We start from the raw sequence: 461,373 nt of genomic DNA on the forward strand, positions 1-461,373 counted from the left end.
AGCGTGATTCGAGCATCAGCAGTTAACAAGTGCAGGCAAGGGACGCTCCTTACGTCGCGCCCCTGCTGCAAGCGTTAGCCGCTTTCGGGGTGTTTAGGGCGGTAAAAGTTTAATACTCTGGCATTGCTCGCGTTTCGTTTTCTTAGCGGCAAAGCCAAATAGTTAAAGGTCGCCAGTTTGTGGGTTAGGTGCAATCTTTGATGGTGCGGTAGCGTTGTTCCTTTTGGTTCATTGGCTCCGCTGGTTTTAAGTTTTAAAGCTCCAGCTATTTCGTTGTATCGTACTTGGCAGGTTACGTTGTTTAAATTTGCACATGGGTGCCGTTGTTCGGCATCGCTTGGCGGCAGTGCCGCGAGGGTAGGTTGTTTGTCGCTTGCTAACAAGGCGCAGCACTCGCTCCCTTCGGTCGCTGGGACGCCAACCCGCGTGGCGGTTTGTCGCCCGTGTGCTTAGCGTTAGTTTTTGCAAAGGATCTTTCTAAGTCCAACCGTTCTACAAACCCAGGATAGATAACTGTTATAAAAGGAAATAATAAAATGCGAATTCAATGCTCAGTTTTATTAACTCTATCGCTATTTGCTACCTGCGGCGCTGCGCTGGCAGCTGATGTAAACATGCAACCAACCCTGGCCGATTATAAAGATGGAGAAAAATGGGTTTGGAAGTACAAAGGGGTAACCAAGGCTGGTGAAGTACGTGCAGATGGGAAAGACACCAAAAAGATAATAAGTAAAGATGGTGAGTTATTTATGGTAACTGCATCCCGCGCTTTTCCTCTGAGCAATATTGTTAAACCAGATACCAGCAAAACCTCCCGTTACAATTGGCCATTGCAGGTTGGCAAGAAGTGGACTTATGAAGATCACTGGCAAAGTGATGACGGCACTACGGGTTCAACCATTCAGGATGCTGAGGTTATTTCGTATAAGGCAGAAACTGTCGAGGCTGGCACCTTTATGGCTTACACCATTCAATACAAAGGCAAAATGACAAATACTCGTGGATACAGTGCTAATACAGATGACATTCATGTCTATGCTCCTGAATTAAAAGCCTTTATTAAGCTCACGCAGGTACAAGATGACTATCTGTATATCGAAGAGCTGATTGAGTATTCGAAATAATAAAAGCTAACAAGGCGCTATTGTCGCCACTATCGTGGCTGGGACGGCTTACGCTGCGCTTCAGCCGCCCCAAAGCTTTGCGTTAGTTGCCATTAAACATGAAGGCCAGATTATGAATAAAATTTATAGGTTCTTAATTCTTGTTGCACTCGTCATTGCTGCTCTTAGTTCATATAGCTATGGAAATTCAACAGGTGTATTTCTATTTGTAATTTTAGGCTTTATTTTTGAAGGTTTATTTTGGCTTGGCTTATTTCGCAAAAGCCGAAAAAGCTCCACTTAATTAAAATTAACAACTAACAAGACGCAACACTCGCGGCCTACGGCCGCTGGGACGCCAACCCGCTGCGCGGCTCGTCGCCCGTGTGCTTTGCGTTATGTGCTTGGAGGCATCTATGCGCAACAAGTTTAGTTATTTTGCTTTTGTATTATTTGTTTTATCTGCATTATTTCAATCCACAGCACACGGCAAGGAAAAGCACATGTCAGGGCCAGCGCAAAATGGTGTTCTTATCTACTCTGGCGATTTGAGCAACTTATCAGAGTTTTATGAAAAACTTTTCGGGATGCGAGTTGTTCGTAAGACCAATGATTTTATTAGTTTGGAAACGAATGGTTTCAATTTAATCATTCATGTTCCACCATTCGATATGCCGACCAAAGCGTTCAGTCCTATTAAACTTTTCCTTACGGTAGAAGATATGGCCATGTCGAGAGAAGAAGCTGTTAAATTAGGTGGCCAATCATTCGAGGGTGAGTGGAGTAATCCAATATTTAAAGTGTCAAACATCGCTGATCGTGATGGTAACCATATCCAACTCCGTCAATTCAGCAAGTAAAGGCATATTAAATTACGACAATGGTTAAGGCACATAACAATACGCTGTTGTCGCCACTATCATGGCTGGGACGGCTTACGCTGCGCTCCAGCCGCCCCAAAGCTTTGCGTTAGGCAATAAGGATAGTAGATGGATTTTCTCAATCGTCACGTTTGGTTAAAAAGAGCATTGATGCTTTTGGCAATTTTAGTAGCAACACCATTTGCCGGTTACCTGCTGCTGTTCGTTGAGGTGGCAGGCTTAGAGGTGGCATTTGCTTGTTTGCTCATCATGCTCAAGCCTTTTCTTACCTGGGCGCAGTTTCAAATGGACATAATTAGGGCCACATTTAAGGCCATAGCAAACAATTTTCATAAGCACCTTGCCAGCCGCCCAACAGTATATTTTTCTCATGCTGCGGGTAGTGCAGCATTTTTTGCAATTACCGGTGTTATGTTTGTGTCGGTTGCTGTTTGGCTGCCTTTATTCATGGTTGGTGCGCAGTATGCCTAACAATACGCATCACTCGCTCCGTTGGTCGCTGGGACGCCAACCCGCTGCGCGGCTCGTCGCCCGTGTGCTTTGCGTTAGCAGGCATTCAAAGTTTTAAGGGGTTTAGTCAGTAGTTTTGTTCGGGCATCGCTCGTGTTCGGCTTTCCAAGCAGCACTGGCAAATAGTCAAAGCTCGCCCGTTTGTGGGTTTGCTGCAAACGGTTAGTTAATTGGCGTTGTTCTTCGTAGCTTCGCTTAACAGTTTTTCAGGTTCCGGTTGGCTCGCCGTATCGCAGTTGGCTGGTGTAGTTTTTAATAAATGCAGCTTGCCGTTGTTCAGGTTTGCCAGTGCGGCAAGCCGCGCAAGTTTGGTGCAGGCTGCTAACAAACAAAGGCACGGCGACGCGTACCGCGCGCATGCTTTGGGCGTTATGTTCACCTCAAATCATAATTACGGAGTTACACATGAGTAAAAATTTAAGAAAAACAGCTGCATACACTGCTTTGGTTTTAGTGCTTGGGTGTGTTGCATTTTACGCATCAATGGAAGATTACCAGAAAGAGAATTTTTCAAAGTTAGTCAGCCAAACCTTTTCAGGATAGGCTTTTGCTGGATTAACTAATTGTATTTTTTTAAAGCTTTTTGCATGGGTGCATTTAAAATAGCAAGTGAACATAACAAAAAAATCTTATCGCCAGCAAAAAGCGCTGGCTGCGACGTCAACCCGCTGCGCGGCTTTCCGCGCTAAATTTGGGCGTTAGCTGGAATTGCCTTACCCGTAAAGTGATACTATAGTGTCACTTGAAATTTAGAACAGGGTGAACCCATGAAAGTTGAGCTAGTTACGAACCTCAAGCGCCAAGCTACAAAGATTCTGGCAGATCTGCACTTGTCGAAAGAGCCCGTATTGATTACGGAGCATGGCCAGCCATCTGCATACCTTGTTGATGTGCAAGATTATGAATTCATGCAGCGTCGGCTTGAGCTGCTTGAGGGGCTCTCTCGGGGAGAGCGTGCTGTACTTGAGGGAAGAACGTATAGCCAAAGTGAGGCCAGAGAGAAAATGAGTAAATGGCTGAAGTAATCTGGACAGAGCCAGCCCTCCAAGAACTTGATGCTATTGCTGAGTATATTGCTTTGGACAATCCTGCTGCCGCAAGCGATCTCGTTAAGGAAGTTTTCGGTAAGGCAGAGCGTTTGGAAAATTTCCCCAAATCGGGGCGAATTCCTCCAGAGCTCCCGGATTCGGTATACAGGGAGGTAGTGGTTCCACCGTGTCGCATTTTTTGTCGTGAGGATGAGCAGCGGGTTCTCGTCCTCTATGTCATGCGAGAGGAGCGGCAACTTCGTGCGTTCATGCTTGGAAACAGCTAACAATCCGCGTCATTCGGGGTCTTCGACCCCTGCGACGCTCACAAGTTCGCGCGCATGCGCGGGGCGTTAGCTTTAAGGAGATAACTACATGGAAGATTCTTTACTCGTGGCTGCTATTGTTGGTTTGTTTTGCGGTATACCGCTCATGGTATTGGGCTACCTTGTAGGAATAAAGCAGAAGCGTAATTTGCTTTCAAGCTGGGATGACATGTCCTATAGCGATCCAAAATTAGTTGGATTCATAATGGGCACTAGCGTTTTTATTACGGGATTGCTAATTTTGCTCGCAAGCGTTGCATTTATTCTGAATATTTTATCTATGTTGCAAGCCTTATTGGTTATGAGTTCATCAGTGGTTATCCCGCTGTTTGCAGCATTGTACGTAAACGTAAAACATACTAGACCAAGCTAAGTGGCTAACAAACGCCTAAAACAACGCGGCCTTTGGCCGCTGGACTCGCAACAAGTTGCTCGCCGTTTAGGCGCGCGTTATAGATTAAGAGCGCAGGGAAAAATATATGCTTTTATGGTTAATCATAGGTTGTGAAATTGGCTTCTGGCTATTTCTCTTTTTGGGTTTATTCGTTCGCTATATCCTTGGCTCGCCTAAAACTGGAAAAGTAGTTCTATTGTGTGTTCCTTTGCTTGATCTTACTCTTCTACTCGCAACTGCAATTGATCTTCATAATGGAGCTGTAGCTGAATTTGCACATGGACTCGCTGCCGTGTATTTGGGTTTCACCGTTGTTTATGGCCCAGAAGTAATTAAATGGCTAGACCGTTTAGCAGCTCAAAGATTTAACAATACGGAAAGGGTTGTGGACGTCGAACGTTATGGCTGGGATCACGCCTTTTACGAGTGGCGCCAATGGTTAAAGGCTGTTTTGGCTGGTGTCATATCATCTTTTTTGCTTTATGCAGCCATACTATACGTTGGAAACTCAGTGAGAACCGCTCAGCTTAGTGAGTGGTTAAGCTATATTTTTTGGGTTCTTTTAATTTGGCTGGCATGCTGGCCGTTGTGGCATACGGTATTTCCAAAGAAACAAGCAAAACTATAACAAGGCGCTGCTGTCGGACAAATTTTCCGCTGCGCTCCAAATTTGCCGCAGAGCGCGGCGTTAAATTGCATAGGGAAGTCATGCGTATATTTCTGTTCATTTCATTAATAACTTTAAGTTTATCGGCTTCAGCAATTGTTATTCGCCATGATGTTGATGACAAAAAGTATCTTGCTTACCCTGCAGATTTTGCAGCATTAGCAACGCTTTATGTTGATGGAGCTCATGGCACACTAATTAAGCCCGATTGGATTGTTACTGCCGCTCACGCAACTTTCTGCATTAATTCTGGTAGCTACATCGGCCTAAATAATGGCTACCACAAAGTGGAAAGTGTCTTTGTTCATAAAGATTATCAGCCAGGTAAGAGTCACGACATTGCTTTGATAAAATTAGTAAATCCAATAAAGGATGTAAAACCTGCAAGTTTGTATGAAAAAACAGATGAGCTTGGAAAGATAATGTGGTTTATCGGTGCAGGTGGTACTGGAAATGGGCTAACCGGACAAACGGTTGATAATTATGAAAATGGCGGAGTTTTACGAAAAGCCGAGAATAGGATCGAACAAGCTGAAGGGCCGCTATTAAAGTTTAAATTTGACAGAGATGATGCAGCTTTACCATATGAAGGTATTTCGGGTGGGGGCGATAGTGGCGGTCCAGCTTATTCCACTATTGACGGTACGAATTACTTACTTGGCATTAGCTCCAGAGTTGAAGGTGGGAATATCGGGATGTACGGTGTGGTGGAAGTGTATTCCAGAGTGTCATTCTTTAAGCCTTGGATTGAAAAAATCACTACTGGTGAAGAAACTTTGCAACGGCAATTGGCATTTCCCAAATTAGAACTCCTTCCTGCAGGCCTCACAAAACAGATTTTACCCGAAGTGTGTTCTGATATCGGATTGAAACCAGATGCAATTTAACAAATTGCTTAATTTCGTTCCGGCCACAAAAAGCGTGGCCTCCTCTGGACTGCCTACGCTTCGCTGCGGCAGCCAATTAGCAAAGCGTTAAATTGCTTTGCGAGCCCTTGTTAACTACAATGTATTACATTGTTTTTGTTTGAGAGGGGTGTCATCATGAGTGTTACCACAGTTCGCTTACAGGCAGAGGTTGAGCAACAGTTAGAAGCTATTGCGAGCAGGCTTGAACGGAGCAAAGGATGGGTGATCAATCAAGCCTTATCGGAATATATTGAAAAACAGCATTTACAGCAAGAGCGCTGGAAACAAACCTTGGATGCGATGGAGTCAGCTGCTCAAGGAAAAGTGGTTGACGCTAGTGAAGTGCACAACTGGTTAAACAGTTGGGGTGCAGAAAAAGAGCAGGATGCTCCGAGGTCTGGTAAGTGAAGCTAGTGTATACCAATGATGCAATCGAAGATTTAAAGCGTTTGCGAGAGTTTATTGCAGTTCATAATCCAACCGCAGCTAGAAGAATAGCAGCAGAATTGATCGCAAAAATGGAGTTGTTGCCAGAATTTCCAAGGCTGGGCACGCCGGTTCAGATGGCTCCTGTTCCAGATGTCATCCGTGATATGGTTTTTGGAAAATACGTTGTTCGCTACTCTATTCACACCAGTGCAGTCATTGTTCTTCGAGTATGGCATGAGCTTGAAAGTGCGCGATAGCTGTGCCAGTTACCTGTTAGGGGATGATCAACATTTTTGGATGGTAGAGTTTCACCGCGTTATTCAGGGCCTGTGTTATCCATATTAGGCGAGTAGCATGAACATAAAAAATAAAATTCCCCCACCTGCTGTCGCGTTATTTTTTGGCGTGGTGATGTGGCTTATATCCGCTGGCATACCAGATTCAGTTAGTACGACGAGAATTTTTGGCGTTGCTGTGTGTTTGCTTGTAGGCGCATTTTTTTCATTGGCTGGCATTGCTTCATTTCGCAAAGCCAAGACAACGGTTAATCCCTTAAAACCTAATCTTGCTACAACATTGGTAGTGTCCGGGATATTCAGCGTGTCACGCAACCCTATGTATGTAGGTATAACCTTTATTTTGTTAGCATGGTCTATATATTTAGGGGTAGTGTGGGCGCTGTTGGGTGTTATTGGTTTTGTTATTTTTATTAACCAATTTCAAGTGATCCCAGAAGAAAAGGTAATGTTGGCTTTGTTCGGTGAAGAATACGTCAGCTATTCAAAGAGAGTGAGACGTTGGCTATGACGCGCAGCTTGTGCTGCAAATTGTTGTTATTTAGGATGCTTTTATGAAGGCAACATGCAGGCCTATAATTAGAAAGATGAGAATTTCGTTTCTACCCATGGTTTCACTACTTTTTATGAATACTCTTATGGCATGTGCGCACCACCAGCGTACCAAAATTGGGGATCCTGAAAGTTTCTTCAGAAAATGATTTAAAAGATTCAAAACAAGATAATATCGTGCGCACCCTAGGCCGATAGCCGGCATGCACGAATTGTTCGCTCGGTTGCTAAGCGTTAGGCAGATATAATGGATCAGAAAGGTTTAAGGCCAATCGCAATATTTGAGGCATTAAAAGGCGTGCTGGCACTATTGGTTGGCCTGGGCATGCATGAGATGTCGAACGACAGCATTCAGCAAGGTGCTGAATATTTGGTTTCACACTTACATTTAAATCCTGCAAGTCACTATCCCAGTATATTCATCAGCTCAGTTGGTAAGCTTGACAGCTCAAATATTGAAGTTAAGTTTTCAGAAAATAATGCTGGTTATGTCGCGGTATTTGACGATGTGAAAAGTGCCTAACCAAGAGATACAAGCTGAGGGTAGCTTGGCTTAATTTATTGGTGAGATGTTTCGCTGGTAATATGGCGTTGTTACCCTAGTATAAGAATTTAATGCGAAAAATAGGAATAATAATGAATTTCAGAACAGTTTTTGTGCTGTTAAGTTTGGCGTTTCTGGCGTCGTGTAGCGCGTTAATCAGTGATAATACCGGCAAGAGAACGCAATCTAGTAGCCTTATCGATTTTCTCTACCCTAATTCACAAAGCCGTGCTGAGCATAAGCCTGAAATACCGCTATTAACCTTGCCGGTTAAAGTTGGCGTGGCCTTTGTGCCGAATAATAATAAATATAACACCGGCATTAACAACAAAGATCAGCTTGAATTGCTGGAAAAGGTGAAGAAAGCATTTGTTAAGTACGATTATATTGATCGTATTGAAATAATACCCAGCACTTATTTAGCTGGTGGCGATGGTTTTGCAACGTTAGAGCAAGTAGGGCGGTTGTATGATGTTGATATTATGGCGTTGGTGTCGTATGACCAAGTAAGCCAATCGCTGGAAAATAATGCCGCGTTACTTTATTGGACCATCGTGGGCATGTATCTTATTCCGGGTAACGACAACTCGGTGCAAACCTTTGTTGATACAGCGGTGTTTGATATAAAAAGTAAAAAGCTGCTGTTTAGGGCTCCGGGTATTAGTAAGCTTGAAAAAAGAACAACCGCAGTAAGTATTGATAGTGTGTTGTCGGAAAAGTCGCTTGAGGGCTTTAGTTTGGCTGTTGCTGATATGACCACAAATTTAGATGCTGAACTGGCGCAATTTAAGCGAAGAGTAAAAGAAGAAAATATTGCCAAAGTAGAGCAACGTGACGGTTATAGTGGTGGTTCAAGTGGCCAATACTTTTTAACGTTGCTACTAATTATGTTTTTTGCCAAGTTAGGCTTAGGCAATAGTCGCCGAGAATAGCCAGTAGGTTGCAGGTTTTATTTCACTTTAAAAGGACGTTTTAGTGTCGGCATTGCATGATGATTATTTGGTTTATGTGAAAGAACATGAATTAAGCGCATTTTCAAAAATTAAAAAACTGGTTTGGCTGTTAACTAAAACGACATTTCCAATTGTACTGTTTTATCGGCTTGCGCATCATAACGTAAGCCTAGTCAGATATTTATCTATTCCTGTGTATAAAATTGTGCGAATTATATCGGGTGTACAAATTCCTCGCGGCACGATTATTGGTAAGGGCCTGTTTTTACCTCATTTCGGTATGATAGTGCTAAATAAAAAAGCCGTGTATGGTGAATTTTTAACGATTTATCACGGCGTAACCGTTGGTGCCAAAGGCGGTGCTAGCGGCGATGTTAAAAGCCCGGTTATTGGCAATAACGTGCGGCTATCAACGGGGTCTATAATCTTAGGTGATGTTATCATTGGCGACAATGCAACAATAGGCGCTGGCGCTGTTGTGGTTAAAAGTATTCCGGCCAATTGCATTGCTGTGGGTAACCCCGCAAAACCGTTGGCGGTAACATTGTAATTGAGCGGCTAATCGCGTTGGTCTAGTTATATAGCGTGCGCTTTGCTTAACACACCGATAAAAACTAGGCTTAGCATGTTATTAATACTCACTTTTTTTACGCTGTTTCTTCTTCTCGCTACCTTGTTGCCGTTATCGCGGCAAACACATTGGTTTATTCGCGGTTTCGATTTTCCGCGCTTGCAGTTTGCGCTGTTAGCTATTGTGGTGTTAATTAGCTCGGTTATTGTTCTTGATCTGCACATGTTGCTTAGCCAAGCCCTGATTGTAACGTGCGCGCTATGCTTAGCCTGGCAGCTTTGGTGGATTTTACCTTATACGTTGTTATGGCCAAAAGAGGTGAAAGCGGCTGGTCATACTGATGTCAGCAAACAGCTGACTATTCTTACATCAAATGTGCTGACACCGAATCGTAATGCTGGCGCATTGATTGCCTTAGTTAAACAATACCAGCCTGATGTTTTAGTTACCCTAGAGTCAGATCAGTGGTGGGAAGATGAATTGACGGTATTAGAATCTGAGATGCCCTACAGCGTGAAATGTCCACTGGACAACCTTTATGGTATGCATGTTTTTTCGCGCTTACCTTTAACGGAGCGAGAGGTTTGTTATTTTATTGAAGACGATGTGCCGTCGATAGATGTTTTAGTTGAGCTGCGCTGCAAAGAGACAGTTCGCATGCATTGTTTACACCCTGCACCGCCTAGCCCAACTGAAAACGCGGAATCTGCAGAACGTGATGCAGAATTGGTTATTGTGGCTCAAAGTATTGCGGATACGGAGCAGCCGGTAATTGTAACGGGTGATCTTAATGACGTGGCGTGGTCGGCCACAACTCGGTTATTTCGCAAAATAAGTGGCTTGTTAGACCCCCGCGTTGGCCGTGGTATGTTTAATACATTTCACGCTGACTATCCCTTTGTGCGTTGGCCTTTAGACCACTTATTTCACAGTCGACATTTTACCTTGCAGGCAATTCAACGGTTACCGTCAATAGGTTCAGATCATTTTCCGTTGCTAACAACGCTTTGCTTTACGCCGAAAAAAGGCGCTAGCCAGCAAGCGATACAAGCTGACCGGTCTGAGCACGAGTGGGCAAAACAAATATCTGGCAGCAAGCAGGTAAATAAACACGATGTGCCCAAACCGGGGGCGTAGCACGAGATCACGAGGTGTTAATTAAATGGACAAGCTGCAACAACAGCCAGAGCCTTTAACCTTACTAAGCCAGGTGTCGGGGTTATCGCCAGCTTACTTTGGTATGGTAATGGCTACCGGCATTGTGTCGCTAGCCGCACACCTGCTGGACATGCAGGGCGTGGCTAACGGCCTATTTCAATTAAATATTGTCGTTTATAGCGTACTTTGGTTATTAACCTTGTTACGGGCGTTTCGATACCCACAGCGGTTTTTCAGCGATATGGTTGATCATCTGCGTGGCCCCGGCTTTTTTACTATGGTGGCGGCGACCGGCATTCTTGGTGGCCAGTTTGTGCTGCTAACGGCAAATTACACTATGGCCACCGCGCTATGGATAGTGGCACTGCTGTTATGGGTTAGCTTAACCTATACCGTTTTTACCGGTTTTACCGTAAAAGAACATAAGCCTACGCTTGATAAGGGCATAAGTGGTGCATGGTTACTTGCTGTAGTGGCAACACAATCTATCGCCGTGGTCAGTGCGTTGTTGGCCGCTCATGTTAGTCAACCGGGGAAGCTAGAAATGAATTTTCTGGCGTTATCGATGTGGCTATGGGGTGGCATGTTGTATATCTGGATGATGTCGCTGATTTTTTATCGATATACGTTTTTTACGTTATCGCCCAGTGACTTGTCACCGCCGTATTGGATTAATATGGGCGCAATGGCAATTTCAACTTTGGCTGGCTCGTTGCTTATTCTTAATGTTTCTGATGCGCCGTACTTGGCCTCGTTATTACCTTTTATCAAAGGCTTTACTATTTTTTATTGGGCCACCGGCACCTGGTGGATCCCGATGTTGCTTATTTTGGGCTTTTGGCGCCACGTTTATAAACGTTTTCCGTTAAAATATGACCCGCTATATTGGGGCGCAGTATTCCCGCTAGGCATGTATGCGGTAAGCACAGATAGAATGAGCGAGGCTATGGGGTTTAGTTTTCTTGCTTTCCTACCGGTTAGCTTTGTCTATATTGCGCTGGCCGCATGGTTAATAACATTTTTGGGCTTTGTTTTAGACCTAGTGCGGCGCTTGGCTGCGGCTTGGTTGAAATAATACGGCTGGCGTATACCAGACAATGATAACGAGGCGTACTGATGCACCCCATTTTAATTTCTATCGGGTTACTTATTATCAGCAATGTATTTATGACGTTTGCTTGGTATGCGCATTTAAAAGAGCTGAATAATAAACCCTGGATTATTGCTGCCTTTGTTAGCTGGGGTATTGCGCTGTTGGAATACCTGTTCCAAGTGCCGGCCAATCGTATTGGCTTTACCGTACTATCGGTTGGACAATTAAAGATTATTCAAGAGGTTATTACACTATCGGTGTTTATCCCATTTTCGGTTATGTACCTTAAAGAACCATTAAAACTCGATTATTTGTGGGCAGGTATTTGCTTGTGTGGCGCAGTGTATTTTATGTTTCGTGGCAATTAATGCTAGGTAGCAATGTTTTCGCCGTGTTTGGTACGGCTGCTAGTATTAGCACTGAACAACATCAGTTAAATAGAGGGCACGATGACGCAGGCTACTAAGTTACTTAGCGAGGTACGCGATTGCACACTATGCGCCAAATTTTTACCGCTTGAGCCAAAACCTATTTTACAGTGGCAGCCACAAGCGCGTATTTTAATTGCTGGGCAAGCGCCAGGGCGTAAAGCGCATGATGCTGGCGTGCCATTTCATGATGCAAGCGGTGCTAGGTTACGAGCTTGGTTAGGTATATCGGCAGAGGTGTTTTATAACCCCCAATGCGTGGCTATTTTACCTATGGGTTTTTGCTTCCCAGGCACGGGAAAATCGGGTGACTTACCGCCACGACCAGAGTGCGCGCCGGCATGGCGTGAACAGTTATTACAGCCACTAACGCAATTAAAGTTAACCTTAGTCATTGGTGGGTATGCACAGGCCTATCATTTACCTGATGCGGCAAAAACGGTGACTGAACGGGTAAAAGCGTGGCAAGAATATTGGCCAGAAATAGTACCTTTACCACATCCCAGCCCACGGAATAATATGTGGCTACGGCGTAACCCTTGGTTTGAACAAGAGTTACTGCCGAAGCTGCAAGCGAGGGTTGCAGCAGTCTTGAGTAGCAAAAACTAAAAACTGCCTAAAGCTTATAACGAACCAATTAGTTCGTTAGTTTGCTTTAAGTTGTAAGTTAGCAAATTCAATAAAGGCTTCTGGTGAGCTTAATTGTAATAACAACTCACCACTTTGTACTTTGGCAAACTCCAATGGTTCGGCAAAATTAAAGCTTAATTTTAGTTTTTCTGGTTTGGTGACAAACTCCGCCAGTGCGTCTTTCATTTGCTGTGGCAAGGGTTCTAACATCGAAATGTTCAGTAGTGCCATGCCTTTTATTGCATCCAAATCAGGCGTTTGGCCTTGCTCTGCGGTCATGGCTAAGGTGCGTTCTATAAAACCGTTGTTTTCAATAGACAGCTCGCCATTACTTAGTGCAGCAGTAATTAGTTTAGCCATAATTTGTTCGGCGTAACCTTCGTCGTTTACTATTGCCTGCTGTTGTTCTGGCGACAATGCAGAGAACTCTCGCATATACTGCCAAAACTGCTGCATTTGGGCAAAAGTGAAGTCGTAGCCAAGGCTAAACTCATCGTTAATACGGGTTTGTTGCTTAAACAGCAACGTGCCATTATCTTTGTATTCGTAGCTGTAGTCGCCATGCAACGCTAAACTTTTTACAAAGTCACTCGCATCTGGTGGTAACATTTGCAGTGCTGCGTCTGTCGCTTTTGCGCCACTAAAGTGCATACTGCCTTTGTCAGACAGTTTGCGCGGGTTAACATCTTTGGCGGTTATAAGCTCGATCGTAGCAACACTGCCTAGTTCTGCTACTGAGACATCTAAACCGCTAATGCTATAGGTGGACGTAAGCACGTTAGCTGAAACAGCTTGATAAGACATAGAAATTAATGGCATTTCGCCATTAGCAGCCATATTGCGATAGCTTTGATTTGCTTGTTCTAATTGTTGTTTAATGGCATTTTCGGCCTGAGTATTGGCATAATATACGCCACCCGCGGCAACTGCGGCTATTACCACCAATGCTATCACTGACTTATTCATACTAATCCTTTATCGGTAACTGTTAAAAAAAACGCTAAATGTTAACATAAGCGGCCTAAAGGTAACAGTAAACTACGCTGATTTTTAACCGCTGTTGTAAGTGTGGGTGCACATAATATGGAACTGTATTTTCATTGGTTTGATTTACTAGGTATTGCGGTGTTTGCCGTTTCAGGCACCCTCGCGGCATGGCGTAATCAAATGGACGGGTTTGGCGTTATTGTACTGGCCAGTGTAACTGCCATTGGTGGCGGCACTTTGCGCGATGTTATTTTAGACCTACCGGTTATCTGGATAAATGATAACTCGTATTTTTATGCCATTGTGGTGGCCGCAGTTGCAACTATTTTATTGGTGCGCAACCGCTTAACTATTCCGCATAATACCTTGCAGTTTTTTGATGCACTGGGCTTAGCCTTTTTTGTCATAATGGGCACACAAAAGGCATTAGATCACGGCACATCCACTATGGTAGCGATATTGTTAGGTACAATGAGTGGTGTGTGCGGTGGTATGATCCGTGACGTGCTGTGCCGAGAAATACCGATGGTGTTTCGTGGTGAATTGTACGCGGTAACCTGCATTGTTGGTGGTGTAGTGTATACCAGTTTATTAGCGTTTGGCGTTAGCCAGCTGGTGGCTATGCTTTGTGGCATGGTGTCGTTGCTACTGATGCGCCTTGCGGCACTTAAATGGCAAATTACCGTGCCGGTATTTGTAAAACACCATAATGAATTAAATGAGCCTTAAGACAGGACACGCTATGTCACAACTTCTTCGTATTGTGTTAATACATACTCATTTGCCGGGTGTGGTAGAGCTACAGTTAGATCAGCATACTAATATTTGTGGCACCAATGCTTCAGGCAAAACTACATTGCAGCGTTTAGTGCCAGTATTCTTTGGTGAGCAGCCCAATCGTGTAGTACCTAAAACCCGTAAAAAGTTTGATGAGTTTTACCTACCGTTTTCTAATAGTTATATTATTTATGAATATCAGCGTGACAGCGGTGAGCTGTGCCAAGTCGTGTTAACTCGCAAAAGAGAGGGCGGGGTAGATTACCGTTTTATTAGCGCACCCTATGTCAGCGAGCACTATTTACAGCATACCGAAGAGGGCGTTAAAGCCTATAGCTACCATGACTGGGCCGCTGCTATGCGTAGCATACCCGAAGTGCAGGTATCAGCTAAAATTGGTGCCACTAGCGAGTATCGCAGTATTATTCAAAACGATGCTGGCGCACTGCGCGGTAACAGCGCGGACAACGTTAAGCTACGTCGGTTAGCGGCTGGTTTTAGCTTGGTAGGCAGTGGCCATAAATTACGACATATAGAAAAGCTGGTTAGTGCCGTGCATGCCAAAGAAGGCAAAATGGATACGCTAAAGGCTATGCTGGCAGCTATTTTTGAAGAAGACGGCGTTACTTTACCTACCACCAAAGTTAAAAATACCAAAGCGCGCGAATGGATCCAGCAAATGCGCCAGTCAATGCGCTTAGATAAACTGCAACAAGATTTTGACCGTCTAAAACAATTGGCAGTGCAGCTTGATGGCAGCGAAGCAATATTAGCCGCGCTGTTACCTTTGTTACAACAAGATGAGCAGCAGCAAAGCCAGAAAAAGGCCGATAGCGAACAGCAAGTGCATGCGCTACGCGGCCAGTTGCAACAGCTTAAGCAGCAGTTTGAACAGCAACAAATGCAGCACAATAGTACGTTAAGTAAAACTGAAGCCGATTTAAACGAAACCAGCGCTAGGCTAGATCAGTTACAGCAACAATACGATAGCTTTGAAAGCCGTGATTTAAGCAAGCTACAGCGCGATTCAGATGCTTTGCCATTATGGCGCGATACGCTACAAGACGTGGTTGAGCAGTACCAGTTAATGGTAGAACAGCATGGCGACATGGAGCGCCAACTTGAACAGCGCAAAATTAAACTGGCCGAAGCCTTTAACCGCTTAAGCGAGCAGCAGCGGGTTAAGGCTAAGCAACTACAGCAGCAAAAAGACAGCACCCGCGAGCAGCAAGATAACAAACTGGCTGCGTTAGAAACTGCGTTTCAGCAGCGTTTGCAGCAACAACAGCAGCGATTTGCCGAGCAGCTAACCTTAGGCAGCAGCACTATTGCAGTATTACAAAGCCAAATTAATGCGTCGGCGTTAACCGATGGTGAGCATGATGAAATGCGCGAAGCTACGCTTAGGTTAGAGCAAGCGCAGCAACAGGCGCAACAACAAGCAAAACAAGTTCAGCAAGTGCAGCAGCAATGGCAACAAGCTAGGCAGCAACGCGAGCAAGCCGATAGCCAGCTAGAACAGGCACGTAAAGCACAGCACCAAGCCGAACAGCATTTGCAACAACTACACCGCCAACTTACGCCAGAACAAGGCAGCCTGCGCCATTATTTACGCTTGCATTACAGCGGTTGGGAGCAAAAGCTAGGCAAGGTACTAGATGAACGCTTGTTAGAGCGCCATGATTTACAGCCGCATATTAGCGATTTAACGCAGAATTTATATGGCCTACAGCTAGATCTCGCGGCGATAGACACGCCTTATTACGCGCAAGACGAAGCCGCTATTCGCCATAATATTCACAGTAGTGAGCAGCAGTTAGAGCAAGCAACACAGCATAAGCTGCAGGCAGAGAGGCAGCTGCAAGATGCGCATCAGCAAGCTGAACTAGTGCGTGCGCGGCTAGAGCAAGCACAGTGGCAATATACCCAACTAGAACAAAATATTGATTACGCCCGTGATGCAAGTAGCCGTTTAGAGGCTGCGCAGCGCGAACTAACGCAACAGCGCCAAGCCAGTGCGCGTGCTGAGCTTAGTTTGCAACAGCAGCAGTTAGAGTTATTAAATCAGCAACAAACGCAAGATGTACAGGCGTTAACCGCCGATCATCAAGCGCAGAAACTAGAGCTAAAAGCTGACTGGCAAGCTGAGCTACAAATATTTGATGAGCAAATAGATGAGCTAGACCGGCAACTTGAACACAAACGCGACGATAATAAAAATCAGATTAAAGAATTACAGCAAGCGTTTAATGACGAGCTATCAGCCAAGGGCATTGATCCACGGCGTTTAACCGATTTAAAACAGCGCCAAGAGCAGCTGAAAACTGAAATTAAAGCAGTAGAAAATCGTCAAGATGAATTAACGCAATGGCAGCGTTTTATGCAGCTCGATTGGCAACAGCGCCGTCCGCAGTTGCTTGAGCAAGAAACCGCACTAAAGCAGCAACAGCGTGAATTGACGCAACAGCTTAGCCAATTAAAAACCGACTTTAATAGCAAACAAAAACAGCTAGATGAGCAAAGGCGACAGTGGCAAGACAGTATGCAGCAAGCCGAGCTGGCGCTAAGTCAGTTAAAACAGGCGTTAAGTAAACTGGCTGATATACATTTAGCCACAGTAACGCCGACAGTGCTAAGTGGCTCGGCAGATTTAACCGAACGTTTAGCGCGTAGCCATGAAGCACTAGAGCAGCGCAGTAAGCTAGATCAGCAATTAAAACAGCAGTTAGAGCAGTTTGAAGCCAGCTTAAGTAAAGATGCTGGCACGGAGTTTCTGGATCGCTTAGAACATGAAAAGCGTAAGTTGCCAGACTATGCAGGCAAACGGCAGCAACTGCCTATTTTAGTAGATTTACTGCATATTTTGCATGACCAGCAACAACAGTTATTGGAAATGGGCGAAAATATCGGCGGCGATTTAAAGAAATTCTTTACCGTGTTTAGCGATATAAACCGCCGTATTGCCGCGCAAAGCAAACGTTTAAGCGAAGCGGTGGCAGATGATCTGGTGCTAGATGGCATTAGTAAATCAGAAGTGCGTATTTTATCAACCATTGATGAGCTAGGCTTTTGGTTGCCGTTAAAGCAATTTGCCAAGTTATACGATGATTGGCGCGCATCGGGTAAGGCGTTGCCATCAGAGCACTATCTTAATGCGTTAGCTGATGTGGTAGAGCTGCTGCGTGCTGATGAACAATACAGTATTGAATCATTGCTGCGTTTAGAGCTGCATTTAAGTGAAGGCGGCTCGGAGCTAGTGATTAAAAATGACCGTCAGTTATTAGAGTCATCAAGCCACGGTATGGCTTACCTTATTTTATGTAAATACTTACTGGCGTTCACCCGATTATTGCGCGGCGATGCTAAGGTAGCTATACACTGGCCAATAGATGAAATTGGCACTTTAGCCTATCACAACGTTGAAAAACTGTTTGCTGCCTGTAGTGCCAATAATATTATTGTTGTTGGTGCCTTTCCTAACCCAGAATCTGATGTATTAATGCTGTTTAAACATCGTTATTTAATTGAAGCCAGCCAACAACACCCGAACCAGCGCCAGTTAAAACGCATTCAACCTAAAGTAAGCCGACTCGCCGAACGGCTAGCACAACGTCAGCAGGAGGTAAGCTAATGTTGCAACACGGCGCCTTACTAGAACGGCTATTAGCCGGCAGCTTTATTTGCCAAATTACCGATGAAGACGGTTTTCGGCATTTAAGTAATGAACAAACCCAGCAAGATATTAACCATTACTTACGGCCGTTAAACCGGCGTTTGGTGTGTAATGATGATAACAGCGTGTATTTCTTGGCGTATCACGAGCTAAACAAAACTGCGCGCGAGCACTTAAGCAGTCAGTTTACGCTAACGGCACAGTCGTTATTGCCGCTACTAGAATGGTTGCAATTAGTGCAAGAAACGCTGGGTCGTGACAGTGCGCTAACTGCGGGTGACACCATTAAGTTACAAGAATTTGTACTGCGCACTGAAGATAACCAAAGCCTACGTCAGCGTTTAAACCAACTAGCGGCAGACAGGTTTTTTAATAGCCAAAGCGATGCGTTAGATAATCAGGTAAAGCTGATTTTTCGCCGTTTAAAAGAGCATGGTTATTTACTGCAACCACACACCGATCGGCAGTACTATATTGTTACTGGCAAAATTGACCACCTAATTGACGTGATCCGCTTTATTCGTGATGAAGAACACTTGCCAGTAGAAGATACGCCAATGCAGGATGAGCTAATTTAATGGCGGCGTTTGATAGCAAAACTGGGTCTAACTTATTTAGTATTGGTAGCGAGCGGCTTGCCTTACTCGGTAAGCACCATAAAGCGCTAATGCAAGGCTACCTGGATGGCTTTGTTGATGAAACTGCGTTCAGTGATATTGCGTTAAAAAAACTGATTAACGCGCGCATTTTATGGCGACCAGACGAGCAGCAACCATTAGCACTAAGGCCGCTAGTCAGCGAATTAATTGCTAGTATGGTTGCCGATGAAAATCGTCGGCAAATTAATGCTGACGTAGCCGAAAAGCTCGAGCAAATTCGTAATCGCGTACAGGCCTACCGTGATTCACAGTTTAAAGGTGATTACAGCGTAGCTGAACTGCAATTGCAGCGCCTTACTGAGCATGTGCATGATTTAAGCGGCCAGTTTGAAGAGGCGATTGATAGCCTGTGGCATCGATTAAATAGCGATTTTGGTTTTGTTAGCAGCTTAGACGATAAAATTCGTGAAAATGAGCGCGCACAAAAGCAATTACGGCGCTTACTTGATGGCTTAGATTTACTCGATTTTACCGAGCTAATTGAACTAGCCGAGGGTAATAGCCATTTACGCAAGCTTTTGGTTAGCCAGTTGCAAAGCCAACTTAGCTCGCACCATAGCAGCTTGCTAGAAGTGCAAAAGCGTTTAATTGAGTTATTAGCTAAGTTTCGTCAGCAGCAATCACGCTCAATGTTAATTGCCAATATGGCGGCTTTTTTACGTCAGCACCCAAAGTATCACCCAGCAGATTATGCCAACCGCTCTGAGGTGCCAAACTTACTTAACCAAGCTGTGGCTATAGTGCCGCAAGCGGCTATAGCGCTAGATCGCAGCAGCGAACGGCAGCTATTAGCGGAATTAGTGCTAAGTTTGCCGCGATCGGTAAATAGTAGTTTGCCTGATCAGCACAGCGCTAGCTTTGCGGTGCTAATTGAAGATGAAGCCATAGCTGCGCGGCAACAAGCATTAAAACTGGACGTAGAAAATTTCTACTTGCGCGTAATTGATCACGGCAGCAGCCTAAGCGCACTTGATTATTTAGCGCAGCAGCAACTCGCGTGGAATGGGGAAATTTGGCTGTATCAAATTATCGCGGAATACCAAGCGCTGCCGGTAGATGAAAAGCAGATGTTTGTTATGCTACGCGACGAAGCCCCAGCTAGTGCAATGAATAGCTTACTGCTAATACAGGATATTAGTATTAGCTTGCAGGCAGCTTAATGTTACATTTATTAGCTAAATTGCTTTTGCCAGTTAATTACGTAACACTTGATATTCAAATAATATAAGCCATAGGTTTATTTTTCATATAACAGTTTTCATAGGCGAATCAGTATGAGTAATCAATTTAAAGAGTACAAAGTTTTGCATATTGTTGAAGGTGGTTGTGGCACTATTTTTCTTGGTTCATCAGGGTTGCCATTGAAAAAAATAGAAGCAGAGCTTAACAGCCAAGCTGCGCAAGGGTGGCAAGTAGTTTTTCAGGTTATTGAACAAAAACGTTTCTTTTTATTTTGGCAGCGTGAAGCGATGATTGTCACTTTAGGGCGTTAATATGCAGCGTTTTCTGCTGTATATGATTGAATTATATCGTGCAGCTGGTGGCAGTAAACGTTGGTTTGGTATTGAATGCAATTTTGAACCAACGTGCTCGATGTATACGGCAGAAGCAATTCGCCAATATGGTGTAACTAAAGGCTGTGGGATGGGTTGGAAACGGATTCGAGCTTGTAATCAGCCGGATGCTATTTGTAAGTGCATTGATCCCGTGTTAGCTCGGAGTGAGAATGTTAAAACAAGAACACGTTGATGCTGAAGAGGAACGCATACGGGCATGTGTCGCCGAGCTACCTGATGCGGCTAGAGTAATTTTTTACCAGAAATTAACCCGAGAGTTGAAAGATCCCGACACTTATGCCGTATTGAACTGGTGCTTTCTAATCGGCTTTCATCACTTCTATTTAAAACAGTGGTTACGTGGCTTGCTAAATATTGCCGTGGCTATAGTTGGCATTAGTATACTATTTACATCGAGCTGGTTGCTTGGTGTAATCTTGTTAGTGATCATTGCGATATTTGAAATGGCCGGTTTATTTCGTTCACAAATTATTATTCAAGATTATAATAACCAATTAATGCAAGCGCTGTTAAATGAGAATTTGGGTCTACTTTAAAACTTTCTGCTGATATTCACCATTTGCTAAGCTATCAAAATAGCGTTTATAACGACCGCTTCGTTTAAACCGTAACAAGTGCTTATTAAATGCCGCCATTAATTGCGCGCTGTTTGCGCTGTGTTTTGGTAGCATTAAAAAACTTTTATTAATTAATAATGGTGTGGGGTGATGAGTTACTTTGTCGGTAAGCTCAGGTAGATGTTGCCGTAACGTATAATAGCCAACGCTTATTTCTTCAGCGAACACGTCAATACGCCCAGCCGCCAGCAAGCGGAAGTTATCCTCGGTGGTAACGGCGCGCGATACTTTAAATAGGCCGCTTTTTAGCGCGTTGTCAAATGCTGGGCCGTAGCTATAACCAACACCAGCGCCTATAACTAGGCCGCGTAAATCACTGAGTTGTTGCCAGTTAAATGTGCGCTTTTTTTGATGAAAAAATACAAACTTCTCATCTAGCACTGGCTCGCTAAATATGAAATCAGCAATTCTATCGTCGCTGAACATCCAAACCGCGGTAGCGTCATATTTGCCATGTGCGGTGTCTCTGTACGCTCGGCCCCAAGGTAAAAAAGTAAAGTTAACTTTGTAACCTGCCTCAAGAAAAATATCATGAATAAGATGCGCTATTACGCCTTGCTTGGGTAGCTCGGCACTGAGAAAGGGTGGCCATTCGCCAGCGCTAATTTTCAGCTCGGTTAATGGCTCGTTTTGAGTGGTTGGCGTTGCATGGGCGAAGCTATAGCTATTCAGTAGTAATGCAAAGCTAGTTAGCAATATATGACGTAATAACTGAGCTACTAACATAATGTATCTCCAATATTGCCGCCATCAAAGGCAGGCAACGCCTCTCAAGCATTTGTTAAGGTTAGCTTAGTTTTACCGCAACGTCCGCTGAGAATCCAGCAGTTTAATTAACCAACAATGGTTAGGCTTGCGTGATTTCTGGATAACAATTTTCTGTACCAACAAACTAAGTCGTTTGTTTTACTATTGACGGGCTTTAATCGTCTTGTTCTGCCGCGCGCTCTTTTCGTGCTTCAGCTTCAGCAAATGCGGCTTTAATCTGCTCTAATACTGAATCTACGTCGGCTTCATGGGTATCGGCAATAAACTCGCCGGTTAATTCTGAATCTGGGGTTAACTCGCCAGCTTCGTAGAGTGCCCATATTTCGGCGGCGTATTGTGTGCTGAGCAATTCTGGCGCGTATTGGCCGTAGTAATCACGCATATTATTTACATCGCGTTCAAACATCCATTTGGCATTATTGTTCGCCGCAGCGTCTACGGCTTGTGGTAAATCAATAATTACCGGGCCGTGATCGTCGACTAAAACATTAAACTCTGATAAATCGCCATGCACCAAACCCTCACATAGCATAAGCACAATGTAGTGCAGCATAGTAGAGTGATCGGCTATGGCAAGCTCGGCGTCCATTGCTACATCGGCTAAACGTGGCGCAACCATGCCCTCGTCGTCGCAAATAAGCTCCATCAGTAATACGCCTTCGTAACAACCAAAAGGTTGTGGTACGCGCACACCAGCTTTGGCCAACTTAAATAAGGCGTCTACTTCCGCATTTTGCCAACTTTCTTCTTGTTGTTTACGGCCGAATTTAGAGCCTTTTTCCATAGCGCGCGCACGTCGAGTACTGCGCACTTTTCTGCCTTCTTGGTATAGCACCGCTTGCTTAAAGCTGCGTTTATCGGCTTCTTTATATACTTTGGCGCAGCGAATGTCCTCGCCGCAGCGCACGATATAAACAGAGGCTTCTTTACCGCTCATTAGCGAGCGCATGACTTCATCCACTAAGCCCTCATCGACCAGTGGCTGAATACGTTTTGGTGTTTTCATTGCGCCGTTATACCTTAGTTGGCGGCGGTTATAAATAGCTGTAAGTTCGTACAGAATGAAAATAATCTGCAAATGCAGCCGTAAGACAAGAAATACTGTGTTTTGCCGAAAAAGTGTGCAATATCGGTACTTGTCAGGTATGTTGGTAAAAAAATATTAAATGCAAAATTAGGTATAACGCTACATGGCTTATTTTCGTCTAGCTTGGTTCTATAGCGTCATTTTTACCAGTATTTTACTGTGCTTGCCCGTAACTGCGACTGACGTTGATACTAAGCTAGAACAAGCACTGGATCGTTATATTCAACTTACTGATAAAGATGATGAAAAAGCTGCACATACCTTATTACAGCAGTTAGCTGAAACTAATAGTGATACCCCGGCAATAAAAAGCCGTGTAAGACTATTAAGCTATTTACTTACTGAGGCCTTTGATCTTAATGACAATACAAAGATAAACGTATTGTTGCAACAGTTGTTACAGCTGAGTGAAGTAACCGAAAACGCAAACGCTTTAGCAGAAATTTATGCTACGGAGCTGGAGTTATTATTACTGCAGAATAAGCTTGATGATGCCATTATTAAAGCGGATTTGCTTGAGCGCGTACTGCTAAGTGCAACAGATTTGCGCCAGCGTTACTACGGCCATAATGTATTAGGTCGGTTATACAAAGCTGATAGTCAATATGAACAAGCCTTGCAGCATTTTATTAGTGCTATGGATATTGTGGCACAAACTGACGATAGTTTTACGCTGCGTCGCCGTGCCTTTCTTAATTTCAACATCGCACACGTACACGCCGAGCTAAAAAACTGGCCGCAGGCTGCGCAGTTAGCTGAAGAGTTAGTAAATGATGCGATTAAATATAAAAACGTTAACTTTCTTCCAGAACTCTATTTATTACAGGGTTATATTGCTGGTTCAGCGGGCAAATATGACGATGCCATTAGCATTAACAAAAGAGGCTTAGCCGCTGCGTTAGAAATTGGCCGTGAAGGAACGGCTCTAACATTTGAAAATAATATGGGCGTCGGTTATATCGAGCTTAAGAGATACGACGAAGCGAATGTGGTTTTACTGCAAGCACAACAACGCGCGGTTAAGTTAAAGGATGAATCTAGCCAACAGCTTATTAAATTAAATTTGGGCTTTATTCTTGTCATGGAAGGACAGCATAAGTTGGGATTAGAGCAGATGCAGGCTAGCATGCTTTATTTTAGTAAGCATGCAGCAAAAGTAGAATACGAGCCCTATTATACGGTATTGGCCAGAGCTTACGCTGCCGCGGGCTTATATCAACAGCAAGCTGAAACACTGGTTGAGCAAATGGCGTTGCGTGAAGAGATCCGTTCAACCGATAGAGAAGCTCGCCTGAACGAACTGCAAAATCGTTATGATACTAAAGCCAAAAGCCAGCAAATAACCATTTTAGAACAAGAAAATAGCTTAAAAGCGCAACTGATTGAAAATAAGCAGTTACAGCAAAAACTCATGTTTCTATTGGTGCTGCTAATTCTCTTTGCTGCGGTTGCGCTATTGATGTTGTATCGCAAGGTGCGCCGGTCAAATCAAAAATTATATGAAACCAATAAGCAGTTGGCATTTCAGTCACAGCGCGATCCACTAACTGGGCTATATAATCGGCGTGCGTTGCAGCAGCACATGCAGCTGCGCAGCCAAAAGCGGCGAGACCAAGATGCTAGCTTAACAGGCTTGCTGTTACTGGATATCGATTTTTTTAAGCGTATCAATGACCATTATGGTCATAGTGTTGGCGATGCAGTGTTAATTGAGTTAAGCCAGCGCTTGCTAAAAACATGCCGAGAGCATGATCTCGTTGTGCGCTGGGGTGGTGAAGAGATTTTACTGGTATTAGAACACTTAGTACCTGATCAATTATCGAGTTTTATTGAGCGTATCTTACAAATAATCACAGCGCAGCCAGTAATATTTGAACAGCACAGTATTAGTGTGACCGCTAGTGGTGGTTTTATTCATTTACCCTTTGCTGGGGTAAGTGAAGAACTGCTTGGTTGGGAAAAGGTAATGCAGATTGTTGATATGGCACTTTACTTGAGCAAGGCGAATGGCCGTAATCAGGTGTGCATGATAAATGGTTTAAAGGTGAGCTTTAGCCAAGCCGAAGCCTTGTTAAGTAGCGATTTAGGCGGAGCTATTCGAGCCGATATGTTAGATATAACTAGAGTTTCAGGCCCTGGCGGTGCGGTAAATTAGTTATGCCATTGTTTTATATCTATTATATTAATTTCTTATTTGCAATTTGGAGTGGCGAAGGTGTTTTTAGCAAATAAAGCCATATTAACTGCGGCAATACTGAGCCTGCTACTTGCTGGATGTGGTGGCGGTGGTGGGCTCAATAATGATATTAACAACGGTTCTGGTAGTACGGGTAAAGTTACTTATGTCCCCGGAGTGTATGGCCCAGAAGCTGATTTTAAGAATTTTTGTGCGATACCAAGAAAAGGTATAGATCCCTATACCAATGCGGCATACCCAGATAAAGCCGGCTCTAAGTTACACGAGCAGTTATGGCTGCGCTCATGGAGTAATCGCACCTATTTGTGGTACCGAGAGTTGAGCGATGTTAACCCTGCGGGTTATGGCGTTATTGACTACTTTGCTCAATTAAAAACCAGCGGTTTAACCGACTCTGGCGCACAAAAAGATAAATTTCACTTTGCAGAAAATACGGCTGACTACTTACAACAAACTGAAAGCGGGGTGGAATCAGGTTATGGTATTAGTTGGTCTTTAACCAGTAACGTACCGCCACGTAAACTGACAGTCGCCTATATTGAGCCTAATTCGCCAGCAGCGGTTGCAGGCGTAAGCCGTGGTGATGAAGTGCGCTTTATTGATGGCGTGAGCTTTGTTAATGAAAATTCGACAGACGCACTCAATAAGTTGATTGCGGGCTTATACCCTATGTCTGCCGGTGAGCCACATCAATTCGTCATGGAAAAAGTTAATGGTGCCAATGTTACGTACAATATGGTGTCGGCTGATGTTGAAATTATGCCGGTACGAAATGTTTCTGTATTAAATACCGATATAGGTAAGGTGGGCTATTTGGTATTTAATAGCCATATTGCCTTAGCCCAACAACAATTGATTAGTGCGGTTAAGCAATTTAGTGAAGAGAACATTGCCGAGTTAGTTATAGATTTACGCTACAACGGCGGAGGTTTGTTAGCGCTCGCCTCGCAGCTTGGCTATATGGTTGCCGGTGATAACGTTATTCAAAACCGGTTTTTTGAAACAATGCAATTTAATGATAAATACCCAAATACTGATCCTATTACGGGGGCAAGATTACAGCCAGTACCATTTTACGACGTAGTTATTGACTATGACAGAGGTGTAACTACGCCTCAAGCACTGCCAACGTTAGGTTTAAGTCGAGTATTTGTTATTACTGGTGACGGCACCTGTTCTGCCAGCGAAGCCTTTATGAATGCGTTACGCGGCGTCGATGTAGAGGTTATTCAAATTGGTGAAAATACCTGTGGTAAACCCTATGGCTTTTACCCAGTAGATAACTGCGGCACAACATTTTTTACCGTACAGTTTTCTGGTATTAATGCCAAAGGCTTTGGTGACTACGCTGATGGCTTTACACCAACTGAAACTCCCTTGTACGAGTCGGATATTAAAGGCTGCGCGGTAGCTGATGATTTTAGCCATGACTTAGGCTCGCAAAGCGAAGCGCGTTTAAATACAGCGCTGTATTATGCTAAACATGAAAAGTGTCCCGTCGTTGCGTCAGTTACCCAGCTGAACCGCAGTGGCGCTAATCGTCTGTTAGCCACATCAAGTGCAGAGCCTGTGGTCGAATTTAAATTAAAGCCGCGTAATCAATTATTAGATAATCGTATTAACATGCCAATTAAGCCTTTGGAGTAATGATGAAAAAAATCGCATTAGTCAGTGGTGCTATGGTAATACTAGGTTGTCAGCATCTGAGCTTACAGGCAGAGCCTGCGGTGCTAAGTGCGGTGAATGCTGATGTGAAATTGCAATTACAGCAACGCATTATTGAGCTAATTGGCGGCGCACCGGTTAAGTTGTCTGATACCGTACTAACGCGTAATAACATATTAATTATTGAGCAAGCCGTACTGCGCGATAATGCTGGTTTGCCCATTATGGGACGGCATCACCAGCTGTCTAACCGCTTTAGCTTGTGGTTAGATGCTGACGGCTGTTGGTTGCAACACGATAGCAGTGAAAAAAGGGTAGTATTAACTGGTGTAAGCTGCACGGCGCTGCAGAGTAAATCTTAATACTAGTCATTGCCGATGTTAATCGGCAATGACTACACCATAACCGCTATTTTGATAACCTAGATACCATTCTTTTTCGCCGCTAACAAAGGGATTGTTATGCTGCATATCTTTAGCAATGCGTTGGTTTAATTGGGATTCTTCAGCAGTTACTGGGTCTAGTTTATGCCAGGCTAACATTAGTTTTTGCTGGCTATGTGATAACGATAAGTTATATTTATCGGCCATATAAAAATAGATGCGGGCAATATCACCGCGAATATTGGCACTGGGCTCAAACACTTTTTGCTTAAAATCAACTTTAATAGCGCAAGCGCCGTGCTGTGCCGCCGCGCTAGGTAACATGCTAAAGCGGTAGTTGCTGCGGTCGCCATTTACTTCGCCAATTGCTGGTTTTAGGTTATATAAGTCGGCTTCCATCGCGCGAAATACGCTATCCGTTTTCACGCAATTTTTACGGCCACCATTTTGCCAGCATTGGCGCTGGTGGCCAAAGTGGTAAGCGGGCATCACATGCTCCCATTCAACCCGATTTGCACGGTCAGTATTTTTACGTACTTGATAACCACAACTGGTTAAATCGAGCACCGCCTTTTTACTCTGCCAGCTAATATCGCAGCCGCAATAAAAGCTTTTGGTGGTAGGGGAGTAAATTAATGAGGCTAATTTCTTGGCCTGAGCAAAATTTATTGGCGCACCAATGCTGGCGCTAACAAAAAACAGCATTAAGCTGCTAAATAACAACGATAATAATTTCATTCACTACCACTTACTTCAGTGAAAATACCTTTCGATAATGTACAGGCTAACGCTGAACAAACGCTGATTTAATGCATTTTTCCGGCTATGTTTTCAATATCTTGCTGCAATGCTTTACGTAAACCGAGTTCGAAGCCTAGCTCTGCTACGATAAATAATGGGCCAACAATAAGGCCAACGGCGTCATCTACAAAAGCAGGCTTTTTGCCTTCATAGTAATGACCAATAAATTGCAATATCCAGCCAATGGCAAACAGGCTAATGGCACTGATAAGCCAACTATTAAACGGCTGAGCTGAAATATAATACGCGATGGCTAAACAGAGGCTATTAAATAGCAACATGGCGAGGCCAAAGCGCAAATCGAGGCGAAAATAAAATAAACTAGTGGCTAGATATAAAAGTAATGCCGGTGTAATAACAACGCTAGCGAGAGTTAGTAACGGGATACTAATAAAGCTGTAAATCGCCACCACAATTAAGGGAATGCCAATATAGTGGGTAAGTAGGTTACGCTTATCACGATGATAACGCGCATATTGGCCTAAATGTTCAGTTAAATTTTTCATCAATTACCACCTGCAACGTTAGCCCAATTAAGCATAATATAGAGCCTAAGGTGTGTGTGGCTGGCGGTCAATGAGACACTTTGTTGCTGGTGTATATAAAATGTAGCTCATTCTGCGCTAAATAATGCCAGTAGATCTTCTGCTTTACCCTGCCATGGTTGGCCTTGGCCTCCAGCAAACAGCTGATCGGCCAGTTGTTGCTTATGTTGCTGTAGTAATTGCACTTTTTGTTCTACAGTATTGCTGGCAATTAATTTGTAAACAAACACATTTTTCTGTTGGCCAATACGATGTGCGCGGTCGGTAGCTTGCGCTTCTGCTGCTGGGTTCCACCACGGATCATAATGAATAACCGTGTCGGCGGCGGTGAGGTTTAAACCTGTTCCACCGGCTTTTAAGCTAATTAAAAATACCCGAGTCTCACCATTTTGAAAGGCATCAATCTGCTGCTGGCGGTGTTTAGTTTGGCCGGTTAGTTTGCTGTAGGAAATACCCAGTGCGTTTAACTCGTCTTCTATTAACGTTAGCATGCTAGCAAACTGGCTAAATAATAGTATGTTGCGACCTTCTTCTAGCATTTCTGGCAAGGTGTCGCGTAGCCATTGCAGCTTGGCATTGCTGCGTACTGAACGTGCATGTTCAACTGGCACTAGGCGGGCATCGCAGCACGCTTGGCGTAGCTTTAATAAGGCGTCAAGAAACAGAATTTGGCTAGCGGCAACACCTTTTTGAATAAATAATTCGCGTACTTTAGTTTCCATAACTAAGCGGATGCTTTCATACAGGTTACGCTGATCGCTTTCTAGTTCTAATAGCTGAATAATTTCGGTTTTATCTGGTAATTCAGCTGCAACTTGGGCTTTAGTGCGGCGAAGCATGAACGGCGCTATTCTTGCTTTTAGCGCGTTTGCTCGTTCGGTGTCGCCGTGTTTTTCTATCGGTTTGCGATATACCTGATTAAAGTGGGTATCGTTGCCGAGCAAACCTGGTAATACGAAATCAAAAATCGATTTTAGTTCGCCTAAATGGTTTTCTAGTGGTGTGCCTGATAACGCCAGTTTAAATTGGGCTTTTAATTGGCGCACCGCTTTGGCCGCTAAGCTACCGGCATTTTTAATATGCTGAGCTTCATCAAGAATAATCGCGCTAAGTGGCTGACTTTGATAATACTTTTGATCGCGGACTACTAGTGGATAACTGGTAACAATAACGTCGTAATCACCAAGTTGATTAAACAGCGGCTGGCGTTTATTGCCATGTACTTGCAATACTCGTAGCTGTGGCGTAAAGCGTGCCGCTTCTACTAACCAGTTACCTAGTACACTGGTTGGGCAAATAATTAAGGCGGGTTGCGTGAGCTCGCCGCGTTGCTTTAATGACAACAATAAACTTAATGTTTGTAGCGTTTTGCCCAGCCCCATATCGTCGGCCAGAATGCCTCCAAGACCAAATTCACGCAAAAAGCTAAGCCAACTTAAACCTTGTAGCTGATAATCACGTAACGATGCTTGTAAACCATCGGGCACATTACATGGCGTAATGCCGTTAAAGTTATGTAATGAAGCACTTAAACGCTGCACCCGTTGAGCATTTAAATATTGAATATCTTTTGCTGATTCTGGCGGTAATAAAGCGGCTTTAAATGCCGGCAAATCTAAACTGAATTGTGGTTTGTTCGGGTTTAATAGCTCAACAATGGTATCAATAAACGGTTGAATAAGTTTTAGCGGTAACGCAAGTTTGCCCTGTGGCAAAGATAGCCAAATAGGCTTGTTTGCATCCGGTAGGCCATGCTGGCGCAGCCATTGGCTGATCAGTGGCAACAACGGTACCTGAGTGCCATCAATATCTACTTGTATTGCTAGGGCAAAGCCACCAACCGCGTTGTCTTGTACTTGCAAGTACGGGTTATGGCTAAGAATATCGAGGTTAAAGTTGTCATCTTTCGCAATATGCCAGCCTTGCTGCTCTAAAGTTGGTAAAGCGTCTAGCAGCGGCTGCCACAGGGTTGGGTTATCTGGGCCTTCTCCTACGCCAAAACCACTATGCTCGCTATAAGGTGGGGCTAATTGCGGCAACTGTATTAGCTGCAATGCTAATAGGTGCTCTAATGCCGTTACTTCAGTGGTGCGGTTACGTTTTACAAATACCGTAATACCGTCTTGCTGCAGTTCGGTTTGTGCTGCGGTTAAATTTAGCGGCAGCAAATAACTTTCATATTGAAACTGCAAGATAGCGGTGGGCTCGCTGCGCCCACGCACTTTATGCGGGAGCATTTTTAACTGTAGAACTGGTCTCGGCTTGGTTTTAACTTGCTTTAAGCCAGCGGCTGCTGGCAATGGCAGACTAGTTTGGTTAAACAGCTGTTGTAAACGGCTAATACTTGGCATTAATGCTTGTTGTGGTATTGGCGGCATTTTATTCAATAGCTTAAGCTGTTTGCTGCTAAGGTTGGTGTCTAGCTCGCCGAGTTCGTAATAACTGGTATCTAGATAATATGGCGGGTCGGTATACACCAGCTCAAACTCGCGCTCGCTATCATCTAGTTGCCAAATTAACTGTTGGCCTGCTTTGCTTTCTTGCCAAGCAAATTGCAGGGCTCGTTTGGGCCCCTGCTTTACCGGATAGCGCGCTTCAGAAAAAAAGCAGCGCCCGCTAGCGAGTAATTGTTGCAGTAATTGATGGCCCCAATCACCCTCTAATAGTGGCAAATCGCGTAAGCTTTGTGCGCGAAAATAGCTGAGTAAGCGGTAGTCTTGTTGTTCTATCCAGTGCGGAATAACCGGCGATACTAAGTCGTATTTGCCGATACTAACGCCCTTGGTGTAGCCGCCTTTTTTGCTATTTCGTACTCGGCGAGGGCTAAGTTGTAAGCCTGCCTGACCATAAGACAGCAGATAGAGTACGACATCTTTTTCGTCCTGTTCTGGTGTCATGGCTTGCTGAACTTGATCAAACCATTGGTTTAACTGCCGCACGGGTTGTTGTTCTAGTTGTAGTTTATTTTGCTGATAGTCGCGCTGCAGGCGCAATAATACGGCGAGTACGTGTTTACATAGCGCGCCAACTGGGCAGGTGCAGCGATTTTGTAGCTGCCAACCATCATTGCTGGGTTTAAGGCTAATAAACTGGCGGTATGGCGTAAAAGCAGCGCCCCAAACTTGAGCACTGATCTCAGATAAATCACTGTTATATTCTAACTTAACCACTTTGCCGGCTTGTAAATAAGCCTGTGCACGATGAAAGGTTACAGCGTCAAACCAATGTTCAAGCTGTTGCTGGCTAAGTGGAAACGCAGTATCGATAGTCATAACGCCTAGATGCTAAACACAAAGGCGTAATGCTACCGTAGTTTTGCCTTAAGCTATATGCACAGCGCTAAAATAAGCTGATTTTCTGTAATTAATTGACGGATCGACTCTTACTCGCGGTAATTAAAAATAATAGTCGATACTAAGCTGCAGGTAGTCGTCGTGCCGAATAAAGTAAAGTGCCTCTGTGGGCTGTTGGCTTTGAAATAGCCAAGCATCAAACCTTAGTCTAAGGTTGCTAGTTAGACGCATTGCAGCTTCAATTTTCGCACTTCTACTGTCGCTATTATCTAAGTCTTGTACTAAGCCAAGTAGAATTTCGCTACCCGCTGCGTCGTTTGCAGCAAGGCGGGCACCTAAAAATAGATCGTTTTGTCCCAATACCGGTGACAGTGTATTTCGGCTGTCATATTGGTATTCAGCTATCCAGCCAACATCCCAGCTACTCTCAAATAAACCAACTTGTGTGTATTCAAAGCCAAGCGTACTGGCGATAAAATCTTGCTGTCGTGTTTTACGGTATATAGCTTCAAGCTTCCAAATCCAGCTACCGCTAATCAGCTGAGTTTCCAGCCCTAACTGTTGCATTTGCAAGTATAAAGGCTGCAGCTGGCCTTGCGCTGTGGGTGTAAATAAGGGCTCGCGGTTATTGCCTTCAAAATAACTTAGCGCAATATCTAACTCGTCAAATTGTCTGCTCCAACGCAGGGCAAAATCGAGATTTTTCTCGGCTTGCGCTGACTCGTATTCTGTATGCTCAGTAGCAAAAGGCAACGGCGGCCTTAGGCGACCGTCAACACCGGCTAAGGTGCGCTCACGAAAATACGGCAATAGGTAAAACGACAGCGTGCCGGCGTCACCATATAGGTTCCAATTTAGCATCGGCTGACCTAGCTTGGTTTCGCCATCAATAGTCGCGACTAGGTCAGTTTGGTTAATAACATCAACTAGATGCTGAGATTCCGTGACACCCCAAAACACAATATCGACACCGGCTTTAACATCGAAACCGTCGCCAGCGTACTGCCAATAAGCTTGGCGTACATCAATTAAATTGCGCTTATTGTCGGTTTGATCCCAGCGCAAAAAAGGTTCTAGTGCTAGCTGATGTGTACGGTCATTACTTTGCCAAACCCATTCTGCACTTAGGGCCACGCTGCTATTCGTGTTACGTTGCCCTTGTTCGCCTGATGTGGGGTAAAAGCGCTGTTCTAGGCTTAGCGTGTAAGCTTGGTTTAATGCGCTAAGCCAATGCTCTGGTGCAGGTATAGTCTCTGGTGTGTTTAAGACTGGCGAGATAGGGTATATCTTGTTAGCTAAGCTTTCAGTTTGGGGTTTTGTTGATGAAGTCGCGGCTGTAGCGGTTGTTTGCTCGTGAGCTAGCGCCGGTGTAATAGCCGCAGCTTCAGGTTTTTTTACAGTGTCACTATTTACTTTAGCGAGAGTTTTACCGCTTCGGCTTGGTTTTGCCGCAATGGCCTGATGGTACCACTGTCTAGCTTTAGCCTCAGATATTGCCAGCATTTGGCTGCGTTCTGGCACGGTTAGCTGACTACCAAGGCGCAGCGCATTAATATTTGCATCAGTAAAAGCGTCGGGATTGGCCTGCCACAGGGCGTAAACTACCTGCACCATTGCCACTTGCTCATCGGGCCTAGCTTGAGTGGCAAGCTTCCACAACGTGTCTGCAGGTTGCACTGGTGCTAACGGTTGCGGTGCGGCATGAGTTAGCGTGGTGATAAAAGCTAGGCTAGAAATGAGTAAACGCATAAGTTAATCGTCCTGAAACTAGCGTATGCGCTGCAGTGCGTTAGTATCAAAATCTGCAGCAGTGCGACCGGTGTTAAAGCTGATTTTATGAATGATTAAATCAGTACTTTTAGCAGTTTGATGATTAACCATATTCAGCTTATGCGGCCGCCAGTATTTATCTAAATAGAGTTGGTAATCTTGCAGCGTTAGGGTTTTTAGCAGGCTGTGCTTTTTATCATAAAACTCAATTTTTTCTGGCTGATAGTATTGTTGATTAAGCCATACCACGCTTTTGCTATAGCCTGAGTATTCATCTGCGGGCGTTTGTTCGATGACAAAGCAGGTACTATCGCCGCAGGCTTCGTCACGCAAATAGTTAAAATGAAACTTAGCTATTTCAAACGAGCTTAAATCTTCATAAGCAAATTCGCTACCCATAAAGGGGCCGGATTTATTGCGTGACGCAATGCGTTTTACGCGTTTTAATGCAGGTAAGTACAACCATTGATCATCTTCGCTTGACGGATGAGAGTGGTTTAAAAATGCTGTGCCACGCACGTCGCGCGGCTCATCAAAAATAGTTAAGCCTTTATCGCCATCGTCTGGCATTTCTAATGCTGCGGTGCGCATTTCTCGCTTGCTTTCTGCGCCGGCGGCATTGCGTAACACCATAGTCGTTAGACTTTCGCTGTCGCCCCAACCGGCGTCGCGGCTTTTACGCTCTTTGGCAATAGCCAGCCCTTTACCTTCATCGGCGCTAGCCAGCGGTGTGAGTAAACTTAGCGCTAAACTCAGTAGCACCAGAGGGGTAATAATGGCATTACGCATAGTTTTTACTTTCCTTAGTATCAAATTTGAGTAAAAAGGCCGGTAGAAATAAGAAGTCGACTACCAGCGCAGCAAAAATAATAATGGCCGTTAATAAGCCCATGTCGGAATTGAGATGAAAGCTAGATAACATTAGCACACTAAAGCCGATTACCAGCACCGCGGTGGTGATCCACAATGCGCGGCCGACGGTGTTGAACGCATAACGCACCGCTTGCTCAGCGTTTTGGCCTTCTTTGCGCGCATATTGGTATTTGGCCAAAAAGTGCACAGTATCGTCGACCACAATACCTAAGCTTAAGCTGGCAACGATAGATAAGCCTAAGTTAACCTCGCCGGAATACCAACCCCAAATACCAAAACCAATAGCGGCAGGCGCAATATTTGGCAGTAAGCTAATAAAGCCCATACGCCAAGAGCGCATGCTAAATACCAGTAACAACGAAATAAGCACTAATGCCAGCGGCAGGGTTTGCAGCATTGACGCCATATTGCGCTCGCCAATATGACCAAATATCAGTGCGGTACTGGCGGCGCTAGCTGAATATGCTGGATAATGCTCGGCTAGGTAGGTGAGTGCATGCTGCTCAAAGGCAGTAATTTCTTTACTACCGATATTTTTTAACGCCACCGTAATGCGAGTGGCGCTTTTATCCACATTCAGCTGGTTGTTTAAATCGAGCCCATAGGGTAGCGACATTTCATACATCAGCAGGTATTGCGCGGCTTCGTCTTGGGCTGTCGGCACTCGATAATAGGCCGGATCGCCGCCATGCATATTTTGATTTAAGCGTTTAAAAGTATCGCTAATACTATTAACGTGCGCCACTTCCGGTTGTTGCATTAACCACTGGCCAAATTGGTCTATTGCGTTAATAAATTCGGGCTGATTAACACCGCTGCTTTGCCCGCTATTGATCACAAAATCGATTGGCATTGATGCCGCGAGGTGCTGATCAAGAAAGTCGATGGACTGACGAAATTCAGTCCGTGTTGAAAAGTACTTTACGGCTTCGTCATTTACGGTATTTAGGCTAATTAGGCTGGCAAAACCGACCATTATTAGCAACATGCCGGGAAACAGCGCATTTTTACGATGAATAACGAAGCTTGCTAAAGCGTTCATAACGGTGTCTTGTTGTTCTTCTGTTTTGTTGGCTTGAATTGGCAGTACGTATAGCAGTGCCGGTAATGTCACAATACTAAATAAGCACGCCAGCATCACACCAACCGCGGTCATGTTGCCAAGGTCGGCCAGTATTGGCACTTCAGAAAAATTTAGCGTTAAAAAACCAATAGCGGTAGTCGCGCTAGTAATAAACACCGGCCCTAAATTACGCTGCATGCTAAAGCTAATGGCGTCTTTTTTACTGTCACCACGACCAAGTGCAAACTGCATTGAGGCAATAACGTGTACACAATCGGCCACCGCCAAGGTCATTAAAATAGTAGGTACGTTAACGGTTGCCGTACTTAAAAATATACCCGCCCAACCGGCTAAGCCCAAGGTGCTGGTAATGGCGATAACAATAACAATAACGGTAGCCAGCGCGCCTAACGCCGAACGCAGTAACGCTGCCAGCATAATAACAATAACAATAAACATAATGGGAATTAGCGTTTTGGCATCATGCTCAGCTTCATGGGCAAAGGCATAATTCATGGCAATAACGCCAGATAAGTGAAAGTTTATCTGTGGATAGCGCGCACTAAAGTCAGCCTTTAGCTGCTCGGCAAACTTATAGGTATCAAATACTTCTTTATTTTTGTCTAACTCTGGTAGCTGCACGGTAATGTTAATTGCCGCAAGCTGGCCATCTTTGGCAATTAGGCGGTTAACTAAAGTAATTTCGTTTAAGGCAACGTGGCGAATAGTGGCGATTTTAGCAGCATCGAGCTGGTTGGTGTTTAGTAGCAAATCTTCTACTAGTAAGTCGTCTTCATCTGCTTGGGTGTGTTGAAAATTAGTTATGGAGTCAACACGAATAGAATAGGGGGTTTGCCATGCTGCATCGGTCATTTGTTTGATGAGAGTTAACACCTCTTTATTAAACACCGAACCTTCAGCAGGTGCGATGCCTATTAGGATGTTGTCAGTTTTATTAAACTCGTCTTGCATCCGCTCAAAAGCCAACAGCTGCGGGTTATCGTCGGCAAAAAATATGCGAAAGTCACCGCGAAAATACAGTTGGCTTATACCGCTGCTCATTAGCACGACGAGTAATAGCGTGCTAAGTAATACCCACCACGGGTGCTTTAGCACCAAGCCTAACCAACGTTCTCGCATAGGTTACTCCAAAACTTATTTTCATTAGCCAGACCAGTAGCTTAGCTTAAGCTAACGGCAACCATATACTGTGTTATCCAGTGTAGTCTATCTATTTAATAGTCGATAAAACAATTATCTAACCTTGCCAATAATTAACATTATGCTAAACATTAGTTATCATTTCCTAGCTTTAGCGGAGACAGGATGTCATTAGCTGTTGTGTTTAGCCGTGCTCGGCATGGTTTAGAAGCACCGTTAGTTACTGTTGAAGTGCATATTAGCAATGGTTTACCGGCGTTTCAGTTAGTGGGCTTACCAGAAACTTCGGTTAAAGAATCGCGTGACCGTGTGCGTAGTGCGATGGTTAACAGCGGCTTTGCTTTTCCCGATCGAAAAATAACCGTAAATTTAGCGCCTGCCGATTTACCTAAAGAAGGTGGCCGGTTTGATTTACCCATAGCACTGGGCATTATTGTCGCATCCGGGCAGTTGGCGGAAAAAAGCCTGCAGGGTTATGAGTTTTGTGGCGAGCTAGCACTGTCGGGTGAAATACGGGTAATTGTCGGCGAAATACCGGTTGCTATTGCTTGTCGTGACGCCGGCCGCGAGATGGTACTACCTATGCTCAATGCGCAGCAGGCCCAGCAAGTACCTAATGTAGCGGTGCATGGCGCTGATCATTTATTGCAAGTGCACAGTTTTTTGCTGGCGCAACAAGCGTTACCCGCTATACCGCCTTTACCGCAACGCGAAGTTAAACAACAACCTGATTTAGCTGATGTAAAAGGCCAAGCCCATGCCAAGCGGGTATTAGAAATTGCCGCGGCCGGCGAGCATAATTTATTAATGCTGGGCCCTGCCGGCACCGGGAAGTCGATGTTAGCGCAACGCTTGCAAGGTATTATGCCACCATTAACTGAGCAAGAGGCCTTAGCTACTGCTGCTATTTATTCTATCGCCGGTTTACAACGTAATTTAACCGATTGGCAGCAACGACCATTTCGTAGCCCGCACCATACTAGCTCCGCCGTGGCATTAGTGGGTGGCGGATCGGTGCCACGGCCGGGTGAAATTTCGCTATCACATCACGGCATTTTATTCTTGGACGAGTTGCCAGAGTTTCCGCGAAAAGTGCTAGACGTGTTAAGAGAGCCTTTAGAAACTGGTGTGGTGCATATTTCTCGTGCCGCCAGGCAAGCCGAATTTCCAGCGCAATTTCAGCTGGTGGCGGCATTGAACCCCAGCCCGACGGGGCACCATCAAGATGGCCGTGCCACACCAGAGCAAGTTATGCGTTATTTAAACCGCTTATCAGGGCCGTTTATTGACCGTATAGAACTGCAAATTGAAGTGCCGTTGCTGCCAAAAGGTATGTTAAGTCAGCATACGCAAGAGGAAACCAGTGCCAGTGTGCGCGAGCGAGTGCTGGCAGCAAGGCAGTTGCAATTAGCGCGACAAGGCAAAGCTAATGCCCGTTTAACCGGTTCAGAGCTAGCTGAGTTTTGCCCCTTGCAGCAGGCGGATGCGCAGTTTTTAGAGGATACCATCCATCGCTTTAAATTGTCGGCGCGAACCTATCATAAAATTATTAAGGTGGCACGCAGCATTGCTGATCTACAACAACAAAGGCAGATCAGCCGCGCACATTTAATGGAAGCCCTCAGTTACCGCGCATTAGAACGGCTGCTGAGTTATTTGAAAAACTAAACGAGTTTCCAGTTTAAGGTTTCGCCAGCATAAAACGGCACTATTGGTTTACCGTTAGGTAGCGTAATGTCAGTTGGTACCTGCCATTGTTGTTTTTGCAGCGTGATAGTGCCTGTGTTGCGTGGTAAACCGTAAAAGTCAGCGCCGTAGTGGCTGGCAAAGCCTTCTAGCTTATCTAGGCAACCTAAGTCATCGAAAACCTGCGCGTACAACTCAATTGCACTATGGGCACTGTAACAACCAGCACAGCCACAGGCTGACTCTTTACGATGTTGCTCATGTGGTGCAGAGTCAGTGCCCAAGAAAAACTTAGCTGAGCCAGAGGCGACAGCAGCGCGCAAGGCTTCTTGATGGCTGCGACGCTTTAATACCGGTAAGCAATAGTTGTGTGGCCTAACGCCGCCCACTAGTAAGTCGTTACGATTAAGCAATAAATGCTGTGGCGTAATGGTAGCGGCTACATTGGCTGAACTACTGGCAACAAAACTAGCGGCATCAGCGGTAGTAATATGTTCAAACACGACCTTTAGTGTAGGTAAGCGCGAGACGATATGCTGTAAATAACGGTCGATAAATATTTTTTCGCGATCAAATATATCGATATCGTGATCGGTTACTTCGCCGTGCACTAACAGCAACATGCCGTGTTCTGCCATTGCTTCAAATACCGGATACAGGCTTTCTAGCGCACTTACTGCGTCGTTAGAATTGGTAGTAGCACCTGCAGGATACAACTTAGCGGCAACGACGCCGGCGGCTTTTGCGGCAACAATGTCGGCTTCACTGGTTTTATCGGTTAAAAATAGCGTAATTAATGGCTGAAATTGGCTGTTGGCGGGGCGCGCAGCTAAAATTCGCTCGCGATAAGCCACGGCCATGGCGGCATTGGTTACTGGCGGTACTAAATTGGGCATAACAATAGCCCGAGCAAACTGGCGAGCAGTGGCTGGCACGGTTTCTAACAGCATATCGCCATCACGAAAATGTAAGTGCCAATCGTCTGGAGTCTGAAGGGTTAGGGTAGTCATGCATAGGCTCCTGCGGGCTATTAAAAATAAAGTTAATAAACAAACGTATTGTAGCAATTAACTGCAGCGGGCGAAATTGGCGCGTGATGTATTCGTGAGTTTTGCTACACTGTGTAGCGACTAATTAAAAGCATACAACTTAGGAGTGTAAGATGAGCGATTTCGATTTTGACCTTGAGCATTTAGATTTTGCCGCCGCCGAGCAAAATGTAGAACGCCAACAACAAGCCGAATTTGAACGCGTCGACGCACCACAGTTTGGTGACGAAGACGACGAGTGTAGTGGCGGTGCTTGTAAAATTTAGCTCGCGGCGTTGGCTTGTGCTTTTACGATAGCTTTTTGCCAGAACTGACTTACCGCAATGCATAGCACGCCTACTAGCATAAGTAGTGAAAAGGGGAGTGCTGTACCATTGTCAAATAACGCCAACAGTGGTCCTGCTAAAGCGCCAATACCAAAGCGCAAAGTGCCAATAACTGCAGTAGCCGTGCCGCTATTTTGCGGAAATTTCATGATGATCATCGCATCAGCATTAGTGGCAATTAAGCTTAAGCTTGCCATCAGCGGCGCGATCGATAGCACAGTATAGACCAGCGAGAATTGCCAAAAATTAAACAAGGTTAAAGCGCTTGCACTAATAATGGCTATCACTAGGCCAATGCGCAGCATATGTTGTGGCCCGCGCCGAGTAACTAGCCTGCTGTTAATGAAATTAGCTAACATTAGCATGGCCACGTTAAAGCCAAACAGTAGGCTAAACTCTTGTTCGTTTACGCCAAAAAACTTGATATAAACAAAAGGCACTGCGGTCAGAAAGCAAAAAAATGAGAATGACGCAAACATAGAGGTAGCAATGTCTGGCCGCGCAGATTTATTGGAAAATACTACTTTATAACCAGACAAAAAGGTCGGCTTTGCCACCGTTTTGTCGCGCGGAATTTCTGGCAAATAACGCCAGCTCATTAGCAATACTATTACGCCATAACCGGCCAGTGTGACAAAAATCATCTGCCAGTTTGCCACCCATAGTATACCGCTACCTATGGCCGGTGCTAATAGTGGTGCTAACATCATAATCATCGACACATAGGACATACCTTTGGCGGTATGTTCTTGGTAGATATGCCGAACTATGCCGGGCACAACCACGGTTGCTGCTGCGCCGCATAAAGCTTGCACCGCACGTAAGGCTAAAAACCATTCGATAGAATTGACTAAACTTAGTGCGATACTGGCTAATACAAAGCCGGTTAGGCCGAATATAGCCAGAGGCCGACGGCCTAAGCTATCTGCCAGCGGGCCGCACACCAGCATGCTAACACCAAAAAACGCGAGAAAAATGCTGAGCGACTGCTGCACCATACCGATGTTGGTATTTAACTGTTCGGCCATAATTGGCATAGCAGGTAGGTACATGTCTATTGCTAGCGGCGTGGTAGCAACAACGGCGGCTAATAATATAATAATCCAGCCAGCGGGTTTGTTGGGCATTGTCATAGTCTCTTGAGTTGCTGGCGCGTCATGATACGCGGTTTTATCTATCGCTGCTAACTAGTAGCGGTAAAATGTAGGCAAAATAGCGTTAACATGCGGATTGCGCGTATACTAAGCTTAATCAGGAAGTTGGAAACCGATCATGAAAAAAACCAAAGTTATAACCACCGACGAAATATTGCTTACGCTGTGTCAGTCGGTAAGTAGGGTGCTGTCTGGAGCCGGTAATAGTAACGTTGCTTACTCGCCAATGGTTCAGAAAATACAAAAAACTTGTTTACGGCCTGATCTGGGTTGCTTCGTATTATTTGATGGCGGCTTTTCAGGCTTAGTCATTATCAATTTTACGGCACAAGCCGCGATGGAAATTTATAAAAAATACCTAATGAGCATGGGTATGCCAGAACATGAGTTAGCTCAGTTTCATACATCGGACGAAGTTGGCAACGTGATGGGTGAGTTGATGAACCAGATTGTTGGTGATTTTACTAATACCGTTCGTTACGAATTGCAAACGTCTATTAATCAAAGTCAGCCCAAAATGATGGCGATTAATAAGCAGGTACAAATTTTAATTAATACGCAGCTCGATCAGCCACAGGCAAGACGAGTAACCTTTAGTACGCCCGAGCACAATATTTTTTATTTAGAACTCGCTATGGATAAAACTGAGTTTATTCAGTTACATGAATTCGACAAAGTTGAACAAGAAGATCCCGATGATATTTTGGCGAATGCGCAGCAATATACCCCAGCAAATACGGTGACGGCGGATGCTGAAGTGGATGATGATTTTCTTAAAACCTTAGGTTTATAGTTAATGATTAACATGGCGCTGAGGCAGCAGTAACACAAAACGTGCGCCGCCCAGTGTCGAGTTGGTAATGCTAATTTTACCCAGATGCCACTGCGTTACTCGCGCAACTATGGCTAAGCCTAAACCAAAACCACCCGCTTGTTTATTACGACTAGCATCAATACGAAAAAATGGTTTAAGAATATATTGGCGCAGTTGCTCGGGTATTCCTGGGCCGTCGTCTTCTACTTCAATTTGCCAATACTGCTTATGCTGGCTTAGTGTTAAACTAATGTGCTGCACAGCATATTTTTTGGCATTAACTAGCAGATTTTGCAACGCGCGTTCAATATAATGACCATCACCATGCAACATAGCTTGGGCTGGCAGCGTTAAATAAATGGGTGCGCCGGGTAATGGGGTGAGCTTTTCTTGCACGTTAGTAATTAATTCGGTTAAATTAATTTGTTGCATCTGTAGCGGTAACTGTCCGGTTTCTAAACGCGCATAGTCTAAGATCTCATCGACTAAGTGTTGTAACTCTTTAACATCTTGCAGCATTAGCTGCTTTTCTTGTGCGGGTAATTGCTGCGCCATTTCTAGCGCAAAGCTTAACCGTGCAATAGGTGTTCGAAGCTCATGTGACACCGCTTGTGTCATTTCTCGTTGTAGTTTTAATAAGTCGCGAATTTGCCCACTCATATACTGAAAACTATCGGCAATGGGCGCAATAAAAGACCGTGCCGGTAAATATAAGTTGGTATCAGTGTTAGTGCTAAATTGCTGTAGGCTATGCTGTAAGCGCCGAATATCGCGTGCTACCGGCCATAGCCACAGTGCTATAGCGACGGCAAGTAGTATAAAAAATAGTAGAGTAAACCAGGTAGCACCATCGTTTTGTATCAGCGGCAATGGGCCAAGCCGCCATAACTGATTATTAGCAAGATAATAAAAATACACTTGTTCTTCTTCAAACAAGCTCACTACTTTACCCTGTTGTAATAGGCTTAACTCTGCTGGTAGCCAGCTAATACTGTCAGTTGGCAATGCGATGATATTTAGCGAAACTGTGCTTGGCCAAGTAGCAACCGGTTGCTGTAACTGCTGCTGCAATAGCGAGGTATAGCTTGTTAACCAAGGCGGCTCGGCTGCAGGTTGCCATTGTTGCCACAGTTGTTCTACGGCCCAACCCGCTGCCAGCAGCACGATAAAAATAAATAGATAAAAATGCCAGAATAGGCGCTGCATAATTAGCTGATCTTACCAAGCATCAGCGACAAACAAGTAGCCTTTGCCCCACACGGTTTTAATGCGAAACGGTGTTTCTGCATTATCATTTAACTTACGGCGTAAATGTGAAATGCGTACATCTACCGTACGGTCGAGACCATCGTATTCCCGACCAATTATTTGTTGGTGAATAGCTTCGCGTTTTACCGTTTGCCCAGCGTGCTTGGCTAGCATCCAAATTAAGTCAAATTCGTAGCTCGTTAAATCTACCCGCTCATGATCTAACCACGCCTCACGTGAGCGTTGCTTTAGTAGTAAGCGATTAAACTGTAGTTCTTGTTGGTCGGTTTTAGTGTTGCTTTGGGTGCGGCGTAATAGCGCATTAATGCGGGCAACTAGCACTCTTGGCTCTACTGGTTTTACTACGTAGTCATCGGCACCCAGTTCAAGCCCTAATACTTGGTCAATATCGCTTTGTTTGGCCGTTAATATTAACACTGGGCCTTTGTACCAAGGGCGAATTTGCCGACAGACGCCAAAGCCATCTAAGCCCGGTAGCATTAAATCGAGTACAATAAGGTCGGGTTGAAACTGCCGACAATGCTCAGCTACAGCATCACCTTGGCTTTGCAGTTGGACAGTAAAGCCGTGTTGCGCGAGATAACTCTGCACCAGAGTCGCTAGACGAAGATCATCTTCGACCAGTAATATTTTAGCCATCAGAATATACTCCATGCACTGTTTAAACGGCGTCTGGCCGGTTTTCGGCTTTGCACCTGTAACTCGGTCTGCAATAAAATAGTGTTATCGCTGCTGCGCAACGTCAGCTCGGTATTTTGCCAACTAAGTTGTTGTTGCCAATGGCCCTGATTGGCATCTTGCCAACAATATAGCTTTTCTTCAGCAATAAATAAGCAGGTATTTTGCGTGGTGTTACTGTGCCAGTGTAATTTTAGCTTGGCTTGGCAATGTTGGTTTTGCTGCTCGGTAACACAAATTTTTGGGCTGACGTCCCAACACAGCTGCGCTGCGCAGTGTTCGGGCACGTTTGGTTGTGCGGCTAGGGTATTTAAAGCCAGTAATAGCCAGAGCTCATGCATTAAAATAGCCGATAACTTACGCCAAAGAACCAGGTTACAATATTGTCGGTTCGCACCAGAGGGCTGTTAGTCATTGCATCATCCAGATGTAAGTAACGCAAGAATGCTAATAACGCGAAGTCTTCCGACAACGGCTGCTGCCAGCCTAGGCGCAGTTCCGGTTGCCAACTTGCTTTACCATTATAACGGCTTATATAAAACGGCTCATTATTATCAATACCGTAATAAGTATCAATAAGTTTGGCGCTTTTCCAATACAAAGTGGTATTTAGTTGCCAATTACCAAAGGACGTTTGCCAATGGCGACCTGCGCTGATGCTAGCATGCTGGCCGTTATAGGCGTTACTAATGTCTTGCCAGAGTAGCGTTTGCAGGTGCCAGTCGTTACCAAACCAATCTAGTTGTAAACCCAGATCAACTGCGGTGGGGCGTTTGCTAACTTCGCCAAGTGATAATTGCCGTGGTGAGTTAAGGTCGGCAAGTATAGAGTTATTACTATAACTTTGGCTAAGCTGAAAAATATTGCCGCTAAACCATTTTTGAAAATAGCCTTTTTCGGGGTTTAGCTTACTAATGAGACTCAGCTGCCACTGATCATTTAGCTGCCAGCTACTGCCAAGTTTACCGTTATCAAAAAACCAATGTTCGCCGTAATAATAAATGTCGGGTAGCACGACTAACGGCAGTTTTTCACCGTCATATAATGGATTACTGCGCTGCCCGAAACCTACGGCAAGGCTTAAATGTAATTTTTGCTCGGTAATGCAGGACGTTTCATCGGCGCAGGATAACGCGGCTTCAGCATTCGCTACTATGTTAAGCAAAAAAATTAGCAGTAGGCCGTATCGCAAGTTGCACCTTTATTTTTGATAGAGTCAGACTACATTAGTCTACCAAGTTGCTGTGCTACGCATAAGGTGGCATAACAATGTTTCACAATTTACTGCGATTAATAACAGTAAGCCTTGAACGCTGCCGCTAGACTATCAAAAATAGCGTGGGGTAGCTTATGAAGTTTAGCGCCAAAATAATCATAGTCACATCGCTCTGCTTGTTAATTGGTTGTGTAGAAAACCTGACCGCCGATGATGCGGCAGCATATCGATACCTTGCTCGGGGCGATACTGCGCAGAATGATGATAAATTAATTCGAATTATTAGTAATCAGAGTAGTTTTGATCAGGTGTTTTACCAGCTGCTTAATCGTAGCAGCACACCAGAAACTATTAACTTTGCGGAATACCAAGTACTGCTAGTAATGGCTGGTGCACAACAGAACACACTAAAGCTGGAAATAGAAAGGTTTAGCGGCCAGTCAGATCAAGTACAGATTATTCTTAATAGTGAGTACGCTGGCGCGAATTGCCCAGCACCTGCCGTAGTGCGTCAACCATGGATGCTGGTGGTGTTTCCGCGCGTTACACAACCCTTAGCCATTCAAGAGCAAATAAAGGTTACTACGTGTTAGCCATTATTAGTAATGGGTTGCTGTTGCAATAGTTCTAACGCTTCACGCAACGTTGGGTAAAAACTCAGTTGGCCTTCTATCGGTTGCACGCCAGCTCTGGCTAGCGTTCTTAGTGGCTGAAACTGTAATTCGGCAATCATTAAGCTGGTTTTGCTTTTGGCGCATTTACTAATGAGTTTATTAAGCGCCGATAAACCACCGGCATCGAGCAGTGGCACACCATCCATATATAAAATAATGCCTTTGCTATGCTCGCTTAAGCGGGCAATATCGGAAAAAATACGATCGGCTGCAGCAAAAAATAATGGCCCACTAATTTTTAATACTTGCCAGCCGCTAGGTACGGGGTGCTCAACTTGCTTACGGTTATTGCTGATGTCCGTTACCTTACTCATTGCGGCAATTTCTTTAACAAACAACAACGCGGCTAATAAAATACCGGCCGTGATGGCAATCACCATATCGAACAGCACGGTAAGCGAAAAACAGGTAATAAATACCCATATATCACTGCGCGGTGCAGTTTTTAACAGCAGTACTGCTTTGTGTGCTTCGCTCATGTTCCAAGCGACAATAATCAGTAATGATGCTAAAGCCGCCATTGGTACATAAGATAGCAGGGGGGCCAGCAGGACCAAGCCGAGTAGTAACACTATAGCGTGAATAATAGAGGCAATAGGCGATTGCGCGCCGGCTTTAAAGTTCGCCGCAGAGCGTGCCAGAGCGGCCGTTGCGGTAATGCCACCAAAAAAAGGTGTAATAATGTTACCAATACCCTGACCCATCAGCTCGCTGTTTGCACTGTGGCGCCGGCCAGACATACCATCTAGCACCACTGCACAAAGTAACGACTCTATTGCTCCTAGCATGGCCATAGCGAAGGCTGCTGTTAGCAAGTCTTTAACTAATTGCCAGCTAAAATTGAGTAATTCACCATCGGGGCCAGGGCGCAGCCATGGCCAGTCAAAGTAGGGCAAATAGGGCGGAATACCTTTGCCTAAGCTGCCATCGTGTTCGATATAACTAAAACGTGAACCGATAGTGTCAATCTCAATACCTTGCTGCAGCAGTATTAAGGCTAATGCGGTGCCGACAAACAGTGCCGGTAAATGCGCCGGAATAATGGTTTTAAACTTCGGCCAAACCAGCATTACCGCTAAGGTAACTGAAGCAACCAATACACTTGGCCACGTTAATTGCGGCAGATGTTGTGCCAGAACCGCAATTTTATCGATGTAATGCTCGGGTAGATCATTAATGGGTAGGCCAAAAAAATCTTTTAGTTGCAAGGTAGCAATAACTACGGCAATGCCACCAGTAAAACCTAGGGTTACTGACTCAGGAATATACTCAATTAATCGACCAAGGCGCATTATTGCCATGAATATTAGCAGTACACCAGATAGTGCAGTGGCAATAAGCAAGCCGCTTAAACCATATTTAATGGCAACTGGATATAAGATAACGACAAAGGCTGCGGTGGGGCCAGAAATGCTATAACGAGAGCCGCCAGTAAGCGCAATAACAAAACCAGCAATAATGGCGGTATAAAGCCCATATTGCGGCGCGACACCACTGGCAATGGCCAGCGCCATAGCTAGCGGTATAGCAATAATACCTACGGTAAGACCGGCCAGTATATCTTTACCAAATTTTTTCCGGTTGTAGCCTTCGGCTAATACTTCGCGCAGGGCGTGGCCAAGGCGTAAAGAAAACAGATGAGCACGGTCTGGCACGTTAACCTCACTTTGGCAAAATACAGCCGTTAGTTTAGCAAACTGAGCATACTATTGCTTTATAAGCTTTTGGTTGGTGGTAAAGCCACGTTAGCAAAAATAAGCCCAGCAATTAACGACATAAAAATTAAAAAAGTTTGTTGACCAATACCGGTAGACACGACAAATTCTTGACCCGAGATTAGCGAATTTAAGCCAATATAGGTTTTACTGCCGGGCACCAATACAATAAGCCCATGCATAGCAACAATAACCGCTGGTGCCTTAGCTAGCCGAGTAAATAGGTTGCTGTATATGCCCACAGCAAAGGCACCAAGAAAAGCGCCTAACGTATAATCAAAAAGGTTTGCACCAGCAATACTGACGCCATAAGCAATAAAGCCTGACGCCAGTGACCACAAAGTGTATTTACCTCGGCTATTAAAGAGAATAATTAACGACACACCTAAAATGCCGACGGCAAGCCAAGCGAAACTTTGAGGAATAGGTGGAGGTTTAATGAAATCAACAGTGCCGAATAAACGAAACCCTATTGCGATACCTAAAAAGGCACCAAAATACAGCTTAAACAATAGCATCATGGCATCCATAATACGGGCGTTACCCGATACTAAATGGCGCGCAGCTAGCTCGGCTAGGCCTAGCGTTAATGCTAAGCCAGGTATAAAGGCAATAATGGCAGATAACACGGCTAGGCGAATGTTAATGCCTGGGTCTATATAGCGACTAATGGCACAGGCAGCCACGGCAGCCACTAACGCGACTAAGGGCTCTAGCATATAAGCGATACGGGCAGAGTGTGCGGCCCATAACATAAACAGGTATACCAATAACGATAGTAAGCACGACCAAAGCACATCGTTCCAGCTGGTTGCCATTAACATGGCGAAGGCGCCGCCCGATAGCATCATGGCAACACCACAAGCTAACTTGCTATAGGAGCTAGGCCGCATATCGATAGCGTCTAATAAGGCATCGGCTTCATTTAGACTAACTTGGCCTTGCAGTACTTGATCTGCCAACTCATCGGTACGCGATAACGCACCTAAATCCATACCGCCTGGATCAACGCGGGCGGCGTGGGTGTATTCTTGTTCATGCCCTTCGCTCCAAATAACAAAGGTCATTGCTGTCGGCGAAATAATAAACGAGGCGTTTAACCCCAGATGCCGCGATAATTGATTCAGATGCGCTTCTAAACGCGAAGCTGGCGTGCCGTATTTATGTAGCATTTTGCCAAGCTTAACAATAAATCTTCTTTTTTGGGTAAAGTCGCCGCTGTACACGCTAAGTTTCCACTATGTCGGTTTAACCTACTCATTGTAATGGAAAACGCACTATTCGCGTAAAATACTATTGCGGCTATTACTAGGTAGAGCGTTGTTGCTCAGAGCCCAACATGCAGAGGGTTTCTTGCTGAATACTATGTTGTTATAACGCTTTCTTTTCTTACTAGCTGCACTATGATGTAACTGAATCAACATGGTTAATGTTGTTATGTGGAGTTTGGTTATGTTCAAATTGTCGCTGAAAAATAAAATGTTACTGCTGGCTGTATTACCTATGATAGCGATAGTGTTGGCACTAATGCTGCTGATTTATAGCCAGATGCGTGACATGGGTACAGAACAAATTAACCAGTTTCGTATCGATATGCTGCAAGAAAAACAAGACGCGTTAAAAAATCACGTTGCTATCGCTGCCAGTGCAGTCGCGCCTTATTTTACAACGAATAACCCGAGTGCTGAGCAGTTAAATGCCGCAAAAGCCATGATTCGCGCCATGCGCTTTGGTGATGATGGTTACATGTTTGTTTATGATTTAGACGGCGTAAATATAGTACATGGCTCTAATTCTAGCTTAGAAGGCCGTAACCTAATTGATTTAAAAGACCCTAACGGTGTGCCACTGATCCGTGAGTTAATTGACGCCGCAAAAAAAGGCAGCGGTTTTGTTACCTATATGTGGGATGAAAAAACCCGTGGCGGTTTAACACCCAAGCTAAGCTATGCCGCAGCGATGAACAGCAACCGCTGGGTTATTGGCTCTGGCTTTTATATTGATGACATTGACCGCCGTGTAGCAGAAAAAGAGCAACAAATTAACGGTCTTATTCTTAATACACTATTGCTGGTCGTTGGCGGTGCAGTGCTAATGTTAGTGATCGTGGTTCTACTGGCATTGTTTGTTGCTAACTTGGTAGTTCAGCCATTACAGAAAGCCTCTGCCGCACTTATTAACATTGGCCAAGGAGAGGGTGATTTAACCCAGCGCTTACAGATAGAAACCGCCGACGAGGTCGGTGAAGTTGCGCGTGGTTTTAATGAGTTTGCGCAAAAAATACAGCAGCTGGTAACTGAGGTAAAACAAGCCGTACAAGCACTTAGCCAAAGTGCTGCCAGTATGCAGAAAATTGTTAACCTAACCGACCAAGATGCCAACACGCAAAAAGCGGAAACTACGCAAGTTGCCGCGGCGGTATATCAAATGTCGGCTGCGGTGCAAGAAGTAGCCAGCAGTGCGGGCTTAGCCGCCAGCGCAGCGCAAGAGGCCGATAAAGAAGCCATAGGCGGGCAGAAAAGTGTGGCACAAACGATAAACTCAATTAATAAACTGGCAGAAGAAGTAAACACCGCTGGCGATACTATTGAAAAGCTGGGCGCTGACGCTGACCAAATTGGCTTAGTAGTAAACGTAATTCGCGGTATTGCTGAACAAACCAACTTGCTGGCGCTAAACGCCGCAATAGAAGCGGCACGAGCCGGTGAGCAAGGCCGCGGCTTTGCGGTGGTAGCCGATGAAGTGCGTACACTCGCTACTCGTACCCAACAAAGTACTAATGAAATTCAGCAAATGATTAACCTGTTTCAACAAGGTACTAATGATGCGGTGCAGGTAATGCAGCGTGGTCGTCAGCAATCAATACAAACGGTTGCGCAGGCCGATAAAGCCAGCGAGTCACTCCAAACCATTACTAAATCAGTTAGTACTATTACTCAAATGAATATTCAAATAGCAACCGCCGCCGAGCAACAAACGGCAGTAGCCGCCGATATTAGTCGCAGTATTCATGAAATAGCGCATTTGGCAGATCAAGCCGCAAATAATGCGGCTGAATTAGCATCTTCTACTAACGGCTTAACCGAGCTAGAACGCCGGCTTAGTGCATTAGTGCAACGCTTTAGAGTTTAGGACGCAGCTATAGGCGTATTGGGTAAAACCGACAATGGTCGACGGACAAACCAACGGCCTAAGTGCCACAGTAACCAGAGTGATAATAGTGGAAAGATTAATGTTTGTAGGCTGTATACCACAATAAGTTGGATTAGCTTTTCTACCATGGTATCAGAGAAGCTTTTTACCGCAGCAAACATATCGTTAGCTTTTCCAGCCAACTGACGCAGCCATGCAAAAGAGCCTTCATCGGCACTTTGCAGTGGCTGATCTACAAGCTGCAGCGCTTGAGTTTCGCCACTTAACGCGGCTTCGGCTGCTATGCGTTGCGGTTCTAGTACCCAGTCAGATAGCTCGGCAACACCAAAGGCGGCAAGCGGCACACCAATACGGATTACCAATAACAACGCAACAAAACCGCGCAATACATAGGTGCTATTAGCACGCCAACTGACAGGGCCGATTAGCAGTATAATAGCGGATAGCACAATACCTGTACCGAATAGAGGTAGTGCAGCCAGTTTTCCAAATTCAAGTAAAAACAGCTGTAAGCCGATAGATGTCATGGCAATAACCATTAAGTCTGAATAGCGCACCGCCATATCTTGTAGTGGCTTGAGTAATTGCCCCGGTTTAACACTCGCCACGCCAACCCCGACTTCAGCTTCGGAAACAAAGGCAATGCCACGGTCAATTAAGCGTGCGGTTGCAAAAGACGCACTGCTTAGCAGTAAGCTATGTTGCAGGGCGGAATGCGCTTTATTGTCTAGTGGTGCGAGAGCTGGGTTAACTATGCGCTGCTGTAATAATCCGCTGTATATGCCGGTTGCTAGTGCAATAACACAAAGTAATAGTATTAGCAGACGTTTTGCTGGGCTAAGTTTAGTAAGTTGTAGCTTGGTACGTTGTTTCATTGCGGCCTCCACTGAACAGCATCGCTTGTTTAGCTGAAGCCAGTATTAATGATAAATCGTGTATTGTCAGTCTTTTAGCAAGATTAATATCGTTCCTAACAGCGTGAGTAATGCGCCAAGCCACGCGCCTAGAGCTGGGCTGCGCTTATAGACCAACCATAATAACGGCAAGATCATTACCGGGCTTACCGATGACAAAATAGCCACCATGCCGGCATCGCCGTATTTTAACGCCTGCAGTATTAATGTCATACCTAACACCATGGATAGCGCCGCATTAACTAACACCAGCATAAATACGTTAACTGTTAATGGCAGATAGGCTTTAGCCACTTTAAAGCCAAGCATAAAAATAATTTGATGTAGCACAAAGGCGCTAGTCATACGCACTGCAGAAGCAGCAATGGGATCAATATCGGTTGTCATCACCGGCTTTAGCATCAAGGTGGCTATTGCCTGACAGAGTGCCGCTAACAAACCTAAAGCAATGCCACTGCGTAATTCCGTTTGGTTACTTTCCCAGGCGTGTAGTTCAGTTTTGCGTTTACCAAATAAGATGGCAACCATTACGCCGCTTATCAGTAAACTACTGCCGATTAAGGTCCAGCCCCACTGGGTTTCGTCGAGAAAAAAATACGCTAGCACTACTGAAAACACTGAGTGGGTGGCAAAGAGCACCCCAGCACGGCGTGGGCCAAGCCGGTTCATCGCGGCAAATAATGCAGTATCGCCAATAAAGATGCCAATAACACCCGATAGTACTAAAACAGTGCTGCTCGCTAGTGCCAAACTATGCCAGCCACCGGTTATAAACACTATGAGCCAAAGCATTACAGCGGCACACAGCATGCGCCAACGGGTAAAGCTAAAGGCACCTAAGTGAGTAGAGGCTTGAGCCGATAATAAACTGCCAATAGCCCAGCATGCGGCTGCGGCCAGGGCGAGATATTCGTATGACAAGGTACGTTCTGCAAGGACGAAAACAGGCAGTATATACTGTGCCGGAGTAACAGCAAGCTAGCGGTTAATCCAATTAGCTATTACTTAACCGCAGTAAATTATCACAAATTATGGCTGCGGCTATGCCAACGTTTAATGATTCGGCGTTGCCAAAGGCGGGTATGGTAATTTTGCGGTTGATATATGCACTAAGCTCTGCGCTAATGCCATTGGCTTCATTACCTAGCACAATAAAACCGCCTGGCTGTTTAAGCTGCAGTTGATGCACCGACTCACCACCAAGATAAGCGCCGTACACCGGAAGCGGGCTGTGCTTAAATAGCTCGGGTAAGCTTTGGTAATGTAAATTAACGCGTAAAAAGGAACCTTTAGCGGCGGCAATAACTTTGGGGTTAAAGCAATCAGCAGTATCTGGCGAGCAAACAATATCAGTAATACCGTACCAGTCGGCGATACGAATAATAGTGCCAAGATTGCCTGGGTCGTTAATTTGGTCCAGCACTAATACCCAAGGCGCAGGCAGTTGCTGCGAAGCCAAACCTAGTGAAAATGGCTGTTGCTCCGGTATTTTCACTACGGCTAATGCAGCATCGTTACTGGCAAAAGTACCTACTTTTACCAGCTCGTCGCTGCTGCATTGCTGTATTAAAGCGGCCTTTTTTACATCATTAACATAACGCTGTAAAAAAGGCTCGGTAGCAAATACGGCTGTTACCTGCCAGTTAGAGGCTAATACTTCTAGTACGGCTTTTTCGCCTTCAACAATAAATAGTTGTTCGACTTTGCGATATTTTTTTTGCTGGAGAGAGCGAATTAGCTTACCCCATTTTTGGCTAATCATTTACTAAAGGCCTGTTTACCATTTACAAAGGTTTTTTCTACCGTAACTTGCCATAACTGCTCTGGTGGAATTTGATAAATGTCGCGGTCTACCAGAATAAAGTCGGCCCAGCTACCCGGCGCTAATGTACCCATGCTGTTTTCTTGAAAGGCACCATAAGCCGCATCTATTGTAAACGAGCGCAGGGCTTCGGTTAGTGTTAAACGTTGCTCCGGTAGCCACCCGCCTTTAGGTTGATTCTCATGATCTTGTCGAGTAACTGACGCGTGAATACCATGAAACGGCTCGGCCAGTTCTACCGGAAAGTCAGAGCCGCCAACAATAATGCTGCCTTGGTCAATAAAGCTGCGCCAAGCATAAGCACCACGCAATCTAGCAACGCCTAAGCGATCGCCGGCCATATTTTTATCTGAAGTAGCATGCACCGCTTGCATGGCGGGTATAACATGCAAACTAGCAAAACGTGGAATATCTTTTGGTGAAACAATTTGCGCATGTTCAATACGATGGCGGCTTGATTCACGTTTATCTTTGGGAACAAATTTCTCAAACCGATCAAGCACTAAGCGATTAGCGAGATCACCAATAGCATGCACGTTGGTTTGAAAACCCGCATCAATGGTCATTTTCATAATTTGGCTTAATTGATCCGGTTGCGTAACCAATAAGCCGCTTTGGCTTGGGTGGTCGCTATAGGGGTCTATTAACGCTGCGCCACGGCTACCCAAGGCACCATCGCCATATATTTTTACCGAACGAATATCTAAATAATCAGTTGGGTCATCAATAATGCCCGCTGCCAGCCATTTCGGTAATTGTGAATCATCGGCCGATAACATCGGGTACACACGCATGGGCAGTTTGTGCTCTGCGGCCAATTGTTGGTAAAGCTTAACTGTGCTTGTGTCCACGCCAGCGTCATGCACGCTGGTAATGCCTAGCGCTAATAAGTGCTCAAAAGCAGCATTTAGTGCATGTAGTTGGTCGGCATAGGTGGCGGATGGAATATGTTGCTGCACCAACCCCATCGCGTTATCAACTAAAACGCCAGTAGGATTGCCTTTGGCATCGCGAATAATTTCGCCGCCTGCTGGGTCTAGAGTTTCACGGGTAATGCCAGCCAAAGCGAGGGCTTTACTGTTTGCCCAGCCAGCATGGCCGTCTACCCGAGTTAACCATACCGGCTTATTATTAACGGCTTCATCTAAAAGCGCCGTCGTGGGGAAGTTTTTTTCTGGCCATAACACTTGGTTCCAGCCGCGGCCGCGTAGCCATGGTAAATCGGGGTGATGTTTTGAAAACTCAGCGACACGCTGCACGGCGTCTAGCTCGCTACTGCTACCACGCAGTTCTATTAGCGATAAATTTTGGCCTAAGCCTAGTACATGGCCGTGGCCGTCAATTAAACCTGGTAATAAGGTTTTACCTTTACCGTCTAGTTTGCTGGCTTCTGGATATTGTGTGCTAACTGAAGCGTCGCCACGAGCCAGTACTTTGCCACTGCTGTCGTCAAACACTAGAACGTTAAATTGTTGCAACTGACGATTGTTGTCAAAACCATAACCTTGCACATTAGATAAAACCACTGGTGCGGCACTGAGGCTGGTTACGAATAAAGCCGAAACAAGGCTGGTTAAACGAAACATAGAGTAGGGTCCTAGTGTGATGTTGTCGGCCACTATAACAACAAAATAGTGCCAGAGGAATCTGGCGCTCTAATGTAATTAGTCGCTAATATTACCGCCCTTACACAAGCGGGCAGGGTTTAGCAGTTGTTCAAGTTCGGCTTGGCTGTAGTTAGTTTGCTCTAATGCAATGTCGAGTATTGGTCGCTTTTCGTGATACGCCTGTTTGGCTATTTCAGCTGCTTTAGTGTAGCCAATTAGTGGATTAAGCGCTGTCACCAGTATTGGGTTTAATGCTAAGGCTTTACTAATATTGTCTTCGCGCACAGTAAAACCGGTAATAGCGTTTTGAGCCAAGGTGTTGCAAGCATTGCTTAGTAGGCTAATGCTTTGTAGTAAGTTATGCGCTATTAACGGCAGCATTACATTAAGTTCGAAGTTACCTGACTGCCCAGCTAGGGTAATACTGGCATCGTTACCTATTACCTGAGCGCAGATCATGGCAACAGCTTCTGGGATCACCGGATTAACCTTGCCTGGCATAATAGATGAACCGGGTTGTAATGCGGGTAATTCAATTTCACCTAAACCCGCTAGCGGGCCTGAGTTCATCCAGCGTAGGTCATTGCTGATTTTCATTAAGCTAACGGCTAACATTTTCAAGGCGCCCGATGCGGCAACCGCAGTATCTTGCGAGCCTATAACACTAAAAAAGTTAGCGGCGGGGCGAAACACCAAACCGGTATTTTGATTTAACTGTTGGCAAAACTTGTGTGCAAAGGCGGGGGCGGCATTAATGCCAGTGCCAACTGCTGTACCGCCTTGAGCTAGCGCTTGTAAATGATGCAGCTGCATCTGTAGTTGCTGTTCAGCTAAATTAAGCTGAGCTTGCCAACCGCCTAATACTTGGCCAAAACTCACTGGCATGGCGTCCATTAAATGAGTGCGCCCGGTTTTGACCAAGTGACCGATTTGTTCTGCTTTGGTGGCTAGCTGTTGTTGCAATTGTTGTAGTGCCGGTAGTAGTTGCTGTTGTAAAGCTAGGGCGGCACTAACATGAATAGCGCTGGGAATAGTGTCATTACTGCTTTGGCCTAAATTAACATGGTCGTTAGGGTTAACGCTTTGCTTTAGTGTACGACTTGCTAAAGTCGCCAGCACTTCATTTACATTCATATTGGTGCTAGTGCCTGAGCCGGTTTGAAAAATATCAAGCGGATATTGCTGCATATCGGTATTGGCAAGTTGGCTATCTGCGGCCTGACAAATAGCTTGGCTAATACTTGCATCAAGCAAGTTTAGCTGCTGATTAGTTTGTGCAGCGGCTTTTTTAATCTGTAACAACGCACGTATAAAATTAGCGGGTAAGGTGAGACCGCTTAGCTGAAAATTTTGCACGGCACGCTGTGTTTGTGCTTGATATAGCGCTTTAAGGGGTACTTGTAATTCGCCCATACTGTCGCGTTCGGTACGTGTTACCATGTGCTCTCCAATAAATTGTTGGTAGTCGCTTGCTGTGTTTAGTTTAGACGCTAAACGCGGTGGCTAAAAAATTAGTCTAATATCTTGCGATAGAACTTGGTTTTCCTGCGGCAAAAACGCAATGTAATCACAGCATTACCGATTGTCATTTATAGACTTTTCGCCCATATAACGGTATAAACAATGCCATTAATAGCGAAAATACGGTTCACTTTATGAAGGACGCGTGCCAGCCATGACACTACTGTGGATCTTACTTCTGCCGCTGTTAGGAAGCTTAATACCAATAATAACAGCTAAACGGCAGCGTAGTGCCTGTGCGTTAGCAACAGCGGTAGCACCAGCGGTAGCTTTGGTGTTGTTGGTGCTGAATGCAAAGCCAATATTTGCTGGTGAAACGCTGCGTTTCTTTTATGCCTGGGTGCCGTTGTTGGGGCTGGATATTACTATTCACTTAGATGGTTTGGCGTTTTTATTCTCGTTATTGATTTTAGGCATTGGTTTACTCATTATTTTATATGCGCGGTATTATTTGTCCGAGCGCGATTCAATGCCACGTTTTTATGCCTACCTAATGCTATTTATGACTGCGATGTTAGGGATAGTGCTATCGGGCAATCTATTACAACTTTGGTTGTTTTGGGAGCTAACCAGTATAAGTTCGTTTTTACTGATTAGTTTTTGGTGGCATAAACCCGAAGCGCGGCGTGGTGCGCGCATGGCGCTAACGGTAACTGCAGCAGGTGGTTTGGCGTTATTGGCGGCATTTTTACTGATAGGCGAAATAGTTGGTAGTTACGATTTACAACAGGTGCTATTGAGTGCTGATTTGATTAAGCAGCATAGTTGGTACCCAATATTGTTAGTGTTGTTTTTATTAGGTTGTTTTACGAAATCTGCACAGTTTCCGTTTCACTTTTGGCTGCCTAATGCCATGGCAGCACCAACACCGGTAAGTGCTTACTTACACTCGGCTACTATGGTAAAGGCCGGTATCTTTTTATTAGCACGGTTTTATCCAGTGCTGTCGGGTAGCGAATTATGGTTTGTATTGGTAAGTGTTACCGGCTTAATAACCTTACTCGTTGGCGCATACCTAGCATTATTTAAGCATGATTTAAAAGGCTTACTTGCTTATTCTACTATTAGCCATTTGGGCTTAATTACCCTGCTATTTGGCATGGGTACCGACCTAGCTGCGGTTGCAGGTATCTTTCACATTATTAACCACGCCACGTTTAAAGCCTCGTTGTTTATGGCCGCGGGTATCATTGACCACGAGTCTGGCTCGCGAGATATGCGTAAATTAAATGGTTTATGGCAATTTATGCCGATTACCGCCACCTTAGCGATGGTAGCTGCTGCGGCAATGGCGGGTGTGCCTTTACTCAATGGTTTTCTATCCAAAGAAATGTTTTTTGGTGAAACACTAAATCAACAGTTATTAGGGTCGTTATCCTGGGTTATTCCGGTGTTGGCAACCGTAGCGGGCGTGTTTTCAGTGGCCTACTCGTTGCGCTTTATTCATGATGTGTTTTTTAATGGTCAACCCAAAGGTTTAAGCAAAACGCCGAAAGAGCCACCACGTTATATGCGCGTGCCAGTAGAGTTTTTAGTGGCGCTCTGTATTTTAGTGGGTATTTTTCCAGTATACCTAATTGGTGATTTACTCGACGCGGCCGCTTTAGCTGTGCTTGCCGGTGACGTGCCCGAGTACAGTTTAGCTATTTGGCATGGCTTTAATTTACCGTTACTGATGAGTGCACTGGCGCTATTGGGCGGTACACTGATTTATGTATACCGTAAGCATTTGTTTGAATTTCAAAACACGCTGCCAGATGTGGACGCACTAAATAGCTTTGAACGAGGTGTAAAACAATTTGCAGCGCGCTGCCATCGGTTTTATCAATGGCTAGATAATGGCTCGTTACAACGTTATATGACCTTGGTATTACTTAGTTTTGTGGTATTAGCTGGTTTGCCGCTACTTGATTTGGCAACCCTATGGGGGGGGCGACAAGAATTACCGATAGATGCGGTAAACGCTACTGGCGCCGCTATGCTGTTAATTGCCGCTTTTGCTACCGTATTGTGGCATCGTAAACGGTTAATTGCGCTGTTGATGATTTCGGTAGTGGGGCTAATGGTATCTATTGCCTTTACTCGGTTTTCAGCCCCGGATTTAGCACTTACTCAGTTATCCGTAGAGGTTGTGACTATTATTCTGCTTATGCTGGCGCTATTCTTTCTGCCGCATAAAACACCTAAACAGTCAGAATCGTCGAGGGTGGTGCGTGATCTGAGTATAGCTAGCATGGTCGGCGTCGTTGTTGGTAGTTTAAGTTATGCGTTAATGACGCGACCATTTACCAGCATTTCAGATTTCTTTATTGCTAATGCCAAAACGGGCGGTGGTGGTACTAACGTCGTTAACGTTATTTTGGTCGATTTTCGTGGTTTTGATACCTTAGGCGAAATTACGGTGTTGGGTATAGCATCATTGGGGATCTTTAAGTTGTTAACTCGCATTCCGTTATTTAAACCCAGTAGTGACGGTGAAGGCCGGCCTTGGGCGCTGCAGCGTAATTCATTATTGCTGTCAACGGTTGCACAGAGTTTGCTGCCACTAGCTATTATGGTGTCAATTTATATTTTCTTCCGTGGCCATAATATGCCTGGCGGTGGCTTTATTGCCGGCTTGATAACTGCGGTGGCCATTATTCTGCAATACATTGCTCAGGGTGTAGATTGGGTAAAAGAACGGATGAACGTTGAATATCAGCGTGTTGTTGCCATTGGTTTAATGATTGCGCTACTTACCGGGGCCGGTAGTTGGCTGTTTAATCGGCCGTTTTTAACCTCGTGGTTTGCACATTTTAATGTGCCTTTACTGGGTGACATTGAGTTAGCCAGTGCTATAGCCTTTGATTTGGGGGTTTATATTACGGTTGTTGGCTCAACACTGCTTATCTTGGCTAATTTAGGCAAGATGACCACATCGCATCGTCCGGTGCATAAGGAAGCTATTTAATGGAAACCCTGTTCGCCAGTTGTATTGGTTTTCTTACTTTTTGTGGCGTTTTTTTAATGCTACGCGGCCGGACTTTCCCAGTAATGTTGGGATTAACCATGCTGTCTTACGCAGTAAATCTGTTTATTTTTGCTTCTGGCCGTTTAACACTGCGCGGTGCTGTGGTGCTTGGCACTACAGAGCACTATGCTGACCCGCTACCACAAGCGCTGGTATTAACCGCGATTGTAATAGGTTTTGCTATGACCGCGTTTTTAGTGATCCTCGCGATTCGCGCCCGAGCTGATTTAGGCAACGACCACGTAGATGGTAAATTACCCGATGCAGATGGTATGAAAAGGGAGAGTCGTTGATGTGGCATTTAATTACGGCGCCTATACTGCTGCCAATGCTTACGGCTTTGCTTATTATGCTGCCGCCAATACATTACTCACCGGTACGGCGACGTTGGCTAAGTATTATTTCCAGTGCAATACAGCTGGTTTTGGTAGCAACTTTATTACTAAAAGTACAACAAGATGGCGCAGTACATTACGCTGTTGGTAACTGGCAGGCGCCGTTTGGTATTATTTTAGTAGCTGATACCTTGTCTATGGTAATGGTGTGCTTAACGTCATTTTTGGCGTTCGGGGCTATTTGCTATGGTAGCGCTGGCGATGACGAAAAAGGTTCGTTTTTTCATCCGTTATTTCAGTTTCAAGTAATGGGTATTAATGGCGCGTTTTTAACCGGCGACCTCTTCAATATGTTTGTGTTTTTTGAGGTATTGCTTATTGCTTCCTATGCCTTACTTATTCACGCCGGTGGTAAAAATAAAACTAAAGCAGCGCTGCACTACGTCATATTAAATTTAACCGGCTCAGCAATATTTTTATTTGCCTTAGCAGTATTGTACGGCACGCTGGGTACGCTAAATATTGTTGATATGGCCGCTAAGGTGGCGTTATTGCCAGCAGCAGATGTGATGCTGGTCAAGTCAGGCGGCTTAATGTTAATTATTGTTTTTGCGCTTAAAGCCGCGGTGTTGCCGCTACAATTTTGGCTGCCTGCAACCTATTCATCAGCTTCTGCGCCAGTGGCTGCATTATTTGCGGTAATGACCAAGATAGGGGTATATGCACTGTTGCGAGTTTATACCACTATATTTGGTGCTGAGGCTGGTGCCTTAAGTGGTATGGCCGGTAGTTGGTTGTTGCCAGTCGGCTTGGCTACCATAGTTCTGGGGTCGATAGGTGTGATCGCCAGTAACGATTTTCGTAAACTCGTGGCCAACTTAGTGTTGGTATCGGTTGGTACTTTGGTAAGTTTAGTGGCGCTACAAACTGAGCTGACCGCCGCCGCCGCAATTTATTACACAGTGCATTCAACCTTAGTTGCAGCGGCACTGTTTTTAATTGCCGATTTAATTGCCAATCAACGCGGTAAGGCGGGCGACCGTTTGGTATCTGGGCGTCGAGTTTCTCAGCCGGTGTTATTGGGTATTATGTTTATGGTGGGCGCGATGACCGTTGCCGGCTTGCCACCATTTTCGGGTTTTATTGGCAAGCTAATGTTGTTACAAGCGGTGGTTGAACCAAGCAGTAAATTGCTGCTCTGGAGCATAGTACTAGTATGTAGTTTACTGGTTATTGTTGGCTTGTCGCGCGCAGGAAGCACCTTATTTTGGCGAGTAAGTGGCAGTGATGCTGGTGAGGGTAAGGCGGCGCCGTTACAAGTGTTTGCCGTGTGTTGGTTGCTAATAGCCAGCCCATTGTTAGTGATATTTGCGGGGCCTTTTACTGAGCTATCACAGCACGCTGCGGCACAGTTATACCCTAGCGGTGCCAACGCGGTGTCTAGGCACGCGCTTGCTCCTGAGTTGGAGGTAGTGCCATGAGATTTAAACCCAAATATCGCTGGCTGCCAGCACCTTATCGTAGCGTAACCTTATTTATTGTTTGGTTGCTATTAAACCAAAGTGTGGAAGTTGCGCAACTCTGTTTCGCTTTGGTGTTAGCAATACTACTGCCATTATTAACGTCACGGTTTCGTGAACCGCAGCCATTAATTTTAAAACCGGTATTAGCGATACGTTATATGTTGTTAGTACTAGCCGATATTATTACCGCTAACGCGCAAGTTGCAGTACTTATTTTGGGACCGAAACGGCGTTTAAATCCGGCATTTGTAAGAGTACCGCTAGACTTGAAACATGATTTGCCGATTACTATTTTGGCAAGCACGGTGTCGATGACGCCCGGTACGGTAAGTGCGGAGATTTATCCAGATATTACGCTAATTGAGTCGGGAGCGCCGATGCAGCAGCGCTGGCTGCTAATCCATGTGCTGAACATGACTGATGAAGCTGAGCTTATAGCATCAATAAAACAACGCTATGAAGCACCGCTAAAGGAGATTTTTCAATGCTAGATAACGTGATTATGCTGGTGTTTGTTATGATCAGTATCGCGCTACTATTAAACGTGTGGAGTTTACTACGAGGACCAAGCTTACCCGACCGCATTCTAGCGTTAGACACCATGTATATTAATAGCATTGCGCTAATCATTTTATATGGTTTGCTGATGGCGTCGCCGTTATATTTTGAGGCGGCGTTGTTAATTGCCATGCTAGGTTTTGTTAGCACGGTTGCTGTGTGTAAGTTTTTATTGCGCGGCGATATTATAGAGTAGGGGCAACTATGCAGCATTGGCTTGAGTGGGTTATTGCGTTTTTTTTATTATTAGGTGGTAGCTTTGTTTTAATTGGCTCTATTGGTTTAGCGCGGATGCCTGATTTTTTTATGCGCCTGCATGGGCCTACTAAAGCCACAACTTTGGGGATGGGGGGGATTTTACTTGGCTCGATATTGTTTTTTAGCTTAACTGGCGTAGTAAGCTTGCACGAGCTATTAATAACAATATTTTTGCTAATTACGGCGCCTATTAGCGCACACATGCTCATTAAGGCAGCATTACATCACAAGTTAGCGGCGATTGAAAAAACTCAAGGAATGAACAATATTCCACCGGCGCAAACTAAAACTCACGACCGTAATTCTCAGTAATAGCTTAGTTTTCGTCAAAACCGTTGTTAATCAGATCAACCACCGCGCAAAGTGCTTGCTCGGCATCTTTACCTTCTGTGTGTACTTCTAGGGTTTTACCTTTGCTGCTTGCCAGCATTAGCAATGCCAGCACACTGCTGGCATTGGCAGTTTTATCGTCTTGCACCAACTCAATACTTGATACAAATTGCTGGCAAAGCTGTACTAGCTTTGTCGCAGCTCGAGCGTGTAAGCCTAACTGATTAACAATGGTAACGGTTTGGCTGCATTTCATGTATTACCGTTTTTGTTATGGTGCCGCACTAATTCACGGTGCCGCAGTTGTACATCGTCACGCGAACTACGGAAGCTTTCGGCTAAACATTCAACCATATACACAGAGCGGTGTTGCCCGCCGGTGCAGCCAATAGCAATAGTAAGGTAGCTGCGATTATTGCGCTCTAGGTGCGGTAACCAGGTGCTAATAAAGCTATTAATTTGCCAGATATATTTACCAACGATAGGTTGAGCAGCAAGGTAATCTTTTACTGGCTGATCTTGTCCGGTTAAGGGTTTTAAATTGGGTTCCCAGTGTGGGTTAGGTAAAAACCGAGCATCAAACATAAAATCTGCGTCTTTGGGTATGCCGTATTTAAAACCAAAAGATTCAAACAAAATAACTAATCTACCGGTTTTTTGGCCTAAAATTCGCTCTCGCAGCTGCTCCGCCAACTGATGAATATTCAGCTCGGTGGTATCTATATATAAATCAGCACGGCTAGAAATAGGGTCAAGTAAATGCTGTTCACGAGAAATGGCTTCATCTAACGACATTGCTTGATGTGACAAAGGATGTAAGCGACGTGTTTCGCTAAAGCGCTTAATTAGGCTGGAATGATCGGCGTCTAAATATAAAATGGTTAGATCAAGTTTGCGTGGTAAATATGACAGTATTTCGGCTAATTCGTCTGGATCTTCTGGCAGGTTGCGTACGTCAATACTTACCGCAACGCGTTCATACTGCCCCATCACTGTGGTGGCTAATGTTGGTAATAAATTCACAGGAATATTATCAACACAGTAGTAGCCTAAATCTTCCATTACGCGCAGTGCAACTGACTTCCCTGAACCGGAACGACCGCTGACAACTAGTAATTTCATTTTGCTATTTCCGTTGCACTATAATCGAGTAACAATTGATACAGCTGCTGATTGGTCTCTGCGTGCCGTATTTTTCGGGTAAAGTCTTTTTGGCTAAACATTTTTGCCATGCTAGCTAATGTACTTAGGTGCGCTTGACATTGATCTTCGGGAATTAGCATGGCACAGAATATATCTACTGGTTGATTATCAATAGCATCAAACGCTATGGCTTCTTTGCTTACTACGAACACTAAAATAGGCTTAGTGACTACTTTTAGTTTTCCGTGTGGAATTGCAATGCCGCCGCCTATACCCGTAGAGCCGAGCTTTTCTCGTGTCATTAGCGCTTCAAGAATGCTGTATTCTGATATATCAGGTAACTGCTGATGTGCCAGCTCGGCGATGTATTCAAGAATACGTTTTTTGCTGTTAAAAAGAACTGCACTTTTAGTGCAGTTCTCGGTAAGCATTGAAGTTAAGTTCATCATCTTCTAATTAATGTCGTGCAGTCTTTTCTTTATGCTTAATTACCTGGCGATCTAATTTGTCGATCAACAGGTCAATTGCAGCATACATATTCTCGTCTTCTGCTACTGCAAATACTTCAGCGCCATTTAGCAGTAACTTAGATTCGGCGATATGTTTCAATTTTTCCACGTTTAGAGTCACGTGTACATTGTTTATCTGGTCAAAATGCCGTTCTAGCTTTGCAAATTTAGTATCAACGTATTGTTTTATAGCTGTTGTAATTTCAACATGACGACCAGTTAACGTGATTTGCATAGACATGTTCCTTCTTTTGGGCTTAATTTACAGCAACGTTTTGCGTTGATTTGAGGGAGGTATATACAGTGATTCGCGGTACTTTGCAATTGTACGGCGGGCCACATTAATACCCTGTTCTAACAGAATGTCCGCCATTTTGCTATCGCTAAGTGGCTTAGTTGGGTTTTCTGCAGCGACTAACTTTTTGATAAAGGCTCGAATGGCTGTAGATGAACATTCACCTCCCGTTTCTGTGCTTACATGGCTAGAAAAAAAGAATTTTAGTTCAAAAATGCCCCTAGGTGTGTGCATATACTTTTGGGTGGTTACGCGCGAAATTGTTGATTCATGCATACCTACCATTTCAGCAACATCATTTAACACCATAGGTTTCATTGCCTCTTCGCCGTGCTCAAAAAACGCTTGTTGCTGCTGTACAATACAGTTTGATACCTTTAATAAGGTTTCGTTACGACTTTCTAAACTTTTTAAAAACCACTTGGCTTCTTGTAAATGCGAGCGAATAAATTGAGTATCGGCGCTATTTTTTGCAGTACGCGACATTGACGCATATTGTTGATTGATACGTACTTTGGGCATTGCATCTGGATTAAGTTCAACTTGCCAGCGGCCTTTAACCTTAGTTACGCTAACATCAGGAATAACATACTGTTGTTCTTCACGAATGACATCAGCACCCGGCCGAGGGTTTAAACTTTGTATCAGCTGCATAACCTCTTTTAATTCGTCCTCTTTGAGTTTAGTCACTCGCATTAAAGAACGAAAGTCGCGATTGGCTAAAAACTCAGTATGCTCTCGAATCATACTTTGCGCTTCGGCTAAATAGGGCGTGTCTGCTGAAAATTGGCGCAGTTGCACCAGTAAACATTCTTGCACTGAGCGTGCGCCAACACCGATAGGGTCAAATAACTGAATACGTTTTATCACCGCTTCAACTTCGTCAGCTTCAACGTAGTCTAAGCCAAGCGACTCAAGAATGTCGTCACAACTAATGGTTAATAAGCCATTGCCATCGATAGCTTCAATAATAACTTCGGCAATAATGCGATCGGTCGCGGAAAATGGGGTTAACTGCATTTGCCAGCGCAGATAGTCTTGCAGTGTTTCAGTGGTTTCGCCTTGATATACTAGATCTTCTTCACCACTGCTATTACCTGCCGTAACTGGCGCTGCGCTTACTAGGTCATCCCAATTATTGTCGAGCGGCAAATCTTCCTGAATATTTTGCTCAGTCATGGATTCGCTGCTGTCGGGCTCTGATGGCTCATAGTTTTCATCAGACGCGTACTCAGCCTCGTAGTTACTGTGTTCTGAGGTGTCTGATGCGTCTTTGGGATCGGCAGAAAAACTGTCGTACTCGTCTTCTGCTTCTAGCAGTGGGTTAGCATCCAGCGCTTCCTGAATTTCTTGTTGCAACTCAATGGTCGACAACTGTAACAAGCGTATAGCTTGCTGTAGCTGCGGTGTCATGGTGAGTTGCTGTCCTAAGCGAAGTTGCAAAGAGGGCTTCATCTACTTCTACCGTTATCCTGAATGATCCGCTGCAATGGTTTTTTATTTACTATAGCCTGAATTGCTCGCCGAGGTATACATCGCGTACCTTCTGATTTGCTAGTACGTCTTGTGGTGAGCCTGACGCTATCAGTTCTCCATGACTAACAATATAGGCAATTTCACAGACATCAAGGGTTTCGCGCACATTATGGTCGGTGATAAGTACTCCGATACCGCGTTGGCCAAGATGCTGAATTATCTTTTTGATATCTAACACGGATATTGGGTCAACGCCAGCAAAGGGCTCGTCAAGTAAAATAAATGCTGGGTTAGCGGCGAGTGCTCTGGCAATTTCTACGCGTCGGCGTTCACCGCCAGACAAGCTCATACCTAGGCTATGTTTAATATGGCCAATGTGAAATTCTTCTAATAAATCGTCTGCGATTTCCGCTCTTTTGGCATTATTTAGCTCTTTTCGGGTTTGTAGAATTGCCAGTAAGTTGTCATACACCGATAGTTTGCGAAAAATAGAACTTTCTTGGGGTAAATAACCAATACCTTGGCGAGCACGAGCATGCATAGGGTCAAAGGTTATGTCCTTATCGTTTAGGATAATATGACCTTTATCTGATGGCACCAGACCAACAATCATATAAAATGTTGTGGTTTTACCTGCACCATTTGGGCCTAACAGCCCAACAATTTGGCCCGCGCTTACTTCTAAGCTAACATCTTTTACGACCTGTCGACCCTTGTAGCTTTTGGCTAGATGTGATGCAACTAACTTCATGGGTTGTTTTTTTCCTCAGGGGTAAAAATAGTGGTAACACGCTTAGTCTTGTCACTTTCGGCGCTTAATTGCTGTTTTTCGACGTTATATTTAATGCTAGAGGCTTTAACAACGCTGCCGCTTTGTGTCAGTTCGGCGTCTCCGGTTAGCGTTAATGTACGGCTTAAGGGTTCATAGCGCATTTCAAGAGCTTGTGCTGTTACCGTTTTCCCATCTGCTTGCATCTGCGAATAAGTTACCGGCTTACCTGTGGCCAGATAAATTTCCTTACCTTTACCGGCTCGGGCATTAATTTCTAGCTGGTCGGCCTTCATCTGCATCGAACCTTGAGTAATAACAACGTTGCTACGGTAGGTAAGTACGTTTTCTTCAACTGATACCAGGTTATCTGCGTCTATTTGAATTTTTTGTGTGTAATCGGGTGCCGCGGCCATTAAGCTTGAGCTGCATAGCAGTAAAACAAACATAAAATTAGTCTTCATTGTCATATACCGTTTGCTCATGTTGTACCAATTGGAATGTTTTTGTTGTTAAGTCAGCTTTAATGCCGCTGCCTTTGATATAGAAACCCTTGCCACTAATTAATACTGGCTGATTATTTTGTAATCGATTATCAGGAAACAGCATTTCTAAGCTCTCGGTTTCGATATGCTCGATTAATTCATCGTGCTGTAGGCTGTCAATTTTTACTTGTTGTTCTAAAATGATTTTATCCTGAGGGAACCACACCGCATACTGGCTACTGCCTTGCCATATTGGCTGATGTTGTTCGTTATACAGGGTATATACTGGCTTTTCAAATTGGGTGAAACCTAGTAGCTCAAAATGCTCTAAGCGCTTTGCGCTAATACTATCAACCAAATAACCGTCGCTGTTAAAAATACGCCGAGTAACATTTTGTGCTACGTAATCGGGTAGTAATTCCTGATCCGTTTGTAACGCATTGTTGTTGTCAGCAGGCTCAAACCATAAATAGGCTGCGGTACCTGTGAGTATAATAATTAGTAAAGTAAATAACTTTCTCATGCGCTGCTACCATCAAACAAGCCAAATTTGTGCTGACTAATAAGTAATAGATCGCATAACTCACGCACTGCACCGTAACCACCATTAAGACTGGTAACAAAATGTGATTGTTGCACTAAGTACGGGTGTGCATCTTTTACTGATACCGCTAAGCCACAGTGTTGCATTACCATCCAATCTGCTAAGTCGTCTCCGATGTAGGCAATTTGCGTTGGTATAAGTTGCAGTTGTTGTTGTAATTGAGTAAACGCGGCGAGTTTATTTTCTTGGCCTTGATAAATGTAGGGCACAGTTAATGAGGTCATACGCTGTTGCACTATGATTGAATTACGGCCAGTAATAACGGCCACTTCAATACCTGCTTGGCGCAGTGCTTTAATGCCATAACCGTCGCGGGTATGAAACGCTTTTAGCTCTTCGCCGTTATTGCCAAGGTAAATGCGACCATCAGAGAAAACCCCGTCGACGTCACAAATAAGCAGTTTAATTGCGCTTGCCTTGGTTAATATATCTGCGGAAACAGGCTGGTAGAGCTGGCTAAATAAACTCATTTATAGCACTCCGGCACGCAGTAAGTCGTGCATATTCATGGCGCCAACCGGTTTGCCATCGGCATCAACAATAATTAAGCCGTTCACTTTCTTTTGTTGCATAATTTGTAGTGCTTCAGCAGCAAGCTGCTGCGCGGTGGCGGTAATGCAACGAGCTGTCATGACTTCTGCTATTAAGCTGCTGTGAATGTCGTAGCGCTGGTCTAGAATGCGACGTAAATCACCATCCGTAAACACCCCAGCCATTTTTCCGCGCTCGTCAACAATGGCGGTCATGCCCAAACCTTTTTTCGATATTTCAAGTAATGCGTCTTTTATAGTTGCCGTTTTAGCTACTACCGGCATCAACTCGCCGCTATGCATAATGTCTTCTAAACGCAGTAGCAACTTGCGGCCCAAACTACCGCCGGGATGCGATAGCGCAAAATCGTCAGCGGAAAAGCCTCTGGCATCAAGTAGGGCAACAGCAAGCGCATCGCCCATAACTAAGGTTGCGGTAGTGCTCGCGGTAGGCGCTAAGCCCAATGGGCAAGCCTCTTGCTCTACTTTTACACAAAGATGCGCATCAGCTAGTTTTGCTAAAGTTGAACTGGGGTTGCCGGTCATGGCAATAAGCTTAATGCCAAGACGTTTGATTACGGGGGTAATGGTTAATACTTCGCCAGTTTCGCCAGAGTTTGAAATAGCAATGACGATATCGTCTTTTGACAACATACCTAAGTCACCATGGCTGGCTTCACCGGGATGAACAAAAAAAGCGGGTGTTCCTGTAGAGGCCAAGGTCGCCGCAATTTTACTGCCAATATGGCCAGATTTTCCCATACCTGTAACAATGATTTTACCCTTGCTGTCGAAAATAAGCTGACATGCCAAGTTAAAGTTAGTGTCTAAGTATTGGCTTAGCTGCTCTATTGCTGCGGCTTCAATTCTAATTACTTCGGCTGCGCGCTTACGAAAATCAATGCTCATATCTATATCCTAGCGATCAGAGTGTGGGAGAGGTAAAAAGCATATATTGATAGGCAATAAACCCGCACAGTAACAATACACCTTCAATTCGGTTAATACGTTGCACTTTTCCTAATCGTAACGACATTAACAGCATTACAACCGTAGCACCGATCATGACGTAGCTGTCTCGGCTGCCGGCCATTGGATCTAAGGTGCCTGGGCCAATTACGGCACCAAGCCCCAATACGGCTAGAATATTAAAGATATTTGAACCAATAATATTACCCAGTGCTAAATCATCTTCACCTTTTAAAATAGCAATTACACTAGCCGCAAGCTCAGGCAAGCTGGTGCCCACTGCGATAATAGTTAAACCAATAACTAAATCGCTTAAACCAGCATAGCGGGCAATAGTCACTGCCCCGTGTACTAATAGCTGTGAGCTAGCGAGTAACAGTATCAGGCCAACGCCAACCCACACTAACGCCCGAACTAATGAAACGGGTTCATGTTCAGCTGCGTCATTATTAATTTCTGCAATAAGAGGGTCGTCAGTTTTTGCATTTTTACCCCAATAAACTAATAAAGCTAAAAATCCGATAAAAGCGACGAGTAAAATTACACCTTCGGTGCGCGTTAAGTCGCTATCGCTAATAAAGTAATAGCCCAATAACAGGCATGCTAATAACAGTGGGTATTCGCGTTTTAATGTGGTTGATGATACGGCAATAGGTTTTAACAATGCGGCGACACCAATAACAAGCAAAATATTAGTAATATTAGAGCCAAGCGCATTGCCTACGGAGGTATCAAGCATACCCTGCCAAGCTGCGCTGGCTGAAACGAGCATTTCTGGCGCCGACGAGCCCATTGCAACAATAGTTAGGCCAATAATCATTGGCGAAATGCCAGCGGAACGTGCGACGGACGACGCGCCGAAAACAAAACGGTCTGCGCTCCAGATTAATAACACGAGGCCAACCAGAACGAAAATTATGGCTAATAACAACGGTGACAAAATTTTTCCTTAGCAGAAAATAGATAACAGCAATTATTTTCCAGCTTATTGGCAACAAATGCAAAAAAAAGCTGCCACTTTGGCAAAGTATCTATTTTTTCGCATAGTTAGTTACGGTTTTTGGTAACGACTTTAGTGGCAAAGCCGTTTACAATAATACAACTTTGTCGGCAGTATAATTGAAAACATACAAATATGTATGTATATTGCGAAGCGGTTTCAGTAAAGCCTTTAGGTGGGCAAAGAGAGCTAATTTGTCAGAGATATTAATAGACATACAGCAGCTGAGTTTCAGTCGCGGTGAACGTGTTATTTATCATGATATGAATATGCAGTTTGCCCGCGGCAAGGTTACCGCCATTATGGGGCCAAGCGGCATTGGTAAAACTACGCTATTGCGCTTAATTGGTGGCCAGTTAAAACCCGATAGCGGTAAGATATTATTTGATGGCGCTAATATACCTACACTATCTCGCAGCGCGCTGTACCAAGAGCGTAAACGCATGAGTATGCTGTTTCAAAGTGGTGCACTGTTCACTGATATGACGGTATTTGATAATATTGCCTTTCCAATCCGAGAGCACACGCGCCTACCGGAATCTCTTATTCGACTTATTGTTTTAATGAAATTAGAAGCCGTTGGTTTGCGTGGTGCACGAGATATGATGCCAGCCGAATTGTCTGGCGGTATGGCACGACGAGCCGCATTAGCCAGAGCCATTGCGTTAGACCCAGAATTAATTCTGTACGACGAGCCGTTTGCTGGCCAAGACCCCATATCAATGGGGGTAATTGTAAGGCTAATACGCTCTTTAAATGATGCGCTTGGCTTAACCTCGATTGTGGTATCACACGATGTTAATGAAATAATGAGCATTGCTGATTACGTTTATGTGATCGCCGAAAAAACCGTAATTGGCCATGGAACACCGCAGCAATTACGTGAAAGCGCGTCGGCATTAGTGCAGCAGTTTTTAAAAGGCGAGGCAGATGGTCCGGTACCGTTTCATTATAAAGCTGCACCTTATGAGCAAGAGTTATTGGAGTTGGCCCGGTGATAGCAGATAAATTACAGCAACTAGGGGCGGCAACATTTAAAAGCATTACGGGGTTTGGTCGGGCCGGCATTATGTTGTTTGGTGCTTTGGTTGGTAAACCTAATTTTCGTAAAGGTTTTCCGCTACTGATTAAACAACTATATGTTATTGGTGTTTTGTCATTGTTAATTATTTTGGTATCAGGGCTGTTTATCGGCATGGTGCTATCGTTGCAAGGCTACACGGTATTAATTAAATTTGGCGCTGAACAAATGCTTGGCCCTTTAGTGGCTTTAAGCTTGTTACGCGAACTTGGGCCAGTAGTTGCGGCGCTGTTGTTTGCCGGTAGAGCCGGTAGTGCGCTTACTGCTGAAATTGGCTTGATGAAAGCGACTGAGCAGTTGTCTAGCTTAGAGATGATGGCGGTTGACCCTTTACGCCGCATTATCGCACCGCGCTTTTGGGCTGGTGTAATTAGCTTGCCCTTACTGGCACTTATTTTTACTGCGGTGGGTATTTTAGGTGGTCACTTAGTAGGTGTTGATTGGCTAGGTGTCGATGGCGGTGGTTTTTGGGCGGCAATGCAAGCCAACGTTGATTTATATGAAGATGTATTTAACGGTATGATTAAAAGTGTGGTATTTGCTTTTATTGTGATTTGGATTGCTTTACACAAAGGCTATGACGCCGTGCCAACCTCTGAGGGTATTAGCACAGCAACAACACAAACTGTAGTAACTGCATCTTTAGCTGTACTAGGGTTTGACTTTATTTTAACTGCAATAATGTTTGGTGGATAGCATGCCAGGGCGCAAAATTGAAATTCTAGTTGGTGGTTTTATCGTATTAGCCTTAGCAGCATTTTTAATGTTGGCGTTAAAGGTAGCGAATAGTGGCGTTGGGGTAAGTAGTGAAACCTATACTCTAAAAGCTAAATTTGAAAACGTTGGTGGTTTAAAAGTGCGATCGCCAGTGAAGGTAGGTGGTGTGGTTGTTGGTCGGGTTACTGCGATTGAATTAGACACAACGTATTACACGCCAGTTGTCAGCTTGGCCATTAACGCTAGCTACAATAATTTTCCAGAAACCAGCAGCTTGGCAATTCTGACCTCAGGTTTGTTAGGTGAGCAATACTTAGGGTTACAGCCAGGTTTTATTGATGAAACTGTTGAAATTTTAGGTAACGGCGACTATATCGAAGATACCAAATCAGCTTTGGTGTTAGAAGAATTGATTGGTCAGTTTTTATTTAACCGCGGGAATTAATTATGAAATTATCTACTTTTCTTCTAGCCGCCTTATTAATGTTCAGTTTTTCGCTAAAAGCGGCTACTGAAACTGCAACCTATACTGACCCGTATAAAATGATGGAAGTACTGGCTGATAATACGTTTAGCCGTATTGCCAAAGAGCAGAGCAATATTGCTGCAGACCCAGAGGTGTTGCGAGTTATTGTTAACGATGAATTAGTGCCTTACATTGACAGTCGTTATGCCGCGCTGCGCGTTATTGGTAATAGCGCCGATCTGAAAAAAGTTCCTCGTGAAGATATACTCGCCTTTGTTGACGCATTCCAAAATTACATGGTGGCCACCTACGCTGGTGTTTTTACGCAGTATCGTGACCAAAAAGTGATTATAGAGCCTGGCGCTGGCGGTTTAGAAGAACAGAAAATTATTACGGTCAGAACGCGAGTCATAGACCCTGGCAAGCCAGATATAAAAATTGATTTTAAATTACGTCGAGGCAAAGATTCAGAGACTTGGTTGGTGTTTGATATGGTAGCTGAAGGCATTTCTCTACTTGATAGTAAAAGGGCAGAGTTAGGTAACCTGATCCGCCAGCAGGGCTTAGTTAGTGTAACTAATCTGTTGCGAGAAAAAGCCAAGGCGCCAATCACCTTGCCGGAGGCGAAGTGATACTAAGTATCGAACTACGCGGTGACACTTTACATTTTACCGGTATGTTAAATCGTGATACGTTAATGCTGCATTCACCGTTTAAGCTATTAAATAACGTTTCTGGTGCGGTAAATTTTGATTTTACAGCACTGGAGAATATAGATACTGCGGGTTTAGCGTGGTTACTACAGCAGTTAACTAGGGCTAAAGAGCGCGGGTTGTCGATAGCATTATGTAATGTGCCAAAGCAACTGTTATCATTAGCCGAAGTTACGGCGGTGCGACCGCTATTGCCAATTAGTAATTAAGGTTTCATTTTGGATATCAAGCAAATAGAGCAGCTGCTGTTAGAGCAATTGCAATTAACAGAAGTTAGAGTTGGTATGGACGGTACGCACTACGCTGTTACAGCGGTTGGTGACTGTTTTGCCGGCGTTAGCCGAGTTAAGCAACAACAAATGATTTATGCGCCACTTATGAGCGCTATTGCCGATGGCTCAATTCATGCCGTCAGCATTAAGACCTTTACGCCTGAACAATGGCGTAGAGAAAAACTTTTTAATCCTCCGATGTAGTATTTTATGCAGCAATTTCTTGTTACAGGTGGCAAGCCGTTACATGGTGATGTAATTATCTCCGGGGCTAAAAATGCTGCTCTTCCTATATTATTTGCTAGTTTGCTGTCGGAAAAGCCGACTGTAATTAGCAATGTTCCGCAATTAAAAGACATAGAAACCACGCTTAAGCTATTAGAGCTGTTTGGTGCGCAAGTAAGTTTTACGGATAACGTAGTGCAGGTGGATGCAGGTAAGGTATCTAACCAGTTTGCGCCCTACGAACTAGTAAAAACTATGCGCGCTTCTATTTTGGCGTTAGGCCCGTTATTAAGCCGGTTTGGTCAGGCTGAGGTATCGTTGCCTGGTGGTTGTGCTATTGGCGCCCGGCCAGTTAATTTACATATTGATGGTTTGCGCAAAATGGGCGCAGAAATAGTTGTCGAAAATGGCTACATTAAAGCCAAAGCCTCACGGCTTAAAGGCGCACATATCATTATGGATATGGTAAGTGTAACCGGCACAGAAAATTTGATGATGGCGGCAGTGCTAGCCGATGGCATTACCACTATCGACAATGCTGCTCGTGAACCTGAAGTGGTCGACTTAGCTATTTATCTTAATACCATGGGCGCGAACATTACTGGTGCTGGTACCGACAGTATTGTTATTGAAGGTGTATTGGCGCTGAAAGGTGGTAATCATAACGTTCTACCCGACAGAATAGAAACGGGTACGTTTTTAGTAGCCGCAGCAGTGAGTGGCGGTGATGTAACTTGCCGTAATACGGATCCGGCTGAGCTTGAAGCTGTGCTAGAAAAGTTACGTGAAGCAGGTGTTGATGTTACTACTGGTCCAGATTGGATCCGAGCGAATATGGTAGGCCGCCAGCTAAAAGCGGTAAAAGTAAAAACAGTGCCACATCCGGGTTTTCCAACGGACATGCAAGCTCAGTTCACGGTATTAAACGTGGTAGCTGAAGGTGTGGGTTTTGTTACTGAAACCATTTTCGAAAACCGTTTTATGCACGTACCAGAGCTACAGCGTATGGGGGCAAAAATAAGTTTAGAAGGCAACACCGCCGTATGCCAACACACTGAACAGCTTATGGCTGCACAGGTAATGGCTACAGATTTGCGCGCATCGGCAAGTTTGGTTATTGCTGGGCTTGTGGCAACAGGTGTTACAGTAGTAGACCGTATATACCATATTGATCGTGGTTATGAACGTATAGAAGATAAGCTGAAACGGCTTGGTGCAAATATAGAACGTATTGACGCGGTGTAAGCCGCGTTTTTTATCGTCTTAGTTCTTTAGTTATTGCATCTACGATTAGCTGTTGCCCATTGCGGTTAATCGTAAGAGCTAACGTACTATTGGGTTCTGTTTCTGCAATCATATTTAGTGCTTGTTGTATGCTATCAAAATGCTTACCGTTTATTTCAAGTAAGATATCACCTACTTTTAAGCCTGCATCTGCGGCTGGGCCATTAGCATTTACTGCACTTATGCTTAGGCCATACAGTGGTTGGCCCGTTGAGATTAATCGCTCACCAGCCGCATTAACTACTGCATCTCCAGCAACACCAAGATGACTGCGGGTAACCTTGCCATGCTTAATGAGTTTTTGCATTACGTTAAGCGCTAGCTGATAAGGTATGGCAAAAAATATCCCTTGAATATCTTGGTTCTCTAGTTGGAATGCTGCGGCGTTAATGCCAACCAGTGTGCCATTACTGTTAACCAGTGCACCGCCAGAATTACCTTGGTTTATAGCAGCGTCCATCCGCATAAAATCAATATAGCCCCGTGAACTTAGCCCAGTGTTACCGTTAGCGCTAATAATACCTTGAGTGATAGTTTGGCCTAAGTTAAGAGGGTTACCTATGGCAAGTACAACATCACCCACTTGAGGTTCTAACTGCGGATCTTGTGGGATCACCGGTAAATTGTCGGCTTGCACATACAATACCGCAAGATCAGTTAGTTCATCTTGGCCGATTAACAGCGCTTCTAAGGTACGACCATCTTGCAGAGCGACTTCGATATAGTCAGCACCATACACAACATGAAAATTAGTTAAAATGTAGCCGTGTGCGCTCATAATAACGCCGGAGCCGAGCTCTTGTCTTTCAATAGTGCGCGGGCGAAGTGAACGCGGGTCAACCAAGGTACTGCGTGTATACACATTGACTACTGCTGGTGCTGCACGTCGCACGGCTTTGGCGTAACTTACAGGTTGATGCTCATTACCTGCTTCAGCACTACTAAACAGCGGAGCAGATAGATGACTTATCGAAGGAAAAAAGAACATTAGCATAAAAGCTAATGCCAAGCCGTAGATAATACTTTTAAGTAGGAAATACAGAAATTTAGCCACGGGTTTTGAAAGGTCTACAAAATACGGATTGTGCAAGCATAGCACTAATATAAGCTAAGCAGTAGCGCTAGGGCACTGCTTAGCTTAGTGTTATTAACGAATTAGTACGTATAAACTTGCATTACCGCGGCGGATATTTAATGCAGCAACACCCTCGCGGTTTTCCAGCATTTTGCGCAGCTCTGCCAAATTGGTTACCCGCTGCCGATTAATGCCGATAATAATATCGTCAGGCATTAAGCCAATTTGCGCTGCAGCAGAATTGTTAGCAACAGACTCAATTTTAACCCCACCGCCCTCGGCGTTAGACAGCTCTGCACCATCAAGCATTGGATGCATTTGGCTGGCAGCAACCTGAGTTGTTGATAGCTCTTTAAGTTTGATGGTTAGCGTACGTTCCTTGCCGTCACGTAATATACCAAACTTAGCTTCTCGGCCTGCGCCTAGTGTACCAACCTTTGCACGAAGCTCTTGAAACGAGCTGATTTTATTACCATTCATACTGATAATAACGTCACCCGACTCTAAGCCTCCTTCAGCCGCCGCGCTGTCGGCAATAACTTCGTTAACAAAGGCACCACGACTCACATTTAAGTGCATAGCTTCGGTTAGGTCGGAAGTAACATCTTGGCCGCGAATACCCAAACTGCCACGGCGAACTTCACCATGCTCAATAATTTGGTCAACTAGGTTTTTCATCATATTGGCTGGAATAGCAAAGCCAATACCGATATTGCCGCCATTTGGGCCCAAAATGGCCGTGTTAATACCTATCAGCTCGCCGTGAAGATTGACCAAAGCACCACCAGAGTTACCACTGTTAATGGCTGCGTCGGTTTGAATAAAGTCTTCAAAGCCTTCGATACCAAGGCCGCCACGACCTAAAGCGCTTATAATGCCTGAGGTAACGGTTTGCTCCAAGCCAAAGGGGTTACCAATTGCTACGGCAAAGTCGCCAACACGAGTTTTATCTGAGTCGGCAAGTTGGATCTGGGTTAGTTTTTTCGCTTCAATTCTTAGTAATGCAATATCAGTTTCTGGATCGGCACCAAGCTTGGTCGCTTTAAACGTGCGGCCATCTTTTAAGCGAACTTCAATGTCGGTTGCATCCTGGATAACGTGGTTATTGGTGACAATGTAGCCTTTATCAGCGTCAATTATTACGCCCGAGCCTAAACCTTTAAACGGCCGTTCTTCACGATATTCAGGCTGACCGCGTTGGCCAAAAAACTGACGAAATGCGTCAGGTAGGCGCTGGCGAACCTCGCGGCTACCTGCTACTGAAATGTGCACTACCGCTGGTGTGGTTTGCTCCAGCATAGGTGCTAGAGTTGGTATTTCTTGGGTATTGGAAAAGAATGGGATTCGAGCCTCTGCTGGAGCGGGTTGAGCTAGCAATAAACCCGCAGCAACAGCAGTAGCAAGCAATGATAACCTTTTGTTCATAGCATCTAAGTCTCCTGTTACAAGTTGCGCTTAAGAGTCGTAGATTAAAAAAAAAGTTCAGTACTTTTGTTCGGTTAATTAAACAAATTATTCAGTTTCTTTTATTGGCTTACTGGCTTTGATTAGGCCGCTAGCCCCGTCTGAGTAATCACGAGGCTGTTGTTCTGTTGCCGAGTGCACTCGACGTTTTTCATCTATTTGGTGAATAGACTGTCGAATATAAGCCGCAGCATCGCCAGTTAAATAGTTAATGTCAGGCCGAACTGATTCTGTTGGTCGCTCGACTAGTTGCATTTTAGAATCAGAAATATGGCGAGCAATACGGGCATAGTTATCTTGTAACTGCGTCATAAGGTGGTTTGTTGTTTCAAGATGGCTAGAAACGTCTTGCCGATACTGAACCAACTGCGCTTTGCTTTCGTTTAACTCAAGCTGCAGCTTGTGCTGGTTTAGCTGCTTTAAGGTTATTAGGCGAGCAACAACAGCACCAATAACTAAACCAGCGCCCAGCCAGGCGGCGGCATACATATAGTCCATAACAACTCCTGAGGGTAATATCTGTTGATAGTGTAACCTAACTTCTTATCCAGAGTGGTAAGGCATGTTACTATTATTACCGATATTAAAGCTTTAATTAACCCCCTTTCAAGTAAGATGCAAATGACGCCATTACAAAAGTATCAACAAGATTTAACCAGAGATGATTTTCAGTACGACGTTGCACAAGAATTTGCCGTTAAGCAGTTACAGCGTTTGTTTGACGATTTTGTTGCAAACCAACCTAGTAAACCAACTCTGTGGCAGAAATTGCTCGGTAATGCTGATACTTCGCGACCATTAACGGGGCTATATTTTTGGGGTGGGGTAGGCAGAGGTAAAACCTATTTGGTTGACACTTTTTATGATTGCTTGCCTACAACAAGAAAATTAAGAATTCACTTTCATCGTTTTATGCATCGGGTGCATGAAGAGCTAAAGCAATTAAAGGGAATCAGTGATCCGTTAGAAAAAGTGGCCGACTCTTTTAAACAAGAGGCCGACATTCTGTGTTTTGATGAGTTTTTTGTCTCAGATATTACTGATGCAATGATCTTAGGCACTTTGATGCAGGCTTTGTTTGCTCGTGGTATTACGTTGGTAGCAACCTCAAACATTGAACCTGATGGCTTATATCGTAATGGCTTACAGCGCGCTCGATTTTTACCGGCAATAGCCTTAATTAAAAAACATACGCAGGTCGTTAACGTCGACAGCGGTATTGACTATCGGTTACGAACATTAGAAAAAGCCGAGATTTATCATTTCCCGCTAGATGCACAAGCAGAAACTAATTTAAGCCAATACTTTAATGCATTATCGGCCGAGCCGCGCCGACAAGATGTGCAGATAGATGTTGCCAACAGAAAGCTAAACGCACGTTATGATGCCGATGGTATTGTTTGGTTTAACTTTGCTGAGCTTTGTGAGACGGCACGTAGCCAATATGATTACATGGAGCTAAGTCGCTGTTACCACACGGTTTTGCTATCGGGAGTTAAAGTAATGGGCCGCACTAACGACGACGTCGCTAGGCGTTTTATTGCGTTGGTTGATGAGTTTTATGAGCGTAATGTAACACTGATTATTTCTGCGCAAGTTGCGTTAGAAGCTTTATACACAGATGGCATTTTGAGTTTTGAATTTAAGCGTTGTATCAGTAGGTTACAAGAAATGCAGTCGCGTGAATATTTGGCGAAAGCACATTTGCCATAATTATTTGCTAAATAAGACAAATTTTATGCGTAGGGTGCTGATTTTTAAAGTTGGTTAATATATAATCCGCGCCCGGCCTACGTTACAGCCTAATACTGCCGTTAGCCCGGTGGTTTTTGTACTCGAAGGGGTACGCTAACGACACAAGTTGCAACAGCCCTGCACTGTGTCAGGTGTAACTAAGTTATTTTTGGATAAATGAATGAAAACTTTTACCGCTAAGCCAGAAAGCGTAACACGCGACTGGTACGTTGTTGATGCGACAGACAAAACACTGGGCCGTATCGCAACAGAAATCGCTTCCCGTTTACGTGGCAAGCACAAGCCAGAGTACACTCCGCATGTTGATACCGGTGATTACATCATCGTTGTAAACGCAGAGAAAGTAGCTGTTACCGGTGCTAAAGCGCAGAACAAAATGTATTACTCTCATACTGGCTTCCCAGGCGGCATCAAGGAAATCAGCTTTGAGAAATTGATCGCGAAGAAACCAGAAATGGTTCTGGAACTTGCTGTTAAAGGCATGTTACCAAAAGGCCCACTGGGCCGCGCTATGTTCCGTAAGTTGAAAGTTTACGCAGGCGCCGAGCATCAGCATGCTGCTCAGCAACCGCAAGTATTAGATATTTAATCGGAGCATATCATGGCACAGAATCAATATTACGGAACTGGTCGTCGTAAAAGCTCAACGGCCCGTGTATTCATTAAAGCTGGTACTGGTAAGATTACTATTAACCAACGCGAATTAGCCGAGTATTTCGGTCGCGAGACAGCTTGTATGATTGTTAAACAGCCATTAGAGCTAGTTGAAATGGTTGAAAAGTTTGACTTATACATCACTGTTAAAGGTGGTGGTATCAGCGGTCAAGCTGGCGCTATCCGTCACGGTATTACTCGTGCACTGATGGAGTTTGACGAATCATTGCGTCCGGCACTGCGTAAAGCAGGCTTTGTAACGCGTGATGCACGTAAAGTTGAACGTAAGAAAGTGGGTCTGCGTAAAGCACGTAAGCGTCCACAGTACTCAAAACGTTAATCGTTTTATTACAGTACAGAAACCCGGCACATGTTGCCGGGTTTTTTATTTGCAGCACCAGAGCTAAACAGCGAGTAAACTAACGTTATACCCTGTTATACAACGCAAACAGTTAAGATAATAGCTATTCACATTGCCTTAATCCTTGTCTAAAGCAAGGCTTTTCATTATGATCTACCTCATTTTACAGTTATAATAATTGCTGAAATTCAGCCGCTTAAATTTTGTTTAAGTGTTAACGTGGAGACGAGTGGATGAGCAACGCGCCCGTAGATCAAGGTCGCCGCCGCTTCCTTACCATTGCAACCTCGGTCGTAGGGGGTGTAGGTGCTGTCGGAGCTGCTGTACCTTTTATAGCTTCGTGGAACCCAAGTGAGAGAGCTAAGCAAGCTGGTGCAGCAGTAACTGCTGATATCAGCAAATTAGAAGAAGGCCAGCTAATACGTGTTGAATGGCGCGGTAAGCCAGTTTGGTTAGTAAAACGCAGCCAAGCATCACTAGATCAATTACCTCAGCTAAATAGCATGTTACGTGATCCTGAATCAGCAGATGAGCAACAACCCGCTTACGCGCAAAATATCTATCGTTCGAAAAAACCGGAGATTTTTGTTGCTGTAGGTATTTGTACTCACCTTGGTTGTTCACCAACCTATATCCCTACCGACTTTGACGCCCACGTTGAAGGTGTACACTCTGGTTTCTTCTGTCCATGTCATGGTTCTACTTATGACTTAGCGGGCCGCGTGTTCTCTGGTGTACCAGCGCCAAAAAATCTACAAATTCCACCTTATATGTTTATTGACGACAATACTTTAGTAATTGGCGAAGATGAGGGGACAGTCTGATGTTTAAAAATCTGATGAACTGGATTGAATACCGTCTGCCATTTATGGAAAAGATGAACCTGCATGTTATGCAGTATCCAGCACCAAAAAACTTTAACTTCTGGTACTTCTTTGGCTCATTAGCCATGCTGGTATTAGTTAACCAAATTCTGACCGGTGTTTGGTTAACCATGAACTATGAACCCAGTGCTGAAGGCGCTTTTGCATCCGTTGAGTACATTATGCGTGATGTAGATTACGGCTGGTTGTTACGCTATATGCATTCTACTGGCGCGTCAGCGTTCTTTGTTGTGGTTTATCTGCACATGTTGCGCGGTATGATGTACGGCTCTTACCAGAAACCACGCGAACTGCTGTGGATTTTCGGTATGCTAATTTTCTTAGTATTAATGGCTGAAGCCTTTATGGGTTACTTGCTACCATGGGGACAAATGTCTTTCTGGGGCGCTCAGGTTATTATCTCCATATTCGGTGTAATACCGGGTATAGGTGACGATCTGACATTATGGATCCGCGGCGATTATGTTATCTCTGGCGCAACCCTAAACCGTTTCTTCGCCTTACACGTTATTGCGTTACCATTGGTGTTGGTTATATTGGTGTTTTTACACATTATGGCATTACACGAAGTGGGCTCGAATAACCCAGACGGTATAGACGTAAAACGTGATAACGATGGTTCAGTTGAACAAACTGAAGCAGACAAGAAGTTTACTTTCCACGAGTACTTCACCAAAGGTGGCAAGAAAATCATTGTTGATGCTATTCCATTCCACCCATATTACACGGTTAAAGATTTAGTCGGTGTAGCTGGCTTCTTATTAATATTTGCTTGGATAATTTTCTTTATGCCAGAAGGCGGCGGTTTCTTCCTTGAACCACCAAACTTTGAAGCAGCAAACCCAATGAAAACACCAGAGCATATTGCACCAGTTTGGTATTTCACTCCATTTTATGCAATTTTGCGTGCGGTGCCTGATCAATTGTTTGGCGCAATTTTTATGTTCTTAGCCATTATTGCATTGGCGTTATTACCGTGGATAGACCGTGGTTCGGTGCGCTCAGTGCGCTATCGTAGCGGTTTACATAAAGCTAACTTAATCTTGTTTTGTATTAGCTTTATCGCACTAATGGTATTAGGTGTGCTACCGGCAACACCGACGTACACCATATTGGCCCGCATCTTCTCGTTTACATATTTTGCTTACTTTATTTTACTGTGGATATACAGTAAAAATGAGACAACCAAACCGTTACCAGTGAGGTTAAGTTAATGATTAAGCATATTTTCTCAGCAGCCTTACTATGCATATCAGCTAGCGTGTTTGCCTCTGGTGGCGGCGTACATTTAGATAAAGCACCGATTGACCTGACCGATAAAGCGTCGCTGCAAAACGGCGCTCGTATGTTCCAAAACTATTGCTTGGGTTGTCACCAGATGCAATATCAGCGCTATGCCAGAACCTTCCGCGATTTGGATATTCCAGAAGACGTTGGTATGGAAAACCTGATGTTTACTGGTAAAAAAGTGGGTGACCATATAAAAAACAATATGGCAACTAAGGACGCAGAAAAATGGTTTGGTGCAGCGCCACCTGACCTAACTAACGTTGCTAGGGTACGTGGGCCAGATTGGCTATATACCTACTTACGCAGTTTTTATGCTGACCCATCACGTCCGTTTGGCGTGAATAATGAAGTATTTCCATTGGTAGGTATGCCGCACGTACTGCAAGAGTTACAAGGCACACCTTATAAAGCATACGAAACACGCTTAGTTGATGGTGAGTCAAAGGACGTTTATGCTGGCATTAAAACTGACGGCAAAGGCGAACTTACTACTGAAGAGTATGATAGAGCCGTCGCAGATCTGGTAAACTACTTAGAATATGTGGGCGAGCCGTCAAAATTAGAAGCAAAAGCACTTGGAATTAAAGTAATGGTATTTCTGCTTATCTTCTTTGTCGTTGCTTACCTACTGAAGAAAGAATATTGGAAAGATGTACATTAACTAGTTAAATCAACTAGATATGTTTATGGGGGCCTTAGCGCCCCTTTGCTGTTTTTTATTTTACTGGAGGAAGACATGGCTATCACTGCCAATAAACGCCCTGTAATGACGTTGTTCTCAGCAGCTGATGATATGTTCAGCCATCAAGTACGTATTGTACTTGCTGAAAAAGGCGTAACTGTCGATATTCTTCAGGTCGCACAAGATAATTTGCCGGAAGATTTATATGAAGTAAATCCTTACGGCAGCCTGCCGACATTGCTTGACCGTGAATTGGCCTTGTATCAAGCCAATATCATTATGGAATATCTGGACGAGCGTTTTCCTCATCCTCCGTTGATGCCTGTGTATCCAGTTGCACGTGGCCAAGCACGGTTAATGATGTACCGTATTGAAAAAGATTGGTATCGTTTAGCCGCTTCAGTTTTAAATGGCGATGAGAACGCAGCAACTGCCAGACAAGAACTAAAAGAAGGTTTATTGTCTATTGCTCCGTTGTTTAATGAAACGCCGTATTTTATGAGTGAAGAATTTGGTTTAGTTGACTGTTATATGTCAGCTCTACTTTGGCGCTTACCAGCATTAGGTATTGAGCTAATTGGCCCAGGTAGCAAAGAACTGAAAAACTATATGACACGTATTTTTGAACGTGACGCATTTCAGGCATCTTTAACTGATGTTGAGCGCGAGATGCGCAGAGGAACGAAGCTGTAATGAAGATGACACCAAACCGTCCCTATTTGCTTAGGGCGTTTTACGAGTGGATTGTAGATAACAACTGTACGCCGTATTTAGTGGTAGACGCGACCGTAGATGACGTGAAAGTACCAACCCAATTTATCCAGAACGGACAAATTGTGCTAAACACCGCACCGTCAGCCGTGGGTAATCTGCAGTTAGGTAACGATGCTGTTACCTTTAGCGCTCGGTTTGGTGGACAACCATTTGCGTTGTATATTCCGGTAACCGCCGTTTTAGCTATTTATGCTCGCGAAAATGGCGCTGGCACCGTATTTACACTGGAAGAAGAGGAAGATGAAGCAGAGATTTTTGATGAAGATCTGAATCATGAACCAGAACCGCCAGAACCAACCAAACCTAAACGCGCTTCGCACCTGAAAGTAGTTAAGTAACACTTGCTACCGCTAACTTAATTTTTAGCGGTAGCAACTTGCCAAAATGCTTGAATAAGTGGCTCATGCAGTCGCTTGTTTAGCATACAAACGCCAAGATCAAATGGCTCAAACCGATAATCCAATTCTATATTCCGTACTCTATCTTTTACCGGGCTGTTAACTACTACCGCATCTGCAACTAAAGCAATGCCCGTTCCCAACGCTACCATTGATACCATAGCTTCGTGGCCATCTACTTTCGCAACAACTTGAGGTACAACCGCCATTTGCTGTAGCCAGTTGTCAAAGCGACTACGTGCAGGGCCATGCTCAGGCAAAATCATTGGGATTTTCTGCCAAGGAACGGGCGTTTGTTGTAGTAAATCATTCACTTTGCAGGGAATGTTAGGTGCGATTAGCTGCACCGGAAGGCTAGCAATACTGCGAAAGGCTAAATTAGTGGGTAACTGCAATGGGTGAGCAGCTAGCGCAATATCAACTTCGCCTAAGCGCACTTTTTCAATAGCCGATGCTGCATCACCTGTTGTTAGTTTTAGTTCTGCCTTTGGGCATATTAACCTGAAACGATCTAAGATCGTTGGTAAGTGACTATAACTTGCGGTAACTGTGCAAAATAGCCGAATTTCACCAGTAAGCTCGGCACTGGCCAGTTGTAAATCTACCTGTAACTGATGCCATTCATCTAACCATAATCTTACGAACTGTTGAAAACGCAGGCCAGCAGCCGTCAATTTTACCGAGCGTTTATCACGAAAAAATAATTCGGTTACTAACTCTGCCTCTAACCGTTGGATCACGCGAGTTAATGTCGGTGGGCTAACATACATTTGTTCGCTGGTTTTACTAAAATTTAAACTGCTAGCAAGGTGCAGAAATAGCTGAGCGCTGCGTGTATCCATAATAAGTGTATTGCAAAAAGTGAAATATAGACTTGTTAATATATCACTTCACGCAATTAAAACCAGTAGGTAGTATCAACCTATTCAAGCAAGCCTTAGCTGGCAGCTGTTAATACCCATTTTAGGATAAGTTGTATGGCTAATTACTTTAATACACTGAATTTACGCCAACAGTTGGCTCAACTGGGCCAATGCCGTTTTATGGATAAAGCTGAGTTTATAGAAGGCTGCGAACTAATAAAAGGTTGGAATATCGTCATTGTTGGTTGCGGTGCTCAAGGCTTAAACCAAGGTTTAAATATGCGTGATTCCGGCTTAACAATTCGCTATGCGCTGCGGGCTGAAGCGATTACCGAACAGCGTGCATCCTTTATTAAAGCGACGAGCAATAATTTTGCTGTGGGTACCTACGTGCAGTTAATTCCTAGCGCAGATTTAGTCCTGAACTTAACACCAGATAAGCAACATAGCGCAGTAGTTGAAGCCATTATGCCATTAATGAAGCAGGGCGCGACGCTAGCCTATTCACATGGTTTTAATATAGTGGAGGAGGGTAAGCAAATTCGACCGGATATCACGGTAATAATGGTAGCACCTAAGTGCCCAGGTACCGAAGTGCGCGAAGAATATAAACGCGGCTTTGGCGTACCAACATTAATAGCCGTGCATCCAGAAAATGACCCCAATGGGCAGGGATTGGCTATTGCTAAGGCTTATGCTTCTGCTACAGGCGGCGACCGTGCCGGTGTATTACAGTCGTCATTTATCGCTGAAGTTAAGTCAGACTTAATGGGCGAGCAAACGATTTTATGCGGCATGTTGCAAACGGGGGCAATTTTAGCCTTTGATAAAATGATTGCTGATGGCATTGAAGCCGGTTACGCGGCCAAACTTATACAATACGGTTGGGAAACAGTAACCGAAGCATTAAAGCACGGCGGTATTACTAACATGATGGACCGTTTAAGTAACCCCGAAAAAATTAAAGCCTTTGAGTTAGCAGAACAACTTAAGCAGACATTGCGGCCGTTATTTGAAAAACATATGGACGATATTATTAGCGGCGAATTTTCGCGTACCATGATGATCGATTGGGCTAATGACGATAAAAACCTATTAACATGGCGAGAGCAAACCCGAAGTAGCGGTTTTGAGCAAGCGCCGGTGTCTGCAGAAACTATTGCTGAGCAAGAATATTTTGATCATGGCACCTTGCTTGTTGCCATGGTGAAAGCCGGCGTTGAGTTGGCATTTGAAATTATGGTTGATGCCGGTATTGTAGCTGAATCCGCCTACTACGAATCGTTGCATGAAACACCTTTGATTGCTAATACCATTGCGCGTAAGCGGTTGTATGAGATGAATGTTGTTATTTCGGATACCGCAGAATATGGTAACTACTTATTTTCGCATGCGGCAGTGCCATTATTAAAAGATACGATTAATAACTTAACTAGCGACTACATAGGCCAAGGTTTAGTCGGCCGATACGGTGTTGATAACCTAAAGCTGATTGCCGTAAATGAGGCAATTAGGCAGCATCCTGTTGAAGTTGTAGGTAAAAAATTGCGAGGTTATATGACTGCTATGAAGCGTATCGTCGAGCTGCAGCAATAGAGTGATGAATGAAGTGGTTAGTTGCCTAGCAAGTATAGCAAAGCTGCTATGCCAATAACGGTGTTACACGTGGACCTTGGTTGTTTTGCCCTGCTATGCGGGGCTTTTTTTAGCAAGTAACTTAAACCGAGCATAAAATATAACTCGTACAAGTTAAGTTAGTTATTGACGTGAATTACCGAAAAATATTGAAGTTAGTGTGCAGAAGGAGTTGGCCGCAAACTGCGCGGCCTCTCTAATATTCTTTCGTCATCCTGACGATACTGTCCGTAGTAGCTCTTCCTTGGCCCCATCCTAGGGTGTTCCTAAAGCGTCTTGCTTGTCCTGCTATCCTTAAGCATCGTCATCCTGACAATGCGCTCTCATCCTAAGAGTTCCTTTATCTTTCTCGCTACTTCCAGCGCCAGTGATGAAACTGAAAAAAGCATACTCTTCCTGAGCGTGTCCTGTTATTCATCCTTGTGCTATCCTAGCAATCTACTGCATCCTGCAGCTGTACCCTACATCCTGTTGGGTCTATCCGTTGACAAAGCTATTATCAACTTTTCAGCTTTGTTAAAGCAGTGGTTTTTTTGAATTAACTTGCTGTAAGAATAATGTAATTTGTGAAATTTAATTTTTAATTGTTTAATTTCATTATGTTACGGTGTTTACTGCTATTTCATCTTAATGTGAATAGCGCTTAAACCCAGTCATTTGTGAGATATATCTCACAAAGTGGCAGGCTTAAAGGTTGTTTTATCTTACAGAAGAATTGGACTTAGTGATTTAAAGGAATAGATGTGGCAAGAGAACAGTTGGGAATATGTGCTGAAGCAAATTTACATGGTACTTATCTGCTATTAAATGCTTTTGAGGGCCATGAAAAGGTATTGCGTTATAAGTTAGCACGTATCTCGCAGTTGTTTGATCGTTTGGCGGGTCATTTTTCTGAGGCGATGTTAACGGGCATGGTTGCTGTAGGCAGTAACTATTGGGATGTGCTTTATCCTGATGCCAGGCCAGCAGCCTTAAAAACCTTTCCAGAGATAGATGCGAATGATATTGGTATGGCGCCAGTACCTATAGATCTATTGATCCAAATTCGTTCAGACCGGCTTGATGTTAATATTATTGCTTGTCAGCAAGTATTACAGCTATTGCAAAGCCACGTTGAAGTGCAAGAACAGTTGCAAGGTTTTCGTTATTTAGATGGCCGTAACCTTACTGGTTTTATTGATGCACCTTATAATCCCGGAACACGAACTAGACGGCCGGTTGCGTTAATAAATACTGAGCAACAACCTGTTTTTGCTGCAGGTAGTTATTTATACCTACAATATTTATGTTTTGATCAGCAAGCATGGCAACAATTAGCGGTAGTAGACCAAGAAGAAATTATGGGCTGTTATAAAGTATCTGGTAAGCCCTTACCGGCAGAATTGTTGCTTGCAGATAGCCATTTTGCCGTTATGCAAAAACACGGCGAACAAAATACCATGGTACTACAACAAAATATGCCGTTTTATCAGCTAAAACGTCAGGGCTTAATTCAAATGAGTTTTGCCGCTAGTCCTGAAGCATTGAATGAGCAACTATATCAACGTTTAGGTATAGCAGAGCATGCGGTGGGGGCAGACTTACTGCTGGCTTATCATCATATTGAATTGAGTGCAGCGTTCTTCGCACCCTCTATCAGTTTTCTTGAGTTATCAGCCACAGATTAAATTTAAGCTTTAATTACACTTTCTCAAATAATTCAGTAACCTTAGTAAGCGTAAAATCTATATTTTTTACGCTTATAGGAGCAATGAAAATCGTATCATCACCCGCGATAGTTCCCAGTACGCCTTCCGCTTTGCCTACCGAGTCAAGTAATCGTGCAATAAGCTGTGCTGCACCAGGGCTAGTACGAATAATGATCATCACGTCGTTATGCTCAATATCTAATACTAGCTGTCGCAATGGGCTTTTAGTGGTTGGTACGCCTAATTCTGATGGCAGGGTGTAAACCATATCTTGTCTGGCGTTACGCGTGCGAACGGCACCGTATTTACTTAACATGCGTGATACTTTTGACTGGCTAATATTGTCAAAGCCATCGTTTTTTAACGCGTCAACAATTTCACCTTGAGAACCAAAGCTTTCAGTTTTTAATATTGATTTAAAAGCCTGAATTAACGCTTCTTGCTTAGCTTGTTTAGTCATACCGTGCTCATTTTTGTAATTTATTGCCACTATCTTAACAAAGTTCGTCGCTGGCGACACTTTGTGAAGTAAACTAGATTAAAATTCGCTAAAATGCCTAAACTTTAAGCTTAAGCTATTTGTGTTTTTTACGCGGTTTCAGTATTGTTGGCGCGTTTTTCATTCAATCGTTATCGAGGGAAATAATCATGAAAGTAGCCGTTTTAGGTGCCGCCGGTGGTATTGGTCAGGCATTATCATTATTACTGAAGCTAGACTTGCCAGCAGGTACAGATCTCGCATTGTACGATCTAGCGCCAGTAACACCGGGTGTTGCGGTTGATTTAAGTCATATCCCTACCGCGGTTAAAGTAACTGGTTATGGTAAAGAAGATTTAAACACGGCGTTAGCCGGTGCAGATATTGTTATGATCCCTGCTGGTATGCCACGTAAGCCTGGCATGGACCGTTCAGATTTATTTAATATTAACGCCGGTGTAGTAAAAACGCTTGCTGAAGCTATTGTACAGCAATGCCCTAAAGCACTAGTGGGTGTAATTACCAACCCAGTAAATACTACGGTAGCAATTGCTGCTGATGTATTTAAAAAAGCGGGTACTTATGATGCGCGTCGCTTATTTGGTGTAACCACGCTTGATGTTATTCGTGCTGAAACCTTTGTTGGTGAGTTAAAAGCTAAAAACCCAACTGAAATAACTGTGCCAGTAATTGGTGGCCATAGCGGTACTACTATTTTACCTCTGTTATCTCAGGTTGCAGGCGTAAGCTTTAGCGATGACGAAGTTGCGTCATTAACGCATCGTATTCAAAATGCCGGTACTGAAGTGGTAGAAGCTAAAGCGGGTGGCGGTTCAGCGACGTTATCAATGGGCCAAGCTGCAGCGCGTTTTTGTCTATCTTTAGTGAAAGGTTTACAAGGCGAAAAAGTAACTGAGTATGCTTATGTTGAAGGCAACGGCGAACACGCTCGTTTCTTTGCTCAGCCAATAACCTTAGGTAAAAATGGTGTGGAAGCGTTGTTGCCGATAGGTACATTAAGTGCTTTTGAGCAAAAAGCGATGAACGATATGCTAGGTACCTTGCAAGCAGATATTACGCTTGGCGAAGAATATGTAAAAAATAATTAAGTTAGTTTTTGCTTAAAAAAAGGCGCTGATGCGCCTTTTCTATTATATACACTTAACTGCGATTAATGCGTTCTGGATACGGCAATATCGGCTAGTGCCAGTAGAGCTTGTTTGTAAGCAGATTCCGGCAGCGTTGCCAGCGCTTGACGCGCTTTCTCTGCTTCTTGTTCAGCAAGGTTGCGCGTGTAGTGAAACGCTTTGGTGTCGTGCAGTGCTGTCATAATTGCATCAAGATGCAGCATGCCATTACCTTGCTCTATCGCTTCACTAATTAGCGCTTTTTGCTGTGCCGTGCCGTGTTTTAGTGCATGAATAAGCGGTAAGGTAGGTTTGCCTTCAGCTAGATCATCACCGATATTTTTACCTAGCTCTAAGGCGTCAGCTTGATAATCTAAAACGTCATCAATTAACTGAAAAGCAGTACCAAGATGCATACCGTATAATTTCATACTGTTCACTACAGCTTCAGGTTGCTGTGTAATAATGGCGGCTAATTGCGTAGCAGCTTCAAACAGTTTTGCTGTTTTGCAGTAAATAACCTGCATATAGCTTTGTTCAGTGGTATCTGGATCGTTAACGTTCATCAGCTGTAGCACTTCGCCTTCAGCGATGATGTTAGTTGCGTCAGCTAGCACATGCATAATACGCATGTCATTTAATGACACCATCATTTGGAATGAACGGCTATACAGAAAGTCACCAACTAGTACGCTAGCTTGGTTACCAAACACTGCGTTAGCTGTTTGTTTACCTCTTCGCAGCGTAGATTCATCTACGACATCGTCATGCAGTAAAGTTGAGGTATGAATAAACTCAATAATGGCCGCAACGGTAATGTGGGCGCTGCCTTCATAGCCAAGAGCTCTAGCCGCTAATACCGCAAGTAATGGCCGTAAGCGTTTACCACCACTATTAACGATGTAGATGCCTAATTGATTGATCAAGGCAACATCGGAGTTTAGTTGTGAAAAAATATGTTTATTAACCGCAGCCATATCGGCAGATGATAACTGCTGGATCTGTTCGAGCGTCATGAAAAACAACTGCTTAAGCCAAAGAATGGCTGCAATTCTACACCATCAGGCACAGAGTCCCAACTCAAAACTAGATCCTTTTCTAACATCAGTGATCTTTTTTATATTACTACTTGCGGGGGTATAGGAAATTGCGTACAATTCGCGCCCTGTGAATTGAATTAACACGCCCCTTAAAAAAGCGATGGCGTGCTTTGTACGGAGTTAACTATGTACGCGGTTTTCCAAAGTGGTGGCAAACAGCACCGTGTGACGGAAGGTCAGACTCTACGTCTTGAAAAATTAGACTTAGAAACCGGCGCAACAATCGAATTTACACCAATGATGGTCGCTAATGGCGAACAAATCAGCATCGGTGCACCTTTAGTTGAAGGTGGTAAAGTAGTAGCGGAAGTGGTCACTCATGGCCGTGGCGATAAAATTAAAATCGTTAAATTCCGTCGTCGTAAGCATTCACGTAATCAGATGGGCCACCGTCAGTGGTTTACTGAAGTGAAAATTACCAGTATCAGCGCGTAACAGGAGTATCGACACATGGCAAGTAAAAAAGGTGTAGGTAGCACTCGTAACGGTCGTGATTCAGAAGCTAAACGCTTAGGTGTTAAACGTTTTGGCGGTGAGTCTGTATTAGCTGGTAGCATCATCGTGCGTCAACGTGGTACTAAATTCCACGCTGGCACTAACGTTGGTATCGGTAAAGACCATACTTTATTCGCTTTAACCGAAGGTAAAGTGAAATTTGAAGTTAAAGGTGAACACAATCGTAAGTTTGTGAGCATCGTCAGCGAATAAGCTGAAAATCTTCAAAGAAACCCCGCCTCGTGCGGGGTTTTTTATTAAATAAACTGTGATATAGGTGTCGAAATGTGTTTTTCGGCATGTTTTAATAACCTAAGTTATACTTGTTCTAGTTAGCAATTGGCTAGAATTAAACTGATTAATCAGGACGCACCCAATGAAGTTTGTAGATGAAGCGATAATTCGAGTTGAAGCCGGTGATGGTGGCAATGGCATTATCAGTTTTTTACGTGAAAAATTTGTATCAAAGGGTGGTCCTAACGGCGGCGACGGCGGCGACGGCGGCGATGTCTATCTGGTTGCAGACGAGAACCTGAATACCCTAGTTGATTTTCAATTTGAAAAATTTCATCGCGCCGAGCGCGGTGAAAATGGCGCTAGTGTTAACTGTACGGGGAAGCGCGGCAAAGATTTAACCTTACGTGTACCTGTAGGTACTCGCGCAGTAGACGTTGATACCGACGAAATATTAGGTGATTTAACCCATATTGGTCAACGCCTGTTGGTGGCAAAAGGTGGTTGGCATGGTTTGGGTAATACCCGTTTTGCTAGCAGTACTAACCGAGCGCCGCGGAAAAAAACCAATGGTACGCCCGGTGAAATTCGTAATTTACGTTTAGAATTATTGTTATTAGCTGATGTAGGCTTGCTCGGTTTACCTAATGCTGGTAAATCGACACTTATTCGCGCTGTCTCATCGGCAAAACCCAAAGTTGCTGATTACCCGTTTACTACTTTGGTGCCTAATTTGGGTGTGGTTCGTGTTGAAGCGCACCGTTCTTTCGTTATCGCTGACATACCTGGTTTAATTGAAGGTGCGGCTGAGGGCGCAGGTTTAGGTATACAGTTTTTAAAACATCTCGAAAGATGCCGTTTATTGTTACATGTAGTTGACGTACTACCTGCGGATGGTTCAGATCCTGCAGAAAACGCAGTTACAATAGTGCATGAGTTGGCAAAATATAGTCAAAAGTTAGCCGGAAAACCGCGTTGGTTAGTTTTTAATAAACTTGATCTCGTGATGGCTGATGAGCTAGAAGAAATTATTGCCAAGGTGACGTCTGCGCTTGAGTGGGACGGGCCAGTATTTAAAATTGCTGCCGCAGGGCGGACAAACACCGATAGGCTAGCTGCAGATATTCTTAATTATATAGAACTATTACCTGTAGAAGAGCCAGCAGACCCAATAGCTGATCCTGTAACATTTAAATGGGATGATAGTCCAGTTGATATTCAGCCTGTTGCCGAAGATGAAGACGACGACGATGATGACTTTGATGAAGACGACTACGATGTAGAAGTAATTTATCAACGTTAAGGTATCTGTAAATGATAATTTCGATGATAGCAGCTATGGCAGACAACCGGGTAATTGGTAAAGATAACCAAATGCCGTGGCATCTGCCCGCAGATTTAAAGCATTTTAAGCGCCTTACTCTGGGTAAACCTGTAGTAATGGGGCGGAAAACTTTTGAATCTATAGGTAAGCCCTTGCCAGGTCGACGAAATGTTGTCATCAGCCGCACTGCACCACTGGATAGTTGTGGCGCTGAGTGGGTAACCAGTTTGGCGCAAGCATTCGAATTATTAGAAGGGCAAGCTGAGGTAGTAGTTATCGGTGGTGCCGAAATTTATAAACAGTGCTTACCATTAGCACAGGTTTTATACCTGACTAAGATTGATTTAAATGTAAGCGGCGATGCATTTTTTCCGGATTATCAATCGAGTAGTGCAGGGGCTTGGCAAGTGATAGACGAATATGTGCAGCCTGCTGATTCTGCTAACCCTTATGCATGCCGTTTTATTACCTTAGAACGAGCAATTTGATTTCGGCATAATTTGCACCATTACAAACATGTTGTTAATATAATTCATGTGATGTTCAGCAAGGAGTAGTGAATGAGATTATTGCCAACTATATTTTGTGGTGCTGCGGTAACACTGTCGTTGTTAATTGCACCGGTTGCAGTAGCCGATGATCAGTTAGCTGCGTCAATGTGTGATTATGTAACTGCAGATGATAAAAACCGTTTACGTAAGGTACTGAGTGATTATCGACTGCGGCTACGCAATATTTATGATGGTGTGGTGTGCAATGGCGATAGTTTGCTGCGTCATGCGTTTAAAAGTAACGCAGTAGACGTTGGTGAGTTTATTGCTAAGCAGTTACCTGGTACGGCTATCGCAAACGCTGGAGATATAGCTTGGGCCGAAGCCAATGGGTATTCTGCGTCGCCATTGTTAGCGGTATTAAAAGCTCGTGCCGGTGAAGGTGATTAGTTAGACGTTTATATTACTGACAAGCTCATTTTAACTGAGCAATAAAAAAACCGCGTATTCGCGGTTTTTTTATTGCTGTTACAAATTACATTATACTTTAAATTGCTCAACTGATACGCGCAGCTCTTCTGCTAAACGTGCTACTTCATGACTAGATTCAGAGGTTTGTTCTGCGCCTGATGCAGTTTCTTCAGCGATAGATACAATAGATTCCAATAGTTTACTGATCTCATGCGATACATGGTTTTGCTCTTTAGCAGCATCAGATATTTGCTCACTCATATCGTGGGCTAAATGTACCGCTTGAGTAATTGAGTCAAGTGCCAACGTTGCTACTTCAGTTTTATCTACACACTCTTCTGCTTGCTTTTTACCTTTATTCATTGCTTCTACTGCCGCCTGAGCGCCACTTTGCAATACTTGGATCATTGCTTGAATTTCTTGGGTAGAGGCCTGAGTTTTACTGGCTAATGAACGGACTTCATCTGCAACTACCGCAAAGCCTCGGCCTTGTTCGCCTGCGCGCGCGGCTTCAATTGCTGCGTTTAATGCCAGTAAGTTGGTTTGCTCTGCTATGCCACGAATAACGTCTAAAATGCTACCAATTGATGCACTATCTTTATGCAGCTTATTGATCACCACTGAGGCTTGGTCAACTTCGCGTGATAGTTGAATAATAATTGCTTTGTTCTCAAGAGAAATACCTCTAACACGTTCAGCTTCGTTGTCGGCATTTTTAATTTCAGCCAATGCGTCGTTAGAACTTTGCAGCACGCCTTGAGAGGTACTGCTCATTTCGGTGGTTGCAGTTGCCGCTTGGGTAACCTGAGATTTCTGTTCGCGAATGGCTTGAGTTGTTTGCACGGTAATAGCTGATGTCTGCTCTGATGCTGCAGCAAGCTGAGTCGAGCGAGAAATAATACCTTGTATTAGCTGTTGCAAATTGCCAATTACGGTATTGCAGTTACGTGCTAAGTCACCAAACTCGTCTTGAGCGCTATCATCGAGTTTTTGTGTCATATCGCCCGATGCCACCACGCTTAAAATCTGGTTAACTTTGGTCAGCGGTATTGAAATGCTGCGCACCGTTAATGTAGCAATAATAATAGAAAATATAATTGAAAGTAGTACCACTATGAATATAGTAGTAATGGCATTTGATACGCCAGTGGCAGAATCGTTTTGAATCATTTCTGCAGCTTTACTGGCTTGATTTAATAGCCGAGCAAGGCTTGCCATACCATTGGTGGCTTGCTCTTCAGCAGAGGCCAGTAAAGCGGTTGCATCGGCAGTGCTTTGCAAACGCTTAAGCTTAATATTGGGGATGCCATTATTTTCATTTAATAATGTGTTTATTTGGCTTATTTTTTCTTGTAATTCATTTACTAGATTAACCTTACCGCTAGTCTCGGTTTGTATTACTGCAAATTGCTCATTTAATTCTTTTAAACGAAAAGCAATTTCATTGTTGATGGTATTCGCGGTGGCATCAGATGCCGTACGGTTTAAATCAACTACGTTACTGATCAGGGTATTAATACCGGTTTCAATACTGGTAGCGGCTTGATAAGAGCGAGGAAAACGTTTTTGTACATCCCGGGTGTCGGTGAAATCTAGAATAAGTGAAGCCATATCATCGGCGTGTGTTTCTAAGTCTACCAACTTATTATCAATGTCATCACGTAAGCGAAGGCTATTATTTAGTTGCTCAAATAAACGTGTTGCTGCTGGCGTAAAGTTGCTATATGACTCATTGACTGCAGCTGCGGCTGATTTCAGTGTTGCTTCATCTTGCACTGCTATTGCTAGTCGTTTAGCCGCTTGCTGATAGCGTTCTTGTTCGGCATCAAATTGGCGCCGTAGCTGCTCAATTTCAGATAGTGTAGTGGCGTTAAAGGCTTGTAAGTTAAGTTTGCTCATTACTACAAACTCACTTTGCATTGCGGCACTGTTCTCTAATGCAGGGATAGATACTTTATTTACTTCAGCGGTTGAGGTACTGATACTGCTTAAACTGCCGTAAGCAGTTATACCAATAAGTAATAGCAGTAGCGAGATAATACCAAATCCGCCTTTAACTTTTAATGCAACGGTTAACTTCATAACAACTCCCACTTTTTGCATTAGTAATGCACCTTAATTTAAGATGCTAAGCTGAACAAGTTTGCACAACGCAATTAGTTATACTGTGTCGGTTTAAAACCTACGACACTATAACGTTGTTGGGTTTCAATACAATATGCGGTGAGAGTATTTCCCCAAACACAGCCAGTATCCAGTGCATGTATATTAGTAACGGGACTATAACCATTTAACGACGCCCAGTGGCCAAAAAATAGCTCAGGTTGCAGTTTACTGCGCCAGAATTCATACCAAGGTATTAACTTTAACTGATTTCGCGGATGGCCCTTTTCTTTTAACTGTAACGAACCGTTGGGTCGGCAAAAACGCATTCGGGTGCAGCTATTAATAGTGAATCGCCAACGCTCTTGCTCCGTTGTGATATCTGCAAGGCTATTAGGTTTATTTCCATACATATGCTGCAATAGAAGCAAAGGTGCAGTACGAAGTTGATGCTGTACTTCCTGTGTCATTTCAATGGCTTGTTTAACTGACCATTGCGGTGATAAACCGGCATGCACTAGCATATAACGCTGGTCTTCACTGATGTGAAGCAGCGGCTGTTGGCATAGCCAGTGAATCAGATCGTCCAGTTCTGGGCTAGCAAATACTGGCTGGAGTAAGTCCTGTGCTTTTACTTCACCGACACCATAGTAACAAGCAATTAGATGGAGATCATGATTGCCTAATACAGTAACAGCAGAGCTGCCGAGACTTTTAACAAACTGTAGACATTCTAAGGATTGCGGACCTCTTGCTACTAAATCACCACAAAACCAAAGTTTATCTTGCTGTGGCTGGTAATTAATATGCTGTAGCAACCGTTGAAGGGCATCATAGCAACCTTGCAAATCGCCAATGACGTAGGTAGCCATTAATTAAGAATATTAGGCATGGCTAGTCTAAACAAGGGTATGGCGGCATGAAACCGCTCCATTTGTTCGGTGGCCATTTCATAATGCCCTTGCATGGTGCCAACCGGTGTTTCTAGTATTGCGCCGCTGGTATAACGGTAGCTGCTACCTGGTGCTAAGTTAGGTTGTTCACCAACAACGCCGTCGCCTTCTACTTCAGTTTGCTTGCCATTGGCATCGGTAATAAGCCAGTAGCGGCGCAACAGCTGAAGAGGCTGGTCGCTATGATTACGAATGGTAATTGTGTAGGCAAAAACAAAACGCCCTGCTGCCGGATCAGATTGCGCAGCAATATATAATGTTTCTACTTCTACTGGCACATTAAAATGAGATGTCATAAACCAGACTCTTGTTGCTGCAGCCATTGTGCAATGTGTATAAAATCATCCACGCTTAGTTGTTCAGGTCGTAATCCGGGGTTTAAGCCAAGCTGCTCTATCTGCTCCGCCGTCGCAAAGTTGCTAAAACAATTGCGCAGTGTTTTACGGCGTTGATTAAACGCTTCTAGGCAAACACGGTTTAATACTTCTGCCGCCACTGGAGCTCGGCTTGCAATGGCCCTAGGAATTAAGCGTACGACTGCAGAATCTACTTTTGGCGCAGGTTTAAAGGCGCCGGGGCCGACTTGAACTACCGGAATAGCCTCACAGTAGTACTGTGTCATTACACTTAAGCGCCCAAAAGCTTTACTACCATGAGTGGCGGTCATGCGCTGCACAACTTCCTTTTGTAACATAAAATGCATATTTTCAATTAAATCAGCATATTGAAAAAGGTGGAACAATAAAGGAGTGGAGATATTGTAAGGCAGATTGCCAAACACTTTCATTTTTTGGCCATTTTTTACCAAGCTGGTGAAATCAAACTTCATTGCGTCAGCTTGGTAAATCGTCAGTTTGTCTGCTAATTGTGGGTGTTGTTGTAACCGCTCGGCTAAATCTCTATCCAGTTCAACTACAGTTAAGTGCCTAGCTATTTCGGCGACAGGCTCTGTTAGCGCGCCAAGGCCTGGGCCAATTTCAACTAAAACATCGTTAGGTTTAGGCGCTATGGCTTTAACAATACGGCCTATAACCTGAGGGTCATGTAAAAAGTTTTGGCCAAAGCGCTTACGGGCGCGGTGCCCTTGGTGTACGTTATCAGTCATTTATCGTCATCGTTTTAGTGGCCATTATAATTGCTTGGTTCACAGCATGAAATAAGCTACCGGCGTCGGCTTTGCCTGTCCCCGCTAAGTCCAGAGCAGTACCATGATCTACAGACGTTCTTAGTAAGGGCAGGCCTAAACTAATATTTACTGAACGACCAAAACCCATGTGTTTTAGTACGGGTAAGCCTTGATCATGGTACATAGCAAGTACGGCGTCGGCGTCGTTCAAGTATTTGGGTTGAAACAAGGTATCGGCGGGTAGAGGACCAATTAAATTCATACCTGTCGCGCGCAGCTTATCTAGGGTGGGAATAATAATATCGAGTTCTTCACGGCCAAGATGGCCATCTTCACCCGCATGTGGGTTTAAACCGCAAACATAAATTTTTGGTTGCGCTATAGCAAATTTCTGTTGTAAATCATGATGCAAAATACCAATAACCTTGGTTAGGCGTTCAGCGGTAATAGCTTTGGCCACATAAGCTAGAGGAATATGGGTTGTTGCCAAAGCTACTCGTAGTCCTTCTGTAGCCAACATCATTACAACATAGGGGGTATTAGACTGTAACGCGAAGAATTCAGTATGGCCGCTAAAGGGAATTCCCGCCTTATTGATAATACCTTTGTGTACTGGGCCAGTGACAATAGCGTCAAATTCACCACTTATAGCTTTTTCGCCGGCAAAGGTTAGGGTTTGTATGACGTAGCCACCGTTGGCCGCATTAAGCTGCCCAGTGATCACTGGTTCTTCTAGTGCGAAATCAACTATCGTTAGGCTACCTGCTTGCTGTGCTTTAGGGCTGATTGTTGCATTGTAAGGTAGCAACCGTAACGGCAGTTGTAGCTGCGCAGCGCGCTCAATTAAAAGTTCGGCATTGGCACAAACCACCAGTTCAACCGGCCAATCTTGCTGCGCCAGTTTTATTACCAGATCAGGGCCTATGCCTGCAGGTTCTCCCGGAGTAATGCCAATGCGTAGTGTCATTTATTTCTCCGACATGACTTCAATATGCGCTTCAGCACGTAATTCGCGTAAAAAGTTACTGGCTTCTTCGTTGTAGCGGCGATTAAAAATCATTCGGTACACTTGTTCGCGCTTTTTATCAGCTGTAGCGTCTACGGTGCGTTTATCTAATACTTGGGCGATATGCCAACCATGTTCAGTGCGAAATGGCTCACTAATCTCATTTATTGCTAATCTGTTTAGAGTGTCTCGAAATGCTGGTACAAAAATACTGGGCTCACTCCAGCCTAAATCACCGCCGTTTAATTTAGAACCCGGGTCTTCAGAGTGCTGCTTTGCTAACTCTGCAAAATCTGCCTCGCCAGAGCGAACTTTTGCGGCAAACTCTGCCAACATGCTGCGGGCACGGTCTTCGCTAACGATAATTGACGGCTTAATAAGTATATGACGAGATTTTATTTCGTTGATGTCGGCTACGTTTTCACCGCGAATATCAAAAATTGTGAGGATGTGAAAACCAGCACCAGAACGCAGTGGCCCAATAATATCAGTTTTTTTACGGCCGCGAATAGCTTCAGAGAACAAGGTTGGCATTTCGTTAATATTCATCCAACCAAGGTCACCACCTTCGAGGGCGTTAGAACCTGAAGACGATGCTATTGCAATGCGCTTAAAGTCACTGCCGTCGCGTAAAAGTTGCATAACTTTATCTGCACGATCTTTGGTCTCAGTAATATCTTCTGCGGTTGCTTGGCTTGGAATAGCAATAAGAATATGACCGATATTGTACTGCTCGTTACTCGCGCCCTGATCTTCCATCAGCTTTATTAAGCTATCGATTTCTTGAGGGCTAATATAAATACGCCGTTGCACGTTAGCACGCACCACTTCGCCGGTAATCATTTCATCGCGAAGCCGCTCACGAAACCGCTCGTAATTACCTTCTTCGTTAATAACTTGTTGACGAAAAGCATCTAACGATAACTTTTCATTTTGGGCGATATTACGGATAGTATCGTCCAACTGTGCATCACTTATTTGCATGCCCATACGCTGAGCCATTTGCAATTGTAAGCTGGTAAGAATTAAACGTTCGGTTGCCTGAGTGCGCAGAGCAGCGTCAGACGGTAACGTTTGGTTTTGTGCGGCGGCATTGCGTTTAACCCGCTCAACAATGTCTGCAATATCACTTTCTAACACCACACTGTTATCCACTATGGCGGCAACGCTGTCTATTTCACGTTCAGTAGCGAAACTGCTAATACTGACACAACACAGCAGTGTTGCAGTGATAAGTCGAAATAACTTCATAAATTCCTACATCAATTAGTTAGTAAGTACGGTCGGCGATAATTAAAAATGCCGTTTGAAAGCATATCTGTCACACCAAAACCGGCGCTGTCGCCAAAACCTTTGAGAACAAACTGTATGCCTACACTACTGTCCAGTTGGCTTGCTTGGGCAAAATTACCAACTGGCAGATTAAGATCGGTCATAACCTGCCGCTTTGCAACCAGTCGCACGGCCCAGCAACAGGATTCATACTGCATACCAAAGCTCAGATCTATCATACGACGATTTGTCAGATCACGATAGTAACTACCGACCAGCTGCCAGTTATCGGTTACTGGCATCGTGCCAAGCACACCGAGTTGTCGAATTTCCACTCCTGAGACTGCACGGCTGAACCTATGGTTCAACTGGAAAAGACTTTTATCACTTGCTCGGTAGTCTAGCGACGCACTGCTTTTCATCACTTCGTTGCTATCAACATCATACTGTACTGCTGAGCTAAAGTACCATTTACGATACCAATGCCAAATAAGCTCTGCTGCCAGCATAGATTCAGATGAGCTAAAATCTTCCAGCAGGTCTGCGGACATGCTCGGTTGTTTTAAAAAGAAGATTTGGCCTAAACTAAAGCGAAATAACTCGTTATCAACATTATCATAAAACCGGCTGGTCCAGCCAACAGTTAGCTGGTTGGCTTCGTTAATTCGATCTAAACCAGAATACCGGTTGATACGAAACAGGCCATAATAATCGTCTTGCAAGCGGGTGGTATCGTACAAGCCAATCGGGCTTTGTTCACGATACGGAATATATAGATATTGAATTTGTGGCTCGAATGTTTGTAAGGCCGGTGCACCAAACCAATCATATTCACGCTCAAAATTTAATCGAGAGTGTAAACGAATTTTAGGTACTGTACGTGTCACTGATGGATCAATCTCTAAGCTATTGTCGCTAGTATGCTGCTGATAATAGGTATAAAGCAGACTCGCTTCGGCAGTAAACTCGAATGCCGGAGTCACAAAGGGTAGGCTGATACTAGGTTCAAGGTGCAGACGATTAGCACGATCTATGGCAGCTTCGTCATTGTAAAAATGCGCATACTGCGCTTGCCAAGCAAAATTAATACCAGGAAACAGGGCTACTGGTTTTGCCGAGGTGAGACTTAGCTCTGGTAATGAGCTGTAAGCCTTGTTGTAATTACCCAAGATCTCGAAGCTTTGTACTCTAAGCTGCGAATGTACTTGTTCGCCGTAATAGTTTAATGCTGCTTCGCGTAAAAGTTGTGTGTCACTTTGGTTGCTATAATCTGAGCCCAGCTCACTAATATAAGCATCATCACTTACGTCGGTAACATCAATAAAAGCCCGGAGCCTTGGCGTTAGATCACTTAAGTGGCTAAAGTGGCTAAGATAACGCGCGCCAAAATCACTATCTTTCTCGTTGTCAGAGTTCAAGTACTCAAGTTGCAAACTGCCTTGATGGGCTTCAGTTAGGTAACGAAACTCAGATTTTAGCTGTGCGCCGCGTTTACTCATGTAGCGCGGCGTTAACGTTAGGTCATAATTAGGTGCCAAATTTAGATAATATGGCAGTTCAAAATCAACGCCTAATTTTTGTGAGCTGCCAATCTTCGGCAATAATAGGCCGCTACGTCGCTGTTCGTTTACTGGAAATGTAATATAGGGCAGATATAAAACAGGAATATCTTTAATTCTAAATATGGCGTGGTGAGCTTCCCCCCAGCCTTCATCAGCTTCAATGTTAATTTCTTTGGCGTGTAGTGCCCAACTATTATCGTTGCTGGGACAAGTAGTAAATAAAGCCTGCTCAAGTACTAGCTGGTCTTCAGATGCGGTTAATTGTTTTGCATAACCTCGGCCAGCCTGGGCGGCAAATTGATAATTTGCGTCGTCTAAACTAGCTTGGTTGTGCGCTAAGTCGGCAGTAAAACGGCTGGCACTGACCTGCAGTACTTTATTGAAATAAGTTAAACCGCCATCAGCAGTCATATTCTGTGCGGTGCTACTAAAATTAGCTCGAGGAGCTAACAACAAAGTATCACGATAGGTTATTTCAACATTGCCAATAAAATGCGCCTGCTGATTATCTGTAAGGGTAACGTTATCTGATGAAATACTGATCGTTGGGTCGGCGGCATTTAACTGGGCAAGAATTTTCGGTTGCTCAACTGGCAGATAACATACCTCAGAAGAAACGGTGTCAGCATGCGCTACAGATAAGGTTTTGAAAACCAATAGAAAAAAAACCACCGCTAACCCATGTTTCATGCAGTTACTCTTGCCTTACTTGTATTTAAATAGCGTCATTGTATTGCGAGCTTGCTATGATAAATCAATTTTAGAAATCCTGCTAATCCGATATAGTATTAGCGGCATGTAGCGGCGTTATTATTGCGTTTGTATTGGTTGTTGGTTTAACAATAAGGGTGTGATGTGTGGGGTAAAATTCTTGGTGCATTATTCGGTTTGGCGTTACTGAGGCTACCAGGATTAATTATTGGTCTTTTGCTCGGGCACTGGTTTGATAAGGCGTTTCGGCAGCAGTTTGAGCAAGGTGGCGGCTTTAGCGGTTTATTTAAAGACAGTGCTGATGAACAAGGGTTATTTCATTACACTACATTTTCTACAATGGGACACATTGCTAAGGCCACAGGTACGGTAACCTCGGTGCATATTCAACATGCAACCGCCTATATGAACCAGTTAGGTTTAAATAACCTTCAACAAAAAGAGGCTCAAGCTGCGTTTCGTGATGGTAAAGCGGCAAGTTTTCCGCTAAGGCAACAGCTACAGCAGTTTTATTATGCTTATCGACGACATAAGGATGTGCTGCAGTTATTTCTTGAAATTCAATTAAGTATTGCTTGTATTGACGGTAATATGACGGCCAGCCAATATGGCTTACTGCAACAGGTTGCGGGTTACCTTAACTACAGTGTTGCGCAGTTAGAGCGATTATTGCAGGCACATCAGGCACAAAGCCGTTTTTCTTCACGTACTAATTTTAGCCGTGGCCAAACCGCGAAAGATACGTTGGCAGATGCCTATCAGCTATTGGGTGTATCCGCGGATGTTAGCGATAACGTATTAAAGAAAGCATACCGTAAATTGATGATACAGCATCATCCTGATAAGTTGATGGCCAAAGGGGTGCCTGCAGAAATGTTAGATGTTGCTAAACGCAAAACTCAGGACATTCAGTCTGCCTATGAACTTATTAAACAGCAGCGACATAATAGATAAACTATAAACCGACTGAGCCAAGCCAGCCGTATATTTCTTGAAACACCCATTGTTGCACATCCGCATTATAGCCAGAGCCATTAACTAAACGCTGTCGGTATAATGCTTTTAAATGTTTATTTGCTAACTGACGCCTAAGCTTTAATTGGCTTGTTACCATAGCGTTATCTTGTTGACTGCTAATATCTAGTGTGGGCACCTGATGTGTTGCTAGTGCTTTAGCGATGTTACGATTTAATGTTGCCTCAGGAAGAAAAGCGCCAAGCATAATAAAGGCGGCGGGTTCAGCTAGCTGATTTGTGGAAAAAAGTTGGTTGAGTAGCGCTGCGCTAGTGCCTTGGGCAATAATAATGGTAACACCACTATGCAATTGAGCTTGTTTTTGAGCTGCATTCAATCGTTGTAATAGCGCTTGTTGGTAGCTATCTAGGCTTTTTTCATTTAATTCAACGGGTAATGTAGGCGGCATTATTGCTAGCGTGTACCAGCCGTAACTGTTTAGCTGCTGGCGCAGTAGATCTATGTGCTTGGAGCTTGCTGCATGCTCATTACCATCAGGTAATAAAATTGCAGTACCCTTAGTATAGCTGGTTAAGGTTTCACGCTGCAGCGACATAAAGGTTTGTTGCTCATCTATGTTTAATGCTACAACTTCATCTGCTGGCAACTGACGTATTATGTCTGCAGCATAGTTTTGTTCAGTAGACGGCACCGCTAAAATGATTGATGACATTGTCAAACAATACATTATGAGTAAATAGCTAATAACGTTTTGTCGCATACTGATGATCCATAGCTCGGCTTAACAGGCTATCGGCAGCGCAGCGGTTTACTTTAACTGTTATTAGCAGCTACGGTTGTTGTGATAATGTATTTTCGAAAGGTGTATAGAACTTGGGATTTATAGTCAAATTTAATATAGTTTGGCTGCTGCTCGAGAATTGTTACATCAGCTGAGTCGGGCAGAATAAAACAAAATTTGGTAGGTTTAAATTCAACTAGTGCTTTAGCCATTTCCTGTAAATGTTCATTTTCAGCTAAACGCGCTACTTCTGATTCGGCATTGCAAACATGAGAGTTTGCGCTCAACGACACCAGTGGTGTTTGCTCAGCTGATACCGAAAAAAGCGCAAATAAACTTGCTACATTTAGCAGATAATGGCATTTAGACATTGTAAACTCCAAGCACGCTATTAGATCAAACTACATTATTGTAATACTACATAAGGTTAGCGGCGAGCGATGATGCTAGCATAATTAGATTATGCAGAGTTAGCAAAAATATTAATTACCATTAATTTAGGCTAAAAAAAAGCCGCTGTTTGACAGCGGCTTTGAGTTAAAACAATTGCTTAGCGTAATACTGGCTCTTTAATTTTAGCCGTTACTTTAGCTTCAATGCGCTGGTTAGCTGCGTGTGCTGCACGAGTCGAACCTTCAACGCGAGGACGTGTAACACCGTAGCCTACTGCGCTGATACGTGATGAGTCGATGTTGAAGTTTTTCTTCAGCATGTCTGCAACTGCATTAGCACGACGCTCTGATAAACGCATGTTATATGCTGGATTACCAATGTTTGACGCGTGACCTTCAATTTTTACTGTTGATTCAGGGAAGCGCTGCATAAACGCACCTAAGTTTTCAACATCAACGCGCTGGCTTTGTGGTACTACTGCTGAGTCGAATGGGAAACGAACTTCAATATCAATATCGCCTACTGATGCCATCTTCTCTTGGTAAATAGTACAGCCTGTTGCGTCTACTTTATGGTTCGCCGGTGTATTAGCACATTTATCTACGTTGTCTAATACGCCGTCAGCGTCTGAATCTAGTTGTGCAACTGGTGCTGGAGCAACTGGAGTAGGCGCTGGTGCTGGTGCTGGAGCAGCTGCTGCCGTACCAAACACATAAGTCATACCCAATTTTATTCCCGCGTCAGCATAAGACTTATCGATACCTTGGAAACGATTAGCTTCAGCAAACAGTGCGAAGTTTTGATTAAAGAAATGCTTGTAACCAACACCTAGGTTTAATGCCGTTGTGTTTCTTACTGCATCAATGCGATTTAAACCACCTACGATATAAACTGACGGCAGTTGAGCTAAATGGTACATTGCGGCGATACCAAGACGTTTACCATCAGCATCTGAACCATCTAACTTTGAGCTTAAGTCTAACTTGGCATACTCTGCACGTAATGCCCACTGTTCCGTTAGGTAGTAACCTAACTCTAAACCGTAGCCCCAGTCTTTTTCCATGTAATTCCACGCAGCAGATTCAGTTTTATCTGTATCTGGCATGTAGTATTCTGCGAAAATTGAACCAAATACGCGTTCTTTTAAATCTGCAGAACTTACAGCGTCGGCCATTACTGCACTACTAAATAATGGCACTGCTGCCGCTACTGCTAAAAACGTTTTATTAAGTTTCATCCATTTCTCCTTAGGCTCATCTTGCACTAAAGTGCATTATCAAATGCGCTTCGTACATATCATTTAAATAATTTAAAAACATTATTGAACTTATTATACATCGATTATATGAACGGTGGGTTAATGTTGTAGTACTTTTTTAAATTAAAAAGGGCAAGCAGCAAAACATATTAAGGGCTGTCCCGTATCTGGGTGGTAAAATGTCAACTTTTCAGCATGCAACAATAAGCGACTGGCGGCTTGATAAGAGATGTCATCGGCGTAAAATTTATCACCGAGGATTGCGTGACCTAACCACTGCAAATGCACTCTTAGTTGATGTGAGCGCCCAGTAACTGGCGTTAATTTAAGTCGTGTTGAACTTTGATCACGCTGCAGTACCTGATAATGCGTTAATGAAGGCTTGCCATATTGATAGCATATTTTTTGTTTTGGTCTATTTGGCCAATCACAAATTAATGGCAAATCAATACTGCCTGTATCTGCTTCTACGCTACCTTTTACTCGAGCTATATAATGCTTTTCGGTTTCGCGTTGCTGAAATTGGCGATTAAGTTCGCGCTGGCTAGCAGCGGTTAACGCCATTAATACTACGCCTGAGGTGGCCATATCTAACCGATGAACAATACGAATGCCAGGCCAAACTAACCGAGCACGATATTCTAGACTGTCTTTATGTTCGGGCGCTTTGCCAGGCACAGTAAGTAAGCCACTGGGTTTATTAAACACCACCAGCGCATCATCCTGATATAAAATATCTAAATAAGGCGACATTGGTGGTGCATAATGCAGCAACATAATTAATCGTGGCTTACAACAATTAGCCGAATAGCATCTAGCTTTAACCGTGCTTTGCTAATGTAATCGGCTATTTGTAGTTGTTGATTGTGTAATGCGTTAATTTCATCTTGGCGCACTGATGGATTAAATTTTTTTAGCGTAACTAAACGCTGTTGTTGCTCATACAATGTTTGCTGCGCGTGTTGTTGTGCTTTACCGACAATAGTATCTAACTTGGTTTGCGCTAAGCTGGTTGCCTTGGCAATTAAGGGGTGCACTGTAGTTTGTAATGCGCTGGCTAGCTTGCTCGCATTTTGTCGGCCAATTGGCTTTAGCTGCTTATTTAATTGCTCAAAGCTAACGTTTTCAGAAAGATTATTGCCATTTTTATCTAGCAGTAAGCGTAGTGGGGTTGCAGGTAAGTAACGATTCAGTTGTAACGTAGCTGGAGCACTGGCTTCAACAATAAAGTTTAATTCTAATAAATAACTGCCAACGGGTAGCGCTTTGTTTACTAGAATAGCAACAGAGCTACTGCCATGGGGTTCGGTGGTCAAAATATCTAACGTACCGCGAACCATTGGATGGTCCCAGCTTAATAATTGAATATCTTCTTCTGCTAGTGCGGTTGCTCTATCAAAAGTAACAGTTACACCATCATCACCTAACCCAGGATAGCTGGTGCAGTGCATGTGTTCAGAGTGTGAAAGAATGATGCTAGTATCATTGCGGTCATCTTGATTAATACCCAGCATATCCCAGGCTTTAAACATTAACATAGGCAGAGCGGTGTCATTATCTTGTGTTGCCAGCCGTTCTGCCAATGCTTTTGCAGCGGCGCCACCACCAGAGTTTATTTCCAGCAGTTGATCTCGGCCTTGCTCTAATTTTTGTTTTAATGCAGCGTTGAGTTGCTGAGTTTGCTCAATAATATTGGCAAGTAGTTGTGTGTCGATATTTGGTTGAGTTAATAGCGACAATAATTGGGGGGAAAAATGTTCAAATACGACACGGCCAGTTTGGCACGTATGTTCTATGGCATTTAACCCGTGCTGATACCATTCCAACAATACCTGCTGACTATGATTAGTAAAATACGGTAAATGAATTTGAATATCTTCACGTTGGCCAATTCGGTCAAGACGGCCAATTCGCTGCTCTAATAAATCTGGATTGAGCGGCAAATCAAATAATACTAAATGATGCGCAAACTGGAAATTACGGCCTTCACTACCTATTTCCGAGCAGACTAATAACTGTGCACTATATTCTTCTTGAGCAAAATAAGCGGCGGCTTTATCGCGTTCCAGTATTGTCATCCCTTCGTGAAACACAGCGGCACGAATACCTTCACGCACGCGCACGGCTTCTTCTAACGCAATTGCGGTTTCGGCATGAGCGCAGATAAGTAAAAACTTATCATGCTTGTGTTGTTTCAATAGGTTTAATAAGTAGTCAACACGTGGGTCGAATTGCCACCAATTACTGTTGGTATCAAGCTGTTGTAATACTTGCTCAGGAAATAAGTTGGCCCGAATTCGCTGGGCTTCTGTCAGTGACGGATTAAGGCTAAAGTGCACTTTTAATGCGTTTTGATATTGTTCTGGTAATACAAGCGGGGTCAGATGAGCATGACGCTGAGGAAAACCTTTCACACTGGCACGACTATTACGAAATAGTATACGGCCAGTGCCGTGATGATCTAACAGCTGAGACAATAATCGTTGACGAGCTTGAGCTTGCAGTTCTGCGCTAGCATCCACATCGTTTATTTGTTTAAGCTCACTACTAATATCGCTTTCAGTTAACGCTTGACGCAGTGCGGCAGCTTCTGCAGTAGTTAAAATACGCTGCTCTAATAGCGGAATAGCTACAGTAGCAATATGCTGGTAGCGCTGCTCCTCCTGCAAAAATGCGTCGTAGCTATGAAAACGAGCAGGGTCTAGCAGCTTTAATCTGGCAAAATGGCTTTCATGGCCTAACTGATCGGGTGTGGCCGTTAACAGAATAAGCCCTGCCGTATTTTGCGCTAAGTCGCTAATGCGTTGATATTCTTCACTTGGGTTATCCTCGCTCCACTGTAAGTGGTGCGCTTCATCCACAACCAATAAGTCCCACTGGCTTTGTGTTGCTAATTGGTGCCAACGAGGTTGGTTTTTTAAGAATGATAAACTACATAATACCAGCTGTTCAGTATCAAACGGATTGGGGTTATCCAAGGCTGACTGTTCACAGCGTTCTTGATCAAATACCGAAAAGTGCAAGTTAAAACGGCGTAGCATTTCTACTAGCCACTGATGTTGCAATGAATCGGGTACCACAATCATTACTCGGCTAGCAAGGCCGCTAATCAGTTGCTGATGTATAATAAAACCAGCTTCAATAGTCTTGCCTAAGCCTACTTCATCGGCAAGCAATACACGCGGCGCATGGCGCTGTGCCACTTCGTTAGCAATATGCAACTGATGTGGAATTAAGCTAACACGAGGCCCAGATAAACCCCGTAGTGGGTTTTGTTGTTGTTGATGCACATGCTGCCAAGCTTGATAACGTAAGCTAAACCAATCAAAGCGGTCTATTTGGCCGGCAAATAAACGATCTTGTGGCTGATTAAAGCTAATAAAGTGATCAAGAAATGTTTCTCTTAGCTCAACATAGCTGCCATCGTCTAAACGCGTACCGCAATATACTAAAGTGTCGTGTTGTTCTTTAATGGCACTGACGAGTATTTTAAAATCATCAGCGCTTGCCACTTCGTCGCCAACGTTAAATTGTACCCGAGTTAATGGGGCTTCTGCTTGGGCGTAAAGGCGGGTTTCGCCACTGGCTGGAAATAAAAGTGTTAAATGACGGCCTTCCAGCGCAACTATAGTGCCTAAACCTAAATCGGATTCTGTATCGCTAATCCAGCGTTGTCCCAGAGCAAACTTCATTCTGTACTCAATCAGTTAAAATGGCGCGCTATGGTACTAGGAATCAGGTTGGGCTGCATCTGAATTTGCAATTAATAACACTGCTGATTTTTAGTTTTTTATGAAAAATGTTTAATAGTGCTATGAGTGTATGAAATTACGTTAGATTTTGCTTTTGCTCAGGCAAAAAAACGCGTGTTGCACTATGCTTGTTTTATGGCACAACTCATAAACTTGTTTCAGTTAAGGGGATAGCCGTATGGCGCGAAAAAAAGATAATGAAAAAAAAATCTACGTTCTCGACACTAATATTCTGCTACATGAACCCTTTGCCTTCCTAAACTTTCAAGAGCATGACGTTATCATTCCAATGACCGTATTAGAGGAATTGGATCATATTAAAGATCGTAACAAAGACGTTAGCCGCGATGCCAGAGTAGCAATACGCGCACTAGAAGATGTGTTAAAAGATGCTTCGCCCGATCAAATGCTACAAGGTGTCGCCATACCTAGGCAAAGTGAACAAAACCAAGGTGGTCACTTGTTTATTATTAATGACCATCATATTTCTGATGAAATACCCGGTCTGCCCGGTGGAGAAAATGATCATCTCATCATTAATACTGCACTTTATCTGCAGCGGGAGAAAAGCCCAACTAAAGTTATTCTTGTAACCAAAGATATTAATATGCGGCTAAAAGCCAAGGGCGCTGGGCTTAAGCTGGTTGAAGATTATCGCACTGACCAGTTAATTGACGATGTTCGTTTTTTGTATAAAGGTTATTACGTTTTTTCTGGCGAATTTTGGCGCCAGGTTGGTGAGTGTCGCAGTGAAAATGCCGGCAGAAGCACCTATCATTATGTGAGTTGCAGCTTGTTACCCAATGCTTATGTAAATGAATACCTAATTGATGAGGCTGAAAGCTTTGCCGGCAAAGTGGTATCAATTACTGAGACAGAAATTTGTATTCAGGATTTTGGCTACGAACAGTTAATGCATCGTCAAGCTTGGGGTATCAGGCCGAAAAATATTTATCAGGCAATGGCGATGCAGGCTTTGTTAGATCCTCACTTAGACTTAGTTATTCTAACTGGCCCTGCAGGTTGTGGTAAAACACTTATTGCGTTGGCAGCTGCGCTTGAACTGGTAATTGAAAAAGGCATGTACGACAAAGTAATTGTTACTAGAAATACGCCAGAAATTGCTGAATCTATTGGCTTTTTACCTGGTACAGAAGCAGAAAAAATGGCGCCTTGGTTGGCGGCGATTACCGACTCATTAGAGGTACTTCATAAAACTGATGAGCATCCGCACGCTAGCGTGAATTACATTATGGAAAAAGCGAACATTCAATTTAAATCGGTTAATTTTATGCGTGGTAGAAGTATTCAAAATGCGATTGTAATTTTAGATGAGTGCCAAAATTTAAGCGCCGCACAGTTGAAAACTATTATTACGCGCTGCGGCGAGGGCACTAAACTCATTTGCTCGGGTAATTTGTCGCAGATTGATAGTAACTATTTAACTGCGGTTACGTCAGGGTTAACCTATATTGTAGAGCGATTTAAAAACTTTGAAGGCAGTGCAACTATTAATTTAAATGGCGTGGTGCGTAGCCGCTTAGCGTCTTTTGCGGAAGTAAATTTATAAGCAAATAAGTTGAAATGCTAGCCTAGTTAACTAATGATGCCGTTCAACTGAGCTGGTTATGGTTATAATAGCCGCGAAATTAGGTCTAACAATGCAAGGAAGCTGCATGAAAAACCCTGTCTACATCGAATATCGTCGTAGCACTAAGCTCGGCATCATACTATTACTGCTATTGTCCACTTTTGGTGCTTTAGTGCATTACTTTCGCAGTGTTGACGATAAGGTATTACAAACCAAGTTACGTTTAGCTGCAGCTAGTAATCAGGTTGATAGCGAATTTGTACCTATACTGGCGTTTATGGAAGCGGTACGGCGGGCTTCATTATTAAAGCTATCTATACCTGCAGAGCCAACAGAGGATATGTTGCCTTTGCTGCAACTAGACAGTGGTGTAACTGAGCAAGCGTCGCTGATGCAACTGGATGGCACTGTAAACGCTGAATTAATGATGTTACAGCGGTTACAACCTTACTTTGAATTAGCGAAAGAAACTCAACCCTATCTGGTTGGTATGTACTACTTATCAGAGCAAGGCTTTGCTTACAATGGCCAGCTTAAATGGTCCGATTATATTGCCGATTATTTGGTGCAATGGCAAAAAGATAGTAAACCTGAGCCGAACTATGAACGTGGGCAGATATTTTTTTCTAGTTTTTTGCAGCAACAGGCCGCAGTTATGTTGCCACTTTACGCTGACGATAAAAAACTTGGTCGATTTGTATTTGCCATTAAATTGGCGCCGCTATTAGCGCCAATTTATCAGCAGCACAAGGACGCTGAGTTTATGCTGTTAGATCAGTTTGGCCAGTTAATAAGTAATTCAATGACGATGCCTGCGCAGAATATTGATCAACATATGTTGCAAGTGCAGCGTCTAAGTTCTATGCCATGGTCATTAGGTTTGTTAGAACATAAAGCTAATGTATTTGCCGCCGGAGTTAAAGAGTTTGTCTGGCATTGGTTGAGCTATGCGGTGTTATTCGGCGTTTTCTTATACGCACTACAGTATCGTTATCGGCTGCGTATTTTATCGCCATCTAAGCGTTTGCTGGTGCATATAGAGCGTCTATCTAAAGGCAGCAGCCAAGGCGTGCAGCGTATACCTTATGGTTGGCATGACATATTTGAACGTATTAGTCGGTTAAGGCAAAATCCGCCGTCATAATAGCTGGTATCCGAAATGGTCATTTCGGGTATATATTTCATACTGTGGTGCAATCTGTCCGGGCGCTAATTGCGCCGGGCCAGTTGCATCGACTAGCAGGTAATCTCGTCCTTCGATACTCACACTCATATCATCGTTAGTGGGGGTTAACTGCACAGCTAGAAGTGCGTGTTCAGGCAAATAAACCATGGCCAGACGCACATCAGGCAAAAGCATCCGTAGTAATGCCGCCAATAAAACGGCTTTACTGTCACAATCGCCACGGTTTTCTTTTAGTAACTTTAAGGGTGGGTTAAAGCTCTCGCCAGACGACTGTGCTCTATTAGATAAATCCTGATAGGGAATTTGCTGTATCCAGCTGGTTAGCATAGCTAAGGATTGGCGAGTGGGCATGTTAACTAAGGTATCGTGCCACACCGTAGCTAACGGCAGTAAGTCTTGCAGGCTATCCTGCATAAATCGTTGATGATCCGGAATAATAACCAGCTCGCCCCACGGCAGTTCTAGTTGGTGATAGTATTGTTGATGCAAATAAAATGCGGTGCGTTCCTTTGTCAGTTGCGCCAGTTCGGCATTCAACTGCTGCCGTAATGTGGTGTCAGCAGTTTGTAGCTGGTAATTCAATAGGTCGGCAGGGGGGAGTTTACGCAGCTTTGCGCCCGGATATTGCGCAACATGGGCGCGTAAATCGCGCCAGAGATAGTGCTGCAGCATAACCGGTTTAAACGCGCGAAACTGCCGAAAGTGATTAGTTAGATTCTTGTTTTCAATAGCAAAACGTAACTGCTGTGCTTGCCCCATGCTGGCATAGCGGTAAGTAAACTGCGTGTGTTCAGGCAATTGTTGCATATTCAATTGCATTGGCGCCGCTATAGTTAATGGCGCCGCAAGCAACATGCACAGTAAAAGTTGTTTCATTTAACGCTGACACCTCTTAAAGCCTACTCTCGAATAGAACATTAAGCATAATACTAGCAGTGAAAAGATACCAGTTGTGCCGCCAGATACTACAACTGTGGTGTCAGTTATATAGCTGTCGCGGTCGTAATCTTCTAACGGAAGATAATCGAGGTTGCTATCGTCAAAGCCTGAAATTTCGGCTAGCAGATAGCCGGTGTTCGCATCGAACAAGCGAATGGTTAGTAGATATTCATCGGCTGGAAAACGACGTTCTAAAACCGTATCTACGGCTAACCAATCATTATTGCTTTGGCGAAATAGCTCAAAAACGCTACTGGTATAATATATTTTTTCACCACCGTAGGTCGGCAGTAACGAAAATTCGGCAAATACTTGTTGATAAGGCAACGAGGTATCCGCATCAAACTCCACTTCTAGCTGATGAAAATAGCCGTTGTTATTAATATCGCCGCTGATAAATATATCAACACTATTAAACCAAACATGGCTTTGATAAGACTGCGTGGTAATGGCAAGTTTTTTTGGTGACGAGCTTGATTTTGCCGTGCTGTGACGTTCGCTGCTGCTACTCAACGTTTCAGTCGCATTAACCGGTAGAGCTAAAGCTAGCAGCAAACAACTTAATAACTGTAGGTTGATATTTTTCATAACCAAATCTCCTTTTGCTTTGTTACTATTACAGGCTGCGCCGATGAATTTTGGCTGAACTTCAACGTAAAGGATGTGTAAAGCAATGAAACTGATACGCACTGTTGTTGCACCAAGCAGCGTTAATGCAATTGATTTACTCGTACAGCAAGTGCCTGAGCTGTCTAAAGGGCGGTTGAAGGATGCGATGGCTAAAGGTGCGGTGTTATTAAATAGCAAGCCGCAAAAGCGCTTACGCCGAGCCCAAACTAACCTGCAAGCCGGACAGCAGTTACACATTCATTATGATGACGATATTTTGCAGCGTAGTTGCACCGCACCAACACTGATAAGTGATCAGCAACAGTATAGTGTGTGGTTTAAACCTGCTGGCATGTTGTCGCAGGGCAATGAGTGGGGCGATCATGTATCGCTATTACGTAGTGTTGAGCAACATTTCTCCGCTAAGCGGCCGGTGTTTTTATTACATCGACTGGACCGTGAAGCCAGTGGTTTGGTGTTAATTGCGCATAGTAAACCTTCAGCTGCAGCGTTTAGTAAATTAATTGCCGAGCATAAAATAAGTAAGCGCTACTTAATAAAAGTAAAAGGTGTGTTGGCAGATAATGTATTGCAGCCGGGCAAAATAGAATTAGCGCTAGATGGAAAAGCTTGTTTAACCCAGTTTTCTTTATACCAGGTTGACTTTGAAGCTCAGCAAAGCTGGTTAGAAGTAGATTTAATCAGTGGGCGTAAACACCAAATTCGTCGTCATTTTGCCGCACTGGGTCACCCGGTTATGGGCGATCCAGAGTACGGTGAAAATAATAAAAATAGCACAGGATTGGCATTGCAAGCGGTTAGTTTAAGCTTTGTTTGCCCGAAAGCTCGTCACAGCGTCAGCTACACTTTACCTGAGCGTCTTCGTCTTTTAGCCGTTAGTGCTTAGTTAGTTTAAGTTATCGGCGCTAGTCGCCGGTAATACCCTGTTATTGTATCGCAGCACCATACTACCTAAGCGTATTGCATTTAATAGATCCTGCCGAACCATATTACCGCGCCATTCACAGGCTCTTGGTTGTGTACTGCTTATGGACATTACATATTCGCTGGCGTCGTTATGATTGTTAGTACACAGTGCCCAGCTTGACCATAGAGCCTCACGTAGTGCAGTAATTTCTAGCGTACGCCACGGTTTTTCAAGCAGCTGCGCTAAAGGAAGATGCAAGCTAAGTAAAGATTGTTCAGCAGAGATCTCTTTTAATCTAGGTTTGAGTTGCTGTAGTAAACTAGTTTGTAAGGTACTAACTGATGCTTCGTCACCGCTTGCGGCTAACCATAACACGTCGTCATAAATACAGCTTGCGAGCAGTGTATTACTTGGTTGTTGGTGTAAAAAGTTTTGCCATAAATGCTGTAGCTGCTGTTCGCCATGCTGGCGCTTTAACTCTGGGCTATTGGTTAAGGCGTAAGCTAGTATGCTGACATCACTTGTTACTGAATGAAGCTGTATACGCTGACAAAAATTTGTCCAATTAGGTGTAGACAGTGTTAGCGTTTTTTTTGCTAATACCTTACGTCGCCATACCCAAATAAAAACCACTGCTAATATTAAGACTAATAATGCTATAGCAACGATATATAGCTTAATTCTTTGTTTTTGTTCAATATTTATTTGTTTTGTTTGCTTTAATTCGGCTTGTAGTGTTTTACTTGCCGTTACTTGGTATAGCCCCTGATTAATTAAGTCTAACTGCAGTTTGCTTTGTTCAGAAAGTTGTTCAAAACGTAGTGCGCTGGCTTGTATGCTATGGTTGTAAGCGTTAGCCCACTGGCGATCATGTGCTGCCATTTTGGCTGAAACATCATGGAAACGGTACCTTAAATAAGAAGCAGCTTGCGGCATTTGTGGGGCAAGCTCTTGCAGGTGGTGATTAGCTTGCTGGTATTGCTGCTGTTTTAGTAATAGCTCTATTAATGCTAGTAAGGTTTCGTGCGAGTACGATGATATTTGTTGTTGGCTAAACAACTGTAATGCATGATTAAAGTGCGTTAATGCTAAGTCTGCATTATTTTGCAATGCCGCTAACCGGCCTAAAGATAATGTAACAACGCCAATGCGCAGTACGTCGTCCATCTTACGTGCATGCTCTAGAGCTTCATTTAAATAACTCATCGCTTGGTCTGCGGTAGTTATGTCCTCTAAATAGGTATCAGCAATATAAATTAAGCTGTAAGTGTAGTTGGCAGTGCGCTTGAGTTGCTTGTACAAGGCGCTAGCTTGCTGTAAATGGTCGAGTGCTTGTGTGTGATATTGAATTTTTCGATAGGCCATGCCAAGCCGAAGATGAATAGACGCAAGTGCGTCGGTATCTTGCAAGCGGGTTGCTAATTCTAACGCTTCGTTTAAGTGCTGGTATGCTTGGCTATAGGCGTTGTTTTGCAGCATTAACCTGCCCAGCGTAATATGCGCCTTAAGCTCAGCATCAGGTTGCAATTGTTTTAATGCTAGCTCTAGGCTGCGTTGGGCGTAAGGGATTGCCAGTGGAATATTGCCTAATTGGTTATATGCTTGGGCAAAGCTTTGCAACACATCACTGTATAACGCCATGCTGTCGTTATCGTCAGTATGTTGTAATAACTGTTCAGCGCTTTCTAATTGGGTAATGGCAATAGTAGTATCGCGGTATAAAATGCCATAAACCTGCGCTTTTAATAAGTAACCGTAGGCTTTAAGGTAGGCAGACTGTGCAGATTCTATTGCGCGATTTACCGCGTCCATCGCTGAGTCTTTATTAAGCAGTCGCATTTGAGTTTCGGTTAACACTAGCCAGTCTTCAGTGCTTCTGCTGGCTACTGGCATTGCTAATAGCTGCTCACTCACTTGCTCAGAATTGGTTTTTGCTTCGGCTAAACGAACTAATAGCGGTTCTGCAGCGTATGTTGCAGGCAATAGTATTAATAAAAACGATAAGATAATTAATCGCATAGTCAGCACTGTAATTTTTTCAGCAGTTTAGCCTGAATTGATGATAGCAACCATAGCTAGCGCCGCACTTCACTTATTAAAGTTAACTATGCTTTAGCAGGTTTAATTATGAAACGGCTTAGCGGTAACTAATATCTTTATACATTGGCGCCAACAGTGCCAATAATTGATTCTGGGCACTGATGCTAATGTTCTGGCGCTGCATTACCTTAATTAAATTTTCAACTAACGCATCGTAGTTAGCTAGCGTAATATTAAAGCCTTTATGACTATCTTGCATGGTGCCGCCGCTATAAATACAAGGGCCACCAGTTAGCTGGCACAATTGCTCGGCTAATAAACGTCTAAAACGTTCAATGTCAGTGTCCGCAAAGTGGTGCACGATACGTTCGTCATTAGCAATTTCGTTTAATAATGCGTCGGTTATTAAACTAATTCCGGCGTCACCGCCTAACTGCTGGTATAGGCTTGGTCTTGTATGTTGGCTGCATGCGCTGAGAAATAATAGCGTTGTAATTAGTATCCATTTCATTTACCACGCTCCTTCAATAGACAAATAATAACCTTGCTGATTGTTAAAACCGGCGATACTGCCAAGGTCTACGTAGCCTGCGGTTACAGAAACATGTTTATTAATAAACCAAGCAATAAACACATCGCGCCAATGTTGTTCATCGGCAAAGCTTAATTTGTTAGGCTTTTGTTTAAATTCTACGCCTATGGCAACATTATAATTTAACAGTAGAGCAGCTGAACCTTCGAGCATTAGTTGGTAGTTGCTATTGGTTTCGCTACCAAACCCCAGTAAACCCGTTTGATTTGCTTTAGTCGCCCGCGCTGTTGCATTAAGCAGTAAATTACGACCGGCAATCTGGTTAAAGAGTAGCTTGGTTGCAGATAAGTAGAAATCGACGCCGCTATCATCACGTGCGCCAACCGCTTGTGGCAGCGTGAAATCGCGATGCTTTTTGTATTGAAGACCCAAGCTTATTTGTGGCAGAGCGGTATATAGCAGTTCGCCAGCAATATGGTATTTTACGCTAAAGATATCTTGGCCCAGCTCACCGCCTAAGCTATCAAGCTTTAAGGTTTGCCTAGCGATGGACCATTCCCAATTGTTATCATACGTTAGGCTAGCGCCAAAGGTGTTAAGCGTAAAATCATCGACGCCAACCACACTCATAAAAGCTGTCGCTGCCCATTCGTCACTACTGGCATAACCGTTAATAACTGCCCAAGGTACGATACCGCCGCCGGCGTTACCCTCAATTGAGCTGGTGCCGCCGGTGGCAATAATTTTACTGTTAGCCATGCTTTTCGGGCTGAACACTAAGATAATTGTCGCCAGTAATAGAATTGTTTTCATTTAGAGCCTTCTGTCTCTGTGCTGCGCTGTTGTTGCATGAATTGCATTAACCATGCTGAAAACTGCTCGGCAACTAGCGGCTTAGCAAAGTAATATCCTTGAACTTTGTCACAACCACACTGTATTAGATGTTCTAACCCAGCTTTATTTTCTAAGCCTTCGGCCGTTACTGTAAAGCCTAAGCTATGCGCTAGTTTGGTGGTTGCCGCCACAATAAGCGCGTCGTTTGTGTTGTGTTCAATGTCTTTAATAAAGGCGCGATCAATTTTAACTTCGTGTACGGGCAGTTGTTTTAAATAAGCTAGAGATGACTGGCCGGTGCCAAAGTCATCGATTGACAGTGTAATACCAAGCCCCCGTAAGCGCTGTAATTGTTGTATAACTGTGCTGGCATCTGCCATGACCGCGCTTTCGGTTACTTCTAGCGCTAGTGCTGCTGCGGGTAAGTTATGTGTCGTTAGCAGGGCGTAAATGTCATCAGCTAACTTTGGGTTTAGTAAATCGGATACCGATAGGTTTACAGCCAATTGCACCGGCATAGCATGCTGCCACCAGTAAGCGGCTTGTTTTATTACTTCAGCTAGCATCCAATTACTAATCAGGCCAATATTACCTGAATGCTCAGCTAGCTTAATAAACTGATCCGGTGGGATGAAACCAAATTCGGGGTGTTGCCAACGAATTAGGGCTTCGGCGCTACTGCATGTTTGCTGTGGAATATCGACTTTAGGTTGATACACAGCAAAAAACTGGCCGTTTTTTAATGCATTAGGTAAATCACGAATTAGCGTTAGTTCGCGCTGATGGCTTTCGTCTTGGCCTGGTGTATAAAACGCAATATTGTTTGCTGCGCCTCGTGCATTGCCCAGGGCAATGTCGACACGGCGTAATACGTCATTTATACCCGTCTCGCTGACACTAAAATGATAAATACCGACTGTTAGCTTTAAGTTAATGGTTGAACGTTGCAGCATATAACCATCCAGTAATGGCTTGAGCAAAAGCTGTACTTGTTCAATTGATACATGACTATCGTAGAGCAGTAAAAACTCATCACCACCTAGTCGTGCTAATAGTTTTGGTGTTGGTGCAATTTGCTTTAAGCGTTCAGCAAGTTGCTGCAAAAGTAAGTCGCCGTTACTAAAGCCCAATATATCGTTAATATGTTTAAACCGCTGAATATTAAGCTGTAACAGGCAGCTGTTTGGCTTGTTTAACCAAGGTTGCAGCAAGCGCTCGGTTGCTAAACGGTTATAGCAGCCGGTTAAGCTGTCATGCTCCGTACTAAAAATAAGCTGCTGTTCTCGTTGGCGAATATCTTGCTGCATAGTGACCAGTGTACGGCTAAGCAAACCTACTTCGTCGTTGCCTTCTGCAGGTGGTGTAGCGTCAAAGCCTTGGCCGATCCGCTTAGCAAAAAGGCTTAGCGCATTTAGTGGCCCGGTAATACTTCGAGCAAAAATAATGGCAACCAGCAAAGCCAACGCAAGCGATGCACTAAAAATAAGTAACAGCTGTTGGCGAAACTGTTGATAGCTATCTAACCAACGCGCATTAGGTAAGTGCTGCACTGCCCAGAGTTGCTGCTGTGCATCAAGCGCCGTTGCCAAAGAGGTGTAGTCTTGTTCGGTGTTATTTTGTGCCGTACCAGCTTGTGCAATAAGCACTGGCATAATGCGAGGCAAGCGTTGCTGGTTATCCAGATCTAGAGTTGAGGTAAATAACGTGAAATTATTATTCTTGGCGGCAATAAAGCTAATATCTAAACCAGTAATACCGGATATTTGTTCTGCCAGTGTGCTGTCTAAAGGAAACCCCATGCCCACCCAAGCAATAAGATTGGGTGCTTTAACTGGCGCGAGTACTAATTGATATGCTTGACCTGCTAAATGAATAATATCGGTAACAGGTATGCTATTTTCAGTTTGGGTTTGGCTAAATAAAGGCGTTATATCTACTGCCGTAATGCTTGGCTCTGAACTAACCAGTAAATCGCCGCTGGTATCAATTAATAGCATTAGGCTGGCATTAACGCGGCTGCCATGGTTAGCCAGTGCTGATGCTATGGTTTCTTGCTCTTTTGTTGCCACTGCGCGACGAAAACCAAAATCGGTAGCAAGGATCTGCACACTGTTGCTCAATTGGCTGGCGCGGTTATTTAGTGCTTGTTTTAGTACTTTACTTGCAACGTTAAGTATTTGGCGAGCTTGAGTTTCGCTATTACGCTTTATCGTATTTAGCGTTGCTAAGCCGGTTGCTGTAGCTAGTAAGCTAAGTAACAGCAACATAACTAAGATGAATTTGGTGCGCAAAGATCGGAATATCATTAACTTAGCGCAACTAATGGCCAAAGCCGCGTTTGGGCGCGGTTGGTAAGGCTTTTTGTTCTACCGGCAGTGTCAGCTGCTGTTCGGTGTTCGTTGTCAGTGTGATGCTGGTAATCTGTTGTGGTTGCTTTTGCCAAGGATGCCACAGTTTAAGTTGATAATTACCTGCTGGTAGATCAGAAAAAGCAGCGGTTCCTGCTCCATCAGTTACCGCAAGCAAAGGGCTTGCGCCAATATAAATATACGCTTGCATATAGTCATGAATATTACAGCCTAATACCACGATACCTTGTCGATCAAAGATGACAGGTTGTTCAGGCGTATCTGCATATAATTGTATTTCAAAGGTTTTGGCGTCTGAAAATGAATAAATATGATGCCGAGTTTTGTCTTTATTTGGAAATTCAATGGCGCTATTTATTGGTGCAGCAGTAACAAAGGGTACAAACATTAAACCTTGTTGCGCAATGCTGATCTGAGGTTGGTTCAGCTGCGGTATCGGCTGCTCTGCTATCAGCTCAATAACCGCATTAGCTAACGGGCTTGCAGCCTGATCTTGCACCTTAATTTGCAGCGTATTGGCAGCGGCATTGCAGCAGAAGAGTGTGGTGGCAAGAATTAGAGTTTTATATAAGTCCGAATTCATAATAATGCCGACAGCATAAAAATTTCCTTAACTTTAGTGATAGCGCAGAATAAGCTCAGATCCACTTTATGTTATATCGTACTAAGCATTAAAACCCTACAACCTTATCGGTTTTATTGCTGTTGTTACATATTTACTAACAAATTGCTATTGGTCGCAGTGTGTTCGGTAGTGGTAAGCTTACATTATTAGTACATAAATACAGGTTAGCCATGGTTAACCTGCTAATAGGGTTTTTTATGCAACTTATTGTTACGGCTATTAGTAAAGCGTACGCCTCGGTGCAGGCGGTAAAGCAAGTAAGTTTTCAGATTGACAGTGGCGAAATATTCGCACTGCTTGGGCCAAATGGCGCTGGAAAATCCTCTATTATTCGTATGTTAGTGGGCATGACTAAGCCTGATAGCGGCAGCATTATGATTAGTTATCAAGATCAGCAGTTTGATCATGTACCGCGCCGGTTATTAGGATACTTGCCTGAAGACCGCGGTTTATATCCAGATAAAAGTATTGAAAAAAATCTGCTGTATTTAGCGCAATTACACGGCTTAAGTAAAAGCGTTGCGTTACAAGAAATGGACTATTGGCTTGGCGAGTTTGAACTTCTTGAGCGGCGCCACGATGAGCTTAAGCAGCTATCAAAAGGTAATCAACAAAAGGTACAGTTAATAGCGGCAGTGTTGCACAAGCCGGCGCTGGTAATTCTTGATGAACCATTTTCAGGCTTAGACCCGATTAATCAAGAAAAGGTAGTGTTGTTTCTGCAGCAATTAAAACAACGCGGTATGACAGTGATCCTTAGTGCGCATCAAATGGCGATGGTAGAAAAGCTCGCCGATCACATGCTGTTAATGGCGCAAGGTCAGGTGGTTTTAGCCGGTACCTTGCAACAAATACAGCAACAGGGGCAAGGGCCGCGCGAGATGAAAGTAGGTTTTAATAGTGCTGTAAGTTTAGAGCAGTTACAGCAGCTGCCGGCATTGTTATTAGCACAACCGTTGCAGGCTAATCACTATATGCTTACCTTGGTTAACGATGTTGGTGTATCCGAATGCTTAAAGCAATTGTTAGCCTTGGCTGAGTTAACTCAGGTAGAAATGCAAACCGCGGACTTACACCAGCTCTATTTGGCGGCAATGACAAAACATAATTTGCAGGTGACAGTATGATTTCGCGTCAAAGTTTAATTGTTGCCCGCTGGGAGTTTTTGCGGTTTTTCAAGTGGAAGCAGCAGTTGGTATCTTATTTAATGATGTTAGCCGTGGTCGCAGCCATTTCATTGTGGGGCTTTTTTAATGATGAAACTAAAAAGCAATATAATATTGCGGTACCGGCTAACTTTAGCATTGAAAATACTAAACTATTTCAGTTTCAGCGGCCCAGTATCGACTTAAATACACAGCTTGAGCAAATGAAAAGTGATCAGTCTTGGCAGGCCGTTGTTACCGAACAAGAGGGTGAGATTAGCTTATATACGCTTACCGGTAAAAAATGGTTACAACAGTTAGAGAAGGTGTTGCAGCAACATTACCGACAGCAAGCTGCGCTGAATATAGGGTTGTCAGCAGAGCAATTAGCAACACTAGAGCAGCCCAAAGTTATAGCTATGCGTTATTTAGACCAAGCTTACAAGGGTAAAGATACACCGGAAAAAATGATTGCCATGGGCACGTTAATCTTGCTGCTGGTGGGGTTAAGTACCGCGTTTGGTCAGGTGCTAATGAGTATTACTGGCGAAAAGCAACAACGGGTTACCGAACAATTATATGCCATAGTTACACCGCAACAATGGATGGATGGTAAGGTATTAGGCCATAGCTTTAGTGCAATGAAAGCTATGCTAACGTCGGCATTGGTTATGCTAATAGGTTTGGCGGTAGTCAGTTTGTTTTCGTCAAAACCGGTAGATTTAAGCTGGCTAAATGTTGGTGTAATACTCTGGTTGATACCGTTTGCGCTGGCGGGAGTGTTGCTTTGTGCTAGCTTTATGGGCGCTATTGCCGCGTCTATTGATGACCCCAATAATAGCGGGAAAAGTGCAGTAATGTTGCTTACTTGGTTGCCAATGGTATTTACCTTTATGGTAATAGATAGCCCGTCAGGCCTTGGCATGACACTGCTTAGTTTTATACCTTTTACCTCGTTTGCAGCCATGCCAGTGAAAATGGCCATGATGACCGTGCCTTGGTGGCAGCCAGTGTTATCATTAGCGCTGCTGGTCGCAACTGTTTACTGGATGCGTCGTGTTGCCGGGCGGGTGTTTTTGCGTGGCATGCAAATGTACGGTAAAGAGCCATCTTGGGCTGATATAGTGCGCTGGGCGCTGAGCAATAAAACCGAGTAGACTGTCGCGTTTATGGCGAGCGTCTATTGAACTTATAGTCGTTCGCCCAAACTAACGCGGTAGAGCTTGGTGAATTGAGGTAAATATGTTTTCTTCGTTTAAACAACAAAGCGGCCAATGGCAGCAAATGTTTGCCCGTCGCCAAAGTGCAGGGCCGCTGCAGCGGTTGCTAGCTTGGTTTATTTTAGGTGTTATGTTACTCGCTGGCGCAGCTATTTTAATCTTTATGCTGTTATTAAGCTGGATTTTAATTCCTATTTTTCTGTTTCGTCAGCGGGCCAAGATTAATGCTTGGCAAAAACAGCAACAGGCCGCAGCTGAGCAAGCGTCAGCGCAGCAGGGCCATACTGTGATTGAAGGCGAAGTGATTAACAAGCGTGAAGATTAAATTAGGCTACTGGCTGTTGTCACAAACAGCCAGTTTGGCTTGAATGTAATCGCTATGGCGAATAAACAATAAATCGGCAATTTTACGTAACATCGCTTCTTCATTTGGGTCTAGAACCTTATCAGCGTAAGCCTGCTGCCATAGGTTATCTAACAAAGCTAAGCGCGAGTCATAACTTAATTGTTTTAATTGGCTAGTAAACTGATGCAGTGAAATTGCGTCTTTAGCTTGTTGCTTGGCTAAAGTAACTGCGGCGTTAGCATCGGTATCTGACAGAGCAAATTCTTGCTTAACATAATGCTGCGCTAAGGCAAGTTCGGTTTCGTCGCTATTAAAGTCGGCGTAGGCAACCATCAACATTAATGAAACACAGGCTAATTGCGCATCAGTTAAACCATAAGTTAGGTTGCCGCTACTGGTCGTTAGGTTGTCGTTAACTTTATCAAATAGCGTTTTAAACAGTTGAAACATCGTTAGTCCTAATTTGTAATAAATGCGCGAATTAGAGCCAAAAATTAGGCTAAAGTTCGAGTGTTAGGTCAATCTGCGCGCGCTTCATTATACACAACTTGAAAAGCCGTAAACTACCCCGCATTAAGCTTACAGCATATTGCAGTATTAATTTGAGGTGTTCTGTGGCTGTATTTATTACCCTGTTGTTAGGTGCAGCAATAGTCGCGTCAATATTATTGATACCAAGCTGGCGCCATTATCAGCGTAGCCAGCTAATGGCAAAACCTTTTCCTGCGCCGTGGCGCGAGATATTAAAACGTCACTTCCCCTATTTTCGGGCATTACCGGCAGATTTACAGTTGCAGTTAAAAAAGCATATTCAGGTGTTTGTGGCAGAAAAACAGTTTATTGGTTGTGAAGGCTTAACAGTTACTGACGACATGAAAGTGGTTATTGCCGCACAGGCTTGCTTGCTATTGCTTAATCGCCCTGATTATTACTATCCCAAGTTACGGCAAATTTTAATTTATCCTGCGGCGTTTATCGTTAACGCTAAGCAAGCGGATCATGCCGGCGTAATGCATGATCAGCGTCGGGTATTATCGGGCGAATCCTGGGGCTTAGGTAAAGTAATTTTAAGTTGGGCTGCAACATTAGATGGCGCGGCTAACCCTACCGATGGTCGTAATGTGGTTATTCATGAGTTTGCGCATCAGTTAGATCAAGAAAAAGGTGTCGCCAATGGCGCACCGCTATTGCAGCGTAGCGGCGATTATCAGCAATGGTCAGGTGTCATGGCAACAGAGTTTAGCCAGTTACAGCAACAAGCCCAAACAGGGCAGCAAAGCTTATTTGATCACTATGGTGCAACTAACCCCGCGGAGTTTTTTGCGGTAATAAGCGAAGTGTTTTTTGAACAACCGCAGCAACTATCTGCGCTTCACCCACAGCTATATCAGCTATTAAGCCAATTTTATCGGCTTAATCCATTAAGTTGGTGTTAAAAGCTATCACGAAAAAACACGTATTTAATGATCTGAGCACCCACCAAAATAACCATTAACGGAATAATATAACGGCTTAGCTTGGCATTTTTTTCTTCGTCGCGGCTGCCGTATTTCTCTGTCAAAGTAACCACAATAAATAACGCGGCAAAGAGTAATGCTAAAATAATAATTAAGGTGGTCATGATTTGCTCCAAAGTAAACTATGGCAAAGCTTAACTGGTTTAAACTCGAGTTTCAAAAAAACATATAGGCCATCTGTGCGGCGATCTAGGCGGCATGTTATGCTGTGCGTAATACATTAATGTTAAGGAAATGAGTGATGTTACTGGCAGTGGTGGCGTTAATTGCAGGGCTAGTTTTGTTAGTGTGGAGTGCTGATCGGTTTGTTGGTGGCGCTGCTGCAACCGCGCGTTATGCCGGTATGCCGCCATTATTAATTGGTATGTTAATTGTTGGCTTTGGCACCTCGGCACCCGAAATGGTGGTATCGGCTATGGCCTCCGCTGACGGGAACCCAGCCTTAGCGCTAGGTAACGCGTATGGTTCTAACATTACTAATATTGCGCTTATTTTGGGCTTAGTTGCACTGCTGAGTCCTATTGCGGTGAACTCACAGGTATTGCGCAAAGAATTGCCGATACTGATGCTGGTAACATTATTTGCCGGTTGGCAACTGTTCGACCATCAGCTTAGTCGTCTTGATGCTTGGTGTTTATTAGCGGTGTTTTTTGCGTTAGTTAGCTGGTCGATATGGCAGGGTATGCGAAACCCTCAAGATACCATGGCTATCGATATGCAAGGTGAGCTTGCGCAGAGCAGCAGTATGACGTTAAAACAAGCCATTATGTGGTTAGTTGTTGGCTTGGTACTGTTAATTGCTGCGTCACGCTTGTTGGTTTACGGCGCCGTATTTATTGCGCAAAGCCTAGGCGTTAGTGATTTAATTATTGGTTTAACCGTGGTCGCAGTAGGTACGTCGTTACCTGAATTAGCGTCGTCACTTATTGCGATTAAAAAGGGCGAGCACGATATTGCGCTGGGCAATATTATTGGCTCTAACTTATTTAATACCCTAGCCGTGGTGGGCATAGCTGCAGCAATTAATCCGATGGCAGTAGATGCCGTAGTATTAACCCGTGACTGGACTTTAATGGCCGTGCTAACCGCAGCCGTATTTGTGATGGGTTACGGTTATAAGAAGCAGGGCCGAATAAACCGGCTTGAGGGCGCAATTTTATTAACGATATTTGTTGGTTACACCGGTTATTTAATCAGCACAATTATTGTCTAGCACTGTCAAAATGGCGGTGTAACCACCTAAATAGCGCTATTATTTAGCGCTATTTAGGGCATGAATGGCAAAACTGCCTAGCCAATGGCCACCTTCGTAGCTGTCGCCAATTAGGTTTGGATAAGAGTACGCGACATGTTTATCGGCTAGTTTCCGTAAATGCGCATATTGTGGGTATTGTTTTGCTAAGGCGTATAAATTCCAAGCACGGCTAAAATTCAACCCATCTAGATGTACTAACTTGCCATCGGTTCTGTCACTTACTTCACCTACTGCCAGTTGATAATCTTTGTCAGCCAGCTGCGGCATAAAATTATTTAGCCAAGTTAAAAACTGCGCTGCTGGCAGTACGCGCTGCATTAAGCCCATTTCCTCTAAACAAGGTGAGATAAAATCGTAGCCACTTGGCTCCCAACTTATTGGGCAGTTTTTATCCTGCATAAAGTAGTGTTTAGCGCGCTCGGCGATAAGTTGTTGTAGTTGGATGTGTTTATTAATAACAGCATAGTCGTAAGCGAAACTTAAACCAAAAGCGGTATTTGGGTGCTCACCTACGCGAACTGGGTATAAAAGCCGCGGCAAAAAAGCTTGGTAGCGAGTGACAATAAGATCGGCCAGCGGTTGTAAGTTTTCCGCTAATTCAACGGCCAGAGGGTCTTGCCATGTCCGCAGTTCCGCCGATAGCTTTAATAACCACGCCCAACCATAAGTGCGCTCGAACGAGGCATTAATATCTTTACCGAAAAACTCAACTTCTTGCGCTACTTTTTCAACAGTTAAATTGCGTTTTAGCACGGCTTTTACTTGTTCTGCTTCTGCTAATTCTGGAAATTGCCGCAGTAAGCTAACCATAGACCAGTAACCATGAGCTGCGCTGTGCCAGTCAAAACAGCCATAAAATATCGGGTGTAGCACTGACGGTTCTTTTAAGTCGGCCGCACTAGATAATACCTGCCCTGTTTTATACGGGTAGGGCGTTTCTACACAGTGTAGTGGCAGTGCTATAAGTTTATTAGCTTCGGCTAAGGTTAGGTGGTGGCTAGTATTAGGTTCGACAGCGCTGGCTTGGCTACACCAGTTAACGCCAACAAATATGACACTGCAAATTATGGTGCGAATTTTCATAACATTACCTTATTGGGCTAAAAGTCGATTAAGTTTATACCTAACGTCTTAGCAAATAATTATTTAAGCCTAAATTTTCCCTGCTGAGCCGATCTGGGTTGCACCCTAACCTTTAACGTGGATAATTTAGCCAGCATTACAAATACAACTAAAATCTTGAGAGCATTATGAAAGCAATTTATTTATTAAGCGCTGTCGCCTTAGGCGCAAGCTTATGCGTTTCTGCCGATGAAGGTCAGTGGCAGCCACATCAATTAGCTGAGTTACAAGCAGAGTTAACCGCTAAGGGCATTGCCATTCCGGGTAAGCAGCTGGCAGATTTAAGCCAATATCCAATGAGCGCTATTGTTAGTATGGGCTATTGCTCGGCTTCTTTTGTCTCACCTAACGGCTTAGTGGTAACTAACCATCACTGCGCTTACAACGCTATTCAAAATAACTCGAGTAAAGAAAACAACCTAATTGAAAAAGGCTTTTTAGCCAAAACAATGGCTGAAGAGTTATCAGCTGGCCCGCAAGAGCGGTTATATATTACTGAAGCGGTAACCGATGTTACCGCACAGGTTTCGGGCAGCTTGGCGGCCGGTTTATCGGGTGAGGCGCGTTATAACGCTATTGAAGCAAACCGCAAAGCATTGATAAAAAGCTGTGAAGCCGATCCTAACTATCGCTGCTCGGTAGTAAGCTTTCATCATGGTTTAGAATATTTTCAAATTAAACAGTTAATGTTACAAGATGTGCGCTTAGTGTATGCACCGTCTGATGCGGTCGGTGGCTTTGGTGGTGATATCGATAACTTTGAATATCCGCGCCATAGCGGTGATTACACCTTTATTCGCGCCTATGTTGGTAAAGACGGTAAACCAGCGCCTTATTCGGTTGATAACGTACCCTATCAAAGTAAGCATTTCTTAAAAGTAAGTGCCAGTGGCGTGCGCCAAGGCGATGGTATTTTATTAGCGGGTTACCCGGGTAGCACCAGTCGCTATCGCTTAGCCGACGAAATAGCCTTTGCTGCAAACTGGCAATACCCAGCGCAGGTGAAAACCTATCAGCAAATTATTGATACCATTGACCGTTTAAGTGCGTCAGATGCCGATATTCAAGTGAAATATGCGTCCACGGTTAAAAGCTTAAACAACCGCATGAAGAAACTGCGTGGTTTACTTGATGGTTTTAAAGTTACCGATATTCATGCCATTAAACAGCAGCAAGAGCAGGCGTTAACGGGGTGGATTAATGCCGATAAAGCCCGTAGTCAATATCAGCAAAGCATTACTGCGTTACAGCAGGTTATTGATGCTGACCAAGCTTTTACTCAACAAACCTATTATTTTGAAACCGCTAAGCGCAGCGATCTACTGCAAACTGCCATACTGTTATATCGTCTGGCCCAAGAAAGCCAAAAACCTGATGCCGAACGTGAAATGGGCTTTCAGCAGCGCGATTTAAGCATGATTGAAGGGCGTTTAGCGCGGATGGAAAAAAGCTTTCACCCGACGATGGATTTAGCCATTTGGTCAGAGCAATTAGCTGAGTATTTAGCGCAGCCTGATAGCGTGCGTGTAACCGAGCTAGATACGGTATTAGGCCTAAATGCAGGTATGAGCCAAGCAGAAGTCAGTGCCAAGTTAATAACTTTATATAGCCAAAGTAAATTAGGTAGTATCGCAGGCCGCACCAGCTGGCTAGGTAAAGCGCCAGCTGACTTTGTGCAAAGCGATGACCCTTTTATTCGTATTGCAGTGGCTATTTATGACAAAAATAAAGCTTTGCAACAGCAAGAAAAAGAATTAAATGGTCAGCTATCGGCAGTTCGTCCAGCGTATATGCAAGCGCTTATTGCTTACAATAAAACTCAAGGTAAGCCAGTCTATCCTGATGCTAACAGCACCTTGCGCATTTCTTATGGCTCGGTAGATGGTTACCCAGCACAAGATGGCGTATATAAAACGCCATTTACCTCGGTACAGGGGCTAATTGCTAAACGTAAAGCAGCAGCCCCGTTTATCGTGCCAGAAAACCTCGTTACAGCTTATCAGGCAGGTAACACCGAAGGGTATTTTTATGCTGATTTAGCTGCTAAGCAATCTCAGCCTTGGTTGTGCCGTATCTTTAGTTGCCCACAGCCAGAGATAAAAGCCTTTAACTCAGTGCCCGTTAACTTTTTAACCAGTGCTGATACTACCGGCGGTAACTCGGGTTCAGCGGTAATGAACGGCAAAGGTGAACTAGTAGGCTTAAACTTTGATTCGACGTATGAGTCGATCACTAAAGACTGGTATTTCAACCCAGAAATTACCCGCGCTATTCACGTCGATATTCGCTATGTATTGTGGCTTATGCAATATGTTGATGGCGCACAAAATCTGCTAGATGAAATGCAAATAGTCAGATAAATTGAGGCGGGGTTATCCCGCCTTTTCTTTTATGAGAAACCTATGGTTAATTTTGCGTTGCTTGGCGCTTTCATTCCTACTTTTTTGTTTGTTTCTGTCACTCCTGGCATGTGTATGACATTAGCCATGACCTTAGGCATGAGCCAAGGCGTGCGGCGCACTTTTTGGATGATGTGGGGCGAAATGCTGGGTGTGGCATTGGTGGCAATTTTGGCCGTGTGTGGTGTTGCTGCCATGATGCTGCAATTTCCAGAAGTGTTTCAGGGTTTTAAAGTAGTGGGTGCGGCCTATCTTAGCTACATTGGCGTACAAATGTGGCGAGCAAAAGGCAAGCTTGCTTTGCCTAAGGCTGATCAGACGGCGCAATTAATGCCGCGGCGTACGTTATTTAATCAAGGTTTTATTACTGCTGTATCTAACCCAAAAGGGTGGGCTTTTCATATGGCATTGTTACCGCCGTTTATTGATAGCCAGCTTACCTTTTGGCCGCAATTATTGGTACTGGTGGCCATTATTCTACTGCTTGAGTTTTTATCCATGCTGGCTTACGCCAGTGGTGGTAAAGCGTTGGGCGCATTTTTCCAGCAACAAAACAAAGTACAGTGGTTAAACCGTATTGCTGCTAGTTTAATGTTTGCCGTCGCGCTGTGGATGTTATTAGGCTAGTTTTGCTCTGCCTACCTTGTCTTATTTAAACCCTTAGCTTATTTGTTAGTGCTAATAGCGCTGTTATATCCTGCTATACTTTAATTTAGAATCTGCTAATATAATGCTTGTACATTGCCTTTTACTAATATTCAGCTAACTTAACCGAGGTTAATTATGTCGCAATCAACAGCAACAACTAATATTGAAACATTAGTATTTCGCTTTGCCGGTACTTTTATCCTGCTAAGCGTATTATTAGCGCACTTTCATTCGGCCAATTGGCTATGGTTTACCGCTTTTGTTGGAGCAAATTTATTACAGGCGTCGTTTACTGGTTTTTGTCCGTTAGTCATTATGTTGCGTAAGTTAGGTGTTAAATCAGGTTGTGCATTCCCGCTTAAAACGGTAGAAAAATAAGACAAGGCTAATCATGAATAAACTGATTATTGCAGCAATTATCACCCTGCCACTAGTGCTTAGTGGTTGCGGTGAGGCGCCGGCACCACGACAAAAGACAGCAGCTGCGGGTATTGAGAATTTGCAGCGAGTTAATGCCGAGCAAGCACAGATTAACGATGAAATTGAATTAGACGGTATTATTGAAGCGATTAATCGTGCTGTGGTATCGGCCCAAACCAGTGGTCGGGTGTTGGCTTTGCCGTATGATGTTGGTGACGTTGTACCTGAAGGCGAAGTTATTGCTCGCATTACCGATAACGAACAGCAGGCTGCTTTAAGTAATGCCAAAGCCCAACTTGCTGAAGCGCAAGCGCGCTTTATGGAAGCTGATCAGCAGCTAAACCGTATTAAAGATGTATTTGAGCGCGGAGTGGTATCAAAAGCCGAGTTTGATCAGGCTAAAGCCGCGCAAAAAACTGCGGCGGCCAGAGTTGAGTCGGGTAAGGCAGCGATTAACAATGCCGAGCAAGGCTTGGTTTATACGCAAATTCGCGCACCTTATAGCGGCATTTTAGTGCAGCGTTTAGTTGATGTTGGCGCTACGGTGGCACCGGGCACACCATTGCTTGAAGGGGTGTCGCTGAAAGATTTAAGGGTTGAAGTAGATATTCCCGAGCACTACATAGTCGCGCTACGTCAGCATAATAAAGCGCGTATTATTCTGAATAACGGCGCCTCTATTACTGCGAAAAGCTTGCGGATCCCGCCATCAGCAAATGCCGCAACTCACAGTTTTCGCACCTTGCTTGAACTACCTGAAGCTGAGCATGAACAACCATTATTTCCGGGCACTCTAGTCAAGGTGGCATTTGCCATTGGCAACAGCGAGCAAATTCTATTACCGAATAGCGCTATCGCAAAGCGGGCTGAAATTAGTGCAGTGTACGTGTTTAACGGTGCGCAACAGCTTGAGTTTCGCTATGTACGAACAGGTAAAATCTTAGCAGACGACAAGGTTGTTATTTTGTCGGGCTTACAGCATGGCGAGCAAGTTGCTTTAGACACCGTTGCCGCGGCCAGCGTATATAAAACGCAACGTTTTGCTGCGCAAGATAAATAGGGGAAATTATGTCGACTAAACCCCTTGGTATTGCTGGGCGCATAGCTAACGTTTTTTTGCTGTCTGAAATTACCCCACTGTTAGCCTTAGTGGGCTTATTACTAGGACTATTTGCCTTAGCAATAACCCCGCGCGAAGAAGAGCCACAAATTAACGTCACTTTTGCCAACGTTATTATTGCCTTTCCCGGCGCTAGCGCCAAAGAGGTTGAGTCTCTGGTAACCGTGCCGGCAGAAAAAATAGTGTCTGAAATTGCCGGTGTGCAGCATGTTTATTCTATGTCGTCACCTGGCATGGTGGTGCTTACCGTACGTTTTGAAGTGGGTGAGCCACGCACCGATGCCATTGTGCGTTTGTATAATGCGTTTTACTCTAATAAAAATGCTTTGCCCTATAACCTTGGCGTATCGCAACCGTTAATTCAGCCGAAGGGTATTGATGATGTGCCCATTGTTACTGCCACCTTGTGGAGCCATAACCCTGAGATCGGCAGTGCCGAATTACTTAATATTGCCCATGGTATGGAAGCGGAGTTGCAGCGAGTGCCTGGCACCCGAGAAATTAAAACTATTGGTGGCGCACCTGCGGTTGCACTGGTGCATTTTGAACCAGCACGTTTGGCATCGTATCAGTTATCACTTACCGACATACGCAACGCGTTATTCGCGGCGAATACGTCTGCCGCTGCCGGTAATCTTGTTAGTCAAAACACCGACATTCAGCTACAAGTAGGCACGTTTTTAACGTCAATAGAGGATATTGGTCAGTTAGTAGTGGGGGTATTTAATAACGCGCCAATATTTTTGCGTGATGTCGCTAGCGTATCCTTGGGTGCAGACACACCTAGTAGCTATGTGGCCTTTGGTGTTGGCGCTGCCAGTAATATTGATGCCGCAGGTAATTATTCCGCTGTTACCATAACGGTAGCAAAAAAGCCGGGTGAAAATGCAGTCGAAGTTGCTAATGGTGTACTGACACGCTTTGAGCAAATGCAGGGCATTTATTTACCAGATAGTGTTGAGGTTACTTTTACCCGCAACTACGGCGTTACTGCAGAAGAAAAAGCCCAAGCGCTAATTAAAAAACTGATTTTTGCTACCTTATCGGTCATTGTCTTAATATTTTTTGTACTGGGCCGGCGTGAAGCGGTTGTAGTGGGTGTGGCGGTAATTGTTACGCTGGCTATTACCTTATTCGCTTCTTGGGCGTGGGGCTTTACGCTAAATCGTGTGTCACTGTTTGCACTGATCTTCTCCATTGGTATTTTGGTCGATGACGCCATCGTGGTAGTAGAAAATATTCATCGCCATATGACGCTTGGCGGTATGTCGTTAAAACAGTCTATTCCACTAGCAGTAGATGAAGTGGGCGGGCCAACTATTTTGGCTACCTTTACCGTTATTGCTGCATTGTTACCAATGGCTTTTGTTACCGGTTTAATGGGCCCGTATATGCGGCCTATTCCAATTAATGCGTCTATAGGCATGCTAATAAGCCTAGCAGTGGCCTTTATTCTTACACCTTGGTTATTTTTAAAGTTATTTAACAAAGACGCTATAACGGCACACGCACCAGAGCAACAAGCTAGCCGATTACATAATTTCTTTGCACAATTACTTACGCCCTTTCTTAATGCACGAAGTGGCCGCGGTAAGCGGGTAATGCTGTTGGCTGGTATTGTGTTATTAATCGCTGTTTCTATGGCGTTAGTAGCTAGTCAGCATGTGGTGATGAAAATGCTGCCGTTTGATAATAAAAGTGAATTTGAGCTAGTAGTCGATATGCCAGAAGGCACTAGCCTAGAACAAACTTATGCCACCTTGCAGGCATTAGCTAACGATTTACAAGCCTTGCCTGAACTGGATAACTATCAGCTGTATGCAGGCACCGCGGCGCCTATTAGCTTTAATGGCTTGGTACGGCAATATTATTTGCGTAATCAGCCATTTATGGGTGAAATTCAGGTAAATCTTAGCCATAAAGATAAGCGTACTCGTAAAAGCCACGCTATTGCTTTAGAGGCACGGCAGCTTATCGCACAAACTGCCCAGCAATATAATGCTAATGTGAAAATTGTTGAATTACCGCCGGGCCCTCCTGTGCTGGCGCCATTAGTCGCAGAAATATATGGCTTAGATTATCAGCGCCAACTAGAGGTTGCGGCTAATGTAAAAGCCGTATTTATGGCCACAGAAAACGTGGTTGATGTTGACGATACGGTAGAAGCATCGCAGCAAAAGTGGATATTAGTGGTCGACCTCGCCAAAGCAGCAAAGCTAGGTGTTAATCAAGCGACTATTGTTGCCGATATTAATGCCGCAGTAGCCGGTGAAGATGCGTCGTTTTTACACGATGATTATACGGCAGTGGCTATTCCTATCCGCTTAACTTTGCCTAGTGGCGCGAAAAGTGATTTGCTAACAATACAAAATTTACGTGTACGCTCTACGTCGGGTGAATTAATAGCGTTATCTGAATTAACCCAACTGGTTAAGCAGCAGCGCGAGCAAACTATTCATCGTAAAAACTTATTACCGGTTGTGTATGTTACTGGCGATGCCGCGGGTGACACCGACAGTCCGCTATATGGTTTAGCCGCCATGTCGGCAATGCTTGAACGCACACCAGTATCCGCAGAGGGCGAAATAATTGAACAATACTTTACTACTCAGCCAGCAAATCCGTATCAGTGGAGCATAAAATGGGATGGCGAGTGGCAGGTTACTTATGAAACCTTCCGCGATATGGGCATCGCTTATTCTGTAGGGCTAATTATGATTTACCTACTGGTAGTCGCGCAGTTTAAATCGTACTTGATACCGCTAATCATCATGGCGCCTATTCCGTTAACCATTATTGGCATTATGCCAGGCCATGCGTTATTGGGGCAGCAGTTCACCGCACCATCAATGATCGGCATGATCGCGCTAGCGGGCATAATAGTTAGAAACTCCATATTGCTGGTCGACTTTATTCAGCAACAGGTGGCGGCGGGTAAAGACTTACAGCAAGCCACTATAGAAGCGGCAGCAGTGCGCTCAGTGCCGATTGCCTTAACTGCAGTAGCGGCCATGATGGGCGGCTTCTTTATACTCGACGATCCGATCTTTGGTGGCTTAGCCGTATCGCTTATTTTTGGTTTGCTCATATCAACAGTGCTAACACTGCTAGTAATACCCGTGGTGTACTACGCGTACCACTACAAAACCGAAGCTAGTTAAGCAAACCTAGCCAATAAAAAAGCCCCTGTACATTGCTGTCAGGGGCTTTTCGCTTAGCTAATTAAGCTTACTTTTTAAAGCGACGTAACATCAACAAGCCTAAACCTAACAAGGCAATGCTAGCTGGTGCTGGCACTTTAGCTGGCTCATCAGCCACTGGCTGTGATGCTGAGCCGTGTATTGTTAAATTAGCGCTATATAAGTTGAAGTTATTTGCACCGAAAGCTTCTTCAGAAAACCAAAGACTGAATTTTTTGCTATCGACAATATCGTTAAATAACGATGATAACGTGTTCGCATCAAACACAAACGTTTGCTGAGTGATACCGCTTGCGCGAGTCAGTTTTGTTTGCTCGGCTAAGGTAGCACGTTGGCCATTGCTTGCAGGCAATATCCGCCAATCTTCATTAGCGCAGAAAATAAACATTACACAATTACGGTTATTAGTACCTGAGAACGTTAAATCAAGCTCAAAGCGGTCAATGGTATCAAAATCTAATGCTGAAAAATCGAATACATCAGAAAAGCGCTGGCAGCCGGTTGAGGTATCTTTAATCGTTACGCTACCCGTATTTTTGCTATCACATGAGTTTGTGCCCATTGAATTTGGAATATAATTATCGGTGCCATAGGTGTGATTAACATTACCAATAATGCCTGCAAAGCTGCTGCTGCTAAAAAGTAAAGCAGCAGAAAGTAACAATTTATTCATGAAAACTCCATATGTATTAACTTTAAGGTGTTGTTTTTATTTGCTATTTATATTTAAGCAATATTTGGGCCAAGTTTTATTTCGCGCTGCAGCCCTTGTTCTGCTTGTAGGTAAAAAAGTTAACCAAAAACTAGATGAGAATATTTCTTTGAAACGTAAAAAAAACTGACGATCGACAATTAAAAATTTAGCCGGTAAGCAGTAACACCGCTTAGACAAAAAATTACAATTTAATGTAATAAAGCTGTGAACGTAACATGGGTGGATATGCTATTATAATGTGCCATATAGATGGCTGAAAAGTTCTGAGCAAAGCGTAATCTTATGTCTAATATTTATATTATCTATCGTGCTATGTTTTCCTCCGATGGCGCAATGCACACCATAGGTGGTATTGAGAATTATCTATTAAGTTTGTGCGAAGTGTTTACTCAGCAAGGTTGGCAGTGCCATGTTGTTCAGCCAGCAAAGCGAGCGTTTTCTCTTGCGCAGCCAAACTATGTCATTCATGGCGTAAACACCGGTATATATCGCGGTAACTTTAAAAAGTATGCATTAGCCAATTGGGTGCGTAAACAGGCAGATAAACAGAATGATATTGTAATTTTTGCTACGGACTCTTATGCGGTAACCATGCAAGGGTTTAAAACCCTTGCCATTCAACACGGGATCTCGTGGGATAAGCCAAGAGCAAGCAAACAGTCAATAATACAGTTTTTTTCATCGCTGCTAAATCAGTATAAATATTTGTCTTATATTAAACCTAAGTGCAGCTTAGTTTGTGTAGACCATAATTTTGTTAATTGGTATCGCACTTGGTTTAATATCGATAAACAGCATATAAAGGTTATTTATAATTTTTATAATGAAAAGATTGGCGAAAAAGAGTTTGCTGAAAAGTGGTCGTCTGAAAATTCAAAACTAAATATTATTATAGCCCGCCGCTTTGTCGATTATCGCGGCATTAAACTTATCGCCCCCATTATTAAACAACTTTTGCCACAATATAATGTGCAAGTAAGCTTTGCTGGTGATGGCCCGCTAAAACCTTATTTAGAAGCGTTATTTGCTAATGAAGCAAAAGTAACGTTGATGCAATATGGGCCAAACGAAAGCTTTAACGTGCATAAAAACCAGCATATTGCGATTATTCCTACCTTAGGCTCAGAAGGCACATCTTTGTCTATGATTGAAGCTATGGCCGCTGGCTGCATGGTTATTAGTAGTGACGTTGGTGGCTTATCTAATATTATTATTAACGGTTTTAACGGTCGGCTTGTTATACCTAATACACTAGAATTTACTCAAGCGTTAACCGCCAGCTTAAGTAATTATCAGCAAAGTAAAACTATGGCGTTGAATGGTCTGAAATCGATTGAACACGCATGCTCAAAGGCAACCTGGGCCAAAGGTTGGCTAGATACTGTTAATACATTACGCTTGGCCTAGGAAATTGTCTGTAGTGATTGTTTTTCAGACAGCTTGAGCACTTTGCTAGTAACTACGCCAGATACCATTGCACCTGATACATTCAATGCCGTGCGAGCCATATCAATTAACGGCTCTATAGAAATGAGTAAAGCGACTATTTCTATAGGCAACCCCATAGTAGGTAATACCACTAACGCGGCAAAAGTTGCACCACCGCCGACTCCAGCAATACCAAAAGAGCTAATAACAACAATACCCACTAATGACGCGATAAATTCGAATGTCATAGGATCAATACCGACGCTTGGTGCTACCATCATCGCCAGCATGGCAGGGTAAATACCGGCACAACCATTTTGGCCAATTGTCGCACCAAAAGAGGCAGATAAATTAGCAATAGCGGGTGGCACGTTAAGCTGGTTAACTTGAACATCAATATTCATTGGTATTGAGGCAGCTGAGCTGCGTGAGCTAAAAGCGAAGGTTAATACTGGCCAAATCTTTATAAAATATTGCTTAGGGCTAACGCCAACTAAACCGATTAAGAAACCGTGTATAACAAACATTATTAAAATGGCGATATAAGAAGCAATAATAAACGCCAACAAGTTAAGAATATCGTTACTACTTGAGTTGGCAACAACACTCGCCATAAGCCCAGCAACACCATAGGGCGTTAAGGCAATAACCATCTTAACTAAACTCATAACAATGGCTTGCAAGACGTTAACACCGCTGCGAATAGGAACCGCAAGTTCAGTTCGCTCTAGCATTACCTTACGGGCAGCAATACCTACTAATACGCCAAAAATAACCACCGCTATAATTGAGCTAGAGCGCAGGTTACTTAAATCGGCAAACGGGTTTTGTGGAATAAAATTTAACAGCATTTGCGGTACTGTTAAATCAGCTATATTCGCTGCTTTGCTCTGCAAAGCTGTCATTTGCGTCGCCTCGCGGCTACCTGCTACTAAGCCTTCGATACTAATATCAAAGCCAAAGCTAACGGCAATACCCACCAGCGCTGCAATGGCAGTCGTAAATAATAAGATAGAGATGCTAATAAAAGAAATTTTACCTAACGAGCCTTGGTCTTCAAGCTTAACTACCGCAGCAATCATAAAGATCAGCACTAAAGGCATAATGAGCATTTTTAATAGCCCAACATAACCTTGGCCCACTATGGCAACCCAACCTAATACATCTTTTATAACCTGCGGCTGCTCGGCAAATAGAAACTGCAAAACTAAACCAAATACACTACCCAGAATTAAGCCTAATAAAACGCTGCGTGATAAATTTTTATTTTTTTGCGAGAAAAGATAGATCGCGAACAATAAGCCAACAAATAACGCCAGCATTAAAAATGCAGTAAGCGACATAACATCCTCTTAAGAAACAGTAGTATAAGGGAGTACTGTAACGCTTTGCACAAAGTTAATAAAATGCCGTTTCGCTATGAGTTAGATGAAATAATTCTGCCTTAGGACTGATCCAATTTTTGAGCACTATGACGTCTTGAAAAGGTTATAGTCGTTTAAAATGGGTAGTAAAATTAATAATAAAGCATAAGTGCCTGAAAAGGATGGTGGCAACGTAAACGACAAAATGTGAAAGACAAGTGTTGGAGTGGATGCGCTATTTTACCCCGATAGTTATTTGATACTGTGTTTCAGTGCGCTGGACATCAATTGACCAACCCAATTCTGCAGCGATTCGCCTAATAAGGCTATTGCCATGACCAAACCCCTGGTAGCGAGTACTAGTGGCGGCAGTGCCATCAGTTTGCCATTGAATTTGATTCATAAATTGAACTTTTTGACGCGTTGAGCAGATATGTAAAACAGTACCACCGCTATGGTAGCAGGCGTTACTGACAATATTAAGCAGTAACAATTGAATAAGCTGTGGATTACCATTCACTGTCATCTGTTCTGGCAAGTCAACTTTTATTTGACTGATAAATTCTGGCTCAGTTTGGTACAGAGTAAACATGGCTTGCTCGAGTTGTTGCAATAATGGCAACTGCAGCGTCGGTGTTTGCTGTTTTCTGGCTAGCGCCAGCAGTACGTTTAGTTGCTGTGTCATGGCTGCAGTTGCCGTTTTAGCCAAATATATCGCTTGTACGGTTAATAGCCTACCGTCGTTAACAGCCAGTGCATTATGTACAATCGCAAGCGGTGTGCGAAGTTCGTGGCTGATGTCGTTAACAAAGTTCTGTTCGCGCTGCAAGGCTGATGCTAAGTGTCTTTGTGCTAGGTGAAGCCGGTACACTAACCATAAACATGCGCCGCCAAGCAGCACAATTAGGGCGGTGCAAACCACCTGTAGCAGCTGTAAAAAATTAGCCAGCGGCAATGCCTCAGATAAATTGAGCTCCAACCAGAGTGTTGCTGTTGTTGCTGTGGCCGGTTGCAACACCCGTGCATAACGTAATGCCTGGTCATCACCAGTGAGCAGCTCAGCCACAGCCGTATCGTGTGCGAAGCCAGACGCAGCGTCAGGTAAGGTCGCAGCATGTAATTTGAAATAGGACCTAGATGGCTGAACAGCGTCGTATTGCTGTACAAAAGGTTGTGTTTTACTCTTTGCGATGGGATCTAAAACCATACCTGCTTTAGCTGCCGCTTGTGTTTGTAAGTATGTCAGCTCTTGTTCTAACAACTGGCTGGCGCTTATCTGCAACAACGTGGTGGAAAATTGTTGCCCCAGCCATAAACACAGCGCAGCTGTTAGGATGATAAAGGTTGCCAGTGCAAGATGAATATTCAGTGCCGGAGGGCTAAACATCATCCACCACCGTTAGTTGATAACCAACAGAACTTATCGTGTGAATAAGCGGGCGGCCTATCACCGCATCAAGACTTTTGCGCAGCGTATAGATGTGTACTTTTAGTGTGTTACTTTCTGGTTGATCCGTTGGCCATACCGCAGCAATAAGATCGCGGCGCGAGCTGGGATAAGGGTGATCTTCCATCAGCTTTTGTAAAATATGAAAACCTGTGGCAGTTAATGTTATAGGTTGCTGGTGCCACCAGACCTGATGTTGGCGGCGGCACAATGCCAACGGACCAATTTTGATGCTGTGCTGCACAAACAATTGACGCCGCCGAGATAACGCTTCACAGCGCAATGCTAATTCCCGCAAATCAAATGGTTTGGTTAAGTAATCATCTGCTCCCGCAGCAAAGCCGCTGGCTTTATCTTTAAAAGCATCGCGGGCGGTAAGCATCAGAATAGGGGGTCTAACGTCAGTGCTGGCTAACAAATTCTGACAAACCTGCAAACCATCCAGATCTGGCAAGTTCAAATCTAGCAATATCACATCAAACTCATGCTGTAGCGCCAACTGTAGCCCGAGCTGGCCCGTGCCTGCATAGTCAACCAGCCAACCTAAACCCTGCATAAAGTTAACCAGCTGATTTGCCAAGGCAACATTATCTTCAATCAGTAAAATTTTCATTGGTTTTAGCACAGCTCTGGTTATGGCTTACAATAGGGTTTTTAATGCGTTTAATACTGTGTCTGGCTCATCCTGCATAATATTATGACCAACCGTGTTTAGCCGCATATGGCTGCCGTTTCGTACCCCAGCAAACAATGCTTGATGTAATTTCAGCCATAAGGCTTTGCCTGCAGTTGTTTCAACAAAAACCATAGGCTCAGATTCGACGCGGGTTGATGTTAGCAAAATAGTTTTCAAATCAGAAGGTAAAGGCGAAACTTCATGGCCGGCCAACTCTAGCTCTTGATTAAGTTGCTGCAATTGCCGTTGCAGTTTCGCCGGCAGCATGTTTTGTAGTAAGGCATCTTCAGCGGAAACCGCCTTGGCATCAGCTGCTTTAAACCAGACTCTTTGCTGGGCGACTGTAGGGTCGATTAACAATAAACCTGTGACGTGCTCACTATAACGTCGGGCAAATTCACTTGTTACTAAGCCACCGTATGAGTGCCCAACTAAAACCAGCTTTTTACCCTGACTAAATAGCTGAGTAAGTGAGGAGAGATCTTGTATGTGCTGTTCTATGCCTGACGGTTGCGTACGATCTTCCGATTGGCCAGTGCCCGCCCGAGCATAACGTATCGCAATAATATCAGTAGGTAGTTGCGCCACTATGCTGTCCCATGCACTGGGACCGCGACCAAAACCAGACTCAAATAATACAACGGTATCGCCTTGTCCTGAAACAACCACGTGTAGCTCTAACCCGTTAATGCTTGCAGCGTTAGACGGTATGCTAAAGCAGCTAATAACAGCGATAAGAGAAACTTGTAAAGCGGTGAATAATTTATGCATAGTTTGGCTCCTGACTTTGCTAAAAACTTAGATTCCCATTGATACTAACCAATGTGCGGTAAAGAAATGGTAAAGAAAAATACATTTTGTGCAGAGTAGGTAGGTAAGCGTGAATATGCATCATTTTGCTTGAATAGTGTAAAGCAGTGCTTTACACTATTCGTCATTGGGGAAGGAATACTTATGGCGATAAAAAGTTTTACTCATAAGGGATTAAAGAACTTATTTTATAAGGGCGATAGTAGTGGTGTACAGCCAATACATGCTGCAAAACTTGAGATAATGCTTGATACCATTCAGGCATCACATCATCCAAAGGATCTAAGGGCCATTTATGGCTCTAAGTTTTCAGAAAAGAATGGATCAGGAACAGGTGTTTATGCAATCGACGTAAGCGGCAATTGGCGTGTTACTTTTGAAATTGAAGATAATGGTGCCGTGCTGCTAAATTACCGTGATTATCACGGAAAGCAAATTAAGGCTAAAAAATAAAAATAATAGCCAAGTAATGACTAAGGAAAAGAATATGGAAAAAATGACCAGATGCCCAACACATCCGGGAATTGTTTTTCGGATGAATATTTTAGAAGAGCATGGAATATCTATTACCAAAGCAGCGAAAGCATTGGGTGTGTCTCGTACTACCATGAGTAATTTTTGCCATGGGCATACTCCTTGTACTCCAGAGATTGCCCAAAGAATAGCTCTCTCTATCGATAGTAATGTTGCAGTATGGATTAATTTGCAAGCTAACTATGATGCTTGGTTTGCCGAGAATGGCGAAAAGCCTAAAGTTGAAAAATTATTGCCGTCTGCTGCTTAAATGAAGTTCAGGAACCCGCGAAAGCGGGTTTCTTTTTTGTCCCAGTGAAAGCAGGGAAGTCCAATCGTCCTGTAAGGTGTTAAGGGGATAGCCTCTTTTCTATTTATCGGGAGTTAGAGCTTAACATGCGCATAAAGCCGAAGAAGCGCCTAAAAAGGGATAAACCCGATGTACTGGCAGTGCCTGACGCGATGAACGAATGTTGGTCTATGGATTTTATGCATGACTCGCTTAAAGATGGCCGCAGCATAAGGCTGCTGAATATCATTGACGATTTTAACCGTGAAGGTTTTACAATTGAGGCAGACCGCTCGTTGCCTGCTGAGCGGGCTATCCGCACACTAAACCAATATTTATTCAGCAGTATTACCCTACGCTCAATCTAGAGCAATTATTGACATGCCGCTTCAAACAAATCGCGCGCATAATTTTGCTATAAACATACGAAATAAAAATTAAAGGCTATGCTAACAGCATGTATTAAGTGCTATTTTAGCCATAAGTAAATAATATTGGATACCGAACATGGATCAGGATAGCGAAAAATTATCCGAGACAGAAAAAAGTATTAACTCCAATGCGGCGCCGGTGAAAACACAAGACACAAATAGTGCGATGCGCATCAGTGTGTTGGTATTTAGTTTATTGTTATTACTGGTGATGTTGTACGCATTGACCGACCGCATTGCACCGAGCAGTTCGCGTGGCATTGTCTCTGCTCATATTGTGCAAATTGCCCCTCGCGTAGCGGGTGAAATAATAAAAGTGCATGTTGCAGACGATGCGGTAGTTGAAGCGGGCAGCGCACTATTTTCACTGAACCCATATCCATTTGAATTGGCAGTACGCCAAGCCGAAGCTAACTTTAAAAGTACGCTGCAAAGTATTGATGCTTCTGGCGCTGCTATTGTAGCTGCGCAGGCTTTAGTGACACAGGCCAGAGTGGCGCGAGATAACGCTCGCACTGAAGCTGACCGCACGTTGCGTTTGGCACAGCGTGGTTTAGTTTCTCGTGCTCAGGCAGATACAGCCAAAGCCAGTGTTGATGATGCTAATGCGCGCTTACTTAGTGCAGAAGCTAATCTTGATAGTGCTAGGGTTGAGTTAGGCTCTGTAGGTCGAGATAATCCCGTCATTGCTGCCGCAGCAGTTCAGTTAGAACGCGCTCAATACGATTTATCATCCGCTACTGTTACTGCACCACATCGGGGCGTGGTGACCAATGTTTTACTTTCCACTGGCCAATATATAACTGCCGGTAGCCCATCATTAACCTTTATCGATGCAGAAGCCGCATGGATTACCGTAGATTTACGCGAAAACCAACTACAGCTGGTTAATGCTGGCGATGTGGTGCACCTATTATTTGATGCCGTGCCCGGAGAGATTTTTACCGGCAAGGTACAAAGTATCGCCTGGGGTATAGACCCGGGCCGCAGTATGCAAGGTGGTTTAGTGGTAAATCAGCAAAGTAATCGCTGGTTTGAGCCAGCACGACATATTCCTGTGCGCATAGAGCTTGACGGCGGCATGGCCGCTTGGCCAAGAGCAGTTCGCGCCGGTGGTAAAGTGCATGTTGTCGTATTCGCGGGTAGTGAAGACAACCCTATCAGCTGGCTAGCAAATGGTTTGCAGCGAGCGCGCTCTATTACCAGCTTTTTACACTAGGCTAAACAAATGTATATCACTCCAGCACCTAGTGCCCAAGATGATCCTTTATACGGATTGCGTTTAGGCTTAACCGGTATGCTGGCTTATGCCATGATCCCCATTATTGATCCCGCCTTACCATCTGTTATTGCTGCTTTACCCATAGGGTTAATTGCCTCACAACGTAAGGCATTTCAGCCAATAAAAGCTGTTGCCGGACCTATTACTATGATGGTGGTAGTGATCTTAATGAGTTGGCTAGTAGAGCAATTACGGCCTATGCCATTAGTTTATGTTGGTAGTATGTGGCTAATCTATTTTACCGGCTTTCATATGATTTTAAAAAGCGGCTCACCAGCCGGCATGTTGTTGTTAATTATCTCGGTGCTAATGTCTGTTATGGGCATGAACGGTAACGCCACCTTAGAAACAATGCGTGACAGTTTTCTTCAAGCATCATTTGTTGCACTGCTATTAGCACCTATTGTGTATATGGTTTTTCCGGCGCGTACCACCGAACGGCATATCGCAGCGCCTGTGCCAAGTGAGGGTAATATTGTACTAGGTGCAGCCATTCGAGCTTCAGTATTACTAATGCTAAGTTTTTGGTTGTACTTAGTAATGCAACCTTCAGACATGATGATGGCCATTATAGCCGCAATGGTGTTGGTGTTTCCTACTCGCCACGCCGTATTTTTTGAAGCCAAGCAACGCGTACGGGCGACACTGCTTGGTGGTGTAACTGCGTTAGTTATTTTGGTGCTATTTACGTTTTCGCAGCATTTATTGATATTGCTTGGCCTAATTTTTCTCGCCGGAACCTGGTTTGGCAGTAAAATGCTTAACTCAACCCAGCCTAGCATGGTGTATCAATATGCCTTCTCGGTAGCATTAGCGCTAATAGCTGGCGCACTTTCAAGCCAAGATGCTGGCTACGCTACCTTCACTCGCATTGTATTAACCATCACCGGCGCCTTTACCGCCGCGTTTTTAGTTGCTGCCTTAGATGCGTTAACGCGCTGGCAAAAAGCGGAAAAAAGCCAAGCTTAATAAAGTGAAAAGTGCGTCTTATCGCAGTTTTTAGAGCTGGGAAGTTCAAACAAGCTTGTCAGGGAGGTAATAAATTCAAACATTAGTACCACCGCCCCAAAATAGCCTTGGCTAGTTTGTCAGTTTCCCTTGCGAAGGATAGACAACGCCGAAGCGCCATTAACAAGCGCAAGCACTTGCCGATTTCTTACTTGCAGTGTCACAACAACTCATTGCTTTGCTTGCGTTGTCTTTGGCATCTTCCGGCTTACCATTATCATGGCAAGACGCCGCTTTACTGTGGTGTTCTGCACATGCCCGGTGTTCATCGGCTGCTGCTTTATGGGCGTTACTGGCTACTGTGTTAGTGTTTGACATAATAATCACCTTCATTGAGTTTGAATTAGCTGATTAACGCGGCAGCAATAGCTACCGGCCAGCATTAATTAGTATGTACTGAAGATTCTAAGGCGTCTGTATGATAGCGAACATCGCGCAATGGCTGCGTGGCCGCAACTATGGCAAATTGGGCATTTATTGCTTCGAATTGCGACAGTTTTTGTTTCCGGAATAGATTTAAAGCAGCCTCTCAAAAAATAGCAGTGGGCTTCCCAGCTTTTACTAGCCCTAGCTGTTCAACTACAGTTAGTCGATTTTGTTCATAAGAGTAATGGGTTTTGGTACTGAGTGCAGCTTGAAAGTGTGTATTTAGTGAAATGGTGGCCCCAGCTGGACTCGAACCAGCGACCGATCGATTATGAGTCGAGCGCTCTAACCAACTGAGCTATGGGGCCATGTGCAACTTTTATATTGAGAGCTCAATAAGTAGCGGCAGGCAGTATAAAAACTTTTGGCTGCTTTGTCATCCAGCTTGTGACATTAAGTGTGGCAACTGCTGTTTTTTTAAGCTTATAGCGTTAAAAGTAACAAAGGCGCTAAAATAGCGCCTTTGTATTAGGAGTACATCGGCCTTATTTACTCGTCAAGAAAGCTCTTTAATACTTCTGAACGTGATGGATGACGTAGCTTACGCAGTGCTTTTGCTTCAATTTGACGAATACGCTCACGAGTTACGTCAAATTGTTTACCTACTTCTTCTAACGTGTGGTCGGTATTCATATCGATACCAAAACGCATACGAAGAACTTTTGCTTCACGCGCGGTTAAACCGGCTAACACTTCATTGGTAGCGTTTTTCAGGCTTTCTATGGTCGCAGAATCGAGCGGTGATTCACCGGTCGCATCTTCGATAAAGTCACCTAAGTGCGAATCTTCATCGTCGCCAATAGGCGTTTCCATTGAAATAGGTTCTTTAGCAATTTTTAACACTTTGCGAATTTTGTCTTCTGGCATTAGCATGCGTTCTGACAATTCTTCTGGTGTTGGTTCACGCCCCATCTCTTGTAGCATTTGCCGTGAAATACGGTTTAGCTTGTTGATGGTTTCAATCATGTGTACTGGAATACGGATAGTACGGGCTTGGTCAGCGATTGAGCGTGTAATAGCTTGACGGATCCACCAAGTAGCGTAAGTTGAAAACTTATAACCACGGCGATATTCAAACTTATCTACTGCTTTCATCAAGCCGATATTACCTTCCTGAATTAAATCAAGGAACTGTAAACCGCGGTTGGTGTATTTTTTCGCGATAGAGATAACCAGACGTAAGTTAGCTTCAACCATTTCTTTTTTCGCACGGCGGGCTTTTGCTTCACCGATTGACATGCGGCGGTTGATATCTTTAATTTTAAAGATACTTAAGCCGGTTTCTTCTTCTACCTTTTTCAGTTTTTCGATACTGCGCACTAGCTCTTCTTGCATATCCTGCAATTTAGCTGAGTAAGGTTTGTTTGCTGCAATTTCTACACTAACCCATGCAGTTGATGTTTCAAAACCGGTAAAGGTTTTCACAAAGTGCTTTTTCGGCATTTTTGCGTAATCAACACAATGTTTCATGATGATGCGCTCTTGAATGCGCACGCGATCCATCATTTCACGCATGTTTTTAACTAAGCGATCGAATTGCTTTGGCACTAAACGGAAACAACGGAACACTTCACTTAGCTTTTCAATTTCAGCTTTGGTGGTGGCATGTTCACGGCCATTTTTGACAATAGAATTACGGGTAACATCGTACTGAGTACGTAGCTCACCGAATTTTTCACGTGCCATTTCTGGATCTGGGCCGGTGTCGCCGTCATCCGCATCACTGTCTGCGTCGTCGTCGTCTTCTGAGTCGTTATCGTCCATTTTGTCTTCAGGCACTTCAGAACCGATATTACTACCAATTACAGGCGCTTCTTCAACTTCGTTCGGATCGATAAATGCGGTAACAATGTCGCTTAAACGAATTTCTTCAGCTTCATACTTGTCCCACTGCTCTAGCAGGTAAGTAATGGCTTCTGGATATTCAGCTACCGAGCTTTGAACGGTATTAATACCTTCTTCGATACGTTTGGCGATAACAATTTCGCCCTCACGAGTTAGTAGCTCTACTGTGCCCATTTCGCGCATGTACATACGCACAGGGTCAGTAGTACGGCCTAGTTCTTTATCTACGCTAACTAATGCCTGAGCTGCTTCTTCAACGGCATCTTCATCCGTGGTAGCATCAGCCATGATTAGATCATCGGCATCCGGGGCACTTTCAAATACCTGGATCCCCATGTCATTGATCATGCGGACAATGTCTTCTATCTGATCAGAATCGATAATATCTTGCGGTAGGTGGTCATTCACCTCGGCGAAGGTTAGATAACCTTGCTCTTTACCTTTGATGATCAAGAGTTTTAACTGCGACTGAGGATTTTGCTCCATAGAGACTGATCTTCCACCAATGTTGATTAATGTAAAATTGCGAACTAGTGATTATAACAAAGCGCGGCTTTTCTAGCCAGCCGCATTAGTTCGCAAGCCTCGGTTTTTTGCTTTTCAGGGCCTGTAATAACAATTTGTATTCATGCCATTCGGCTTTACTTAACTGTTGTAGCTTATCTTTTCGTTCAAGCGCCTCTAAGCGTTGCTGTAAATACTGATCTTCAATTGAGTGAAAAGTATCAACAAACTCTTGGCATAGTTGCTCTGGGTCAATTTGGTGATCCCAAGCAGCGAGTGTCATTAAGATGCTGTGCTCTGGTAAATCACGCCATTGCTCCAATAGCTGTGCAGTAGTTAAACTAGGTTCTTGTTGCAGTCGTTGCTGCAGCGTTAATAGTAGGCCGATACCGGGAATATTTGCATCAGCAAGTTCTGGGGCATTAGGCATTACTTTCACTATATTGGGGTTCTGCAGCAATAAACCAATAGCGCGACGCATTGGTGTTATTTTCATTGCGCTTGACTTAACGCGATTACTGGCTCGACTAACCGTGGCTTTAGTGCGTTCACGCGGCTTACCAAGCAAGTTTGCTAGTTTGTCGGTTAAACTTTCACGGTAAAACTCACTAGGAATTTGTTTAATAAGCTCGCTAGCCTTTACCGATAATGCAGATTTCCCGCCATCAGTGCTGGGATCAAACTCTTGAATTAAATGCTCAAAAAAATACTGATTTAATGGTGTTGCAGCACTGATTCGTTGTAAAAATGCGGCTTTACCTTCTTTTTGCACTAAAGAGTCGGGATCTTCACCATCGGGTAAAAATACAAAGTTTAACTCAACGCCATCTTTTAATTGGGGCAGGGCGCTTTGTAGTGCACGCCAAGCGGCATCGCGGCCTGCTCGGTCACCGTCGTAACAGCACACCACTTTAGGGGTAAAGCGAAATAGTGCGTGCATATGGTCAGAGGTGGTGGCAGTGCCTAGGCAAGCTACGGCAAAACGAATATCTTGCTCGGCTAAGGCAACAACGTCCATATAGCCTTCAACCACTAAAACCTGCTCTAAATGGCCAGGCTGTTGGCGAGCTTCATATAAGCCATATAACTCTCTGCCTTTTTGAAACAGGCGACTTTCTGGTGAATTTAAGTACTTTGGTGTGCCATCGCCTAATACTCGACCGCCAAATGCGATAACCCGGCCGCGTTTATCGCGGATAGGGAACATTAAGCGTTCGCGGAAAAAATCGTATTCACGGCCATTATCATTACGGTTTATTAAGCGCAGCTCTACGAGCTGATCACGTAATTGCCGATTATTGGTTGGGCTTAAGCGTTTTAGTAAGTTATCCCAGCCATCGGGCGCATAACCAATACCAAAGTCGTTTAGCGTTTTTGCACTTAATCCACGCTGGCTAACGTATTGTTGCACTGAACCGGCGTTAGGGTGCTGTTGCAACTGCTGTTGATAAAACTCACTAGCTTGCTGCATTAAGTTGTAATCGTCAGCCTGCACTGCTGGTCTCGCGCGGCCAACGCCTTGCTCACGAGGTACTTCTACATGATGCTGTTGTGCAAGTTCTTCAATAGCTTCAACAAATTCAAGCTGCTCAAATTCCATCATAAAACTGATGGCATTGCCGTGCGCACCACAGCCAAAACAATGATAAAACTGCTTATCTGGGCTTACGGTAAAAGATGGCGATTTTTCACTGTGGAAAGGGCAGCAGGCAGCGTAATTTCTACCTGCCTTTTTTAGCGGTACACGTTGGTCGATAAGCTCAACGATGTCGGTGCGAGCCAACAAGTCGTCGATAAACTGTCTTGGAATTTGTCCTGACACCTTTTTCCTTTTGGCTTTTTGCAGAAAAAGACAAACCGTGCCTTGCGAGCACGGTATGCAGATGTCGACTTGCGATGTTGTATTGGTGGCTTAAAACGGACGTTAAACTATGTCAGTAACCGGCACCAATATCGCGAAGCGGGTACTCTTAGTACAGCTTGATGCGACGTGCGTTTTCGCGAGACAGCTTCTTAGCATGACGCTTAACAGCTGCTGCTTTCTTACGCTTACGGATCCAAGTTGGTTTTTCGTAGAATTCTTTAGCGCGTACGTCAGCTAAAATACCAGCTTTTTCGCATGAGCGCTTGAAACGACGTAATGCTACGTCAAACGGTTCGTTTTCTTTTACTTTAACAACAGGCATTAAATTCTCACCTCAGGGCCAAATTGGTTATCTGTGAACCAATACGATTAAAAATGGTGCGGCATTTTACGCAAAAAGCTAAGACGATGTAAAGCTATTCCGCGATCTAAATCCGATCCTCTAGCTCTGACAGTGCTGAGCCGTTACAATAGCCGCCATTTTAGCTGAATTGAGACGCGGATGCGAGTTTTAGGTATCGAAACTTCTTGTGATGAAACCGGTATTGCTATTTATGATAGCGAGCAGGGTTTGTTAAGCCATGTGCTATATAGTCAAATTCCAATCCATGCTGATTACGGCGGCGTAGTGCCAGAATTGGCGTCGCGCGATCATATTCGCAAAACTATTCCACTGATCAAGCAAGCCTTAGCTGATGCTGGTATTACTGCTGCTGAAATTGATGGCGTAGCCTATACCGCAGGTCCCGGGTTAGCGGGCGCCTTGTTAGTTGGTGCATCGATTGGTCGCTCACTGGCAATGGCATGGCAAAAGCCGGCGTTGGCCGTGCACCATATGGAAGGCCATTTATTGGCACCAATGCTGGAAGAGCATTCGCCAGAGTTTCCGTTTTTAGCTTTATTAGTATCGGGCGGGCATACGCAGTTGGTAGCGGTAGAAGGCATTGGCCAGTATCAACTGTTGGGCGAGTCGATAGACGATGCTGCTGGCGAAGCCTTCGATAAAACAGCTAAATTAATGGGCTTAGACTACCCTGGTGGGCCGTTACTGGCCAAACTTGCACTGCAAGGTAATGCGAAAAAATATAAATTTCCGCGGCCAATGACCGATCGGCCCGGTTTAGATTTTAGTTTTAGTGGTTTAAAAACCTCTGCAGCAAATGTTATTGCTAAAGAAGGCAATAGCCCACAGGTGCAAGCTGATATTGCCGCGTCATTTCAGCAAGCGGTGGTTGATACGCTAGTAATTAAAAGCGAGCGCGCTTTGCTACAAACTGGTTATAAGCGTTTAGTTATTGCTGGTGGTGTTAGTGCCAATACGTCGTTACGTGAGCAACTTGCCGTATTATTAAAACGTTATGGCGGTGAGGTGTTTTATCCACGTAAAGAGTTTTGTACTGACAATGGCGCAATGATTGCGCTAGCCGGTTATTTTCGTTTAGCAGCGGGGCAACAGCAAGACTTAACTATTGGCGTAACACCACGTTGGCCAATGCAAGATTTGCCGGCAGTTTAAAATTTACTATGTGTTTGAGTTAAAGGTTGAAGGTTGGAATCCCGATTTGGGCGTCACAGAGTGTTTGAACGGACGCGTTAGCGGTAGTGAGTTGCTGTGGCGAGCCAAAGCGGGAGTTGCAACCGAAAACGCAGTAACCACACTCTAGTCATGATTGAACTAGTCTTCATTCTCGAATGCGTTTGGTTTTATCCCAAATTTTACTTTCTTTGCCCTGCCACAATCGTAAGATGTTTTCACGATGACGCACAATAATCAGGATGCTTAGCATCAGTACCGGCAACGTATAGAGCGGCTTAATAAACCAAGTAAATAACGGCGCTAGGCTAACGGTTAAAATAGCCGCTAGTGAAGAGTAGCCAGTAAAAATGACTATTATTAACCAGCTTACAATTAATAAACCGGCTAAATCTAGGCCAATGGGCATCATGGCGCCAAATGCGGTAGCAACCGCTTTGCCGCCTTTAAAGCCAAAAAATAATGGAAAAATATGACCAACACAGGCTGAAATTGCAATTAGGCCAAGGAAGAGCGGTTCTATTTTTAAAAAATAGGAACCCCAGACCGGAATAGTGCCCTTAAGAATGTCGAATAGCAGTACTAATACTGCGGGGAATTTTCCACCGAGACGTAAAACGTTGGTGGCACCTGGGTTGCCAGAGCCGTGTGAACGGGGATCAGGTAAGCGAAACAGCTTGCTGACCAGCACTGCTGATGAAATGGAGCCTAAAAGATAGGCTGCTAGCATCATAATTCCAATCAGCGGGGTCATTAAGGCGGTTCCTCAGCACCAGTTTTTACGGTAATATTACTGCCTAATTTAGGGGAAGCAGATTATAGGCTTTTTGCCGTTTTACCTATCCGACCAGCCTACCTGAAACCAGAAATAACGCAATGCGGATGTAACTGAATGGACATAGTTTTTATAAAACAGCTACAAGTAGACACTGTAATAGGGGTTTACGACTGGGAAAAGACCATTCAGCAACCTTTGTTTCTGGATCTGTCATTAACAAATGATCAGCGTAGCGCTGCAGCAGCCGATGATATTAAATTAACGCTTGATTATGCGGTAATAGCAGAAAAAGTGACCCAGCTTATTACTGCGCAACCGATAGAGCTAATAGAAACGGTAGCCGAGCGCGTAGCACAAATGCTGCTTGCTGAATTTGCCACTAATAAAGTTGAAGTTACGGTAACTAAACCCGGGGCCGTACCTAAAGCGCAGACGGTGGGCGTGCACATTGTGCGGAGCCGAAATTAATGGCGCGTATTTATATTAGCATTGGCACTAATACTAACCGCAGCTACCATATTCAGGCTGCAGTCAGTGCATTAGGCCAACATTTCGGCCAGTTAACGTTGTCATCGGTATATGAAAGCGAAGCGGTTGGCTTTAAAGGCAAAGCGTTTTATAACATGGTGGTAGCAGCCGATACGAGCTTATCTGTTGCGCAATGCGTGGCGTTATTTAAGCAAATAGAAGACGCTTATGGCCGCGATCGCAGTGCGGCAAAGTTTAGCGGTCGTACTCTAGATCTAGATTTGCTAACCTATGACGATGCTGTGTGCCAGCAACCTGTAGAATTACCCCGAGCTGAAATTACTGAAAATGCCTTTGTATTATGGCCTTTATCTGAGATCGCGCCCGAGGTTATACACCCAATAACAGGGCAAAGTTATGCTAGCCTATGGCTGCAGTATACAAAACAACAAAAATTATGGCCGGTGCCATTTCAATGGAGTTGATGACTTTTGTTAAGCAGCTAAAACACAAGCTGGTTTAACTTAAGATGTTTTTTAATATTAATTAAATAAGTTGCTATGGATATAATTTTATTATTAAAGGCCCTACTGCTAGGCATTGTAGAAGGCATTACAGAGTTTTTACCCATTTCAAGTACTGGCCATTTAATTGTTAGTGCTGATCTGCTTAATTTTCACAGTACGGAAAAGGTTTTTGAAATAGCGATTCAATTAGGCGCTGTCTTAGCGGTGGTTTACGAATATCGCCAGCGTTTTAGTCATATCCTAACGCATGTCGGTAGGGATGCTAAGGTTAACCGTTTTGTCATAAATATAGCGATTGCCTTTATGCCAGCGGCAGTAGTTGGGCTTTTGTTTGCCGCTAAAATTAAAGAGTTTTTGTTTAATCCTATTACCGTAGCCACTGCTTTGGTGGTTGGTGGATTAATTATGTTTTGGGCAGAGCATAGACAAAAATCAGTACAACCTAGAGTGTTAAATGTCGATGATATGACAGCAAAAGATGCGTTAGTGGTGGGCTGTGCGCAAATATTAGCACTTATTCCTGGTACATCGCGTTCAGGTAGCACCATTATTGGCGGTATGTTTGGTGGTTTAGAACGTAAAGTAGCGACTGAGTTCTCGTTCTTTTTAGCCGTGCCTATTATGTTTGCCGCAACCGGCTATCAAATACTGAAATATCGTGATCATTTCAGTATTGATGATATAGCAACTATTGCTGTAGGTTTTATCGCGGCTTTTATTAGTGGTTTATTTGCAGTACGTGCGTTATTAAAATTTTTAGCCAGCCATAACTACGTGCCTTTTGCATGGTACCGTGTAATTTTTGGCGGTATTATTCTACTAACATGGGCAACCGGAATGGTTGAGTGGACCGTCCCTTAACGTTCTAATTTAATACCTATATCAGTTAACATAAGCAGCCGGTTAGGGCTGCTTATTTTTAACTAACTTTTATCTATAGCCGCGCTCTGATGTTGCTTAGCCTTTTGAATTGCTTCTAATCTAGCTTGTTGTATCGCCTGCTTAATAGCTTCACCTTTTAGCCCTTGGCTAACAAAATCTTTCGCATTCACCTGCAATGCGGCTTTAGCCAAGGTCTGTAAATAACTCGCTTGTGTATATTCATCTTGTTCAAAGCCGGTACGACCGCGTAAATCGGCAGTGCAGCATAGCAATATTGCCTCTAGGCGCTCGGGCTTGCGCCACAGGTCTATGGCATTAAATAGTTTTAAGATGGTGCTACTTTTCAGTTCATAGGCACGATGCACCAACTGATGATATTCACACACTAACAGTGCTAAATCGCGACAATCGTTAGGCACACGCATGCGCAAACATAACTGATTAATTAACGCTAAGCCGCTATGTTCGTGGCCGTGGTGCGCTGGCCAAAGTTCCGGCTTGGTAATGCCTTTACCTAAATCATGTACTAAGGCGGCAAAGCGCACGTCTAAACGCGATGACAACTTGGTTGCTTGCTCTAGTACCAGCAGCGTGTGCACGCCGGTATCTATTTCGGGATGCCATTTTTCTGGCTGCGGCACACCCCATAACGCGTTTAACTCCGGCATTAGCGCCTCTAACGCACCGGTAGTGCGCAATAACTGAATAAATGCTTGTGGTGTGCGCTCAGTTATGGCTTTAGCTGTTTCTTGCCATACCCGTTCGGGCGTTAAACTTTGCAATTCGCCACTGAGGCTTAGCTTACGCATTAAAGCCTGAGTTTCGGGTGCAACCGTAAAACCTAAATGGGCGTAGCGGGCATAAAAACGTGCTACGCGTAATACGCGTAATGGATCTTCAGCAAAGGCATCAGAAACATGGCGTAGCACCTTATGTTTAATGTCGTTAATGCCACCAAAAGGGTCAGTTAAACTGCCATCATCAGCCTGTGCTATGGCGTTAATTGTTAAATCACGACGCAATAAATCTTGCTCTAGAGTGACATCGGGGGCGGCATAAACACTAAAACCGGTATAGCCGGTACCGCTTTTACGCTCGGTACGCGCCAGTGCATGTTCTTCTTTGGTCTTTGGATGTAAAAAAACGGGAAAATCTTTACCTACTTGCTGGTAACCTAGATCGAGCATTTGCTGTGGCGTAGCACCAACAACTACCCAATCACGTTCATGAAATGGGTAATTTAAAAGACTATCGCGAACTGCGCCACCTACTAGATATCGTTGCACCGGCTTTCCTGTTAGCTGTTTTTTTGCCATTATACCCGTCGTCTTTGTAAATGCACGGCCGCAACCAATTGCAGCGTCATAACCAGCAGGAAGCAGAATGTATAGCGGATTTTTCGGCCTAACCAGTGCACCTTTTTCAATTGCGCCCAATCCGGAATTTATGTATTTAAGCCCACGGCATGCCGAGGCATTAGCACACTTACGCTTTGGTTTAGGTGATGCTGGCGGTTTTGTACTGTTAACCGGCGAAGTAGGTACGGGTAAAACCACGGTGTCGCGCTGTCTATTACAAGAGCTTGATGCTAACGTCGAAGTGGCTTTTATTTTAAACCCGACTTTGTCAGAGCTAGAATTACTGGCTGCTATTTGTGACGAATTAAAGATCCGTTATAAAAAAGCCGATGCGAGCTTAAAGTTGCTCGGTGATAAAATTAAAGCCAGATTGTTAAAAAATCACGCTAGTGGCAAGCAAACGCTATTAATTATTGATGAAGCACAGCATTTGCAACCAGCGGTACTTGAACAACTGCGGTTACTAACTAATTTAGAAACCAATACTCGTAAGTTGTTACAGGTTATTTTAATTGGCCAACCAGAATTGCAGCAGCTATTAAAACGCAACGACTTACGCCAGTTAGCGCAGCGCATTACCGCAAGGTATCATTTATTGCCGTTAGATTTAGCTGAGGTAAAACAATATCTGCAGTATCGTTTACAGGTAGCAGGTTGTAGCCGCCCGGTATTTAGCGATAGCGCAATAAAACGTTTATATCAGTTGAGCGGCGGCATACCGAGGTTGCTAAACCTAATGGCAGATCGCGCATTGTTGGCGGCTTATAGTCAGCAGCAAGCGATGGTAAATGAAAAGTTAGTTAAGCAAGCCGCAGCTGAAATTTTACCACTTTCTGTACAGGTAAATAGTCCTAGATTACCGCGTTGGCTGTGGCCTGTGTTGGGGCTTTGCGCTATAGTGCTAGGCTTTAGTTTAGCGATATTATTAATGCCTTGGCTGCAAAATCGTTAGCTCAAAGGTTCTTTTTACCTTAACAGTTTCGTCGTGCGTTTTTTATTGAGCATCTTTTTTTCGAGCATTTTGTATAGAGAGTATCATGTCAATTTTAATGGCTGCACTAAAGCAACAAAATAAAACACCGATGCAAGCAGCTGATGGCACTACATATTGGCGTGGCGTTGCTGTAGTACTCGCATTGCTATTGGCTTTATTAATAGGTGCTGCAGCAGCTTACGTATTTATGCAAACAACGCAGTTTGAGCGGTCTGGAGCAACAATAGAGCCGGTTACACCCGCAGCGCCTGAAACCATAATGGCGGCATTAAATACTGAGCAAAAACCCTTAGATCCAGTATCACCAAACAATATTGATGTGGCACTGAATAAGTTGATATCACCCGCACCAGAGCCGATAACTGAACCATTTACTTCATCGCCGCCAGTAAAAACTGTTACTGCCGGTAGCTTAGCGGCAGAACCGCAAGCAGAGATACAGGTTGCGGAAAAACCGACAGCAGAACCAGAAACAGCGGTATCGTCTGAGTTGCGAGATAAGTTTGCGTCGGCATTAAAAGCGACAGAACGAGGTAATAACAATACAACAGAGCGCAATAGTATTAGTGCCCCAGCAACGGATATTAATAGCCTTGATACGCAGTTGCAGCGGCAAATTCCAGAGTTACGCTTTGAAGCCCACGTGTACGCAACCGCTGCTAATCAACGCTGGGTAAAGGTAAATGGTAAAACCTTACAAGAAGGGCAGTGGGTTACTGCTGATATTCGTATTAAAGAAATTACCCCGCAGTACGTGTTAATGACATTAGGTAATCAGCTATTTAGTATGGCAGCTTTGTCTGCTTGGCCTAATTAAGTTAAGGTTGCCCGTTATGCAGGCATAATAAACTGATTAAAAAACTTTTTAATATCAATGCCGTAATCTTCGGCATTTACGGCTGATTTAATCGCGTCATCACATTTAGCATCAGCAAGGTTTACAGTAATAGCGGGTAAATAATGACGTTGTTTCGCGTTATAAAACACTTTAACTATTGGGCAGGTTAAGCGCGTGGGATTATTTTCTAGCACCATCGCTAATTTTTCGCTTTCCATTAATACTAAGGTGCCTGGCGGGTACATACCAATAGCAGTAATAAATTGTTTTACCAATTCAAGATCAAAGTGTGCGGGGCTGTCGGCGCGTAAAATCTTTAGTGCTTTTATGCAAGTTTGGCCACTTTTATACACTCTTTGCGCGGTAATAGCGTCATAAGTATCAACAATGGCGATCATACGAGCGTGCATCGAAATTTGCGCTTGCGTTAGTCCAGCAGGGTAACCTCTACCGTCTAAGCGCTCATGGTGGTTTGCCGCTACATCTAAGCTAATTGCTGAAATGCCCTCAGTTTGCATTAGAATATCGCGACTATATTCAACGTGCTTACGCATAATCACAAATTCGTCGTCAGTTAGTCGGCCCGGCTTATTTAATATTTCGTTTGGTACCTGAATTTTGCCAATATCATGTAGCAGCGCGCCGGTAGCTAATTCCACAATAATGTTTTCATCTAACTTCAAATATTTGGCAAATATACTCATTAGAATAGACACGTTTACCGAGTGTTCTAATAAGTACGCGTCTTTGTCACGCATACGGCTAATGCACAGTAGTGCATCTTGATTACGAAATACCGAATCAATAAAGCCTTCAGCACAACGTTTAAAATCGGCCACGCTAATGGCCTTGCCGTTAGTGATATCGGCAAAAGCACGTTTTTGTAGCGATTTTGCTTGTGAATAAAGAGACTGCGCCTGTTTAATTTCCTGCGCTACGCTATGTTTCTTAAGGCTTTGCCTAGGTGAAAGTGCTACAGCGTCAGGTGTGATTGATGCCATATTAAATGCGCTGTCATCAGGGGCAGCTAATTCAGTTACTTGTTGCTTGCTAGAGTCGATAGTTAACTGCACTACGTTTTTGCTACGCAGTAGTTCAATTTGTGCTGTGCTAGAGATTAAGCCCTGAACCCGAAGCGATTTAGCGTCAGAGGTTTTGGCACTAACCACGTACATGCCACATATTAGTTGTTCTATGGAAATTGTTTTCAAATACGGCTCATTTAATGAAGGCAATTTTAGCAATATTAGTTGTCGCACATAACTTAAACAAGTCTATCTATTCGTGTTTATGCTGGCTAAATATAGTTGCGTACATCGAGCCCATATTTTTTTAAATCGACACAACTTTCAATTAGTTCTTCTTGTTGGCGCGACAAATCGAGTATTTTTGGCGGCAGATGGTGCTGATGTACGCTGTGATAAAACACCTTCACTTTAGGCAGAAGCGGTTTTTTTGCATTGTTTTCTAGCACTAATGCTAACTTTCCACTAACGAGCTTTACTACTGAACCGGGAGGATAGATACCGATGCATTTGATAAATAATTGCAGTAATTCGGCATCAAGTTTGTGTGGTGTGCGCTCTAGTAATAAACGCGAGGCTGCCAGCGGACCAAGTTTGCTGGTTAATGGCGAGGTTAGTTTTTCATAGCTATTGACTATCGCCAACATACGGCTGCCTTTAGCTATCTGTGGTGCACTAATTTTCGGCGAACCGCTGCCATCAAGATGAGCGCAGTGTTGGCTGATCCATAATGAGATCTCACCGGCCAGATCGTTCGTTTTTTGTAGTGCGTTTAAACTAGCCGGAATAGCAACGTAATCTTCAGCGGTTAAATTGGTGGTATTTATTGCTTTGCCTATATCGTGCAATAAAGCGGCAGTAATCAGTGACTGTATTTTATGAGTTGGTTTATTAAGATATCGAGCAAAAGCGGCCATATAGACAGCACAGCTAATACTATGTTGCAGTAAGTTATCACTTTGTTCTGCAATACGATTTAAACACAATAATACGTCTTGGTTGCGGCTAATAGAGTCGGCTAGGCCAGCGCTAACTTCGTGTACTAAAGTAAGATCGATATTGCTGTCGTGACGCACGGCGTCGAGTAACTGACGTTGTACTTTTTGCGTTTGCAACAATGCGCGTTCAGCTTTTGGCCATTCGTTACTAAAGGCTACTTTTGTTGTTGGGTCTTCAGGTGTATCAAACGTGGTTAGCGGAGTGTCTATTGGTGCTGTTGGTAGTTTTTTATCTGGGTCGATCAGGAGTATTTGCACGCCTTTATTACGCAGCATAGCTATAGCATCGCTGGTGCGAACCCAGCCGGCATGCTTGACGATAACTTCACCGGTTTGCTTTAACACTTGGACTACATAACTTCCAGGTTGCAAATCAGTAATACTAACTTCCTGATACGCCATTTTGCACCTTACTTTCTCCATATATAACCAAGCAACGTAACATAACAGATTTTGTTTAACTATAAGTTAACAATGAGTTGATTTGTGACAACTTTGCGATAGAGAGAAGTATATACCAAAAAAAGCCCGCTATTGCGGGCTTGAGTATTGAAGCGTAGTTGTAAAGTGTTAGCTTAATTGTCAGCCATCGTCATTAGCGACGCATTGCCGCCCGCGGCAGTAGTATTAATAGTAACGGTCTTTTCCGTAACTAACCGCTGTAATAAGCGCGGGCCAGCTGGCGAGGTAATCAGCGGCAGTATTGCGCCTTCGCGTGCAGCCAGTAACTCGGCGCATAGCGGTTTTACTGCACTGCTTACTTCGACCATTGCGCCCGCTAAATCTTGATGGGCCAACAGCGTTGTTAAACAGTCTAAACGCACTACGGCTAGCAAATTTTGTGGCATACCGGCAAGTTGCAAAGCTTTAATACAGGCTTCTGCTTCTACTATATCGGTTTCTTCTACTGCAGTTATTACCGCATTACCTGCCGCTAATGCGGTAATAATGGCCACTAACCAGTATTGGAACGAACTAGACTCATCACGTACCAGCGCCAAAATACCGCGCGGATCGAGTACTAAAGTATTACTCTCACCGGTAGGGCCTGGCAACGTGGTTGGTTTTTGCAGCTCTCGCTCTACCCGTTGTAATTTTTGTTGCGCCAGTGTTAGCACTTGCTCTAAGTCAGGTTCTTGCTTATTAACTACCGTGCTTGATGCCAGCGACGCAAGAAATTGCCGTAGTACTGATATACGCTGGCTTATGCTCTGTTGCGCCCACTGCTGTTGCGCTAGCAAAGCGGTTGGCATGGCATAAGCAACCGCATTGCTGGTTGTCTCGCTTAGTAAACTATTGCGCTTTTGTTCACTAAGTTCAGCGCAGCTAACGTCCAGATTATCTTTTACTAAACGGGTTAAATATAACGGGCCGCCGGCTTTAGGGCCAGTACCCGATAACCCACGACCACCAAATGGCTGCACACCAACCACGGCACCAATCATATTGCGGTTTACATAAATATTGCCGGCTTTAATTTCGCGAGCAATACGGTTAGTAAACTGCTCAATACGGCTATGCACACCCATAGTTAAGCCATAACCGGTGGCGTTAATTTGGTTAATAATGTTATCTAGCTCATCAGCTTTAAAGCGAATAATGTGTACTACTGGGCCAAATACTTCGCGCTCTAATACCGTCAGATCACTAATTTCATATAACCGTGGCGCAAAAAAGTAATGCTTGTCGCCAGCAGGTATTTTGCATTCGTAATGTAACGTGGCTTTATCACTTAAATACTGTACGTGGCTGGTTAAGCGCTCATGCGCTTTGGCGTCAATAACTGGGCCTAAATCGGTGCTTAACCACATTGGATCGCCAACATGCAGTTCTGCCATGGCGCCTTTTAACATAGTGATAATTTTGTCAGCAACGTCTTCTTGTAAAAATAAAACCCGCAGCGCAGAGCAGCGCTGACCAGCACTTTGAAAACCGGATGAAATAACATCGTCTACTACTTGCTCAGGCAAGGCGGTAGAGTCAACAATCATGCAGTTTTGACCGCCGGTTTCAGCAATAAGCGGCACTGGTTCGCCGCCGCGTTCAGCAAGTTTACGGGCAATCCAACAACCGGTTTCGGTAGAGCCGGTAAACATAACGCCTTGAATACGGCTGTCGGGTACTATGTGCTCGCCCACTTTGCTACCTGGGGCAATAACTAACTGCACGACGTTTTCTGGCATGCCACATTCGCGCATAATTTCTAGCGTACGCACTGCAATTAAGCTGGTTTGTTCAGCTGGTTTTGCTACTACGGTATTACCTACTACTATGGCGGCCGCAACTTGGCCTAAGAATATCGCCAGTGGGAAGTTCCATGGGCTAATACATAAAAATACGCCCCGCGCTTGCTGTGGTTGGGCATACAGTGCTTCAGCACGGGCGGCATAGTAACGACAGAAGTCTATTGCTTCACGCACTTCGGCTACGCTATCACCTAAGGTTTTACCTGCTTCTTTTACACACAGTGCAAGTAGTTCGTTACGGTGTGTTTCTAAGGCATCCCCGACACGACGCAGCAGTGCTGCACGTTCAGCAACGTCAGTCATTGACCAACTGGTAAAGGCCGTTTCTGCTTGGCCTAATATCAGTTGCATCTGTGCTTTATCGGCAAACTTTAGGTAACCGACAACTTCATCAAGATTGGCTGGGTTGGTTACGGCTTTGGTGTCAACTGGCGCTTGCGCTTGTTGCACAAGCTGAAACCAGCTATCCATTGCTGCTTTTACTGGCTCGATTAAATCGATATCGGTTAAATCTAGGCCATTAGAGTTTTTCCGCTCGGTGCCATATAAGTTAGCCGGCAGTGGAATATGTTGATTGCGCTTTTTGCTCCAACCACGGACAATTTCAACCGGATCGGCTAGTAATGATTCTACCGGTATAGTTTCATCAACAATGTTATTTACAAATGAACTATTAGCACCATTTTCTAATAACCGGCGGACTAAATACGCTAATAAATCGGAATGTTCGCCTACTGGCGCATAGATACGACATGGAATTTTGTCCTTAATAACAATTTCATCGTATAAGGCATCACCCATCCCGTGCAGACGCTGAAATTCAAAGCCGGTATAGTCTTTGGTCATTTCCATAATCGTAGCAACGGTGTACGCGTTGTGCGTCGCAAACTGGGGATAAATGCTGTCGCGGTAACTCAGCATTTTTTTCGCACAAGCTTGATATGACACATCGGTAGCAGGCTTGCGACTAAACACGGGAAAGTCAGTGAAGCCTTCAACTTGGCTAAGCTTAATTTCGGTATCCCAATAGGCGCCTTTTACTAAACGTACCATCATTTTACGGCCAACTTTAACCGTTAAATCGCGAAGCCATTCAATAACATGCAGGCCGCGCTTTTGGTAGGCTTGCACCGCTAAACCAAAGCCTTCCCAGCCATCTAGTTCAGGATCGCTAAATACAGCAGCAATAATATCAAGCGAAATATCCAAGCGGTCCGCTTCTTCGGCATCAATAGTAAAACCAATGTCGTGAACCTTTGCCGCTAATGCCAGTTGTTTAACTCGAGGCACTAATTCTGTTATCACCCGATCGCGATGGCTAAATTCATAGCGCGGATGAATAGCCGATAATTTCACCGAAATACCCGGGCTATTATAAGGGCCTCGGCCTTTAGCTGCCTTGCCGATGGTGTCAATTGCGCGCATATAGCTATCAAAATAGCGATCGGCATCGGCCATGGTGCGAGCACCTTCGCCCAGCATATCGTAAGAGTATCTAAAGCCTTTACTTTCCATCTCATTAGCACGGTCAAGCGCTGCGCCAATGGTCGTACCCATTACAAACTGCGCGCCCATAATTTGCATGGCATAACGCACGGCTTGACGAATTACAGGTTCACCTAAACGACCACAGGTGCGTTTTAATAAACCGAATTGGTGTTTTTTCTGATCATCAGAATAGTTAACTAACTTGCCGGTAAGTAATAAGCCCCAGGCTGACGCGTTAACAAAAAGAGAGCTGCTATTACCAAGGTGTGAGCTCCAATCGCCTTGCGATAATTTATCGCGGATCAGGCGGTCGGCCGTCGTTTTATCTGGTACACGCAATAAAGCTTCAGCTAGGCACATCAGCACCAAGCCTTCTTCAGTAGATAAAGAGAATTCATTCAGCAGTGCATCAACACCACCTTTACCCACCTGCGCTTGGCGAATGGTCAGCACTAACTGGCGCGCACGCTCCCAAGCTCGGCTGCGGGCGTTGACACCGATATCAGCCAGTGGTAATAGGTATTCCAATACCTGTTCTTCATCAGCACGATAGAAATCACGAATAGTTTGACGCAGCGGTTGGGTGGCAACCAGGGAACCGTTATACAACATGGCAGTTAGCTTCCTGACAAAGATAAGAATGCGGCATTTTAGTGAAAACTCCGCAGCATAGGGTGGTTATTTTTGTCATTTAACCCTATATAATTCTGACAAAACCATAAGAAACCGGAAAAATTACTGTTATGAATATTCCTGTGAAAAATAAAACGCTGGACCGAATTGATCTCAGTATTCTGGATACCTTGCAGCGCGATGGCCGTATAGCTAATGTCGATTTAGCTAAAAAGGTTAATTTAAGTGCAAGCCCCTGTATTGACAGAGTAAAACGCTTAGAAAAAGAAGGCTATATCGACGGTTTTGGTGCCCGTTTAAATGCAGCCAAACTGGGTTATGGCACTGCGGCCTTTATTCAGGTTACCTTAGACAGAACTACCAGCGAAGTATTTGATAAGTTTCGTGATGCGGTAGTAAATATTCCACAGGTAGCAGAATGTCATATGGTGGCCGGTGGTTTTGACTACTTGCTAAAATTAAGGCTGCCTAATATGGATGCTTATCGCAGTATTTTAGCGGTGATTGTTGATTTGCCAGGGGTAGCGCAAACACACACTTATGTGGTGATTGAGCAAGTGAAAAACGATCGAGGTTTACCACTTAAAGCAACAGATAGCCCGCAGGTAGCGGGCTAATCTATATTACATCCAACGCTCGCTATCACGGTTTTTCGGTAACAATAGTGGTAAAATAAGGCCAAAAATAAGGCCAGCTAACAAGATAAGTGAGCCAAGTACCATCGGTTTTTCCCAAATAGAACCTTGGGTATTTTCCAATTGTACCTTTAGCTGTTCATAAGCACGGTTAGCTTGCTCTAGTTGTTCTTGCGCAGTTTGGCGCTCGGCAACCGCTTTATTTAATTGGCTATTTAACTCATCACGCTGTTGTTCCAATGCCAATGTTGCTTCATTATGATTGGCATATTTGGCTTTTAACTGTTCAAGCTGTGATGCCAAACCTGGTGTGTAGGTAACATGCTCTTTTGGCAGCCAGCCAGTTTTATCATCCACCTGAATTTGTACATAACCGGTATCGGCATCTTGCGCCAAGTAAGTCACACTTTGCCCAGCATTAACGGTACCAACAATACGGAATTGATTGCTTGGGCCTGAATGCAAATAAACAAACAGGGCATCACTAATATAGGCCGGTTTGCTTTGTGCTTGAGCGTCATTGATAAAGGAGAAAGTTAAACAGCATGCTGAAAACAATACGAGCATGGAGCTTTTAATTAATTTGAACATAGTGATCCTAAGCTTATTTTTCTAAAAACCGCCTTGCAGCCAACACCTTGGATGATAGGGAGTTGCATAGCAATTGACAAGGTTTAAAACGGTTAACACTGTTGCACACCCACTTTAATAAACAGAGTAGCAGATGAGTAATGAACTTGAACTGAAGTTTTTAATGTCACCATCACACTTAGCGCAGCTAGTGACGACATTACCACAGTTGGCGCAAATACAAAGCAGTGATACTACAACACTGCTTAATGCCTACTTTGATACCGCAGAGCATTGGTTTCGCGGCCATGATATGGGGCTGCGTAGCCGACTAAAGCGCGGCAGTTACGAGCAAACAATTAAACTATCCGGTGCGCAACATGGTGCAATGCAAATGCGCCCAGAATATAACGTAGCCTGCAGTACAGTGTTACCGCAATTGTTAAATTTTCCAGCGCATATTTGGCCGCAAAAAACCGATATTAGTGTATTACAAGCTCAGCTTATCGAGTTATTTCGCACCGATTTTAACCGACAAAGCTGGCTGCTTAAATGTACTGATGGCACCGTTATTGAATTGGCCTATGACCAAGGCCAGGTTATTGCTAACCAGCAACAACAAGCTATTGCAGAGCTGGAGTTAGAGCTAATAAGTGGTAATGCCGAGCAGCTGTTTATACTCGCTCGCCAGTTGCTACAGCTAATACCGCTGCGTACCGGCTGGCAAAGTAAAGCCGCGCGCGGTTATAGGTTAGCGGCAACACAAGATGTAGCGCTGCCGTTAGTGGGAGCAAATACATTGCTAGCACAAATATCTACTTTGCAGCAGGCAGAAGCTTGTTACATGCAGCAAGGCGGCAGAGTTGCGCTAACTATGTCGGCAAATGCACTATTTGCGTTGGCAAACTTAATGCAAAATATTCCGGTATTGCAGTCTTTTAGCGTATCAGCCATTCGGCTTGCACAGGCGTTGCCTAACAACGCTGAACTATTTGCTGGGCAAGAATATAATTTACTCTTGCTTACGCTTTCTGAATACTTATTTAAAAATGCCTAAGCGGGAGTTGCCGATGAGCAAAACTGATAATAAATGCACATCAAGTAATGCACTAGCCAACTATCTTACTCAGCAGCTAAGCAGCTTTGAGCTAACCTTATTGTCAGTTGCGCAGCAACAACAGCTGGCTAGCTTAATCAGCGCTAGTAGTTTTATCGGTCGCACTTTGCAGCAACAACCGCATTTATTGCCTGAGTTTTATGATCCGCATACTTTAATAACCGCGCTGCAATATAATACCGACTTACACGATAACCTTAATACGCAAGATGAAGCTGGCGTGTTTGCGCTGTTACGCCGTTTTCGCAATGCTCAACTATGCCGTATCTTTGCGGCTGATATTTTGCAGTTGCTAACCATTACCGATAGCCTGCAACGGGTTTCGCAACTGGCTGATCTGACCATTAACGCTGCGTATAATTGGGTATATCAGCAGCTTATAGAGCAGTGGGGCACGCCAGTAGACGACCAAGGCAATGCAATGCCATTGCTTATTTTGGGAATGGGTAAGCTAGGCGGTGGCGAACTAAACTTTTCATCTGACATCGATCTTATTTTTACCTATCCAGCTAATGGCGATACACAAGGTGGGCGGCGTAGCATTGAACATCAGCAGTTTTTTACCAAACTAGGGCAAAAACTTATTGCTGCGCTGCATCAGGTAACCGCGGACGGTTTTGTTTATCGAGTAGATATGCGCTTGCGTCCGTTTGGCGACAGCGGCCCGTTGGTACTGAGCTTTGCCGCAATGGAAGATTACTATCAAGAACAAGGCCGTGAGTGGGAACGTTACGCGATGCTAAAAGCCCGCATACTTAACCCTGATGGGGTGCACAGTACTGAGTTAACCCAGCTGCTTAAACCCTTTATTTACCGGCGCTATATCGACTTTTCAGCAATTGAATCATTGCGCCGCATGAAGCAGCAAATCGAGCAAGAAAACCGCCGTTTAAACCGTAGAGATAATATTAAATTAGGTGAGGGTGGTATTCGTGAAGTTGAATTTATCGTGCAAACCTTACAACTTATTCGTGGCGGGCGTATTCCCGCAATGCAGCAGCCGTCGTTGCTTAAAGCGTTACAGGTGCTTGCAGCAGAAGATATATTAAGCGCCGAACATGCCGCCCAATTACGCGAAGACTACCTATTTTTACGCCAAGTTGAACAAGCGCTGCAGGGGATAGATGATCAGCAAACTCAAACCTTACCTCAGGATGCGCTGTTACAACAGCAATTATTAGTGGCACTAAAGTTTGCACATTGGTCGCAACTACAGCAGCAAGTGGATGCTGTTATGGCAAGAGTACATCAGCAGTTTAAATTAGTTATTGATACCGGCGACGAAGCCGAGCCGCAAGAACTAACCTTAGGCAAGCTGATATGGGATAGCGAACAACCGCCACAAGAGTTAGCTAGCCAGATAGATTGGCTAGGCCCAGAGCAAGCAATAGAGCTTATTGAACAATTACAACAATTTAAGCACGACTGTCAAAAGCGCAGTGTTGGCCCGCGCGGCCGAGACTTGTTAGCCAAGCTTATGCCGCTATTGCTATATATGTTACAACAGCAGCAAGCACAACCTAGTGTGCTGGCGCGGGTATTAGGCGTGTTTCGACAAATAGTTACCCGTACCGCTTATTTAGAATTACTGTTTGAAAATAGCCCAGCACTGCAACAATTAGTGCTGTTGTGTAATCAAAGTGGTTGGCTAGCTGAACAGCTAGCGCGTTACCCCATGTTGTTAGACGAATTAATCGATCCAGCCCAGCTATATCAGGTAGCCACTGCTGCCGATTTTCGTGATCGGTTGCGCCAGTATTTACTGCGAGTGCCCTCAGATGACTTAGAGTTACTGATGGAAACGCTGCGTCAGTACAAACAAGCACAACAACTACGGATTGCGGCAGCGGATATCAGTGGCGCTTTACCATTAATGAAAGTAAGTGATCACCTTACCTGGTTGGCTGAAGTCATTATGGAACAAGTAGTAGAACTAGCTTGGCAGCAAATGGTGACGCGCTACGGCATGCCGGCTAATGCAAGTATAGAGGACAAAGGGCTGGCGGTGTTGGCTTACGGCAAACTAGGCGGGCTTGAACTGGGTTATGGTTCAGATCTCGATTTAGTTTTTGTGCATAATTGCGCGAGTGAACAACCTACTAACGGCGACCGAGCTATTGATTCCAAACAGTTTTATTTAAAGTTGGTGCAGCGAGTGGTACATCTATGCACGACTCGTACGAACAGTGGGGTGTTATACGATATAGATACACGACTTCGGCCATCGGGTAACTCTGGCTTATTAGCTGTGCATATCGACACTTACGGTCAGTATTTACAACAAGAAGCTTGGACGTGGGAGCATCAAGCTTTAGTGCGCGCTAGAGCCATTTACGGTAGTAGAGAATTGCAGTATCGCTTTGGCCAAATTCGTCAGCAAATTTTAAGCTTACCGCGAGATTTATCTAAATTGCGCCAAGACGTGATCGATATGCGTGATAAGTTGCGTCAGCATCATGGCGCTAATTTAGACGACCCCAAACACAGTGTTGGTGGCATTATTGATTTAGAATTTATCAGCCAGTACTTAGTGCTGGGGTATGGCGCAAGCTATAGTAATCTTTATCAGTATAGCGACAATATCCGCATTTTAGACGCTGCGGCTGTCGATGGTTTATTAAACCTAACGCAGGTTGAACAGTTACAGCAGGCTTATCAATTACTGCGCGGTGCTGGGCATCGGCAAACGCTGGCGCCGGTAACCTTGCCATCATTAGATAGTTTGTTAGACGCAAGACAGCAGGTAGAGCAAGTATGGCAGCAGCTATTTAATCCCGCATAGGTGGTGTGTTGGCTGGCATACAATATTGTTGTAAGTGTGCATTAATTTTGTCGGTAATTACTGCTGCACGTTCACGCGGGCAATAAAATGCTAGCACTGGAGACTGAAAGTCGGGTGCTATAGCAACAGCAATTTCGTGGATAGTTTCTATTAACGTGGTTTCAGTTTGAAAATATTGTTTTACCACGTAGTCTCTTGGCAAGGTCCAAAACAGTGCAATGCCTTCTGCCTGAGCAAATTCAGTAAGCTTATTTTTTACCGTTTCACCATCGCGAAAACGACGATCAACTACGGTACCTCGCCAATTCACATCGCCAGGCACCACGACTCTACTGCGTTGTTGCAATAGCTGCGTCAGTTTGTCGCTGGTATCGGGCAGGGCTATTTTAAACTTGGACAGCTCTTTTACACCAACGCTAATAGAGCTGCGAACTTTACTATAAAAATCACTAAAACCTTCAGCAGCAACGTTGGCTGAATTTTTACGGATTAAAAAGTCGGGCTTAGTGAAAATACCATAAGCTAGCGTAGCCAATATAATGAACAAGGTTAAGTTGCGGATCCAGAACCACATAGTTACTTTCCTTTATATAAAGAGGGCGCACTAACATCGGGACGAGTTTTAAACCGACGATGTAACCACATGTACTGTTCTGGGTAACGCAACACAGCTTGTTCTACCCATTGGTTTACTCTGGTCACGTCGGCTTTATCATCGCCAGTAGGAAACGGGCTTAGCGGTTCAAGTATATCTATCTGGTAGCCCTTGTTGCCAGCTAACCGACCAGTAATAACCGGAATAACCACACAATTAGCCGCGTTAGCAAATAATAGAGTACCCGTGGTAGTAGCGGTATCTTTTACAGCAAAAAATGGCACAAATTCTGCTCTATTACGACCATAATCTTGATCTGGCAAGTAAAAGCAGACTTCTTGCTGGTTTAATGCGGTAATTAAGCCTTTAACATCACGCTTGCCAACCATATATTTATTAGCTTTGTTACGGCCATGGTATTGCAGGTAATCCATTAACGCATTGTTATGTGGCCGATAAAAGCCGACGCTAGGGTGAGTTAAACCAAACACGCGACACGCCGCTTCTAAATGTAAAAAATGTGCAGCGAGTAATAATACGCCTTTGCCTTGTGCTGTTGCAGCTTGAATATGCTCGTAGCCGTTAACTATGCCTAAATTTTTAAAGCGCCAATTTGGCCACCACCAACCAATTACCGTATCAAATAACGCACGGCCGGTTTCTTCGAAGTTACGTTTTACTAGTGCCTGTTGCTCTGCTTTAGGCATATCCGGAAAGCACAATTCAATATTGCGCAGCGCAACTTTACGCCGCGAGGTTAGTGTTTTAAATAGTAAACGGCCAAAACCCGTGCCTAAGGCCATTAATGCTGAATACGGTAGCCAGCTAACTAACCCAAGTAGTGCGACACCTAACCATAACAACCAATACTTGGGCAGCAAAAAACGCCAACTAAACTGCGGAGCTTTAACCACACGATATCCTCAGCAAAAAAATATGTACTATTGTAACGAAAAATATCGGCGGGAACAGTGAAAAGAGTTAACAGGTTCACCGCTGGCGCGGTGAACCTAAATTAAGGCTAGCTGGTCAGTGCTTGATTAATGCTTTGTAAGTCTTGCTCAGACAAGTTACCTGCAGCCTGCTTTAATTGCAGCATAGTGACAATATAGCTGTAACGGGCGCTAGATAAATTACGACGCGCTTCAAACAGGTTACGAGTACTTAGCAATACGTCTACTATGGTACGTGTACCTACTTCAAAACCGGCTTCAGTAGCATTTAACGCGCTTTCTGCTGAAATAACCGCTTGCTCTAAGGCGCGAATAGACGATATTTGTGCATTTACGCCGTTAAATGAGCTACGTACTTGGCGAATAACCGCGCGGTGGTTTAGCTCTAAAGTTTGGCTAACTTCAACGTAATTAGCTTTAGCCACTTCTACGCCCGCAGATACACCACCACCACTGTATATTGGTACGTTAAGACCAATACCGATTGAACTGCTATCTTTGCGATCAATACCTGACGCTTTATTTACACCTAGAGTGGCTTCAAGGCCTAACGTTGGATAATGGCCTGCTTGCGCAAGATCGATGTCTTTATCGGAAATATCTAATAATACACGCTGGCTTTTTAAGGTTAAATTATATTCTTGCGCTAAACTTACCCAATCTTGCACTGTGGTTGGGCTTGGCTTGCCTGGTGAAAATTTATCGGTGTTTAACAGCGCCAGATCTTCATGATACTGGCCGGTAATTTCACGTAAAAACTCACGGGCATTTTCGAGTTTGTTTTCCGCAGCAATTTCACGTGCTACCGCACTGTCATACTGAGCCTGAGCTTCATGTACGTCGGTAATAGCGGTTAAACCTACAGCAAAACGCTGTTTAGTTTGTTCTAGTTGGCGCTCAATAGAGCGCTTCTCTGCTTGAGCAAAGCCCAAATCGTCAGAGGCGCCTAAAACATTAAAGTATGACTCAGTAACTCTAACAATTAAATTTTGCATTTCACTGTCATAGACAGTTTGAACCTGCAGTGCTACTTGCTCCGCACGAGATAAACGCTTCCAATCACCCCAGTTAAACAAGCTTTGATTTAGCGTTACACCTGCTGATGTGGCATTTTTTCCACCAAAACTATGGCTGGTTTCGTCAGAGCGTCCAACTTTTGCGCTTGCAGTAATACTAGGCAGCAAAGAAGCGCGAGATACGTCAATACGTAACGCTGCCGCATCACGTGTTGCAGCCGCGCGTAATACCGTTGGATCTTTTTGCACTGCCAACTGATAAATATCTTGTAAATCTGCGGCAAAAGCTTGCTGGCTGAACAAGCCAAACGAAGAAATTAATAGGGTGCTTAATAAGGTTTTTTTCATTTCTACCAATCCTGGCCATATAAAAGGAAACTGCACAAATAATACTCTGTTACAGTAAACTACGTAATCTTTAAACCGTAAAGTTATGCGCAATAGTGTAACAGAATGTGAGTGCCGTTATGTCTAAATTCAACTTTGCCCAGTATCCCTCATTTGGCCAGCAAGATCTGGAAATTATCGACAAAAGCACTGTTTTTCAGGGTTTCTTTCGCTTAGAGCGCTATACCTTGCGACATAAATTATTTAATGGCGGCTGGAGCACGCCAATGCAGCGTGAGGTGTTTGAGCGAGGCCATGCGGTGGTGGTGCTGCCATATAATCCACAAACTGATGAATTAGTGTTAATTGAGCAGTTTCGCATTGGCGCCGCAGCCACTAGCGCCAGCCCATGGTTGTTAGAAGCGATTGCCGGTATGGTTGAAGCGGGTGAAAGTGCCGAGCAGGTGGCGGCACGCGAGGCAGAAGAGGAAGCCGGGATAACAATTACTGAGCTATGGCCTATGCTTAGCTACCTATCCAGCCCCGGTGGCACTACCGAGCGTATTCAACTGTATTTAGGCCGTTTAACACAACCGGTACAGCAAGGAATTTTTGGTTTGGCTGAAGAGCATGAAGATATTAAAGTGCATTTGGTGTCACTTGCCGATGCCATACAATTATTGGCAGAGCAAAAAATAGATAATGCCGCGACAGTTATTGCCTTACAATGGTTAGCGTTAAATGTAGCTAAAGTAAAACGTAGTTGGGGAGCAGGAAGTGTGGTTTAAGCGCCAGAAGTATGTACCAAAATTACCCGATTTTTTGGCACTGTGCGAACGTAATTATGCTCAGCTAAACCGCTATTTAGCCAACGATGCTGAAGATGGCCAGTCAACGCTTATTCAGGTGTCTGAGCAGCATCAATACCGTATTAGCGTTACTGACGTAGCGCGCTTTACCACCACGTTGCAAATTGAGCTTGTCGATAATCAGCAGCAGTTTTTTCGCCCGCATTTTGTCGTGCGCTTGTATCATGATGCCAAGTTAGCTGAAGTGTTAGCGTGTCAGCAGATTAGTCAGTTTAAAGCCCGTTATGACTATCCTAATGTTGATATGCTATTACCCGATGAAAAACGACAAATAAACTTGTTGCTGCGCGACTGGCTAAAGCTTTGTGCGCAGCAGGGTTATATTAATCGCGAGTTGGCGTTCGGCTAATGCAGTATGTTTTCGCAACTAAAGCCCAGTATCGACTAGCGCAAATTACTGATTGCCATTTAATGGCCACGGCGCAGGATTTTTATAAACAGGTGCAGCCCGCCCAGCATCTTGCCGCTATTGTGGCACAGCTTATTATTGAACAGCCCGATGCCGTATTGCTAACGGGCGATGTTACTCAAGACCATAGCCGTGCGTCGTATCAGCTATTAAGTGATATAATGGCACCGCTGAACTGCCCAGTGTTTTGCCTGCCAGGTAATCATGACGATATTGCCGAGCTAGAGTGGTTATGCCAGCACGCGCCATTTCGGCCTGAACGCAGTGTGCAACTGGCTGGTTGGCAATTATTGCTGCTTAATACCAAAGGCGACACCCCAGCCGGTGTGTTTGGCGTGACACAGCAGCACTGGTTAGCTAGTCAATGTCAGCGCAGTACAGCTAAAGCGCTGTGGTTATTTTGTCATCACCATCCAATACCGCTTAACCAATTTATAGATAAGCACGGCCAACAACAGCAAGCTGAGCTTTGGCAGCTAATCAATGCCGAACCGCGTATTCGTGGTATTGCGCATGGCCATGCCCATTATGCGCATCAGCAATACGTGCAAGGGGTAAATGTGGTAGGCTGTCCGGCCAGTTCGGTGCAGTTTTTACCTACTTCTGATTGGCAAACCGTTGATAACGGGCCGCAGTGGTGTGACTGGACATTTAACGCTGATGCCAGCGTAAACTGGCAATTTCGCCGCTTAGCTTTAACTGAAAAGATCGATTAATGAATAACAAAGTAGTGTATTTACATGGTTTTGGTAGCTCTTCTGGTTCAGATAAAGCCAGATTAACCGCTGAGTATTTTGCTAAACATTATCCACACATTGAATTTACTGCCTTAGATTACCCTTATGATCCGGCTGCAGCCTTGGCATTAATTCAGCAGAATATAGGTAATCGACGTGACGTAGCCTTAATTGGCAGTTCGTTAGGCGGCTTTTTAGCAACCTGTATTGCCGAGCAAATACAGTGTCGTGCTTGTTTAATTAACCCTGCCGTTATGCCGCATCAGGTGCTAAGTCAGCATCTTGGCCGCTATTATCATCCGGTGTTACAGCAGCATTTTGATGTTACGGCTGAACATATGCAGGTGTTACAACAAATAATGCCATTACAGCTGCACCAGCCAGAGAATTATTTGGTGCTGTTGCAAAGCGGTGATGAAGTGTTAAATTACCGACTTGCGCTAGATTACTATAAAGGCGCACAGATAAAACTGACTGAAGGGGGCGATCACAGCTATGTCGGCTATGCCGCAGAGCTAGACGCTATTGCCCACTTTTGCCAACTTGCGTAAAACGCGCTTAATCCTATCCGCCAGTGACCGAGACTATGACATCACAACAGTATAATGCCGATTCGATTGAAGTGCTGACCGGGCTTGAACCCGTGCAGCGACGCCCCGGAATGTATACCGATACCACAAGGCCTAACCATATGGGTCAAGAGGTTATTGATAACAGCGTGGATGAAGCCTTAGCCGGCCATGCTGATACGGTACAGGTTATTTTGCATGACGATCAGTCGCTCGAAGTTATTGATAACGGCCGTGGTATGCCGGTAGATATTCACCCAGAAGAGGGTGTAAGTGGCGTTGAGCTTATTTTTTGTCGCTTGCATGCTGGTGGTAAGTTTTCCAACAAAAGCTATCAGTTCTCTGGTGGTTTGCATGGTGTGGGCATATCGGTCGTTAACGCCTTGTCTAATCGAGTAGACGTTACCATACGTCGCGATGGCAATATTTACGAAATGGCGTTTGAACACGGACAAAAAGTGTCTGAGTTAAGTATTACCGGCACTGTAGGTAAACGTAACACCGGCACCCGCGTGCGGTTTTGGCCTACCGCGTCTTATTTTGACTCACCAAAATTTTCTGTCAGCCGCTTATTGCATGTATTAAAAGCCAAAGCCGTATTATGCCCAGGTTTAACGGTTAGCTTTGATGACAAAATAAACCAACAGCAATACCAATGGTGCTATCAGGCAGGTATTAAAGATTATTTGGCCGAGTCGGTAAAAGACTATATTTGCTTACCTGAACAGCCGTTTGTTGGCAGCTATAGTGCGGTTACTGAAACAGTAGAATGGGCGCTGTTATGGCTACCTGAAGGCGGCGAGTTAGTAACGGAAAGCTATGTTAACCTGATACCCACCGCGCAAGGTGGTACGCATGTTAATGGTTTACGCCAAGGCTTGTTAGATGCACTACGCGAATTTTGTGAATTTAGAAATTTACTACCACGCGGCATTAAATTGTCGGCGGAAGACATTTGGGATCGCTGCGCGTATATCCTGTCGTTAAAAATGCAAGACCCGCAGTTTGCTGGGCAAACTAAAGAGCGTTTGTCGTCACGTCAGTCTGCAGCCTTTGTTTCCGGCACAGTAAAAGATGCCTTTAGCTTGTGGTTAAACGAACATACCGATATTGCCGAAACGCTGGCTGATTTTTGTATTAATAATGCCACTAAACGGCTTAAAGCAGCGAAAAAAGTTATTCGCAAAAAAATCACCTCGGGCCCAGCGTTACCCGGCAAATTAGCCGACTGTTCAATGCAAGATCTTAATCAAACAGAACTGTTTTTAGTCGAAGGTGACTCGGCAGGTGGCAGTGCTAAACAAGCACGTGACCGGCAATTTCAAGCGGTTATGCCGCTGCGCGGAAAAATACTCAATACCTGGGAGGTAGATTCAGGGCAAATTCTGGCCTCACAAGAAGTGCACGATATTTCTGTCGCTATTGGTATTGACCCAGATAGCGCCGATTTAACCACGCTGCGTTACGGTAAAGTCTGTATTTTAGCCGATGCCGACTCTGACGGTTTGCATATAGCTACCTTATTATGCGCGCTGTTTATGCGCCATTTTCGCAGCCTAGTTGAAGCCGGACACGTTTATGTCGCCATGCCGCCATTGTACCGGATTGATATTGGTAAAGAGGTGTATTACGCACTGGATGAAAGCGAGAAAAACGGCATTATCGACCGAATTGAAGCCGAGAAAAAACGCGGTAAAGTAAACGTACAGCGCTTTAAAGGCTTGGGTGAAATGAACCCATTACAACTACGTGAAACTACGATGGACCCTAATACCCGACGTTTAGTGCAGCTAACTATAGATGATGTGGCGCAAACCATCGAACTAATGGACATGCTGCTAGCGAAAAAACGCGCTACTGATCGGCGCGAATGGCTAGAACAAAAAGGCGATAAAGCCGCAATTACGGTGTAATAATAGTGAATTTAGGGTGCTAATGCCGTGATTAAGTATTTTGCTGTACTGGTGCTCAGCTATGCTCTGTGGTTAAGCCCCGCAGCGGCGAGCTCGTCTGAATTACCTGATTGGTTAGCGCAGGTAGCGGCGCAAAAGCGTCAGCAGCCTGAAGCTATGCTGGCGCTATTGCAACAGCATCAGGCCGATATTGCTAACTTGCCACTACAACAGCAAGCAAATTGGTATTATCAACAAGCCGAGTTATTTAATGTGTTAGCGCGGCATCAAGATCAGCAGCAAGCGGCGGAACAAGGGCTAAAGATACTTGGTGATCAGCAATCCGTGCTTAAAGTGCAGCTGTGGTATCAGCTTGGTTTCGCTTTTGAAATGCAAGCTAATTATCAAGCTGCGCAGCAGTATTATCAGCAAGGTATTAGCCTAGCCACCTTATTAGATGACGAAGTTCAAGTGTTGTATGGGCAAGTGAATTTAGCGGCCACGTTTAATAATCAAAACCAAGAGCAACGCGCGCTAGCGCTGTTACAAGCCACTTATCAGCAAGCGCAGCGGTTAAATGATGTTCCGTTATTGGCTGAAGTGAATGCTGAGCTTGGGCTGCTGTATGCGTCACTGGCTTACGATAACGAAGCGATAGACTTACTAAATAAAGGCCTAGAGCTATTTGAACAGCTAGGCTGGCATGCCAAACAAATAACCGTACTATTTAATTTGGCCCGTACTTATGGTTATCAGGGCCAACATCAAAAAGCGCTAAACACATATAATAAAATGCTCCAAAAATGTTTGCAGATAAACGATAGCGTAAATTTATACCATGCGTACTTAGGCCTAGCTATTACCAGTAGCAATATGGGTAGCAGCGAGGCGGCGTTAGCTTATGTTGATAAAGCCGAGCAATATTTAGCCTTACAGCAATCAACCGCCCATGTTTTTACACATCATTATGAGAAAGCGTTAATTTTAAACACATTAAAGCAAACCTCGTTGGCATTGCAGCAAGTTATGCTGGCAGAGCAAAATATGACCGCAGAGGGTGTGGCTGAAGATAGCCCAGCACGGCTTAACGTGTGGTATCTAAAAGCGGAGCTACTGGCACAACAAGGCGAATATCAACAGGCCTATCAGCAGCTAATACCCTATATCAGCGTAGTTAAAAGCGTACAAAACCATGAAAGTGACTTAGCATTACAGCAGCTTAAAACCGAGTTTGATATTGAACATCAGCTCGAAAAAAAACGCTTGCTACAACAAGAAAATGAACAACAAGCCAAACAATTAACACAAGTAGAGCGCAGTAGTCAGTTGCAACTCATCTGGCTAGCCATTTTAAGTTGTAGCTGCGTAATATTAATGCTGTTATTACTGTGGCAAATACGCATTAGCAAAACAAAAAATACGGCCATTAGCGACAATGCACCCAGACAGACAGGATAAGTTATGACAGAAACCGTAATCTCATATGATGGCGTAGAGCAGTTACCGCTGCGTCGTTTTACTGAAGAAGCTTACTTAAACTACTCCATGTACGTCATTATGGACCGAGCATTGCCGCATATTGGCGATGGGTTAAAACCGGTACAGCGACGCATTATTTACGCCATGTCTGAGTTGGGTTTATCGCATTTAGCCAAATTTAAAAAATCTGCCCGTACTGTCGGTGACGTGCTAGGTAAGTTTCACCCGCATGGTGACTTCGCCTGTTACGAAGCTATGGTATTAATGGCCCAGCCGTTTTCTTATCGTTATCCGCTGGTTGACGGGCAAGGTAACTGGGGTGCGCCGGATGATCCAAAATCGTTTGCCGCTATGCGTTATACCGAGGCCAAATTATCGCGTTTTGCCGAGGTGCTATTATCTGAACTTGGCGCAGGCACTACCGATTGGCTACCTAATTTTGACGGTACCTTAGAAGAGCCCAAAGTACTGCCGGCGCGGTTGCCGCATATTATGCTTAACGGCATTACTGGTATTGCTGTGGGTATGGCGACGGATATTCCGCCACATAACGCCCGCGAAGTTGCCTATGCCTGTGCGGCACTACTTGATAACCCGCAAAGCAGCGTTAGCGATTTAATGCAGTATGTAAAAGGGCCAGATTACCCCACCGATGCCGAAATTATTAGCCCAGCACACGAGCTAGCGGCTATTTATGAAACTGGCCGTGGTAGCGTAAAAATGCGCGCTCTTTATCAGCAAGAAGACGGCGACATTGTTATTACCGCGCTACCGCATCAAACGTCTGGGGCAAAAATATTAGAACAAATTGCTGGCCAAATGCAGGCAAAAAAACTGCCAATGGTTAGCGATTTACGCGACGAGTCTGATCACGAAAACCCCACACGTATTGTTATAGTGCCGCGTTCAAACCGCATTGATGTTGAGCAATTAATGCAGCACTTATTTGCCACTACTGACTTAGAACGCAGCTATCGGGTTAATATTAATATTCTCGGTTTAGACAATCGACCACGGGTTAAAAACCTATTAGAAATACTTAGCGAATGGCTGGTGTTTCGCCGTGACACCGTGCGCCGTCGTTTGCAGCACCGCTTAGATAAAGTACTCGATCGCTTGCATGTGTTAGAAGGTTTATTAATCGCCTTCTTAAATATCGACGATGTGATCCGTATTATTCGTACCTTTGACGAACCCAAAGCTGAATTAATTGCCTTTTTTGGTGTTACCGAACGCCAAGCTGAATCTATTTTAGAGCTAAAGCTACGCCACTTAGCCAAATTAGAAGAGATGAAAATTCGTGGCGAGCAAGATGCGCTAGCCAAAGAGCGAGACAAGCTTCAAGGCATTTTAGGCTCAGAGAAAAAGCTAACCAAACTTATTCGTGACGAGTTAATGGCCGACGCAGAAAAATACGGCGATGAGCGCAGAAGCCCAATTGTCGTGCGTGGTGAAGCCAAAGCCTTAAGTGAAAAAGAGCTATTACCTAGCGAGCCGGTAACAATAGTGTTATCCGAAAAAGGCTGGGTGCGCTGTGCCAAAGGCCATGATGTGGATGGTAACGCACTAAGTTATAAAGCCGGTGATGCCTATAAAGCCATGGCTAGTGGCCGTTCTAACCAACTTGCGGTATTTATTGACTCGTCAGGTCGCAGTTTTGCTACCGAAGCACACGAGTTACCCTCAGCGCGTGGCCAAGGCGAGCCGCTAAGTGGTCGTTTTGCTGTAGTCGCAGGCGAGAGTTTTGAGCACGTATTATTAGGTGATGAAAAACAAGCGCTGTTGCTAGCTAGTGATGCAGGCTATGGCTTTGTCGCTGAATACAGCGATTTATTAAGCCGCAATAAAGCTGGTAAAGCACTATTAAGCTTACCGGTAGGCGCTAAAGTGCTGGCGCCGATGGTGGTTAAACAGCCTGATACTGACTTAGTTTTATGTATTTCTAACGAAGGCCGCATGCTGGTGTTTCCGGTGGCCGATTTACCTAAGTTAAGCAAAGGTAAGGGTAATAAGCTGATGTCGATACCCTCAGCGCGTGCCGCTAGCCGAGAGGAATTTGTTACGCAGTTAGCTATAGTGCCAGTAACAGGCAGCGTAACGTTGGTGGCGGGTAAACGTAAACTAGGGCTAAAAGCTGACGATTTGGCGCATTACCATGGCGAACGTGGTCGCCGCGGTAATAAACTACCGCGCGGTTTACAGCGCATAGATGATGTTATTGTTAATCAGCAAGCTGAAACGAGCAACGATCAACCTAGCGACCCAGAGTAAAATCAGTATAATAACGCGCTACCGAATTACTTACACCAACACGTCGTAAACCCATCCATGGGGACTCGTTTCCGCCCGTCCGGGGCTACAACGGTTGGTTTAAGTAATGCGGTTCTGCATAAGTTATTATCGAAAAATTATTTTTAAAATATTTCAATGTCTTGGCGAATAAAGCGGTAAATTGGAGAGTTTGGTGATAGCGGTCGTACGATTAATTTTATTGGTATTGTTTTTTATTTTTAGCACCATTGCTGGGTTATTAATTTGTTTGGTTCGGCCATTTCACCCTAATAACGTCGCTATATTTTCTAAGTGGTACGGTAAGGTATCGTGGATTTTTGGCCTTGAAGTAGAAGTGCGCCGCCATAACGGCGAGTTTATTGGTCAGCCTTGTGTGTTTATTGCTAATCACCAAAATAATCTCGACCTATTTACCATTAGCGGCGCTGTTGAACCACGCACGGTAACTATTGGTAAAAAAAGCCTAAAATTTATTCCGTTTTTTGGTCAGCTATATTGGCTAAGTGGTAATATTTTGATTGACCGGCAAAACAAAAACCGTGCTTTAGGTACTATGCTAGGCGCCGCAGAGCGCATTGGCCGTGATAATATTTCAGTGTGGATGTTCCCTGAAGGCACCCGCAGTTATGGCCGTGGTTTATTACCCTTTAAAATGGGTGCCTTTCATATTGCGCTAGAAGCCAACGTGCCAGTAGTGCCAGTATGTATGAGCAGCACGCACGAGAAAATTAAGTTAAACCGCTGGAATAATGGCAAGGTTATTGTGCAAATACTGCCGCCGCAAACTTTCATTCGCGAACAGCAAAATATTCGTGAGTTTGCGCAAAATATTCACCAGCAAATGCAAAGCCAAATTCAACAGCTTGATGCGGAGCTTGGCAACGATTACACTGCCGATAATATTAAAGCTAAAGAGTAATTTTATGGAAAACTGGCAAGATTTTACTAATGACACTATTGCTGCCTTGCTAGAAGATGGTAGCGATCCAGATGCGCTGTATACCATAGAGCACCATTTTTATGATAAAGATTTTGCTAAGCTGGAAAAGCTGGCGGTCGAATTATTTAAACTCGGTTATGAAGTTACTGACGCTGAAGAAGTTGAATTTGAAGATGGTGATAGTGCTTGGGTATTTGATGCTATACGTGAGCAACCGTTAGACGCGGCTAGCATAATTGCCGATGCCATCAAACTAGAAGCTTTAGCGCATAAAAACAAAGTAGAGTACGACGGCTGGGGCACCTATTTTGAAGGCGATGAAGACGACGAAGAATATGAAGATGATGACGAAGACGGCGACGAAGCCTAGTTATTATTTCACTGTATTTCTAAATTAAAAAAACCGCTAATTTAGCGGTTTTTTCTGTTATGCAGCCTAATTTTAGTTATCGTCAGACTTTTTCATCAACTTATCTTTTAGTCGGTCTTTAACCTGATCTTTGGCGTCAGCTAGCTTGGCGCTGAGCATTTCTTCAATGCGGCTGCTTACCTCACTTAAATCGCTATCTTGCTGTGTTAGCAATGCAGCCCAATCTTGCTGGCCGGCTAAGCCAGTTTGTAATTGGCTATTTAACTTAGTTTGCAGCTCGCTTTGATAGGCGGCAATTTTTTGTTTGGCTTCACCCAATAAGGCGTCACCTAACAGCTGATCTAACGACGAGCGAATGCTTATCTCTGGCTGGCTAATCAGCCCAGTGGTGGCAATATTAAGTGGAATTTGTTGCTGCTGATTTAGCAAGCCTGTTAGCTGTTGCAGGTACTTATTACCGCTGCTGCTAAAGTCGGCTGCTTTTAAAATTACGCTAGCTTGTTGGGCAATTTGGTTATTGGTTAGGTTTAATTTACCGCTTGAGTTAATTAAACCGGTAGCTAAATCTAATGCGTTGTCACCCTTGCCTAAGTGCATCGGTTGTAAATTTAAACCATCTAGTTGCCAGTTAACGTTAGTAACCATTTTTTGCAAAATGGCAAAGTCGCCATCTAATTTAAACGCGGCTAGCTGCGGTAGTTGTTTTACGTCAAGTGAAAACTTAGTTGCAGCATTAATTAGTGCATGCTGCGCGGTAATATCTTGTAGCGCAATAGTGGCTTGGCCACCGCCAATTAGCCAATTAACCTTCGCGTTTTTGATCCAAAAGTCGGGATAGGGCGCGTGGGGTAACGGTAATATCCGGTTAGGTAATACCGGCTCTGGTTCAGTCGCCTCGCCAGAGGGCAAATTAAGCTGCTCTGGTATATAAGGTTTAACCAGTAGGTATAAACTTTCTAATTGCGCAATACGTTCGCCCCAAACATCACCTAACAAAATTTGGCTAATACCAGCAAGGCCACCATCTTTTATGTTGGCTAATTGCTGTACTTTAGCGTAGTCAGCTTTGCTGGCTGCTTTTAATTCGTCAACCGCTTGGCTTAGGGCTGTTTTACTCTGTTCAAGTTGCTGTTTGGCACTGGCTAGTTTGTCTTGCTCTGCTTTTAACTGATCTTTTAACTGTTGTAATTGCCCAGCTTTAGTTGCTAAATCGGCAGCGTTACTAATTTTGCTGTCAGTTAAGGCTTTTATCTCGGTTTGATACTGCGCTAAATGCTCTTTAGTTGGCAGGTTATCTTTTAGCGCTTTTAACTGCTGTTGCTCCGCTGTAGCCAGTTGTTTTAACGCTTCGGCTTTGGCTGGCGTTTGCAAGTTGGCACGGGCAATGAGTTCATTAGCATCGGGTAAGTCTACTTGTAGTAGCTTGGCAATATCGACCTTTTCGCCATCTTCACCCGGTATGCGGTATACCTTACCAAGGTTTTTTCGCTCAGCGCCGTATTCTAGGCCGTCAACGCTAAGATCGTTCACCACATAATAACCAAGTAGCGCTGGCCATACTTCTAGCGCTGCGTGGGCATGGCCAAAGCTTAAACTGTTATGGCTGGGGTTGGCGGCATCGGTAATTTGTAAATGGTTTATTCTAATGGCTAACGGCGCTAGCTCTAGCGCTACCTTATCAATATTGACTTCGGCACCTACGGCTTTTTCTAAGCTGTAAATCATACCAAGACGAATGGCGGGGCCAGCAAAAACATACACTAATGCTAGTAACGCGGCGATAAAAACAATAAACACTAACCAGCCGGATTTACGGATCATGCGGCGCTCCTTAATTCAGTTTTTCGTACAGTGCAAATAGCTTACTGGCTTTAAGCATCTGGGTAAGTTTCCATTTCTCAACGCTGGTCATAATATGGCTACGATATTGTTGTACCAGTGTTTTACCTAGCCACGCCACAGGCAGCAATAACACGACACCAAGCACAAAGGCACCTAAGGTTAGTGTGTGGTGTAAGTGCAGTAATTGCAGGCTTTCAGTATTGGCCAGGAAGTTGAGTAGCCCATCATTTTGCGCGTATTGCCAAGTAAGGCGCTCTAACGGCGAGGCAAATAACAACATTAAGCCGCTGCTTAAACCCCAGGTAACAATAAATGTAGTTAAGTTAATCGTTAGTAGACAAACCACTAATATTATAATTAAGGTAAGTAGGCCAAACGGCAAAATACCGGCAAATAGCCCTAATGCGATGGCAAAACCAATTTGCCACGGTGAGGCTTGTGAGTTGAGCACTTTTAAAACTTTAGCGAGTAAGGTCAGCATAAACACTCCGCTGTAGCTGCTACATAATAATGCTATATAAGGTAACAGCTTAGCGTAGTTTTGTCAGGAACAAAAAAGGCGCATAGCGCGCCTTTTTATGATGGTATAGTTTTAGGCTAATGCCAAGAAGCCGAAGAAGGCAATTACCGCTGCGGCAAACGCATAAGGAAACTGCGTTAACGCATGGCTCATTAAATTACATCCTGAACCCTGGGCCGCTAATACGGTAGAGTCACTGTAAAAACAGGCCTGACTACCGAATGAACTAGCAGACAGTAGTGCGCCTATTACCAGCGGTATATTCGCTTCTACAGCAAAGGCTAACGGCATAACAATGGGGATAGATACAGCAAAAATACCCCAAGATGAACCGGTAGCAAAAGCTAGTATCGCCATTGACAAAAACACCAAGGCTGGCAGTAATTGCGCGCTCATATAAGGTGCTAGGTTATCAATAATAAACTGCGGTAAGCCAAGCTGATCGCAAACGTCTTTAAAGATAAACGCAGCAATAACGGTACAAATGGCCGGTAGCATGGTTTTAAAGCCGTGGATCATCACATCCATCATTTCAGAAATGGTCATTAACCGCTGTACCATATACAACGGCAAGGTTAGCAATAACGTAACCAGTAAACCTTTCCACACGTCGATGTCGAACCACACGGTAAAACCCACTAGCATGATCATCGGTAATAAGAAGTTATACAGCTTGCCGCCTTTACGATCGGCTTGCTCAAACTCTTGATCAAAGGATTGCACAGCAAAATCGTCGGCAGAATGCGTATCTTGTGCTGCAGTGGACGAATTAGGCGCATCTTGTGGTGCTAGCGTGGCATTTTGTGCGGCTAATTCAGCTTTTTTCATCGGACCGACTAAAGGCACTACACCTAGGATAACCAAAATAACCATGATCATGGCTAACCAGGCATACAGCATATAAGGTATAGCCGATATATAGGTGGCAATGCCGGTAGTGTCACCCACGGGTGCTACGCCGTTTGACACCAGCAAGCCACCAAAAAATACCGCCCAAGTAGAAATAGGAATAAGCACACAAATAGGGGCAGCGGTAGAGTCAACTACATAGGCCAGCATTTCGCGCGATACTTTGTACTTATCGGTAATACGCTTCATGGTTTCGCCCACGGTTAGCGCATTTAGGTAGTCGTCGACAAAAATAACTACACCAAGAAAACAGGTCATCATTAATGATGATTTACGGCCCGTTGCCACGCGCTGAGCTACACGGCCAAAGGCAAAAGCACCACCGGTATGCACAAGTAGGGCAATAACAGCACCGAAGCCACCACAAACTAAAATTAACCAGCCGATGGTTTCGTCTTGCATTACGCGCAACGAGGTTTCAGCAAAGTTATCTAACGCGCCGCTAGGTGAAAGTAATAATAGGCCAGCAATAGCGCCTGCTACTAACGCCAATATTGGCCGTTTCAACCAAATAGCGATCGCCAGTACAACAACTGGCGGAATTAAACTGATGGCACTGGGTACAATAGCGGCCGCTTCGGCCGCAGCTACAACAGGATCGACGAGGCTTTCAACCAGGGTATCTGCTGACATCATTTATTATTCTCAAAGTTAGTCCGGCGGGCCGGATAAAAGTTAAGTGAACCGTTGCAGCAGATAATCAGAGTCAACGGAGCGGTTCCTTGCATTTATCAGCCGTTGCTGCGCTTAAAAGTGAAGCACTAAACACCAGACTTTACTGCGTAAATACGCAGTGCAAGCGTATAGTCAGCCAGTTGCCGAAATACCGCGCAATCATAGCAAAAATTATTTTTTCTACAACTGACATCTTTTGCCACTTTGCAGTAGGTAGTGCCTGGCAAGTGAGTAAACCGAAAGGTAATTTATTGGCAAAACTTAAGCGCTGGCGCTGAATGAATCGTTAAAAACTAAATAATTAGTTGTAAGTTTGATAAAGAACAGCTAACTTAAAACTAATTGTTTAGTAGGTGATGGGCATGGCCAGAGAAAAATCAACAGAGTTAACCGGAGCAGAGCAAAAAATTATGCAGGTGTTATGGCTGCATGGGCCTTGCTCTGTTAAAGCTATTGCTGCTGAGCTAAACAAGCAATCGGCAGTGGCTTATACTACAGTGCAGACTTTGTGCCGTATTTTGCTCGACAAAGGCCATGTGCAATGCGAAAAACAAGGCAAAGCTTTTGTATATCAGGCGATAACAGTACAACAAGAAGCTCGTAGTCAGGCGTTAAGCACATTGTTACAGCGTTTTTTTGCTGGTTCCCCAGAGTTACTGGCGCAGCACTTATTAGAACAACAAGCATTACCTGAAGCGTTGCAGCAAGATCTTCAGGCACAAATTGATGCAAAAGCTCTTTTAGCTTCCGACAAGAACCAACAGGAATCCTGAGCATGGTTGAATTCAGCTGGTTATTGTTTTACCTGTTGATTCATCTGGGGTTAGCGGCCGTTACTATACCCTGGCTGTACTGGCTTAGCCAAAGTAAATGGCAGAGCGCACCACAATTTATGCTGCGCCTGTGGACAGCGTTAACGGTTATGCTGTTTATATTGCCTTTACTGATATTAATGCCAACCTCGGATAACAAAACAGAGCCACGCCTGTTCGATACAGATCTTGCAACAATGCAGCCAGAGTCCGCACAAACAACACAATTGCTGTCTGGCGAAGTGTATCCAGTAGAACGAACCACAGAAATAACTCAGCGCTGGGCGTTAACCCCGCAATTGCTGTACTTATTGTCACCGCCAGTATGGCTTTTGTTACTATTACCTTTAGGTTGTTTGCTGCAGGGTTATCGTTTTTATCAGAGTTACCGGCTTAGCCGCACTTTATGGCGCCAGGCCGAGCCGTTGTTTTTACCGGGTTATGAAGCTACTTCGCCTGCGTTATATCAGCACACGGGCATTGCTAGCGCTATGTTGCTGGGCTTACGCCATCCACGTATTGTGTTACCGGCCAGTTGGCTTGGTAGCCTATCTGCAGAGCAGTTGCAACATGTAATTGTGCACGAACAGATGCACTGGCGGCGGCGGGATTTGCTGACGTTTTATCTGCAGCAACTGGCCGGCACGCTATGCTGTTGGAGCCCATGCTGGCGGCTATTATGCAGACAGTTAAATCGCTATCGTGAGCTAAGCTGTGATGCTGCTGTAGTTGCCGGGTTAAAGCAGCCCCACCGGTATGCTCAGACATTACTTGATTGCAATAAGAAAATAGCAAGCCCTGCCACGGCAGTACTGGCCATGTCATGGCAGCAACAGCCGCTGCTAGCCCAGCGCATTAACAATGTATTGCAAGGCACTAGCAAGCACGTAACCCCTTTGGCTGTCGTGATGATTACCGCGATATCTATGACACTGCTAATCACTTTTGCTATGGCGCAGCAATGGCAGGTTGCCCAACTACCAAAGCAGTTCGGCCAGGTTAAGCTAAGCCAGCTGGGGCAATTAGATGAATTACTCGACAGTATTAAGCGGCAGGATGTAGCCAAAGTGCAGCAGTTGATTGCAAAAGGTTATCAACTGAATCACCCCATGCCCGGCGAAGGAACCGCACTGATGGTGGCGGTACGCCATGAAAACACCGAATTGGTAGATATTTTACTGCGCGGCGGAGCCGATGTTAATGTCAGTAGCAGAGGTGATGGCAATGCGTTGATTATTGCGGTGCAGCGGCGCAACCTTAAGCTGGCGCAACAGTTAGTCCAGGCTGGTGCTGATGTTAATGCTGTGGTGCTGGCAGATGAAACGCCGTTGATTAACGCCAGCTACCTTGGCGACCTGCAGATGGTGCAATACCTGGTGGCTGTAGGTGCCATTGTTAATCTTAAAGTCGAGGCCACGCTGATGGATGGCCGGGAGCTCAGATCGGCGCTTAATCGGGCTGCTACCGAAGAGGTTAGAGGCTACTTACTTCAGCAGGGAGCTCTTCTCTGATGATTCGACGATAACTCTAGCAACCTTTCCAAAATATTAATTGATAACACGGGCCGTTTAAGCCTGCAGGCGAAGCTTTGCCTTGAACCCAGAATCAAAACATAATTTAGGAGCATAATTGATGAAAAAAATACTGTTAAGCCTGCTTGGTATTATATTTGTTGCCGCATTAGTGCTTGCGGGTTACTGGTTTTCAGGCTGGCTAGCATTACCTGAAAAAGTGCCGCAGCAAAGTGAGGTGTATCAGCAAGACTTTGGTAATGCCGCTGAGCAGGCTATGGCTGAACTGGTGCTGGCCCAGCAACAGCAGCAGTTACCAGCAGTAACGGCAGCAGTTGCCTGGCGCGGGCAATTAGTTTGGGTAGGGGCTGCAGGCTATGCTGATCTCGCCAACCAAACCGCGGCTACCGTACACAGCCAGTTTCGTATCGGCAGTACGTCAAAAGCAGTTACAGCAACAGCATTAGCCAGAGCAGTCGCAGCCGGCGAAATCGACCTTGATAGTCCAATTAGCCAGTATATGCCGCAGTTGCCTAATCCGGCATGGCAAAACTTTACTTTACGGCAATTGATGTCTCATACCGCTGGTTTACCAGGTTATAGCGAAAATACCGACAGAATGGGGGCTATTAGAACCCTACTAAAGCAACGTAATTTTCCGGATGTGATAGATGCTCTGGCACTGTTTGATGACAGTGAGCTGTTGTTTAGTCCGGGTACAGATTTTCATTACAGCTCTTTTGATGTAAATCTGGCCAGTGCAGTACTGCAAAGTGCTATGCAACAACCCTTTTTGCAGTATCTGCAACAAGAAGTTAGTGAGCCACTGCAACTGGGTTCGTTGTCTGCTGACTATGCTGACCGGCTTTTACCGAACCGGGTAAGTTTTTATTTTAACCACGATGGTTATGCCAAACTACATTGGCCGGTAAACTTAAGCCAAAAATGGGCTGGTGGCGGCTTAATCGCCAGCTCTGCTGATCTGGCTCGATTGGGATCTGCCTGGTTTGATGCGGATTTTATCCCTGCAGCGATACAACAAGAATTCTGGACACCGCAAAAACTCAGCAATGGCGAAGTTAATGAACAATTTTATGCCTTAGGTTGGCGACACTTTTCACAGAATTACTTATTTTGTAACAAGCAGGATCCACTGAGCAGAACCATTAGTTTTGTCCATCATGGGGGCGTATCTGATGGGGCTCAAAGCTGGCTGGTACTGTATCCGGAACTACAACTGGTGGTTGCGATGAACGCTAACACAGTAAAAGAAAACTACTGTGATTTTGCCGGGCAGGCAGCACGTATCACCCGGCCGTTTTTACAGCAGATAGCGCCAGACTGGCTAGTTCCCGAATAAACTGGATAGCATATGTGAAGGCAGGTACTAAAAACGTATACTGCCTTAAATCAGATCAGCAAACTAAAGCCAAACTAACTTTGTGGCAATCTGCTTCATTGCTGCAGCCGCTTTGTCGTCTACACCCCGGTTCATCAGAATAATAAAACCGTCTTTGCTACTGCGGTCAAAATAAAGCGCGGTAAAGACACCTAAGTCTGAACCCATATGGCCTGTTAAGCCCATTTCATTGTCTCGCCAGAAAAAACGTTGATTAGCAGAAACTGACTCTGGCAGTTGTAAGCTAAACATTTCGTTATACGTAGCGTTTGATAATAAAGGACGACCAGCACTGTCCTGATTGTTCAGTATGGCAACCAGAAACTGACTCAATTCGTTGATGCTACTGCGAACACCTCCGTCCGGGTATTGTGGGTTACCGAAATGCGGGTAAGGTTTAAAGCTTTTGTATTTTGCAGGCGGATCAATATAACGGCTAATCAGGTAGTTTAGGCGTGGCGACTCCGTATCCGCGCAAAGGAACAAATAAGGCACACATTGTTCTATTTCATAAGGTACTGCGACAGTTTCCAGGGCTACATCATGCAGCAACCAGCTGGTATGGGGCATCGCCAAAGCCGGAAACAAATTAGCTTTACTATACTGCGCCAGCGACATGCCTGTCGTCGCTTCGACCAGATAGCCGGCAAGCCCTGCGGCTAAATTACTGTACTGGCGTTTTTCACCGGGTAACTGCAGCAAAAAATGTTCACCTTGCCGGTAATTATTGCCATCAGCTAACAGCAGGCTGGTTAGATGTTGCTCTAAGGAGATAGCTGAGTCCTGGTTTTCTGCATAACTGTTGATGTCATAAAAATCGGCAATGCCAGATGAGTGGCTGGCCAAATGGCGCAAGGTTATTTTTTCCTCTGTAGTATGGGGATTATCGACCTTGAATGGCAGGTAGTTATTAATATTTTGCTCCAAATCGAGCTTACCCTGATCCACCAGTTGCAGCAGCACAAGGCCCATGATGGGTTTACTGATCGATGCCAGATTAAATAAGGTGTCTTTGGTTACCGGCGCGCCGGTTTCAATATTGGCTTTGCCATAAGTTTGCAGCAATACCGTCTGACCATTTTTAATCCGCGCAATCGCAAGGCCGGGTATAGCGGCCTCTTCCATCAGGGCGGGTAAGTACAGCTCCAGCTCGGCTATATTCTGGCTGACGTTTTGCTGCTTAGGCAGTACAAACCATAGTGCGGCTATGGCAGAGAACAGCACGATGACAAATCCACAGAATTTTTTCATTCACATCAATCCTTTAGTTATAGAAATTAGGGATTTGCAAATAATACGCCATAGCGATAATTCATATAACGCTTTGAAATTAATCTGGTTTATGTTTTCATCTTCGTAAGATAAACCGTGGCTTTGACTATTAGTTAGTGAAAATGCATACCGTTAAGGCAGGTTCACCTGCTGGCAATACAACGCGGATAAAAAAGGCGGCCATCAGGCCGCCTTAGTAGTCGTGTAGAAACTCGCTTGGCTTACAGCGCGGCGATTTCGGCTTGCTGGGCTTGCAGCTTCGCTACTGCCTGTTCCAGTTCAGCCTGTTTGGCGCGTTCTTTTTCCAATACCGCTTCCGGCGCTTTGGCCACAAAGCCTTCGTTGGCCAGTTTACCGGCGACGCGGGATAGCTCTTGCTGGGTTTTCTCCAGCTGCTTGGCGATACGGCTCAGCTCGGCATCTTTATCAATTAAACCCGCCATCGGGATTAACAGATCCATGCTGCCGATAAGCTGGGCGGCGCTGGCTGGTGCTTGCTCACCGGTTTGCAGCACGGTGATGTTTTCCAGCTTAGCCAGGTTCATCAGAAAGCTTTGGTTTTCGTTTAAGCGGCGCTGCTCTTCGCTGCTGACGTTACGCAGCAAAATGCTCAGCGGTTTACTGGGCGCGATATTCATCTCACCACGTACGTTACGGATAGCCGTGATCACTGCTTTTAACCATTCCAGATCGTTAGTTGCGGTGGCATCAATCAGGCTTTCATCTGCTGTAGGATACGCCTGCAGCATAATGCTGTCTGCGGTAATAGCACACAGCGGCTTCACCGCTTGCCAGATGGTTTCGGTGATAAACGGCATTATCGGGTGCATTAAACGCAGCAGGCTTTCCAGTACTGTTACCAGCGTATGGCGGGTAGCACGTTGCTGAGCTTCGTTGCCTTTAAATAATACCGGTTTAGTTAGCTCTAAATACCAGTCGCAGAATTGGTTCCAGGTAAACTCGTACAAAGCGGTTGCAGCCAAATCAAAGCGGTAGCTGTCAATATATTGCCTTACTTGCGTCACCGTGCCTTGGTACTGGGCTAATATCCATTTATCGGCAAGGGATAACTGCATGTCGCCACCGGCAAAACCACAATCTTGCTGTTCGGTATTCATTAATACATAGCGACTGGCATTCCATAATTTATTGCAGAAATTACGGTAACCATCTAAGCGTTTCATATCCCAGTTAATGTCGCGACCGGTAGAGGCTAATGCGGCTAAAGTAAAACGCAAAGCGTCAGTGCCACAGGCGGTAATACCGTCTGGAAATTGCTTTTCTGTTGCCTTAGCAATTTTTTCCGCTAAGTGTGGCTGCATCATATTGCTGGTACGTTTTTCCAGTAGGTCTGGCAGCGTAATACCGTCAATCATGTCTAATGGATCAACCACGTTACCCTTAGATTTTGACATTTTATCGCCATTTTCATCGCGAATAAGGCCAGTGACATACACGGTTTTAAACGGAACTTGCGGTTTACCGTTTTCGTCTTTAACAAAGTGCATGGTCATCATAATCATCCGGGCTACCCAGAAGAAAATAATGTCAAAACCGGTTACTAGTACGTTAGTCGGGTGGAAAGTGCGCAGAGCATCGGTGTTTTCTGGCCAGCCTAAGGTAGAAAAGGTCCATAGCGCCGAGCTAAACCAAGTGTCTAGTACGTCGTTGTCTTGCTGTAAGTTAACGCTATCAGCCAGTTGATGCTTGGCACGAACTTCGGCTTCGCTGCGACCAACGTAGACTTTACCTGTTTCGTCATACCAAGCGGGAATGCGATGGCCCCACCACAGCTGGCGAGAAATACACCAATCTTGAATATCGCGCATCCAACTGTAATACATGTTTTCGTATTGCTTGGGTACAAATTCAATTTGACCAGTTTCAACCGCTTCAGTGGCAGTTTTAGCCAATGGTGCAACTCGTACATACCATTGGTCGGTTAATAGCGGTTCAATCACCACTCCGCTTCTGTCGCCATACGGCAGCGTATTGTTATGATCCTCTACTTTTTCTAACAAACCGGCTGCGTCAAATGCCGCAACAATGGCTTTACGCGCAGCGTAACGGTCTAAGCCTTGGTATTCGGCAGGGATAGCCGCTGTTAATGCTGGATTAGCTTCACCATTAGGGTGAAAACACTCGCCTTCGCTGCGAATAGTGGCGTCGGGCGTTAAAATGTTAATCATTGGCAGTTGGTTACGTTTACCGACTTCATAATCGTTAAAATCATGAGCTGGGGTAATTTTTACGCAGCCAGTGCCTTTTTCCATATCGGCGTGTTCGTCAGCCACAATAGGAATACGGCGATTTACTAACGGTAGCAGTATTTCTTTGCCAATTAAGGCTTTATAGCGCTCGTCTTCTGAATTTACCGCCACGCCGGTGTCACCAAGCATGGTTTCTGGGCGCGTGGTGGCGACCACTAAATAATCTTTGCCATCTGCGGTTGTTGCGCCATCTGCCAATGGGTAGCGTAAGTGCCACATCTGGCCTTTTTGTTCTTTGTTTTCTACTTCTAAATCGGAAATAGCGGTATGCAGTTTAGGGTCCCAGTTTACTAAGCGCTTACCACGGTAAATAAGGTCGTCATCAAATAAGCGTACAAACACTTCTTGTACGGCATTAGATAAGCCGTCGTCCATGGTAAAACGTTCGCGTTCCCAGTCTACCGAGTTACCTAAACGGCGCATTTGCGAGGTAATAGTGCCGCCAGATTCGGCCTTCCAATCCCAGACTTTTTCAATAAAGGCGGCGCGGCCTAATTGGTGCCGCCCAGGTAATCCTTCAGCTGCTAGCTTACGCTCAACTACCATTTGCGTGGCAATGCCAGCGTGGTCGGTGCCTACTTGCCATAGCGTATTTTTGCCCTGCATGCGCTGGTAACGGGTTAGGGCATCCATAATGGTTTGCTGAAAAGCGTGGCCCATGTGTAAGCTGCCGGTTACGTTTGGCGGCGGGATCATAATGCAGTAGTTGCCGTGGCTTTCATCGCCGCTTGGCTTAAAGTAGCCTTTGGCTTCCCATGCGTTGTACATGGCTTGTTCTATTTCACTGGGGTTAAACGTCTTTTCCATGATTATACCTGTACTCAGCGCTGGGTAATGGTTTGCGGATTAATACCAAGCTGCCGATATTGCTTAAAACGCTCTCGCGCTTGCACTTTTAGGTGCTCAGCGGCGGGAACAAATTCGATAATGTGTGAAAAACGGTTAGCAAAGGCCGGAACAGTGTCGGCTAAATTGATTAGCACATTGCGGTTTTGCCTCGGGGCTTGCCAGCTAATTTCTACTGGTGCGCCGTACTTTGGGCCTTCACCGCTTAGGTTATGCGGCACAAAACGCTCGGCATCAAATTGCCAGAGTAATTCGTCAAATGCTTCGGCCTGTTGTTGGTCGGCAGTATAAACGAAAATGCGTTGCTTAGCGCGGTACAAGTCAGCACAAAGCTGGCAGGCTAAAGCAAAATGAGCTGGCGTTGGGCTCAGCTCATTTTGCTCGGCGCTGTTGTCTAAGACATAAAAGCTAACCTGCATTAATTATCCTGTTGCTGCGCAACCCGATTAATTAAAAACTGGGTAAGCATTGGCACCGGGCGGCCAGTAGCGCCCTTATCTTTGCCACTACGCCATGCTGTACCAGCAATGTCTAAGTGTGCCCAGTTATATTTACGGGTGAAGCGGGATAAAAAGCACGCTGCAGTGATAGTACCGGCAGCACGGCCGCCTAAGTTACTAAAGTCGGCGAATGGGCTTTCTAATTGATCTTGATAGTCATCCCACAATGGCAAGCGCCACGCGCGGTCGCCACTTTGTTCTGACGCATTTAAAATTTCATGCGCCAATGGATTATGGTTACTTAGCAAGCCAGTAGCATGTTTGCCTAAGGCCACCACGCAAGCACCAGTTAAGGTAGCAACGTCAATCACCAGTTCGGGGTCAAAGCGTTCAACATAGGTTAGTGCGTCGCACAGCACTAAGCGACCTTCTGCGTCAGTGTTTAGCACTTCTACTGTTTGGCCTGACATAGTAGTTAAAATGTCACCTGGGCGATAAGCATTAGCATCGGGCATATTTTCTGCTGCGGCTAATACGGCAACAATATTAAGCGGTAAATTTAAGTTAACCACCGCGTGCATAGTGCCAAATACTGAGGCTGCCCCGCACATATCGTATTTCATTTCGTCCATGGCTTCGCCGGGCTTTAAACTAATGCCGCCGGAGTCGAAGGTTAGGCCTTTGCCAACCAGTACTATAGGTGCGCTGTCGTTATCGGCGCCGCTATATTTGATGACTGCCATACGAGGGCCGTTGATAGAACCACGACCTACGGCCAAGTAAGAATTCATGCCATGTGCAGCTAGCTCTTCTGGGCCAAGAATTTCAACGCTAACTTTGCTTGAGTGCTCCGCCAGCAGCTGTGCTTGCTCGGCCAGATACTGCGGAGTGCAGATGTTGGGTGGCATATTGCTAACGTCTTTACACTGTTTGATGCCTGCAGCAATGGCTAAACCGTGCTCTACGGCTTTTTCGCCAATGCTTAGGTCGCGCCTAGTGGGTACGTTAAATACCATTTTGCGCAGTGGGCGCCGGGCTTCGTCTTTTTTACTTTTTAAGCGGTCAAATACATACAGGCAATCTAGTGTGGTTTCTACGGCGTGACGTACTTTCCAGTAGGTATCGCGGCCTTTTACGTGTAGCTCAGATAAAAAGCATACCGCTTCCATCGAACCTGTGTCGTTTAGCGTGCTGATGGTTTTACTAAGAATTTGCCGATATTGACGTTCGTCTAGTTCACGCTCTTTGCCACAGCCAACTAATAGTACGCGTTCGCTTAATACGTTAGGTACATGGTGTAACAGTAAGGTTTGCCCCGATTTTCCTTCTAAATCGCCTCGGCGCAGTAAATTACTAATATAACCTTCACTGATTTTATCCAGTTGTTCTGCCACGGCGGAAAGACGGCGCGGTTCATATACGCCCACCACAATGCATGCACTGCGTTGTTTTTCCGGACTTCCGCTTTTTACGCTGAACTCCATACCAACTCCTGATTCTAATAGACTGTGCTAGCATAGCCTGCACATTAATAGCCAAATTCTACCGCGAATTTATAAAAAAGCTCGGTTTTCTATGCTATTTGGACGATAATAATCGTTATAAATATCAAGTTTACTGCAAAATCGCCAGGGTTCCAGCAAAAAGGCCAGTTATTAGGGGGCGTTTTGATCATTTTTCGTTACTTGTTGGCCGAGGTGTTTAAGTCTCAGCTAGCGGTATTTATCATTTTAATGACCATTATCATTAGTCAGCGGTTTGTGAAAATTCTGGCCGATGCATCTGAAGGTGAAATACCTGGGCAATTGGTTGTTAGCATTGTGGCGCTTAAATTGCCGCAATTAGCGGTAATTATTCTACCCTTAAGTGCTTTTGTCGGCATTTTGGTGGCTTATGGTCGTGTGTATGCCGATAGTGAAATGACGATACTGCATGCTACGGGTGTTAGCGAGTGGTACGTTACACGGCTTACGTTATTGTTGTCAGTAGTGATTGCGCTAATGGCGGGTTATGTCACCTTATACCTTAGCCCTTGGGCAACCGAGCAAGAGTACCGCCTGTTAGAAAAGGCCGACGCTAACGCCGGTTTGTTGTCAGTAGTGCCGGGACGATTTCAGCATACCTCAAATGAAAAAGCCGTTATTTTTGTCCACGATGTTGGCCAAGGTAGCAATAGCGGTGAGTTATCTCGGGTGTTTGTGGCACAAAATAATGCTCGCGATGAGCGCGGTAGTGAGTCGATAGTGTATGCGCAAAGTGGCCGCGTAAAAGAAGATGCTCAAGGTGGCCAAACGCTGCAGCTAGAGCAAGGTCGGCGTTACGCCGGTGACGTGGCATCGCCAGCCTTTGAAATTACCGAGTTTGAAAGTTATCAAATTCAAATTCGCGAACAAGAGGTAGAGCAGCGCCGGCGCAAGCTAGGCAGCGTAGCAACCACTGAATTACTTACTATGGACAGCAACGAAGCGATAGCCGAGTGGCACTGGCGTATTGCTATACCTCTGACTATTCCTCTACTTACTTTAATTGCCGTGCCATTAAGCAGGGTTAATCCGCGTCAAGGCAAGTTTGGCCGGTTGTTGCCAGCGTTGCTATTATATCTTGGCTATTACTCGTTACTTATTATCGCCCGCTCAGCGCTTGAAGATGGCAAAATACCTGCGGCTTGGGGTATGTGGTGGTTGCATGGCTCTGCGCTAATTATGGGTAGTATATTGCTGCTGCGGAACAGGCGTAGCGCGCTGCGTTTTCAAGCTTGGCTGGTAAGAAGAAGTTAAGATGCTGAAAATTTTAGATGTTTATATTGGCCGAACTATCATTACGACCTCCGCGTTGACGCTAAGCGTGTTGCTAGCTATTTCAGCCATGTTTAAGTTTATCGACCAGATGCGTTCAGTAGGTCGTGGTTATTACGATATTGTGCATGCTGCTTTGTATACGCTGTACAGTGTGCCGGGCGATCTGGTGCTGTTCTTCCCAATGGCGGCACTAATTGGCGGCTTAATTGGTTTAGGTTTATTAGCCAGCGGTAGTGAGCTAGTGGTAATGCAAGCCGCTGGTTTATCAAGATTTAATATTATTAGTTCGGTAATGAAAACCGCAGTACTAATGATGTTAGTGGTTATGGCAGTAGCCGAGTGGGGCGCACCATTAAGTGATAGAGCGGCAATGGAGCTGCGCACTAAAGCGGTATCTGACGGCAATTTGTTTGCTGCGCAGCAAGGCGTTTGGGCTAAAGATGGCGATAGCTTTGTTAATATTCAAAAAGTAGACGACTTTGGTAACTTGCAGCAGGTGGTGGTGTATCAGTTTGATGAGCAACTGCAGCTTACGTCCATTGTTAGTGCCGACAAAGCAGTATATAAAAGCGATGCGTGGCAATTGCAGCAAGTCAATCAGCTACAATTTACTGCCGATCGGGTAATAAAACAGCAAGTGGCAACACAAAGTTGGCGCTCGTCGTTAACGCCAGATAAGTTAGGTGTTGTTACTATAAAGCCTGAAATGCTGTCACTAACGGGGCTTAATGATTACGTTGATTATTTACAACAAAACTCGCAAGACTCACGCCGTTATGAATTGGCGTTTTGGCGCAAGGCGCTGCAACCGCTGACTATAATTGCCATGCTACTCATGGCATTGTCGTTTATCTTTGGCCCACTACGCAGCGTTACTATGGCAGCTCGGGTATTAATGGGCATATTAACGGGTTTTGCTTTTCATATGGCAAACGAAGTATTTGGCCCAGTAGCCTTGGTATATCAATTGCCGCCGCTATTAGGGGCAATAATACCCAGTACCATTTTTATTATGTTGTCAGTATATTTTATGCGCAAAAAAGCCTAACCGAGTTTTAGCGTGCGGCCTTATGTAAATTGCGCAAATTACTTTGCTCTTTAGTAAGTGTCACCATCTGCGTGTTAGTTAGCTGATCTTGTAAGGCTAAGCCTTTTCCCCAACGTAACCACAGCCATAAATTACCTAAGCCGAACAATGCTGTTAGTGCACGAAATGCAGCTTGCTTTAGCGTAAGCGGCTGGCCATTTTGCTGCACCAGTATTAAACGCCAAGCGCGCATACCTAAGGTTTGGCCGCCATGACACCAAAAGTATAAATAAAACCAAATTAAACAGAGCGCAGAATAAAGCTGAAACCAGATTTTATGCTGGGTAATAAAATCGGCGTGGTCGGTATAATTCGCTAACGAAATAATATCTAGGCTGTTTAATAGCGCCACCAACAGCAAAGCTAATACCATAGCCGCCATCCATAGCGCCACTAACACTAACCAATCGTAAATCATCGCCGCTAAACGACGTATCAGGCCCGCGCGGGGTGCATTAGCAAACATAGCAATATCCGGTAATAAAAACCGCGCAAGTGTAGCATGCAGTATGGTTTTTTCGAAGCTGCTGTAATTTTGTGCAACTGCACGTCATAGCGATAAATTCGCTTGCGCTGTCAGATTGGCACCGTATAATGCAGGCGTTTACTTCAAAATACCTCTCAATGCCTGGGTGGCGAAATCGGTAGACGCAGCGGATTCAAAATGCAATGCGTCTTCGAATGTGGTAGACATAACTTGTTGAATAGTCTACGATTCAACTGTTATTAAAAGCTCCAAAGCCTTGCAAAGTTTTGCAAAGGTCTGTAACTAGACTAGTTACAGGAAAAAAGACCTCTCAATGCCTGGGTGGCGAAATTGGTAGACGCAGTGGATTCAAAATGCAATGCGTTTATTAATGTAGTAGACATAACTTGTTGAATAGTCTACGATTCAACAGTTATTAAAAGTGCAAACCTTTTGCAAAGTTTTGCTAAGTTTTACAAGACCTCTCAAATGCCTGGGTGGCGAAATCGGTAGACGCAGCGGATTCAAAATCCGCCGGGGGAAACTCCGTGTCGGTTCGAGTCCGACCCTAGGCACCATATTTTCTAGAATTTGCTTTATATCAAACCAACCTTGAATCCTGTTTTATTTTTGAAATTCAAATATGAAAATCATCTCCTAGCTACTTAAATACTTTTTACCTTCTGATGTAAAATGATTAGATGTTCAATTGATAAGTCAAGAATCGGTTCATACATAAATGAATTAAGATGAATATTAGAGCTTACTGTTACTCCAACTTGTTCGAGAATCCTTGTTGTATCAGAAACCCCTACAGTTTTTATGTACTTGTTAATCAGATTTCCGAATTGAGATTTTCCTTGAAACCAATAGTTAGGATCTCCAATAGAACTTCTGATTTGCTGAACCATTGCTTTTTCAGCAATTAGACGAATCGCAATCGACAGTACAACTTTATCTTCAAGGCATATTCCATCATGAGAATCTTGGGCAATAAGTTGCTCGGCCGTATTCAGAATTAAAGAGAACATACCTCTTTGACTATCTTCAGTATAATTAGTATCGAAAATCTTATTCCATATGCGATAAAAGTCACCTTCAGATATCTGATCTGAACCCTCTTTATAGTGAAGGATTTTAGTTAACTTCAAGAAGTCTTCATTCTCTTCACCACGAGTATATTCAATAAGGTTTCTAATAAATGGTACCGATGCACATAAGGTTTTTTCACATTTAGAAACCTGTGGCTTCCATTTTTTTATAAATACGTTATTTACCCCATCAGCTTTCAAAAGCGTAATCCCATGACTGCTTTTACTTGTCATTAAACTTCGCTCTCTGTGTACAAACAAGTTTGTCACTGCACGATAAAAATCGAAATTATGAGTCAGTATTATCTGGTGAAAAAAATCACTGTGGGTTAGGTCGTTCAAATACTGAACAATCGCATGTTTGTTTTTATAATCGAAAGAGTCCGCAACATCGTCAATAATAAAAAGCGTTTCTTGCTGTAACTCTCGCCTTTCCTCAACATCAAAAATAAAGTTAAGTAAATACAGTGCTCGTTTTTCTCCTTGACTCAGAGTTTTCAAATCAGCTCTATTCAGTGCTACTTCTTCACCTTGACCATCATTAAATATGTAGACTAATTTAGCAGGCTGTCGCCCTAAAACAGCATCAGAGGGGTTATCTAGTCTCAGACTAAAAGGCATATCTACAAAACGATCATTAAATAAACTAATCGCATTTTCCCAACGAAGGATAGACTTAGAAGCTCTATGCTCTATAGCCTGTATATTTGCCTCAGTCGATTCATGTAAAGTCAAGAAGTCAGCAACTTCGCTCGTATTGGAAACGTAATGCGCCCAAAGAAGTTGTTTGAGATAAGCTCTTTTTGATGATTTTACATTCTCAATTAAAAACTCTATTTGTTCATTTGAAAGATGCTCTAGGAAATTTGAAATAGCTTGAGTTTGAATATTTTGTGATATTGCAGACCGTAATTTTTTTAATTCTACATCCTCATCTAACTTACGGTTTATATCCGCAAGACGCTGCTTAAACTCATCTTCTGATAGCGACGATGCATCCCCTTCAAAGTGGACTCGATGACCACCATCAAAGTATCCTTGACCTTGAAGAGCTTTTAAACTTGCATCGGCTTTTGCGGGGCTAAATATTCCTTTTCGGTAGATCGTACTAGCATCAGTGAATAGTTCTTCATAACGCTCAGAGAAATCTTTTGCGCGTAAAGAAAACTCTTTGGATTCAAATATTGAAATGGCTTTTTCATGAAATATTTCTTCGTAGATTAAACCTTCAATCAATGGTTGATGATTCATTTTTGATGCTTCGATCAACGCTTTAGTTAGAGAATCACTCTTGAAATCATTAGTGATGGTTGACTCTATTAAATCTTTTTTATGTTTCGATAGTTTATTAAGTTTATTTAAAACTTTTGATTTACATTTTTCAAGTTCAACGACAAGTTCATCATATTCAATTTTGTCCTCAGGATTTACTAATATATTAGTAACCGATTGAGCATCTTTGCTAATATCAATGTCAGCTTTAAGAACATAAATCATACTTTGATCAATCATCGTTCCGTCAGCTAACACACTCCATATAGGTTGCCTAAAATATACCTCCTCCTTTGGAATCATCCTATTCTGTAAATCAAAAAATGACTTAGAAAACGAAGACTTCATGGTGCCATTTGGGGCGTAAATAGCGTATGCTCTAGTTCTATTTTTACCCTTAACAATTGCTCGAAAATCAAACTCGTATTCTTCAAGATCTGTTATTCCATAACAATTCTGAAATTTTACTCTCAACGTATCCATACTGTAATCCATCTTTTAGATATTAATGTTTACTTTTTGCTAATATTTTTCTGGAGCGTCTTCAATTGGGTCTTCAGGTAAAGCAACACGCCATCTTGAACCATCTAATATAAGCATGCCTGTTAAATTTCTTGCGATTCTAACTGCAATCACTTGACCTTTATTTGGCACTGGCAAGCCTAAAATTTTGCATATTTTAGGATGTTCATTTTGATGGCCTAAAATCAGAATACCTTCTTTCCCCAAATAAGTCCTTGCACCGCCGTTTGCTCTGACCCTTTTCATTGGATCATCCTTTGCTTGAGCGACGGTTGCAATCGTTTGACGTTCAATAAGCTCTCGCTGTTTAAGGCGAAACAACTCATTAAGCCTTTGTTGCCCAGAGTCTTTGGACCATATCTGCGCTATAATTTCTTTTGGCCAAACATGTAACTGATTTATTGGCATTTTAGACTGAAGTAAAAGCCAAACAATAGATTCTCTACCTATTTTACTAATCGTACCCTTTTGATCTTGATTTTTTCCAGGGTTCAAAATTGCTTCAGAGATTCTTATTAAACCAACACTTGCTGTTCCAGCTTCATCATCTGCGCGAATCAAAAGGCATATATGGCCCATGGCCTCTTTAGGTATGTTCCAACCCCACATGCTTCCAGTGTATTTACAGTCAACTTCAATGTTACCGACCGTATAATCCATGACATTACCTTTATTTAACCCAAACTCTGATCTAATAAGAATTTCGATCTTAGTACCTAAGTACGTTTTTTCTGTTTTCTCTAATGTGCTGTAGATGAATCTGCCGGTTCTTGGTCCATCAATAACTTCATCTAAGGCATTTCTAATTGTATTTATAAAACGATTATCAAAGTTGGTTTGGTTTTTAAACCATTGACTGACAAGTTGTAATTCCTTGTCTTGAGAAGTGTTGTGATCGGATTCCATTAATGATCTCAATTATAAAAATTGAGATCAGTTTCAGGCTTTATTTATGTAAAGTCAAAGCTTTGCAGATGAAAGTTGACCAAAGAAATTTTAATACAATAACACTATAAATTTGCCAGTTCAGAGTGCTTTGGCTTTTTCGCTGATTTATTTATCTTACTCGTTTTAATCTTATAAGTTATAGCCTTGGCAATTTCCTTGCCAACTGCTTCAGCAACAGGTGGGGGAAAAGCGTTTCCTATTTGTCTGTAAGCGTGGGTTTTCTTACCATAAAATTCCCATGAGTCCGGAAAACCTTGAATTCTTGCTGCCATTCTAAGTGATAAGTATGGCATTTTTTCATAGCCATCTTTTCCGATGAAGTCTTCTGCTGGTGAATCATATTGAACCAAGTGAGCATTCACAAAAAGCTCTTTCCATGATTTTTTAGCTCTAGTTGGTCCTAGATCGGGGCCTCCATGCTTTTTTGATCCACCTACCAGTGTAGGTGCAATTTTATTAGCTTTTAGCATCCATTCTTTAGCAAATGGCCAACCGTTTTTTGCTACTAGATCGTAAAGAGACTCACCAACAGTTGGAGCTAAATCAGGATCTTCTTTTGGCCAGCTAAAGTATTTGAAATATTCTTTTTTCAAAGCTACCAAAATTACTCTTGGTCTTAATTGAGGTACGCCAAAGTCGGATGCGTTTAAAAGCCGCCATTCAGAAGAGTATCCCATCTCTTCAAGACGTTGAGTGATAGATTTTCGGTAATCAGAAAATTTTTCATTAAGAAGGCCACGTACATTCTCTAACATTACAGCTTTTGGTGACGATTCTTCTACTATTCTTAAAGCCTCGTCAAAAAGATTCCTTTCATCATCTGCGCCTAATTGTTTGCCAGCAGCAGAAAATGGGGGGCAAGGTACTCCACCAGCAACTAAATCTACGCCTTTGTAATCACGTCCATTAAAATTGCGGAGATCTTCTTCCAGCACATTCCAATTTTTTCTATTTAATCGTAATGTTTCACAAGCATGATGATCATTTTCTACTAGACAGAGGTGTTCGAAACCCGCATTTTCCAAGCCTAGAGCTTGGCCACCAGCACCAGCGCAGAGTTCAATTGATGTAAACATGTATGTAGCCTCCAATTCCTGATCAAATATACAGCATTTCATGGATTTCATAAAGAGTCAGCATCGGAGAGTTTCCTGTGAAGCCTTATTGAAGGTACTGCCAATAGAACTTCATGACATTAAACGGTATTGAGAGTTTTACTAATTAAAATAGGAAATAGGTTTATCACGGATAATAATTGACTAGCTTGAGTTGTCTTTTTTGAAGTACTCCATAAATATAACGAGTTCTCTCAGCTGTTCAGATTCAAATAAACAATTACTTTTATCTGATAAACCTATCTCTGGATGTTCCTCACAGCTAAAGTTTTTAGCAGTCGTTATAGTATAACGCTTGCTTTCAGATTCACGTTTATCTGGGCTATCGAAATCAACCCATAGCACAAAATATTGTCTGTCTCGTTTAAACCAAAAGCTTGGACAAACATCGTTGTGCCAACTTTTATCAGTCAACTGTGGGTAGTCCGATAGGTTAAAACCTAAATCAAAGTCGGGCCCAAATTCCGTTTTATAAGACATATAAATATCTCCAATGTTTGTCCAGCCTAAGTATAAGCTGGACAGCTATTATAATGCGGCTATTTTAATAATTGATATATGAGGTTCTACCTCTAACCACTCACACAGCTCTATAAACTCCAACACATCTAATCCACGTTGTGCCTGTTCTATTTTACCAAAGTAACTATGCGGCTTGCCGCTTATGGCTTGAAGGTCACGCATAGTTAACCCTTTAGCTTCGCGCTGCTCACGTAGCCAGTTGCCAAGTGCTACCCGTTTTGGGCTACCGTTTAAATCTGACTTGCTGCGTTGAGTTATGTACTTTGTCATTAGCTTACCTCCACGTCAAACACTTGCATGTCTTGCCAGTAGCTTAAGAAATTGTCTTCCCATATCGGGTATATCTGTGTTGCTGTTTCTATAGGGTAGTAACCACTGATGTCTTGAAACATACCTGATTGAAAATCAAAGTCTAAACACTTAGCCAGCTCTACATCTTGGCCTTGGCCAACATAGCCAAAGTCGGTGATGTAGCATATTACCCAGTTATGACCGTATCGTTCGAGGCGTATCTCTACTGGATGATAGCCACCACGCTCGGCATTGTAACTCGGGTCTCTAAAGTTAATGGTCGCTTCACGGGACTCTTTGTCGTCTCGGTTAATAAGCAGTAGCGATAGCTTATCGCATAGGCGTTTTGATACAGGCAATACTAATTCTTCATATAAAATACGCATAGGGGCACTCTCCTTGAATGGGGGTTGGTAATAACTGAAAAAGCTAACTAGTTAAAAACGTGCGGGTGGGTTTGTTGCAAACTGCTGTAGTTGTTTAAACCAATAATGATGTGGTCAAGCACGGTGATATCCATTACTTTGGCCGCATCGCAAATACTCTTAGTGAACCGAATATCGGCATCGCTGGGCGCTGACTTACCTGATGGATGGTTATGAATAAGCACCACCACCTTTAGGTTAAGTATTACGGCAGTGCGCAGTACTTCAGCCGGTCGAACGCTAACGGCATCAACACTGCCGGTTGCCACGACTTCAAAGCAGCTAATGTCGTGTTGCTTGGTCAGGTTAACGACAATAAACACTTCTTTGGTTTCATACTTTAGATAGTCAAACAGTGCCGCTATTGTTTCGGGTGCGGTAATAGACTGCCCGATGATGGCGCAATCAATATCTTTAAAGCGATACTTCACTTCAATTTCACGCAGGGTTGCCATACATTACCTCCATAACCCTATAAACCTTATGGCCGGTAGGTTCCGGCCATGTCGTGATAGTGTGCTTAAGCCTTATCTGCTTTCGCGCCTTTAGCGGGTTTAGGTGGTTTTGCCGGTGATAGCTGCAATATCTGCGTATCTAATTCACCGGCTTCCACTGCTTTAATCAGGGTTTCGATAATGGTGGGTAATGCCTCTTTATTACCGATATCAATCGCGGCCTTACCCTTATCTATTTCCAGTGTTTTTAAGCCAACTTTAATTTCAAAGTAATAGTGGTCGTTATCATCAAAGTACCAAGGGCGAACAGCCTTGCGCTTACGTACCGTTTTACGCTCGCCGGTCTCGGGGTCTTTGATGGTTTTCTCTTTAAATGCTTCATAGGACTGGCCGTCTATCATGGCCTGAGCCATGGCTAACTGCTCATCCAGCTTTTCAATCAGCTTTAAACGTTTACCTAGGATAGGTGGCTTGGGCTCAATTTTTGGCCGAGCGATAACCTTGAGAGAACTCAATAATGTTGTCATGGGTATGTCCTTTATTGTTACAGTGGCAAAGCCGTTAGCAAGTGCTAGCGTACAAAGCCGATGGTGGGTGTGGGTTGTTTTCTGGTGTTTTCGTCAATCAGCACATTAAGCGCCAGCTGACGGTGTTCTTTGGTGTCACTAAAGCGTAAACGACGCGCTAACAGAGCGAAATCGCCTGGGGTTAATCGACGTAAAGCACTAAGCTCTGACATCTCATCTTTACTCAGCTGTGGCACGCTCACAGTGCGCTTGTAAAGCGTTATGACTTGCGATGCAGTTAGATAGTCACATTGCAGCTTGAAGTCAAAGCGGCGCAGGACAGCGCTGTCCAATGCTGTTTCGAAATTAGTCGCAGCAAACAGCGGTTGAGTAAAGCACTCAAGTTGCGCCAGCAGTTCGTTAACGACTTGCCGTTCATGCTGCATATTTAAGCGCTCGCGGCTGGTCAATAAGCTATCGACCTCATCTAGCAGCAATAGATGGTTATCCCTATGCGCTTGCTGAAATAAGGCGGCTATCTGCTTTTCTGAATCGCCAACATATTTACTTAATACATCCGAGCTTAGTACTCGTTTGATATGGCGGTTATGCTGCTCGGCCATGTAGTGGGCTAAGGCGGTTTTACCTGTACCCGATGGACCACTGATTAATACCCGTATAGGGGCATTGTTAGCCACCGCATGGTTAATCTGTTTTAACACCGAACTAGGCTGCTTAATGTTCAGCATCGTAATATCAAAACTTAACTCGCTTTGATACCGCATACTGTCATCCCATAAGTTACAGGCGCTCAGTGTGCCCTCGATGACATCCTCAATAACGCTTTGTGCCAATGTTCGTTTAAAACCAAGGGTTCGTGAAACATGGCCTGCATTGGCTATTAAGGCGGGTGTCAGGTTAGGTGTTTTACTTAGCCGCTCGTGAAACTCAGCCGATACCGCTAACCCCTTGAATTCGGCCTTACTGATAGTTTGTAATATCTGCTCTTGAGGCGAGTTAACTGACATCACGAGTTTAAAGCGCCGGATATAACTATGTTCAAGTTGCTGTACGTGGTTCGTTATCCAGATAGCAGGTACGGTATTTCGTTCAAGTATCCGATGCACGGATTCTTTGGAGTAATGCATATCGGCATTGAAAAATAAGCTTTCACACTCATCGACTAATAGCATCATATCGCTACCGGCCATTAAGCTTTGTACCATGGTGATATACTGTAATCGCTGCGTATCAGCACTTTTAGCGCCAAACTCGCCTGATAAGTAACCCTCATCAATACGCATATTACGAGCTTCATACAGTGGTAAAGCTAATGTACTGGCAAGCACCTTAGCCAGCTCGGTTTTGCCACTACCAGCTTCACCATAAAGCAGAATATTAATACCCGTTTGTTTCTGCTCAATGGCCTGACTGAGATAGCCTAGCAATAGCTCGGTATCAACATAGCTAAAGTTAGTGGCGTTAAGCTTGGTTGGCAGACACGGGCAGAGCGCATGCTTTAATAGCTGCTCTTTACTTTTCACCTCCTCAGTTGTGATGACATACAGTAGGCTTGGCGTAATGGTGATGTCTTGTGGCTCATCAAGATAACGGTCCATGCTGATTAAGCCACTTTGCTGTAATTGCATTACGCTATTGCCTACCTCGTCACTGCTCATGCCGGATAAATCACACAGTAGCCATTCCAGTGCTTTCTCTTCGATATAACCACCCAGTAGCTCAACCATACGATTTAAGCCTTGGTTGATATTTATCAGCGCTATAAGCCCCAATGCGGGCGCAAAGTTCGGGTTAACATCAAATAGCTGGCACAGCGCCACCATGTTGTTACGAATGCGCTCGCTAAGGGCAGGGGTATCATCGTTAAAGTCGAAAAACGGCAATACCTGTTTACTGTTTAGCTCGCTATTATCACTAAAGGCACGGCCAGTAATACCTCGAAGCGTACTGCGATTAATGCCAGTATGGCTAATATCAACATCAACCAATGCCAGCACCCGTTTAGCATAAAATGCTGCAAGATAGTGACAAGGCAGTGGTTGCTTAGGGAGTGCGGTCATTGTTCCTCCCTGCTGATCGATAACACAGCGTTAGCGCTGCTTGCTTCATAAACTGATGGTCACGCTTGTCATAGACAGTAGTGGTGCTGATATCCGCATGTCCTGCCATTTGACGTACGGTATTGATATCGACGTTTTGCTCCAAAAGGCGGGTGATAAACGTGCGCCGCATGTCGTGTGGCGACACATTTGGCACACCTATGGCGGCTAGTTTACTTTTTATGAGTCTATATACAGCTGAAACGGTTAACCCGACATCGGTGACTATTTTGCCGTTGGTGTAGGTTTTACACAGTAAATAGCCATCCTCTAGCCTACGCAAGCGTAGCCACTCGGCCATGTGCTCTTGACACCATTTAGGCATAAATAAAAGCCGACTTTTATTGCCCTTACCGTGACGTACGAGCAGGGTATGGTTACGTCGGTCATAGTCACTTAATATCAGCGAAACCAGCTCACTGCGACGAAGGCCAGTGCCAAGCAGTAATGCGAATATCGTTACATTTCGTTTAGACACAGCTGAGTTGCCATTGACCAACATATCGAAAAGCTGATTAACCTGACTAGCACTAAGCGGCGTACCTTGATGCTCAGGGTGCTTAAGCCTATTGATGGTCGCGATGTGTGCAGCATCTTTCTGATCTGCAATACCTGTCATCACTGCGACTTTAACGATACCGCGTATCGCAATCATAGCGCGATTAATAGAGCGCGGCTGCCAGCCAGCATTAGTCAGCACAGCGCGTATAACCAATGCTTGTTGATAATCAATCTTAGCGAAGTAAGGGGCATAATCGTCCGGCCAGTTCATTAGCCTTGCTATGCTTTTAAGCTGTGAACCAATAGAGCTACGACTGGTAGGCGATAGTCTGCCTAAATACAGCGCGCAGGGGCATACTGTACTCATAAGAGCACCTCTGTTTTTGTGAGTTATTTTATGATTAAAAGGAAGAGTTAGCGGCAGGAGTAAAGCGCTACACTATGGTAGCGCTGGATAGTCTGGAGTTGCAACCAGTGTTTATGACACGGTAAAATCTTTGTCAGATTTAACGTGGTAGGATTGAAAAATTGCATCGAACTTGTGTTGCACATGATTTGCAATATGAGAGCAGTCATAGTCCGAAAACAGACCACGCATGCGTTTAAATTCTTTTTTCAGCTCCTTATCAATTAAGTCGTGGTCAAAGTACTGTACTTTGTGTTTCGCGAGCTTCAGACGAAAGCTACGACGATGGTTCTTATCCATCGCCTGAAGGGCTGCTTTAATACCAAATAAAGCAATGTAATTTTTTTCAAGTGTTGAAATCTTTTCATCTTCAAATAAGCTGAGATCAAAAAACTCAATGCGATCAATATAGCTGTGCGCAGTTACCTTTTCAGGTAATTCACTGAGGAAACATTTTGGCTGGAGTCGTAATTCAGCACGTGTATCATACTCGTCGATGTCAGGCTTGCCATCGCGTTTACGTTTGGCTTTAAGGCTGTAAACAATAAGCTTTTTCTGTACGCTATCAATAGCGAAATATAAAGTTTCCGGTTTACCATCTTTACCAAAAAAACACGCGCTCTTCATGGCGTGAGTGAAGTTCACATTGATTTCATCCATGTGCATTTTAAAATCATGCGCGATGTCTATACGAGTAACTTTAACTTTGTTTGGATGAAGGTACAGAGTTGCCATGCGGCCGATAATACTCTCAAGCCAGCGGCGTGCTATGAAATAGTCGCCACGAAGCAATGGGAAGCCTGTTAACTCAAAACGAATAAAAGGACGTGTGTGCGCATTAGGCTTCACCTGCACAATCAGTTTGGGAAGGCCCTGATTATTATACTTGTTCTTCAAATCCAATTTCTTGCTTAAAGGCAGGACGATGCTATAGGCATAGCCATTTTGTCTTGTACAGATTTGAAACGGACTAACCTCATGCACACTGCATAGCATTGCAATTATTTGTTTTATGTTACTTTCAATTCCGTCAGCGTCAGGCAGCCAGTGAATTACTGCAGTAAGCTTATCAATTCCGACGCGAAATGAAGGTGAAGTTGTTTTGATGCTCATGAAGTTTCCTTACTTCTTAAGTGCTTTAGTCAACTGGCTGATAAACTTTTTATCAAACTGTTTACTCAGTACTACAGCCAATGCCTTAGGAGAATGCTTTGATCCTGCATATTTCTCGATAGCGTTCACAACTTGTTGCAAGGGATCTGCTTCAGACTCTTTAGGTGGTTTCTTTAAACGTAGGTGGATCATCGCGTCGATAATGCTGCGCTTAGTAACTGACTTTTCAGTAAAGTTTGTGCCGGCTTGCTGCTTAACGTGTTCCATGACTTCCAAGCATTTTTCCTTTGTTAGCTTATTCATTGGTTGCATGGAGTCATCACTGTACTTATGCACTGCATCGATTTTACCAATACGATATGCAACCCGGGCGGCGACCAATTGTCGATTGAGAGTGCCATACTGCTCATAGAAGTTTTCTTCAATAAACTCCTTCATTGAGTTTTTGCCAAACGCTTTCCAGCCTTTGCGAAGGTCAATAGCTAGTAGTAGGAACTTCTGGTTTTTAGCTGCATCATCAAGGCCGTTAACCATTAGATGTTTGTGATCCGATTTGAATTTGAAATCACGCTTTTTTATTGCCATCAGTGCGATTGTGACTGCACTCTTTTTTAATACTTTTTTGCTAACAGCATTTTTGCTGATCGTAGATTTTTTCTTAGCCATAAAGTTTTCTCTCTTACTAAATTAGTAACACATATGAGTAGCTCAATTTCATGAACCGATAATTGATTTACAGTTTTGAATTCACAGAGCAGTGAGTAAATTTTCTGCGAGTTCAGCAGAACTGGATTGATGCAAAAATTTGCTATGTCGCAGTTCGATTACTGATTTACAGATTTAAGAAAGTAAGAAAGGTGACTAAAAAATTATGGTGTGTTTATCCACTTAGTATGTCTACATAGATCCTATCTAGAGCTCTCTATTGATCTCATATAGTTAGATCTGTAGCTGTGTATTAATAGATCTATCTACCAATTACTTATAGCTTACTAGTGGATCATACTTAACTAGATATAAACTACATACATACACTAGAATGTACTAATTAGTGTGCATAAGGCTTTGATTAAAATGTGTAATACTTTCGTAAGCTTTCGTCGTTACGACAAGAGTTTGCGCCATTTTGTTTACTGGTTTCATAACGTCGTTATGACGTTAAATTGCAACCTAATATTAGGATCTTTATTGTAGTCGTAACGGCGGTGGTAACCTTAAAAAATTGATGCGACAATCGTCGTTACGGCGATTATGGTTTGTTATATTATAAGTCGTTGTAAATTATTTTTAATTGAGAGCTCTCGACTGGATTATGAATATGGGTATTAAGTTAAGTTATAAAATGTGCCGCGAGAACCTACCAAACTTGCAAAGCATTATAAACAGAACCAGAAATAAAAAACTTAAGCTGAAGATAGATAAATTGCAGGAGACCAGATACAGCCATGTAAAAGAAGAGAGAGTTGCCTACGTAGAAACGATAAAAGAAATTCTTAAGGATATGGACTCCGAGGATCGTGATAATTTCTATAGGGTTTTTAGGGACAGAAAATATATGGAAGGCAAGACTCAAATCAGGGTGGCTACCTCGACCAGAATACAACTTAAATCTTTAATGGAAAGACAAAGTTGGTCTGACTACGATGCTGCGGTTACTGAGCTTATGGCGTTTTTTAGCGCTAATGGGGGGTAACGTTTTAAGTGTCTTACACTGCCTAAACTGGCTTAACCAATATTACACAGAGACCGCCAGTCCACTGGACTTATGAAGTGGAAATTTATTGGCGTTGCATAAGCCTAAAACTGCTGCTAAGTTATTAAATTTATTGGCTTGAAGGAGTGTCACCATTGATTCCAAAATTCTGGAAACTTTCTCAAGGAACTGATTTCTTCGATCATCAAGATCTGGCCGCATCAATTGAATGTAAATTGGTCCATGTTCACGCCGACACCGCAGCAAAAGGTAAATCATTTGAAGCCCAAGGAGTCCGATTTATTGAAGCGGAGATAGGTGATTATTTTTATCTGACTCATGGAAATCAAGGAGTGTATTTGCTCGGTCAGTTTTCTGGGCCCGCTAATATTTTTTCATTGAAAGGTGATGGATGGGTAGATAGGCCATTCCGATTAATTCGATATGCAAAGCCCAATACCGGATACGATGGCCCTCATAAGTGGTGGGCGCCTAATGATCGTTCTACTTTCACATCGGTTCCTGAGCATGAGCTTATTGATTTTGAAACTCATATTCTGTCACCCTATTTTGGTATCTTTTTTGAACAATTCGGAATTACATTGTAGCTTATTGGCATGTTGACAACCTACACCGTTTCGCCGAATCCTTTAGCAGGAATAACACATCTGCTATGTCGGTATGTCTGGTAACCAGCAGCGCCCTTTAAATTTAGCTTGTCATACTGGGTACTGAAAGAGGTGTACTTGGATGGCTTAAAGCCGGTAGTGGATGATTAAAGTAACAGCCACCAAACAGCGTTGTCCATTCTACGAACGCCATCTCTCTGCCTGACAATACTGACCTGATTGGTAGCTCGAATAAACCTGCTGAATATCCGGCGCTCAGGGTACAGTTGGATCTACAGCCCTTCACATAGCTCCCTAACTCCAGGATCGTCTATTACGTTCAGTCTGCTGCACATACACCGTTAACCAATTTTATAATTGTTTTGCGTCTTTAATAGCTTTATATTTTACAAAGCAGTATTTAGGTTACTTGTTAAATCTCGACGGTAAGACTGCTAAGTGCCAATTGCTGACATCATCCCTTAAATGCAAAAAATTCTATTTCGTCGCTAAAGCAGACATTGATTTACCGTGATTTACATATTGTGCTTCTCCATAAAGTAAAACTTGCATTGTGCACTTCTCTCCTTGTAGTCACATTTATCAATTCTCCCTCAAGTAATACTTGAGTTGACGTGCCGATGAACCGCTTTACCTCGTCTAGAGTTAGCGCTTAAAAAATTTTCTTGACAGTTATTAACTGCACCTCTACATTTGTAGAAGTTTATTTCTACAAATGTAGAGACTAGAATGAAATTAAGTGATTTTGAATTAGATGTGATGCAAATTTTCTGGCAGCAGGGGATCTGCTCGTCACCGGAAATATTTAAGCAAATCGAACAGGTAAAAAATGTAACTTACTCTACAGTTAAAACTATCATTGATCGCCTCGAAGACAAAGGGGCACTTAAACGCGATCGCATTGAGGATCGAGCCATTTACTATGTTCCAGCAGTGACGCAGTCAGAGATTACACAGACTGTATTACCGGGTTTCCTGCGCCGCTTTTTTAATGGCAAAGCCACCGATTTAATTACCCATTTAATGAAGGATGAGGAACTCAGTCAGGATGATATCGCTTATTTGGAAGTATTCTTGAAAAAACAGAAAGAGAAAAATCAGGATTAATCGTAATGGATTATATATTTACCAACTGTGTGATTAGTGCGATTGCTTTTGCTGTTTACAGATCACTGATTAACGCACCGGCACGACTCAGGTTTTACGTTGTAATCACAGCATTAGTTGCTTGGTTTGTTCCCTGGAATCTGGTCACTATTTTGAACCTGCTTGCCGAGCCTGTTGCGCCTATAACGAGCGAATTATTTAATTTAACTCAATTAATGATTGCGGCAGGTGAATTGCAGAAGATGGAAGAGCAATTTGTTGCGGCTTTGCCGCAAACTGTGACCGGCATGAATTGGTTATCTCAGTTTTCAGTGAGTAGTGTGTTTGGGTTGCTAACGATTGTGGGCACGTTTATTTTTGCTACAAAAGTTTATGCTTATATACACTTATTACACTGCTGCAAAGCAGATTCACAAGCGGCGGAATATTTATGGCAAGAATATCAACTTGACGCAGATTTCGTGTCATTACGTGTTACGGCTTGCTGCGATATGGCCATGGCTACAGGCATCAGTAAGCCGGTTGTCTGGTTGTCTGAAGAGCTACTTGACAGCCCTCAGCTAAAGTCGATTCTTACCCACGAACTTAATCATATTCGTCAGCACGACCCAGCATGGATGTGGTTTGTCTCGCTAGCGCACAGTATCTTTTGGTGGAATCCACTGGTACGTGTACTGGTAACCATGGCACGTCACAGCATTGAGCTCAGTTGCGACGAACGCTGCCGCCATCAGTTAAAAGATGACTATGGCCGTGATTTAGCGCTACTTTTTTTGCATCGTAACATTCAAAAAAATGTTACTCATGCGGTGATGCCAGTCAGTCATTTCCGTAACTTCAATCTTAGTCGGATTAAAAACCTCAGCAAGGAAACAACTATGAAAACAAGGTATCTATTAATAACAAGTCTCGGACTCACACTCAGCACGTTGGCTGCCGCATCAATTAGTGACACGCAGCTATCAGCAAAGCAAACTCAGAGCCAGGCCGCAGAACAGCCCACTAATAAAAGGCTACCAATTTACAACGGCAATTTACTTCATGATAAACAAGTGGATGAATTATTAGCGATCAACGAGAATGCCAAAAGCCATGATCATACTGTGTTAGATAGCGTTTATCAGAATTCAGTGAGTTGGTATGTAAATCGCACGGATACTCAGGATCCTCGTTCTGAGCTCTCTCTAAAGCTAATGAGTTTTACCATGATGAGCTATGTGCTAAACAAATTAGAACGCCCAAAGGAGATATTGGCTCTGTATGATGAAATGTTTGATGGTATTACGCTCAAGCGCGTGATGTTTTTACAGCATCACCGCGCAATTGCTTATATGCAGTTAGGAACTCCGGAAAAAGGAATCGAGTTGCTTGAACAAGTAATCGGCTGGCAACCTCAGCCAAAAGATGGCTCGTTGTTATTACTCGCACAGGCATATTTACAAAATAACGATGGGCCTAATGCGATCCGAGTGGCGGAGCTGCTTGAATCACAGAGTGAAATACCAGTGTATGAAATGCAGGCCCTTAACATTAAACGAGCAGGCTATGAGACTTTGGGTGAGAAACAAAAGGCCAGTGAGATAAGCCAGCTTTTAAACGAAAAATACGGGCAGAAAAGCTGGCAGCCTGAGCTGTTTGAGATGGCATCGCCATTGTTAGCTTACTTGCCTGATGCAGAGTAATTGTCGGTAAAACTAAATGAGTTCTGTCGGGTGTGCAAGCGATAAGCGACCGTAAGGCTTGTTCACCCGGATTTCATATTCTGACGAAAAAATAGAACATATCTAAATTTAACAGGCATCAGAATGTTGGCTATAAGTAACGACTTCAGCTTCTCGCTCATAGCCGTCATTAAGTTATTTCGCTACCGGCAATTCGCTCCATTTAGTGGTGTAGGCAGGTGAGAGTAATTCCCTTTTCATGCTCCATTCCTGCTTAGTGCCTTGGCTAGCAAACCAAATGGTCCTAGCGTGTTTGGTGTTCAGATTGTCGATTAGCTGCATAAGCTTTAAATCTGACTCTCGCTGTACAATTGGTTCATCAAACAAACTTGGCTGATATACGCTGGGATCATAAAAGTCAGCGAGCATAACACCTGCCTTTGCGTACCTGTAGCCGTTAACCCATAGTCCATCTAACCTCTGAATATCCATATTTAGATCCAAAAAGTGAATTATTAGTTAAAAATAGATTTACAAATGATTGATGTCAACCTCATCAATAACTAGAATATTGCCAATTGTTGAAACAGATTAGGGAGCGATCTTAAGTGGGCAAAGTTTATTTATCGGGCGTGGGTAGCTATTACGAGCCTAGGCCAAGCAACCCAACTCCTTTAGAGCTGGCTATCCACCGCTTTGAGCAATTAGCCAATCAGCACTATCAAACTGGGTTGGAAAAAATGGATGGTAAAGCAAAGCTAAAACATGAACGTGATTTGCAGCATTTACAACGAGAAAGAATAAGGATTTCTACTCAAGCAGCACTGCAGCAAGACTTAGATAGCTATCGAGCAGACAATAAACAAAAAAACATATCCGAGTTGGCCAACGAGCCTCATCATCCAACTGTGACTCTATCACGCCACCTAACGGCCGTCGCGGAACCAAAACCCAGCTTGGACCATGATGCACATCATATCGTTATGGGTAAAGGACGCTGGCTTGCTTCACAAATGATGAGAGCCAGATTGAACCTGCACCTTAATGGTATCGGCATAAATGATCCAATAAACGGTGTTTGGTTGCCGCGCGATAAAGCGTCAAAAGGTCATTGGGCTACACCTAACTCACCCGCGCACAAAGAAATACATCGCTACAATTATGAAAGTTGGATAAGCACTCGATTAGGCGGTCCAGCCTTACCTGAAAGTTCAGTGCGTAACAGGTTGCGTGATATAAAGCATGTTTTAACCTTTGGTGGTTATCCGGCAAAGATTGTAGAGAAGAAAGATGCACAGTGGACAGGTGAATAGCATGGTGTATCAGCTAAAGCACATACCAAAGACGTACAAGACACTTCAACTTGACGTAATGACAATTGCTGAAAAGCTCGGTGATTATGACTTGATTACTACGTTGATGAACGCGCCGCTTACTGGTGATTCTCTGGCTGGTAAATGGAAGACGATGGAAACGACACTGCAAAGTTTATCTTCGAGTGGCAGAGAGATACCTGATATTGCTCTGTGGGATAGCCAAGGATTGTACTTGTCTGCAAAAGCCTATGATGCACTGGCGGAAAGCTTAAAGACCGATGGCGAATTTCTCCCTATCGTTGTTAATGATAAGCCAGCCTACTTGTTTAACTGCAGAGTGTTTGGCAAAGAGGACCTTTCGTTAACGGAGCGGAAATATTTAGATGGCGAACCTGATGGGGTAGTGTCATTAGTGTTCGATGAAGCTGACGTAACAAAACATAACCGGCATGTTTTTAGATCAAAATTACAAGGCTGCACCATCCTCTATGCAAGTGAGAATTTTAAGCAGTTAGTTGAACAACACCATCTGAACGGTGTAACGTTTGATGAAGATTTACTGAATTCATTTGTGTGAAAGTATATAGATAATGCCCGAGACGAAAATCTCGGGCATCGTTAATCATCTCAGCAACCTAGTTCATTCCTCAGACCAACAATCTGGCCTTCTTGTCTATCTCTACATAATGCTACTGACGAAATACTTACTATCAGAGTAAGACTAAGAACCACTCAGCATATCTAACAGCGAGCCGTATGCCGCTAACGCTGCTGAGTAGCTACGATACTCGCCGCCTAGTTGATACCATCCATTGCATTGATAACCCGGGATAAGCAGGAACAATTGCTCACCAGATTGGTTAGATGTGATTTTCATTAACGATGACAGTTCATGTCCACAGGTTTGCCAATCGCTTAGCATGGTAATCGCCTGTTCCTTCGTAATAGGAGTGTGCTGCATACTTCTATTAACCCAGTTGGTAAATGATAGGTTAAAAATAGGTTTCATTTTGGGAGGTGTCAAATGGTTGAGCGGCATGAGCTAGCAAGTGCTTGAATAGTTGACTGTTTAAAGTGACATAATTGTAAATTTTATCTAAAGTACAGACAGCACCAATGTTTAATTACTTATTGCAGTAATTGCAGAGCTGCTTGTGGCCTCTGGTTAGCCTGTGCCAGTACGGTGGAGCTGGTTTGTTGCAATATCTGTGTTCTAGTTAGTTCAGCGGTTTCTTTTGCATAGTCGGTATCCCGTATTCGGCTTCGTGCAGCAGATAAGTTCTCCTCGATATTAGCTTGGTTTCTAATTATTGATTGCAGTCTATTTTGTGTAGCACCAAGTTTTGCTCTGGCACTATCAACAGTGCTAATAGCTTCATCAATGATATCGAGGTTAAATCTCGTCATTGACTGCTCATCTTCAGGTGGAAATAGTGTATAGGCTTGGCTGCCAAGCTGTTGCGGAGACAGGCCGGTAAGAGTTGATATTTGATCAAGGTTATTTGTAGCATCTAACTGATTATCGGCAAGCCCCTCAAGTCGAAATTGTATAGAGCCATTGAGTAAATGAAACTGGTTTGTAAGTGGATTAACAAGTGCTTGGAAAGACAAATTTGTTTTTAAAATCTCTGTGGCGAATAAAACATTATTTTGCTGAGGATTACTGCCCATATTAAATGGTGGAATAGTAACAAATTCTCCCCCGTTTACACTTACTTGCAAGCCAGTGACAACACCTAAGACCGGCGGATCTGGTAATACAATAGGGTCGCCAATACCTATTAATGTTCCAGCTTGTACTTTCTCCTTGGCACCATCAGTACCATCAACAACAATTTCAGAAAGTCTTAATCCATCAGCAGTAAATCCAAGCTCACTGTCTAGATTGATATTAACGGTTTGCCCTGCATTCGCACCAATTAGAAAATCGCGGTTTAACGTACCGTCTAATAGCGGAATACCTGCGAAGCTAGTCGTACTAGCGACCCGTGTAATTTCCTTATTGAGTTGGTATATCTCATTTTGTATTGCTGTTTTATCTTCTTTGCTGTTAATGCCGCTGCGAGATTGAATAACAAGAGTACGCATACGCTGCGTCATATTAGAAATTTCATCTAAAGAGCCCTCGGCTACCTGAGCCAGTGAAATACCGTCATTAGCATTTCGTATACCCTGAGCTAAACCATTAATTTGACTTGTTAACCGATTAGAGATTTGCAGCCCTGCAGCATCATCGGCGGCGGAGTTAATACGAAATCCCGAAGCTAAGCGCTGAAAGCTTATATTTAAAGCTGGCTCAGTTAGTGCCAGACTTCGCTGAGCGCTCAACGATGACATGTTTGTATTCACATAAATAGACATTGAGAACCCTTGCAAATTACAATTGAAGAAACAATTGAGGACTATAATCCCTGTTAGTTATTGTTATCGTGCCGGAAATAGAAAACTTTAATACATACCTAATGTGCCAAATGTAAGCTTATGATTTAAATTAATTTAAATAATTATATTTATAATTGAGGATTATGATCCGTGGCAGATTAATCCTCTAATTACCATAGTGGCAGCCCTAAAGAATAAGGGCGCACAATGACTGATTTGGCTTTGCAAATAGGTGAGAATATACGCAAGCGAAGGCTTGAAATTGGTCTTAGCCAAGATAATCTTGCGCTTACCGCTGAAATCGATCGTAGCTACATAGGTCGCATTGAGCGCGGTTCAGTTAACATTACGATCGAGATGCTTTACAAAATTTCAATTCCGCTTCAGTGCGACCCAAAAACGTTGTTACCAGAAGCTGATAAGCGTTTAGTGCAGTAAAAGTTAGGAAGGCTAATGAAGTAGCCGCTGAATCTAGTTCAGCGATTTAATATGTACTACAGTTTTATTGTGCTGTTTATACCCTCAAAAAACTCACCGAAATTACGTTGTGATTCAAATTAACTTGTCTCGTTAAGCATTAGCGATCATGAAGCTTTCAGAGCTCAATTATGTTGCATAAGTGTAATATTTAGCTAAAGTAGTGACAGCCTGCGATAAGTTCACTAACTTAGTAACAGATAGTGCTGTTTGTCACTAACCTATTGAAAATAACGCGCTTTAATATGTATTAAAGTGCAGATAATCATATATAACTATGTGTTATTAGCGGACCTATGCCAAGTCTAGGAAACTGTTGGCTATTCAGTTTAGACAAGGAAGTTAAAATAGGTGTATTCAAATGATTTAGGTTTTATACACAGTCAACGGTACTGTATGTGGCACAAAAGAGTATTTAAATGCTGAAGAGTTTCTAGTGTTTTAGGGGAGTAATTCCGGTATGAAATTCAAAATAATAAAAAAGGATGTAAAGTTTCCGACTTCAGGATTAAATGAGCTATATCTGACCGTCGATTTCTGGAATGATTTCTCGTTCGTTACGCAATTTTATCTTTCGTTTTATGATTCTAGTGGTACATACCACGATATTGGGAATATTAAAATTGGTTTTGTTGGGCAAACGACGGAGGTTTCAACATACGAAAAATTAACTCCTGAGTTTGTTGACTTGCCTAGTAATTTTTTCTCGTTAGGTGAGGGGCCTGATTTTTATAAAAAAATCGTTAAACTAGGAGATGTTGGTAAAAGAATTCTCAAGTCATTAAACGACATTGTGCATAATATTGAAGTCATAGACCTTATAAAGGAAGAGAAAGTTTTTAGCGATTCATTCCTTCGTAACACTAGCCTTTCTGTGATAAAGGGACAATATGCGAGAATACTATCAGGTGGAACTACATTAACCGATTATGATTTCAAGTTTATGCGAAACAGGAGTGAGAATTTTGGTGGGCTATCACTAAGTTTTAATGTTCGCGTAGGTGCTAGGCCGACTACGAATATACATGCAATCATAGGTAGAAATGGTGTTGGAAAGACAACTATTTTGAATGGCATGATTGAAGCAATAACAAATCTCGGTGCAACGGACGCAAGATTTAAGCAAACTCTAGGTTTTCGAGATGTTGACATTGATGAATCGTATTTTAGTAGCTTGGTTTCAGTGTCTTTTAGTGCTTTTGACCCTTTTGTTCCGCCACCTGAGCAGAGTGATCCAGCAAAAGGTACATGTTATTTTTATATTGGGCTTAAGGACCCAAAAAACTCAGGTTTGCACCGCAATATTTCAGATCTGCATGATGATTGCGTAGTTGCATTAACAAGATGCTTTCATAACCCTTTAAAGGCGAAGCGTTGGCATTCTGCCATAAATAAATTGGGTTCAGACGATAACTTTGCTTCGATGGCATTAAGTTATCTTGAAGTGGCGTTTCATGAGCTTAAAAAAAGCTCAAAAAAGCAATCAGATAGTGACGAATTTAAAAGGGAATTTAAATCTCTAATCTCAACGTATTTGAACCGAATGAGTTCCGGCCATGCGATTGTATTACTGACAATTACAAGGTTAGTTTCTGTAGTTGAAGAGAAAACACTTGTTCTGCTTGATGAGCCAGAAAGCCATTTACATCCCCCATTACTTTCAGCATTTATAAGAGCACTTTCTGAATTGCTTCTAGACCAAAATGGTGTGTCTATAATAGCTACACATTCCCCTGTTGTGTTGCAAGAGGTTCCGAAATCATGCGTATGGAAGATATACCGAAAAGGCGAAAATGTAACGGCGAGCAGGCCAAATATTGAGACATTCGCTGAGAATGTTGGAGTATTAACTAGTGAGGTTTTCAATTTAGAAGTTGAGCGCTCAGGTTTTCACGACATTCTCGAAAATTCAGTTCGATCAGGAAAAACCTATGAAGAAATTCTAGCGGAGTACGATAAACAAATTGGTTTTGAGGGAAGAGCGATTTTAAAGGTCCTTATCGCTAAGCGTGAAAGAGAGTCTTAGTCATGATGCTTCTTAATGAGCCTCTTTATACTTTTGAACAAACTATCGATGAGTGTATTCTCGGCGTCACAGGGAATGACTCTCTACGTGAAAAGTTGATCGCGAGCAAAGGTGATTTTTCTAATGCGGGCATGCAATACAGATACGCAGCAAGTACAGCTGAACTTTATGCTTTACAACCTGTAAGTGTAGGTGGAGATCCTGAAGTAATTAATGCTCTTAAAAAAAGTGAGTTGGTCAAGCTTTATGAGCAATATTTTAGGGCTTCTGAAAAGCCGGCTAGAAAAGTATATGATGCCATTTTAAATTCTGCACAAGATAAGTGTCCGTTTTGCGGGGGAATAGGTACTCCACGCAACTTAGATCACTTCTTGCCCAAGTCTCATTATCCACAATTCTCTGTTTTGCCCAGCAATCTGGTACCTTCATGCCGAGATTGTAATATGGATGGAAAAGGGGAAAACTTCGCTATCAGTGCTGAAAAGCAAATAATTCAACCTTATTTAGATAAGCAAAGATTTTTTATAGACCAATGGATCTTTGCTTTTTATGTTTCAGTTGATGATGGTGAGCCGGGAGTGTTTCAATATTATGTTTCACCTCCTGAGAGTTGGCCTGAGGTCGATAAACATAGAGCTCGGAGACATTTTGAAGTATTTGATTTGGCTAAGCGTTTTGCAACGAAAGCCGCTGAGCAATTGGGTATTGTGCTTGGGCAGATCAGATCTATGGAACAGGCGGGGCTCGACATCAGCGTTATTAAAAGTGTGCTTCTGCAGCCAGCAATTGAAACAGCTCAGTTCTCGAATCATTGGCAAAAGGTCATGTATCAAGCTTTGTGTAATCATTATACCGAAAAAAAGTACAGGCTAAAAAAATGCCCAGTTTGCGAGGGGGAATGTTCATTCTTTAACTACTTTTGTCCACTGTGTCGTGGAGATGGAGTCGTTGAAGCGCAACTTGAAATAGATATCTCTGATTACGAATACTTGAAATGTCCTGAATGTGATGGTTGGGAAAGGTGTCGTTTGTGTTCCGGTAACGGCAGGATAAGCAGAGATAAAGCTCTTGAAATGACTAGGAATAGGCCATAACAATCAGCTGCACAGCGACAGGTTGCGGCTAAAACTGGCGCCTGAGCCAGTCGTTAATGTTTGTTCTTCGCTCAAAACACCTATTTAGCTTGAGGTAAATCAACCCAGCTGGTCGTGTATTGCTGTGACAACATGCCGCGCTTCATTGACCAGTCTTGCTTTATACCAATGAAGCTCAATTCAGGCAGCAGCTGTGGAGATGGAAATCAGTAGGACGAACTCTCTTAAACCTGCCTAAAATTGAAAAGCGCGATCACAAGTTAAGAATATCAGTCGTCAGCGTAGACAACATAACGTGCTACTCTGGGCTTCCCAGGTTTTACTAGACACGCTTAATTGTTATGAGAAATCCTGAGTGTAATTTGATCTAAAAACTGCATATTTAATGCTCTATGCAAATATTATTCATTTTTGTAGCAGCTCATGCTCATTAGCAGCATCAGATAAACTTTATTAGCTATTTTAAGCACTAAAATGCACTTTAATAAGTGTTAAAGAGCATTTTCCTTATTTATTTCGGTTAAGTTCAAATTCTCGATACTTAGAAAGCACTTCTTTGTTAGAGTACTCGCCTTCAACTAGATCCTGTTCGTGGCTACCATCTAGACCTTTGACTTGGCCAATCGAACCACCCCATTCAAGTCTGTCCCTGGATGGTACGATGAAATTCGACAAGTAGCTGTCTAAGTGATTATTACCTGGTGATGCGATTTCCTTGCTTAATGCAGATAAATACTCCATCTTTTTTGTTTGCTGCCAGTCAATGCAGAATCCAGCACGATGACACAGCTCGCTGTGAATGATCAGCATGGTCCTTCCATTGCCATCAAGAAAGGGATGGCCATAAGCAAAGTAACCCATCACTTCGCCAGGACGTTTTGCCATTTGTTTTTTGTCATGGCCGATTTTAAGTCCTTCAACTACCGCTCGCTCAAGATCAAGTGGGTGACAGAACTGCGTATTCGCTTTTGATATTGCTAAATTTGGTGCTATTTCGTATCGATCTTTACCAGCCCACGGATAAAACTCAAAGAACAGAATCTTATGCACTTCTTTGAAGTCTGAATAAGTGAGTTGCTGCCTCTGGGAGAGATAGTTAATTGCATCGTCAAGACCGGCCCTGAACATTGTGTGCTCGATTTCGCGGACTATATCAAGATTTTTTTCGTAAAAGCGGTTCCGAAGATAACCGGCAGTTTCAAAATCCTTAAACGGATCGAACACTTTGATTTCTTTCCCTGAGATAGTTAACAGTTAGTATTGCGACCTCTTTCGAGGTGATCTTACCGGCTCTCTTCATTGCGATTAGCAGATCCTCAACTGTATCTTGGCGGACTTCATCACCGGCAAGTCTGGTTACTGTATTTGCCCACAGATCCATTGAGTGATGCTTATATTTGACCTTATTAGCATTAGCCAGATTTTCTATATATTTAGCCACGTTTTTTGTTGGGAATTGGACTAATTTATTTGCTTTACGACTTTTAGTACTGCTCGGGCCGCCACAAAAAAGTATTCTGATTCCGTTGATATTGATACTTCTTGAGACTCGAGAATTTTTTGTCTCAATCTTGATTGTTTTACCCGCTTTAAGGTCATTTGATTCAAGTGATAAGGAAGTTTTTAATGAAAAGCCCAATTTTTCAGCGGTATCGGTGATAACGGTTGATAGGGTATTGCTTAGTTTTGCGGTAGAGCTATCAATAAAACTAGCCTTTGCATAAATGCCTCTGCCAAGCCTGTAAATGAAGCCTTTATTTATCAAGCTATCTAGGACATGGGATACCTGTGTCGGGCTACCAAGACCAACGACATCAGAGCGAAGTACTATTGAGCCAGAACGTCGACTTATTGATTGACGCATACGAGTTTCTAGATTCATAAAAGACACTCCGACTATGAATTTATTTAATTATACTACAAAAGTGACACTAAAATAATAATAATTAAATTCATTTAAATCAATGCCTTGTGTGTTATTAATGTGTTTACTAACCGGCATAAAATGTTTGAGTAAACGAGAGGTTGAAATGTCATTATTTATCAATGTAGTAATCGATAGAATTATGGAGATAACCGAATAGATAGCTTTCGATACAGCACAATGAGTTTAAATAAATTTTCTTTTCTCAAAGTTCTCAGCAAGCCAACCATAGTCCCTGATATTCGCATCTTTGGCTTTTTGGCTAATCTCCCGTCTTTTTAATGAATCAGGCTCCCTCTGTTTATAATTCACACCACTAAACTCAGGCCTGAACATCGAAGGCAACAGATGGCTATACGTGCGGTCAATCATCTCTATACTGGTGCCACATTGCTTAGCCAGTGATGCAATATCAGCTTTGGTTTTCAGGTTCCAGGTAATGTATGAGTGGCGCAGGGAGTAAAGTGTACGTTCACCGTAAGGGCTTTTCTTCAGGTTAAGTTTAGCCAATATGTCAGAGAACTTGCGGCTCAAGCTCTTTGGGTCTTTTCCGTTTGCCAATAGGAAGACTTTCTCATTGGCTTGTCTGTTAGGGAATCGTGTTACCAAATCTTCAAGGTTTGCTATAAAATCACTGCGCACCACTACTTGCCGGACACCGGTGAATTCGGTTGTCTTACCCTTGCGCACAGCTACGGTGATTTCTGGTACGCCGTCATTTAACCTGAAGCTGATATCACGCCATTCAACATGCTCAACCTCTGTGCCTGGCCGCATACCAGTTGCTACAACAAAGTCGATATAGTCATACAACAGTTCAAGTAACATTTTGCTTTTCTTGTTCTTGGTACGATGCATGTCATCCAAGATGTAGTCAGATATTTTCCTGAACTCTTCCCAGCTGAATGCAGCACGGCGCTGCTGGCGCTTACCTTGGGTATCAAAGGATGGAACTTGGTACTTAGTTATTTGACCTGATTTCAGCGCTTTCTCGAATACTTTGCCAAGCACGGCGTTATGATTTTGCAGGGACGAACTCGACATCTCACCGCCAAACCTTTCTTTACGCCATTCTGAAAACGCATCCATAGCTGACTGATCAATCTGGTTTATTCGGTGGCCTGTAAAAAAGGGGATGTGATACTTATTCAGAATGCCAATGTAATTGCTTTTAGTTTTAGTTGATTGGCCGGTAGTTTTTGCCAGTGCTATGGCTTTGTTTAAGTCTTCTTTTACTTCATTAGCAATGTCTTCAAATTTTTGCGCACCAGACCGAATGCCGAGCTCATGTTCGGCCCGGCGTTTGTAATATTCATCGGTTGCTTTGATTTTGGCAGTTTCTTGGTCATATTCGCCAGTGGAGTAGGTGATATGCTTCTTGCCGATCTTAAAGCGTGCATACCACCGTTTGGAGTTCTGCTGAGTGAAAATGTATAGGCCATCAATGATGGTTATTTTCTGCAGATACGCCACCAATTACTCCTTATTAGATGAAACCTCGCTGCTTATAGTTTTGCGCCCAGCGAGCAATTTGATTTTGCAGCAGCTCGTCGTAGTGTACTTCTGAGAACTGCTTATTAACCAGCTTCTTGGTTTCAAGCTCCACCCCAGAGAGCTGCCGACCGAACATTCTCGGAATGACATGGCTGTAATGCTGCTCAATCATCTGGATGCCTGTGCCACATTGTCGCGCTAACACATCAATACTGACATTTTGGGCCATAAGCTCCCAGGTGATATAGCTGTGACGTAATGAATATAAACTTCTTTCCCCCTGTTGGGAATTCTTTAGTTTAGTTAATTCAAGGGCTTTTTCGAAATGCCGTGGCATTTCTTTGGCTGAAGTACCATCCGATAACACAAATATTTTGTTGTCCTTTAGCCTATTCGGAAATCGATGGCTTAGGCGCTGTAGTACTTTTACTATCGCTTCTTTACAGACAATTTCCCTGGTGCCGGTGTACTTAGTTGTTTTGCCTTTACGGACTGTCACATAAAAACGGCAACGCTCAGTATCACGTTCAATGTGCATATCAGCCCATGTCAGGTTATCCATTTCAGAGCCTGGCCTCATGCCCGTTAGGATAGCGAAGTCCATATAATCCAATAAAAGCTCTCTGATCTGCCGGGTCTTCTCTTTGCGGCTTTCATGCTGGATTTCTTCTATTTTCTCACGGACCTTAAGATATTCGTCAATGTTGAAAGCAGCACGGCGTTGGCCGCCCACACCTTTATTTTCCAGCGAAGGAACTTGGCTTACCAGCATCCACTTCTTTTTTACCGCATAGTCGAACACCATTTGCAGGGCTGCGTTGTGATTCTGAACTGTTGACTTGGCAGGGACGCGACCAAGCTGAGTAACCCGCCATTGGTCGAACTCGGTGAGAAGGTCATCGTCAATTCTGGTCACATGCGTACTACCAAAAAATGCTATATGGTATCTACGCAGTGCGCCTATATAATCGTCATAGATGACTTTGCCCATACCAGCAGTTAAGGCTTGCTTCATTTGCTGGATAACCTTATCTGCTACAAATGCGAAGCGTTTGGTCTCTACGACAAAGTTGTTGGTTTCGTAACGGATTTCATATTCGATAAAAATTCGATGAGCCTTAGCTATAGCCTCGCTCAGATCACGGGTTTTGGTGGTGCGGGAGAAGTGGGTTTTGTTTATTTTGAGGCGGGCAATCCAGTTATAGCAGTTGCTTTGCTTGTAGATTTGCAGGTCTGGTGTAAGGCGATGTTTTTCGATGACTTTTGACATTGTTGAGCTCCATGTATAGCTCTCATTTTGCAAAGATTTTGTAAAGTTTGCTTTTTGAGAGAATTATCTGCTTAATTTTCAGCTAGATAACCATATATGAAGTTCATTCAAAATCCGCCGGGGGAAACTCCGTGTCGGTTCGAGTCCGACCCTAGGCACCATATATTCAATATTCTGCTGTTTGGCAGTACACGCGAAAAACAACTGACGTCAAAAGTATAATTTCCTCGTAACATAAACGCAGGAGACGCTGCGGCTAATAAGCAGTTATATGCACTAGCTAAAGCCGTTGCTATGCACTAACTGGTTGCGCAACCCAAGTTATTAACCAATCAAAAATACTGCTCAATACTTTGCTGTAAACTGGCTGCCGATAGCTCGCCCATATGGCTATGTACCAATTGACCGTTAGCATCAAAATACAAGGTAACGGGTAAACCAAACGCGCCCATACTGGTTGCCATATCACCTTTACTATCTAACAGCACATGCTTAAAGCTCAAGCCTTTCTGCTGTAAAAAATGCTCAACGGTATGAATGGGTTCTCGCTGATTAAGCAGAATAAATTTCACATCGTTATGGCGTTGTTCCGCCTGCTGTAACACTGGCATTTCACGCCGACAAGGCGGGCACCAAGTAGCCCATAAATTAACCACCGTTGGCTGTTGTTGACTAATTTCTGGCAGCGTTACAGTTTGACCGTCTAGCTGCATAAAACTGCTGTGCGGTAACACCGATTGCTCGCGCCCTGCGCTAATTACTAAGCTAAAAACCACATATAAACCTGCCATTGTTAATACACCAGACAGCAAGGCTTTACGTAAGTGTCGTTGGCGTAACTGTAAAAACAACACCACGACAGAGCTAAATAAGGCAGCCGTATAATCGATACCACGATCTCGAATATCAAACATCTGCCAAACGCTGTCGTAACTATCAGCAAAGCGCAGCACAAACACCAATCTACCTATCACTAACCCTGCCAACAAAATCAGCATTAACGCGTTTGACGCCTTTTCTTTCTTTTCTGTGTCGCCCTTTTTTGCGACTAATGAGCTGACGGTAAAACCAATAATGACACTAATTAACACCAGTAATGGCGACACCGGTAAAGCCAAAGAGCCAATGTTAACCGTTATCATTATTTCTCCATTTTCATCATTATAAAAACTGGTTGGCGTTGCTGAATATCCTAACTCTTGCGGCATCGTAGTATTCGCATTAACTGCTTCAATACCATTTCTATTCGCTTTTTGATCGTATTTAGTGCCGTCTTTACCTAACACAGTGTAATGCAGCAATAATACATGAGCCGGATCATGAAATGGTAACGGCGATAAGCAACTACTGTTTCCGAAATGTAACAGACTCATATATAATTTACTCCTTCTTAAAAGTATGAGAGCTGTATGTTAGAAAAAATTGAACAAAGTTTGGAAACGACTATTTTTAGAAGTCGCTGGATATTAGCGCCGTTTTATGTCGGTTTAATTCTTAGTGTATTTATATTATTTATTAAATTTGCTCAAGAGTTATGGCATTTGATCACGGGAGTTTTTAGCGCGACTGAAGCAGACGTTATCGTTGGTATGCTGGCGTTAGTTGATATGTCTTTGGTAGCCAGTTTGTTACTAATGATTATATTCAGTGGGTATGAAATATTTATATCAAAAATCGATATTGGTGATCACAAAGACCGTCCAGATTGGATGGGTAAAGTTGATTTTTCTGGCTTAAAATTAAAAGTTATTGGCGCTATCGTTGCCATTTCTGCTATTGATCTTTTAAAGTCATTTATGGATATATCTGCCGATATGAGTGATGCAAATGAGAATAGTTTAAAGTGGAAAGTCATCATTCATATGGCGTTTGTAGTGTCTGGCGTACTCTTTGCCATAATGGATAAAGTTGCGGGCGATACAAAAAAACATTAATGAATTCAGTCTCAGTCAGACACGCCGACTCGCATCATCGTAACGTTTCCAAGTATACATTTGACAACAGTACGAAAACATAAGAGGTAACTATGGAAGTTTGGCTAGATGAGATAGTAAACACTATTAGAGATGAATTTTCTGATCTGCCGGATATAGCGGGTGTAACAAGGATAACCGTCAGATTGTTGTTGGCGGCGATACTTGGCGGCCTACTTGGGTTTGAGCGAGAGCAAAAAGGTAAATCGGCAGGGTTGAGAACTCATATGCTCGTTGCGCTTGGCGCTGCGCTTTTTGTGCTCATTCCACAACAAGCGGGCGTGTCGGATGCTGACCTAATGCGAGTATTACAAGGTCTAATCACAGGTGTTGGTTTTCTTGGTGCGGGGACAATCATTAAAAGTGCTGGGGGCGAGGATGTCAAAGGATTAACTACCGCAGCTGGGATCTGGTTAACTGCCGCAATCGGCATGGCAGCTGGATTAGGTCGTGAGGCAACCGCTATTCTCAGTACTTTGTTGGCACTATTTATTCTTTATGTAATACCTAGATTTATTCTGATATTTGAAAATCGAATTAAGTAGGTGTGATTTTAAAGATTACTATTCTATGAGATGTGTCTACATAAATCAGACTATCTGGCGTAGATGCCATTGTCATGTTAACGATGCTAGGTACTTCAAAAGAGGCAATATCTATATTAGTTAAGGTAATATTTTGTTTAATCGCGTGTCATCAGCAAGGCATTTAAAAAATTTCGTATGTGCTGACTGAGTGGCTGGTTAATTAAATTTTTAGATTATTAGCCGATTTATAATCTAACAATAATATTCTCGTTTAAACATGTGTTTATTAGCCCATAATACAAACCGCCAAGCACATTGCGAAATCGTACCGCGTACATGCTATTCTTCTAATCTAAACCATATTGGAGAGATCGATTGCACGCTAGCCGTTATAAGCCGTTAATTATTGTCTCGCTGTTGCTCTTTGCCGTGGGCTTTGCTGTGCTGCGTTGGTGGCAGGGGCCTAAGCTTGCTGGCTATGTTGTTGCGTCAACGCCGCTGGTACAAACCGTGGTAGCAACCGGGCGGGTAGTTACCGTGTCGCGGGCGCAAGTAGGCAGTGAAATTACCGGTGTTGTGCTAGAACGCCATGTAAAAGAGGGTGACCAGGTTGCCCCAGGTGATGTGCTATTAGTGTTACGCGCTGACGATATTGCTGCGCAAGTGCGACAGGCTGAAGCTGCACTAATGGAATTGACGACAAGCACACGGCCCCAAGCAGCAGTAGCCATGAATAATGCTGAAACCCAGTTAGCTCAGGCTAATCGCGAATTAGCGCGGCGGCGCGATCTGACTCAACGCGCATTATTACCAGCAGAAGCACTAGAGCAAGCAGAGCAAGCGCAGCGTTTAGCGAGTAATGCTTATGAAACGGCACGGCTAAACGCAGCCGCGTTAGCCGGCAATGGTGTTGAAGAGCAGCAGGCGCAACAGCGTCTTGCCGCGCTGCAAGCGCAGCTAGCCAAAACGATAGTGCGCAGCCAGGTAGCTGGCACCGTGCTAACACGTAATGCCGAGCCTGGCGACTTAGTACAGCCAGGCAAGGTGCTGTTTACTATTGCATTAGCTGGCCATACTGAAATTTTAGTACCCTTAGATGAGCGTAATTTATCGCGACTAGCCTTGCAGCAACCGGCTTTTGCTATTGCTGATGCCTACCCTAATCAGCCGTTTGCCGCACACGTTAACTTTATTGCGCCCAGTATCGACCCGCAGCGCGGTACGGTAGATGTGCGCTTAAGTGTGGTGCCAGAGCCAGCGTTTTTACGCCAAGATATGACAGTATCTGTGAATATTGAAACCGGGCGACGCGAACAGGCATTAACCATTGCCAATGATGCGCTAAGTGCAGTGCAGGCCGACCATGCGCAGGTGTTGCTAGTGCGCAGTGGCAAAATACAACGACAAACCGTGGGCTTAGGCTTACGGGGTTTAGTTAGAACCGAAGTGCTAACGGGTTTACACGGCGGTGATCAGGTGCTTGCCGATGCCGCTTCTACATTAGAAGAGGGTACGCGGGTGCGTTTTGTTGAGCAAAACATGCTGCCCAATAGCGGTACTAATAGTGCAAATACCCGCAACGAACTACCGGTAAAGCTTAATTGACGCGCTTTTTTGCACGGCTATGGATAGAGTGGACAATTGCACTCGGCTTTTTGCGTGAGGGGCGAGCGCAATCGGTAATGATTAGTGTTGGTGTGGCCGTTGGCGTGGCAGTAATTGTGTTTGTTACCGCGTTAATTCAGGGGTTACAGTCGAACATTATTGAACGCACCCTTGGCACGCAAGCACATATTCGTTTAATTTCGCCCGATGAAGTAAACATTGTGCTGCCCACAGCAAAGGGTACCTTGCAATTAATACAAGAAGATAAACGTGCCCAGCGTTTGCGTTCAATTAATAACTGGCAGCAAATTAGTGCTAGCTTAGACCAATTACCGCTACTTACCGCTGTGTCACCGGTGGTATCTGGCCCTGCCTTTGCTCGGCGTGGTGAGGCCGTTGGCTCTGTCGCTTTGGTCGGGATAGATCTTGCGCGTTACCAAAAAATTATTCCATTAAAAAACTATCTGATTGGTGGCCAACTACGAGTAGGGGCGGGCGATGCGCTTATTGGTAGTCAATTAGCCAAAGATCTGGGTGTGCAAGTGGGCAGTAAACTACGCTTAGATACTGGGCAGCAAAATAGTGCGGTGGTTAATATTGCCGGTATTTTTGAATTGGGTGTGCGCGAGCTAGATGCGCGTTATGTGTATTTAGATTTAAAGCAGGCGCAGTCGCTACTGGGTTTGCCTGGCGGGGTTACGGTAATCGATCTTAGGGTTGCTGATATCTTTGCCGCCGAAACCATAGCCGGCCAAGTTGGGCGTTTAACCTCGTTACAAGCCGAAAGCTGGATAAAAACTAACGCGCAACTTATGAATGCGCTTACCGCGCAAAGCCTGTCGACCAATATGATTATTGTGTTTGTTGCTATTTCTGTGGCCTTTGGTATTGCTAGCGTGTTGTCAGTTAGCGTAGTGCAACGCACGCGTGAAATTGGTATTTTGCGAGCAACAGGTGCCACACGACAGCAAATTTTACGCATATTTTTAATTCAAGGCGCGGTGTTTGGCTTGTTAGGCTCGCTGATTGGCACCGGCGTTAGCTATGCGCTAGTGTGGGTGTTTAATCGCTTTGGCCCTGGTTTATTTTATATTCCGGTATCTAGCACACTCATTTTAGTTACCATGTTATTAGCGACGCTAACCGGAGTGTTGGCCGCGGCTGTGCCATCGCGCCGTGCGGCAGCGCTAGACCCGGTAGTAGCGATCCGTTATGTCTGATAATACGCGCGAGGTGCTGCGCCTCGACAACTTACGCAAGTCTTATAACCTTGGTCAGCCGAACGAAATTGAAGTGCTGCATGGTATTAATTTTAATATTGGCCGTAATGACTTTGCGGCCTTAGTTGGCCCGTCAGGGTCTGGTAAGAGTACGCTGCTAAATATTCTCGGCTTGCTAGATAAGCCCACAAGCGGCGAGCTGTATCTACTAGGCCAAGCTACCAGCGGCATGGATGATGCCGCACGTACAGCGCTACGTGGAAGCAGTATTGGCTTTGTGTTTCAGTTTCATCATCTTATTCAAGCTTTTACAGCGTTAGAGAATGTGCTAATGCCGTTAATGCTTACCCGAGGTAAACCTGATAAGTTGGCACTGCAGCAAGCGCATGAGTTATTAGCTGCAGTGGGTTTAGCAACGTTTGCCAATAGTAAGCCTAATCAGCTATCGGGTGGGCAACAACAACGCGTGGCTATTGCTCGGGCACTGATCACCGAGCCTGCGTTGCTATTAGCCGATGAACCCACGGGTAATTTAGATACGCGTACAGCGGCAGACGTGTTCGACTTATTTCGTAAGGTTAATCGTGAGCGCGGCTGTGCGGTGTTGTTGGTAACACACGATCCACGCTTATCAGCATCTTGCGAGCGTACCATTAACCTAGTTGATGGCCGTATTGAAAGTGACACGTTGAATAACTAAACACGGATCGATTTTTCAAAATGAACCGTAGTGCTAAATGAACAGAACACGGAGCAACATCGATGAAAAATACAGTGCGTCAGCTACTTAAAACAGAATTTAAGCCAGAATCAGAGCAAAAACCACAGTTACCAGCTCAAGCTTATAAGTTATACGATAAATACGCTCACGGCATGCTAAGTCGGCGCGATTTCTTTAGTGCTATGGCAGGTTTAGCCGTTAATGCGGCATTGGCGGCTACCTTTATTAATAGCATGTTGCCCAACTATGCGTTAGCGCAGCAGGTATCGTTTAACGATGATGATATTACTGCTAGCTATCAGAAATTTACTTCTCCGCAGGGATATGGCGAAGGACGAGGATATTTAGTTAAGCCAAAACATCTAACTGCTGCGACATCAACGGTATTAGTGATCCATGAAAACCGCGGTTTAAATCCTTATATAGAAGATGTTGCTCGCCGCTTAGCTAAAGCCGGCTTTATTGCCTTTGCACCGGATGCCTTATGGCCGCTGGGCGGTTATCCGGGCAACGATGATGAAGGCCGTACTATGCAAAGTAGCCTGCAGCCAGAAAAAATTGTTGCCGATTTAAAAGCTGCCGCAACCTGGCTGAAACAGTTAGATGGTGGTAATGGCAAGCTTGGCGTCGTTGGTTTTTGTTTTGGCGGCTCTATGACCGGCCGTTTAGCCGCTGAATTGCCCGAAGCAGTAAACGCTGCCGTGCCTTTTTATGGCGCACCACCGGCGGCCGATAGCATTGTGGATATTAAAGCGCCAATGTTAATACAGTTGGCTGAACTTGATGAGCGGGTAAACCAGCAATGGCCAGCAGCAGAAGCGCTATTTAAGCAACATAGTTTGAACTACAAAATTGAAATTTACCCGGCGTCTCACCATGGTTTTCATAATGATTCTACTGCGCGCTATAACAAAGCCATGGCAGACTTAGCTTGGCAGCGTACGTTGGCTTTTTTTAAGCAGCATTTAAGCTAAATAAAATATTTTACGGTTTAACAAGAGCCAATTTCTAATTGGCTCTTGGCGACGTAACTCGTTTTAGGCTACTTGTTCTGCGGCTGCTGCGCGCAGGGCTTTAGCTGCGTCGACCATATTTTGTAACGCCGGAATAACTTCGTGCCACTGCCGTGTTTTTAGGCCGCAGTCTGGGTTTACCCAAAGCCGCTGTGCTGGAATACGCTCGGCGGCTTTTTGCATTAGCTTAGTAACCTGTTCAGCTGCAGGAATATTTGGCGAGTGAATATCGTACACGCCTGGCCCTATCTGGTTCGGGTAGGCAAACTGTTCAAATACATCGAGTAATTCCATATCAGAGCGTGAGGTTTCTATAGTGATAACATCGGCGTCCATGTGGGCAATGGCAGCAATAATGTCATTAAATTCTGAATAACACATATGAGTGTGAATTTGCGTTTCGTCTTTTACGCCGTTAGCGCTAATACGAAAGGCTTCTACCGCCCAGTCTAAATAGCTCTGCCATTGTGCTCGGCGCAGCGGTAAGCCTTCGCGCAGCGCTGCTTCGTCAATTTGAATTACGTTAACACCGGCTGCTTCTAAATCTTGTACTTCTTGGCGCACTGCTAACGCAAGTTGCAAGCAGCTATCGCGGCGGCTTTGATCGTCACGCACAAAAGACCAATTTAAAATAGTTACCGGGCCAGTTAACATGCCTTTCATCGGTTTGTCGGTTAGTGACTGGGCGTATTTAGTCCAGGCCACTGTCATGGGCTGCGGCCGGCTAATATCACCGAATAAAATGGGTGGTTTTACACAGCGCGAGCCATAAGACTGCACCCAGCCAAACTGGCTAAAAGCATAACCTTGCAGCTGTTCGCCAAAATATTCGACCATGTCGTTACGTTCAGCTTCGCCGTGCACCAATACATCTAGCCCCAGCTTTTCTTGTTCGCGTACCGCGTATTCAATTTCGGCTTTCATTTTTACTTCATATTCGCTGGCACTAATGCTGTGCTTTTTAAAGGCAAGCCTTGCTTGGCGAATTTCTTTAGTTTGCGGAAATGAGCCAATCGTGGTGGTGGGATACAGTGGCAATGGCAAATGCTTAGCTTGTTTCGCTGCGCGCACGCTATAACTACTTTGGCGTTTGCCTAGCTGTGCGCTAATGTTACTTACCGCCGCTTTTACTGCCGGGTTATGCACGCGAGGCGATGTATGGCGGCTGTTAATCGCAGCAAGGTTATCGGCTAGTTCACGGCCTACCGCATTTGGCCCGTCGTTTAGGGCTTTACCTAGTACAGTTAATTCGATTAGTTTTTGCTCAGCAAAAGCCAGCCAGCTAAGAATATCGGTATCAAGTTTTGTTTCATTATCCAAGTTTACCGGCACATGTAATAGCGAGCACGAAGGCGCTAACCATAAGCGCTCAGCCAGTTTAGCGGCTATAGGTTGCAGGTAAGCTAGTGTGATGTTTAAGTCGGTTTTCCAGATATTCCGGCCGTCAATAACACCCAGTGACAGCACCTTATCGCTGGGTAAGCTTGCCACAACTTGCTCAAGTTCGGCTTTACCGCGCACTGCATCAAAGTGAATGCCGGCAACGGGTAGGTTTAATGTTAACGTTAAATTATCGCCCAGGGTACCAAAGTAGGTGGCGAGTAATAGTTTAACAGGGCTAAATTTTAACGCCTGATAAGCCTGAGTTACCGCCTCTTGCCATGCCTGATCCAGCTCGGTTACTAACGCGGGTTCGTCAAGTTGCACCCATTCTGCACCCGCTTGGGCTAGCTCGGTTAGTAGCTGTTGGTAAACCGGTAAGAGTTTATGAAGCAACGCTAGCTTATTAGAGCTGTCTTTCTCTTTGCTTAGCCACAAGTAAGTGACTGGACCAATAAGTACCGGCTTAAACTTAACGCCTTGGGTTTTTGCTTCAGCTACTTGCGCCAAAATACGCGCACTATTAAGCGTAAATACGGTATCGGTTGTTACTTCAGGCACAATGTAATGGTAGTTCGTATCAAACCATTTAGTCATTTCGCCAGCGTGTATGCACTGGCATGGGCTATCGTTAGCCGAGCGGCCGCGCGCAATACGAAAATAATTATCCAGTTCGCTATCGTTTAAATGCGCTACCCGCTTAGGGAGATTGCCTAAGGTGAAGCTCATATCGAGCACCTGGTCGTATAGTGAGAAATCACCAACAGGTACAAGATCTAAGCTTTGTTGTAACGTCCAGTTTTTACTGCGGATTTGCCCCGCGGTAGCCAGCAACTCGGTTGCTGTGCTGTCGTTTTTCCAAAAGCTTTCTAACGCAAATTTTAATTCGCGCTTATTGCCAATACGCGGAAAGCCTAAGTTATGTAATTTTACTCGTTGTAACGAAACGTCGTGTGCAGTAGCCATAGTCACATCCTATTTATAATTCAATTTAACCATCTAGACGTCTAAATCTTATCGTGTAATATGTATGACTTGAAATGGTATGTTTTCATAGATAAATGAATATGGCTCATCAGTGGCAGGCGCGAGAACAACATGATTGAAAAAATTCACTTAAGTGTACTGCGCGAAATATCTCGCAATGGTTCATTAACGGCAGCGGCGAATAGATTGCACCTAACGCAGTCGGCGCTTAGCCATACCATAAAAAAACTAGAACGGCAGATTAATGTGAGCCTATGGCTGAAAGATGGCCGCAGTATTAGGCTAACTGAAGCAGGGCAATATTTGTTAGAGCAGGCCAATAGATTATTACCGCAGTTTGAGCGGATGGACGATACATTAAAACAGTTTGCTAACCATGAAACCGGCAGTTTACGTATTGGCATGGAATGCCACCCCTGTTATCAGTGGTTGTTAAAGGTTGTGCAGCCATTTTTAGCCCAATCGCCAGGGGTAGATATTGATGTAAAACAGAAATTTCAGTTTGGTGGTATGGCGGCACTGTTTAATTACGAGATTGATTTACTGATCACACCTGATCCAATAAATAAAGATAGTATTGTGTTTGAGCCGGTGTTTCCGTATGAGCAGGTATTAGTGGTTAGCGTAGACAACAAGCTCGCTGCACTAAAACAACAGCAACACATTACGCCGCAACAGCTTTGTGATCAAACCCTGCTAACTTATCCGGTTGAAACCGCGCGCCTAGATATTTTTCAGCAGTTTTTATTACCAGCGGAATGTATGCCAAAACAGCACAAAACGCTGGAGTCTACCGATATTATTTTACAGATGGTGGCCGCGAACCGTGGTGTAGCAAGCTTACCTAAATGGCTAGCGTTGGACTATGCGAAAACACTGCCGCTACATATTATTCGCTTAGGTCGTAGCGGTATTTATAAGCATATTTATATCGGTTATCGCAAACAGGAGCGAAGTAACCGGCATATTCAAACCTTTATTCAGTTAGCAAAGCGAAGTAATTCATTGGGTAGCCTTTGACTAAAACGCACTTTGCCAAGCTGAGAAAAGTGATCGCCATCATCCCAAAATTTTTCCTGGCATGACAGTAAATCTCGCGAGAAATCAAATTGCATTAAGGCATTTTGGGAAATAAAGCGTAGCTTTTTATCGGCTGGCAGATGGCGGCTAATATACTGATCTAGTTCATCAAACGGTTGTTGTTGGCCGTCTCGTAACGTGAAAGCGTAGTTACACCCCCGTTGTAGAATTTGCCGCGTGCTGATATGCGGTTCAAGTCGACTACCAAACCAGGTAACAGGGGTAAAGTTACTAAGCTCAGTAAGATACTGCATCACCTTATTTACGTTATCGGTGTTAACACTAATGCCCGTAACCGGTTCTGACAAGGCTAAACGGCTAAACATTGCTCTACTGCCATTATTGCCTTGTTTATCGCGCAGTAAGTAAAAACCACCCTGTTCAAAAATAATGTGTTTGAATAAGGGTTGCTCAGTAATTAAGCGCTTTACATCGTTATATTGGCAGTTTGGGTCGTACTTATGTGGGCGGCAACCAACACTGGTAATACCAACAATAAAAGCATCATTAAACTTTGTCGTTACAGTGCTAAATAGGTCAATGGCATGGCTATCGCCAAGAATAAGTATGCCTTTACCATACTGGTTAAAGCACTGTTTAAGCTTAGCGCGATACGGGGCGGTGAGTTTATCAATATTAAAACGGCAGGCCGTTAACTGTTGTAAGCCGTCTTCTTCTGACGCTTGTTGCTTTTGTGCCGCCACATTTTGGCTGATAACCTGATAGGTCTGTTTAATAATATCGCTTTGCCGTTGTAGCCAATAGTTTTTCCCATTAGTAACAAAAACTACCGCACCTAATAGTGCAACTGAAACCGCAAAGTACAGCGGTACTGCCTTGTAGAGGTCAAAAACCCGGACTAATTTTTTAAAGCGAAACGATTCAATATATTGATAACTAAGCCAACCAAAAATAAAGGATAACGGCACGCCAATAGCGAACCAGTAATGCGGCAAAAACAAATATCCCAGCACCACTAACGGCCAATGCCAGAGATAAATAGAATAAGAACTAGAGCCAATTTTTTGCAATACGATATTGTTAGTTACAACGCTGTTTTCGCGCTGGGCCTGAATAACGAGAAATGTACCAACAACAGGAGCTAAGGCTAAGTAACCCGGCCAAGGGTTGTGTTCTGAAAATAGTAGGTAGCTGCTCAATATCAGTAATAAGCCTAGCCATTCTACCGGCAATTTATGTTGAGCTTTAAGTGTAAATGGATATAGAAACGCGACGCCACCAATTAGCATTTCCCAAGCGCGGGCGGGGAATAAGAAATAGGCAGCTTCAGGCCATAAACGCGTGGTAATAATGCTATAAGCTAAACCAAGTAAGGTAGCGGCGATAACTAAACGTTTCAGTATTTTTAGTGAAAAAACGTAGGCCAATAGGCTAAGCACTAACGGATAAATAAGATAAAACTGCCATTCAACCGATAATGACCAAGTATGCAATAACCATTTTTCTTTTGATGCGGAAGCAAAGTAACCAGATTCTAGCCAGTAAGTGATATTTGAAATAAAGCCAATACTGCTGGCAACGTGCTTGCCTAAAGTACGAAACTCAATCGGCGTCAAATAAAGATAACCCAATAGCAGTAATACACTGCATAACGCCGCTAGCGCTGGGATAATTCGGTTTGCGCGAGCAACATAGAAGCCAATTAACGAGAATTTTTGTTGCTGCAAGCCATTAAAGATAATGGCTGTCATTAAATAACCAGAAATAACAAAAAATACATCAACACCAGCAAAGCCACCGGGTAGCCAAGTTGGCTGAAAATGAAAAAGTAGCACAGCAATAACCGCTATGGCTCTTAATCCGTTGATGTCGCTACGAAAGTGCAAAATAGGCTAATTTTAAGTTATGGGTTTGTTGCATTTTAAAGCAATGCATCGACAGATCAAGGTTTGTCTGGTTTTTACACAAAAAAATAGCTCAGGTTGCGTTAACCTGAGCTAAGTCTACAGAGATGATAATTTAACGTAAGGTAACAAACTCTTCGGCACTGGTAGGATGTAACGCTACCGTGGCATCAAAATCGGCTTTGGTTGCACCCATTTTAATGGCTACAGCGAAGCCTTGTAGTACTTCGTCCATGCCTTCGCCAATACCATGTAAACCTACTACTTTTTCGTCGCTACCGGCACAAACCAATTTAAACCGACTTAGCGCACGGTGTGGCGTAATGGCGTTATACATGGCGGCAAAGTTTGAACGATAAACTTTTATATTTTCACTGCCGTATTGTTGCTTGGCTTCATCTTCGGTTAGGCCAATAGTGCCAATGGGTGGGTGGCTAAATACTATGGTTGGTATTAAGCGATAATCCATATGTGCATCGCTCATATCTTTATTAAATAGTCGCTCAGCTAACATGCGGCCTGCTTTTACTGCTACCGGTGTCAGCTGAGCTTCGCCGGTAATATCGCCTACCGCGTAGATGCCTTTAACATTAGTATTTTGGTATTTATCGGTGCGAATAAAACCGTGTTTATCAACAGTGACACCGGCTGCAGCTAAGTTTAGTTGGTCGGTTGCAGGTTCGCGGCCAATGGCCCAAATTAAACAATCAACGTTGGTAAATACAGTGCCGTTGTCGCAGTGTACAGTTAAATTCGCATCACTAACTTTTTCAACTTTAGTAACGTTAATATGTGTATGTAGGCTGAGTTTATCTTGTGTCATGCGCTCAAGTAGCATGTCGCTAATATCGTGATCAAAATGGCGCAGTGGTCTGTCTTTGCGCACTAACAAATGCGTATCTGTGCCTAGTGCGTGCAGTACGCCGGCAATTTCAACCGCGATATAACCTGCGCCAATAATTAAGGCTTTTTTCGGCTGCGCGGTTAGGGCAAAAAAACCGTCGGAATCTATGCCATGTTCTGCGCCTGGAATGGCCGGAATAGACGGTCGGCCGCCAACGGCAATAGTAATATGATCCGCCGTGATCTGCTCGCCATTAACTTCAACCGTGTTGGCATTGATAAAGCGGGCAAAGCCTTGAATATAGCTAACACCGTTGCTGTCAAAGCCGCGTTGGTAACTACCATGAATGCGTTGAATATAAGCTTCACGGTTTTGCACTAAGGTAGCCCAAGTGAAATTGTTTTGCGTGACGTCAAAGCCGTAGGCTGCGCTGTATTTTAATGCTTCAGCAATATGCGCGCCGTACCACATCACTTTTTTTGGTACGCAACCCACATTAACGCAAGTGCCGCCGACAACTTTAGCTTCTATTACCGCTGCTGTTGCCCCACGCATTGCGGCGCGGTTGGCGCTGGCAATACCGCCGCTGCCGGCACCTATAGTAAGAAAATTAAAATGACGCGTCATAACACTGTTCCGTGATCACTAAGTATCAACAGTTTATATGGGGTCAAACGAGATTTTACAAGCCCAGCACTAAATAGTGCTGGGTGTAGAGGCTTAAAACTAGAGTTTTTTCAGATCTATGGCATTGGCCAATTCTAATAGGGTGCTTTGCGCGGCTTTATCACCACTTAGCGTAACCATGGCACCGCTTGGCGTTACAAACTGAATTTCCACGCTATCGCCATCAATTTTTTGTACCGCTTGAATACCTTGAATTTTTGTTAGTTTACCACCCGACATAGCAATCATTGATGGGTTGCTTAGCATCATTGAAAAAGCTTGCAGCATAGGTGAATCCATCATCAGTTGAATTTCTATGCGACTGTTGTCGTTGTAGTAGGCTCTTGATGCGTTAATACCGCCGCCAAACATCGCCGCACCGGCCACGTCGCTGCTGGCTTCGTCAGCCTTCCAGCCAGACGGCGGCGCAGGAAAAACCTTTTTTACTTGCTCACCTTTTTCTTGGCGGATTAGCGTGCTGGCATAATCAAGCTGCGCAATAGCTTGCGATAACTCACCGGCTTTATAATGCTTAGTTGCTGTGGCTATAGCATCATCAATATCATCTGCACTTGCGGGCATACTTAACAGTGCCGTTAAGCCGCTAATAAGCAGTGTTTTATGTAATGTTTTCATGTGAATCTATTCCCTTGATTAACAAACTGTGCACATTATAGTCATGCAAAAGCTATCCTGCCAACAGCTATATATTGTGTTGATAATTTGGCTTAGTGCCCCAACATTAAGCGTAATCAGTTACATTTTTATTAAAGGTTTATTATGACTGCTTCTGACAACGTGTTGCTATCTTTTACCGGCTTACCGCCTTTTTCGCATATTACGCCTCAGTTAGTTAAGCCCGCAGTCGAGCAGGCTATTGCCCAGTCTAGAGCGGCAGTAGAGCAGGTTGTGGCTGCCTCAGAGGTAAGCTGGCAAAGTTTGGTTGAGCAGCTTGAGCATGATAGCGAACGTTTAAGTAAGCTGTGGTCGCCAGTGTCGCACCTTAACTCGGTATTAAATAGTAGCGAGCTGCGTGAAGCCTATGAAAGTTGCTTGCCGTTGTTATCTGATTACAGCACTTGGTTGGGGCAGCACGAAGGTTTATATCAAAAATATCAGCAGCTAGCACAAAGTGCTGACTATGCTAATTTAACCCCCGCGCAACAAAAGGTTATTCAAAATGCTCTGCGTGATTTTAAACTGTCAGGTATTGGTTTATCGGCAGATAAAAAGCAGCGTTATGGTGAAATTCAAAGCCGGCTTTCTGATATAGGCTCGCAATTTTCTAATAATACCTTAGACGCAACCCAAGCTTGGTTTAAGCAGGTAACCGATGAAACCGAACTTGCTGGCATACCTGATGATGCCAAATTAGCTGCGGCAGAAGAGGCAACTAACCGAGAACTTAGCGGTTGGGTGTTTACCCTTGAGTTCCCCAGTTATATTGCCGTAATGAGCTATGCTGATAATCGTCAGCTACGTGAAGAGCTCTATAGTGCCTATTGCACCCGCGCCTCTGATCAAGGCCCGACGGCAGGGCAGTTTGATAACACGGCTATTATTGAAGAAACCTTAGCATTAAAGCATGAGTTAGCGCAGCTGCTTGATTTTAATAATGCAGCTGAAGAATCTTTAGCCACCAAAATGGCACAAAGCCCCGACCAAGTTTTAGCATTTTTACATGATTTAGCCACGCGAGCTAAACCTCAAGCTGAGCAAGATTTAGCAGATTTAGCCGCGTTTGCAAAAGAGGAATTTGGCATCAGTCAACTTGCGGCGTGGGATATTACTTATTACGCCGAGAAGTTAAAACAGGCCCGCTACGCGATTTCTGATGAACTGTTACGGCCGTATTTTCCAGAACATAAAGTGGTTGCTGGTTTATTTACGGTATTAAATAAACTGTTTGGTGTTACGGTAAAACTGCGCACGGGTGTTGATGTATGGCATAGCGACGTTAAGTTTTACGATATTTTTGATGGTAATAATGAGCTGCGCGGTAGTTTTTATTTAGACCTCTATGCTCGACCGCACAAGCGTGGCGGTGCGTGGATGGATGACTGCCAAGGGCGCAGAGTTCTACCCGATGGCTCGGTACAAGCGCCTATCGCTTATTTAACGTGTAACTTTAATAAGCCAATAGGTGGCAAACCAGCGTTGTTTACCCATGACGAAGTAGTGACATTATTTCATGAGTTTGGCCACGGTATTCACCATATGCTAACTAAGGTAGATGCAGCCGCTGTTGCCGGTATTAATGGTGTGGCGTGGGATGCGGTGGAACTACCTAGCCAGTTTTTAGAAAACTGGTGTTGGCAAAGCGAAGCGCTAGCGATTATTTCCGGTCATTATGAAACGGGTGAGCCCTTACCCCAAGATTTGTTAGATAAAATGTTAGCGGCCAAGAACTTTCATTCAGGCCTGTTTTTAGTGCGTCAGTTAGAATTTGCCTTATTTGATTTTAGGCTACACGCCGAGTACGACCCAGAGCAGGGCGGCAGGGTACAGCAAATGCTAGACGAAGTACGTGCCGAGGTGTCGGTTATAGTGCCGCCACGTTTTAACCGCTTTCAGCATGGCTTTAGCCATATTTTTGCCGGCGGTTATGCTGCAGGTTATTACAGTTATCTGTGGGCCGAAGTGTTATCAGCCGATGCGTTTAGCCGGTTTGAAGAAGAAGGTATTTTTAATGCTAATACTGGCTATGATTTTTTAACCTGGATTTTAGAGCGTGGCGGTAGCGCTGAACCTATGGAACTGTTTAAAGGTTTTCGTGGCCGTGAACCGAGCAATGCTGCACTGCTGCGGCATATGGGTTTAACTTGCTAGGTTTAATTAATGATTCATTGCCAATTCACACCGGCTCTGCCAAGCTAAATGTCAGACCGTGGAGGATAATAGAATGCGCACTAAGTTATTAATACTTATCATAACAACCTTAACATTGACCGCCTGTCAGCAGGGTCAAGCTGGCAGTGATAGCTCAGTAGAGCGTTTACCACCTAACCCGGTAGTAGAGCCAATTGACCCAGCGACAAACCCGATTGGTGCGGTTAAAGCGAGGAAGCAACAAATGGCAGAGCAAATAAACTTACCTGCAATGCGTGCAGAAGTGATGGCCATGATAGGTGAAGCAAAAGCCGATGATGTGCAGCAGTGTCGTGTTGTTGGTTTTGGCAGCAAACCCTGCGGTGGGCCAGATAGCTATATTGCTATATCCACTAAAGACGGCAACGAAAACAGCATAATGGCTTTGATTAGCCAATATAACGCTGCGGTAAAATCAGAAAATGATCGCCGAGGCTTAATGTCAGACTGTGCTGTGGTGCCTAAACCTGCGGTAACGTTAGAAAACGGGGTGTGCGTGTTAACCTCGGCAACTGACCGCGCAACATTCTAAAGCACCTAAGGTGCAACCCGCATTTAAGGTAGTGGTTAAGGCCGCTACCTGCATTAGCTTTTAAAGATGAATAACATGCAAACAGTAGAACCTTTTACACGTATATATCAGCGCGCTTGTGAGCGTAAAGGTGGCGCTCTGGCGTTAGAGGCGTTACTTAGTAACTGCGCGAGTGCCGAAGATATTGCCGTAATACCTGATAATCTTTTGTTGGGTGAATTGACAAAAAAAGTATTTCAATCAGGCTTTGTCTGGCGAGTAGTACGGCAAAAGTGGCCTGGTTTTTGTGACGTGTTTTTTGATTTTAATATCGAAAAAATACTGTTAATGAGCGATGAAATGCTGGAAGAAAAAGCGCGTGATGTGCGTATTATTCGTAATGCTAATAAAGTATTTACGGTTCGCCATAACGCTTTGATGATTCACGATCTTGCCTTAGAGCACGGTAGCTTTGCCCGTTTTATTGCCAACTGGCCAACGGAAAACATTATTGGCTTGTGGGCATATTTAAAACAGCATGGTGCACGTTTAGGCGGTAATACTGGGCCTTATGCGCTAAGGGCCATAGGTAAAGACACCTTTATTTTAAGTAGCGATGTTGAAGCCTATTTGCGCGCAACCAAGGTGTTTGACGGCGGTATTAATAGTAAGCGTAGTTTGGCACAAATTCAGCAGCAATTTAACGTGTGGCAGCAACAGTCAAACCGTAGCTTGCAGCAGATTAGCCAAATTATTGCCTTTAGTGTTGGCGATAACTATGTCGGCATGTTGCAGTAAAATAATAATCTGACACAGTTTTTTAAGTGAAAATATGCACAGTACTTATTATGTTAGTAACACTGAACTGCCGGCTGAGCTTGCTATTCAGTTACAGCGATTTGGCTTGCAGCCAATAGCCACGCCTACTGGCTGGTATCTCGCTTGGCAAGATAACGCGCTAGTGCTGTTACATACTGATTTACCTAAGCAAGGCGCTATCTTAGTTGATTTTGCCAGCGGTGCTGCTAGTTATCGACGTATGCACGGCGGTGGTAAAGATGAAGCTATTGCTAAAGCCTGCGGTTTAAATAAAAAACGCAATTTAACCGTGCTGGATGCTACTGCTGGCTTGGGTAGAGATGCCTTTGTATTAGCCAGTTTGGGTGCGAGCGTCACTTTAGTTGAACGCAATCCCGCTATTGTTGCCTTACTGTTTGATGGTTTGCGCCGTGGTGCAGAAATAGCTGAGCTAAATTGGTTGCCTGAGCGTATGAAACTACTGCATAGCTCAGCGCTTGACGCATTACAGCAACATAGCTCGGTCGATGTAGTCTATTTAGATCCGATGTTTCCGCCGCGAGATAAAACGGCGTTAGTGAAGAAAGAAATGCGGGCGTTTCATGATGTTGTCGGCAGTGACACCGATGCCGATGCGCTATTAATACCAGCGCTTAAGCTGGCACAAAAGCGGGTGGTAGTAAAGCGACCTGGCTATGCCGATTTTCTTGCCGGCCAGGCACCTAGCATGTCGGTGCTCGGAAAGAATAACCGGTTTGATGTGTATATCAATGCCGCAATTTAACCCGTAATTACTTACAGCAATTAACTTAACAGGGAAATAATAATGATTAAGATAGGCGATAAGTTACCAGAAGTGAGTTTTTCACAGCTGACCAAAGAAGGGGTAATGAACCCTACTACTAGTCAAATTTTTGCTAATAAAAAAGTGGTATTGTTTGCTGTGCCAGGTGCATTTACACCAACCTGCTCGGCGGCGCACTTACCGGGCTACATTACGCTGGCTGATCAAATTAAAGCTAAAGGCGTGGATAGCATAGTCTGTACTGCAGTGAACGATGCCTTTGTGATGAGTGCCTGGGCAAAAAGCCAGAATGCTGAAGAGATAGTGTTTTTAGCCGACGGTGGCGCAGCATTTCATAAGGCCATAGGTCTAACTATGGATACCGCCGACTTTGGTGGTGTGCGCTCACAGCGTTACGCCATGATCGTCGATAACGGTGTAGTAACACTGTTAAATGTAGAACCGCCTAAAACCTTTGAAGTAAGCAAAGCCGAAGTGGTATTAGCCGCACTGTAAACACTAGGCCTGGCTGCGACAACTAGAGCGCAGTCAGTGCCGTTTTTATTGACGGCCATACCTCATCAGCACTGGCTTTATCGGCCGCAGTGAGTGTTTGCCCCGATAACACTAACACCTTACGCGCAATACCTGCGGCTTTAGCGGCCTGCATATCCGCTTTTTTATCGCCAAGCATTAAGCTTTGTGTTGGGTCTATCTGATATTTTTCTATTGCTTGTAATAACATGCCGGGTGCCGGTTTGCGGCAGTCACATTCGATTTGATAGGGCGGTTTCGCATTAACCGGGTGATGTGGGCAAAAATACACATCGGTTAATTTAACCTGATGCGCTTCAAATTGGGCTTTCATCCAAGCGGTAAGTTGCCAAAACTGTGCTTCATTATAATAGCCACGGCCAATGCCAGATTGGTTAGTCACCACAATTAGTAAATAGCCTTGTTGTTGCAAATGCTGGCAAGCGGCAAATACACCGTCAATAAACTCAAATTGTTCTGCTGAACTAACATAGCCATGATCAACGTTAATTACGCCGTCGCGATCTAAAAAAGCTGCTTTACGTAAGGTCATCTTTAGTTCGCCTTTATAACTGTTGCTCGGCGAGCACACGATCAAACATCGCAGTAACAGCTTCTACCGAAATTCGTTGCATAATAGTGCTGCCCTTGACGCGGGTGCCCCATTTTAATTGCGCGGCCGTTTTACCCTTTTGCTCAAGTAAGCACTGGTGGTAAACCTCAACCACATACTGACGAAATAAATACGGGCCGGTGCGGTCGGGGTTACTATGGCCATATAAACCGATAACGGGCGTGCCTACGGCTACGGCCATATGAGTTGGCCCAGTGTCAGGCGCTAGCACAACACTGGCATGCTTAAGTACGGCTAGTAACTGTTTTAACGTGGTTTTACCGGTTAGATCGGTAATAGTGCAGCTTGCTGAAGCTATAATAGCTTGGCTTAAATTGCGCTCTAGCTCGGTTGGCCCACCGCATAACATAACGGCAAAGCCCTTGCTCATGGCGTAATCGGCTAAGGCCGCGTAGCGCTCTGGCAACCAATTACGTTCGGCTTTGGATGCTGCAGGGCTAATAACAAGTACGCGGCTATTACCGGTGGCGGCAAGCTGCTGTTTGGCCCAAGCTTCGTCTTCGTCTGTTATAGGTAACTGCCAGGTTGGTGCTTGTTCTGGTACGCCAATAGCTTTGGCAAACTGGCGAAAACCATCTAGTACATGACTGCGTGGCGCGGCTCGTACACGATGGCGCATAAATAACGCGTGTAGCTCTTTAGCCGTATGCCAATCAAAACCAATTTTTTTACGCGCTTTAATAAATAGCGAAGCTAGGTTAGCGCGAAACGCTACCTGCATATGTAGCAGTACATCAAACTGGTCGTGTTGTAATTGTTGCCTTAGCTGGCCATAGGCGGCTTTACCCAGTTTTTTGTCAAATACCACTAAGCGCACACCCGATAAACCCTCGAGTAAACGTGCCTCTACCTTGCCAATAACCCAAGTAATTTGGGCTTGTGGGTGCTGGCGCTGAATGCTTTGCACTACAGACACGGCATTACAGACATCACCAATGGCCGATAAGCGTAAAATACAAATTGACTTAAGTTGCTGCACAGACAAATTAGCTATTTCCTTGTAGATCCTGAATTTTGCGGATCACCTTGCTCGTCGAGCGGCCATCAACAAAGGTAAGTACTTGTACTTCGCCACCATGCGCAATAACCACATCCGCACCAATGATAGTATCTAGGCTGTAATCACCACCTTTTACTAATACATCGGGCAAAATTTGGCTAATTAGCTGCAGTGGAGTGTCGTTTTCGCTGGCATCATCGCCAAAGGGCACAACCCAATCAACACTGGCTAAACTGGCTAATACCGTTGTCCGGTCTTCTAGTGTATTAATTGGCCGTTGTTCGCCTTTTAAACGTCGCACTGAGGCATCTGAATTTAAGCCTACCACTAAGCGATCGCCTAAGGCTTTGGCTTGGGCTAGGTAGCGCACATGGCCGGCATGTAAAATATCGAAACAGCCATTAGTAAAGACGATGCGCTCGTTATTTTGCTGGGCAAATTGAATATGCTGTAGCACTTTATCAAATGGGGTTTGGTAGAAATCGCCCTGGCGGAATAAGTCTTTATTTAGCTTTATCGCCAGCTCTTTGGGTGACACCGTAGCCGCGCCTACTTTACCTACAACTATACCCGCGGCTAAGTTAGCTAACTGGGTAGCATCACTAAGCGATAAACCAGCACTTAACATTACCGCTAAGGTGGCAATAACGGTATCACCGGCACCAGTAACGTCACTGACTTCTATCACTTGAGCTGGAAAATGATGATGCTCGTTGGCGGTAATTAAACTCATACCTTGTTCGCTACGGGTTAATAAAATAGCCTTAACTTGCGCCTGTTGTATCAGCATGCGCGCCGAACTTAATATCAGCTCTAGAGAATCTGTTTTACCACCAGCGGCTTTAAACTCACCCAAATTAGGCGTAATAACATCAGCACCGGCATAAACCGATAAGTCGGCTTGTTTGGGGTCAACTAATACCGTTTTTCCAGCCATTTTAGCTAGTTGAATCATTTTGCCTATTTGTTGCAGCGAGCCTTTATTGTAATCGCTAAACACAATAACGTCGTAATTTTGATAGATGCCGGCAAAGCGCTCTGCCAGCAGTGTGGCATCAGCAAGGCTAAACATTTCTTCTTGGTCTAAGCGCACTATTTGTTGCTGGCGCGACACCACGCGCATTTTCGCAATGGTCGGTTTAGTGTTCTGGCTAAATAACTCAGAATGAATATGTTCACCCACTAATAACTGCTGCAACGATTCACCAGCACTGTCGTTGCCAATAATGCCCAGCAGGCCGGTTTTACCATCTAAGTGCGCGATATTACGTGCTACGTTGGCTGCGCCACCGGCTTTATCTTCAATTTTACTAATTTTTACTACAGGCACGGGTGCTTCAGGTGAAATGCGCTGTGAGTCGCCGTTGAAATAGCGGTCAAGCATAACATCGCCAACCACCAATACTGATGCCGATGACAGGTTTTGTAACAGGCTTAAATCAATCATTAATGGCTACCTGTGATGGCAAAGTCGAGTGCTTCACACAGCCAATGGCCAATAAACATATGCACTTCTTGAATACGCGCAGTTTCGTCGTTGTTAACGATAATAGCCAGTTTAGCAATGTCTTTTACTAAACCGCCATCTCGACCGGTTAGAGCCACAGTATAAGCGCCAAGCTCGTTAGCGGCTTGTAAGGCCAAATTAATATTGGGGCTTTTGCCTGATGTGGTTAAACCAATAACCACATCTTCGGCGCGCACTAAACCTTTAACTTGGCGCTCAAACACGCTGTCAAAATGGTAGTCGTTAGCATGAGCAGTTAAAATGGAGGTGTCGGTGGTTAAGGCAATAGAGGCCAGTGGGCCGCGCTCGGCTTTATAACGCACCATAAATTCTGCGGCTAAATGCTGGCTATCGGCGGCGCTGCCACCGTTACCCATCCACACCACTTTGCCACCTTGGGCTAGGCCATGTTGCACCGCATTAAACAATTGCATCGCATCGTCATGGTAGGCTTCTACAGTGGCAAAAGCGTCACGGTGGCGCTGTAAACTATCTAAGAAACTTTGCTTTAAATTTGACATATTAGGGCCCTGCGTTGCGGCATCAGTAAACGTATTTTAACGGATCTTTACTGTTGCAGAAGTACTTTTTACAGCTTATCCCAAAAGCTAGTGTAACGGGAGAGTTCGCTGATTATGACTGTGACGGTTCAAAAATTGCTTTAAAATAATCGAGTACATAGGTTAAGCCCGGAATAATATTGAGCTTTTGTTGTAACGGCTGCGCCAGTGCTAGTTTAGCTTGATTCGCTATTTCTGCTTGTGCTAATGCGCTGGTATAGATCAATCCTTGCTCTAGGCATTTAGCAATACGCGTTGGCTGATCTTTTGCTACCGGAATTGCTACGATATTTTTCTGCAATGCAATGGCTTGTCCCATAATATCACCGCCACCACTAACAATAAGTTTAGCGTGCTGCACTAAGGTCATTAACTCGGCGTTGGGAATGCTTTTTACCAGTTGAATTTGCCCCGTTTCCGCCAACGTGCCTTGGTAGTTAGCGCCGGTTACTACTATATGTTGCAGTTGTGGTTGCTTAAGTAGTTTAGCCGCTTGGTAAAATACTTCAGTAGCTGGCACACCTTTGTAGGTGTGGCCACCCCCACCTGCGGCCCAAAGTACAAATTCTTTGCCAGTTAAATTGGCAAACTCTGCGGGTAGATTAGCAGCTGGCTGGCTAAATACTGGGCCAATAAACTGCGGTTGCTTTGCCTTGCATAGGGCTAATTTAAGTTTTTCTAGCCAAGTGAAATCGCCATCAACAAATTTAAACTGGGTGATCCAGTGCGCATCTAAATACGGCAAACGACTGAATGAAAAGCCACGCTTACGCTTTTTCTTATGTTGACTAATAAACACAACTTTACTACCACAGGTTTTGGCATGACGCACTTGTGATGCGCGGCCCGAGCAATCAAATACTGTAACATCGGGGCGTATTTGCGTTACCAGTTGATTAACCGCCGTAACTTCTTTAGTTGGGCTGTTGTTTAATAAGAAATATGGAAATGGGCAACTGGTAGCATAGGGCGCATCTTTACTTAAAATAAAGCTGATTTCTGCTGCAGGCCAATGCTGCTTTATGGCTTGGGCGATAATAAGTGAGCGCATGTATTCGCCCGTGCCTTGAGCGGAAGATACGGGTATAAACAGAATTTTCAATGCGTTGGCCATTATAAACAACAAGCGATTTGGGTGTGACAAGTTTAACAAATTGCAGTGTAACAAGCTATTCTGTGATAATAGCGGCGTCTTTTATTTTAATGTTCAAGGTACTGATGATAAACCGGCTGTTTTACTCTTTGATTTTATTGTTGTGCTGGCCGCTGGTTATTGCTTACTTGTTGTGGCGCTCAGTTAAAGATCCTGCGTATCGTCAGCGCTTTGCTGAGCGTTTTGCTGTTAAGTTGCCATCAAACCGGGCAAAAAACGGCATAGTGCTGCACGCGGTGTCGGTGGGGGAGTTTAATGCGGCAAAACCGATTATTAAACAATTGCTACAACAATACCCACAACTGCCTTTAACGTTAACCTGTACTACGCCTACTGCGTCTGCTGCTATTTTGCAGCTACAAGCTGAACAGCCAACAATTCAGCACTGTTATCTGCCGTTTGACTATCCGATCCTTGTGCGTCGTTGGCTTAAGTTTATGCAGCCACAACTGTTTATTATTTTAGAAACTGAGTTATGGCCCAATTTATTGGCCAATTGCAAAGCTTTTACGATACCTACTTTAGTGATTAATGCTCGGCTATCGGCGCGTTCAGCCAAGGGATATCGGCGTTTCAGCTGCTTTACTAAAGCCATGCTGGCGGACATTAGCCAAATTCTAGCCCAAGATCGTGCGAGTGCGCGCCGGTTTCAAGCTTTAGGTGCTAAGCAAGTACAGGTTGCGGGCAATATAAAATACGAATTATCGATCCCCGAAACCAGCATTGCGCTGGCGCAACGGATTAAACCTTTAATACAAGGGCGGCGAGTTTGGGTTGCTGGCAGCACGCATGCCGGCGAAGATGAAATATTACTACAAGCGTATCAACAATTAAAAATAGACCACCCAGAACTACTATTAGTGCTAGCGCCACGGCATCCAGAGCGATTTACGGCCGTTGCTGAGTTGTTGCAACAACAAAAAATAGCTTACGTACAACGCAGTAGCGGCCAAGCACCCAGTAGTGGCACTGAGGTATGGCTGATTGATAGTATGGGCGAGCTATTAACATGGTATCAGCTTGCAGATTTTGTGTTTATTGGCGGCAGTTTAATTGCACGGGGTGGCCATAACCCATTAGAAGCAATGGCGTTTGCTAAAACAGTGTTGTCTGGCCCCTATATATTTAATTTTCAACAGGTATTTCAACTACTACAAAAGCAAGATGCCTATTTTTCGGTATCAGATACCGCCTCCATTGTGTCGCGGGTGCAGCAGCTTATTACGCAGCCTGATCTGGCCGTACGCACTGGGCATAAAGCGTTTGCATTATACCAACAGCAACAAGGGGCCGTGGCGCAAGTTATGGCCAAGGTTGCGATATTATTACCTATGGCTGGTATTAAAACCTGGTGTCAGGGCGCGAATGTGGCGTGGTTTGACCCCGATTTTTACCCTGAATTTGAGCTAGCGTACTTTCAACCTGAATTTTGGCAACGTCGAGGTTTAGTAACGGGGCAGTCAACCGGGCGAAATACCGTGTGGTTTGTGCAGCAAGATAATAAACAGGCGGTATTGCGCCATTATTATCGCGGCGGTTTAGTCGGTAAAATAAATAAGGACACATTTTGGCCTAGCCCAGTGTTAAAGAGCCGCGCTATGGTTGAGTTTCGCTTATTGCAACAGATGCGCTTATGGCAGTTACCCGTGCCTCGCCCCTGTGCGGCGTTATACCAAGCAGATCGCTTTGGTTACCGTGCTGACATTTTGATTGAGCGCATTAGCTCATCAACAGAGCTTGCGCAGCTATTAGTAACACGAGCATTAAACAAAGCGGAATGGCATGACCTAGGGGTATTGATCGCGAGGTTTCATCAATATGGTGTGCACCATTCTGATCTTAATTGCCACAATATTTTATTAGATAACACAGGCCAGTTTTGGCTGATTGATTTTGATAAGTGCGAGATAAGACCGCAGGGCGGATGGTGTCAACAAAACCTAGCTCGCTTACAACGCTCTTTGTTAAAAGAACGTAGTTTACAGCCTGCATTTAACTGGGATATAGCACAATGGCGCTGGTTAGTTGCCGGTTATAATGCACAGTTTACAAATAAGGCCAATTAAACTCGGTAATTTTCTAATTTATTCACCCGACATTCACTTTTTATCTCTCGTTCCGGCTTGGTGCTGGCGCATTTGTTTGATATAACAAGGTGAAATGGAGGGTAACATCGATGCGGCTAAATAAAATAATAATAGGCTTGATGCTAACCAGCTTTATGTTAGTGGCAGAATCGCAAGACATTGCCGCAGCTAAAGCGGCTTATGAGCAAGGCGATCACGCTAAGGCAGCGCAACTATGGCTTGCTTTGGCAGAACAAGGCAACACTACGGCTCAGTTTGAGTTAGCCAAGTTATATTCGCTGGGGCAGGGTGTTGAGCAAGATGCACTGCAAGCGGCGTACTGGTTGGAAAAGGCGGCATCGAAAACCGCAACCAGCGATAAAAATTCGATAAAACAGCCAGACATTACCGCGCTAACCGCTGACAGCGACGACGTGGCCGATTTACCTGTGTTAGCACTTAGCGAAGCCAATTTTGCTAATGGTATGCGCTTGTTTCAGCAAAAAAACTATGCGGCAGCTTACAGCCATTGGTATCCGTTGGCTCTGTCTGGCGTACTTGATGCGCAGTTAAATTTAGCCGCTATGTATGCCAACGGTGATGGTTTGAGCAAGAGTGACGCAAAAGCCGTGCGATGGTTTACTGCCGCCGCAGAACAAGGTTCTGCACAAGCGCAGTATCAGCTTGCCCTCGCTAACGCCAATGGCAACGGTGTCGCGCAAGATGACGCCTTAGCCGTATATTGGTATCGCAAAGCCGCAGAGCAACAATATAGGTTAGCGCAGTATAACCTTGGGTTTATGTATGCCAACGGGCGCGGCGTAACCCAAGATGATGTGAGTGCTTTATTATGGTATGAGCGCGCCGCCGTACAGGGCGATGTTGACGCGCAATATCTTGTTGCAGAGCGATACCGCACAGGCAGAGGTACGAATGCGGATATCAATAAAGCGATAGGTTGGTATCAACGAGCTGTTGAGCAAGCGCATAGTCGAGCTATGTATCAGTTAGCGCAATACTATTTGCAGGGTATTGGCGTGAGTAAAAATGAATCTCGCGCTTTTGACTTATTTAACTTAGCGGCGGCTAAAGGCATTGTTGAAGCTCAGCGCGAAGTCGGCATTAGTTATTCACTAGGCCGAGGTGTGCGTAATAACTATGCTAAAGCACTTGGCTTTCTTGAAAGCGCTTGTGCACAAAAGGATAGCCAAGCGTGTTATCAGCTGGCCGTGCATTTTGATGAGGGCTTAGGTGTAAAGGCGGATGCGAGTCGTGCGATGCCATTGTTTCGGCATGCAGCTACCGCCGGTAATGTTGACGCACAGTTTCGTTTAGCTGCCATGCTTAGCCAAGCAACGGAGCAAAACATTGATGACGTTGAGGTATTTAATTGGTTTCTTAAAGCGGCCGAGCAAGGGCATGCTCAGGCGCAATACTTAACGGCAATACGTTATGCCGAAGGCAATGGTACTGCAAAAAATGATACTGCGGCGGTAAAGTGGTATCAGCTTGCGGCAGAGCAAGGCGTGTTATTTGCGCAGTACAACCTAGGGTATATGTATGGCGCAGGCCGTGGTGTTGCGCAAAATGATGAAAAAGCCTTGTATTGGTACACTAAGGTTGCGCAGCAAGGCGATGCCGATGCGCAGTTTAATTTGGGCTTGCGCTACGAAACCGGCCGCGGCGTGCGCCAAGACGATAATCAAGCGGTACATTGGTATCAAAAATCCGCAGCACAAAATCATTTACGTGCGGTGGCCAACCTCGGTTATATGTACGAAAAAGGCTATGGCGTTAACTTAGATGAGCGTAAAGCCTTTGAGTTATATCAGCAGTCGTTATCAGAGCAAGTGCCAAGGGCATTAACCGCACTTGGCCTATTTTACAAAAATGGCCGGCAAGTAAAAGCGAGTGATGAAAAAGCCGTAGAACTCTTTCGTCTAGCCGCCGAGCAGGGCCATGCAAATGCACAATATAATTTGGCGTGGATGTACGAGTATGGCCGAGGGGTAAAGAAAGATTTAGTTAAAGCCCGAGATTTTTACCAACTTGCAGCCGAACAAAATGAACCCCTAGCACAGGCACAATTAAATCGTTTACTAAACCTATAGGTTGCTTAGGGCGGTGTTGGCAGGCGTGAGATTTTTCTGTCTTAGCACTCGCGCTAATTGCATCTGGCAACATAGTCACCGACAATAGCCGCCTTTAGCGAATGGGCAGGTATATAGCCGTGATACAGCAGTGGGATGTTATTGTAATTGGTGCTGGCGCTGCCGGTTTAATGTGCGCAATAGAAGCCGGCAAACGAGGCCGTAAAGTATTAATACTGGATAACGGCAAACGCGTTGGCCGTAAAATTATTATGTCCGGTGGTGGTCGCTGTAATTTTACCAATATGTATTCCAGCCCTGAGAACTTCCTATCGCACAATAAGCATTTTTGTAAATCGGCGTTAAGCCGTTATAGCCAATGGGATTTTATCGCCCTAGTGCAAAAGCACAATATTGCTTACCACGAAAAAACCTTAGGTCAGCTATTTTGCGATAATAGCGCTAAAGATATTGTTGATATGCTGCTAACTGAAGCCAAAACGGCGGGTGTACAAATTGCACTGCAACAACAGATCCAGCAAGTGAGCAAAACGGAGGCGGGTTTTATTGTCGATACACCAGACGTTAGCCGAGCCTGTCACAGTTTAGTGGTCGCTAGTGGTGGCTTAAGCTTGCCCAATTTAGGCGCTACAGCCTTTGGTTTTCAACTTGCCGAGCAGTTTGGTCTTAACGTACTACCGCTTCGTGCGGCATTAGTGCCAGTAACGTGGCAGCCGGCAGACAAAGCCGTATTTGAAGAAATTAGCGGCGTATCATTACCGGTAACTGTCGAAGCAAATGGCACTCTATTTCCTGAAGATATGCTCTTTACACATCGCGGTTTAAGTGGGCCTGCCATATTACAAATTTCTAGCTATTGGCAACCGGGTGACGATATAACAGTAAACCTGTCACCAGAAACTGACATAAACGAATTTTTAACCAACCAACAGCAAAGCCACCCAGAGCAAGAATTAAAAACCGCTTTAAGCAAATTACTACCAAAGCGCTTAGTTGAAAAACTGTTAGACATGCAGCTTGTTACCAACCAGCCACTAAAAGCTTTACACAATAAAACCATACAAAACATTGCTAATAGCCTACACAGTTATATTTTCAAACCCAACGGCACTGAGGGTTATCGAACCGCAGAAGTCACCTTAGGCGGCGTAAACACCAACGATTTATCGTCAAAAACCATGGCCGCTAAACAGCACGATAACCTATTCTTTATCGGCGAAGTAGTAGACGTTACCGGCTGGCTAGGGGGATATAACTTCCAATGGGCCTGGGCCAGCGGCTGGGTAGCAGGGCAGTATTGTTAGTGTTAATTACTAAGTGAATAGATATGAAAAAACTTTCTATAGTACAAAAAAAGCAGCAGCAATATGTAATGAGTGCAGTAACTGCGTTAGAGCAACAAGCGTTAACAGAATTAGCGGGCGTGGTGCAGTGTTGGTTTAGTTTTGATTATGAAGCCTTTCCAATTAGCTTATTAGCACGGGTGCAATTTGCTGAACAGGCGGCACTTGATGCGGCGCAGCCGCAGTTAGCGCTGTGGCAAAAACGTTTTAGCGGTTTAATGCTAAAGCGTGGCGTCATTTTAAAAGATATGCGTAAGCATTTAGTGTTTACCACCCTTAGCCCCGACGACTAGAAGGCTATTTATAGTGAAATATTATCTTGGCGCTTATGCGGCGTCACCAAATCACAGTACTTGGAATGCCGCACTAGAAACGGCGTACTACACCGAACTAAAAAAACTGGATAGATTAAAAGGCTTAGAGCATCCATTTTATGGCAGTTTGCATCAATATGACGATGCGTGGTTTTTGGCAAATATAGCGCCGGCTTGGAATTACGTATTTACCTGTATTCCCGGAACTATGAATGCGTTGGCAGCTAACCCACAGTTTGGTTTGGCGTCAAATGACGAGGCAGGTCGTGCGGCAGCTCTGCAGTTTATGCAGCAAGCTTGCGCAGCGGTTGCTAAGTTGAATCAGCACGTAGGTAGGCAAGCGGTTACGGCGATTCAAATTCATACTGCACCGGCACGCCACCGTGCGTCGTCATCAACCGCAGCGTTAGTTAAATCGTTAAATACGCTGGCCAGCTGGGATTGGCAGGGCGCGCGCATTGTTATTGAGCATTGCGATGCTTATGTTGATAGCCATGTACCGTCAAAAGGTTTTTTGTCGTTAGCCGATGAAATAGCGGTACTTTGCGAAGTAAATCAATATACTGCTGCGCCACTTGGCATGGTAATTAACTGGGGTCGTTCGGTATTTGAAGCGCGTGAAACTAATGGTGCGGTGGCACATATTCAGGAAGCGCTGGCGGCTGGCGTGTTAGCGGGTGTAATGTTTTCTGGTGTGTCAGATCAAGACAGTGAGTATGGCGCATGGCGTGATAGCCATCAACCGCCTAAAAGCAGTGCGTTGATTCAACACGGTTCACCAGTCTCGTGGATGACAGAACAGACAATGCACGATTGTTTAGCGGCTTGCACTGATCCTGAGCAGTTACTGATACTGGGCGCTAAAATTGGTATTCGACCACAGGATGCAACAGTAAAGCAGCGTATCGCTTATATTCACGATACGCTGGCTATTTTACAACGCTATTTTACGCGCTAGTTCGATGGCGTGCGGTACTTTTCAAACCAAGCAAGCATGTATTCTACTTTTTCAATCATGCGGCTTGGTCGGTTAGATATGCCGTGAGGCGAACCCGGCACCCGTACCATAGTAGTATCAATGCGGCGTAATTTTAGCGCTTGATAAAACTGTTCTGATTCCGAGATTGGCGTACGACGGTCACTTTCACCGGTAATTAAAATTGTTGGTGTTTGCACATTGCCAACTAAACTTAACGGTGAACGCTGCCAGTAATGTTCAACGTTTTCCCAAGGCACGCCTGGAAATTGGTGGAAGGTTTGGTAGGTGTAAGAGTCGCCAGTAAGCACCTTGCTTAACCAGTTAATTATCGGTTTGACAACGGCTGCGGCTTTATAGCGGTTGGTTAAGCCAATAGCATAGGCAGTAGCAATACCGCCGGCTGAACCACCACCAATAAACAGATTATTTTCATCAACAAAGCCTAACTTAATCATCGCGTTTACACCGCTATCATGATCGGCGTAATCTTCTGGCGAGCTATATTTGTTGTGTAACAACATGGCAAAACGTTCACCATAAGATGAGCTACCGCGGTGGTTATCGAAAAATACTACGTAACCTTCTTTGGCATAACGCTGCATTTCTGCGCTCCAGTGCGGACCATAGGCTAGATGTGGCCCGCCATGAATTTCCAGTATTAATGGATATTTTTTTGTTGGGTCAAAGTCGGGCGGCGTCATATACCAGCCTTGCATTTCTTCGCCATCAAACGACGATTTATAAATAACCTCATGGGTTTGCGCGAGCTTTTTATGCGCTAATAAGTCTTCATTAAGTGCGGTAAGTACCGTGGCTTTACCTTTTTGTAAAACGGCCACTTCGCTTGGACGCTGGCTAGTACCGTGGGTATAGGCAATAACACCGTTAGCCGATACGCTATATTGGCCACTTAAATACGGCTGAGGCTGCGACACGCCGCTTAAATTTGCAGTAAGCTCTGTTAGCTTGCCGTTAGTGGTAAGTGTGCCTAACTTACGCATGCCGCGCTGGTCGTATTGTACGATAAAGCTAGAATTGCTCTGCCAATTTGGGCTTTCTATGCTTAGGTCTAAGTTTGCTGCTACATCGCTAATTTCGTTGTTTTTTAACGACAGTATTTTTAACTTGCTGTTGGTATAAGGCACTAAATCGTTACTTTGCCATAAGAACGCCAGCTGTTTACCGTCAGCAGAAAATACCGGCGAGGACTCATCGCCTGCCATTTCGGTGAGTGCGGTAAGTTGTTCTGTCGCTAAATCTAAACGATATAAATTGCTATCGCGCGGCTGAAATTCCCATTCAGGGCTTAAGTTAGCTGAAAATACTAAGGCGCTACTATCGGGTGTAAAGCTAAGATCGCTACCGTAATTAAAATCGCCTTTAGTTAGCTGGCGCTCAGTGCCACCAGCGCTAGGTAAGACAAAAATTTGCCGAAATTCTGGTTTTAAAAAACCCTGACCATCTGCCTGATAACGCACGCGATCAATAACAATGGCTGATTCTGACCAGCTTGCGCCCTTAGGTTTAGCTACCTTCTTAACGGTTTGCTTAACTGCGGCTTCTTTTGCCGCCACGTTCATGGTAAAGGCTAATTGTTTGCCGTCGGGTGACCACGTGAGGTTGCCTGGGCTGGCTTGTAGGGTGGATAACTGCGCAGTTTTGTTTTCGGCTAACCAATGCAGATGAATTTGTCTTTTACCGCTAGCATCTGAAATAAATGCCAGTTGTTTACTATCAGCAGACCAACGCGGCTGGCTGTAGTTAAATTTATCGGCAAAAAGAGGTAACTGCTTACCGGTTTTAACATCAAGTAGCCACAGTGCAGTGTGGGTGCTGTCGGTCATAATGTCATTGCTAGCACGCACATAAACTATTTTGCTGCCATCGGGCGATATTTGTACATCGGCGGCATATTCTAAATCGAAAATATCTTCAGCCTCAAAATATTGGCTGCTGGCACTGCTACTGGCGTTATTGGATGTTGGTGTTTGTGCGTATAACGCAGCGCTGCTAAACACTAAACTAGCAGCAACGGCGAGTGCACATTGAGTAAAAGTAGGCATAGGCTCCCCAAATAGTACAAATTAAAATAGTCTTGGCTTAAAACTATCCTGATCTGTAATTAAGTACAAACCTGTTAGCGGCAGAGTGTAGATTTTAAGCGGCATAGCCCGATTGGGCGACGGGAATGGCGGTTGAGTTACCCGACTGAACTGTATATCAGTCGGGTAGGCTTGGTTTGTTAAGCGCTTAAACTATCAAAAATATTTAAAAAGGTAGGCGTTTGCTGAATACGTAAATTTAAGCCCAAACGACGGGCAATATCTTGCGCGCTAATAATGCCACGTATTTGGTGGCTTTCGCGGTCAATAACTACGCAGTGTAACTCGCCACTAGACTGCAGTGTGTTCACCACATCAGCAATGCTACATTGCTTTAATTGCTGGTACGCAAGCGCTTTAATCTTCTCTCGTGGGCGCATTAAATCGGCGACTAAAATATCGTCACGGCTTTCACCAAAGGCCATGCGACGCATGATTGCTTGATCTGACAGCTGGTCTAAATGTAGCAAACCAACCAGCTGACCGTCGTTATCTACCACTAACTTTAGCTTAGTTTGTTCTTGCTGCATGATATCTAAGGCATCACGAGCAGTACTCCTGGCGTTAATCATGTTCGGTAGGCTGTGTTTAAAATCTGTTACTACTGACATTGCTGGTGAATTTAAGGTCTTGTCATTAAAATCAGACGGTTGTACTAAGTGATCAATAGCTTCAACATTATATAAGGCTAAGGTTTTCATTGTATCCTCACAAACCGACCATTAAGGTTTAGTCGGCGAATTAGCAAATTAATTTAAATAAATTATCTATTTAGGATTAAACAGCGGTGGAGGATAAACCAGGTGGAGCACGAGCCTGAGGTGTTGTTAGATACGCATTCGCGTTACTAGCCGTTAAGGTTTCAATAATAAAATACTGAACAGAGGCTAACGTTAGCTCAGTAGACTCTGGCAATGCCGGTTGTGGGTCGTCAGTATTGTTGACGTCACATTCAACAAAGCACTGCTGAGTTTGAGCTGTAAGGGCGTGAAATTGGGTATCGGCTAATGGCGATAAGCGCGCGTCATGTACGGCAAAAGCCTGTGGTGTACACAGTAAGCTTAAATACAGTAATAAGGCAAAACTACTTAGCCAGCGCAACAACGATAACCTTTATTTAGTAAACTAACGTCAATTAACTATGCTGGCGCTTGCTTATTTATGCAAGGCATAGCAGGTAATAATTGCGATAAAACGTGGTTTTTTTCTGTTAAACGCGCGATTTAGCTAATGTTGTGTTCTATGCTAAAGCCATTACGGCCATTTTTCTTGGTGATATACATTTGTTGATCGGCGCGAGCGGTTATTTCAACACTATAACCGTTATGCGGTGTTGCCATGGCAATACCTATGCTGATACTAACCAAACGCAGGGGAGTTGCTGGGTGTGGAATTTTTAATTCGTTAATAGTTGTTAGTATTTTTTGTGCAAGAACGACAGCACCTTGACTGTCGGTGTCGGGTAGCACCACAACAAACTCTTCGCCACCATACCGAGCCACTAAATCATTAGGGCGTAAACAACAGCTGCTCATGGCCTGAGCGACTCGGCGCAGCGCATCGTCGCCAGCTAGATGGCCTAAGTGGTCGTTGTAAAGTTTAAAATGATCAATATCAATTAATAGTAGTGCTAAAGGCGAGCTTTGCCGTTTGCAGACCGCCAGCTGTTTATTTAAAAACTGGTCAAAATAACGACGATTATACACGCCGGTTAAACCATCCATAAACGCCAGTGAACGCAGTAAATCGGCTTGCTTTTTTAATGTTAAGTGGGCTTTAACTCGGTTTCGTAAGGTATTAGCATTAACCGGCTTTTGTAAAAAATCGACCGCACCGGCTTGCCAACAGGCATCTTCGTCCTGTTGTTGTTGCCCCGCAGTAACAAAAATTACCGGAATGTCGGCAATGGTATCTTGAGCTTTCATTAAGCGGCAGGTTTCTAAGCCATCTTGTATGGGCATAACGACATCCATCAAGATTAAATCTGGCATGCTGTCTAAGCAAACTTTAATAGCTTGCTCGCCTGAGGTCGCCATTAAAACTTTATAATCGTCACCCAATATTTGGTAGATAATTTGAATATTAATTGGCTGATCATCAACCACTAAAATTACCGCTTTATCAGAAAAAGCGGTTAAGTCTAATGGTGCTAAATTAGACATAAATGCACATTACTTTTCATTTAACAGTGGTTTAAGTATCGCAGCTGCGGCATCAAATGCCAAGGCTGAAATCTCTTGGTTTAACTTGTGCACTAATGTGGGGTAGCTAGCCTGCAGAGTATGAGATAACTGCCTAAATAACGGCAGCGCCGCCATATTTGCAGAGTTAAGATAATGTATTAACTGCTGTAACTGTGCTTGTATATCCCGATCAGACAGCATTTCTAAGCTCGCCGTGTTGTTTTTCTCGGAAGCGGTTTCGTCATCAAGTAGTTTAAGTAGGGTTATTGCAATGGCTTGATAAGCGCTAATGCTCGCTAAGGTTGTATCTAGATTAAGCGTACTGATGTTGTTGTTTTCTTTCAGGCGCTGCTCTTGCGCCGCGGCGAGTTGGCTTATAACCGTAAAACCAACTGTGCTAGCTGCTCCGTTAAGGCTATGAAACAGTAGCATTGCGGTTTTTACGCTGATGTTTTCTTGGCGTAATTGTTCAGTGCAGTGCTGTAAATCGGCACTAAATTGGCGTAGTACTTTAGTATATAGCTCAGCTGAATAGCCCAAACGCGCATAGGCTTGTTGTAAACTGATATGTTGTTGTTGGCAAAAGCTTAAAACCTGCGGGTTAAAAACGTTAGCTAGGCTAGGCAGGGTAAAGCTTGCCGCACGCTGGCAGTGTTTGAGGGTTTTAGTTACGACTTCATCTAGCGAAAACGGTTTGGCGATATGGTCTTGCATACCCGCAGCAAGACAGGCAGCTTTGTCACTGGGCAGGGCATTGGCGGTCATAGCAATAATGGGCAAATTAGCAAGCTGCGGTTGCTGACGAATATACTGCGTTGTTTGATAGCCATCCATTTCTGGCATTTGAATGTCCATTAGCACAACATCATAACGTGTCGGTTGCTGCGCTAACATGGCAAGCGCTTGTTCGCCACTGCTGGCAATATCAACTATTGCACCTTGGGTTGCCAGTAGTTCACTGGCAACCAGTTGATTAGTGGCGTTGTCCTCGACTAGTAATAGGGTAATATTGCTAAGCGGAATATCGTGATCAAGCTTGGGCGCTGTTGGTGCAGTAATCGGGTTTTCATGTATTGCTGAATAGACTGCAGTAAGCATCATGTCATGGGTTATAGGTTTAATTAAAAAGCCATCGAGTAACTGATCGGTACGCTCGGTGTGCTTGGTTAAAATTTCTTTATCATAGGCACTAATCATTACGACCTTTGGTGCGGGCTTATTAGCGTTGTTAAGTTTTACATACTCTGCAAACGCCAAGCCATCCATCGTTGGCATTTGCCAGTCGACAAAAATTAGCGCATAGCCCAGCTGCTGCTTACTGGCTTGCTCAACTAACGTTATCGCTTGCTCAGCGCTCTGTGCGGTATCGACTTGCCAACCAAAAGCGCCAGCCATTTCTTGTAAAATTAGCCGCGCGTTATCGTTATCATCAACAATCAGCACTTTTAAATCGGCTGGTAAATGCTTAAGTAAATGGGTTTGGCTTGGGTTATCTTCAGCCGCCTGATGCAAGGTGAGATCAAAAGTAAATTCACTGCCTAAGCCAAGCTCGCTTTGCACAGCTATAGTGCCATCCATTAGGTTAATTAAGCGCTTACTAATACTTAGGCCCAAACCTGTTCCGCCGTAGCGTCGACTAATAGAGGACTCTGCTTGATGAAAGCCACTAAAGATGGATTTTTGCTGCTCTGGGCTCATGCCAATGCCGGTATCTCGTACACTAAAGAGTAACTTAAGCTGGTTTTGTGGCAGTCGTTGAGCGCGAATTGAAATAATAACTTCGCCATGTTCGGTAAACTTAATGGCATTTCCGGCTAAATTAAGTAGGATTTGTTTAATGCGTAAACTATCACCGAGTAATTGCTGGGGTACGTCTGCAGCAATATGGTAGAGCAGCTCTAGTTCTTTTTCTTGCGCGCCTGAGGATAATAAAATACTAATATCTTGCAGCAAGTTTGGCAGGCTAAACGGATGCGGGTCGAGTTCAAGTTTGCCGGCTTCAACTTTAGAAAAATCGAGAATATCGTTTAGCAAAGTAAGTAATGACGTGGCAGCACGCTGCGTTTTTGCAATGTAATCTGCTTGACGATTATCGAGTTGCGTATTCGCGGTAAGTTGTAACAAGCCTAAGATAGCATTCATCGGTGTACGAATTTCATGGCTCATATTCGCTAGAAAGTCAGATTTCGCTTGGTTGGCAATTTCAGCTTGTTCTTTGGCTTGGGCTAATTCTGACTCACGTTGTAACTGCTCGGTAAGGTCAAAGGCAATACCAAGATAACCGACACGTTGATTATACTCGTCGGTTAGGGCACTAACATTTAGCTTTACCTGCACGCTAGCACCTTGCTTAGTAACGTAGGTCCAGCGCTTTGACTCTACCCAGCCTTCCCGAGCTTTGGCAATAAGGCTTTCAAAGTCTTCATGAATATCTTTACCCAGCTCAGCCCTAAGTTTAACCGCATGACGTTGCAACTCATCAGGTAAATGAAAAATAGCCGGCGTGCATTTTTGCAGCACTTCGCTGGCTTGATAACCCAGTAAGCGTTCTGCTGCTGGGTTAAATGCGGTAATAAAGCCACTGGTATCGGTGGCTATAATGGCATAGCCCGCGCCGCTTAATATACTACGCTGCAGCGCATTTACTCGTGATATTTCGTTAGTACGAGCATCAACCAACTGTTCTAATTCGATATTAGCTTGCTTAAGCGTGTTTTCAGTAATATGCGAAAGCTCGGCTTTATGTCGCATTTTTTGTGTACGACGCATAATCAGTAATTGAACTAAAAATACGATTAAAGCAATAACTAAGCTAGCCCCTAAAATTTCGCGAAATAATACGCCTTTAGAGGGGAGCTGTAGTTTATTTATAAAAACTTGGCTCGGAGTCAGTGTTAATTGCCAGTGCCGGCCTAATAAGTTCATGTTGAGTTGTTGTTGATGTGCAATGAGGTGCTCTGCCGCTTGGCCGCGCTGAAAAAACGTTAAGGGCGTAGTGTCGGTAACATCGGCAATAGCTAAGGTTACGTCGCTTTGTAAACCACTTACTGTGCTTAGCACCTCATCAATTAAAATGGGCGCATAGCTCAAGCCATATAACTGTGCTAAGCGTGCTTCTGGCGCGGTAGGTATGCTTGATGTGTAATAAATTGGCAATAAAATAAGAAAACCTTGTTGGGTTTTTTCGTTGGCTTGCACTAAGGTAACCGGCGAGGTTAACCGCGATTCATTGGTAAGTGCGGCATCGAGCGCTGCCTTGCGGCGCATAGGTTCTGAACCAATGTCTAAACCTATCGCTTCTAAATTACGCTGTTCTGGCTCAATATATTGAATAACAAATAGGCTGTCGTTATGTGGTTGAAATTGTTCAATAGTAAAGTTAAAACCTGGGCGCTCTTTAGCCATTTTCGCTAAGAATATGGCTTTTTCATTAGGGTTTAGATAACGAATAATACCAAAACCACGAGCACCGGGAAACTCATGGCTATAATCACGGCTTTGTGAGTAGCTTAAAATCAGCTGATAACTCAACTGTTCTGGTGTTACTGTCATGACCGCCGCACGCGCGCCGCGTAAACCATACTCATACAGCGCGATATTATTACGCACGCCGTCGGCTATTAGGTTTAACCGCTGCATTACTTCCTGTTTTATGCGCTGCTGCTGCTCAGCTTGCTTTAGTGAAACGAAATGGTTAGCGGTACTATAACCGAGTAGCAAAATACACAGTGGTAACCAGAGCGAAAGCAACAGCTTGCTAACGCGGGAGCTGAAGTTACGCTCAGTCATCGGTTTTCGCCTTAGGCCCAGTTGCGACAAAGGGCTGTAACAGAGTGGCCGCCTCTGCAAAATTTAGCTCTGAAATAAAGCGATTAAACTTAACGGCAGCTAACGGCGTTAATAGATGCGCTAATGCGGCTTGGTTGGCATGCCATAATGCAACAGCGTGCATATCTTGTTGCTGTAATAATGTGAATAATTGCGAGATAGTGGAAGTGGTTTGTATATCAGCGAGTGCTAAAGATATGTCAGTCGTTATGGCATTAGCTTGAAACTGGCTTAATGCTGCGCGAATTGCCACACCAGTTTGTCGGTATACGTGAATAAATGGACTGATAGCTAGTTGCTGACCGTTGTTGCCAGTTTCGATGGTGAGTTCTAACGTTTTACTTAAGTTAGCGAGTTGTTCTGCGCCTAAGGTGGCATAACCGCCGCGTAGTTTGTGTAGCAGGTGTTGTAGCTCATTCGTATTGTTGTGCAACACATACTGCTGTATTAGCGCTATATTCGTCTCAGTATCGGCGAGCATACTATTAATCATTTGCACCAACTGTGCCTGATGCTGTTTTGACATCAATAGTACAGCGTTAAATCGGTCATAATTTACCAATGTCACTTTATATTGCCCTGCCAGAGTGCCGAGTTAACAGCTAAACCGTATCTATTGTTTTAGCATAGTGCTTCCATAGGTTAATTACTACTAGCTGCGCTAGAGATTATGCGCTTTGCTGCTCATCACTGCCGCCACTAAACCAGGCTTTAAACAGTACTTTTTCTATGGCCTGCTGCAGCGCTTGGTTAATCGGTAAGTGCTGTTTGCCAAGTTCATAGTCAAGTTCATTGACTTGCTCTTTAGCCATAATCATCAACGGCGGCGGATCGGACTCTAGTGCAATCAACGATTCTTGATAAGCATGGGCTTGGTCTAGTTTAATAATTTTACAAGTAGAGAGGGCGGTTTTGCCGTTTTTGTCACGATAACCGGCCGCACCAAATAAACGGCAGATGCTTGGACGTTGTTGATATACGCTACATTGCCCTTGTTTGCCGTCAAATGACAATTTTTGATAAAAAAAGCAGCCTTGAGGGCCGGTTAAGGTTTCGAGTTGTGTCAGTGTCTGTTCCGCTTTACCTTGATCAAACAAGTATAATGCCAGCGGCAACATTTCAAGCACCGTCGCTTCTATCGTCGGTTGCAAGCAGCATTCACCGCAGCCAGTGCGGCAACTTAAACCGCGCTGTTGTTGGTAGACTGAAAATGTTGTCGCTATTTCGCCATACACAGCCTCAACACGACGCGATAACTCACGCAATCGTTGCATAAAGACCTCTAACGAAATAACTGTAAATTTAGGTTTGCCTATTAAGGATCGACGAGATGTCGAGCGAACATTTTACCTAGTGAATAAAACTATCAGCAATAGGGAAATGAAAATAAATGCAAAATAATTCGTATTAGTTGCTTAGTCATAGCCAATTGAACACGGCACTATTTTTTAGCCTGATGGCGCTGCACATCTGCATCATTGCTATCGAATAGTTGTATGCGATTTGCGCCTTTTTCTTTGGCGATGCTACAGACTATATAGGCCTTTTCTAAAATTATCTTTGCACTGTTATCTTCTGGTTGAATCTCCGTAATGCCGATACAGGCACTGACATGATGAATAGTATCCTGCCATGTAAAGCTAAACTCTCGCACAACATCCAGCAACTTATAGGCTAAAGCAAAGGCTTCATTGGCACTTTTACCTGTTAGCAAAATTGCAAATTCGTCGCTGTCTAGCCGCGCTAATGGGCCGTTATGATGCGTAACTTGTTTTAAGGTGTCACTTAACTGCTGCAAAAACATATCAGCTGCAACACGGTTGCAATTATTACTAATGGTGCGGTACTGATCTACATCGATATACAATACGCAGCCTTTACCTACTCCCTCTTGGCTACACAATGTATTTAGTTGTTGCTCAAAGTAGTAGCGGTTATACAGCGTGGTTAAATGGTCATGGTTAGCTAAATATACTAGCTCTTCATCCGCTGATTTTTGTTCAGTAATATCAATAATTGAGCCGTGAATAATCGCGTTAGTGCTGGCATTTACTACGCCAGCCCGCAACGATATTCGTGCCCAAAATTGGTGATTATCAGCGTGTAAACAGCGAGCGTCAAAACGGCTAATTGTGCCCAGCGGCTGCGCATGTAACGCTAGTATTTGCTGCTCTAAGGTGGTCGCTATACTCGTGCCGGCAGTAGCGCGTTTTAATTGCTCTATGTTTGGGTAGCCAAACATATCTAGTAATACACTGTTGGCATTAAGCACTTTACCCGCTGTGGTGGTGCTGAACATGGCTTCAGCAGCTTGATGAAAAGCAGCTTGATATTGAGCATGCTCGGCTGCTGTTATGTTAGATATTAGCGGGCTAATTTGTAATTGATGCAGATTAAAGCTAGTGAGTGCCAGGCTGAGCAACACTAATGAAATCGGAATATACGACCAATTAAAATTGGCATGTAAGTAGCCGGCTTGACCTAGTGTTAACAGCAACGCACTAATTAAGGTAAAAACACAGGCCCAAACAAAGCTGCGTGTTTGCGCTGGGCCTTTGATGCTTAAACGCAGAGCCAGCAAGATACTGCTGAACAACGCCCAACCAAGCGCTGCAAATAACAAATATAATCGAGTTTGACCGCCAGCAAAGAGCGGGCTAAACAACAATGATAATGCTAAAAAACAGCTAAGATAATTAGTTAGTTGCCACCAAAAACTTGTTAAGCCGCGCATGGCGTAACGAATAAACATATTAAAACAAAATAGGTTAGCACCTACTACTATATATAAAATCGCCTGATTTATTTCTGGGTAGTTAGGCCATAATAGGGCAAATGCCATGCCGTTGAGAATGCCAATGGTGAGGGCAAAACTAATAAAAAAGCCAGCAAAATAGACATAGTGTTTGGCTTTATGCTGCGCCAATAAAATGAGGTTATATAACGCCAGTAATAATAAAAAGCCTTGTAATAAACCATCTAACATTGCTTGGCGTTGTTTGGCTGCAGTAAATTGTTCGAGCGGCCATAACTGTAATACGTTGGGAATAATTGCCGCATCTTGTATTTTAATAAAAATATCAATTTCTTCAGCTACCGGCAGTTTTAGGCCTACAGCAAAACTGCGAAATGGCATGGCACGTTCGCGATAGGGGTAATCGGTACCAGAGCGGCTTAATAAGCGAATATCTTGGTTTTGCCGATTTACTTGATAAATTTCAATTTTGTCAGCTAATGGAAAGTTATATTCCAATATCGATTCGATAACTCTGTTACTGGTATTTTTTATGCGGGCAAAAAACCAAATAGCCTCTCGCTCACTAAATAGCAAACGGGGTGCTTCGTTTACTAGTTTAAAGTTATGGTGATGTTCTGGATCTGAGAGTAAATCGTCTAAATTGAAGTTGCTTGGCGTAGCTTGAAAATACACTTGGCTTAAAATTAGCCGCTCGGTAGGCGCACTTTGTAGCTGGTTTGTTTCGGCATGAAACGCTAAAGCTCTAGGGCTAAATAGACACAAGAGTAATAAAACCCAGGGCAGAACGGTTGGCACGCTATAAGCTCCTACATATACCAGTATGGTAACTCATTATTTACTTTTCAAACAGTAACATACAGCAATATAGAGTGTCAGTATAAAACGGTGAATAATAACTAAGCTAAGTTAGAGGCGAATAAATACATCTAGAGTTTGAGCATTTCGTAACTTAGGTTATAACTACACTAAGCAAAAACTACCAGAGGGGAAATTATGATACGACCTATATTAGCTATTAGTATACTGCTTGTTACTTCGGCAGCGGCCGGTGCAGATGCGCAGGCTGGTAAGGCAAAAGCAGGTGTATGCGCGGCTTGCCACGGCAGTAATGGCATTTCTATTATTCCTGATTACCCCAATTTAGCCGGACAAAAAGTAAAGTACTTAGAAAGCGCGATTAAAGCTTATCGCGATGGTGAGCGTAAAAATGCCATTATGTCACCTATGGCAACTGGGCTAACCGAAGCGGATGTCGCCAACCTAGCCGCTTACTTTGCCAGCTTGCCGGTTGGCGGTTGATTATCTGCTGCTAAGTAGTCGCTAACTTCATCAATAAAGTCGGCGCCATAGCGGGCTAACTTAGTTTGGCCTACACCTGATATTGCTAACATGCTGCGGTTGTTGGTTGGCAGTTGTTGGCACATTTCAATTAAGCTGGCATCACTAAATACCACAAAAGGTGGCACATCGTCGCGCTTAGCAATGTTTTTACGCAGGTTTTTTAACCGAGCAAACAATGCACGATCGTATTGTTGCTTACTGAGGCGATCAGGCTCGCGTTTTACGCTTTGTAACCTAGGAACGGCTAGCGAAAGCGGTGTTTCGCCACGTAACACAGGGCGTGCAGCTGGTTGTAGTTTTAGTACTGAGTGCGCGGTAATATCCTGCTGTAGCAGGCCAAAGTGAATAAGTTGACGCAATATACTTAGCCAATAGTCATGGCTTAATTCTTTGCCAATACCCCAAGTTGATAATTGGTCGTGCTTTAGTTCGGTAATTTTTTGGTTTTGGCCGCCACGCAGTACATCGATAACATGATGCATACCAAAGCTTTGACCTACCCGATATACGCAAGATAGTGCTTTTTGTGCCAACTCTGTACCGTCAAACTGTTGTGGCGGTTGCAAGCAGGTATCACAGTTGCCACAGGGGGTTTGTCTGGCTTCGCCAAAGTAATTTAACAGCACGAGACGTCGGCAGGTTTGCGCTTCGGCAAAAGCCGCCATGGCTAAAAATCGCTGCCAGGTTACTTCAGCACGCTGGGTGTTTTCTTCTGCGTCTAACCAGCGTTTCATTTTACCGATATCAGCAGGATCAAATAGCAACATGGCTTCGGCGGCTAGGCTATCGCGGCCAGCTCGGCCTGTTTCTTGATAATAGGCCTCAATGGTTCGAGGCAGTTCGTAGTGTAAAACAAAACGAATGTTCGATTTATTTACGCCCATGCCAAAGGCAACTGTGGCGACAATTAACTGATAGTCGTCACGCTTAAACGCATCTTGCACGGTATTACGCTCGTCATTGCTCATGCCGGCATGATACGCCGCGGCATTAAAGCCACGTTGTTTAAGCTGTTCTGTTAGCTCATCTACTTTGCGCCGCGAGCCACAATAAATAATGCCACTGGCGCCGTCTTGCTGCTGTAAATAATTTATTACCTGCTCAAGAGGGCGAAATTTTTCTTGTACGGTGTAGCGAATGTTAGGCCGGTCAAAGCTGCCCACATGCACCAAAGGCCGCTGTAAGTTGAGCTGCTGTATAATATCATGGCGAGTTGCAGCATCGGCAGTGGCGGTAAGCGCCATTACCGGCACCGACGGGAAACGTTGCTTTAGCAGGGCCAATGCCATGTAGTCTGGACGAAAATCGTGGCCCCACTGTGAAATACAGTGTGCTTCATCAATGGCAAATAAGCTAACGCCAACGTCGACTATGCGCTCTAAAAAGTGCGGTTGTAATAAGCGTTCAGGCGCAACGTAAAGTAGCTTAAGTTCACCACGGCGCAACCGAGAAAACACCTGCAATACTTCATCGCGGTTTAAGCTGCTGTTGACGAATTCTGCTGCTATACCATTAGCTTTAAGTGCATCTACCTGATCTTTCATCAGTGACATTAGCGGCGACACCACAATAGTTACCTGAGGTAGCATTAATGCCGGCAATTGGTAGCATAACGATTTACCGCCGCCAGTAGGCATTAATACAAAGCTGTCTTGGCCTTGCAATGCCGTTTGGATCACGTCTAGCTGGCCGTCACGAAATTCGCTATAGCCAAATGCTTGTTTTAACAACGACAACAAATTTTGTATCACTTAACGCCCATAGTTAATAAAGTGCATTGCGGCGCTTATGATAATGGCACGGCGGCGAAACAACAAATTGTCTGTAAAGTCTTGCCTATGATTTCTGCTTCGGTAGACTGAAACGTCCTTTGTTAAGGTCTTACCAGTTAGGAGTTTTATGCCAGATAATCCGTTATTACCTATGATTGCCCAAGTGTTTGATCAGATGCCGTTCAACCGTTTACTGGGTTTAAAAGTGACCCGTTTTGCCGAAGACAGCGTTGAAGTTTGCTTTAATTGGTCTGAGCAGCTGATTGGTAACCCGTTACAACAAATTCTACATGGTGGCGTTATTTCTTCGGTATTAGATGTCGCTGGCGGCATTATGGCGGTATCTAGTGCACTAGGGCGCTTAACTGATGTTGCACCAGAGCAGTTATTTGCGCGGTTAGGTAAAATGAGCACTATAGATATTCGCACCGATTACTTAAGGCCAGGACGTGGTGAGCTTTTTATTGCCACGGCGCGAGTTATTCGTTCGGGTAATAAGGTTGCAGTATGTCGCATGGAACTGCACAACGAGCAAGGCAAGCATATTGCATTAGGTACAGGCACTTATTTAGTCGGCTAACCCATTTTTATCGGTAAGTGTTATGCGCATATTGTTGTGCTGCGCGTATAATGGCGGCTTATTGTCTGGAGCTTGCCTGAATGTCGTTAAGTCGTGAACAGAAGCTTGGTGGTATCTTTGCTGCCAGCGCCTATAGCTTATGGGGTGTCGCCCCATTATATTTTAAACACATTGATTACATACCGGCTGCAGAAATTCTGCTGCACCGCATTATTTGGTCTTTTCTGTTACTGTTTTTTATCTTACTGGCATTAAAGCAAAGCGATAAGGTATTGGCGGTGTTACGCAAACCCAAAACGTTAGCTTGGCTATTTATTGCGGCAATATTACTCGGTGGTAACTGGGGGCTGTTTATTTGGGCGGTTAATAATAATCACATGCTGGATGCTAGCCTAGGTTATTACATCAACCCCTTGCTTAATGTGTTGCTGGGCATGTTATTTCTAAGTGAGCGTTTGCGTAAATTACAATGGGTCGCAGTAACCTTGGCTTGTACTGGTGTGGTTATTCAGGTTATCACCTTTGGTTCATTCCCTTGGATTGCGCTAACGCTTGCCAGCTCGTTTGCTATCTATGGCTTAATTCGTAAAAAATTAGCGGTAGATGCCGTTACCGGCTTATTTTACGAGTCATTATTATTACTGCCCATAGCGTTAGGCTATTGGTGGCAATATGCCGATAGTAGCGCCGCAAACTTATTAAACAATAGTTGGCAGTTAAATAGCTACCTTATTGCCGCAGGTTTGGTAACCACAGTGCCATTGTTATGTTTTATTGCTGGTGCCCAACGTTTGCAGCTTTCTACCATGGGCTTTTTTCAATATATCGGGCCAAGTTGTATGTTTGTGTTTGGCGTCTGGATTTATCATGAGCCGCTAGCGGTAGAACGACTATTTACCTTTGGCTTAATTTGGTTGGCTTTACTAGTGTACTCGGTAGATGCTTTACGTTTTAATATACGACGTAACCGACAAAGCAAAAAATTAGCCTAGTTGTTTGTATAACCTTAACCCGGTGCCAATGGAGTAATAGCGTGATCAGCAGTATTGATTTAATTGCCCTTGCTTGGTTTTTCAGTTTGTGGATTGGCTACACGCTATTTGCCAAAAAACGCGCTAAATTAGTGAGTTGTTTGTCGTTTGAGCTAAGGCGCAAGCGCACAGACTGGATGCGAAAAATGCTGTCGCGTGAAAACAATATGCCCGATGTGGGTTTAATTTCGACGCTAGAGCGTAACGTGGCATTTTTTGCCTCGAGTTGCTTGCTAATTATGGCGGGTTTAATAACGGCAATGAGTTCGGCAGAGCAAGTTAATGCCATGCTAACTCAGTTAATGCCTTGGTCGACCTCTACCGCTAGTGGTGTGCAGCTAAAGTTACTGTTATTGACAGGTATTTATGTGTTTGCCTTCTTTCAGTTTACTTGGTCGCTGCGTCAATATGGCTTTTGTGGGGTATTAGTTGGTGCGGCACCAGATGGCCGTGATATGACCGATGATGATAAGCAACTTTATGCTAATCGCACCGCTAAGGTGCTAGATCAGGCTAGCCACTCGTTTAACTACGGTTTAAGAGCGATCTATTTTTCATTAGCGGGGTTAAGTTGGTTTATTCATCCGTTGTTGTTAATTTTTGCCACGGTATTAGTGGTGGTGGTATTAAAACAACGAGAATTTCATTCTGCAGTATTAAAAGCGCTACGCGAGTGTTAATTACGGCGTAACTAATAAGATAACGGCAGCAAAGGCTGCCGTTATTGTTACGGATACTTAGCGAACCTCAAAGGCTTTTACTACCCGAGATACGCCATCAACATGGCGGGCAATATCCACGGCTTTATCTGCTTCTACTTGGGTTACTATACCCATTAAAAACACTTCTGCGTTTTCGGTAATAACTTTAATATTTAAGCCACTTACTTGTTCGTCGGCAAGTAATTTACTTTTCACTTTAGTTGAAATCCAACCGTCGCGAGTGCGTGTGGTCATGGCAGTAACATTGCCAAGACGAATTTGGTTTTGCACATCGCGCACGCCATCAATTTGTGTAACTAATGCTTGGGCTTGTTGGCGGATTTGTTCATTAGTGGTTTGTCCGGTTAAAAGAATAACGCCGTTGTAACTGGCAATATTAATATTGCTCCCTTCTGCGGTTGTCGGGTCGTCTGCAAGCGCACGTTGTGCTTTTAATACCACGTTTTTGTCATCAATTTGTGCACCCAGCGTGCGACGATCGTTCGCGGATGTAACCGCAGTAGCGCCGCCAGCAACAATTGCAGCAGCGCAACCTTGTAGCAATGCGAGTATAGTAAAAGCGCAAATAATGTTTAATTTGTTCATAAATCCTCTTGTTGTGGAAACAACGTTATATCAATAAGTTCGCATAAGCTGTGCAGTAAAAAAGTATAACATTCGAAGATACGCGCGCGGCGTTGTGATGGCACTTTTAATTCAACGTCTTGTTGGTTAAGTAAACCTGACAGTTCGCCACTGCCTTCTACTGTTAACGCTATAATTTTCATGTCACTGGTCAGTGCAGCTTCGACCGCTTTTATCAAGCAGGGTTCGCTGCCAGTAAGAGATATCACTAATAACACATCATTACTCGTGCCTAAGGCTTTAATTTGCCGAGCTAAATAATCAAGCTGATGGTTATGTTGCAAGCTACTATTTTGTGCTTGCAACGCCACAGCAGGTAAACATGGACGCTCTGTTTCAAATTGGTCGAGTAATAGCTGTGCAACGTGATGGGCTAATGCTTGAGTTGCACCATCACCGCAGCAAATTACCTTACCGCCACTGACTAGGTTGTTCACAATAACACAGGCGGCATTCTCCAGCGGTGCCGCTAGGCTTTCGCCGGTGGCAATCATAGTTTGAATGTTTTCGCTAAATAGCTGACGAATATGTTCTTGCATCAGAAGATCCTGCTGGTTGTACTACTGAGTAAATGCATTTTTTATCCATTGATATTGATAGGGTGCTTGGCCTTCTATTGCCATAACATCAAGCCGGCAAGTCTGTTCTGTTAAGCGATGCTGTTGTAAATACCAGCGGCTAGTGCGCAAGAGCTTTTGCTGCTTACTACGCGTAACCGCAGCTGCTGCACCGCCAAACGCGTTGCTAGCACGATACTTAACTTCAACAAACACTAAACAGCTACCTTCACGCATAACTAAATCAATTTCGCCCAGTTTGCATTGAAAGTTTCGTTGCACCAGCTGTAATCCCTGATTTTGCAGATAATCGAGCGCTAATTGCTCATACAGCTGGCCAAGTTTATTCATGCTGAATTAGGGCTCCTGCACGGTGCGTAACCGGTTGTTGCGATAGTTAGCCCAGCTAAGCTGGCGCACTATGCTGCCGTTGTTATTTAGCCGTAGTTGCCCAGTTAAACCTGAGAACACCGTAGACGGAAGCTGTTGCTGTTGCCGCAGGCTACCTATCAGTTGATAGGCATCATACCCCATAGCAAATAAGCGCTGTAGCGCTTCATCTTGCTCGGCAAATAGCTGTTGATATTGCTGCCTTAACGGCGCACTACTTTTTTCCCCTAACATCCAAGGAATTTCGGTAAAGATTAAGCCGTTTAGATCACGTAAATCAGTGCTGTCTAAACTGGTACTGTGGCTGCGAGAGCTGGCAAATATCGGTAACTTAGGTGCCGTCTCGCTTAACGAAACATCAACAAAAGGCTTAAATAAACGGGTTTGCACCGGATCGGCAATTAAGTAAATAGCATCAATATCTAATCGGCTATGTGGATCAGACTCTAGCTTTTGCGGTATCAGGTTGCTGATTTGTTTAATACGCTCTTTACTGCGGTCGGTTTCTAATAAGCGGTTAATTAGCTGTTCTAATTCATCTTTATTATTAAACTGATATAAGTTTGGCGCACTGTGGCCTAAACTTTGCCAGTTAGCTGCAAAGCTTTGTTGCATGCGTAAGCTAATATTATTGGCCGAGCTGATAATTGCTGGGTGTTTATAATTTTTTTGCGCAAACAGTCGTGCCATCTGTGCGGCTTCATCTTCCATACTCAAAGCAAAGTAAAATTGCTCTGGTTTTGCGGCAATATTGTTGTCTTTACTATTTAAAAACAATGTTGGCCAACGCCAGTTTTCGATGAGGCTAATGTTATCTACCTGATCTTTAAGTAAAGGGCCGATAACGAAATCTACCTGAGCTTGTGTTACCTGCTGCTGAATAACCTCGATTGGCTGCTGACTGTCAATAAACACAATACTTGTGGCGGTATTCGTTGTTGCTGCCGCTAAAATACCATATTGAACGGCCTGCGCGTGTTGGCGAAATTGGCCTTCTAAGGGTAAAAGCACGGCAATACGTTTTGGTTGATAGGGTTTAAGTGTAACTAGCTTCTGAACCGCTTCGGGCATGTTTTTTAGTGCAGGTAAGCTTGAATAACGGCGCTGCCAGTCATAAAAGGCCTGTTGCAAGGCTTCAGGCTGACCAATATGTCTACGGCTAAGTAAGGCTAAATTTAACCAGCCCGCAGTATTGGCCTCAGCAGCGCTGCGCAGACTTTCAAGTTGAGAATCGGTTAACGCCGATAAATTTTGCCACAGCAAATTGGGATAATCTGGATAATTCTGTGCTGCGCTGGCCTGTCGTTCAAGCTGTAATAAATTGCGCACTGCAGCAAGGTGGCGTTGCTGTTGGCTTTGGTATTGACTACTAAGCCATAAGAATTCTGCTTGGTCTGATTTTGCTACTGCATTTATATCAGTGGTATCAATTAAATTAGTTAGGCTTTGCTGTTGGTTGGTCGCTAAGTACGCCTGTAACCTAGGTAGCATTATTTGCTGGCGAATAGTGCTGTAGCGACTTTCCTTTAAATTTTCATTAATCGCTAAGGCTAATAAATAGTCTTGCTCAGCAATCGCTTGTTTTGCGGCTTTAAGTAAATGGTACTGCTGTGGCTCCGCCTGATAATTAGCCGCTAACTTATATAGCTGGCGAGCCGACAGTTGCTTAGCGCCTTTCTCACTGGCTTTAACGGTTTCAGGCTTGGTTGGTGATGTTTTTATTGGCCCTTGGGTACAACTGATAATTGCACCACTTAGGCAGAAAAATAACACGGTCTTTAATTTGCTGGAAGTCACAATGCGCAGTACCATAGCTAAACAATGGTCTTATCTTACTGAGACTGCCGGTTAAGCTCAATTAAATAGCGTACATTAATCACAAAATGGCAAAAGATAACGGTTTTTTATATGTAGTTGCGACACCGATTGGCAATTTAGATGATATTAGCCAACGTGCTATTAGTACTTTGCAGCAGGTAGATTGGATAGCCGCTGAAGATACTCGGCATACCGGCAAGTTATTGCAGCATTTAGGGATCTCGGCAAAAACCATTGCGCTGCATGATCATAATGAAAAACAGCGCGCGGCCAGCATTATTCAAAAATGTTTAGCCGGTGAGCATGTTGCGTTAGTCTCTGATGCTGGCACACCGCTGATTAGTGATCCCGGTTACAGCCTAGTTCGGCAGTGTCGAGACGCTGGCGTGCGGGTAATTCCTATTCCTGGGCCTTGTGCGTTAATTACCGCCTTATGTGCAGCGGGTTTACCGACTGACAAATTTCATTTTATTGGTTTTCTGTTACCGAAAAGCCAGCAGCGACAAAACCAGCTAGCCGACATACCCAATGGTGTTGGCACTATTATTTGTTATGACACCGCACGGCGCATTAAAGATACTTTACTAGATGTGGTGGCGGTATTTGGTGCAGAACGTGAGCTAGTGTTAGCAAAAGAGCTAACTAAAACCTTTGAGCATTTAGAATACGGTACTGCGGCACAAATTACTGCTTGGTTAGAGCAGGACCCACAGCGTTGTCAGGGAGAAATGGTGTTAATGATCGCACCTACACCCAAAGCGGATAGCGAAATAAGTGACAGCGCGCAAACGACACTGAAATTACTTTTAGCCGAACTACCAGTGAAAAAGGCGGCAGCCCTAGCCGCAGAAATACATGGCGAGAAGAAAAATGCCTTGTATAAATTGGCACTGCAATGGGCTGGTGAAAGCGAATAAATAGCGTATAATCGCGCCGTGAGTTGGCCAAGGCAATCGCTGCTTGCGTAAGCAAGGGGAGGAAAGTCCGGGCTCCATAGGGCAGAGTGCCAGGTAACGCCTGGGGGGCGCGAGCCTACGACTAGTGCAACAGAGAGTATACCGCCGATGGCTTAGCCTTTGCTCGCAAAGGTTAGGATCAGGTAAGGGTGAAAGGGTGCGGTAAGAGCGCACCGCGCGGCTGGCAACAGTTCGTGGCACGGTAAACTCCACTCGGAGCAAGATCAAATAGGCTCTCTTTGGCGCGGCCCGCGTTGAGAGCGGGTAGATTGCTTGAGGCTTAGGGCGACCTAAGTCCTAGAGGAATGATTGCTACTCTGGCAACAGAGCACAGAACCCGGCTTAATGGCTGGCTCACATCTAATAAAATAGAAAACCGCAGCTTTAACCCGCTGCGGTTTTTTTATTGGTGAAAAAAAGCCCACAATAAAGTGGGCTAAGCATCACCAGGAGTAGACGGTGGTAAATTAATTAACTACATAAACTTATATTCGACTAGTAGCGTGTAAGCGCGGCCACGAGGGTCGGCGATACGCGTTTCCCAACCAGCACCGGCAGCAAAGTCGCCCTGATGCGCAGTAAATGGTGGGTCTTGGTCAAATAGGTTTTTGATGCCAAAGGTCAGACTTAAATCATCTACACCCTTATAGGTAACGCTATAGTTATAAGTAACATAGCTATCAACGTTCGGGTTCCAATTAGCTGGGGTATAACTGCCATTGGCCATACTTACCGGTAGTTCGTCTTTATAACCATCGCGATACATTTGCGTAAAGCTGTGGCTCCAATCGCCATGTACGTAACTTAAATTAAGTGTGTGCTTCCATTTAATCGGTAGGTTGTAATAACGCACATACTCACCCACTAAATTTTCGCTATATGGCAAGCTTTCAAGGCCTTTAGATTTAAAGGTATCAATATAGCTACCGTTTAAATTAACGCGCCACATACCACCAGCGAGTTCACCAGTTAAGTTGGCATCAAGCTCAATACCGCGGGTTAAGGTGCCGCCCGAGTTAACATAACGACGGTCAATGGCGATAACTTCACCTTGTGCGTTACGGATCCAGTTAGCGGTAAACTGGCTGTAATTTTCGATAAGTACATCACGTGGTGCCGAACGAATAGTGTCGGTACGTTCAATTTCCCACCAGTCGACGCTCATGTTGAAGTAATCAACTGGTACGACAACAAAACCCAAGCTCTTTTGCTTAGATTCTTCTGGTAATAAGTTTTCTTTACCACCAAAAATTTCGTCAGGGCGAATACTTTCACAGCCGACGATATTTTCATTTGCTATGCCACCAGGGCAGGTTGCTGGGTCGGCTAGATCAAGGCCAGTATATTGTGACTCGGTTACGCCGTTAAACAATTGGTTGAACGAGGGTACTTTAAAGCCGGTGCTGTATGCACCGCGGAACATCAGCTCTTCGATTGGTCGATAACTAAATGATACTTTCGGGTTGGTCGTACTACCAAAGCCATCGTATTTGTCATAACGAGCGGCAAGTGTGATATCTAAGTTATCCAGTACCGGTAAATACACCTCAGCAAATACCGCTTTAATGTCACGGCTTACTTTATCTAACACGTTGGCATTATCAAATGGCGCGTTAAATATCGGCCGCATTTCTGCGCGCTCATCACCATTAAATTTAAATTCTTCACGACGTAAATCAACACCGGTGGCCATCATAATAGTGCCACCAGGTAAATCAAAACTTACCTCGCCAGAAAATGTTGCGTCAATTTGCGTCATAATTGACTCGCCACCATACAGCTCAACGCCACTAGCTGACGCGGCGTTTAGTGCGGCCATGCCCTCTGTGGTTTGACTTTGGCCGGGCAGTAAAAATGGATTGATTAAACCACTACCCAGAACGTCTTTTAACTCAGCGGTGTAATGGAAACCTGAACCTAATGTCGAGCTTGATTCACTAGACGCACGTGACACACCAACGTTGTAATCCCAGTCAGCTATTACACCTTCAAAAGCGGCTAATAAACGGTATGATTTAGTTGTGGTGTCAATTTCACGCGGGCCGCAGGCTACACAGCGCCAACGATAGGCAATACGCTCGCCATAGTTCAGTTGAGCGGCGCCAAAATAATCGGCTAATGCATTATAAACGGCATCATAGGATGCGCCGGTGCTTGGGTACCAGGTCTCAGGCGTAAAAGTAGAGCCTGGAGAAATTTGATTTGGCTCAAACGCTTTACTTACGTCAATTTGTGATGCAACAAATTCAAGTGTTGCCATGTGATCTTCGGCCAGTTTAAAGCTGGCACGGCCAATAAAGTCTACACTTTCCTGTGGTTGCTGAATACGTGCCGCTGCCGGATAGTCATAGGCACAGGCGTAACGTGATGAGGTTGAATTCCAAAGCTTCTCATCGTAAGGCCCCATCAAGTCACCACCTGACGCACAACCTGCGCCACCGGGTAAATCTAAGATATTAATCGCCGTCATAGATTTGCCATCTAACGGGTCAAGTAAACCGGTGCCAATTAAATTTGCATCGGCAGCGCCACGGTTAAATACGGTTGCAAATGGCGTGCCTCGGCTATCTGGTGATAAACCCCGATCGGCTTGAAACGAGCTAGAGAACTTACGGTCGTCACCGCCAAGCACTTCATTTTTCTTGTATGACACGGTACCAAATACGTTCCAGCCATCTTTATTAATGTCGCCCGTACCAAATAAAATATTAGTACGATAGATATTACCGCCACCGGCTTCGGTATGGTCAACAAAGGCTGAGGCTTCAGCACCGGTGTAATCACTTTTGGTAATAAAGTTAATTACGCCGCCAATAGCATCGGTACCATATACGGCTGAAGCGCCGTCACGCAGCACTTCCACGCGTTCCAATGCAGCAAAAGGAATTGAGTTTAAATCTACTGCACGGCCTTTTAGGCCATGGGTTGCGACCCTGCGACCATTTAGTAAAACTAATGTTGCGTCTGAACCTTGACCGCGCAAGTTAGCGCCAGACACGCCATTATTACCGCGTTGCTCCTCAGATACGATACCGCCATTACTGGCTAAGTTATCTGACGAGTTACCAGCAATATTCATTTGTAATAATAATTGCTCTGCTGAGGTAATACCTGCCGCATTGATATCAGCTCTGCTAAATACCGTTATTGGCAAGTCACCTTCGATAGTTGTACGTTTGATACTTGAACCGGTTACGCGAATTCGTTCAACTTTGGCATTAGGGTCAGTTGCTGCATCTTGCTGAGCGGCATCCTGGGCAAACACTTGTGTGCTCAAGCCTGCTAGGGCAAGGGCTTGAATGAGTTTATTCAACTTCATCGTTATTTCTCCTGGGAGTTGCGTTATTTTTATTGCTATTCGTTACCCGGGTCTGCACGCCCGTTTTAGCTAAAATGCATAATGTTTATTTTCTGCACAAAATGAACATAGCAACATTTCTTTCCTTTTGAAAATAATTTATGCTTAATTTTTAAATATATTGGAATATTTCATTCCTTAACGTTAAATTGACGCTAATAGCCAAAAAAAAATTCGTCAAATGAATCTGTGGCAGAGGAAGTAAATATGAAGAAAATAGTGAGCTTAGTCTGTATGGGGTGGATATTTGCGCTTACTTCAATATCAGCTAACGCTTTCAGCTCTGACGTACCTTTGCTGCAAGTTGAACATTTAAAACCCCAGTTTTGGCAGGCAAAATTAAATAATGCCGATGTTGTGATACTGACACCTGAGCAGATTATGGGGCGAAATCAACAAACCTTTGCGTTACAAAGTGAAATGCAATTGTTGCAAGATTTGCCAGCGCAGTTCACTGACGCCGAATTGGCGCAGATTATTAATCGGGTAAGCAAGGTCGCTACTGATGCGAGGTTTTATGCCAATGGTATTAAGCTAAGCGCAATGCATTGGGCAGCCTATCAGCAGTTATTAGCGTTACCGCAACTTAAACCACAGAATACTGTGCGGTTCGGTTTAGTGGTAAAGCGCACGGCATTACGTAGTTTTCCAACCGATGATCGAGTATTTAATGCAGAAGCAAACAAAGATTTAGATCGCTTCTCTGAAACAGCATTATTTCCAACTGATGCCGTGGCGGTTTTGCACACTACTGCTGACAAAAAATGGCTGTTAGTGCAAAGCTTTAACTATACCGGCTGGGTAAAAACGGCTGATGTTGCTATGGGTAGCAAACAGCAGGTGCTAGCTTATGCTGAGCAGCAACCCTTTGTTGTAATAACCGGCGCAACTGTACGCACTGCGTTTAACCCAGAAATAGCGGCGGTGTCTGAATTACAGTTAGATATGGGTATTAGGTTGCCCCTGCAAAGCGCAGCTGATGTCGGCTTTATTGTGCACGGACAAAACCCCGCAGCGAGCTACATTGTGCAATTACCGCTACGTGATGCCAATGGCAATTTAAGCTTTACCAGTGCATTGTTGCCATTAAGTGCTGATGTACATCAGGGCTATTTGCCGTTTACCGCTAATAATATTATTGGCCAGGCGTTTAAGTTTCTTGGTGAACGCTATGGTTGGGGCCACGATTATAATGGTCGTGACTGCACCGGTTTTACTTCTGAAATTTTCCGTAGTTTTGGTTTTTTAATGCCACGAAATTCAGGACAACAAGGCAATGGCCAGTATGGTAAGAATACTCGTTTTAATAGCGAGAGTAGTGGTGAACATAAGTTAAGCGCTATAAGCAAGGCGCAGCCAGGCGACTTACTGTATTTCCCAGGGCATGTGTCATTGTATTTAGGCATGCTGGGTACACAACCGTTTATGATCCACGATGTTAATACACTCATTTATCCGCAACAAAATGGCGAGCTATATCAAGGCACGCTTAATGGCGTAGTCGTTACGCCGCTATTACCACTTAATGCCAATGTCGAGCAGTCTTATTTAGATGCGCTCTATGCTGTTAAATCACTGCGTTAATAAGGGCAATAATGAAAATAACAGATATTAGATTAGGTATGCTGCGTGTACCTTTAAAAACACCCTTTAAAACAGCGCTGCGTACGGTAAACACCATTGAAGATATTGTGGTTATGGTAGAAACCGACACTGGCCACGTTGGCTATGGTGCAGCGCCTGCTACAGCGGTAATTACCGGCGATATTCATGGCTCTATTATTGCGGCAATTCGTACCGTAATTAAGCCAAAACTCATTGGGCAAGATATTGCCGATTTGAACCATATAGTCCGGCTGATACAAAATTGCATAATGAAAAACTTCAGCGCTAAAGCTGCAGTAGAAATAGCTGTTTATGACTTATTCGCCCAGATGTTTAAGGCGCCGTTATATAAAGTATTGGGTGGCGGTGTGCCAAAAATTACCACCGACATTACGATCAGTGTTGATTACATCGACAAAATGGTCGCTGACTCATTAGATGCAATTGAGCGCGGCTTTGAAACGCTTAAAGTCAAAGTGGGCAAAGATATTGGTGTTGATATTGAACGAGTTAAAGCCATTTATGCTGCGGTTGAAGGCAAAGCATTAATTCGTTTAGATGCCAACCAAGGCTGGACGGCTAAAGAAGCGGTATACGCGCTACATAAGCTTGAAGATGCGGGTGTTCGTTTAGAATTAGTTGAGCAACCGGTAAAAGCCTATGATTTAGAGGGGCTAAAATTTATTACCGAACGTGTGCATACACCGGTTATGGCGGATGAAAGCAGTTTTGGCCCCCGCGAGGTTATTGACCTAATTAAAATGCGCGCGGCTGACATCATCAACATTAAGTTGATGAAAACGGGCGGCATTGCCAATGCCATTAAAATCGCCGACATTTGCTCGTTCTACGATATGCAATGCATGATTGGCTGTATGCTTGAAGGTAGTATTAGCGTGGCAGCAGCAGTACACGTGGCTGTGGCTAAGTCTGATATCATCACTAAAATTGACCTAGACGGGCCATCGTTATCGTTGTTTGACCCGGTAACTAGCAGTGTGAAATTTAATGATGCTGATATTACTATTGGTGATGCGCCGGGTTTGGGTATTACCGCAATCGAAAATTTAGAGCTGTTACCTAACCACTAACTTAAGCTAGCGGCGAAGGGCCGCTAGAGTAAATCATCTATCTCGGCGGGGGTTTTTAGCTGATGCTCAACATTGTGACGTTGGCATAATAGTAAATACAAAATATGGCAAAGATGTTGTTGCGCTAGCTGCACAAGTATAGGATTAATCCGTTCATTCTCGTCGCCGCTTAGCGCATATAACGCCGTAGTTGCAGCCATACTTAACGCGTTAGTTTTATAACTGGTTAAGCTAATCAGTGGAATGTTTTTATGTGTGGCGTAACGCGCTAGTTTAAGTAAATCGGGTTCTTGCCCTGATTCTGATATGAGTAACATCACACTGTTGCTATTAAGAGTACTCGCCATTTGCACAACTAAACTGGGGTCGCTATGCAGTATGGCTAATTTACCTAACTGTAATAAGCGAAATTGTAGATCTTGCGCCACAATGTTTGACGCGCCAAACCCTGAAATAAGTATTTTATCGGCCTGGTTTACGCTGTTGGCGGCATCTAATAATAGCTTTTCGTCATTAACGTCTAAAATACCGCGTAAATGGCTGTGCAAACTAAACTGCAACTGCTCCACTAAGGTAAACAAATCACTTTGTACTGGGTTTAATTCTGGGCTGTCACGGTTTAACGTTGAGGCGGTTATTACCGCTTCACTGACAGCGAGTTTTAAATCAGGATAACCTTTATAGCCTAACTTCTGACAAAACTTAACCACGCTAGACTGACTAGTACCTACGGCATCTGCTAACTGTTGCGATGAATAGTCACGTAACAAATTCGCATTATCGAGAATAAAATCTGCTAGTTTGCGTTCGATCACTGACATCTGTTCAAGCATGCCGCGGATCTTAAGTAAACACATCATAAAGTTGTTATCCTCTTGCGCAGTTTTATACCACGTCTGATTTTTAGGAATTTGTTATTAACTATGTGACTAAGTATTGAATAATTTATTCTAAATTAGCAAGCAACGCGGTAAAAAACATCAATTTAGTCGCCCGCTTGTATTGATGGGCGATGCCGCTATAGATTTTTCACTATATTTTATTTTTCTGACCAAAATCATCATCTTCGCTGTAGCACTTATATCCAGTGTGATCACAATCGATCAATCACTTTGTTTTTACCTTGACAATGGTCAAACCTGCACCCTAAACTGTGTTGTTGTGGGGTTTTGTGGGTAAAAGTGGATCAAAAAGCTTACTCGCAAATAAAATTAATAAATAATTGCACAGGAAGCTTATGTTTCGTGGCTCATTTACACTGACATTAGACGAGAAAGGACGGTTAGCGATACCTACGCGCTACCGCGATTTTCTGCTGTCTGATGCAAAGGGCCACCTCATTTGTACCATAGATTTACATGACCCCTGCTTACTATTGTACCCGCTTGCCGAGTGGGAAGAAATTGAAGAAAAGCTAAAACGCTTGTCTAGCTTAAACCCGCAAGAACGCCGCTTACAGCGCGTATTGTTGGGTAATGCGACCGACTGTGAAATGGATAAAAATGGCCGTATTTTAGTGCCGGCATCACTACGTGAGCATGCCGGTTTAAGCAAAAATATCCGCCTGGTTGGTCAACTCAATAAATTTGAAATCTGGGATGAAACTGCCTGGCATGACCGTCTAGCTGCTGATATTGCACTAGAGCAGGCTCAAGCGGGTGAGGTTGAATTGTCAGAAAGATTACAGGACTTTGCACTGTAGAATGAATGCATCAGCCCACATTTCCGTATTATTGCAAGAAGCAATAGACGGCTTAGCACTGAAAAACGATGGTTGCTACCTTGATGGCACCTTCGGTCGTGGTGGGCATAGCCGCGCAATTTTAGCTAAGTTAGGGCCAAACGGCCGCTTGTTCGCGATAGATCGCGACCCTACTGCAATAGCCTCGGCTGAGCAGCTAACCGCTGACCCACGTTTTCATATAACCCATAGCCCGTTTGCTGCTTTAGCAACTATTGCCGAACAGTTAAGCATTGTTGGCGCTATAGATGGTATTTTGCTTGATCTTGGTGTGTCTTCACCACAGCTAGACGATGCCGACCGCGGTTTTAGCTTTATGCGTGATGGCCCATTAGATATGCGTATGGACCCAAGTTCTGGTATTAGTGCGGCTAATTGGTTAGCGCAGGCTGACGTAGAAGATATTAGCTTTGTGTTACGGGAATATGGCGAAGAAAAATTTGCTTGGCGTATTGCGCAAGCCATCGTTGCCGCGCGTAGTGAAGCCGCTATTACCCGCACTGCACAGTTAGCTAAATTAATTAGCGACAGCGTGCCAAAAAGCAATAAAGAGAAAAAACACCCTGCAACCCGCAGCTTTCAAGCCATTCGTATTTATATTAACAGCGAGCTGGAGCAGGTTAATCAGGCATTGCATGCGGCTATGCAGGTATTAAAACCTGGCGGCCGCTTAGTCGTTATTAGTTTTCACTCGTTAGAAGACCGCCTAGTAAAGCAGTTTATGCGCCGCTTTGCTAAAGGTGAGCCAATACCGCGCGGCATTCCGCTAACTGCAGCGCAAATGAATCAGCGCACCGAGCTAACCTTAGTTGGCAAAGCCATAATGCCTTCTGAGCAAGAGCTAGAGTTAAACCCGCGAGCGCGCAGTGCCGTGCTTCGTATCGCACAGAAGCAAACGCATGACTAATATTAAATTGCATTGGCTTATTGTTAACGACTGGCACCAGCAAAAGAAGCTGGTTTTGTTGTTATTGGCCTGCATAATTTCGGCGTTAGTTGTAGTGCATTTTGCCCACCTCAATCGTCAGTTAACTATTGCCCAAGATGACCTTTATCAGCAGCGCGACCAGCTGGATATCGAATGGCGTAATTTAGTGTTGGAACAGCGTGCGTTGTCGGAACATAGCCGGGTTGAAGATATCGCTCGTAATCGCTTAAATATGCATCGCCCTGCCGGCGCGCAAGATATTGCGGTAACTGTGCCATGAGTCGGGCTAAGAAGATGTCTCAAGCTAAAGGTCGTTCGGTACCATCGGTACTTGGCTGGCGTTTTGCTTTTGTTTTAATGACCTTGGCCGGTGTGTTTAGCGCTTTAGTAGTGCGTGCCGCTTGGTTACAAGTGGTTGAACCAGAAATGTTAGTAAGCCAAGGTGATATGCGCAGCCTAAGGGTTGAGGCTGACACGGTATTACGCGGTATGATCTTTGATCGCAACGGCGAAGAGCTGGCGATGAGCATACCGGTTGAGGCTATTTGGGCCGACCCCAAAGTAGTCATCGAGCGTCATGCTTCAGCTGACGAGCGGCGCTGGCACGCACTGGCTGACATTTTACAAATGAGTTCAGCACAGCTACTAACTAAAATTGGCGACAACCCGCAGCGGCGGTTTGTTTATTTACAGCGTCAGGTTAATCCTGCCGTAGTCGATTACGTTAAAAAGCTAAAAGTGCCGGGCATTTATTTTCGCCAAGAGTCGCGTCGCTATTACCCTGCGGGTGAAGTTACTGCTCAGCTAATTGGCTTTACCAACGTTGATGATATTGGCGTTGAAGGCATAGAAAAACGTTACGACGAGTTTTTAACGGGCGCTGCTGGACGTAAAGTATTTCGTAAAGATGCCAAAGGCCGTGAAATAGAAGTAATAGAGCGAGCCAAGGCGCAGCAGCCGGGTAATTTGCATCTTAGTATTGATCAGCGTATTCAAACTGTTACTTACCGCGAACTAAAAAAAGCGGTGTTATCACATGGCGCTACCTCAGGCTCAGCTATTGTGGTGGATGTGCAAACTGGCGAAGTGCTTGCCATGGTTAACAGCCCATCATTTAATCCCAATAATCGTGGTAATGCTCCGGCCTATTTGTTTCGCAATCGCGCCATTACTGACACCTTTGAACCCGGTTCAACCATGAAGCCTCTAGCGGTATTAAGTGCGCTTGAGTTTGGTGCGACTAAGCTAGGCGCTACTGTTGATACCAGCCCAGGTTATATGCGCATTGGCGGCAGCTGGGTGCGTGATGCTAATAACTATAAAACACTTAGCCTAACCGGCATTATTCAAAAATCGAGCAACGTGGGTGTAAGCAAGCTAGTGCTGTCTATGCCGCATGAGCACGTACTTGGTTTGTATAGCAATATGGGGTTGGGTATTGATACCGGCCTTGGCTTAAATGGCGAAAGTAGTGGCATGTTAAGCCATCGTCGGCGTTGGTCGGATTTTGAACGTGCTACTTTAGCCTTTGGCTATGGTTTGTCAGTTACTGCAGCACAGTTAGCCAGAGCTTATGCCACTATGGCCAATGGTGGTATTAGTCGTCCGCTGACTATTTTAAAAAGTGAAAATCAGCAGCCGGGTGAGCAAGTGCTAGATAGCAAAAATGCGGCCGCGATGTTGGAAATGATGGAAGCGAATATTATGCCCGGTGGTACTGCCACCCGAGCGCAGGTTAAAGGTTATCGCGTGGGTGGCAAAACAGGTACCGCGCGTAAAGCCATCGCTGGTGGTTATGGCGAAGATTATATCGCCTCGTTCGCCGGTGTCGGCCCTGTGTCTAATCCTCGCTTAGCTTGTGTCGTGGTTATTAATGAGCCCGCAGGTGATTTTTATCATGGTGGTGAAATAGCGGCGCCGGTTTTTGCCAATATCATGGGTGCAAGTATGCAGCTGTTAAATTTAACACCAGATGCACTAAACCAACCCAAGCTTTCTGCAATAACAGGGGGTAGCAATGCCGGTTAATTCTAAGCAGTGGTTGGCCTTGTATGCCAATGATGTACCAGATGTTGAGCTAGAGCAGTTACAGCTAGATAGCCGTAACGTTGGCGTTAATGACGTATTTTTAGCTATTCCTGGTGTGCAACAACATGGTAAACAGTTTATTAGCCAAGCTTTAGCGCAAGGCGCGGGTTTGGTGCTAACCAACGAAGGTAGCTACAACGACAAACGTGTGGTGGTATTGCCAGAACTGGTGCAACTACTGCCGGCACTGGCCGCAAATTTTTATCAGCAACCGGCGCGACAACTGCAATTAGTTGGTATAACCGGCACTAATGGTAAATCCAGCACGGCATTTTTTATTAGTCGTTTAGCTGAGCAATTAGCTCTGCCCGCTGCAGTTATTGGCACGCTAGGCTATGGTTCGTGCAGCAACCTAACGCCGTTGCCAAATACCACACCGCATTATGTTGATATACAACGTATTTTATCACTTAGCGTGGTTAATAATGCCAAGTTAGTTGCTATGGAAGTGTCGTCGCATGCGTTAGCGCAGCATCGGGTTGCGGGTTTATTGTTTGATGTCTCGGTTTTTACTAACCTAACCCGCGATCATCTAGATTATCACGGCTCTATGGCCGAATACGCCGCAGCAAAAGCGACGTTATTTACGCCACAGTTAAGCCGTACTGCGGTAATTAATGTATCTGATGAATTTGGCCGTAAGCTGGCCGCGCAAAGCCAAGTGCCGGTATTTGCTTATGGTAAAGCTGAAGACTGTGCCGGTTTTAGCCAGTATCTTGGTTATTCTGACGTTGTTGTTACCACCGAAGGTTATCAGCTTAAACTAAGCAGCCACTTATCTGAACAACGTTTTTATTTACCGCTGTTAGGCGAATTTAATATTCAAAATACACTGGCTGCAATAGCGAGTTTATTGGTGCTTGGCTATGACTTCGCTGCAATTATTACTGCTTGCAGCCAGCTACAACCGGTGCCAGGCAGAATGGAACAGTTTAAGTTTCCACAAAATTTTACCGCCGTTGTCGATTACGCTCATACTCCAGATGCATTACAGCAGGCGCTACAGTCATTACGTTTACATTGTAAAGGCCGCTTATGGTGTGTGTTTGGCTGCGGTGGTGACCGTGACCGCGGCAAACGGCCAATAATGGGCCAAATTGCCGAGCTTTATGCCGACCATGTAATTGTTACTGCTGATAATCCGCGCAGCGAAGATGTTGTTGCTATTTGCGAAGATATTGCCGCAGGTATGAGCCCTGACGGCAGCTATACCATTGAGCCTGATCGACAAAGTGCCATTAAGCTAGCGCTGATCAGCGCACAAGCACATGACATTGTGCTTATCGCTGGTAAAGGCCATGAAACTATTCAAATTATTGGTACTGAGCAGCGGCAATATGATGAACGTGCTTATCTTCGCCAGCTTATTGCGGAGATGCCAGCATGATAAAATTAAACTGTGCAGAAATTGCGTTAATGCTCGATGGTAGCTTAGTCGGCCACAACGTCAGTATTTTAAATGTCAGTACAGACAGCCGAACTATTGCGAACGACGATTTGTTTATCGCCTTAAAAGGCCCTAATTTTGATGGCTCAGCATTTATTGCAGAGGTAAAGGCTAAAGGTGCGGCAGCGGTTGTTGTAGAGCAAGCGGTAAATGTCGATATTCCACAAATTATTGTGCACGACACTCATCTGGCATTAGGCCAGTTAGCGGCTGCGGTAAAAGCCCGCTTAGCGGTAAAAACGGTAGCAGTAACTGGCAGTGCGGGTAAAACTACAGTCAAAGAAATGATCGCGGCTATCTTAAGCCGACGTGGCCGTGTGTTAGCTACGCAGGGCAATTTTAATAATGATATTGGCGTACCGCTTACTATGTTGCGTCTTAGCGAAAAGCATGACTATGCCGTGCTTGAACTGGGTGCTAATCATCAAGGTGAAATAGCCTATACCACTGCGCTGGCAAAACCCGATGTTGCCATTATTACCAACGTTGCCGCTTCGCACCTAGAGGGTTTTGGCGACGTAGATGGGGTGGCGCGGGCAAAAGGTGAAATTTTTAATGCTATTACTGAGCAAGGTTTAGCCATTATTCCAGCCGACAGCCAGTATTGCGATTATTGGCTACAGCGTTTAGCCGGTAAGCAGGTGGTGCAGTTTTCTACCACTAAAACGACGGATTACTGCGCACAGGCAATAGTTCTAGACGACCACGGTTGTGCCGGTTTTGAATTGGTTTGCCCACAAGGTAAGCAGTTTGTACAGTTAACACTGCCTGGTAAGCATAATGTTTCTAATGCCTTAGCTGCTGCCGCCGCGAGCATTGCTGTTGGCGCAAGCTTACTCGACGTGCAATTAGGTTTAGCGCAAATGCCCGCCGTTAAAGGCCGTGCCAATATTAACATGCTGTCACCGCAATTACGTCTGATTGACGATACCTACAATGCCAATGTTGAGTCAGTTAAGGCCGCGATTGATTTATTAACGGCGTTTGTTGGCTATCGCATATTAGTGCTAGGCGACATGGCGGAATTGGGTACTGACGCCCGTTTATACCATGAAGAGATAGGTTTATACGCACAAAAAGCAGGTGTTAATCTGTTGTTCACCCTTGGCGTGTTATCACAGAGCGCCAGCGATTTGTTTGCTGGACAAGGCGCTCATTTTAGTTCGCGCCAAGCGCTTATTCAGCGCTTAATGCCAATAGTATTAGAACAACAGGAAGTCACCCTGCTAGTGAAAGGCTCGCGCAGTGCGAAAATGGAATTAGTCGTACAAGACTTGCTAGAAAGATGTCAGCAGGAGAGTCACCCATGCTAGTTTGGTTAGCCGAGTACTTAACCCAGTATTTTAATGCGTTTAACGTGTTTAGTTATCTAACGTTTCGCGCCATTTTGGGTATTTTAACCTCGTTATTTTTAAGTTTATATTTAGGGCCTAAACTCATTGCCCGCTTACAACGCATGCAAATTGGTCAGGTTGTGCGTGGTGACGGCCCAGAAAGTCATTTCTCGAAAAAAGGCACGCCTACGATGGGCGGCTTGCTAATTTTGGGCGCGGTGTTAATAAGTACCTTACTATGGGCTAATTTAGAAAATAAATATGTCTGGGTAGTACTTTTTGTTTTAGTCAGCTTTGGCTGGATTGGCTTTGTCGACGACTATCGCAAAGTGGTGCGTAAAGACCCTAAAGGCCTAATTGCGCGCTGGAAGTATTTTTGGCAATCCTTATTTGCTATTGCTGTGGCAGCGTTTTTGTATTTTACCGCCGAACGTCCAGCCGAAACCGCATTATTAGTGCCTTTTGTTAAAGACGTTATGCCGCAGTTGGGCTTATTGTTTTTAGCGCTAAGCTATTTTGTTATTGTTGGTACTAGCAATGCCGTAAATCTTACTGATGGCCTAGACGGCTTAGCCATTGTGCCAACCATTATGGTAGCTGCCGCATTTGCCATTATTGCGTACTTAAGTGGCAACGTTAATTTTTCTAGTTATTTGCATATCCCTTATTTACCTCACGCCAGCGAACTGGTGGTGGTTTGTGCCTCCTTGGTCGGCGCTGGTTTAGGCTTTTTGTGGTTTAACACCTATCCAGCACAAGTATTTATGGGTGACGTGGGTTCATTAGCCTTGGGTGCAGTGCTAGGTGTCATTGCCATTTTAGTAAGACAAGAAATTGTGCTGTTTATTATGGGCGGCATCTTTGTTATGGAAACAGTCTCGGTCATTTTGCAAGTAGGCTCTTATAAGCTGCGTGGTCAGCGCATTTTCCGAATGGCACCTATTCATCATCATTACGAACTAAAAGGCTGGCCAGAACCGCGGGTTATTGTACGGTTTTGGATCTTGTCGATCATTTTTGTGCTGGTTGGCCTAGCCACCTTAAAGCTGAGATAACAATGATGCCGACGATAACACAGGTTGCCATCACGCAACGTTTAGCAAAAAAACGCATCGCCGTAGTAGGCCTAGGTTTGTCTGGGCTGGCCACGGTGCGTTTTTTACTAAGCTTGGGCGTGAAACCCGTGTTAATGGACAGCCGGATTAAACCTGCCGGTATTGAGCAAATAGCAGCAGAAAAAGTAGACGGTATTTACTTAGGCGAACTAGATGCGAATCGCTTAGCGAAAATGGACATGATTATTCTAAGTCCGGGTTTATCGCCAACGCATCCTGCGCTTCGTTTTGCCGTTGCTCAAGGCGCTGAATTAATAGGCGATGTTGAGCTGTTCGCACGTTTCAATCAAAAACCGGTTATTGCTATTACCGGCTCTAATGGTAAGTCTACGGTAACTAAACTGGTTGAAGCCATGCTTAAATGCAGCGGCATTAATGCGTTAGCGGCGGGTAATATCGGTTTGCCAGTACTAGAGGCTATTGCTCAGCCTAGTGTTGATGTATTTGTGCTGGAGTTATCAAGTTTTCAGTTAGACACCACGTTTAGCTTACAAAGCGTAGCCAGCACTATTTTAAATATCAGTGCCGATCATCTAGACCGCTATCACACTATGTCAGCCTATACCGAGTCTAAACAGCGGGTATACCAGCATACGCAATTGGCGGTGTTTAATTTAGATGACAGCGCAACCACCCCAGAACAAACCGCGCAAACACTGGGTATTAAGTTAGCCGATGCGGCATACGGCGTTGCCGAGTGCGAGGGGCAGCGTTGTTTAATGCTGGCCAGTGAGCCGCTACTAAACGTTAGTCAAATGACCATATTTGGTGCACATAATGAATTTAATGCGCTGGTTGCTGCTAGCTTAGCGCTAGCTGCTGGCGCTAGCCGTACCGGTGTTGTGCAAGCACTACAGCAATTTGAATCGCTACCACATCGTTGTGTTTTAGTAACTAATAGCAATAACGTGCGCTGGGTTAACGACTCTAAAGCAACCAATATTGGCGCGACATTAGCAGCAATTGCCGGTTTACGGCCCAGTGTTAGTGGCAACTTAATTTTAATTGCTGGCGGTGACGGCAAGGGCGCGGATATGCGCGAGCTAAAGCCGGTACTGGATGCGGATGTACAGCAGCTTATTACTCTTGGCCAAGACGGCCCAGCTATTGCTGAATTAAAAGCGAATAGCATTCCAGTTAAAACGCTACAAGACGCCGTGAAAGTAGCTGCGCGCTTAGCCAAACCTGGCGATATGGTGTTGCTGTCGCCAGCTTGCGCTAGCCTAGATATGTTTAAAAGTTACAGTGATCGTGGTGAGCAGTTTGCCTCCGCGGTTAAGGCGGAGGTGCTATGAAGCAGCTTGCGCTAACGTTGTTTAAATCATCTTGGTTTAACCCAATACAAGGTATTACTAATTGGTGGAGTGCCGACGACACGGCACCTTACGACAAGCTGTTTTTAACCCTACTAATGCTTATTGTCGCGCTGGGCGTGGTAATGATTACCAGCGCATCTGTGCCTGTAGCAACGCGGCTATACGATAACGAATTGCACTTTACTATTCGCCATTTACTGTATTTGGGCATAGGTTTTGGTGTGGCTTTACTGGTGATCAATATTCCAGTGCAATGGTGGCATAACAGCAATATGCTGTTGTTATTTGCCGCGTTAGCATTACTTATTGCTGTATTATTGGTTGGCCATAATGTTAACGGTAGTACGCGGTGGTTATCTATCGGCCCTATCGGTTTACAAGCGGCTGAACCCGCTAAGTTGTTTTTCTTCATCTATTTAGCCAGCTACCTAGTACGACGCCATGAAGAAGTGCGTGAAAATATTAAAGGCTTTATTAAGCCATTGTTAGTGTTATTCGCTTTTGCGGTATTACTACTAATGCAGCCTGACTTAGGCACGGTTATTGTTATGTTTGCTACTGCTGTTGCGCTGTTGTTTTTAGCTGGCGCCAAGTTGTGGCAGTTCTTCTGCTTAATTTTTACTGGGCTACTGGCCATTGGCGTATTGATTGTTTATAGCGAATACCGCTGGAAACGCGTTACGGCCTTTCTTGACCCTTGGGCTGATCCTTTTGGTAGCGGTTACCAGCTTACTCAGTCGTTAATGGCGTTTGGTCGTGGTGGCTGGTTTGGCCAAGGCTTGGGTAATAGCATTCAAAAATTAGAATATTTACCCGAAGCACATACCGACTTTATTCTGGCGGTTATCGCCGAAGAAACTGGTTTTATCGGTGTAACGATATTATTGGGCCTGTTATTTATGCTGGTATATCGCGCGTTGTGGATTGGCCAGCGTGCGTTAGAAAAACAAATGAGCTTCCACGGTTTTCTTGCTTACGCCTTAGCAATTTGGATTGGTTTTCAATCTGCGGTAAATATTGGTGTAGCTACCGGTGCGTTGCCAACTAAAGGTTTAACTTTACCCTTTGTTAGCTCAGGTGGTAGTAGTTTAGTTATTATGCTGGCCGCTGCCGCGTTATTATTGCGTATTGATTTTGAAGTGCGGTTAAAGGGTAAGCATGCCATTAGCGGAGGTCGCAATGACTAAACCGCGTATTCTAATTATGGCCGGTGGCACCGGTGGCCATATCTTCCCCGCACATGCGGTAGCAACTGCGCTTAATGCCGCAGGCTGGCAAGTGCATTGGTTAGGCACGCCAACCCGTATGGAAGCGACCTTAGTTCCACAGTTTGGCTGGGCATTTCACACTATTAACGTTGAAGGTTTGCGCGGTAAAGGCCTGCTATCACTGCTAAAAGCGCCATGGATGTTACTAAAGTCGGTGTGGCAAGCGCGTAAGGTTATCAATAGTGTGCAGCCGGATATCGTATTGGGTTTTGGCGGTTATGCCAGCGGCCCAGGTGGTGTAGCGGCATGGTTAAAGCGCTTACCGTTATTAATTCATGAACAAAATGCTATAGCCGGTAGTACTAATCGTTTACTGGCAAAACTAGCTAGCAAAGTATTGGTGGCATTCCCCGCTGCATTTGCGGGCCATGCTAAACAGCAAGTGGTGGGTAATCCGGTACGGGCAGAGCTGCTTAGCATTGGCGCAGATCATGACTATAGCGGTAGCCTTAAAGTATTAGTTATGGGTGGAAGTCTTGGCGCCAAAGTATTGAACGACACCTTACCAACTATCTTTGCCAAAGCGGCTAAACAGGGTGCAATTGCCGTGCGGCATCAAACTGGCAAAGCATCGCAACAACAAACGCAACAAGCCTATTGGCAAGGTGGCGTGGGTCAGTTAACGGCAGAAGTGAGTGCTTTTATTGACGATATGGCCAAGGCCTATGCGTGGGCTGATGTCGTAATTTGTCGTGCAGGCGCGTTAACCGTAAGCGAAGTCGCTTGCGCCGGTATTGCCGCAGTCTTTGTGCCGCTACCTACGGCAATTGATGATCATCAAACTGCAAATGCGCGCTGGCTTAGTGAGCAAGGTGCAGCCCAGTTAGTGTTGCAGCGTAATTTGGACGAGCAGCATTTGCTGCCGTTATTGCAGCAATGGTTAGACAATAAAACATCGTTACAGCAAATGGCCGCCAAAGCGCGTGCCTGTGCCTTAGATCATGCAACAGCACAGGTAGTGGCGTTATGTCAGCAAGCCGTTGGTCAGCAAGTAACAGGACAACAGATATGATTACTACTCCACAACAGAAAAAATTAGCTATGCGCCGGGTCGAGCGTATTCACTTTGTTGGTATTGGCGGCGCCGGTATGGGCGGTATTGCCGAGGTACTCGTTAACGAAGGCTACAATATTTCTGGTTCGGACATTGCGCCAAATGCCGTAACTGAACGCCTTATTTCTATTGGCGCCCGTATTAGTTTTGGCCATGCTGCAGAAAACGTAACGGGTGCTAGCGTAGTCGTGGTATCTAGCGCCATTAATAGCGCAAACCCAGAGGTTGCCGCCGCGCGTGAGTTTCGTATACCAATAGTGCGTCGTGCGGAAATGTTAGGCGAATTAATGCGGTTTCGTCATGGTATTGCGGTGGCCGGTACGCATGGTAAAACTACAACAACCAGTTTGTTGGCGTCAATATTTGCCGAAGCGGGCACTGATCCCACATTTGTTATCGGTGGTTTACTTAACTCGGCCGGTGCCAATGCTAGGTTGGGTGCTGGGCGTTATCTAATTGCTGAAGCTGATGAAAGCGATGCATCGTTTTTGCATTTGCAGCCATTAGCAACCGTAGTTACCAATATTGAAGCTGACCATATGGACACCTATCAAGGTGACTTTGAAAAGCTTAAAGCCACCTATTTAGAGTTTTGCCACAACCTGCCGTTTTACGGCGTTGTTGTAGTTTGTATTGACGATCCGGTACTGCGTAGTGTAATTGTGCAAATTAGTCGCACGGTTATAACCTACGGCTTTAGCGATGACGCTGACTATGTAATCAGTGAATTTAGTCAAACCGGCACACAAAGCCAGTTTACTATTACTGATGGCAGCGGCAATCAGCGTGAGGTAGCACTTAATTTACCTGGTAAACATAACGCATTAAATGCCACAGCCGCGTTTGCTTTAGCGGCGGATGAAGGTATTAGCGAGCAAGCTATTTTGACGGCGTTAAGAAAATTTGAAGGCATTGGTCGGCGCTTTCAGCAATACGGTGAATTTGACACCGGTAATGGCAAGGTGGTGCTGGTAGACGATTACGGCCATCATCCAACTGAAGTCGCTGCAACCATTGCCGCTGCTCGTGCAGCTTGGCCCAATAGACGTTTAGTTATGGCTTATCAACCGCACCGCTATAGCCGTACCCGTGATCTATACGAAGACTTTGCCAAGGTGCTTTCAACTGTTGATATGTTGCTGTTGCTTGAAGTGTATAGTGCTGGCGAGCCAGCCATTGCCGGCGCTGATAGTCGCAGCTTATGTCGCTCAATTCGGGCGCGCGGTGCATTAGACCCCATTTATATTGCTGAACCCACAGATTTAGCGCCAAGTTTAGCCACAGTGTTACAAGATGGCGATGTACTGCTAACCCAAGGCGCCGGTAATATCGGCAGCTTAGTAAAGCAGTTGGCTGCTATGCAATTGAATATAAATCAACTTAAAGCCAGTGCAGGAGAAAAAGCATGAGTAGTAGTGTTAATGCATTTGGCAAGGTAGCGGTAATGTTTGGCGGTAATTCGGCCGAGCGCGAGGTGTCGCTGCGCTCTGGTAACGCGGTATTGAAAGCATTAACCGATGCAGGTGTCGATGCTTATGGTTTTGATCCAAAACATCAGGCGTTAACCGAGCTAACAACTAGCGGTGCGCAACGTGTATTTATCGTATTACACGGCCGTGGTGGCGAAGACGGTACTATGCAAGGCGCACTGGCGCAACAAGGTTTACCTTATACTGGCAGCGGAGTACTAGGCTCAGCACTGGCAATGGACAAAATTCGCTGCAAGTGGTTATTTCAAGCGCAAAAATTGCCTACGGCGGCTTTTGCGGTAGTGCATAGTCAAGACACCGATTTTGCCGGTTTATTAGCCAGCTTAGGTGGCAAGGTTATGGTTAAGCCCGCCAATGAAGGTTCCAGCATTGGTATGAGTGCAGCTAATAGTGCTGCCGAGCTAGAGCAGGCTATTGCCGCAGCATTAAAGTACGACAGTGAAATTTTGGTAGAACGCTGGATTAATGGTCGTGAATTTACTGTGGCTATTTTAAATGGTCAGGTGTTACCGATAGTAGAAATGCGCACACCGCGCGCGTTTTATGATTACGAAGCAAAATATCAGGCTAACAGTACAGAGTATTTATGCCCTGCGCCGTTATCGGCAGAGCACACCGCCATGATGCAAAACACCGCACTTAACGCGTTTAATGCGGTAGGCGCAACCGGCTGGGGCCGAGTAGATATTATGCTTGACCAAGACGGGCAGCATTATTTGCTAGAAGTGAATACTGTGCCGGGCATGACGGAAAAGTCATTAGTGCCAATGGCGGCTAAAGCGGCTGGCATGAGTTTCCAGCAGTTGGTGCTGGCGATATTAACCCAAGCGCAAAAGGCGTAATAACCATGAACTGGCGTTTACCTAAGCTGCAATTTAAACAACAACCCGCATTTTATGCGGGAGTGGTGTTTTTTATTGTCGCTATGGCTGCGCTAGCGTGGGCAGGCGTAAAAATAGCTGACTGGACACAAAGCCAGCAGAGCGCGCCAGTAAAACAAGTAAAGTTATATGGTGATTTTCAGCATATCGATATAGGAACCCTGCACCATAAATTGCAACAGCAGTATGTAGGTAACTTTTTTAGCGTGAACGTGGATCAAGTGCAGCAGTTCCTGTTACAGCAACCTTGGGTTTATCAGGCAGCCGTGCGCAAACAATGGCCTGACGCTTTGGTTGTGGTTGTGACAGAACAACAGCCGGTAGCAATTTGGAATCAGCAGCAATTATTAAATGAACAGGGTGACGTATTTCAAGCACCCTTACAGCAGCTGAAAACGGAACTTCCAATGTTAACCGGCCCAGAAGGCAGCCAGCAGGACGCACTAACCATGTTCCGCCATATGCAGGGCTTATTGGCCCTGCATAAATTTAACGCTGTAGCGCTGGGGTTAACCGAGCGTTTTTCATGGCAATTAAGCCTAAGTAACGGCGTAGCCTTAAGGCTTGGCCGCGAAGATACCTTAAAACGGGTGCAGCGCTTTATTGAGCTCTACCCAGTAATTAGTAAACATAAAGCCGACGCCGTAGCCGAAGTGGACCTACGTTACGACACTGGCATAGCAGTGCGTTACAGTACTGAACAAAAGAGAAAAGCATGACAAAGTCGTTAGAGAGAGATCTAATTGTTGGCCTGGATATCGGCACTGCGCAGATAAAAGCAGTGGTGGGCGAAATAACTGCCGACGACAAGCTAAGCATTGTCGGTGTAGGTACTCATGTATCCCGCGGTATGGATAAAGGCGGTGTTAACGATTTAAACCTAGTAGTGCAAGCGGTGCAACGCGCAATAGATGAAGCTGAACTGATGGCCGATTGCCGCATTTCATCGGTGTACTTGGGTATTACTGGCAAACATATTCGCTGTCAAAACGAAAGTGGTATGGTGCCAATTAATGATACTGAAGTCACTGCTGAAGATGTCTCTAACGTTATTCACGCGGCTAAATCAGTGCCTATCTCGGCTGAACGCCGCATGCTGCATGTGTTGCCGCAAGAGTTCTCAGTAGACATGCAAGAGGGTATTAAAAGCCCAATTGGTATGTCAGGGGTAAGAATGGAAGCGCGTGCGCACATTATTACCTGTGCTAATGACATGGCAAAAAATATTGAAAAGTGTGTTGAACGCTGCGGCTTGCAAGTCGATCAGCTTATTTTCAGCTCACTAGCCTCTAGCTTTGCGGTACTAACCGATGATGAAAAAGAGCTTGGCGTGTGTGTGGTTGATATGGGCGGTGGCACCATCGATATTTCTATCTATACCAATGGCGCACTGCGACACACTGCGGTTATTCCGGTGGCGGGTAATCAGGTAACTAGCGATATTGCAAAAATTTTCCGTACCCCGCTTAGCCATGCTGAAGACATAAAGGTGCAGTACGCCTGTGCGCTGCGCAGCATGGTAGGTAAAGAAGAAAGTATCGAAGTACCCAGTGTTGGTGGCAGGCCCGCTCGGTCAATGTCGCGTCATACACTAGCTGAAGTAGTAGAACCACGTTATCAAGAGCTATTTGAACTGGTGCTAGAAGAAATAAGAAGCAGCGGCCTTGAAGAGCAAATAGCCGCCGGAGTGGTACTAACCGGTGGCACATCTAAGATGGAAGGTGCGGTAGAGTTTGCCGAAGATATTTTTCAAATGCCGGTACGCGTAGGTCAACCTATGCATGTTACGGGTTTAAAAGAATACGTACAGGACCCAGCTTATGCCAGCGTGGTAGGGCTATTACTGTACGGTAAAGATGCACGCCATCAGCAGAAAAAGTCTGTCGATGTGCGAGATTCAGTGAGCAGTTTCGTTAAGCGGATCAGCAGCTGGTTTAAAGGTGAATTTTAAAGTAAGCGTAGAAACGGAGAGAGAGCTATGTTTGAATTAATGGAAAACCACAGCCAAGAAGCTGTAATTAAAGTAATTGGTGTTGGCGGCGGCGGCGGTAACGCAGTTGAATATATGGTCGCCAGCAATATTGAAGGCGTAGAGTTTGTGGTAGCAAATACTGATGCCCAAGCGCTGCGTAATTCTTCAGCTAACATCACGCTGCAGTTAGGCGCAGGTGTAACTAAAGGCTTAGGTGCCGGTGCAAATCCTGAAATAGGCCGACGTTCAGCTGAAGAAGATCGCGAAACCATCAAAAAAACCATTCAAGGTGCCGATATGGTGTTTATCGCAGCTGGTATGGGCGGTGGTACCGGTACAGGTGCAGCGCCTGTGGTTGCTGAAGTGGCGCGTGAGTTAGGTATTTTAACGGTAGCGGTGGTTACTAAACCTTTCCCGTTCGAAGGCAAAAAACGCACAGCTTATGCTGAAGAAGGCATTTTAGAGTTAAGTAAGTATGTTGACTCGTTAATTACTATCCCTAACGACAAACTGTTAAAAGTGTTAGGTAAAGGCACGACTTTATTAGATGCGTTTAAAGCAGCAAATAACGTATTACTTGGTGCAGTGCAGGGTATTGCTGAGCTAATCACTCGTCCGGGCTTAATCAACGTCGACTTCGCTGACGTACGTACGGTTATGTCTGAAATGGGTACAGCTATGATGGGTAGCGGCACAGCTTCAGGCCCAGATCGTGCTGAGGAAGCAGCAGAGCAAGCTATCTCTAGCCCACTGTTAGAGGACATTGATTTGTCCGGTGCTAAAGGTATTTTAGTTAACATTACTGCTGGTTTAGATATCAGTATTGAAGAGTTTGAAATCGTAGGTAATGCGGTAAAAGCTTTTGCTTCTGAAAATGCGACGGTAGTAGTTGGTGCGGTAATTGATCCTAATATGCACGACGAACTGCGTGTAACTGTAGTAGCAACCGGTATTGGTGCCGATCGTCGCCCTGATATCAGCCTAGTGCAGAATAGCCGCCCAGAGCCAATGCCAGTATATGTGCAACAGGGTAACACTATGCAAAAATCTGCGCCGCAGACCATGCGTGATGAAGCGCCTGCAATAGCAACAAAAGCACAGCCGGAAAGCAAAGCGAATATTGATATATTTGATATTCCAGCGTTTCTACGCAAACAAGCCGACTAGGTCTATATTGAGTAATTGGTTAGTAGCCGGTTAGTCGCTGGCAAGGCTGGCAGCATAATTAAGCTGCGGTTCAGTGAAATTTGGCATAATAGCCACATTTGTGCTAAGCTTCGCCGCCATTTTGTGATTGCTTATATTTGAGCAGGAATAAATTATGATTAAACAACGTACTATCGACAAAATAGTCACCTCTATCGGGGTGGGGTTACACAAAGGCGAAAAGGTTACGCTTACTCTCCGACCTGCGCCAGACAACACGGGTATCGTGTTTCGTCGTGTTGACCTTGATCCGGTAGTCGACTTCAAAGTAGCGCCAGAGTTAGTGGGCGATACCGTGATGTGTACCTGTTTAATCAATGAAAATGGCGTGCGTTTGTCTACTACTGAACACCTGATGGCAGCCATTGCCGGAATGGGCATCGATAACCTAATTGTTGAAGTAGACTCTGCTGAAATTCCAATTATGGACGGCAGTGCTAGCCCTTTCGTTTATCTGCTGCTTGAAGCCGGTGTCGCCGAGCAGCGCTTAGCGAAGAAATTTATTCGTATTAAAAAAGCAGTACGGGTAGAAGACGGTGATAAGTGGGCCGAGTTTAAACCCCACCATGGCTTTAAAATCGACTTTGCTATTCAGTTTGATCACCCTGTTATTGCCGAAACTGTGCAGCATATGCAGCTTGATTTCTCTGCCGCTGGTTTTATTAAAGATATTAGCCGTGCGCGCACTTTCGGTTTTTTGCATGAGGTAGAGTACCTGCGAGCCAATAACCTGGCCTTAGGTGGTAGCTTCGATAATGCCGTGGTATTAGATGAATACCGTGTGCTTAATCAAGATGGCTTGCGTTATGAAGACGAGTTTATTAAACACAAAATTTTAGATGCAGTTGGCGATCTTTATATGGCCGGCTACAGCATTTTAGGTGAGTTTAAGTCGTTTAAAACTGGACATGCTTTGAATAACCAATTGCTTTGTGCAGTATTAGCTAATCAAGAAAATTGGGAATTTGTTACCTTTGAAGATAAAGCACAAATGCCAATTTCATATTTAGCACCGCAGCTAGCCTAAGAATAAGTAATAGCAGAAACCCGGTTTTACCGGGTTTTGTTGTTTTTGGCCTCAGCGTTTTGTGCCAATTTTAACAGCGCTTGTTTTAACGGGCCATCGCTTGATTCTGCAGCAGCACGCAGGCTTTGTGCGGCGTGCTCTGATAGCTGATAGCTGGTTTTTTGAGGAATGGGCAAGCTGTAGTGATTAATTTGGCCGTTAGGTGAGGCCTCAATGTCAATTCCGGCTAAATCAGGCAAGATTTTTTTACGAAAATTGTCTAGAATAGCGTCGCGCTGCAATTTTAACCGGGTTAACCATGGCGCTGAAGCTGATAAAATAACAGCTCGGCCATCACGAATGCAGCTAACTTGGCAAAAGCTAAGTTGCTCTAGTTGCAACACCTCAGCCAGCACCTTGTTCAGCTGCTGCACTAGGCTGACTTGCTGTTGCTGCGATGCCAGCGTACTGTGCGACAGCACTTTACTCACATCCAGCGGTTTTTGAGTGTAACGGGCCATAGCCTAAAGCACCTACAACAAGGGATACACCTAAGTAGTGTAACAGCTTCTGTGAATACAAAGAATGTTGCACCTTGAAAGCGTTAGCATCGGGCACCATATCTAGCGTAATATGCTGATGTTTTAATATTTTAACTTAAAATGGTATTTGGATAATGTTTGGAAAACTTTTTACCAAATTATTTGGTAGCCGCAACGACCGCTTCTTAAAAAAATTAGAAAAACAAGTACAGCAGATCAATGCGTTAGAGGCAGAGTTCGAAGCCTTATCCGACGACCAGCTGAAGAGCAAAACGCAAGAGTTTAAGCAACTACTTGCTGAAGGCAGCACGCTAGATGATATTCTGCCGCAAGCGTTTGCTACCGTGCGTGAAGCCAGTAAGCGTGTATTTGGTATGCGCCACTTTGACGTGCAGCTAATGGGCGGTATGGTGCTGCATCAGGGTAAAATCTCTGAAATGCGCACCGGTGAAGGTAAAACGCTAACGGCTACGCTACCGGCTTACCTTAACTCGCTTAATGGCGGTGGCGTACATGTTATTACCGTAAACGACTACCTTGCCCGTCGTGATGCACAAACTAACGAACCGTTATTTTCTTTTCTCGGCTTAACCGTTGGTGTAAACGTGCCAGGCATGGCGCACCCAGATAAACAGCAAGCCTACGCCGCTGATATTACCTATGGTACTAATAACGAGTTCGGTTTTGACTACTTGCGCGACAATATGGCGTTTTCGCCACAAGAGCGTGTTCAGCGCGATCAAGCCTTTGCTATTATCGATGAAGTTGACTCAATTTTAATTGACGAAGCGCGTACGCCGTTAATTATTTCTGGTCCAGCTGAAGACAGTTCAGAGCTTTATAAACAAATTAACTTATTAGTGCCTCAGCTGGTACGGCAAGAAAAAGAAGATGAAGAAGGCGCACATGGTGACGGCCATTTCACTTTAGACGAAAAAGCGCGTCAGGTTTACTTAACCGAGCAAGGTCAAATTAAAGTTGAAGACATGCTGCGCGAGCATGGCTTAATTCAAGAGCATGACACCTTATTCTCCGCCGCCAACATTACATTGTTGCACCACGTATATGCCGCATTGCGTGCGCACCAGTTATTTAAACGCGACGTAGATTACGTAGTAAAAGACGGTGAGATTGTTATTGTTGACGAACACACTGGCCGTACTATGGAAGGCCGTCGTTGGTCAGAAGGCTTACACCAAGCGGTTGAAGCCAAAGAAGGCGTAAAAATTCAAAATGAAAACCAAACCTTAGCCTCTATTACATTCCAGAATTACTTCAGATTATACGATAAGTTATCTGGTATGACGGGTACGGCAGATACTGAAGCATTTGAATTTCAACAGATTTACGGCCTTGAAACCATCGTAGTGCCAACCAATCGGCCAATGGTGCGTAAAGACATGGCTGATCTGGTGTATTTAAATGCTGAAGATAAATACCAAGCTATTATTGCTGATATTATTCAAACGCGTGATGCCAACCGCCCAGTGCTGGTGGGTACAGCCTCTATTGAAAGTTCAGAGTATCTGTCTAATTTGCTTAACAAGGCAAAAATTAAACACCAAGTATTAAACGCCAAATTTCACGCTAACGAAGCGCAAATTATTGCCAATGCTGGCCAACCAGGTACGGTTACCATTGCTACTAACATGGCAGGTCGTGGTACAGATATCGTACTTGGCGGTAGTTTACAGTCAGAACTGGCGGCCTTAGGTGCTGATGCCACAGATGCAGAAAAAGCCAAAATCAAAGCCGATTGGCAGGTGCGTCACGATGCAGTAATTGCCTCTGGCGGTTTGCATATTATTGGTACTGAACGTCATGAGTCACGTCGTATCGACAACCAATTGCGTGGTCGTTCTGGCCGGCAGGGTGATCCAGGTTCAAGCCGGTTCTACTTGTCGTTAGAAGATGCCTTAATGCGTATTTTTGCTTCAGACCGTATGGCTGGCATGATGCGTCGTTTAGGCATGGAAAAAGGCGAAGCTATTGAACACCCTTGGGTAAGCCGTGCCATTGAAAATGCCCAGCGTAAAGTAGAAGCGCGCAACTTTGATATTCGTAAACAATTACTTGAGTTTGACGACGTAGCTAACGACCAACGTAAAGTCGTATACGAACAACGTAACGAACTGTTAGACGCCACTGACATCAGCGAAACCATTAGTGCTATTCGCACCGACGTAGTTGATGGCGTACTTAGTCAATATATTCCGCCACTGTCGTTAGATGAAATGTGGGATATACCAGGCTTAGAACAGCGCTTAAAAGCAGATTACTTACTCGACTTGCCAATAAGCCAGTGGCTGGCAGACGATAAAAAGCTGTTTGAAGAAAAGCTGCGTGAACGCATTCAACAAGAAGTTGAGCAAGCTTACGCACTTAAAGAACAAATGGTTGGCCCTGAAGTACTGCGTCAGTTTGAAAAAGCTATCATGCTTCAAAGCTTAGACACGCACTGGAAAGAACATTTAGCCGCAATGGACCACCTGCGCCAAGGTATTAATTTACGCGGTTATGCGCAGAAAAACCCGAAGCAAGAATATAAACGCGAAGCCTTTGAATTGTTTTCTACCATGTTAGAAAACTTGAAAATTGACGTAGTGGGTGTATTAGGCCGCGTGCAAGTGCGCGCCGCAGAAGATGTAGAAGCCGTTGATGAGCAGCGCCGTAAAGCAGATGCTGTACCGCATGATTATCAACATGACGAAGCTCAAAGCATTGGTAGCGACCTACCCGCTGATATGTCAGCAGCTACGCCAACATTTCGTGAGCATGACAAAATAGGCCGTAATGATGCTTGCCCCTGTGGTTCGGGCAAAAAGTATAAGCAGTGTCACGGTAAGTTGGTATAAGCCAAACTCGCCATAGGGTACATAAAGTCGGCTTCGGCTGCATACTGTTCATTTAAGCAAGATCCGGCTTGCTCTAAGCCAACCGTTGAAGGCAAGGATGCCTGAAGCGAGCCCCCAAGGAAGGGTTCACGGCGTGTTGGTGTGAGCAAGCCGGATCTTTCGCGTTACTAACTGGCGAGCACGTGCAGAAACAATGCAAAATACCCCTCAATATAAAGTCATACACGTTGCCGTTGGCGTAATTATGCGCGATAAGCAAATTTTGCTTGCGTTACGTAGCGCTAAACAGCACCAGGGTGGTAAGTGGGAGTTTCCTGGTGGCAAAGTAGAGCCAAGCGAGAGCGTGCAACAGGCGTTGTTACGCGAGCTACACGAAGAGATCGGCATTAACGTAACCGCAAGCTGCGCATTAATGCAGCTTGAGTACCACTACCCAGAAAAAACTGTGCAATTAGATGTGTGGTTAGTAAGCGAGTTTACTGGCGAGCCACAAGGCCGTGAAGGCCAGCCGCTGCGCTGGGTTAGCGTGGCAGAGCTTGGCGATATTACCTTTCCCGATGCCAATCAACCCATCGTGCAGCGCATTGTGCAGCAGTTTGGCGTTTAGTGTTGAAAAAATTCGTTATCTTGAGCCATAAACTCTTGCTCAAGCTCAGCTAAATATTCTTCTGATAACTGGTTATCTATCGCTGTTTTATCGGCAATGCGATGGTTTTCTGCTGCCCAATCGCCTAAGTCTATTAACTTACAGCGCTCTGAGCAAAATGGCCGAAAAGCGGCGTCAGCAGACCACACTACATCAATATCACAGGTCGGGCATTTAACTTTCATTTAGCTACTCCAAATACGTACTACAAGCCTTAACAACAAGCTAATGCAAAGTTGATGCTCTTATCGCTATTACAGCGGCCGGTTTCGTCACATAACTGCATAAAGCGAATAGCATACCGATACTTGTTACCGCTTACTGTTGGGTAAACGCCAGCAGCTAACGGATAGCGAATACGCAATAATTCGGTCTGTTCAGTGTTACTTTGATAAAAGCCATTATTGGCTACAGCATCGGCAAACTGGCCTTTTTCGCGGCAAAAGCCTAAAACAAATTCTACCGTTTGCTGCAATAAGGCAAACTCATTATACCAGCTCGTCGCCATTTGTTTGCGTTCTGCCAAAGGTAAATTAGACCAGTAATGCAATTGCGGCACGTCAAAATAACAAGCGCCACCTGGAATAGAAAAGCGTTGCCGCAGCGGCGCGAGAAATTTATCCTCTTTTAAGGTGCCAACAAATTTACCGCTGCGTAGCAGTTCACTTTGTAGTCTTACAGCTTGTTGTAATACCAATTTTAGCTTGTCGTCAGAAACCGAAGGGTGGTTCGCCCAAGCTACCAGCGCATTTTCACAGCGCTCGCAATCTTTAATCAGATCGGGGCGAATATCATTGCGATCAATTACTTCTATTAAATCAAATAGCGTATTAAAAAATGCCTGCTGCTGCCATTCGCTGTCTAACGGCATCAGGTTATGAAGTTGCGTTAACAAATACTCTAAACGCAGATAGGTACGAAGCTTTTCATTTAACGGATGTTCGTAAATAAGTTCAGTCATGTGTCTGTCGTTTACGCCTGTTGTGACAGCTCACTGCATACTTAGTTACGGTATTGCTGTCGCCTGCTGCAAATATTGCTGATGCAAGCGACTAACTTTGGCGACTAAATCAGAGATACTGCTGTCATTGGTAATTATATCGTCGGCCAGTTTTAGCCGTTCGCTACGCGATATCTGCGCTGCCATTATCGCCTTTATTTGCTGCTCGTCGGCTTTATCCCTAGCCATAGCGCGGCTTAACTGCAAGCTTTCGGGTAAATCTATTACTAATACCCGTTGCACATGCTGGTTAAGCTTATTTTCTAACAGTAACGGTGCAACTAATAACGCATAAGGAGATGTTAGTTTCTTTAATTGTAATAGCAATGTTTGCCGTATTGCTGGGTGTAATAATTGTTCAAGCCATATTTTATCGCTGGCACAGCTAAACACCCTCTGACGCAGCTCGGCTCTATTAAGTTCACCGCTAGTAAGTAATATACCTTCGCCAAAGTATTGCGTTATAGCCTGCAAGCAGGGCGTGCCAGGCATAACAACTTCTCGGGCTACGATATCGGCATCAACATGTTGTACGCCTAACGCAGAAAACAACTCGGTTATCGTCGTTTTGCCACAACCAATGCCACCAGTAAGACCAACAATAAAACCAGACACTACAAGCCCCCCGACACTACAAATTTAAATAGCGTAAGTAGGCATTGGTTAATTGCTCGCCCCATAACATGGCTATCCAGCCTGCCGCTGCAATATAAGGCCCAAACGGAATAGGTGTGCTTCTATCCTTGTCTTGCACACTAAGCAGCGTAATACCAACCACCGCACCCACTAAAGACGACAGTAAAATAATCAGCGGCAACTGCTGCCAGCCCAGTAAGGCGCCAAATATGGCCAGTAATTTAAAGTCGCCATAACCCATACCTTCTTTGCCGGTTAATAACTTAAATAACCAATACACCGACCATAAGCTAAGGTAGCCCGCAGCGGCGCCGACCATAGCTTGTGCTGGATTAACAAAAGCTGAATCGCTAAGGCTAAATAACAAGGCAAACCAGAGTAAGGGTAGGGTAATTTGATCGGGTAGCAACATCTTATCAATGTCGATAAAAGTCAGCGTAATTAACGCCCAGGTAATAACAATAAATACTATAGCGGCAATACCAAAGCCTAGCTGCCAGGCTACTACGGCCGACATTACCGCCGTTAATAATTCTACTAACGGGTAACGTGCGCTAATGCTGGTGCGGCAATTACGGCATTTGCCTTTTAATAGCAACCAGCTAAGCACAGGTATATTATCGCGCGCCTGAACCATAGCATTACAGCTTGGGCAAGCCGAACGTGGTGTTGCTAGGTTAAATTTAGCCGGTGCTTGTGCTGTGCCATCAGGGCTAAAATACGCCTGATATTCTTGCCGCCATTCGTTTTCCATCATTTTTGGCAGGCGATAAATAACGACATTTAAAAAGCTGCCAATGATTAAACCTAAAATTACGGCAATAACAATAAATAATACTGGAAAAGCAACTAACGCTTCGGTAACTGACGACATTATATAATAGATCCCATCTGGAAAATGGGTAGGTACATGGCAATAATTAAACCGCCTATTAATACACCCAATACCGCCATAATTAGTGGCTCTAACAACGCCGTTAAACCGTCAACTGCATCGTCAACTTCTTGCTCATAAATGCTTGCAACCTTGCTTAGCATGCTATCGAGGGCGCCCGTTTCTTCGCCAATAGATACCATTGATAGCACCATTTCTGGAAACTGGTCGGTTTGCTTCATGGCTAAATGCATCTGGTTACCCACTGAGACTTCCTCGCGAATAAACAAAATAGCATTTTTATATACCTCATTACCCGCTGCGCCCGCAGCAGATTCCAGCGCTTCAATTAAAGGTACACCGGCAGCAAAGGTGGTGGAAAGGGTACGCGCATAACGTGCTACCGCGGCTTTATTTAAAATACTACCAATAACCGGTAGTTTAATAATGCGGCCATCTGCCCAAGTTCTAAACGTTAAATTATTAGCGTAAGTTTTTTTTACGATATAACCAAAAGCAAATATTGCAGCTAATACCAGCCACCAATACTCCTGCATTACTTCTGAAATATGTAGTACGAGCTGAGTAAATGCGGGAAGCTCGGCGCCAAAACCAGCAAAAATTTCGGCAAATTGCGGCACCACAAAAATAAGCAATATTGAGGTAACTATCGCCGATACCACTAACACCGCAATAGGGTAAAACATGGCCTTTTTAATTTTTGATTTAAGTGCTTCGGCTTTTTCTTTATAAATAGCCAGCCGGTCAAAAATTTGGTCTAACGAGCCTGATGCTTCGCCCGACTTTACTAGGTCGCAGTATAAATCATCAAAATACTTTGGGTGCTCGCGCAATGTTTCGGATAATGGCAAACCGGCTTGCACTTTTACCGAGATTTTCTGCATTAAGGTGCGTAAACTTTTATTATCTGCGCCGTTAGCAATAAGGTCTATTGACTGCACTAACGGCACGCCGGCACCTAGCATAGTGGCAATTTGTCGGGTAAAAATAGCGATATCTAAAGCGGTAATTTTTTTACCGTCGCCAAACAGTGATTTAGGTTTGCGCTTTACGCCCGATGGCGTAATACCTTGTTGGCGCAGCAATGCCTTAGCTTCAGCTATGCTAGTGCCTTTTATTTCACCATCAACTTTGCTGCCGCGGCGGTTTACACCTTTATATTTAAATACTTCCAGCTCTTTTATTTTAAGTTGTTGTGCCTGAGCCATAGTGGTTTCCTGTTGCTGTGCCTTGTTAGCACCTAGTTTATTTATTTATATCATTTTATGTAAGCTAGGTGTAACTATGTTTAGCCTTTGGTTACGCGGTTAATTTCTGCCAAGCTAGTTAAGCCCGCCGCGGCTTTAATTAAACCCGATTGGCGCAAATTATTAACTCCATCGGTTTGTGCCTGAGCGGCAATATCTAACGAGTTACCACCTTGCATAATAATATCCGCCATTTTCGGGCTAACAGGCATAACTTCGTATATACCCACCCGGCCTTTATAGCCATTAGTGCAATATTCGCAGCCTACCGGCTTAAATATTTTTACGCTGGGCAACTGCTGGGCAGTAAAACCTTGTTTTAATAGCTCTGCCTCTGGTAGCACTTCTTGCTGTTTGCATTGGCTACATAAACGCCGCGCTAGGCGCTGGGCAATAATAAGCGATACCGAGCTGGCTACGTTATACGAGGGTACACCCATGTTAAGTAAGCGAGTTAGGGTTTCCGGTGCCGAGTTAGTGTGCAGCGTTGATAATACCAAGTGGCCGGTTTGTGCTGCTTTAATTGCTATTTCGGCGGTTTCTAAATCTCGAATTTCACCCACCATTACCACGTCAGGGTCTTGGCGCAAAAAAGCTTTTAAGGCGGTGGCGAAAGTTAAGCCTGCACGCGGGTTTACCTGCACTTGGTTAACGCCGGCTAAGTTAATTTCTACCGGGTCTTCCGCAGTAGAAATATTGGTTTCGCTGGTATTTAAAATGGCTAAGCCGGTATACAGCGATACGGTTTTACCTGAACCGGTAGGGCCGGTTACTAAAATCATACCTTGCGGTTGGGCTAGGGCGTCTAAATACAGTTTTTTCTGGTGTTCTTCATAACCCAACACATCAATGCCTAACATCGCGCTGTCAGAGTCGAGAATACGCATTACTATTTTTTCGCCCCACAGGGTGGGTAAGCTACTGACACGAAAGTCGATAGACTTCTTTGCCGATAGTTTTAGCTTAATGCGGCCATCTTGCGGTACCCGTTTTTCCGCAATATCTAAGCGCGCCATTACTTTTAACCGCGCCGACAAGCGGGTAGACAACAATACCGGCGGGCTGGCTATTTCATGCAAAATGCCGTCGATTCTAAAGCGAATACGGTAGGTTTTTTCGTAGGGTTCAAAGTGTAAATCTGACGCGCCCTTACGAATAGCGTCTAACAGCATTTTATTAATAAAGGCGACAATCGGCTGGTCGTCTTTATCTGGCTGCGCGCCGTCGTCTTCCTCTATTTGCTCAATACCTAACGAGCCTAAATCCCAATCGGCATCGGTAAAGTCGCCGCCTAAATTGCCGTCAAACAGCTTGTCTATTAGCGCTTGCAGTTTTTTAAAATCAACCACAATAACTTCAGCATTTAAACCGGTATTAAATTCGAAATCTTCAATGGTTTGAATGTCGGTTGGGTCAACCACCGCTAAATACATATTGCGGCCACGTTTACCCAATGGCAGCATATTGGTTTTGCGAATTAGCTTTTCGTTACGTAAATCTTCTGGCACGTAGGCCATATCAAAATGGTCTAAATCTAGGCTAATAGCGTGGCCAATACCGCTAGCGGCGCTGGCTAACTCTTCTGCGCTAATCAGCTTTTCGTTAATTAGTAATTCAGGCAGATTTTTAAACTGGCTGCCTTTTTCGTTGACAATTTTAGTTGCTTTGTCGCCGTCAATAATTCGTAGCTGTACTAAGCGCCTAAATAACGTAGATGTAGTGGTTACGGCCATTAAACGAAGACATCCTGATTTTGCTAAAAAGAGTATTGCATTGGTTTTAATTATGCCACTAAGTGTGGCTTATTCAAGTTTAACTCCGTTAATAACTATCTAACTTAGTAAGAATCTCGAAACTTAGCCAGTTTACTTTATTCTCAATAAAGTATTGTTCCATCTCTGTTTTATTTGTAATGACTGGCGCATGGTCTGAAACGATTAATACTTTCACCCCAACTAATTTCTCCTCTGCAATTTTCTTAGCCAATATATAGAAGAATTGTGCCTGCAACTTCAAATTTCGGCAGGTTTGTGAACGCACATCCACTGAGAACTGTGCACAATCAAATTGATCAATAACGATGTCTCTTTCATCGTAAATGGCATGCGAATTAAGGGTTAGCCAGTAGGTAAATCGCTTACCCGGTTGGGCCACATCAGCTATTACTTTGTTAATAAGTTCTAGATCACAGCCACCAGGGTAAGAGTAGCAACGGCGTGTCCAGTTTAGGTTTTCAAAAAACCGGCTATTATCAAAGCCCGCTTTTGCGTACCAATAAATTCTGTCATACATAACGCCAGACGCTGCATGAAATGCTGTAGTAGCATAACCTTGCCGCTTAAGTTTGTTTGGAATGCAGTTTTCAAAGCCGTTTGCTGCGTCTTTTAAATTAAAATGATTGGGCGAAAGCTGGCAAAGTTCGCGAAGTTCACCCGCCACGGTCGCGCCTAAGAAATTAATTTGACCAGAGTGAAGATTTTTAACGTAATGATCTAATTGTATAATCGGGCGTATTAATTGCGCATTTATGTGCTCATCTTTAGCTACACCCCAAGATTCATTAATTATCAGTAATAACTTTTCGCTACCACTTTGATAAAATCGGGCATTATTCACTTGTGTTGCGCTTGGCGGAATAAATTTATCAAAGATTTCGCCATCATCATAGAAATACTGATAAAACAATGTACTGCGATGTTTTAATGTATGTAAGGTTGGGCTGCTAACTAGTGGAGCGTGTTGGACGCGCCACACCTTGTCTGTGTTATCAGAGTCGGCTGAGTAAACATATAAACCAAATGCCCCAAGTGCCAAATTAAATAGTACCAACGCCTGGGTTAGGCTTGTATGCTTTTTAAGCTTTACAGCATTGACCATAAATAAAACTAACCACAGCATGGAGGCCAAAGTAGCCATTTGGTAAGCAGCTGGTGCATTGGGCAAGAAACTAGATAAGTAAACCAAATGGTCTAACTTGGCAAAGGTAAATACCTGCACTAGTAATGCTAAAATATCTAACAAAAAAAACACTAAAAATACTATATAGCCAATAATGGGCACGCGAGAGTATACAAATAGCGATGCAAACAAATAGTCTAGGTTAACTGGAGAGCGGCCAATGCCAAGATAAATGGCAACGGAGAATAGAAAAAAATTAGGTAAAATAAGCAGGTAGAAAAAAGGTTTAAGGTAATGTTGGATGAGGTTTTGCAAGTTTTTAAACTACACCGTTGGGTAAATAAAAAAGCACCCCGCGACGCGAAGTGCTTTAGGATAAATAATAATTAACTACCTAAACCAGCACCTTTTTTACACTGAGGTAAATCTGCTTTAGCCTTTGTACCAATAGCCATGGTGTAAGTTAAACCGCCATCAGCTGTTAAATCTGCAGTAAGTGCGCAGCCGTCATTTTCCCATATTAATTTTGCTAAAGTTGCTTCCGCTGGTGCTGCAGTTGTTCCAGTTATAAATTTAGATTCTAAACCAATTTCTGTTGCTAAACTTGAGCAACCAATACCAGTTTGGATACATGCTTGTGTTTTTGTTACATAAGCTGAAATGCCTTTCATTGCTTGGCCGCCGTATGATGTAGCAACGTACTCACGGTAAGCAGGTAATGCTACTGCCGCTAAAATACCTATAATCGCTACTACGATCATTAATTCAATTAAGGTAAAACCTTGTTGTACGCGTTTCATGTTGTTCATGTGTATCTCCTGAGTTTAAATCGCCGTTGGGCTATTAGATATTTTGGCCATTTTTGCTAACGGCGCAAGTTATTTATAAAAGTTTTGGTACGTTTTTAATAAGTTACTGCCAGATAACAAGATTATTAATTAATTGCGCAAAAAAATAACTTAAAAGTAGTACTAAAGGATTAATTTTACACTCTAATATTTGTACCTTTTACCGCTATTTTTGCATTCTGTCGCTATTATTAAACCATTTACCGCTACCCGAAGCCTTGTTGCCAGCGTTAATTACTTAGAGGGTCAGATCCAGAATTAGCAAATATTTAACAGTTGGATCTGACCCTCTAAGTATGAGCCAGCGTTAATTATTGGCTCTAACCCTAGGTTAGGCCCAAATAGCCATACGGGCTAAAAATTGCTGCCCCCATGGTGAAAGCAGGCAAATAATTAACAGACTGTTACCTAAAATAACTAAAGCAAATTCGCGGCGAAATGAACGTTTACTGCGTTTGTGCGCTAATTTTTGCTGGGCGATATAGGCACCGGGCCAGCCACCAATTAAGCTAAATAGTTGCAGGCTTTCTTCGGTTAAGCGGCTGCCGTGGCGGGCGATGGCGGCGTCTTTGTCGGCTTTATATAGCCAATAGGTAAATAAGCTGGCTTCTATATAAAGTAGGGGTAGCACATATAACAGCTTGCCAAATAATAAGCCGAGTATAACGGCAACCAATACGATGATACGAAATATTAAGGCAATGTAGTTGGTGTGGGCAATGTCTCGCTCGCCTGCCAATTTAAGCTTAGAGCGTGTTGCCGAGATTTGGTTAGTGTTTGTCTTGGTGTTAGCACTAATAAGCTGCCACGGTGCGGCGATGTTGCGGCCTTTGTGGTCTTGTTGCAGGCTAAATTGTAGCCGGTCGCCGTTTTGTGGCCGCAGGTTACGCTGTGTATTGTCACGAATGTGAAAAAACAGTTTCTCAGTAGTTTGCTCACAGACGACAAAGCCGTAGCCTTTGTCGTCATGCCAATATACTACTGTGCCACTGAGTTGCATTCGGGTGTCCTGTAAAACGGTTATGGCGCTATGACTCGTGGTGCGAGTAAAAGTTTAATTGGCCACGATAACGCCGTTACTATTTGGCTTAAAGCGCGCGGCCTAGCTACAGGTTAGAAGTTAACATTTAAGCGCATAGATAAATCTACCGCTTGTACATGCTTGGTTAGCGCGCCACTAGAAATATAGTCTACCTGCGTTGCTGCTAGCTCGCTTAAACGCTCACTAGTTATGTTGCCTGACACTTCAAGTTTAGCCTTGCCGGCGTTAAGCGCTACAGCTGCGATAATATCGGCCAAGCTGAAGTTGTCTAACATAATAATATCGGCGCCGGCAGCAAGGGCTTGGTTAAACTCCTGCATGTTTTCGGTTTCTACTTCAACCGGTTTACCGGGAAAGTTATGTTTTGCTGTTGCAACTGCATTAGCAATAGAACCTGCGGCGGCAATGTGGTTTTCTTTTATTAAAAAGGCATCGTACAAACCAATACGGTGGTTTTTACCGCCACCCATGGTAACGGCGTATTTTTGTGCAAAGCGCAGGCCAGGAATGGTTTTACGCGTATCTAACAACTTGGTATTAGAACCGGCTAAAAACTGCACGTAGTAAGCGGTGGTGGTTGCGGTGCCGCTTAATAACTGCATAAAGTTTAGCGCGGTGCGCTCGCCAGTTAGCAAAATGCGCGCCGGGCCGCTAAGTTGGCACAGTACGGCATTGGCTTTTACTTTATCGCCATCTTTTACTTGCCAGGTAATGTTTACTTCGTTACCTAATTGGCGAAATACTTCGTCAACAAAAGCAGTGCCGCAGATCACGCAATCTTCGCGAGTAATAATAGTGGCGGTGGCTTGCTGATGTGGCGGAATAAGCGACGCGGTAATGTCGCCGGTATCTAATGGCATAAAGCCAAGATCTTCGGCTAACGCACTGCTAACAGCGCGAGTGGTTTCTTGTTGTAGCTGTGTAGTATAGTTAGTGTGCATAATTAATTGTGCTGAATAAGCGTAAGTTGATTATCTTGTTGGTGGAATTCTAACTGTTTTAGCGCACTCATGCCCAGTAATATCTCGCTGCTGCCTAAATTTGGCACTATTACTGCTGCGATATCGTACAGAATAATGTCGCCTAGCTGTAAGCTGTTTACTCTACTCTGGTAGGCCTGAGTTGTGCCATTGGCAGTGTTAACTAATATGGCTTTGCCAAAAGCTAAGTTAAGCTGTTTTGCGGTTTTGTTATCAATAGCTAGCGTAGTTGCGCCGGTGTCGAGCATAAAATTAACCGGCGTATTGTTAACTAAAGCGGTGCCAACATAGTGGCCACTTTTATTCCGCGTTAACACTGTACGGGTTTCACCATGGCTGCCGCGGACACTATGCAGCTGGCGGTTCGGATTAAGTTGCTTAGTAATGGTGTCTTGAAAAAATAAAAACAGTAGCAGCATTAAAATAAGCCAAGCAATAATGGCAAAGGTCTTACCATACTTGTTGGCGGGTTCAGGTGCTTGCATTAATAATCCTCAGCACAGACAATAGCGTCATAGCTTACTGACACCGCCAGATAAAGGCAAAATTTCTGATGACTACGCTGAAGTTCCTGACGCCACCTGAGATGTTTATTCGCCAAAGCCCACATTGTGATGCTCGCCCTGAAGGTGAAGCCGTTAGCCTGCTAGTGATCCACAATATTAGCTTGCCGGCAGGGCAATTTGCCTCAGTGCCCGAGCAGAGCCATGTTGATGCATTATTTATGGGTACATTAGATACGAATGCTGATGCGAGTTTTGCGTGTTTGCAAGGTTTAAGGGTGTCCGCACATTGCGTAATTTGGCGCGACGGTCGCATTTTCAATTATGTGCCATTTTCGCATCGGGCTTGGCATGCTGGCGTAAGCCAATTTGCTGGACGCGAGCGTTGCAACGATTTTTCTATTGGTATTGAATTAGAAGGCACCGACAATTTGCCGTATACTGAGCAACAATATCAAAGCTTGGCTGCGCTAACTTATTTTATTGTGCAGCAACATCCAGCGATTACGCCAGAACGTATAGTTGGGCACTGTGATATTGCGCCGGGGCGGAAAACTGACCCTGGCATCGCGTTTGATTGGATGCGCTACCGAAGTGCGGTAAGGGAGTTTTTTCTATGACATTAATTAGTATGTTGCTAGCGTTAATTATTGAACGTTTGGCAGTACGCAGCGACGCATGGCAAGCCAGTGGTTATTGCCGCTCTTATGTGCGTTTTACGGCAAATTCAGGTTTAGCTAAATTAGCGCACCATCGTTTGGGGCAGTATATTTGGTTATTACTACCGGGCGCCGTAGTCGCGTTGCCGTTATATCTGGCTGGCAGCCATTTATTGTATTTAGTGGTAAACACACTAGTGCTGTTAGTCGGCATTGGTTGTTGGCATTATCGTCAGTTATATAAGCAATATTTAAATGCGATGGACCGCGGCGATGAAGAAGCCGGTTTTATTGCTATGCAGCAAATTCGCACTGATATGGGCAGTAACCGCGAGCAAAGTAGCTATGGCCAAATATTGGTATGGTTAAATTTCCGCTATTACGCTGCAGTGGTGTTTTGGTTTTTAATCTTAGGTGTGTTTGGCGTTATTACCTATGTGCTGGTGCGTCATTTACAAGAAGCGGTAGCTGAAGATGACACCGCAGCGTACGCCGCTTGCCTGCGTACTGAGCACAATGCCGTACCTTGTATTGCGCACTGGGCTAATTGGTTTCCTACTCGGTTATTTGCCTTAGGCTTTGCTTTGGTGGGTAATTTTTCTCGTGCTTCGGCAAGCTTGCTGGGTTACTTTTTAGATTTTACTGCCGACAACGAAGAAGTATTGGCTGAAGTGGCAATGGCCGCCGAGCCTATACCCGCGGAAAGCTTAAATACATTAGAAGATAGCAGCACTATGTTGCAGCTGGCAAAACGTAATATGCTGTTCTTTTTAGCTTTTGCGGCAATTCTTACCTTAACAGGGTGGTTAGGGTAAACTAGTATAGTAGTTTTTTCGAACTTGCTTAGTCACGCTAACACAGAAGGCGTTGCAACCGACATCGAAGCTCGGAACATCGGCTACAATAGCCACTTTGCTTGCCACAGTGGCGTTTCGGGCGTCCTGCCCTCAACCATGCGGGCAGCTGCGCTTACGCAATTCGCTCCAAGCGAATTACTTGCCCGCCTTCGCTATCGCGAAATTATCTGTGGCCGCGACGTGACTATTCTAGCCTTTGTAAGCATTATTTCATCGCGATGAATTAGATAGAGGTTGGAACCCTTCAGCGCGCAGCGACAGAGTGTCTGAGCCCTGCCGAAGGCGGGGGACAAATTCGTCGGGAACGAATTTGAACAGCTCCGCTGGCCTCCGGCGTTGGGCAGGACAGCCCAACGTAGTTCTGGTGCGAGCACAGAAGACGTTGTAACCGATGAGTGAACGGCAATTTTTGATTATAAATAGATTAATCATCATGGTCTGGTCAGACCAATTTTAATGTTATCTACCACCTTGTCATTATCCTGAGCCATTACTCTAACAATATTCCGCTTTTGCTTTCGCCAATATTCTCTGCTTTATTTACTTACTAAGCAGAAACTGCTACCTTATCGCCACTTAAATATTATTGGTAAGACCAATTTACATTGGCAGTTTAAGCCCTACTACAGGAAACGCCTAAAGCAGCATGGCAGATTTGAAAATTAAACCAGCAAAACTCTCTGATCGCATAGTCGAGCAACTAGAAAATATGTTGCTTGAAGGGAGCTTTACGCCTGGACAAAAACTGCCGCCAGAACGTGATCTTGCCGAGATGTTTGCGGTGTCGCGGCCATCACTGCGCGAGGCAATTCAAAAGCTGGAAGCTAAAGGCTTAATTACGCGACGCCAAGGTGGCGGTACTTATGTTTGCGATAATTTGGCAGTTGGCCTTACTGATCCGTTGTTTGAGCTAATTGCTCGGCATCCTGAATCGCAATTTGATTTACTAGAGTTTCGTCATGCGTTAGAAGGCATTTGTGCCTACTACGCGGCACTGCGTGGTACAGAGGCAGATTTTGCGCAAATTACCGCGCAGTACAACGCCATTTGCCAAGCGCAACAGTTAAATGATTTAGAAGCCCAAGCCAAAGCCGTGGGCGGTTTTTACTTAACAGTGGCCGAAGCGTCGCACAACGTGGTGTTGTTGCACCTAGTGCGCGGTTTAATGCCGCTGGTAGAGCAGAATATTCAATTAAATTTGGAAACGCTGCAGCAAAAAGAAGGCATTGTCAGCCAGCTGAATTCGCATCGGCAACGGTTGATGCAGGCGGTCATTAATGGTGAGCCCGAGCAGGCACGCCAAGCTAGCAATGGTCATCTGGCCTATATAGAAGAAGCACTGTTGGAAGTAGGCAAAGAACGTTCACGTATTGAACGAGCGTTGCGTCGCACCCAACAGGGATAATCATCATTTTTAACGCGCATAGGCAGGTGTAGCACCGGCGCGCATAACCAAAGGAACCTCGATATGTCTGAAGTCAGTAAAGTTGACATTGACGCTCTAGAAACGAAAGAGTGGCTTGAAGCGCTGGAATCAGTTGTTCGCACTGAAGGGGTAGAGCGGGCGCAGTTTCTGCTTGAAAAAGTATTAGAAGAAGCCAAGCTAGAAGGCGTAAGCATGCCTACCGGCATTACGACTAACTACATTAATACTATTCCGCCGCAGCAAGAACCGGCTTATCCGGGCGATGCTAACCTTGAACGCCGCATTCGTTCGGTGATCCGCTGGAACTCTATAATGATAGTGCTGCGCGGCTCGAAAAAAGAGCTAGATTTAGGCGGCCATATGGCGTCTTATCAATCTGCCGCCGCATTTTATGAAACCTGTTTTAACCACTTTTTCCGTGCGCCAAACGAGAAAGACGGTGGCGACCTAGTTTACTATCAAGGCCATATTTCTCCGGGTATTTATGCCCGTGCCTTTGTTGAAGGCCGCTTAACAGAAGAGCAGTTAAACAGTTTCCGCCAAGAAACGGACGGTAACGGTTTACCTAGTTACCCACATCCGAAATTAATGCCTGAATTTTGGCAGTTTCCAACAGTGTCGATGGGCTTAGGCCCAATAGCCTCTATTTACCAAGCGCGGTTTTTAAAATATTTACACGGCCGTGGTTTAAAAGATACCAGTGCACAACGCGTATACGCCTTTTTAGGTGATGGCGAGATGGACGAGCCAGAATCACGCGGCGCTATTTCCTTTGCTGCCCGTGAAAAGCTTGGCAACCTGTGTTTTTTAATTAACTGTAACTTGCAGCGCTTAGACGGCCCAGTAATGGGTAACGGTAAAATTATTCAAGAGCTAGAAGGCCTATTCCGTGGCGCTGGCTGGAACGTAATTAAAGTTGTGTGGGGCCGTGGTTGGGACAAGCTATTAGCCAAAGACACCACGGGTAAGCTGTTACAGCTAATGAACGAAACCATTGATGGTGACTATCAGCGCTATAAAGCCAACGATGGCGCCTATGTACGGAAAAACTTCTTTGGTCGTTATCCAGAAACACTGGCTTTAGTAGCCGACATGACCGATGAAGAAGTTTTTGCCTTAAAACGCGGCGGCCACGAGCCATCAAAGCTGTATGCAGCGTTTAAAGCCGCGCAAGAATGCACCGACAAGCCAACCGTTATTTTAGCCAAAACCGTAAAAGGTTATGGCATGGGTGAAGCGGCTGAAGGTAAAAACATTGCGCACCAAGTGAAAAAAATGGACATGACGCACGTGCTGTTACTGCGTAAGCGTTTAGGCCTTGAAGATTACATTACCGAAGAGCAAGTTGCCGACTTACCTTATATTAAGTTGCCAGAAGGTTCACCAGAGCTGAAGTACTTGCACGACCGTCGTCAAGCGTTGCATGGTTATACGCCAGTACGTTTGCCGAAATTTACTAAGCCATTAACGCTGCCAGAGTTAAGTGCATTTGATAACCTGTTAGAAGAGCAAAAACGTGATATTTCTTCTACTATGGCATTTGTGCGGATGCTAAATATTCTGCTAAAAGACGAGCATATTGGTAAGCAAATAGTGCCTATTGTTGCCGATGAAGCGCGTACCTTTGGTATGGAAGGTTTATTCCGCCAAATTGGTATTTATAACCCAGGCGGTCAAAATTATAAGCCAGAAGATCACTCGGTAGTAAGCTATTACAAAGAAGACGTGGGCGGCCAAGTACTGCAAGAAGGTATTAACGAGCTAGGCGCCATGTCATCTTGGGTTGCCGCGGCTACCTCGTATAGCACCAGCGATTTACCGATGATCCCGTTTTATATTTACTACTCGATGTTTGGTTTCCAGCGGGTAGGCGATATGGCGTGGTTAGCCGGTGATCAGCAAGCGCGTGGTTTCCTTTTAGGTGCTACTGCAGGGCGTACTACACTTAACGGTGAAGGCTTACAGCACGAAGATGGCCATAGCCATGTTCTCGCGAGCACTGTACCAAACTGTGTGTCGTACGATCCAACGTATGCTTATGAATTAGCTGTAATTATTCAAGACGGTATCCGTCGGATGTATGGCGAAGCGCAAGAAAACATTTATTACTATATTACGGTAATGAACGAGAACTACCATCACCCAGCTATGCCAAAAGGCGCGGAAGAAGGTATTCGTCGAGGTATTTATAAGCTTGAGTCGTTAAATGGCGATCGCGGTAAAGTACAGCTATTAGGTTCGGGTACCATTTTAAAAGAAGTACGCAAAGCCGCAGAGATATTAAGCAAAGATTACAACGTAGCGTCAGATGTATATTCAGTTACCTCGTTTAACGAATTAGCGCGTGACGGCCAAGATGTCGACCGTTTTAACATGCTGCACCCAGATGCAGAAGCGAAAACGCCTTACATTGCGACAGTAATGAACAGTGCACCCGCTATTGCCGCTACCGACTATATGAAAAACTATGCTGACCAAGTGCGTGCTTTTGTTCCAGCAGTATCTTACAAGGTGCTAGGCACTGATGGCTACGGTCGTTCAGATAGCCGTGCTAACTTACGTCGGCACTTTGAAGTAAACGCCAGCTACATTGTGGTTGCAGCACTGAGCGAGCTAGTTAAGCAAGGCGAGTTGAAAAAAGACGTGGTAATTGATGCGATTAAGAAATTTGGCATCGACACCAATAAAATCAACCCGCTGTACGCATAAGAGGATTAGCCATGACCATTGAAATTCATGTTCCGGATATTGGTGCTGACGAAGTTGAAGTGACCGAGATTCTGGTTAAGGTTGGCGACAAAGTGGTTGCCGATCAGTCACTATTAAGTGTTGAAGGTGACAAAGCCGCAATGGAACTGCCAGCAGCAGAAGCCGGTGTGGTAAAAAGTATTAATGTAAAAGTAGGCGACAAGGTGAAAACCGGTAGCCTAATGATGACCTTTGAAGGTGAAAGTGCAGCACCCGCTACAGCGGAAAAAGCTGAAGCAAAACCGGAAACGGCAGCTGAAACTAAGCCTGTAGCCGCCGCGCAAGCGACAACGGCGTTACAACAGGTAAAAGTGCCAGATATTGGCGGTGACGCGGTTGAAGTTACTGAAATAATGGTAAAAGTGGGTGACACCGTTACTGAAGATCAGTCACTACTTAGTGTTGAAGGCGACAAAGCGGCAATGGAATTACCGGCACCGTTTGCTGGTAAAGTAACAGAAATAAAAATTAAGATTGGCGATAAGGTTTCTACCGGCAGCCTAATTATGGTGTTTGAAACTACAGGTGGCGCAGTTGAAGCGACGGTAGAGGCTCCGGTAGCTAAAGCTGAAGTTAAAACTGAAGCCGCACCAGTTGCCGCTGCAGCTAAAGTAGACACTGCCGTTAGCGTAAGCAATGACAGCTTTGTTGCTAATAGCGCCTATGCGCATGCCTCACCAGTAGTGCGCCGCCTAGCCCGCGAGTTTGGCATTGACTTAGCCAAGGTTACAGGTTCAGCGCGTAAAGGCCGTGTAGTTAAAGAAGACGTACAACAATACGTGAAGCAGCTAGTGCAACAGGTTAGCTCAGGTGCAATAAGTTCGGGCGCTGGCAGCAGCATGGGCTTTGATCTTATTCCTTGGCCAAAAGTTGATTTTGCTAAGTTTGGCGAGGTTGAAACTAAAGCTTTATCGCGTATTCAAAAGTTATCGGGCGCTAATTTACATCGTAACTGGGTACGCATTCCACATGTTACCCAGTTTGATGAAGCCGATATCACCGGTTTAGAAGACTTCCGCAAAGAGCAAAACGCCCTTGCCGAAAAGAAAAAACTGGGTGTTAAATACACACCGCTGGTGTTTATTATGAAAGCGGTCGCCAAAGCACTGGAAGATTACCCCACATTTTGCAGCTCGCTGTCAGATGATGGCGCTAGCTTAATCTTGAAAAAATATGTGCATATAGGTATTGCTGTAGACACACCAAACGGCTTAGTTGTGCCAGTGGTAAAAGATGTAAACAAAAAAGGCATTATTGAGCTATCGCGCGAACTGCAAGATATTTCGGTAAAAGCGCGTGATGGCAAGCTTACCGCCAGCGATATGCAAGGTGGCTGTTTTACCATATCTAGCTTAGGCGGTATTGGCGGTACAGCGTTTACGCCTATTGTTAACGCACCAGAAGTGGCCATATTAGGTGTGTCTAAGTCGGATATTAAGCCAAAATGGAATGGTAAAGAGTTTGAACCTAAACTTATGCTGCCGCTAAGTATGTCGTATGATCACCGGGTGATCGACGGTGCATTAGCAGCTCGCTTTACCGCAACGTTGGCAAGCTACTTGGCCGATATCCGCCAAATTATAATGTAACTAGGCAAATTGTGTCCCGTACAGAAAAGTTACGGGACATCGTTCAGGCAGGGTGTTAAAATTCTGCCACTTTTTTCGCCTGATGGCTGTAGCTTAAGTTAAGCCGTCAGTAAACCGACCCGATAATGAAAGGTAATAAGATGAGCAACGAAATCAAAACCCAAGTTGTGGTGCTGGGCGCTGGCCCTGGCGGTTACTCTGCAGCATTTCGCGCAGCAGATTTAGGCTTAGAAGTTACCCTAGTTGAAGCCCGCAGCACCTTAGGTGGTGTGTGCTTAAACGTAGGCTGTATTCCATCTAAAGCGTTATTACACGTTGCTAAAGTTATTGATGACGCGCGTGATATGGCGGCACACGGTGTTACTTTTGGTGCACCGCAAATTGATTTAGACAAAATACGCAGCTGGAAAGACAAAGTTATTAGCCAGTTAACTACTGGTTTATCTGGCATGTCAAAAATGCGTAAAGTTAAGGTAGTTAACGGTTACGGTAAATTTACCGGTGCTAATACCTTACAAGTAGGCGATACCACTATTACTTTCGAACACGCTATTATTGCTGCGGGTTCAGAGCCAGTATCACTGCCGTTTATTCCAAAAGATGATGACCGTGTTATCGATTCAACCGGCGCGCTGGAATTAAAAGATATTCCGGGTGAAATGCTAGTATTAGGCGGCGGTATTATCGGCCTAGAAATGGGTACTGTTTATCGTGCGCTAGGTTCTAAAGTATCAGTAGTAGAATTTGCTGATCAGTTAGTACCAGCCGCTGACGCTGACTTAGTTAAAGCTTATACCAAATACAACAAAGCCAATTACAACATTATGTTGTCAACTAAAGTTGTCGGCGTAGAAGCGAAGAAAGACGGCTTATACGTTACTTTTGAAGGTAAAAACGCACCAGAAAAAGCCGTACGTTATGACAAAATTTTAGTTGCTGTTGGCCGTAAGCCAAATGGTAACTTAATGGACGCGGCTAAAGCCGGTGTTAACGTAGATGAGCGTGGCTTTATTAACGTAGACAAGCAACTACGCACTAACGTGCCGCACATTTATGCCATCGGCGACGTAGTAGGCCAGCCAATGTTAGCGCACAAAGCGGTACATGAAGGCCACGTAGCTGCCGAAGTTATTGCCGGTATGAAACACTACTTCGACCCACGTTGCATTCCATCAGTTGCCTATACCGACCCAGAAATGGCGTGGACTGGCATAACTGAAAAAGAAGCCAAAGAGCAGGGTTTAAAAATAGAAACGGCAACCTTCCCATGGGCTGCATCAGGCCGTGCTATTGCTTCTGCCCGCACAGAAGGCTTCACTAAGTTAATATTCGACAAAGAAACCCACCGTATTTTAGGTGGCGCTATTGTGGGTATTAACGCCGGTGAAATGTTAGGTGAAATTTGTTTAGCCGTTGAAATGGGTGCCGACGCAGAAGACATCGCGTTAACCATTCACGCTCACCCAACATTGAACGAGTCTATTGGTTTAGCTGCCGAAATGTACGAAGGTTCAATCACTGACTTACCAAACCCGAAAGCGAAGAAAAAGTAATTTTTTGCTAGCAATGAATAGCCAGTAACGAAAAAGGCCGCAATAGCGGCTTTTTTTATTGGTAATAATAAATTGTTAATTATGGCGCTTTAGCATTGTTTGGTTAATAAACTCGGCCCATTTTTCGTAGCCAGTTAGGTTTAAGTGGATACCGTCATTAGTAAACTCGGTGTTTAGTGTGCCACTTGGTGATAACACGGCGTTTATGTCGATATAGCTGACGTTTGCCATATTGAGCTGTTGCAATTTTTGGTTAAGCTTAGCAATTTTTATATTGATATCGTGGCAACCAAATGGCGCTTTTTCTGGTGCGCAATACAGTGTCGATTGCACAATAACCTTGGCGTTGTTGTGTGTTAATTTGCTAATAATGCTTTGGTAATTCGTAAACACGTCATCAACGCTGGCCTCACGAAAAAAGTCATTAATGCCAAACATCAGCAGATATACCGCATAGTGCTCTTTATAAACGGAGTCAATGCGCTGCAATATTAACGTTGAAGTGTCACCATTAATACCGCGATTATCTACGTCGCTTCTGTCTAACAGATCAACCCAGTCACCCCGATGTGAAATCGAATCGCCGACGATAGCTATAGTGGCATCGTGTTTTGACTGCTGATGTAAATTAACTTGCGTTTGCCATTCGTCGTTATGTTTTTCTTGCGCTGGCGTTTCGGTTACTAATGCTAAGATTTCGCGCAGTTGCGGTTTAGGAAAAATATTGTGAGTAATGCTAAGTGCGCCCCAGGTATAACCTAATAGCAGCGTAACGATGAATAAAAACACCAGTTTTTTGCTCATGTGCTGAATACCAAATTTATGTTGGAGCTATTTTATCATTAGTAATGACGGTATTCTTAATATATTAGTTAAATTTTCGTTATGTAAATAATGACACTAGGCTAGAGTGACAAATATCGGGTGGAATAAGCTATCTGGTTTTATACTGGCTGGGGCAGTATGCGCGGCTAATGTCGGGGTGACGTAGCTTTAAGTGCTTAGTTTTGCGGCCGTGTACGCGTGTTCGCCATAAGCGAAATGATGAGGCCTTAAGTTGTTGCCGCATCAATGTAATTAGTGCGCCTTCATTTAAACCGTAAAGCTGTTCTATGGCTTCAAATGGCGTGCGATCTTCCCACGCCATTTCAATAATTCGCGCTAAACTGGCAGCATCAAATTGTTGCATAATTATGTTGTCATCGGTGGCGGGTTAATAAAGCGATCACCCATTAAACCAGCATCAAGATGGCCAACTTTAACGTAAATTAAAGCGCCCTCTGCTAGCGTAAACGGCGTGTGTTTACTGTATCTAGGGTTTCTTAACCAGCTACCGGCAGGATATTGGCCGTACTCATCACAAAACAGCCCCTCTAACACCAGTATTTCTTCACCACCGGCATGAATATGCTGACTAAACTGCGTATTTGGCGCCCAGCGCACTAATGCCGTGCTTACAGCGTTGTGCTCATGCAGTGGTAACACAGATAAACCGGCAACTAAACCTTGTCGCCAGTTGGCTTGCTTTGTGTTGAGTACGAGCTGCGTCGTATCTTCAGCAGCAAATTGCCATAACTTAACTAAAAGTGTGCAGCCGTTAATTGAGAACGGTTGATGAGAACTCCCCGGTGGGTTGCGTAAATAGCTGCCCGCAGGGTAGTCGCCATGCTCGTCAGAAAATATACCGTCGAGCACTAGGATTTCTTCGCCGCCATTATGAGTGTGCGCACTGTAGCCACTACCAGGTGCATAACGCACTATACTGGTGGCGCGAGCAACTTCAGCGCCGGCTCGGTCTAACATCATGCGGCTGACGCCAGCAAGCGGTGAATCAATAAACTGGTAGTGCTCAGGTTGTATCACCACACGCTGGCTAAAGTTGCTGTTAATCTGCATATTTGGCTACGGCCTAGCCAAAATAGCTAAAACACAGTTTATTGCCGTCGGCGTCTTTAACATAAGCGCCGTAAAAAGTGTTTGCAATGCGCTGGCCCGGTGCGCCGTCGCAGCTGGCGCCAAGAGCGATAGCTTTATGATATAGCGTGTCTACTGCTGCTTTGCTTCCGGGTGCAAACGATACCATATTGCCATTACCCGGCTGTGCGGGTTCCTTATTAAACGGCACACATATCGCTAACATGGGTTCTTTCATGGTTTTACCAAAAAAACTAATACGGTCCATATCTAGCAATATTTTTGCACCTAACTCCGCAAATAACTCGCTATAAAATGCTTTTGCTGAGGCTAAATCGCTGACACCTAAGGTTACGTAATTAATCATATTTAAAGCTCCAAAATTATTCAGTTTAATAAACTACAGGCGTTATACGCTACGCCGGTCAAAATGGAGCAATGTTTTTATAATTTTATTTTTTTAACGTGGTTAATTCGTACCTAGCTTAGCGAGTAACTTAATCCACCTTTGCAGGTAAAGCGCTTATCGCCTTTATGTATGCTATTAACTTGGCGCCCGGTAACCATGCTGAACCAAATGTTATCCGGTGCTGCAGTTTGTAATTGAATATCATCAATGCAGGCTTGGTCTTGGCAACCGGTTGTACCACTGCGATTTAAAACCAGCTCGATATGGCGGCCGTTGTTTTTTAACACTATGGAGCTGGGCGCTTCGCGGTGGCCGCTTAAGGCAACAAACTGGGCTGGGTTTTCTAAGCCGCTGGTGCTGCCATCAGCAAAAAACGCAAGTAACTGCTGATAGTACACTACGTAACTGCATACCTCTTTATGCGAACCTTGTTGCAGTGGAAAGGTTTTATCTAAAAAACCTTTTGAATAATCCATGACTTGTCGGACATGGCGTTGATTAAGCTCGTTAATTACGCTTAGCTCAGTCGCCATCCAAGCGGTCTGGTTTGGCGTGGTCGTGCTGTAATGTTGGGCCAGTGTTGTCATGATGAAGTCCTCGTTATTTTTGCTGTTGTTAACATGTTTAACAAAAGGTACTGCTGTTGCTATCGGTTAAAAACTAGTCTAGTCTAAAATATTGAGTAATTTCACAATAGAAATTTTACAGTGTAAATTTTACAAAATGAAAACGAATAAAAGCCTAATTAGAAAGTCGCATTTTCTTGGTACTAAAATCCGCAACTTGAGAAAGCGCAACAACTTAACGATGGAAGATTTATCGACGCGCTGTATTCGGATTAACCCGGAACAGGCACCGTCGGTATCTTATCTGTCGATGATTGAGCGCGGTAAGCGCACGCCTAGTGTTGGCATGCTGGAAGTCATAGCGACTGTTTTTCAAAAAGACTTGGACTGGTTTTTAGATGGTGACGATGCGGTGCCAGATTTAAGGCCGGAAAAGGGCAATAAAGGTGGCATTAGCGGTATTGCCTTAGAGCCAGGTTTTTTATTTTCGAACGATATTTTACAAATTGCTATACCAGAAATGCTGTCACAAACTGGCACCAGCGGTAAGCAGTTTGCGCAGTTACTGATCCGTGCTCATCAAGAACACAACCAAAACCACTTTCCTGAGTTAGAGCGTGCCGCGGAAGATGTCGGCCAAAAACGTATGCCATTGAGTGTTGATGATCTAATGCGCATTACTAAACAACTTGGCTTAACCGTGCGTTGGTTTAACGAGGCACCAAAAGAGTTATTAGACGAGTTGGGCGTATTATCAAAAAATGTGTCAACTTCTTATTTTACGCCACCTGGTACACTGTATTTAAATAGCTTACTTAAAGCTGTACCAACAAGGCTTAAATATGAATTGGCGGTACACATTGGCCATGCGGTGCTGCATAACAAGGATGGCGTTAAAAGCAGTATGTCGATAGGTGGCGCGCACGACAACGAGCCATCACAATCGAGTAGTGTGCAACCACAAGATATTTTGCATGCCTGGCGTGATTTTGAGTCGAGTTTTTTTGCTGGCGCATTACTTTGCCCTAAACTACCGTTTCGCCAATTGCTTGACCGGCAGGGTTATGAAATAAGCTCGCACTTACAAGCTGGCGTGTCAGCTTCTGTCGCCATGCGTCGTATGACAGCCGTATCGCCTTATACACATTGGCATTATTTTGATGCCTATACCCCTGGAAAATTAAAAGCAGTATACCGTGGTAATGGTATACCCCTGCCGTGGGGCAATATGCGCCAAGTGCAAGATCCTTGTCAGCACTGGGCAGTGTTTCGTATGTTTGATGTTGACGATGTAGCCAGCTCGGCGCAATTGTCACTGCTTGACGTTAATGGTATGCCACGAATTTATTGTTGTGAATCAACTAAGGTAAAAGATCTAGCGGGTAATACGCATGTGCTTTGTGCCGGTATAGATTTAAATCCAGCTTTGTTAGCGCAAGGTGTAGACGCCGATAGCATGGCCGGTGAGTTAAAACAGTTATGTGTGAGCAGTGCCGGTGGTGCAAAAATTCCAGCAACAATTAAAACGGCATTAAGTAGTGTCGCAAATATTTTAAATATTAATTGGGTAGCGCGCAGTGTACAAAAGCCGGCGCAGCTAATTTGCGCGCGCGGCAATAGTTGCCCACGTAGCCCAGAGTGTTACCGATGTGCTGGCTAGAATATCGTGTGTTTGTTGCTGGAATGGCAAAGCGGCAGGTTAAATTAACAAGCCGCTTTAGGTTATAACAATTTAAGAAACAATTTGCTTGGTGAATAACGGTGACGCTTCAATATTATTCGCTGCTTGTGTTTTAGTAATTTCAGCAACGACAAAGCGCATGGCGGTGCCTAAAACCTTTACCTGCACTTCATCGCCTACATCTTTACCTAACAATGCTTGCCCCAGCGGTGACAAAATGGACAACTCGCCTTGTTGCAGATTAGCATCCGGCGTTGCCACTAAGGTTAGCCAACTGTAGCTATTATCGTATGGCGATTCTAAATATACTGCACAGCCTAAGCTTACTTTTAGTGGCGTGGCACAATTTTGTTTACGCAGTTTGCGATCTTCTAGTTGCTGCATGGTATTGTGCAACATTAATGGTGTTAGTGGCACCAAAGCAGACATTAATAAACAACGTCGGGTTTTGGTGCTTAGTGAGCTAAAAAAAGCTGAAATTTGATTTAATAACATATAGCCTCCAGAGCATGCGTAATTGGAACATGGTTAGATAACAGTGTGGCTAAATAGGCGCGAATACGGTTTTCACCGTTCGGTATAGTACTGTGAGACATCTAGAGGAGTTAAAGCTAATTCACTATAGGCTGCGTCTCGTTGTGGTGCTACTGAGTCACTGTTGCTTATACCATAGCTAAACTCGTGTTTAAAAGCAATAAACCAAGCAGTTAACTTGTAATTATATTGTGTTAGGTGGTAAATCAGGTTGAGATTGCCGTAAAGTTAAGTTTTGAAGCGCGTTTAAGTACAAAAAGTAGCCGCAGCCTACGTTTTTGTTGGATTTCTTATGCTTGTCGCTAATTGTGTGACGGTAGCTACCTGAATTTAAGCTTAAAATAGTGCATACTGCGCAGCAAATAATGAACCTAAATTTGTTATAGGTGTTTATGAAACAACCGCATGCCATTACCTCGATATTGCAGCAATTGTTGCAGCAAAGCCAACCGCTATACCGTGAGGGTAAAGTGGCCAATTATATTCCCGCTTTAGCTAACGTAGCACCTGAGCAGGCAGCTATCGCGGTAGCGACTATTGATGGTCAACTGCATACAGCAGGTGCAGCTGATACCGCGTTTTCATTGCAAAGTGTGTCTAAAGTATTTGGTTTAGTTATGGCGATGAATCGTCTTGGCGATGATTTATGGCATCGGGTGAATATGGAACCATCTGGCTTGCCCTTTAACTCAATTGTGCAATTAGAGTGGGAAAAGGGTATTCCGCGAAATCCAGTAATTAATGCCGGCGCTATTGTGGTGTCTGATGTTTTGGTTAGTCATTACTCCGCGAGCAAAAATGCGTTTTTAACCTTTATTCGTCGCTTAGCCAATAACGAGCATATTTACGCTGATCAAGCTGTGTATTTATCTGAGCTTGAACACGGCAATAGAAACGCCGCGCTAGCTTACTTGATGAAAAGCTTTGGTAATATTGAAGCTGAAGTGCCGCAAGTGTTAGCGCATTATTTTCACCAGTGCGCTACTTCAATGAATTGTCAGCAACTCGCTACATCATTATTGTTTTTAGCTAATCGCGGTGTGCAACCACATAATAATGAACAGGTATGTAGCCGACGTGATGCCCATCGGGTTAATGCCATTTTATCTACCAGTGGTATGTATGACCAGTCGGGTGAGTTTGCGTTTAAAGTGGGGTTGCCAGCCAAAAGCGGCGTCGGTGGTGCTATTGTTGCCATAGTACCGCAGTTTGGTGTAATTACCGCATGGAGCCCCGCACTGAACAAATTTGGCAATTCAGTAGTTGGTATGAAACTAATTAGTTTATTTGCTGAAGAATTAGGTTTGTCGTTATTTTAATAGTACGGCCATTTAATACGATAAACGGCCGTTTACACTACTTAGCGCAGGTTATCACCCAACAGGTTTAATTCAGCGTCTAGCATTACGGTTAGTAGCGCTTTACCGTTGCCAGCAATACGAAACTGGCCATAGCGCGCTTGCTCATACACATCAGCTGTACCTTCAGCAAAAAAGAACGCATTGGGTCCTATGCTAATGATGTTATCGCGTTGGCGCAGTAATACTGCAACCAGCGCAAGGTCGGTTGGTAAATCGTTGGCGACACTGTGCAGGCTGGCCCGCTGCTGGTTATCTAGGCTTAGCCAAGCGTATTTATACTGCGCAGCGTCGTCGGGTAGGTCGCGATCAATAGCAAAGGCCAGCGCCATATAATCACCCTGCATTAACGAGCGCGGATCAACCGGTGCTAGCTCAATATTAACAATTTGGCCATCGGCTAATGTGCGTTCAAACTGCCAAATGGTATAACTGGTGACAATAAGTATTAATGCAATTGCGCTAGCGATGGCGAAGCGTTGCAGGCGTTGCGTCATAATAACCTCTTCTGATAGCGCTGTAATAAGGCTAAACCCACTAGCAATACGCCACCGCTTAATGCGAGTAGGCCCGATTTATAAAATAAGCTGAGGTGCATGCTGTAATAGAACTGACTAAGGGCTACTAGCACGCTTAGTAGGCTTAATGCGTACCAGCGTATGCTGCAGGCATAAAAGCAGGCCAGCATAAAAGCAGCACTAATCAGTAAACCAGATGCAGGATACAGTAGCACGCATAGTGCTGCTGTTACGCTAAGTAGTAATAAGCGGCTAGGTACTGTGGCAAAGCGGCTAAGCCAAAATACCGTGCTAAGCAGCAAGATCGCACCCAATGCGCTGTATAGCGTGCTTGCCATGTATAGATGGTCTGCGGGCCAATAGTAATCATCGACATAAAATATACCTTGGCCATGCAACGCCAGCCAAAGTGTTGCCAGTGTTACAACTTCAAGTACGCTTTTTATGCGGCTTGCCATGGCCAGTGTTGCCCACTTTGGGCGGCTACACCACAGTACCAAGCAGCCTAATGCCAGTAAATTGCTACCTAGCGCTAACCACAATGAAGAGTTAAGCAGTGAAATTAAACACACTAAACCAATGCTTAAACTTACACGTTGATGCAGCTGAGTTAGTGGGCTAAATAACAATACCGCGCTAATTAAGGCACAGCCATAACGGGCTAGTTCGTCGTCAGAATTAAATGCGCTGTATATGGCGTAAACTAATAGACCTTGGCCAGCTAACGCCACCGCAGTCGACATTTGCTGTAAAAAATCTTGGCGTTGCATTGCCAGCCAGCACGCCGCGCCCAGCAATAACGCACCGACAACAAAACACACGCTATCGTTTTCTGCTAAAGCAATAATAGGACCGATAAAGGCGATAAGAATTAAAATTGAGGCAATCCAAGCGGCAATGCCAAGTATTACTTGTAACCACCAAGGGGTATCGTTTTGCTGCAGTTTTAGAGCTTGGGCTTGATCAATAATACCGGCCTGCTTTAATGCTGACGCTAAACTTAAATTACGCGGCATGGTTTGGCTCCTGCATTAATTTTTTTAACCAAACGGCGGCGCTCGCGCTACTGCCAATAACAAATACAGCCAGTAAGTTAGCGATAAAAAAGAAGTCATCAGTTTCAAGCAATCTTGCTAAGGCGGCGGTTGCTAATCCAATAGCACTAAATAACAGCAGGGCAAAAATAAACAAATCGCGTTGCATGCGAAAGTACCAAAATGCGAGTGCGGCTGCGATAAACAAATAACAGACCAAGTTAGCTTGGTATTGGTTGTCCCAAACACCGACCATAGCACCAAAAGTAAGTGGTATTAGTAGCGCAACTGCGCTAAGCCAGAGTAGTGGCTTGGTGTTGCTAGGCAACATTTTAGGTAAAGCAAACAGGCAAAATAAGTGTAATAGTAAATTTGCTAAAGCCATTTGTAGCAGGGGTTCTGCGCGCTCTAGCAGCCAAAACATTTGATTTGTTTCAACGTATAACCACAAGGCTAATTCAAGTAAACAAAACCATAATAAATAGCTGCCGCGGCTTTTCGACAATAATACCAAAGGGGTTATTAACACCGCCCAGCTAGCGAATAATTGCCAAACATCGGCACCAGTTTGATAAGTTTGGCCAATTAATGCCAGCAAGGCTCCAGTAAATAGGCTGCAGCCGAGTAAAGCCGCGCGTTGCCACTGGCTATGCACCGGACAAAATATCGCCACAGTACCACTAACTACTACTGCTGCTGCGGCTAAACTAAGTTTGCTGAAATAGTGCATTAATGGCCAGTTGTAGGCAAAAAAGAAGATAACCGCACTGCTTAGTAGTAATACACTGCCAAAGAGTAAAACTCGGTTAGCATGGGCTAGCCAATCATCAATAGCCGGCTGTAATGGCACATGTTCAGACGCTTGTTGTAACTGTAAACTGTTAAGTTTTTGTTGCTCTGCCCAGCTAAATAGCTGGTTGGCGTTCTCTAATCTATCCATGTATGCCGTCTTAAGTACGGGTAAGTTATTAGCATCATAGCGTTTTTATAACTTGTTACAACTTCTACTAACATTGAATTTGTGCTGGTGCCTAGGCTCAGGTTAGTATGTAGGCGCGTTAAAATTTGTAACCTAATTTAGGAAAACAAGAATGAAAAAGCTTACCTTAGCCGCCGCCTCTGTGGCATTGGCACTTGGCCTTGTGGCATGTAACTCTCAAGAATCCACTTCAACAGCACAACAACCGGTGGCAGTAGAAACCGCGTCAGTATTGGTATCAGGCATCGACCAGCAATATTTTGATCCAGCAGTAAAATTTAGCGAAGATTTTTTCCGCGCAGTAAACGGAAAATGGTTGGCTGAAACTGCAATACCCGCTGATAAATCGACTTATGGCGCGTTTAACGTATTGCGTGACAATTCACAGCAAGCGGTAAAAGATATTATTGATGACGTATCGGCACGCACTAATTTAGTTGCCGGTTCAGATGAGCAAAAACTGGGTGATTTTTATAAAAGCTATATGGACGATGCTCGGGTTGAGAGCTTAGGCCTAAGCCCGTTAACGCCGCAATTAGAACAAATAAAAGCGGTAAAAGATAAAGCAGCATTACCTGCATTATTTGCGAGTTTACAGCGCGATGGTATTTCAATTCCATTTAGCTGGTATGTTAATAACGATGCAAAAAATTCTACCCAGTATGGTGTGTACTTGTCACAAAGTGGTTTAGGTTTACCGGACCGTGATTACTATTTTAAAGATGATGAAGCCGGCAAAAAACTGCTAGCTGATTATAAAGCCTACCTAACCGATATGTTTACTATGGCCGGTAATGCCAATGCTATTGCCGCGGCAGAGCGCGTACTTGCGCTTGAAACCGCTTTGGCTAAGCACCATTGGACTCGGGTAGAAAACCGTAATGCGGATAAAACCTATAACAAAATGAGCAGCGCCGATTTAAATACCCATCTGGGTAGCTTTGATTGGACCGCTTTTGCCAAAAGCATAAAATTAGACGGTGTTAACGACATTATTGTCCGTCAACCGTCATACTTTGACGGCTTTGCCAAAGTAATTAGCAGTTCAGATATTCAAAGCTGGCAGGATTACCTAACAGTGAAAACTATTGGTGCTTACGCAGGTAAACTGAGCAGCAACTTTGCAGAGCGCCAGTTTGCGTTTTACGGCACTACGTTAAATGGTATTGAGCAACAGCAACCACGATGGAAACAGGCGGTAGATGCGTCTGATGATGTGCTGGGCGAAATAACCGGCAAGCTTTATGTAGAGCGTCATTTTAAACCAGAAGCCAAAGCACGGATGGAGAAACTGGTAGCCAATATTATTAAAGCCTATGAAGTGGCGATTAATGAATTGGAGTGGATGACACCAGAAACGAAAAAAGCGGCACAGGCTAAGTTAGCCAGCTTTACGCCTAAAATTGGTTATCCTAACAAGTGGCATGACTATTCAGCGCTTGAAATTAAAGCTGATGACTTAGTAGGTAACTTTGTTCGCGCTACACATTTTAGTTACGACGAAATGCTCGCTAAGTTAGGTAAGCCAATTGACAAAGAAGAGTGGCACATGACGCCACAAACCGTTAACGCTTATTACAACCCAGTGAATAATGAAATTGTGTTCCCTGCGGCTATCTTGCAACCACCGTTTTTTAACATGGAAGCAGACGACGCGGTAAACTATGGCGGTATTGGTGCCGTTATCGGTCACGAAATTGGCCACGGTTTTGACGACCAGGGTGCAAAATATGATGGCGACGGTAATTTACGCAACTGGTGGACTGAACAAGATAAATCTCAGTTCCAAGAGCGCGGCGCTAAGTTAAGTGCACATTACAGCCAGTACGAACCATTAGCCGGCCATCATGTGAATGGTGATCTAACGCTAGGTGAGAACATCGGTGACTTGGGTGGCTTAACCGTAGCGCTTAAAGCCTATGACATTTCATTAGGCGGCAAGACTGCGCCGGTAATGGACGGCTTTACTGGTGAACAGCGGGTACTTATTAGCTGGGCTCAAGTTTGGCGCTCTAAATACCGTGATGAGGCAATGAAGCAGCGTTTAGCGACGGACCCGCATTCACCACCCTCTATTCGCGTTATTGGTTTGTTACCAAATATTCCACAGTTTTACACTGCGTTTGATGTAAAAGAAGGCGATGCTATGTACTTAGCACCAGAGCAGCGCGTTAAGATTTGGTAAGTTAATTCTGTTATACTACACAGGCTGAGTACGCAAGTGTTCGGCCTTTTTTATATTTTATTAAGCTCATCCTAGATGCAGGTTAGAATTCCGCTCTGGTCGACACAGAGTGTTTGAGCCCTGCCGTAGGCATTAGGGCGACAAATTCGTCGGGAACGAATTTGAACAGCTTTGCTGGCTTGCGAAGGGCAGGATGCCCGAAGTAGTTGCTGTGGCGAGCCAGGGCGGGGTTGTAACCGGCAGTCTACTTAGCTAAGCTGCCCAATTCGTGATTCCAACCTCGTTTCCTCATTTTTAAGTAACGAGGTCTGACCATTATAACTCGTGGATATGTAGAGTTTGCTCTTGTATTCACGGTATTTATATCCACTATAAGTGGCGCTGTTAACGGCCCGATGTCAATTTGGCCTGAATTTTCATATAATTGACCCCATTCATTCCGTTGAATGACGTTGCAGTGGCAAGACTGCAGCCAACGACCAAGAGGATCATACTGTGCTACAACAATATCGCGAACATGTGGCCGAGCGCGCAGCGCAAGGCATTCCGCCAAAGCCGCTCAATGCCGAGCAGGTAGCAGCATTAGTTGAACTGTTAAAAAATCCGCCAAAGGGCGAAGAAGAAACCCTATTAGATTTATTAATAAATCGCGTACCGCCGGGTGTAGACGAAGCGGCTTATGTTAAAGCTGGCTTTTTAGCTGCGCTAACTAAAGGCGAAGTAAGCTGCAGTTTAATTAGCGCCGAACGTGCTACTGAACTATTAGGTACTATGATGGGTGGTTACAATATTGAGCCATTGATCAGCCTGTTAGATAACGAAAAGTTAGCACCTATTGCTGCTAAAGCCTTGTCACACACCTTACTTATTTTTGATGCATTTCACGATGTGACAGACAAAGCCGATGCCGGCAACGTGCATGCAAAACAAGTTGTACAAAGCTGGGCTGATGCCGAGTGGTTTGAAGCTAAACCAGCATTAGCAGAAAAAATTACCGTAACGGTATTTAAAGTATCGGGCGAAACTAACACTGATGATTTATCACCAGCGCCAGATGCATGGTCACGCCCAGACATTCCTCTGCACGCGTTAGCAATGCTGAAAAACGTCCGTGAAGGTATTAACCCCGATCAAGCTGGCACGGTAGGCCCAATTAAACAGCTAGACGAGCTGAATAAAAAAGGCTTCCCACTGGCCTACGTAGGTGACGTAGTAGGTACTGGTTCATCACGTAAATCTGCGACTAACTCAGTGCTGTGGTTTATGGGTGACGATATTCCCTACGTGCCGAATAAGCGCGGTGGTGGTTTTGTTTTAGGTGGTAAAATTGCGCCTATTTTCTTCAACACCATGGAAGACTCAGGTGCACTACCAATTGAAGTTGACGTGAACAAGCTAGAAATGGGCGATGTGATCGACATTCTACCGTTTGCTGGCAAAATTGTGCGTCACGGTACTGATGAAGTATTAGCTGAGTTTACCTTAGCAACCGACGTATTAATTGACGAAGTGCGCGCCGGTGGCCGCATTCCGTTAATCATTGGTCGTGGTTTAACTGACCGCGCCCGTGAGTTTTTAGGCTTTGGTCATTCAGATAAATTCCGTCGGCCACAAGCTAAAGTTGACTCAGGCAAAGGTTATACGCTGGCGCAGAAAATGGTGGGTAAAGCCTGTGGTGTGAAAGGTGTTCGCCCAGGTGTGTACTGTGAACCAAAAATGACCACAGTAGGTTCGCAAGATACTACCGGCCCAATGACGCGCGATGAGTTAAAAGACTTAGCTTGCTTAGGTTTCTCTGCTGACTTAACTATGCAGTCATTCTGTCACACGGCCGCTTATCCAAAACCGGTTGACGTTGATACCCACCATACGCTGCCAGATTTTATTATGAACCGTGGCGGCGTATCACTGCGTCCGGGCGATGGTATTATTCATAGCTGGTTAAACCGCATGTTACTGCCTGATACCGTAGGTACGGGTGGTGATTCGCATACGCGTTTCCCAATTGGTATTTCATTCCCTGCGGGTTCTGGTTTAGTGGCCTTTGCCGCGGCAACCGGTGTTATGCCACTGGATATGCCGGAATCGGTATTGGTGCGCTTTAAAGGTGAAATGCAGCCCGGTATTACGCTGCGCGATTTAGTGCACGCTATTCCGTACGTAGCTATTCAAAAAGGTTTATTAACCGTAGATAAGAAAGGCAAGAAGAACGTGTTCTCTGGCCGTATCTTAGAAATTGAAGGCTTACCTAACTTAACCGTTGAGCAAGCTTTTGAATTGTCAGACGCTTCTGCAGAGCGTTCAGCAGCGGGTTGTACTATTAAGCTGTCAAAAGAATCAATCGCGGAATACTTAGAATCAAACATTGTTATGTTGAAGTGGATGATTGCTGAAGGTTACGGTGATGTGCGTACTATTGAGCGCCGCGTTCAAGCCATGCAAGCTTGGTTAAAAGATCCGCAGTTAATGTCTGCTGATGCTGATGCCGAGTATAACGAAATCATTGAAATTGACTTAGCTGACATTAAAGAGCCGGTATTGTGTGCGCCAAACGATCCGGATGATGCGCGTTTATTATCTGAAGTGGCTGGCGATAAGATTGACGAAGTATTTATCGGTTCATGTATGACCAACATTGGTCACTTCCGTGCGGCAGGTAAATTACTCGACAAGTTTAAAGGCCAGTTACCAACCCGTTTATGGATAGCACCGCCTACTAAGATGGACCAAGCACAGTTAACTGAAGAAGGTTACTACAGTATTTTTGGTAAAGTCGGTGCACGTACTGAAATGCCAGGCTGTTCACTGTGTATGGGTAACCAAGCACGGGTTGCTGAAAATTCAACCGTAGTATCTACTTCTACGCGTAACTTCCCGAACCGTTTAGGTCAGGGCGCTAATGTGTATTTGGCATCAGCGGAGTTAGCGGCAGTGGCGTCTATTATTGGTAAATTACCAACAGTAGCCGAATATCTGGAATACGCTAAGCAAATTGATGCTACGGCAGCTGATACTTACCGTTATTTGAATTTCCACCATATGCCGCAATACACCAAAAAAGCGGATAACGTGATTATTCAACAAGCGGTATAAGCGCTAACGTTAATCAAAAGGCCTGTTACGACAGGCCTTTTTTGTTGCTAAACCTACTGAATATTGATCTCTCTACGCTAAGTTGAGACACTGCTGGCCTAAAACGGATATTAAGTGAGACAAAATTGCATGTTATCAGATGTTTAATACTCGGAAGTATTTTCAGTTTTGTCTTTAGTACGGTACTGGCCAATGAGCTAAGCTTACCTGAATATAGTAAGTTGGCTAAAACCGATCCACAGGTACTAATAGAATTATTAACCAACGCCAATACCGTACCTAGCGTGTTAAGTGCCGCTGATAACGCGTTGTTGTTAAGTACTGCGTATTATGCCTTATCGCAAGCTCAACCTGCTATTGAATACGCTGAAGCAGGCTTAGCTGATAGTGCATTGCAGCAACAAAACCCTATTGTTTTTCATCAGCTTAAGCTAGCACGGGCGGTTGCCTATGATCTAGCAGGAACACCGGCAAAAGGCCTAGTTGATGCTAGTAATGCTATTACTTGGGCACAAAATAACCAGCAAACCGGTGTCTTAGTTGGTGCATTATTTAGCCGCGGTGCGTTGTATATCAGTTTAGTTAATTATCTTGATGCCTTACGCGATCTAAACCTCGCATATCAGTTGGCTGAGCAGCAGCCGGATCTTGACACGCATAAAGCAGAAGTTGCTGGCATGATTGCGTTGGTATATGAATATCGACGTGAAGATGCTTTAGCCATACCGTATTTTACCGAAGCCGTGGCTTATCAGCGTGCTGAGAAAAATTGGTTAGAGCTAAGTGTCGCTCTATATGGCTTGGGCCGAGCCATCAAAAACACCGGCGATCTCAAACAGGGTTTAGCCCTGCTAACTGAGTCGGCAACCATAGCGCGCCAAGTTGATGACTTTCAAGGTATTGCTTATGCGGAAAAAGAAATTGCCGGCATTGAATTAATACAAGGGCATAACGCCAACGCAAAACAGCTTTTTCAAAGCGCACTGCAGATATTTAATCAGGGCGACAACCGCTATATGCAGCTTGATACTAATCTTAGTTTGGCCAAAATAGCCTTGTTAGAACAAGATGCCAAGCAAGCTGCACAGCATTTGCAGCAAGCCGAACACTTTGTTAACCCTGAGACGATGCCAATTCAAGCCTTAGCCATTGAAAGCACTAAGGCAGAGCTTTTGGCGCTAAATGGCGAATACAAGCAAGCATATCAACTGTTGTCAGCTAACCAGCAGCGCAAACAACGCTTAGACAACCAACAAAGTGCAGAGCAGTTGCATCAGTTACGAGTTAAATATGATGTTGAAGCCCAGCAAGCCGAAAATAAGTTGCTGGCGCAACAAAATACGTTACAGCAGATCCAAAATGCCGCGCAAAATCAGCAAAAATGGTCACTCATTTTATTATTGGTGTTAAGTTCAGCGTTAATTTTCTTATTGCTTATGTTGTTTCTTCGCGCGCGAAAAAATAAACGATATCTTGAGTTATTGGCAGAAACCGACGGCCTAACTGGGGTGTATAATAGACGTAAAATTATGGAGCTATTTCAGCAGCAGTTTGAACTGGCGCAGCGTAGTGACCAAGCATTAAGCATAGCGATATTAGATTTAGATTGGTTTAAACAGATAAATGACCAATTTGGCCATCAAACGGGTGACGAAGTATTATGGCGTTTTGCCTCATTATGTAAGCAGCAGTTGCGAAAAAGTGATCTGATTGGCCGTATTGGTGGAGAGGAGTTTATCGTTATTTTTCCCTGCACCGATCTTGCTGCGGCAGAGCAACTAGCCAAACGCCTATGTGCGAAAACGCGTGAGTTAGAAACGATGATGCCCAAGCCGGGTTTATCGGTGTCGGTATCTATAGGCTTAGCCTGTAATCAGCAGTTACTATCGGGCACTGAATTTATTGCAGCAGCAGATAAAGCGTTATATTTAGCCAAACAAGCGGGTCGAGATCAGGTTAAGCTGGCCGATTACAGAAAACTTAGTGTTTAAGCGCTGTTTTAATTCTGCATTTTAAGCTTGGAGTAGTTAAGTGGAATACGATTTTATTTATGACCGTAATAGCCGCAATTATAGTATGCGGCTGGGTACTGAGCATGAAGTGTTAGGCCGGTTTTTATTAGATGAGTTTGGCCAGCAAGTTGAAGCTTATTTGCCGCTGCTGCAACAGCTTAATGCGCTGAAACCGCAGCAGAGCATGCAATATCAGGGGCGGGAGTTTCTGTTAGAAGTTGAGCGCAGTGAAGTGACAGTGCGCCATAATACGTTGCTAGGTAGTGCCCACACCACGCTAGCTGAGCAGCAACAATTAGCCGATGATGATTTGCAGCTAGATGAGCAGGGTATGATTAGCCAGTGTGGCTTAGAAGATTTACTGCAATTGCTGCAGGCATGGCAGCAGTTTTTAGCCGGTAAATAAGTTAAGGCTGCCAGCTTTGCATTTCAAATAGCCGTGAGCTGCAACGCTCAAAGGCAAAGCTTAGTTGCTTGGCTTGGTATAGCTGTAAAATATCCACTTCGGCACTAATCAGTAGTAAGCACTTTTGCTCATAACATTCATCTACTAAAGCAATAAACCGCCTGGCTTCGTCGTCTAATTTGCTAACAAAGTACTCTTTATTTTCGCGCTGATACTGATCTTCAACGCCATGCACTATCGCTTTTGCTGCCTGATAACTAAATTGCGGTACTTGATACAGCGCAATAGCCTGATAATCGCTAGCCAGCGCCATATAATCGAGCTGACTGCGTGGGCCGGAGCACAGTGCCATAAAGTCAAAGCCAATAACCTTATCGTTGCGCCACAACACAGCAATATCTCGGTTCGCGATAGTTATTGCTGAGCAGGGCGTAACACTACCAAACGTTTGTTCGGCTAATTTCTGTAATTGCAACATGCTGGCGTGCTGTAAATAATAAGGCTGTGCCGTGGTTATTTGGCGCCGATAGTCGATGCCGTTATCCAATGCGATAACCTGACAATATTGTTGTAGCAAAGCAATAGTGGGCAAAAATCGCTGTCGTTGCAAGCCGTTATAGTACAGATCGGTTGGTGGCGCATTGGATGTGGTTACTAGCACTACGCCTAGTTCAAATAAATAGCGCCAAAGGGTGCCAAGTAGCATGGCGTCGCCAATGTCTGAGACAAAAAACTCATCAAAACACAGCAGCTTGTACTGTTTGGCCCAATTAGTGGCGATATGCTGTAGTGGTTCGGCGGTGCCACTGATGGCGTGTAGTTCTTTGTGCACCCGTGCCATAAAGTGATGAAAATGCAGTCTGATTTTGCGCGGTGTTTGCACCTGCTGGTAAAATTGATCCATCAATAAGGTTTTACCCCGGCCAACCGGGCCATAAATATATAAGCCGTTAATGCTGGCGTTGATATCAGCATTAAGCTGCTGCGCTAAAGCATGTAATTGCGCCAGCAGTTGGTATTGTTGTTCATCGTAATGCAACTGACCTTGTTCAATTAGCTGTTGGTAATGCGTTAGCACGGCTGCTTATAATCCTTTTAACTTAACACCCTAAATATGGCTAGTTTAACACGGTTCTAACTGTAGGTGTTTAGCATGGGCAATGCTAACCCGCTGATGACTAACAATAATCAGTAGGCCATCGCGTTGGCGTTTCAGCAGTGCGGCTAATACCTGTTCGGTGCTGGCGGGGTCTAGCCCGGCGAAGGGTTCATCGAGTAATAATATCGGCCTTTCTGCTAATAATAACCGCGCTAGCGCAATGCGCCTGGCTTGCCCGCCTGACACTGCCGCGCCATATTCGCCCATCACCGTATCTAAGCCAGCGGGCTGTTGCTTAGCCCAATCCGCTAAGGCGACGTCAACAAGCACCTGCCACAGTTTGTCATCGCTAGCATCTGGTGCTGCTAAACGCAGGTTTTGTGCTAGCGTGAGATCGAAAATATCTGGTTGCTGAGTGAGGTAACCTAAAGTTTCGTCTAACTGCCAGTGCGCATAAGCGTGGTTATTTAATTCAAGTGCACCGGTGCAGGATAATTGATTAGCCAGAGTCATTAGTAGTGTGGTTTTGCCACTGCCAGATGCACCACTAATTAATAGAACATCGCCGCTGCGCAGGCTGAAACTGACGTTATCGGGGCCGTGCAAGGCTTGGCCTTGTCGAGCAGACAGTTTACTGACATTTAAACTAAAGGGTGCATTAGGTATGGCCTGCTTGACGTCAGCTACAACAGCATAGCCGTCAGCTAACTGATTTAACCGATCTCGTGCTGACATACTTAAACCTAGCGCCATAAAGCTCTGGCATAACGGCAGTAGCGCTTCATTTAATGCCCACAGTGCCAACAGTGCAGATAGCAATAAGGGTACGCTTAGCACCGCATGGTTCACCAAGACACTGCCTTGCCACAATAATGCCAGTAGGCTAAGTGCCAACAAGCTTTGCTGAATTAAGCTAACCCGACTAGCAAGCTGCTGCTGACGTAATTGTAGGCTCATGTAAGCATGGTCGTGCTGGCTAAAATATCGAGTTTTGTCTTGCCAACGCTGCCAAAGCAATAATGAGGTTAGCATTGCTAATGGCTCTAGTAATACGGTGCGACGTGTTGCTGCAGCTTGAGTGTCTTGTTTGGCCAGTGCAATGCCTGGGCGTAATGTAAGCAGCGGTATTATTAGCGCGAATACTAGCGGTAGGCCTGCGCTATAAAATAGTGCTGGCGCTAGCAGGTACCAAAATAATAATACCAGTGCGCTAAGGCTGCAGGCCCAAAACCACGGTGTAACGACTTTGAGTGGCAGCTGGTCAAGTAAATCAATATCAGTAACTAAGCGCTGTAAGGTATCGGCTGAGTGGCGGTTATGCTGCTTGCTGCGCGCCAACGTAGCAAAGCTCTGTACGCGTAAATCTTTTAGTAAGCCCAACGCAGCATAGTGCGAAGTTAGGCGTTCGGCATAACGCCCAGCAGTGCGGCCAATAGCGCATAAGCGAATAATGGCGGCGGGGCGAAAGTAATCAAAACTTATTGCACCAATGCTGGCCATGCCGGCTAAGGCTGCGGCGCTAATAAACCAGCCTGATAAGGCCAATAAGGTAACGGCAGACAATAGCGTAATAAACCCCAGCAACAGTGCTAATAACCAAGCTTTGCTGCGGCTATGTAATAAGTTGCGCAACTTAATTGGCTGATTAGCTAACATGGTTAAACGTTGCTCCTGTGGTCGGCTTAGTGCTATCGGCAAGATTTATTACCTTATCGAGCCAAGCTAAACCGTCAAGCTGATGGCTAACAATAATCACTGTCTTGCCCACGCTTAACTCGGCAATAAGCTGATGTAGTCGATAAGCTGTGTCGGGGTCTAAATGCGCAGTGGGTTCGTCTAATAACCAAAGCTGGCTATCACGCAGTAGCAGTTGTGCCAGCGCCAAGCGTTGTAATTGGCCACCAGATAAACCTAGCCCGCGTTCACCTAACACAGTATTTAACTGCAGCGGTAATTGCTGAACTAGTGGCCATAGCTCTACTTGTTGCAAGCTGGCAATCAGCTGCTGCTCACTGGCTTGTGGTGCGGCCAAACGCAGGTTGTCGGCAATGCTGGCGGCGGCAATACTGCTGTGCTGCGCCATATAACCCAGTTGCTGTTGCCAGTGCTGGCGCTCAAGTTGCAGCAGCGGTTGTTGATTAACTAAAATACGGCCTTGATAGGGCAAAAAGCCAAGTAGCGCATGTAATAAACTGGATTTTCCACAGCCACTTGGCCCTTGTAATGCTATACGTTCGCCTGCTGGAATACTTAAGTGTACCGGTGCTAAGCGTTGTCGGCCATCGTTACCAAGAATGTGCAGTTGCTGTAATTCAAGGCTTGGGGCTTGGGTTAGCGTAAGTTGCGTTGTACCAGGGTGCTGCCAGGCATGGCTTTGCAGTATGGGCGCAAGCTCGGCTATTGCCGCTTCGGCTTGCGCTTTGGCATGGTAATCACTGCCCAGTTGGCGCAGTGGCGCATAAAATTCAGGCGCTAATAATAAAATAAATAACGCACCTTGATAAGGCACCGGTATTTCACCTTTGGCCCAAGGTAATATACCCAGTAAACCCAAACCTAAATATACGGCTAATAAGGCGATAGCTAGCGCCGAGAAAAACTCCAGTACTGCACTAGATAAAAATGCTAGTTTAAGCACCGCCATAGTGCTGTCGCGGTAGCGCTCGGCAGAGTTCGCAACCGACTGTTCGGCGCGCTGGGTTGCTTGCAATTGTTGTAACGTATTCATACCGCGAACTAAGTCTAAAAACCGACCGCTCATGCGGCTTAGTAATTGCATTTGGCGCTGGCTGGCCGCTGCGGCAGCATTACCCAGTAGCACCATAAATATGGGTACTAACGGCGCGGTAACTAATAAAATAATACCCGCCAGTGGGCTGTAAATAAAGGTGGCAATAACCAATAGCAGCGGTGTTATTAATACTAAATAACGCTGCACATAGTAACGGCTGATAAAGCCATCTAACGCATCAACTTGGTCTAGCAATTTACTACTTAAGCTACCATCACTGCCATATTGGCTTTTACCTGGGCCGGCTGCAGCCAGCTTATCGAGCAAACTGCGGCGTAAATTTTTTCGTACCGTTAAACTGGCATTAAGGCTTAATTGCTCACGGCCATATTGCAACAGTGGCCGGCCCAGTAAACATAATACTAGCCAAGGTAAAGCTGAGATTAATAGCGTGCTGCTAAGTGGTTGCTGTTGCTGACTGGTTATTAGCCAATCAGCAAACAGCATTGCCAACAGATAGCTTTGCAAAATAAACAGCAGGCTACTAGCAACCGCCAACAGTAAGGCTAAGTGCAGAAGTTTGTGCTGTGGCCGCAGTAATTGTTTTAACTGCGCCACAGCGGTAACCGAACTAGTCAGCTTGAGTTTCCTCGTCTTCGTAGCCTTTAAACTCCAGCCACATTGCGTTAATAATGCCAAACGAGCAGGCCATTAATACGCCTAAAATCCAGGCAAAATACCACATGATTTATACTCCTTGGTTTAGTACAGCGAATTACTGTTATCGCGAATATGCTGCTCGGTAACTCGGCCACGCATGACAAAATAACTCCACGCGGTGTACATTAATATTAAAGGTACAAAGATACAGGCAACGACAAACATAATCATCAGCGAGGTTTCACTAGCGGTAGCGTCCCACATAGTTAAGCTATGCGCAGGCGTGCTACTAGAGGGCATAACAAATGGGAACATACTAATGCCGGCAGTAAGAATAACCATAGCAATGGCGGTAGCTGAGCTGACAAAAGCCGTAATATGCCGCTGCGCTTTGCTGGCTAAGGCACAAACTAAAAAGCCTGCCACACCCAGCGCTGGCACTAACCATAACAACGGCCATTTACCGTAGTTAGTAAACCAAGCACCTGCTGCTATGGCTACGCTCTTTTCGGTGGTGCGGTTGGCGCCGTTAGTATCAATAATACTAGTAACGCTGTAGCCGTCTACGCCAAAATATAGCCACACGCCAGCGAGGACAAAAATAACCGCGCACACTGCGGCAACTGCTGTAGAGAGTTTTTCACTGCGCACTTTAAGTACACCGTCGGTTTTCAGTTGCAGGTAAGCCGCACCATGATTAACAAACATCAGCAAGCTAAGCACACCAGCAAGTAGTGCAAATGGGTTTAATAACGCCCAAAAGCTACCGGTGTAATGCAGGCGTAGAATATCATCAAAGTAAAACGGTACACCTTGCAGTAGGTTACCAAAGGCGACACCAAAAATAAGCGCTGGAATAGCCGAGCCTGCGGTTAGCGCCCAGTCCCAGCGGTTACGCCAAGCATCGTTATCAATTTTAGAGCGGTATTCAAAACCTATTGGTCGTAAAAATAAGGCAAATAATGTCAGCATTAATGCGATATAAAAACCACTGAACGACGCAGCATATACCGTGGGCCAAGCGGCGAATAAAGCACCGCCGGCGGTAACTAGCCACACCTGATTGCCGTCCCAGTGCGGGGCAATGGTATTAATCATCACGCGGCGCTCGGTATTGGTTTTACCAATAACTTTTAGTAAGGCTGCTACGCCCATATCAAAACCATCGGTAACGGCAAAACCAATTAGTAATACGCCAATCAGCAACCACCAGATAAATCTTAGTGCTTCGTAATCCATGTTATGCCTCCTTCGTTACAGCAGGGCTTTCTAAATCATATTTGCCGGTATGTAAGGTAGATGGGCCAATTTTGGTGTATTTGATCATTAGCCACATTTCGATAATAACGAAGATGGTATACAGCACCACTATGCTACCCAAACTAAACCAAATATCGCTGACGCTAAGTTGAGATACCGCCATATGGGTTGGTAAAATTTCACCAATCGCCCAAGGCTGACGGCCATATTCGGCAACAAACCAGCCAGTTTCACACGCTATCCAAGGTAAGGGTAAGCTAAATACGGCAAACCTAAGCAGCCATTTGGGTTTGCTTATAGTGCGCTTGGCGCTGTGCCAAAATGATAGAGCAAATAGCAGTAGCATTAACATGCCGCAGGCCACCATGACACGAAACGCCCAAAATAACGGCCACACTTTAGGAATTGAGCCTTCTACCGCAGCGGCTATTTGCTCGGGGCTGGCATTAGCCACATCGTCGGTGTAGCCGCTTAATAACATACCGTAACCTAAATCGGCGCTAACTTCGTTAAAGCGGTTTACGGTAACGGCAGATTTATCGCCAGCGCGGTATTGCTGCATTAACACATAGGCTTCTTGACCACGAATTATACGTTCTAAATGTTGCTGTTTTAGCTCGTGCAAACCCGGCACTTCTTTATCCAGCGAACGCGTGGCAATAAGCCCTAATACCGCTGGAATTTTTAACGCGTAGTCGGTAGTTTGGGTTTCACTATTGGGTAAACCAAATAAGGTAAAGGGTGCTGGTGCAGGGTGGGTGTGCCATTCGGCCTCTACTGCGGCCAGTTTCACTTTTTGCACGTCACCTAGTTCATAACCTGATTCATCACCCAGTACAATAACGGATAATGCGCTGGCTAAACCAAAGGCTGACGCGATAGCAAAGCTGCGCCTTGCAAAGGCGAGGTCGCGGCCTTTAAGTAAATACCAGCTAGAAATTGCTAACACGAAAATGGCACCAGTGACATAACCGGCTGATACGGTATGCACAAATTTGACCTGAGCGACGGGGTTAAAAATAACCTCGCTAAAGCTGGTTAGCTCCATGCGCATGGTATCAATATTAAATACTGAGCCAACCGGATGCTGCATCCAGCCATTGGCAACTAAGATCCACAGTGCGGATAAGTTGGTCGCTATGGCCATTAACCAAGTAACTAATAGGTGTTTTTCTTTACTGAGTCGATCCCAGCCAAAGAAAAACAAACCAAATAATGTTGATTCAAGGAAGAAAGCCATTAAGGCTTCAATAGCCAGTGGCGCGCCAAAAACATCACCCACATAGTGCGAATAGTAGGACCAGTTTGTACCAAACTGAAATTCCATCGCGATACCGGTAGTTACGCCGATTGCAAAGTTAATACCGAATAACTTACCCCAGAATTTGGTCATATCACGATAAATGGTTTTGCCGGTCATCACATAAACCGATTCCATAATTGCCAGTAAAAATGCCAAACCGATAGTAAGAGGAACAAACAGGAAGTGGATCATTGCCGTAAAGGCGAACTGAAGCCGTGATAGGTCTACAATATCCATCTGCATACTCCGCGTGCGCAGGTTAAAAGGAGCTGTACTCACAAAGTGGTACAGTTTTGACACTATACAAGCATAGGCAGCTAACACCTATGTGTTAGATCAAGTTTTCAAAACTTTATATTAGCGAAATTGAATATTTTACCGTTTGCGCGCTAAAAAGGTATCGACAGCTTTATTTGATGCTGCAAGTTTTTTTCGCCCTTGGGGGCAGGTTTGAGTTAACAAAATAAATAAGGTATCTATAACTAACTCTTGGGCGTTGCGCGCCAGTATTGATGATAACCGTGCTGAACCCTCGTCTGCCACCGTGTACAAGTTTACTCCAGCTAGCTTAGCCACGCTATTATTGCCATAAGAGGTAATAGTGATTATCTGTACACTATTGGCTGCGGCTTGTTCGGTTATTTTTACACTATCAGGTGTTTCGCCTGATTCACTTAACACCACCAATACGTCTTCTAAGGTGTAATTAGCAATATTAGCGAGCTGAACGTGGGTATCGGTTTCGGCTAATGCGGCAATACCTAATTTTTGCAGCTTAAAAGAGAAATCTTTTGCTACTAATGCCGAGCCGCCTTTGCCACATAACAATACTCGTTTAGCATTACGTAACCATAATGCCGCCTGTTCAAAATGAGTTTGCGAGTTAATAGCATGGGTTTTTTGCAGCACATTAATTTTGCTCGCAAGTAATTTTTGCGTCATGGCGCTAAACGTATCGTCTAACGAAATTTCACCATGCAATTTATCAGTGCTTAGTATCGGAGCTTGACGATGTAGGCTGTCGTTAATGGCAAATTTGAAATCAGGGTAACCTTTATAGCCTAGTTTTTGGGTAAAACGCACCACGCTTGCTTGGCTTATGCCGACTGCTTTAGCCAGCAGTTGTGAGGGCATATCACGAATATGATCAGGGTTAGCTAAAATGTAGTCTGCCAGTTGCTGTTCAGCGCGAGGAAGCTTTTCACGTAGGGCATTAATTTTATCGAGTACAGACATCTGGTGGTCCTGTTTACTTGGCAGCTAGGCACAGTAGGGTAAAACGGCTTTAACCAGCAGCTTATTACGATAGAAACCAATTGAAAAGCCCAGCCTGTAATACAGGCTGGGAAACACCGAGTCTTAGCTTAAAACGCGGGTGTGTAACGCAGTGAAACGCCTAAAGTACGACCTAAAACTGAGTAATCGCTAACGGTATTAAAATGGTTAGCGCCAGATAGAGGTAACGGGGGGGCTTTATCTAACAAGTTATCAACACCGGCTGTAACGCGCACCTCATCAGTTGCTTGCCATGATGCTGATAAGTCAATGTAGTTTTGCGCGGCAATACTGATACTGCGGTTAGCATCATTTTCAACCGAGCCAATACGGCGCCAGCCCAGTTGTACGCCTACTGTGTCAATATTCCAGTCTAGTGTCATGCGGTGTTTGTAGTCAGCTTGTAACACGCTAGCAAAGTCGCCTGAACAAGCACTGCCAAAGGTACCTTTACAATCTATTGCGGCAACTGTGGCATTATTTTGCCGAGTTTGTTTAGTAATAATTGTACCTTGGTATCCCGCTTTCATGCTGCCGCCCATAAAGGCAGGTGCTGCAAAGCGGTAATTTAATGCTAAATCAAAGCCACTTTGTTTCATTGCAGCTAAGTTAAAGTCGTTCACTATGGCGGTGCTAATTAACCCCGTTTGTGGGTTACGTGGTACTGCGTCACATAATGGGTTGCCGGCAACAGGGTTGTCGATATAGCAGTTTTTCAGTGCGGCAGCGGGCTGTATTTGGCTTACCGCGTCAGTAATTTCAATATTGTAGTAATCCAAAGTTGCATCGAAGCCGTCGATATAAGACGGTGTGAACACCAAGCCTAGGGTCGATGATTCGGCTTGCTCTGGTTTAATATTGGGGTTACCACCATAGGTATAGCTTGCCGTTGATGCATCAAACGGCGTGCCAACAGCTGCTGCGCCATAGCGCGCACACTGCTCAGCATTACCCGTGCCTAATAAACACGGATCACCGTTAAAACGACCAGCAAAGCGCGGTACAAATTGGGCGTCGGTTTGATCAAACAACGCCAGTGATAGCGCGGTAATAGGGCTAGCAAATTCGCCTAGGTTAGGCGCACGAAACGCGGTTTGGTGGCTAGCGCGAATACGGACATCGCTATTAATCGCCCAGTTTAAACCTAACTTATAAGTGTTTTTAGCATCGGTATTAGAGTACTCCGAAATACGATAAGCGCCTTCAAAATCTAATTGATCAAAAAACGGCATATCAAATAACAACGGAACTAAAACTTCGGCATAAACTTCTTTACTATCAAAGCCAGCGTTCATATCAAATACGCTAACGGCCGCATAACTGGTGCCATTACGAAAAGCATCGCCAGGTATTTGTTTGCCAGACTCTTTACGATATTCATAACCTAACGCATAGCTTACTGCGCCGGCTGGTAGTTCAAATAGGGGAGTTGAGTCGCCAGAAAGTGTTGCGGCAAGCACGTTTTGCGTACGCTCACGGTTTGAATAGAGTAATGGTGTGCTAAAGGAGCTTAGGTCTAAATTAGGGTCAAATAAGTCGACGCTATTGGCAATTGCAGCAAACCTGCTGCCACCGGTGTTATTGATTTTATAGGCATTGTTATAAATAGTTGAGGTTTCGTCGGTACGGCCAAACTGCGCGTACATGTCATAGCGTAAGCTATCGGTGATATCGCCTTTTAAGCCAAACTGATACTGACTAGACTCACGCACGGCATCGGTATGCTGTAAACCTAAACCTAAATTCCGTGCCACGTTAACTACGGCTTGTCCATTGCTATCAAAACTAATTAAATTTCGTGCTTCAGCTGGAATAAACGGATTATCGATGGTTAATGTTACCTTCTCGTTAACGCTAACCGGAGTTTGACCACTAGCGCCAGCACCGTTTACCTTAACTTTGGCATACATAACCCGGCCATATAGCTGAGCATAATCGCTAAATTCTGTATCAAAAAATAAGCCCGCTGATAAACGGTCCATAGGCTGAATTAAGTTACGCTCACCATTGATGTTAGTGTTATTGGCAGTAGCCGTAACTGCACCACTATCACTAATACCAAAGCTATTACCGCTGGCTACATCAGTATAAAAACCACCGGTGTTAATCATGCTGTTACTGTTTTGCATGGCCCAACTACGATCACCCGCCAGCAACGCTTTACGCTCAGAATAACCAACATAACCGGTAAGATGACCACGACCATTAGCAATATCACCACCAAACACAGCTTCAGTGTTTAGCTTTTCTGCACCATCTTGCGCGGTTTCATAGCTCGCTGATAGCTCAACGCCGTCGAACTGGTCGTCCATAATAAAGTTCACCACACCAGCAACGGCATCGGCACCATAAACAGCAGCAGCGCCGCCAGTTAATACGTCAACCCGCTTAATTAAACCAGCAGGGATAATATTAACGTCAACCGAGTTACGAAAACTAAAAGGCACCGCCCGAGTGCCATTAATTAATACCAGTGTACGGTTTTGGCCAAGGCTGCGCAGGTCAATGGTTGAAGAACCTAAAGAGTCACCTACTGTAGCGCCGGTCGCATTTGCACCAGCGGCTGCTTGTGGCAGTTTTGCGGTAATATCTTCTACGTTTACCGCGCGGTCTAGCTGAATTTGCACTTCATCTACTGAGGCAACAGGGCTTGATGCAACTAACTCAGTACGCGCAATACGCGAACCGGTAATAGTAATAACTTCCGGCTTTTCAGCACTGTTAGTACTGTCTTGCTGTTGGGCTAATGCGAGCTGGCTAAACAGTGCTAAGTTAACTGCTAGCGCCAGCTTAGATGCGTTGCGTAGATTAAAGCTGCTATGTTTATTGCCGAGATACGTTGTCATCTTTATATACTCCCTGTTGCTAGCGCAATGATATTCGTTCAGATTGATGGATTTTTTATACGTTGTTCGCTATTTATGCTGAATTTATACGCCAGCTTTTTTGCTTTTGCAATTTTATTTAGTAAGCATGCATATATTGTTGGATAAATTATTCATGGTAAAGTTAAGCTTCGTGCCCAAATGTCATGCTCAAGGAAATAATAATGCACAGCCATATTCAGCAGCTATTTGATATTGCTGCTAAACCCAGTCGTAAAATAATTGGCCTAATGAGCGGTACCTCGCTTGATGGTTTAGATGTGGCCTTGTGTGAGCTGAGCGGCAACGGTTTAGACACTAATATTAGCGTGTTGCAGTTTATGACCGTTGATTATGACGCTGATTATAAGCAGCGGGTGAAAGCGGTGTTTGCTAAGCGCGAGGTTGATTTACAAAGTGTGACCTTACTTAACCCATGGATTGGCCTAGAGCATGGCAGAATGATTAACCAGTGTTTAGCTAAGTGGCAGTTAACAGCAGCAGACGTTGATGTGATAGCCAGCCATGGCCAAACTATTTTTCATTGTCCTAAACGCCAACATAACCTCGCTGATTACGGTAATGCTACCTTACAAATTGGTGATGGCGATCATCTTGCGGTAACTACCGGCATAACGACTATTAGTGATTTTCGCCAGAAACATATTGCTGCCGGTGGCGAGGGTGCGCCTTTAGCGGTATATGGTGATTATCTATTGTTTAGTAGTCGCGACGAAAATCGCATCATGCTGAACATTGGCGGTATCGCTAACTTTACGTGGCTGCCGCAAACTCTTGATGCTAATGCGGTATTTAGTAGTGATATTGGCCCCGGCAATACCATGATGGATGCGTTTATCCAACGGCATTATCCAGCTCAACACTTTGATGCCGATGCCAAGCTAGCAAAAGCCGGTAAGGTAAGTGAGCCTTTACTGGGGGCCTTGATGCAAGATGAGTTTTTTACCCTTAACTTTCCTAAAACGACGGGGCCAGAGGTATTTAATTTAGCCTATTTAGCTAACGCCCAACAGCAGTCTGGCACGCAAAGTTTAAGCCATGCCGATATTATGGCAACGTTAAACTGTTTTTCCGCACAGATGATTATTGCGGCTATTAAGCAAACCACCGCCCAGCTAGATAACTTTGTTATTTATGCCAGTGGTGGTGGCATTCATAACCCCGTATTAATGAGCCAAATTCAACACGCATTACCTGAAGTAGCTATAAAAACTACTGCCGATTTAGGTATAAACCCAGATGCTAAAGAAGCGGTGTTATTTGCCGTACTGGCAAATGAATGTTTAGTGGGTGGTAAACAGCAGTTTAGTAATGCGCGTGAGGGCATACCTGGCGTAACTATGGGTAAAATTAGCTTTGCTGATTAGTGCTTAACTTAGATTTGAAACAAGCCTACCCACGCCTACACGTCGTAAACCCACCCTTGGGGACTCGTTTCAGCCCGTCCAGGGCTTCAACGGTTGGCTTAGGGTAATCTTGTTTCAACATCATAGCTCACTAAGAACGCTACGCTTTTTGCATAGACGGATGCACACCGGCAAGCATACACCGCACTGAACCGCCGGCGGCTTCTATGGTCGGCACGGCTAACGGTAGCAAGCGGGTATATTGCTTAAGCGTGGTTTTTTGTGCTTCGCTTAGCGCGTTAAATGCCGTTTCCGATAATGCTAATACTGAGCCGTCTGCCGCTTGCAGTTCTAACGCATTGCCGCAAAACTGATGAATTTGCTGGTTGCTTAGCTCAATTACACTAAGGCCACTTTGTTTAAATAAGTTATATAAACGCGGCTTATCGGCTGTGGCCACCATGTTCATGCCAATCATGACAAACTGTGTTGCCACGCACATTAAAACATTGGTGTGATAAATGGGCATATTATGCTCATCAGCCGCATTAAACAGCACATCTTGATAACCAAGCAGCTGACATACTTGGCGCAATAGTTCAGCATCAGTGCGTTTAGATTCTACGGAGTAGGCTAACTTATGCTGGTGATCAAACACAACAGAGCCCGTGCCTTCTAAAAACTTATCTTCGTTGGCAAAGCGGCGAAAATCAACGTATTGCTGGTACTGATAGTTGGCTTGTAAAAAATTGATAATATCTTGGCGATATTCTAAGCGCCGGTTTCTGGCATACATGGGGTAGCTAATAACTAAACCATTATGATGGGTAGAAAACCAGTTGTTTGGGAATACCGAGTCGGGTGTGCTGGTGCCTGTATCTTCAAAAACATGCACTTGTATGCCGTTATTTTGTAATGTTGTTATGGCATTAGTCACTTCAGCATAGGCCGCTTTTGCTGTTTGCTTCGCATCAAGTGGCCGCTGAAATGCGTTATCGGCCATAGTTTGCGGATTTGACACAAACTGATGCGGGCGCACCATAACAATACTATTAGGTGCTTGTTTATTAGCTACTGTACTCAAGGTTTAGGCCTCACGAATGACCGAAAACAAATTACGCGGATCGGCTTGCTGAGTAATTAAATCTAATACTTGATATTCCGGCTGCTGCAGCAATAAATCACGAATAAATACCAGCGCAGAAAAATCTTCACTGGCAAAACCTACACCATCAAACACAATTAATTGCTGATCATTATCGCGCGCTGTTACCTGCTGGTTTACCACCTGATGAAACTCGGTAACGGCAAAGTTAGCTGGTAAGTGTTGAATTTCACCCTCAATACGGGTTTGTGGCTCAAACTCGACAAATACTTTATCGGCACGTTGTAAAATTTTACTGTCCAGCTCGGTTTTACCCGGGCAGTCGCCGCCAATAGCATTAATAAATACGCCGTTTGTTATCATATCATTGTGCAATACGATGGCGTTTTTCTTATCGGCAGTGCAGGTAGTAATAATGTGTGCACCAGTAACGGCTTCAGCGGCAGATGAGCATATAACCACGTCAATATTAAAACCCTGCAAGTTGTTGTAGGTTTTTTCGCTGGCGCTGCGGTCAATGTCATATAGCCTAAATTGGCGAATACCTAACACGGTTTTCATTGCTAAGGCTTGGAATTCTGATTGGGCGCCATTACCTATTAAAGCTAAGGTGGTCGCATTAGTTGGTGCGCAGTATTTGGCAACCATAGCGGATGTAGCCGCGGTTCTAAGTGCAGTTAACACACACATTTCAGATAATAGGATAGGGTAACCGGTAGCCACGTCGGCTAATAAACCAAAGGCAGCCACGGTTTGTAAGTTCTGTTTAGTATTAATCGGGTGGCCATTTACGTACTTACAGGCAAACATATTGCCATCACTTACTGGCATTAACTCAATAACACCATCTTTAGAATGGCTGGCGTAGCGGGCTGATTTTTCAAATAAGTGCCAGCGCTTATAGTCGGCTTCCACACACTTAACTAACGCGCTAATGCAGGTTTCTATACCAAGCGTATTAATGAGCTTTTTCATGCTTGCCACGCTAACAAAGGGCACTCCTTGCTTGGGCGCGATTATAAAATTATCCATGTTTTACCTTGTTACGTCGTTGTGTTGTGAATCGTTTATCTGTGTCGCTAATGTTAGAAGATGTCGCTGTTATTTAAAATGTCAAAAATATATACTAAGTGAGTTGTTTTTAGGCAAATTGCTAATTGTTAACTTGCACTTTGCTATGTCTGGCCGTTAACTGAAGTAAAACCGATGAAAGCTTATATATATGACTCATTAGATAGCGCGCTAATTGGCGAATTGCGTAAAGATGGGCGGGCGTCTATTTCTTATTTGGCTCAAGCACTAAAGGTGTCGCGGGCGACAGTACAAAACCGCTTAGATCGACTGGTGTCATCCGGCGCTATTTTAGGTTTTACCGTGCGAGTGCGGGCCGAGGTAGAGCAGCAGGTAGTGCGCGCCATTATGATGATTGAGGTGACGGGTAAATCGACGTCTCAGGTCGTGCAAAAAATACGTGGCATACCAGAGCTGGTTAAATTGCACACCACGAATGGCGCGTGGGATCTCGTTGCAGAAATACAAACCACCAGTTTAGCTGAGTTTGACCGAGTATTGCGCCAGGTAAGGGAAGTGGACGGCATTCTTAATAGTGAAACCAGTTTGTTGCTATCCAGTATGTAGTTCATGCGTTTGCAGGTAAGAAAAAGCGACGCCTAATTAATAAGCGTCGCTTTATCAAAAGCTTACTGGTAACTCCACGCTTGTGTTAAGCCACTAAAGCTTTGATAAGCACGAATACCAACGTGCCACTTACCGGCTTGTGGGTTAGTGATGGTACAAGACTCTGTGCTACCGTTTTTATATGGACGGCAAGTATAGGATGAGGTGGTAGGTGCGCTGCCAAAACGCAGATATAAGTCAGCATCGCCGCTGCCACCGCTAATGTTTACTTTTAAGCTTTTAGCGCCGGCTGGCACCGTAATTTCGTTACGTGCCCAGTTACCGCTAGTCGAGCTTAAGTTAGTTAAGGTGCCTGAATTACTGTCACCTGGAGGCGTAGTGCCGCCACAAGCGGCATTAACACCTACCACGGAAAAGGCCGCGGTTACATCGGCTTGGCTGTAACCTTTATCTGCGGTAGCTTTATACACACCACAGGCCGCGTTGACATAATTACTGTTGGCGTTCCAGTAAATTTGGTTGGCAAGGGTAAATACTTCAAAGGCTTTACGTGTAGTCCAGCCGCTAGTGGTGGCGAGTTTGTAAAAGGCTTTGTTAAATACACCAGAACTGTGGTGAACGTCCATGCCCGATCTAAAATCACTGGCGTGGCCTATTGAGCTGCCATCTTGCGGCGGGTTAGCCATGTAGCGTAGCGCACCATTACTTTTGAAAATATCAGCACCTACTTTCCAGTCATTGCTGCCGTGCATAAAGTTTTCTGCCGCTTCACCAGCCATATCGGAGAACGCTTCGTTAATACCACCTGATTGGCCGCTATACACTAAGCCTGAATTAAATTCGGTAAAGCCGTGGCTTACTTCGTGCGCAGATACGTCTAGGCTTACTAATGGATAGAAGGTCGAACCACCGTCGCCAAAGGTCATTTGGCTGCCATCCCAAAACGCATTTTCATAGTTATTACCGTAATGCACGCGCATCCGCAGTTTGCGCTGTAACGGGTTAACGCCAATCCACGCTTGATACATATCAAATACTACACCACCATAATAGTGAGCGTCGTTAAGTGGTGAGTAAGCGCCGTTAATTTGCTTTACGGTATTGGTTGGGCAGGTGAACTGATGAATGCTGCCACCAGAAGTTGAGCCATTCATATTAATAGTTTCAACATTGTTATTAGTCATACGGCAATTGTTGTCGACGTTTAAATAACCGTAATCTACACCGTAATAGTACTGGCCGGTTTTCTGGTTACCGCCTGGGCCTTGTGCATCTTTATGCGCAATACCTTCCCATTGCTGCAGTACTTCTGCGCTATTAGCGTCAATAATATAGAATGGGCGGCTTGGCTCGCCATTTACCTCGGTAACATAATCACTGATATACACTAAACGCGCTTGCTGGTTGTCATCGAGATACACCCACAATTTCGCTTTTTCGCTAAGTTGTTTTAATGCTTGTAGATCAACCTTAAGTGCACCACCCAACTGCTTTGCCACAGGCAAGAAAGCTTTACTTGCTGTAAGCGCGGGTGTCGCAGAAGCTAAATCATGGCTAATGGCATTAACTACTTCGCCACTAACATCGCTAAAACCTGCTGCTGACTCTAATGCCACCACACTATGGCCCCACACCGGAACACCTTGGTACAACTGCTGTAAACGAACCTTGTTTTGGCCATCAGCACGCACAATGCTACGGCTAACTGCAAACGCCGGTTCATCGGCATTCATGGTTTGCTGCTGGCTTTGACTAGATAATAATTTTATATCGGCAGTAGTTGCGGGGGTAACGTCAGCAGCAACAGCCGATTGGCTGCAAGCGAGCAGCACCGCGATAGCGGTAGCTGATAATATCGGATTACGCATCTCGTGTTTCCTTAATAAGGTTAATTATTTGTTTAATTCTTTAACTTTGCATTCACAGCAACTGTAGCGGAATGCCAAACAAATAACTGAGATGAGAAATAAAAATCAGCAATATATCAGCTGAATATCAAAACGCTGTTTCAGCGCTGGGTAAAGTCGTAAATGAATAAAAAATGTCGCGTCTATTGATAAAAAAATAATGGCTTAACTTACTTTTAGCTACCAAAACGAGTTGCAGCAAAACGATTTAATAAGCGGTGTACGATGTAACACATTAATAATGTTGCGATAATGGCAACAGCTATGCTGCTAAAACGGTATAGCGCACTGTAAATAAGATCATTGGTTGGCGTTAAGTATTGGCCAAATAAAATACCTAAGGTTGTCATAGCACCAAACCCGACCCCCGAGCCACTGGCTTCTTTTACATGCACCTGAGCAAACAGTAATACGCCCAACCAAAACAAGGGTGCGATCAGTATTAACAAGCCATACCAATTATATAAAACCACTTGTATTAGCACGCCAAAGGTTACCCCTAATAAGGTGCCAATGGCCCGTTTACGCGCGTAGCCTAGTGCACCATTCCAGTGCATTGGGAACAGCAACAGTAGGGTGGTGGCCTGCGCTGACATCGAATCCCGTAAATCAAAAACTTGGAAGAAAATGAAAGACGCCGTGGCAATTAGAGTACCTAATAGCGCTTCATGGCGCATACGATTAGCGGATTTGTCGACTTTTTCTGGCGATTGCCGTGGTGCGACATCAGGCCAAATTGCGGTCATTACATAGGCGATAACGCCTGCTAGTATCGTAGCCCAGAAGTTACTAAAAATAAGCGCATTGATATCCGAGCCAGGGTAGCTAGCAAAGTGCAGCATAATACTTAGGCTGATTACGCCATTGGCGCCAAATAAAAATAAGCTACCTTTAGACATAGCGATAAAGCGGTATAAGAATAGGCCAAACACTATCGGTAGCATTAATGCCGGGTGGCCACCAAATAGCCCACCGATAATGCCAACCTCAACTCCGGTCATCGCGGCTGATGCTAATAATTGTCGCATAGCATGGCCGTTCATTACGGGTACTAAGCCAAGGAGTAACATGGGTGTTACGGTGAAAAATACACCATAGGGTAAATTTAATAATTTACAAATCATAAAACCAATACTGGCGCCGGTAGCAATGCGCAAGCATTGGCGTAAGTCGTTGGCGCTTAATGGGCTATGGCGTAATAACATCTAACTTGGCCTATGCATAAAGGGGGGCTATGGTTTAATAAATATAATGTAAAATGCTAATGGCTTTACTTTGTAGCTTGGCAAAAAAGCCTAGTACCGGGTTATCTGGCACTAGCTGGACGGTGGCGCGAGCACCGGCGGCTAAGGTGTCACTGGGCGTGTGTTGCAGCTGCAGATGTAAGCGCAGGCGTTGAGCATCGCGCACCCAGCGCTCTGACTCTTGTGGTGCGGCCAAACGTGCGTTGGCATCAAATTGCCCTGCACTTACACCGGCGTCAATAGAGGTAACGGTTGCAGCATATAGTTTGCCGGGTTCGGCATCAAAGCTAATCATTGCCTGATAGCCTGGGTTAATGCCGCGTAAACTTTTCTCTCTAAAGTCAGCAATAATATCAATCTCATCAGATACTAAAGCTAATAATGGCTGGCCTGTAGTAGCAAAACTACCTGCGTCTAGCTGTAAGTTGGTGACAATACCCTGGTGATCGGCACTAATGCGGGTATAAGCAAGATTCAGCTCAGCCTGCTGCAAATGATTTTGTGCTTGGCGTAGTTTTAAATTGTCATCACCTAAGGTGCCGCGATTAACCTTAAGTTTCTCTAAACGCGCTTTGGCTGCCAGTAAGTTTGCCTCAGCGGCTAAGGCATCACTATTCGCTTGGTCAGTTAGTTGCTGTGACACTCCGCGGGTTAGATATAAGGTATTTAGGCGTTTAGCAATAATCTGTTGTTGCTCAGCCATGGCACTACTGGCCTCAACTTCTGCGGCGGCGGCATGTAACGCGGCATCAAGTTCGGTGTTATCTTGTTTTGCTTGTTCTAGCGCTAATTTGGCTTGAGCAACGGCAAGTTGATAAGGCGCAGCATCAATAACAAATAGCAGCTCTCCTTGCTGTACCCTTTGGTTGTTTTTTACCGCGACAAGGCTAACTTTACCGCTGATCTGAGGCGTTACCTTGGTAACCGTTCTGGTAACCATAGCTTGCGGTGTTAGTGGAATAGTGGCATCGGCAAACATAAAGTAACTAAATAGCAGCACAAATAACATGCTAGATAATTTCACTAATCTGGCAAATTGTTGATCGGGAGTTCTAGCGTTTTTCATTACAGCGTACCGTGTTGTTGGCGAGTTTAGTTAATGCGTTGTCGGTAATAACCGCGAGTACGCGGCTAAATTCTGTTAGTTCCTGCTCGTTAACGCTGGCTAATAATTCGCCGCGTACCCTGACTATATGAGTTTCCATTTGTTTTAATATCTCTACGCCGGCATCGGTTAGGCTAACTACCCGCGCGCGTTTGTCGTTAGTACAGCTGCGGCGAATAATAAACTGCTGCTGTTCTAACTGGCTTAAAGTACGCATTAACGAAGCTAGCTCAATTTCTAGCGCATCAGCTAATACCTTTTGGCTTACGCCGTCGCCTAGTTGGCTAATTTTCCACAGCGCTGTCCAGCGCGGATGGGTTAAACCCAGCGGAATTAATTCGGCGTCGGCCACTGTGCGCCATAGGCGATGTAAACGCCCTAAGCGTTCGGCAAGTGATAATTCAGTAGTGAGGTGGGCCATACAATTAACTATTTTACTTAGCATGCTAACAATTATAATTGATTAGCACGCTAAGTAAATATTTTTTTGTTAGAAAGTTTAGTGTGACTCGCCTAATGACTTAATGGCTTGGATCATCGCTACCATTACTTTTTGCGCATCGCCATAGACCATCTGGGTGTTGTCGGCATAAAACAGTGCGTTTTCTACGCCAGAATAGCCTTTACCTTGGCCGCGTTTAACCACGTAAACTTGCTTTGCTTGATCTACGTTTAAAATGGGCATGCCGTAAATAGGCGAGCTTTTATTACTGCGCGCGGCTGGGTTTACGGTGTCGTTAGCGCCAATAACAATAGCGACATCGGCTTCTTTAAACTCGGCGTTAATGTCTTCCATGTCAAAAATAATATCGTAAGGCACGCCGGCTTCAGCCAATAATACGTTCATATGGCCCGGCATACGGCCAGCTACCGGGTGAATAGCAAATTTTACGTCTACGCCCGCGTCTTGCAGCAGCTTTACCAGTTCATAAAGTTTATGTTGGGCTTGTGCTACCGCCAAACCGTAACCCGGCGCAATGATTACCTTGCTGGCATAGCGCATATTGATACCCGCATCTGCGGCATCAACGGGTTTTTGGCTACCTGCTATTTCGCCTTGTTCCTCATCACCGTTGGCGCCAAAGTTAGAAAACAACACATTGGCAACTGAGCGGTTCATGGCTTTTGCCATTAATAAGGTTAATAGCGAACCGGCGGAGCCAACGACCATACCGGCGATCATCAGTGCGGGGTTGTTAAGCACATAGCCTTCAAAGCCCACCGCCAAACCAGTAAAGGCATTGTATAACGAAATTACCACCGGCATATCAGCGCCGCCAATGGGCATGGTCATCATTACGCCATAAATAAGTGCGACGACAAAAAAAGCAATAAATACCGGCATTGCCACTGCGCCACCTTGCGATACCATATATGCGCCTAGCGCTAATAATATAAGCAATAGGCTGCCGTTAACCGCTTGTAAGCCAGAAAAGCGCAGGGTTTTATTAATGCGCCCATCTAGTTTTGCCCAAGCGATTAGCGAACCTGATAACGACACTGCACCAATAACGCCACCCAGTATGGCCAAGGTTAAGGAAATGCTGCCGTGAGTTTTGTAGCCAATAAGTTCGATGGCAGCAATGGCCGCTGCCGCGCCGCCACCCATTCCGTTATATAATGCCACCATTTGAGGCATTTCGGTCATAGCCACTTTTTTACCGCTGCGCCAAGCCCAACCTAAGCCTAATACTAGGGCGATAACAGCAAGGCTAATATTGGTAGTTAAATGGGGTTGTGCCGCTGGATTAACATCTAGGGTATAAAGAAAACTTGCCAGCACAGCTAACACCATGCCGCTACCGGCAACCACAATGCCTGAACGAGCCGTAACCGGTGATGACATGCGTTTTAGGCCGTAAATAAATAGAAATGCGGCAATAAAGTAACTTGCATCAATTAACAACGCTGCATTCATTGCTTACTCCTTCACCTTTTTGCCAGATGGCTTAAACATTTGTAGCATGCGCTCTGTTACCACATAGCCGCCAGCAGCATTGCCAGCGCCCAACAATACGCCAACAAAACCAATTATTTGTTCGGGTAAGCTGGTAGCATTAAGCAGCGCCCATAGTGCGCCGACTACGACAATGCCGTGAATAAAGTTAGAACCCGACATTAGCGGGGTGTGTAAGATAGCTGGCACACGGCCGATAATCTCAAAACCAGCAAAAGCAGCGAGCATAAAAATATACAGCGCGACAAAGCCGGATAAAACCGTAGTGGTGTAATCCATGATTATTTCCTAAATAGCTGGTGCATTACTGTTGTTCTAAAGCGGTTTTTACCGCTGCAGGTTTAATCTCGCCGTTATGGGTAAGTACGGTTTTTGCTAAAACTTCATCGTCCCAATTTAAATTAATGGCGTTATTGATAATCATCAGTTGTAGTAAGTTAAGCAGGTTTTTGGCGTAGAGTTCTGAAGCATGCTCGGCCAGCATTGACGGCACGTTAAACGGTGCAGCTATAGTTATTTGGCCTTGCTCAATAGTTTTGCCAGGTTGGCTGTATTCACAATTTCCACCGCCTTCGGCGGCAAGATCAATAATTACGGCACCGAGTTTCATGCCGTCTACCTGTGCTTTACTAATTAGCTTGGGCGATGGCCGACCAGGAATAGCTGCAGTGGTAATAACAATATCGGCCTGTTGAATATGCCGAGTTACCACGCTGGCAATTTTTTCTTTTTCGTCAGCAGTTAGCTCGCGAGCATAACCGCCTTCGCCACGAGCATCGACGCCGGTATCAACAAATTTTGCCCCAAGTGATTCGGCTTGTTCTTTAGTTTCAGGGCGTACGTCGTACCCTTCTGTGATAGCGCCTAAGCGTCTAGCGGTAGCTAGAGCTTGTAAGCCAGCGACACCTAGCCCCATAACTAAACAGCGTGCCGGACGAATAGAGCCGACTGCTGTGGTCATCATGGGTAAAATACGCGCGAGCTTAGTGGCGCCGAGTAATGCAGCATAATAGCCGGCTAATGCCGCTTGAGAAGACAGGGCGTCCATGGCTTGGGCTCGGCTAATGCGAGGTACCTGCTCCATGGCAAAGCAGGTGATGTTTTTATCGCGCAGTAAACAGGTGAGTTCAGGCTCTTTATGGGCATAAATAAAACTGAGTAAAATGGTGCGGGGTTGCAGTAAGTTAACTTGTTCTAGCGTAGGTGGCTGCACGGCAAGCACAATGGCAGCATCGCTGAGTAGTTCGCTGTCGCTGTGGGCAAAGCTAACTGTGCTATAAGCGCTGTCTGGTAATTTACTATTAAGACCTGCGCCACTAAAAATACAAATATCACAGCCAAGCTTGCTTAGCTTTTCTGCTACAGCCGGCACCATGGCAACGCGTTTCTCGTCTGGCCTGCGCTCCAATAGCACGGCGACCTTAATGGGCATATTTTATACTCCTTAATATAACTATTTGAGGAGTATAGTCTTTATTGACAGATTTGTTACTGTAGCGAAAATGATATCAACTATTTTTGTCGCTGATATGGCAAAGTTTCGTGACAAAAAATAGCGGGTTAATGCGGACCGGCAAGGTTGTCTAAAGCGTGTTGTAACGTGGCTAAAATATCCGAGCTTTTACGCAGCACCCGTAATTGCAAAAATAACTCTGCTGCTGCCGGATACTGCAGTTTTAAATAACTAAACCATTGTTTAATGCGATTGGCATAGTATTGGCCTTTATCGCCAGCAATTTCAAATTCAGAATATTGCATCAACAAGGTTAATACTTGCGGCCAAGGCATAGCGGCGGTGTTATTGCGGATAGTTTGCGCTAAATTCGGCATCGCTAAGGCGCCACGGCCGAGCATAATATCTTGGCAATTAGATTGTTGCTGGCACAACTTGGCATCGCTGGCGGTCCAAATTTCACCGTTGGCAATTAGCGGGATAGCAACCTGTTGTTTTATTTTCGCGATCCAAGGCCAGTAGGCCGGCGGCCGATAGCCATCGCTTTTAGTTCTGGCGTGTACGGTCAGCATGCTGGCGCCCGCGGCGGCTATCGCTGATGCGTTATCTAAGGTTAGGCTTGTATCATCATAGCCAAGGCGAATTTTGGCGCTAACTGGAAATTGTGCTGGCACGGCATCACGTACGGCTTTAACAATCTGGTATAACTGCTCGGTTTCCTTTAATAATACGGCGCCGCCGCGGCTTTTATTGACGGCTTTGGCGGGGCAGCCAAAATTTAAATCGACACCGGGCGAGCCTAATTCCACTGCCCGCACCGCATTTTCTGCTAGCCAGTGTGGTTCTTGGCCAAGTAACTGAATACGCACGGGTGTGCCAGCAGCGGTTTTGCCAGCAGTTAATAACTCTGGACATATTCGTGTAAATACCCGCGCAGGCAACTTTTGATCGACGATACGAATAAATTCGGTAATACATAAATCGTATCCACCAATCCGCGTTAGCATGTCACGCATTAGGTGATCGACCACACCTTCCATTGGCGCTAGAATAATATTCATCGACGACGGGTAATATAATGGATGCGAGCTAACTGAACAGGCAAGGCTTAAACTTTATAAATGGTATTGATTTGCTGCCGATGCAGTAACTCAGCAAGCTCGGGCAACTGCAGCAGTTCAATTTCTAACACCTCAAGTATGGTGCTGTTGTGCTGCTCCCATTCAGGGTCTAAGTTTAAATTAAATAGTTGTCGGCTTTCGCCAGTAAAGTGTTCTGCCAGCTTTAACAAAGCAAATAATTGTCGTTCGATCAGACTGTCTGATTCAAGGATTAACGCTGGGCTATGATGGTAGGCAATAACATTACACAGCTCAGTGGTTAAGCCCCAAGACTCAGCAATTAAATAGCCGAGTACTTCATGGCAGGTGTGAAAATGCTGTTCTTCTATTTCGCTGTAACCATACTGGGCAACTAAGCCCTGCTGCATCAGTTGCTCATAATTAGCAGCCTGTTGCTGAATTAGTGCAATACCGGCATTGTGGAATAACCCTAAGCTATAACAATCGTCCTGTATAGCCTGCGAGAAGTTGAAATGTTTTGCCAGCGTCATGGCGGTATTACCGGTTTGCAATGCTGTTGCCCAGAGCTTTAGGCTAAATTTATCGTCTTTACCGTCGGATAACGTAAAGCGTATCAGTACACTGCGCACCAACTTTAACACGCGGCTGACACCTAAAAATTTACAGGCGTGCTCAACCGATGTGATTTTTTGACGTAAGCCAAAAAACGCGGAATTTACCACTTTTAACGTAAAGCCAGCGATGCCGATATCTAGATTAATTAGTGTAGCAATGCGCTTAATGTTGGGTTCTGGAGCGTCGAGTTGTTGCTGAATATGCTGCAATATTTCGGGCTGTGGCGGTATGGTAAAACCATTTAGCGCCTGTTCAATTGCTGACATGTCAATGGCCTGTGCCATGAAGCTCTCCATAATAAACCGCATAACAACACGCTAGCAAAAGCCGGCTGGTAAATAACTCTGCGTCATTATGACGGCTATGTGCTTAAGAGTCGAGGTAGGGGCGACCTGACATGAGCTGCTGCGCAAATTGTTGCTCACTTTGCTGCTCGTTTAATTGTAAGTCATTAAACTGCACATCAAACTGGATTAGTTCTTCATCATCTAAATGCTGGGCAACTAAACGATCAGGTACATGGCCAACTTGACGATAAGCATTAATTGCAACTTGAGCGGCTTGTTCCATGAGCAATAAAAAGTGGCCAAGCGGAAATTCTTGAAAAATTTCTGCATCTAAATGTGCCCAGCCTAATAAGTCACCGCTAATGCTGCCATCTGAATGATCGGTAAACAGCATAGATACCGCAGCGCAAGCTGGGTTTTCGCCCATCTGATATTGTTCAACATCTTCGCTGCTAAACAGTAACACATAGCCAAAACCAGGGCTGCCCTCAGCGTCCATGTCGTCGAATGAGGTATCGTACAACAAAAAAAAGCGATCTTCGGTCATGACTGGCTCCTGCTGAAAAAGTGGCCGCTAATTCTACCTGAATTTGCGCCAATGCTAAAGCTGCAACGGTAAATGCTACTAAGTTGTTGGTAAATGGGCGCTATTAGTGCTTAAAGTTAGGTTTGTGCTTGATAGGGTATTTCTAGCAATAAAGCCAAAGCCAATAATAAAGCTTGTTCTTGCATTTCTAACAAGCCATCGGCACGGACGCAGGCATCAATGGCTTGCCATAATTGTTGCTTTTGCTGTGGTGCTAATGCCAATAGTGCTGGCAGCTGTGTGTTTAAGCAGGCAAATATATCGGTTGGGCGTGACGCTGTAACGCTAAAAGGTAAGCTGGCAATCGCGGCTTGCCAAGCTTGTTGTTGTTTGTCGGTATCACCGGCGGTACTACTAACTAAGCTTAGTAAAGCTAATACGCTGTCACTGTGTTGCGCTAAATCTTGGTTAGAATAACGACGAGCTATTTTTTCGTTGTCAAAGTACACCGCAACACTGTGTTTTATAAACTGGCTGCTCAGCCACGCCGCTAAGGTTGGTTGGCTGCTAGCTGTTAAAAGCGCCTCTAACAAAGCATTAAATTGGCTAAACTGGGTTTTTGACAACATTTTAAGTGCGGGGATCACGCGTTGCAGCAGTTGAACTTGTTGTAAGGTGTCTAAGGCATCAACGCTGTCGCACAGTTGGTCGACCTGTTGTAATAATTCAATAGAACCGAGTTGTTTAATCTGCTGTAACTGTGTCGCACGGACAGTATCGTCGTTGTGCAGTATTAGGCAGCAAACGAGCGCTTGAGCTGGTTCGGGTTGCCGACTGCTATGCAGCAATAACAACGGCAAGGCTTGCTGTAACCGTTCGGCATTACTCTTTTTTTGACCACTATTGTCGGTTGTTTGCTCGTCAACTAAATTAGGTTCAGTGCCTGTTTGTGCCGGGCGCGGTGTCGGAAACTTACCATTCCATTGTGGTTCTAAGCGTTTAATCCGGGTTGCTAATGGCGGGTGGGTCGCAAATAGTGATAGCCAGTGGCTAACCGCATTACCAAAAAATAAGTGGCTGTTTTCATCAGCATTTTGATTGGTAATTTTACTACCATTACTAGAGCTGCCAATAATTTTTAGCGCGCCAGCAATGCCGCGCGGGTTGCGAGTAAATTGCACTGCGCTAGCGTCAGCTAAATACTCGCGTTGTCGGCTGACGGCTGCTTTAATTAGATTGCCAAAAAATGAGCCAAGGTAGCCAACGGCCACCAAGCCAACGGCTAAAAGTACGATACCACCCGCGCCATTTTTATTGTTACCAGAACGGCTACTGCTGCGCATTACCCGGTTATGGCTGCTGCCACGTAAAATGTAATAGCCGATATGACCAACAAATAAAATACCATTTAAAATAGCGATAAGGCGAATGTTCATCCGCATATCGCCATTTAAAATATGGCTGAATTCATGGGCAATTACCCCCTGTAATTCATCGCGATTTAGCTGTTGCAAACAACCTTGAGTAACGCCAATTACCGCATCGGCAGGGCTATAGCCTGCGGCAAACGCATTTATGCCTTGCTCCGGTAATACATACACTAGTGGCACGGGCGTGTTCGCGGCTAGTGCAACTTCTTCAACAATATTTAATAAACGTCGCTGCAAGGGATCTTGGCTGTCGGGGGCTAACCTAACGCCACCTAAGGATTCGGCAACGACCTTGCCGCCGGCTTTTAGCTGTAGCCACTTCACTAGCACCGCCACGCTGACACCAGCAATGACCACAGTAGTTATTAGCAGGAATAAGTCCCAAGGTAAATGCTGCCAATTACGGCTGTCGGAAAAGTGTTCTGTATCAACAAAGCCTAGCGCTATCACAGCAATAACATTAGTTAGCAGTATCAGCAGCAATACAGCTAGCGAAAACAGCGCAATAAGAATGCGCGTATTGCGCCGCGCTAAGTCTTGTTGGGCAAAAAAGTTACTGCTCATTTATTAACCGGCGTTAGCGATTAAAAGCTAACTTTTGGCGCAGCTTGAATAGCGGCGCTGTCAGCAAACTCAAGTAATTTCGCATCGGCGGCATGGCCAAAGCTGGCGGCAAAAATAACCGGCGGAAAACTCTGTTTGTAGCTATTGTATTCGGTAACCGCATCGTTAAAGGCTTGGCGTGCAAAAGCCACGCGGTTTTCTGTGCTGGTTAACTCTTCCGATAGCTGCATCATATTTTGATTAGCTTTTAAATCTGGATAGGCTTCCATTACCACGTTTAAGCGGCTCATTGCGCCTTGTAATGCTCCTTCGGCACTGGCTAACTGCGATATAGCACCTGCATCACCAGGGTTATTTGCGGCAACTTTCAAGCCGGCTAATGCCGCATTACGTGCATTAATTACCGCTTCTAACGTGTCGCGCTCATGTGCCATATAGGCTTTGGCAGTTTCAACTAAATTAGGGATCAGGTCATAGCGGCGCTTAAGTTGTACTTCAATTTGCGCAAAGGCATTTTGAAAACGATTTTTTAATTTTACTAATGCGTTAAAAATGCTAATAACCCAGAACACTAGTGCAACGAGGATAACGAGGATAATTAAGCCGGTCATGATGACTCCGATAAATGGGGTAATATTGCTAATCATTGTTAACAATAGTTTAAACTCTGTCTAGTCTTTATTCGGTGAAACAGCACTAAAGTATGATAATTAGTGTTTGCTGTCCTAGCGTTGGTAATTCAGGTTGGCTGCGGTATTATAAAGGCAATGAATTAAGGGGTTTATATGAGCGAGTTTCAACATATTTCGGTAATGCAAACAGCAGAGTTATTGGCTGCAGGTAAGGTAGTGGTTGCCGATATTCGTGATGAACAAAGTTATAACACAGGCCATATCGAGGGGGCTTATCATCTTACTAATGGCAGCCTTAATAGCTTTATGCAGCAGTTTGAGTTTGACCAACCTGTGGTCGTGGTATGTTATCACGGTAACTCTAGCCAAGGGGCGGCGCAGTATTTAGTGCAGCAAGGCTTTGAGCAGGTATTTAGCCTAGACGGGGGCTTTGAAAGTTGGCGCACACAGCAACCTTTTGTGAGTGATGACCGTGCATAAATTTGCTGAGTTAAATTCTGCGCAGGCCGCACAATTGTTTGCTGATTATTGCAACGCCAATGGGCTAGATGTGAGTGCGGTTGTAAAGCAGCCTAATTTTGCCGAGCTTTATGTCGCACCCGAACAGCTTGCTCAGGTTGAAATAGAGTTTCAACGTTTTATAGCGCAGCCTTCCGATGCGCGCTATCAAGCAGCCGCTTGGCAATTAAGCCAGCCTAAAGTGGTGCAGGGCAAGGCGCTGCCAGCGTTTAATTTACTTAACGTTTGGCAACAAGCGCCAATAACCTTGTTCGTGATAGCGCTATGTGTACTGGTTTATATCTGGCAACAGATAGACTGGCCTAGTGTTAGTGCGTTATTGCAATTAGACAAACCCAGCCAGCTATGGCGTTGGTTTACACCAATGTTATTGCATTTTGATCCTACCCATTTAGTGTTTAATTTAGCCTGGTGGTTATATTTAGGCCGGCAATTAGAGTCACGCTTAGGCGGTCTGATGTTGTTGAACATCGCTCTATCGGTTGCGCTGGTGTCAAACGCGGCACAGTATTTTATGGTGGGTCCGCATTTTGGTGGTCTGTCGGGAGTGGTATACGGGCTATTTGGTTACTTTTGGCTGACAGGGCGGCTTAACCCTGCGCAGGGCATTAATATTAGTTCAGGTTTAGCCGGCTTTATGCTGTTGTGGTTAGTGCTAGGCTTTTTCGACATACTTTGGGTTAGCATGGCAAACTGGGCACATTTAGGTGGCTTACTTGCTGGCGTGGCTTGGGCCTGGCTATTGCGCAATCAGCCAGGGCGTAAAGTGATATAAGTTGTCAGGCTGAATTATTGATAGAGGTATTTAGTAAATAAAATATCTCTGATCATGGGTTCACCCGCTTCTTTTTTCATGGTTTCTTGCAGCTTTTGTAGCATAGCCATGCGTATTTCTTCACGGCCGGTAAGTGATTTAATTTTATCCTCCGGCTGTTTGGTGAACATGCCAATAATAATATCTAAGATTAGTGGTTCATGATGTTCTATCGCTGGTAAAAACGCTTTGTCTTCAAGCATTAATTCTACCGTAACGCGAATATAACCCAAGCTGCGACGATTACCCGATATATAGTTAGTAACGATGTCTGGGTCGAAGCCGTAATAAACAATTTCTTTGGGCGTTTCTTGCCCAGCTGACGGCAAAGACACCAGTAATAACGGCGCTGATAACAGCAGTGAAAGCAGCAAACGTTTTATCATAAGTATCACTTTTAGTTGGTAAAAAAGGGTAGGCAGCACGCTAACCATAGCGCTAAGCCAAGTATTTTACCAGTTAAGCTTGGCTGCGGTAAGGGGTTTTTCTGCGTTTGCTATAGCTGAAAAAACTTGCTGAAGTTGTTATGATGGCGCTAGATTTTTTTGCACAGAATGATTGTTGTGAGCATACCCTTTATTTCACTTGATAGTAGTTGGCAGGACGCTAACAAAGCTGTGTTACCAGCAACCTTAGCGGCTTGGGTTTTAGAACCTGCCTCGTTGACCGCACGGTTAAAGCAGCATTGTAGCGAGTTTCGTGTGCAGGTATTGCAAGAGCGGCCGGTAGCGTTGCCTAATTTTTTACAGCCGCTGTTACCTAATACCAAGCAAGCACAGGTACGTGAGGTTATTTTGTGGTGCGATAACCAGCCTTGTGTCTACGCTCAAAGTTGGCTACCTGAGCAAACTATTAATACACTGCGGCCACTAGCCAGTTTAGGTGAACGGCCGTTGGGTGAATATATTTTCCAACATCAAAGCCTCCGTCGTGGGCCAATAGAAGCAACCACATTAGCGATTGAATTCGCACAATTAAATTTAGCAAGTACCTGTTATGTAAGACGTTCGGTGTTTCAGTTAGAAAATCAGCCCTTACTAGTAGCAGAAGCCTTTTTGCCGGCAATGGCGAATTTGGCTAGGTTAGTACGATGAAATTAGCACTAACTGCGTCACACTGGCGTTACTATTTGCAGCTAATGCGCTTAGAAAAGCCGATTGGCACTTATTTATTATTGTGGCCAACCTGGTGGGCCTTGTGGTTTGCGTCAGAAGGCGCACCACAGTTACATTTCTTATTAGTGTTTACACTAGGCGTAGTGCTAATGCGCGCTGCCGGCTGTGTGATTAATGATTATGCTGATCGACATTGGGATGGTGCCGTAGAGCGTACCCAGCATCGACCGTTAGCCAGCGGTGTGGTAAGTACAACTGAAGCCTTGCAGCTATTCACCTTACTACTGTTATTAAGTGCCAGTTTGTTGGTGTTTCTTAACTGGCAAACGGTACTGTTATCTTTGGTCGCGGTGCTGCTTGCTGCAGCGTACCCTTTTATGAAACGTTATACCCAGTTACCGCAAGTAGTGCTAGGAGCAGCTTTTAGCTGGGGGATGCCCATGGCCTTTATGGCGATTCAGTTACACTTGCCTCCTGTGTTATGGTTGCTTTATTTCGCCAACTTACTGTGGACAGTGGCGTATGATACCTATTACGCGTTAGTTGACCTGCCGGACGATGTTAAAGTAGGTATTAAATCTACGGCCATTTTATTTGGCCGTTATGTGTTACCTATTATTGCGTTACTGCAATTCAGTAGTTTGTTGTTATTGCTTGCTGCAGGTTATTTGGCACAGTTGCATTGGCTATATTATTTAAGCCTAATTGCGGCGCTGGGCTGTTTTGTTTATCAGCATCGCTTAGCCAAAAAAAGCCGGCAGGGCGCCTTTGCTGCCTTTTTACATAACCACTATGTGGGTATGCTAATTTTTGCTGGCATAGCGCTAAGCTATCTCGTTCAAGGATAAGTAAAGATGACGCGATTTTTAACCAGTTTAGTTTTATTGCTGCCATTGTTTGCCTGTGCCGTAAGTGAACAGCAATTAGCCGAATTTAGCGTAGTGCCGTTACAAATAGGCACACAACATATACAGGTACAGCTGGCCGATACTGATGAAAAACGTGCTCAAGGCCTTATGTTTCAACAAACTGCTGAACCGGGCATGTTTTTGTTATATCCAAAGCCAAGAGCTATTTCGTTGTGGATGGCTAATACGGCGCTAGCACTAGATGTAGCTTACATTGGCCCAGACTGGAGTATTGTGCAGCTCGTGCAACTGGACCCCTATGATGAAACACCAGTGCCATCGCCTGGCGCCATTATTGCTGCATTAGAAATGCCGCGTGGCTGGTTTGCCAAACACGGGGTACTGCTGGGGCAAAAAGTACGTTTTAATCTTAATCCTTAGCGTGGCGTTTTACGCTTAAGCCTTGACCCGAGTTACAATTTTAGCTCGGGTCAAGGCTATGATTTTACTTTGTTAATTTGCGTTGTAACAGCAGATAATACAACACCGGCATTAATAACATTGAGACTAAAGGTGCGGCTAACATCCCGCCGAGCATAGGCGCGGCAATTCGCTGCATAACCTCATTACCGGCGCCACTACCAAACATGATGGGTAATAGGCTAACTATTATCGTTAATACGGTCATGGCTTTTGGCCTTACCCGCTGCACGGCTCCTTGCATAATCGCCTGCCAGAGTTGCTGCCTATTTTGTGGCTTAAGCTCTTCTACCGCGCGTTTTAAGTACAGTAGCATAACGACGGCAAATTCAGCAGCCACGCCGCCTAGAGCAATTAACCCTACCGCTACCGCTACCGAGAGTTGATAATCGAGCAAATAGAGTAACCATAGGCTGCCACTTAGCGCGAAGGGTAGTGTAATAAGCACCAGTATCACGTCGCTAAAACGGCGAAAGGTGAGGTAAAGCAAAAATACGATAAGGAGTAAGGCAAATGGCACTAAATGTTGCAAACGCGCTGTAACTCGCTGCATGTATTCATATTGACCACCTAAGCTAACACTGACTTGTGTTGGAAACTGCTGTTGTGCCAACAGGGTTTCAAGTTCGTTAAGGTAGTGGCCAAGTTCGGTATCAGGCAGTAAATCAATATAGAGCCAAGTGGTTAAACGTGCATTTTCGGAACGGATCATTACTGGGCCAGTTTCCACTTTAACCGTAGCAACCTGCTCGAGTAAGATATAGGCCCCATCAGAGGTTTGCAGCGGCAACTTTGCGATGTCATCCGGATGGCTGCGGCTATCACGAGGAAAGCGCAGGCTAATGTCATAACGTTCACGGCCTTGAATACTTTGCGCAACGGGTGCGCCACCAATAGCAAAGGCAACATATTGTTGTAGCTCGGTTAGGGTTAAATTATAGCGCCCTAGCTGATCGAGTTTTGGTGTGATGGTTAAATACAAACCAGCATCAGGGCGTTCGGCAAACACTGAACGGCTGCCTGCAAGAGGCTTTATTGCGGCTTCTAACTGTTGAGCAACAGCAGAAATTGTCGTTAAATCTGGGCCACTAACTCTTACCCCCACGGGTGTACGAATGCCGGTAGATAGCATATCAATACGGGTTTTTATCGGCGGAAGCCAAGCGTTGGTCAGCCCAGGTATTTGCACGGCGTGATCGAGGTCGGCAATAATATCGTTTAGGCTGTAACCCTCACGCCATTCGCTTTGTGGTTTTAGCTTAATACTGGTTTCAAACATAGTAAGCGGCGCCGGATCGGTCGCGGTGTCGGCGCGGCCGCTTTTGCCTAATACTGCCGCTACTTCTGGCACGGTTTTAATTAGTCTATCGGTTTGTTGTAGTAAGCGCGCAGCCGTTGCTGGGCTTAATCCCGGTAACGTTGTTGGCATATAGAGTAAATCGCCCTCAGCAAAGGCTGGCATAAATTCGCTAGACAAGCGCTGCCAAGGTAGCGCGCTTGACGCAAGTGCAATAAGCGATAATAAAATAAGTAGCTTAGGAAAGCGTAGGCTTATACTTAGCAACGGGCGGTATAGCGCAATTAAGCTGCGGCTTAGCGGGTTACTGCGCTCGGACGGTATCTTGCCGCGTAATAGATACAACATTAACACCGGAATTAAGGTTATAGCTAACACGGCTGCGGCGGCCATGGCAAAGGTTTTAGTATAAGCCAATGGCGCAAATAATCGGCCTTCTTGCGCCTCTAGCAAAAATACTGGCATAAAACTAACGGTAATAATTAACAGCGAAAAGAACAGCGCTGGGCCTACATCAGTGCAAGCGCTAGTAATGGTTTGCCGAAACTGCAGCTTGGTTAGCGTTTGGCCTTGCTCTCTAGCTTGTTCGAGCTTTTTATGGCCATGCTCAACCATAACAATAGCTGCATCGACTAAAGCGCCAATAGCAATAGCAATGCCGCCTAAGCTCATTACGTTGGCGCTAACACCTAATAACTGCATTAACAAAATGCTGGCTAACAATGCCAATGGTAGGCTAATTACGGCAACTAGCGCTGAGCGCGCATGTAGTAAAAATACCAAGCAAATAAGTGCAACGACCGCCATTTCTTCTAGCAGCTTAGAACTCAGATTATCTACGGTATGATGAATAAGCTCAGAGCGGTCATACACCACAACAAACTCAACGCCCTGCGGTAAGCCGGCTTGCAGCTGAGTTATTTTGTCCTTTACTGCATTAATCGTGGTTAGCGCATTTTCGCCATGACGCATCACAATAACGCCGCCAATAACTTCACCTTCACCGTTAAGCTCAGCAATGCCGCGCCGTGCTGCCGGCACGCTTTGTACTGTACCTACATCGGCTAGTGTTAATGGGTAATCTGCACTATTTCGCACGCCCAGAGGCACGGCTGCCAGATCCGCTAACGTCTGAATATAGCCACCGGCCTGCACTAAAATTTCGGTTTCGGCCACTTCAATAATGCCACCGCCCTGTTGTTGGTTGTGTTGACTGATGGCATTAATAATCTGCGCTAAGGTGACATTAAACGCACGCATTAAACGAGGCTCTAATTGCAACTGATAGGTTTTTTTCATGCCACCAATACTGGCCACTTCGGCCACACCGGCAACACTTTGTAGTTCAGGTTGTAAATAAAACTGCTGCAAGCTAGTAAGTTGTTCTAGCGATTGCTTGCCAGTTTTATCTTGTAATGCATATTGGAAAATCCAGCCTACACCGCTGGCATCTGGGCCAAGTGATACCTTAGCACCGCTGGGTAAATTAACGGTTTGTAGATATTCTAGCACCCGAGATCTTGCCCAGTATGGGTCGGTGCCATCTTCAAAAATAACATAGAGATAGCTATCGTTTGGCATAGAAAAGCTGCGTACCGCTTTGGCTTTAGGTACGGCTAACAATGCACTAGATAGTGGATAACTTAGTTGTTGCTCAATCGTTTCTGGCGTTTGCCCAGGATAACTGGCTTTTATAATTACCTGTACGTCAGATAAATCGGGTAGGGCATCAAGCTTTATTTGCTGGCTGGCTTGGTAACCGAACAGCGCCAAAGCGAGGGTAGAAAGTAGCACTAATAACGGGTTTTGCACCGACCAACGAATAATAGCCTTTATCATTTAAGCGCTCCTAATGCTGATGCGCGATGGCGCTGCTAACAGGTAACTGGCTTAAGCTGGCTTCTGCATCGAGTAAGAATTGGCCTGATACCACAATTTGCTCATCGGGCATTAAGCCAGACAATACCTCAACGTAATCTTGGGCATGATAGCCGGTGGTAATGGTGCGTACGCTAAAGTTGTCGTCGTGCTTAATAATAACGCGACTTGCTTTGTCCGATAACAACACCGCTTCGCGCGGTACGGTTAATACGTCGGTTAAGGGGGTGCCGTATAGCCTTACTGGCAACAGCATATTAGGTTGAAATAGTTTGGCGCGGTTATTTGCGCTCATGCGTACTTTGCTACTGCGACTTTGTACATCGAGTGCAGGATAAATAAAATCTACTTTAGTTTTAATTGCGTTTTGGTGCTGCGCAGGTATATCGACTTCAGCCGCCATACCTGTTGCTAACATGCGTTGTTGTGCTTCTGGTACATCGGCAACAAGCCAAACACGGTCGAGCTGAGTTATTTCCATTAGCGTGTCGCTGGGGCGAATAAACATGCCGTCACGCACGTTTAACATGGTAATTACGCCATCTTGCTGTGCATAGGCCGTGATATGGTATTGGCTTTGTTTAGTTTGTTGTAATTGCTGAATATCTTTTTCGGCTAACCCCAGTAAACGCAAACGGGTTTGTGCACGTTTCACTAAGCTGGCGCTACGCTCGCCATTTTGCGCGCTAACGGACAATGCTTGCAGGTAGTCATCTTGAGCAACCAAGAGATCGGGCGCGTAATAGCTAAATAACTTATCGCCCGCTTTAACTTGTTGGCCAAGGGTACGAACATAAAGTTGCTCTATCCAACCTTCCGCACGTATATGGCTATGATAAATAGCATCTTCTGGATATTGTACCTGAGCAAAGCTATCAATAATGCGCTCCAAGGTGCGGGTTTTCACGGTTGCAACTCGTATCGCTAGTGCTTGTTGTATTGCGCCAGAGACATTAACACTCGGCTCACTTTGCCGTTGCTTTTCAACTAAGTGCATACCGCAAATCGGGCAGCTACCCGGTTTATCTTGTTGAATTTGCGGGTGCATAGGGCAAGCAAAAATAGTTTTTGCGTCAGTGGGAGTCGCTTCATGTTTAGTATGACTAGCGTCATGCTCGGTATGACTGGTTTTTTCGACTAAATGCATACCACAAATAGGGCAACTGCCGGCTTTATCTTGCTGAATTTGTGGGTGCATAGGGCAAGCAAAGATTGTTGCATGCTCAGTATGGTTAGGCTTAGTTTTCTCGACTAAATGCATACCGCAAATAGAGCAGCTTCCGGCTTTATCTTGCTGAATTTCTGGGTGCATAGGGCAGACATAAAGGCTTTGTGCCTTGCTGTGGTTAACCGCAGGCGCGGTTACTGCTGACGTATGACTTTGGTGTTGATGCTCGTGTTCATTATGCTGTTGCGCGGATAACGAAAAAGCTACCTGTAATAACAGGCCCATCAAAAAATAGATGCGCATAAAATGCCTCAAATTAAATAAAAAAAACGCTGTGCTAAAGCACAAGTAACGTAAATTTAACTAATTTAGACATTTATAGGTGGTGGCGGATCATCCGCAAATAGCATTAAGGGTAGGCTGGGTGAGTATTGCGTAATAACATTGGTCGGGCGTAGATAACAAAAAAGCTCAGTACCAAGCAAAGCACCTGATGACGCACAATGCTTAGCGCAGCAATCACCCTTGCATTGATGCTGATCTTGATTGCAACAACTGTGGTCGGTGTCAGCAGTTACCACTACTGGATCGTTATGACAATGCCCTGCACTGGCTACACTGATGGTGTGTGGTTGCTGTTCAAGTACCGTATTTACCGAGTTATGAGCATGGGCTAGTTGCGCCGTGCCGGTAAGACCGGATAGCGTTAAGGCAAATAGCAATACATAACTGAGTAGGGTGCGCATGCTGATCATAATAAACGCTTTAGCTTGCCGGATCTACTATGCCGTTAATACTCGTGTTTTTACGAAACCAACCGGCAATACTGTAGCGGGTGTCTATAGCTGGCAAAACTTCATGTGGAAAACGCTCGCTTTCAAATAACACTAGGCTGCCTGCGGTGGGTAATAACTTATCTATTAACACGTTATGTTCATTGTATAGTGCCAGTTCACCACCTGCTGTCACCGAGTTTAGATAACTGACTGTAGTAAGCACTCGGTTAGAGCGACCGCTAAAGGCATCAATATGCTTTTGGTAATAATCGCCTTGACGATAACGAGCGAAATGACATTCAAAATCAAATAAGCCTAAAAAGCAGCGTCGATTAAATGCTTGTTGTAGTTGTGCCATTAATTGCAAATAGGCTTGTTGTGCTGCGCTACGCCCATTAAACCACTGGGTTGCATCGCGGCGAATTTGCTTGTTAAGTTGATGGTCGTTTTTTCGGCCAATACCCGCCGGCGTTAGCTCTGCATCAAATTGAGCTTCATGCAACAAGTCGGCATTTAATTGTGGCTGTAAAAAGTTAGGTAACCAAACCCAACCGTGCTGATAAAACGCGGCAATAATTGCATCGAAATTAAGCTGATCGTTGAGTAAAACCACAGAATGCATAGCCGTGCTCAATAAAGTAAACAGCGCTATTGTCGCTGAAAAACTCATGGTAACAAAGCGGATTTTATTATGTTGTGATAATAGTTTATTTCGCTTACTTCTAGACTAAAGTTAGCGAAGTTACGTAATCCTATTTACTAACGGAGGATTTATGCAGCAAAAATATCTTTATACCACAATGTTATTAGCGCTACTGACCGGATGTAGTCAGTCAGTATCTGACTATAACAACGAAACGCCAGTATTGAAGTTAAGCGAATTTTTTCAAGGTGAAAGTAAAGCTTGGGGTGTATTACACAACTGGCAGGGCAAACAAAGCGTGCGATTTAGCGCGGAACTGTGCGGAAGCTGGCAAGAAAACAACGGCAACTTGTACGAGCTATTTCATTTTAGTGACGGGCGCGTTGAGCAACGACACTGGCAGTTGCAACAAGCCGCGGATGGCACAGTAACGGGCAGTGCTGGCGATGTTGTGGGTAAAGCGACTGGGCAACTAGCGGGTAACGCCTTGTATTGGCAATACACATTGCGCATTCCTTATAACGGCGACACCTTAGATGTAAAGGTTAAAGACTGGATGTATCTTATTGATAATGAAAATTTAATTAACCGAAGTACCTTGCATAAGTTTGGTTTGAATGTCGGTGAACTTACGTTATCTATTCAGCAGCAAAATAAAAACGCCGACTGTGCGGCGTTACAGGAAAAAATTGTTCAACTGGTACGTACTCAAGCCGAATAAATGGCTTGAGTTTTATGGCTTAGCCGTCGGTTGAGTAGGGTACTGTTGAAATATTAAACCGACTACTTTGGCAATAGCTTGTTTAGGCTGTTTTAAATCAGAGTTTTTCAATGTGCCTTCTGAAATGCCTTCCCAAACGAGCTGCTTTTTCACCGAGTCTATAACATCAATATTTACCGTACCGTGCTTATAGTGAATAGTGTCAACGTCGTTAGCAAAAATTGGAAAACCAGCATAGATACCGCGGCGATAATTATAATAGCCATAGTTAATGCTTGCCGATGGCGTAGAGCGCACCTCAGTACGGTTTTCGACATTGGAGTTAAAGTTAATGATCAAATCAGCGTTAGTTTCACTATATTTATAACCCAACGCTGTCATTTCGTTATTAATAGCATCTTTAAAGTGCTGTGTTATCAAAGAGGTATAGCCAGCACTGTCGGTTGCCGGTTCAGCCATAAAACTAAAGGTTTTATAGCCGGAAAAATTAGTATTAGCGGCGGTATCTGTGCGTACACTTGGTCCACTTGCACAACTAGCAAGCAGCAAGCTTGTTGCGACAGTACATGCAATGAGTAGATATTTGATGTTTTTGCGTAGCATATAGATATTCCTATGCGTGATCTGGTAACGGCATCTTTGCCAATAAATAGTACAACCAGATGAGTTTAGCCATATATTGCTTAAAGCCAGCTTAACATTTGGACAGCTTATTTAGCTAATAAGTTCTCTAATGTTAAATATAACTTAGTTGCAATATAGATAATACAGAGTACGTTTTGCCTTGGCTAACGGCCCAGTTGAGACGATAAATTAGCTGGCCCCAACCGTGATAAATAAATTAAGCTTATGATTTAAATTGAAAATTAATTATATAAGCCTAACCCCTATCTTGATATAAATAGCGTTAGCTATAGCTTGCAACTCATATTAAACTAGATAACAGCATAGTATGCGACAACCTGAAATACTGCTAAGGTAAAGGCTGTTGATATACCAAACTGATGATGTTGTGTTTGTTGATTAAAAATACAAATACTACTGGAGTATAGCGAGAGCTGATAATGAATGCAGTGAACCAAAACAACAATAAAAATGAGCAACAGGTTATTGCCGACTTGACGCAAACTGCACAGCAGCAGTTAGAGGCCAGTTTAGTCGATTTTTCTAGCCAGCTATTAAATGCGCAGCAACAACAGTTGCAACATTTTGCTACTACGGTAATTGCTGATAGCCAAAAGCAGTGGCAACAGCGCTTGCTTGAACAAGAGCAGGCCTATCAAAAATTATTTAAAGATTGGCAGCAAACTAAGCTGCAGCTAGATTCGACAGCATCTGTTAATGGCGTCGATAATCAAGAGCTAATCAAGTTACGTCAGCAATATCAAAGCGCTAGCGAAGAGTTAGAAACCGTCAAACAAAAATTGTCAGATTCACTACAAGACCGTTCTGAACACGCTATGCAGCTTGAACATTTGCAGCAACATTTAAAGCAAGTGCAACAGTCTGGAAGTAGTAATGCTGATGCAGAACACAAACTGCAACAAGCTGAGCAGCGTGTTAGCCAACTTCAGCAGCAAATAGCTGGCGCCGAGGCCGACGCCGAGCAAGCTAAAGCTGCCCTGCATGAAATGAAACTGGTGGTGCAACAAAGTAAAACAGAGCTTAAGCTTGCCGTTGAGCAGCAACAAAGCCAAGTACAGCAAATTAATGCTCTACAAGCCAAATATGAACAACAGCTTGAGCACCTGCAACAGCAATTAGCAGAACAAACCAAAGCTTTTGCTGAAGAGCAGCAGCATTTTGCACAAGTAGAGCTTGCACAGCAGGAACGGCAGCAGGCTATGGTGCAGTTGCAGCAAGAAGTGTATGACCGTAAAAAAACGCATGAACTACAGCAGCAAAAAATTCAGCAATTACAGCAACAGGTTGCGTCGGTATCTGAGCAGCATCAAGCACAAGTCGAGCAGTTACAGCAGCAAGTTGCAGAAGCGCAGCAGCAACTTGATGCAGCGGATCAGCAATTAGCGCTAACGCAAAATGAGGCAAGTAATTTAGGCTCTGAGCTTACTCGTCTGCAAGCTGACTATGTTAATTTAACTGAACAAAGCCAAAATAGTCAGAACAAACAGCAAAAACTAGAAGGCCAACTTGAACATGCGCAGAACCGTCAATATGCCGCTGAGCAAAAGCAGCAACAAGAAGCTGATAGTAGCCGCGAGCTGATCCGTACCCTGCGTATTGAACTACAACAGCAGCAGGAAGCGCATCAGTTGCAAATTCAAGATATGGAAGAGCGCTTGATGGAATTCAAACTTAAGTTTGAATATGCGCAAAAACAGCTGAAAGTTATCAGCTAAATTTAATAGGTACTTGCTACCCTTTCGTAATAATTACAGCCTTAGTGCACGCAGCAGTATTACTACTGTAGCGCATTAAGGCTGTAACTGTTTTCATCGTTACAGCCTATGCCTTTAGGACAAAAATGAAACAAAAAGCCAATAATTTTCAAGTAATGCGCGAACTGAGTTTTTATCAGCAAGCCGCTATCGCTGCAACCTTGCTAGAGCGGATGTTGCCAAATTACGAGTTGTTTGCCGAAGTAACGCAAACGGGTGATGCCCAATTAACGCGCCATATTCTTACCTTGGTATGGGAGTGGCTAACGGTAAAAAAAGTTAAAATTAACTTTGAAAAATTATCTGATGAGTTGGATCAAGTAACACCAGAAGTAACTAATTTTGATATCTTTGGTGTGTACCCCGCAGTTGACTGTGCTACAGCATTGGACATGATGTTAAGTGGTATAGCGCAGCAAGACGCCAGTGAATTTATTAATGTGGCGAAAATTTCTCAAGCAACAGTCGCGCGTTTAATAGAGCACGAGAGTATTGATGATGATATTACTACTGAAGCTGAGTTGAAAAAAATTGTGCGCGATCATCCATTAATGCAATATGAAATGGACTGTTTTGCTGAGTTAATTGCGCTGGTAACACCATTAAAGCAATTTGGTCGCGAAGAACGTCAGCAGTTGCAAAACTGGGTAAAAGAGCAAGGACTAACCAATTTAGGTATGGAACTTAGCTCTAGTTAATAAGTGCGGATTAGAGCCTAGGCTAACCTATCAATTTACGCATGATGGTTAGCTGCGCTGGTACAGGCGATACGCTAGTTGACCAGCAATTTTTTCTTTTAGTAAATGCCAGTTTACCGGCAGTTCTGCTACTTTAAGCTCTTTCTCGGTTTCTAAATAAATTAGCGCGTTTTCTGTTAACCAATGATTTTTTTCTAATGCTTGGCAGCAGTTAATGGCTAGATCTTTGCGAAATGGCGGGTCAATAAACACTAGGTTGTATTGTTGGGTTGCTGTGCTTGCTAACCAGCTTAAGCAGTCTTTATTTACGACATGGGCGTTATCGCATTTTAGCAAGGTTAAGTTTTTAGTCAGGTTTTTCGCTAGCGGCAGCTCGCGCTCAATTAAGGTGGCGTGGCTGGCATAACGTGACAACGCTTCTATCGCTAAACTGCCGCTACCAGAAAAGCAATCAAGCACATTAGCACCGTCTATATCATGCATTAACCAGTTAAATAGCGTCTCTTTAACTCTATCGCTAGTGGGCCGTAAGCCGTCAGCATCTAAGACCGCTAATTTACGACCACGCCATTTACCGCTAATAACTCTTACTTCGCCAGGTGCACCGCTAACGGCAGCTAGTTTATTAGCTTTGTTGGGCGAGTTTTTTGCTCTGCTTTTTACCTGTTTCATCTAATCCGTTTTGCCTTTAACACAAAGGTGTTAGTATATCTGCCAAGTTTACCTTAGTTTTTAACTGCATACACTTACGCTTATGAGCAAAAAAAATAAACTCTTCTCTTGGCTGGGGTTTGGTAAAGAAGACCGTCAAGCAGAAACCACTACGTCACACACTGAACCATCAGACACGGCGGTGCATAGCACTGAGCCGGCTGAACCCATATTGCCTGAAACCACGCAGGCTAAAGCCATAGTTGGTCAGCCTGTTATTAGCGAAAAAGTTACTGAATCTGACGTTGCGGCAGAGCCTAGTATTATCATTGAGCCAACAAAAAAAGTTGGTTTTTTTACCCGGCTTAAGCAGGGCTTATCTAAAACTAGCCAAAATTTAGGCTCAGGTTTAGCTGATTTATTTAGCGGGCGTAAAATTGATGAAGAGCTATACGAAGAACTAGAGACCCAGTTGCTAATGGCTGATGTAGGTGTAGACACCACGCAAAAGCTGATTAGTCAACTTGAGCAGCATGCTAGCCGTAAAGCACTAAAAGACTCGACTCTGTTATTTGATAAGCTGCAATCAGATATGGCAGCTTTGTTACATGATGTGGAAAAACCACTGCAGCCAGTCAATGAAACTGGGCCGTTTGTTATTTTAATGGTTGGCGTTAATGGTGTCGGTAAAACCACCACCATTGGCAAGATGGCGCAGCAGTTTAGGCAACAGGGTAAAAGTGTGATGTTAGCTGCCGGTGATACCTTTCGTGCTGCTGCGGTCGAGCAGTTACAGGTGTGGGGTGAACGTAACCATATACCTGTTATCGCTCAGCATACCGGTGCAGATAGCGCATCAGTCATTTTTGATGCGTATCAGGCAGCAAAAGCACGTAAAGTAGATGTGCTTATTGCCGACACCGCCGGTCGGTTGCAGAATAAAGCGCATTTAATGGAAGAGTTAAAGAAAATTGTCCGAGTACTGCAAAAAATAGACGTAGCTGCGCCACATGAGGTAATGCTGACGCTAGATGCGGGAACCGGACAGAACGCACTGAACCAAGCTAAGGTATTTAATGAAGCCATACCGTTAACCGGTATCAGCTTAACTAAATTAGACGGTACGGCCAAAGGTGGAGTAATTTTTGCCATTGCTGATCAGTTTAAAGTGCCACTGCGTTATATCGGTGTAGGTGAGGGCATTGACGACTTGCGGGTATTTAATAGCCAAGACTTTATTCGCGCCTTATTCAACCGGGAAGTATAACCATGCTGGAGTTTGATCAAGTTAGTAAAAGTTACGCCGGCGGTTTTGTTGCGTTAGACCGGGTGAGCTTTAAACTAGAAAAAGGTGAAATGGCATTTTTGACTGGGCATTCAGGCGCTGGCAAAAGTACGCTATTAAAACTTATTAGCTTGATTGAACGCCCCAGTGTTGGCCGCGTGCTAATTAACGATGTTGATTTAAGCCGGATTCGCCGACCACTTATTCCTTATGTGCGTCGTGATATCGGTATTATTTTTCAAAACCATCGCTTACTGATGAACCATACCGTATTTGATAATGTTGCTCTGCCATTAGTGATAGAGGGCTTTAGTGGTAAAGACATGGTAAAGCGGGTACATGCTGCGCTAGATAAAGTCGGCTTGCTAGATAAAGTGCGTTGTTTGCCGCAAACGTTATCTGGCGGTGAACAGCAGCGCGTAGGTATTGCCCGTGCCGTGGTGAATAAACCACCACTATTACTAGCTGACGAACCTACCGGTAACCTTGACCCTGACTTATCAAAAGACATTATGCGGGTATTTGAAGCCTTTAATCAGGTTGGAGTGTCAGTGTTGGTTGCTACGCACGACTTAGGTTTAGTCGCGCGTATGAAATATCGCACGCTAACCTTGAAACAAGGCAAGATGATTAATGACGGGTTGCTGCAGTATCAAGAGGACCCACTATGAGTATTTTATTTTCGGGTCGAGTAAGTAGTGGCGCAACAACCCGCAAAGTCGGTGTTGGTCGGCGTTTTTTCATGTTTTGGGTTAACCATGTGCGCCAAGCATTATTTAGCCTTGGTGAGCTGTGGCGTACGCCCTCGGCGTCTATTCTTACCATTGGTGTACTTGGCGTTAGCCTTACTTTACCGGCAACACTGCATCTGCTGGTTAAAAACGTACAACAGGTCAGTGACAGCTTTACTCAAGCGGCTGAAATAAGTTTATTTATTCGAGAGGGGGTTAGCGACACACAAATCAGTAGCCTGCATAAAATCCTGCAGGCAGATCAAGATATTGCTCGGGTTACACACATTAGTAAACAACAGGCCTTAGCTGAATTTGCTCAAGTAAGCGGTTTTGGCTCGGCGTTAAATTACCTAACCGATAACCCGCTGCCTGATGTGCTGCTAATACTACCAAAAAACACCAGTGCCGATAGTGCTCGGCAGTTGATGGCGCGATTGTCTAAAGAACGTATTGTCGAATTTGGCAAGCTGGACATTGATTGGCTAACTCGGCTTGATGCTATTGTTAGCCTATTGCGCCAAGCTGTACTTATTATTGCGGTGTTATTGCTCGGTGCAGTATTGCTGATTATAGGTAATACCATCCGTCTGTCTATTATGAGTAAAAAAGACGAAATTGAAGTAATGAAGCTGGTTGGCGCAACCGACGCCTTTATTCAGCGGCCATTCTTGTATAGCGGCATATGGTATGGCGTATTTGGCGGTTTATTAGCTTTTTTAATCGTCGAAACCATGTTGTGGTGGCTGCAAGGTGCTATTGTTAGTGTTACGTCGTTATATGAAAGTGAATTTCACTTAATGGCGCTGAGTATGGCTGAATTTTTAAGTCTGATGTTACTTGCAATACTGCTTGGCCTAAGTGGCTCTTATTTGTCGGTGCGCCGTCATATAAGCGCTATTGAACCTACCGGCCCTTAATAGCATTTCATTATTACATTCTATTTTTTAGATTAAGCAGTTCTAAAGTTTGATGAAACTTAAATTAGCACTCTATGTCAAAGAGTGCTAATATCGATGCAATTAGTTTAGGACAGGACGCAAAAATGAGCGATACAGCAGAAATGATCTCCTTACCCGTAGCAACCAGCAGCAGCTTGGAAGCGTACACTCATGCTGTCAGTTCCATTGCCATGTTAACTGCAGATGCAGAGCGCAGCTTGGCTGAACGCTTACACCAAAACGGTGATTTAGAAGCTGCACGTCAGCTAATTATGTCGCACTTGCGCTTTGTAGTGCATATTGCTCGCAGCTATTCAGGTTATGGTTTACCGGTAAGTGATTTAATTCAAGAAGGTAATATTGGTCTGATGAAAGCGGTAAAACGCTTTGATCCAAATGTTGGCGTGCGCTTAGTATCATTTGCTGTGCACTGGATAAAAGCCGAGATCCATGAGTACGTGCTGAAAAACTGGCGCATAGTTAAAATTGCGACCACTAAAGCGCAACGCAAATTGTTTTTTAACCTGCGTAAAGCGAAAAAGCATTTAGGCTGGTTTAATCAAGAAGAAGTGAAAAACGTTGCTGAGTCGTTAGGTGTTGCGGAGCATGAAGTGCGTGAGATGGAAGCACGTATGAGCAACTACGACATGCCGTTTGATGCTCCAGATGAAAACGAAGAAGCGGCTTACACTGCGCCAGTGTATTATTTGGAAGATAAAGCATCAGACTTAGCAAACCGTATTGAAGAAGACCAGTGGGACACCGCAGCAGTTGACCGTCTGCAAGCCGCAATGCGCACGCTTGATGAGCGTAGTCAGGATATAGTGCGGGCCCGTTGGTTAGACAATAACAAGTTAACCCTGCAAGAGTTGGCTGACCGTTATAGTGTTTCTGCGGAACGCGTGCGTCAGTTAGAAAAAAATGCGATGAAAAAATTACAGGCTGTACTGAGTTAGTAACGCTAACAATTTTCGGTTTGGTTAATGCCGGTCAGTTAAGCTGACCGGCATTTTTATTTCTACTGGCGTTAGTAAGAACATGTTCTCTGTGCTAGTACGAATACTCTTCTATGCTATCAACTTTTAAGCTATAGGCTGCTTGGCCTAAATCATGCGACATCACTTCCGTTGTTAGCGTACCGGTGATCCAAAATGGCGAATAAATCATGTCGGCATTTAATTTTTTTGCTCCGCTGACAAAAATCATTTGGTTTGGCGGCGGCGGCGGCACGTGAATACAAGCACCGAAATAAGGCACTAAAAAGAAGCTGGTAACGTTTTGCGCGTTATCGAACTCTAGTGGCACCACAAAGCCCGGGATCCGTACCTTAGTGTTGTTATATTTTTCTACAACCTTGGCCGAGCTAAGTATTTGCTGCCACTGTTTTGCTGCAGGGTCATCGCCTTGATAGTTCTCATCAAACGGCGATGGCTTAGTATAATCGTGTTCTACTTCTGGTAATTGTTGTAATGCTTTTAAGTCTTCTTCAGGCATTAAATCTGTCCACTCAAGCGTGGTAACATCATTAGCGCTGGCCGTGACACAAAGCAGACATGCGACCAGTGTCAAATATAACGCAATAGATAACGTTCGCAGCATTGGAGCTCGCCCCTCTAAGTTGGCATAATGGTAAAAACGCCAACATCATAACATGACACTAAGGGCGCCTGTGACCGACAAGCCGAAAATTCCCGCGATTGAACTCAAACAATTACAATTTTATTACCTTGCTAACGGCTGGCAACTTAACGTACCAGAGCTTAGCTTGCGTGTAGGCCAGCACTTATTTGTTCGTGGTGCGTCTGGTAGTGGTAAAACCACCTTATTAAACTTACTTTGTGGTATTACAAAACCTGTTAGCGGCGAACTTTATGTCAGTGGCCAAGCTTTGCATAGGTTGTCAAGCAGTGCGCGAGATAGCTTAAGAGCAAAGTATATTGGTGTGGTATTTCAGCAACTAAACCTGATCCCCTATTTATCGGTACTGGACAACACCTTATTAAGCAGTCATTTTGCCGGCCAGAATAAAGCTGATGCTACGGTGCGGGCAAAAGTACTACTGCAGCGGCTTGGCTTAGAGTCAACGATATGGCATCAAAAAGCCGCAGCTATTAGCGTTGGCCAACAGCAACGTGTGGCTATTGCTCGGGCGTTGCTACCAAAGCCTACTTTATTAATTGCCGATGAACCTACATCGGCGTTGGATAGCGACAACCGTGATGCGTTTATGAAGGTAATGCTAGCAGAAGCGGATAGCAATGGCTGCACGGTGATATTTGTTAGCCATGATCAAAGCTTAGCTCAGTACTTTGCTTACCAATTAACGATGCAGAATTTGGCGCTTGGGGTGCAACCATGTTAATGAAGCTAGCAAGGTTAAGTTTATGGAACCGTCGCGGCACTGTGCTAATGACCTGGTTATCGTTAACTATTAGTATTGCATTGCTAATGGGTATTAATCATTTACGCATTGAAGCAAAAGCCAGCTTTACCAGCACAGTGTCAGGTACCGACCTGATTGTTGGTGCGCGCTCTGGCCAACTTAATTTATTACTGTACTCGGTATTTCGCATTGGTAATGCCACCGCGAATATTAGCTGGCCCAGCTATCAGCGCATTATTAAACATCCGCAAATTGCCTGGAGTATTCCTATTTCGTTGGGCGACTCGCATCGAGGCTATCGAGTAATGGGCACTAATAGTGATTATTTTACCTATTATCGTTATGCGAATAATCAGCCATTAGTGTTGCGTCAGGGCCAGCCATTCGCAAGTGTTTTCGATACGGTATTAGGCGCTGAAGTAGCGCAAAAGCTAGGCTATAAATTGGGGCAACAAATAGAGTTGTCACATGGCGTTGGTGCGGTAAGTTTTAGCCAGCATAAAAATAAGCCCTTTACTGTCGTTGGTATCTTGGCGCGCACCGGCACTCCGGTTGACCAAACGGTACATGTAAGCCTAGAGGCGATAGAGGCAATTCATTTAGATTGGCAACAAGGCGCACCCAAGCCAACGCAGGTAACCAGCGAGCAAGCGTTAGCACACGACTTAACCCCTAAAGCAATTACCGCTTTTATGCTGGGATTAACGTCACGAATGGCAACCTTTACCGTGCAGCGACAAATTAATGAATTTAAAACCGAACCCTTAACCGCAATTTTACCCGGCGTTGCGTTAGCTGAACTGTGGCAAATGTTAGGTATGGTTGAGGGCCTACTATTGTTGATTAGCTTATTAGTTTTGCTGGCAGCTCTGGTTGGTATGATTACAACACTACTGGCTTCAATGAAAGAACGGCAGCGTGAAATGGCCATTTTACGTGCTGCAGGTGCGCATCCTTGGTATTTGTTTGTGCTAATTCAGCTTGAAGTATTATTAGTAACCCTAGCGTCGATGCTATCGGCATGTGTATTACTATTTATGAGTTTGGTGTTGTTACAAGACAAATTAGCGGCTGATTTTGGCTTATTTATTAGCTTAAACATTCTTAACCAAGCTACGTTGTATTGGGCGGTCGGTATTCTGGCATTATCTAGTGTGTTAGCCACTATTCCTGGCATGTTAGCCTATCGAAATACCTTAGCCGACGGCCTTACGGTTCGTTTGTAGTTAACTGCAATGGGCAGTTTAGCGTAACAACACAGCCTGTATCTGCGTTATGCAGGCTAATTTCACCTTGTAACAAGTGTGATACTAGGTTGAACACTAAGGTTAAACCTAGGCCTTTTGCGCCCGCGCTGCGTCGCGTGGTAAAAAAGGGCTCAAAGGCTCTGGCGAGTTCGTGCTTATCCATACCTCGACCATTATCTCTAACCTCAAGCTGCCAACTGTGTTTATTCTGGCTAGTACGAATAATAACTTGTCGTTTTTGTTCGGTATTAAAAGCATGAACGCAGGCGTTTTCAATTAGGCGCGTTAAAATGAGCGCCAGAGGGCTGGCATAGCTTTGCACTTGCATACTCTCTGGAATATGTATTTGCACTTCAACATGGTGCTGTTTTAGTATCGATTCGATGCTAGATAATACGTCGGGAATAAATCGATTTAACTGTAAGTTTTCTGCTTTTTTCTGCTCTGAACTTGCAGCAGCCGTTTGTTTAAAGCTATTAACTAAATCGACGGTGCGCTGCAGGTTGGCATTTACCATTGCTATGCAGTTTTTAATGGCATTACCGTTATGGGCAAAACGCTGGCGCGTAAGTTGGTTGGCGTGAAACAATTGTTCTAACTCTAGCAAGGTAGCTTCCGCGTGGCTATTAGCGGTTACGGCAATACCTAATGGCGTATTAATTTCGTGAGCAATACCCGCCACTAAACGGCCCAAACTGGCCATTTTTTCTACTTCAATTAAACGATGTTGAGTCTGCTGTAGTTGCTCTAAAGACTGAGTTAACTGCTGAGTACGTTGGCTAACTATTTGCTCTAGCCCGCTATTTAGTTGCTCTAATTCGTTTTGGTAGCGAACGCGCTCCGATGCACTAAGCGCGCGGCCATAAATATCCGCGAGAAAACTGGCGAAGGTAATTTCATCGTTATTCCATAATTTCGCTTGGCAATGTTCAAGGCAAATAATGCCAACCATAGCACCATGATGATGTATTGGAGTATCTAGCATTGAACAAATCTGTAACGGCGTAAGGTAACAAGCCGAAAACTCGCTGGTTTGTGGATGCTGGTGTGCATCACTCGCCACGATATTTCGTTCGCCATCTAAAGCCGCAAAGTAACGTGGGAAATCAGCGCGTGCTAACGCCATATTAGGTTCAGGATGGTGTTCGGCGCAATCAAGCAAATAAATACAGCGCATTTGCATCCGATCGTCTGATAACAACCAAACGCTCGCACGATCAATTTCTAGCCCTTGCGCAATACTACTTAACAGCAAGCGGCTACTTGCCATTAAATCGCCTTTATCGACATCCGGGTTACGGCTAATGTTAAATAAAATATCGTGTAAATTAGTTAGCATAACGACAATTAATACTCCGCATAATCGTATTTTACAGAGAGAACCCATTGTTTGTATACCAACAAGGTATAGCATTTACATTAGGTGAATACGAAACTTTTCTGAGTATTTTCATTGTCTTGGTAACATAGCGTTTTACACAAACTGCCTAGCGTGCAAACCGCGACCAGCTATTCACACTTGTGATGCGCTATAGCACAGCGCCAGTTGCGGCCTTGCATTAGATAAGGTGTCAGATAGCTGAGCTTCTAGCATAGTATGCAATTGCAGATAATCCGCATTTAACGTAGATGAAATAGTACGCGCATCTAAATAGTAGGGCGCTCGAATACCATTAAAAGCGATGGGTTTGCCTATTTGTATAAAGTGAATGCCAACGCGACGCAGTGCTCTGGCCAGTGCGGGCTCTATCATAACGTAAGCATGCACACGACCTGCGCGTAAACACGTTATTTGGGCAATTAAATATAATGAAATAGCCACTAATTTACTGCAGCTACGCTCAGCACTTAGCGCGTTTGGCGTTAACGATGTTGCGCAACGAATTTCTGCTGGCACCGCAAGCCGAGAAATCTCACAAATATGTTGACGGTCAAAGTTTTGCGGCGCAAATGAGGTATCAATCCATTCATTGTCAAAATGCTGCTCTATTGGCAATAATTCGTGGTTGTCGCTGCTAGTAACGATACGTACCGTACCGGCAATAGTGTTACTTGCTAAATGATTTACCGCAATGTGTACCGATCTCTGATCAAAATTGTCTTGCTCTAGCCGGCCAACTCGGGTTGGCTCAAACTGCAACTCTTCACAGTACACTTTGTGGCGTAAGCGATAAACGCGCTTTTTTTGCTGCGCTGAGTTCGCTTGCGTTGCCTGAAAGTAGTGTAGAAAATGGTGCCACGGCTTATTTACATCAACAGCCTGTTCTTGCTCTGTTAGCACCGCAGCATTATTGGCTGCAAACCCTAAGCTCATTTTTTGCCCCAAAGATACGCGCTATGGTTTAATTGCACGTTATTATTTTTTAAGATCTAAGTTAAACCTGACAAAACCAATCCTTGGGTAGGCTGCCTAGTATTCACAAGTGAATTTTCGGCGAAAAGCACTATGCTGCTGAAAATGACGCAGGTCAAACCCTGCAGAAGAAATAATGTGTAAAAAACAGCAGTTTTTTACTAAAGCTTTGATTTTAACAAAGTTAAAAAATTAACCTTTTAATGATAATTAGTGTGTTTTATTCAGTTTAAATTCACGAAAACACTAATTTTTAACCTTAAGCTATTTACGTTGGCCTTGTTCAAGGTTCTGAATTGTTAATTGCACTTGGCGCGCCAAGGTGCGTAGCATGACTAAGCGGTCGTCATCCAGCGAAATTTGACAACGTAATGCTGGCATCACCCCGGCAATGTGCTGCTCTAATGCTCTGCCAGCGTCGGTTAGCACGACTTGCTTTACTCGTTCATCGTGCGTGGCACTCTCGCGCTTTAACCAACCTTTTTGCTCTAGCTTTTTAACTAACGGCGTTAAGGTTCCAGAGTCAAACAGGGTTTGGCTACCTAAATCACCTAAACTGATGTTGTCTTGCTGCCATAAAGCCAGCATCACCACATACTGCGGGTAGGTAAGATCGAAGGGCTGCAATAATGGCCGATATAGCCTGATAACGGCATTAGACGCGCTATATAACGCAAAGCAGATTTGTTGCTCTAAAGGCACGGTTTTAGTCATTGGCAATTATCCAGAAAATTTACGCTAGTGTAGCAAAAATACCCGATGTCGCGAATATAACTACGGAATATATCTTTCGCGAAATAATCTTGCGCGCAAGATTATTTGTTGCTAGTATAACCAGGTTAGCAAATGGCAACTAAACGTATTTACGAGGTTATAATGGATATTTTATATAAAGCTGTAGTGACATCAACCGGTGGTCGTGATGGCAGTGCAAAATCGAACGATGGTTTACTTGATGTAAAACTTGCCCCACCAAAAGAACTTGGTGGTAACGGTGGCGCAACTAACCCAGAACAATTATTCGCCGCGGGTTACTCAGCCTGCTTTATTGGCGCAATGAAGTTTGTCGCAGGTCAGACTAAGTTGTCATTGCCTAATGATTTAAGCCTACGTGCTGAAGTTGGTATTGGTAAAATTGAAGGCGGTTTTGGCCTAGACGTTGATTTATTTGTTAGCTTGCCAGGAATGGATAACAGCGCCGCTGAAGATTTAGTGAACCAAGCGCACCAAGTATGCCCATATTCAAATGCCACTCGCGGCAACATTGAAGTGCGTTTGCACGTTAGTGTTTAAATGACAGATAAAGAAAAAGGCCAGCATTTCTGCTGGTCTTTGTCATTTGGTGGAGCTGGCGGGAGTTGAACCAATAAAATATTTAATGTTCTGTGGATTGTTGTGGTAAATAAAAATCTTATAATATCAAACAGATAATTAAGTATAGCGGGTGTTTCTTAAAAATCGCTTTTTTGAATCCAGTTTTCCAATCGCAAACCTGAAACTCGTTCAAACTCACGAAGGTTGTTGATTATCAATGCAAGGCCCTCACTTCTTGCATGGGCACTAATATGCAAGTCGTTAACACCAATAGGAGTGCCCGCTTTTTCTAACTCGGATCTAACGTCACCATAATGCTGAGCCGCTTTTTCACCATACTGTAAAATAACTAATCTGGAAACAAAATCCTCTACAGCTTGTCGGTTATGTTCTGGTTTTGCGCTTTTTTCTACGCCGTGACAAAGCTCTGCGTATGTTATTGAGCTAATGCACATTAACCCTGCGTACTTGTTAAAAGTTTCTAGTACTTCAACTGGCCGACGCTTTATTACATAGATACAGATATTGGTATCAAGCATGTATTTCAGCATTAAAAGGCTTCCCGTTCTTGCTGTTCTTGCGATGCCCGTTCAGTCATAAAGTCATCAGTAACGGTTGTACCTTGCAAGAAAAACGAATCCCAGCTGTTAGTCACAGGGGTTAATATGCGGTCTTTACCGACTATGCGAACCGCGACCTTTTTAACATCATCAGGAAAGCGGGCGTCAATTGGCAAGCGAACTGCTTGAGTATTATTGTTTTTAAACACTGTACCTGTAGTCATAATTACCTCCACTAACTAAATAGTAGAAGTATATACCTTGATTGGTAGATACTCAAAGTATCTACTTTTGTTTTGTTAAACTAATTTAGTATTAGAGCAGGCAAACTGCTGGATAATTGGCGTTTAAAAAAGAACAAAGAAAAAGGCCAGCATTTCTGCTGGCCTTTGTCATTTGGTGGAGCTGGCGGGAGTTGAACCCGCGTCCGAAAAACCTAGATCGTCGGTACTACATGCTTAGCACATTCATTTAGTTAACCCTCTGAGCGCCGAATGGCAGGCTATCGTCGGGCGAGCCTGATTGGTTTTAACGTTTTGTCTCCAGGCGAAGACGCGACGCGATCCTGTTAGGGGTGATCTTCCAGAGTCTCAGCTTACAGGCATGCGTGAGGGGAAGAGCTATCTACTGCCTATTAAGCAGCGATTGCGTATGTTTCGTCGTTTGCGACTAGTTTTTTGCGGTTTTTTTACGAGGCCTACCGCACCTCGGCATGCACCTAAGAGTTCGTGAATCCCGTCGAATCCAGAATCAGCCCCGAATTCTGTGGTGTTACACTTACTACATCAGTGTTTGGCTATTGTACGCAGCTGCTAGATGTTACACAAGTAGCTAATGCACCTTTACCGTTTTTTACTTCAAACCTTATATGGGGTTAACCACTAAAAGTTTCAAGTGCTGTATTAACGTTTTGAATGTTTCATCATGCGTTCTTTTTCGCGTGACCAATCTCGATCTTTTATATCGTCACGTTTATCAAACGTTTTCTTACCTTTTGCTAGATGAAACTCTAATTTTACCCAGCACGCTTTCCAGTACATCGCAGTAGCGATTAGCGTAAAACCCTCACGATCTTTTAAACCAATCAGTTTATCGAGTTCGCGTTTGTGCAGTAACAGTTTACGGTTACGTTCAGGGTCGCACACAACGTGGCTTGAAGCACTATTTAGTGGCTGAATTTGCGCACCTAATAAGTATGCCTCGCCCTGATGTAAAATAACGTAGGAGTCGGATAAGTTAACTTTACCTTCGCGAATGCTTTTTAACTCCCATCCTTGCAAGACCATACCGGCTTCATAGCGGTCTTCTAAAAAGTACTCGTGTCGCGCTTTTCTATTTTGCGCGATAGTACCATTTTTATTTTTACTGGTTTTTTTAGTGCTCATAATTCGTTATTTTCGCAGCTCTATTTTGGGTGTCGGCGATGGCTCAAGCCTTGTTGCAGCGCGTCAATCTGTTACAATCGGCGGCGAGTTTATAGGGGAGTGAGTATGCCACAAATTGAGCGCAGTGCGCTGGTTTTTTATAGTGCACAGCAGATGTTTGATTTAGTCAATGCTGTACCTGACTATCCGCAGTTTCTGCCTGGCTGTACCTCTGCCCGTATTGTTAGTCGGTCTGATACAGAGATGGTGGCGGCGCTTACTGTTTCCAAGGCCGGTATTGGTCATACTTTTACTACGCGTAATACGTTGTATCCCGCACAGCGCATTGCTATGCAATTAGTTGATGGCCCGTTTAAACAATTACAGGGTGGTTGGGAGTTTCAGCCATTAAGCGCGACGGCGTGTAAGGTGATACTGAAACTAGAGTTTGAGTTTTCTAACAGATTAATTCAATTCGCCTTTGGTAAAATATTTACTGAGCTTACCGCGTCAATGATTAATGCATTTACACAACGGGCAAAACAGGTATACGGGGTGCAGCATGACTGAGCAAATTACTGTAGAAGTAACGTACGCCTTACCTGAACGACAAAGCTTACTTACCTTAACTGTAGGGCGCTTATGTACAGTGCAGCAAGCAATTGAACAAAGTGGTATTTTGCAGCAATTTGTCGATATAGATTTAACCCGGCAAAAAGTAGGTATTTGGAGCCGTCCGGTTAAACTAGATGATGTGGTAAAAGCGGGTGACCGCGTAGAAATTTACCGAGCGTTAATTGCCGATCCAAAAGATTTACGTCGACGCAGAGCTGAAAAAGCTAAAGAAGAAGGGCGAGCAGATAAAACTACCGGCGGCCGAGTACATGACGCTAAACCCATTAGTGAATAAAAAACCAGCTTAACGCTGGCTTTTTATGTTGGCGGTTTTTTTAAATATCGAGTGGCGTGTTAAAGTCTGCTGATTTTTCAAAATCACCTTTTAAATCAATCAGCTTGTCCTCTTTAAACTCAACAATAAGCTGTTTCTTAAACTGGCTGCCGTTACCGCCTTTTAATGCGTAAAAATAATGCCAGGTATCATTGTCAAAAGCATTGCTGGCCACTGGCGTACCTAGTACATATTTTACTTGTTCTTTAGTCATGGCAATGCGCAGTTTATCGATATCTTTTTGCTCTAAAAAGTTACCCTGTGGCACATCAATGCGATATACCCAGCTACTACAGCCATTTAGGCTTAATAAACCGATTACCAATACTAAGGTTGCTATTACTGCTTTCATTTGTCACATCTACTTTATCTGAATGGGCTTATCATACCTCATGACAAGCCTAGTGAAAAACCTTCTTTCAGACTACGGGGGCACATAAAAGTTCGCGTGCATTGGCAAGCGCACTGGCACTAATATTTTCACCGGCCAGTAAACGGGCAATTTCACTGATCCTGTCTTCATCACTGAGTTGGCGCATACGGGTTTCTGTAGCTTGACCGTCGGTATATTTTTCGACAAATAATTGTTGATGCCCCTGACTTGCTACCTGTGGCAAGTGGGTAACACAAATAATTTGTGTTGATTCACCTAACTGGCGTAATAAACGGCCAACGCCGGCGGCTACAGGGCCACTGATGCCTACATCTACTTCATCGAATATAAGTGTTGGTGTGGTAATTTTATCGGCCAAAATAACTTGTATGGCTAAGCTGATACGGGATAACTCACCGCCTGATGCCACCTTGTGTAGTGCTTGCAGTGGTTGCCCAGGGTTAGTTGAAACCTGAAACTCTATTGCATCTATACCGTTTGCGCTGGCTTGCTCTGGCGTTAATTTTTGCATTTCTATGCTAAAACGTGCGTTAGCCATACTTAATTCGTGCATGCTACGGCTAATTTTTTCACTTAGCGTTGCGGCAGCTTGCTGCCGTAAGTCGCTTAGCTGTTCGGCCTGCACCATATAGTGCTGTTGTGCTTGTATAATATCTTCGTTGAGTTGCTGTAGCCGTTGATCATTGCCAGTTAACGTGGCTAATTGTGCTGCTAGCTGCTGGTGTAGTATTGGTAGCTCTTCGTTAGCAACCTGATGTTTTCGCGCTAGGTTTAACCATTGACCAAGTCGCTCGTCAATTTGAGCTAAACGCTCAGGGTCTAACTCAACTTTATCGGCATAGCGGCGCAGTTCACGGCTGGCTTCTTCGGTTTGCAGTAGGGCATCATTGAGCATTTGGCTGATATTGTTTAACGCAGGGTCTAAACTACTGAGTTGCTCAAGCTGTGCGGTGGCGACGGATAACGCTTGATAAATATTTTGTTGTTCATCATCGTAAAGTAGCTGTAAACATTGTTGGCTTTGGCTTAGTAATGTATTGCCATGGCTTAACCGGCTATGTTCGGCTTCAAGTTCTGGGTATTCGTTTTCTAAGGCGGCAAAATTATCCAGTTCGGCAACTTGATATTCCAACAGCTGGCGTTGTGCGTCGCGTTGATGTTGTGATTGCTCTAATTCGCTATATTCGCGCTGCAGTTGTTGCCAGTGGCGCCAAGTATTGCGGGTTGCTTCACGTGCATTGCTGTTAGTGGCAAATGCATCAACTAATTGACGTTGGTAATCTTGTTTTAGCAGTTGCTGATGCGCATGCTGACCGTGAATGCTTAATAAATGCTGGCCCAAGGCTTTAAGCTGCTGTGCCGGCACTTGCACGCCATTTATATAGCCACGTGAGCGGCCTTCACTGCTAACCACACGGCGCACTATACATTCATTGCCCATAGCGAGGTCTTGTTCTGCTAACCACTGTTGTGCAGCACTAAGCTTACTAATATCAAAACTGGCAACAATGTCGGCTTTGTCTGCACCTGGGCGAACTACACCGGCATCGGCGCGTTCACCTAAACATAATGATAGGGCGTCAATGGCAATTGATTTACCAGCACCGGTTTCACCAGTAATGGTAGACATACCGCTGGCCCAGTCTATTTCTAGCGCACGGACAATGGCAAAATTACTGATATGCAGATGACATAGCATAGGATGCTCCGGTTCTGGAAATTGTTACTGTGAAAAATAACAGTGGTTATTTATACAGTAACTTTATACAGTAATTTACGCGCTGGCAAGTGAGGAGTTAATAAAGTTTGCTGCCCCAACCAAGTTTGTTACGTAGCACGTGAAAGTAGCTGTAACCCGGCGGGTGCACTAGCCTAAGTGGCGTGGGGTATTTGCGAATATAAATATCATCACCGGGCATAACGGCCAGAATAACATGGCTGTCGCAGCTTATTTGTAAATGAGCATCATTGGTACTGGCAACCTTAAGCCGAATTTCACTGCTGCCTGATACCACTAATGGCCTGCTGCTTAGTGTATGGGGGAACATTGGCACTAAGGTTACCGCGTCTAAATCCGGGGTAAGGATAGGGCCGCCACCAGATAAAGAATAAGCCGTAGAGCCGGTTGGTGTGCTAATAATTAAACCGTCAGAGCGCTGACTATAAACAAAGTCGTCGTTAATATAGGCTTCAAATTCAATCATGTGTGCCACCTTGTCGGCGTGCAACACTGCTTCGTTTACTGCGCTGTTACTGCTTTTGATTACGCCATGGCGATGCACTGATATTTCTAGCAGGTTACGCTTTTCGGTTACAAAGTTACCTGCCAGCACTTCGCTTAGCGGTTGTTCAAAATTTTCGGGAGCGAGATCAGTTAAAAAGCCTAAATTACCTCGGTTAACACCCAGCACGGATACATCAAACCGCGCGAGCACTCTGGCTGCGCCTAGCATATTGCCGTCGCCACCGACCACGATTGCCAAATCACATTTTTCGCCAAGCGCCACTAAATCTAATACATCGACATTGGGAATGGTTAGCGATTCTGCTACGCGCTCTTCAACATACACCTTTAAGCCTTGCTGCTGTAAAAAGGTATACAGTGCCATTAGGGTGTTGTTAGCACCCGCGTGGTGGGGTTTGCCAATTAGGCCGACGGTGTTAAAGGCGTGTTGCATAGTGGTGTCCTTTCAATGCGTTATCGCAGTATAACGGCAGCAAGCGTAACAGACTAGCGGTGAATGTCGCTTGAATTATAAGCCGATGCCCCCATATCAAAACTCAGTAAAGCAGTGAGAGCGGTAAATGACGTTAACCCTTAGTAGGCCTGAGCTAATTTTAAAGTTGATCGTAGAGCAGTATCTGTTAGACGGCCAGCCAGTGTCATCTAAGTTATTGGCAGATAATACTCAACTAGCAGTGAGCTCGGCTACGGTTCGAAATACTATGATGGCACTTGAGCAGCAGGGCTTAATTCGCTCGCCACATACTTCGGCAGGGCGAATTCCTACCTCTGCCGGTATTCGATTATTTATCGACAAAATGTTGCAACTGCAACCTTTAACTAGCTTTTGGAACAATGAGCTTCAGCGCAAATTAGTGCCGCAGTTGCCGGTATCGTTGCTATGTCAACAGGCGGGGCAACTGTTAACTAACTTAACTGGGTTTGTCGCTATTGTTAGTGCACCAAAGGCCGATGGTCGTATTGTGCGGCAAATTGATTTAGTGCGTCTTGCAGCCGATAGATTATTATTAGTTGTAATAGATGAAGACGGTGATATTTTGCACCGTGTGTTGCACTGTGAAATGGCAATTGATAACAGTACATTAAGTAAAGTATTGTGTTTGCTTAATGCGGCATTAGGTGGTGGCGGCCAGTGGCAGGATGGCATTGAGCGGCTCGGCACTATAATGCGTAGCGAAACCGCGTTGTGTCAGCAGTTATTACAAAAAGTGCTGGGGCAACTAAGTTTAGATGAGTTACAGCAACATCAGCCGTTAGTTTATGGCCAACATCAGTTATTATTGACGCCAGAATACCAGCAAAATTCTGCTTTGCAGCAGGTTATGCAAATGCTAGAGCGGCCAGATGGTTTAATGCAGTTGTTAGATACCGTGACACATGATGACCAGCCCAAATTGTTATTGGGTAAAGAGTCAGGTTTTGTTGAGCTAAGTAATGTTAGCGTTATTGTGCGGCGCTATCAAACTCAGCCAAAACGCTTGATTGCGTTATTAGGCCCAAGGCGAATGAATTACGCCCGTTTAATTCCATTAGTTGACGCTTGTGCTCGCCAGTTAAATTTAAACTTGAATCGGCGCCAAGCATCCCCATAATACATCTACTTAATTTGGGAGTAGTAATGCATGACTGAGCAACAACAGCCAAACGAAAATACCACTGAGCAAGCAAACGAGCACGCCGACACTGTAGAGTTATCAGGTGAGCAGGCTGTTATAGCCAAACTTGAAGCCGAGTTAGCCGATGCCAAAGCGCAGTTAACTGAGCAGCAAGATCTGATGTTGCGTATTAAAGCTGAATCAGAAAACGTGCGTCGCCGCGCCAGTATGGACGTAGAAAAGGCGCATAAATTTGCGCTAGAAAAATTTGCCGGTGAGCTATTATCCGTAGCCGATAATTTAGAGCGGGCGTTAGAATTTATTAACCGTGAAGACGAAGCGGTAAGAGGTTTAGCTGAAGGTGTTGATTTAACACTAAAAGGTTTCTTAGATACCATCGCTAAATTTGGTGTTAACCAAGTTAGCCCGTTAGGTCAGCCGTTTAACCCTGACTTACACGAAGCTATGAGTATTCAGCCATCGGCAGACGTGGCGCCAAATACCGTTACCTTTGTTATGCAAAAAGGCTATGAGTTAAATGGTCGCTTGTTACGTCCGGCTATGGTTGGTGTTTCTAAAGCTCCCGAATAGGCTGCGGTGTCACCACTAATATTTTGATAAAACCGGCATCTTGCCGGTTTTTTTATGTTAAAACTAACGTATTACTATACCGTGTAAAAAGTGGCTGATAGCGTGCTTAAGCGACAATATATACAACAAATTCCAGAGGTTTGTATGCCACCGCAGTTTATTCGGGCTGTAAAACAACTTATTCCAGCAGAACGCTACTTTGACGATCCGATCGCGACACTAGCCTTTGGTACTGATGCCAGTTTTTATCGTTTAATACCTAAATTAGTGCTACGCATTGAAAGCGAGTCTGAAGTTGTCGCGCTGTTAAAGCTTGCTAATCAATATCAGGTTGCTATTACTTTTCGTGCCGCAGGCACCAGCTTATCCGGCCAAGCGGTAACCGATTCGGTGTTGTTGGTGCTAGGTGAAAACTGGCAACAGCGCGAAGTGCGCGGTTTAGGTGAGCAAATTCGTTTACAACCCGGAGTTATAGGTGCGCAGGCCAATAGTGCGCTTAGCAAATTTCAGCGCAAAATTGGCCCAGATCCCGCATCAATCAACAGCTGTAAAGTTGGCGGTATTGTTGCTAATAATGCCAGCGGTATGTGCTGCGGCACGGCGCAAAATAGTTTTAATACTATCGCGGCAATGCGCATAGTGCTGTTTGACGGCACGGTTTTGGATACCGAAGATGCGCTCAGCGTGACTGCATTTAAGCAAAGCCATGCCCAGCTATTAAATGATTTGGCATTGCTAGGCGCACAAACTCGCGCTAACACAGTACTGCGTGAAAAAATTCAACATAAATATCGATTAAAAAACACCACGGGCTTTTCATTAAATGCGCTAACAGAGTTTAGCGACCCGATAGATATTTTAATTCATTTAATGGTGGGTTCTGAGGGCTGCCTTGGTTTTATTAGTGCCGTTACCTATAACACCGTGCCGGATTATCCGCATAAAGCCAGCGCTTTACTGGTATTTGAGTCAGTAGAAAGTTGTTGTCAGGCGGTTAGGATCTTAAAAACGGCTAAGGTGTCAGCGGTTGAATTGCTAGATAGGCGCAGCCTACGCTCAGTTGAACACAAAGAGGGTATGCCAAGCTGGGTGAAAATCTTATCTGCGAATGCGTGCGCTTTGCTAATTGAAACCACCGCAGCTAGTGCTAGCTTATTGCAACAACAGTTAGCTCAATTAAATATAGTAATTCAACAGTTTACACTAGAGCAGCAAGTAAGCTTTAGTACAGATCCGGCAGTATATAACCAGTTGTGGGCTATTCGTAAAGGTACCTTTCCTGCGGTTGGTGCGGTGCGCAAAACGGGCACTACGGTAATTATTGAAGATGTGACCTTTCCACTAGAAAAACTGGCCGAAGGCGTGTCTAGGCTGCAGCAATTATTTGATAAATATTATTACACTGAAGCGATTATTTTTGGTCATGCTTTAGAAGGTAATTTGCATTTTGTTTTTACTCAGGGGTTTGACGACAGTACGCAGGTTGCGCGGTATGAAGCCTTTATGCAGGAAGTAACCAGTTTGGTAGCTACTGAGTTTGGCGGCTCGTTAAAAGCTGAGCATGGCACGGGTCGTAATATGGCGCCCTTTGTTGAACTAGAGTGGGGTAGTGACGCTTATCAGCTAATGTGGCAGATAAAGCATTTACTAGACCCGAAACATATTTTAAACCCTGAAGTGGTGTTAAGTCATAATCCTAGGTTGCATTTGCAAAACTTGAAGCCGCTCCCCCCGACGCATTTTTTAGTTGATAAGTGCATAGAGTGTGGTTTTTGTGAACCAGTGTGTCCATCGAAAAAACTTAGCTTAACGCCGCGCCAGCGCATCGTAACGCAGCGTGAAATATCACGTTTAAATCGCAGTGGTGATGACCCTAAACGTTTAGCTGCTTTGCAGCAGGCCTACCAATATCAAGGCAACGATACTTGTGCTGGCTGCGGTATGTGCAGTACTGCATGCCCTGTGGGTATTAATACCGGCGACTTAACCCGACAACTGCGCGCCGCCAATAATCGGCGCTGGCAGGGTACGGCCACTTTTTTAGCTCGGCATTTTGCTAGTGTATCTAGGTTAGCTAAGTTGGGGCTAACGCTAGGTAAGCTATTTAGCCCACTACTGCCATTTTGGCACTCGGCTATGCCGCAGGCTAACTATGCTAAATTACGCACTCGCGATAATGGCTTACAGCCCGTTATTTACCTTGCGGGTTGCTCTGGCCGGGTAATGGCGCCACAAGCAAACAGCAAAGATAGCCGCAGCCTATTGCAGGTTAGTGCCGATTTATTAGCTAAAGCGGGTTATCAGCTTATTGTACCTGAGGGCATTAATAGTCAGTGCTGTGGTATGCCGTTTCAGTCGAAAGGTCAGTTTGCTGCAGCTAGCCAAAAACAGCTGCAACTAGAGCAGTGGCTGTTGCAAGCAACCAATAACGGTGAGTTACTGGTGTTTTCGGATACCAGCCCATGCAGTTTAACGCTTAAAGGTAAGTTAGATGGTCGGTTACAAATTATTGATAGTGTTGATTTTTTATTAAGCAAGGTGTTGCCTAAGCTTAATGTTACACCGCTTAACGACGCGGTTGCACTGCATGTTAGCTGTAGTGCAAGCCAGTTGGGACAGCAGGATGCGCTGCAAGCGTTACTTAGTGCCTGTAGTAATAATATTGTCGTGCCAGAGGGTATTAGTTGTTGTGGCTTTGCGGGCGATAAAGGTTTTAACTTACCTAAGCTTAACGCATCGGCATTATCTGGCTTAAAAGCGCAAGTCCAGCAGTGCGCGCAAGGCGTATCAACTAGCCGTACCTGCGAAATTGGTTTATCACACCATAGCGGTGTCGAGTATCAGCATATTGTGTATTTGCTTGATAAATGCAGTAGTTAAGTATATTTACTGCAATATTTTAGCTAAGGTTAAAGCTATATTGGGTTACTTGTCCCAGTATTGTTGATTGCAATTACTTATCGCAACTATTTAGTGCAACTTAGGAGTCGCATGCAACCGCCGCTAACACCCAAGAATGAAAGTGATCGCCTTGAGGCACTTTATGCGACAGGTTTGCTTGATACACCAAGTGAGTTACGTTTTGATCGCTTAACCCAACTGGTTCAGCTGTGTCTAGGCAGCGACATTGTTTTAGTGTCGTTAATAGATACAGCACGGCAATGGTTTAAATCAAAGCAGGGCGTAGCCGTTTGTGAAACGCATCGCGATATTTCTTTTTGCGGCCATGCGGTGCTTGCAGACGATATTTTTGAAGTTACTGATGCCAGTCTTGATCTGCGCTTTACCGATAATCCGCTAGTAACCGATGCGCCCTTTATTCGCTTTTATGCCGGTGCACCACTTACTGTGCAAGGTGAACGTATTGGCACACTATGTATTATCGATGCTAAGCCACGCCAGCTAAATGCCAAAGAGCGCCAAATTTTACGTAAGTTTGCAGATGCGGTAGAGCAAGAAATTATCGACCGCCAACAAGAGCATGCCGATGTTGCGCTAAACGCCAGTCGCGATCAATTTGAAAGTTTAGTGGCTAACATACCCGGAATTACTTATCGCTGTGACGCCGATGAACATTGGACTATGCGCTACATGAGTAGCAGCATTGACCCGTTATCGGGTTATCCAGCCAGTGACTTTATTGCTAACTCGGTGCGCAGCTATAGCAGTGTCATACACCCCGATGACACGGCACGTTTAGAAAAGGCAGTAGCCGACGCGGTGTTGCACCGGCACGGTTGGATACTACAGTATCGAGTGATACACAAAGATGGCCGTGTGATATGGGTAGAAGAGCGCGGTAAAGCTGGCTATGACAGCAATAACAACGTGCGCTATCTAGATGGTTTTATTCTGGATATCAGTGAAGAGAAAAATCTAAAACATCAACTTATTACGTTAACTTCACAGTTGCCGGGCGCGGTGTATCAGTACCAACAGTGGCCAGATGGTCGGGGCGCGTTTCCTTACGCTAGCGCGGCTATTAGGTCTATTTATGGCCTTACACCAGCGCAAGTTAAAGATGATGCCAGTGTTGTCTTTAGTAAAATTTGTAGCGAAGATTTGCCTGCATTAGCCCACAGTATAGAACGGTCGCGCCAGCAGTTAACGGTTTGGCAGTGTGAATATCGGGTACGTCGCGACGATGGAGCAATAGCTTGGATACTAGGTAAGGCAAACCCAGAGCGAATGCTTGATGGCAGTACACTCTGGCACGGCTATATTCAGGATATCACAGAAACAAAACAGCACTATTTACAGTTAGAGCAAGTGAATCAGCAGCTACACTTGGCGCAGCAGCGCTTAGATACCGCGAGTGAAAACGCGCTAATTGGCTTTTGGCAGGAGTCCTTAACTCACGATGAAGTGTGGTGGTCGCCTATTATTTACCATATTTTAGGTTTTGAGCAGGCCAATACCGTACCTAGCGTGGCATTATTAAGAAGTGTAGTGCACCCGGATGATCGTCAGCTTGTAGCCGAAAGTGACAACGCAGCCTTAGAAACGGGTACGCAAGATGTAGTGCATCGTATTATTCGTTCTGATGGCAGTATTCGTTGGGTGCATGAATTAGCACGGGTGCTGACGAATGCGGATAACGAAGAGCAGTTTCTAATTGGCTCAGTGCAAGACGTAACTGAGCGCATGCAGCTACAGCAGCTGAAGAATGAGTTTATTTCTACGGTAAGCCATGAGCTAAGAACACCTCTTACTTCGATTAAAGGGGCGCTAAGCCTGTTGAATTCAGGCACACTTGGCCAGTTGCCAGACACTATTACCCGCTTAATTAATGTCGCCTACAGCAATAGTGAGCGCTTATCTCAGCTTATTAACGATCTGCTGGATATAGAAAAACTTGCAGCGGGTAAAATGAACTTTGAGCTGCAAACCGTCAGTCTTTTTGCTGAGCTAGAACATACGGTAATGAATTTACAGCCTTATGCTCATCAGTTTACTGTGCAGTTGCGTTTAGAGCCTATCGCGTCGGCAATACAAATTACGGTTGATACCTCACGCTTGCAGCAAATACTGACTAACCTGGTATCTAATGCTATAAAGTTTTCGGCTAAAGATGCAGTGGTAACATTAAACGCCACGCCGACAACAGACTCTGTGCGCATTGACATTACAGACACCGGGGTTGGTATTGCGCCAGAGTTTCATGCTCGGGTGTTTGAGCGCTTTGCGCAAGCAGATAGCTCTAATAACCGCCAAACAGGTGGTACCGGTTTGGGTTTGGCCATTTGCAAAGAATTAGTCGAAAAAATGGGTGGGCAAATAGGTTTTGATTCGGTTTATGGTGAAGGCTCAACCTTTTATATTATTTTGCCATTGAATAAGCAAAACAATACTAGCAACCAGCTAAGTCGTGTAAATAATGAAAACATCAAATAGCAATAAAGCGGATATCTCGCAGGCTTTTAATAGTGTAAGGCAACGCTTTGCCGAGGGTTTACCGCAACGAGCTGCAGCAATGTTGGCGACCGTGCAGCAAAAATCTAGTGACGCAATGTTGCGTGAGATTATTGCTGAGTCGCATAAATTATCAGGTGCCTGTGGCACCTTTGGCTATGCTTTGCTAGGTGCCATGGCAAGGCAAATTGAACAGCTTGCCCAAGCAATAAAAGCAAAAGCGGAGCAAGAGCAGGAGCAAGCAATACCCGAGCTGATTCATTTAGTGCAAGAATTTGATATTGAAGCGGCACAAGTTACGGCTGCAATATTGCAGAACACCGCGTCGTCAGAACAGCTGTCGGTCACTAAAAATAGTATTTGGTTGTTATTAGATAACGTTGCACTAACTGATGAAATTACCGAGCAGTTACACGGCTTTGGTATGCAAGTTGAGTTTTTTACCAATTTTACCAGCTGTGTTAAACGTTTAACTAAGGATACGCCACTTATTTTGTTTTCTGCGGTCACCTTAGCCAATGGCGAGTCATTGTTCGAGCAAAAGTTACTGTTAAATATGCTGGTAAAGCAACAAGTTCGTTTAATGGTGCTCGCTAAGACTGATAGTTTTGCCACACGTATTCAAGCTGCACAATTACGAGCAGAAGCCTTCTTTTGCTTGCCTTTAGATGTACCTGAAATAATTACGCAAATTAGTGAGTTACTCGATTACAGCATTACTAATGCTGGCCGAGTGTTTATTGTTGATGACGATAAATTGCTGGCCGAACATCACGCTTTAGTATTGGCCGAAATAGGCATAGAAACGCGAATAAATGCCAATGTTGAGCACATTATTGAAGAGATTATGAGTTTTCAGCCTGACCTAATCTTGATGGATATGTACATGCCAGATTACTCAGGCGCAGAAATTGCTGGTTTGTTGCGGCAGTATCGTAGTTTAAAGCGTTTGCCGATTGTGTTTCTATCGTCAGAAATGAATAAGGCACTGCAAATTCGTGCTATGTCGCACGGCGCAGATGACTTTATTACCAAGCCAATTGACGATATTCAATTAGCGCAAGCTATTAAGGTGCGTTTAGCCCGCAGTTTACAGCTAAAAAACCTGATTGAAAAAGATGGCTTAACCTCGCTGGTAAGGCACGCGGCAATTAAAGATGCAGCAGAAATGGAGTTTTTGCGGGTTGAGCGTACCGGTAAGCCGTTGGGTATTGTCATGCTAGATATTGACCGTTTTAAAACCGTAAATGATACCTATGGCCATGCTACCGGCGATTTAGTTATTGCGTCTTTGGCGACGCTATTACGCAAACGTATTCGTAAAACTGATCGTGCAGGGCGTTACGGCGGTGAAGAGTTTTTATTAGTGTTACCAGATTGCAATACCAAACAAGCAAAATTGCTAACTGAGCAAATTTTAGCGGCGTTTAGTGGGCTCTATTTTAATGCCAAAGATCAGCAATTTAATTGCACATTTTCTGCCGGTGTAGTGTCAAGTGGTGATGATAATTTTGCTAACGCCGCGCAAATGATTGCGGCTGCAGATAAGGCGATGTATCAGGCTAAAGAAAGTGGCCGCAACCGAGTGCTGCACTGGCAGCCGCCAGCAAGTAGCTAAGGCGGCGCCACGATAGCAATTAAAGCTTATTTAAAATTTCTGCTGGTAAAGCCAACTCGTCGTTTTGATTAACACCAACACCGCGGTCTAAGATGTTTTTCGCAATTTGTTTGGCTTCATCTAATGAGTGCATTTGCGCCGTGCCGCACTGGTAAATGTTTAACTCGGGAATATCGTTCTGGCTGGCAACGTGCAATACGTCATCCATCGCCGCTTGCCATGCTTTGGCTACACGTTGCTCGTCTGGTGTGCCAATTAAGCTCATATAAAAACCGGTACGACAGCCCATCGGCGAAATATCAATAATTTCAACATCATTACCGTTTAAATGGTCACGCATAAAGCCAGCAAATAAGTGCTCTAGTGTATGAATACCTTTCTCAGACAGTATTTCTTCATTTGGTACACAAAAGCGTAAATCGAATACGGTAATAGCATCACCTTTAGGCGTATTCATTTTCTTCGCCACTCGCACAGCCGGCGCTTTCATAATGGTATGGTCTACGGTAAAGCTGTCTAATAATGGCATGGTAACAATCCTTAATACGCTTACGTTAATGGCCGCTATTATAGGCAGTTCAAGCGGCATAAGTTAACTGCTTTTGTAATTTAACGCGTTAAACGCAAGCTAAGACCATAGAATTAGGTCTTAAATGAAAAAATTTTATAATAATAACCTTGAATGGATCAGGGCTAATCCCCATTAAGTCTTCAACACAATTTTTAATTGTTCAGATTATAAATGGAGAGCAGTTATGGGCAGAATCATTGGTATTGACTTAGGTACAACTAACTCATGTGTGGCGGTATTAGACGGCGATAAACCTCGCGTATTAGAAAACGCGGAAGGTACTCGCACTACGCCATCTATTATTGCGTATGCTGAAGATGGCGAAGTATTAGTTGGCCAGCCAGCAAAACGTCAGGCAGTTACTAACCCTAAAAATACCTTGTTCGCAATTAAGCGTTTAATTGGTCGTCGTTTTGAAGACGAAGAAGTTCAGCGCGACATTAAAATTATGCCTTACGCAATTGTTAAGGCTGATAATGGTGATGCGTGGGTTGAAGTTAAAGGTAAAAAATTAGCTGCACCACAAATTTCAGCTGAAATTTTGAAGAAAATGAAAAAAACCGCTGAAGACTTTTTAGGTGAAGCGGTAACGGCAGCAGTAATTACTGTTCCGGCCTATTTTAATGATGCGCAGCGCCAAGCAACTAAAGACGCTGGCCGCATTGCAGGCTTAGACGTAAAACGTATTATTAACGAACCAACAGCTGCAGCACTGGCTTATGGTATGGACAAAAAGAAAGGCGACACCAAGATTGCAGTGTATGACTTGGGTGGTGGTACTTTCGATATTTCTATCATTGAAATTGATGACGTAGATGGTGAACAAACGTTTGAAGTATTAGCAACCAACGGTGATACGCACTTAGGTGGTGAAGACTTCGATAACCGTTTAATCAACTACTTAGTAGAAGAATTCAAAAAAGAGCAGGGCATGGACCTGCGCAATGATCCACTCGCAATGCAGCGTTTAAAAGAGTCTGCGGAAAAGGCAAAAATTGAATTGTCTTCAGCTTCGCAAACCGAAGTTAACCTGCCGTACATTACGGCCGATGCCTCAGGCCCTAAACACCTGAATATCAAGGTAACGCGCGCTAAGTTAGAGTCATTGGTTGAAGATTTAGTACAACGCACCATGGAACCGCTAAAACAAGCGTTAAAAGACGCCGGCTTAAGTGTTGGCGAAATTAACGACATTATTTTGGTTGGCGGTCAAACGCGTATGCCAAAAGTACAGGAAGTGGTAACGGCTTTCTTTGGCAAAGAGCCACGTAAAGACGTTAACGCTGATGAAGCGGTAGCCGTTGGTGCTGCGATCCAAGGTGCCGTGTTATCGGGTGATGTTAAAGACGTCTTGTTATTAGACGTTACGCCATTGTCTTTAGGCATTGAAACCATGGGTAGCGTAATGACTGCGCTAATTGAGAAAAATACCACGATTCCTACCAAGAAATCGCAGGTATTCTCAACCGCGGAAGATAATCAGTCTGCCGTAACGATTCACGTGCTGCAGGGTGAGCGTAAGCGGGCTACGGATAACAAATCGTTAGGTCAGTTTAATTTAGAAGGTATTCGTGGCGGTCGTCGTGGCGAACCGCAAATTGAAGTAACCTTTGACTTAGACGCGGATGGTATTTTGCACGTATCGGCTAAAGATAAAGAAACCGGTAAAGAGCAAAAAATCACCATTAAAGCCAACTCTGGTTTGAGCGATGAAGAAATTCAAGCCATGGTACGTGACGCCGAAGTTAACGCTGAAGAAGATAAGAAGTTTGAAGAGTTAGTGCAAACCCGTAACCAAGCTGATGCCATGGTGCATGCTACGCGTAAACAGTTGGACGAAGTGGGTGACAAGCTAGCCGCAAATGATAAAGCTGCAATTGAATCGGCCATTAAAGAGTTAGATGCCGTATTACAAGGTAGCGATAAGGCAGCAATTGATGAGAAATCTCAGGCGCTGATGCAGGCTGCACAAAAATTGATGGAAGCGTCTCAAGCAGGTGCACAACAAGGCGGTGACGATGCAGGCCAACAGGCCGGCGACGATGACGTAGTTGATGCTGAGTTTGAAGAAGTTAAAGACGACAAAAAGTAAGTTAGATCTAAACTAGGCTGCAGTATACTGCAGCCTTTTAAATTAAGAAGCACTGAGCGAGAAGTATGTCCAAGCGTGACTATTATGAAGTATTAGGTGTCGCTAAAGGCGCCGACGATAAAGACATCAAAAAGGCTTATAAACGCCTCGCCATGAAACTTCACCCCGATCGTACTCAGGGTGATAAAGCTCTGGAAGAGAAGTTTAAAGAAGTCCAAGAAGCCTATGAAGTATTATCGGACGAGCAAAAGCGCGCAGCCTATGACCGTCATGGCCATGCCGGTGTCGATCCGAACCGTGGTGCCGGAGGTTTCGGTGGTGGCGCCGGTGGTGGCGATTTCGGTGATATTTTCGGTGATGTGTTCGGCGATATTTTTGGTGGTGGTGGCCGTCGTGGTCAGTCACGCGCTCAACGTGGGTCTGACTTACGCTACAACCTAGAGCTAAGCCTAGAAGAAGCTGTTCGTGGCAAATCGGTAGACATTAAAGTACCTACCATGGTGGGTTGTGATAGTTGTGATGGTTCAGGTGCGAAAAAAGGCACTGCTGCTAAAAGCTGTCCAACATGTCATGGTGCCGGCCAGGTTACTATGCGTCAGGGCTTTTTTGCCGTGCAGCAAACCTGCCCAACCTGTAGTGGCCGCGGTAAAATTATCCCAGAACCTTGTACTAAGTGTCATGGTGATGGTCGGATAGAAAAAACTAAAACGCTGTCAGTTAAAATTCCAGCTGGCGTTGATACCGGTGATCGCATTCGTTTAACCGGCGAAGGCGAAGCTGGTATGCATGGCGCGCCTGCGGGTGACTTGTATGTACAAGTGCATGTTAAAGAGCACCCAATCTTTGTGCGTGAAGGTAATAATTTATATTGTGATGTGCCGCTAAGTTTCACTATTGCCGCATTGGGTGGTGAAATTGAAGTACCAACACTCGATGGCCGATTAAAACTGAAAATTCCTGCCGAAACGCAAACAGAAAAAATGTTCCGTTTACGTGGTAAAGGTGTGCAGTCTGTACGCGGCGGTGGCGTTGGTGATTTAGTGTGTAAGGTGGTTATCGAAACACCGGTAAACCTAAGTGACAAACAAAAAGAGTTGTTACGACAGTTAGATGACAGCATGGCGGGTGATGGTGAGGCAAAACATCGTCCTAAATCGAAAGGTTTCTTTGATGGAGTGAAGAAATTTTTTGATGATCTAACCAGCTAATCTTTGTTAAAGAACCACCTTCGGGTGGTTTTTTACTATTTCATATATACAATAAACGTCAGTTCAGCTTACTAACGCTGTTGTCACAAATAAGGAAGTTTTTATGTTTAAAAAGTTATTTATTACTGCAACCTGTGTTTTAGTCATCGCAGCTTGTGCCCAGTCACCCACTGGCCGTCGGCAAATCATGCTCTTTAATGACACCGAGCTTAGCAAAATGGGCGCGCAAACCTTTGACACTATGAAGGCCGAAACACCCATTGCGAAAGATGTAAAAGTTAATAAGTATGTGCAATGCGTAGCTAATGCCTTGTTGGCGGTAACGCCAGAAAACTTACGGGCAAAAAGCTGGGAAATCGTGGTGTTTGACTCGGAGCAAGTGAACGCCTTCGCCTTACCCGGTGGTAAAATTGGTGTCTACACCGGGCTGCTGAAAGTTGCAGAAAACAAAGATCAGCTAGCTGCTGTCATTGGCCACGAAATAGGTCACGTTATTGCAGGTCATAGTAACGAACGCTTATCAACTAACCAAGCGGTGCAAACGGTACTGTCGTTAGGTGATGCCGGTATGAAAGCTTACGGCGTAAAGTATCAGCAAGAATTAATGACCGCATTTGGTTTAGGCGCACAACTTGGCGTAACGTTACCCTTTAGCCGTGCCCACGAATCGGAGTCAGATATTATCGGCCTAGATTTAATGGCCAAAGCCGGTTTTGAACCACGCCAAGCCGTTAATTTATGGCAAAATATGGCTGCAGTAGGCAGTGGCGGTACGCCAGAGTTTATGTCAACTCACCCTGCACCAGAAACCAGAATTAAAGATTTACGCGACAAATTACCCGAAGCAATGAAAACCTATAACGAACGTAAAGCCGCTGCGTCTTTACCAAAATGTTCATTATAATACTGAGTTTATTAGCGAATATAATGCCCAACATACTCGCAGCGGGCATTATATTGCTATGTAATTTTTCTATCTGCGCTAGTTAAGCCGCCGTACTTTTTCTCAATAGTATGGTAAACATGGCGACAACAAGTAGGATTAAACAGTAGTAACTTTGTGTCACCACTTGCCACGGCGAAATACCAAAACTTGCCCCTAACAATAGCGCCTGTGCACCATAAGGCACCAAACCTTGGCTAATACAGGCAAAAATATCCAATAAGCTGGCGCTGCGACGTGGCGATATCTGGTGTTGCTGCGCGAGTGTTTTAGCAACGTCACCGGTTAGCACGATAGCTACCGTGTTATTGGCAATACACAGGTTACTAATAAAGACTAATGCTGAGATCGCCAGTTGCTGCGCTTTATTACCAGAGAGTTTTAAGCCGTTTGCTGCGTGTTGAATTTTGCTAGCAATCCAGCTTAACCCGCCCTGTTGTTTAATAAATTCACTTAACGCACTGACCAGCATCGCCAAAATGAATATTTCTTGCATGCTGGCAAAGCCACTAGCAATATCTTTACCCAAGTTAGCCAACATATAATCACCCAAAAACGCACCCTGCAACGCAGCCAGAACTATCCCTAGCAGCAATACGACAAATACGTTTAAGCCAAGTACAGCGAGCAACAAAATAGCCGCGTAAGGCAATACTGCACTCCAGTTAATATTCTCTGTTGTTATTACTACGCCGTCACTAGCTAGTACGATATATAGCAGCAGCGTAAGTAACGCCGCTGGCAGTGCTATTTTAATATTTTCGCGAAACTTGTCGGACATTTTTGCGCCCTGAGTGCGGGTGGCGGCAATGGTGGTGTCAGAAATGATAGATAAGTTGTCACCAAACATAGCGCCACTTAGCAATACGCCAGCGACTAAGGCTGGGGCCATATCGGCTTGGTTAGACAAGCCAGTAGCAACCGGCGCTAATGCACCAATGGTACCCATCGATGTACCCATAGCAGTAGAAATAAGCGCAGCTATAACAAATAAGCCTGGCAATAACCACGGTGCCGGTACCAAACTCAAGCCTGCATTTACGGCCGCATCAACACCACCGGTGGCGGCGGCAACGCTAGCAAACGCGCCAGCCAGTAAATAAATGATACACATAGTGATGATATTGCTATTACCTGCGCCTTTAATCATCACATCAATAGATTGCTGCAGTGGTGCCTTATGTAACCAGACTGCCAATATTAATGCCGGAATAATGGCCACGTGGCCGGGTAATTGATAAAAAGCATAGGCCACACCTTGGCTTTGCAAATATAAGCCAGTACCAAGAAAAAGTATGATAAAAAGCAGCAGTGGCAACAAAGAGCGTTTAGCCCCTAGTGTTGCAGTAATATTTTGATTCATAGTGTTACCTTATAAAAACCATCTGGTTCTGGCTACAATGGCGTGCAATATATAGATGGCTAGATGGCCTGTCAATTGTGTCGGCATAATCAGCTACTGGTATAAATTACCTGAGTTGATTATGCTGGCAACTTATTTATTACATTGCTTTTATTGGAGTTCGGATGTCAGCAGGTAAGCTAATTGTTTCTAAGCGTTTTTTGCCTTTTTTTCTTACTCAAGCTAGCGGCGCGTTTAACGACAATGTATTTAAAAATGCGTTAATGCTAATGCTTACCTTTGCCGCAGCAAATGCCTTGCCATGGGACATTGATTTAACCATGAATTTGGCGGCCGGCTTGTTTATTTTGCCGTTTTTACTATTTTCAGCTACCGCAGGCGCTTTAGCTGATGCGGTGTGTAAAACTCGGTTAATTCGTGCATTAAAGTTGCTTGAAATCGGTTTAATGTTATTAGCCGGTGCTGCATTTTACTTTGAACAATATATGTTGTTGCTTGCGCTACTATTTTTAATGGGTAGCCAATCTGCATTTTTTGGTCCCGTTAAGTACGCTATTTTGCCGCAATTACTGACTGAAAAAGAATTATTAGCGGGTAATGCTTGGGTAGAAATGGGTACTTTTATCGCTATATTACTGGGCACGATTACCGGAGGTGTATTGGTTGGCTTGGCTGGTGCGCCAATATGGATCGCGTTAATTGTTATTGCATTTTCTGTGTTGGGTTATCTGATTAGTCGAAAAATACCCTTGGTAGATAAAATGGCTGGTGCTGAGCACTTTCGCTTTGCCCCTTGGCAGCAAACTAAAGCGGCAATTAGCATTAGTTACAGCAACAGAACGCTGTACTTAGCTATTATGGCGATTAGCTGGTTTTGGTTTTTAGGCGCTAGTTATCTAACCCAGTTTCCTAATTTTACTAAAACCATACTCGGTGGTGATAACACCGTTGTGACCGCGCTGCTAGTGGCATTTTCAGTGGGCGTTGGTATAGGATCTATGCTTTGTGAGCGGCTATCTGGCGATAGAGTAGAGTTAGGTTTAGTGCCGATAGGCTCGGTAGGCTTAACGTTGTTTGGTGTTAGTTTATTTTTTAGTAGCCCAGCGCAATTACCCGTAGAGCTATTAAATTTGCAACAGTTTTTAGCAACCGGTTTTGGTTGGAAAGTACTTATCGATCTTATTTTTATTGGTATATCAGGCGGTCTATTTATTGTGCCGCTATATGCATTATTACAGCAGCGCGCAGAACCGCAGCAGCGAGCGCGAGTGATCGCGGCTAATAATATTTTTAATGCCTTGTTTATGGTAGCCAGCGCAATTGCCGGTATTGTCTTTTTAACCGTGTTTAATTTAGCGATACCAGAATACTTTTTAATACTGGCCGTAATGAATGCAGTTATTGCTATTTATGTTTATAGCCAAGTACCAGAGTTTGCCGTGCGCTTTGTTATTTATTTGCTCGGCCATACTATGTACCGCGTGAAAAGTCACGGGCTTGAGCATATCCCAAACGACGGCGCCGCTATACTGGTGGCAAATCACGTAAGCTATGTAGATGCATTGCTGATTGGCGGTGCGGTGCGCCGTCCGGTAAGCTTTGTGATGGAAAAGGCAATTTATGATTTACCTGTTGCCAATTGGTTATTTAAAGCCGCTAGAACCATTCCAATTTGTGCCAAGCAAAAAGATGAGGCGGTGTATGAAGCTGCATTTGCCGCGATTAAACACGAATTAGCGCAAGGTAACTTAGTATGTATTTTTCCGGAAGGACGCTTAACTAAAACCGGAGAAATTGACAGCTTTCGTCCCGGTATCGAGCGTATTGTCGCCGAAACGCCAGTACCCGTTATCCCTATGGCGCTACAAGGCTTGTGGGGCTCATTTTTTAGTCATCATGGTAATGGCGCATTTAAATTTAAAGGTCGATTTTGGTCAAAGGTTAATTTGATAGCTAGCGCTGAAATTCCAGCAGAACAAGCATCGGCAGCAGAGCTGGAACAACAGGTCAAGCGCTTAAGAGGCGCGGGACGTTAAGTGTAACTGTCAGGTTAATTGACATTATGGCTGTACCATCATCTTGTATATGGTATAGCTTTTAAACGGTCTATCGTGTTTATTTTAGATATAGCTGTCCATATATTATACAGTAGTTAAGTTTTGCTGCGGTTATCGCTATGTCGCGGTTGGTGTGTTAGCGCACCAAGCTCAATGTTACCTCTTCTATTTACTATTAATTGTGGTTTTTCATTTGTAGGCATGTAAGTTGCTGTAGCAACGTGCAGGCCTGTCTAGGCCGCTAATAAAAATAAAGGGATAACGAATGAAAACAATACCATCATTTCTCTGGTTGAAGTGTTTTGTGCTCAGTATCAGTTTAACTTTGCTCACTTTACCTGTATCTGCGTCGATAATTTTTTCTGACATTTATATTTTTGGTGATAGCTTGTCTGATACAGGTAACACCAAAGCTACTGTGCCTCTAGGTAGTCTTGGGCCTGTAGCTGCACTGGCTGGTTATGGTCCAAACGGCCGTTTCTCTAATGGTAATGTTTGGCATGAATACCTAGCGAGTGATTTAGCGTTATCTACGACACGCTCTACCTCTGGCGGTAATAATTTCGCTTACGGTGGTGCTCGCATTGATAACACGTCAGGTGTGTCGACAGGCGTATTAAATCAGTATGACCAGTATTTAAACCGTTTGTCAGGTAGCGCTTTTGACGCTGATGCATTGTATATTGCTTGGGCTGGAGGCAATGATATGCGTGATTTAGTGGGTGTGACTAGCCCACTGATGATGGTGACGTCTATTATTGGTAACTTTCAAATGATGCTGACCGACATGATTGCACGAGGGGCAATGACATTGTTGGTGCCCAATTTGCCGGATCTTGGCAGTATTCCTGAGTTTGCTGCAACGGCAGAAAGCTTTTCCGGACATGAAGTAAGCATGTTATGGAATAGCATGCTGGAAGATATGCTAATTAATTTAGCAAAAAATTCCGATGCACAAATTTACATGTTAGATGTACGTAGTATATTTGACGGTATTTTAGCCGATCCTTTATCTGAAGGTTTTAGTAATACTACCGACCAATGTAGATCCGTTACTGGTGGGCTTTTCGCTAGTGAACGTACCTGTGCTAACGTTTCACAATATGTGTTTTGGGATGAAATTCATCCGACCAGCCGGGCTCATGGTATTTTAGGACGTGAAGCCTATGCTTTATTGGCAAGCGGTATTACCGTTTATCAGCAAGTTCCTGAGCCTGCAACCTTAGTATTATTTCTTTTAGGCGTTGGCTACATCGCAAGACGCAAGTGTTTTCATTAAATAGAAAATAGCAAACAGCACGCAAAAATATGCGTGCTGTTTACTTAATTTGTTAACAGATACTTGTTCTAACACTGTGCTGCCCTCATTAACTAAGTTAATTATAAATGCGCACGGAGAGCTTTATGCTCAATTTTTCATTTCAAAACCCAACCCGTATTGTTTTTGGCCAAGCTCAGTTGGCAAAGCTAAGTACCTTAATTCCTACTGGTAGTAAGGTATTGCTGCTATATGGCGGTGGTTCAATTAAAAGTAATGGTGTTTACGATCAAGTAGTTAAAGCCTTATCAGGTTTTGATTGGCAAGAGTTTAGTGGTATAGAGCCTAACCCAAGCTTTGAAACACTAATGCGTGCGGCAGATATTGTGCGCCGTGAAAAAATTGATTTTTTGCTGCCAGTAGGTGGTGGTAGTGTAATTGATGGTAGTAAATTTATTGCCGCAGCGGCGATGTTTCACGGTGACGCTTGGGATATTCTAGCCAATGGTGCTCGCGTAACTTCTGCTGTGCCTTTAGGCTGTGTGCTAACACTACCAGCAACCGGCTCAGAAAGTAACGGTAACTCGGTGGTTACTCGCTATGACACTCAACAGAAGTTGTCGTTTTCAAGCCCTTTAGTTTATCCAAAATTTGCGATTCTTGACCCAAGCGTAACCTTTAGCTTACCGCCTAAACAAGTAGCTAATGGTGTGGTTGATGCTTTTATACACGTGATAGAGCAATATTTAACCTATCCGGTTAATGCGCCAGTGCAAGACCGTTTTGCTGAAGGTTTACTGCAAACTCTTATTGAAGAGGGGCCTAAAGCATTACGCGATCCAGATAACTATGATGTGCGCGCCAATATTATGTGGGCAGCAACGATGGCACTTAATGGTTTGATTGGCCAGGGCGTGCCGCAAGATTGGGCAACGCATATGATAGGTCATGAAATTACTGCAGTGTATGGCTTAGATCATGCACAAACCTTAGCTATTGTGTTGCCAGCGTTACTGCAACAACAACGGCAACAAAAACGCGAGAAACTGCTGCAATATGGTCGTCGCGTATGGCAACTGCAGCATAGCGATGAAGAGCGTTTAATTGATGAAGCCATTAACCACACTCGCGCTTTTTTCGAGCAAATGGGGGTGCCAACACGCTTAGCTGACTACGGTATTACAGCCGATGCGGTGGATATCTTGGTAGCCAAATTAGAGGTTAATGGCATGGTTAAGTTAGGCGAGCATGGCGACATTACGCCAGAGATCACCAAGCAAATTTTGCGCAGCGCAATATAACTACAAGTTAAAGCATTAAAAAATAGCCATTAAGATGGCTATTTTGCTTTCTACTATCGACAGCTTTTGTTTTAATAGCCGCCTTAGTTATTGATGAACAGAGTTTTATGATGCCAACTATCGGAATTTTTGGTGCTAATGGCCGGATGGGGCGTGCGTTAGTTAATGTTGCTCACGAGCAGCAGCTAAAACTTACCGGCGCAACGGTACGTCAAGATTCGCCATTTATTGGGCTTGATGCTGGCGAGCTAGCAGGTTGTGGCAAACTTGGGCTATTACTTAGTGCTGCTAATACTTGCAGCATTAACCAAGCGGATATTTGGCTTGATTTTACAATGCCAGAGCCAATGCTGCAGCATTTAACGTTAGCGGTAGCAGCGCAAAAAGCTATGGTCATCGGCGTGACAGGGTTAACGGATCAGCAATACCAGCAAGTGCAACAAGCCAGCCAGCATATTCCTATTATTTGGGCACCTAATATGAGTGTTGGTGTTAACTTGTTGCTACATTTGGTGCAAACCGCAGCCAAAGTGATGGGGCAAACTGCAGATATAGAAATTATAGAGGCGCATCATCGCTATAAGAAAGATGCGCCCTCTGGTACGGCTATGGCAATAGGTAACAGTATTGCTAAGGTACTAGGACGTGATCTAAATGACGTTGCGGTATATGGGCGTGAAGGTATAACCGGTGAGCGTGAGCAACAGACCATAGGGTTTTCTACTATACGTGCGGGCGACGTTATTGGCGATCATACTGCACTATTTGCAGATTTAGGCGAAAGACTCGAAATAACCCATAAAGCGTCTAGTCGAAACACCTTCGCACAAGGCGCACTGCGTGCTGCGCACTGGTTGCAAAATAAGCAGTCTGGGCTTTATACCATGCAACAAGTGCTAGGTTTAGCTAACTTAAGCTAGTTTTATACCGAGCTTGGGCAACAAAGCAACGCAAGTCGATATTTATAATAAAACAGAAAAATTTATAGCTAATTATCCTGCAATCGCATAGAATAGTCAGGTTTGCCCAAGGCAAATTTGCTATCACATTTTGGGTCAAAACGGGTTGTAAAACAGTTGCGGTTTTTGCCCGTTTTTTGCTGTTTGGAGGTTATTTTGTCTAAGTCCGCCCTGCTCGTACTGGAAGACGGCACCGTATTTCACGGTACAGCCATTGGCGCTAAAGGAGTTTCTGTAGGTGAAGTGGTGTTCAACACTTCGATGACCGGGTATCAAGAAATATTAACAGATCCCTCATACGCAGAACAAATCGTCACTCTTACTTATCCGCATATTGGTAACACCGGCACAAACGCTGAAGATGAAGAATCAAATCAGGTTTGGGCTAAAGGTTTAATAATCAGAGATTTACCACTTCTTTCAAGTAACTTCCGTAATCAACAATCTTTAACCGACTACCTCTCTGCACACAATGTTGTGGGTATTGCTGATATTGACACCCGTAAGCTAACCCGAATTCTGCGCGAAAAAGGCACACAAAACGGCTGTATTATTGCCGGTGATAACCTTGATGCAGCTAAAGCCTTGCAGTTAGCCAAAGATTTTCCTGGTTTGGCTGGTATGGATTTAGCAAAGCAGGTTACAACAAAGCAGCCGTATCCTTGGACTGAAGGGGTTTGGCGTCTGGGTGAAGGTTATAACCAGAATACCTCAGGTGAGTTTCATGTGGTTGCCTACGATTTTGGTGTAAAGCGTAATATTTTACGTTCTTTGGCTGAGCGTGGTTGCCGCTTAACGGTAGTACCTGCGCAAACTTCTGCGGCTGAAGTGCTAGCGATGAAGCCCGATGGGATATTTTTATCAAACGGCCCTGGCGACCCAGCACCTTGCGATTACGCCATTGAAGCGATTAAAACTTTTTTAACTACTGATATACCGATGTTTGGTATCTGTTTAGGCCACCAGTTATTGGCTCTAGCTAGTGGTGCACGCACGCTGAAAATGAAATTTGGTCATCATGGTGCTAACCATCCGGTGCAAATTTTAACTACGAAGCGAGTGATGATTACGGCTCAGAATCACGGTTTTGCGGTAGATGAAACCAGCTTGCCAGAAACCTTGCGCGCTACTCATAAATCGTTATTTGATGGTACTTTGCAAGGCTTAGAGCGCACAGATAAACCTGCGTTTAGTTTTCAAGGACACCCTGAGGCTAGCCCTGGACCGTTTGAAGCCGCTGAGCTATTCGACCATTTTATTGCGCTGATGCGTAAACATTCAGCCTAAGCAAACACGAATTACGGAGACTCAGACGCAATGCCAAAACGTACCGACTTAAAAAGTATTCTTATCTTAGGCGCTGGCCCTATCGTTATCGGTCAAGCTTGTGAGTTTGACTATTCAGGCGCCCAAGCCTGTAAAGCGCTAAGAGAAGAGGGTTATCGAGTTATTTTAGTTAATTCTAACCCAGCTACTATTATGACCGATCCAGAGATGGCTGATGCTACCTATATCGAGCCAATTCATTGGCAAGTAGTAGAGAAAATTATTGAAAAAGAGCGGCCTTGTGCCGTACTGCCCACTATGGGCGGTCAAACCGCACTTAACTGCGCGTTAGACTTGGAACGTCACGGTGTACTGGCTAAGTACAATGTTGAAATGATTGGCGCAACAGCTGATGCTATTGATAAAGCTGAAGATCGTAACCGTTTTGATAAAGCGATGCGTGCTATTGGTTTAGCCTGCCCACGTGCCGGTTTTGCTCATTCAATGGAAGAAGCTTTTGCGGTACTAGAAGACATTGGCTTTCCTTGTATTATTCGTCCGTCATTTACCATGGGTGGCTCAGGCGGTGGTATTGCTTATAACCGCGAAGAATTTGAAGAAATTTGTACTAACGGTTTAGATTTATCGCCGACCAAAGAATTATTGATTGATGAATCACTAATTGGCTGGAAAGAGTATGAGATGGAAGTGGTGCGCGATAAAAACGATAACTGCATTATCGTTTGTTCTATCGAAAACTTCGATCCAATGGGCGTGCATACTGGCGACTCAATTACCGTAGCGCCAGCGCAAACCTTGACCGACAAAGAATATCAGATTATGCGTAGCGCCTCGTTAGCGATACTGCGTGAAATTGGCGTTGAAACGGGTGGCTCAAACGTACAGTTTGGTATTGACCCTAAAGATGGCCGGATGGTAGTTATTGAGATGAACCCACGGGTATCTCGTTCATCTGCATTAGCGTCTAAAGCAACCGGCTTCCCGATTGCCAGAGTAGCGGCAAAGCTGGCGGTGGGTTACACGCTAGATGAACTGGCGAACGATATTACCGGTGGTAAAACACCTGCATCGTTTGAGCCAAGTATCGATTATGTCGTAACGAAAGTGCCACGCTTTAACTTTGAAAAATTTGCTGGTGCTAACGATCGCTTAACCACACAGATGAAATCGGTTGGCGAAGTGATGGCAATTGGTCGTAACCAACAAGAATCATTACAAAAAGCGTTACGTAGCTTAGAAACTGGCATGTCAGGCTTAGATCCTATTATTGATTTAACCAGAACCGATGCCAAAGACATTATTATTCGTGAATTAAAAGAGCCGGGTGCCGATCGTATTTGGTACATCGGTGATGCATTCCGCTTTGGTATGTCAATTGACGATATTTTTGCTCTAACCAACATTGATCCTTGGTTTTTAGTGCAAATTGAAGATTTAATTAAAGAAGAGGCCACCTTAGCCGCTGCGGGCTTTGCTGGTTTAGATAAAGCCGCTATAGCTCGGGTAAAACGGAAAGGTTTCGCCGATAAACGTATTGCCGATGTATTAGGTGTTAGCGAAAACGAAGTGCGTAAAAAACGCCACAGTTTTGCTATTCACCCAGTATACAAACGGGTTGACACCTGTGCCGCTGAATTTGCTTCAGATACCGCTTATATGTACTCCACTTACGATGAAGAATGTGAAGCCGCAACCACTAATCGCGATAAAATCATGATTATTGGCGGTGGACCAAACCGTATCGGTCAAGGTATCGAGTTTGATTACTGTTGTGTGCACGCGGCATTAGCGCTGCGTGAAGATGGTTATGAAACCATTATGATCAACTGTAACCCAGAAACCGTATCAACCGATTATGACACCTCAGATCGCTTGTACTTCGAGCCAATTACTTTAGAAGACGTATTAGAAATAGTGCGTAAAGAGCAGCCCAAAGGTGTGATCGTGCAATACGGCGGCCAAACGCCGCTAAAATTAGCCCGTGCCTTAGAAGCTAACGGCGTGCCAATTATTGGTACTTCGCCTGATGCGATAGACCGTGCTGAAGACCGCGAGCGTTTCCAGCAAGCGGTAGTGCGCTTAGGCTTAAAGCAGCCGAAAAACGCCACCGTTACTAGTGTTGAAGAAGCCTTAAGTAAAGCGGCTGATATTGGTTTTCCAATGGTAGTGCGCCCGTCTTATGTACTAGGTGGTCGCGCCATGGAAATTGTCTATGACGAACCAGATTTACGTCGTTATATGACTGAAGCCGTAAGTGTGTCGAATGACTCTCCGGTACTGTTAGATAACTTCTTAGACGATGCTATTGAAGTCGATGTTGACGCTATTTGTGACGGCACAGAAGTGGTTATTGGCGGCATTATGGAGCATATCGAACAAGCCGGTGTGCATTCTGGCGACTCGGCCTGTTCGTTACCACCGCATTCGTTATCAGCTGAAATACAAGACGTGATGCGCGACCAAGTGCGTAAATTAGCGTTAGAGCTGGGCGTTGTAGGCTTAATGAATACGCAGTTTGCGGTTAAAGATAACGAAGTGTATTTAATCGAAGTTAACCCACGCGCTGCACGTACTGTGCCCTTTGTGTCGAAAGCAACCGGTGTTGCCGTGGCGAAAATCGGTGCGCGTTGTATGGTTGGCCAGTCTTTAGCGTCGCAAGGTGTAACCAAAGAAGTGATCCCACCTTACTACTCAGTTAAAGAAGTGGTTATTCCGTTTAACAAGTTCCCAGGTGTTGACCCTATTCTTGGCCCTGAAATGCGTTCTACTGGCGAAGTAATGGGTGTGGGCGAAACCTTTAGCTCGGCGTTCTCAAAAGGCCAGCTAGGTGCAAGTACTTACATTCCTACTGGAGGTAGAGCCTTGCTTTCGGTACGAGACAGCGATAAAGTGCGCGTAGTTGAATTAGCTAAATTAATGGTAAGCAAAGGTTTTGAGCTTGATGCTACCGGTGGTACAGCTAAAGCATTACAAGCTGCAGGTATCGAATGTCGTACGGTGAACAAAGTATTTGAAGGCCGGCCGCATATTCTCGATAGAATTAAAAACGGTGAATACAGCTATATTGTGAATACTACCGATGGTCGTAAAGCAATAGAAGACTCTAAAGTGATTCGCCGCGGTACGTTGCAGCATAAAGCCAATTACACCACAACCCTAAATGCCGCCTTTGCTACTGTAGAATCCAGTGCAGCCAGTGCATTTGAAAGTGTTGTTTCGGTGCAGGAACTACATAAGAGAGTAAACGGATGAGTCAAATTCCGATGACAGTTCAAGGCGCAGAGCGATTGCGTGCTGAACTGCATGAACTTAAATCGGTTAAACGGCCAATTATTATTCAGGCTATTGCTACCGCACGTGAGCACGGCGACTTGAAAGAGAACGCCGAGTATCACGCTGCGCGTGAGCAGCAAGGGTTTTGCGAAGGGCGGATCCAAGATATTGAAGCCAAGTTATCTAACGCGCAGATTATTGATATCAGTAAGTTAGCTAACACTGGCAAAGTTATTTTTGGCTCTACGGTAACTATTCTGAATCTTGATAGCGAAGAAGAAGTAACCTATCGCATTGTTGGCGACGATGAAGCCGATATTAAAAGCAACTTAATATCGATTAATTCGCCAATAGCACGGGGCTTAATAGGTAAAATGGCTGACGATGTTGCAAACATTACCACACCAAAAGGTGTGGTAGAGTTTGAAATTGTCGCAGTGCAATATATCTAACGAGCTCGGATATTAAAAAAGCGCCTTCAGGCGCTTTTTTAATACTAAATACGGGTTAACCGCGTGGTATATGAATTTTCTTGTGTTCAGACGGGCGGAACAATACCAAGGTTTTACCGATAACTTGTACCTTGTGCGCTTTAGTTTCACGAATGATAGCGTCCATAATTAACACTTTTTCTTCGCGATCTTCAGTAGGTACTTTAATTTTAATTAGCTCATGAAAATTAAGAGCAACTTCTATTTCGGCAATAACACCTTCCGTTAAACCGTTATTACCAAGTAGAATAACTGGCTTAAGTTCGTGCGCTTTGGCTTTTAAAAACTGTTTTTGTTTATTGGTTAAGCTCATAAAATGACTATTTCCGCAGATAACGCTTGAATTTTCGTTATTGTAACGCCATCTAACCCATAAGACTAATTAAGAGTGATAGCATGAGCAAGAAAAAACGCTCTGGTAGTTCAACCCGCTGGTTACAAGAGCATTTAAGTGACCACTTTGTGCACAAAGCACAAAAGCTAGGTTTAAGATCGCGTGCCGCTTTTAAGTTAGAAGAAATTAATCAGCAAGACAAGTTGATTAGAACGGGCATGACGGTAGTTGATTTAGGCTCTGCGCCGGGCAGTTGGTCAAAATTTTGTGTTGGCTTAGTGGGAGATAAAGGCACTATTATTGCTTGTGATATTTTGCCGATGGACCCGATAAACGGTGTGAGTTTTTTGCAGGGTGATTTTCGTGAAGGTGATGTATTAAATGCATTGCTAAACCGAATTAACGGCCAGAACGTAGATGTGGTATTGTCTGATATGGCACCCAATATGAGCGGAAATGACACCATAGATCAGGCTCGCTCATACTATCTGGTCGAGCTAGCTTTAGATATGTGTAGCAAAGTATTGAAGCAAAATGGTAGTTTTGTGGTCAAAGTATTTCATGGTGAAGGCTTCGAGCAATTTGTAAAAGATGTGCGCGCCGCTTTTACCACAGTAAAAATTCGTAAGCCCGATTCGTCCCGTGCGCGTTCACGTGAGACATATATCGTGGCGACCGGCTTTAAACTCTAGTAAAGTAGCTGGGTAATTTTATGATTTTCGTTAAGAAGAGGTTATAACCTTGAGTGACATGGCAAAGAATTTGATTGTCTGGTTAGTGATCGCCGTCGTATTAATGTCGGTGTTCAATAGTTTTGGCCCTGGCGATAGCAGCGAGCGGCAAACCAGCTACACCCAGTTTATCAAAGAGGTAAACCAAGGGCAGATCCGCGAAGTCAAAGTAGACCGCACTGGTGTAATAACGGGTGTGAAACGCAGTGGCGAGCGCTTTGAAACCGTGATCCCAACCGGTTACGACGCGAAGCTAAACGACGACCTGATTAAAAACGGCGTTGATTCTTTTGGTAGTAAGCCAGAAGAAAGTAGCTGGTTGGCAACTATCTTTATTTCTTGGTTCCCGATGTTACTGCTTATCGGCGTATGGATTTTCTTTATGCGTCAAATGCAAGGCGGTGGTGGTAAAGGCGCAATGTCGTTTGGTAAAAGCAAAGCGCGCTTAATGGGCGAAGACCAAATTAAAACGACGTTTGCTGATGTTGCGGGTTGTGATGAAGCCAAAGAAGAAGTGTCGGAGTTGGTTGATTACTTGAAAGATCCCTCACGGTTTCAAAAGCTCGGTGGCCGTATTCCTAAAGGTATCTTATTAGTTGGCCCACCTGGTACGGGTAAAACTTTATTAGCTAAAGCCATTGCTGGTGAAGCTAAGGTGCCGTTTTTTACTATTTCAGGCTCAGACTTCGTTGAAATGTTTGTTGGTGTTGGTGCTTCACGTGTACGTGACATGTTTGAACAGGCAAAAAAAGCCTCGCCTTGTATCATCTTTATCGACGAAATTGACGCAGTAGGCCGTCAACGTGGTGCCGGTTTAGGTGGTGGTCATGATGAGCGTGAGCAAACATTAAACCAAATGCTAGTAGAAATGGATGGGTTTGATGGCAATGAGGGTATCATCATTATTGCTGCAACTAACCGTCCTGACGTATTAGACCCAGCATTGCTGCGTCCAGGTCGTTTTGACCGTCAAGTGGTAGTTGGTTTACCTGACGTTAAAGGCCGCGAACAAATTTTAAAGGTACATATGCGTAAAGTACCTTTAGCTGAGGGCGTTGAGCCATCGGTTATTGCCCGTGGTACACCGGGTTTCTCAGGTGCCGACTTAGCTAACTTAGTTAACGAAGCCGCGTTATTTGCTGCTCGCACTAACCGTCGTGTGGTATCAATGGATGAGTTTGAAAAAGCCAAAGATAAAATTATGATGGGTTCAGAACGTCGCTCTATGGTGATGACTGAGAAAGAAAAAGAAATGACGGCGTACCATGAAGCTGGACACGCTATTGTTGGTCGTTTAGTGCCAGATCATGATCCTGTGTACAAAGTGAGCATTATTCCGCGTGGTCGTGCATTGGGTGTCACTATGTATTTACCCGAGCGTGATAGGGTATCGCACAGCAAGCGACATTTGGAAAGTATGATTAGCTCGTTGTTTGGCGGTCGTATTGCTGAAGAAGTGATCTATGGTTTTGAGCATGTTACTACTGGCGCCTCTAACGATATTGAACGTGCTACCGACTTAGCCCGCAAAATGGTAACGCAGTGGGGCTTCTCAGAAAAATTAGGTCCGTTACTGTACGCTGATGAAGAAGGCGAAGTGTTTTTAGGTCGTTCAGTGTCAAAAAATAAGCATATGTCAGAAGATACCGTTAAGGCTATTGATGCAGAAATACGTGATTTCATCGACCGCAACTACGACAGAGCAAAAGCGCTAATTGAAGAAAATATGGATGTATTGCATTCAATGAAAGATGCGCTAATGAAGTACGAAACTATTGATGCTAAACAAATTGACGATTTGATGGCAAGGCGCGAAGTGCGTCAACCAGAAAACTGGGAGCCGCGCGAAAAAAGCGGTTCTGACGATACGCCAGACACGAAAGCGAGTAGTGATGATGATACCGTCGTATCAGCGAAGCCTTCAGAGGGCAACCTGCACTAAATTGCTATCCTGCTAAGCATACAAGCCCCGGTTCTTCCGGGGTTTGCCTTTACTAGCAAACGGTTTTATTCAGTAGCTGGAGTATTTATGTTGTTGTCTCTTCCGCGTCAGCGTCAACTTAATTTAACTCGCCCGGTCGTGATGGGTATTTTAAATATTACGCCAGACTCTTTTTCTGACGGTGGTAAACACCAGCAATTAGATGCTGCGCTGCGCCAAGCGGAACAAATGCTTAACGACGGTGCACTAATTCTCGATATTGGCGGTGAGTCTACTCGCCCAGGCGCTAACGGTGTTAACGAGCAAGATGAGCTAGCGCGTGTGGTGCCAATCATCAGTGCTATTCGTCAACGTTTTGATTGTGTAATTTCTATTGATACCAGTAAAGCGGCGGTAATGTCAGCGGCGATTCAGGCTGGCGCCGATATGATCAATGATGTTCGCGCTTTGCTTGAGCCTGGGGCATTGGATGTGGCAGTGACCAGCCAAGTGCCAGTGTGCTTAATGCATATGCAGGGCGCGCCACGCAGTATGCAGCACCAACCGCAATACCATGATGTGGTAGCCGAAGTTAAGCAGTTTTTATTAACACGGGCCGCCAGCTGTGAACAAGCGGGTGTAAAAAAAGCGAATATTTTACTCGACCCCGGTTTTGGTTTTGGTAAAAACCTAACGCATAACTATGCGTTGTTGCAGCAATTGTCACAATTTGTTGACACGGGATATCCAGTACTGGCTGGCATGTCGCGTAAATCGATGATTGGCCAATTATTAAATATACCGATTAATGAGCGTTTGGCAGGTAGCCTTGCCTGCGCTACTATTGCAGCATTAAATGGTGCACAGATAATTCGTGTACACGACGTAAAAGAAACCGTGCAAGTGGTCAGGGTTGTGACTGCAATGCAGTATGGAGCATAAAGGATGAGCAGAAAATATTTTGGCACCGATGGTGTACGCGGCAAAGTGGGTGATTTTCCGATCACACCAGAATTTGCCATGAAATTAGGGTGGGCCGCAGGTCGGGTGCTATCGCAGCTGGGAACACGTAAAGTGTTGATCGGTAAAGATACGCGTATTTCTGGTTATTTGCTGGAAACCGCGCTAGAAGCCGGCCTAATTGCAGCAGGTATTAACGTGCGCTTGCTTGGCCCTATGCCAACGCCAGCCGTGGCTTATTTGACGCGCACCTTTCGCGCTGAAGCGGGTATCGTCATTAGTGCGTCGCATAATCCTTATTATGACAACGGTATTAAGTTTTTCTCGGCTGACGGTACCAAATTACCGGACGAAGTTGAGTTGGCTATTGAATATGAGCTAGAGCAACCTATGGTGTGTGAGCCTTCAGAAAAGCTTGGTAAAGCTGAGCGTATTGAAGATGCCGCTGGCCGTTATATCGAGTTTTGTAAAAGCCACTTGCCAAACCATTTATCGTTAAGTGGTATGAAAATTGTTATTGATTGTGCTCATGGCGCTACTTATCACATTGCACCTGCCGTATTTAGAGAGCTGGGCGCTGATGTTGTATTGATAGGCGCTAGCCCAAATGGCATTAATATTAATGCTGATTGTGGTGCTACTCATACCGCATTACTAGAAAAAACCGTGGTTGAACAAGGTGCTAACTTAGGTATTGCTTACGATGGTGATGGCGACCGAGTAATGATGGTTGATCATACAGGGCGGGTTATTGATGGCGATGAAATTGTTTATATTATTGCCCGCGCAGCGCAAGCGCAAAATAAGCTGCAGGGCGGCGTAGTCGGTACGCTAATGAGCAACCTTGGCTTAGAGGTTGCGCTTAAGCAGTTAGGCATTCCCTTTGCCCGCAGTGCCGTTGGCGATCGCTATGTTATGGAATTGTTGCGTGAGAACAATTGGCGCATCGGCGGTGAAAACTCAGGGCACGTGTTGAATTTAGACCACACGTGCACCGGCGACGGTATTATTGCGTCATTGCAGGTACTAACTGCGATGATCGAAGCTAATATGTCGCTGGCCGAGTTTAGCCAAGGCATGCATAAAATGCCGCAAGTACTGGTAAACGTGAAGTTTGAAAAGGGCACCGCGCCCTTAGAGAAGCAGCATGTAAAACAGGTAATTGCTGATGTAGAAGCCAAGTTAAATGGCGGTGGCCGAGTATTAATTCGTAAAAGCGGCACCGAGCCACTGATCCGAGTTATGGTTGAAGGTGAAGACGCTGTGTTGGTGCGAGAGTATGCCGAGCAGATTGCTGCCGCGGTGAAAATAGCCAGTTAAATGGCTAATTAAGCCAATAAGGCTTGTTTGACTTGGCGCGGTTCGTTACTATCGCGCCCGTTAAATAATGGGGATAGTTTTCATGCAACGTACACCACTGATTGCTGCTAATTGGAAAATGCACGGTTCAACGGCGTTAGTTCAACAGATGAGCGCAGCACTGTCTGAACTGCCACCGACTAATTTAACTATCGTTGTGTGCCCGCCGGCAACGCTGTTACCACGCTTTTCTCAAGTATCTTCTTTTGCCTTAGGTGGCCAAACATTAAGCCACGAAGTTAGTGGCGCATATACCGGTGAGCTCAGCGCTGAATTGCTGCAAGAAGCCGGCGCACACTATGTTATTGTTGGCCACTCAGAACGCCGCACCCTGAACAACGAAGATGACGCGTTAGTTGCCGCGAAGTTAAAACGAGCGGTTGCGGCGGGCTTAATACCCATACTTTGTATCGGTGAAACCTTAGCGCAGCGCCAACAAGAAAAAACTGAGCAGGTTCTTGCACAGCAATTAGATGCAGTGTATGCTTCGCAGCCCGAATTACTGGCAAAATCAGTGATTGCGTACGAGCCAATATGGGCCATAGGCACAGGTGAGTCGGCCACGCCAGAACAGGCACAGGCTACCCACGCTTTTATTAGGCAACATCTGGCGCAATACGATACACAGTCTGCAGTAAGGGCTAAAATATTATACGGCGGTAGTGTTAATGCAGGAAACTGTGCAGCACTATTTCAGCAAGCCGACATAGACGGTGCTCTGGTTGGTGGCGCTAGCCTAAAACCGGCAGAATTTGCGCAAATTTGCCTTGCAGTTACACAAGGTGCAAAGGAATAAGCATGTACGAAATTTTTATAGTAGTTTATTTGTTAGTTGCAATGGCGTTAGTTGGCCTCATTTTAATTCAGCACGGTAAAGGTGCTGATATGGGTGCAGCTTTTGGTGCAGGTGCATCAGCTACCGTATTTGGCTCATCAGGTACTGGTAACTTTTTAACTAAAACCACTACTATTTTGGCCACTATTTTCTTTGTGTTAAGTATTGTGCTTGGCAACTACAGTACTAGCCATAGCAAAGGCGTTAGCACATGGGATGATATGTCTGCACCGGTAACCGAGCAGATTGAGCAGAAGAAAGATGACGCTAGCGATATCCCTGTAGGAAACTAAGTTAACTAAATTCAGCCGAGGTGGTGAAATTGGTAGACACGCTATCTTGAGGGGGTAGTGTCCTAGGACGTGCGGGTTCAAGTCCCGCTCTCGGCACCAAATATAATCAGCAGTTAGCTCCGGCAAAGCTTGCGATTAACCAGTCAGCGCTATATAATAAGCGCGAATTACGGACGCGGGATGGAGCAGCCTGGTAGCTCGTCGGGCTCATAACCCGAAGGTCGTCGGTTCAAATCCGGCTCCCGCAACCAATTTACTAGTAGTACCTTAGTAAGTATTAAGTTTTTCAGCTAACATTGGCGATATGTTAACTGATTAGATGCCCATTCGCCCCGCTAGTTCGGGGCGTTTTCGTATCTGCAGACTCAGTTTTACGCAGTAATGGGCTACGGGCCCTTTTTTTATTTGCTTTGCTGCAGCCAAAGTCTGAGTAAAGTAAATGTTTTGGAGGTCATGTTGAACAAGCAAGAACAGAATTTGACAGAGCTATTGTTGCCAACAATTGAAGCGGTAGGCTTTGAGTTATTGGGGCTAGAGCTGGTTCAGGCTGGCCGTCATTCAACATTACGGCTGTACATTGATCATGCTGATGGCGTAAACGTGGATGATTGTGCACGGGTAAGCCGCGAAGTTAGCGCGATTTTAGATGTGGAAGATCCTATTACCAACGAATACCTGCTGGAAGTGTCATCACCAGGTTTGGATCGACCTTTGTTCACTCCTGCACATTTTGTTGCAGTGGTAGGGCAGAAGATAGAAGTAAAACTGGCTATTCCGCAGGATGGTCGGCGCAAGTTTAAAGGTGTACTAACAGCTATTGAAGACGATATGTTGATAGTGGAAGTAGATGGCAAACCCTATCGTTTGCTGATGGATAACGTAGACAAAGCAAACGTGGTACCCGTTTTTTAAGGTATCGGGGCAAAGCGAGGCAACACACAATGGCAAAAGAAATATTATTAGTTGTTGATGCAGTTTCAAACGAAAAGTCAGTCCCTAGGGAGAAAATTTTTCAGGCTTTGGAATATGCATTAGCAGCGGCCACAAAGAAAAAAAATGAAGGCGACATTGAAGTCCGGGTTAACATTGATCGTAAAACTGGCTCTTATGAAACCTTCCGTCGTTGGCAGATTATTCCTGACGATCAGGTGCAAGAGCACCCATACCGCGAAATGACCTTATCGGCAGCGCAGTATGATGACCCTACAGTAAAAATTGGTGATTATTACGAAGAGCCAATTGACTCAATAGAGTTCGACCGTATTACTACGCAAATGGCAAAGCAAGTTATCGTACAAAAAGTACGTGAAGCCGAGCGTTCACAAGTAGTAGAAGCCTATATTGATCAAGTTGGTGAGCTAGTTATTGGCGTGGTTAAAAAAGTAAACCGTGACAGTATCATTGTCGATTTAGGCAACAATGCTGAAGCGATGTTAGGCCGCGAAGAAATGTTACCGCGTGAAACGTACCGTCCAGGTGACCGTATTCGTGCGTTGTTGTACGAAGTGAAACCAGAAGCACGTGGCGCTCAGCTATTTTTAAGCCGTTCACGTCCTGAAATGTTGCTTGAGCTATTCCGCATTGAAGTGCCGGAAATTGGCGAAGAAATGATCGAGTTGCGTGGCGCTGCACGTGATCCGGGTGCGCGGGCGAAAGTAGCGGTGAAAAGTAACGATCGTCGCATTGACCCAGTTGGTGCGTGTGTTGGTATGCGTGGCTCGCGGGTACAGGCTGTATCAAATGAGTTAGCCGGCGAACGTGTTGATATCGTGTTATACGACGATAACGATGCGCAATATGTAATAAACGCGATGGCCCCAGCTGAAGTCGCATCAATCATTGTTGATGAAGATGCGCATTCAATGGATATCGCAGTCGAAGACTCAAACCTTGCCATGGCAATTGGTCGTAATGGCCAAAACGTGCGTTTAGCTAGCCAGTTAACCGGCTGGGAACTTAACGTTATGTCGTTATCAGCCATGAAACAAAAACATCAGGAAGAATCAGATCGCGTTCGTCAGATCTTTATGGACGGCTTAGAAATTGATGAAGATTTTGCTGATGTATTAGTAGATGAAGGTTTCTCTTCGTTAGAAGAGGTTGCATATGTGCCGATTAGCGAGCTATTAACCATCGACGGTCTGGACGAAGCAACCGTAGAGCTGTTGCGTAGTCGTGCCAAAGCGGTATTAACGACGCGTGCACTTGCCAGTGAAGAATCATTAGGCAATGCGAAACCAAGTGAAGCGCTATTAGCGCTAGAAGAATTAGATACCCATATGGCCTATGTATTAGCCAGTAAAGGGGTAACAACGTTAGACGACCTAGCTGAGCTGGGTGTAGATGATTTACTGGAAATTGCCACTATGTCGGAACAACAAGCCGCCGACTTGATTATGGCTGCCCGTAACATTGTCTGGTTTAGCGAAGAAAATAAGTAGTCAACGGAGGTAACAACACAAATGGCAGAAGTCACTATAGAAAAGCTAGCCAGTGATGTCGGTACTACTGTTGAACGGTTAGTACAGCAATTTGCTGATGCCGGTATCAGTAAAGCAGCCGGACAAATGGTCAGTGAAGGCGAGAAAAAATCGTTGCTTGAGCATTTAAGTGCGCAACATGGCGGAACTACTGCAGAGCCAGCGCGTTTAACATTGCAGCGTAAAGAAAAAACCACGTTAAGTGTATCTAGCGGCGCAGGTCGTAATCGTGAAATTCAGGTAGAAGTGCGTAAGCAAAAAACTTACGTGAAAAAACCAATGGTTGATGAAGCTACGCTAAAAGCGCAAGAAGAAGCGCGTTTAGCCGAAGAAAAAGCGCAAGCTGAAGCTGATCATGCACGTCAAGAAACTGATCGTAAAGCTAAAGAAATTGCTGCAACAAAAGCCAAAGAAGAAGCTGAACGTAAAGCAGTTGAAGCGAAGCGTCGTGAAGAAGCAAAACAGGCTCAGTTGTTAAAAGACGATCCTGAAGAAGCAGCACGCCGTGCAGCGAAAGAAGAAGCACGTAAAGAAGCCGATTACATTCGCCAACAGCAAGAAGCCGAAGCATTGCGTAAGCTAGAAGAAGAAGCAGCTAAGCAAGCTGAAGCAGCACGTAAATTAGCTGAAGAAAACGGTGAGCGTTGGGCGCAAGAAGAAAAAGCCAAACCTGCTGATACTGATGATTATCATTTAACCAGTAACGAATTTGCTAAACAGGCAGAAGACGAAGTTGACGCCAAAGAAGAGCGTGCAGGTCGTCGTGGTGCAGGTAAAAAAGCCCCAGTTGTCAAAGGCAAAAAGAAAGATGATGCTAATGACAAAGAAGCCTTTAACCGCGCTAATCGTCATGTAAAGAAAAAGAAAACACCTACCAGTATGCAGCATGGCTTTAACAAGCCAGCGCAACCGGTTGAGCGCGAAGTGAAAATTGGTGAAACCATTACGGTTGCTGAGCTAGCGTCGAAAATGGCGGTTAAAGCGTCTGAAGTAATTAAAGTAATGATGAAAATGGGCGCCATGGCGACTATTAACCAAGTTATTGACCAAGAAACCGCGGCCATTGTTTGTGAAGAGATGGGCCATAAAGTTACGTTAACTAAAGAAAACGAGCTAGAAGAGGCAGTAATGTCAGCTCGTGAAGGTGAAGGCGCGTTAGAGCCACGTGCACCAGTAGTTACCGTAATGGGTCACGTTGACCATGGTAAAACCTCGTTACTTGACTACATTCGTAAAGCAAAAGTTGCCGCCGGTGAAGCTGGTGGTATTACCCAGCATATTGGTGCCTACCACGTAGAAACTGAACGCGGTATGGTTACCTTCCTTGATACACCAGGTCACGCTGCGTTTACCTCAATGCGAGCTCGTGGTGCCAAGGCAACGGATATCGTTATTCTGGTTGTGGCATCTGACGATGGTGTAATGCCACAAACTAAAGAAGCTATTCAGCATGCTAAAGCGGCCGGTGTTGCTTTAGTCGTTGCAGTAACCAAAATGGATAAGCCAGAAGCCGATCCAGATCGGGTTCGTAATGAGTTATCTCAATACGGAGTTATCTCTGAAGAATGGGGTGGCGACACGCAGTTTGTGCCGGTATCAGCCAGAACAGGCGAGGGTATTGATGAGCTGTTAGAAGCCATTCTAAACCAAGCTGAGTTGTTAGAGTTAACGGCGGTTAAAGAAGGTTTAGCACGTGGTGTCGTTATTGAATCGCGTCTAGATAAAGGCCGTGGTCCAGTAGCTTCTATTCTGATCCAAGAAGGCACATTAAAGCAGGGCGAAATCGTTCTGTGTGGTTTCGAGTATGGCCGTGTTCGTGCAATGCGCGATGAAAACGGTAAAGAAGTTAAAACGGCAGGCCCGTCTATTCCAGTAGAAATTTTGGGTTTATCAGGTTGTCCGCAAGCGGGTGATGAAGTTACGGTAGTAAAAGACGAGCGTAAAGCCCGTGAAGTAGCACTGTATCGTCAGGGTAAATTCCGCGATGTTAAACTGGCCCGTCAACAGAAGTCTAAATTGGAAAATATGTTTGCCAATATGACTGAAGGTGATGTATCAGAACTTAATATCGTACTTAAAGCAGATGTGCAGGGTTCAGTAGAAGCTATTATTGAATCATTAATGACACTGTCTACTGATGAAGTAAAAGTGAAAATTGTTGGTAGTGGCGTAGGTGGTATTACTGAAACTGACGCAACACTGGCAGCAGCATCATCAGCTATCGTAATCGGCTTTAACGTTCGTGCGGACGCTTCAGCTCGTAAGATAATAGACGACGAAGGCTTAGATTTACGCTATTACGGCATCATTTATGAGCTGTTAGATGAAGTACGCGCGGCTATGACCGGCATGTTAGCACCTGAATTTAAACAACAGATCATAGGTTTAGCTCAGGTACGTGATGTATTTAAGTCTCCTAAGTTTGGTGCAGTAGCTGGTTGTATGGTTACGGAAGGTTTGATTAAGCGTAACGCACCAATTCGCGTACTGCGTGACAACGTAGTGATATACGAAGGTGAACTTGAATCACTGCGTCGCTTTAAAGATGACGTTAGTGAAGTGCGTAACGGTTTTGAATGTGGTATCGGCGTGAAGAACTACAACGACGTGCGCGCAGGCGACCAGATCGAAGTGTTTGAAGTTATTCAGGTTGAACGAACACTGTAAGTACAGGCAAGTAACAATAAAACAGGGGCCTAGCGCCCCTGTTTCGTCTGACAAAGATAATGGAAGTAAATGATATGGGTAAAGAATTCTCGCGAGTCGATAGACTGTCGCAACAAATGAAAAAAGAAATGGCGATGATCCTACAACGTGAAATTAAAGATCCGCGCTTGCATAGCATGATCACGGTATCTGACGTTGAAGTATCACGCGATTTATCGCATGCCAAAGTATTTGTTACTTTTTTAGGCTTAGCCGATGATATGGTTGAAGATAACCTTAAGCTATTAAATGAAGCGTCCGGTTTTGTGCGAAAGTTAATTGGTAAACGTATTCAGGCTCGTATTGTGCCAAATATTCGTTTTGCCCATGATGCATCGTTAAATGAAGGAATTCGCATGGCTAGCTTAGTTGCTGAGGCGCGCCGTGATGATGACCGTCGCCGTTTAGATTCTGGCCAAGAACTAGATGCTGTAGTAAGTGATGCAGATGACGTTACTGAGCAGGATACTGATACAACTACTGATAGCGAAGAGCCTAAAAACTAATGGCACGTAAAAATGCCCGAGTGGTCAACGGTATTTTGTTGTTAGATAAGCCGTTAGAAGTCAGTAGTAACGGCATATTGCAGCGTGTGCGCTGGTTATATCAGGCGCAAAAAGCGGGACATACTGGTGCGCTAGATCCGATGGCATCTGGTTTGCTACCAATATGTTTTGGTGAGGCGACAAAATTTAGCCAGTTTTTACTTGATACCGATAAAACCTATTTTGTTTCGGCGGCATTTGGTGTGCGCACCACCACTAGTGATAGTGAAGGCGAAGTTATTAGTGAAAAACCAGTAAACTTTAATCTGCATGATTTAGAACAGGCGATGCAAGCTTTTCGCGGTGACATTATGCAGGTGCCAACCATGTTTTCTGCGCTTAAGTATCAAGGCCAACCATTATACCGTTACGCAAGGCAAGGTATTGAAGTGCCGCGTGAAGCGCGTCCCATCAGTATTTTTCGTTTTGAGTTATTGGCTTTGCATGGCAGCAGTGCGGACTTTATCGTGCACTGTTCAAAAGGTACCTATATTCGCACTCTAATTGACGATCTTGGCGAAGCCTTAGGTTGTGGTGCGCATGTGGCTAAATTACATCGTACTCAGGTCGGCCCTTTTCACGCAAAGCAAATGATTACCCCAGAGCAATTAGATGCGTTAGCCGAACCTTGCCATCAAACCGGTGATTTTTTAGCTATGGATAACCTATTGCTGCCGATGGATGCAGGTATTGTGTCTATGCCCAAGTTACAGCTTAGTGCTGCGCAGCAACATCGGTTACAGCATGGTCAAAGCTGTGAACTAGCTGTTGAGGATGTGACAGTAATAAAATTGCATGGTCCTGACGATAGTTTTTTTGGTATTGGCCAAATAGAGCAGGGCGTGCTGAGCTCAAGGCGTCTACTGAACACGGTTAGTGTTAATAGTAGCAGCCAGAGTAGTAATGCCGCGAAGTTGTAGGCGGTAATAGAAACGTATTGTAAAAAGCGAGTATAATGCTATTATATCCGCGATTTTTGGGCTTGCTGGATGAGTGATCGGCAATTCCCTTACTTTAGTTCACTCAGATTTGGAGTTTCATATGTCTTTAAGCGTTGCTGATAAAGCAAAAATTGTTGCTGATTATGCTGTTAAACCAGGTGATACTGGTTCACCAGAAGTTCAAGTTGCTCTGTTAACTGCATCTATCAACCATTTACAAGGTCACTTTGCTGAACATAAGCATGACTTCCACTCACGTCGTGGTTTGTTGCGCATGGTTAGCCAGCGTCGTAAGTTACTGGATTACTTAAAAGGTAAAGACCAGAGCCGCTACGCAACACTGATTGAGCGTTTAGGCTTACGCCGTTAATTCGCATTCAGTAAAAAAGGGGCTTTAAGCCCCTTTTTTTATAGATAAGATTATTTTTTTATCCAAAGTTAACGATTGACTGAACTATCTTTCCACTTTGGTTACAGAGTATACTAGTAACGTATTAAACGACAAAAATGACATCGCAATTAGGCGATTAAGTAAAGGAAACAAACACGTGACTCCTATCGTAAAATCATTCCCATTCGGCCAACACACATTCACTATTGAAACCGGCGTAATTGCTCGTCAGGCAGATGCCGCGGTGCTAGCTAGCTTGGGTGACACGTCAGTTTTAGTAACGGTAGTGGGTAAGAGAGAACCTAAACCAGGTCAAGACTTCTTCCCATTAACGGTAAATTATCAAGAAAAAATGTATGCAGCAGGTCGCATTCCAGGTGGCTTCTTCAAACGTGAAGGCCGTCCATCTGAAGGCGAAACCTTAATTGCACGTCTGATCGACCGACCAATTCGTCCGTTGTTTCCTGAAGGCTTTATTAACGAAGTTCAGGTAGTGGCAACGGTTGTGTCAGTGCAGCCAGAAATTCAGCCAGATATCGTGGCATTAATTGGTGCATCTGCGGCCCTTGCCATTTCGGGTATTCCGTTTAGCGGCCCTATTGGCGCGGCGCGCGTAGGTTATATTAATGGCCAGTACGTATTAAACCCATCTGAAGATGAATTAAAAACGTCTAAGTTAGACTTAGTGGTTGCAGGTACTTCAACAGCAGTATTAATGGTTGAATCTGAAGCCGAAGTGTTATCAGAAGACATTATGCTAGGTGCGGTGGTTTATGGCCACGAACAGATGCAAGTTGCAATTAACGTAATTAATGAATTTGCTGCAGAAGCGGCGAAACCAGCTTGGAATTGGCAAGCTCCGGTAAAAAATGCCGCTTTAATTGAAAAAATTGAAGCCTTAGCCACTGCTGATTTAGGTGATGCGTATCGTATTACAGAAAAAGCTAAGCGTTATGAACGTATTGGTGAAATTAAAACCGCATTGATAGCTAAGTTAACTGAAACTTTAGCCGAAGATGAGCGTTTAAATACATCAGATGTTGGTGAGATTTTCCATAATTTAGAATCAAAAGTAGTGCGCGGTCGTATTACTAAAGGTGAACCGCGTATTGACGGGCGTGATCCAGAAATGATCCGTGGTTTAAGTGTAATGACCGGCGTGCTGCCACGTACACACGGTTCAGCACTGTTTACCCGCGGTGAAACTCAGGCATTAGTTACTGCAACTTTAGGTACCGCGCGTGATGCACAGACAGTAGATGATCTGTTAAGTGCAAAAACTGATACCTTTATGCTGCATTATAACTTCCCTCCGTACTCCGTTGGTGAAACCGGTATGATAGGCTCACCTAAGCGTCGCGAAATTGGTCATGGCCGTTTAGCTAAGCGTGGTGTGCAAGCGGTAATGCCAGAGTTTAACGACTTCCCTTACACAGTACGTATCGTTGCAGAAATTACTGAGTCAAACGGTTCAAGCTCTATGGCGTCTGTTTGTGGTGCATCACTAGCGTTAATGGACGCAGGTGTGCCAATTAAAGCCTCTGTAGCCGGTATTGCTATGGGCTTAGTAAAAGAAGGTGACGATTACGTTATTCTGTCAGACATTTTAGGTGATGAAGATCACTTAGGTGATATGGACTTTAAAGTGGCGGGTACTACCGAAGGTATTACTGCACTGCAAATGGACATTAAAATTGACGGCATTACCCAAGAAATTATGCAAACCGCCCTTAAACAGGCTAAAGCTGCACGTTTGCATATTTTGAACGTGATGGACCAGGCAATCAGCGGTCACCGTGAAGAAATGTCAGAATACGCACCACGTATTTACACCATGAAGATTAACCCGGAAAAAATCCGTGAAGTTATCGGTAAAGGTGGCGCGGTTATTCGTCAAATCACAGAAGAATCAGGCACGACAATTGAGCTAGAAGACGACGGTAGTATCAAAATTGCCGCTACTACTGCTAAAGCCGCACAAATTGCTATCGACAAGATCAACGCTATTACCGCAGAGATCGAAGTTGGTACAATTTATCAAGGCGAAGTAGTTCGTATCGTTGATTTCGGTGCTTTTGTTAACGTACTGCCAGGTAAAGATGGTTTGGTACATATTTCACAAATCTCTGACGAGCGCGTGAACAACGTATCTGAGCATTTAACTGTTGGCCAGAAAGTGGCGGTTAAAGTTCTTGAAGTCGACAAGCAGGGCCGTGTCCGCTTAAGTATCAAAGAAGCGACTGCGAAACCGGCTACTGAGTCTACAAATGTTGAAGATAATGCCTAATCGGCTATTACGTCAGGTAGCGCCTTTGGCGCTACTTACGCTTATGCTTGGCGGCTGTGCTTCACAGCCGACTTCACAAGCTGCTTGGCTTATACCAGAGCCACTGATGGTCTCGCCTCGCACTGAACTTGCTATTGCACGTTTAAGTGAAATTTTATATCGAGCTGAATTAACCGAAGAGCAGTCTGCTCAGTTGTATTATGACCGTGGTGTTATGTACGACAGCGTTGGTTTAAACACCTTAGCAAGATTAGATTTTTTGCGTGCGTTACGTTTAAAACCTGATTTAGCCGACGCCTATAATTTCGTTGGTATACACTATACCGTTAATCGCGAATTTAATTCCGCGTTTGAAGCTTTTGACTCGGTGCTTGAACTGGCACCTGAGCATGAGTTTGCTTACTTAAATCGCGGTATTGCGCTGTATTACGCAGATAAAACAGAACTGGCACAAGGCGACTTTGAGCGTTTTCTAGCGTTAAAACCTAGCGATGCATACCGTGTTATTTGGTTATATTTAGCGCAAAGTGAATTATCGACTGTTGGAGCTAAAGCACGATTAAGTGAAAATTTAGCTGCGTTGGATCCTGCAGAATGGTCAACTCAAATTGTTCGCTTTTTTAACGGTGATATAACGGAACAGGCTTTGCTTGATTCGGTACGGCAAGATTTATCCAGTGCCCAGGTTTTGGCTGAACGTTTGTGCGAAGTGTATTTTTATCTCGCCAAATGGCATGAAAGCCAAAATCGGCCAGAACAAGCGCTTAGTTATTATAAACGAGTGTTAGCCACCAACGTATTCGAGTTTGTTGAGCACCGCTATGCTAGGTTAGAAATGGCGCGTTTACGCGGTGAAGTTGGTCCTGATCAAGAATACGATGAACCCTAAACTAGTGTTCAAGAGAGTATTAAAAAGCCGATTTATCGGCTTTTTTGCTTTTGTATTATTAACAAGCTGTCAGCCAAATACCGACAGCCAAGCTGAGTTAATACAACGCGCATTACACGAACCCGCAGCAGCGATGCAGCTGGCGAATCAGCGTTTAGCCACCGCGCAATACAATGAGGCTTTGTATTGGTTTCGTCAGGCGGCGTTACTTGGTAATAACGCGGCCCTAGAACATGCGCTACAGTTGCAACAGCGTGTGCAAGGACGGCTTGCTAGCGCGCAATGGCTGCAGCAGCAATTAGATGCTAACGCTATTGCCATATCGGCTGTAAGTGACGCACAGCGCGCAACATTAGGGTTGTGGGCCGAACATCAACCGTTAGTTAGCGGTTTTAAGCATGCACAAGGCTGTCAATTAACACTGCAGCCAGTAATCAGTCAGCAACTGGGCGCAGATACCTGGCAGCGGCTGTTACAGCAATGGCAGCAAGATAGACAGTTATCACAATTACCGGTGTGTTTTTTATCTGTTTATACGGTAAATAGTACAGAACTTGCGTGTACAGAGGATAGCGATAGCCTAATACAGTGTCAGTATAATGTGCTGAATTCACTAGTAGCAAAGGGCACATTTAGCCAATTACTGGTCATTGCTGGGCGTGGTAAAGCAGGCTATAACAACGGTATAGTGCAGTTACCCGATAATGCTAGCTTAGCGCTGTTACGCCATGAATTTATGCATATATTAGGTTTTGTCGATGAGTACCAACTAGCCGCACGCAATGCGCAGCAGGTCTGTCAGCTGGGTGTCATTTATCCGAATGTTATTATTGGCAATGACGTGACTGGTTATTTACAGCAATGGCAGCTAACACCTGAGGACATTACGTTAACCGCAGTAGACAGTTGTCAGGTTACGCCGTTACAGGCGTATCGAGTGGTTAGTCAGGCAAATGTTATGCGATTTTATGAACTAGAACTACCAGATCTGTATTTCCAGTTAGCCAAGAAGGCTATTGCTCAGCCTGAGCAATTAATGCCAGTGCAGTATTACTTTGCTTATTTGGCACGGCAGCAACAAAATTGGCCACAGTGGCAGCAGTTTATGCAACAAGCCTCAGCCATGGGCTATGCCGATGCAACCCAAGCATTAGCGCTTTAACTGAAGCCATTATTGATGCTCGGTTAACTCGGATAATTCGCGACTTAGTAAGTCGGCATCACCAAGATTAAGCTCTAACAAGCGACGTAAATGCGATACGCTATCAATATCTATTTTTTCACAGTGCAAGCCAATCAAACTGTCTGACATATGCGCAACACTAACGGTCATGGCTAGCTCTATAGGGAAATCTTCAAGTTGAATACGTAACTGGAGCAATGAAGCTACGTCAGTTGGCCAGTTGCTGGGTTTCGTAACAAGTGCGCCTTTTAACGAGAGATCTAATACATCGGTTACCAAGCTTTGGTTACCGATATCAAGATGAGCCTTGCCCTTAAAATTTACCCGGCTAAAACGTCTGTTGTTCATTGCATCTCCTATAACACTATAAGAAGAATAGCGGCTTTCAGTAAAAAGAACAGCCGCTACGGGAAGCGCAAACTGATGTTACTTAACTAATATCTTCACCAGCCGCTTGGCGATCGGCGTGGTAGCTTGAGCGCACAAATGGGCCACTGGCGACGTGTTTAAAGCCTAGCTCATAAGCAATACGTTTTATTTCATCAAACTCTGCCGGTGGCATATAACGCTTAACGGGTAAGTGGTGTTTACTCGGCTGCAGGTACTGGCCTACGGTAAGCATATCAACGTCGTGCTCACGCAAGTCTTTTAGCACTTCAATTAGCTCTTCAGTAGTTTCACCTAAACCTACCATTAAACCCGACTTGGTAGACACTTGCGGGTGCGCGGCTTTAAAGCGCTTTAATAGTTGTAGCGACCACTTATAGTCGGCACCTGGCCGTGCCAGCTTGTATAAGCGTGGCGCGGTTTCTAGGTTATGGTTAAACACGTCCGGCGGTGTTTGCGTTAGTATGTCTAATGCCGTATCCATCCGGCCGCGAAAATCGGGTACTAACACTTCAATTTTAATCTGTGGGCTGTGTTGGCGAATTTCACTAATACAATCAGCAAAATGCTGGGCACCACCGTCGCGCAGATCGTCACGATCTACTGAAGTAATAACTACGTATTTTAACTTCATATCACGGATAGTTAATGCAAGTTTTTCTGGCTCTTCTGCGCTAGGCGGTAATGGACGGCCATGAGCAACGTCACAAAACGGGCAGCGGCGGGTGCAAATAGCACCCAAAATCATAAAGGTGGCCGTACCGTGATTAAAACATTCGGTCAGGTTTGGGCAGGCCGCTTCTTCGCATACCGAATGCAGGCCGTGTTTGCGTAATGCGCCCTTGATCTGATCAATACGTTCAGAACTTTTTGGCAGTTTAATTTTCAGCCACTCTGGCTTGCGCAGCATTTGCTCAGGCTCTGTTGGCAATACTTTTATTGGAATAAGCGCCATTTTTTCAGCGTCGCGCAGTTTAACGCCAGGTTCCATGCGTGCAGTTTTAGTCATTTTGCCAGTCTAACCCTGTTGTGTGCTGCGGTGTTGCGACATTCAATTGCTGCAAAAAACACTGCACTATTTGCTGTTTGGCCTCGGCAATATTTTGCGGGCCGCCTAAATCTTTACTCTGTACCATTTGCATACCGGCATAACCACAAGGGTTAATGCGAGAAAATGGCGTTAAATCCATATTTACGTTTAATGCTAAGCCATGAAACGTACAGCCTTTGCGTACTCTAAGGCCTAGTGAGGCTATTTTAGCCTCATCAACGTATACGCCTGGGGCGTCTGCTTTGGCATAGGCGAGAATACCGTATGGCAATAATAGTTGGATTAGTACTTGCTCAAGCATAGTGACTAATTGGCGTACGCCTAAATTACGACGTTTTAAATCCAGCAACACATACACCACAAGCTGACCTGGGCCGTGATAGGTTACTTGACCGCCTCGGTCTACCTTAACCACAGGAATATCGCCAGGAAACAGCAGGTGCTCTTCTTTACCGGCTTGGCCTTGGGTAAACACTGGATAATGCTCTAATAACCAGAGCTGATCTAGCGTGGTAGCGTTACGCTGATCGGTAAACTGCTGCATGGCTTGCCACACCGTAGTGTAGTCTTGTACGCCAAGCTCTCGTACTACAAGCTGGTCGGCTATGTCTGAAACTGCGTTCATCTAGGATCCGGCGTATTTAAAATGCGCGGTATTATACCGTTTTATCACGATAATACGAATGGCACTGCAGGTGGTACTACCTTAGAGTACGTAACGCACCAGTTCTATTTTGCCAAGTTCAGTGTACAGCAGTTCAATATGATGTTTGCTGGTAACAGTAACATTTACTGTAACTGAGTGATAATTACCTTTACTACTAGGTTTGACGATGGGGCTGTAATCACCCGCATCAGTGTGCTGACGCACAACCGTCATTATGTGGTCGACGAGATTTTCGTGAGCCACACCGAGAATTTTAAAGTTAAATGAGCAAGGAAACTCAAGATATTCATCAAACTTAGTGTCTTTTACTTCATGCGCCATGGCTATCTCACTATCGCGGGGCTATTACATCCGCGTTTATTGTAACAAAAAGTCCCGAACATTGCCGGGACTTGATACGTTAACCTACAGATTTACTAATTAAACTGCATTTTAATCGAATCAATCATTCGGCTGAAAAAGCCGCCTTCAGCTGCATCTTCAAGCGCGACTAAAGGGTAGGTAGCAATATCTTCACCGTTAAGTTTTAAATACACAGTGCCAACCTGTTGCCCTTTATTGATGGGGGCAATCAGTTGTTGATTCAAGGTGAAATCTGTTTGTAAGTTTTTGCTCTGACCGCGGGCTATGGTTACCTGTGCGTCTTGTAAAATACCTAGCTTGATTTTATCTTGCTTCCCTTTCCAAATTTGCTGTTCAGCAAACTCTTTACCTGCAGCGTAAGGCACAATGGTTTCAAAGAAGCGAAAGCCGTAAGTGAGTAACTTTTTATTTTCGGTTTGGCGTGCGCGCTCGTTGCTGGTACCCATAACTACTGAGATTAAACGCATGCCGTCACGTTTGGCCGAGGTAATTAAGCTAAAACCTGCTTCGTCAGTATGGCCAGTTTTAATGCCGTCCACTTCTAGGCTGCGATCCCATAATAGTGAGTTACGGTTGTATTGTTTAATTTTATTGTAGGTAAACTCTTTTTCTGAATAGATGGCGTATTCGTCGGGCACGTCACGGATTAATGCCGCTGATAATAGCGCCATATCGCGTGGTGTAGAAAAGTTTTCCGCACTAGGTAAGCCATGTGCATTACCAAAGCGGCTGTTGTGCATGCCTAAACGTTGAGCATGAGCATTCATTAAGTCAACAAAGGCACTTTCGCTACCAGCAATATGTTCTGCCATGGCGACGCAAGCATCGTTACCCGATTGAATGATAATGCCTTTGTTTAAATCAGCGACTGAAACTTGGGTACCGACTTCAATAAACATCAGCGATGAACCAGGGAAATTCTTCGCCCACGCATTTTCGCTAATAGTAACCATGTCGGCGTTAGTAATATTGCCCTTTTTCAGCTCTGTACCAATAACATAGCTAGTCATCATTTTAGTTAAACTAGCTGGGGCTAATGACATATCTGCATTATTTTCTGCTAATACCTTACCTGTATCAAAATCGACAAGTATGTGCCCTTTAGCGGCAACTTCAGGCGCAGAAGGCAAGATAGTTTGTGCTTGGGCAGTTAGGCTAATACTAGCAAAAGTAAGGGCGGCGGCAGAGAAAATATGGCAATAACTATTCATGAGACCTGTTCTTATATTTTATTGATAATGATGGTTAATACAGCGATTAACTGCACAGTGTGCTGTCAGCAAAATAAGCTGACGGGAAACTACCCGCTCTTAATTGATTAAGCCAACGCTGAGCTTGCTGTTTGTCCGTAGTAGGACCAACCAACAGGCGGAAAATTCCACTGGCGGGCTTAATCTCTGTAGGTAATGCCTGTTGTTGATGCAACTGTTGTCGTAATTTGTTTAATTTAGCACTGTCTGAACTGGCAAAAACTTGAATAAAACATTGTTCTGGCTTAGTTGCTTGCGCCAACATAGCTGGTGATTGTAACAGTTCTAGCTTAACTCTGGCTGTACCTAGTTGTAACATGCCGAGTTTATTTGCCGCTGAGTAAGATAAATCAATCACGCGATCGCGATGAAACGGCCCGCGGTCATTAACTCTGACAATAGCCGTTTTGTTATTATCTAAGTTAGTCACCTTAACATAAGAGGGCAGAGGCAAGGTTTTGTGAGCGGCGCTCATGGCAAACATGTTGTAGGTTTCACCATTTGACGTCAGGTGACCATGAAATTTATTGCCATACCACGAAGCCATACCAACTTCATCATGTGCCGTGGCGCTAATTAGCGGGCTGTAATCTTGGCCAAACAAATTGTACGGTTTGTTACCTCCACGGCTTAATGGTTCAGCTAGTGGTGTAGGATCGGTCATTTCTAATAAAGTGGGTAAACGCTGCGGAATACTGTCTTTGTTTTGCTGATAACGCCCAGCGTTAGGTTCTGGCGCACTGGTTACCGACGGTTGGCGTGTGCTACTACAAGCGGTCAGTATAAAAAGGCTAACTAGGGTTATAACAAGATATTTCATTAGGGTGCTGCCAATATACGTTTATGAGTGCCTAGCGACATAATGATACCAAATGCAGCCATTAGCGTTACCATTGAAGTGCCGCCATAACTTACTAACGGCAAGGGCACGCCAACCACAGGTAATAAACCCGATACCATACCTATGTTAACAAAAACATAGACAAAAAACGTTAGTGTAAAGCTGCCGGCAACTAATTTACTGTAATTATCTTGAGCTTGGCTAGAAATAACCATACAACGGTAAATAATAAATAAATACAAAGCTAATAACACTAACACGCCAAGTAAACCAAGTTCTTCACTAATTACGGCAAAAATAAAGTCGGTATGGCGCTCAGGTAAAAACTCTAATTGCGACTGAGTGCCTTGCAAGTAACCTTTACCGTCTAAACCGCCTGAGCCTATAGCAATTTTTGACTGAATAATATGATAGCCAGAACCCAGTGGATCACTCTCTGGATTAAGAAAGGTCAGTACGCGTTGACGTTGATAATCGTGCATCAAAAAGATCCACAGCACCGGTAAAAAAGCCGAAATAATGCAGGCAACAAAAATGATAATATGCCAGCTCATACCTGACATAAACAAGACAAATACACCTGCAGTGGCAATAAGGATTGAGGTGCCGAGATCGGGCTGAACGGCAATAAGTAGTGTAGGCGCGGCACACATTATAACGCCAACGACTAAGTGCCAAATTTTCGGTGGTAGGCTATGTGTGGCAATAAACCAAGCTACAGCCATAGGCACGGCTAATTTCATTATTTCTGACGGCTGAAACTTCATAAAGCCTAAGTCTAACCAGCGCTGTGCGCCTTTACCAATGTGACCAACCATTAATACCGCGACTAATAAAGCTAAGCCGGCAAGAAATAACGGCATTGACCAGCGCCTGAGTGTTTGCGGTTTAATTTGTGCTAAGGCAATCATTACCGCCATTGCGATACCCAGTCGAATTATTTGCCCTTGCATCATGGCGATATTTTGACCAGATGCACTATAAAGAATAACTAAACCAAAACTCACTAATGCTAGCAGACCCAGTACCAGGGGCCCGTCAATATGAAATTGCGTTAATGTACTTTGTCGGGCGGAATTATCAAACAGCTTAGTCATTGCTGTTTACTCCAGCAGAAAAATAATAATCTAATATGTGACGAGCAATAGGCGCGGCATTACTACCACCGCCACCGGCGTTTTCTAGGGCAACCGCGATAACAACAGTGGGGTTATCAAAGGGCGCATAACCAATAAACATTGCATTATCTCGTAAGCGTTCATCAATGGCATTGGCATCATATTTTGCATCTTGGGCAATAGCGGCTAATTGCGCAGTACCGGTTTTGCCGGCAGCATCATAGGTACTGCCAATAAAAGCTTTATGGGCTGAGCCACCTAATTCTTTTACCGTACGATGCATGGTATCCATAGTTACCTGCCAATTTTTTATGTTCACCACTTCTATAACTGGGGTTAAATCAGGCAAGTTTGGTACTTTAGCTTGTTCATCACTAAAGGCGGTAACAAGATGAGGCGTTGGCCGCTCGCCGTGGTTTAATATCACTGAGGTAGCAACGGCCAGTTGCAATGGCGTTGTAGTCCAGTAACTTTGGCCAATACTTAGTGGTACTGTATCGCCTTGATACCATGGCTGGTTATGTTTAGCGCGTTTCCAACCTCGCGATGGCATAATGCCACTACTTTCTTCTAGAATATCAACGCCTGTTTTTTCGCCAAAACCCATTTTACCCATGTAATCAGAAATACGATCTATGCCTAACTTAACCCCTAACTCATAAAAAAAGGTATCACAACTTTTGGTAATGGCTATGTAAAGATCAACCCAACCATGACCCCAGCGTAGGTGGTCGCGATAACGATGGTCAACGTTGGGTAGCATAAAATAACCTGGATCCCAAATTTTGGTTGTGGGCGTAATGGTATTAGTTTCTAAACCAAGTAATGCGAGATGCGGCTTAATGGTGGATGCTGGTGGGTAAGTGCCTTGGGTTACTCGGTTAATCAGCGGTCGATCGCGAGAGTGGAGTAATTCGTTATAGTTAGTTGAGCTGATACCAAGCACAAACAAATTAGGGTCATAACTTGGGTTACTGTAAAACGCCAGTACTGCGCCATCGCGCGGATCCATGGCAACAATAGCTCCTCGTTGTGTTTTAAGTACTTGCTGCGCAGTAAGCTGCAAACCGACATCTAAACCCAAATGAATGTTTTTGCCGGATATCGCAGGCACCGAGCGCAATACCCTAATTAAGCGACCGCGGTTATTTACTTCAACCTCTTGATATCCCATGGTGCCGTGCAGTTCTCGCTGATAAAAACGCTCTAGGCCAATTTTACCAATGTCCCGGCTAGCGGCGTAGTTCGGTGCTTCGCCGTCAGCTTCAAGTTGTTGTAACTCACGCACGTTTATTTTGCCAATATACCCCAATGCGTGGGTAAATAAGTTGCCAAATGGATAGTGGCGGCTTAAGCGGGCTTCAACCGACACCCCCGGAAAACGATGTTGGTTGGCCGCTATTATGGCAACTTCGGTATCATTAAGTTGTTCTTTTAACGCAATGCTATTAAAGCGACGCTGGGCTTTAACTTGCTTTAAAAATGAAGCGGTTTGCTCCGGATTAAGTTCAATCAACTCTGCGATGGCGGCAAGCGTTGACGGCATATCCTTAATTTGTTCGGGTACTAGTTCTAGTGAAAATACCGGCCGGTTTTCGGCGAGTAAAATACCGCTGCGGTCAAAAATAAGGCCGCGATTAGGCGCCATGGGGACGACTTTAATACGGTTGTCTTCAGAGCGGGTTTGATAATCTTGATAAGATACAATTTGCAGCTGGTATTGGTTAAAAATAATGATACAAAAAAGCAGTACCACGACTAGCATTGCAACTACCGCTCTGTGATTAAACAGTCGGGCTTCGGCAGCAAAGTCTTGAATGGCTACGCGCTTTTTTAACATCTTTACTCGCGATGATAAGGGTGATTAGTGCAAATGCTCCAAGCGCGATAGAGGCTTTCTGCCAATACCACGCGAACCAGTGGATGTGGTAATGTTAGGGCTGATAATGACCACTTAGCTTCACTTGCCGCAATACACGCTGGCGCAAGGCCCTCAGGGCCGCCAACTAATAAGCACACATCTCTACCGTCACGCAGCCAGTCTGTTAATTTAGTTGATAGCTGGGGGCTGCTCCACGTTTCACCGGTGACTTCTAGCGTCACTATTCTGCTACCTCGTGGTACGGCAGCCAACATTTTTTCGCCTTCTTGCTCTAAAATGCGCTTAATGTCGGCATTTTTACCGCGTTTTCCGGCCGGAACTTCTATTAGTTCCAGCGGCATATCGCGCGGAAAGCGGCGAGCATATTCGTCATAGCCGCTTTGCACCCACGCCGGCATTTTACTGCCAACAGCAATCAGTATTAACTTCATACTGGCTTAGGCACTCCACAGTTTTTCCAATTGATAAAAATTGCGGCTCTCTTCTAGCATTACGTGCACTACGACATCATCTAGATCGAGTAATACCCATTCACCTGAGCCTTGACCTTCGATACCTAGCGTTTCAATGCCCGCTTTTTTGACTTCAGCTGCAATATAGTCAGCAATAGATCGTGTATGGCGGTTAGATGTGCCTGAGCACACGATCATAAAGTCAGTAACACTTGATTTACCCCGAACATCTAAGGTTATGATATCACGGCCTTTCATGTCGTCAATTTTGTCCTGAATAAAGCTTACCAGCTCGGTTGTTTGCACCCTAATTCCTCTGCGAGTTAAAAAAGCGGCATTTTAGCATAGTTTAAGCCAGTAGATAGCTCTTACGCCTGATAGAGTTGTTGTGTTTGAATATAGTTCAATACAGCAGGATCTAAAGTTTTTGTGCAAAGGCTAGTAATGTTGAGCGATGGCTGACGAAGCTGCTGGCGGATTTCACTAGCACTGATATCGGCTAGCGGATTTTTCAGTACTAAAATACAGCCAGCTTTAGCTTGGCGCTGTAACTTAATATCTGTAACCCCATAGTGACTAAGCATAAATGGTGCGTCGCCGTCATCTGCGCTATAGCCAGGCCGTTCACATACTAGAAGGTGTGCGTATTGAAGAATGTTTTGCCAGTCTTTCCATTGCCGAAAATAGCATAACGAGTCCATACCAATAATAAAGTAGAACTGACTGTTAGGCTCATTTGCCGTTAGTAGCTTTAAGCTGTCGATCGTATAAGAGGGGCTATGTTTATCTAGTTCTAGCCGTTCTAGTTGTAGTTTTGGATAAAGCTGAATAGCCAGTTTTACCATGACTGCGCGTTGTTCAGCGCTAACCCCAGGTGTCTCGCGGTGTGCGGGCAGATGGCAAGGCATTAAGCGCACCTCATCTAACCCGCAGTGTTGTTGTACATAGTTGGCACAACTTATGTGGCCATAGTGTACTGGATCAAAGGTGCCACCTAAAATACCGATATGCTTAATCATAACTGGCCTGTTGTTGCAGTGAGAATACCTTAGGCACAGGTTTAATAAACAACGTAACTAAATGCGCCAGTGCAACTTCTGCATTACTTAGCTGGCCACTTTTATACAAGCGGTCAAATGCTGCTAGCTCTTGTAATAAATAGTCGAGCCAGTTCAATGATAAGCGTTTTAGTGCCGCTTGGTATAGCGGTTGGCGTTTAGGCCAAATTGCCATGCTTTTGTATAGATCATTGGGGTTTTGTTGTAGCTGTATGGCCAGCTGTAACTGACGTAACTGCAATACTTCTTTTTGTAACTGCCACGCAATAATAACCGGTTCAGTATCTTGCTGACATAATCGATGTAAGCGGTGCAATGCGTCGTCTGCTTGACCTTGTAAAATTACATCCACAAGTTGAAATACAGTAAAGTTAGAATAATCAGCCAAAAATGTGTTTAATGCATTAGCATCTAATGGCTGAGGCATATTAGCCAGCGCTAGTTTTTCTAGCTCTTGCCTCGCAGCTAATAAGTTACCGGCGCAGTGTTGCTGTAATAAGGTTAAGGCATCGCTACTTAGCTGCAATTGTAACAGCCGCGCACGGTCGCGCAGCCATTGCTGACTTTGGCGTTCATCCAGTGGGTATATAGGTACTTGCACCGCGTTGGTTTGTAATTGTTTAAACCACGCTAGCTTACTGACTTCACTGTGGCTGCGGTCGCCGTGAATAAGCAAAATAATATCGCTGTGTAATTGCTGAGGTAGCGCTTTTAGTTGTTCATTAGCTGCAGGTGACAGCTTTTGCTGTGCCAGCTCAAGTTCAATCAGACGACGCTCGGCAAATAGCGACATGGCTTGGAGCTCATTACTTAGCTCTTGCCAATCAAATTGCGCATCGGCTGTTAAACTGATGCGCTCGGCATAGCCTTGTTGTTTTGCCGCGGCGCGAATCGCGTCGATAGCTTCAAGCTTTTGCAGTGGTTCATCACCAAATAGCAGGTAACAGGGGGCTAGAGAGCTGTTTAAGTGCGCCGGTAGCTGATTTGCGTACAGTTTTTGCATCAGCAAGCCTGTTCTTGCATTAGTGCAGTCGAGCCAGCTGGCGCATAATGCGGTTCGCGGCTTGCTGGCGTAGCTCGTCAAGCATAAGATCTAACTCTTTAGCTTTAGCCAATGCTTGATTTGGGTCGTCCTGATAATCGCGAAATAGCTCAAACTGATACTCTGAGGGCTCACCGTCAGGCATGGTTAGCGCGTAGCGTACTTTGTAAATCAGTTCGTACTCGGCAACCTGCCCATTTGAAAACAATGACAGCGTACGGCGCTCTAATGTGTCGTTAATTAGATGAAGCATTGGCGCCGACTTTTGATAGCTTTCAAGTAATTGTACTTTATTATACTCTAGCCTTGCGCTGAGCAATGCGGCAAGCTCAGAGTGGCGTTGGCTTTGAATATACATTGCCGAGAAGTGGCTTAGCGGTAAATCGCCGCGCAAATGAAAGCCGCAGCTGCTTAGTAATATACTACTAAACAGCAGGCATATAACGCTAAAGCGGGCCATATTAGCCCACCACCAAGTTCAGCAGTTTACCCGGGACATAAATAACTTTGTGCACACTGACGCCCTCAAGGTGACGGCCAACATTGTCGTCAGCCTTAGCTGCTGTTAATACCGTATCTTGGTCTGCATTAGCCGCTACCGTTACCTTGCCGCGTACCTTGCCATTAACCTGAACTACCACCAGTTTTTCATCTTCTACCATTGCAGCGTGATCGGCTTGTGGCCATGGCGTGTGTTCTATATCGGTGTTTTGACCTAGTTGCGCCCATAAATACTGCGCAACGTGCGGGGTAATAGGGTTAAGCATTTGCAATAGAGCTAATACTGCTTCTTGCATTACTGCGCGGTCTAGCTCTGTGGTTAAACTGGCTTTTTGCAATTTATTGCTTAGTTCCATCACTGCGGCAATGGCGGTATTAAAGGTATAACGCCGGCCAATATCGTCAGATACTTTAGCGATGGTTTTATGTAGCTCACGACGCAAGGTTTTTTGCTCGTTATTTAGTGCACTCAGGTTTAAGTCACCTACGGTGCCACTAGCAATAAAGTCACTAACCAGTGCATAAATACGTTTAATAAAACGATGTGCGCCTTCAACAGCAGAGTCTGACCATTCTAGAGTTTGCTCTGGTGGTGCGGTAAACATCATAAATAAGCGCACGGTGTCTGCGCCGTATAGGTCAATAACTTTTTGTGGATCGATGCCGTTGTTTTTTGATTTCGACATCTTACTCATGCCTGATGCTACAACTGGCTTGCCATCTGTGTTTAATACCGCAGTTAAAATACGGCCTTTTTCATCGCGGCTTACGTTAACATCTTGTGGTGAAAACCACTGTTTGCCACCGTTGTCGGCCTCACGATAAAAGGTTTCTGCTAATACCATACCTTGGCATAACAAGCGTTTAAACGGCTCATCAGATTGTACTAAACCCACATCACGCAGTAATTTATGGAAGAATCGGCTATACAATAAATGTAAAATGGCGTGTTCAATACCACCTATATACTGATCGACTGGGAGCCAGTAATTGGCCTTAGCTGGGTCAAGCATGGCTTTGTCGTGATCAGGACTGCAGTAACGCGCGTAATACCAGCTAGATTCCATAAAGGTATCGAAGGTATCGGTTTCATGAAACGCTTCTTCGCCATTATAGGTGGTTTTTGCCCATTCTGGGTCGGCTTTAATGGGTGATGTTACACCATCCATAACTACATCTTCAGGCAAACGTACTGGTAGTTGGTCTTCTGGTACCGGCACTTGCGAGCCATCTGCAAGATTAAGTATTGGAATTGGTGTACCCCAATAGCGCTGGCGTGACACGCCCCAATCGCGTAGGCGATAGTTTACTTTTACTTCGCCACGACCAATGCTTGCAAGCTTGTCGGCAATTGCTGAAAATGCTTGCTCAAACGCTAAACCGTCAAACTCGGCCGAGTTAATAAGTACACCTTTTTCTGTGTAAGCGGCTTCGTTTAGATCGCAGGTTTGTGCGCTGTTAGCCGCCGGGGTAATAACCTGTTTAATCGGTAGGTTATATTTTTTGGCAAATTCATAGTCGCGTTGATCGTGTGCGGGAACCGACATAACGGCGCCCGAGCCGTAATCCATTAAAACAAAATTAGCTACCCATACCGGCACGGGTTCGCCGGTTAGTGGATGTATGGCATATATGCCTGTAGCGCAGCCTTTTTTCTCCATGGTCGCCAATTCGGCTTCAGCCATTTTGCTGCCTTTGCAGTCTTCAATAAAAGCGGCTAATTGCGCGTTGTGTTGTGCGGCTTTTTGCGCGAGCGGGTGCTGGGTTGCCACGGCAACATAGGTAACCCCATACAGCGTGTCTGGGCGAGTGGTGTATACGCTTAATTGGCTATTATCATCTTTAATGTCAAAACAAATTTCGACACCTTCGGAGCGACCAATCCAGTTTTTTTGCATGGTTTTAACTTGTTCAGGCCAACCATCTAGTTGATCTAAGTCTTGCAATAGCTCTTCAGCGTACGCCGTTATTTTAATAAACCACTGTGCTAACTCACGTTGCTCAACTAAAGCACCTGAACGCCAACCCCGACCATCAATAACCTGCTCATTTGCTAATACACATTGGTCAACTGGATCCCAATTGACGGTAGCCATTTTCTTATAAACCAAACCTTTTTCGTACAACTTGGTAAAAAACCACTGTTCCCATTTGTAATACTCGGGTTTACAGGTGGCTAGCTCTCGGCTCCAATCGTAACCAAAGCCTAAGCGTTTTAATTGAGTGCGCATGTAATCAATGTTTTCGTAGGTCCACTTAGCTGGCGCGGTATTATTGTTTATTGCCGCGTTTTCAGCAGGTAAACCAAAAGCATCCCAGCCCATCGGTTGCATAACATTTTTGCCCTGCATGCGCTGAAAACGGCTAACCACATCGCCTATGGTGTAATTACGCACGTGGCCCATATGTAGACGGCCACTTGGGTAAGGAAACATAGAGAGGCAGTAGAATTTTTCTTTATTTTCATCTTCTACTACTTTAAAGGCGTTGCTTTGTTCCCATTGCTGCTGCAGCGTGGTTTCAATCTGCTGCGGGTTATATTGTTCTTGCATTAAGGTCGTCCGAAAGTGGGGTTAATATAGCTGCCGCTTAAGCGACAAAAAAGTAGCTATAGCATACCGCAGCCAGGTTTTGACAACAACAAGCAGCGCATTGTCTATACTGGTTTTAAATCATTGGAGGGGCTATGACAGATTTTATAAAGAAGTATAACGCGTGGTTGCATGAGTTTACGCAGATTATGCAACAGGCAGAGCGCCGACAGCTTGATAATATGGTTGATTTTGCTGAGCAGTTAAAGGCTTATTTACATGCCGGAAAAGAACTCAGCGCGTATGAAACGCAGTTATTTGTCGAAACCTTAAGGCGGCAATGGCAAGGCTATAATAAGCAACAAGAAGAACAAGATAGCACTACAATACCTTCTTTATGGCCGGAAGCCTTATGGCAAGAGCTAAGCGCTATTACTGATAAAAGCCAACTAGAATGGCAAGAGTTAGCACAGGACTTTAAACATCAAGGCGTGTACTACCAAGGTGAAATTGTTGGCATGGGCCGTTATCGTTGCAGTCAATGTTTAAATTGTGCTGATTACACTCACCCAAGCGAATTGCTTGCCTGCAGCCAATGTGGTGCTGTGCAGTTTTTCCGCGAAGGCTTGCCAGTGTAGTGCGACATTAGCTTAGTAACCGATTGCGAGAACTGTAATGGGCAGGGGCACGGTTTTTTGTTAGAGTACCAGCCCATTGCGATAGTTAAAATGATACCCATGCTTATTTATTTAAAACAACACTGGTTTTCAAACCTGCGCGGTGACGTGCTTTCTGCTTTAGTCGTTGCCCTAGCACTTATTCCTGAAGCTATCGCATTTTCAATAATTGCCGGTGTTGACCCTAAAGTGGGCTTATATGCCTCATTTTGTATTGCGGTAATTACGGCTTTTGCTGGCGGTCGCCCAGCAATGATTTCAGCTGCTACTGGTGCAATGGCATTAGTCATGGTGACCTTGGTGCGTGAGCATGGCTTACAGTACTTACTGGCCGCTACGTTGTTAACTGGGGTTATTCAAATTGTGTTTGGCGTATTTAAACTGGGCGATTTAATGCGTTTTGTTTCGCGTTCAGTGGTTACAGGTTTTGTTAACGCGCTAGCTATTCTTATTTTTTTGGCGCAGTTACCTGAGCTTAGCGGCCAGCACGGCACTACCTTAGTTTACGGTATGACCGCACTAGGTTTGGCTATTATCTATTTATTTCCGTATATCACTAAGGCGATTCCGTCACCATTAATTTGTATTTTAGTGCTTACTGCGCTGGCACTGTATTTTGGTATGGATATTCGTACGGTAGCCGACATGGGCGAGTTGCCCGATAGCTTACCCATATTTCTCTGGCCTGAAGTACCACTTACGTTGGATACCCTTAGCATTATTTTTCCGTATGCTTTAGCCCTTGCTGTGGTTGGCATTTTAGAGTCATTAATGACAGCGACTATTGTGGATGACTTAACGGATACGAACAGTAACAAAAATCGTGAATGTGTAGGCCAAGGTATTGCTAATATTGGTTCAGGTTTAATGGGCGGTATGGCGGGGTGTGCGATGATTGGCCAATCGGTGATTAACGTTAAATCGGGCGGCCGAACTCGGTTATCTACGTTATTAGCTGGCGTGTTTTTGCTAATTTTTATTGTGTTTTTAGACCAGTGGGTTGGGCTTATTCCCATGGCTGCGCTGGTAGCCATTATGGTTATGGTCTCAATTGGTACGTTTAACTGGAGTTCTATTAAGGGGTTAGCGAGTAACCCAAAAAGCTCAAGCGTGGTGATGATTGCGACCGTTCTAGTGACAGTGTTTACACATAACTTAGCTTATGGTGTGTTGGTTGGTGTGCTATTTAGTGCGTTATTTTTTGCTAATAAAGTGGGTAAGATTTTATATATTAGCTCTACGTTGACAGAGCACGGCCAACAGCGCCAGTATCAGGTAATAGGGCAAGTATTTTTTACTTCAGCGGAACAGTTTGTTGCGGGCTTTGATTTTAAAGAAGCGATAGAGCAGGTACAGATTGACGTTAGCCGTGCGCACTTTTGGGATTTAACCGCCATCAGCTCGTTAGATAAGGTAGTGCTAAAGTTTCGTCGCGAAGGCACAACAGTAACGCTAATTGGTTTGAATGATGCCAGTGCGACCTTGGTTGATAAATTTGCGCTGCATAATCAGCCAACAGCAATAGATAAGCTAAGTGAACACTAACTACTAATACGCGTACCTAGCCAAGGATAAGAATAATGAAGAGAAAAGTGCTGGCCTGTATTGATGCATCACCCTACGCCGACGTGGTATCAGACTACGCGATATGGGCGGCAGCAAAACTTGATGTTGCGGTATTGTTGGTGCATGCATTAGATAAAGCTCAACATACCCAAACCCCCGACTTAAGTGGCAGCATTGGTTTGGGCTCACAAGAACTCTTATTACAGCAGTTGGCTGAGCTTGATGAAAAGCACGGCAAGCTGGCGTTAGAGCAAGGCCGACAGTTGCTTGATACTGCCAAGTTGCGAGTTGAGCATGCTGGTGTTAGTGCAGTAGCAGAGCATTTGCGCCATGGCTCTCTATTAGAAACACTCACTGAGCTAGAGGAACAAACGCGTTTAATTGTTATCGGTAAGCGCGGAGTAAGTAGCACCGATGCGCATGGCCAGATGGGCCAGCATGTTGAGCGGCTGATCAGAAACGTACAAAAACCGATTTTGTTAACACAACAAGCTTACGCTGAGCCAAAACGTATTATGTTCGCATATGACGGCAGCGCAACGGCATTAAAAAGTCTTGAGATGCTAGCAGCAAGTCCGTTAGTGCATGGTTTACCAATACATTTAGTTATTGCTGGCGCTGAAGATGATGCGACAAGAATGCAGTTAAGTAGTGCCGCAGAACTATTAAAAACGGCGGGTTTTGATCTGAAAACCGCGATAGTTGAAGGTGAGTCACAAACAGTATTGCAACAATATCAGCAAGACCACCTAATAGATTTAATGGTAATGGGGGCTTATGGCCATTCGCGTATTCGCCAATTTATTTTAGGTAGTACGACAACAGCAATGATCTGCAATGTTAAATGTGCTCTATTAATTTTACGCTAAACCAAAAAAACGGTTAAAAATCGTTTTTTGTTCCCGCAACTCAACTTGGACATCGTTACCATGATAAAGCAGCAAAAAAGCCTATTTTGGCTAGCGTTACTGATATGTTTTTTTGTGCCACCGGTATTTGCTGCAACAGGAGGCGTCGATTTAGCTCATAGCTTTACCGGTTATGCTGCTATTGCGATCTTTGTTTTAGCTTATGCATTGGTCATGGTAGAAGAAAAAATTCATCTGCGTAAATCGAAGCCGGTATTAGTAGCGGCCGGCATTATTTGGGTACTTATCGGTTGGCAATATGTGCAAGCGGGCATGCCTGCGC

The 461,373-nt window shown here is 44.5% G+C and carries 430 protein-coding genes, 4 tRNA genes, 2 other RNA genes and 1 pseudogene (1 of these 437 only partly in view); 226 read left to right on the top strand and 211 right to left on the bottom strand.

Annotated elements, in window-relative coordinates; genetic code table 11:
* Nucleotides 1-536 precede the first annotated feature (536 nt).
* The 19 genes from MN199_RS00005 to MN199_RS00095 all read left to right on the top strand — a co-directional run bounded on the left by MN199_RS00005 (nt 537) and on the right by MN199_RS00095 (nt 12,450).
* Nucleotides 537-1,124, top strand: a complete 588-nt coding sequence (locus MN199_RS00005) for a hypothetical protein (RefSeq protein WP_335738001.1) — start codon at nt 537-539, stop codon at nt 1,122-1,124.
* Nucleotides 1,125-1,519: 395 nt separating this feature from the next.
* Nucleotides 1,520-1,963: a VOC family protein gene (locus MN199_RS00010; RefSeq protein WP_335738002.1), complete on the top strand. Its 444-nt coding sequence runs from the start codon at nt 1,520-1,522 to the stop codon at nt 1,961-1,963.
* A gap of 129 nt (nt 1,964-2,092) precedes the next feature.
* Complete coding sequence (locus tag MN199_RS00015) at nt 2,093-2,455, top strand: hypothetical protein (protein WP_317306221.1); 363 nt, start codon at nt 2,093-2,095, stop codon at nt 2,453-2,455.
* A 444-nt stretch (nt 2,456-2,899) separates the two neighbouring features.
* Nucleotides 2,900-3,037, top strand: coding sequence for a hypothetical protein (locus MN199_RS00020; protein ID WP_019676112.1), 138 nt, complete (start codon nt 2,900-2,902; stop codon nt 3,035-3,037).
* A gap of 224 nt (nt 3,038-3,261) precedes the next feature.
* Nucleotides 3,262-3,519: a type II toxin-antitoxin system Phd/YefM family antitoxin gene (locus tag MN199_RS00025; RefSeq protein WP_022990189.1), complete on the top strand. Its 258-nt coding sequence runs from the start codon at nt 3,262-3,264 to the stop codon at nt 3,517-3,519.
* Nucleotides 3,507-3,809 (top strand): type II toxin-antitoxin system RelE/ParE family toxin, encoded by a 303-nt coding sequence (locus MN199_RS00030; RefSeq protein ID WP_335738003.1) that lies wholly within the window; start codon nt 3,507-3,509, stop codon nt 3,807-3,809. The genes MN199_RS00025 and MN199_RS00030 overlap by 13 nt, the downstream gene beginning before the upstream one ends.
* Nucleotides 3,810-3,897: 88 nt before the next feature.
* Nucleotides 3,898-4,221: a hypothetical protein gene (locus MN199_RS00035; protein WP_335738004.1), complete on the top strand. Its 324-nt coding sequence runs from the start codon at nt 3,898-3,900 to the stop codon at nt 4,219-4,221.
* Between the two features lie 106 nt (nt 4,222-4,327).
* The gene (locus tag MN199_RS00040) at nt 4,328-4,870 is read left to right on the top strand and encodes a hypothetical protein (RefSeq protein WP_335738005.1); all 543 of its coding nucleotides are present in this window, start codon (nt 4,328-4,330) and stop codon (nt 4,868-4,870) included.
* Nucleotides 4,871-4,950: 80 nt separating this feature from the next.
* A complete protein-coding gene (locus MN199_RS00045; RefSeq protein WP_335738006.1) occupies nt 4,951-5,796 on the top strand; it encodes a trypsin-like serine protease in 846 nt (281 codons plus the stop codon).
* Between the two features lie 156 nt (nt 5,797-5,952).
* Nucleotides 5,953-6,225 carry a CopG family ribbon-helix-helix protein gene (locus MN199_RS00050; protein WP_132581130.1) on the top strand — a complete coding sequence of 91 codons (273 nt, stop codon included), beginning with the start codon at nt 5,953-5,955 and terminating at the stop codon, nt 6,223-6,225.
* A 5-nt stretch (nt 6,226-6,230) separates the two neighbouring features.
* On the top strand, nt 6,231-6,503 hold the full coding sequence (locus tag MN199_RS00055) for a type II toxin-antitoxin system RelE/ParE family toxin (protein WP_243695535.1): 273 nt from the start codon (nt 6,231-6,233) through the stop codon (nt 6,501-6,503).
* A 97-nt stretch (nt 6,504-6,600) separates the two neighbouring features.
* Nucleotides 6,601-7,053: a methyltransferase family protein gene (locus MN199_RS00060; RefSeq protein ID WP_132581132.1), complete on the top strand. Its 453-nt coding sequence runs from the start codon at nt 6,601-6,603 to the stop codon at nt 7,051-7,053.
* A gap of 288 nt (nt 7,054-7,341) precedes the next feature.
* Nucleotides 7,342-7,617, top strand: a complete 276-nt coding sequence (locus tag MN199_RS00065; RefSeq protein WP_335738007.1) for a DUF2127 domain-containing protein — start codon at nt 7,342-7,344, stop codon at nt 7,615-7,617.
* A 113-nt stretch (nt 7,618-7,730) separates the two neighbouring features.
* Entirely contained in the window at nt 7,731-8,570 is an 840-nt protein-coding gene (gene rhlP, locus MN199_RS00070) for a rhombotarget lipoprotein (RefSeq protein WP_335738008.1), read from the top strand.
* Between the two features lie 43 nt (nt 8,571-8,613).
* Nucleotides 8,614-9,141, top strand: coding sequence for a serine O-acetyltransferase (locus MN199_RS00075; protein ID WP_335738009.1), 528 nt, complete (start codon nt 8,614-8,616; stop codon nt 9,139-9,141).
* Nucleotides 9,142-9,216: 75 nt separating this feature from the next.
* Nucleotides 9,217-10,299, top strand: coding sequence for an endonuclease/exonuclease/phosphatase family protein (locus MN199_RS00080; RefSeq protein ID WP_335738010.1), 1,083 nt, complete (start codon nt 9,217-9,219; stop codon nt 10,297-10,299).
* A 25-nt stretch (nt 10,300-10,324) separates the two neighbouring features.
* Complete coding sequence (locus tag MN199_RS00085) at nt 10,325-11,395, top strand: tellurite resistance/C4-dicarboxylate transporter family protein (RefSeq protein ID WP_335738011.1); 1,071 nt, start codon at nt 10,325-10,327, stop codon at nt 11,393-11,395.
* A 41-nt stretch (nt 11,396-11,436) separates the two neighbouring features.
* Nucleotides 11,437-11,781, top strand: coding sequence for a DMT family protein (locus tag MN199_RS00090; RefSeq protein ID WP_132581136.1), 345 nt, complete (start codon nt 11,437-11,439; stop codon nt 11,779-11,781).
* Nucleotides 11,782-11,862: 81 nt separating this feature from the next.
* Nucleotides 11,863-12,450 carry a uracil-DNA glycosylase family protein gene (locus tag MN199_RS00095; protein WP_335738012.1) on the top strand — a complete coding sequence of 196 codons (588 nt, stop codon included), beginning with the start codon at nt 11,863-11,865 and terminating at the stop codon, nt 12,448-12,450.
* A 36-nt stretch (nt 12,451-12,486) separates the two neighbouring features.
* Here the strand turns inward: MN199_RS00095 and MN199_RS00100 are convergent, their stop codons facing one another.
* Nucleotides 12,487-13,437 (bottom strand): DUF945 family protein, encoded by a 951-nt coding sequence (locus tag MN199_RS00100; protein WP_335738013.1) that lies wholly within the window; start codon nt 13,435-13,437, stop codon nt 12,487-12,489.
* Between the two features lie 117 nt (nt 13,438-13,554).
* On the opposite strand from MN199_RS00100, the gene MN199_RS00105 reads away from it, so the two are divergent.
* The 7 genes from MN199_RS00105 to MN199_RS00135 all read left to right on the top strand — a co-directional run bounded on the left by MN199_RS00105 (nt 13,555) and on the right by MN199_RS00135 (nt 20,680).
* Nucleotides 13,555-14,187, top strand: coding sequence for a trimeric intracellular cation channel family protein (locus MN199_RS00105; protein WP_132581142.1), 633 nt, complete (start codon nt 13,555-13,557; stop codon nt 14,185-14,187).
* 13 nt (nt 14,188-14,200) lie between these two features.
* On the top strand, nt 14,201-17,866 hold the full coding sequence (locus tag MN199_RS00110; RefSeq protein ID WP_335738014.1) for an ATP-binding protein: 3,666 nt from the start codon (nt 14,201-14,203) through the stop codon (nt 17,864-17,866).
* Nucleotides 17,866-18,486: a condensin complex protein MksE gene (locus tag MN199_RS00115; protein ID WP_132581146.1), complete on the top strand. Its 621-nt coding sequence runs from the start codon at nt 17,866-17,868 to the stop codon at nt 18,484-18,486. Before MN199_RS00110 ends, MN199_RS00115 begins: the two co-directional genes overlap by 1 nt.
* Entirely contained in the window at nt 18,486-19,727 is a 1,242-nt protein-coding gene (locus tag MN199_RS00120; RefSeq protein WP_335738015.1) for a hypothetical protein, read from the top strand. The genes MN199_RS00115 and MN199_RS00120 overlap by 1 nt, the downstream gene beginning before the upstream one ends.
* 114 nt (nt 19,728-19,841) lie before the next feature.
* A complete protein-coding gene (locus tag MN199_RS00125) occupies nt 19,842-20,060 on the top strand; it encodes a DUF4177 domain-containing protein (RefSeq protein ID WP_132581150.1) in 219 nt (72 codons plus the stop codon).
* Nucleotide 20,061: 1 nt separating this feature from the next.
* Nucleotides 20,062-20,316 (top strand): membrane protein insertion efficiency factor YidD, encoded by a 255-nt coding sequence (yidD, locus tag MN199_RS00130; protein ID WP_132581152.1) that lies wholly within the window; start codon nt 20,062-20,064, stop codon nt 20,314-20,316.
* Nucleotides 20,294-20,680 carry a TM2 domain-containing protein gene (locus MN199_RS00135; RefSeq protein ID WP_132581154.1) on the top strand — a complete coding sequence of 129 codons (387 nt, stop codon included), beginning with the start codon at nt 20,294-20,296 and terminating at the stop codon, nt 20,678-20,680. The genes yidD and MN199_RS00135 overlap by 23 nt, the downstream gene beginning before the upstream one ends.
* On the opposite strand, the gene MN199_RS00140 is transcribed toward MN199_RS00135, so the two are convergent.
* Both MN199_RS00140 and MN199_RS00145 read right to left on the bottom strand, forming a co-directional pair.
* Nucleotides 20,672-21,487, bottom strand: coding sequence for a substrate-binding periplasmic protein (locus MN199_RS00140; protein WP_132581156.1), 816 nt, complete (start codon nt 21,485-21,487; stop codon nt 20,672-20,674). The genes MN199_RS00135 and MN199_RS00140 overlap by 9 nt on opposite strands.
* A gap of 196 nt (nt 21,488-21,683) precedes the next feature.
* Nucleotides 21,684-22,535 (bottom strand): PA4780 family RIO1-like protein kinase, encoded by an 852-nt coding sequence (locus tag MN199_RS00145; protein WP_335738016.1) that lies wholly within the window; start codon nt 22,533-22,535, stop codon nt 21,684-21,686.
* 184 nt (nt 22,536-22,719) lie between these two features.
* Here MN199_RS00145 and MN199_RS00150 point away from each other — a divergent pair, with 184 nt between their 5' ends.
* The 3 genes from MN199_RS00150 to MN199_RS00160 are packed head-to-tail and all read left to right on the top strand — an operon-like array spanning nt 22,720 to nt 26,840.
* Nucleotides 22,720-24,771 (top strand): tetratricopeptide repeat-containing diguanylate cyclase, encoded by a 2,052-nt coding sequence (locus MN199_RS00150; RefSeq protein WP_335738017.1) that lies wholly within the window; start codon nt 22,720-22,722, stop codon nt 24,769-24,771.
* 60 nt (nt 24,772-24,831) lie between these two features.
* Nucleotides 24,832-26,460, top strand: coding sequence for a S41 family peptidase (locus tag MN199_RS00155; RefSeq protein WP_335738018.1), 1,629 nt, complete (start codon nt 24,832-24,834; stop codon nt 26,458-26,460).
* A complete protein-coding gene (locus tag MN199_RS00160; RefSeq protein WP_132581164.1) occupies nt 26,460-26,840 on the top strand; it encodes a hypothetical protein in 381 nt (126 codons plus the stop codon). The genes MN199_RS00155 and MN199_RS00160 overlap by 1 nt, the downstream gene beginning before the upstream one ends.
* Before the next feature lie 18 nt (nt 26,841-26,858).
* Here the strand turns inward: MN199_RS00160 and MN199_RS00165 are convergent, their stop codons facing one another.
* From MN199_RS00165 to MN199_RS00190, 6 genes are all read right to left on the bottom strand, one after another.
* Nucleotides 26,859-27,599, bottom strand: coding sequence for an endonuclease (locus MN199_RS00165; RefSeq protein WP_335738019.1), 741 nt, complete (start codon nt 27,597-27,599; stop codon nt 26,859-26,861).
* Nucleotides 27,600-27,667: 68 nt separating this feature from the next.
* Nucleotides 27,668-28,168 carry an Mpo1 family 2-hydroxy fatty acid dioxygenase gene (locus tag MN199_RS00170; RefSeq protein WP_132581168.1) on the bottom strand — a complete coding sequence of 167 codons (501 nt, stop codon included), beginning with the start codon at nt 28,166-28,168 and terminating at the stop codon, nt 27,668-27,670.
* A 107-nt stretch (nt 28,169-28,275) separates the two neighbouring features.
* Complete coding sequence (locus MN199_RS00175) at nt 28,276-31,479, bottom strand: DEAD/DEAH box helicase (RefSeq protein WP_132581170.1); 3,204 nt, start codon at nt 31,477-31,479, stop codon at nt 28,276-28,278.
* A gap of 123 nt (nt 31,480-31,602) precedes the next feature.
* Complete coding sequence (locus tag MN199_RS00180) at nt 31,603-33,249, bottom strand: FimV/HubP family polar landmark protein (RefSeq protein WP_335738020.1); 1,647 nt, start codon at nt 33,247-33,249, stop codon at nt 31,603-31,605.
* 18 nt (nt 33,250-33,267) lie between these two features.
* A complete protein-coding gene (locus MN199_RS00185; protein WP_335738021.1) occupies nt 33,268-34,059 on the bottom strand; it encodes an outer membrane lipoprotein-sorting protein in 792 nt (263 codons plus the stop codon).
* Nucleotides 34,052-36,346 carry an efflux RND transporter permease subunit gene (locus MN199_RS00190; RefSeq protein ID WP_335738022.1) on the bottom strand — a complete coding sequence of 765 codons (2,295 nt, stop codon included), beginning with the start codon at nt 36,344-36,346 and terminating at the stop codon, nt 34,052-34,054. The genes MN199_RS00185 and MN199_RS00190 overlap by 8 nt, the downstream gene beginning before the upstream one ends.
* A 186-nt stretch (nt 36,347-36,532) precedes the next feature.
* Here MN199_RS00190 and MN199_RS00195 point away from each other — a divergent pair, with 186 nt between their 5' ends.
* Nucleotides 36,533-38,035 carry a YifB family Mg chelatase-like AAA ATPase gene (locus MN199_RS00195; protein ID WP_335738023.1) on the top strand — a complete coding sequence of 501 codons (1,503 nt, stop codon included), beginning with the start codon at nt 36,533-36,535 and terminating at the stop codon, nt 38,033-38,035.
* On the opposite strand, the gene pyrC is transcribed toward MN199_RS00195, so the two are convergent.
* On the bottom strand, nt 38,032-39,063 hold the full coding sequence (gene pyrC / locus MN199_RS00200) for a dihydroorotase (protein ID WP_335738024.1): 1,032 nt from the start codon (nt 39,061-39,063) through the stop codon (nt 38,032-38,034). The genes MN199_RS00195 and pyrC overlap by 4 nt on opposite strands.
* Before the next feature lie 152 nt (nt 39,064-39,215).
* Here pyrC and MN199_RS00205 point away from each other — a divergent pair, with 152 nt between their 5' ends.
* A complete protein-coding gene (locus tag MN199_RS00205) occupies nt 39,216-39,368 on the top strand; it encodes a hypothetical protein (RefSeq protein ID WP_165907361.1) in 153 nt (50 codons plus the stop codon).
* On the opposite strand, the gene MN199_RS00210 is transcribed toward MN199_RS00205, so the two are convergent.
* The gene (locus MN199_RS00210) at nt 39,365-40,561 is read right to left on the bottom strand and encodes a multidrug effflux MFS transporter (RefSeq protein WP_132581182.1); all 1,197 of its coding nucleotides are present in this window, start codon (nt 40,559-40,561) and stop codon (nt 39,365-39,367) included. The genes MN199_RS00205 and MN199_RS00210 overlap by 4 nt on opposite strands.
* A 139-nt stretch (nt 40,562-40,700) precedes the next feature.
* Here MN199_RS00210 and MN199_RS00215 point away from each other — a divergent pair, with 139 nt between their 5' ends.
* On the top strand, nt 40,701-41,375 hold the full coding sequence (locus MN199_RS00215; protein WP_335738025.1) for a DUF3334 family protein: 675 nt from the start codon (nt 40,701-40,703) through the stop codon (nt 41,373-41,375).
* Here the strand turns inward: MN199_RS00215 and MN199_RS00220 are convergent, their stop codons facing one another.
* From MN199_RS00220 to MN199_RS00235, 4 genes are read right to left on the bottom strand one after another with little or no spacing between them, the layout of a single operon-like run.
* Nucleotides 41,376-42,602, bottom strand: coding sequence for an ATP-binding protein (locus MN199_RS00220; protein ID WP_335738026.1), 1,227 nt, complete (start codon nt 42,600-42,602; stop codon nt 41,376-41,378). It lies immediately after the preceding gene.
* Between the two features lie 12 nt (nt 42,603-42,614).
* Nucleotides 42,615-43,304 carry a response regulator gene (locus MN199_RS00225; RefSeq protein ID WP_335738027.1) on the bottom strand — a complete coding sequence of 230 codons (690 nt, stop codon included), beginning with the start codon at nt 43,302-43,304 and terminating at the stop codon, nt 42,615-42,617.
* The gene (locus MN199_RS00230; RefSeq protein ID WP_335738028.1) at nt 43,304-43,684 is read right to left on the bottom strand and encodes a DUF3019 domain-containing protein; all 381 of its coding nucleotides are present in this window, start codon (nt 43,682-43,684) and stop codon (nt 43,304-43,306) included. The genes MN199_RS00225 and MN199_RS00230 overlap by 1 nt, the downstream gene beginning before the upstream one ends.
* Nucleotides 43,684-44,508 carry a MipA/OmpV family protein gene (locus tag MN199_RS00235; RefSeq protein ID WP_335738029.1) on the bottom strand — a complete coding sequence of 275 codons (825 nt, stop codon included), beginning with the start codon at nt 44,506-44,508 and terminating at the stop codon, nt 43,684-43,686. Before MN199_RS00235 ends, MN199_RS00230 begins: the two co-directional genes overlap by 1 nt.
* 185 nt (nt 44,509-44,693) lie before the next feature.
* Here MN199_RS00235 and MN199_RS00240 point away from each other — a divergent pair, with 185 nt between their 5' ends.
* Complete coding sequence (locus MN199_RS00240; protein WP_335738030.1) at nt 44,694-45,152, top strand: hypothetical protein; 459 nt, start codon at nt 44,694-44,696, stop codon at nt 45,150-45,152.
* On the opposite strand, the gene dauA is transcribed toward MN199_RS00240, so the two are convergent.
* A complete protein-coding gene (gene dauA, locus MN199_RS00245) occupies nt 45,149-46,888 on the bottom strand; it encodes a C4-dicarboxylic acid transporter DauA (protein ID WP_335738031.1) in 1,740 nt (579 codons plus the stop codon). The genes MN199_RS00240 and dauA overlap by 4 nt on opposite strands.
* A gap of 59 nt (nt 46,889-46,947) precedes the next feature.
* Complete coding sequence (locus MN199_RS00250; protein WP_335738032.1) at nt 46,948-48,174, bottom strand: threonine/serine exporter family protein; 1,227 nt, start codon at nt 48,172-48,174, stop codon at nt 46,948-46,950.
* 226 nt (nt 48,175-48,400) lie between these two features.
* On the opposite strand from MN199_RS00250, the gene MN199_RS00255 reads away from it, so the two are divergent.
* Entirely contained in the window at nt 48,401-50,080 is a 1,680-nt protein-coding gene (locus tag MN199_RS00255; RefSeq protein WP_335738033.1) for a methyl-accepting chemotaxis protein, read from the top strand.
* Here the strand turns inward: MN199_RS00255 and MN199_RS00260 are convergent.
* The 5 genes from MN199_RS00260 to MN199_RS00280 form a co-directional block, all read right to left on the bottom strand.
* Nucleotides 50,077-50,976, bottom strand: a complete 900-nt coding sequence (locus tag MN199_RS00260) for a hypothetical protein (RefSeq protein WP_335738034.1) — start codon at nt 50,974-50,976, stop codon at nt 50,077-50,079. The genes MN199_RS00255 and MN199_RS00260 overlap by 4 nt on opposite strands.
* A gap of 66 nt (nt 50,977-51,042) precedes the next feature.
* A complete protein-coding gene (locus MN199_RS00265) occupies nt 51,043-51,936 on the bottom strand; it encodes a DMT family transporter (protein ID WP_335738035.1) in 894 nt (297 codons plus the stop codon).
* A 73-nt stretch (nt 51,937-52,009) separates the two neighbouring features.
* Entirely contained in the window at nt 52,010-52,777 is a 768-nt protein-coding gene (locus tag MN199_RS00270) for a TrmH family RNA methyltransferase (RefSeq protein WP_335738036.1), read from the bottom strand.
* Entirely contained in the window at nt 52,774-54,423 is a 1,650-nt protein-coding gene (locus MN199_RS00275) for an amidohydrolase (RefSeq protein ID WP_335738037.1), read from the bottom strand. Before MN199_RS00275 ends, MN199_RS00270 begins: the two co-directional genes overlap by 4 nt.
* A gap of 78 nt (nt 54,424-54,501) precedes the next feature.
* A complete protein-coding gene (locus MN199_RS00280) occupies nt 54,502-55,884 on the bottom strand; it encodes a class II fumarate hydratase (protein ID WP_335738038.1) in 1,383 nt (460 codons plus the stop codon).
* Nucleotides 55,885-56,119: 235 nt separating this feature from the next.
* On the opposite strand from MN199_RS00280, the gene MN199_RS00285 reads away from it, so the two are divergent.
* The 6 genes from MN199_RS00285 to MN199_RS00310 are packed head-to-tail and all read left to right on the top strand — an operon-like array spanning nt 56,120 to nt 61,961.
* The gene (locus MN199_RS00285) at nt 56,120-58,915 is read left to right on the top strand and encodes a monovalent cation/H+ antiporter subunit A (RefSeq protein WP_335738039.1); all 2,796 of its coding nucleotides are present in this window, start codon (nt 56,120-56,122) and stop codon (nt 58,913-58,915) included.
* Nucleotides 58,915-59,268 carry a Na+/H+ antiporter subunit C gene (locus MN199_RS00290; RefSeq protein ID WP_132581214.1) on the top strand — a complete coding sequence of 118 codons (354 nt, stop codon included), beginning with the start codon at nt 58,915-58,917 and terminating at the stop codon, nt 59,266-59,268. Before MN199_RS00285 ends, MN199_RS00290 begins: the two co-directional genes overlap by 1 nt.
* The gene (locus tag MN199_RS00295; protein ID WP_335738040.1) at nt 59,268-60,791 is read left to right on the top strand and encodes a monovalent cation/H+ antiporter subunit D; all 1,524 of its coding nucleotides are present in this window, start codon (nt 59,268-59,270) and stop codon (nt 60,789-60,791) included. Before MN199_RS00290 ends, MN199_RS00295 begins: the two co-directional genes overlap by 1 nt.
* Nucleotides 60,788-61,324 (top strand): Na+/H+ antiporter subunit E, encoded by a 537-nt coding sequence (locus tag MN199_RS00300; RefSeq protein ID WP_335738041.1) that lies wholly within the window; start codon nt 60,788-60,790, stop codon nt 61,322-61,324. The genes MN199_RS00295 and MN199_RS00300 overlap by 4 nt, the downstream gene beginning before the upstream one ends.
* On the top strand, nt 61,318-61,587 hold the full coding sequence (locus tag MN199_RS00305; RefSeq protein WP_132581220.1) for a K+/H+ antiporter subunit F: 270 nt from the start codon (nt 61,318-61,320) through the stop codon (nt 61,585-61,587). Before MN199_RS00300 ends, MN199_RS00305 begins: the two co-directional genes overlap by 7 nt.
* Nucleotides 61,588-61,595: 8 nt before the next feature.
* A complete protein-coding gene (locus MN199_RS00310) occupies nt 61,596-61,961 on the top strand; it encodes a Na+/H+ antiporter subunit G (RefSeq protein ID WP_132581222.1) in 366 nt (121 codons plus the stop codon).
* A gap of 4 nt (nt 61,962-61,965) precedes the next feature.
* Here the strand turns inward: MN199_RS00310 and MN199_RS00315 are convergent, their stop codons facing one another.
* From MN199_RS00315 to MN199_RS00365, 11 genes are read right to left on the bottom strand one after another with little or no spacing between them, the layout of a single operon-like run.
* Complete coding sequence (locus MN199_RS00315; protein ID WP_335738042.1) at nt 61,966-62,235, bottom strand: HPr family phosphocarrier protein; 270 nt, start codon at nt 62,233-62,235, stop codon at nt 61,966-61,968.
* Complete coding sequence (gene rapZ / locus MN199_RS00320) at nt 62,232-63,101, bottom strand: RNase adapter RapZ (RefSeq protein WP_335738043.1); 870 nt, start codon at nt 63,099-63,101, stop codon at nt 62,232-62,234. The genes MN199_RS00315 and rapZ overlap by 4 nt, the downstream gene beginning before the upstream one ends.
* Nucleotides 63,098-63,571, bottom strand: coding sequence for a PTS IIA-like nitrogen regulatory protein PtsN (gene ptsN / locus MN199_RS00325; protein WP_132581228.1), 474 nt, complete (start codon nt 63,569-63,571; stop codon nt 63,098-63,100). The genes rapZ and ptsN overlap by 4 nt, the downstream gene beginning before the upstream one ends.
* A gap of 7 nt (nt 63,572-63,578) precedes the next feature.
* Nucleotides 63,579-63,866 carry a ribosome hibernation-promoting factor, HPF/YfiA family gene (hpf, locus tag MN199_RS00330; protein ID WP_132581230.1) on the bottom strand — a complete coding sequence of 96 codons (288 nt, stop codon included), beginning with the start codon at nt 63,864-63,866 and terminating at the stop codon, nt 63,579-63,581.
* A 27-nt stretch (nt 63,867-63,893) separates the two neighbouring features.
* Entirely contained in the window at nt 63,894-65,381 is a 1,488-nt protein-coding gene (locus MN199_RS00335; RefSeq protein WP_335738044.1) for an RNA polymerase factor sigma-54, read from the bottom strand.
* Nucleotides 65,382-65,430: 49 nt separating this feature from the next.
* Nucleotides 65,431-66,153, bottom strand: coding sequence for an LPS export ABC transporter ATP-binding protein (gene lptB, locus MN199_RS00340; RefSeq protein ID WP_132581234.1), 723 nt, complete (start codon nt 66,151-66,153; stop codon nt 65,431-65,433).
* On the bottom strand, nt 66,150-66,635 hold the full coding sequence (lptA, locus tag MN199_RS00345; RefSeq protein ID WP_335738045.1) for a lipopolysaccharide transport periplasmic protein LptA: 486 nt from the start codon (nt 66,633-66,635) through the stop codon (nt 66,150-66,152). The genes lptB and lptA overlap by 4 nt, the downstream gene beginning before the upstream one ends.
* Nucleotides 66,625-67,179 (bottom strand): LPS export ABC transporter periplasmic protein LptC, encoded by a 555-nt coding sequence (gene lptC / locus MN199_RS00350; RefSeq protein ID WP_132581238.1) that lies wholly within the window; start codon nt 67,177-67,179, stop codon nt 66,625-66,627. Before lptC ends, lptA begins: the two co-directional genes overlap by 11 nt.
* Nucleotides 67,176-67,730 (bottom strand): 3-deoxy-manno-octulosonate-8-phosphatase KdsC, encoded by a 555-nt coding sequence (gene kdsC / locus MN199_RS00355; RefSeq protein ID WP_132581240.1) that lies wholly within the window; start codon nt 67,728-67,730, stop codon nt 67,176-67,178. Before kdsC ends, lptC begins: the two co-directional genes overlap by 4 nt.
* Entirely contained in the window at nt 67,731-68,699 is a 969-nt protein-coding gene (locus MN199_RS00360; RefSeq protein ID WP_335738046.1) for a KpsF/GutQ family sugar-phosphate isomerase, read from the bottom strand.
* Nucleotides 68,700-68,715: 16 nt separating this feature from the next.
* The gene (locus MN199_RS00365; RefSeq protein ID WP_335738047.1) at nt 68,716-69,699 is read right to left on the bottom strand and encodes a calcium/sodium antiporter; all 984 of its coding nucleotides are present in this window, start codon (nt 69,697-69,699) and stop codon (nt 68,716-68,718) included.
* A gap of 254 nt (nt 69,700-69,953) precedes the next feature.
* Between MN199_RS00365 and mlaF the strand changes: the two genes are divergently transcribed.
* From mlaF to murA, 7 genes are read left to right on the top strand one after another with little or no spacing between them, the layout of a single operon-like run.
* Entirely contained in the window at nt 69,954-70,757 is an 804-nt protein-coding gene (gene mlaF / locus MN199_RS00370; RefSeq protein WP_132581246.1) for a phospholipid ABC transporter ATP-binding protein MlaF, read from the top strand.
* The gene (gene mlaE, locus MN199_RS00375) at nt 70,754-71,536 is read left to right on the top strand and encodes a lipid asymmetry maintenance ABC transporter permease subunit MlaE (RefSeq protein WP_132581248.1); all 783 of its coding nucleotides are present in this window, start codon (nt 70,754-70,756) and stop codon (nt 71,534-71,536) included. The genes mlaF and mlaE overlap by 4 nt, the downstream gene beginning before the upstream one ends.
* Before the next feature lies 1 nt (nt 71,537).
* Complete coding sequence (mlaD, locus tag MN199_RS00380) at nt 71,538-72,002, top strand: outer membrane lipid asymmetry maintenance protein MlaD (RefSeq protein ID WP_335738048.1); 465 nt, start codon at nt 71,538-71,540, stop codon at nt 72,000-72,002.
* Nucleotides 72,003-72,004: 2 nt separating this feature from the next.
* On the top strand, nt 72,005-72,655 hold the full coding sequence (locus MN199_RS00385; RefSeq protein WP_335738049.1) for an MlaC/ttg2D family ABC transporter substrate-binding protein: 651 nt from the start codon (nt 72,005-72,007) through the stop codon (nt 72,653-72,655).
* Complete coding sequence (locus tag MN199_RS00390; RefSeq protein ID WP_335738050.1) at nt 72,652-72,945, top strand: STAS domain-containing protein; 294 nt, start codon at nt 72,652-72,654, stop codon at nt 72,943-72,945. Before MN199_RS00385 ends, MN199_RS00390 begins: the two co-directional genes overlap by 4 nt.
* Nucleotides 72,946-72,954: 9 nt before the next feature.
* Nucleotides 72,955-73,212, top strand: coding sequence for a BolA family protein (locus MN199_RS00395; protein ID WP_335738051.1), 258 nt, complete (start codon nt 72,955-72,957; stop codon nt 73,210-73,212).
* 6 nt (nt 73,213-73,218) lie between these two features.
* Nucleotides 73,219-74,478, top strand: coding sequence for a UDP-N-acetylglucosamine 1-carboxyvinyltransferase (gene murA / locus MN199_RS00400; protein ID WP_132581258.1), 1,260 nt, complete (start codon nt 73,219-73,221; stop codon nt 74,476-74,478).
* A gap of 10 nt (nt 74,479-74,488) precedes the next feature.
* Here murA and MN199_RS00405 read toward each other — a convergent pair whose 3' ends face one another.
* The 3 genes from MN199_RS00405 to MN199_RS00415 all read right to left on the bottom strand — a co-directional run bounded on the left by MN199_RS00405 (nt 74,489) and on the right by MN199_RS00415 (nt 77,554).
* Nucleotides 74,489-75,511, bottom strand: coding sequence for a trypsin-like peptidase domain-containing protein (locus MN199_RS00405; protein WP_243695537.1), 1,023 nt, complete (start codon nt 75,509-75,511; stop codon nt 74,489-74,491).
* A 153-nt stretch (nt 75,512-75,664) separates the two neighbouring features.
* Nucleotides 75,665-77,017, bottom strand: a complete 1,353-nt coding sequence (locus MN199_RS00410) for a DegQ family serine endoprotease (RefSeq protein ID WP_132581262.1) — start codon at nt 77,015-77,017, stop codon at nt 75,665-75,667.
* Nucleotides 77,018-77,104: 87 nt separating this feature from the next.
* On the bottom strand, nt 77,105-77,554 hold the full coding sequence (locus MN199_RS00415) for a Z-ring associated ZapG family protein (protein WP_132581264.1): 450 nt from the start codon (nt 77,552-77,554) through the stop codon (nt 77,105-77,107).
* Nucleotides 77,555-77,677: 123 nt separating this feature from the next.
* Between MN199_RS00415 and zapE (MN199_RS00420) the strand changes: the two genes are divergently transcribed.
* The 8 genes from zapE (MN199_RS00420) (at nt 77,678) to MN199_RS00455 (ending at nt 83,794) form a co-directional block, all read left to right on the top strand.
* Nucleotides 77,678-78,769 (top strand): cell division protein ZapE, encoded by a 1,092-nt coding sequence (gene zapE, locus MN199_RS00420; RefSeq protein WP_132581266.1) that lies wholly within the window; start codon nt 77,678-77,680, stop codon nt 78,767-78,769.
* Nucleotides 78,770-78,971: 202 nt separating this feature from the next.
* The gene (gene rplM, locus MN199_RS00425) at nt 78,972-79,400 is read left to right on the top strand and encodes a 50S ribosomal protein L13 (RefSeq protein WP_132581268.1); all 429 of its coding nucleotides are present in this window, start codon (nt 78,972-78,974) and stop codon (nt 79,398-79,400) included.
* A gap of 12 nt (nt 79,401-79,412) precedes the next feature.
* Complete coding sequence (gene rpsI / locus MN199_RS00430; protein WP_335738052.1) at nt 79,413-79,805, top strand: 30S ribosomal protein S9; 393 nt, start codon at nt 79,413-79,415, stop codon at nt 79,803-79,805.
* A gap of 254 nt (nt 79,806-80,059) precedes the next feature.
* Entirely contained in the window at nt 80,060-80,650 is a 591-nt protein-coding gene (gene petA, locus MN199_RS00435) for a ubiquinol-cytochrome c reductase iron-sulfur subunit (RefSeq protein ID WP_335738053.1), read from the top strand.
* Nucleotides 80,650-81,924, top strand: coding sequence for a cytochrome b (locus MN199_RS00440; RefSeq protein WP_132581274.1), 1,275 nt, complete (start codon nt 80,650-80,652; stop codon nt 81,922-81,924). Before petA ends, MN199_RS00440 begins: the two co-directional genes overlap by 1 nt.
* On the top strand, nt 81,924-82,661 hold the full coding sequence (locus MN199_RS00445; RefSeq protein WP_132581276.1) for a cytochrome c1: 738 nt from the start codon (nt 81,924-81,926) through the stop codon (nt 82,659-82,661). Before MN199_RS00440 ends, MN199_RS00445 begins: the two co-directional genes overlap by 1 nt.
* Nucleotides 82,662-82,736: 75 nt before the next feature.
* On the top strand, nt 82,737-83,375 hold the full coding sequence (gene sspA / locus MN199_RS00450; RefSeq protein WP_132581278.1) for a stringent starvation protein SspA: 639 nt from the start codon (nt 82,737-82,739) through the stop codon (nt 83,373-83,375).
* Between the two features lie 5 nt (nt 83,376-83,380).
* Nucleotides 83,381-83,794 carry a ClpXP protease specificity-enhancing factor gene (locus MN199_RS00455; RefSeq protein ID WP_132586628.1) on the top strand — a complete coding sequence of 138 codons (414 nt, stop codon included), beginning with the start codon at nt 83,381-83,383 and terminating at the stop codon, nt 83,792-83,794.
* A gap of 17 nt (nt 83,795-83,811) precedes the next feature.
* Here MN199_RS00455 and ilvY read toward each other — a convergent pair whose 3' ends face one another.
* Nucleotides 83,812-84,696 carry an HTH-type transcriptional activator IlvY gene (ilvY, locus tag MN199_RS00460; protein ID WP_335738054.1) on the bottom strand — a complete coding sequence of 295 codons (885 nt, stop codon included), beginning with the start codon at nt 84,694-84,696 and terminating at the stop codon, nt 83,812-83,814.
* Between the two features lie 135 nt (nt 84,697-84,831).
* Here ilvY and ilvC point away from each other — a divergent pair, with 135 nt between their 5' ends.
* Entirely contained in the window at nt 84,832-86,313 is a 1,482-nt protein-coding gene (ilvC, locus tag MN199_RS00465; protein WP_335738055.1) for a ketol-acid reductoisomerase, read from the top strand.
* Nucleotides 86,314-87,095: 782 nt separating this feature from the next.
* Nucleotides 87,096-88,019, top strand: coding sequence for a Dyp-type peroxidase (locus tag MN199_RS00470; protein WP_132581284.1), 924 nt, complete (start codon nt 87,096-87,098; stop codon nt 88,017-88,019).
* A 13-nt stretch (nt 88,020-88,032) separates the two neighbouring features.
* Here the strand turns inward: MN199_RS00470 and argR are convergent, their stop codons facing one another.
* Nucleotides 88,033-88,500 carry a transcriptional regulator ArgR gene (gene argR, locus MN199_RS00475; RefSeq protein ID WP_132581286.1) on the bottom strand — a complete coding sequence of 156 codons (468 nt, stop codon included), beginning with the start codon at nt 88,498-88,500 and terminating at the stop codon, nt 88,033-88,035.
* 188 nt (nt 88,501-88,688) lie between these two features.
* Between argR and mdh the strand changes: the two genes are divergently transcribed.
* Nucleotides 88,689-89,627: a malate dehydrogenase gene (mdh, locus tag MN199_RS00480; protein WP_335738056.1), complete on the top strand. Its 939-nt coding sequence runs from the start codon at nt 88,689-88,691 to the stop codon at nt 89,625-89,627.
* A 62-nt stretch (nt 89,628-89,689) separates the two neighbouring features.
* On the opposite strand, the gene ispB is transcribed toward mdh, so the two are convergent.
* On the bottom strand, nt 89,690-90,661 hold the full coding sequence (ispB, locus tag MN199_RS00485) for an octaprenyl diphosphate synthase (protein ID WP_132581290.1): 972 nt from the start codon (nt 90,659-90,661) through the stop codon (nt 89,690-89,692).
* 210 nt (nt 90,662-90,871) lie between these two features.
* Here ispB and rplU point away from each other — a divergent pair, with 210 nt between their 5' ends.
* The 5 genes from rplU (at nt 90,872) to MN199_RS00510 (ending at nt 93,739) form a co-directional block, all read left to right on the top strand.
* Nucleotides 90,872-91,180 (top strand): 50S ribosomal protein L21, encoded by a 309-nt coding sequence (gene rplU, locus MN199_RS00490; RefSeq protein ID WP_132581292.1) that lies wholly within the window; start codon nt 90,872-90,874, stop codon nt 91,178-91,180.
* A 15-nt stretch (nt 91,181-91,195) separates the two neighbouring features.
* Nucleotides 91,196-91,453, top strand: a complete 258-nt coding sequence (gene rpmA / locus MN199_RS00495) for a 50S ribosomal protein L27 (protein WP_008220951.1) — start codon at nt 91,196-91,198, stop codon at nt 91,451-91,453.
* A gap of 163 nt (nt 91,454-91,616) precedes the next feature.
* Complete coding sequence (gene cgtA / locus MN199_RS00500) at nt 91,617-92,777, top strand: Obg family GTPase CgtA (protein ID WP_132581294.1); 1,161 nt, start codon at nt 91,617-91,619, stop codon at nt 92,775-92,777.
* Nucleotides 92,778-92,800: 23 nt separating this feature from the next.
* Nucleotides 92,801-93,286 carry a type 3 dihydrofolate reductase gene (gene folA, locus MN199_RS00505; RefSeq protein ID WP_418338056.1) on the top strand — a complete coding sequence of 162 codons (486 nt, stop codon included), beginning with the start codon at nt 92,801-92,803 and terminating at the stop codon, nt 93,284-93,286.
* Between the two features lie 72 nt (nt 93,287-93,358).
* Nucleotides 93,359-93,739, top strand: coding sequence for a DUF3718 domain-containing protein (locus tag MN199_RS00510; protein ID WP_335738057.1), 381 nt, complete (start codon nt 93,359-93,361; stop codon nt 93,737-93,739).
* Between the two features lie 90 nt (nt 93,740-93,829).
* Here the strand turns inward: MN199_RS00510 and MN199_RS00515 are convergent, their stop codons facing one another.
* From MN199_RS00515 to MN199_RS00545, 7 genes are all read right to left on the bottom strand, one after another.
* Nucleotides 93,830-95,842, bottom strand: coding sequence for a methyl-accepting chemotaxis protein (locus MN199_RS00515; protein WP_335738058.1), 2,013 nt, complete (start codon nt 95,840-95,842; stop codon nt 93,830-93,832).
* Nucleotides 95,843-95,916: 74 nt separating this feature from the next.
* On the bottom strand, nt 95,917-96,735 hold the full coding sequence (locus MN199_RS00520) for a symmetrical bis(5'-nucleosyl)-tetraphosphatase (RefSeq protein WP_132581302.1): 819 nt from the start codon (nt 96,733-96,735) through the stop codon (nt 95,917-95,919).
* Entirely contained in the window at nt 96,735-97,112 is a 378-nt protein-coding gene (gene apaG, locus MN199_RS00525) for a Co2+/Mg2+ efflux protein ApaG (protein WP_335738059.1), read from the bottom strand. Before apaG ends, MN199_RS00520 begins: the two co-directional genes overlap by 1 nt.
* The gene (gene rsmA, locus MN199_RS00530; RefSeq protein WP_335738060.1) at nt 97,109-97,921 is read right to left on the bottom strand and encodes a 16S rRNA (adenine(1518)-N(6)/adenine(1519)-N(6))-dimethyltransferase RsmA; all 813 of its coding nucleotides are present in this window, start codon (nt 97,919-97,921) and stop codon (nt 97,109-97,111) included. The genes apaG and rsmA overlap by 4 nt, the downstream gene beginning before the upstream one ends.
* Nucleotides 97,914-98,909 (bottom strand): 4-hydroxythreonine-4-phosphate dehydrogenase PdxA, encoded by a 996-nt coding sequence (gene pdxA / locus MN199_RS00535; RefSeq protein WP_207903119.1) that lies wholly within the window; start codon nt 98,907-98,909, stop codon nt 97,914-97,916. The genes rsmA and pdxA overlap by 8 nt, the downstream gene beginning before the upstream one ends.
* Complete coding sequence (surA, locus tag MN199_RS00540; RefSeq protein WP_335738061.1) at nt 98,910-100,199, bottom strand: peptidylprolyl isomerase SurA; 1,290 nt, start codon at nt 100,197-100,199, stop codon at nt 98,910-98,912.
* 11 nt (nt 100,200-100,210) lie between these two features.
* Nucleotides 100,211-102,472, bottom strand: a complete 2,262-nt coding sequence (locus MN199_RS00545) for an LPS-assembly protein LptD (RefSeq protein ID WP_335738062.1) — start codon at nt 102,470-102,472, stop codon at nt 100,211-100,213.
* A 165-nt stretch (nt 102,473-102,637) separates the two neighbouring features.
* Here MN199_RS00545 and djlA point away from each other — a divergent pair, with 165 nt between their 5' ends.
* On the top strand, nt 102,638-103,447 hold the full coding sequence (gene djlA, locus MN199_RS00550) for a co-chaperone DjlA (protein WP_335738063.1): 810 nt from the start codon (nt 102,638-102,640) through the stop codon (nt 103,445-103,447).
* Between the two features lies 1 nt (nt 103,448).
* Here djlA and MN199_RS00555 read toward each other — a convergent pair whose 3' ends face one another.
* The 5 genes from MN199_RS00555 to rapA form a co-directional block, all read right to left on the bottom strand.
* Entirely contained in the window at nt 103,449-104,180 is a 732-nt protein-coding gene (locus tag MN199_RS00555) for a DUF3530 family protein (protein WP_335738064.1), read from the bottom strand.
* A 101-nt stretch (nt 104,181-104,281) separates the two neighbouring features.
* On the bottom strand, nt 104,282-104,620 hold the full coding sequence (locus MN199_RS00560) for a hypothetical protein (RefSeq protein WP_132581314.1): 339 nt from the start codon (nt 104,618-104,620) through the stop codon (nt 104,282-104,284).
* A 179-nt stretch (nt 104,621-104,799) separates the two neighbouring features.
* A complete protein-coding gene (locus MN199_RS00565; RefSeq protein ID WP_132581316.1) occupies nt 104,800-105,879 on the bottom strand; it encodes an OmpA family protein in 1,080 nt (359 codons plus the stop codon).
* A 144-nt stretch (nt 105,880-106,023) separates the two neighbouring features.
* Nucleotides 106,024-106,677: a pseudouridine synthase gene (locus MN199_RS00570; RefSeq protein WP_418338057.1), complete on the bottom strand. Its 654-nt coding sequence runs from the start codon at nt 106,675-106,677 to the stop codon at nt 106,024-106,026.
* Nucleotides 106,678-106,679: 2 nt separating this feature from the next.
* Nucleotides 106,680-109,592 carry an RNA polymerase-associated protein RapA gene (gene rapA / locus MN199_RS00575; RefSeq protein WP_335738065.1) on the bottom strand — a complete coding sequence of 971 codons (2,913 nt, stop codon included), beginning with the start codon at nt 109,590-109,592 and terminating at the stop codon, nt 106,680-106,682.
* 238 nt (nt 109,593-109,830) lie between these two features.
* On the opposite strand from rapA, the gene MN199_RS00580 reads away from it, so the two are divergent.
* Nucleotides 109,831-111,222 (top strand): PhoH family protein, encoded by a 1,392-nt coding sequence (locus MN199_RS00580; RefSeq protein ID WP_132581322.1) that lies wholly within the window; start codon nt 109,831-109,833, stop codon nt 111,220-111,222.
* A 106-nt stretch (nt 111,223-111,328) separates the two neighbouring features.
* Nucleotides 111,329-112,387: a hypothetical protein gene (locus MN199_RS00585; RefSeq protein ID WP_335738066.1), complete on the top strand. Its 1,059-nt coding sequence runs from the start codon at nt 111,329-111,331 to the stop codon at nt 112,385-112,387.
* Here MN199_RS00585 and MN199_RS00590 read toward each other — a convergent pair.
* On the bottom strand, nt 112,382-113,305 hold the full coding sequence (locus MN199_RS00590; RefSeq protein WP_335738067.1) for a hypothetical protein: 924 nt from the start codon (nt 113,303-113,305) through the stop codon (nt 112,382-112,384). The genes MN199_RS00585 and MN199_RS00590 overlap by 6 nt on opposite strands.
* Entirely contained in the window at nt 113,306-113,956 is a 651-nt protein-coding gene (locus tag MN199_RS00595) for a choice-of-anchor H family protein (RefSeq protein ID WP_335738068.1), read from the bottom strand. It lies immediately after the preceding gene.
* Nucleotides 113,957-114,041: 85 nt separating this feature from the next.
* Between MN199_RS00595 and MN199_RS00600 the strand changes: the two genes are divergently transcribed.
* Entirely contained in the window at nt 114,042-114,884 is an 843-nt protein-coding gene (locus MN199_RS00600) for an RluA family pseudouridine synthase (RefSeq protein WP_335738069.1), read from the top strand.
* Here MN199_RS00600 and MN199_RS00605 read toward each other — a convergent pair whose 3' ends face one another.
* The 5 genes from MN199_RS00605 to MN199_RS00625 all read right to left on the bottom strand — a co-directional run bounded on the left by MN199_RS00605 (nt 114,885) and on the right by MN199_RS00625 (nt 121,263).
* Nucleotides 114,885-116,924, bottom strand: a complete 2,040-nt coding sequence (locus MN199_RS00605) for a tetratricopeptide repeat protein (protein ID WP_335738070.1) — start codon at nt 116,922-116,924, stop codon at nt 114,885-114,887.
* Nucleotides 116,925-117,042: 118 nt separating this feature from the next.
* Nucleotides 117,043-117,456 (bottom strand): group I truncated hemoglobin, encoded by a 414-nt coding sequence (locus tag MN199_RS00610; protein WP_335738071.1) that lies wholly within the window; start codon nt 117,454-117,456, stop codon nt 117,043-117,045.
* Nucleotides 117,457-118,290 carry a DUF3034 family protein gene (locus MN199_RS00615; RefSeq protein ID WP_335738072.1) on the bottom strand — a complete coding sequence of 278 codons (834 nt, stop codon included), beginning with the start codon at nt 118,288-118,290 and terminating at the stop codon, nt 117,457-117,459.
* On the bottom strand, nt 118,287-120,602 hold the full coding sequence (locus tag MN199_RS00620; protein ID WP_335738073.1) for a bifunctional diguanylate cyclase/phosphodiesterase: 2,316 nt from the start codon (nt 120,600-120,602) through the stop codon (nt 118,287-118,289). The genes MN199_RS00615 and MN199_RS00620 overlap by 4 nt, the downstream gene beginning before the upstream one ends.
* A 28-nt stretch (nt 120,603-120,630) precedes the next feature.
* The gene (locus MN199_RS00625; protein WP_132581338.1) at nt 120,631-121,263 is read right to left on the bottom strand and encodes a carboxypeptidase regulatory-like domain-containing protein; all 633 of its coding nucleotides are present in this window, start codon (nt 121,261-121,263) and stop codon (nt 120,631-120,633) included.
* 239 nt (nt 121,264-121,502) lie between these two features.
* On the opposite strand from MN199_RS00625, the gene MN199_RS00630 reads away from it, so the two are divergent.
* The 3 genes from MN199_RS00630 to MN199_RS00640 all read left to right on the top strand — a co-directional run bounded on the left by MN199_RS00630 (nt 121,503) and on the right by MN199_RS00640 (nt 123,995).
* Nucleotides 121,503-122,432 carry an ABC transporter ATP-binding protein gene (locus MN199_RS00630; protein ID WP_132581339.1) on the top strand — a complete coding sequence of 310 codons (930 nt, stop codon included), beginning with the start codon at nt 121,503-121,505 and terminating at the stop codon, nt 122,430-122,432.
* The gene (locus MN199_RS00635; protein ID WP_132581341.1) at nt 122,429-123,607 is read left to right on the top strand and encodes an ABC transporter permease; all 1,179 of its coding nucleotides are present in this window, start codon (nt 122,429-122,431) and stop codon (nt 123,605-123,607) included. Before MN199_RS00630 ends, MN199_RS00635 begins: the two co-directional genes overlap by 4 nt.
* An 85-nt stretch (nt 123,608-123,692) precedes the next feature.
* Nucleotides 123,693-123,995 carry a hypothetical protein gene (locus MN199_RS00640; RefSeq protein WP_132581343.1) on the top strand — a complete coding sequence of 101 codons (303 nt, stop codon included), beginning with the start codon at nt 123,693-123,695 and terminating at the stop codon, nt 123,993-123,995.
* 6 nt (nt 123,996-124,001) lie between these two features.
* Here the strand turns inward: MN199_RS00640 and MN199_RS00645 are convergent, their stop codons facing one another.
* Complete coding sequence (locus tag MN199_RS00645) at nt 124,002-124,466, bottom strand: tellurite resistance TerB family protein (RefSeq protein ID WP_132581345.1); 465 nt, start codon at nt 124,464-124,466, stop codon at nt 124,002-124,004.
* Nucleotides 124,467-124,630: 164 nt separating this feature from the next.
* Between MN199_RS00645 and MN199_RS00650 the strand changes: the two genes are divergently transcribed.
* Nucleotides 124,631-125,452 carry a M90 family metallopeptidase gene (locus MN199_RS00650; RefSeq protein ID WP_335738074.1) on the top strand — a complete coding sequence of 274 codons (822 nt, stop codon included), beginning with the start codon at nt 124,631-124,633 and terminating at the stop codon, nt 125,450-125,452.
* On the opposite strand, the gene MN199_RS00655 is transcribed toward MN199_RS00650, so the two are convergent.
* Nucleotides 125,449-125,637, bottom strand: a complete 189-nt coding sequence (locus MN199_RS00655; protein WP_335738075.1) for a hypothetical protein — start codon at nt 125,635-125,637, stop codon at nt 125,449-125,451. The genes MN199_RS00650 and MN199_RS00655 overlap by 4 nt on opposite strands.
* A gap of 137 nt (nt 125,638-125,774) precedes the next feature.
* Between MN199_RS00655 and MN199_RS00660 the strand changes: the two genes are divergently transcribed.
* The gene (locus tag MN199_RS00660) at nt 125,775-126,746 is read left to right on the top strand and encodes a calcium/sodium antiporter (RefSeq protein ID WP_132581351.1); all 972 of its coding nucleotides are present in this window, start codon (nt 125,775-125,777) and stop codon (nt 126,744-126,746) included.
* A gap of 39 nt (nt 126,747-126,785) precedes the next feature.
* On the opposite strand, the gene MN199_RS00665 is transcribed toward MN199_RS00660, so the two are convergent.
* On the bottom strand, nt 126,786-127,871 hold the full coding sequence (locus MN199_RS00665) for a DUF2891 domain-containing protein (protein WP_335738076.1): 1,086 nt from the start codon (nt 127,869-127,871) through the stop codon (nt 126,786-126,788).
* A gap of 167 nt (nt 127,872-128,038) precedes the next feature.
* Between MN199_RS00665 and MN199_RS00670 the strand changes: the two genes are divergently transcribed.
* From MN199_RS00670 to MN199_RS00690, 5 genes are all read left to right on the top strand, one after another.
* Entirely contained in the window at nt 128,039-130,270 is a 2,232-nt protein-coding gene (locus tag MN199_RS00670; protein WP_335738077.1) for a S46 family peptidase, read from the top strand.
* A 42-nt stretch (nt 130,271-130,312) separates the two neighbouring features.
* Nucleotides 130,313-130,936: a LysE family translocator gene (locus tag MN199_RS00675; protein ID WP_335738078.1), complete on the top strand. Its 624-nt coding sequence runs from the start codon at nt 130,313-130,315 to the stop codon at nt 130,934-130,936.
* Nucleotides 130,937-131,092: 156 nt separating this feature from the next.
* Nucleotides 131,093-131,335, top strand: a complete 243-nt coding sequence (locus MN199_RS00680) for a YgaP family membrane protein (RefSeq protein WP_132581359.1) — start codon at nt 131,093-131,095, stop codon at nt 131,333-131,335.
* A 13-nt stretch (nt 131,336-131,348) separates the two neighbouring features.
* On the top strand, nt 131,349-132,437 hold the full coding sequence (locus MN199_RS00685; RefSeq protein WP_335738079.1) for an efflux RND transporter periplasmic adaptor subunit: 1,089 nt from the start codon (nt 131,349-131,351) through the stop codon (nt 132,435-132,437).
* Between the two features lie 8 nt (nt 132,438-132,445).
* Nucleotides 132,446-135,658 carry an efflux RND transporter permease subunit gene (locus MN199_RS00690; protein WP_335738080.1) on the top strand — a complete coding sequence of 1,071 codons (3,213 nt, stop codon included), beginning with the start codon at nt 132,446-132,448 and terminating at the stop codon, nt 135,656-135,658.
* Between the two features lie 67 nt (nt 135,659-135,725).
* On the opposite strand, the gene MN199_RS00695 is transcribed toward MN199_RS00690, so the two are convergent.
* Nucleotides 135,726-136,370, bottom strand: coding sequence for a PEP-CTERM sorting domain-containing protein (locus MN199_RS00695; RefSeq protein ID WP_335738081.1), 645 nt, complete (start codon nt 136,368-136,370; stop codon nt 135,726-135,728).
* Nucleotides 136,371-136,694: 324 nt separating this feature from the next.
* Here MN199_RS00695 and MN199_RS00700 point away from each other — a divergent pair, with 324 nt between their 5' ends.
* Complete coding sequence (locus tag MN199_RS00700; RefSeq protein ID WP_335738082.1) at nt 136,695-137,819, top strand: glycosyltransferase family 4 protein; 1,125 nt, start codon at nt 136,695-136,697, stop codon at nt 137,817-137,819.
* Here MN199_RS00700 and MN199_RS00705 read toward each other — a convergent pair.
* From MN199_RS00705 to MN199_RS00720, 4 genes are all read right to left on the bottom strand, one after another.
* Nucleotides 137,816-139,183 carry an L-cystine transporter gene (locus MN199_RS00705; protein WP_335738083.1) on the bottom strand — a complete coding sequence of 456 codons (1,368 nt, stop codon included), beginning with the start codon at nt 139,181-139,183 and terminating at the stop codon, nt 137,816-137,818. The two genes, MN199_RS00700 and MN199_RS00705, sit on opposite strands and share 4 nt — an antisense overlap.
* 256 nt (nt 139,184-139,439) lie before the next feature.
* Nucleotides 139,440-140,594 (bottom strand): ATP-binding protein, encoded by a 1,155-nt coding sequence (locus MN199_RS00710; protein ID WP_335738084.1) that lies wholly within the window; start codon nt 140,592-140,594, stop codon nt 139,440-139,442.
* On the bottom strand, nt 140,584-141,264 hold the full coding sequence (locus tag MN199_RS00715; protein WP_335738085.1) for a response regulator transcription factor: 681 nt from the start codon (nt 141,262-141,264) through the stop codon (nt 140,584-140,586). The genes MN199_RS00710 and MN199_RS00715 overlap by 11 nt, the downstream gene beginning before the upstream one ends.
* A gap of 27 nt (nt 141,265-141,291) precedes the next feature.
* Entirely contained in the window at nt 141,292-142,098 is an 807-nt protein-coding gene (locus tag MN199_RS00720; protein ID WP_335738086.1) for an alpha/beta fold hydrolase, read from the bottom strand.
* Nucleotides 142,099-142,281: 183 nt separating this feature from the next.
* Between MN199_RS00720 and MN199_RS00725 the strand changes: the two genes are divergently transcribed.
* The 5 genes and pseudogenes from MN199_RS00725 (at nt 142,282) to MN199_RS00745 (ending at nt 145,621) form a co-directional block, all read left to right on the top strand.
* Nucleotides 142,282-142,590, top strand: coding sequence for a type II toxin-antitoxin system RelE/ParE family toxin (locus tag MN199_RS00725; RefSeq protein WP_335738087.1), 309 nt, complete (start codon nt 142,282-142,284; stop codon nt 142,588-142,590).
* 34 nt (nt 142,591-142,624) lie between these two features.
* Nucleotides 142,625-142,921: a HigA family addiction module antitoxin gene (locus MN199_RS00730; protein ID WP_335738088.1), complete on the top strand. Its 297-nt coding sequence runs from the start codon at nt 142,625-142,627 to the stop codon at nt 142,919-142,921.
* 92 nt (nt 142,922-143,013) lie between these two features.
* A pseudogene (locus MN199_RS00735) lies at nt 143,014-143,277 on the top strand (DDE-type integrase/transposase/recombinase); the annotation flags it as partial.
* Nucleotides 143,278-143,446: 169 nt separating this feature from the next.
* Nucleotides 143,447-144,589, top strand: a complete 1,143-nt coding sequence (locus MN199_RS00740; RefSeq protein WP_335738089.1) for an HlyD family secretion protein — start codon at nt 143,447-143,449, stop codon at nt 144,587-144,589.
* Nucleotides 144,590-144,598: 9 nt separating this feature from the next.
* Entirely contained in the window at nt 144,599-145,621 is a 1,023-nt protein-coding gene (locus tag MN199_RS00745; protein ID WP_335738090.1) for an FUSC family protein, read from the top strand.
* Between the two features lie 159 nt (nt 145,622-145,780).
* Here MN199_RS00745 and MN199_RS00750 read toward each other — a convergent pair whose 3' ends face one another.
* The 5 genes from MN199_RS00750 to rpsU all read right to left on the bottom strand — a co-directional run bounded on the left by MN199_RS00750 (nt 145,781) and on the right by rpsU (nt 150,621).
* On the bottom strand, nt 145,781-145,978 hold the full coding sequence (locus MN199_RS00750; RefSeq protein WP_335738091.1) for a hypothetical protein: 198 nt from the start codon (nt 145,976-145,978) through the stop codon (nt 145,781-145,783).
* Nucleotides 145,979-146,317: 339 nt separating this feature from the next.
* Nucleotides 146,318-146,394, bottom strand: a tRNA-Ile gene (locus MN199_RS00755).
* A gap of 181 nt (nt 146,395-146,575) precedes the next feature.
* Nucleotides 146,576-148,417 (bottom strand): RNA polymerase sigma factor RpoD, encoded by a 1,842-nt coding sequence (rpoD, locus tag MN199_RS00760; protein ID WP_335738092.1) that lies wholly within the window; start codon nt 148,415-148,417, stop codon nt 146,576-146,578.
* Nucleotides 148,418-148,502: 85 nt separating this feature from the next.
* Nucleotides 148,503-150,257, bottom strand: coding sequence for a DNA primase (dnaG, locus tag MN199_RS00765; protein ID WP_132581377.1), 1,755 nt, complete (start codon nt 150,255-150,257; stop codon nt 148,503-148,505).
* Nucleotides 150,258-150,405: 148 nt separating this feature from the next.
* Nucleotides 150,406-150,621, bottom strand: coding sequence for a 30S ribosomal protein S21 (rpsU, locus tag MN199_RS00770; protein WP_132581379.1), 216 nt, complete (start codon nt 150,619-150,621; stop codon nt 150,406-150,408).
* A gap of 180 nt (nt 150,622-150,801) precedes the next feature.
* On the opposite strand from rpsU, the gene tsaD reads away from it, so the two are divergent.
* Nucleotides 150,802-151,815: a tRNA (adenosine(37)-N6)-threonylcarbamoyltransferase complex transferase subunit TsaD gene (gene tsaD, locus MN199_RS00775; RefSeq protein ID WP_132581381.1), complete on the top strand. Its 1,014-nt coding sequence runs from the start codon at nt 150,802-150,804 to the stop codon at nt 151,813-151,815.
* A gap of 166 nt (nt 151,816-151,981) precedes the next feature.
* On the opposite strand, the gene plsY is transcribed toward tsaD, so the two are convergent.
* Nucleotides 151,982-152,587 (bottom strand): glycerol-3-phosphate 1-O-acyltransferase PlsY, encoded by a 606-nt coding sequence (plsY, locus tag MN199_RS00780; protein ID WP_132581383.1) that lies wholly within the window; start codon nt 152,585-152,587, stop codon nt 151,982-151,984.
* Between the two features lie 138 nt (nt 152,588-152,725).
* Here plsY and folB point away from each other — a divergent pair, with 138 nt between their 5' ends.
* The 3 genes from folB (at nt 152,726) to MN199_RS00795 (ending at nt 154,467) form a co-directional block, all read left to right on the top strand.
* Nucleotides 152,726-153,079 carry a dihydroneopterin aldolase gene (gene folB / locus MN199_RS00785; protein WP_132581385.1) on the top strand — a complete coding sequence of 118 codons (354 nt, stop codon included), beginning with the start codon at nt 152,726-152,728 and terminating at the stop codon, nt 153,077-153,079.
* Nucleotides 153,079-153,564: a 2-amino-4-hydroxy-6-hydroxymethyldihydropteridine diphosphokinase gene (gene folK, locus MN199_RS00790; protein ID WP_132581387.1), complete on the top strand. Its 486-nt coding sequence runs from the start codon at nt 153,079-153,081 to the stop codon at nt 153,562-153,564. Before folB ends, folK begins: the two co-directional genes overlap by 1 nt.
* Nucleotides 153,565-153,639: 75 nt before the next feature.
* Nucleotides 153,640-154,467 carry an undecaprenyl-diphosphate phosphatase gene (locus MN199_RS00795; protein ID WP_335738093.1) on the top strand — a complete coding sequence of 276 codons (828 nt, stop codon included), beginning with the start codon at nt 153,640-153,642 and terminating at the stop codon, nt 154,465-154,467.
* Nucleotides 154,468-154,529: 62 nt separating this feature from the next.
* On the opposite strand, the gene MN199_RS00800 is transcribed toward MN199_RS00795, so the two are convergent.
* Complete coding sequence (locus MN199_RS00800) at nt 154,530-155,774, bottom strand: multifunctional CCA addition/repair protein (RefSeq protein ID WP_335738094.1); 1,245 nt, start codon at nt 155,772-155,774, stop codon at nt 154,530-154,532.
* Nucleotides 155,775-155,871: 97 nt separating this feature from the next.
* On the opposite strand from MN199_RS00800, the gene MN199_RS00805 reads away from it, so the two are divergent.
* On the top strand, nt 155,872-156,798 hold the full coding sequence (locus tag MN199_RS00805; protein WP_132581393.1) for an ExeA family protein: 927 nt from the start codon (nt 155,872-155,874) through the stop codon (nt 156,796-156,798).
* An 85-nt stretch (nt 156,799-156,883) separates the two neighbouring features.
* Nucleotides 156,884-157,657: a general secretion pathway protein GspB gene (locus tag MN199_RS00810; RefSeq protein ID WP_335738095.1), complete on the top strand. Its 774-nt coding sequence runs from the start codon at nt 156,884-156,886 to the stop codon at nt 157,655-157,657.
* 14 nt (nt 157,658-157,671) lie between these two features.
* Here the strand turns inward: MN199_RS00810 and MN199_RS00815 are convergent, their stop codons facing one another.
* The 3 genes from MN199_RS00815 to putA form a co-directional block, all read right to left on the bottom strand.
* A complete protein-coding gene (locus tag MN199_RS00815; RefSeq protein WP_335738096.1) occupies nt 157,672-158,889 on the bottom strand; it encodes an HD-GYP domain-containing protein in 1,218 nt (405 codons plus the stop codon).
* 86 nt (nt 158,890-158,975) lie between these two features.
* Complete coding sequence (locus MN199_RS00820) at nt 158,976-160,103, bottom strand: HD-GYP domain-containing protein (RefSeq protein ID WP_335738097.1); 1,128 nt, start codon at nt 160,101-160,103, stop codon at nt 158,976-158,978.
* A 173-nt stretch (nt 160,104-160,276) separates the two neighbouring features.
* Entirely contained in the window at nt 160,277-164,047 is a 3,771-nt protein-coding gene (putA, locus tag MN199_RS00825; RefSeq protein WP_335738098.1) for a bifunctional proline dehydrogenase/L-glutamate gamma-semialdehyde dehydrogenase PutA, read from the bottom strand.
* A gap of 131 nt (nt 164,048-164,178) precedes the next feature.
* On the opposite strand from putA, the gene MN199_RS00830 reads away from it, so the two are divergent.
* Nucleotides 164,179-164,685 (top strand): Lrp/AsnC ligand binding domain-containing protein, encoded by a 507-nt coding sequence (locus MN199_RS00830; RefSeq protein ID WP_132581401.1) that lies wholly within the window; start codon nt 164,179-164,181, stop codon nt 164,683-164,685.
* A 6-nt stretch (nt 164,686-164,691) separates the two neighbouring features.
* On the opposite strand, the gene MN199_RS00835 is transcribed toward MN199_RS00830, so the two are convergent.
* A complete protein-coding gene (locus tag MN199_RS00835; protein WP_335738099.1) occupies nt 164,692-165,294 on the bottom strand; it encodes a TIGR04211 family SH3 domain-containing protein in 603 nt (200 codons plus the stop codon).
* Between the two features lie 133 nt (nt 165,295-165,427).
* Here MN199_RS00835 and MN199_RS00840 point away from each other — a divergent pair, with 133 nt between their 5' ends.
* Complete coding sequence (locus MN199_RS00840) at nt 165,428-166,330, top strand: CYTH domain-containing protein (RefSeq protein ID WP_335738100.1); 903 nt, start codon at nt 165,428-165,430, stop codon at nt 166,328-166,330.
* 13 nt (nt 166,331-166,343) lie between these two features.
* Nucleotides 166,344-169,172 carry a bifunctional [glutamate--ammonia ligase]-adenylyl-L-tyrosine phosphorylase/[glutamate--ammonia-ligase] adenylyltransferase gene (glnE, locus tag MN199_RS00845; protein WP_335738101.1) on the top strand — a complete coding sequence of 943 codons (2,829 nt, stop codon included), beginning with the start codon at nt 166,344-166,346 and terminating at the stop codon, nt 169,170-169,172.
* Here glnE and MN199_RS00850 read toward each other — a convergent pair.
* The 3 genes from MN199_RS00850 to tolC all read right to left on the bottom strand — a co-directional run bounded on the left by MN199_RS00850 (nt 169,159) and on the right by tolC (nt 172,084).
* On the bottom strand, nt 169,159-169,746 hold the full coding sequence (locus MN199_RS00850) for a TcpQ domain-containing protein (protein ID WP_335738102.1): 588 nt from the start codon (nt 169,744-169,746) through the stop codon (nt 169,159-169,161). The genes glnE and MN199_RS00850 overlap by 14 nt on opposite strands.
* Before the next feature lie 2 nt (nt 169,747-169,748).
* On the bottom strand, nt 169,749-170,681 hold the full coding sequence (lpxL, locus tag MN199_RS00855; RefSeq protein WP_132581410.1) for an LpxL/LpxP family Kdo(2)-lipid IV(A) lauroyl/palmitoleoyl acyltransferase: 933 nt from the start codon (nt 170,679-170,681) through the stop codon (nt 169,749-169,751).
* 107 nt (nt 170,682-170,788) lie between these two features.
* On the bottom strand, nt 170,789-172,084 hold the full coding sequence (tolC, locus tag MN199_RS00860; protein WP_335738103.1) for an outer membrane channel protein TolC: 1,296 nt from the start codon (nt 172,082-172,084) through the stop codon (nt 170,789-170,791).
* Between the two features lie 119 nt (nt 172,085-172,203).
* Between tolC and nudF the strand changes: the two genes are divergently transcribed.
* From nudF to rraB, 9 genes are all read left to right on the top strand, one after another.
* Nucleotides 172,204-172,851 (top strand): ADP-ribose diphosphatase, encoded by a 648-nt coding sequence (gene nudF / locus MN199_RS00865; RefSeq protein WP_335738104.1) that lies wholly within the window; start codon nt 172,204-172,206, stop codon nt 172,849-172,851.
* Entirely contained in the window at nt 172,841-173,281 is a 441-nt protein-coding gene (locus MN199_RS00870; protein ID WP_207903124.1) for a DUF1249 domain-containing protein, read from the top strand. The genes nudF and MN199_RS00870 overlap by 11 nt, the downstream gene beginning before the upstream one ends.
* On the top strand, nt 173,281-174,057 hold the full coding sequence (locus tag MN199_RS00875; protein WP_335738105.1) for a metallophosphoesterase family protein: 777 nt from the start codon (nt 173,281-173,283) through the stop codon (nt 174,055-174,057). The genes MN199_RS00870 and MN199_RS00875 overlap by 1 nt, the downstream gene beginning before the upstream one ends.
* Nucleotides 174,057-174,629, top strand: a complete 573-nt coding sequence (locus MN199_RS00880; RefSeq protein ID WP_132581418.1) for a YqiA/YcfP family alpha/beta fold hydrolase — start codon at nt 174,057-174,059, stop codon at nt 174,627-174,629. Before MN199_RS00875 ends, MN199_RS00880 begins: the two co-directional genes overlap by 1 nt.
* A gap of 35 nt (nt 174,630-174,664) precedes the next feature.
* Nucleotides 174,665-176,560, top strand: a complete 1,896-nt coding sequence (gene parE / locus MN199_RS00885) for a DNA topoisomerase IV subunit B (RefSeq protein WP_335738106.1) — start codon at nt 174,665-174,667, stop codon at nt 176,558-176,560.
* A gap of 27 nt (nt 176,561-176,587) precedes the next feature.
* Entirely contained in the window at nt 176,588-177,997 is a 1,410-nt protein-coding gene (locus MN199_RS00890; protein WP_335738107.1) for a tetratricopeptide repeat protein, read from the top strand.
* A 3-nt stretch (nt 177,998-178,000) separates the two neighbouring features.
* Complete coding sequence (gene parC, locus MN199_RS00895) at nt 178,001-180,289, top strand: DNA topoisomerase IV subunit A (protein WP_335738108.1); 2,289 nt, start codon at nt 178,001-178,003, stop codon at nt 180,287-180,289.
* Nucleotides 180,290-180,482: 193 nt separating this feature from the next.
* Nucleotides 180,483-181,229, top strand: a complete 747-nt coding sequence (locus MN199_RS00900) for a 1-acylglycerol-3-phosphate O-acyltransferase (protein WP_335738109.1) — start codon at nt 180,483-180,485, stop codon at nt 181,227-181,229.
* A gap of 4 nt (nt 181,230-181,233) precedes the next feature.
* The gene (gene rraB, locus MN199_RS00905; RefSeq protein WP_335738110.1) at nt 181,234-181,620 is read left to right on the top strand and encodes a ribonuclease E inhibitor RraB; all 387 of its coding nucleotides are present in this window, start codon (nt 181,234-181,236) and stop codon (nt 181,618-181,620) included.
* 72 nt (nt 181,621-181,692) lie between these two features.
* Here the strand turns inward: rraB and MN199_RS00910 are convergent, their stop codons facing one another.
* The 3 genes from MN199_RS00910 to MN199_RS00920 form a co-directional block, all read right to left on the bottom strand.
* Nucleotides 181,693-183,441, bottom strand: a complete 1,749-nt coding sequence (locus MN199_RS00910) for a TIGR03545 family protein (RefSeq protein ID WP_335738111.1) — start codon at nt 183,439-183,441, stop codon at nt 181,693-181,695.
* Between the two features lie 10 nt (nt 183,442-183,451).
* Nucleotides 183,452-183,943 carry a TIGR03546 family protein gene (locus MN199_RS00915; protein ID WP_132581432.1) on the bottom strand — a complete coding sequence of 164 codons (492 nt, stop codon included), beginning with the start codon at nt 183,941-183,943 and terminating at the stop codon, nt 183,452-183,454.
* A gap of 111 nt (nt 183,944-184,054) precedes the next feature.
* Nucleotides 184,055-185,527: a Na+/H+ antiporter NhaC family protein gene (locus MN199_RS00920; RefSeq protein WP_335738112.1), complete on the bottom strand. Its 1,473-nt coding sequence runs from the start codon at nt 185,525-185,527 to the stop codon at nt 184,055-184,057.
* A 401-nt stretch (nt 185,528-185,928) separates the two neighbouring features.
* On the opposite strand from MN199_RS00920, the gene MN199_RS00925 reads away from it, so the two are divergent.
* The 3 genes from MN199_RS00925 to MN199_RS00935 all read left to right on the top strand — a co-directional run bounded on the left by MN199_RS00925 (nt 185,929) and on the right by MN199_RS00935 (nt 189,249).
* Entirely contained in the window at nt 185,929-186,339 is a 411-nt protein-coding gene (locus tag MN199_RS00925) for a BlaI/MecI/CopY family transcriptional regulator (RefSeq protein WP_335738113.1), read from the top strand.
* Nucleotides 186,340-186,341: 2 nt separating this feature from the next.
* Complete coding sequence (locus MN199_RS00930) at nt 186,342-187,889, top strand: M56 family metallopeptidase (RefSeq protein WP_335738114.1); 1,548 nt, start codon at nt 186,342-186,344, stop codon at nt 187,887-187,889.
* A gap of 121 nt (nt 187,890-188,010) precedes the next feature.
* Nucleotides 188,011-189,249 (top strand): serine hydrolase domain-containing protein, encoded by a 1,239-nt coding sequence (locus tag MN199_RS00935; RefSeq protein ID WP_335738115.1) that lies wholly within the window; start codon nt 188,011-188,013, stop codon nt 189,247-189,249.
* Between the two features lie 63 nt (nt 189,250-189,312).
* Here MN199_RS00935 and MN199_RS00940 read toward each other — a convergent pair whose 3' ends face one another.
* From MN199_RS00940 to pepA, 4 genes are all read right to left on the bottom strand, one after another.
* Nucleotides 189,313-190,539 (bottom strand): serine hydrolase domain-containing protein, encoded by a 1,227-nt coding sequence (locus MN199_RS00940; protein ID WP_335738116.1) that lies wholly within the window; start codon nt 190,537-190,539, stop codon nt 189,313-189,315.
* 242 nt (nt 190,540-190,781) lie between these two features.
* Nucleotides 190,782-193,637, bottom strand: a complete 2,856-nt coding sequence (locus MN199_RS00945; protein WP_335738117.1) for a valine--tRNA ligase — start codon at nt 193,635-193,637, stop codon at nt 190,782-190,784.
* Between the two features lie 14 nt (nt 193,638-193,651).
* On the bottom strand, nt 193,652-194,095 hold the full coding sequence (locus MN199_RS00950) for a DNA polymerase III subunit chi (RefSeq protein WP_132581438.1): 444 nt from the start codon (nt 194,093-194,095) through the stop codon (nt 193,652-193,654).
* Complete coding sequence (pepA, locus tag MN199_RS00955) at nt 194,095-195,600, bottom strand: leucyl aminopeptidase (RefSeq protein WP_132581440.1); 1,506 nt, start codon at nt 195,598-195,600, stop codon at nt 194,095-194,097. Before pepA ends, MN199_RS00950 begins: the two co-directional genes overlap by 1 nt.
* A 183-nt stretch (nt 195,601-195,783) precedes the next feature.
* On the opposite strand from pepA, the gene lptF reads away from it, so the two are divergent.
* Nucleotides 195,784-196,893 (top strand): LPS export ABC transporter permease LptF, encoded by a 1,110-nt coding sequence (gene lptF / locus MN199_RS00960; RefSeq protein WP_335738118.1) that lies wholly within the window; start codon nt 195,784-195,786, stop codon nt 196,891-196,893.
* A gap of 1 nt (nt 196,894) precedes the next feature.
* Nucleotides 196,895-197,962: an LPS export ABC transporter permease LptG gene (gene lptG, locus MN199_RS00965; RefSeq protein WP_132581444.1), complete on the top strand. Its 1,068-nt coding sequence runs from the start codon at nt 196,895-196,897 to the stop codon at nt 197,960-197,962.
* 7 nt (nt 197,963-197,969) lie between these two features.
* On the opposite strand, the gene MN199_RS00970 is transcribed toward lptG, so the two are convergent.
* Entirely contained in the window at nt 197,970-198,467 is a 498-nt protein-coding gene (locus MN199_RS00970; RefSeq protein WP_132581446.1) for an RDD family protein, read from the bottom strand.
* Between the two features lie 491 nt (nt 198,468-198,958).
* Between MN199_RS00970 and MN199_RS00975 the strand changes: the two genes are divergently transcribed.
* Nucleotides 198,959-199,045, top strand: a tRNA-Leu gene (locus MN199_RS00975).
* Between the two features lie 87 nt (nt 199,046-199,132).
* Here the strand turns inward: MN199_RS00975 and MN199_RS00980 are convergent.
* From MN199_RS00980 to MN199_RS01035, 12 genes are all read right to left on the bottom strand, one after another.
* Nucleotides 199,133-201,313, bottom strand: coding sequence for a hypothetical protein (locus MN199_RS00980; RefSeq protein ID WP_335738119.1), 2,181 nt, complete (start codon nt 201,311-201,313; stop codon nt 199,133-199,135).
* A gap of 39 nt (nt 201,314-201,352) precedes the next feature.
* Nucleotides 201,353-202,258 (bottom strand): NaeI family type II restriction endonuclease, encoded by a 906-nt coding sequence (locus MN199_RS00985; protein WP_335738120.1) that lies wholly within the window; start codon nt 202,256-202,258, stop codon nt 201,353-201,355.
* Between the two features lie 104 nt (nt 202,259-202,362).
* A complete protein-coding gene (locus MN199_RS00990) occupies nt 202,363-203,376 on the bottom strand; it encodes a DNA cytosine methyltransferase (RefSeq protein ID WP_335738121.1) in 1,014 nt (337 codons plus the stop codon).
* A gap of 183 nt (nt 203,377-203,559) precedes the next feature.
* Nucleotides 203,560-203,895: a hypothetical protein gene (locus tag MN199_RS00995; protein WP_335738122.1), complete on the bottom strand. Its 336-nt coding sequence runs from the start codon at nt 203,893-203,895 to the stop codon at nt 203,560-203,562.
* A gap of 48 nt (nt 203,896-203,943) precedes the next feature.
* A complete protein-coding gene (locus MN199_RS01000) occupies nt 203,944-204,207 on the bottom strand; it encodes a helix-turn-helix domain-containing protein (RefSeq protein ID WP_335738123.1) in 264 nt (87 codons plus the stop codon).
* A complete protein-coding gene (locus MN199_RS01005; RefSeq protein ID WP_335738124.1) occupies nt 204,207-204,614 on the bottom strand; it encodes a DUF2787 family protein in 408 nt (135 codons plus the stop codon). Before MN199_RS01005 ends, MN199_RS01000 begins: the two co-directional genes overlap by 1 nt.
* A 47-nt stretch (nt 204,615-204,661) precedes the next feature.
* Nucleotides 204,662-205,108, bottom strand: a complete 447-nt coding sequence (locus MN199_RS01010) for a JAB domain-containing protein (protein ID WP_335738125.1) — start codon at nt 205,106-205,108, stop codon at nt 204,662-204,664.
* Between the two features lie 65 nt (nt 205,109-205,173).
* Complete coding sequence (locus MN199_RS01015) at nt 205,174-205,635, bottom strand: DUF6641 family protein (RefSeq protein ID WP_335738126.1); 462 nt, start codon at nt 205,633-205,635, stop codon at nt 205,174-205,176.
* Between the two features lie 44 nt (nt 205,636-205,679).
* Nucleotides 205,680-207,695 (bottom strand): AAA family ATPase, encoded by a 2,016-nt coding sequence (locus tag MN199_RS01020; RefSeq protein ID WP_335738127.1) that lies wholly within the window; start codon nt 207,693-207,695, stop codon nt 205,680-205,682.
* Nucleotides 207,679-208,602 carry a tyrosine-type recombinase/integrase gene (locus tag MN199_RS01025; protein ID WP_335738128.1) on the bottom strand — a complete coding sequence of 308 codons (924 nt, stop codon included), beginning with the start codon at nt 208,600-208,602 and terminating at the stop codon, nt 207,679-207,681. The genes MN199_RS01020 and MN199_RS01025 overlap by 17 nt, the downstream gene beginning before the upstream one ends.
* Before the next feature lie 111 nt (nt 208,603-208,713).
* Nucleotides 208,714-209,754, bottom strand: coding sequence for a hypothetical protein (locus tag MN199_RS01030; protein ID WP_335738129.1), 1,041 nt, complete (start codon nt 209,752-209,754; stop codon nt 208,714-208,716).
* 9 nt (nt 209,755-209,763) lie between these two features.
* A complete protein-coding gene (locus tag MN199_RS01035) occupies nt 209,764-210,420 on the bottom strand; it encodes a hypothetical protein (RefSeq protein ID WP_335738130.1) in 657 nt (218 codons plus the stop codon).
* A 652-nt stretch (nt 210,421-211,072) separates the two neighbouring features.
* On the opposite strand from MN199_RS01035, the gene MN199_RS01040 reads away from it, so the two are divergent.
* The 4 genes from MN199_RS01040 to MN199_RS01055 all read left to right on the top strand — a co-directional run bounded on the left by MN199_RS01040 (nt 211,073) and on the right by MN199_RS01055 (nt 214,865).
* Entirely contained in the window at nt 211,073-211,447 is a 375-nt protein-coding gene (locus MN199_RS01040; protein ID WP_335738131.1) for a hypothetical protein, read from the top strand.
* 155 nt (nt 211,448-211,602) lie between these two features.
* On the top strand, nt 211,603-212,055 hold the full coding sequence (locus MN199_RS01045) for a hypothetical protein (RefSeq protein WP_335738132.1): 453 nt from the start codon (nt 211,603-211,605) through the stop codon (nt 212,053-212,055).
* Nucleotides 212,056-212,805: 750 nt separating this feature from the next.
* Nucleotides 212,806-213,183 carry a BlaI/MecI/CopY family transcriptional regulator gene (locus MN199_RS01050; protein ID WP_335738133.1) on the top strand — a complete coding sequence of 126 codons (378 nt, stop codon included), beginning with the start codon at nt 212,806-212,808 and terminating at the stop codon, nt 213,181-213,183.
* Between the two features lie 5 nt (nt 213,184-213,188).
* Nucleotides 213,189-214,865: a M56 family metallopeptidase gene (locus MN199_RS01055; RefSeq protein ID WP_335738134.1), complete on the top strand. Its 1,677-nt coding sequence runs from the start codon at nt 213,189-213,191 to the stop codon at nt 214,863-214,865.
* Nucleotides 214,866-215,039: 174 nt separating this feature from the next.
* Here MN199_RS01055 and MN199_RS01060 read toward each other — a convergent pair whose 3' ends face one another.
* On the bottom strand, nt 215,040-215,336 hold the full coding sequence (locus MN199_RS01060; RefSeq protein WP_335738135.1) for a DUF4113 domain-containing protein: 297 nt from the start codon (nt 215,334-215,336) through the stop codon (nt 215,040-215,042).
* A gap of 116 nt (nt 215,337-215,452) precedes the next feature.
* On the opposite strand from MN199_RS01060, the gene MN199_RS01065 reads away from it, so the two are divergent.
* Together MN199_RS01065 and MN199_RS01070 are read left to right on the top strand one after the other, a co-directional pair.
* A complete protein-coding gene (locus MN199_RS01065; protein WP_335738136.1) occupies nt 215,453-216,157 on the top strand; it encodes an AHH domain-containing protein in 705 nt (234 codons plus the stop codon).
* A gap of 1 nt (nt 216,158) precedes the next feature.
* A complete protein-coding gene (locus tag MN199_RS01070) occupies nt 216,159-216,737 on the top strand; it encodes a hypothetical protein (RefSeq protein ID WP_335738137.1) in 579 nt (192 codons plus the stop codon).
* Nucleotides 216,738-216,881: 144 nt separating this feature from the next.
* Here the strand turns inward: MN199_RS01070 and MN199_RS01075 are convergent, their stop codons facing one another.
* Both MN199_RS01075 and MN199_RS01080 read right to left on the bottom strand, forming a co-directional pair.
* Nucleotides 216,882-217,082, bottom strand: a complete 201-nt coding sequence (locus tag MN199_RS01075; protein WP_335738138.1) for a hypothetical protein — start codon at nt 217,080-217,082, stop codon at nt 216,882-216,884.
* Nucleotides 217,083-217,288: 206 nt separating this feature from the next.
* On the bottom strand, nt 217,289-218,497 hold the full coding sequence (locus MN199_RS01080; RefSeq protein WP_335738139.1) for a flagellin N-terminal helical domain-containing protein: 1,209 nt from the start codon (nt 218,495-218,497) through the stop codon (nt 217,289-217,291).
* Nucleotides 218,498-218,749: 252 nt separating this feature from the next.
* On the opposite strand from MN199_RS01080, the gene MN199_RS01085 reads away from it, so the two are divergent.
* The 3 genes from MN199_RS01085 (at nt 218,750) to MN199_RS01095 (ending at nt 222,139) form a co-directional block, all read left to right on the top strand.
* Complete coding sequence (locus MN199_RS01085; protein WP_335738140.1) at nt 218,750-218,980, top strand: helix-turn-helix domain-containing protein; 231 nt, start codon at nt 218,750-218,752, stop codon at nt 218,978-218,980.
* 499 nt (nt 218,981-219,479) lie between these two features.
* Nucleotides 219,480-221,045: an AAA family ATPase gene (locus MN199_RS01090; protein ID WP_335738141.1), complete on the top strand. Its 1,566-nt coding sequence runs from the start codon at nt 219,480-219,482 to the stop codon at nt 221,043-221,045.
* Nucleotides 221,046-221,047: 2 nt separating this feature from the next.
* Nucleotides 221,048-222,139 carry a hypothetical protein gene (locus tag MN199_RS01095; RefSeq protein WP_335738142.1) on the top strand — a complete coding sequence of 364 codons (1,092 nt, stop codon included), beginning with the start codon at nt 221,048-221,050 and terminating at the stop codon, nt 222,137-222,139.
* A gap of 80 nt (nt 222,140-222,219) precedes the next feature.
* Here the strand turns inward: MN199_RS01095 and MN199_RS14760 are convergent, their stop codons facing one another.
* The 6 genes from MN199_RS14760 to MN199_RS01120 all read right to left on the bottom strand — a co-directional run bounded on the left by MN199_RS14760 (nt 222,220) and on the right by MN199_RS01120 (nt 228,200).
* Nucleotides 222,220-222,318, bottom strand: a complete 99-nt coding sequence (locus MN199_RS14760) for a DUF4113 domain-containing protein (protein ID WP_418338058.1) — start codon at nt 222,316-222,318, stop codon at nt 222,220-222,222.
* A gap of 328 nt (nt 222,319-222,646) precedes the next feature.
* A complete protein-coding gene (locus MN199_RS01100) occupies nt 222,647-223,363 on the bottom strand; it encodes a Fic/DOC family protein (protein ID WP_335738143.1) in 717 nt (238 codons plus the stop codon).
* Entirely contained in the window at nt 223,347-224,021 is a 675-nt protein-coding gene (locus MN199_RS01105) for a hypothetical protein (RefSeq protein ID WP_335738144.1), read from the bottom strand. The genes MN199_RS01100 and MN199_RS01105 overlap by 17 nt, the downstream gene beginning before the upstream one ends.
* 228 nt (nt 224,022-224,249) lie before the next feature.
* The gene (locus MN199_RS01110) at nt 224,250-225,536 is read right to left on the bottom strand and encodes a tyrosine-type recombinase/integrase (protein WP_335738145.1); all 1,287 of its coding nucleotides are present in this window, start codon (nt 225,534-225,536) and stop codon (nt 224,250-224,252) included.
* 13 nt (nt 225,537-225,549) lie between these two features.
* On the bottom strand, nt 225,550-226,827 hold the full coding sequence (locus MN199_RS01115) for a tyrosine-type recombinase/integrase (RefSeq protein ID WP_335738146.1): 1,278 nt from the start codon (nt 226,825-226,827) through the stop codon (nt 225,550-225,552).
* Nucleotides 226,828-227,159: 332 nt separating this feature from the next.
* Entirely contained in the window at nt 227,160-228,200 is a 1,041-nt protein-coding gene (locus tag MN199_RS01120) for a TlpA family protein disulfide reductase (RefSeq protein ID WP_335738147.1), read from the bottom strand.
* Between the two features lie 36 nt (nt 228,201-228,236).
* Between MN199_RS01120 and MN199_RS01125 the strand changes: the two genes are divergently transcribed.
* The 6 genes from MN199_RS01125 to MN199_RS01150 all read left to right on the top strand — a co-directional run bounded on the left by MN199_RS01125 (nt 228,237) and on the right by MN199_RS01150 (nt 233,847).
* The gene (locus MN199_RS01125) at nt 228,237-228,761 is read left to right on the top strand and encodes a TIGR00645 family protein (protein WP_132581500.1); all 525 of its coding nucleotides are present in this window, start codon (nt 228,237-228,239) and stop codon (nt 228,759-228,761) included.
* Nucleotides 228,762-228,853: 92 nt separating this feature from the next.
* A complete protein-coding gene (locus MN199_RS01130; protein WP_132581502.1) occupies nt 228,854-229,345 on the top strand; it encodes an MgtC/SapB family protein in 492 nt (163 codons plus the stop codon).
* Between the two features lie 357 nt (nt 229,346-229,702).
* On the top strand, nt 229,703-230,932 hold the full coding sequence (locus tag MN199_RS01135) for an efflux RND transporter periplasmic adaptor subunit (RefSeq protein WP_335738148.1): 1,230 nt from the start codon (nt 229,703-229,705) through the stop codon (nt 230,930-230,932).
* Nucleotides 230,929-232,152 (top strand): ABC transporter permease, encoded by a 1,224-nt coding sequence (locus MN199_RS01140; RefSeq protein WP_207903128.1) that lies wholly within the window; start codon nt 230,929-230,931, stop codon nt 232,150-232,152. Before MN199_RS01135 ends, MN199_RS01140 begins: the two co-directional genes overlap by 4 nt.
* Nucleotides 232,145-232,852, top strand: a complete 708-nt coding sequence (locus MN199_RS01145) for an ABC transporter ATP-binding protein (RefSeq protein ID WP_335738149.1) — start codon at nt 232,145-232,147, stop codon at nt 232,850-232,852. Before MN199_RS01140 ends, MN199_RS01145 begins: the two co-directional genes overlap by 8 nt.
* 62 nt (nt 232,853-232,914) lie before the next feature.
* Nucleotides 232,915-233,847, top strand: coding sequence for a dienelactone hydrolase family protein (locus tag MN199_RS01150; protein ID WP_335738150.1), 933 nt, complete (start codon nt 232,915-232,917; stop codon nt 233,845-233,847).
* A gap of 63 nt (nt 233,848-233,910) precedes the next feature.
* Here MN199_RS01150 and metE read toward each other — a convergent pair whose 3' ends face one another.
* Nucleotides 233,911-236,232 carry a 5-methyltetrahydropteroyltriglutamate--homocysteine S-methyltransferase gene (metE, locus tag MN199_RS01155; RefSeq protein WP_335738151.1) on the bottom strand — a complete coding sequence of 774 codons (2,322 nt, stop codon included), beginning with the start codon at nt 236,230-236,232 and terminating at the stop codon, nt 233,911-233,913.
* 132 nt (nt 236,233-236,364) lie between these two features.
* Between metE and MN199_RS01160 the strand changes: the two genes are divergently transcribed.
* Entirely contained in the window at nt 236,365-237,273 is a 909-nt protein-coding gene (locus MN199_RS01160) for a LysR family transcriptional regulator (protein ID WP_335738152.1), read from the top strand.
* Here MN199_RS01160 and MN199_RS01165 read toward each other — a convergent pair.
* The 3 genes from MN199_RS01165 to MN199_RS01175 all read right to left on the bottom strand — a co-directional run bounded on the left by MN199_RS01165 (nt 237,234) and on the right by MN199_RS01175 (nt 241,344).
* Nucleotides 237,234-239,180: an acyltransferase family protein gene (locus MN199_RS01165; RefSeq protein WP_335738153.1), complete on the bottom strand. Its 1,947-nt coding sequence runs from the start codon at nt 239,178-239,180 to the stop codon at nt 237,234-237,236. The genes MN199_RS01160 and MN199_RS01165 overlap by 40 nt on opposite strands.
* A gap of 133 nt (nt 239,181-239,313) precedes the next feature.
* A complete protein-coding gene (gorA, locus tag MN199_RS01170) occupies nt 239,314-240,669 on the bottom strand; it encodes a glutathione-disulfide reductase (RefSeq protein ID WP_335738154.1) in 1,356 nt (451 codons plus the stop codon).
* 99 nt (nt 240,670-240,768) lie between these two features.
* A complete protein-coding gene (locus MN199_RS01175) occupies nt 240,769-241,344 on the bottom strand; it encodes a hypothetical protein (RefSeq protein WP_335738155.1) in 576 nt (191 codons plus the stop codon).
* A gap of 144 nt (nt 241,345-241,488) precedes the next feature.
* Between MN199_RS01175 and prlC the strand changes: the two genes are divergently transcribed.
* The 5 genes from prlC (at nt 241,489) to MN199_RS01200 (ending at nt 246,185) form a co-directional block, all read left to right on the top strand.
* Entirely contained in the window at nt 241,489-243,537 is a 2,049-nt protein-coding gene (prlC, locus tag MN199_RS01180) for an oligopeptidase A (RefSeq protein WP_335738156.1), read from the top strand.
* Between the two features lie 73 nt (nt 243,538-243,610).
* A complete protein-coding gene (locus MN199_RS01185; RefSeq protein ID WP_335738157.1) occupies nt 243,611-244,108 on the top strand; it encodes a hypothetical protein in 498 nt (165 codons plus the stop codon).
* Nucleotides 244,109-244,183: 75 nt separating this feature from the next.
* Nucleotides 244,184-244,885 (top strand): DNA-3-methyladenine glycosylase I, encoded by a 702-nt coding sequence (locus tag MN199_RS01190; RefSeq protein WP_335738158.1) that lies wholly within the window; start codon nt 244,184-244,186, stop codon nt 244,883-244,885.
* Nucleotides 244,886-244,919: 34 nt separating this feature from the next.
* Nucleotides 244,920-245,669, top strand: a complete 750-nt coding sequence (locus MN199_RS01195; protein ID WP_335738159.1) for a class I SAM-dependent methyltransferase — start codon at nt 244,920-244,922, stop codon at nt 245,667-245,669.
* Nucleotides 245,670-245,711: 42 nt separating this feature from the next.
* Nucleotides 245,712-246,185, top strand: a complete 474-nt coding sequence (locus MN199_RS01200; protein WP_335738160.1) for a peroxiredoxin — start codon at nt 245,712-245,714, stop codon at nt 246,183-246,185.
* Nucleotides 246,186-246,207: 22 nt separating this feature from the next.
* On the opposite strand, the gene gmhB is transcribed toward MN199_RS01200, so the two are convergent.
* The 5 genes from gmhB to MN199_RS01225 form a co-directional block, all read right to left on the bottom strand.
* Nucleotides 246,208-246,756: a D-glycero-beta-D-manno-heptose 1,7-bisphosphate 7-phosphatase gene (gene gmhB, locus MN199_RS01205; protein ID WP_335738161.1), complete on the bottom strand. Its 549-nt coding sequence runs from the start codon at nt 246,754-246,756 to the stop codon at nt 246,208-246,210.
* A gap of 13 nt (nt 246,757-246,769) precedes the next feature.
* A complete protein-coding gene (locus MN199_RS01210) occupies nt 246,770-247,822 on the bottom strand; it encodes a glycosyltransferase family 9 protein (RefSeq protein WP_335738162.1) in 1,053 nt (350 codons plus the stop codon).
* Nucleotide 247,823: 1 nt separating this feature from the next.
* On the bottom strand, nt 247,824-249,284 hold the full coding sequence (gene hldE, locus MN199_RS01215) for a bifunctional D-glycero-beta-D-manno-heptose-7-phosphate kinase/D-glycero-beta-D-manno-heptose 1-phosphate adenylyltransferase HldE (protein ID WP_335738163.1): 1,461 nt from the start codon (nt 249,282-249,284) through the stop codon (nt 247,824-247,826).
* Nucleotides 249,284-249,865, bottom strand: a complete 582-nt coding sequence (locus MN199_RS01220; protein WP_132581535.1) for a D-sedoheptulose-7-phosphate isomerase — start codon at nt 249,863-249,865, stop codon at nt 249,284-249,286. Before MN199_RS01220 ends, hldE begins: the two co-directional genes overlap by 1 nt.
* 112 nt (nt 249,866-249,977) lie before the next feature.
* Entirely contained in the window at nt 249,978-250,955 is a 978-nt protein-coding gene (locus tag MN199_RS01225) for a hypothetical protein (RefSeq protein ID WP_335738164.1), read from the bottom strand.
* A gap of 152 nt (nt 250,956-251,107) precedes the next feature.
* Here MN199_RS01225 and waaA point away from each other — a divergent pair, with 152 nt between their 5' ends.
* From waaA to MN199_RS01250, 5 genes are all read left to right on the top strand, one after another.
* Nucleotides 251,108-253,123, top strand: a complete 2,016-nt coding sequence (gene waaA, locus MN199_RS01230; protein WP_243695543.1) for a lipid IV(A) 3-deoxy-D-manno-octulosonic acid transferase — start codon at nt 251,108-251,110, stop codon at nt 253,121-253,123.
* Between the two features lie 110 nt (nt 253,124-253,233).
* Nucleotides 253,234-255,234 (top strand): SEL1-like repeat protein, encoded by a 2,001-nt coding sequence (locus tag MN199_RS01235; protein WP_335738165.1) that lies wholly within the window; start codon nt 253,234-253,236, stop codon nt 255,232-255,234.
* Between the two features lie 122 nt (nt 255,235-255,356).
* Nucleotides 255,357-256,538 (top strand): BaiN/RdsA family NAD(P)/FAD-dependent oxidoreductase, encoded by a 1,182-nt coding sequence (locus MN199_RS01240; protein ID WP_335738673.1) that lies wholly within the window; start codon nt 255,357-255,359, stop codon nt 256,536-256,538.
* Nucleotides 256,539-256,561: 23 nt separating this feature from the next.
* The gene (locus MN199_RS01245; RefSeq protein WP_132581541.1) at nt 256,562-256,870 is read left to right on the top strand and encodes a hypothetical protein; all 309 of its coding nucleotides are present in this window, start codon (nt 256,562-256,564) and stop codon (nt 256,868-256,870) included.
* A gap of 13 nt (nt 256,871-256,883) precedes the next feature.
* A complete protein-coding gene (locus MN199_RS01250) occupies nt 256,884-257,849 on the top strand; it encodes a DUF4862 family protein (protein WP_335738166.1) in 966 nt (321 codons plus the stop codon).
* On the opposite strand, the gene MN199_RS01255 is transcribed toward MN199_RS01250, so the two are convergent.
* From MN199_RS01255 to MN199_RS01290, 8 genes are all read right to left on the bottom strand, one after another.
* Entirely contained in the window at nt 257,846-259,933 is a 2,088-nt protein-coding gene (locus MN199_RS01255; RefSeq protein ID WP_335738167.1) for a S9 family peptidase, read from the bottom strand. The two genes, MN199_RS01250 and MN199_RS01255, sit on opposite strands and share 4 nt — an antisense overlap.
* A 179-nt stretch (nt 259,934-260,112) precedes the next feature.
* Nucleotides 260,113-260,673 (bottom strand): CBS domain-containing protein, encoded by a 561-nt coding sequence (locus MN199_RS01260; RefSeq protein ID WP_335738168.1) that lies wholly within the window; start codon nt 260,671-260,673, stop codon nt 260,113-260,115.
* Nucleotides 260,674-260,749: 76 nt separating this feature from the next.
* Complete coding sequence (locus MN199_RS01265; RefSeq protein WP_335738169.1) at nt 260,750-261,076, bottom strand: hypothetical protein; 327 nt, start codon at nt 261,074-261,076, stop codon at nt 260,750-260,752.
* Nucleotides 261,077-261,195: 119 nt separating this feature from the next.
* Nucleotides 261,196-262,134: a GGDEF domain-containing response regulator gene (locus tag MN199_RS01270; protein WP_335738170.1), complete on the bottom strand. Its 939-nt coding sequence runs from the start codon at nt 262,132-262,134 to the stop codon at nt 261,196-261,198.
* 9 nt (nt 262,135-262,143) lie between these two features.
* Nucleotides 262,144-265,944 (bottom strand): response regulator, encoded by a 3,801-nt coding sequence (locus MN199_RS01275; protein ID WP_335738171.1) that lies wholly within the window; start codon nt 265,942-265,944, stop codon nt 262,144-262,146.
* Nucleotides 265,937-266,509, bottom strand: coding sequence for an Hpt domain-containing protein (locus MN199_RS01280; RefSeq protein WP_132581554.1), 573 nt, complete (start codon nt 266,507-266,509; stop codon nt 265,937-265,939). The genes MN199_RS01275 and MN199_RS01280 overlap by 8 nt, the downstream gene beginning before the upstream one ends.
* A gap of 142 nt (nt 266,510-266,651) precedes the next feature.
* Nucleotides 266,652-267,257: a YkgJ family cysteine cluster protein gene (locus MN199_RS01285; protein ID WP_335738172.1), complete on the bottom strand. Its 606-nt coding sequence runs from the start codon at nt 267,255-267,257 to the stop codon at nt 266,652-266,654.
* 167 nt (nt 267,258-267,424) lie between these two features.
* The gene (locus tag MN199_RS01290) at nt 267,425-269,536 is read right to left on the bottom strand and encodes a sensor domain-containing diguanylate cyclase (RefSeq protein WP_335738173.1); all 2,112 of its coding nucleotides are present in this window, start codon (nt 269,534-269,536) and stop codon (nt 267,425-267,427) included.
* A 198-nt stretch (nt 269,537-269,734) separates the two neighbouring features.
* Between MN199_RS01290 and MN199_RS01295 the strand changes: the two genes are divergently transcribed.
* Nucleotides 269,735-270,040 carry a c-type cytochrome gene (locus MN199_RS01295; protein ID WP_335738174.1) on the top strand — a complete coding sequence of 102 codons (306 nt, stop codon included), beginning with the start codon at nt 269,735-269,737 and terminating at the stop codon, nt 270,038-270,040.
* On the opposite strand, the gene recQ is transcribed toward MN199_RS01295, so the two are convergent.
* Nucleotides 270,010-271,833, bottom strand: coding sequence for a DNA helicase RecQ (recQ, locus tag MN199_RS01300; protein ID WP_335738175.1), 1,824 nt, complete (start codon nt 271,831-271,833; stop codon nt 270,010-270,012). The genes MN199_RS01295 and recQ overlap by 31 nt on opposite strands.
* 148 nt (nt 271,834-271,981) lie before the next feature.
* Between recQ and MN199_RS01305 the strand changes: the two genes are divergently transcribed.
* The 3 genes from MN199_RS01305 to MN199_RS01315 all read left to right on the top strand — a co-directional run bounded on the left by MN199_RS01305 (nt 271,982) and on the right by MN199_RS01315 (nt 274,145).
* Nucleotides 271,982-272,434, top strand: a complete 453-nt coding sequence (locus tag MN199_RS01305) for a thioesterase family protein (RefSeq protein ID WP_335738176.1) — start codon at nt 271,982-271,984, stop codon at nt 272,432-272,434.
* A gap of 80 nt (nt 272,435-272,514) precedes the next feature.
* Nucleotides 272,515-273,426, top strand: coding sequence for an EamA family transporter RarD (gene rarD / locus MN199_RS01310; RefSeq protein ID WP_132581566.1), 912 nt, complete (start codon nt 272,515-272,517; stop codon nt 273,424-273,426).
* 41 nt (nt 273,427-273,467) lie between these two features.
* Nucleotides 273,468-274,145, top strand: coding sequence for a DUF599 domain-containing protein (locus MN199_RS01315; protein WP_132581568.1), 678 nt, complete (start codon nt 273,468-273,470; stop codon nt 274,143-274,145).
* Nucleotides 274,146-274,202: 57 nt separating this feature from the next.
* Here the strand turns inward: MN199_RS01315 and dolP are convergent, their stop codons facing one another.
* From dolP to MN199_RS01335, 4 genes are read right to left on the bottom strand one after another with little or no spacing between them, the layout of a single operon-like run.
* Nucleotides 274,203-274,772 carry a division/outer membrane stress-associated lipid-binding lipoprotein gene (gene dolP, locus MN199_RS01320; RefSeq protein ID WP_132581570.1) on the bottom strand — a complete coding sequence of 190 codons (570 nt, stop codon included), beginning with the start codon at nt 274,770-274,772 and terminating at the stop codon, nt 274,203-274,205.
* Nucleotides 274,769-275,350 (bottom strand): SIS domain-containing protein, encoded by a 582-nt coding sequence (locus MN199_RS01325; RefSeq protein WP_132581572.1) that lies wholly within the window; start codon nt 275,348-275,350, stop codon nt 274,769-274,771. Before MN199_RS01325 ends, dolP begins: the two co-directional genes overlap by 4 nt.
* 21 nt (nt 275,351-275,371) lie before the next feature.
* Nucleotides 275,372-275,719: a YraN family protein gene (locus tag MN199_RS01330; RefSeq protein ID WP_335738177.1), complete on the bottom strand. Its 348-nt coding sequence runs from the start codon at nt 275,717-275,719 to the stop codon at nt 275,372-275,374.
* 6 nt (nt 275,720-275,725) lie between these two features.
* The gene (locus MN199_RS01335) at nt 275,726-277,531 is read right to left on the bottom strand and encodes a penicillin-binding protein activator (RefSeq protein ID WP_335738178.1); all 1,806 of its coding nucleotides are present in this window, start codon (nt 277,529-277,531) and stop codon (nt 275,726-275,728) included.
* Between the two features lie 110 nt (nt 277,532-277,641).
* Between MN199_RS01335 and rsmI the strand changes: the two genes are divergently transcribed.
* Nucleotides 277,642-278,493: a 16S rRNA (cytidine(1402)-2'-O)-methyltransferase gene (rsmI, locus tag MN199_RS01340; RefSeq protein ID WP_132581578.1), complete on the top strand. Its 852-nt coding sequence runs from the start codon at nt 277,642-277,644 to the stop codon at nt 278,491-278,493.
* Between the two features lie 19 nt (nt 278,494-278,512).
* Nucleotides 278,513-278,893: RNase P RNA component class A (gene rnpB, locus MN199_RS01345), an RNA gene on the top strand.
* Between the two features lie 114 nt (nt 278,894-279,007).
* Here the strand turns inward: rnpB and MN199_RS01350 are convergent.
* Nucleotides 279,008-281,851 (bottom strand): TonB-dependent receptor, encoded by a 2,844-nt coding sequence (locus MN199_RS01350; protein WP_335738179.1) that lies wholly within the window; start codon nt 281,849-281,851, stop codon nt 279,008-279,010.
* 246 nt (nt 281,852-282,097) lie between these two features.
* Here MN199_RS01350 and MN199_RS01355 point away from each other — a divergent pair, with 246 nt between their 5' ends.
* Both MN199_RS01355 and MN199_RS01360 read left to right on the top strand, forming a co-directional pair.
* A complete protein-coding gene (locus MN199_RS01355; protein ID WP_335738180.1) occupies nt 282,098-283,474 on the top strand; it encodes an NlpC/P60 family protein in 1,377 nt (458 codons plus the stop codon).
* Nucleotides 283,475-283,485: 11 nt separating this feature from the next.
* Nucleotides 283,486-284,586 (top strand): dipeptide epimerase, encoded by a 1,101-nt coding sequence (locus tag MN199_RS01360; RefSeq protein WP_132581584.1) that lies wholly within the window; start codon nt 283,486-283,488, stop codon nt 284,584-284,586.
* A gap of 23 nt (nt 284,587-284,609) precedes the next feature.
* On the opposite strand, the gene MN199_RS01365 is transcribed toward MN199_RS01360, so the two are convergent.
* The gene (locus MN199_RS01365) at nt 284,610-285,446 is read right to left on the bottom strand and encodes a MurR/RpiR family transcriptional regulator (protein ID WP_132581586.1); all 837 of its coding nucleotides are present in this window, start codon (nt 285,444-285,446) and stop codon (nt 284,610-284,612) included.
* A gap of 377 nt (nt 285,447-285,823) precedes the next feature.
* On the opposite strand from MN199_RS01365, the gene mraZ reads away from it, so the two are divergent.
* The 16 genes from mraZ (at nt 285,824) to lpxC (ending at nt 303,453) form a co-directional block, all read left to right on the top strand.
* Entirely contained in the window at nt 285,824-286,288 is a 465-nt protein-coding gene (gene mraZ, locus MN199_RS01370; protein WP_132581588.1) for a division/cell wall cluster transcriptional repressor MraZ, read from the top strand.
* Between the two features lies 1 nt (nt 286,289).
* On the top strand, nt 286,290-287,234 hold the full coding sequence (gene rsmH, locus MN199_RS01375; protein ID WP_132581590.1) for a 16S rRNA (cytosine(1402)-N(4))-methyltransferase RsmH: 945 nt from the start codon (nt 286,290-286,292) through the stop codon (nt 287,232-287,234).
* Nucleotides 287,227-287,535 carry a cell division protein FtsL gene (gene ftsL, locus MN199_RS01380; protein WP_132581592.1) on the top strand — a complete coding sequence of 103 codons (309 nt, stop codon included), beginning with the start codon at nt 287,227-287,229 and terminating at the stop codon, nt 287,533-287,535. The genes rsmH and ftsL overlap by 8 nt, the downstream gene beginning before the upstream one ends.
* Nucleotides 287,536-287,549: 14 nt before the next feature.
* Nucleotides 287,550-289,283, top strand: a complete 1,734-nt coding sequence (locus tag MN199_RS01385) for a penicillin-binding transpeptidase domain-containing protein (protein ID WP_335738181.1) — start codon at nt 287,550-287,552, stop codon at nt 289,281-289,283.
* Entirely contained in the window at nt 289,273-290,730 is a 1,458-nt protein-coding gene (locus MN199_RS01390) for a UDP-N-acetylmuramoyl-L-alanyl-D-glutamate--2,6-diaminopimelate ligase (RefSeq protein WP_335738182.1), read from the top strand. Before MN199_RS01385 ends, MN199_RS01390 begins: the two co-directional genes overlap by 11 nt.
* Nucleotides 290,727-292,103: a UDP-N-acetylmuramoyl-tripeptide--D-alanyl-D-alanine ligase gene (locus MN199_RS01395; RefSeq protein WP_335738183.1), complete on the top strand. Its 1,377-nt coding sequence runs from the start codon at nt 290,727-290,729 to the stop codon at nt 292,101-292,103. The genes MN199_RS01390 and MN199_RS01395 overlap by 4 nt, the downstream gene beginning before the upstream one ends.
* On the top strand, nt 292,097-293,179 hold the full coding sequence (gene mraY, locus MN199_RS01400) for a phospho-N-acetylmuramoyl-pentapeptide-transferase (protein WP_132581600.1): 1,083 nt from the start codon (nt 292,097-292,099) through the stop codon (nt 293,177-293,179). Before MN199_RS01395 ends, mraY begins: the two co-directional genes overlap by 7 nt.
* 2 nt (nt 293,180-293,181) lie before the next feature.
* A complete protein-coding gene (murD, locus tag MN199_RS01405) occupies nt 293,182-294,534 on the top strand; it encodes a UDP-N-acetylmuramoyl-L-alanine--D-glutamate ligase (protein WP_335738184.1) in 1,353 nt (450 codons plus the stop codon).
* Entirely contained in the window at nt 294,531-295,742 is a 1,212-nt protein-coding gene (gene ftsW, locus MN199_RS01410) for a putative lipid II flippase FtsW (RefSeq protein WP_335738185.1), read from the top strand. Before murD ends, ftsW begins: the two co-directional genes overlap by 4 nt.
* Nucleotides 295,735-296,835 carry an undecaprenyldiphospho-muramoylpentapeptide beta-N-acetylglucosaminyltransferase gene (gene murG, locus MN199_RS01415; RefSeq protein ID WP_335738186.1) on the top strand — a complete coding sequence of 367 codons (1,101 nt, stop codon included), beginning with the start codon at nt 295,735-295,737 and terminating at the stop codon, nt 296,833-296,835. The genes ftsW and murG overlap by 8 nt, the downstream gene beginning before the upstream one ends.
* Nucleotides 296,832-298,286 (top strand): UDP-N-acetylmuramate--L-alanine ligase, encoded by a 1,455-nt coding sequence (murC, locus tag MN199_RS01420; protein WP_335738187.1) that lies wholly within the window; start codon nt 296,832-296,834, stop codon nt 298,284-298,286. Before murG ends, murC begins: the two co-directional genes overlap by 4 nt.
* Nucleotides 298,283-299,209, top strand: coding sequence for a D-alanine--D-alanine ligase (locus MN199_RS01425; RefSeq protein WP_335738188.1), 927 nt, complete (start codon nt 298,283-298,285; stop codon nt 299,207-299,209). Before murC ends, MN199_RS01425 begins: the two co-directional genes overlap by 4 nt.
* 5 nt (nt 299,210-299,214) lie before the next feature.
* Nucleotides 299,215-299,967, top strand: coding sequence for a cell division protein FtsQ/DivIB (locus MN199_RS01430; RefSeq protein WP_335738189.1), 753 nt, complete (start codon nt 299,215-299,217; stop codon nt 299,965-299,967).
* A complete protein-coding gene (ftsA, locus tag MN199_RS01435) occupies nt 299,964-301,199 on the top strand; it encodes a cell division protein FtsA (RefSeq protein ID WP_132581612.1) in 1,236 nt (411 codons plus the stop codon). Before MN199_RS01430 ends, ftsA begins: the two co-directional genes overlap by 4 nt.
* 27 nt (nt 301,200-301,226) lie before the next feature.
* Complete coding sequence (gene ftsZ / locus MN199_RS01440) at nt 301,227-302,387, top strand: cell division protein FtsZ (protein ID WP_132581614.1); 1,161 nt, start codon at nt 301,227-301,229, stop codon at nt 302,385-302,387.
* 154 nt (nt 302,388-302,541) lie between these two features.
* A complete protein-coding gene (gene lpxC, locus MN199_RS01445; RefSeq protein ID WP_132581616.1) occupies nt 302,542-303,453 on the top strand; it encodes a UDP-3-O-acyl-N-acetylglucosamine deacetylase in 912 nt (303 codons plus the stop codon).
* 26 nt (nt 303,454-303,479) lie between these two features.
* Here lpxC and MN199_RS01450 read toward each other — a convergent pair whose 3' ends face one another.
* The gene (locus tag MN199_RS01450; protein ID WP_335738190.1) at nt 303,480-303,953 is read right to left on the bottom strand and encodes a DciA family protein; all 474 of its coding nucleotides are present in this window, start codon (nt 303,951-303,953) and stop codon (nt 303,480-303,482) included.
* A gap of 155 nt (nt 303,954-304,108) precedes the next feature.
* Between MN199_RS01450 and secA the strand changes: the two genes are divergently transcribed.
* Both secA and mutT read left to right on the top strand, forming a co-directional pair.
* Entirely contained in the window at nt 304,109-306,829 is a 2,721-nt protein-coding gene (gene secA, locus MN199_RS01455) for a preprotein translocase subunit SecA (protein WP_335738191.1), read from the top strand.
* Nucleotides 306,830-307,022: 193 nt separating this feature from the next.
* Nucleotides 307,023-307,436, top strand: coding sequence for an 8-oxo-dGTP diphosphatase MutT (mutT, locus tag MN199_RS01460; RefSeq protein ID WP_335738192.1), 414 nt, complete (start codon nt 307,023-307,025; stop codon nt 307,434-307,436).
* Here mutT and yacG read toward each other — a convergent pair.
* The 11 genes from yacG to MN199_RS01515 all read right to left on the bottom strand — a co-directional run bounded on the left by yacG (nt 307,433) and on the right by MN199_RS01515 (nt 317,506).
* Nucleotides 307,433-307,660: a DNA gyrase inhibitor YacG gene (yacG, locus tag MN199_RS01465; RefSeq protein ID WP_335738193.1), complete on the bottom strand. Its 228-nt coding sequence runs from the start codon at nt 307,658-307,660 to the stop codon at nt 307,433-307,435. The genes mutT and yacG overlap by 4 nt on opposite strands.
* Nucleotides 307,661-307,689: 29 nt before the next feature.
* Nucleotides 307,690-308,436, bottom strand: coding sequence for a cell division protein ZapD (gene zapD / locus MN199_RS01470; protein ID WP_132581626.1), 747 nt, complete (start codon nt 308,434-308,436; stop codon nt 307,690-307,692).
* Between the two features lie 45 nt (nt 308,437-308,481).
* Complete coding sequence (gene coaE / locus MN199_RS01475; RefSeq protein WP_335738194.1) at nt 308,482-309,090, bottom strand: dephospho-CoA kinase; 609 nt, start codon at nt 309,088-309,090, stop codon at nt 308,482-308,484.
* A gap of 16 nt (nt 309,091-309,106) precedes the next feature.
* Nucleotides 309,107-309,985, bottom strand: coding sequence for a prepilin peptidase (locus MN199_RS01480; RefSeq protein WP_335738195.1), 879 nt, complete (start codon nt 309,983-309,985; stop codon nt 309,107-309,109).
* Nucleotides 309,985-311,214 carry a type II secretion system F family protein gene (locus MN199_RS01485; protein ID WP_335738196.1) on the bottom strand — a complete coding sequence of 410 codons (1,230 nt, stop codon included), beginning with the start codon at nt 311,212-311,214 and terminating at the stop codon, nt 309,985-309,987. The genes MN199_RS01480 and MN199_RS01485 overlap by 1 nt, the downstream gene beginning before the upstream one ends.
* An 80-nt stretch (nt 311,215-311,294) precedes the next feature.
* On the bottom strand, nt 311,295-312,986 hold the full coding sequence (gene pilB / locus MN199_RS01490; RefSeq protein WP_335738197.1) for a type IV-A pilus assembly ATPase PilB: 1,692 nt from the start codon (nt 312,984-312,986) through the stop codon (nt 311,295-311,297).
* A gap of 88 nt (nt 312,987-313,074) precedes the next feature.
* Entirely contained in the window at nt 313,075-314,466 is a 1,392-nt protein-coding gene (locus tag MN199_RS01495) for a sulfatase-like hydrolase/transferase (protein ID WP_335738198.1), read from the bottom strand.
* Nucleotides 314,467-314,537: 71 nt separating this feature from the next.
* A complete protein-coding gene (locus MN199_RS01500) occupies nt 314,538-314,960 on the bottom strand; it encodes a pilin (RefSeq protein ID WP_418338060.1) in 423 nt (140 codons plus the stop codon).
* A 370-nt stretch (nt 314,961-315,330) separates the two neighbouring features.
* A complete protein-coding gene (locus MN199_RS01505) occupies nt 315,331-315,999 on the bottom strand; it encodes a cold shock and DUF1294 domain-containing protein (protein ID WP_335738199.1) in 669 nt (222 codons plus the stop codon).
* 113 nt (nt 316,000-316,112) lie between these two features.
* Nucleotides 316,113-316,982, bottom strand: a complete 870-nt coding sequence (gene nadC / locus MN199_RS01510; RefSeq protein ID WP_335738200.1) for a carboxylating nicotinate-nucleotide diphosphorylase — start codon at nt 316,980-316,982, stop codon at nt 316,113-316,115.
* A 2-nt stretch (nt 316,983-316,984) separates the two neighbouring features.
* Nucleotides 316,985-317,506, bottom strand: coding sequence for a retropepsin-like aspartic protease family protein (locus tag MN199_RS01515; RefSeq protein WP_335738201.1), 522 nt, complete (start codon nt 317,504-317,506; stop codon nt 316,985-316,987).
* A gap of 68 nt (nt 317,507-317,574) precedes the next feature.
* On the opposite strand from MN199_RS01515, the gene ampD reads away from it, so the two are divergent.
* From ampD to lpdA, 6 genes are all read left to right on the top strand, one after another.
* The gene (gene ampD / locus MN199_RS01520; RefSeq protein WP_335738202.1) at nt 317,575-318,144 is read left to right on the top strand and encodes a 1,6-anhydro-N-acetylmuramyl-L-alanine amidase AmpD; all 570 of its coding nucleotides are present in this window, start codon (nt 317,575-317,577) and stop codon (nt 318,142-318,144) included.
* Entirely contained in the window at nt 318,141-318,998 is an 858-nt protein-coding gene (gene ampE, locus MN199_RS01525) for a regulatory signaling modulator protein AmpE (RefSeq protein ID WP_335738203.1), read from the top strand. Before ampD ends, ampE begins: the two co-directional genes overlap by 4 nt.
* Before the next feature lie 688 nt (nt 318,999-319,686).
* Entirely contained in the window at nt 319,687-320,445 is a 759-nt protein-coding gene (gene pdhR, locus MN199_RS01530) for a pyruvate dehydrogenase complex transcriptional repressor PdhR (protein WP_132581648.1), read from the top strand.
* A 63-nt stretch (nt 320,446-320,508) separates the two neighbouring features.
* Nucleotides 320,509-323,175, top strand: coding sequence for a pyruvate dehydrogenase (acetyl-transferring), homodimeric type (gene aceE / locus MN199_RS01535; protein ID WP_335738204.1), 2,667 nt, complete (start codon nt 320,509-320,511; stop codon nt 323,173-323,175).
* Between the two features lie 11 nt (nt 323,176-323,186).
* Entirely contained in the window at nt 323,187-324,803 is a 1,617-nt protein-coding gene (aceF, locus tag MN199_RS01540; RefSeq protein WP_132581652.1) for a pyruvate dehydrogenase complex dihydrolipoyllysine-residue acetyltransferase, read from the top strand.
* A 140-nt stretch (nt 324,804-324,943) separates the two neighbouring features.
* Entirely contained in the window at nt 324,944-326,356 is a 1,413-nt protein-coding gene (gene lpdA / locus MN199_RS01545; RefSeq protein WP_335738205.1) for a dihydrolipoyl dehydrogenase, read from the top strand.
* Nucleotides 326,357-326,431: 75 nt separating this feature from the next.
* Here lpdA and MN199_RS01550 read toward each other — a convergent pair whose 3' ends face one another.
* The 5 genes from MN199_RS01550 to MN199_RS01570 form a co-directional block, all read right to left on the bottom strand.
* Nucleotides 326,432-327,160 carry a GDSL-type esterase/lipase family protein gene (locus MN199_RS01550; protein ID WP_335738206.1) on the bottom strand — a complete coding sequence of 243 codons (729 nt, stop codon included), beginning with the start codon at nt 327,158-327,160 and terminating at the stop codon, nt 326,432-326,434.
* Nucleotides 327,161-327,290: 130 nt separating this feature from the next.
* Complete coding sequence (locus tag MN199_RS01555; RefSeq protein WP_335738207.1) at nt 327,291-327,545, bottom strand: TIGR03643 family protein; 255 nt, start codon at nt 327,543-327,545, stop codon at nt 327,291-327,293.
* Nucleotides 327,546-327,547: 2 nt separating this feature from the next.
* A complete protein-coding gene (locus MN199_RS01560) occupies nt 327,548-328,252 on the bottom strand; it encodes a cupin domain-containing protein (protein ID WP_132581659.1) in 705 nt (234 codons plus the stop codon).
* 13 nt (nt 328,253-328,265) lie between these two features.
* Nucleotides 328,266-328,637 (bottom strand): VOC family protein, encoded by a 372-nt coding sequence (locus tag MN199_RS01565; RefSeq protein WP_132581661.1) that lies wholly within the window; start codon nt 328,635-328,637, stop codon nt 328,266-328,268.
* Between the two features lie 113 nt (nt 328,638-328,750).
* Nucleotides 328,751-329,266 (bottom strand): aldolase/citrate lyase/malate synthase family protein, encoded by a 516-nt coding sequence (locus tag MN199_RS01570; protein ID WP_132581663.1) that lies wholly within the window; start codon nt 329,264-329,266, stop codon nt 328,751-328,753.
* 136 nt (nt 329,267-329,402) lie between these two features.
* Here MN199_RS01570 and MN199_RS01575 point away from each other — a divergent pair, with 136 nt between their 5' ends.
* Nucleotides 329,403-330,905, top strand: coding sequence for a DUF3612 domain-containing protein (locus tag MN199_RS01575; RefSeq protein ID WP_335738208.1), 1,503 nt, complete (start codon nt 329,403-329,405; stop codon nt 330,903-330,905).
* Nucleotides 330,906-330,977: 72 nt separating this feature from the next.
* Here the strand turns inward: MN199_RS01575 and MN199_RS01580 are convergent, their stop codons facing one another.
* Nucleotides 330,978-331,421 (bottom strand): GreA/GreB family elongation factor, encoded by a 444-nt coding sequence (locus MN199_RS01580; RefSeq protein ID WP_132581666.1) that lies wholly within the window; start codon nt 331,419-331,421, stop codon nt 330,978-330,980.
* Between the two features lie 431 nt (nt 331,422-331,852).
* Here MN199_RS01580 and glsB point away from each other — a divergent pair, with 431 nt between their 5' ends.
* The gene (glsB, locus tag MN199_RS01585) at nt 331,853-332,779 is read left to right on the top strand and encodes a glutaminase B (protein ID WP_335738209.1); all 927 of its coding nucleotides are present in this window, start codon (nt 331,853-331,855) and stop codon (nt 332,777-332,779) included.
* 41 nt (nt 332,780-332,820) lie between these two features.
* On the opposite strand, the gene MN199_RS01590 is transcribed toward glsB, so the two are convergent.
* Genes MN199_RS01590 through MN199_RS01600 form a run of 3 tightly spaced genes read right to left on the bottom strand, consistent with a single transcriptional unit; the run spans nt 332,821 to nt 335,310 of the window.
* Nucleotides 332,821-333,315 (bottom strand): GDYXXLXY domain-containing protein, encoded by a 495-nt coding sequence (locus tag MN199_RS01590; RefSeq protein WP_335738210.1) that lies wholly within the window; start codon nt 333,313-333,315, stop codon nt 332,821-332,823.
* On the bottom strand, nt 333,312-334,352 hold the full coding sequence (locus MN199_RS01595; protein ID WP_132581672.1) for a DUF4401 domain-containing protein: 1,041 nt from the start codon (nt 334,350-334,352) through the stop codon (nt 333,312-333,314). Before MN199_RS01595 ends, MN199_RS01590 begins: the two co-directional genes overlap by 4 nt.
* A complete protein-coding gene (locus MN199_RS01600; RefSeq protein WP_335738211.1) occupies nt 334,342-335,310 on the bottom strand; it encodes a DUF2157 domain-containing protein in 969 nt (322 codons plus the stop codon). The genes MN199_RS01595 and MN199_RS01600 overlap by 11 nt, the downstream gene beginning before the upstream one ends.
* A 151-nt stretch (nt 335,311-335,461) precedes the next feature.
* Here MN199_RS01600 and MN199_RS01605 point away from each other — a divergent pair, with 151 nt between their 5' ends.
* From MN199_RS01605 to MN199_RS01620, 4 genes are all read left to right on the top strand, one after another.
* A complete protein-coding gene (locus tag MN199_RS01605; RefSeq protein WP_335738212.1) occupies nt 335,462-337,534 on the top strand; it encodes a M13 family metallopeptidase in 2,073 nt (690 codons plus the stop codon).
* A gap of 495 nt (nt 337,535-338,029) precedes the next feature.
* Nucleotides 338,030-340,627 (top strand): bifunctional aconitate hydratase 2/2-methylisocitrate dehydratase, encoded by a 2,598-nt coding sequence (gene acnB, locus MN199_RS01610; protein WP_335738213.1) that lies wholly within the window; start codon nt 338,030-338,032, stop codon nt 340,625-340,627.
* Nucleotides 340,628-340,752: 125 nt separating this feature from the next.
* Nucleotides 340,753-342,618 (top strand): GGDEF domain-containing protein, encoded by a 1,866-nt coding sequence (locus MN199_RS01615; protein WP_335738214.1) that lies wholly within the window; start codon nt 340,753-340,755, stop codon nt 342,616-342,618.
* Nucleotides 342,619-342,658: 40 nt separating this feature from the next.
* Nucleotides 342,659-343,045 (top strand): YacL family protein, encoded by a 387-nt coding sequence (locus MN199_RS01620; RefSeq protein WP_335738215.1) that lies wholly within the window; start codon nt 342,659-342,661, stop codon nt 343,043-343,045.
* A gap of 1 nt (nt 343,046) precedes the next feature.
* On the opposite strand, the gene zapE (MN199_RS01625) is transcribed toward MN199_RS01620, so the two are convergent.
* The 8 genes from zapE (MN199_RS01625) to MN199_RS01660 all read right to left on the bottom strand — a co-directional run bounded on the left by zapE (MN199_RS01625) (nt 343,047) and on the right by MN199_RS01660 (nt 354,219).
* Nucleotides 343,047-344,123, bottom strand: a complete 1,077-nt coding sequence (gene zapE, locus MN199_RS01625; RefSeq protein WP_132581684.1) for a cell division protein ZapE — start codon at nt 344,121-344,123, stop codon at nt 343,047-343,049.
* Nucleotides 344,124-344,168: 45 nt separating this feature from the next.
* Nucleotides 344,169-345,800 (bottom strand): amino acid ABC transporter ATP-binding/permease protein, encoded by a 1,632-nt coding sequence (locus tag MN199_RS01630; RefSeq protein WP_335738216.1) that lies wholly within the window; start codon nt 345,798-345,800, stop codon nt 344,169-344,171.
* Entirely contained in the window at nt 345,790-347,493 is a 1,704-nt protein-coding gene (gene cydD / locus MN199_RS01635; RefSeq protein ID WP_335738217.1) for a thiol reductant ABC exporter subunit CydD, read from the bottom strand. The genes MN199_RS01630 and cydD overlap by 11 nt, the downstream gene beginning before the upstream one ends.
* A 13-nt stretch (nt 347,494-347,506) precedes the next feature.
* Nucleotides 347,507-347,620, bottom strand: a complete 114-nt coding sequence (cydX, locus tag MN199_RS01640; protein ID WP_335738218.1) for a cytochrome bd-I oxidase subunit CydX — start codon at nt 347,618-347,620, stop codon at nt 347,507-347,509.
* A 17-nt stretch (nt 347,621-347,637) separates the two neighbouring features.
* Nucleotides 347,638-348,774: a cytochrome d ubiquinol oxidase subunit II gene (gene cydB, locus MN199_RS01645; RefSeq protein ID WP_335738219.1), complete on the bottom strand. Its 1,137-nt coding sequence runs from the start codon at nt 348,772-348,774 to the stop codon at nt 347,638-347,640.
* A 1-nt stretch (nt 348,775) separates the two neighbouring features.
* A complete protein-coding gene (locus MN199_RS01650) occupies nt 348,776-350,335 on the bottom strand; it encodes a cytochrome ubiquinol oxidase subunit I (protein WP_335738220.1) in 1,560 nt (519 codons plus the stop codon).
* 138 nt (nt 350,336-350,473) lie between these two features.
* On the bottom strand, nt 350,474-351,334 hold the full coding sequence (locus MN199_RS01655) for a MurR/RpiR family transcriptional regulator (protein WP_132581694.1): 861 nt from the start codon (nt 351,332-351,334) through the stop codon (nt 350,474-350,476).
* 128 nt (nt 351,335-351,462) lie between these two features.
* A complete protein-coding gene (locus MN199_RS01660; protein WP_335738221.1) occupies nt 351,463-354,219 on the bottom strand; it encodes a TonB-dependent receptor domain-containing protein in 2,757 nt (918 codons plus the stop codon).
* A 203-nt stretch (nt 354,220-354,422) separates the two neighbouring features.
* On the opposite strand from MN199_RS01660, the gene MN199_RS01665 reads away from it, so the two are divergent.
* Nucleotides 354,423-355,625: an anhydro-N-acetylmuramic acid kinase gene (locus MN199_RS01665; protein WP_335738222.1), complete on the top strand. Its 1,203-nt coding sequence runs from the start codon at nt 354,423-354,425 to the stop codon at nt 355,623-355,625.
* A gap of 139 nt (nt 355,626-355,764) precedes the next feature.
* Here the strand turns inward: MN199_RS01665 and ctlX are convergent, their stop codons facing one another.
* Nucleotides 355,765-356,688 (bottom strand): citrulline utilization hydrolase CtlX, encoded by a 924-nt coding sequence (ctlX, locus tag MN199_RS01670; RefSeq protein ID WP_335738223.1) that lies wholly within the window; start codon nt 356,686-356,688, stop codon nt 355,765-355,767.
* Between the two features lie 3 nt (nt 356,689-356,691).
* Nucleotides 356,692-357,741 (bottom strand): ornithine cyclodeaminase, encoded by a 1,050-nt coding sequence (locus MN199_RS01675; RefSeq protein WP_335738224.1) that lies wholly within the window; start codon nt 357,739-357,741, stop codon nt 356,692-356,694.
* A 174-nt stretch (nt 357,742-357,915) separates the two neighbouring features.
* On the opposite strand from MN199_RS01675, the gene MN199_RS01680 reads away from it, so the two are divergent.
* Nucleotides 357,916-358,347 (top strand): Lrp/AsnC family transcriptional regulator, encoded by a 432-nt coding sequence (locus tag MN199_RS01680; RefSeq protein ID WP_132581716.1) that lies wholly within the window; start codon nt 357,916-357,918, stop codon nt 358,345-358,347.
* Nucleotides 358,348-358,409: 62 nt separating this feature from the next.
* Here the strand turns inward: MN199_RS01680 and MN199_RS01685 are convergent, their stop codons facing one another.
* The 12 genes from MN199_RS01685 to MN199_RS01740 all read right to left on the bottom strand — a co-directional run bounded on the left by MN199_RS01685 (nt 358,410) and on the right by MN199_RS01740 (nt 371,128).
* A complete protein-coding gene (locus tag MN199_RS01685; RefSeq protein ID WP_335738225.1) occupies nt 358,410-360,215 on the bottom strand; it encodes a M4 family metallopeptidase in 1,806 nt (601 codons plus the stop codon).
* Nucleotides 360,216-360,430: 215 nt separating this feature from the next.
* A complete protein-coding gene (locus MN199_RS01690; RefSeq protein WP_132581720.1) occupies nt 360,431-361,459 on the bottom strand; it encodes a DUF2955 domain-containing protein in 1,029 nt (342 codons plus the stop codon).
* Between the two features lie 34 nt (nt 361,460-361,493).
* Nucleotides 361,494-362,564, bottom strand: coding sequence for an HlyD family secretion protein (locus MN199_RS01695; protein WP_335738226.1), 1,071 nt, complete (start codon nt 362,562-362,564; stop codon nt 361,494-361,496).
* Entirely contained in the window at nt 362,551-363,024 is a 474-nt protein-coding gene (locus MN199_RS01700; protein WP_335738227.1) for a MarR family transcriptional regulator, read from the bottom strand. Before MN199_RS01700 ends, MN199_RS01695 begins: the two co-directional genes overlap by 14 nt.
* 78 nt (nt 363,025-363,102) lie before the next feature.
* Nucleotides 363,103-364,521 carry an NAD(P)(+) transhydrogenase (Re/Si-specific) subunit beta gene (locus tag MN199_RS01705; protein WP_335738228.1) on the bottom strand — a complete coding sequence of 473 codons (1,419 nt, stop codon included), beginning with the start codon at nt 364,519-364,521 and terminating at the stop codon, nt 363,103-363,105.
* A gap of 3 nt (nt 364,522-364,524) precedes the next feature.
* Nucleotides 364,525-364,839 (bottom strand): NAD(P) transhydrogenase subunit alpha part 2, encoded by a 315-nt coding sequence (locus tag MN199_RS01710; RefSeq protein ID WP_132581728.1) that lies wholly within the window; start codon nt 364,837-364,839, stop codon nt 364,525-364,527.
* 25 nt (nt 364,840-364,864) lie between these two features.
* A complete protein-coding gene (locus MN199_RS01715) occupies nt 364,865-365,992 on the bottom strand; it encodes an NAD(P) transhydrogenase subunit alpha (RefSeq protein ID WP_335738229.1) in 1,128 nt (375 codons plus the stop codon).
* Nucleotides 365,993-366,120: 128 nt separating this feature from the next.
* Nucleotides 366,121-367,074, bottom strand: a complete 954-nt coding sequence (gene dusC, locus MN199_RS01720; protein WP_335738230.1) for a tRNA dihydrouridine(16) synthase DusC — start codon at nt 367,072-367,074, stop codon at nt 366,121-366,123.
* A gap of 47 nt (nt 367,075-367,121) precedes the next feature.
* Complete coding sequence (locus MN199_RS01725) at nt 367,122-367,994, bottom strand: HDOD domain-containing protein (RefSeq protein ID WP_335738231.1); 873 nt, start codon at nt 367,992-367,994, stop codon at nt 367,122-367,124.
* 85 nt (nt 367,995-368,079) lie between these two features.
* Nucleotides 368,080-368,544: a hypothetical protein gene (locus tag MN199_RS01730; RefSeq protein ID WP_132581736.1), complete on the bottom strand. Its 465-nt coding sequence runs from the start codon at nt 368,542-368,544 to the stop codon at nt 368,080-368,082.
* Between the two features lie 116 nt (nt 368,545-368,660).
* Complete coding sequence (locus MN199_RS01735; RefSeq protein WP_132581738.1) at nt 368,661-370,517, bottom strand: M48 family metallopeptidase; 1,857 nt, start codon at nt 370,515-370,517, stop codon at nt 368,661-368,663.
* A gap of 20 nt (nt 370,518-370,537) precedes the next feature.
* Entirely contained in the window at nt 370,538-371,128 is a 591-nt protein-coding gene (locus MN199_RS01740; RefSeq protein WP_132581740.1) for a LemA family protein, read from the bottom strand.
* Nucleotides 371,129-371,302: 174 nt separating this feature from the next.
* Between MN199_RS01740 and glpE the strand changes: the two genes are divergently transcribed.
* The gene (gene glpE, locus MN199_RS01745) at nt 371,303-371,629 is read left to right on the top strand and encodes a thiosulfate sulfurtransferase GlpE (RefSeq protein WP_132581742.1); all 327 of its coding nucleotides are present in this window, start codon (nt 371,303-371,305) and stop codon (nt 371,627-371,629) included.
* Complete coding sequence (gene glpG, locus MN199_RS01750; RefSeq protein ID WP_132581744.1) at nt 371,616-372,443, top strand: rhomboid family intramembrane serine protease GlpG; 828 nt, start codon at nt 371,616-371,618, stop codon at nt 372,441-372,443. Before glpE ends, glpG begins: the two co-directional genes overlap by 14 nt.
* Nucleotides 372,444-372,457: 14 nt before the next feature.
* Here the strand turns inward: glpG and MN199_RS01755 are convergent, their stop codons facing one another.
* A complete protein-coding gene (locus MN199_RS01755) occupies nt 372,458-372,868 on the bottom strand; it encodes a flagellar basal body-associated protein FliL (protein ID WP_132581746.1) in 411 nt (136 codons plus the stop codon).
* Between the two features lie 168 nt (nt 372,869-373,036).
* Between MN199_RS01755 and MN199_RS01760 the strand changes: the two genes are divergently transcribed.
* The 3 genes from MN199_RS01760 to MN199_RS01770 are packed head-to-tail and all read left to right on the top strand — an operon-like array spanning nt 373,037 to nt 374,886.
* On the top strand, nt 373,037-373,576 hold the full coding sequence (locus MN199_RS01760; protein WP_418338070.1) for a chorismate--pyruvate lyase family protein: 540 nt from the start codon (nt 373,037-373,039) through the stop codon (nt 373,574-373,576).
* Nucleotides 373,573-374,445 carry a 4-hydroxybenzoate octaprenyltransferase gene (ubiA, locus tag MN199_RS01765; RefSeq protein WP_335738232.1) on the top strand — a complete coding sequence of 291 codons (873 nt, stop codon included), beginning with the start codon at nt 373,573-373,575 and terminating at the stop codon, nt 374,443-374,445. The genes MN199_RS01760 and ubiA overlap by 4 nt, the downstream gene beginning before the upstream one ends.
* A gap of 6 nt (nt 374,446-374,451) precedes the next feature.
* Nucleotides 374,452-374,886, top strand: a complete 435-nt coding sequence (locus tag MN199_RS01770) for a DUF192 domain-containing protein (protein WP_335738233.1) — start codon at nt 374,452-374,454, stop codon at nt 374,884-374,886.
* Nucleotides 374,887-374,950: 64 nt separating this feature from the next.
* Here the strand turns inward: MN199_RS01770 and MN199_RS01775 are convergent, their stop codons facing one another.
* From MN199_RS01775 to MN199_RS01790, 4 genes are all read right to left on the bottom strand, one after another.
* Complete coding sequence (locus tag MN199_RS01775) at nt 374,951-378,061, bottom strand: efflux RND transporter permease subunit (protein ID WP_335738234.1); 3,111 nt, start codon at nt 378,059-378,061, stop codon at nt 374,951-374,953.
* Nucleotides 378,062-378,071: 10 nt separating this feature from the next.
* A complete protein-coding gene (locus tag MN199_RS01780; RefSeq protein ID WP_335738235.1) occupies nt 378,072-379,571 on the bottom strand; it encodes an efflux RND transporter periplasmic adaptor subunit in 1,500 nt (499 codons plus the stop codon).
* A gap of 65 nt (nt 379,572-379,636) precedes the next feature.
* The gene (locus tag MN199_RS01785) at nt 379,637-380,023 is read right to left on the bottom strand and encodes a hypothetical protein (protein ID WP_132581758.1); all 387 of its coding nucleotides are present in this window, start codon (nt 380,021-380,023) and stop codon (nt 379,637-379,639) included.
* 10 nt (nt 380,024-380,033) lie between these two features.
* Complete coding sequence (locus MN199_RS01790; protein WP_335738236.1) at nt 380,034-380,666, bottom strand: 2OG-Fe(II) oxygenase; 633 nt, start codon at nt 380,664-380,666, stop codon at nt 380,034-380,036.
* 151 nt (nt 380,667-380,817) lie between these two features.
* On the opposite strand from MN199_RS01790, the gene MN199_RS01795 reads away from it, so the two are divergent.
* On the top strand, nt 380,818-381,408 hold the full coding sequence (locus MN199_RS01795) for a DUF3833 domain-containing protein (RefSeq protein ID WP_335738237.1): 591 nt from the start codon (nt 380,818-380,820) through the stop codon (nt 381,406-381,408).
* A gap of 12 nt (nt 381,409-381,420) precedes the next feature.
* Here MN199_RS01795 and MN199_RS01800 read toward each other — a convergent pair whose 3' ends face one another.
* A complete protein-coding gene (locus tag MN199_RS01800; RefSeq protein WP_335738238.1) occupies nt 381,421-382,011 on the bottom strand; it encodes a DUF4136 domain-containing protein in 591 nt (196 codons plus the stop codon).
* Nucleotides 382,012-382,472: 461 nt separating this feature from the next.
* Here MN199_RS01800 and MN199_RS01805 point away from each other — a divergent pair, with 461 nt between their 5' ends.
* Entirely contained in the window at nt 382,473-383,768 is a 1,296-nt protein-coding gene (locus tag MN199_RS01805; RefSeq protein ID WP_335738239.1) for a coiled-coil domain-containing protein, read from the top strand.
* Nucleotides 383,769-383,893: 125 nt separating this feature from the next.
* Nucleotides 383,894-384,505 carry a YjaG family protein gene (locus MN199_RS01810; RefSeq protein WP_132581768.1) on the top strand — a complete coding sequence of 204 codons (612 nt, stop codon included), beginning with the start codon at nt 383,894-383,896 and terminating at the stop codon, nt 384,503-384,505.
* 48 nt (nt 384,506-384,553) lie between these two features.
* Here the strand turns inward: MN199_RS01810 and rsmD are convergent, their stop codons facing one another.
* Complete coding sequence (gene rsmD / locus MN199_RS01815; protein WP_335738240.1) at nt 384,554-385,177, bottom strand: 16S rRNA (guanine(966)-N(2))-methyltransferase RsmD; 624 nt, start codon at nt 385,175-385,177, stop codon at nt 384,554-384,556.
* 82 nt (nt 385,178-385,259) lie between these two features.
* On the opposite strand from rsmD, the gene ftsY reads away from it, so the two are divergent.
* From ftsY to rpoH, 4 genes are all read left to right on the top strand, one after another.
* Nucleotides 385,260-386,423 carry a signal recognition particle-docking protein FtsY gene (gene ftsY / locus MN199_RS01820; RefSeq protein WP_335738241.1) on the top strand — a complete coding sequence of 388 codons (1,164 nt, stop codon included), beginning with the start codon at nt 385,260-385,262 and terminating at the stop codon, nt 386,421-386,423.
* 2 nt (nt 386,424-386,425) lie between these two features.
* On the top strand, nt 386,426-387,112 hold the full coding sequence (gene ftsE / locus MN199_RS01825) for a cell division ATP-binding protein FtsE (RefSeq protein ID WP_132581774.1): 687 nt from the start codon (nt 386,426-386,428) through the stop codon (nt 387,110-387,112).
* Nucleotides 387,109-388,092, top strand: a complete 984-nt coding sequence (gene ftsX / locus MN199_RS01830) for a permease-like cell division protein FtsX (RefSeq protein ID WP_132581776.1) — start codon at nt 387,109-387,111, stop codon at nt 388,090-388,092. The genes ftsE and ftsX overlap by 4 nt, the downstream gene beginning before the upstream one ends.
* Nucleotides 388,093-388,217: 125 nt before the next feature.
* Nucleotides 388,218-389,069 (top strand): RNA polymerase sigma factor RpoH, encoded by an 852-nt coding sequence (rpoH, locus tag MN199_RS01835; protein ID WP_132581778.1) that lies wholly within the window; start codon nt 388,218-388,220, stop codon nt 389,067-389,069.
* Nucleotides 389,070-389,163: 94 nt separating this feature from the next.
* On the opposite strand, the gene MN199_RS01840 is transcribed toward rpoH, so the two are convergent.
* Complete coding sequence (locus tag MN199_RS01840; RefSeq protein WP_132581780.1) at nt 389,164-389,712, bottom strand: DUF3299 domain-containing protein; 549 nt, start codon at nt 389,710-389,712, stop codon at nt 389,164-389,166.
* Nucleotides 389,713-389,782: 70 nt separating this feature from the next.
* Here MN199_RS01840 and MN199_RS01845 point away from each other — a divergent pair, with 70 nt between their 5' ends.
* The gene (locus MN199_RS01845) at nt 389,783-390,475 is read left to right on the top strand and encodes an ABC transporter ATP-binding protein (RefSeq protein ID WP_335738242.1); all 693 of its coding nucleotides are present in this window, start codon (nt 389,783-389,785) and stop codon (nt 390,473-390,475) included.
* Nucleotides 390,469-391,722: an ABC transporter permease gene (locus MN199_RS01850; RefSeq protein ID WP_335738243.1), complete on the top strand. Its 1,254-nt coding sequence runs from the start codon at nt 390,469-390,471 to the stop codon at nt 391,720-391,722. Before MN199_RS01845 ends, MN199_RS01850 begins: the two co-directional genes overlap by 7 nt.
* Here the strand turns inward: MN199_RS01850 and MN199_RS01855 are convergent.
* From MN199_RS01855 to MN199_RS01865, 3 genes are all read right to left on the bottom strand, one after another.
* The gene (locus MN199_RS01855) at nt 391,706-393,082 is read right to left on the bottom strand and encodes an ATP-binding protein (protein ID WP_335738244.1); all 1,377 of its coding nucleotides are present in this window, start codon (nt 393,080-393,082) and stop codon (nt 391,706-391,708) included. The genes MN199_RS01850 and MN199_RS01855 overlap by 17 nt on opposite strands.
* 174 nt (nt 393,083-393,256) lie before the next feature.
* Entirely contained in the window at nt 393,257-394,057 is an 801-nt protein-coding gene (locus MN199_RS01860; RefSeq protein WP_132581788.1) for a PEP-CTERM/exosortase system-associated acyltransferase, read from the bottom strand.
* Between the two features lie 303 nt (nt 394,058-394,360).
* Complete coding sequence (locus MN199_RS01865) at nt 394,361-394,810, bottom strand: MarR family winged helix-turn-helix transcriptional regulator (protein WP_335738245.1); 450 nt, start codon at nt 394,808-394,810, stop codon at nt 394,361-394,363.
* Between the two features lie 132 nt (nt 394,811-394,942).
* Between MN199_RS01865 and MN199_RS01870 the strand changes: the two genes are divergently transcribed.
* Complete coding sequence (locus MN199_RS01870; protein WP_472511576.1) at nt 394,943-395,389, top strand: organic hydroperoxide resistance protein; 447 nt, start codon at nt 394,943-394,945, stop codon at nt 395,387-395,389.
* Between the two features lie 158 nt (nt 395,390-395,547).
* On the opposite strand, the gene vapC is transcribed toward MN199_RS01870, so the two are convergent.
* The 4 genes from vapC to smpB all read right to left on the bottom strand — a co-directional run bounded on the left by vapC (nt 395,548) and on the right by smpB (nt 397,355).
* Complete coding sequence (vapC, locus tag MN199_RS01875) at nt 395,548-395,958, bottom strand: type II toxin-antitoxin system tRNA(fMet)-specific endonuclease VapC (protein WP_472511578.1); 411 nt, start codon at nt 395,956-395,958, stop codon at nt 395,548-395,550.
* Nucleotides 395,959-395,960: 2 nt separating this feature from the next.
* Nucleotides 395,961-396,194, bottom strand: a complete 234-nt coding sequence (gene vapB, locus MN199_RS01880) for a type II toxin-antitoxin system VapB family antitoxin (protein ID WP_335738247.1) — start codon at nt 396,192-396,194, stop codon at nt 395,961-395,963.
* Between the two features lie 173 nt (nt 396,195-396,367).
* Nucleotides 396,368-396,728: a transfer-messenger RNA gene (gene ssrA, locus MN199_RS01885) on the bottom strand.
* 144 nt (nt 396,729-396,872) lie between these two features.
* The gene (gene smpB, locus MN199_RS01890) at nt 396,873-397,355 is read right to left on the bottom strand and encodes an SsrA-binding protein SmpB (protein WP_132581797.1); all 483 of its coding nucleotides are present in this window, start codon (nt 397,353-397,355) and stop codon (nt 396,873-396,875) included.
* A gap of 105 nt (nt 397,356-397,460) precedes the next feature.
* Here smpB and MN199_RS01895 point away from each other — a divergent pair, with 105 nt between their 5' ends.
* The gene (locus MN199_RS01895; RefSeq protein ID WP_132581799.1) at nt 397,461-397,904 is read left to right on the top strand and encodes a type II toxin-antitoxin system RatA family toxin; all 444 of its coding nucleotides are present in this window, start codon (nt 397,461-397,463) and stop codon (nt 397,902-397,904) included.
* Nucleotides 397,897-398,244 (top strand): RnfH family protein, encoded by a 348-nt coding sequence (locus tag MN199_RS01900; RefSeq protein WP_335738248.1) that lies wholly within the window; start codon nt 397,897-397,899, stop codon nt 398,242-398,244. Before MN199_RS01895 ends, MN199_RS01900 begins: the two co-directional genes overlap by 8 nt.
* A gap of 40 nt (nt 398,245-398,284) precedes the next feature.
* Here the strand turns inward: MN199_RS01900 and MN199_RS01905 are convergent, their stop codons facing one another.
* From MN199_RS01905 to nadK, 3 genes are all read right to left on the bottom strand, one after another.
* Nucleotides 398,285-398,635, bottom strand: coding sequence for an outer membrane protein assembly factor BamE (locus MN199_RS01905; RefSeq protein WP_335738249.1), 351 nt, complete (start codon nt 398,633-398,635; stop codon nt 398,285-398,287).
* 67 nt (nt 398,636-398,702) lie between these two features.
* Complete coding sequence (gene recN, locus MN199_RS01910) at nt 398,703-400,376, bottom strand: DNA repair protein RecN (protein ID WP_335738250.1); 1,674 nt, start codon at nt 400,374-400,376, stop codon at nt 398,703-398,705.
* Between the two features lie 97 nt (nt 400,377-400,473).
* Nucleotides 400,474-401,355: an NAD(+) kinase gene (gene nadK, locus MN199_RS01915; protein ID WP_132581807.1), complete on the bottom strand. Its 882-nt coding sequence runs from the start codon at nt 401,353-401,355 to the stop codon at nt 400,474-400,476.
* Between the two features lie 127 nt (nt 401,356-401,482).
* On the opposite strand from nadK, the gene hrcA reads away from it, so the two are divergent.
* The 5 genes from hrcA (at nt 401,483) to MN199_RS01940 (ending at nt 410,138) form a co-directional block, all read left to right on the top strand.
* Nucleotides 401,483-402,514, top strand: coding sequence for a heat-inducible transcriptional repressor HrcA (gene hrcA, locus MN199_RS01920; protein WP_132581809.1), 1,032 nt, complete (start codon nt 401,483-401,485; stop codon nt 402,512-402,514).
* Nucleotides 402,515-402,544: 30 nt separating this feature from the next.
* Nucleotides 402,545-403,108 carry a nucleotide exchange factor GrpE gene (gene grpE, locus MN199_RS01925; RefSeq protein WP_132581811.1) on the top strand — a complete coding sequence of 188 codons (564 nt, stop codon included), beginning with the start codon at nt 402,545-402,547 and terminating at the stop codon, nt 403,106-403,108.
* A 144-nt stretch (nt 403,109-403,252) separates the two neighbouring features.
* On the top strand, nt 403,253-405,988 hold the full coding sequence (locus MN199_RS01930) for an FAD-binding and (Fe-S)-binding domain-containing protein (protein ID WP_335738251.1): 2,736 nt from the start codon (nt 403,253-403,255) through the stop codon (nt 405,986-405,988).
* A 111-nt stretch (nt 405,989-406,099) separates the two neighbouring features.
* The gene (locus MN199_RS01935; protein ID WP_335738252.1) at nt 406,100-408,502 is read left to right on the top strand and encodes a PAS domain-containing protein; all 2,403 of its coding nucleotides are present in this window, start codon (nt 406,100-406,102) and stop codon (nt 408,500-408,502) included.
* The gene (locus MN199_RS01940) at nt 408,486-410,138 is read left to right on the top strand and encodes a diguanylate cyclase (protein ID WP_335738253.1); all 1,653 of its coding nucleotides are present in this window, start codon (nt 408,486-408,488) and stop codon (nt 410,136-410,138) included. Before MN199_RS01935 ends, MN199_RS01940 begins: the two co-directional genes overlap by 17 nt.
* Before the next feature lie 19 nt (nt 410,139-410,157).
* Here MN199_RS01940 and luxS read toward each other — a convergent pair whose 3' ends face one another.
* The gene (luxS, locus tag MN199_RS01945; protein ID WP_335738254.1) at nt 410,158-410,667 is read right to left on the bottom strand and encodes an S-ribosylhomocysteine lyase; all 510 of its coding nucleotides are present in this window, start codon (nt 410,665-410,667) and stop codon (nt 410,158-410,160) included.
* 226 nt (nt 410,668-410,893) lie between these two features.
* Here luxS and dnaK point away from each other — a divergent pair, with 226 nt between their 5' ends.
* The 3 genes from dnaK to MN199_RS01960 all read left to right on the top strand — a co-directional run bounded on the left by dnaK (nt 410,894) and on the right by MN199_RS01960 (nt 414,913).
* Entirely contained in the window at nt 410,894-412,801 is a 1,908-nt protein-coding gene (gene dnaK, locus MN199_RS01950; protein ID WP_335738255.1) for a molecular chaperone DnaK, read from the top strand.
* 65 nt (nt 412,802-412,866) lie between these two features.
* Complete coding sequence (gene dnaJ / locus MN199_RS01955) at nt 412,867-414,009, top strand: molecular chaperone DnaJ (RefSeq protein ID WP_132581823.1); 1,143 nt, start codon at nt 412,867-412,869, stop codon at nt 414,007-414,009.
* Between the two features lie 103 nt (nt 414,010-414,112).
* On the top strand, nt 414,113-414,913 hold the full coding sequence (locus MN199_RS01960) for a M48 family metallopeptidase (protein ID WP_335738256.1): 801 nt from the start codon (nt 414,113-414,115) through the stop codon (nt 414,911-414,913).
* An 82-nt stretch (nt 414,914-414,995) separates the two neighbouring features.
* Here MN199_RS01960 and MN199_RS01965 read toward each other — a convergent pair whose 3' ends face one another.
* Nucleotides 414,996-416,315 carry a Na+/H+ antiporter NhaC family protein gene (locus MN199_RS01965; protein WP_335738257.1) on the bottom strand — a complete coding sequence of 440 codons (1,320 nt, stop codon included), beginning with the start codon at nt 416,313-416,315 and terminating at the stop codon, nt 414,996-414,998.
* Nucleotides 416,316-416,479: 164 nt separating this feature from the next.
* On the opposite strand from MN199_RS01965, the gene MN199_RS01970 reads away from it, so the two are divergent.
* The 7 genes from MN199_RS01970 to greA all read left to right on the top strand — a co-directional run bounded on the left by MN199_RS01970 (nt 416,480) and on the right by greA (nt 426,902).
* Entirely contained in the window at nt 416,480-418,351 is a 1,872-nt protein-coding gene (locus tag MN199_RS01970) for an MFS transporter (protein WP_335738258.1), read from the top strand.
* 286 nt (nt 418,352-418,637) lie between these two features.
* Nucleotides 418,638-419,651: an SGNH/GDSL hydrolase family protein gene (locus tag MN199_RS01975; protein ID WP_335738259.1), complete on the top strand. Its 1,014-nt coding sequence runs from the start codon at nt 418,638-418,640 to the stop codon at nt 419,649-419,651.
* A gap of 125 nt (nt 419,652-419,776) precedes the next feature.
* Entirely contained in the window at nt 419,777-420,931 is a 1,155-nt protein-coding gene (locus MN199_RS01980; RefSeq protein ID WP_132581833.1) for an iron-containing alcohol dehydrogenase, read from the top strand.
* A gap of 110 nt (nt 420,932-421,041) precedes the next feature.
* A complete protein-coding gene (gene dapB / locus MN199_RS01985) occupies nt 421,042-421,851 on the top strand; it encodes a 4-hydroxy-tetrahydrodipicolinate reductase (RefSeq protein WP_335738676.1) in 810 nt (269 codons plus the stop codon).
* Between the two features lie 195 nt (nt 421,852-422,046).
* On the top strand, nt 422,047-423,177 hold the full coding sequence (gene carA, locus MN199_RS01990) for a glutamine-hydrolyzing carbamoyl-phosphate synthase small subunit (RefSeq protein WP_335738260.1): 1,131 nt from the start codon (nt 422,047-422,049) through the stop codon (nt 423,175-423,177).
* 30 nt (nt 423,178-423,207) lie between these two features.
* The gene (gene carB / locus MN199_RS01995) at nt 423,208-426,429 is read left to right on the top strand and encodes a carbamoyl-phosphate synthase large subunit (protein ID WP_335738261.1); all 3,222 of its coding nucleotides are present in this window, start codon (nt 423,208-423,210) and stop codon (nt 426,427-426,429) included.
* Nucleotides 426,426-426,902, top strand: coding sequence for a transcription elongation factor GreA (greA, locus tag MN199_RS02000; RefSeq protein WP_132581839.1), 477 nt, complete (start codon nt 426,426-426,428; stop codon nt 426,900-426,902). The genes carB and greA overlap by 4 nt, the downstream gene beginning before the upstream one ends.
* A 55-nt stretch (nt 426,903-426,957) precedes the next feature.
* Here the strand turns inward: greA and yhbY are convergent, their stop codons facing one another.
* Nucleotides 426,958-427,254 (bottom strand): ribosome assembly RNA-binding protein YhbY, encoded by a 297-nt coding sequence (yhbY, locus tag MN199_RS02005; RefSeq protein ID WP_132581841.1) that lies wholly within the window; start codon nt 427,252-427,254, stop codon nt 426,958-426,960.
* Between the two features lie 83 nt (nt 427,255-427,337).
* Here yhbY and rlmE point away from each other — a divergent pair, with 83 nt between their 5' ends.
* The 17 genes from rlmE (at nt 427,338) to MN199_RS02090 (ending at nt 444,775) form a co-directional block, all read left to right on the top strand.
* Complete coding sequence (gene rlmE / locus MN199_RS02010; protein WP_132581842.1) at nt 427,338-427,967, top strand: 23S rRNA (uridine(2552)-2'-O)-methyltransferase RlmE; 630 nt, start codon at nt 427,338-427,340, stop codon at nt 427,965-427,967.
* 49 nt (nt 427,968-428,016) lie between these two features.
* Nucleotides 428,017-429,948, top strand: coding sequence for an ATP-dependent zinc metalloprotease FtsH (ftsH, locus tag MN199_RS02015; RefSeq protein WP_132581843.1), 1,932 nt, complete (start codon nt 428,017-428,019; stop codon nt 429,946-429,948).
* A gap of 87 nt (nt 429,949-430,035) precedes the next feature.
* The gene (gene folP, locus MN199_RS02020) at nt 430,036-430,869 is read left to right on the top strand and encodes a dihydropteroate synthase (protein WP_132581845.1); all 834 of its coding nucleotides are present in this window, start codon (nt 430,036-430,038) and stop codon (nt 430,867-430,869) included.
* A gap of 3 nt (nt 430,870-430,872) precedes the next feature.
* Nucleotides 430,873-432,207: a phosphoglucosamine mutase gene (gene glmM / locus MN199_RS02025; RefSeq protein ID WP_335738262.1), complete on the top strand. Its 1,335-nt coding sequence runs from the start codon at nt 430,873-430,875 to the stop codon at nt 432,205-432,207.
* A gap of 82 nt (nt 432,208-432,289) precedes the next feature.
* On the top strand, nt 432,290-433,042 hold the full coding sequence (gene tpiA, locus MN199_RS02030) for a triose-phosphate isomerase (RefSeq protein ID WP_335738263.1): 753 nt from the start codon (nt 432,290-432,292) through the stop codon (nt 433,040-433,042).
* Between the two features lie 2 nt (nt 433,043-433,044).
* Nucleotides 433,045-433,374 carry a preprotein translocase subunit SecG gene (gene secG, locus MN199_RS02035; protein WP_132581851.1) on the top strand — a complete coding sequence of 110 codons (330 nt, stop codon included), beginning with the start codon at nt 433,045-433,047 and terminating at the stop codon, nt 433,372-433,374.
* 14 nt (nt 433,375-433,388) lie between these two features.
* Nucleotides 433,389-433,473 (top strand) — tRNA-Leu (locus tag MN199_RS02040).
* Nucleotides 433,474-433,548: 75 nt separating this feature from the next.
* Nucleotides 433,549-433,625: transfer RNA gene (locus MN199_RS02045), tRNA-Met, on the top strand.
* A gap of 202 nt (nt 433,626-433,827) precedes the next feature.
* Nucleotides 433,828-434,286: a ribosome maturation factor RimP gene (gene rimP / locus MN199_RS02050; protein WP_207903134.1), complete on the top strand. Its 459-nt coding sequence runs from the start codon at nt 433,828-433,830 to the stop codon at nt 434,284-434,286.
* Between the two features lie 29 nt (nt 434,287-434,315).
* Entirely contained in the window at nt 434,316-435,815 is a 1,500-nt protein-coding gene (gene nusA, locus MN199_RS02055; RefSeq protein WP_335738264.1) for a transcription termination factor NusA, read from the top strand.
* 21 nt (nt 435,816-435,836) lie between these two features.
* On the top strand, nt 435,837-438,521 hold the full coding sequence (infB, locus tag MN199_RS02060) for a translation initiation factor IF-2 (protein ID WP_335738265.1): 2,685 nt from the start codon (nt 435,837-435,839) through the stop codon (nt 438,519-438,521).
* A 59-nt stretch (nt 438,522-438,580) separates the two neighbouring features.
* A complete protein-coding gene (gene rbfA, locus MN199_RS02065; protein ID WP_335738266.1) occupies nt 438,581-439,066 on the top strand; it encodes a 30S ribosome-binding factor RbfA in 486 nt (161 codons plus the stop codon).
* Nucleotides 439,066-440,025, top strand: a complete 960-nt coding sequence (gene truB / locus MN199_RS02070; protein ID WP_132581857.1) for a tRNA pseudouridine(55) synthase TruB — start codon at nt 439,066-439,068, stop codon at nt 440,023-440,025. The genes rbfA and truB overlap by 1 nt, the downstream gene beginning before the upstream one ends.
* Nucleotides 440,026-440,146: 121 nt before the next feature.
* On the top strand, nt 440,147-440,416 hold the full coding sequence (gene rpsO / locus MN199_RS02075) for a 30S ribosomal protein S15 (protein WP_335738267.1): 270 nt from the start codon (nt 440,147-440,149) through the stop codon (nt 440,414-440,416).
* Nucleotides 440,417-440,594: 178 nt separating this feature from the next.
* Complete coding sequence (gene pnp, locus MN199_RS02080) at nt 440,595-442,724, top strand: polyribonucleotide nucleotidyltransferase (RefSeq protein WP_132581861.1); 2,130 nt, start codon at nt 440,595-440,597, stop codon at nt 442,722-442,724.
* Nucleotides 442,705-443,613 carry a lipoprotein NlpI gene (nlpI, locus tag MN199_RS02085; protein ID WP_207903135.1) on the top strand — a complete coding sequence of 303 codons (909 nt, stop codon included), beginning with the start codon at nt 442,705-442,707 and terminating at the stop codon, nt 443,611-443,613. The genes pnp and nlpI overlap by 20 nt, the downstream gene beginning before the upstream one ends.
* Nucleotides 443,603-444,775, top strand: coding sequence for a hypothetical protein (locus MN199_RS02090; protein WP_335738268.1), 1,173 nt, complete (start codon nt 443,603-443,605; stop codon nt 444,773-444,775). Before nlpI ends, MN199_RS02090 begins: the two co-directional genes overlap by 11 nt.
* Nucleotides 444,776-444,784: 9 nt before the next feature.
* On the opposite strand, the gene MN199_RS02095 is transcribed toward MN199_RS02090, so the two are convergent.
* From MN199_RS02095 to leuS, 14 genes are all read right to left on the bottom strand, one after another.
* On the bottom strand, nt 444,785-445,144 hold the full coding sequence (locus tag MN199_RS02095; RefSeq protein WP_335738269.1) for a PilZ domain-containing protein: 360 nt from the start codon (nt 445,142-445,144) through the stop codon (nt 444,785-444,787).
* A gap of 82 nt (nt 445,145-445,226) precedes the next feature.
* On the bottom strand, nt 445,227-446,192 hold the full coding sequence (lipA, locus tag MN199_RS02100) for a lipoyl synthase (protein WP_335738270.1): 966 nt from the start codon (nt 446,190-446,192) through the stop codon (nt 445,227-445,229).
* Nucleotides 446,185-446,859 (bottom strand): lipoyl(octanoyl) transferase LipB, encoded by a 675-nt coding sequence (gene lipB, locus MN199_RS02105; RefSeq protein ID WP_335738271.1) that lies wholly within the window; start codon nt 446,857-446,859, stop codon nt 446,185-446,187. Before lipB ends, lipA begins: the two co-directional genes overlap by 8 nt.
* A gap of 81 nt (nt 446,860-446,940) precedes the next feature.
* A complete protein-coding gene (ybeD, locus tag MN199_RS02110; RefSeq protein WP_132581871.1) occupies nt 446,941-447,222 on the bottom strand; it encodes a DUF493 family protein YbeD in 282 nt (93 codons plus the stop codon).
* 95 nt (nt 447,223-447,317) lie between these two features.
* The gene (locus MN199_RS02115) at nt 447,318-448,475 is read right to left on the bottom strand and encodes a serine hydrolase (protein ID WP_132581873.1); all 1,158 of its coding nucleotides are present in this window, start codon (nt 448,473-448,475) and stop codon (nt 447,318-447,320) included.
* A gap of 46 nt (nt 448,476-448,521) precedes the next feature.
* Nucleotides 448,522-449,334, bottom strand: a complete 813-nt coding sequence (locus tag MN199_RS02120) for a septal ring lytic transglycosylase RlpA family protein (RefSeq protein ID WP_335738272.1) — start codon at nt 449,332-449,334, stop codon at nt 448,522-448,524.
* Nucleotides 449,334-450,452 carry a rod shape-determining protein RodA gene (rodA, locus tag MN199_RS02125; RefSeq protein ID WP_335738273.1) on the bottom strand — a complete coding sequence of 373 codons (1,119 nt, stop codon included), beginning with the start codon at nt 450,450-450,452 and terminating at the stop codon, nt 449,334-449,336. The genes MN199_RS02120 and rodA overlap by 1 nt, the downstream gene beginning before the upstream one ends.
* Nucleotides 450,445-452,313 carry a penicillin-binding protein 2 gene (mrdA, locus tag MN199_RS02130; RefSeq protein ID WP_335738274.1) on the bottom strand — a complete coding sequence of 623 codons (1,869 nt, stop codon included), beginning with the start codon at nt 452,311-452,313 and terminating at the stop codon, nt 450,445-450,447. Before mrdA ends, rodA begins: the two co-directional genes overlap by 8 nt.
* A gap of 2 nt (nt 452,314-452,315) precedes the next feature.
* Nucleotides 452,316-452,786, bottom strand: a complete 471-nt coding sequence (rlmH, locus tag MN199_RS02135; RefSeq protein ID WP_335738275.1) for a 23S rRNA (pseudouridine(1915)-N(3))-methyltransferase RlmH — start codon at nt 452,784-452,786, stop codon at nt 452,316-452,318.
* Nucleotides 452,787-452,792: 6 nt separating this feature from the next.
* Nucleotides 452,793-453,098: a ribosome silencing factor gene (gene rsfS, locus MN199_RS02140; protein WP_418338071.1), complete on the bottom strand. Its 306-nt coding sequence runs from the start codon at nt 453,096-453,098 to the stop codon at nt 452,793-452,795.
* A 77-nt stretch (nt 453,099-453,175) separates the two neighbouring features.
* Entirely contained in the window at nt 453,176-453,826 is a 651-nt protein-coding gene (gene nadD / locus MN199_RS02145) for a nicotinate-nucleotide adenylyltransferase (RefSeq protein WP_132581883.1), read from the bottom strand.
* Complete coding sequence (holA, locus tag MN199_RS02150) at nt 453,819-454,868, bottom strand: DNA polymerase III subunit delta (protein WP_335738277.1); 1,050 nt, start codon at nt 454,866-454,868, stop codon at nt 453,819-453,821. The genes nadD and holA overlap by 8 nt, the downstream gene beginning before the upstream one ends.
* 19 nt (nt 454,869-454,887) lie before the next feature.
* Nucleotides 454,888-455,367, bottom strand: a complete 480-nt coding sequence (locus MN199_RS02155; protein WP_132581887.1) for an LPS-assembly lipoprotein LptE — start codon at nt 455,365-455,367, stop codon at nt 454,888-454,890.
* Between the two features lies 1 nt (nt 455,368).
* The gene (leuS, locus tag MN199_RS02160; protein ID WP_335738278.1) at nt 455,369-457,960 is read right to left on the bottom strand and encodes a leucine--tRNA ligase; all 2,592 of its coding nucleotides are present in this window, start codon (nt 457,958-457,960) and stop codon (nt 455,369-455,371) included.
* A 134-nt stretch (nt 457,961-458,094) separates the two neighbouring features.
* Here leuS and MN199_RS02165 point away from each other — a divergent pair, with 134 nt between their 5' ends.
* From MN199_RS02165 to nhaD, 4 genes are all read left to right on the top strand, one after another.
* Nucleotides 458,095-458,577, top strand: coding sequence for a zinc ribbon-containing protein (locus MN199_RS02165; RefSeq protein WP_132581891.1), 483 nt, complete (start codon nt 458,095-458,097; stop codon nt 458,575-458,577).
* A 99-nt stretch (nt 458,578-458,676) separates the two neighbouring features.
* On the top strand, nt 458,677-460,161 hold the full coding sequence (locus MN199_RS02170; protein ID WP_335738677.1) for a SulP family inorganic anion transporter: 1,485 nt from the start codon (nt 458,677-458,679) through the stop codon (nt 460,159-460,161).
* Nucleotides 460,162-460,196: 35 nt separating this feature from the next.
* On the top strand, nt 460,197-461,051 hold the full coding sequence (locus MN199_RS02175; RefSeq protein ID WP_335738279.1) for a universal stress protein: 855 nt from the start codon (nt 460,197-460,199) through the stop codon (nt 461,049-461,051).
* A gap of 60 nt (nt 461,052-461,111) precedes the next feature.
* A protein-coding gene (nhaD, locus tag MN199_RS02180; protein WP_132581895.1) for a sodium:proton antiporter NhaD crosses the window boundary here: on the top strand, nt 461,112-461,373 show its 5' end (the start). Its footprint extends 1,193 nt past the window's final position; the window shows 262 of its 1,455 coding nt (coding positions 1-262); the start codon lies at nt 461,112-461,114; the stop codon falls past the right edge of the window.

The organism is Rheinheimera metallidurans, assembly GCF_036983985.1.
GTDB classification, from domain to species: Bacteria; Pseudomonadota; Gammaproteobacteria; order Enterobacterales; family Alteromonadaceae; genus Alishewanella; species Alishewanella metallidurans.

Coding starts and splice junctions, on each gene's coding strand:
- rbfA (WP_335738266.1), top strand. CDS start 438,581: ATGGAAGTAAATGATATGGGTAAAGAATTCTCGCGAGTCGATAGACTG.
- MN199_RS00455 (WP_132586628.1), top strand. CDS start 83,381: ATGACACCAAACCGTCCCTATTTGCTTAGGGCGTTTTACGAGTGGATT.
- MN199_RS02165 (WP_132581891.1), top strand. CDS start 458,095: ATGACAGATTTTATAAAGAAGTATAACGCGTGGTTGCATGAGTTTACG.
- MN199_RS01650 (WP_335738220.1), bottom strand. CDS start 350,335: ATGGATATTGTAGACCTATCACGGCTTCAGTTCGCCTTTACGGCAATG.
- rapA (WP_335738065.1), bottom strand. CDS start 109,592: ATGAAGTTTGCTCTGGGACAACGCTGGATTAGCGATACAGAATCCGAT.
- MN199_RS00850 (WP_335738102.1), bottom strand. CDS start 169,746: ATGTGGTTCTGGATCCGCAACTTAACCTTGTTCATTATATTGGCTACG.
- MN199_RS01500 (WP_418338060.1), bottom strand. CDS start 314,960: ATGAACAACATGAAACGCGTACAACAAGGTTTTACCTTAATTGAATTA.
- MN199_RS01665 (WP_335738222.1), top strand. CDS start 354,423: ATGCACAGCCATATTCAGCAGCTATTTGATATTGCTGCTAAACCCAGT.
- lptB (WP_132581234.1), bottom strand. CDS start 66,153: ATGAAGTTAGTTGCATCACATCTAGCCAAAAGCTACAAGGGTCGACAG.
- MN199_RS01690 (WP_132581720.1), bottom strand. CDS start 361,459: ATGTTATTACGCCATAGCCCATTAAGCGCCAACGACTTACGCCAATGC.
- MN199_RS00840 (WP_335738100.1), top strand. CDS start 165,428: ATGAGTAATGAACTTGAACTGAAGTTTTTAATGTCACCATCACACTTA.
- MN199_RS00270 (WP_335738036.1), bottom strand. CDS start 52,777: ATGATTAGCCAAAAATGGGGTAAGCTAATTCGCTCTCTCCAGCAAAAA.
- MN199_RS00750 (WP_335738091.1), bottom strand. CDS start 145,978: ATGTCAAACACTAACACAGTAGCCAGTAACGCCCATAAAGCAGCAGCC.
- murA (WP_132581258.1), top strand. CDS start 73,219: ATGCAGCAATTTCTTGTTACAGGTGGCAAGCCGTTACATGGTGATGTA.
- MN199_RS00995 (WP_335738122.1), bottom strand. CDS start 203,895: ATGTCTTATAAAACGGAATTTGGGCCCGACTTTGATTTAGGTTTTAAC.
- MN199_RS01970 (WP_335738258.1), top strand. CDS start 416,480: ATGTCAGCAGGTAAGCTAATTGTTTCTAAGCGTTTTTTGCCTTTTTTT.
- MN199_RS01795 (WP_335738237.1), top strand. CDS start 380,818: ATGCAGCAAAAATATCTTTATACCACAATGTTATTAGCGCTACTGACC.
- MN199_RS01485 (WP_335738196.1), bottom strand. CDS start 311,214: ATGGCTCAGGCACAACAACTTAAAATAAAAGAGCTGGAAGTATTTAAA.
- MN199_RS01965 (WP_335738257.1), bottom strand. CDS start 416,315: ATGAATCAAAATATTACTGCAACACTAGGGGCTAAACGCTCTTTGTTG.
- MN199_RS00255 (WP_335738033.1), top strand. CDS start 48,401: ATGTTCAAATTGTCGCTGAAAAATAAAATGTTACTGCTGGCTGTATTA.
- MN199_RS00415 (WP_132581264.1), bottom strand. CDS start 77,554: ATGGACTATATGTATGCCGCCGCCTGGCTGGGCGCTGGTTTAGTTATT.
- MN199_RS00440 (WP_132581274.1), top strand. CDS start 80,650: ATGTTTAAAAATCTGATGAACTGGATTGAATACCGTCTGCCATTTATG.
- MN199_RS01595 (WP_132581672.1), bottom strand. CDS start 334,352: ATGCCGCGTAATTTAAGTTTAGCGTCAGCATTAAAGCAGGCCGGTATT.
- MN199_RS02120 (WP_335738272.1), bottom strand. CDS start 449,334: ATGAAATATCTTGTTATAACCCTAGTTAGCCTTTTTATACTGACCGCT.
- MN199_RS00020 (WP_019676112.1), top strand. CDS start 2,900: ATGAGTAAAAATTTAAGAAAAACAGCTGCATACACTGCTTTGGTTTTA.
- MN199_RS01780 (WP_335738235.1), bottom strand. CDS start 379,571: ATGCGCATCTATTTTTTGATGGGCCTGTTATTACAGGTAGCTTTTTCG.
- MN199_RS00590 (WP_335738067.1), bottom strand. CDS start 113,305: ATGAAACAACTTTTACTGTGCATGTTGCTTGCGGCGCCATTAACTATA.
- MN199_RS00555 (WP_335738064.1), bottom strand. CDS start 104,180: ATGTCATCAATCATTTTAGCGGTGCCGTCTACTGAACAAAACTATGCT.
- glnE (WP_335738101.1), top strand. CDS start 166,344: ATGAGCAAAACTGATAATAAATGCACATCAAGTAATGCACTAGCCAAC.
- MN199_RS00915 (WP_132581432.1), bottom strand. CDS start 183,943: ATGCTGACCTTACTCGCTAAAGTTTTAAAAGTGCTCAACTCACAAGCC.
- MN199_RS01555 (WP_335738207.1), bottom strand. CDS start 327,545: ATGCAACAATTTGATGCTGCCAGTTTAGCGCGAATTATTGAAATGGCG.
- ispB (WP_132581290.1), bottom strand. CDS start 90,661: ATGACGCTCGAACAGATCCAGCAGTTATCATCTGCCGATATGGCTGCG.
- MN199_RS00280 (WP_335738038.1), bottom strand. CDS start 55,884: ATGGTAACACGTACCGAACGCGACAGTATGGGCGAATTACAAGTACCC.
- MN199_RS01225 (WP_335738164.1), bottom strand. CDS start 250,955: ATGCGCTCACTTATTATCGCCCAAGCCATAAAGCAGCATTGGCCTGCA.
- MN199_RS01930 (WP_335738251.1), top strand. CDS start 403,253: ATGCCACCGCAGTTTATTCGGGCTGTAAAACAACTTATTCCAGCAGAA.
- MN199_RS01235 (WP_335738165.1), top strand. CDS start 253,234: ATGCGGCTAAATAAAATAATAATAGGCTTGATGCTAACCAGCTTTATG.
- MN199_RS01070 (WP_335738137.1), top strand. CDS start 216,159: ATGGTGTATCAGCTAAAGCACATACCAAAGACGTACAAGACACTTCAA.
- MN199_RS00180 (WP_335738020.1), bottom strand. CDS start 33,249: ATGCGTTTACTCATTTCTAGCCTAGCTTTTATCACCACGCTAACTCAT.
- MN199_RS00585 (WP_335738066.1), top strand. CDS start 111,329: ATGAAAAACCCTGTCTACATCGAATATCGTCGTAGCACTAAGCTCGGC.
- MN199_RS00745 (WP_335738090.1), top strand. CDS start 144,599: ATGTATATCACTCCAGCACCTAGTGCCCAAGATGATCCTTTATACGGA.
- lipB (WP_335738271.1), bottom strand. CDS start 446,859: ATGAACGCAGTTTCAGACATAGCCGACCAGCTTGTAGTACGAGAGCTT.
- MN199_RS00120 (WP_335738015.1), top strand. CDS start 18,486: ATGGCGGCGTTTGATAGCAAAACTGGGTCTAACTTATTTAGTATTGGT.
- MN199_RS00230 (WP_335738028.1), bottom strand. CDS start 43,684: ATGCATGAGCTCTGGCTATTACTGGCTTTAAATACCCTAGCCGCACAA.
- MN199_RS00665 (WP_335738076.1), bottom strand. CDS start 127,871: ATGAAAATTCGCACCATAATTTGCAGTGTCATATTTGTTGGCGTTAAC.
- MN199_RS01790 (WP_335738236.1), bottom strand. CDS start 380,666: ATGCATTCTGTGGTTTTACTCAACGATCAGCTTAATTTCGATGCAATT.
- aceF (WP_132581652.1), top strand. CDS start 323,187: ATGACCATTGAAATTCATGTTCCGGATATTGGTGCTGACGAAGTTGAA.
- MN199_RS01865 (WP_335738245.1), bottom strand. CDS start 394,810: ATGACTAAAACCGTGCCTTTAGAGCAACAAATCTGCTTTGCGTTATAT.
- MN199_RS01515 (WP_335738201.1), bottom strand. CDS start 317,506: ATGCAAGCACCTGAACCCGCCAACAAGTATGGTAAGACCTTTGCCATT.
- aceE (WP_335738204.1), top strand. CDS start 320,509: ATGTCTGAAGTCAGTAAAGTTGACATTGACGCTCTAGAAACGAAAGAG.
- rsmH (WP_132581590.1), top strand. CDS start 286,290: ATGAATGCATCAGCCCACATTTCCGTATTATTGCAAGAAGCAATAGAC.
- nudF (WP_335738104.1), top strand. CDS start 172,204: ATGTCTAAATTCAACTTTGCCCAGTATCCCTCATTTGGCCAGCAAGAT.
- murC (WP_335738187.1), top strand. CDS start 296,832: ATGATTACTACTCCACAACAGAAAAAATTAGCTATGCGCCGGGTCGAG.
- MN199_RS00820 (WP_335738097.1), bottom strand. CDS start 160,103: ATGGCGTATCAGGAAGTTAGTATTACTGATTTGCAACCTGGAAGTTAT.
- ubiA (WP_335738232.1), top strand. CDS start 373,573: ATGAAATTAGCACTAACTGCGTCACACTGGCGTTACTATTTGCAGCTA.
- MN199_RS01105 (WP_335738144.1), bottom strand. CDS start 224,021: ATGAATCTAGAAACTCGTATGCGTCAATCAATAAGTCGACGTTCTGGC.
- pdhR (WP_132581648.1), top strand. CDS start 319,687: ATGGCAGATTTGAAAATTAAACCAGCAAAACTCTCTGATCGCATAGTC.
- apaG (WP_335738059.1), bottom strand. CDS start 97,112: ATGACATCTCATTTTAATGTGCCAGTAGAAGTAGAAACATTATATATT.
- MN199_RS01935 (WP_335738252.1), top strand. CDS start 406,100: ATGCAACCGCCGCTAACACCCAAGAATGAAAGTGATCGCCTTGAGGCA.
- MN199_RS00240 (WP_335738030.1), top strand. CDS start 44,694: ATGAAGTTTAGCGCCAAAATAATCATAGTCACATCGCTCTGCTTGTTA.
- metE (WP_335738151.1), bottom strand. CDS start 236,232: ATGGCTACTGCACACGACGTTTCGTTACAACGAGTAAAATTACATAAC.
- MN199_RS00090 (WP_132581136.1), top strand. CDS start 11,437: ATGCACCCCATTTTAATTTCTATCGGGTTACTTATTATCAGCAATGTA.
- folA (WP_418338056.1), top strand. CDS start 92,801: ATGATAGCAGCTATGGCAGACAACCGGGTAATTGGTAAAGATAACCAA.
- rplU (WP_132581292.1), top strand. CDS start 90,872: ATGTACGCGGTTTTCCAAAGTGGTGGCAAACAGCACCGTGTGACGGAA.
- prlC (WP_335738156.1), top strand. CDS start 241,489: ATGACTGCTTCTGACAACGTGTTGCTATCTTTTACCGGCTTACCGCCT.
- waaA (WP_243695543.1), top strand. CDS start 251,108: ATGTTCAAGGTACTGATGATAAACCGGCTGTTTTACTCTTTGATTTTA.
- parC (WP_335738108.1), top strand. CDS start 178,001: ATGACAGAAACCGTAATCTCATATGATGGCGTAGAGCAGTTACCGCTG.
- ftsZ (WP_132581614.1), top strand. CDS start 301,227: ATGTTTGAATTAATGGAAAACCACAGCCAAGAAGCTGTAATTAAAGTA.
- MN199_RS01975 (WP_335738259.1), top strand. CDS start 418,638: ATGAAAACAATACCATCATTTCTCTGGTTGAAGTGTTTTGTGCTCAGT.
- MN199_RS01355 (WP_335738180.1), top strand. CDS start 282,098: ATGAAGAAAATAGTGAGCTTAGTCTGTATGGGGTGGATATTTGCGCTT.
- MN199_RS01565 (WP_132581661.1), bottom strand. CDS start 328,637: ATGATTAATTACGTAACCTTAGGTGTCAGCGATTTAGCCTCAGCAAAA.
- MN199_RS01675 (WP_335738224.1), bottom strand. CDS start 357,741: ATGGATAATTTTATAATCGCGCCCAAGCAAGGAGTGCCCTTTGTTAGC.
- MN199_RS00005 (WP_335738001.1), top strand. CDS start 537: ATGCGAATTCAATGCTCAGTTTTATTAACTCTATCGCTATTTGCTACC.
- MN199_RS00545 (WP_335738062.1), bottom strand. CDS start 102,472: ATGAAACATGGGTTAGCGGTGGTTTTTTTTCTATTGGTTTTCAAAACC.
- rsmI (WP_132581578.1), top strand. CDS start 277,642: ATGGCAAAAGATAACGGTTTTTTATATGTAGTTGCGACACCGATTGGC.
- nadC (WP_335738200.1), bottom strand. CDS start 316,982: ATGCACACTAACTATACTACACAGCTACAACAAGAAACCACTCGCGCT.
- MN199_RS00170 (WP_132581168.1), bottom strand. CDS start 28,168: ATGAAAAATTTAACTGAACATTTAGGCCAATATGCGCGTTATCATCGT.
- MN199_RS02095 (WP_335738269.1), bottom strand. CDS start 445,144: ATGAACAACAGACGTTTTAGCCGGGTAAATTTTAAGGGCAAGGCTCAT.
- mdh (WP_335738056.1), top strand. CDS start 88,689: ATGAAAGTAGCCGTTTTAGGTGCCGCCGGTGGTATTGGTCAGGCATTA.
- MN199_RS00225 (WP_335738027.1), bottom strand. CDS start 43,304: ATGGCTAAAATATTACTGGTCGAAGATGATCTTCGTCTAGCGACTCTG.
- rlmE (WP_132581842.1), top strand. CDS start 427,338: ATGAGCAAGAAAAAACGCTCTGGTAGTTCAACCCGCTGGTTACAAGAG.
- MN199_RS00660 (WP_132581351.1), top strand. CDS start 125,775: ATGTTACTGGCAGTGGTGGCGTTAATTGCAGGGCTAGTTTTGTTAGTG.
- mraZ (WP_132581588.1), top strand. CDS start 285,824: ATGTTTCGTGGCTCATTTACACTGACATTAGACGAGAAAGGACGGTTA.
- MN199_RS01600 (WP_335738211.1), bottom strand. CDS start 335,310: ATGGATAGATTAGAGAACGCCAACCAGCTATTTAGCTGGGCAGAGCAA.
- rodA (WP_335738273.1), bottom strand. CDS start 450,452: ATGACTAAGCTGTTTGATAATTCCGCCCGACAAAGTACATTAACGCAA.
- rsmA (WP_335738060.1), bottom strand. CDS start 97,921: ATGACTGATAACGTACACCAAGGGCACCGCGCCCGTAAGCGCTTTGGC.
- surA (WP_335738061.1), bottom strand. CDS start 100,199: ATGAAGTTATTTCGACTTATCACTGCAACACTGCTGTGTTGTGTCAGT.
- MN199_RS01095 (WP_335738142.1), top strand. CDS start 221,048: ATGATGCTTCTTAATGAGCCTCTTTATACTTTTGAACAAACTATCGAT.
- MN199_RS00630 (WP_132581339.1), top strand. CDS start 121,503: ATGCAACTTATTGTTACGGCTATTAGTAAAGCGTACGCCTCGGTGCAG.
- rlmH (WP_335738275.1), bottom strand. CDS start 452,786: ATGAAGTTAATACTGATTGCTGTTGGCAGTAAAATGCCGGCGTGGGTG.
- ampD (WP_335738202.1), top strand. CDS start 317,575: ATGACTACGCTGAAGTTCCTGACGCCACCTGAGATGTTTATTCGCCAA.
- tolC (WP_335738103.1), bottom strand. CDS start 172,084: ATGAAAAAAACCTTATTAAGCACCCTATTAATTTCTTCGTTTGGCTTG.
- MN199_RS01450 (WP_335738190.1), bottom strand. CDS start 303,953: ATGGCCCGTTACACTCAAAAACCGCTGGATGTGAGTAAAGTGCTGTCG.
- MN199_RS00715 (WP_335738085.1), bottom strand. CDS start 141,264: ATGAAAATTTTACTGATTGAAGATAATGTTGCCTTGGCAAATCAGCTG.
- MN199_RS01120 (WP_335738147.1), bottom strand. CDS start 228,200: ATGAGTCTGTTACATTTCGGAAACAGTAGTTGCTTATCGCCGTTACCA.
- MN199_RS01940 (WP_335738253.1), top strand. CDS start 408,486: ATGAAAACATCAAATAGCAATAAAGCGGATATCTCGCAGGCTTTTAAT.
- MN199_RS01785 (WP_132581758.1), bottom strand. CDS start 380,023: ATGATCAGCATGCGCACCCTACTCAGTTATGTATTGCTATTTGCCTTA.
- MN199_RS00925 (WP_335738113.1), top strand. CDS start 185,929: ATGGCCAGAGAAAAATCAACAGAGTTAACCGGAGCAGAGCAAAAAATT.
- hpf (WP_132581230.1), bottom strand. CDS start 63,866: ATGCAAATCACGTTAACTGGTCGTCATGTTGAAATTACAACAGCTATA.
- MN199_RS01770 (WP_335738233.1), top strand. CDS start 374,452: ATGACGCGATTTTTAACCAGTTTAGTTTTATTGCTGCCATTGTTTGCC.
- MN199_RS01725 (WP_335738231.1), bottom strand. CDS start 367,994: ATGGCACAGGCCATTGACATGTCAGCAATTGAACAGGCGCTAAATGGT.
- MN199_RS01350 (WP_335738179.1), bottom strand. CDS start 281,851: ATGAAGTTGAATAAACTCATTCAAGCCCTTGCCCTAGCAGGCTTGAGC.
- MN199_RS01895 (WP_132581799.1), top strand. CDS start 397,461: ATGCCACAAATTGAGCGCAGTGCGCTGGTTTTTTATAGTGCACAGCAG.
- petA (WP_335738053.1), top strand. CDS start 80,060: ATGAGCAACGCGCCCGTAGATCAAGGTCGCCGCCGCTTCCTTACCATT.
- MN199_RS00875 (WP_335738105.1), top strand. CDS start 173,281: ATGCAGTATGTTTTCGCAACTAAAGCCCAGTATCGACTAGCGCAAATT.
- MN199_RS00210 (WP_132581182.1), bottom strand. CDS start 40,561: ATGACAATGCCCAACAAACCCGCTGGCTGGATTATTATATTATTAGCC.
- MN199_RS01660 (WP_335738221.1), bottom strand. CDS start 354,219: ATGACAACGTATCTCGGCAATAAACATAGCAGCTTTAATCTACGCAAC.
- MN199_RS00165 (WP_335738019.1), bottom strand. CDS start 27,599: ATGAAATTATTATCGTTGTTATTTAGCAGCTTAATGCTGTTTTTTGTT.
- greA (WP_132581839.1), top strand. CDS start 426,426: ATGAGTCAAATTCCGATGACAGTTCAAGGCGCAGAGCGATTGCGTGCT.
- MN199_RS01705 (WP_335738228.1), bottom strand. CDS start 364,521: ATGAATGCAGCGTTGTTAATTGATGCAAGTTACTTTATTGCCGCATTT.
- mrdA (WP_335738274.1), bottom strand. CDS start 452,313: ATGTTAAAAAAGCGCGTAGCCATTCAAGACTTTGCTGCCGAAGCCCGA.
- tpiA (WP_335738263.1), top strand. CDS start 432,290: ATGCAACGTACACCACTGATTGCTGCTAATTGGAAAATGCACGGTTCA.
- lptG (WP_132581444.1), top strand. CDS start 196,895: ATGCTGAAAATTTTAGATGTTTATATTGGCCGAACTATCATTACGACC.
- MN199_RS02090 (WP_335738268.1), top strand. CDS start 443,603: ATGAACCCTAAACTAGTGTTCAAGAGAGTATTAAAAAGCCGATTTATC.
- MN199_RS01220 (WP_132581535.1), bottom strand. CDS start 249,865: ATGTCAAATTTAAAGCAAAGTTTCTTAGATAGTTTACAGCGCCACCGT.
- MN199_RS01775 (WP_335738234.1), bottom strand. CDS start 378,061: ATGATAAAGGCTATTATTCGTTGGTCGGTGCAAAACCCGTTATTAGTG.
- MN199_RS02115 (WP_132581873.1), bottom strand. CDS start 448,475: ATGAATAGTTATTGCCATATTTTCTCTGCCGCCGCCCTTACTTTTGCT.
- glpE (WP_132581742.1), top strand. CDS start 371,303: ATGAGCGAGTTTCAACATATTTCGGTAATGCAAACAGCAGAGTTATTG.
- MN199_RS00060 (WP_132581132.1), top strand. CDS start 6,601: ATGAACATAAAAAATAAAATTCCCCCACCTGCTGTCGCGTTATTTTTT.
- MN199_RS01055 (WP_335738134.1), top strand. CDS start 213,189: ATGGATTATATATTTACCAACTGTGTGATTAGTGCGATTGCTTTTGCT.
- MN199_RS00605 (WP_335738070.1), bottom strand. CDS start 116,924: ATGCGATTAATTATCTTATCGTTTTTATTAATACTATTGCCTGCAACA.
- MN199_RS01430 (WP_335738189.1), top strand. CDS start 299,215: ATGAACTGGCGTTTACCTAAGCTGCAATTTAAACAACAACCCGCATTT.
- folK (WP_132581387.1), top strand. CDS start 153,079: ATGGCGCGTATTTATATTAGCATTGGCACTAATACTAACCGCAGCTAC.
- cydX (WP_335738218.1), bottom strand. CDS start 347,620: ATGTGGTATTTTGCCTGGATTTTAGGCGTATTAATGGCCTGCTCGTTT.
- MN199_RS01425 (WP_335738188.1), top strand. CDS start 298,283: ATGAGTAGTAGTGTTAATGCATTTGGCAAGGTAGCGGTAATGTTTGGC.
- MN199_RS00645 (WP_132581345.1), bottom strand. CDS start 124,466: ATGTTTCAACTGTTTAAAACGCTATTTGATAAAGTTAACGACAACCTA.
- cydB (WP_335738219.1), bottom strand. CDS start 348,774: ATGGATTACGAAGCACTAAGATTTATCTGGTGGTTGCTGATTGGCGTA.
- smpB (WP_132581797.1), bottom strand. CDS start 397,355: ATGAGCACTAAAAAAACCAGTAAAAATAAAAATGGTACTATCGCGCAA.
- MN199_RS00910 (WP_335738111.1), bottom strand. CDS start 183,441: ATGATCCGTAAATCCGGCTGGTTAGTGTTTATTGTTTTTATCGCCGCG.
- MN199_RS00195 (WP_335738023.1), top strand. CDS start 36,533: ATGTCATTAGCTGTTGTGTTTAGCCGTGCTCGGCATGGTTTAGAAGCA.
- MN199_RS01035 (WP_335738130.1), bottom strand. CDS start 210,420: ATGGCTAAGAAAAAATCTACGATCAGCAAAAATGCTGTTAGCAAAAAA.
- ftsX (WP_132581776.1), top strand. CDS start 387,109: ATGAGTATTTTATTTTCGGGTCGAGTAAGTAGTGGCGCAACAACCCGC.
- MN199_RS01185 (WP_335738157.1), top strand. CDS start 243,611: ATGCGCACTAAGTTATTAATACTTATCATAACAACCTTAACATTGACC.
- pilB (WP_335738197.1), bottom strand. CDS start 312,986: ATGGCCGTAACCACTACATCTACGTTATTTAGGCGCTTAGTACAGCTA.
- MN199_RS01715 (WP_335738229.1), bottom strand. CDS start 365,992: ATGCCCATTAAGGTCGCCGTGCTATTGGAGCGCAGGCCAGACGAGAAA.
- MN199_RS01255 (WP_335738167.1), bottom strand. CDS start 259,933: ATGCCTACTTTTACTCAATGTGCACTCGCCGTTGCTGCTAGTTTAGTG.
- MN199_RS00930 (WP_335738114.1), top strand. CDS start 186,342: ATGGTTGAATTCAGCTGGTTATTGTTTTACCTGTTGATTCATCTGGGG.
- MN199_RS00680 (WP_132581359.1), top strand. CDS start 131,093: ATGTCGCAATCAACAGCAACAACTAATATTGAAACATTAGTATTTCGC.
- zapE (WP_132581266.1), top strand. CDS start 77,678: ATGACGCCATTACAAAAGTATCAACAAGATTTAACCAGAGATGATTTT.
- rpsI (WP_335738052.1), top strand. CDS start 79,413: ATGGCACAGAATCAATATTACGGAACTGGTCGTCGTAAAAGCTCAACG.
- MN199_RS01085 (WP_335738140.1), top strand. CDS start 218,750: ATGACTGATTTGGCTTTGCAAATAGGTGAGAATATACGCAAGCGAAGG.
- MN199_RS00920 (WP_335738112.1), bottom strand. CDS start 185,527: ATGATGTCAGCAGATACCCTGGTTGAAAGCCTCGTCGATCCTGTTGTA.
- MN199_RS00300 (WP_335738041.1), top strand. CDS start 60,788: ATGAGATTTAAACCCAAATATCGCTGGCTGCCAGCACCTTATCGTAGC.
- MN199_RS01505 (WP_335738199.1), bottom strand. CDS start 315,999: ATGCAACTCAGTGGCACAGTAGTATATTGGCATGACGACAAAGGCTAC.
- MN199_RS00950 (WP_132581438.1), bottom strand. CDS start 194,095: ATGCAGGTTAGCTTTTATGTCTTAGACAACAGCGCCGAGCAAAATGAG.
- MN199_RS01860 (WP_132581788.1), bottom strand. CDS start 394,057: ATGAGCTTAGGGTTTGCAGCCAATAATGCTGCGGTGCTAACAGAGCAA.
- lptC (WP_132581238.1), bottom strand. CDS start 67,179: ATGAGAAAGTTATTTACTTTACTAATTATTATACTCACAGGTACCGCA.
- MN199_RS00580 (WP_132581322.1), top strand. CDS start 109,831: ATGGCGCGAAAAAAAGATAATGAAAAAAAAATCTACGTTCTCGACACT.
- MN199_RS00980 (WP_335738119.1), bottom strand. CDS start 201,313: ATGGATACGTTGAGAGTAAAATTTCAGAATTGTTATGGAATAACAGAT.
- yacG (WP_335738193.1), bottom strand. CDS start 307,660: ATGAAAGTTAAATGCCCGACCTGTGATATTGATGTAGTGTGGTCTGCT.
- MN199_RS01060 (WP_335738135.1), bottom strand. CDS start 215,336: ATGGATATTCAGAGGTTAGATGGACTATGGGTTAACGGCTACAGGTAC.
- MN199_RS00600 (WP_335738069.1), top strand. CDS start 114,042: ATGAAACTGATACGCACTGTTGTTGCACCAAGCAGCGTTAATGCAATT.
- zapD (WP_132581626.1), bottom strand. CDS start 308,436: ATGACTGAACTTATTTACGAACATCCGTTAAATGAAAAGCTTCGTACC.
- MN199_RS00805 (WP_132581393.1), top strand. CDS start 155,872: ATGTATAGCGGATTTTTCGGCCTAACCAGTGCACCTTTTTCAATTGCG.
- MN199_RS01840 (WP_132581780.1), bottom strand. CDS start 389,712: ATGCTGCGAACGTTATCTATTGCGTTATATTTGACACTGGTCGCATGT.
- pdxA (WP_207903119.1), bottom strand. CDS start 98,909: ATGACACTACGCATTGGCATTACTCCGGGAGAACCTGCAGGCATAGGC.
- MN199_RS02155 (WP_132581887.1), bottom strand. CDS start 455,367: ATGGCCCGCTTTAGCGTTATATGCCTGCTGTTTAGTAGTATATTACTA.
- lptA (WP_335738045.1), bottom strand. CDS start 66,635: ATGAAGACTAATTTTATGTTTGTTTTACTGCTATGCAGCTCAAGCTTA.
- MN199_RS01275 (WP_335738171.1), bottom strand. CDS start 265,944: ATGACTGAGCGTAACTTCAGCTCCCGCGTTAGCAAGCTGTTGCTTTCG.
- carB (WP_335738261.1), top strand. CDS start 423,208: ATGCCAAAACGTACCGACTTAAAAAGTATTCTTATCTTAGGCGCTGGC.
- rpsO (WP_335738267.1), top strand. CDS start 440,147: ATGTCTTTAAGCGTTGCTGATAAAGCAAAAATTGTTGCTGATTATGCT.
- MN199_RS01550 (WP_335738206.1), bottom strand. CDS start 327,160: ATGAGCAAAAAACTGGTGTTTTTATTCATCGTTACGCTGCTATTAGGT.
- MN199_RS00050 (WP_132581130.1), top strand. CDS start 5,953: ATGAGTGTTACCACAGTTCGCTTACAGGCAGAGGTTGAGCAACAGTTA.
- MN199_RS01260 (WP_335738168.1), bottom strand. CDS start 260,673: ATGAAAACCTTAGCCTTATATAATGTTGAAGCTATTGATCACTTAGTA.
- MN199_RS00125 (WP_132581150.1), top strand. CDS start 19,842: ATGAGTAATCAATTTAAAGAGTACAAAGTTTTGCATATTGTTGAAGGT.
- MN199_RS00190 (WP_335738022.1), bottom strand. CDS start 36,346: ATGCGAGAACGTTGGTTAGGCTTGGTGCTAAAGCACCCGTGGTGGGTA.
- dnaK (WP_335738255.1), top strand. CDS start 410,894: ATGGGCAGAATCATTGGTATTGACTTAGGTACAACTAACTCATGTGTG.
- dusC (WP_335738230.1), bottom strand. CDS start 367,074: ATGAATATTATTCTAGCGCCAATGGAAGGTGTGGTCGATCACCTAATG.
- MN199_RS00035 (WP_335738004.1), top strand. CDS start 3,898: ATGGAAGATTCTTTACTCGTGGCTGCTATTGTTGGTTTGTTTTGCGGT.
- MN199_RS01960 (WP_335738256.1), top strand. CDS start 414,113: ATGTTTAAAAAGTTATTTATTACTGCAACCTGTGTTTTAGTCATCGCA.
- MN199_RS01685 (WP_335738225.1), bottom strand. CDS start 360,215: ATGCGTAATCCGATATTATCAGCTACCGCTATCGCGGTGCTGCTCGCT.
- infB (WP_335738265.1), top strand. CDS start 435,837: ATGGCAGAAGTCACTATAGAAAAGCTAGCCAGTGATGTCGGTACTACT.
- MN199_RS00150 (WP_335738017.1), top strand. CDS start 22,720: ATGGCTTATTTTCGTCTAGCTTGGTTCTATAGCGTCATTTTTACCAGT.
- lipA (WP_335738270.1), bottom strand. CDS start 446,192: ATGACTAAAACTGCACGCATGGAACCTGGCGTTAAACTGCGCGACGCT.
- rplM (WP_132581268.1), top strand. CDS start 78,972: ATGAAAACTTTTACCGCTAAGCCAGAAAGCGTAACACGCGACTGGTAC.
- MN199_RS00445 (WP_132581276.1), top strand. CDS start 81,924: ATGATTAAGCATATTTTCTCAGCAGCCTTACTATGCATATCAGCTAGC.
- MN199_RS00655 (WP_335738075.1), bottom strand. CDS start 125,637: ATGACCACCTTAATTATTATTTTAGCATTACTCTTTGCCGCGTTATTT.
- mutT (WP_335738192.1), top strand. CDS start 307,023: ATGCAAAATACCCCTCAATATAAAGTCATACACGTTGCCGTTGGCGTA.
- lpxC (WP_132581616.1), top strand. CDS start 302,542: ATGATTAAACAACGTACTATCGACAAAATAGTCACCTCTATCGGGGTG.
- cgtA (WP_132581294.1), top strand. CDS start 91,617: ATGAAGTTTGTAGATGAAGCGATAATTCGAGTTGAAGCCGGTGATGGT.
- MN199_RS00835 (WP_335738099.1), bottom strand. CDS start 165,294: ATGTTCAAATTAATTAAAAGCTCCATGCTCGTATTGTTTTCAGCATGC.
- MN199_RS01030 (WP_335738129.1), bottom strand. CDS start 209,754: ATGAGCATCAAAACAACTTCACCTTCATTTCGCGTCGGAATTGATAAG.
- MN199_RS01245 (WP_132581541.1), top strand. CDS start 256,562: ATGAAAAAACTTTCTATAGTACAAAAAAAGCAGCAGCAATATGTAATG.
- MN199_RS01010 (WP_335738125.1), bottom strand. CDS start 205,108: ATGGCAACCCTGCGTGAAATTGAAGTGAAGTATCGCTTTAAAGATATT.
- rpoH (WP_132581778.1), top strand. CDS start 388,218: ATGAGCGATACAGCAGAAATGATCTCCTTACCCGTAGCAACCAGCAGC.
- MN199_RS01755 (WP_132581746.1), bottom strand. CDS start 372,868: ATGATAAAACGTTTGCTGCTTTCACTGCTGTTATCAGCGCCGTTATTA.
- MN199_RS00695 (WP_335738081.1), bottom strand. CDS start 136,370: ATGAATAAATTGTTACTTTCTGCTGCTTTACTTTTTAGCAGCAGCAGC.
- MN199_RS00305 (WP_132581220.1), top strand. CDS start 61,318: ATGCTAGATAACGTGATTATGCTGGTGTTTGTTATGATCAGTATCGCG.
- MN199_RS01590 (WP_335738210.1), bottom strand. CDS start 333,315: ATGACGCAACGCCTGCAACGCTTCGCCATCGCTAGCGCAATTGCATTA.
- MN199_RS01125 (WP_132581500.1), top strand. CDS start 228,237: ATGTTAGAAAAAATTGAACAAAGTTTGGAAACGACTATTTTTAGAAGT.
- MN199_RS00410 (WP_132581262.1), bottom strand. CDS start 77,017: ATGAACAAAAGGTTATCATTGCTTGCTACTGCTGTTGCTGCGGGTTTA.
- MN199_RS00830 (WP_132581401.1), top strand. CDS start 164,179: ATGAATATTCCTGTGAAAAATAAAACGCTGGACCGAATTGATCTCAGT.
- MN199_RS01330 (WP_335738177.1), bottom strand. CDS start 275,719: ATGAATAAACTTGGCCAGCTGTATGAGCAATTAGCGCTCGATTATCTG.
- MN199_RS00610 (WP_335738071.1), bottom strand. CDS start 117,456: ATGAAATGGATACTAATTACAACGCTATTATTTCTCAGCGCATGCAGC.
- MN199_RS00795 (WP_335738093.1), top strand. CDS start 153,640: ATGGATATAATTTTATTATTAAAGGCCCTACTGCTAGGCATTGTAGAA.
- MN199_RS01805 (WP_335738239.1), top strand. CDS start 382,473: ATGAATGCAGTGAACCAAAACAACAATAAAAATGAGCAACAGGTTATT.
- pepA (WP_132581440.1), bottom strand. CDS start 195,600: ATGGAGTTCAGCGTAAAAAGCGGAAGTCCGGAAAAACAACGCAGTGCA.
- leuS (WP_335738278.1), bottom strand. CDS start 457,960: ATGCAAGAACAATATAACCCGCAGCAGATTGAAACCACGCTGCAGCAG.
- MN199_RS01800 (WP_335738238.1), bottom strand. CDS start 382,011: ATGCTACGCAAAAACATCAAATATCTACTCATTGCATGTACTGTCGCA.
- MN199_RS01605 (WP_335738212.1), top strand. CDS start 335,462: ATGAAAAAGCTTACCTTAGCCGCCGCCTCTGTGGCATTGGCACTTGGC.
- MN199_RS00700 (WP_335738082.1), top strand. CDS start 136,695: ATGTCTAATATTTATATTATCTATCGTGCTATGTTTTCCTCCGATGGC.
- MN199_RS00065 (WP_335738007.1), top strand. CDS start 7,342: ATGGATCAGAAAGGTTTAAGGCCAATCGCAATATTTGAGGCATTAAAA.
- yhbY (WP_132581841.1), bottom strand. CDS start 427,254: ATGAGCTTAACCAATAAACAAAAACAGTTTTTAAAAGCCAAAGCGCAC.
- MN199_RS01195 (WP_335738159.1), top strand. CDS start 244,920: ATGCACAGTACTTATTATGTTAGTAACACTGAACTGCCGGCTGAGCTT.
- ptsN (WP_132581228.1), bottom strand. CDS start 63,571: ATGATGAACTTAACTTCAATGCTTACCGAGAACTGCACTAAAAGTGCA.
- MN199_RS00640 (WP_132581343.1), top strand. CDS start 123,693: ATGTTTTCTTCGTTTAAACAACAAAGCGGCCAATGGCAGCAAATGTTT.
- recN (WP_335738250.1), bottom strand. CDS start 400,376: ATGCTATGTCATCTGCATATCAGTAATTTTGCCATTGTCCGTGCGCTA.
- MN199_RS01000 (WP_335738123.1), bottom strand. CDS start 204,207: ATGACAAAGTACATAACTCAACGCAGCAAGTCAGATTTAAACGGTAGC.
- luxS (WP_335738254.1), bottom strand. CDS start 410,667: ATGCCATTATTAGACAGCTTTACCGTAGACCATACCATTATGAAAGCG.
- MN199_RS01270 (WP_335738170.1), bottom strand. CDS start 262,134: ATGTCTAATTTAGCACCATTAGACTTAACCGCTTTTTCTGATAAAGCG.
- holA (WP_335738277.1), bottom strand. CDS start 454,868: ATGCAAAAACTGTACGCAAATCAGCTACCGGCGCACTTAAACAGCTCT.
- MN199_RS01175 (WP_335738155.1), bottom strand. CDS start 241,344: ATGAAAACATTACATAAAACACTGCTTATTAGCGGCTTAACGGCACTG.
- MN199_RS01365 (WP_132581586.1), bottom strand. CDS start 285,446: ATGATGTGTTTACTTAAGATCCGCGGCATGCTTGAACAGATGTCAGTG.
- MN199_RS00145 (WP_335738016.1), bottom strand. CDS start 22,535: ATGAAAACACCAAAACGTATTCAGCCACTGGTCGATGAGGGCTTAGTG.
- glpG (WP_132581744.1), top strand. CDS start 371,616: ATGACCGTGCATAAATTTGCTGAGTTAAATTCTGCGCAGGCCGCACAA.
- rarD (WP_132581566.1), top strand. CDS start 272,515: ATGTCGTTAAGTCGTGAACAGAAGCTTGGTGGTATCTTTGCTGCCAGC.
- MN199_RS01325 (WP_132581572.1), bottom strand. CDS start 275,350: ATGCAAGAACATATTCGTCAGCTATTTAGCGAAAACATTCAAACTATG.
- MN199_RS00085 (WP_335738011.1), top strand. CDS start 10,325: ATGGACAAGCTGCAACAACAGCCAGAGCCTTTAACCTTACTAAGCCAG.
- MN199_RS00515 (WP_335738058.1), bottom strand. CDS start 95,842: ATGAAGTTAACCGTTGCATTAAAAGTTAAAGGCGGATTTGGTATTATC.
- vapB (WP_335738247.1), bottom strand. CDS start 396,194: ATGACTACAGGTACAGTGTTTAAAAACAATAATACTCAAGCAGTTCGC.
- MN199_RS00405 (WP_243695537.1), bottom strand. CDS start 75,511: ATGCTAATGTTCTTTTTTCCTTCGATAAGTCATCTATCTGCTCCGCTG.
- MN199_RS00140 (WP_132581156.1), bottom strand. CDS start 21,487: ATGTTAGTAGCTCAGTTATTACGTCATATATTGCTAACTAGCTTTGCA.
- MN199_RS00675 (WP_335738078.1), top strand. CDS start 130,313: ATGGTTAATTTTGCGTTGCTTGGCGCTTTCATTCCTACTTTTTTGTTT.
- MN199_RS00560 (WP_132581314.1), bottom strand. CDS start 104,620: ATGTCTAAATGCCATTATCTGCTAAATGTAGCAAGTTTATTTGCGCTT.
- MN199_RS00030 (WP_335738003.1), top strand. CDS start 3,507: ATGGCTGAAGTAATCTGGACAGAGCCAGCCCTCCAAGAACTTGATGCT.
- MN199_RS00220 (WP_335738026.1), bottom strand. CDS start 42,602: ATGCAGCGCCTATTCTGGCATTTTTATCTATTTATTTTTATCGTGCTG.
- argR (WP_132581286.1), bottom strand. CDS start 88,500: ATGACTAAACAAGCTAAGCAAGAAGCGTTAATTCAGGCTTTTAAATCA.
- MN199_RS00810 (WP_335738095.1), top strand. CDS start 156,884: ATGTCAATTTTAATGGCTGCACTAAAGCAACAAAATAAAACACCGATG.
- MN199_RS00275 (WP_335738037.1), bottom strand. CDS start 54,423: ATGTTTCGTTTAACCAGCCTTGTTTCGGCTTTATTCGTAACCAGCCTC.
- nadD (WP_132581883.1), bottom strand. CDS start 453,826: ATGATTAAGCATATCGGTATTTTAGGTGGCACCTTTGATCCAGTACAC.
- MN199_RS00110 (WP_335738014.1), top strand. CDS start 14,201: ATGTCACAACTTCTTCGTATTGTGTTAATACATACTCATTTGCCGGGT.
- MN199_RS00025 (WP_022990189.1), top strand. CDS start 3,262: ATGAAAGTTGAGCTAGTTACGAACCTCAAGCGCCAAGCTACAAAGATT.
- MN199_RS00615 (WP_335738072.1), bottom strand. CDS start 118,290: ATGAAAACAATTCTATTACTGGCGACAATTATCTTAGTGTTCAGCCCG.
- hrcA (WP_132581809.1), top strand. CDS start 401,483: ATGACGTTAACCCTTAGTAGGCCTGAGCTAATTTTAAAGTTGATCGTA.
- MN199_RS01850 (WP_335738243.1), top strand. CDS start 390,469: ATGTTAATGAAGCTAGCAAGGTTAAGTTTATGGAACCGTCGCGGCACT.
- MN199_RS00720 (WP_335738086.1), bottom strand. CDS start 142,098: ATGCATAAATTATTCACCGCTTTACAAGTTTCTCTTATCGCTGTTATT.
- MN199_RS00315 (WP_335738042.1), bottom strand. CDS start 62,235: ATGAAATGCAGCCAAACCGTTACCATTGTTAATCAGTTAGGCTTACAC.
- MN199_RS01080 (WP_335738139.1), bottom strand. CDS start 218,497: ATGTCATCGTTGAGCGCTCAGCGAAGTCTGGCACTAACTGAGCCAGCT.
- rsmD (WP_335738240.1), bottom strand. CDS start 385,177: ATGAAACAGGTAAAAAGCAGAGCAAAAAACTCGCCCAACAAAGCTAAT.
- hldE (WP_335738163.1), bottom strand. CDS start 249,284: ATGATTGATTTAAGCCTGTTACAAAACCTGTCATCGGCATCAGTATTG.
- MN199_RS01630 (WP_335738216.1), bottom strand. CDS start 345,800: ATGTTAGCTAATCAGCCAATTAAGTTGCGCAACTTATTACATAGCCGC.
- kdsC (WP_132581240.1), bottom strand. CDS start 67,730: ATGAGTTTATTTAGCCAGCTCTACCAGCCTGTTTCCGCAGATATATTA.
- MN199_RS02170 (WP_335738677.1), top strand. CDS start 458,677: ATGCTTATTTATTTAAAACAACACTGGTTTTCAAACCTGCGCGGTGAC.
- nlpI (WP_207903135.1), top strand. CDS start 442,705: ATGTTGAAGATAATGCCTAATCGGCTATTACGTCAGGTAGCGCCTTTG.
- MN199_RS00940 (WP_335738116.1), bottom strand. CDS start 190,539: ATGAAAAAATTCTGTGGATTTGTCATCGTGCTGTTCTCTGCCATAGCC.
- ilvY (WP_335738054.1), bottom strand. CDS start 84,696: ATGGATACACGCAGCGCTCAGCTATTTCTGCACCTTGCTAGCAGTTTA.
- MN199_RS00520 (WP_132581302.1), bottom strand. CDS start 96,735: ATGGCTACCTACGTCATTGGCGATTTGCAAGGTTGCTATGATGCCCTT.
- MN199_RS01480 (WP_335738195.1), bottom strand. CDS start 309,985: ATGTCGTCAGTTACCGAAGCGTTAGTTGCTTTTCCAGTATTATTTATT.
- MN199_RS00725 (WP_335738087.1), top strand. CDS start 142,282: ATGGCGATAAAAAGTTTTACTCATAAGGGATTAAAGAACTTATTTTAT.
- dnaJ (WP_132581823.1), top strand. CDS start 412,867: ATGTCCAAGCGTGACTATTATGAAGTATTAGGTGTCGCTAAAGGCGCC.
- folP (WP_132581845.1), top strand. CDS start 430,036: ATGTTGTTGTCTCTTCCGCGTCAGCGTCAACTTAATTTAACTCGCCCG.
- MN199_RS01695 (WP_335738226.1), bottom strand. CDS start 362,564: ATGAAAAACGCTAGAACTCCCGATCAACAATTTGCCAGATTAGTGAAA.
- rpmA (WP_008220951.1), top strand. CDS start 91,196: ATGGCAAGTAAAAAAGGTGTAGGTAGCACTCGTAACGGTCGTGATTCA.
- MN199_RS01680 (WP_132581716.1), top strand. CDS start 357,916: ATGAAAGCTTATATATATGACTCATTAGATAGCGCGCTAATTGGCGAA.
- ybeD (WP_132581871.1), bottom strand. CDS start 447,222: ATGGCGCATGAAGTAAAAGACACTAAGTTTGATGAATATCTTGAGTTT.
- MN199_RS00290 (WP_132581214.1), top strand. CDS start 58,915: ATGGAAACCCTGTTCGCCAGTTGTATTGGTTTTCTTACTTTTTGTGGC.
- MN199_RS00730 (WP_335738088.1), top strand. CDS start 142,625: ATGGAAAAAATGACCAGATGCCCAACACATCCGGGAATTGTTTTTCGG.
- MN199_RS01810 (WP_132581768.1), top strand. CDS start 383,894: ATGAAACAAAAAGCCAATAATTTTCAAGTAATGCGCGAACTGAGTTTT.
- MN199_RS00880 (WP_132581418.1), top strand. CDS start 174,057: ATGAATAACAAAGTAGTGTATTTACATGGTTTTGGTAGCTCTTCTGGT.
- dolP (WP_132581570.1), bottom strand. CDS start 274,772: ATGAACAAATTAAACATTATTTGCGCTTTTACTATACTCGCATTGCTA.
- MN199_RS00385 (WP_335738049.1), top strand. CDS start 72,005: ATGAAATTATCTACTTTTCTTCTAGCCGCCTTATTAATGTTCAGTTTT.
- MN199_RS01735 (WP_132581738.1), bottom strand. CDS start 370,517: ATGAGCAGTAACTTTTTTGCCCAACAAGACTTAGCGCGGCGCAATACG.
- MN199_RS00105 (WP_132581142.1), top strand. CDS start 13,555: ATGGAACTGTATTTTCATTGGTTTGATTTACTAGGTATTGCGGTGTTT.
- MN199_RS00100 (WP_335738013.1), bottom strand. CDS start 13,437: ATGAATAAGTCAGTGATAGCATTGGTGGTAATAGCCGCAGTTGCCGCG.
- MN199_RS00010 (WP_335738002.1), top strand. CDS start 1,520: ATGCGCAACAAGTTTAGTTATTTTGCTTTTGTATTATTTGTTTTATCT.
- lpdA (WP_335738205.1), top strand. CDS start 324,944: ATGAGCAACGAAATCAAAACCCAAGTTGTGGTGCTGGGCGCTGGCCCT.
- mraY (WP_132581600.1), top strand. CDS start 292,097: ATGCTAGTTTGGTTAGCCGAGTACTTAACCCAGTATTTTAATGCGTTT.
- MN199_RS01160 (WP_335738152.1), top strand. CDS start 236,365: ATGATTGAAAAAATTCACTTAAGTGTACTGCGCGAAATATCTCGCAAT.
- tsaD (WP_132581381.1), top strand. CDS start 150,802: ATGCGAGTTTTAGGTATCGAAACTTCTTGTGATGAAACCGGTATTGCT.
- MN199_RS00945 (WP_335738117.1), bottom strand. CDS start 193,637: ATGGAAAAGACGTTTAACCCCAGTGAAATAGAACAAGCCATGTACAAC.
- MN199_RS01710 (WP_132581728.1), bottom strand. CDS start 364,839: ATGGATTACACCACTACGGTTTTATCCGGCTTTGTCGCGCTGTATATT.
- MN199_RS00635 (WP_132581341.1), top strand. CDS start 122,429: ATGATTTCGCGTCAAAGTTTAATTGTTGCCCGCTGGGAGTTTTTGCGG.
- MN199_RS01560 (WP_132581659.1), bottom strand. CDS start 328,252: ATGCAGATTAACAGCAACTTTAGCCAGCGTGTGGTGATACAACCTGAG.
- MN199_RS00570 (WP_418338057.1), bottom strand. CDS start 106,677: ATGTTGCTGCATTATGCACCACCAATGTCGCCTTATTTAGATATTTTA.
- rimP (WP_207903134.1), top strand. CDS start 433,828: ATGTTGAACAAGCAAGAACAGAATTTGACAGAGCTATTGTTGCCAACA.
- MN199_RS00510 (WP_335738057.1), top strand. CDS start 93,359: ATGAGATTATTGCCAACTATATTTTGTGGTGCTGCGGTAACACTGTCG.
- MN199_RS01760 (WP_418338070.1), top strand. CDS start 373,037: ATGATTGTTGTGAGCATACCCTTTATTTCACTTGATAGTAGTTGGCAG.
- plsY (WP_132581383.1), bottom strand. CDS start 152,587: ATGACCCCGCTGATTGGAATTATGATGCTAGCAGCCTATCTTTTAGGC.
- MN199_RS00565 (WP_132581316.1), bottom strand. CDS start 105,879: ATGAAACTTAATAAAACGTTTTTAGCAGTAGCGGCAGCAGTGCCATTA.
- nadK (WP_132581807.1), bottom strand. CDS start 401,355: ATGCAACACGCCTTTAACACCGTCGGCCTAATTGGCAAACCCCACCAC.
- MN199_RS01870 (WP_472511576.1), top strand. CDS start 394,943: ATGGCAACTAAACGTATTTACGAGGTTATAATGGATATTTTATATAAA.
- MN199_RS01040 (WP_335738131.1), top strand. CDS start 211,073: ATGGGTATTAAGTTAAGTTATAAAATGTGCCGCGAGAACCTACCAAAC.
- MN199_RS01090 (WP_335738141.1), top strand. CDS start 219,480: ATGAAATTCAAAATAATAAAAAAGGATGTAAAGTTTCCGACTTCAGGA.
- rpoD (WP_335738092.1), bottom strand. CDS start 148,417: ATGGAGCAAAATCCTCAGTCGCAGTTAAAACTCTTGATCATCAAAGGT.
- ftsE (WP_132581774.1), top strand. CDS start 386,426: ATGCTGGAGTTTGATCAAGTTAGTAAAAGTTACGCCGGCGGTTTTGTT.
- MN199_RS01190 (WP_335738158.1), top strand. CDS start 244,184: ATGCAAACAGTAGAACCTTTTACACGTATATATCAGCGCGCTTGTGAG.
- MN199_RS00015 (WP_317306221.1), top strand. CDS start 2,093: ATGGATTTTCTCAATCGTCACGTTTGGTTAAAAAGAGCATTGATGCTT.
- rapZ (WP_335738043.1), bottom strand. CDS start 63,101: ATGAAATTACTAGTTGTCAGCGGTCGTTCCGGTTCAGGGAAGTCAGTT.
- MN199_RS01015 (WP_335738126.1), bottom strand. CDS start 205,635: ATGACAACATTATTGAGTTCTCTCAAGGTTATCGCTCGGCCAAAAATT.
- MN199_RS00595 (WP_335738068.1), bottom strand. CDS start 113,956: ATGAAAAATATCAACCTACAGTTATTAAGTTGTTTGCTGCTAGCTTTA.
- MN199_RS01655 (WP_132581694.1), bottom strand. CDS start 351,334: ATGTCTGTACTCGATAAAATTAATGCCCTACGTGAAAAGCTTCCTCGC.
- MN199_RS02175 (WP_335738279.1), top strand. CDS start 460,197: ATGAAGAGAAAAGTGCTGGCCTGTATTGATGCATCACCCTACGCCGAC.
- MN199_RS00095 (WP_335738012.1), top strand. CDS start 11,863: ATGACGCAGGCTACTAAGTTACTTAGCGAGGTACGCGATTGCACACTA.
- mlaD (WP_335738048.1), top strand. CDS start 71,538: ATGCCAGGGCGCAAAATTGAAATTCTAGTTGGTGGTTTTATCGTATTA.
- sspA (WP_132581278.1), top strand. CDS start 82,737: ATGGCTATCACTGCCAATAAACGCCCTGTAATGACGTTGTTCTCAGCA.
- MN199_RS00260 (WP_335738034.1), bottom strand. CDS start 50,976: ATGAAACAACGTACCAAGCTACAACTTACTAAACTTAGCCCAGCAAAA.
- MN199_RS00335 (WP_335738044.1), bottom strand. CDS start 65,381: ATGAAGCCCTCTTTGCAACTTCGCTTAGGACAGCAACTCACCATGACA.
- MN199_RS01020 (WP_335738127.1), bottom strand. CDS start 207,695: ATGACCGCACTCCCTAAGCAACCACTGCCTTGTCACTATCTTGCAGCA.
- ampE (WP_335738203.1), top strand. CDS start 318,141: ATGACATTAATTAGTATGTTGCTAGCGTTAATTATTGAACGTTTGGCA.
- MN199_RS00135 (WP_132581154.1), top strand. CDS start 20,294: ATGTTAAAACAAGAACACGTTGATGCTGAAGAGGAACGCATACGGGCA.
- MN199_RS01130 (WP_132581502.1), top strand. CDS start 228,854: ATGGAAGTTTGGCTAGATGAGATAGTAAACACTATTAGAGATGAATTT.
- MN199_RS00360 (WP_335738046.1), bottom strand. CDS start 68,699: ATGAGCATTGATTTTCGTAAGCGCGCAGCCGAAGTAATTAGAATTGAA.
- MN199_RS01025 (WP_335738128.1), bottom strand. CDS start 208,602: ATGAGTACAGTATGCCCCTGCGCGCTGTATTTAGGCAGACTATCGCCT.
- gorA (WP_335738154.1), bottom strand. CDS start 240,669: ATGACGCGTCATTTTAATTTTCTTACTATAGGTGCCGGCAGCGGCGGT.
- MN199_RS01005 (WP_335738124.1), bottom strand. CDS start 204,614: ATGCGTATTTTATATGAAGAATTAGTATTGCCTGTATCAAAACGCCTA.
- MN199_RS01900 (WP_335738248.1), top strand. CDS start 397,897: ATGACTGAGCAAATTACTGTAGAAGTAACGTACGCCTTACCTGAACGA.
- MN199_RS01295 (WP_335738174.1), top strand. CDS start 269,735: ATGATACGACCTATATTAGCTATTAGTATACTGCTTGTTACTTCGGCA.
- folB (WP_132581385.1), top strand. CDS start 152,726: ATGGACATAGTTTTTATAAAACAGCTACAAGTAGACACTGTAATAGGG.
- putA (WP_335738098.1), bottom strand. CDS start 164,047: ATGTTGTATAACGGTTCCCTGGTTGCCACCCAACCGCTGCGTCAAACT.
- nusA (WP_335738264.1), top strand. CDS start 434,316: ATGGCAAAAGAAATATTATTAGTTGTTGATGCAGTTTCAAACGAAAAG.
- MN199_RS00690 (WP_335738080.1), top strand. CDS start 132,446: ATGTCGACTAAACCCCTTGGTATTGCTGGGCGCATAGCTAACGTTTTT.
- MN199_RS01730 (WP_132581736.1), bottom strand. CDS start 368,544: ATGACCGAAGATCGCTTTTTTTTGTTGTACGATACCTCATTCGACGAC.
- MN199_RS00670 (WP_335738077.1), top strand. CDS start 128,039: ATGAAAGCAATTTATTTATTAAGCGCTGTCGCCTTAGGCGCAAGCTTA.
- secG (WP_132581851.1), top strand. CDS start 433,045: ATGTACGAAATTTTTATAGTAGTTTATTTGTTAGTTGCAATGGCGTTA.
- MN199_RS01575 (WP_335738208.1), top strand. CDS start 329,403: ATGAAAACGAATAAAAGCCTAATTAGAAAGTCGCATTTTCTTGGTACT.
- MN199_RS01115 (WP_335738146.1), bottom strand. CDS start 226,827: ATGTCAAAAGTCATCGAAAAACATCGCCTTACACCAGACCTGCAAATC.
- MN199_RS00625 (WP_132581338.1), bottom strand. CDS start 121,263: ATGAATTCGGACTTATATAAAACTCTAATTCTTGCCACCACACTCTTC.
- MN199_RS01740 (WP_132581740.1), bottom strand. CDS start 371,128: ATGACCGGCTTAATTATCCTCGTTATCCTCGTTGCACTAGTGTTCTGG.
- truB (WP_132581857.1), top strand. CDS start 439,066: ATGGCACGTAAAAATGCCCGAGTGGTCAACGGTATTTTGTTGTTAGAT.
- MN199_RS00990 (WP_335738121.1), bottom strand. CDS start 203,376: ATGTTTACATCAATTGAACTCTGCGCTGGTGCTGGTGGCCAAGCTCTA.
- MN199_RS00080 (WP_335738010.1), top strand. CDS start 9,217: ATGTTATTAATACTCACTTTTTTTACGCTGTTTCTTCTTCTCGCTACC.
- MN199_RS01395 (WP_335738183.1), top strand. CDS start 290,727: ATGATAAAATTAAACTGTGCAGAAATTGCGTTAATGCTCGATGGTAGC.
- MN199_RS01700 (WP_335738227.1), bottom strand. CDS start 363,024: ATGGCCCACCTCACTACTGAATTATCACTTGCCGAACGCTTAGGGCGT.
- MN199_RS00740 (WP_335738089.1), top strand. CDS start 143,447: ATGGATCAGGATAGCGAAAAATTATCCGAGACAGAAAAAAGTATTAAC.
- grpE (WP_132581811.1), top strand. CDS start 402,545: ATGACTGAGCAACAACAGCCAAACGAAAATACCACTGAGCAAGCAAAC.
- dapB (WP_335738676.1), top strand. CDS start 421,042: ATGCCAACTATCGGAATTTTTGGTGCTAATGGCCGGATGGGGCGTGCG.
- MN199_RS01305 (WP_335738176.1), top strand. CDS start 271,982: ATGCCAGATAATCCGTTATTACCTATGATTGCCCAAGTGTTTGATCAG.
- gmhB (WP_335738161.1), bottom strand. CDS start 246,756: ATGACCTTACGTAAAGCAGCTTTTTTAGATCGCGACGGCGTAATTAAC.
- MN199_RS00285 (WP_335738039.1), top strand. CDS start 56,120: ATGACACTACTGTGGATCTTACTTCTGCCGCTGTTAGGAAGCTTAATA.
- murG (WP_335738186.1), top strand. CDS start 295,735: ATGACTAAACCGCGTATTCTAATTATGGCCGGTGGCACCGGTGGCCAT.
- pyrC (WP_335738024.1), bottom strand. CDS start 39,063: ATGACTACCCTAACCCTTCAGACTCCAGACGATTGGCACTTACATTTT.
- MN199_RS01855 (WP_335738244.1), bottom strand. CDS start 393,082: ATGCTAACTAATTTACACGATATTTTATTTAACATTAGCCGTAACCCG.
- MN199_RS00185 (WP_335738021.1), bottom strand. CDS start 34,059: ATGCGTAATGCCATTATTACCCCTCTGGTGCTACTGAGTTTAGCGCTA.
- MN199_RS01280 (WP_132581554.1), bottom strand. CDS start 266,509: ATGTCAAAACAGCATCAGGCACAGTTGGTGCAAATGATTAATAGTATG.
- MN199_RS00295 (WP_335738040.1), top strand. CDS start 59,268: ATGTGGCATTTAATTACGGCGCCTATACTGCTGCCAATGCTTACGGCT.
- MN199_RS01580 (WP_132581666.1), bottom strand. CDS start 331,421: ATGTTATTAAATCAAATTTCAGCTTTTTTTAGCTCACTAAGCACCAAA.
- glmM (WP_335738262.1), top strand. CDS start 430,873: ATGAGCAGAAAATATTTTGGCACCGATGGTGTACGCGGCAAAGTGGGT.
- MN199_RS00040 (WP_335738005.1), top strand. CDS start 4,328: ATGCTTTTATGGTTAATCATAGGTTGTGAAATTGGCTTCTGGCTATTT.
- MN199_RS01360 (WP_132581584.1), top strand. CDS start 283,486: ATGAAAATAACAGATATTAGATTAGGTATGCTGCGTGTACCTTTAAAA.
- ftsL (WP_132581592.1), top strand. CDS start 287,227: ATGACTAATATTAAATTGCATTGGCTTATTGTTAACGACTGGCACCAG.
- MN199_RS00045 (WP_335738006.1), top strand. CDS start 4,951: ATGCGTATATTTCTGTTCATTTCATTAATAACTTTAAGTTTATCGGCT.
- rhlP (WP_335738008.1), top strand. CDS start 7,731: ATGAATTTCAGAACAGTTTTTGTGCTGTTAAGTTTGGCGTTTCTGGCG.
- MN199_RS01980 (WP_132581833.1), top strand. CDS start 419,777: ATGCTCAATTTTTCATTTCAAAACCCAACCCGTATTGTTTTTGGCCAA.
- MN199_RS00935 (WP_335738115.1), top strand. CDS start 188,011: ATGAAAAAAATACTGTTAAGCCTGCTTGGTATTATATTTGTTGCCGCA.
- ftsW (WP_335738185.1), top strand. CDS start 294,531: ATGAAGCAGCTTGCGCTAACGTTGTTTAAATCATCTTGGTTTAACCCA.
- MN199_RS01075 (WP_335738138.1), bottom strand. CDS start 217,082: ATGCTAAGCGATTGGCAAACCTGTGGACATGAACTGTCATCGTTAATG.
- MN199_RS01285 (WP_335738172.1), bottom strand. CDS start 267,257: ATGCAACGATTGCGTGAGTTATCGCGTCGTGTTGAGGCTGTGTATGGC.
- MN199_RS01905 (WP_335738249.1), bottom strand. CDS start 398,635: ATGAAAGCAGTAATAGCAACCTTAGTATTGGTAATCGGTTTATTAAGC.
- ilvC (WP_335738055.1), top strand. CDS start 84,832: ATGGCTAATTACTTTAATACACTGAATTTACGCCAACAGTTGGCTCAA.
- yidD (WP_132581152.1), top strand. CDS start 20,062: ATGCAGCGTTTTCTGCTGTATATGATTGAATTATATCGTGCAGCTGGT.
- secA (WP_335738191.1), top strand. CDS start 304,109: ATGTTTGGAAAACTTTTTACCAAATTATTTGGTAGCCGCAACGACCGC.
- MN199_RS01050 (WP_335738133.1), top strand. CDS start 212,806: ATGAAATTAAGTGATTTTGAATTAGATGTGATGCAAATTTTCTGGCAG.
- ftsY (WP_335738241.1), top strand. CDS start 385,260: ATGAGCAAAAAAAATAAACTCTTCTCTTGGCTGGGGTTTGGTAAAGAA.
- MN199_RS01150 (WP_335738150.1), top strand. CDS start 232,915: ATGAAAAATACAGTGCGTCAGCTACTTAAAACAGAATTTAAGCCAGAA.
- rraB (WP_335738110.1), top strand. CDS start 181,234: ATGGAAAACTGGCAAGATTTTACTAATGACACTATTGCTGCCTTGCTA.
- MN199_RS01200 (WP_335738160.1), top strand. CDS start 245,712: ATGATTAAGATAGGCGATAAGTTACCAGAAGTGAGTTTTTCACAGCTG.
- MN199_RS00205 (WP_165907361.1), top strand. CDS start 39,216: ATGAGCGATTTCGATTTTGACCTTGAGCATTTAGATTTTGCCGCCGCC.
- ftsA (WP_132581612.1), top strand. CDS start 299,964: ATGACAAAGTCGTTAGAGAGAGATCTAATTGTTGGCCTGGATATCGGC.
- MN199_RS00310 (WP_132581222.1), top strand. CDS start 61,596: ATGCAGCATTGGCTTGAGTGGGTTATTGCGTTTTTTTTATTATTAGGT.
- MN199_RS01390 (WP_335738182.1), top strand. CDS start 289,273: ATGCCGGTTAATTCTAAGCAGTGGTTGGCCTTGTATGCCAATGATGTA.
- MN199_RS00985 (WP_335738120.1), bottom strand. CDS start 202,258: ATGGAATCCGATCACAACACTTCTCAAGACAAGGAATTACAACTTGTC.
- MN199_RS00215 (WP_335738025.1), top strand. CDS start 40,701: ATGAAAAAAACCAAAGTTATAACCACCGACGAAATATTGCTTACGCTG.
- rpsU (WP_132581379.1), bottom strand. CDS start 150,621: ATGCCTGTTGTTAAAGTAAAAGAAAACGAACCGTTTGACGTAGCATTA.
- MN199_RS00175 (WP_132581170.1), bottom strand. CDS start 31,479: ATGACTATCGATACTGCGTTTCCACTTAGCCAGCAACAGCTTGAACAT.
- MN199_RS00160 (WP_132581164.1), top strand. CDS start 26,460: ATGATGAAAAAAATCGCATTAGTCAGTGGTGCTATGGTAATACTAGGT.
- glsB (WP_335738209.1), top strand. CDS start 331,853: ATGAAACAACCGCATGCCATTACCTCGATATTGCAGCAATTGTTGCAG.
- murD (WP_335738184.1), top strand. CDS start 293,182: ATGATGCCGACGATAACACAGGTTGCCATCACGCAACGTTTAGCAAAA.
- MN199_RS00685 (WP_335738079.1), top strand. CDS start 131,349: ATGAATAAACTGATTATTGCAGCAATTATCACCCTGCCACTAGTGCTT.
- MN199_RS01385 (WP_335738181.1), top strand. CDS start 287,550: ATGTCTCAAGCTAAAGGTCGTTCGGTACCATCGGTACTTGGCTGGCGT.
- parE (WP_335738106.1), top strand. CDS start 174,665: ATGACATCACAACAGTATAATGCCGATTCGATTGAAGTGCTGACCGGG.
- MN199_RS00115 (WP_132581146.1), top strand. CDS start 17,866: ATGTTGCAACACGGCGCCTTACTAGAACGGCTATTAGCCGGCAGCTTT.
- MN199_RS00710 (WP_335738084.1), bottom strand. CDS start 140,594: ATGATGTTTAGCCCTCCGGCACTGAATATTCATCTTGCACTGGCAACC.
- MN199_RS00970 (WP_132581446.1), bottom strand. CDS start 198,467: ATGTTTGCTAATGCACCCCGCGCGGGCCTGATACGTCGTTTAGCGGCG.
- MN199_RS01570 (WP_132581663.1), bottom strand. CDS start 329,266: ATGACAACACTGGCCCAACATTACAGCACGACCACGCCAAACCAGACC.
- MN199_RS00705 (WP_335738083.1), bottom strand. CDS start 139,183: ATGTCGCTTACTGCATTTTTAATGCTGGCGTTATTTGTTGGCTTATTG.
- MN199_RS01145 (WP_335738149.1), top strand. CDS start 232,145: ATGTCTGATAATACGCGCGAGGTGCTGCGCCTCGACAACTTACGCAAG.